At 66.4% G+C, this 460,401-nt stretch carries 377 protein-coding genes, 3 tRNA genes and 16 pseudogenes (2 of these 396 running past the window's edge); 203 read left to right on the top strand and 193 right to left on the bottom strand.

Going from position 1 to position 460,401, the window contains the following annotated elements; genetic code table 11:
- From JTE92_RS07475 to JTE92_RS07455, 5 genes are all read right to left on the bottom strand, one after another.
- A protein-coding gene (locus JTE92_RS07475; protein ID WP_063239093.1) for a patatin-like phospholipase family protein crosses the window boundary here: on the bottom strand, positions 1-623 show its 5' portion. 439 nt of this gene lie to the left of the window's left edge; the window shows 623 of its 1,062 coding nt (coding positions 1-623); it begins with the start codon at positions 621-623; its stop codon lies off the left edge, out of view.
- A gap of 209 nt (positions 624-832) precedes the next feature.
- Positions 833-1,996: a porin gene (locus tag JTE92_RS07470; protein ID WP_063239094.1), complete on the bottom strand. Its 1,164-nt coding sequence runs from the start codon at positions 1,994-1,996 to the stop codon at positions 833-835.
- Positions 1,997-2,283: 287 nt separating this feature from the next.
- Positions 2,284-2,511, bottom strand: a complete 228-nt coding sequence (locus tag JTE92_RS07465) for a YMGG-like glycine zipper-containing protein (protein ID WP_063239095.1) — start codon at positions 2,509-2,511, stop codon at positions 2,284-2,286.
- 9 nt (positions 2,512-2,520) lie between these two features.
- Positions 2,521-2,901, bottom strand: a complete 381-nt coding sequence (locus JTE92_RS07460) for a hypothetical protein (protein ID WP_174544863.1) — start codon at positions 2,899-2,901, stop codon at positions 2,521-2,523.
- Positions 2,902-3,097: 196 nt separating this feature from the next.
- A complete protein-coding gene (locus JTE92_RS07455; protein WP_232353435.1) occupies positions 3,098-3,442 on the bottom strand; it encodes a LysR substrate-binding domain-containing protein in 345 nt (114 codons plus the stop codon).
- 157 nt (positions 3,443-3,599) lie between these two features.
- Here JTE92_RS07455 and JTE92_RS07450 point away from each other — a divergent pair.
- A pseudogene (locus JTE92_RS07450) lies at positions 3,600-3,887 on the top strand (peptidase dimerization domain-containing protein); the annotation flags it as partial.
- Between the two features lie 240 nt (positions 3,888-4,127).
- On the opposite strand, the gene JTE92_RS07445 reads toward JTE92_RS07450, so the two are convergent.
- Positions 4,128-5,471: a nucleobase:cation symporter-2 family protein gene (locus tag JTE92_RS07445; RefSeq protein WP_063239096.1), complete on the bottom strand. Its 1,344-nt coding sequence runs from the start codon at positions 5,469-5,471 to the stop codon at positions 4,128-4,130.
- A 798-nt stretch (positions 5,472-6,269) separates the two neighbouring features.
- Between JTE92_RS07445 and JTE92_RS07440 the strand changes: the two genes are divergently transcribed.
- Positions 6,270-7,241 (top strand): Bug family tripartite tricarboxylate transporter substrate binding protein, encoded by a 972-nt coding sequence (locus JTE92_RS07440; protein ID WP_063239097.1) that lies wholly within the window; start codon positions 6,270-6,272, stop codon positions 7,239-7,241.
- 331 nt (positions 7,242-7,572) lie between these two features.
- Positions 7,573-8,286, top strand: a complete 714-nt coding sequence (locus JTE92_RS07435) for a PA4824 family protein (protein WP_063239098.1) — start codon at positions 7,573-7,575, stop codon at positions 8,284-8,286.
- Positions 8,287-8,328: 42 nt separating this feature from the next.
- Here JTE92_RS07435 and JTE92_RS07430 read toward each other — a convergent pair whose 3' ends face one another.
- The 9 genes from JTE92_RS07430 to JTE92_RS07390 form a co-directional block, all read right to left on the bottom strand.
- A complete protein-coding gene (locus JTE92_RS07430) occupies positions 8,329-8,691 on the bottom strand; it encodes an HVO_A0114 family putative DNA-binding protein (protein WP_063239099.1) in 363 nt (120 codons plus the stop codon).
- 3 nt (positions 8,692-8,694) lie between these two features.
- On the bottom strand, positions 8,695-9,048 hold the full coding sequence (locus tag JTE92_RS07425) for a toxin-antitoxin system TumE family protein (RefSeq protein WP_063239100.1): 354 nt from the start codon (positions 9,046-9,048) through the stop codon (positions 8,695-8,697).
- Positions 9,049-9,197: 149 nt separating this feature from the next.
- Entirely contained in the window at positions 9,198-10,121 is a 924-nt protein-coding gene (locus JTE92_RS07420) for a carbohydrate kinase family protein (protein ID WP_063239101.1), read from the bottom strand.
- 22 nt (positions 10,122-10,143) lie between these two features.
- On the bottom strand, positions 10,144-11,793 hold the full coding sequence (gene pgi, locus JTE92_RS07415) for a glucose-6-phosphate isomerase (protein WP_063239102.1): 1,650 nt from the start codon (positions 11,791-11,793) through the stop codon (positions 10,144-10,146).
- An 11-nt stretch (positions 11,794-11,804) separates the two neighbouring features.
- Complete coding sequence (zwf, locus tag JTE92_RS07410) at positions 11,805-13,295, bottom strand: glucose-6-phosphate dehydrogenase (RefSeq protein ID WP_063239103.1); 1,491 nt, start codon at positions 13,293-13,295, stop codon at positions 11,805-11,807.
- Between the two features lie 56 nt (positions 13,296-13,351).
- Complete coding sequence (locus JTE92_RS07405; protein WP_084254592.1) at positions 13,352-14,326, bottom strand: ABC transporter substrate-binding protein; 975 nt, start codon at positions 14,324-14,326, stop codon at positions 13,352-13,354.
- A gap of 26 nt (positions 14,327-14,352) precedes the next feature.
- Positions 14,353-15,384 carry an ABC transporter permease subunit gene (locus JTE92_RS07400; RefSeq protein ID WP_063239104.1) on the bottom strand — a complete coding sequence of 344 codons (1,032 nt, stop codon included), beginning with the start codon at positions 15,382-15,384 and terminating at the stop codon, positions 14,353-14,355.
- A 139-nt stretch (positions 15,385-15,523) separates the two neighbouring features.
- Positions 15,524-17,119: a sugar ABC transporter ATP-binding protein gene (locus tag JTE92_RS07395; protein WP_232353436.1), complete on the bottom strand. Its 1,596-nt coding sequence runs from the start codon at positions 17,117-17,119 to the stop codon at positions 15,524-15,526.
- Complete coding sequence (locus JTE92_RS07390) at positions 17,106-18,368, bottom strand: ROK family protein (protein WP_063239105.1); 1,263 nt, start codon at positions 18,366-18,368, stop codon at positions 17,106-17,108. Before JTE92_RS07390 ends, JTE92_RS07395 begins: the two co-directional genes overlap by 14 nt.
- 218 nt (positions 18,369-18,586) lie before the next feature.
- Between JTE92_RS07390 and JTE92_RS07385 the strand changes: the two genes are divergently transcribed.
- The gene (locus JTE92_RS07385; protein ID WP_063239106.1) at positions 18,587-18,931 is read left to right on the top strand and encodes a hypothetical protein; all 345 of its coding nucleotides are present in this window, start codon (positions 18,587-18,589) and stop codon (positions 18,929-18,931) included.
- Positions 18,932-18,934: 3 nt separating this feature from the next.
- Here JTE92_RS07385 and JTE92_RS07380 read toward each other — a convergent pair whose 3' ends face one another.
- Both JTE92_RS07380 and JTE92_RS07375 read right to left on the bottom strand, forming a co-directional pair.
- Positions 18,935-19,330 (bottom strand): hypothetical protein, encoded by a 396-nt coding sequence (locus JTE92_RS07380; protein WP_063239107.1) that lies wholly within the window; start codon positions 19,328-19,330, stop codon positions 18,935-18,937.
- 80 nt (positions 19,331-19,410) lie between these two features.
- On the bottom strand, positions 19,411-19,707 hold the full coding sequence (locus JTE92_RS07375) for a TFIIB-type zinc ribbon-containing protein (protein ID WP_063239108.1): 297 nt from the start codon (positions 19,705-19,707) through the stop codon (positions 19,411-19,413).
- A 282-nt stretch (positions 19,708-19,989) separates the two neighbouring features.
- Between JTE92_RS07375 and JTE92_RS07370 the strand changes: the two genes are divergently transcribed.
- Positions 19,990-20,541, top strand: coding sequence for a M23 family metallopeptidase (locus tag JTE92_RS07370; protein WP_239481327.1), 552 nt, complete (start codon positions 19,990-19,992; stop codon positions 20,539-20,541).
- Here JTE92_RS07370 and JTE92_RS07365 read toward each other — a convergent pair.
- From JTE92_RS07365 to JTE92_RS07355, 3 genes are all read right to left on the bottom strand, one after another.
- Positions 20,535-20,960, bottom strand: coding sequence for a GreA/GreB family elongation factor (locus JTE92_RS07365; RefSeq protein ID WP_063239109.1), 426 nt, complete (start codon positions 20,958-20,960; stop codon positions 20,535-20,537). The two genes, JTE92_RS07370 and JTE92_RS07365, sit on opposite strands and share 7 nt — an antisense overlap.
- Positions 20,961-20,981: 21 nt before the next feature.
- Positions 20,982-21,344 carry a hypothetical protein gene (locus JTE92_RS07360; RefSeq protein WP_116386928.1) on the bottom strand — a complete coding sequence of 121 codons (363 nt, stop codon included), beginning with the start codon at positions 21,342-21,344 and terminating at the stop codon, positions 20,982-20,984.
- 570 nt (positions 21,345-21,914) lie between these two features.
- Positions 21,915-22,580, bottom strand: coding sequence for a GntR family transcriptional regulator (locus JTE92_RS07355; protein WP_063239111.1), 666 nt, complete (start codon positions 22,578-22,580; stop codon positions 21,915-21,917).
- Between the two features lie 136 nt (positions 22,581-22,716).
- Here JTE92_RS07355 and JTE92_RS07350 point away from each other — a divergent pair, with 136 nt between their 5' ends.
- From JTE92_RS07350 to pgaD, 6 genes are all read left to right on the top strand, one after another.
- Positions 22,717-23,469, top strand: coding sequence for an SDR family NAD(P)-dependent oxidoreductase (locus JTE92_RS07350; protein ID WP_063239112.1), 753 nt, complete (start codon positions 22,717-22,719; stop codon positions 23,467-23,469).
- Positions 23,470-23,482: 13 nt separating this feature from the next.
- Positions 23,483-24,694 (top strand): acyl-CoA dehydrogenase family protein, encoded by a 1,212-nt coding sequence (locus JTE92_RS07345; protein ID WP_063239113.1) that lies wholly within the window; start codon positions 23,483-23,485, stop codon positions 24,692-24,694.
- 521 nt (positions 24,695-25,215) lie between these two features.
- On the top strand, positions 25,216-27,735 hold the full coding sequence (gene pgaA, locus JTE92_RS07340; protein WP_232353437.1) for a poly-beta-1,6 N-acetyl-D-glucosamine export porin PgaA: 2,520 nt from the start codon (positions 25,216-25,218) through the stop codon (positions 27,733-27,735).
- Between the two features lie 38 nt (positions 27,736-27,773).
- On the top strand, positions 27,774-29,792 hold the full coding sequence (pgaB, locus tag JTE92_RS07335) for a poly-beta-1,6-N-acetyl-D-glucosamine N-deacetylase PgaB (protein WP_063239115.1): 2,019 nt from the start codon (positions 27,774-27,776) through the stop codon (positions 29,790-29,792).
- On the top strand, positions 29,789-31,126 hold the full coding sequence (pgaC, locus tag JTE92_RS07330) for a poly-beta-1,6-N-acetyl-D-glucosamine synthase (RefSeq protein ID WP_063239116.1): 1,338 nt from the start codon (positions 29,789-29,791) through the stop codon (positions 31,124-31,126). The genes pgaB and pgaC overlap by 4 nt, the downstream gene beginning before the upstream one ends.
- On the top strand, positions 31,123-31,617 hold the full coding sequence (gene pgaD, locus JTE92_RS07325; protein ID WP_084254593.1) for a poly-beta-1,6-N-acetyl-D-glucosamine biosynthesis protein PgaD: 495 nt from the start codon (positions 31,123-31,125) through the stop codon (positions 31,615-31,617). Before pgaC ends, pgaD begins: the two co-directional genes overlap by 4 nt.
- Here the strand turns inward: pgaD and paoC are convergent.
- From paoC to paoA, 3 genes are read right to left on the bottom strand one after another with little or no spacing between them, the layout of a single operon-like run.
- Positions 31,574-33,778, bottom strand: a complete 2,205-nt coding sequence (gene paoC, locus JTE92_RS07320; protein ID WP_063239117.1) for an aldehyde oxidoreductase molybdenum-binding subunit PaoC — start codon at positions 33,776-33,778, stop codon at positions 31,574-31,576. The genes pgaD and paoC overlap by 44 nt on opposite strands.
- A 3-nt stretch (positions 33,779-33,781) precedes the next feature.
- Entirely contained in the window at positions 33,782-34,732 is a 951-nt protein-coding gene (locus tag JTE92_RS07315; RefSeq protein WP_063239118.1) for an FAD binding domain-containing protein, read from the bottom strand.
- On the bottom strand, positions 34,729-35,367 hold the full coding sequence (gene paoA, locus JTE92_RS07310; RefSeq protein WP_063239119.1) for an aldehyde dehydrogenase iron-sulfur subunit PaoA: 639 nt from the start codon (positions 35,365-35,367) through the stop codon (positions 34,729-34,731). The genes JTE92_RS07315 and paoA overlap by 4 nt, the downstream gene beginning before the upstream one ends.
- Before the next feature lie 309 nt (positions 35,368-35,676).
- Here paoA and JTE92_RS07305 point away from each other — a divergent pair, with 309 nt between their 5' ends.
- From JTE92_RS07305 to oxlT, 6 genes are all read left to right on the top strand, one after another.
- Positions 35,677-36,927 (top strand): CaiB/BaiF CoA transferase family protein, encoded by a 1,251-nt coding sequence (locus JTE92_RS07305; protein WP_063239120.1) that lies wholly within the window; start codon positions 35,677-35,679, stop codon positions 36,925-36,927.
- Entirely contained in the window at positions 36,924-37,691 is a 768-nt protein-coding gene (locus JTE92_RS07300) for an enoyl-CoA hydratase/isomerase family protein (RefSeq protein ID WP_063239121.1), read from the top strand. The genes JTE92_RS07305 and JTE92_RS07300 overlap by 4 nt, the downstream gene beginning before the upstream one ends.
- Before the next feature lie 15 nt (positions 37,692-37,706).
- The gene (locus tag JTE92_RS07295; protein ID WP_063239122.1) at positions 37,707-39,539 is read left to right on the top strand and encodes an acyclic terpene utilization AtuA family protein; all 1,833 of its coding nucleotides are present in this window, start codon (positions 37,707-37,709) and stop codon (positions 39,537-39,539) included.
- Positions 39,536-40,387: a GntR family transcriptional regulator gene (locus tag JTE92_RS07290; protein WP_063239123.1), complete on the top strand. Its 852-nt coding sequence runs from the start codon at positions 39,536-39,538 to the stop codon at positions 40,385-40,387. Before JTE92_RS07295 ends, JTE92_RS07290 begins: the two co-directional genes overlap by 4 nt.
- Before the next feature lie 77 nt (positions 40,388-40,464).
- The gene (locus JTE92_RS07285; protein ID WP_063239124.1) at positions 40,465-41,457 is read left to right on the top strand and encodes a Bug family tripartite tricarboxylate transporter substrate binding protein; all 993 of its coding nucleotides are present in this window, start codon (positions 40,465-40,467) and stop codon (positions 41,455-41,457) included.
- A gap of 718 nt (positions 41,458-42,175) precedes the next feature.
- A complete protein-coding gene (oxlT, locus tag JTE92_RS07280) occupies positions 42,176-43,498 on the top strand; it encodes an oxalate/formate MFS antiporter (RefSeq protein ID WP_063239125.1) in 1,323 nt (440 codons plus the stop codon).
- A gap of 65 nt (positions 43,499-43,563) precedes the next feature.
- On the opposite strand, the pseudogene JTE92_RS07275 reads toward oxlT, so the two are convergent.
- Positions 43,564-43,686, bottom strand: a pseudogene (locus JTE92_RS07275) (type II toxin-antitoxin system Phd/YefM family antitoxin); the annotation flags it as partial.
- Positions 43,687-43,918: 232 nt separating this feature from the next.
- Here JTE92_RS07275 and JTE92_RS07270 point away from each other — a divergent pair.
- The 5 genes from JTE92_RS07270 to JTE92_RS07250 all read left to right on the top strand — a co-directional run bounded on the left by JTE92_RS07270 (position 43,919) and on the right by JTE92_RS07250 (position 49,264).
- Positions 43,919-46,246, top strand: a complete 2,328-nt coding sequence (locus JTE92_RS07270) for an FdhF/YdeP family oxidoreductase (RefSeq protein WP_063239126.1) — start codon at positions 43,919-43,921, stop codon at positions 46,244-46,246.
- A gap of 194 nt (positions 46,247-46,440) precedes the next feature.
- Entirely contained in the window at positions 46,441-47,265 is an 825-nt protein-coding gene (gene fdhD, locus JTE92_RS07265) for a formate dehydrogenase accessory sulfurtransferase FdhD (protein ID WP_063239127.1), read from the top strand.
- On the top strand, positions 47,262-47,495 hold the full coding sequence (locus JTE92_RS07260) for a hypothetical protein (RefSeq protein ID WP_063239128.1): 234 nt from the start codon (positions 47,262-47,264) through the stop codon (positions 47,493-47,495). The genes fdhD and JTE92_RS07260 overlap by 4 nt, the downstream gene beginning before the upstream one ends.
- A gap of 43 nt (positions 47,496-47,538) precedes the next feature.
- Entirely contained in the window at positions 47,539-49,011 is a 1,473-nt protein-coding gene (locus JTE92_RS07255; RefSeq protein WP_063239129.1) for an aminotransferase-like domain-containing protein, read from the top strand.
- Positions 48,998-49,264 carry a helix-turn-helix domain-containing protein gene (locus JTE92_RS07250; RefSeq protein ID WP_063239130.1) on the top strand — a complete coding sequence of 89 codons (267 nt, stop codon included), beginning with the start codon at positions 48,998-49,000 and terminating at the stop codon, positions 49,262-49,264. Before JTE92_RS07255 ends, JTE92_RS07250 begins: the two co-directional genes overlap by 14 nt.
- Before the next feature lie 5 nt (positions 49,265-49,269).
- Here JTE92_RS07250 and moaA read toward each other — a convergent pair whose 3' ends face one another.
- From moaA to JTE92_RS07205, 9 genes are all read right to left on the bottom strand, one after another.
- Entirely contained in the window at positions 49,270-50,376 is a 1,107-nt protein-coding gene (gene moaA, locus JTE92_RS07245) for a GTP 3',8-cyclase MoaA (protein ID WP_084254594.1), read from the bottom strand.
- Positions 50,377-50,483: 107 nt separating this feature from the next.
- On the bottom strand, positions 50,484-51,299 hold the full coding sequence (locus JTE92_RS07240; protein ID WP_063239132.1) for an HlyD family secretion protein: 816 nt from the start codon (positions 51,297-51,299) through the stop codon (positions 50,484-50,486).
- On the bottom strand, positions 51,296-51,508 hold the full coding sequence (locus tag JTE92_RS07235; protein WP_063239133.1) for a DUF1656 domain-containing protein: 213 nt from the start codon (positions 51,506-51,508) through the stop codon (positions 51,296-51,298). Before JTE92_RS07235 ends, JTE92_RS07240 begins: the two co-directional genes overlap by 4 nt.
- Entirely contained in the window at positions 51,495-53,624 is a 2,130-nt protein-coding gene (locus JTE92_RS07230) for an FUSC family protein (protein ID WP_084254595.1), read from the bottom strand. The genes JTE92_RS07235 and JTE92_RS07230 overlap by 14 nt, the downstream gene beginning before the upstream one ends.
- A gap of 3 nt (positions 53,625-53,627) precedes the next feature.
- Positions 53,628-53,765 (bottom strand): DUF2474 family protein, encoded by a 138-nt coding sequence (locus tag JTE92_RS07225; protein ID WP_084254596.1) that lies wholly within the window; start codon positions 53,763-53,765, stop codon positions 53,628-53,630.
- Positions 53,765-54,772: a cytochrome d ubiquinol oxidase subunit II gene (cydB, locus tag JTE92_RS07220; protein WP_063239382.1), complete on the bottom strand. Its 1,008-nt coding sequence runs from the start codon at positions 54,770-54,772 to the stop codon at positions 53,765-53,767. Before cydB ends, JTE92_RS07225 begins: the two co-directional genes overlap by 1 nt.
- Before the next feature lie 20 nt (positions 54,773-54,792).
- The gene (locus JTE92_RS07215) at positions 54,793-56,244 is read right to left on the bottom strand and encodes a cytochrome ubiquinol oxidase subunit I (RefSeq protein WP_063239134.1); all 1,452 of its coding nucleotides are present in this window, start codon (positions 56,242-56,244) and stop codon (positions 54,793-54,795) included.
- Positions 56,245-56,462: 218 nt separating this feature from the next.
- The gene (locus tag JTE92_RS07210; protein WP_198065771.1) at positions 56,463-56,585 is read right to left on the bottom strand and encodes an MFS transporter small subunit; all 123 of its coding nucleotides are present in this window, start codon (positions 56,583-56,585) and stop codon (positions 56,463-56,465) included.
- Between the two features lie 37 nt (positions 56,586-56,622).
- On the bottom strand, positions 56,623-58,053 hold the full coding sequence (locus JTE92_RS07205) for an L-lactate MFS transporter (protein WP_063239135.1): 1,431 nt from the start codon (positions 58,051-58,053) through the stop codon (positions 56,623-56,625).
- Between JTE92_RS07205 and JTE92_RS30765 the strand changes: the two genes are divergently transcribed.
- From JTE92_RS30765 to JTE92_RS07195, 3 genes are all read left to right on the top strand, one after another.
- Complete coding sequence (locus JTE92_RS30765; protein WP_371136885.1) at positions 58,052-58,285, top strand: hypothetical protein; 234 nt, start codon at positions 58,052-58,054, stop codon at positions 58,283-58,285. The genes JTE92_RS07205 and JTE92_RS30765 overlap by 2 nt on opposite strands.
- Before the next feature lie 64 nt (positions 58,286-58,349).
- Positions 58,350-59,741 carry a sigma-54-dependent transcriptional regulator gene (locus JTE92_RS07200; protein ID WP_063239136.1) on the top strand — a complete coding sequence of 464 codons (1,392 nt, stop codon included), beginning with the start codon at positions 58,350-58,352 and terminating at the stop codon, positions 59,739-59,741.
- Entirely contained in the window at positions 59,714-61,813 is a 2,100-nt protein-coding gene (locus tag JTE92_RS07195) for a sensor histidine kinase (RefSeq protein WP_371136884.1), read from the top strand. The genes JTE92_RS07200 and JTE92_RS07195 overlap by 28 nt, the downstream gene beginning before the upstream one ends.
- Before the next feature lie 226 nt (positions 61,814-62,039).
- Here the strand turns inward: JTE92_RS07195 and JTE92_RS07190 are convergent, their stop codons facing one another.
- From JTE92_RS07190 to JTE92_RS07180, 3 genes are all read right to left on the bottom strand, one after another.
- Positions 62,040-62,375: a type II toxin-antitoxin system RelE/ParE family toxin gene (locus JTE92_RS07190; protein WP_063239137.1), complete on the bottom strand. Its 336-nt coding sequence runs from the start codon at positions 62,373-62,375 to the stop codon at positions 62,040-62,042.
- Positions 62,375-62,659 carry a type II toxin-antitoxin system Phd/YefM family antitoxin gene (locus JTE92_RS07185; protein ID WP_029049528.1) on the bottom strand — a complete coding sequence of 95 codons (285 nt, stop codon included), beginning with the start codon at positions 62,657-62,659 and terminating at the stop codon, positions 62,375-62,377. Before JTE92_RS07185 ends, JTE92_RS07190 begins: the two co-directional genes overlap by 1 nt.
- A gap of 101 nt (positions 62,660-62,760) precedes the next feature.
- Entirely contained in the window at positions 62,761-63,711 is a 951-nt protein-coding gene (locus JTE92_RS07180) for a LysR family transcriptional regulator (protein ID WP_063239138.1), read from the bottom strand.
- A 180-nt stretch (positions 63,712-63,891) separates the two neighbouring features.
- Here JTE92_RS07180 and JTE92_RS07175 point away from each other — a divergent pair, with 180 nt between their 5' ends.
- From JTE92_RS07175 to JTE92_RS07095, 17 genes and pseudogenes are all read left to right on the top strand, one after another.
- Positions 63,892-65,352, top strand: coding sequence for a form I ribulose bisphosphate carboxylase large subunit (locus JTE92_RS07175; protein ID WP_063239139.1), 1,461 nt, complete (start codon positions 63,892-63,894; stop codon positions 65,350-65,352).
- A gap of 46 nt (positions 65,353-65,398) precedes the next feature.
- Positions 65,399-65,818, top strand: a complete 420-nt coding sequence (locus JTE92_RS07170; RefSeq protein ID WP_063239140.1) for a ribulose bisphosphate carboxylase small subunit — start codon at positions 65,399-65,401, stop codon at positions 65,816-65,818.
- A 146-nt stretch (positions 65,819-65,964) separates the two neighbouring features.
- Complete coding sequence (cbbX, locus tag JTE92_RS07165) at positions 65,965-66,888, top strand: CbbX protein (protein WP_063239141.1); 924 nt, start codon at positions 65,965-65,967, stop codon at positions 66,886-66,888.
- Positions 66,889-66,891: 3 nt separating this feature from the next.
- Positions 66,892-67,656 carry an HAD family hydrolase gene (locus JTE92_RS07160; RefSeq protein ID WP_063239142.1) on the top strand — a complete coding sequence of 255 codons (765 nt, stop codon included), beginning with the start codon at positions 66,892-66,894 and terminating at the stop codon, positions 67,654-67,656.
- A 1-nt stretch (position 67,657) separates the two neighbouring features.
- Positions 67,658-68,362, top strand: a complete 705-nt coding sequence (rpe, locus tag JTE92_RS07155; protein WP_063239143.1) for a ribulose-phosphate 3-epimerase — start codon at positions 67,658-67,660, stop codon at positions 68,360-68,362.
- Between the two features lie 51 nt (positions 68,363-68,413).
- Entirely contained in the window at positions 68,414-69,520 is a 1,107-nt protein-coding gene (locus tag JTE92_RS07150; RefSeq protein ID WP_063239144.1) for a class 1 fructose-bisphosphatase, read from the top strand.
- 11 nt (positions 69,521-69,531) lie between these two features.
- Positions 69,532-70,410 carry a phosphoribulokinase gene (locus JTE92_RS07145; RefSeq protein ID WP_063239145.1) on the top strand — a complete coding sequence of 293 codons (879 nt, stop codon included), beginning with the start codon at positions 69,532-69,534 and terminating at the stop codon, positions 70,408-70,410.
- Positions 70,411-70,438: 28 nt separating this feature from the next.
- Positions 70,439-72,454, top strand: coding sequence for a transketolase (gene tkt / locus JTE92_RS07140; protein WP_063239146.1), 2,016 nt, complete (start codon positions 70,439-70,441; stop codon positions 72,452-72,454).
- Complete coding sequence (gene gph, locus JTE92_RS07135; protein ID WP_063239147.1) at positions 72,451-73,155, top strand: phosphoglycolate phosphatase; 705 nt, start codon at positions 72,451-72,453, stop codon at positions 73,153-73,155. The genes tkt and gph overlap by 4 nt, the downstream gene beginning before the upstream one ends.
- Positions 73,156-73,204: 49 nt before the next feature.
- Positions 73,205-74,215 (top strand): type I glyceraldehyde-3-phosphate dehydrogenase, encoded by a 1,011-nt coding sequence (gene gap, locus JTE92_RS07130; protein WP_063239148.1) that lies wholly within the window; start codon positions 73,205-73,207, stop codon positions 74,213-74,215.
- 9 nt (positions 74,216-74,224) lie between these two features.
- Positions 74,225-75,463 carry a phosphoglycerate kinase gene (locus JTE92_RS07125; RefSeq protein WP_084254597.1) on the top strand — a complete coding sequence of 413 codons (1,239 nt, stop codon included), beginning with the start codon at positions 74,225-74,227 and terminating at the stop codon, positions 75,461-75,463.
- A gap of 37 nt (positions 75,464-75,500) precedes the next feature.
- A complete protein-coding gene (gene fba, locus JTE92_RS07120) occupies positions 75,501-76,538 on the top strand; it encodes a class II fructose-bisphosphate aldolase (protein ID WP_063239149.1) in 1,038 nt (345 codons plus the stop codon).
- A 287-nt stretch (positions 76,539-76,825) separates the two neighbouring features.
- Positions 76,826-79,501 (top strand): annotated as a pseudogene (locus JTE92_RS07115) (ATP-dependent Clp protease ATP-binding subunit); the annotation flags it as partial.
- A 41-nt stretch (positions 79,502-79,542) separates the two neighbouring features.
- Positions 79,543-79,740, top strand: a complete 198-nt coding sequence (locus tag JTE92_RS07110) for a hypothetical protein (protein WP_063239150.1) — start codon at positions 79,543-79,545, stop codon at positions 79,738-79,740.
- A gap of 96 nt (positions 79,741-79,836) precedes the next feature.
- Positions 79,837-80,838 carry a Dyp-type peroxidase gene (locus tag JTE92_RS07105; RefSeq protein WP_063239385.1) on the top strand — a complete coding sequence of 334 codons (1,002 nt, stop codon included), beginning with the start codon at positions 79,837-79,839 and terminating at the stop codon, positions 80,836-80,838.
- A 121-nt stretch (positions 80,839-80,959) separates the two neighbouring features.
- Complete coding sequence (locus JTE92_RS07100) at positions 80,960-81,982, top strand: class I fructose-bisphosphate aldolase (protein ID WP_116386929.1); 1,023 nt, start codon at positions 80,960-80,962, stop codon at positions 81,980-81,982.
- Between the two features lie 314 nt (positions 81,983-82,296).
- Positions 82,297-84,027: a tannase/feruloyl esterase family alpha/beta hydrolase gene (locus JTE92_RS07095; RefSeq protein WP_169834819.1), complete on the top strand. Its 1,731-nt coding sequence runs from the start codon at positions 82,297-82,299 to the stop codon at positions 84,025-84,027.
- A gap of 69 nt (positions 84,028-84,096) precedes the next feature.
- Here the strand turns inward: JTE92_RS07095 and JTE92_RS07090 are convergent.
- A pseudogene (locus tag JTE92_RS07090) lies at positions 84,097-84,510 on the bottom strand (FMN-binding negative transcriptional regulator); the annotation flags it as partial.
- Between the two features lie 797 nt (positions 84,511-85,307).
- On the opposite strand from JTE92_RS07090, the gene JTE92_RS07085 reads away from it, so the two are divergent.
- Entirely contained in the window at positions 85,308-86,024 is a 717-nt protein-coding gene (locus tag JTE92_RS07085) for a DUF899 family protein (RefSeq protein ID WP_063239152.1), read from the top strand.
- A gap of 16 nt (positions 86,025-86,040) precedes the next feature.
- Here JTE92_RS07085 and JTE92_RS07080 read toward each other — a convergent pair whose 3' ends face one another.
- From JTE92_RS07080 to JTE92_RS07065, 4 genes are all read right to left on the bottom strand, one after another.
- Positions 86,041-86,727, bottom strand: coding sequence for a VTT domain-containing protein (locus JTE92_RS07080; protein ID WP_063239153.1), 687 nt, complete (start codon positions 86,725-86,727; stop codon positions 86,041-86,043).
- A 70-nt stretch (positions 86,728-86,797) separates the two neighbouring features.
- Positions 86,798-88,036, bottom strand: coding sequence for a polysaccharide pyruvyl transferase family protein (locus JTE92_RS07075; RefSeq protein WP_063239154.1), 1,239 nt, complete (start codon positions 88,034-88,036; stop codon positions 86,798-86,800).
- 4 nt (positions 88,037-88,040) lie between these two features.
- Positions 88,041-91,433, bottom strand: coding sequence for an adenylate/guanylate cyclase domain-containing protein (locus tag JTE92_RS07070; protein WP_063239155.1), 3,393 nt, complete (start codon positions 91,431-91,433; stop codon positions 88,041-88,043).
- A gap of 154 nt (positions 91,434-91,587) precedes the next feature.
- A complete protein-coding gene (locus JTE92_RS07065; protein ID WP_063239156.1) occupies positions 91,588-92,985 on the bottom strand; it encodes a hypothetical protein in 1,398 nt (465 codons plus the stop codon).
- Between the two features lie 403 nt (positions 92,986-93,388).
- On the opposite strand from JTE92_RS07065, the gene JTE92_RS07060 reads away from it, so the two are divergent.
- A complete protein-coding gene (locus JTE92_RS07060) occupies positions 93,389-93,871 on the top strand; it encodes a VOC family protein (RefSeq protein ID WP_063239157.1) in 483 nt (160 codons plus the stop codon).
- Between the two features lie 18 nt (positions 93,872-93,889).
- Here the strand turns inward: JTE92_RS07060 and JTE92_RS07055 are convergent, their stop codons facing one another.
- Positions 93,890-94,897, bottom strand: coding sequence for an AraC family transcriptional regulator (locus JTE92_RS07055; RefSeq protein WP_063239158.1), 1,008 nt, complete (start codon positions 94,895-94,897; stop codon positions 93,890-93,892).
- Between the two features lie 48 nt (positions 94,898-94,945).
- Complete coding sequence (locus tag JTE92_RS07050) at positions 94,946-95,968, bottom strand: AraC family transcriptional regulator (RefSeq protein ID WP_063239159.1); 1,023 nt, start codon at positions 95,966-95,968, stop codon at positions 94,946-94,948.
- Between the two features lie 203 nt (positions 95,969-96,171).
- Between JTE92_RS07050 and JTE92_RS07045 the strand changes: the two genes are divergently transcribed.
- From JTE92_RS07045 to JTE92_RS07035, 3 genes are read left to right on the top strand one after another with little or no spacing between them, the layout of a single operon-like run.
- Positions 96,172-97,152, top strand: a complete 981-nt coding sequence (locus tag JTE92_RS07045) for a quinone oxidoreductase family protein (protein WP_063239160.1) — start codon at positions 96,172-96,174, stop codon at positions 97,150-97,152.
- 12 nt (positions 97,153-97,164) lie between these two features.
- Positions 97,165-98,013 (top strand): TauD/TfdA dioxygenase family protein, encoded by an 849-nt coding sequence (locus tag JTE92_RS07040; RefSeq protein ID WP_063239161.1) that lies wholly within the window; start codon positions 97,165-97,167, stop codon positions 98,011-98,013.
- Between the two features lie 23 nt (positions 98,014-98,036).
- Positions 98,037-99,683: a fatty acid--CoA ligase gene (locus JTE92_RS07035; RefSeq protein ID WP_063239162.1), complete on the top strand. Its 1,647-nt coding sequence runs from the start codon at positions 98,037-98,039 to the stop codon at positions 99,681-99,683.
- 111 nt (positions 99,684-99,794) lie between these two features.
- Here the strand turns inward: JTE92_RS07035 and ycaC are convergent, their stop codons facing one another.
- A complete protein-coding gene (ycaC, locus tag JTE92_RS07030) occupies positions 99,795-100,421 on the bottom strand; it encodes an isochorismate family cysteine hydrolase YcaC (RefSeq protein WP_063239163.1) in 627 nt (208 codons plus the stop codon).
- Positions 100,422-100,635: 214 nt separating this feature from the next.
- On the opposite strand from ycaC, the gene JTE92_RS07025 reads away from it, so the two are divergent.
- Positions 100,636-101,529 (top strand): LysR substrate-binding domain-containing protein, encoded by an 894-nt coding sequence (locus JTE92_RS07025; RefSeq protein WP_063239164.1) that lies wholly within the window; start codon positions 100,636-100,638, stop codon positions 101,527-101,529.
- A gap of 86 nt (positions 101,530-101,615) precedes the next feature.
- Here JTE92_RS07025 and bcaP read toward each other — a convergent pair whose 3' ends face one another.
- The 3 genes from bcaP to JTE92_RS30610 all read right to left on the bottom strand — a co-directional run bounded on the left by bcaP (position 101,616) and on the right by JTE92_RS30610 (position 104,597).
- Entirely contained in the window at positions 101,616-103,013 is a 1,398-nt protein-coding gene (gene bcaP / locus JTE92_RS07020) for a branched-chain amino acid transporter BcaP (protein ID WP_063239165.1), read from the bottom strand.
- A 271-nt stretch (positions 103,014-103,284) separates the two neighbouring features.
- Positions 103,285-104,379 (bottom strand): branched-chain amino acid aminotransferase, encoded by a 1,095-nt coding sequence (locus JTE92_RS07015; protein WP_063239166.1) that lies wholly within the window; start codon positions 104,377-104,379, stop codon positions 103,285-103,287.
- Positions 104,380-104,465: 86 nt separating this feature from the next.
- Positions 104,466-104,597, bottom strand: a complete 132-nt coding sequence (locus JTE92_RS30610; protein WP_255286408.1) for a hypothetical protein — start codon at positions 104,595-104,597, stop codon at positions 104,466-104,468.
- Positions 104,598-104,890: 293 nt separating this feature from the next.
- Between JTE92_RS30610 and JTE92_RS07010 the strand changes: the two genes are divergently transcribed.
- From JTE92_RS07010 to JTE92_RS06995, 4 genes are all read left to right on the top strand, one after another.
- Complete coding sequence (locus JTE92_RS07010) at positions 104,891-105,394, top strand: hypothetical protein (protein WP_063239167.1); 504 nt, start codon at positions 104,891-104,893, stop codon at positions 105,392-105,394.
- Positions 105,395-105,543: 149 nt separating this feature from the next.
- The gene (locus JTE92_RS07005) at positions 105,544-107,712 is read left to right on the top strand and encodes a copper-transporting P-type ATPase (RefSeq protein ID WP_084254601.1); all 2,169 of its coding nucleotides are present in this window, start codon (positions 105,544-105,546) and stop codon (positions 107,710-107,712) included.
- Positions 107,713-108,485: 773 nt separating this feature from the next.
- Positions 108,486-110,156, top strand: a complete 1,671-nt coding sequence (locus JTE92_RS07000; protein ID WP_063239170.1) for an MASE1 domain-containing protein — start codon at positions 108,486-108,488, stop codon at positions 110,154-110,156.
- On the top strand, positions 110,137-110,799 hold the full coding sequence (locus JTE92_RS06995) for a response regulator (RefSeq protein WP_084254602.1): 663 nt from the start codon (positions 110,137-110,139) through the stop codon (positions 110,797-110,799). The genes JTE92_RS07000 and JTE92_RS06995 overlap by 20 nt, the downstream gene beginning before the upstream one ends.
- A gap of 115 nt (positions 110,800-110,914) precedes the next feature.
- Here JTE92_RS06995 and JTE92_RS30380 read toward each other — a convergent pair whose 3' ends face one another.
- From JTE92_RS30380 to JTE92_RS06970, 6 genes and pseudogenes are all read right to left on the bottom strand, one after another.
- Positions 110,915-111,640 (bottom strand): 4-hydroxyphenylacetate 3-hydroxylase C-terminal domain-containing protein, encoded by a 726-nt coding sequence (locus JTE92_RS30380; protein ID WP_232353527.1) that lies wholly within the window; start codon positions 111,638-111,640, stop codon positions 110,915-110,917.
- Positions 111,641-111,697: 57 nt separating this feature from the next.
- Positions 111,698-112,340 (bottom strand): annotated as a pseudogene (locus JTE92_RS30375) (4-hydroxyphenylacetate 3-hydroxylase N-terminal domain-containing protein); the annotation flags it as partial.
- Positions 112,341-112,693: 353 nt separating this feature from the next.
- Positions 112,694-113,671 (bottom strand): tripartite tricarboxylate transporter substrate binding protein, encoded by a 978-nt coding sequence (locus tag JTE92_RS06985; protein ID WP_063239171.1) that lies wholly within the window; start codon positions 113,669-113,671, stop codon positions 112,694-112,696.
- A 134-nt stretch (positions 113,672-113,805) separates the two neighbouring features.
- Entirely contained in the window at positions 113,806-114,504 is a 699-nt protein-coding gene (locus tag JTE92_RS06980; RefSeq protein WP_063239172.1) for a DsbA family oxidoreductase, read from the bottom strand.
- 59 nt (positions 114,505-114,563) lie between these two features.
- Positions 114,564-114,767, bottom strand: coding sequence for a DUF1289 domain-containing protein (locus tag JTE92_RS06975; RefSeq protein ID WP_063239173.1), 204 nt, complete (start codon positions 114,765-114,767; stop codon positions 114,564-114,566).
- Between the two features lie 99 nt (positions 114,768-114,866).
- Positions 114,867-115,922 (bottom strand): beta-keto acid cleavage family enzyme, encoded by a 1,056-nt coding sequence (locus JTE92_RS06970; RefSeq protein ID WP_063239174.1) that lies wholly within the window; start codon positions 115,920-115,922, stop codon positions 114,867-114,869.
- 269 nt (positions 115,923-116,191) lie between these two features.
- On the opposite strand from JTE92_RS06970, the gene JTE92_RS06965 reads away from it, so the two are divergent.
- From JTE92_RS06965 to phaZ (JTE92_RS06945), 5 genes are all read left to right on the top strand, one after another.
- Positions 116,192-117,190, top strand: coding sequence for an AraC family transcriptional regulator (locus JTE92_RS06965; protein ID WP_063239175.1), 999 nt, complete (start codon positions 116,192-116,194; stop codon positions 117,188-117,190).
- Positions 117,191-117,433: 243 nt separating this feature from the next.
- The gene (locus tag JTE92_RS06960; protein WP_063239176.1) at positions 117,434-117,898 is read left to right on the top strand and encodes a MaoC family dehydratase; all 465 of its coding nucleotides are present in this window, start codon (positions 117,434-117,436) and stop codon (positions 117,896-117,898) included.
- 45 nt (positions 117,899-117,943) lie between these two features.
- A complete protein-coding gene (locus JTE92_RS06955) occupies positions 117,944-119,614 on the top strand; it encodes an alpha/beta fold hydrolase (RefSeq protein ID WP_063239177.1) in 1,671 nt (556 codons plus the stop codon).
- Positions 119,615-119,682: 68 nt separating this feature from the next.
- Positions 119,683-120,114, top strand: a complete 432-nt coding sequence (locus JTE92_RS06950) for a phasin family protein (protein WP_063239178.1) — start codon at positions 119,683-119,685, stop codon at positions 120,112-120,114.
- A 61-nt stretch (positions 120,115-120,175) separates the two neighbouring features.
- Positions 120,176-121,009: a poly(3-hydroxyalkanoate) depolymerase gene (gene phaZ, locus JTE92_RS06945; RefSeq protein WP_063239387.1), complete on the top strand. Its 834-nt coding sequence runs from the start codon at positions 120,176-120,178 to the stop codon at positions 121,007-121,009.
- Between the two features lie 285 nt (positions 121,010-121,294).
- On the opposite strand, the gene JTE92_RS06935 is transcribed toward phaZ (JTE92_RS06945), so the two are convergent.
- From JTE92_RS06935 to JTE92_RS06925, 3 genes are all read right to left on the bottom strand, one after another.
- Positions 121,295-122,458, bottom strand: a complete 1,164-nt coding sequence (locus JTE92_RS06935) for a porin (protein WP_063239179.1) — start codon at positions 122,456-122,458, stop codon at positions 121,295-121,297.
- 91 nt (positions 122,459-122,549) lie between these two features.
- On the bottom strand, positions 122,550-123,131 hold the full coding sequence (locus tag JTE92_RS06930) for an RBBP9/YdeN family alpha/beta hydrolase (RefSeq protein ID WP_063239180.1): 582 nt from the start codon (positions 123,129-123,131) through the stop codon (positions 122,550-122,552).
- A gap of 15 nt (positions 123,132-123,146) precedes the next feature.
- On the bottom strand, positions 123,147-124,487 hold the full coding sequence (locus JTE92_RS06925) for an MFS transporter (protein WP_063239181.1): 1,341 nt from the start codon (positions 124,485-124,487) through the stop codon (positions 123,147-123,149).
- Positions 124,488-124,747: 260 nt separating this feature from the next.
- Here JTE92_RS06925 and JTE92_RS06920 point away from each other — a divergent pair, with 260 nt between their 5' ends.
- Together JTE92_RS06920 and JTE92_RS06915 are read left to right on the top strand one after the other, a co-directional pair.
- A complete protein-coding gene (locus JTE92_RS06920) occupies positions 124,748-126,475 on the top strand; it encodes a SulP family inorganic anion transporter (protein WP_063239182.1) in 1,728 nt (575 codons plus the stop codon).
- Positions 126,476-126,548: 73 nt separating this feature from the next.
- A complete protein-coding gene (locus tag JTE92_RS06915; RefSeq protein WP_063239183.1) occupies positions 126,549-126,950 on the top strand; it encodes a hypothetical protein in 402 nt (133 codons plus the stop codon).
- An 18-nt stretch (positions 126,951-126,968) separates the two neighbouring features.
- Here JTE92_RS06915 and ppk2 read toward each other — a convergent pair whose 3' ends face one another.
- Positions 126,969-127,853 carry a polyphosphate kinase 2 gene (ppk2, locus tag JTE92_RS06910; protein WP_084254603.1) on the bottom strand — a complete coding sequence of 295 codons (885 nt, stop codon included), beginning with the start codon at positions 127,851-127,853 and terminating at the stop codon, positions 126,969-126,971.
- A gap of 341 nt (positions 127,854-128,194) precedes the next feature.
- Here ppk2 and JTE92_RS06905 point away from each other — a divergent pair, with 341 nt between their 5' ends.
- From JTE92_RS06905 to JTE92_RS06890, 4 genes are all read left to right on the top strand, one after another.
- Positions 128,195-129,622: a DUF3300 domain-containing protein gene (locus JTE92_RS06905; RefSeq protein WP_063239184.1), complete on the top strand. Its 1,428-nt coding sequence runs from the start codon at positions 128,195-128,197 to the stop codon at positions 129,620-129,622.
- A 15-nt stretch (positions 129,623-129,637) separates the two neighbouring features.
- Entirely contained in the window at positions 129,638-130,549 is a 912-nt protein-coding gene (locus JTE92_RS06900; RefSeq protein WP_063239185.1) for a DUF2950 domain-containing protein, read from the top strand.
- A 281-nt stretch (positions 130,550-130,830) separates the two neighbouring features.
- The gene (ilvD, locus tag JTE92_RS06895) at positions 130,831-132,690 is read left to right on the top strand and encodes a dihydroxy-acid dehydratase (protein ID WP_063239186.1); all 1,860 of its coding nucleotides are present in this window, start codon (positions 130,831-130,833) and stop codon (positions 132,688-132,690) included.
- Positions 132,691-132,948: 258 nt separating this feature from the next.
- Complete coding sequence (locus JTE92_RS06890) at positions 132,949-133,233, top strand: DUF3574 domain-containing protein (protein WP_169834820.1); 285 nt, start codon at positions 132,949-132,951, stop codon at positions 133,231-133,233.
- Here the strand turns inward: JTE92_RS06890 and JTE92_RS06885 are convergent.
- Positions 133,230-133,652, bottom strand: a complete 423-nt coding sequence (locus JTE92_RS06885) for an NUDIX hydrolase (RefSeq protein WP_063239187.1) — start codon at positions 133,650-133,652, stop codon at positions 133,230-133,232. The genes JTE92_RS06890 and JTE92_RS06885 overlap by 4 nt on opposite strands.
- Positions 133,653-133,933: 281 nt before the next feature.
- On the opposite strand from JTE92_RS06885, the pseudogene JTE92_RS30365 reads away from it, so the two are divergent.
- From JTE92_RS30365 to JTE92_RS06870, 3 genes and pseudogenes are all read left to right on the top strand, one after another.
- Positions 133,934-134,059 (top strand): annotated as a pseudogene (locus tag JTE92_RS30365) (enoyl-CoA hydratase); the annotation flags it as partial.
- A gap of 166 nt (positions 134,060-134,225) precedes the next feature.
- On the top strand, positions 134,226-134,798 hold the full coding sequence (locus JTE92_RS06875; protein WP_232353438.1) for an AraC family transcriptional regulator: 573 nt from the start codon (positions 134,226-134,228) through the stop codon (positions 134,796-134,798).
- Positions 134,799-135,014: 216 nt separating this feature from the next.
- Positions 135,015-135,917 carry a LysR family transcriptional regulator gene (locus tag JTE92_RS06870; RefSeq protein WP_063239190.1) on the top strand — a complete coding sequence of 301 codons (903 nt, stop codon included), beginning with the start codon at positions 135,015-135,017 and terminating at the stop codon, positions 135,915-135,917.
- Between the two features lie 9 nt (positions 135,918-135,926).
- On the opposite strand, the gene JTE92_RS06865 is transcribed toward JTE92_RS06870, so the two are convergent.
- From JTE92_RS06865 to JTE92_RS06845, 5 genes are all read right to left on the bottom strand, one after another.
- The gene (locus JTE92_RS06865) at positions 135,927-137,465 is read right to left on the bottom strand and encodes a class I adenylate-forming enzyme family protein (protein WP_063239191.1); all 1,539 of its coding nucleotides are present in this window, start codon (positions 137,463-137,465) and stop codon (positions 135,927-135,929) included.
- A 223-nt stretch (positions 137,466-137,688) separates the two neighbouring features.
- Positions 137,689-138,987 (bottom strand): CaiB/BaiF CoA transferase family protein, encoded by a 1,299-nt coding sequence (locus JTE92_RS06860; protein ID WP_063239390.1) that lies wholly within the window; start codon positions 138,985-138,987, stop codon positions 137,689-137,691.
- Positions 138,988-139,165: 178 nt separating this feature from the next.
- Positions 139,166-140,374: an acetyl-CoA C-acetyltransferase gene (locus JTE92_RS06855; RefSeq protein WP_063239192.1), complete on the bottom strand. Its 1,209-nt coding sequence runs from the start codon at positions 140,372-140,374 to the stop codon at positions 139,166-139,168.
- Between the two features lie 48 nt (positions 140,375-140,422).
- Positions 140,423-141,739: an acetyl-CoA hydrolase/transferase family protein gene (locus JTE92_RS06850; protein WP_063239193.1), complete on the bottom strand. Its 1,317-nt coding sequence runs from the start codon at positions 141,737-141,739 to the stop codon at positions 140,423-140,425.
- A 15-nt stretch (positions 141,740-141,754) separates the two neighbouring features.
- Complete coding sequence (locus tag JTE92_RS06845; protein ID WP_063239194.1) at positions 141,755-142,648, bottom strand: MaoC/PaaZ C-terminal domain-containing protein; 894 nt, start codon at positions 142,646-142,648, stop codon at positions 141,755-141,757.
- Between the two features lie 298 nt (positions 142,649-142,946).
- Between JTE92_RS06845 and JTE92_RS06840 the strand changes: the two genes are divergently transcribed.
- The gene (locus JTE92_RS06840; protein ID WP_029048285.1) at positions 142,947-144,113 is read left to right on the top strand and encodes an acyl-CoA dehydrogenase family protein; all 1,167 of its coding nucleotides are present in this window, start codon (positions 142,947-142,949) and stop codon (positions 144,111-144,113) included.
- 567 nt (positions 144,114-144,680) lie between these two features.
- Here JTE92_RS06840 and JTE92_RS06835 read toward each other — a convergent pair.
- Positions 144,681-145,418 carry an IclR family transcriptional regulator gene (locus tag JTE92_RS06835; RefSeq protein ID WP_063239195.1) on the bottom strand — a complete coding sequence of 246 codons (738 nt, stop codon included), beginning with the start codon at positions 145,416-145,418 and terminating at the stop codon, positions 144,681-144,683.
- 131 nt (positions 145,419-145,549) lie between these two features.
- Here JTE92_RS06835 and JTE92_RS06830 point away from each other — a divergent pair, with 131 nt between their 5' ends.
- The 6 genes from JTE92_RS06830 (at position 145,550) to JTE92_RS06805 (ending at position 154,239) form a co-directional block, all read left to right on the top strand.
- A complete protein-coding gene (locus JTE92_RS06830) occupies positions 145,550-147,169 on the top strand; it encodes an acyl-CoA carboxylase subunit beta (RefSeq protein WP_063239196.1) in 1,620 nt (539 codons plus the stop codon).
- Positions 147,170-147,219: 50 nt separating this feature from the next.
- Complete coding sequence (locus JTE92_RS06825; RefSeq protein ID WP_063239197.1) at positions 147,220-148,389, top strand: acyl-CoA dehydrogenase family protein; 1,170 nt, start codon at positions 147,220-147,222, stop codon at positions 148,387-148,389.
- A gap of 15 nt (positions 148,390-148,404) precedes the next feature.
- Entirely contained in the window at positions 148,405-149,250 is an 846-nt protein-coding gene (locus tag JTE92_RS06820; RefSeq protein ID WP_063239198.1) for an enoyl-CoA hydratase/isomerase family protein, read from the top strand.
- A gap of 133 nt (positions 149,251-149,383) precedes the next feature.
- A complete protein-coding gene (locus JTE92_RS06815) occupies positions 149,384-151,399 on the top strand; it encodes an acetyl-CoA carboxylase biotin carboxylase subunit (RefSeq protein WP_063239199.1) in 2,016 nt (671 codons plus the stop codon).
- Complete coding sequence (locus JTE92_RS06810) at positions 151,396-153,210, top strand: acyclic terpene utilization AtuA family protein (RefSeq protein WP_063239200.1); 1,815 nt, start codon at positions 151,396-151,398, stop codon at positions 153,208-153,210. Before JTE92_RS06815 ends, JTE92_RS06810 begins: the two co-directional genes overlap by 4 nt.
- 30 nt (positions 153,211-153,240) lie before the next feature.
- Positions 153,241-154,239, top strand: a complete 999-nt coding sequence (locus JTE92_RS06805; RefSeq protein ID WP_063239201.1) for a Bug family tripartite tricarboxylate transporter substrate binding protein — start codon at positions 153,241-153,243, stop codon at positions 154,237-154,239.
- Between the two features lie 236 nt (positions 154,240-154,475).
- Here the strand turns inward: JTE92_RS06805 and JTE92_RS06800 are convergent, their stop codons facing one another.
- Genes JTE92_RS06800 through JTE92_RS06785 form a run of 4 tightly spaced genes read right to left on the bottom strand, consistent with a single transcriptional unit; the run spans position 154,476 to position 159,716 of the window.
- On the bottom strand, positions 154,476-155,627 hold the full coding sequence (locus JTE92_RS06800; protein WP_063239202.1) for an acyl-CoA dehydrogenase family protein: 1,152 nt from the start codon (positions 155,625-155,627) through the stop codon (positions 154,476-154,478).
- A gap of 9 nt (positions 155,628-155,636) precedes the next feature.
- Positions 155,637-156,521, bottom strand: coding sequence for an SDR family oxidoreductase (locus JTE92_RS06795; protein ID WP_063239203.1), 885 nt, complete (start codon positions 156,519-156,521; stop codon positions 155,637-155,639).
- Between the two features lie 19 nt (positions 156,522-156,540).
- Positions 156,541-157,557: a tripartite tricarboxylate transporter substrate binding protein gene (locus JTE92_RS06790; RefSeq protein WP_063239204.1), complete on the bottom strand. Its 1,017-nt coding sequence runs from the start codon at positions 157,555-157,557 to the stop codon at positions 156,541-156,543.
- Positions 157,554-159,716, bottom strand: a complete 2,163-nt coding sequence (locus JTE92_RS06785) for an acetate--CoA ligase family protein (protein ID WP_063239205.1) — start codon at positions 159,714-159,716, stop codon at positions 157,554-157,556. Before JTE92_RS06785 ends, JTE92_RS06790 begins: the two co-directional genes overlap by 4 nt.
- 285 nt (positions 159,717-160,001) lie before the next feature.
- On the opposite strand from JTE92_RS06785, the gene JTE92_RS06780 reads away from it, so the two are divergent.
- From JTE92_RS06780 to JTE92_RS06770, 3 genes are all read left to right on the top strand, one after another.
- Positions 160,002-160,077 (top strand) — tRNA-Asn (locus JTE92_RS06780).
- A gap of 6 nt (positions 160,078-160,083) precedes the next feature.
- Positions 160,084-160,159 (top strand) — tRNA-Gly (locus tag JTE92_RS06775).
- A 29-nt stretch (positions 160,160-160,188) separates the two neighbouring features.
- Positions 160,189-160,263 (top strand) — tRNA-Thr (locus tag JTE92_RS06770).
- Positions 160,264-160,323: 60 nt separating this feature from the next.
- On the opposite strand, the gene tolA is transcribed toward JTE92_RS06770, so the two are convergent.
- Positions 160,324-161,076, bottom strand: a complete 753-nt coding sequence (tolA, locus tag JTE92_RS06765; protein ID WP_063239206.1) for a cell envelope integrity protein TolA — start codon at positions 161,074-161,076, stop codon at positions 160,324-160,326.
- A gap of 183 nt (positions 161,077-161,259) precedes the next feature.
- Here tolA and JTE92_RS06760 point away from each other — a divergent pair, with 183 nt between their 5' ends.
- Both JTE92_RS06760 and JTE92_RS06755 read left to right on the top strand, forming a co-directional pair.
- Entirely contained in the window at positions 161,260-161,904 is a 645-nt protein-coding gene (locus tag JTE92_RS06760; RefSeq protein ID WP_063239207.1) for a TetR/AcrR family transcriptional regulator, read from the top strand.
- A gap of 7 nt (positions 161,905-161,911) precedes the next feature.
- Positions 161,912-163,021: an alkene reductase gene (locus JTE92_RS06755; RefSeq protein WP_063239208.1), complete on the top strand. Its 1,110-nt coding sequence runs from the start codon at positions 161,912-161,914 to the stop codon at positions 163,019-163,021.
- Here the strand turns inward: JTE92_RS06755 and JTE92_RS06750 are convergent.
- The 6 genes from JTE92_RS06750 to JTE92_RS06725 all read right to left on the bottom strand — a co-directional run bounded on the left by JTE92_RS06750 (position 163,003) and on the right by JTE92_RS06725 (position 168,576).
- Positions 163,003-163,416: a response regulator transcription factor gene (locus JTE92_RS06750; protein ID WP_084254605.1), complete on the bottom strand. Its 414-nt coding sequence runs from the start codon at positions 163,414-163,416 to the stop codon at positions 163,003-163,005. The genes JTE92_RS06755 and JTE92_RS06750 overlap by 19 nt on opposite strands.
- Before the next feature lie 45 nt (positions 163,417-163,461).
- Positions 163,462-163,740, bottom strand: coding sequence for a XapX domain-containing protein (locus tag JTE92_RS06745; protein WP_063239209.1), 279 nt, complete (start codon positions 163,738-163,740; stop codon positions 163,462-163,464).
- 26 nt (positions 163,741-163,766) lie between these two features.
- A complete protein-coding gene (locus tag JTE92_RS06740; RefSeq protein ID WP_063239392.1) occupies positions 163,767-165,398 on the bottom strand; it encodes an MFS transporter in 1,632 nt (543 codons plus the stop codon).
- A 5-nt stretch (positions 165,399-165,403) separates the two neighbouring features.
- Positions 165,404-165,844 (bottom strand): DoxX family protein, encoded by a 441-nt coding sequence (locus tag JTE92_RS06735; protein ID WP_063239210.1) that lies wholly within the window; start codon positions 165,842-165,844, stop codon positions 165,404-165,406.
- Positions 165,845-165,866: 22 nt separating this feature from the next.
- Positions 165,867-167,807, bottom strand: coding sequence for an amidohydrolase (locus JTE92_RS06730; RefSeq protein WP_063239211.1), 1,941 nt, complete (start codon positions 167,805-167,807; stop codon positions 165,867-165,869).
- Between the two features lie 82 nt (positions 167,808-167,889).
- Positions 167,890-168,576: a hydrolase gene (locus JTE92_RS06725; RefSeq protein ID WP_063239212.1), complete on the bottom strand. Its 687-nt coding sequence runs from the start codon at positions 168,574-168,576 to the stop codon at positions 167,890-167,892.
- A gap of 339 nt (positions 168,577-168,915) precedes the next feature.
- Here JTE92_RS06725 and JTE92_RS06720 point away from each other — a divergent pair, with 339 nt between their 5' ends.
- Together JTE92_RS06720 and JTE92_RS06715 are read left to right on the top strand one after the other, a co-directional pair.
- Positions 168,916-169,575, top strand: coding sequence for a response regulator transcription factor (locus JTE92_RS06720; protein WP_063239213.1), 660 nt, complete (start codon positions 168,916-168,918; stop codon positions 169,573-169,575).
- Positions 169,572-173,894, top strand: a complete 4,323-nt coding sequence (locus JTE92_RS06715) for a trifunctional serine/threonine-protein kinase/ATP-binding protein/sensor histidine kinase (RefSeq protein ID WP_063239214.1) — start codon at positions 169,572-169,574, stop codon at positions 173,892-173,894. Before JTE92_RS06720 ends, JTE92_RS06715 begins: the two co-directional genes overlap by 4 nt.
- A 165-nt stretch (positions 173,895-174,059) precedes the next feature.
- On the opposite strand, the gene JTE92_RS06710 is transcribed toward JTE92_RS06715, so the two are convergent.
- The 3 genes from JTE92_RS06710 to JTE92_RS06700 all read right to left on the bottom strand — a co-directional run bounded on the left by JTE92_RS06710 (position 174,060) and on the right by JTE92_RS06700 (position 177,280).
- A complete protein-coding gene (locus JTE92_RS06710; protein ID WP_116386932.1) occupies positions 174,060-175,367 on the bottom strand; it encodes an MFS transporter in 1,308 nt (435 codons plus the stop codon).
- Positions 175,368-175,505: 138 nt separating this feature from the next.
- Positions 175,506-176,438, bottom strand: a complete 933-nt coding sequence (gene kce / locus JTE92_RS06705; protein WP_063239215.1) for a 3,5-dioxohexanoate:acetyl-CoA acetone transferase — start codon at positions 176,436-176,438, stop codon at positions 175,506-175,508.
- Positions 176,439-176,497: 59 nt separating this feature from the next.
- On the bottom strand, positions 176,498-177,280 hold the full coding sequence (locus tag JTE92_RS06700; RefSeq protein ID WP_063239216.1) for an SDR family oxidoreductase: 783 nt from the start codon (positions 177,278-177,280) through the stop codon (positions 176,498-176,500).
- Positions 177,281-177,409: 129 nt separating this feature from the next.
- Here JTE92_RS06700 and JTE92_RS06695 point away from each other — a divergent pair, with 129 nt between their 5' ends.
- Together JTE92_RS06695 and JTE92_RS06690 are read left to right on the top strand one after the other, a co-directional pair.
- Complete coding sequence (locus tag JTE92_RS06695; protein WP_084254606.1) at positions 177,410-178,174, top strand: GntR family transcriptional regulator; 765 nt, start codon at positions 177,410-177,412, stop codon at positions 178,172-178,174.
- A gap of 139 nt (positions 178,175-178,313) precedes the next feature.
- Positions 178,314-179,558 carry a TetR/AcrR family transcriptional regulator gene (locus JTE92_RS06690; RefSeq protein ID WP_063239218.1) on the top strand — a complete coding sequence of 415 codons (1,245 nt, stop codon included), beginning with the start codon at positions 178,314-178,316 and terminating at the stop codon, positions 179,556-179,558.
- A gap of 24 nt (positions 179,559-179,582) precedes the next feature.
- Here JTE92_RS06690 and JTE92_RS06685 read toward each other — a convergent pair whose 3' ends face one another.
- The 7 genes from JTE92_RS06685 to JTE92_RS06655 all read right to left on the bottom strand — a co-directional run bounded on the left by JTE92_RS06685 (position 179,583) and on the right by JTE92_RS06655 (position 188,112).
- Positions 179,583-180,554, bottom strand: coding sequence for an ABC transporter ATP-binding protein (locus JTE92_RS06685; RefSeq protein WP_063239219.1), 972 nt, complete (start codon positions 180,552-180,554; stop codon positions 179,583-179,585).
- 124 nt (positions 180,555-180,678) lie between these two features.
- Positions 180,679-181,668: an ABC transporter ATP-binding protein gene (locus tag JTE92_RS06680; protein WP_063239220.1), complete on the bottom strand. Its 990-nt coding sequence runs from the start codon at positions 181,666-181,668 to the stop codon at positions 180,679-180,681.
- A gap of 136 nt (positions 181,669-181,804) precedes the next feature.
- A complete protein-coding gene (locus JTE92_RS06675) occupies positions 181,805-183,460 on the bottom strand; it encodes an ABC transporter substrate-binding protein (protein WP_306431096.1) in 1,656 nt (551 codons plus the stop codon).
- A 142-nt stretch (positions 183,461-183,602) separates the two neighbouring features.
- Positions 183,603-184,553 carry an ABC transporter permease gene (locus JTE92_RS06670; RefSeq protein ID WP_063239222.1) on the bottom strand — a complete coding sequence of 317 codons (951 nt, stop codon included), beginning with the start codon at positions 184,551-184,553 and terminating at the stop codon, positions 183,603-183,605.
- Positions 184,553-185,509 carry an ABC transporter permease gene (locus JTE92_RS06665; RefSeq protein WP_063239223.1) on the bottom strand — a complete coding sequence of 319 codons (957 nt, stop codon included), beginning with the start codon at positions 185,507-185,509 and terminating at the stop codon, positions 184,553-184,555. The genes JTE92_RS06670 and JTE92_RS06665 overlap by 1 nt, the downstream gene beginning before the upstream one ends.
- Positions 185,510-185,742: 233 nt before the next feature.
- Entirely contained in the window at positions 185,743-186,882 is a 1,140-nt protein-coding gene (locus JTE92_RS06660; protein WP_063239224.1) for an acyl-CoA dehydrogenase family protein, read from the bottom strand.
- Between the two features lie 45 nt (positions 186,883-186,927).
- Positions 186,928-188,112 (bottom strand): acyl-CoA dehydrogenase family protein, encoded by a 1,185-nt coding sequence (locus JTE92_RS06655; protein WP_063239225.1) that lies wholly within the window; start codon positions 188,110-188,112, stop codon positions 186,928-186,930.
- 532 nt (positions 188,113-188,644) lie between these two features.
- Between JTE92_RS06655 and JTE92_RS06650 the strand changes: the two genes are divergently transcribed.
- From JTE92_RS06650 to JTE92_RS06615, 8 genes are all read left to right on the top strand, one after another.
- Complete coding sequence (locus JTE92_RS06650) at positions 188,645-189,997, top strand: MFS transporter (protein WP_232353440.1); 1,353 nt, start codon at positions 188,645-188,647, stop codon at positions 189,995-189,997.
- A gap of 54 nt (positions 189,998-190,051) precedes the next feature.
- Positions 190,052-192,133 (top strand): 3-hydroxyacyl-CoA dehydrogenase NAD-binding domain-containing protein, encoded by a 2,082-nt coding sequence (locus JTE92_RS06645; RefSeq protein WP_063239227.1) that lies wholly within the window; start codon positions 190,052-190,054, stop codon positions 192,131-192,133.
- Between the two features lie 186 nt (positions 192,134-192,319).
- Positions 192,320-193,174 carry an STAS domain-containing protein gene (locus JTE92_RS06640; protein WP_063239228.1) on the top strand — a complete coding sequence of 285 codons (855 nt, stop codon included), beginning with the start codon at positions 192,320-192,322 and terminating at the stop codon, positions 193,172-193,174.
- Between the two features lie 14 nt (positions 193,175-193,188).
- Positions 193,189-193,557 carry an STAS domain-containing protein gene (locus JTE92_RS06635; RefSeq protein ID WP_063239229.1) on the top strand — a complete coding sequence of 123 codons (369 nt, stop codon included), beginning with the start codon at positions 193,189-193,191 and terminating at the stop codon, positions 193,555-193,557.
- On the top strand, positions 193,554-193,967 hold the full coding sequence (locus tag JTE92_RS06630; RefSeq protein WP_063239230.1) for an anti-sigma regulatory factor: 414 nt from the start codon (positions 193,554-193,556) through the stop codon (positions 193,965-193,967). The genes JTE92_RS06635 and JTE92_RS06630 overlap by 4 nt, the downstream gene beginning before the upstream one ends.
- Positions 193,968-193,995: 28 nt before the next feature.
- Positions 193,996-194,994 carry an ATP-binding SpoIIE family protein phosphatase gene (locus JTE92_RS06625; RefSeq protein ID WP_063239231.1) on the top strand — a complete coding sequence of 333 codons (999 nt, stop codon included), beginning with the start codon at positions 193,996-193,998 and terminating at the stop codon, positions 194,992-194,994.
- A gap of 2 nt (positions 194,995-194,996) precedes the next feature.
- Positions 194,997-195,905, top strand: coding sequence for a sensor histidine kinase (locus tag JTE92_RS06620; RefSeq protein ID WP_084254608.1), 909 nt, complete (start codon positions 194,997-194,999; stop codon positions 195,903-195,905).
- Between the two features lie 2 nt (positions 195,906-195,907).
- A complete protein-coding gene (locus JTE92_RS06615) occupies positions 195,908-197,893 on the top strand; it encodes a hybrid sensor histidine kinase/response regulator (protein WP_063239395.1) in 1,986 nt (661 codons plus the stop codon).
- 16 nt (positions 197,894-197,909) lie between these two features.
- Here the strand turns inward: JTE92_RS06615 and JTE92_RS06610 are convergent, their stop codons facing one another.
- Positions 197,910-198,512 (bottom strand): hypothetical protein, encoded by a 603-nt coding sequence (locus tag JTE92_RS06610; protein ID WP_084254609.1) that lies wholly within the window; start codon positions 198,510-198,512, stop codon positions 197,910-197,912.
- 375 nt (positions 198,513-198,887) lie between these two features.
- Between JTE92_RS06610 and JTE92_RS06605 the strand changes: the two genes are divergently transcribed.
- The 5 genes from JTE92_RS06605 to JTE92_RS06585 all read left to right on the top strand — a co-directional run bounded on the left by JTE92_RS06605 (position 198,888) and on the right by JTE92_RS06585 (position 204,599).
- Positions 198,888-199,193, top strand: coding sequence for a DUF485 domain-containing protein (locus JTE92_RS06605; protein WP_063239232.1), 306 nt, complete (start codon positions 198,888-198,890; stop codon positions 199,191-199,193).
- Positions 199,190-200,851, top strand: coding sequence for a cation acetate symporter (locus JTE92_RS06600; RefSeq protein ID WP_063239233.1), 1,662 nt, complete (start codon positions 199,190-199,192; stop codon positions 200,849-200,851). Before JTE92_RS06605 ends, JTE92_RS06600 begins: the two co-directional genes overlap by 4 nt.
- Before the next feature lie 302 nt (positions 200,852-201,153).
- The gene (locus tag JTE92_RS06595; RefSeq protein WP_063239234.1) at positions 201,154-202,401 is read left to right on the top strand and encodes a CaiB/BaiF CoA transferase family protein; all 1,248 of its coding nucleotides are present in this window, start codon (positions 201,154-201,156) and stop codon (positions 202,399-202,401) included.
- Between the two features lie 128 nt (positions 202,402-202,529).
- A complete protein-coding gene (locus JTE92_RS06590; RefSeq protein ID WP_063239235.1) occupies positions 202,530-203,507 on the top strand; it encodes a Bug family tripartite tricarboxylate transporter substrate binding protein in 978 nt (325 codons plus the stop codon).
- Between the two features lie 177 nt (positions 203,508-203,684).
- Complete coding sequence (locus tag JTE92_RS06585) at positions 203,685-204,599, top strand: hypothetical protein (protein ID WP_063239236.1); 915 nt, start codon at positions 203,685-203,687, stop codon at positions 204,597-204,599.
- Between the two features lie 44 nt (positions 204,600-204,643).
- Here the strand turns inward: JTE92_RS06585 and JTE92_RS06580 are convergent, their stop codons facing one another.
- Together JTE92_RS06580 and JTE92_RS06575 are read right to left on the bottom strand one after the other, a co-directional pair.
- Positions 204,644-205,444, bottom strand: a complete 801-nt coding sequence (locus tag JTE92_RS06580) for an alpha/beta fold hydrolase (RefSeq protein WP_232353525.1) — start codon at positions 205,442-205,444, stop codon at positions 204,644-204,646.
- Between the two features lie 38 nt (positions 205,445-205,482).
- Positions 205,483-206,724 (bottom strand): MFS transporter, encoded by a 1,242-nt coding sequence (locus JTE92_RS06575; RefSeq protein WP_063239238.1) that lies wholly within the window; start codon positions 206,722-206,724, stop codon positions 205,483-205,485.
- Between the two features lie 218 nt (positions 206,725-206,942).
- Here JTE92_RS06575 and JTE92_RS06570 point away from each other — a divergent pair, with 218 nt between their 5' ends.
- Positions 206,943-208,850: a BTAD domain-containing putative transcriptional regulator gene (locus tag JTE92_RS06570; protein WP_232353524.1), complete on the top strand. Its 1,908-nt coding sequence runs from the start codon at positions 206,943-206,945 to the stop codon at positions 208,848-208,850.
- 31 nt (positions 208,851-208,881) lie between these two features.
- Here JTE92_RS06570 and JTE92_RS06565 read toward each other — a convergent pair whose 3' ends face one another.
- The 4 genes from JTE92_RS06565 to JTE92_RS06550 all read right to left on the bottom strand — a co-directional run bounded on the left by JTE92_RS06565 (position 208,882) and on the right by JTE92_RS06550 (position 211,631).
- On the bottom strand, positions 208,882-209,649 hold the full coding sequence (locus JTE92_RS06565; protein WP_063239239.1) for a ParA family protein: 768 nt from the start codon (positions 209,647-209,649) through the stop codon (positions 208,882-208,884).
- A gap of 90 nt (positions 209,650-209,739) precedes the next feature.
- Positions 209,740-210,168: a GNAT family N-acetyltransferase gene (locus tag JTE92_RS06560; protein ID WP_063239240.1), complete on the bottom strand. Its 429-nt coding sequence runs from the start codon at positions 210,166-210,168 to the stop codon at positions 209,740-209,742.
- 161 nt (positions 210,169-210,329) lie between these two features.
- On the bottom strand, positions 210,330-210,701 hold the full coding sequence (locus JTE92_RS06555; RefSeq protein WP_063239241.1) for a hypothetical protein: 372 nt from the start codon (positions 210,699-210,701) through the stop codon (positions 210,330-210,332).
- A gap of 459 nt (positions 210,702-211,160) precedes the next feature.
- Positions 211,161-211,631, bottom strand: coding sequence for a hypothetical protein (locus JTE92_RS06550; protein WP_063239243.1), 471 nt, complete (start codon positions 211,629-211,631; stop codon positions 211,161-211,163).
- A gap of 252 nt (positions 211,632-211,883) precedes the next feature.
- Here JTE92_RS06550 and JTE92_RS06545 point away from each other — a divergent pair, with 252 nt between their 5' ends.
- Positions 211,884-212,471 carry a hypothetical protein gene (locus JTE92_RS06545; protein ID WP_063239397.1) on the top strand — a complete coding sequence of 196 codons (588 nt, stop codon included), beginning with the start codon at positions 211,884-211,886 and terminating at the stop codon, positions 212,469-212,471.
- Positions 212,472-212,528: 57 nt separating this feature from the next.
- Here the strand turns inward: JTE92_RS06545 and JTE92_RS06540 are convergent, their stop codons facing one another.
- On the bottom strand, positions 212,529-213,443 hold the full coding sequence (locus JTE92_RS06540) for a LysR family transcriptional regulator (protein ID WP_063239244.1): 915 nt from the start codon (positions 213,441-213,443) through the stop codon (positions 212,529-212,531).
- 444 nt (positions 213,444-213,887) lie between these two features.
- On the opposite strand from JTE92_RS06540, the gene JTE92_RS06535 reads away from it, so the two are divergent.
- The 3 genes from JTE92_RS06535 (at position 213,888) to JTE92_RS30360 (ending at position 216,619) form a co-directional block, all read left to right on the top strand.
- Positions 213,888-214,880, top strand: a complete 993-nt coding sequence (locus JTE92_RS06535; RefSeq protein ID WP_116386986.1) for an aldo/keto reductase — start codon at positions 213,888-213,890, stop codon at positions 214,878-214,880.
- 142 nt (positions 214,881-215,022) lie between these two features.
- Complete coding sequence (locus tag JTE92_RS06530; protein WP_232353443.1) at positions 215,023-216,186, top strand: MFS transporter; 1,164 nt, start codon at positions 215,023-215,025, stop codon at positions 216,184-216,186.
- A 25-nt stretch (positions 216,187-216,211) separates the two neighbouring features.
- The gene (locus JTE92_RS30360; protein ID WP_232353523.1) at positions 216,212-216,619 is read left to right on the top strand and encodes a cyclophilin-like fold protein; all 408 of its coding nucleotides are present in this window, start codon (positions 216,212-216,214) and stop codon (positions 216,617-216,619) included.
- Between the two features lie 128 nt (positions 216,620-216,747).
- Here JTE92_RS30360 and JTE92_RS06520 read toward each other — a convergent pair.
- The 5 genes and pseudogenes from JTE92_RS06520 to JTE92_RS06500 all read right to left on the bottom strand — a co-directional run bounded on the left by JTE92_RS06520 (position 216,748) and on the right by JTE92_RS06500 (position 222,098).
- A pseudogene (locus JTE92_RS06520) lies at positions 216,748-218,439 on the bottom strand (site-specific integrase).
- Between the two features lie 84 nt (positions 218,440-218,523).
- Positions 218,524-218,955 carry a DUF2062 domain-containing protein gene (locus JTE92_RS06515; protein ID WP_232353493.1) on the bottom strand — a complete coding sequence of 144 codons (432 nt, stop codon included), beginning with the start codon at positions 218,953-218,955 and terminating at the stop codon, positions 218,524-218,526.
- Positions 218,956-219,127: 172 nt separating this feature from the next.
- Entirely contained in the window at positions 219,128-219,352 is a 225-nt protein-coding gene (locus JTE92_RS06510) for a hypothetical protein (RefSeq protein WP_063239247.1), read from the bottom strand.
- 94 nt (positions 219,353-219,446) lie between these two features.
- Entirely contained in the window at positions 219,447-220,847 is a 1,401-nt protein-coding gene (gene nhaA / locus JTE92_RS06505; RefSeq protein ID WP_063239248.1) for a Na+/H+ antiporter NhaA, read from the bottom strand.
- Between the two features lie 522 nt (positions 220,848-221,369).
- On the bottom strand, positions 221,370-222,098 hold the full coding sequence (locus JTE92_RS06500) for a slipin family protein (protein ID WP_063239249.1): 729 nt from the start codon (positions 222,096-222,098) through the stop codon (positions 221,370-221,372).
- A 346-nt stretch (positions 222,099-222,444) separates the two neighbouring features.
- On the opposite strand from JTE92_RS06500, the gene JTE92_RS06495 reads away from it, so the two are divergent.
- From JTE92_RS06495 to JTE92_RS06475, 5 genes are all read left to right on the top strand, one after another.
- Positions 222,445-224,244 carry a glycoside hydrolase family 15 protein gene (locus JTE92_RS06495; protein WP_063239250.1) on the top strand — a complete coding sequence of 600 codons (1,800 nt, stop codon included), beginning with the start codon at positions 222,445-222,447 and terminating at the stop codon, positions 224,242-224,244.
- Positions 224,245-224,335: 91 nt separating this feature from the next.
- Complete coding sequence (locus tag JTE92_RS06490; RefSeq protein WP_063239251.1) at positions 224,336-224,761, top strand: hypothetical protein; 426 nt, start codon at positions 224,336-224,338, stop codon at positions 224,759-224,761.
- The gene (locus tag JTE92_RS06485; RefSeq protein ID WP_147318609.1) at positions 224,758-225,045 is read left to right on the top strand and encodes a hypothetical protein; all 288 of its coding nucleotides are present in this window, start codon (positions 224,758-224,760) and stop codon (positions 225,043-225,045) included. Before JTE92_RS06490 ends, JTE92_RS06485 begins: the two co-directional genes overlap by 4 nt.
- A gap of 99 nt (positions 225,046-225,144) precedes the next feature.
- Positions 225,145-225,594, top strand: a complete 450-nt coding sequence (locus JTE92_RS06480; RefSeq protein ID WP_063239253.1) for a universal stress protein — start codon at positions 225,145-225,147, stop codon at positions 225,592-225,594.
- Positions 225,595-225,805: 211 nt separating this feature from the next.
- On the top strand, positions 225,806-227,191 hold the full coding sequence (locus JTE92_RS06475; protein WP_169834821.1) for a trypsin-like peptidase domain-containing protein: 1,386 nt from the start codon (positions 225,806-225,808) through the stop codon (positions 227,189-227,191).
- A gap of 269 nt (positions 227,192-227,460) precedes the next feature.
- Here the strand turns inward: JTE92_RS06475 and JTE92_RS06470 are convergent, their stop codons facing one another.
- Positions 227,461-228,840: a Do family serine endopeptidase gene (locus JTE92_RS06470; protein WP_198065802.1), complete on the bottom strand. Its 1,380-nt coding sequence runs from the start codon at positions 228,838-228,840 to the stop codon at positions 227,461-227,463.
- Between the two features lie 701 nt (positions 228,841-229,541).
- On the opposite strand from JTE92_RS06470, the gene JTE92_RS06465 reads away from it, so the two are divergent.
- Positions 229,542-229,973 (top strand): carboxypeptidase-like regulatory domain-containing protein, encoded by a 432-nt coding sequence (locus JTE92_RS06465; RefSeq protein ID WP_063239255.1) that lies wholly within the window; start codon positions 229,542-229,544, stop codon positions 229,971-229,973.
- A 255-nt stretch (positions 229,974-230,228) separates the two neighbouring features.
- On the opposite strand, the gene JTE92_RS06460 is transcribed toward JTE92_RS06465, so the two are convergent.
- The 3 genes from JTE92_RS06460 to JTE92_RS06450 form a co-directional block, all read right to left on the bottom strand.
- Positions 230,229-232,769: an NAD-dependent epimerase/dehydratase family protein gene (locus JTE92_RS06460; protein WP_063239256.1), complete on the bottom strand. Its 2,541-nt coding sequence runs from the start codon at positions 232,767-232,769 to the stop codon at positions 230,229-230,231.
- 424 nt (positions 232,770-233,193) lie between these two features.
- Complete coding sequence (locus tag JTE92_RS06455; RefSeq protein WP_147318610.1) at positions 233,194-233,697, bottom strand: hypothetical protein; 504 nt, start codon at positions 233,695-233,697, stop codon at positions 233,194-233,196.
- A gap of 281 nt (positions 233,698-233,978) precedes the next feature.
- Positions 233,979-235,736, bottom strand: a complete 1,758-nt coding sequence (locus tag JTE92_RS06450; protein ID WP_063239257.1) for a PHA/PHB synthase family protein — start codon at positions 235,734-235,736, stop codon at positions 233,979-233,981.
- 285 nt (positions 235,737-236,021) lie between these two features.
- Between JTE92_RS06450 and phaZ (JTE92_RS06445) the strand changes: the two genes are divergently transcribed.
- Positions 236,022-237,242 carry a polyhydroxyalkanoate depolymerase gene (gene phaZ / locus JTE92_RS06445; RefSeq protein ID WP_084254614.1) on the top strand — a complete coding sequence of 407 codons (1,221 nt, stop codon included), beginning with the start codon at positions 236,022-236,024 and terminating at the stop codon, positions 237,240-237,242.
- A gap of 864 nt (positions 237,243-238,106) precedes the next feature.
- Here phaZ (JTE92_RS06445) and JTE92_RS06440 read toward each other — a convergent pair.
- The gene (locus tag JTE92_RS06440) at positions 238,107-240,041 is read right to left on the bottom strand and encodes an aconitate hydratase (RefSeq protein WP_063239259.1); all 1,935 of its coding nucleotides are present in this window, start codon (positions 240,039-240,041) and stop codon (positions 238,107-238,109) included.
- Between the two features lie 433 nt (positions 240,042-240,474).
- On the opposite strand from JTE92_RS06440, the gene JTE92_RS06435 reads away from it, so the two are divergent.
- Together JTE92_RS06435 and JTE92_RS06430 are read left to right on the top strand one after the other, a co-directional pair.
- Entirely contained in the window at positions 240,475-240,684 is a 210-nt protein-coding gene (locus JTE92_RS06435) for a DUF2188 domain-containing protein (protein ID WP_084254615.1), read from the top strand.
- 111 nt (positions 240,685-240,795) lie between these two features.
- Positions 240,796-241,320 carry a hypothetical protein gene (locus JTE92_RS06430; protein WP_063239260.1) on the top strand — a complete coding sequence of 175 codons (525 nt, stop codon included), beginning with the start codon at positions 240,796-240,798 and terminating at the stop codon, positions 241,318-241,320.
- Between the two features lie 141 nt (positions 241,321-241,461).
- On the opposite strand, the gene tnpC (JTE92_RS06425) is transcribed toward JTE92_RS06430, so the two are convergent.
- Both tnpC (JTE92_RS06425) and JTE92_RS06420 read right to left on the bottom strand, forming a co-directional pair.
- Positions 241,462-241,806 carry a Tn3 family transposase post-transcriptional regulator TnpC gene (gene tnpC, locus JTE92_RS06425; RefSeq protein WP_063239261.1) on the bottom strand — a complete coding sequence of 115 codons (345 nt, stop codon included), beginning with the start codon at positions 241,804-241,806 and terminating at the stop codon, positions 241,462-241,464.
- Positions 241,799-244,412 (bottom strand): annotated as a pseudogene (locus JTE92_RS06420) (Tn3 family transposase); the annotation flags it as partial. The pseudogene JTE92_RS06420 and the gene tnpC (JTE92_RS06425), both read right to left, overlap by 8 nt.
- A 90-nt stretch (positions 244,413-244,502) precedes the next feature.
- Between JTE92_RS06420 and JTE92_RS06415 the strand changes: the two are divergent.
- Entirely contained in the window at positions 244,503-244,763 is a 261-nt protein-coding gene (locus JTE92_RS06415) for a hypothetical protein (RefSeq protein ID WP_063239262.1), read from the top strand.
- 81 nt (positions 244,764-244,844) lie between these two features.
- Here the strand turns inward: JTE92_RS06415 and JTE92_RS06410 are convergent.
- Positions 244,845-245,105 (bottom strand): annotated as a pseudogene (locus JTE92_RS06410) (transposase domain-containing protein); the annotation flags it as partial.
- 124 nt (positions 245,106-245,229) lie between these two features.
- Between JTE92_RS06410 and JTE92_RS06405 the strand changes: the two are divergent.
- From JTE92_RS06405 to JTE92_RS06395, 3 genes are all read left to right on the top strand, one after another.
- Positions 245,230-246,462 (top strand): site-specific integrase, encoded by a 1,233-nt coding sequence (locus JTE92_RS06405; protein ID WP_063239263.1) that lies wholly within the window; start codon positions 245,230-245,232, stop codon positions 246,460-246,462.
- A 435-nt stretch (positions 246,463-246,897) separates the two neighbouring features.
- Positions 246,898-247,362, top strand: a complete 465-nt coding sequence (locus JTE92_RS30355) for a tyrosine-type recombinase/integrase (protein WP_306431095.1) — start codon at positions 246,898-246,900, stop codon at positions 247,360-247,362.
- The gene (locus JTE92_RS06395; RefSeq protein WP_084254616.1) at positions 247,359-248,354 is read left to right on the top strand and encodes a tyrosine-type recombinase/integrase; all 996 of its coding nucleotides are present in this window, start codon (positions 247,359-247,361) and stop codon (positions 248,352-248,354) included. Before JTE92_RS30355 ends, JTE92_RS06395 begins: the two co-directional genes overlap by 4 nt.
- On the opposite strand, the pseudogene tnpC (JTE92_RS06390) reads toward JTE92_RS06395, so the two are convergent.
- The 4 genes and pseudogenes from tnpC (JTE92_RS06390) to JTE92_RS06375 form a co-directional block, all read right to left on the bottom strand.
- Positions 248,257-249,830: pseudogene (gene tnpC / locus JTE92_RS06390) on the bottom strand (IS66 family transposase). The gene JTE92_RS06395 and the pseudogene tnpC (JTE92_RS06390) sit on opposite strands and share 98 nt — an antisense overlap.
- Before the next feature lie 57 nt (positions 249,831-249,887).
- Positions 249,888-250,241: an IS66 family insertion sequence element accessory protein TnpB gene (gene tnpB, locus JTE92_RS06385; protein WP_063239265.1), complete on the bottom strand. Its 354-nt coding sequence runs from the start codon at positions 250,239-250,241 to the stop codon at positions 249,888-249,890.
- Positions 250,241-250,717: an IS66-like element accessory protein TnpA gene (tnpA, locus tag JTE92_RS06380; RefSeq protein ID WP_063239266.1), complete on the bottom strand. Its 477-nt coding sequence runs from the start codon at positions 250,715-250,717 to the stop codon at positions 250,241-250,243. The genes tnpB and tnpA overlap by 1 nt, the downstream gene beginning before the upstream one ends.
- Before the next feature lie 466 nt (positions 250,718-251,183).
- Positions 251,184-252,065, bottom strand: a complete 882-nt coding sequence (locus JTE92_RS06375) for a LysR family transcriptional regulator (RefSeq protein WP_063239267.1) — start codon at positions 252,063-252,065, stop codon at positions 251,184-251,186.
- A gap of 101 nt (positions 252,066-252,166) precedes the next feature.
- Here JTE92_RS06375 and JTE92_RS06370 point away from each other — a divergent pair, with 101 nt between their 5' ends.
- Together JTE92_RS06370 and JTE92_RS06365 are read left to right on the top strand one after the other, a co-directional pair.
- Positions 252,167-252,328: a hypothetical protein gene (locus JTE92_RS06370; protein ID WP_157096925.1), complete on the top strand. Its 162-nt coding sequence runs from the start codon at positions 252,167-252,169 to the stop codon at positions 252,326-252,328.
- A 55-nt stretch (positions 252,329-252,383) separates the two neighbouring features.
- Positions 252,384-253,379, top strand: coding sequence for a tripartite tricarboxylate transporter substrate binding protein (locus JTE92_RS06365; RefSeq protein WP_063239268.1), 996 nt, complete (start codon positions 252,384-252,386; stop codon positions 253,377-253,379).
- A 125-nt stretch (positions 253,380-253,504) separates the two neighbouring features.
- Here the strand turns inward: JTE92_RS06365 and JTE92_RS06360 are convergent, their stop codons facing one another.
- The gene (locus tag JTE92_RS06360; protein ID WP_063239269.1) at positions 253,505-255,130 is read right to left on the bottom strand and encodes a sigma-54-dependent Fis family transcriptional regulator; all 1,626 of its coding nucleotides are present in this window, start codon (positions 255,128-255,130) and stop codon (positions 253,505-253,507) included.
- A 341-nt stretch (positions 255,131-255,471) separates the two neighbouring features.
- Here JTE92_RS06360 and JTE92_RS06355 point away from each other — a divergent pair, with 341 nt between their 5' ends.
- The 8 genes from JTE92_RS06355 (at position 255,472) to JTE92_RS06320 (ending at position 262,380) form a co-directional block, all read left to right on the top strand.
- On the top strand, positions 255,472-255,726 hold the full coding sequence (locus tag JTE92_RS06355; RefSeq protein WP_063239270.1) for a phenol hydroxylase subunit: 255 nt from the start codon (positions 255,472-255,474) through the stop codon (positions 255,724-255,726).
- Between the two features lie 53 nt (positions 255,727-255,779).
- Complete coding sequence (locus JTE92_RS06350; RefSeq protein WP_063239271.1) at positions 255,780-256,817, top strand: aromatic/alkene monooxygenase hydroxylase subunit beta; 1,038 nt, start codon at positions 255,780-255,782, stop codon at positions 256,815-256,817.
- A 17-nt stretch (positions 256,818-256,834) separates the two neighbouring features.
- Complete coding sequence (locus JTE92_RS06345) at positions 256,835-257,107, top strand: MmoB/DmpM family protein (protein WP_063239272.1); 273 nt, start codon at positions 256,835-256,837, stop codon at positions 257,105-257,107.
- 31 nt (positions 257,108-257,138) lie between these two features.
- Complete coding sequence (locus tag JTE92_RS06340) at positions 257,139-258,731, top strand: aromatic/alkene/methane monooxygenase hydroxylase/oxygenase subunit alpha (protein ID WP_063239273.1); 1,593 nt, start codon at positions 257,139-257,141, stop codon at positions 258,729-258,731.
- 20 nt (positions 258,732-258,751) lie between these two features.
- Complete coding sequence (locus JTE92_RS06335; protein WP_063239274.1) at positions 258,752-259,114, top strand: phenol hydroxylase subunit P4; 363 nt, start codon at positions 258,752-258,754, stop codon at positions 259,112-259,114.
- Positions 259,115-259,147: 33 nt separating this feature from the next.
- Positions 259,148-260,206 carry an NADH:ubiquinone reductase (Na(+)-transporting) subunit F gene (locus JTE92_RS06330; protein ID WP_063239275.1) on the top strand — a complete coding sequence of 353 codons (1,059 nt, stop codon included), beginning with the start codon at positions 259,148-259,150 and terminating at the stop codon, positions 260,204-260,206.
- Between the two features lie 61 nt (positions 260,207-260,267).
- Positions 260,268-261,185, top strand: a complete 918-nt coding sequence (catA, locus tag JTE92_RS06325; protein ID WP_063239276.1) for a catechol 1,2-dioxygenase — start codon at positions 260,268-260,270, stop codon at positions 261,183-261,185.
- 382 nt (positions 261,186-261,567) lie between these two features.
- Positions 261,568-262,380, top strand: a complete 813-nt coding sequence (locus JTE92_RS06320) for an SDR family NAD(P)-dependent oxidoreductase (RefSeq protein ID WP_063239277.1) — start codon at positions 261,568-261,570, stop codon at positions 262,378-262,380.
- A gap of 71 nt (positions 262,381-262,451) precedes the next feature.
- Here the strand turns inward: JTE92_RS06320 and JTE92_RS06315 are convergent, their stop codons facing one another.
- From JTE92_RS06315 to JTE92_RS06305, 3 genes are all read right to left on the bottom strand, one after another.
- A complete protein-coding gene (locus tag JTE92_RS06315; protein WP_063239278.1) occupies positions 262,452-263,210 on the bottom strand; it encodes an SDR family NAD(P)-dependent oxidoreductase in 759 nt (252 codons plus the stop codon).
- A gap of 229 nt (positions 263,211-263,439) precedes the next feature.
- Entirely contained in the window at positions 263,440-264,495 is a 1,056-nt protein-coding gene (locus tag JTE92_RS06310) for a beta-keto acid cleavage family enzyme (protein WP_063239279.1), read from the bottom strand.
- Between the two features lie 91 nt (positions 264,496-264,586).
- A complete protein-coding gene (locus JTE92_RS06305) occupies positions 264,587-265,099 on the bottom strand; it encodes a hypothetical protein (RefSeq protein ID WP_063239280.1) in 513 nt (170 codons plus the stop codon).
- A 547-nt stretch (positions 265,100-265,646) separates the two neighbouring features.
- On the opposite strand from JTE92_RS06305, the gene JTE92_RS06300 reads away from it, so the two are divergent.
- A complete protein-coding gene (locus JTE92_RS06300; protein WP_063239281.1) occupies positions 265,647-268,346 on the top strand; it encodes a winged helix-turn-helix domain-containing protein in 2,700 nt (899 codons plus the stop codon).
- 99 nt (positions 268,347-268,445) lie between these two features.
- Here JTE92_RS06300 and JTE92_RS06295 read toward each other — a convergent pair whose 3' ends face one another.
- Positions 268,446-269,462, bottom strand: coding sequence for an AraC family transcriptional regulator (locus JTE92_RS06295; protein ID WP_063239282.1), 1,017 nt, complete (start codon positions 269,460-269,462; stop codon positions 268,446-268,448).
- 130 nt (positions 269,463-269,592) lie between these two features.
- On the opposite strand from JTE92_RS06295, the gene JTE92_RS06290 reads away from it, so the two are divergent.
- From JTE92_RS06290 to JTE92_RS06280, 3 genes and pseudogenes are all read left to right on the top strand, one after another.
- On the top strand, positions 269,593-270,441 hold the full coding sequence (locus tag JTE92_RS06290; RefSeq protein ID WP_063239283.1) for a TauD/TfdA dioxygenase family protein: 849 nt from the start codon (positions 269,593-269,595) through the stop codon (positions 270,439-270,441).
- 76 nt (positions 270,442-270,517) lie between these two features.
- Positions 270,518-271,246 (top strand): SDR family NAD(P)-dependent oxidoreductase, encoded by a 729-nt coding sequence (locus JTE92_RS06285; RefSeq protein ID WP_063239284.1) that lies wholly within the window; start codon positions 270,518-270,520, stop codon positions 271,244-271,246.
- Positions 271,247-271,613: 367 nt separating this feature from the next.
- Positions 271,614-272,595 (top strand): annotated as a pseudogene (locus JTE92_RS06280) (Tn3 family transposase); the annotation flags it as partial.
- A 37-nt stretch (positions 272,596-272,632) separates the two neighbouring features.
- Here JTE92_RS06280 and JTE92_RS06275 read toward each other — a convergent pair.
- Positions 272,633-272,890 carry a hypothetical protein gene (locus JTE92_RS06275; protein WP_147318611.1) on the bottom strand — a complete coding sequence of 86 codons (258 nt, stop codon included), beginning with the start codon at positions 272,888-272,890 and terminating at the stop codon, positions 272,633-272,635.
- A gap of 457 nt (positions 272,891-273,347) precedes the next feature.
- Here JTE92_RS06275 and JTE92_RS06270 point away from each other — a divergent pair, with 457 nt between their 5' ends.
- The 4 genes and pseudogenes from JTE92_RS06270 (at position 273,348) to JTE92_RS06255 (ending at position 286,428) form a co-directional block, all read left to right on the top strand.
- On the top strand, positions 273,348-275,156 hold the full coding sequence (locus JTE92_RS06270) for a ShlB/FhaC/HecB family hemolysin secretion/activation protein (protein ID WP_063239288.1): 1,809 nt from the start codon (positions 273,348-273,350) through the stop codon (positions 275,154-275,156).
- 338 nt (positions 275,157-275,494) lie between these two features.
- Positions 275,495-284,752 (top strand): hemagglutinin repeat-containing protein, encoded by a 9,258-nt coding sequence (locus JTE92_RS06265; RefSeq protein ID WP_063239290.1) that lies wholly within the window; start codon positions 275,495-275,497, stop codon positions 284,750-284,752.
- Between the two features lie 9 nt (positions 284,753-284,761).
- Complete coding sequence (locus JTE92_RS06260; protein WP_063239291.1) at positions 284,762-285,226, top strand: hypothetical protein; 465 nt, start codon at positions 284,762-284,764, stop codon at positions 285,224-285,226.
- A gap of 181 nt (positions 285,227-285,407) precedes the next feature.
- Positions 285,408-286,428, top strand: a pseudogene (locus JTE92_RS06255) (IS701 family transposase).
- Positions 286,429-286,705: 277 nt separating this feature from the next.
- Here the strand turns inward: JTE92_RS06255 and JTE92_RS06250 are convergent.
- The 5 genes from JTE92_RS06250 to JTE92_RS06230 form a co-directional block, all read right to left on the bottom strand.
- Positions 286,706-287,566 (bottom strand): SDR family NAD(P)-dependent oxidoreductase, encoded by an 861-nt coding sequence (locus JTE92_RS06250; protein WP_063239292.1) that lies wholly within the window; start codon positions 287,564-287,566, stop codon positions 286,706-286,708.
- A 67-nt stretch (positions 287,567-287,633) separates the two neighbouring features.
- A complete protein-coding gene (locus JTE92_RS06245; RefSeq protein WP_063239293.1) occupies positions 287,634-288,653 on the bottom strand; it encodes an NADP-dependent oxidoreductase in 1,020 nt (339 codons plus the stop codon).
- Between the two features lie 75 nt (positions 288,654-288,728).
- Positions 288,729-289,976, bottom strand: a complete 1,248-nt coding sequence (locus tag JTE92_RS06240) for a serine hydrolase domain-containing protein (protein ID WP_063239294.1) — start codon at positions 289,974-289,976, stop codon at positions 288,729-288,731.
- 256 nt (positions 289,977-290,232) lie between these two features.
- Positions 290,233-291,210 (bottom strand): tripartite tricarboxylate transporter substrate binding protein, encoded by a 978-nt coding sequence (locus JTE92_RS06235; RefSeq protein ID WP_063239295.1) that lies wholly within the window; start codon positions 291,208-291,210, stop codon positions 290,233-290,235.
- A 190-nt stretch (positions 291,211-291,400) separates the two neighbouring features.
- The gene (locus tag JTE92_RS06230) at positions 291,401-292,411 is read right to left on the bottom strand and encodes an AraC family transcriptional regulator (RefSeq protein ID WP_063239296.1); all 1,011 of its coding nucleotides are present in this window, start codon (positions 292,409-292,411) and stop codon (positions 291,401-291,403) included.
- A 163-nt stretch (positions 292,412-292,574) separates the two neighbouring features.
- Here JTE92_RS06230 and kce (JTE92_RS06225) point away from each other — a divergent pair, with 163 nt between their 5' ends.
- The 8 genes from kce (JTE92_RS06225) (at position 292,575) to JTE92_RS06190 (ending at position 300,617) form a co-directional block, all read left to right on the top strand.
- Positions 292,575-293,510, top strand: coding sequence for a 3,5-dioxohexanoate:acetyl-CoA acetone transferase (gene kce, locus JTE92_RS06225; protein WP_063239297.1), 936 nt, complete (start codon positions 292,575-292,577; stop codon positions 293,508-293,510).
- Positions 293,511-293,612: 102 nt separating this feature from the next.
- The gene (locus tag JTE92_RS06220) at positions 293,613-294,671 is read left to right on the top strand and encodes a beta-keto acid cleavage family enzyme (RefSeq protein WP_063239298.1); all 1,059 of its coding nucleotides are present in this window, start codon (positions 293,613-293,615) and stop codon (positions 294,669-294,671) included.
- Between the two features lie 108 nt (positions 294,672-294,779).
- On the top strand, positions 294,780-295,526 hold the full coding sequence (locus JTE92_RS06215; RefSeq protein WP_063239299.1) for an SDR family NAD(P)-dependent oxidoreductase: 747 nt from the start codon (positions 294,780-294,782) through the stop codon (positions 295,524-295,526).
- Between the two features lie 73 nt (positions 295,527-295,599).
- On the top strand, positions 295,600-296,571 hold the full coding sequence (locus JTE92_RS06210) for a quinone oxidoreductase family protein (RefSeq protein ID WP_063239300.1): 972 nt from the start codon (positions 295,600-295,602) through the stop codon (positions 296,569-296,571).
- Between the two features lie 138 nt (positions 296,572-296,709).
- Entirely contained in the window at positions 296,710-297,690 is a 981-nt protein-coding gene (locus JTE92_RS06205; protein ID WP_063239301.1) for a Bug family tripartite tricarboxylate transporter substrate binding protein, read from the top strand.
- 12 nt (positions 297,691-297,702) lie between these two features.
- The gene (locus JTE92_RS06200) at positions 297,703-298,551 is read left to right on the top strand and encodes a TauD/TfdA dioxygenase family protein (protein WP_063239302.1); all 849 of its coding nucleotides are present in this window, start codon (positions 297,703-297,705) and stop codon (positions 298,549-298,551) included.
- A gap of 183 nt (positions 298,552-298,734) precedes the next feature.
- Entirely contained in the window at positions 298,735-299,892 is a 1,158-nt protein-coding gene (locus tag JTE92_RS06195) for a porin (RefSeq protein WP_063239303.1), read from the top strand.
- Between the two features lie 155 nt (positions 299,893-300,047).
- The gene (locus JTE92_RS06190; RefSeq protein ID WP_063239304.1) at positions 300,048-300,617 is read left to right on the top strand and encodes an RBBP9/YdeN family alpha/beta hydrolase; all 570 of its coding nucleotides are present in this window, start codon (positions 300,048-300,050) and stop codon (positions 300,615-300,617) included.
- Positions 300,618-300,784: 167 nt separating this feature from the next.
- Here the strand turns inward: JTE92_RS06190 and JTE92_RS06185 are convergent, their stop codons facing one another.
- From JTE92_RS06185 to JTE92_RS06140, 10 genes are all read right to left on the bottom strand, one after another.
- Positions 300,785-301,780 carry an HpcH/HpaI aldolase/citrate lyase family protein gene (locus tag JTE92_RS06185; RefSeq protein WP_174544864.1) on the bottom strand — a complete coding sequence of 332 codons (996 nt, stop codon included), beginning with the start codon at positions 301,778-301,780 and terminating at the stop codon, positions 300,785-300,787.
- 28 nt (positions 301,781-301,808) lie between these two features.
- Entirely contained in the window at positions 301,809-302,864 is a 1,056-nt protein-coding gene (locus JTE92_RS06180; RefSeq protein WP_063239305.1) for a MaoC family dehydratase, read from the bottom strand.
- An 18-nt stretch (positions 302,865-302,882) separates the two neighbouring features.
- A complete protein-coding gene (locus tag JTE92_RS06175) occupies positions 302,883-304,109 on the bottom strand; it encodes a CaiB/BaiF CoA transferase family protein (protein ID WP_063239306.1) in 1,227 nt (408 codons plus the stop codon).
- A complete protein-coding gene (locus JTE92_RS06170; RefSeq protein ID WP_063239307.1) occupies positions 304,106-305,272 on the bottom strand; it encodes an acyl-CoA dehydrogenase family protein in 1,167 nt (388 codons plus the stop codon). Before JTE92_RS06170 ends, JTE92_RS06175 begins: the two co-directional genes overlap by 4 nt.
- A 61-nt stretch (positions 305,273-305,333) precedes the next feature.
- Positions 305,334-306,104, bottom strand: a complete 771-nt coding sequence (locus tag JTE92_RS06165; protein WP_063239308.1) for a citryl-CoA lyase — start codon at positions 306,102-306,104, stop codon at positions 305,334-305,336.
- Positions 306,098-308,263 (bottom strand): acetate--CoA ligase family protein, encoded by a 2,166-nt coding sequence (locus tag JTE92_RS06160; RefSeq protein WP_063239309.1) that lies wholly within the window; start codon positions 308,261-308,263, stop codon positions 306,098-306,100. The genes JTE92_RS06165 and JTE92_RS06160 overlap by 7 nt, the downstream gene beginning before the upstream one ends.
- The gene (locus JTE92_RS06155; protein ID WP_011616520.1) at positions 308,260-308,760 is read right to left on the bottom strand and encodes a MaoC family dehydratase; all 501 of its coding nucleotides are present in this window, start codon (positions 308,758-308,760) and stop codon (positions 308,260-308,262) included. The genes JTE92_RS06160 and JTE92_RS06155 overlap by 4 nt, the downstream gene beginning before the upstream one ends.
- A gap of 197 nt (positions 308,761-308,957) precedes the next feature.
- Positions 308,958-310,124, bottom strand: a complete 1,167-nt coding sequence (locus JTE92_RS06150) for an acyl-CoA dehydrogenase family protein (protein WP_063239310.1) — start codon at positions 310,122-310,124, stop codon at positions 308,958-308,960.
- Positions 310,117-310,866 carry an SDR family NAD(P)-dependent oxidoreductase gene (locus JTE92_RS06145; RefSeq protein WP_063239311.1) on the bottom strand — a complete coding sequence of 250 codons (750 nt, stop codon included), beginning with the start codon at positions 310,864-310,866 and terminating at the stop codon, positions 310,117-310,119. Before JTE92_RS06145 ends, JTE92_RS06150 begins: the two co-directional genes overlap by 8 nt.
- 25 nt (positions 310,867-310,891) lie before the next feature.
- On the bottom strand, positions 310,892-311,632 hold the full coding sequence (locus JTE92_RS06140) for an IclR family transcriptional regulator (RefSeq protein WP_063239312.1): 741 nt from the start codon (positions 311,630-311,632) through the stop codon (positions 310,892-310,894).
- Between the two features lie 349 nt (positions 311,633-311,981).
- Between JTE92_RS06140 and JTE92_RS06135 the strand changes: the two genes are divergently transcribed.
- The 3 genes from JTE92_RS06135 to JTE92_RS06125 all read left to right on the top strand — a co-directional run bounded on the left by JTE92_RS06135 (position 311,982) and on the right by JTE92_RS06125 (position 314,976).
- Positions 311,982-312,968 (top strand): Bug family tripartite tricarboxylate transporter substrate binding protein, encoded by a 987-nt coding sequence (locus JTE92_RS06135; RefSeq protein WP_239477800.1) that lies wholly within the window; start codon positions 311,982-311,984, stop codon positions 312,966-312,968.
- Positions 312,969-313,157: 189 nt separating this feature from the next.
- A complete protein-coding gene (locus JTE92_RS06130; protein ID WP_063239314.1) occupies positions 313,158-314,132 on the top strand; it encodes an NAD(P)H-dependent flavin oxidoreductase in 975 nt (324 codons plus the stop codon).
- 13 nt (positions 314,133-314,145) lie between these two features.
- Positions 314,146-314,976 (top strand): enoyl-CoA hydratase/isomerase family protein, encoded by an 831-nt coding sequence (locus JTE92_RS06125; RefSeq protein ID WP_063239315.1) that lies wholly within the window; start codon positions 314,146-314,148, stop codon positions 314,974-314,976.
- A 108-nt stretch (positions 314,977-315,084) separates the two neighbouring features.
- Here JTE92_RS06125 and JTE92_RS06120 read toward each other — a convergent pair whose 3' ends face one another.
- Entirely contained in the window at positions 315,085-315,306 is a 222-nt protein-coding gene (locus tag JTE92_RS06120; RefSeq protein ID WP_063239316.1) for a DUF1484 family protein, read from the bottom strand.
- A gap of 643 nt (positions 315,307-315,949) precedes the next feature.
- Between JTE92_RS06120 and JTE92_RS06115 the strand changes: the two genes are divergently transcribed.
- The 10 genes and pseudogenes from JTE92_RS06115 to JTE92_RS30350 all read left to right on the top strand — a co-directional run.
- The gene (locus tag JTE92_RS06115) at positions 315,950-317,203 is read left to right on the top strand and encodes an alpha/beta hydrolase (protein ID WP_198065801.1); all 1,254 of its coding nucleotides are present in this window, start codon (positions 315,950-315,952) and stop codon (positions 317,201-317,203) included.
- A gap of 46 nt (positions 317,204-317,249) precedes the next feature.
- Positions 317,250-318,953 (top strand): AMP-binding protein, encoded by a 1,704-nt coding sequence (locus JTE92_RS06110; protein ID WP_063239317.1) that lies wholly within the window; start codon positions 317,250-317,252, stop codon positions 318,951-318,953.
- A gap of 1 nt (position 318,954) precedes the next feature.
- Positions 318,955-319,830 (top strand): VOC family protein, encoded by an 876-nt coding sequence (locus JTE92_RS06105; protein WP_063239318.1) that lies wholly within the window; start codon positions 318,955-318,957, stop codon positions 319,828-319,830.
- 8 nt (positions 319,831-319,838) lie between these two features.
- On the top strand, positions 319,839-320,999 hold the full coding sequence (locus JTE92_RS06100; protein ID WP_063239319.1) for an FAD-dependent monooxygenase: 1,161 nt from the start codon (positions 319,839-319,841) through the stop codon (positions 320,997-320,999).
- A complete protein-coding gene (locus JTE92_RS06095; protein ID WP_063239320.1) occupies positions 320,996-321,445 on the top strand; it encodes an acyl-CoA thioesterase in 450 nt (149 codons plus the stop codon). The genes JTE92_RS06100 and JTE92_RS06095 overlap by 4 nt, the downstream gene beginning before the upstream one ends.
- 20 nt (positions 321,446-321,465) lie before the next feature.
- Positions 321,466-322,221: a maleate cis-trans isomerase family protein gene (locus JTE92_RS06090; protein ID WP_063239321.1), complete on the top strand. Its 756-nt coding sequence runs from the start codon at positions 321,466-321,468 to the stop codon at positions 322,219-322,221.
- Between the two features lie 320 nt (positions 322,222-322,541).
- Entirely contained in the window at positions 322,542-323,300 is a 759-nt protein-coding gene (locus tag JTE92_RS06085) for a TetR/AcrR family transcriptional regulator (protein WP_232353445.1), read from the top strand.
- Positions 323,301-323,515: 215 nt separating this feature from the next.
- Entirely contained in the window at positions 323,516-324,481 is a 966-nt protein-coding gene (locus tag JTE92_RS06080; protein ID WP_063239323.1) for a Bug family tripartite tricarboxylate transporter substrate binding protein, read from the top strand.
- Between the two features lie 38 nt (positions 324,482-324,519).
- On the top strand, positions 324,520-324,984 hold the full coding sequence (locus JTE92_RS06075) for an MBL fold metallo-hydrolase (RefSeq protein WP_063239324.1): 465 nt from the start codon (positions 324,520-324,522) through the stop codon (positions 324,982-324,984).
- Positions 324,914-325,096: pseudogene (locus JTE92_RS30350) on the top strand (porin); the annotation flags it as partial. The gene JTE92_RS06075 and the pseudogene JTE92_RS30350, both read left to right, overlap by 71 nt.
- Before the next feature lie 213 nt (positions 325,097-325,309).
- Here the strand turns inward: JTE92_RS30350 and JTE92_RS30345 are convergent.
- From JTE92_RS30345 to JTE92_RS06050, 6 genes and pseudogenes are all read right to left on the bottom strand, one after another.
- Positions 325,310-325,542 (bottom strand): annotated as a pseudogene (locus JTE92_RS30345) (MFS transporter); the annotation flags it as partial.
- Positions 325,543-325,630: 88 nt separating this feature from the next.
- Positions 325,631-326,395 carry an arsenical resistance protein ArsH gene (arsH, locus tag JTE92_RS06070; RefSeq protein WP_063239325.1) on the bottom strand — a complete coding sequence of 255 codons (765 nt, stop codon included), beginning with the start codon at positions 326,393-326,395 and terminating at the stop codon, positions 325,631-325,633.
- Positions 326,392-326,814 (bottom strand): arsenate reductase (glutaredoxin), encoded by a 423-nt coding sequence (gene arsC, locus JTE92_RS06065; protein ID WP_063239326.1) that lies wholly within the window; start codon positions 326,812-326,814, stop codon positions 326,392-326,394. Before arsC ends, arsH begins: the two co-directional genes overlap by 4 nt.
- A gap of 97 nt (positions 326,815-326,911) precedes the next feature.
- Positions 326,912-327,616 carry an aquaporin gene (locus JTE92_RS06060; protein WP_063239327.1) on the bottom strand — a complete coding sequence of 235 codons (705 nt, stop codon included), beginning with the start codon at positions 327,614-327,616 and terminating at the stop codon, positions 326,912-326,914.
- Positions 327,600-328,097, bottom strand: coding sequence for an ArsI/CadI family heavy metal resistance metalloenzyme (locus JTE92_RS06055; RefSeq protein WP_063239328.1), 498 nt, complete (start codon positions 328,095-328,097; stop codon positions 327,600-327,602). The genes JTE92_RS06060 and JTE92_RS06055 overlap by 17 nt, the downstream gene beginning before the upstream one ends.
- Positions 328,094-328,429, bottom strand: coding sequence for an ArsR/SmtB family transcription factor (locus JTE92_RS06050; RefSeq protein WP_063239329.1), 336 nt, complete (start codon positions 328,427-328,429; stop codon positions 328,094-328,096). The genes JTE92_RS06055 and JTE92_RS06050 overlap by 4 nt, the downstream gene beginning before the upstream one ends.
- A 302-nt stretch (positions 328,430-328,731) precedes the next feature.
- Here JTE92_RS06050 and JTE92_RS06045 point away from each other — a divergent pair, with 302 nt between their 5' ends.
- From JTE92_RS06045 to JTE92_RS06035, 3 genes are all read left to right on the top strand, one after another.
- Entirely contained in the window at positions 328,732-329,544 is an 813-nt protein-coding gene (locus JTE92_RS06045) for an AraC family transcriptional regulator (RefSeq protein ID WP_063239330.1), read from the top strand.
- Positions 329,545-329,626: 82 nt separating this feature from the next.
- Positions 329,627-330,364 carry a dienelactone hydrolase family protein gene (locus JTE92_RS06040; RefSeq protein WP_063239331.1) on the top strand — a complete coding sequence of 246 codons (738 nt, stop codon included), beginning with the start codon at positions 329,627-329,629 and terminating at the stop codon, positions 330,362-330,364.
- A 125-nt stretch (positions 330,365-330,489) separates the two neighbouring features.
- Positions 330,490-331,044, top strand: a complete 555-nt coding sequence (locus tag JTE92_RS06035; protein ID WP_063239332.1) for an AAA family ATPase — start codon at positions 330,490-330,492, stop codon at positions 331,042-331,044.
- Positions 331,045-331,442: 398 nt separating this feature from the next.
- On the opposite strand, the gene JTE92_RS06030 is transcribed toward JTE92_RS06035, so the two are convergent.
- The 4 genes from JTE92_RS06030 to JTE92_RS06015 all read right to left on the bottom strand — a co-directional run bounded on the left by JTE92_RS06030 (position 331,443) and on the right by JTE92_RS06015 (position 336,470).
- Positions 331,443-332,627: an FAD-dependent oxidoreductase gene (locus JTE92_RS06030; RefSeq protein ID WP_063239333.1), complete on the bottom strand. Its 1,185-nt coding sequence runs from the start codon at positions 332,625-332,627 to the stop codon at positions 331,443-331,445.
- A gap of 138 nt (positions 332,628-332,765) precedes the next feature.
- The gene (locus tag JTE92_RS06025) at positions 332,766-333,743 is read right to left on the bottom strand and encodes an AraC family transcriptional regulator (protein WP_084254618.1); all 978 of its coding nucleotides are present in this window, start codon (positions 333,741-333,743) and stop codon (positions 332,766-332,768) included.
- A gap of 536 nt (positions 333,744-334,279) precedes the next feature.
- Entirely contained in the window at positions 334,280-335,335 is a 1,056-nt protein-coding gene (locus tag JTE92_RS06020; protein WP_084254619.1) for a porin, read from the bottom strand.
- Between the two features lie 145 nt (positions 335,336-335,480).
- Positions 335,481-336,470: a Bug family tripartite tricarboxylate transporter substrate binding protein gene (locus tag JTE92_RS06015; RefSeq protein ID WP_063239336.1), complete on the bottom strand. Its 990-nt coding sequence runs from the start codon at positions 336,468-336,470 to the stop codon at positions 335,481-335,483.
- 395 nt (positions 336,471-336,865) lie between these two features.
- Here JTE92_RS06015 and JTE92_RS06010 point away from each other — a divergent pair, with 395 nt between their 5' ends.
- Complete coding sequence (locus tag JTE92_RS06010) at positions 336,866-337,582, top strand: FCD domain-containing protein (RefSeq protein WP_063239337.1); 717 nt, start codon at positions 336,866-336,868, stop codon at positions 337,580-337,582.
- A gap of 46 nt (positions 337,583-337,628) precedes the next feature.
- Here the strand turns inward: JTE92_RS06010 and JTE92_RS06005 are convergent, their stop codons facing one another.
- Together JTE92_RS06005 and JTE92_RS06000 are read right to left on the bottom strand one after the other, a co-directional pair.
- Positions 337,629-338,012, bottom strand: coding sequence for a RidA family protein (locus tag JTE92_RS06005; RefSeq protein ID WP_063239338.1), 384 nt, complete (start codon positions 338,010-338,012; stop codon positions 337,629-337,631).
- Complete coding sequence (locus JTE92_RS06000) at positions 338,000-338,890, bottom strand: alpha/beta hydrolase (RefSeq protein WP_147318612.1); 891 nt, start codon at positions 338,888-338,890, stop codon at positions 338,000-338,002. Before JTE92_RS06000 ends, JTE92_RS06005 begins: the two co-directional genes overlap by 13 nt.
- 346 nt (positions 338,891-339,236) lie before the next feature.
- On the opposite strand from JTE92_RS06000, the gene JTE92_RS05995 reads away from it, so the two are divergent.
- From JTE92_RS05995 to JTE92_RS05950, 10 genes are all read left to right on the top strand, one after another.
- Positions 339,237-339,539 carry a hypothetical protein gene (locus JTE92_RS05995; protein WP_063239340.1) on the top strand — a complete coding sequence of 101 codons (303 nt, stop codon included), beginning with the start codon at positions 339,237-339,239 and terminating at the stop codon, positions 339,537-339,539.
- 313 nt (positions 339,540-339,852) lie between these two features.
- The gene (locus tag JTE92_RS05990; RefSeq protein WP_063239341.1) at positions 339,853-341,064 is read left to right on the top strand and encodes a CaiB/BaiF CoA transferase family protein; all 1,212 of its coding nucleotides are present in this window, start codon (positions 339,853-339,855) and stop codon (positions 341,062-341,064) included.
- 24 nt (positions 341,065-341,088) lie between these two features.
- Complete coding sequence (locus JTE92_RS05985) at positions 341,089-342,252, top strand: acyl-CoA dehydrogenase family protein (RefSeq protein WP_063239342.1); 1,164 nt, start codon at positions 341,089-341,091, stop codon at positions 342,250-342,252.
- A 19-nt stretch (positions 342,253-342,271) separates the two neighbouring features.
- Positions 342,272-343,285, top strand: a complete 1,014-nt coding sequence (locus JTE92_RS05980; RefSeq protein ID WP_063239343.1) for an acyl-CoA dehydrogenase family protein — start codon at positions 342,272-342,274, stop codon at positions 343,283-343,285.
- Between the two features lie 7 nt (positions 343,286-343,292).
- The gene (locus JTE92_RS05975) at positions 343,293-344,471 is read left to right on the top strand and encodes a thiolase family protein (protein ID WP_063239344.1); all 1,179 of its coding nucleotides are present in this window, start codon (positions 343,293-343,295) and stop codon (positions 344,469-344,471) included.
- Positions 344,472-344,481: 10 nt separating this feature from the next.
- Entirely contained in the window at positions 344,482-345,252 is a 771-nt protein-coding gene (locus tag JTE92_RS05970) for an enoyl-CoA hydratase/isomerase family protein (protein WP_063239345.1), read from the top strand.
- A gap of 19 nt (positions 345,253-345,271) precedes the next feature.
- A complete protein-coding gene (locus JTE92_RS05965) occupies positions 345,272-346,417 on the top strand; it encodes an acyl-CoA dehydrogenase family protein (RefSeq protein ID WP_063239346.1) in 1,146 nt (381 codons plus the stop codon).
- Complete coding sequence (locus tag JTE92_RS05960) at positions 346,414-347,511, top strand: acyl-CoA dehydrogenase family protein (RefSeq protein ID WP_063239347.1); 1,098 nt, start codon at positions 346,414-346,416, stop codon at positions 347,509-347,511. The genes JTE92_RS05965 and JTE92_RS05960 overlap by 4 nt, the downstream gene beginning before the upstream one ends.
- Before the next feature lie 56 nt (positions 347,512-347,567).
- Positions 347,568-348,338: an SDR family NAD(P)-dependent oxidoreductase gene (locus JTE92_RS05955; protein WP_063239348.1), complete on the top strand. Its 771-nt coding sequence runs from the start codon at positions 347,568-347,570 to the stop codon at positions 348,336-348,338.
- 7 nt (positions 348,339-348,345) lie between these two features.
- Positions 348,346-350,490, top strand: a complete 2,145-nt coding sequence (locus JTE92_RS05950) for an acetate--CoA ligase family protein (RefSeq protein ID WP_063239349.1) — start codon at positions 348,346-348,348, stop codon at positions 350,488-350,490.
- Positions 350,491-350,534: 44 nt separating this feature from the next.
- Here the strand turns inward: JTE92_RS05950 and JTE92_RS05945 are convergent, their stop codons facing one another.
- The 5 genes from JTE92_RS05945 to JTE92_RS05925 form a co-directional block, all read right to left on the bottom strand.
- Positions 350,535-351,473 carry a LysR family transcriptional regulator gene (locus tag JTE92_RS05945; protein WP_063239350.1) on the bottom strand — a complete coding sequence of 313 codons (939 nt, stop codon included), beginning with the start codon at positions 351,471-351,473 and terminating at the stop codon, positions 350,535-350,537.
- Between the two features lie 182 nt (positions 351,474-351,655).
- Positions 351,656-352,411 (bottom strand): 3-hydroxyacyl-CoA dehydrogenase, encoded by a 756-nt coding sequence (locus JTE92_RS05940; RefSeq protein WP_063239351.1) that lies wholly within the window; start codon positions 352,409-352,411, stop codon positions 351,656-351,658.
- Between the two features lie 13 nt (positions 352,412-352,424).
- The gene (locus JTE92_RS05935) at positions 352,425-353,210 is read right to left on the bottom strand and encodes a crotonase/enoyl-CoA hydratase family protein (protein ID WP_063239352.1); all 786 of its coding nucleotides are present in this window, start codon (positions 353,208-353,210) and stop codon (positions 352,425-352,427) included.
- Between the two features lie 71 nt (positions 353,211-353,281).
- Complete coding sequence (locus JTE92_RS05930) at positions 353,282-354,460, bottom strand: CaiB/BaiF CoA transferase family protein (protein ID WP_063239353.1); 1,179 nt, start codon at positions 354,458-354,460, stop codon at positions 353,282-353,284.
- A 9-nt stretch (positions 354,461-354,469) separates the two neighbouring features.
- A complete protein-coding gene (locus tag JTE92_RS05925) occupies positions 354,470-355,474 on the bottom strand; it encodes a Bug family tripartite tricarboxylate transporter substrate binding protein (RefSeq protein WP_063239354.1) in 1,005 nt (334 codons plus the stop codon).
- Positions 355,475-355,819: 345 nt separating this feature from the next.
- On the opposite strand from JTE92_RS05925, the gene JTE92_RS05920 reads away from it, so the two are divergent.
- The 11 genes from JTE92_RS05920 to JTE92_RS05870 all read left to right on the top strand — a co-directional run bounded on the left by JTE92_RS05920 (position 355,820) and on the right by JTE92_RS05870 (position 371,830).
- Positions 355,820-356,794 (top strand): Bug family tripartite tricarboxylate transporter substrate binding protein, encoded by a 975-nt coding sequence (locus tag JTE92_RS05920; protein WP_063239355.1) that lies wholly within the window; start codon positions 355,820-355,822, stop codon positions 356,792-356,794.
- A 59-nt stretch (positions 356,795-356,853) separates the two neighbouring features.
- Complete coding sequence (locus JTE92_RS05915; protein ID WP_063239356.1) at positions 356,854-359,034, top strand: acetate--CoA ligase family protein; 2,181 nt, start codon at positions 356,854-356,856, stop codon at positions 359,032-359,034.
- A 6-nt stretch (positions 359,035-359,040) separates the two neighbouring features.
- Positions 359,041-360,210, top strand: a complete 1,170-nt coding sequence (locus JTE92_RS05910; RefSeq protein ID WP_063239357.1) for an acyl-CoA dehydrogenase family protein — start codon at positions 359,041-359,043, stop codon at positions 360,208-360,210.
- 3 nt (positions 360,211-360,213) lie between these two features.
- Positions 360,214-361,350, top strand: a complete 1,137-nt coding sequence (locus JTE92_RS05905) for an acyl-CoA dehydrogenase family protein (RefSeq protein ID WP_063239358.1) — start codon at positions 360,214-360,216, stop codon at positions 361,348-361,350.
- Positions 361,351-361,587: 237 nt separating this feature from the next.
- Positions 361,588-362,634 (top strand): Bug family tripartite tricarboxylate transporter substrate binding protein, encoded by a 1,047-nt coding sequence (locus JTE92_RS05900; RefSeq protein ID WP_063239359.1) that lies wholly within the window; start codon positions 361,588-361,590, stop codon positions 362,632-362,634.
- 82 nt (positions 362,635-362,716) lie between these two features.
- Positions 362,717-366,610, top strand: coding sequence for a LuxR C-terminal-related transcriptional regulator (locus JTE92_RS05895; RefSeq protein WP_063239360.1), 3,894 nt, complete (start codon positions 362,717-362,719; stop codon positions 366,608-366,610).
- Positions 366,611-366,878: 268 nt separating this feature from the next.
- Positions 366,879-367,790 (top strand): SDR family NAD(P)-dependent oxidoreductase, encoded by a 912-nt coding sequence (locus JTE92_RS05890; RefSeq protein ID WP_063239361.1) that lies wholly within the window; start codon positions 366,879-366,881, stop codon positions 367,788-367,790.
- Between the two features lie 34 nt (positions 367,791-367,824).
- On the top strand, positions 367,825-369,048 hold the full coding sequence (locus JTE92_RS05885) for an acyl-CoA dehydrogenase (RefSeq protein ID WP_063239362.1): 1,224 nt from the start codon (positions 367,825-367,827) through the stop codon (positions 369,046-369,048).
- A 15-nt stretch (positions 369,049-369,063) separates the two neighbouring features.
- On the top strand, positions 369,064-370,212 hold the full coding sequence (locus tag JTE92_RS05880; protein ID WP_063239363.1) for an acyl-CoA dehydrogenase family protein: 1,149 nt from the start codon (positions 369,064-369,066) through the stop codon (positions 370,210-370,212).
- Complete coding sequence (locus tag JTE92_RS05875) at positions 370,209-370,664, top strand: MaoC family dehydratase (protein WP_063239364.1); 456 nt, start codon at positions 370,209-370,211, stop codon at positions 370,662-370,664. Before JTE92_RS05880 ends, JTE92_RS05875 begins: the two co-directional genes overlap by 4 nt.
- A gap of 155 nt (positions 370,665-370,819) precedes the next feature.
- Positions 370,820-371,830: a Bug family tripartite tricarboxylate transporter substrate binding protein gene (locus JTE92_RS05870; protein WP_063239365.1), complete on the top strand. Its 1,011-nt coding sequence runs from the start codon at positions 370,820-370,822 to the stop codon at positions 371,828-371,830.
- 165 nt (positions 371,831-371,995) lie between these two features.
- On the opposite strand, the gene JTE92_RS05865 is transcribed toward JTE92_RS05870, so the two are convergent.
- Entirely contained in the window at positions 371,996-372,967 is a 972-nt protein-coding gene (locus JTE92_RS05865; RefSeq protein ID WP_063239366.1) for a Bug family tripartite tricarboxylate transporter substrate binding protein, read from the bottom strand.
- 44 nt (positions 372,968-373,011) lie between these two features.
- Positions 373,012-374,175, bottom strand: a complete 1,164-nt coding sequence (locus JTE92_RS05860) for an acyl-CoA dehydrogenase family protein (protein ID WP_063239367.1) — start codon at positions 374,173-374,175, stop codon at positions 373,012-373,014.
- Between the two features lie 333 nt (positions 374,176-374,508).
- Between JTE92_RS05860 and JTE92_RS05855 the strand changes: the two genes are divergently transcribed.
- Complete coding sequence (locus JTE92_RS05855) at positions 374,509-375,483, top strand: NAD(P)H-dependent flavin oxidoreductase (protein ID WP_063239368.1); 975 nt, start codon at positions 374,509-374,511, stop codon at positions 375,481-375,483.
- A 22-nt stretch (positions 375,484-375,505) separates the two neighbouring features.
- Positions 375,506-376,342 carry an enoyl-CoA hydratase/isomerase family protein gene (locus JTE92_RS05850; RefSeq protein WP_063239369.1) on the top strand — a complete coding sequence of 279 codons (837 nt, stop codon included), beginning with the start codon at positions 375,506-375,508 and terminating at the stop codon, positions 376,340-376,342.
- A 284-nt stretch (positions 376,343-376,626) separates the two neighbouring features.
- Here JTE92_RS05850 and JTE92_RS05845 read toward each other — a convergent pair whose 3' ends face one another.
- The 5 genes from JTE92_RS05845 to JTE92_RS05825 form a co-directional block, all read right to left on the bottom strand.
- Entirely contained in the window at positions 376,627-378,732 is a 2,106-nt protein-coding gene (locus JTE92_RS05845) for an acetate--CoA ligase family protein (RefSeq protein ID WP_063239370.1), read from the bottom strand.
- Positions 378,733-378,781: 49 nt separating this feature from the next.
- The gene (locus JTE92_RS05840) at positions 378,782-379,180 is read right to left on the bottom strand and encodes a Zn-ribbon domain-containing OB-fold protein (RefSeq protein ID WP_063239371.1); all 399 of its coding nucleotides are present in this window, start codon (positions 379,178-379,180) and stop codon (positions 378,782-378,784) included.
- 36 nt (positions 379,181-379,216) lie between these two features.
- Complete coding sequence (locus JTE92_RS05835; protein WP_063239372.1) at positions 379,217-380,383, bottom strand: thiolase family protein; 1,167 nt, start codon at positions 380,381-380,383, stop codon at positions 379,217-379,219.
- Between the two features lie 70 nt (positions 380,384-380,453).
- Positions 380,454-381,059, bottom strand: a complete 606-nt coding sequence (locus JTE92_RS05830; RefSeq protein WP_063239373.1) for a DUF2889 domain-containing protein — start codon at positions 381,057-381,059, stop codon at positions 380,454-380,456.
- A gap of 17 nt (positions 381,060-381,076) precedes the next feature.
- Positions 381,077-381,421 carry a hypothetical protein gene (locus tag JTE92_RS05825; RefSeq protein WP_063239374.1) on the bottom strand — a complete coding sequence of 115 codons (345 nt, stop codon included), beginning with the start codon at positions 381,419-381,421 and terminating at the stop codon, positions 381,077-381,079.
- Positions 381,422-381,850: 429 nt separating this feature from the next.
- On the opposite strand from JTE92_RS05825, the gene JTE92_RS05820 reads away from it, so the two are divergent.
- Positions 381,851-382,462, top strand: a complete 612-nt coding sequence (locus JTE92_RS05820; protein ID WP_063239375.1) for an AMP-binding protein — start codon at positions 381,851-381,853, stop codon at positions 382,460-382,462.
- A gap of 537 nt (positions 382,463-382,999) precedes the next feature.
- Here JTE92_RS05820 and JTE92_RS05815 read toward each other — a convergent pair.
- On the bottom strand, positions 383,000-384,100 hold the full coding sequence (locus tag JTE92_RS05815; protein WP_063242167.1) for an IS5 family transposase: 1,101 nt from the start codon (positions 384,098-384,100) through the stop codon (positions 383,000-383,002).
- A 324-nt stretch (positions 384,101-384,424) separates the two neighbouring features.
- Here JTE92_RS05815 and JTE92_RS05810 point away from each other — a divergent pair, with 324 nt between their 5' ends.
- The gene (locus tag JTE92_RS05810; protein ID WP_063241432.1) at positions 384,425-385,597 is read left to right on the top strand and encodes a porin; all 1,173 of its coding nucleotides are present in this window, start codon (positions 384,425-384,427) and stop codon (positions 385,595-385,597) included.
- A gap of 92 nt (positions 385,598-385,689) precedes the next feature.
- Here JTE92_RS05810 and JTE92_RS05805 read toward each other — a convergent pair whose 3' ends face one another.
- Positions 385,690-386,430, bottom strand: coding sequence for an IclR family transcriptional regulator (locus tag JTE92_RS05805; RefSeq protein ID WP_063241431.1), 741 nt, complete (start codon positions 386,428-386,430; stop codon positions 385,690-385,692).
- 233 nt (positions 386,431-386,663) lie between these two features.
- On the opposite strand from JTE92_RS05805, the gene JTE92_RS05800 reads away from it, so the two are divergent.
- Positions 386,664-387,569 carry a TauD/TfdA dioxygenase family protein gene (locus JTE92_RS05800; protein ID WP_116386937.1) on the top strand — a complete coding sequence of 302 codons (906 nt, stop codon included), beginning with the start codon at positions 386,664-386,666 and terminating at the stop codon, positions 387,567-387,569.
- Positions 387,570-387,721: 152 nt separating this feature from the next.
- On the opposite strand, the gene JTE92_RS05795 is transcribed toward JTE92_RS05800, so the two are convergent.
- From JTE92_RS05795 to JTE92_RS05760, 8 genes are all read right to left on the bottom strand, one after another.
- Positions 387,722-388,684 carry a Bug family tripartite tricarboxylate transporter substrate binding protein gene (locus JTE92_RS05795; protein WP_063241430.1) on the bottom strand — a complete coding sequence of 321 codons (963 nt, stop codon included), beginning with the start codon at positions 388,682-388,684 and terminating at the stop codon, positions 387,722-387,724.
- A gap of 101 nt (positions 388,685-388,785) precedes the next feature.
- Positions 388,786-390,102, bottom strand: coding sequence for an MFS transporter (locus tag JTE92_RS05790; RefSeq protein WP_232353447.1), 1,317 nt, complete (start codon positions 390,100-390,102; stop codon positions 388,786-388,788).
- Between the two features lie 275 nt (positions 390,103-390,377).
- A complete protein-coding gene (locus tag JTE92_RS05785; protein WP_063241429.1) occupies positions 390,378-391,835 on the bottom strand; it encodes a sulfatase family protein in 1,458 nt (485 codons plus the stop codon).
- A gap of 99 nt (positions 391,836-391,934) precedes the next feature.
- Complete coding sequence (locus JTE92_RS05780; protein WP_063241428.1) at positions 391,935-392,723, bottom strand: GntR family transcriptional regulator; 789 nt, start codon at positions 392,721-392,723, stop codon at positions 391,935-391,937.
- Positions 392,724-392,899: 176 nt separating this feature from the next.
- Positions 392,900-394,591, bottom strand: coding sequence for a GMC family oxidoreductase (locus JTE92_RS05775; RefSeq protein WP_063241427.1), 1,692 nt, complete (start codon positions 394,589-394,591; stop codon positions 392,900-392,902).
- Between the two features lie 44 nt (positions 394,592-394,635).
- Positions 394,636-395,595 carry a PDR/VanB family oxidoreductase gene (locus JTE92_RS05770; protein WP_063241426.1) on the bottom strand — a complete coding sequence of 320 codons (960 nt, stop codon included), beginning with the start codon at positions 395,593-395,595 and terminating at the stop codon, positions 394,636-394,638.
- A gap of 34 nt (positions 395,596-395,629) precedes the next feature.
- Positions 395,630-397,057 carry a Rieske 2Fe-2S domain-containing protein gene (locus JTE92_RS05765; protein ID WP_063241425.1) on the bottom strand — a complete coding sequence of 476 codons (1,428 nt, stop codon included), beginning with the start codon at positions 397,055-397,057 and terminating at the stop codon, positions 395,630-395,632.
- A gap of 45 nt (positions 397,058-397,102) precedes the next feature.
- On the bottom strand, positions 397,103-398,554 hold the full coding sequence (locus tag JTE92_RS05760) for an NAD-dependent succinate-semialdehyde dehydrogenase (protein ID WP_063241424.1): 1,452 nt from the start codon (positions 398,552-398,554) through the stop codon (positions 397,103-397,105).
- A 566-nt stretch (positions 398,555-399,120) separates the two neighbouring features.
- Between JTE92_RS05760 and JTE92_RS05755 the strand changes: the two are divergent.
- A pseudogene (locus JTE92_RS05755) lies at positions 399,121-400,117 on the top strand (2-hydroxyacid dehydrogenase).
- A 283-nt stretch (positions 400,118-400,400) separates the two neighbouring features.
- Positions 400,401-401,477 carry a porin gene (locus tag JTE92_RS05750; protein ID WP_063241423.1) on the top strand — a complete coding sequence of 359 codons (1,077 nt, stop codon included), beginning with the start codon at positions 400,401-400,403 and terminating at the stop codon, positions 401,475-401,477.
- 87 nt (positions 401,478-401,564) lie between these two features.
- Here the strand turns inward: JTE92_RS05750 and JTE92_RS05745 are convergent, their stop codons facing one another.
- From JTE92_RS05745 to JTE92_RS05730, 4 genes are all read right to left on the bottom strand, one after another.
- Entirely contained in the window at positions 401,565-402,041 is a 477-nt protein-coding gene (locus JTE92_RS05745) for an RES family NAD+ phosphorylase (protein WP_116386938.1), read from the bottom strand.
- Positions 402,038-402,493, bottom strand: coding sequence for an Xre family toxin-antitoxin system antitoxin (locus tag JTE92_RS05740; RefSeq protein WP_063241421.1), 456 nt, complete (start codon positions 402,491-402,493; stop codon positions 402,038-402,040). Before JTE92_RS05740 ends, JTE92_RS05745 begins: the two co-directional genes overlap by 4 nt.
- Before the next feature lie 104 nt (positions 402,494-402,597).
- On the bottom strand, positions 402,598-403,404 hold the full coding sequence (locus JTE92_RS05735; RefSeq protein ID WP_116386939.1) for a hypothetical protein: 807 nt from the start codon (positions 403,402-403,404) through the stop codon (positions 402,598-402,600).
- A gap of 197 nt (positions 403,405-403,601) precedes the next feature.
- On the bottom strand, positions 403,602-404,108 hold the full coding sequence (locus tag JTE92_RS05730; protein ID WP_063241419.1) for a GNAT family N-acetyltransferase: 507 nt from the start codon (positions 404,106-404,108) through the stop codon (positions 403,602-403,604).
- A gap of 250 nt (positions 404,109-404,358) precedes the next feature.
- Here JTE92_RS05730 and JTE92_RS05725 point away from each other — a divergent pair, with 250 nt between their 5' ends.
- The 3 genes from JTE92_RS05725 (at position 404,359) to JTE92_RS05715 (ending at position 407,853) form a co-directional block, all read left to right on the top strand.
- On the top strand, positions 404,359-405,885 hold the full coding sequence (locus tag JTE92_RS05725) for a Fic family protein (RefSeq protein ID WP_063241418.1): 1,527 nt from the start codon (positions 404,359-404,361) through the stop codon (positions 405,883-405,885).
- A gap of 121 nt (positions 405,886-406,006) precedes the next feature.
- A complete protein-coding gene (locus JTE92_RS05720; protein WP_063241417.1) occupies positions 406,007-406,453 on the top strand; it encodes a DUF305 domain-containing protein in 447 nt (148 codons plus the stop codon).
- Between the two features lie 11 nt (positions 406,454-406,464).
- Positions 406,465-407,853, top strand: coding sequence for a YVTN family beta-propeller repeat protein (locus tag JTE92_RS05715; RefSeq protein WP_063241416.1), 1,389 nt, complete (start codon positions 406,465-406,467; stop codon positions 407,851-407,853).
- An 8-nt stretch (positions 407,854-407,861) separates the two neighbouring features.
- Here JTE92_RS05715 and uraH read toward each other — a convergent pair whose 3' ends face one another.
- From uraH to JTE92_RS05700, 3 genes are read right to left on the bottom strand one after another with little or no spacing between them, the layout of a single operon-like run.
- Complete coding sequence (gene uraH, locus JTE92_RS05710) at positions 407,862-408,197, bottom strand: hydroxyisourate hydrolase (RefSeq protein WP_063241415.1); 336 nt, start codon at positions 408,195-408,197, stop codon at positions 407,862-407,864.
- Positions 408,198-408,227: 30 nt separating this feature from the next.
- Positions 408,228-408,749, bottom strand: a complete 522-nt coding sequence (locus JTE92_RS05705; RefSeq protein WP_063241414.1) for a hydroxyisourate hydrolase — start codon at positions 408,747-408,749, stop codon at positions 408,228-408,230.
- Between the two features lies 1 nt (position 408,750).
- The gene (locus tag JTE92_RS05700) at positions 408,751-410,091 is read right to left on the bottom strand and encodes an MFS transporter (RefSeq protein WP_063241413.1); all 1,341 of its coding nucleotides are present in this window, start codon (positions 410,089-410,091) and stop codon (positions 408,751-408,753) included.
- A 406-nt stretch (positions 410,092-410,497) separates the two neighbouring features.
- Here JTE92_RS05700 and JTE92_RS05695 point away from each other — a divergent pair, with 406 nt between their 5' ends.
- Together JTE92_RS05695 and uraD are read left to right on the top strand one after the other, a co-directional pair.
- Positions 410,498-411,454: a LysR family transcriptional regulator gene (locus JTE92_RS05695; protein WP_063241412.1), complete on the top strand. Its 957-nt coding sequence runs from the start codon at positions 410,498-410,500 to the stop codon at positions 411,452-411,454.
- Between the two features lie 132 nt (positions 411,455-411,586).
- Complete coding sequence (gene uraD, locus JTE92_RS05690; RefSeq protein WP_063241411.1) at positions 411,587-412,111, top strand: 2-oxo-4-hydroxy-4-carboxy-5-ureidoimidazoline decarboxylase; 525 nt, start codon at positions 411,587-411,589, stop codon at positions 412,109-412,111.
- A gap of 63 nt (positions 412,112-412,174) precedes the next feature.
- On the opposite strand, the gene JTE92_RS05685 is transcribed toward uraD, so the two are convergent.
- The 7 genes from JTE92_RS05685 to JTE92_RS05655 form a co-directional block, all read right to left on the bottom strand.
- Complete coding sequence (locus tag JTE92_RS05685) at positions 412,175-412,933, bottom strand: SDR family oxidoreductase (protein ID WP_063241410.1); 759 nt, start codon at positions 412,931-412,933, stop codon at positions 412,175-412,177.
- A 147-nt stretch (positions 412,934-413,080) separates the two neighbouring features.
- Positions 413,081-413,536: a toxin-activating lysine-acyltransferase gene (locus tag JTE92_RS05680; protein WP_063241409.1), complete on the bottom strand. Its 456-nt coding sequence runs from the start codon at positions 413,534-413,536 to the stop codon at positions 413,081-413,083.
- Positions 413,533-414,948, bottom strand: coding sequence for a TolC family outer membrane protein (locus JTE92_RS05675; protein ID WP_084254786.1), 1,416 nt, complete (start codon positions 414,946-414,948; stop codon positions 413,533-413,535). Before JTE92_RS05675 ends, JTE92_RS05680 begins: the two co-directional genes overlap by 4 nt.
- Positions 414,948-416,285 carry an HlyD family type I secretion periplasmic adaptor subunit gene (locus JTE92_RS05670; RefSeq protein WP_063241407.1) on the bottom strand — a complete coding sequence of 446 codons (1,338 nt, stop codon included), beginning with the start codon at positions 416,283-416,285 and terminating at the stop codon, positions 414,948-414,950. Before JTE92_RS05670 ends, JTE92_RS05675 begins: the two co-directional genes overlap by 1 nt.
- Positions 416,278-418,479, bottom strand: coding sequence for a peptidase domain-containing ABC transporter (locus JTE92_RS05665; RefSeq protein ID WP_063241406.1), 2,202 nt, complete (start codon positions 418,477-418,479; stop codon positions 416,278-416,280). Before JTE92_RS05665 ends, JTE92_RS05670 begins: the two co-directional genes overlap by 8 nt.
- Before the next feature lie 132 nt (positions 418,480-418,611).
- On the bottom strand, positions 418,612-425,895 hold the full coding sequence (locus JTE92_RS05660) for a tandem-95 repeat protein (RefSeq protein ID WP_084254785.1): 7,284 nt from the start codon (positions 425,893-425,895) through the stop codon (positions 418,612-418,614).
- Positions 425,895-426,752 carry a hypothetical protein gene (locus JTE92_RS05655; protein ID WP_063241404.1) on the bottom strand — a complete coding sequence of 286 codons (858 nt, stop codon included), beginning with the start codon at positions 426,750-426,752 and terminating at the stop codon, positions 425,895-425,897. Before JTE92_RS05655 ends, JTE92_RS05660 begins: the two co-directional genes overlap by 1 nt.
- Positions 426,753-427,073: 321 nt before the next feature.
- Here JTE92_RS05655 and JTE92_RS30690 point away from each other — a divergent pair.
- Both JTE92_RS30690 and JTE92_RS05645 read left to right on the top strand, forming a co-directional pair.
- Positions 427,074-427,293 (top strand): annotated as a pseudogene (locus JTE92_RS30690) (integrase); the annotation flags it as partial.
- Between the two features lie 238 nt (positions 427,294-427,531).
- On the top strand, positions 427,532-428,911 hold the full coding sequence (locus JTE92_RS05645; RefSeq protein WP_063241403.1) for an MFS transporter: 1,380 nt from the start codon (positions 427,532-427,534) through the stop codon (positions 428,909-428,911).
- A gap of 90 nt (positions 428,912-429,001) precedes the next feature.
- Here the strand turns inward: JTE92_RS05645 and JTE92_RS05640 are convergent, their stop codons facing one another.
- Positions 429,002-429,394 carry a hypothetical protein gene (locus JTE92_RS05640; protein ID WP_147318613.1) on the bottom strand — a complete coding sequence of 131 codons (393 nt, stop codon included), beginning with the start codon at positions 429,392-429,394 and terminating at the stop codon, positions 429,002-429,004.
- A gap of 318 nt (positions 429,395-429,712) precedes the next feature.
- On the opposite strand from JTE92_RS05640, the gene JTE92_RS05635 reads away from it, so the two are divergent.
- From JTE92_RS05635 to JTE92_RS05625, 3 genes are all read left to right on the top strand, one after another.
- Positions 429,713-430,228: a MarR family winged helix-turn-helix transcriptional regulator gene (locus tag JTE92_RS05635; protein ID WP_063241401.1), complete on the top strand. Its 516-nt coding sequence runs from the start codon at positions 429,713-429,715 to the stop codon at positions 430,226-430,228.
- 200 nt (positions 430,229-430,428) lie between these two features.
- A complete protein-coding gene (locus tag JTE92_RS05630) occupies positions 430,429-431,364 on the top strand; it encodes an AraC family transcriptional regulator (RefSeq protein ID WP_084254788.1) in 936 nt (311 codons plus the stop codon).
- Positions 431,365-431,582: 218 nt separating this feature from the next.
- Positions 431,583-433,367, top strand: coding sequence for an acyl-CoA dehydrogenase (locus JTE92_RS05625; protein WP_063241400.1), 1,785 nt, complete (start codon positions 431,583-431,585; stop codon positions 433,365-433,367).
- 74 nt (positions 433,368-433,441) lie between these two features.
- On the opposite strand, the gene ampC is transcribed toward JTE92_RS05625, so the two are convergent.
- Together ampC and JTE92_RS05615 are read right to left on the bottom strand one after the other, a co-directional pair.
- Positions 433,442-434,626 carry a class C beta-lactamase gene (ampC, locus tag JTE92_RS05620; protein WP_063241399.1) on the bottom strand — a complete coding sequence of 395 codons (1,185 nt, stop codon included), beginning with the start codon at positions 434,624-434,626 and terminating at the stop codon, positions 433,442-433,444.
- Between the two features lie 115 nt (positions 434,627-434,741).
- Positions 434,742-435,590: an IclR family transcriptional regulator gene (locus tag JTE92_RS05615; RefSeq protein WP_063241398.1), complete on the bottom strand. Its 849-nt coding sequence runs from the start codon at positions 435,588-435,590 to the stop codon at positions 434,742-434,744.
- 138 nt (positions 435,591-435,728) lie between these two features.
- Here JTE92_RS05615 and JTE92_RS05610 point away from each other — a divergent pair, with 138 nt between their 5' ends.
- The 3 genes from JTE92_RS05610 (at position 435,729) to JTE92_RS05600 (ending at position 439,837) form a co-directional block, all read left to right on the top strand.
- Positions 435,729-436,718 carry a Bug family tripartite tricarboxylate transporter substrate binding protein gene (locus JTE92_RS05610; protein ID WP_063241397.1) on the top strand — a complete coding sequence of 330 codons (990 nt, stop codon included), beginning with the start codon at positions 435,729-435,731 and terminating at the stop codon, positions 436,716-436,718.
- A gap of 64 nt (positions 436,719-436,782) precedes the next feature.
- Positions 436,783-439,125, top strand: a complete 2,343-nt coding sequence (locus JTE92_RS05605; RefSeq protein ID WP_063241396.1) for a cytochrome P450/oxidoreductase — start codon at positions 436,783-436,785, stop codon at positions 439,123-439,125.
- 238 nt (positions 439,126-439,363) lie between these two features.
- Positions 439,364-439,837 (top strand): hypothetical protein, encoded by a 474-nt coding sequence (locus JTE92_RS05600; protein WP_371136906.1) that lies wholly within the window; start codon positions 439,364-439,366, stop codon positions 439,835-439,837.
- 16 nt (positions 439,838-439,853) lie between these two features.
- On the opposite strand, the gene JTE92_RS05595 is transcribed toward JTE92_RS05600, so the two are convergent.
- A complete protein-coding gene (locus tag JTE92_RS05595; RefSeq protein WP_063241394.1) occupies positions 439,854-440,759 on the bottom strand; it encodes a LysR family transcriptional regulator in 906 nt (301 codons plus the stop codon).
- 307 nt (positions 440,760-441,066) lie between these two features.
- Here JTE92_RS05595 and JTE92_RS05590 point away from each other — a divergent pair, with 307 nt between their 5' ends.
- Positions 441,067-441,402, top strand: coding sequence for a cupin domain-containing protein (locus tag JTE92_RS05590; protein ID WP_029047434.1), 336 nt, complete (start codon positions 441,067-441,069; stop codon positions 441,400-441,402).
- A gap of 33 nt (positions 441,403-441,435) precedes the next feature.
- On the opposite strand, the gene JTE92_RS05585 is transcribed toward JTE92_RS05590, so the two are convergent.
- The 4 genes from JTE92_RS05585 to JTE92_RS05570 all read right to left on the bottom strand — a co-directional run bounded on the left by JTE92_RS05585 (position 441,436) and on the right by JTE92_RS05570 (position 449,093).
- Positions 441,436-445,026, bottom strand: coding sequence for an ATP-binding protein (locus tag JTE92_RS05585; protein WP_063241393.1), 3,591 nt, complete (start codon positions 445,024-445,026; stop codon positions 441,436-441,438).
- 5 nt (positions 445,027-445,031) lie between these two features.
- Complete coding sequence (locus tag JTE92_RS05580) at positions 445,032-446,165, bottom strand: HD-GYP domain-containing protein (RefSeq protein WP_063241392.1); 1,134 nt, start codon at positions 446,163-446,165, stop codon at positions 445,032-445,034.
- Positions 446,166-446,383: 218 nt separating this feature from the next.
- Complete coding sequence (locus tag JTE92_RS05575) at positions 446,384-446,707, bottom strand: thioredoxin family protein (protein WP_063241391.1); 324 nt, start codon at positions 446,705-446,707, stop codon at positions 446,384-446,386.
- Between the two features lie 136 nt (positions 446,708-446,843).
- Complete coding sequence (locus JTE92_RS05570; protein ID WP_232353448.1) at positions 446,844-449,093, bottom strand: ATP-dependent DNA helicase; 2,250 nt, start codon at positions 449,091-449,093, stop codon at positions 446,844-446,846.
- Between the two features lie 264 nt (positions 449,094-449,357).
- On the opposite strand from JTE92_RS05570, the gene JTE92_RS05565 reads away from it, so the two are divergent.
- Positions 449,358-450,944 carry a fatty acid--CoA ligase gene (locus JTE92_RS05565; RefSeq protein WP_063241389.1) on the top strand — a complete coding sequence of 529 codons (1,587 nt, stop codon included), beginning with the start codon at positions 449,358-449,360 and terminating at the stop codon, positions 450,942-450,944.
- A 14-nt stretch (positions 450,945-450,958) separates the two neighbouring features.
- Here the strand turns inward: JTE92_RS05565 and JTE92_RS05560 are convergent, their stop codons facing one another.
- Positions 450,959-451,885 (bottom strand): DNA-binding protein, encoded by a 927-nt coding sequence (locus tag JTE92_RS05560; protein ID WP_232353449.1) that lies wholly within the window; start codon positions 451,883-451,885, stop codon positions 450,959-450,961.
- Positions 451,886-452,025: 140 nt separating this feature from the next.
- Between JTE92_RS05560 and JTE92_RS05555 the strand changes: the two genes are divergently transcribed.
- Both JTE92_RS05555 and JTE92_RS05550 read left to right on the top strand, forming a co-directional pair.
- Positions 452,026-453,147 carry a site-specific integrase gene (locus JTE92_RS05555; protein ID WP_063241387.1) on the top strand — a complete coding sequence of 374 codons (1,122 nt, stop codon included), beginning with the start codon at positions 452,026-452,028 and terminating at the stop codon, positions 453,145-453,147.
- Between the two features lie 235 nt (positions 453,148-453,382).
- Positions 453,383-453,808: a hypothetical protein gene (locus tag JTE92_RS05550; RefSeq protein WP_063241386.1), complete on the top strand. Its 426-nt coding sequence runs from the start codon at positions 453,383-453,385 to the stop codon at positions 453,806-453,808.
- A gap of 114 nt (positions 453,809-453,922) precedes the next feature.
- Here the strand turns inward: JTE92_RS05550 and JTE92_RS05545 are convergent, their stop codons facing one another.
- The 3 genes from JTE92_RS05545 to cls form a co-directional block, all read right to left on the bottom strand.
- Entirely contained in the window at positions 453,923-454,270 is a 348-nt protein-coding gene (locus tag JTE92_RS05545; RefSeq protein WP_084254784.1) for a hypothetical protein, read from the bottom strand.
- Between the two features lie 315 nt (positions 454,271-454,585).
- Positions 454,586-455,230 carry a TetR/AcrR family transcriptional regulator gene (locus JTE92_RS05540; protein ID WP_063241384.1) on the bottom strand — a complete coding sequence of 215 codons (645 nt, stop codon included), beginning with the start codon at positions 455,228-455,230 and terminating at the stop codon, positions 454,586-454,588.
- 112 nt (positions 455,231-455,342) lie between these two features.
- A complete protein-coding gene (cls, locus tag JTE92_RS05535) occupies positions 455,343-456,779 on the bottom strand; it encodes a cardiolipin synthase (protein WP_063241383.1) in 1,437 nt (478 codons plus the stop codon).
- 476 nt (positions 456,780-457,255) lie between these two features.
- Here cls and JTE92_RS05530 point away from each other — a divergent pair, with 476 nt between their 5' ends.
- The gene (locus JTE92_RS05530) at positions 457,256-458,011 is read left to right on the top strand and encodes a response regulator transcription factor (protein WP_063241436.1); all 756 of its coding nucleotides are present in this window, start codon (positions 457,256-457,258) and stop codon (positions 458,009-458,011) included.
- On the opposite strand, the gene JTE92_RS05525 is transcribed toward JTE92_RS05530, so the two are convergent.
- Positions 458,008-459,846: a phosphodiesterase gene (locus JTE92_RS05525; protein ID WP_063241382.1), complete on the bottom strand. Its 1,839-nt coding sequence runs from the start codon at positions 459,844-459,846 to the stop codon at positions 458,008-458,010. The genes JTE92_RS05530 and JTE92_RS05525 overlap by 4 nt on opposite strands.
- A 257-nt stretch (positions 459,847-460,103) precedes the next feature.
- Between JTE92_RS05525 and JTE92_RS05520 the strand changes: the two genes are divergently transcribed.
- Positions 460,104-460,401, top strand: the 5' end (the start) of a protein-coding gene (locus JTE92_RS05520; protein WP_063241381.1) for a methyl-accepting chemotaxis protein. Its footprint extends 1,322 nt past the window's final position; only the first 298 of its 1,620 coding nucleotides appear in the window; the start codon lies at positions 460,104-460,106; the stop codon falls past the right edge of the window.

Genomic DNA, 460,401 nt, shown 5'->3' with positions numbered 1-460,401 from the left:
TAGTGCTGGCCGTCGATCTCCACGGCCCGGAACAGGGACGGCAGGCAGGCCGAGGCCAGCACCGCCTTCAGGCAGATTTCCTCGCGCGAGAACAGGCGCAACTTGCCGGTCTCGACATTGGTTGCGCACAGGTAGAGCTGGATCGGGCAATCCCGGCCCAGGGCGTCGAAATCGACATGGTGGGCAAGCACGTCGCTCAGCGGGTTGAAGTTGAAAGGATTGAACTGGTAGGGGGAGAGTACGCGCAGCAGCAGGTCGGTCAGCAGGTACATCGGCGAGATGTCGAGCCCATGGCCGCGACCCGTCCAGATCTCCCATGGCAGTTTGCGGAACGGGCTGTAGAGCCGCGCGGTGCCGGCAACGTCTTGCCAGAAGTTGTGCAGCGCGGTGCGGGCGCCGGGCGGGCCGCCCTTGAGCAAGCCGTAGGCGAGTACCACGGCATTCATTGCGCCGGCACTGGTGGCGCTCACGCCTTCGATGGCGAGCCGTTCGTCTTCGAGCAGGCGGTCAAGCACGCCCCAGGCAAAGGCGCCATGGGCGCCTCCGCCCTGCAATGCGAGCGTGATGGGCTTCACGGAGCCCTGGGCCTTGCCTGCATGGCGCGCGCCCGGCTTGGTTGACATGTCGCGACCCTCAGTCTTCCGGCTGAGAGCAACTGACCTGCCCTGCGATCGATGACCAAGGTCTTGCGGCTGATCGTTGGCATGCGCTCTCCCGTTTGCACGTTGAACAGTGGGCCGCCATTGATGCATGTGGCCCCGGGCAGGCAATGTGCCGTGACAGGGAGATCAGGTCCGGACGCTTTCCCGGCGCACTCAGAATCCCGGCGCACTCAGAACCTGTGCCGCACGCCTAAGGCGACGCCAAACATGTTGCTCTGCCCGTTGCCGAGGACATAGCTGTTGCCTAGCGACAGGCTGTTGGCATAGAAGGTCGCCAGCGACTCGAGCATCAACCCGGCGTTCTTGGCATAGGCCGTGGTCAGGTAGAGATCGGTGCGTTTGGACAGCGAGTAGTCGGCCACGAAGGAGACCTGCCACGGGTTGGCCACGCTCGTGTTGCCGTAAAGGTTCTTGACGTCGTCGTAGTTGTACTCGAGCGTGAGCGCGAGCGCCGGCGTGACCTGGTAGTTGGCCCCGATCCAGTAGAAGTCATCGCGCTGGATCAGGACATCGGCCGCGTTCCTGTTCTGGCCCCAGCGGTAGCCGCCCATGATCTTGGCGGGGCCGAACGCGTAGCTGGCGCCTATCACGGCCTTCTTCATGATGCCGGTGCCGGTGCCGATGGTGGGATTCCATTGGTCATAGCCGGCCGTCGCGGCGAACGGGCCGAACGTGTAAGCCAGTGCCCCGCCATAGGCGGTGTCGCGCCGGAACTGCCCCGGGACTTCGCCATTGCCGCCGATCGGGATGGGGAACCCTACCGAGGCGGGCAGGGCCACGCCGGCGCCGAAGGACCAGTGCGCGAGCGCAGTCAGCCCCCCGAACTTCCCGGTGTACTTGATGGTGTTGTCCTCGCGGTAGTTGGGGCCGGACTGCAAGACGATCGGCTCATACTGCGTGGCATAGGCGGTTGGAGAGAAGTTGGCCAGGGCCTCGAACATCGAGGTGTACTGCCGGCCCAGGCTGACCTGGCCGAAGCGGTTGCTCTGGATGCCCACGAACGCCTGGCGGCCGAACAGGCGGCCGCTTTGCTGCGACAGGCCGGAATCGAGGCCGAAGCCGCTTTCCAGCACGAAGATGGCCTTGATGCCGCCACCCAGGTCCTCGTTGCCGCGCAGGCCCCAGCGCGAGCCGGAAAGTCCGCCGGAAGTCAGTCGGTAGGCATCGTTGCCCGGTCCTGGGTTGAATCCGTTGGCGGCCGTCGGCACGACGCCCGCGTGGTTGACGTATTCCACGTTGGCGTCGATCACGCCATACAGCGTGACGCTTGACTGCGCGAGGGTTGCCAGCGGCCATCCCAGCAGAGACGCCAGGGCCGTCCTTTTCAGTGACATGCTGTTCTCCTCTCTTCTCTCTTTTTTGGGGTGCCAGCCACCACTTCATTCTTCGCATGCGTGACCTTGCAGCATGCTGCCGGGCAGCCTGTTCGAGCTTAGGAGCGCGGCCCGTTTCCCGCCAGCAGCCGACGACCGGAAAGCGCGGGAAACACACAGTAGTGTCGGCAAATTGCGACAGCCGCCGGGCAGGCGCCATCAAGAGCCGGCTATGGGACCACAACAATCCAGGATAAGGGATCGGACTTGAACGCCATGGGCGCCGGCAGGGGCGCCAGCGCGACTTACTACTGCTGCTGCTTGCTGCCCTTGATGTTGCCTGCTACGCCACCAGCCACGGCGCCGATCGCCGCGCCGGTCCAGCCGCTGCCTCCCGCGATGGCCGCGATGCCCGCACCCGCGGCTGCGCCGATGCCAGCACCGGTCACGGTGCCTTGCTGCTGCGGTGTCATATTCGTGCATCCGGCAGCGCCGGCGACGACCAGCGCTGCACCAATCAGTTGGAGTCCTTTCATGGCGTCACCTTACTTCCTGGTCTGCAGACCGGGAACAACCATTTCGAACCAGATCGTTTCAATGACCGGCCGCTGCAACTGGTCAGGATGTGTCGCGTACCAGCGATCCACGCCCTGGCGCACCGAGTCGAGCGAATGGCCCTTGAGCCCTTTTGCAAAGCGCGGAACGATGCTTTGCGAGTCCGGCGGCGGCTTGCCTTCGTGATAGGCGATATCAACCTGGACCAGGTTGGCAATGCCTACGAGGTAGGCCTTTTTTGTCTGTTCGGAGGAATCTGTCCACTGCTTGCCAGTGATCAGCGGAACCTCATCGGCGCGGGAGCCAGTCGCCAATGTCAACGTTATCAGTGCTGCGGCCGTCACTGCGAGCCGGCTCAGTCTTGTCGCCATTGCAGTCTCCCTCAGCGGTTACCGCCACCCCAGAGGCGGGCGCGTTTGTTTCTTCATATTAGTCTCTATCTGGTTTCCAGCTACCGCAGCGAATGGCGCTACCGGTTCCGCCATCCCGAATCGCGAAGCCGCGTGAAGCGCCTTGCGGCACTCCGATCGTGGCTATCGGGACAAGGGACCAAATGTGGCCTGAGGCTCAGTACAACACGTCCAGCTCGTCGAACAACTCGCTGTCCTTCTGCGCCGCCGAACGCGCGCGGCGCCGGATCTCCTGCAGCAGGCAGTCGGTGAAGCACTGCGCCGCGGGACCGCGCACCGCGTTGTGGCGCGTGATGATGCCAAGCCGGCTGGTTTCGAATTGCTCGGCCAGGGCAAAGGCGTGGACCCAGCCACGCATCGGGTCGGTCAGCAGCAGCGGCCGTGGGCAGTAGCTGATCATGCCGGCATAGCGGATCAGTTCCAGCAGCAACGCGGTGGAGTGCGCGCAATGCAGCCGGGACGGGTCGATCTGCGCATCATGCTGCCAGAACAGGTTGCGCATGAAGGACTCGTAGCTGCCGCGGTGTAGTTGACGACCCAGTCCTGTTCCAGCAGTTCGTGCAGCGAGCGCGCTTGCCCGCACGGATGGCCGCGCCGGGCGATCACGCACGAGGTGTACGCAAGCTGCCGATCCGTGAAGCCACGGGCCTGCCGTATGCGGTGGCCACGGCGCGGTTCCGCACCGTGCGGTCGATCCGGTGGTGGCCTGCGCGTCGATGGTGATGGCGTTGCAGTCGGTGGTGTCGCGCAACGTGAATCCCCTTGACATGGCCATCGTGACCGTCGGCGCGATCGAATCCGGCAAGGCGTCCAACGTCATTCCCGAGAGTGCCGAGCTGCGGCTGTCGGTACGCGCGCTGAAGGCCGAAGTGCGCGACCTGCTGCAGGCGCGCATCACCGCGCTGGCGCATGCCCAGGCGGACAGCTTCGGTGCCAGTGCCGAGGTGTACTCCGGTCAGCGGGAGCTTCGGCCAGCTGATGCTGTCGCTGGCCACGTTTGGCGTGCGAGGTACCATGCCGGCGCCAGCGGGCTGCCGGTCCGGGGCGGCAGATTGCGATGCGCAAGGGCCAGCACAGGGCCGGCTCCACCTAAGCCGGGAATTGGCCAGGCAAGACAATGCCTGGTCATGCAAGGAAACGGATGCGGCCAGGGGGGCGCACCGACCGCGTCGGCGCAGCGCTTGCACTCAGGCCAGTTCGCCGGAAGCCTGCGCCCCCTCGTCGTGCTGCGCTTCCTCGGCATGTTCAGCCGTGCGGCCCGGCAGCACCAGGTTCAGCGTCACCGCCACCAGCGACCCCACCGAAATGCCCGAGCCGAACACCTCCTGCACGAACAGCGGCAGCCTGGACAGCAGTTCCGGGCGGAAAGTCACCGCCAGGCCGCAGCCGATCGACACCGCCACGATCAGCGTATTGCGCTGCGTGAACTCGATCCGGCTCAGCATGTTGATGCCGCCCGAGACGATCATCGCGAACATCATCAGGCCGGCGCCGCCGAGCACCGGCTGCGGAACCGTCACCACCAGCGCGCCCAGCACCGGGAACAGCCCGGCCAGCAGCAGCATCACGCCGGTCAGTGCCACCACGTGGCGGCTGGCGACGCCGGTCAGCGACACCACGCCGACGTTCTGCGCGAAGGTCGACAGCGGCGGGCTCGAAATCAGCGCGGCAAAGGCCGAACCGAAGCCGTCGCACAGGATGCCGCGCGACAGCTTGTTGCCGGTGATCGGCGTCTGCGTGGCCGAGCCGAGTGCCATGAAGGTGCCGGTGGATTCCACCGTCGTCACCAGGTAGGCAATCGCCATCGCAACGATGCCCGACACCGGGAACGACAAGCCGAAATGCAGCGGCTGCGGCAGCGCCAGCACCGGCGCATTGCGCATCTGCGTGAAATCGACCAGCCCCAGCGCCAGGCACAGCAGGTAGCCGCCGAGGATGCCGATCACGATGGCCGAGGCCGAGATCATGCCCTTGCCCCACTGCACCATCGCGATCACCAGCGCCAGCACAAAGGCCGCGATCGCCAGGTTGCCGACCGCGCCATACTGCGGGCTGCCACGGCCGCCGGCGGCCCAGTCCACCGCAACCGGGATCAGCGACAGGCCGATCATGGTGACGACCACGCTGGTGACGGTATGGGGAAACAGCTTGCGGATGGTCGGCATGAAGTGGCTGCCGACGATCATCAGCAGCGAGCCGGCCAACGCCGAGCCCAGGATGCCGGCCACGCCGTGCTCGGCGCCAACGCTGATGGCAGCGCCGACGAACGAAAAGCTGGTGCCCATCACGCACGGCAGGCGGATCCCTACCGGGCCCACACCCTTGCATTGAATAATGGTGACCACGCCCGAGCCGATCAGGGCGGCATTCACCAGGGCAATGATTTCTGCGGTCGGCAGCTTTAATGCCCCGCCGATCACCAGCGGCACCGCAATAATGCCGCCGAGGGCGGCGAGCAAATGCTGAAGTGCCAGCAGCACGGTAGTGATGCGCGGCGGACGGTCTTCCACCTTGAACAGCAAAGGTGCCATTCACGTCTCCTGTTTATCCGGGTGGATGGTTCCACCTTTTTCGTTTGTTCCGGGCCGGCCGGCATATGCCGCCGGGAGGGGCAATGCACGCGCCGCGGAAGTATCGATCCGGCTTCCGCGGCGCGCCCGGCATGCTATCCGGAAAGTAAATGGAAAATCAATCTGTTTGATTATTCCGCTGGCGTTATGTTATCGGGCGGGGAATAGTGTATATAGGCAGCTTCGGGAAATATATTGTCGGCCGATAATATCGGATTGCGGCTCCTGTCGAATGACGGCCGGAATCGCGCACGAACTCGCAGGATCATTGCAGGCAGCTCTTTTGTCAGGGGATAATCCGCTGTGACATATATCACCAGCGAGAATGTCGTCATCCTTTCGGTGATATCGCATCGCACTGGTCGTTGTCTTGCCGGATTGTCGTGCGGCGGAAATGACGGTCCCGTCAACAATTTGCATCGACAATTTCCCCGTGGGCGTTGATCCCGTGGGGCCACGCCTGGGGATAAAAAAATGCCGCCCGGCGCCTGCCAACGCCGGGCGGCATGTCCGGCGCCACTGTCAGGCGGTGAGCCAGGCCTCCGCTTCGCAGCGGTCAAGGAGACAGAGATTCAGAGGACATCCGCTACCGCCATGGCGGCGGCGGCGACAGTTGAACGCGCCGCTGCCGGGCAGGCCCTCGTCCGTACATACCCTCGTTGACGATGAAATTTATGGGAATAAAATCTAATTCACAAATATGAATAATGATGCGCCGAAGCCACGTCCTGGCGCGGCGTGCCAATTGGAGACAGCCAGATGACCATCAACCTGCGCCGCCGCGCGCTGCTGTGCGCCGCCGTGCTGGGCACCCTGCCCACGCTGGCCTGGAGCGACACCTATCCCAGCAAACCGATCCGCATGGTGGTGCCGTTTTCCCCTGGCGGCGCCACCGACGTGGTGGCGCGGCTGATCTCGCAGAAGCTGGGCGAGGCGCTGAAGCAGTCGGTGGTGGTGGAGAACCGCCCCGGCGCCAACGGCATCATCGGCACCGATATCGTCGCGCGCGCGGCGCCGGACGGCTACACGCTGCTGCTCAACACCGCCGGCGCGCAGACGCTCAGCCCGCTGCTGTACAAGGCCGGCTACGAACCGCTGAAGAGCTTTGCGCCGATCTCGCTGATCAGCAATATCGGCTTCGTGATGGTGGTGCACCCGTCGGTGCCGGCCAAGACGGTGCAGGAGTTCGTGGCGCTGGCCAAGTCCAAGACCCGGCCGCTGAGCCTGTCGGCAGGCAGCAGCATGATCGAGCTGATCGGCGCGAGCTTCAAGGCGACCGCGGGCATCCCTGATGTCGTCAGCGCTTCGTACAAGGGTACCGGCCCGCAGATGCAGGCGGTGGTGTCCGGCGAGGTCGACATGACCATCGATCCGTTCAACTCGATGGCGATGATCAAGGCGGGCAAGCTGCGCCCGCTGGCGGTGTTCTCCTCCAAACGGTCGCCGGCGCTGCCGCAGGTGCCGACCATGCAGGAGGCGGGCTTCGACGGCATGGTGTTCAACTCGTGGGCCGGCCTGCTGGCGCCCGCGGGGACGCCCAAGGAGATCGTCAACCGGCTGAACCAGGAGGTAACGCGCATCGTCGCGCTGCCGGAGATCAAGGAGAAGCTGGAGGCGATCGACTACGAGGCGGTCGGCAGCACGCCGGAACAGTTCGCCACCACCATCGCCGAGGATACGGCCCGCTGGGCCAGGATCGTCAAGGAAACCAACTACAAGGCGGGTTCCTGATCCGGCGAACGACCCGCCGCGTGCGGGTTGACCCGCTTCCGGCGCAGGCATTACACTGCGCCCCGTTCTGATAAACGGAGCTATCCGTGGGCAGTTGTTCCAGTCATTCTCGCGGAAGGGGATTGCCCCGGGCCGCCATCGCACGCTGAGCAACTGCAGTCTTGTGGCTGCAGGCGCGGCATCGCTGCCTGCAGGTTTCCATCGACGTCAATCCCGGTGAGCGCGCGCTGTCGCTGAGCCGGCGGCGCCCCTTTCCTGTCCATCGAAATCGTGTCACGACCGTCGTGTATCGTCGTCGGCCGTGTCCCCGCATGTGTCCAGGAGGGTTGCCATGGCATGGCACCATGTCTTTGTCCGTCTCGCCGCAGTGGCCTTGCTGGCCGCCGCCTGCCGCCCCGCGATCGCCGCGCGGCCGCTGATCACCGACGACGCCCGCATCGTCGATCCCAAGGCCTGCCAGCTTGAATCGTGGATGCAGGTCCAGTCCGGCGGCAATGAATTCTGGGCGTTGCCGGGCTGCAACCCGACGGGAAATCTCGAACTGACGCTGGGCGGGTCGCTGCAGCGCGTGGACGGCGGCACGGATTTCACCAACGTGCAGTTCCAGGGCAAGACGCTGCTCCGGCCGCTGGAAACCGGCGGCTACGGTGTCGCCTTTACGGCTGGCGTGATCCACCATCCGACTGCGCAACAGCGCAAGCTGTTCGGCAACGTCTATGTCAACGTGCCTGTGTCATTCTCGTTTGTTGAGGACCGCTTCCTGGCGCACCTCAATGTCGGCGGCAAGCGCGATACCGAAGCGGAACAGACGCGCATGACATGGGGTGTCGGCACGGAGACCCAGGTGCATCCGCGCGTGGCCATCGTGGCCGAGACCTTCGGCGAGAACCGCGGCAAGCCCTCGTTCCAGGCGGGGCTGCGCTTCTGGGTCGTGCGGGACCGGGTGCAGGTCGATACCACCTACGGCAATGTGTTCGGCGGTGGGACCGGCGAGCGGTTTTTTACGATCGGGTTGCGCTTGTTGTCGCCGGCGTTCTTGCCGTAGCGCGCGGAGCCAACGGTGGGCGCGAAATCCCCGCTTACCCGCTTAATGAAAGGCTAGCTCAAGCTCAATGCCGCTATAGTCGACGCGCGGTGCGAGCTTGCGGCGTGGCCCTTGCTCGAAGTGAACCAGCCCGTAGCTTTCCATCGTGCGCAACGTTCGCGACAGGTTCGACACGGCACGTCCGGTGCGTGCGGAAAGCTCGTCGAGCGATTCAGGATTGACTTCGGCGATCAGGGCGAGCAGGTGACGGTTGGCCGGAGACAGGACTTTGGCAAGGACGTCCAGCGACTGAAACCAGACCTTGGGCTCATTCTTCCCGGGCTTGAGTTCTCCGCGGGCAATTGCCATGGTCCGGGCTCTGAAATCTTCCAGTGACGCGATGCCGATCTTGAGTTTCCTGGTCATTGTTCACTCCTTGAGCCTTAGGATCTTGCCAACTTCAGTCCAGAAATCCTGAAGCAGGCTGGACGCATTCTTGTAGTCGTAAAACCGGACGCGGGCGCCAACATGCTGGTGATCGTACGCAATGCGCGTACGTGCGCCGGGGCCGTATCGGTCACGGATGCCATGAGCATTGTCGAAACCAAGCAAGCGGCGGCCACTACGTTCGTGCAGGGTCAGGCAGTACCTGATCCCATGCGGGCGTTCGGGCGATACGGCGCAGGCGCTGATATCGAACTTCACCCAGTAAATGCCCGCCTCGTCGAGAACGAAGCGGGTGCCATCCAGATCCAGCAAAGTGTCGAGGCCAAGGTCGCGCATTGATATGCTATCACAGTGTGATAAGAGTCAAGCGCCGGATCGCAACTAATTTCCCTGCGCGCATTGCCGCGCGGGATTGCGGTCAGGCTTGGCGCAACACTTTGCCAGTCCGATGGTACGGAATCGTTACTTGCGATCGCGAGTGGTGCCTACCACGTTGCGGCGATCAAGCCCTCGACTTCTTCGCGCGACGGCGGATACGCCCCAGCCCGCGTCGCGGCCACCGCTGCGGCTGCCGCAGCAAGCCGCGCCTGCGCCGCCAGGTCCTGCGCCGCGCCCGACAGCACGCCGGCCATCCACCCGCCCATCGCGGCATCGCCGCAGCCGACCGTGTCGGCGACTTCGACACGCAGCGCTGGCTGTTCGACCGTGGCACTGCCCTTGAGCAACGTCATGCCCTCTGCGCCGCGCGTCAGCATCACGGTGGCGTCGGGCGCCATGCTGCGTACCTGCGCAAGGGCTGCGCAAGTGTCTAGGGTGGGGAATAGTCCCGCGAGATCTTCGTCGGAGATCTTGACGTAGCTGGCCAGGCGCAGCATATGCGCCAGCACCGCGGCGTAGCCAGGCGTGCGCATCAGGTCGCGGAAATTGGGATCGAAGGCGATGCGCTTGCCGGCCTGGGCCGCCTGGGTGGCTTCTTCGCACAGCCGTGCGGCCAGCGGCTGGCGCACCAGGCTGATCGAGCCGAAATGCACCACTTCGGCAGCCTGGCGCCAGCCGGCAGGCAGCGCGGCGGGATCGAAGTGCAGGTCGGCGCTGTCGTCGCCGACAAAGAAATACTGCGGCGGATGGCGCGAGGCGACGAAGGCAAGGAAGGGCGAGCGCGGCACGCGCTGCAGGAAGCGCGCATCGAGCCCGGCCGCGGCGCTGGCGCGGGCGAGGTCGTCGCCGAACAGGTCCTGGCTGACGGCGCCGGCGAACGCGGTGGCAAGGCCCAGCCGCGCGCCGGTGCGCGCGACGTTCCAGCACGAGCCGCCAGGCAGGCCCAGCCAGCTGCCGTCGGGCTGGCGCACCATATCGGTCAGGGCTTCGCCAAAGACGACATAGCGGGGCAGGGAGGTAGGCGTGGACATAAGGGTATCTCCGGCGGAACGCTCAGGCCGCGGCGCGTTGCGCGGACTGGGCGGCCTGCGCGCGGCGGATCAGTGCGGCGGTGGAGGCATCGTGCGGGGCCGCGGCCGCCGTGCCTTCCAGCTCGCGCTGGATCGGTGCGGCCAGCTTCTTGCCCAGTTCCACGCCCCACTGGTCGAAGGAATTGATCTGCCACAGCGCGCCCTGCACGAAGGTCCGGTGCTCGGCCAGTGCGAGCAGCGCACCAAGGTGCCACGGATCCAGCCGTTGCAGCAGCAGCGTATTGCTGGGCCGGTTGCCTTCGAACACCAGGTGCGGCACCAGGGCGTCATCGCTGACGCCTTCCGACCGCACTTCTTGCGCGGTGCGGCCGCGCAGCAGCGCCTCGCCCTGCGCGAAGCAGTTGGCCAGCAGCTTGGTATGGTGCCCGGGCAGGTCGCTGACCGGCTCCAGCGTGGCGATGAAGTCTACCGGAACCAGTTGCGAGCCCTGATGCATCATCTGGAAGTACGCGTGCTGGCCGTTGGTGCCGGTCGTGCCCCACACTACCGGGGCCGAGTCCGCCTGGATGCTGCCACCGTCGAGCCGCACCGACTTGCCATTGCTTTCCATTTCCAGCTGCTGCAGGAAGGCGGGCAGCAGTTCCAGCGGCTCGCAATAGGGGGCCACGCAGCGGCTGCCGGCGCCGAGGAAGCTGCGGTACCAGACATCGAGCAGCCCCAGCAGCATCGGCAGGTTCCGCGCTGCCGGCGCGCTGGCGAAATGCAGGTCCATCGCGCGCGCGCCGTCGAGCAGTTCGCGGAAGCGCGCGAAGCCCACTGCCACGGCGATCGACAGGCCCACCGCCGACCACAGCGAAAAGCGTCCCCCCACCCAGTCCCAGAACGGGAACATGTTGGCCGGGTCGATGCCGAACGCGGCCACCGCGTCGCGGTTGGTCGAGACCGCCACGAAATGGCGCGCCAGGTCCGCGCGCGACGCACCCTGCTGCACGAACCAGTCGCGCGCGGTGCCGGCATTGGCCATGGTTTCCAGCGTGGTGAAGGTCTTGGAGCAGACGATCACCAGCGTGGTCGCGGCGTCCAGCGGCGCCAGCGTGCGCGCCAGGTCGCTGCCGTCGACATTGGCGACGAAATGCAGGCGCGGCCCGGCACTGCCGGCACTGACGGCACTCGCCAGCGCACGGCACACCATGCGCGGCCCCAGGTCCGAGCCGCCGATGCCGATGTTGACCACATCGGTGATCGCGCGGCCGTCAAAGCCGGTCCATTCACCGCTGCGCACGGCATCGGCAAATCGTTCCATCTGGCCCAGCACCGCGGCGACGTCTTCGCCAACCGGCACGCCAAGCGCGCGGTAGCCGTCCTCCGGGTAAGCGCGCAGCGCGACATGCAGCGCGGCGCGGCCCTCGGTTGTGTTGACCGGCTCGCCGGCGAACATGGCATCGCGCCGCTCGCCGACGCGTGCCTGCGCCGCCAGCTCGAGCAGCCGTTGCAGCGTCTCGTCGGTGATCCGGTTCTTGGCGTAGTCGAGGGTCAGGCCGCACGCCTCGGCGGTGAAGCGCTCGGCACGCGCCGGGCCATGCGGGCCGTCGAACCAGTCGCGCATATGGGTGTGGCGCATGGTCTCGGCATGCGCGCGCAGTGCATGCCAGGCGGGGAGGGTGGTGGTCATGTCGATGGCTCCTACATTTCTTCGTGCCAGGCCTGGCCGTCGCGCGACAGCAGGGCGCTGGAGGCCGCCGGCCCCCAGGTGCCGGCGGTATATGGCTTGGGCGGCGCGGTGGTGTTCTCCCACGCCTGCAGGATCGGCGCGACCCAGCGCCATGCCTGCACCTGCTCGTCGCGGCGCACGAACAGGCCCAGCCGGCCGCGGATCACGTCGAGCAGCAGCCGCTCATAGGCGCCCACGCGCCGCACGCGCGGCGCCGCGCTGTTCAGCTGCAGGTCGAGCGAGGCGGGCTGCAGTGCCTGCGTGTCGCCCGGCTGCTTGGTCAGGAAATAGAGGCGGATGCTTTCCTCCGGCTGCAGCGTGATCACCAGCCGGTTGCCGGCCATGGTGCCCAGCGGATGCGGGAACAGCGGGTACGGCACGTCGTGGAAATGGATCACGATCTCCGCCACGCGCGACTGCATGCGCTTGCCGGTACGCAGGTAGAACGGCACGCCGGCCCAGCGCCAGTTGGCGATCTCGGCGCGGATGGCGACGAAGGTTTCGGTGCGGCTGTCCGGGGCGATGCCCGGCTCGCTGGCGTAGCCGGGCACGGGGTTGCCCGCCGCGGCGCCACGGCAATACTGGCCGCGTACCACTTTCTCGGCCACGTCCTCGGTGCGGATCGGGCGCAGCGCCTTCAGGATCTTGAGCTTCTCGTCGCGGATGGCGTCCTCCGACAGGCTGGTGGGCGGCTCCATCGCCACCATGCAAAGCAGCTGCAGCAAGTGGTTCTGCACCATGTCGCGCAGCGCGCCGATGCCGTCGTAGAAGCCGCCGCGGCGCTCCACGCCCAGCTCCTCGGCAATGGTGATCTGTACCTGCCGCACCCATTCGCGCCGCCACAGCGGTTCGAACAGCACGTTGCCGAAGCGCATCGCCATCAGGTTCTGCACCGACTCCTTGCCGAGGTAGTGGTCGATGCGGTAGATGCGGTCCTCGGCGAAATGCCGCGCCACTTCGGCGTTGATGGCTTCGGACGACGCCAGGTCATGGCCGAGCGGCTTTTCCAGCACCACCCGGCTGCGCTCGCCGGCCAGCCCCACGCGCGCCAGTTGCGCGCAGATGGCGGCGAACAGATGCGGCGCGGTCGCCAGGTAGCACACCACCACCGGTGCGGCGCGGGCGTTGACCAGTTCGGCGAGCGCGTCGAAGCCGGCATCGGCGTTGGCATCGACCTGCAGGTAGACGATGCGCTCCAGGAAGCCTTGCCACGCCGCGGCATTGCCGGCCAGCGCCGGCAGCACCTCGTCGTTGAGCATGGCCACGTAGGCGTCATGAGACAGCGGCTGGCTGCCCAGCGCCAGGATGCGCCCGCGCGGGTGCAGCGCGCCGGCGGCGTGCGCGTCGAACAGCGCCGGCAGCAGCTTGCGCCGCGCCAGGTCGCCGGTGGCGCCGAACAGGACGAAGTCGAATTCGGGCGCGTGGGCCGCGGCCGGAGCCGCGGCGGAAAGGCTGTCCATCATGTCGGGAAGAAACGGTGCGTTCGGCAAAGGGATTGGAAAGATGGCGGGCCTGCCGCTCAGCGCGGCGTGGCCCAGCCCTTGTACTGGCCGACGTTGGCGCGCGTCACCAGCGTCGACGGCAGCAGCACGGTCGGCGTTGCAGGGCGCTGGCCGTTCATCATGCCGACGCCCAGCTGCACCGCGGTGCGCGCGATCGCCCACGGGTCCTGGCTGGCCGAGGCCTGCACCAGCGTATCGGCCTTCAGCGCGGCTTCGATATCGGGCGCGCCGTCGACCGAGGCGATCAGGATGCCGCGGCGGTTCAGCTGGCGCGCGGCCAGGTCGGCGCCCACCGCCTGCGGATCGTTGATGGTGAAGACCGCGTCGACCTTGGGAAAGCGCGTCAGGTACAGCTGCATCACGTTCAGGCCGCCCTCGCGCGAGCCCTTGGCATCCTGGTCGTCGGACAGGATGCGGATGTCCGGGTGCCGCGCCAGCACGGTCTTGCAGCCCTTGACGCGATCGAGCACGGCCGACACCGGCGGCCCGTTCTGGATGATCACGTTGCCGCGCCCCTTGAGGCGCTCGGCGATAAAGCCGCAGGCCAGTTCGCCGGCCTGGGTGTTGTCGGTCTGCACCGTGGCATCGGCGCCGGCGGCGGCCACGTCGACGGCGACCACCACGATGCCGGCCTTGCGTGCCTTGCGCACCGCGGGCTCGATCGCGCGCGCATCGGCCGCGTTGATCAGGATCAGGTCGACCCTGGCGACGATAAAGCTGTCGATATGGGTGAACTGCTTGTTCAGGTCATAATCCGCCGACAGCACGGTGACCTTGACGTCGGGATTGACCTGCCGGGCCGCGGCCTCGGCGCCGCGCGCCAGCGCGACGAAGTACGGGTTGCCGAGCGAGCCCAGCGTGACGCCGACCTTCTTGAGCTGGCGTTGCGGGGCTTGTGCGTCAGGCTGGGACGGCGCCTGCGCGGCGGCCGGCAGCGCGCTGAGTGCGGCGATTGCGCCTGCGGCCAGTGCGCAGAGGAAAGGCTTGATCACGATCTGTCTCCTTGTCAGTGCATTGCTCAGGTCCGCGCCGAGCCCTTCTGCCGGTAGCGGTCCAGCGCCACCGCGCCGATGATCACCAGTCCCTTGATGATGTATTGCCAGATATCCGACACGCCCAGCAGGATCAGCCCGTTGGACAGCACCGCGATAATCAGCGCGCCCACCAGCGTGCCGGCGATCGATCCCACCCCGCCGACAAAGCTGGTGCCGCCCAGGATCACCGCGGCAATCGCATCCAGCTCATAGGACTGGCCCAGCTGCAGGCCATTGGCCGCGTACAGCCGCGACGCCGACATGACGCCACCCAGCCCGGACAGCAGCCCGGACACGGCATAGACGAACAGCAGCACCACCCAGACCTTGATACCCGACAGCCGCGCCGCCTCGGCATTGCCGCCGACGGCATAGATCTGCAGGCCCAGCACCGTGCGGCGCAGCACCAGCCACGACACCGCCACCACCGCCGCAGCGATCACCACCAGCCAGGGCGCGCCCAGCAGGTCGCCGTTGCCGATGAAGGCAAAGGAGATGTCGGGGTTGTAGACGGTGCTGTCATCCCCGACCAGCCGGGCCAGTCCGCGCACCGCGGTCAGGCTGCCCAGCGTGACGATGAACGGCGGCAGTTTCATGAAGGCGATCAGCGCGCCGTTGACCAGGCCGAACAGCAACCCGCACAGCAGCGCCGCCGGCACGCTCAGCGCGGCCAGCTGCGGCATCAGCGAGACCAGCATCGCCACCACCGCGGACACCGACAGGATCGAGCCCACCGACAGGTCGATGCCGCCGGTCAGGATGACAAAGGTCATGCCCGCCGCCAGCACCAGGTTGATCGACGCCTGCTGCGCGATGATCGACAGGTTCTGCAGGCTGGCGAAGTTGTCGGTCAGCAGCGTGAAGCCGAAGCAGAGCAGCACCAGCACCGGCAGCATGCCGAGCGCGCGCAGGCGTTCCTGCGTGGTGGCGCGGCCGGCGGCGCCGGGCAGGGCGGGGCCGGTGGATGGGGCGGCCGCGGCAGCGGCGTGGGCGGCGGGGTGGAAGGGGTTGCGCATGGTGTCTCCTTGTCGGAACGTCGTGCCTGCGTGGGCCGACGTGCTTAGGTGCATTTATGTTTTGCGATTGGCGACTGCTGAACCGATTGTTTGCTCCCCTCTCCCGCTTGCGGGAGAGGGGAGCAAACCGCGGGCATCGTCAGTGCAGTGTGCTGTGTTGGGTGTCCCCACCCGCCCCCGTCGCCAGCGCAATGATCCGTTCCTGCATGCCAGCCGCATCGGCACAGCCGGCCACTTCCCCGACCAGCTCGCCTTCCCGCATCACCAGCACCCGATCACAGAGCCCGACCACCTCCGGCAACTCGCTGGAAATCAGCAGCACGGCCACGCCGGAGCGGGCCAGCTCGTCCACCAGCCGGTAGATCTCCGCCTTGGCGCCGATATCCACGCCGCGCGTCGGCTCGTCCAGGATCAGCACGCGCGGCCGCGTTTCCAGCAGCCGCGACAGCATCACCTTCTGCTGGTTGCCGCCCGACAGCGCGCCCACGTTGACCTGCGGGTGCGCCACGCGGATGCCGAGCGCGCGGATGGCCTGCGCGGTGCGCTGGCGGGCGCTGGCGCGATTGAGCCGGCCGCCGCGCAGCGCGTCGCGGGCCGCCACGATCAGGTTGATGTTCTCGTGCACGCTCTGGTCCAGGAACAGCCCTTGCAGCTTGCGGTCCTCGGTCAGATAGGCGATGCCGGCGTCGATCGCCTGGCGCGGGCCGGTAATCGCCAGCGGCGTGCCGGCGACGAACACCGCGCCGTCGCTGCGCGCGTCGGCGCCGAAGATCAGCCGCGCCAGTTCGGTGCGGCCGGCGCCAACCAGCCCGGCCAGTCCCAGCACCTCGCCGGCGCGCAGGTCGAAGCTGCACGGCCGCACGCGCCGGCCATCGGACATATTGCGCACCGACAGCATGATCTCGCCGGCGCGTGTCCCGCCATGGGTCTTGGTGTAGAAGCCGGACAGATCGCGGCCCACCATCATCTTGACCAGCGCGGCCCGGCTAAGGTTGTCGCGCTCCAGCGTGCCGACGAAGCAGCCGTCGCGCAGCACCGTGACGCGGTCGGCCAGCTCGTCGATCTCGGCCATGCGATGGCTGATGTAGATGATCGCCATGCCTTCGGCGCGCAGCTGGCGGATCAGCGCGAACAGCCGGTCGGTCTCGCGGGTCGACAGCGGCGTGGTGGGCTCGTCCATCACCAGGATGCGCGTCTCGAAATGCACCGCGCGCGCAATCTCGACCAGCTGGCGCTGCGCGATCGACAGCGTATGCACCGGCGTGGCTGGCGTGAAGTCCGCCCCGAGCCGCGCCAGCGTGGCTTCGCACGCGCTGGCCATCGCGGCGCGGTCGACCATGCCATGGCGGTGCAGATGCCGGCCTAGGTAGATGTTCTCGGCCACGCTCAGGTTCGGCGCCAGGCTCAGCTCCTGGTAGATCACGGCGATGCCGTGCTCGCGTGCCGCGGCGGGGCCGCCGAAGGCGACCGGCTCGCCGGCGATGCGGCACTCGGCGCCGGGATCGGCGGTGTAGGCGCCGGACAGGATCTTCATCAGCGTCGATTTGCCGGCGCCGTTCTCGCCCATCAGCGCATGGACTTCGCCCGCGTAGACGGTCAGCTGCACGTTGCTGAGCGCCTTCACGCCGGGAAAGGTCTTGGAGATATTACGCAGCGCCAGCAGCGCAGGCGCAGCGGCCGCACCATGGGGGTGCTGCGGCGCGGGCTGGGTGCGGGATGGGTCAGACCACGGCATGGCGGGCCTCCGGAACGATGGCCGAGGCGCCCTTGAGCAGTTCGGCGCGCGGCGAGAAGTTCATGAACATCGGCAGCGACGCGGCGCCGACCGCGCCGGCGTTGGCGCCGAAGCAGCCGCGCACCACGGTGGCGGGCGTGCGCGCTTCGGGCGCGCTGTCGGCCAGCGCCTGCTGCAGCCGGTCGATCAGGGCCGGCACCAGCCCGCCGTCGATATCGGCGTCGAAGATCACCATCGGCACGTCGAGCACCGCCAGCGCGGCTTGCAGCGCAGGCGCCAGCGCGTCGACGCAGTCGTCGATCCATTGCGCCACCGCCGGGTGCCCCAGCTCGGCCTGGCGCTGCAGGTCGGCATGGCCGGCGACCGCCACGCCGTGGTAGCGCAGGTGGCGCGTCAGCGCGTTGAGCGAGGCGCGCGACAGCAGCAGGTCGCGGCGCTTGCCGGCGGGGGCGGGCGCGGAGGGCAGGGCGCTGGGCGGCACCGGCATCATCGCGATATCGCCGGCATTGCCCGACACGCCGCGCACGCAGTCGCCATTGAGCACCACGCCGCCGCCGATGGCCGGCCCCAGGAACACGTAGAGGAAATGCTGCGCATGGTGGCGCCCGTAGAACAGCTCTGCCACCGCGGCCGCGGTGCCGTCGTTCTCGCTGAACACCGGCAGGCCGGTGACGGCGTTGAGCATCGCAGCGAAGTCGGCTTCATCCCAGGCGCGGAAGCTCGCCTGGAAATCCTCGCCCTGCACGTCCAGCTCGCGCAGCCACGCCCCGAGGTTGTAGGGCTGCGCCACGCCGATTCCCAGCAGCCGCTTCTGCTCGCCCGGGCCGAGCCGGGCGCGCATCGCCTCGATATCGCGACGCACCAGCTCCAGCGCCTGTTCGGGGTGGGGCAGGACCAGCTGGTGCGCCTGGCTGGCGAGCAGCTCGCCGGCAAAGTCCACCATCACGGTCTCGATGCTGCCGCGGTCGAGCCGCACGCCGATGCCGAAGGCGCCCTTGGCCTTGAGCCGGATCAGGCTGGCGGGCTGGCCGCGCTGGCCCTCGGTGCGGCGGCCGGCCTGCTCGACCAGGCCTTCATCGGCCAGGGTCTGCACGATGCTGCCGACCGCGGTGTTGGTCAGCTGCGCCATCCGCGCGAGATCGGCCTTCGACGCCTCGCCGGCCCGGCGCAACGCCAACAGCAGTGCGCGTTCGTTGTACAGCCGCAGGCTGGCGGAATTCACGCCACGGCCTGCCTTGGATACGGTCATGTTGTCTCCGTCCTCTGGCCGACGCGAGGTGGGGCGTCGGCTCGGTATTAATTAATTCATGTTGAATTAAAGAATACTCGGCGGCAGAACTCAACTGCGGGAAAACCCGATGGTTGAAGCGTCGAAGGCGTTCCGGAGTGGCCTAGGGGACACGTCTCTTGCACGCCGGCGCCTGGCTGGCTAGCGTAGAGACCGGACTACCGAACGCTGAGGAAAACATGAAGGCCCGCGCCGAAACTGGCCACTGGAGCCGCTACTACGTGCTCGACCTGAAGAACCGGCCGGTGGAGGTGCCGGCACGTGAGGAATGGGAGCGCTGGATGGCCGAGAACGATCCGGTGTTCCGGCGCACGCTGCTGCAGGACAGCGGCGGCGTGGTCACCACGCGTTTTCGCGGACTGGCGCAGGCATCGGGGGAAGCGCCGCTGTTCGTGACCCGCGTGACCGGCATGGGGGAGCAGGACAATGAAAGCTACGGCGCGCCGACGCTCGCTGCCGCGCTTGCCTTGCACGATGAAATCGTGAAGAAGCTATTGCGGCAGCTCGGCGGGACGGTGCCGTAAGACCTACTGCCTTGACATCTGTGTCATGAAATAGCCGCCGGTGCCGGTGCGGGCCACCATCAGCAACGTGCGCAGGTAACGCGTGTTGCTATTGACCACGATAGCGCCATCCACCGGCGCGAATCGGATCGCGGCATATCCCTTGTGCGGTACGCCAGTGCTCAACGCACAGCCGGTATTGCCGGGCTGGGGCGATACGCTCGGCTCGACATCGACCACGTACAGGTTTTTGGCCGACGCGGGCGTCGCCAGCACGACCGTTCCCTTGAGATCGCAGACGCGCGTGCCGCTCGTGTAGGTCCCGGTCAGGTTGCCGGTGTCGCCGAGCGGGCGTTCCTTGCGGCAGAGATCCGCGCGCTGCCGCCGGAACTGCGCGACACAGCGGCGGAGGTTGCGCACCGGCGGCGCAAGGGCTGGCGGGATCGCCGGCGTATTCAGGGCAATGCGCGGGATGGCGCGGGATGGCGCGCAGCCAGCGTTCAGTCGAACAGCTCGTGCCAGATGCTTTTCTTGCGATAGTGCTTCTGCTGGCGTTCGTCGTAATAGCGGTCCCGGTCATGGTCTCGGGCGCGGTCCCGGTCGCCATAGCCCTGCCGGGGCGGCGCGGCGGGCGCCACGGCCTGCGTCGCGGGCGCCGCGGCGACGGAACGCTCCAGGATCTTGTCGAGTTCGCCGCGGTCCAGCCATACGCCGCGGCACTTCGGGCAATAGTCGATCTCGATGCCTTGCCTTTCGGACATCACCAGTTGCGTTTGCGGACATACCGGACAATCCATGCCTTCTCCTCGTTGCTGTCGATAAGTCGAGGTATGACCGGTCGGCCCCGGGAATGGTTCGCCAGTGTGTGCGCCAGCGGCCTGCGCAGTGATGCGCGCGGCATTTGGCGGCGTGCGGAATTTGTCGGCTGCGTCGCCGTCGAACCGGATATGCCTCAATTCGATCCCCATCGCGGACCGGCTCCGGATCCTTCTGCTTCGCCTGCATCGGCGCGATACGGCGAGGCGCCGCGCCGCCGGCCGCTGCTCGGTCGCCTGGTCGGGCTGGCGGTGGCGGCGGCGATCCTGTGGGCCGCATGGCCATGGCTGCAGCCCCAGCTGGAGCGGGCCATCTACGCGGCGCGGCTGGCGGCCCGTCCGGCGCCGACGGCGCTGCCGGTCCCGGTGCAAGGGGTCGCGGCGCGCGCGCTGCGCGACACCTGGCATGGCGCGCGCTCCGGCGGGCGCAAGCATGAGGGCATCGACATCTTCGCGCCGCGCGGCCGGCCGGTGCTGTCGGCCACGGAAGGCATCGTCTCGCGCGTCGGCACCAATTCGCTTGGCGGCAAGGTGGTCTGGGTGATGGGGCCGGGCCGGCAGATGCACTACTACGCGCACCTCGACGGCTACGCGGCGATACGCGCGGGCGATATCGTGGCACCGGGCACGGTGCTTGGCTATGTCGGTACTACCGGCAACGCCCGCGGCACACCGCCGCACCTGCACTACGGTATCTATGCCGCCGGCGGCGCGATCAACCCGTATCCGCTGCTGAAGGCGCCAGCGACGGCCGGCAAGCCGGCTTCGGCGACTGGGTACCAACAGAAGACAGAAGAGTCAATGCACATTCAGTGACAAGCGCGGCACTTGTTCAACTCGGGCACACCTGCCGCTTCAGGCTGGAAGAGGATTTCCTGAACCATGAACCGCAGCGAAACCTCCAGCGCGGGCTTGCACTCGGAAATTCCACCCCGCCGGGTGCCCAGGAAAGCGATGCCGAGCGGGGAGAAGACGCAGATGCGGCCAAGGGAAAAATCCGCTTCCTCGGGATAGCTGATGGTCCAGACCATCCTCTGGTGCCGCGACAGGTCAATGCAGGCAAAGGTCGAGAACATGCTGATGGCATCCGATGGCAGCTTGTCGGTCGGCACGACCTCTGCAGCCGACAGAAAGCGCGACAACGCGGCCCCATACTGAGGGCGCGCGGTTGCCATCTTGGCACGCGCCGTGAGTCGAACTGCATCGAGCTCGGTAATGAGTGGCTTCGTGTTCATTGGATTCTCCCAATCTGCCTGCTAGAGGGTGGGCGGGTTGGCCGTCCGTCTGTGTTCGTACTCGCCGCGTTGCCGTACCGGTGGTGCAGGGGGCGGTACCGATGTCAGCCCCGGCGGGGGAAAGAGGGCCTTGCCGCTCGCCAACTGTACGGCGAGCGTCTGCATGGCGAGGATATCGCGCGGCCGGTGCATGGCCAGCAACTGCCTGGTGCATTCATAGGAGCCAGGAATGGCGCCATGGATCCATTGAAGATTCCATCCCATCAGCGTCTCAAACTGTGAGAATGCCATCTCCGTCAGGGACAGCACATCTGACACGCCTCTGAGAACTTCCAGATTGATTTGCCGGGCCGCCGAAACCTGGGCAAAGGGCAATGGATTCATGATCACGCTCCTGCAGGTGCGCGCCACAGTCATTGGGTCGCGGTATGGCGCTCCGAGCGAAGACCCTCCGGTAGAACTTCCTGGAGCCCTGCTCGACAAGTATGAATAGGGTCTGACCCATGCATGTCCCGGCATGAGAATGTATCCCGGCCACGATCAAGCATCGTCATGGCCGCAAAAGGCGCAGGCAGGCAATCCCGATGAGACAAAGCGCGGGAGATGAGTCGCTATCCGAGGGGGTTTCCGGAGCCGCCAGGCGCGTTGGTGCGCCCTTGGCCGGCTCCGGACTAATAGAGGCAGGCGAGACCTACGCCATTGAGTGGCCGCTCGCTGTCGAGTCGGCGCGGAATCGTCATGGCAGCGCCAACTTGCGAAGGGGCGGCTGCAACTTGGGAAAACGGCAGCGCATGCATGCTTCGTGAGCACAGTTTCTCGAAAGCGCGTGCCGTGGTGTCCATCGTTCAGGCCCCCTGAAGCCGGTTAAAAACGAGGTTCAGGCCATCATATCCACTTCATGGGAAAAGGGCAAACCACCAGCCAGGCTCGCCGGCGATGCGCGTGCGAAGTATTTCAGGCCGGCGGCCTTTCCAGGATGGCGCGGCGCACATTCTGCACGTGCGCCGCACCGGCAGCTTCAGCCGCCTGGGGTTCGCCTGCCAGCACGGCGGTGGCGATGCGCCGGTAGTCGTCCAGCCGCATCTGCCGCAACGAAGCCAGTCGATGCTGCGCGTGCACGATCGGCATATGGATGGTCGGGAACAGCCGGCGCAGTTCGCGGTTGTCGCCCATTTCGAGCAGCGTGCGGTAGAAGTGCCGTCTGGCGCTTGAGAAGCTTTCGCCGTCATGCGCCTTCTCGGCGGCGACGAGCGCCTGAACCGAAGCGCGCAATGCCTGCGCCAGTGGCCGGTTGCCGCTGCCGCGCGTGGCCGCGCGCGCGAGCAGGCCGGTCATGCGCTCCGCCACATCCAGGACATCGAGGGTTTCCTGCAGGCTCAGCCGGCGGATGATCGCGCCGCGATGGCGCGGCAGGTCAACAATGCCCTCGGCGGCTAGCCGCTGCAACGCCTCGCGCACCGAATTGCGGCCGACGCCGAAATGCGTGACCAGGTCTGTTTCCACAAGCCGCTGGCCGGGCACGAAGCTGCCCATTTCGAGGCCGTTGATGATCCCGAAGAACACTGTGTCAGACGCGCTGCCGTCCGCCGGGCCGGACGCAACGGGCGTTTCGATGAACATTGCTGAGGAAGGAGAAATCGATCGTGGCACGGACGTGATTCTAATGGATTGACCGGGCAACAAGGTTCGAAGGCGTTGACATGGGATGAAATCATCCTACAATCGGATCCTATCACGTACACGGACGGAGAGAGCTATGGGGGAGACGTTGCTCGGGCTTGCGGGCAAGCGGGCGCTGGTCACGGGGGCATCGAGCGGGCTGGGCGCGCACTTTGCTCAACGGCTGGCTGCCCACGGCGCGGAGGTGGTGCTGGCGGCACGGCGCGTGGATGCGCTGCACTCGGTGGCGAAGCAGGTGGGGCAGTACGGAAGCGCCCGCTGCGTGGCACTCGACGTGACCATCGCCGCGTCGCGTGCGGCGATGGTGGAGGAAGTCGGGCCGGTCGATATTCTGGTCAACAACGCCGGGCTGGTACGCGAGGGGCCGGCACTCGCGCATACCGAGGAAGACTGGGATCTGGTGATGGACACCAATCTCAAGGGCATGTTCTTTCTGGCGCAAGCACTGGCCCCCGGCATGCGTGAGCGCGGTGGGGGCAGCATCATCAACGTGGCGTCGATCCTGGGGCTGCGGCAGGCGGGTGGCGTGGTGTCCTATGCTGTTTCGAAGGCGGGCGTCGTGCAGCTGACGAAGACGCTCGCACTCGAATGGGCGCGCCATGGCATTCGCGTGAATGCCCTGGCACCCGGCTACATCGATACCGATATCAACCGTGACTTCTGGCAGACCGAAGCCGGCAAGGCACTTGTCAACCGCATTCCACAGCGCCGTCTCGGACAGCTGGAGGATCTGGACGGGCCGCTTCTGCTGCTGGCGTCCGATGCCTCGCGCTACATGACAGGCGCCGTACTGGCCGTCGATGGCGGCCATCTGGTCAACACACTCTGAGGGAATGGCACCCATGTTCACCCCCTGTCCTACCGAAAGAAGCCAAGAGATTGCCGACCGCGTGGAGCGTTTCGTGCGCGACGTGGTCGCACCCTATGAAACGGATCTGCGCTGCACCGCGCATGGCCCCTCGGCTGAATTGGTCGAGGAACTGCGCGCCAGCGCGCGCGCGGCCGGCGTCATGACGCCGCATATCCTTGCCGATGGCAGCCACCTCAGCCAACGCGAGACCGCCGCCGTGCTCAAGCGCTCGGGCCTGTCGCCGCTGGGCCCGGTCGCCGTCAATACCATGGCGCCCGACGAAGGCAACATGTTCCTGCTGGGCAAAGTGGCATCCGCCGCGCAGAAGGAGCGCTTTCTTGCCCCGCTCGTCCGTGGCGAGGCGCGCTCGGCGTTCTTCATGACCGAGCCCGCCGAAGAGGGCGGCGCAGGGTCGGATCCGTCGATGCTGCGCACCACGGCGGTTCGCGATGGCGATGGCTGGGTGATCAACGGCCGCAAGAAGTTCATCACCGGCGCCGAAGGGGCCAGCGTGGGCATCGTGATGGCGCGAACCGGCGATGGCGAACGCGCGCAGGCCACGATGTTCCTCGTCGACCTGCCGCATCCGGCCATCCGCACCGAGCGCGTGCTCGACACCATCGACAGCTCGATGCCGGGTGGTCACGCGCAGGTCCTCATCGACGGGTTGCGCGTGCCTGCCGACCAGGTCCTCGGCGAGGTCAACGAAGGTTTCCGCTATGCGCAGGTACGGCTGTCGCCGGCGCGGCTGTCCCATTGCATGCGCTGGTTCGGTACGGTCACGCGGGCGGACGAGATCGCACGGGCCTACGCCACCACGCGCAAGGCGTTCGGCAAGCTGCTGATAGACCATGAAGGCGTGGGGTTCATGCTTGCAGAGAACCTGATCGACCTGCAGCAGGCTGCGCTGATGATCGACTGGTGCGCCGGCGTGCTCGACACGGGGTCGGCGGGCACCACCGAGAGCTCGATGGCCAAGGTCGCGGTCTCTGAAGCGCTGTTCCGTGTCGCGGACCGATGCGTCCAGATACTGGGCGGAAATGGCGTGTCGCGTGACACGATCGTCGACCAGGCATTCCGTGAACTGCGCGCATTCCGGATCTACGATGGCCCGACTGAAGTCCACAAGTGGTCGCTCGCGAAGAAGATCAAGCGCGACACGCTCGAGGCGTCGCAACGTTCGGATGCTGAAAGCCGATACTAATCCTGCGCCGCGCCTCCGTGAATACGGGTTGCCGCAGAGCCCGCGCATGGCGTTGATGCCGTTCAGTTAGCCGCTGTCGTTCCCGCCTGCGCGGGAACGACAGTCGTGGTCGAATGTTTCCCCCGAACGGGTATTGTCCCGAGTAGCGGAGTGCGGCCAGAATTCGCACCGGGAATTCGATGCAAGTTATCAATGTGTTTGCGAATGTTCACGATCTGATGTTCGCAGCGCGACTACACTTTTCCCCGATTTGCGGCAACGCACCCCGCCACCGGCGGCGGTAGCGTCTGCACGACGCCATGCCCATCGCGGGCTGGCCATCCGGCGTGGTTCCTCGGTGCCCGCCGGATCCCGTAGGCCTGTCCTGCCGCCTTTCTCCTGCGGCCAGGTCCGATCGGGTTCCGTGTCTCCGTGCCGCATCTCATCTGCCGATAACGGACCCCAGGCGCGCGCACGCTTCCAGCAGGCGGGCCGGCGCTCGGGCATAGAAGAGACAGGCTGCGGATCCCATGGATTCACTGATGACGCAACCTTCGTGCGCCGGCACCGGTCGCGCCCGGCGCAAGACCTTGCGTCGGCGCATGCCGGCCGGGCTCGCGGCCGGCCTGGCGGCGGCACTTTGCTGCATGCCGGCACCCGCGCAGGCGGACGCTGAATACGCCGAATACGATGCCCTGATCCAGCGCGCCCGCGCCGGCGACTACGGCAGTGCGCTGGCAGCGCTGCGCGAGCGCGTGGCCAGCGCTCCCTCGGACCGGCGCGCGGCGTTTGACCGGATCATCATCGCCGGCTGGGCCGGACGTTCCGACGAGGTGCTGGCCGCTTACAGCGAACTGGAACAGGCGGGCGCCGCGCGCACCGCGCCGCCGCAGGTGCTGGCCGCGGCCGCGGGCGCGCTGCGCGACCAGAAGCGCTGGGACGAGGCGCTGGCGCGCTACCGCGAAGGACGCCGGCGTTTTCCTGCCGAGCCGGTGTTCGTGCTGGGCGAGGTCGGCGTGCTGGCCGACAGCGGCCAGGCCGCGCAGGCTGTCGCCGCGGGCCAGGCACTGGTGCGCAGGCAGCCGGATGATGTCGACAGCCGCCTGGCGCTGGCCTACGCGCAGGCCCGCGCCGGCGAACCGTACGAGGCCCTGTTCGAGGCCGACCAGGCCTATACCCGTGCGCCCACACGCGCCGACGCCGTGCGCGCATACGTGGCCGCGCTGCAGCGCGCCGGCCTGCCCGACGCCGCGCTGCGCGTTGCCGGCGAGCATCCGGCGCTGTTCGACACCGCTGCCAGGCAGGCGCTGGAACTGGATGCCGCCGCCGAACTGGTGCGGCTGGCCGACATGCCCACGCGGATGGAAGCCGAGCGCTTTGCCGTCGCCGACCGTGCGCTGGCGCGCTACGATGCACTGCTGCCGGCGCTGAAGGACGCAAAGGACGGCCTGGGCGAGGCGCTGTACCGCCGCGCCCGCATCGACCGCCTCGGCGCGCTGCACGCGCGCTTGCGCATGCAGGACGTGGTCGACAGCTACGAGGCGCTGCGCGCCGAGGGCGTCGCCGTGCCCGTCTATGCGCTGGGCGACGTCGCCTCGGCCTACCTCTACCTGCGCCACCCCGAGCAGGCCGCCGAATTGTTCCGCCAGGTGCGCGCAGCCTATCCGCCCGGACTCGACCCTGAAACGCGCCTGAAGGCCCAGACCGGCCTGTACTACGCCAATGCCGAGGCCGAAGCCTTCGACCCCGCGGGCGAGGCGGTGAGCGAGGCCCGCGCCGAGCAGCCGCAATGGCGCTGGGTGCGCGGCCAGCCGACGCGCCAGCCCAACGACCTGTGGCTGTCCGCCGAGCAGACCGCCACGCGTGCGCGCCTGCAGGCCGACGACACCCCGCAGGCCCAGCAACGCACGGAAGACCTGGTGCGCAACGCGCCCGGCCATTCCGGCCTGCGCGCGGGCCTGGCCAATGTCTACCTGGCGCGCGGCTGGCCGCGCGCCGCCGAGCAGGAACTGAAGGCCGCCGAAACGCTGGCGCCGCGCGCGCTCGCGGTGGAAGTGCAGCAGGGCCACGCCGCGCTCGACCTGCAGGAATGGCGCCAGGCGGAGATGCTGCGCGACGACACCCTGGCGCGCTTCCCGGAAGACCTGACCGCCCGCCGCCTGGCGCGCGAATGGGCCGTGCACAACAAGGCCGAGTTGCGTATCGAAGGCTATCGCGGCCTGGCCAACGACAGCCCGGTGGTGGGCGACGGCAACTTCGGCATCGAGTCGGTGCTGTACACCCCGCCGATCGACTATGACTGGCGCGCCTTCGGCGGCGTGGGCTATGCCACCGGCCGCTTCGACGAAGGGCGTGTCGACTACCGCTGGGCCCGCGCCGGCGTACAGCGGCGCGTGCGCGACCTGACCCTCGAAGCCGAGCTGTCCACGCACGGGTATGGCTATGGCGCGCGCCAGGGCGGCCGGGTGGCGGTGGACTATGACCTGGACGATCGCTGGCGCATCGGCGCCTCGGCCGCGATGCGCTCGACCGCCACGCCGCTGCGGGCGCTGCTCAACGGCGTCTATGCCAACAACGTGCAGGTCTACGGCCGCTGGCGCGCCAGCGAGGCCAGCGAGTGGATGCTGACGGTGGCGCCGTCGCACTTCAGCGACGGCAATGACCGGCTCGAAGGCGGCATCGCCGGCGTGCAGCGGATCTACACCGCGCCGCACCTGAAGGCCGACCTGCTGGTGGACCTGTGGAGCTCGCGCAACAGCCGCACCGACGTGCCGTACTACAGCCCGCGCGCGGACCTGACGGTGCTGCCGTCGGCCCGGCTCACGCACACGCTGTACCGCCGCTACGAGACCGCCTGGGAGCAGCAGTTCCTGGCGGGCGCCGGCACGTACAGCCAGCAACGCTTCGGCACCGGCGCGATCCTGCTGCTCGGCTATGGCCAGCGCTACCGCACCAACGACGTGTTCGACGTGGGCGCCACCGTCACCGCCACCAGCCGGCCCTATGACGGCCAGCGCGAGCGCGAGTTGCGCATCGTGTTCGACCTGACCTATCGATTCTGATCCCGACTCTGACCCCGACTCTGACCCGGACCCCCGCCATGACACGATTCCCGCAGCGCGCCTGGCGCCGCCTGCTCTGGCTGCTGCTGGCCGCATGCCTGCTGGCCGGCTGCGCCAAGGACATCCCGGTGTTCACGCCGCCGGCGCAGCGCCCGCTCGCCGCCGCCGAGCAGCCCTGGCCGGCCAACCACCTGGTGGTGCTGGCCTACCACGATGTCGAAGACAAGGACCCCGACCAGGCCTACCTGAGCGTGCGTACCGACCACCTGATCGGCCAGCTGGCCTGGCTGCGCGAGAACGGCTACCAGGCGGTTTCGGTGGACCAGGTGCTGGCCGCGCGCCGCGGCGGCAAGCCGTTGCCCGCGCGCGCGGTGCTGCTGACCTTCGACGACGGCTACCGCAGCTTCCATGCGCGCGTGCTGCCGATCCTGAAGGCGTACCGCTGGCCCGCGGTGCTGGCGCCGGTCGGCGCATGGCTCGACACGCCCGCAGGCCAGCCGGTCGATTTCGGCGGCACGCCCACCGCGCGGGATCGCCTGCTGACCTGGCCGCAGCTGCGCGAGATTTCCGCCTCCGGGCTGGTCGAGATCGGCGCACATACCGATGCCTTGCACTACGGCATCAACGCCAACCCGCAAGGCAATACCGAGCCGGCCGCCGCGGTGCGCGGCTTCGATGCCGGCACCGGCCGCTATGAAACCGACGCCGCCTACGAAACGCGCGTGCGCACCGACGTGCAGCGCATCACCAGGAAGATCCACGCCGTCACCGGCAAGCCGGTGCGCGTGTGGATCTGGCCGTATGGCGCCGAAGGCGGCACCGCGCTGCGCATCATCGGCGAGAACGGCTACGAGATGGCGCTGACACTGGAAGACGGCCTGGCCAGGGTCGACAAGCTGATGTCCGGCGCGCGCATGCTGCTCGCCGACGATCCGGGCCTGCGCGCCTTCGCGCAGTCGGTGGCGACGATGGAAGAGCCGAGTGCCATGCGCGTCGCGCACGTCGACCTGGACTACGTCTATGACCCGGACCCGGCCCAGCTCAACCGCAACCTCGACCAGCTGGTGCAGCGCATCTATGACCTGAAGATCAACACGGTTTTCCTGCAGGCCTTCTCCGACGAAGACGGCGACGGCCTGGTCAGGTCGGTGTACTTCCCGAACCGCTGGCTGCCGATGCGCACCGACCTGTTCAACCGCGTGGCATGGCAGCTCGACAACCGCACCAACGCCAAGGTCTACGCCTGGATGCCGGTGCTGAGCTTCGACATGGACCCGTCGCTGCCGCGCGTGACGCGCTGGGATCCGGCCGCCAACCGCGCCGAGGTCGACGCGAAGCAGTACCGCCGCCTGTCGCCGTTCGACCCGGTGGCGCGCCAGCGCATCACCGAAGTCTATGAAGACCTGGCCCGCCACGCCTTCTTCGAGGGCCTGCTGTTCCACGACGACGCCATCCTTGGCGACTTCGAGGACGCCAGCGCGCCGGCACTGGCCGCGTACCGCAAGGCCGGGCTGCCGGACAATGTTGCCGCGCTGCGCACCGACCCCGAAACCATGCAGCGCTGGACGCGCATGAAGAGCCGTGCCCTGGTCGATTTCACGCAGGAGCTGACGCAGCGCGTGCGCGCCATCCGTGGCCCGGCGATCAAGACCGCGCGCAACATCTTCGCCATGCCCATCCTGCAGCCGCAGAGCGAAGCCTGGTTCGCGCAGAACCTCGACGACTTCCTGGCCGCGTACGACTGGACCGCGCCGATGGCGATGCCGTACATGGAGCAGGTGCCGCGCGGGCAGGAGCACCAGTGGCTCGACCGCATCGTCGACGCGGTGGCACAGCGTCCCGGCGCGCTGCGGCGCACGGTGTTCGAGCTGCAGGCGCGCGACTGGCGCAAGCCCGAGACGCCCGTCGACAGCAAGGTGCTGGCCGGCTGGATGCAGCGCCTGCAGCGGCGCGGCGCGCTCAGCTTCGGCTACTACCCCGACGACTTCCTGAACAACCAGCCCCGGCTCGACCTGATCCGCCCGGCGCTGTCTAACGCCTGGTACCCCGCACCATGATCGAGAGACTGTTTGCCCTGGTCATCCTGTGCATCGCGCTGGCGCTGCCGTTCGCGCTGGCCGCGCTTGCCACCGGCGACCTGCTGCTGGCCTTCGTGTTCTTCTATCCGCTGTTCATGTCCGGCCTGTGGATGGCCGGCGGCGTGTACTTCTGGCTGCACTGGGAGCGCAAATGGCAGTGGGGCGAGAACCGGATGCCGCCCGACGTGCCCGGCTCGCCGTTCATCTCGATCCTGGTGCCCTGCTACAACGAAGAGCAGAGCGGCGAGGAGACGCTGCTGGCGGCACTGGGACAGCGCTATCCCAACTTTGAAGTGATCGCCATCAACGACGGCTCGCGCGACGGCACCGGCGCCGTGCTGGAAGCGCTGGCGCGGCGCCATGAACGGCTGCGCGTGGTGCACCTGGCGCAGAACCAGGGCAAGGCGATGGCGCTGCGCATGGGCGCGCTGGCCGCGCGCGGCGAATACCTGGTCTGCATCGACGGCGACGCCGCGCTGGACCCGGACGCCGCCGCCTACCTGGTCGCGCCGATGGTGGCCAACCCGCGCGTGGGCGCGGTCACCGGCAACCCGCGCATCCGCACCCGCTCGACGCTGGTGGGGCGCATCCAGGTCGGCGAGTTTTCGTCGATCATCGGGCTGATCAAGCGCACCCAGCGCGTCTATGGCCAGGTCTTCACCGTATCGGGCGTGGTCGCCGCGTTCCGCCGCCGCGCGCTGGACCGCGTCGGCTACTGGAGCCTGGACATGATCACCGAGGACATCGACATCAGCTGGAAGCTGCAGCGCGACCACTGGTCGATCTTCTACGAGCCGCGCGCGCTGTGCTGGATCCTGATGCCCGAGACCGTGCGCGGGCTGTTCAAGCAGCGGCTGCGCTGGGCCCAGGGCGGCGCCGAAGTGTTCATGAAAAACGTGCGCTCGATCTGGATCTGGCGCCACCGCCGGCTGTGGCCGCTGATGGCGGAGTACTGCCTGTCGGCGAGCTGGGCCTTTGCCTTTGCCATGTCGATCGTGTTGTGGGCGCTGGGGCACTTCATCGAGCTGCCGGCGCATATCCGCATCCAGAAGCTGATGCCGCCCGGCTTTACCGGCATGGTGCTGGCGGCCGTCTGCATCCTGCAGTTCATGATCAGCGTGGCGATCGACCGGCGCTACGAGCCGCGCCTGGGGCGCACGCTGTACTGGATCATCTGGTACCCGCTGGCGTACTGGCTGGTCGGCATGTTCACCACGCTGCTGGCCTTCCCCAAGGTCATGCTCAAGACCCGGCGCAAGCGTGCGCGCTGGGACAGTCCCGATCGCGGCATCCAATCGATGAAATCGTCATGAATCCCGACCACATGATCATCCGCACCCGGCGCGCACCGCTGCGCCGGGCGTTCGACGCGGTGCTGACCGCGCTGGCGTGGACCGGCTTCTTCTACCTCTTCGCCAGCGGCATCCGCGACATCCTGCTGGAAGCGTCGGCCGGCCCCGACGTGCCGTTCTGGTCCGCGATGATGCCCACCATGGGCACGCTGTCGGTGTACGTGCTGGTGGGCGTGTTCAACGGCGTGGTGCTGCTGGTGTGGGCGCTGTACAACCAGGTCCGCTTTGCCGGGATGGACCGCCGCAAGCCGCTGCCGCCGCTGGGCGACGACGAGCTGGTGGCCAGTTTCGGGCTGCCGGGCCAGCGTGTGCGCTCCCTGCAGCAGGCCAGGGTGGCGGTGATCGACCACGACCACGACGGCGGCATCGCCGGCGTGCGGCTGGGTGAGGAATGGACTGTCGCGCCGGTCAGGCCTGCAGTGGCAGCTTCGGCAGAAGCTTGTCCAGCGTGATCGGGTAGTCGCGCACGCGCACGCCGCACGCGTTGTAGACCGCGTTGGCGACGGCCGCCGCCACGCCGGCGATGCCCAGCTCGCCCACGCCCTTGGCCTTCATCGGCGAGGAGAGCGGGTCGGTTTCGTCGAGGAAGACAACCTCCTGGTGCGGGATATCGCCATGCACTGGCACCTCGTAGCCGGCCAGGTCGTGGTTGACGAAGCAGCCCAGGCGCCTGTCGATGGCCAGTTCCTCCATCAGCGCCGCGCCCACGCCCATGGTCATGGCGCCGATCACCTGGCTGCGCGCCGACTTGGGATTGAGGATGCGGCCCGCCGCGCAGACCGCCAGCATGCGCCGCACGCGGATCTCGCCGGTGGCGGCATCCACTGCCGCCTCGACGAAATGGCCGCCGAAGGTGGATTGCTGGTAGCGCTTGTCGAGGTCGCCGAACTCCATCACATCCTCGGCCGCCAGGCTGCCTTCCGGCGCGCTGGCGGCAATGCTGGCCAGCGGCACGCTGCGCCCGCCGGCGCGGACCTGGCTGTTCTCGAACACCGCCTGGCGCGGATCCAGCCCGGCGTGCTGCGCGATTGCGTCGCGCAGCTTGACGCAGGCCGCATAGACGCCGGCGGTGGAACTGTTGCCGCCCCACTGGCCGCCCGAGCCGGACGACACCGGGAAGTCCGAGTCGCCGAGCCGCACCAGCACTTTCTCCAGCGGCACGCCCATCATCTCCGCGGCGGTCTGCGCGATGATGGTGTAGCTGCCGGTGCCGATATCGGTCATGTCGGTTTCCACCGTGACCATGCCGCTGCCGTCCACGCGCACGCGCGCGGCGGACTTCATCACCTGGTTGTTGCGGAAGGCCGCGGCCATGCCCAGGCCGACCAGCCATTGCCCTTCGCGGCGGGTGCCGGGACGGGCGTTGCGCGCCTGCCAGCCGAAGCGCTCGGCGCCGATGCGCAGGCAGTCGGCGAGCCGGCGCTGCGAGAACGGCCGTCCGGGCTTCTCCGGATCGACCTGGGTGTCGTTGAGGATGCGGAAAGCGACCGGATCCATGCCCAGCCTCTCCGCCATCTCGTCCATGGCGATTTCCAGCGCCATCATGCCCGGCGCTTCGCCGGGCGCACGCATGGCGTTGCCTTCGGGCAGGTCCAGCGCGGCCAGCCGCAGCGTGCTGAGCCGGTTGGGCGCGGCATAGAGCAGGCGGGTTTGCTGGATCGCATTCTCCGGCTTGCCGCCGGGCAGGTCGCCCGACCAGCTGTCATGCCCGATCGCGGTCAGCTTGCCGTCCGGCGTGGCGCCCAGCCTGATGTGCTGGATCGTGGCCGGGCGGTGCGTGGTGTTGTTCATCATCAGGGGGCGGGTCAGCGCCACCTTGACCGGGCGCTTCACCGCGCGCGCGCCGATGGCCGCGAGCAGCGCGTCGGCGCGCACGAACAGCTTGCCGCCAAAGCCGCCGCCGATGAAGGGCGACACCACGCGCACGTTTTCCCTGGGAATCCCGAGCGTGGTGGCCAGGTCCGCGCGGCACCAGTCGATCATCTGGTTAGATGTCCACACCGTCAGCTTTTCGCCCTGCCACGCGGCGACGCTCGCATGCGGCTCCATCATCGCGTGCGACTGGTCGGGCGTGGTGTAGGTCGCGTCCAGCTTCACCGGCGCTGCAGCGAACGCGGCGGCAAAGTCGCCGATCGCGGAATCCGGCCGGTTCGGCACCTTCGCCGCGGCGTCGCGCGCCTGCGCCAGGTCGTAGCTCCCGCGCCGGCGGTCGTAGCGCACGCGCACCAGCTGCGCGGCCGCGCGCGCCTGCTCGAACGTCTGCGCGATCACCAGCGCGATCGCCTGGTGGTAGTGCTCGATTTCCGGCCCGCCCAGCAGCGTCGCGGTATTGCGCCCGGCCCTGGCCAGCTTGCCAGCGTTGGCAGCGGTAATGATCTCGATGACCCCCGGCGCGCGGCGTGCGTCGTCGAGCTGGATCGAGGCGATCCGTCCCTTGGCGATGCCGGCGCCGATCACATAGCCATAGGCGGCGTGCGGCGCCACGTCGTGGCGTTCATAGGCATAGGGCGCGGTGCCGGTGGCCTTGCGCGGACCGTCGATGCGGTCCACCGGCCGGCCGACCACGCGCAGCTGGTCGATCGGGTTGGTAGTGGCTGGCGTATCGAACTTCATGGGTCATCCTTTGGCCTGCGCCAGCGCGGCCGCAATGGTGCGATGGGCCAGGGCCAGCTTGAAGCGGTTGGCTTCGGTGGGGCGCGCCTCGGCAAGCAGGCGCTCGGAGACGGCGCGCGCGCCGCGCGGCAATTCGGCCTCGGCGGCTTCCACGCGCCAGGGCTTGGGGGCGACGCCGCCCAGCGCGATGCGGCCGGTGCCATCGCGCTGCACGATCGCCGCCACCGATACCAGCGCAAATGCGTATGAGGCGCGGTCGCGTACCTTGCGGTAGAGCTGCGTGCCGCCGACGGGCCTGGGCAGCGTCACCGCGGTGATCAGCTCGCCGGGCGCCAGCGTGGTTTCCACATGCGGGGTTTCGCCAGGCAGGCGGTGCAGTTCGACGATCGGGATCACGCGGGCCTGTCCGTCGGGCCGCACGGTCTCGACGCTGGCATCGAGCACGCGCATCGCCACGGCCATGTCGCTGGGATGCGTGGCGATGCACTGGCTGCTGCCGCCTACCACCGCCAGCTGCCGGCTGAAGCCGCCGATGGCGCTGCAGCCGCTGCCCGGCACGCGCTTGTTGCAGGGCAGGTTGGTGTCATAGAAGTACGGGCAGCGGGTGCGCTGCAGCAGGTTGCCGGCGGTCGTCGCGCGGTTGCGCAACTGGCCCGAGGCGCCGGCCAGCAGCGCGCGCGACAGCACGCCGTAGTCGCGGCGCACGCGCATGTCGGCGGCGAGGTCGGTATTGCGCACCAGCGCGCCGATGCGCAGGCCGCCTTCCGGCGTGGCCTCGATGCGATCCAGCGCCAGCCGGTTGACGTCGACCAGGTGCGCGGGCGACTCGATGCCGAGCTTCATCAGGTCGAGCAGGTTGGTGCCGCCGGCGATGAAGCGCGCGCCCGGCGTACGCAACGCGGCTGCCGCGGCCTCGGCGGGCGTCCTGGCGCGTTCATAGGTGAAGGGTTTCATGCCTTGCTCCCCGCAACCTCGGCGATCGCGTCGACGATGTTGGAATACGCCCCGCAGCGGCAGATATTGCCGCTCATGCGCTCGCGGATTTCCTCGGCGTTCAGCGGCGGCCGGGCCTTGAGGTCTGCCGTGACGTGGCTGGGGATGCCGTCGCGGATCTCGCCCAGCACCGCCACCGCCGAGCAGACCTGCCCGGGCGTGCAATAACCGCACTGGTAGCCGTCGTGGCGCACGAACGCGGCCTGCATCGGATGCAGCCGGCCCGGCGCGCCCAGCCCTTCGATGGTGGTGACCCTGGAGCCGTCGTGCATCACCGCCAGCGTCAGGCACGAGTTGATGCGCCGGCCATCGGCGATCACCGTGCACGCGCCGCACTGGCCGTGGTCGCAGCCCTTCTTGGCGCCGGTCAGGTGCATGTGCTCGCGCAGCGCGTCGAGCAGCGTGGTGCGGGTATCGAGTTGCAGTTGCCACGGCTTGCCGTTGACCTCCAGCGTGACGGCCGCGGTCTGTGCGACCTGGGAGCCGCCGGCGGCGGTGTCCTGGGCCGCGGCGGGCAGGGCGATGCCGGTGGCCGCGGCGGCGCCTGCCTTGAACAGGTCTCGGCGCGTGATCTTGATATCGCTGACGTCTTCCATGCGAGGCGGCTCCTTGTCTGGGCGCTTTCCGGAGGAAAAGCGAAACGCCGCCTGGGCGCGGCGTTGGGTTGGAGGGGCGGACAGGCCGGCCCGCCGGGGGGACCGGGCGCGGTCGAGTTAAACGGGTATTGAAAAAGGATAGGTCGGATCGAGGCGGGGTGGGATGAAGCCCGCAACGCGGCAGTGTCCCAACGGGGCATGCTGGCCGTAACGTAACGGTTTTGGCCGCAGAACCACCGGCTTGTCATTCCTGTTCGATACATCTATAGTTCCATTCATAGAACTATAGATACAAGAAAAGGAGCAAGGATGGAGACCCGAACCGGTGCGCTGGCTGGTGTCAAGGTGGTGGACATCACCGCCGTATTCATGGGCCCTTCGGCCACGCAGATGCTCGGCGACCTTGGCGCCGACGTGATCAAGGTGGAACCCCCCGGCGGCGACAGCACCCGCGCCATCGGCCCGTGCGGCAAGGACAGGATGGGCCCGCTCTTTCTCGGGCTGAACCGCAACAAGCGCAGCATCGTGCTGGACCTGAAATCCCCCGAAGGACGGCAGGCGCTGCTGCGGCTGGTCGAGGATGCGGACGTGCTCGCCTACAACGTCAGGCCGCAGGCCATGCAGCGGCTGGGGCTGGATTACGAAACCCTGGCCGCGATCAACCCGCGGCTGGTCTATGTGGGCATGTTCGGCTTCTCGCAACGGGGGCGCTATGCCCCGCAGGCCGCCTTCGACGACCTGATCCAGGCCGCCACCGGCCTGCCCCAGGCGGTGGCCATGGGCACCGGCGACATTCCGCGCTACCTGCCGCTGACCATCGCGGACCGTTCGGTCGGCCTGTATGCGTTCGGCGTGATCTGTGCCGCGCTCTATGCGCAGGCGCGTACCGGCAAGGGGCAGCGCGTCGACGTGCCGATGTTTGAAACCATGGTCCCGTACGTGATGGGCGACCACCTTTACGGCGAGACCTTCGTGCCGCCCAAGGGCGGGTTCGGCTACCCGCGGCTGCTGTCGCCGGAGCGCCGGCCGTACCGCACCCGCGACGGCCATGTCTGCTGCCTGATCTACCACGACCACCACTGGCGCGCCTTCCTCGAGGTGATCGGCAAGCCTGAGCTGTACGACAGCGACCCGCGCTTTGCCGATATCACCACCCGCACCGCGCACATCACCGACCTCTACACCATGGTCAGCGACGAGATGGCCAGGCGCACCACCGCGCAATGGCAGGACTTGCTCAAGGAGGCCGATATTCCCGTATTCCCCATGCACACCTTTGAATCGCTGCTCGACGATCCGCATCTGCATGACATCGGCTTCTTCAGCGAGTCGGAGCATCCGGCCGTCGGCCGCATCCGCGAAATGGCGATCCCGAGCGAATGGCACGGCACGCCGCCGGGCGGGCGCCGCCATGCGCCGGTGCTGGGCGAGCACAGCCGCGAAGTCTTGCGCGAAGCCGGCTATGGCGACGCGCAGATCGACGCACTGATGGCCTGCGGTGCATCGCGCGAGGCTGGCGTCGTCGCCACCACCGCTCCCGCCACCGGAGACCGCGCATGAACGCCGAACTGCTGAGCGAAATCCGCGGGCCCGTGCTGTGGTTGACCATCAACCGGCCGGAGCGGCGCAATGCGATCAGCCCCGCGGTGCTGGACGGCCTGCATGCGGGCATCGACCAGGCGGAACGCGATGACACGATCCGCGCCGTGGTGCTCACAGGCACGGGCGAGCAGGCCTTTTGCGCCGGCGCCGACCTGCAGACCGGCAAGTCCTTTGCTTTCGACTATGCCGAACCCTCGCAGCGCCTGGCCAACCTGCTGCGGCGCGCGCGCCAGGCCACCGTGCCGCTGGTGGCGCGCGTCAACGGCGCCTGCATGGCGGGCGGCATGGGCCTGTTGGCGATGTGCGACCTGGCGGTGGCCAGCGAGCGCGCGGTGTTCGGGCTGCCGGAAGTCAAGGTTGGCGTCTTTCCGGCGCAGGTATTGAGCGTGCTGCAGCACCTGGTGCCGCGCCGCGTGCTCAACGAACTGTGCCTGTGCGGCGAGCCGCTCGACGCTCAGCAGGCACTACAGGCGGGCCTGGTCAACTACGTCAGCGCCGATCTCGACGGCAAGCTTGACTGGCTGCTGGGCCGCCTGCTGGACAAGTCGCCCACTGCGGTCAAGCGCGGGCTCTACACCCTGAAGCACATCGATGCCATGCCGTTCGAGCAGTCGATGGCATTCACCGAAAGCCAGATCGGCCTGCTTGCCATGACCGAAGACGCGCGCGAAGGGCAGCTTGCCTTCCGCGAGAAGCGCAAGCCCGAGTGGACCGGCAGATAAGCAAGGAGACACAGCATGCAAGACAAGACAGCGCAGGCAGCGCGCACCGTAAGGATAGGCGGCGCCTCGGGCTTCTGGGGCGACAGCAGCGTCGGCGCGCCGCAACTGGTGCACCACGGCGACATCGATTACCTGGTGTTCGACTACCTGGCCGAGCTGACCATGTCGGTCCTGGCCGCGGCACGGCTGCGCAAGCCCGAACTCGGCTATGCCACCGACTTTGTCGCGGTGACCATGAAAAGCCTGCTGCGCGAGATCGTCGCGCGCAATATCCGCGTGGTCAGCAATGCCGGCGGCATCAACCCGCACGGCTGCGCGCAGGCACTCGCCGCGCTCGCGGCAGAGCAGGGCGTGCCGGTGCGTATCGCGGTGGTGGAGGGCGACGACGTCATGCCGCAGCTCGCCGGACTGCGCCAGGCCGGCGTCACCGACCTGCAGAAGGGACAACCCCTTCCGGAAAAGCTGGTCAGCGCCAACGCCTACCTTGGCGCATTGCCGATCCGGCAGGCGCTCGACCAGGGCGCGCAGATCGTGATCACCGGCCGCTGCGTGGACAGCGCGGTCACGCTGGGCGTGCTGATGCACGAGTTCGGCTGGCAGCCGGACGACTATGACCGGCTGGCGCAGGGCAGCCTGGCGGGCCATATCATCGAGTGCGGCTGCCAGGCCACCGGCGGGCTGCATACCGACTGGGAGAGCGTGCCGGATTGGCCCAACATCGGCTATCCAGTGGTGGAGTGCAGTCCCGACGGCAGCTTCACGGTCGGCAAGCCGCCGGGCACCGGCGGGCTGGTCAGCACCGCAACCGTCGGGGAGCAGGTGCTGTACGAGATCGGCGATCCCGCGGCTTACCTGCTGCCCGACGCCACCTGCGATTTCACGCAGGTGGCGCTGCGCCAGGCGGGACCCGACCTGGTGCACGTCAGCGGGGCGCGCGGCCGCGCGCCGGGCGGCAGCTACAAGGTCAGCGCCACCTATGTCGACGGTTTTCGCTGCAATGCGCAGCTGACCATTGTCGGCATCGATGCCGTGGCCAAGGCCGAGCGCACCGCCGAAGCGATCCTGTCGCGCACGCGCAGGCTCTTTGCCGAGCACGGCTGGGGCGACTACACCCGTACCCGCGCCGAGGTGCTCGGCGCGGAATCGTGCTACGGCCCGCATGCCGCCGCGCGCGCCACGCGCGAGGCCATCATGCGGCTGGCGGTGATGCATCCGGAAAAGGCCGCGCTGGAACTGTTCGCGCGCGAGATTGCCGCGGCCGGCACCAGCTGGGCGCCGGGCACCACCGGATCGGGCGGCGGACGCGCCAGCCCGTCGCCGTCGATCCGGCAGTATGCGTTCCTGCTCGACAAAGCCAGGCTGGCGCCGGCGGTCGTCATGGACGGCGTGCGCATGCCGGTTGCGATCCCGGCGACGGCCGGCAGCGCTGAGCCGGCACGGCCCGCCGCGGCGGGCGATGGCGCCGGCGCCGGCGAAGGTGCGCGGACAGTGCCCGCAGGCGACCGCATCGAAGTCCCGCTGATCCGTCTCGCCTACGGCCGCAGCGGCGACAAGGGCGATATCTCCAACATCGGCCTGATCGCGCGCCAGCCGGCTTACCTGCCGGTGCTGCGCGCGGAGGTCACCGCGGCGCGCGTCGCGGAGTGGCTCGGCCACCTGGTGCAGGGGCCGGTGTCGCGCCATGAGCTGCCGGGCTTCGACGCGCTCAACTTTGTCTGCGAGGCCGCGCTCGACGGCGGCGGGATGGCCTCGCTGCGCAATGATCCGCTGGGCAAGGGCATGGCGCAGATCCTGCTGTCGATGCCGGTCAGCGTGCCCCGGAGCCTGCTGCCGAGCCTGCTGCCATGACGCGTGCCACGACAGCCGGTCCTGCGGCCGCCGACAGCGCCGTGCTGCCCGACGACAACGCCGGCGGCGTGACCCGCTACCGCCAGCTCGCCAGCGTGTTGCGCCACAAGATCGTCGCCGGCGAATACCCCGTGGGGTTCCAGTTGCCCACGGTCGAGCAACTGGCACAGGCGTACGGCATCGCCAAGGTCACCGTGCGCCAGGCGTACGCCTTGCTGACCGAAGAGGGCCTGATCACCAGCCAGCGCGGACGCGGCACGCACGTGATCATGGTGCCATCGGGCCCCGGCGAGGGCATGCGTTCGGCCATCAACGACGTGGCCGTTGGCCCGAATGCGCTCGAGATCCGCATTCTCGAGAAGCGCAGGGAAGCCCGGCTGCCGCCTGGGCTCGCCGGCAGCGGCGTACCGATGGAAGGCGGCTATGTGATGCTGCGCAAGCTGCATGTGCACGACGGCATGCCGTTCTGCCTGATCGAGCTGTACGTCGCGGCGACGGTGTTTGCGAGCTTTCCGCGCGGCGGCGAGAAGCATCACAAGATCGCGCACCTGCTGCGCCAGTCGCAGGGCGAGCGCCTCGGCATGATGCGCCAGACCATGACGGTGGAACCCGCCGACGCGGTGCTGGCGCGCGAGCTGGACTATGCCTTCGCCGCACCCGTTGCCCGCATCGTGCGGACGACGCTCGACATCGACGGCAACGTGCTGACGGCCGGCGTGTTCTGGTACCGCGGCGACCGTTTCATCCTCGACGTGGAAATGCCGGCGAGGCTCACCGAGCGCTATCCCGACCTGGCGATCCCCAAGTCCGCCGCCAGGCCCGACCACCAGAATGGAGACCTTGCATGAGCTGTCCTTGAGGCGCAGCCGGCGGGTCGCCACGCAATCGATCCACACAACAGATGCCAAAGGCACGAGGAGACCACATGATCCATCGAATCCGGCTGCGCACGGTTGCCTGCGCGATGCTGCCAATGCTGGCCGCGGCCATTTCCCCGGGCAACGCCGCCGCGGCCAGCGCCGGCGGCTATCCCGAAAAAGCCGTCCGCGTCATCGTGCCGTTCCCGGCGGGAAGCGGCACCGACAACAGTGCCCGCTTTATCGGCGAGCGCATCACCGCGCAGACCGGCAAGCCCATCGTGGTAGACAACCGCCCCGGCGCCAACGGCTTTATCGCCGCCAAGGCGGCGGCCACGGCGGCCAGCGACGGCTACACCATGCTGGTCACCACCAATACCACGCATGCCGCCAATGCCTCGCTGTTCAAGAAGCTGCCCTACGACCCCGTCAAAGACTTCGCGCCGGCTTCGCTGATCGCCAAGAGCGGGCTGGTGCTCGTGGTGCCGCCCGACAGCCCGGTGCGCACGCTGGCCGACCTGACCGCGCTGGCCAGGTCGCGGCAGGGCCAGCTTACCTTTGCGAGCGGCAGTTCCTCGACACGCATCGCCAGCGAGCTGTACAAGATGATGGCCGGTGTGCAGGCCTTGCATGTGCCGTACAAGGGGGTGCCGCTGGCGCTGACCGACCTGATGGGCCACCAGGTCGACTTCATGATCTCCGACATCTCGCCCGCGCTGACGCTGATCCAGGGCGGCAAGCTACGTGCGGTCGCGGTGACCACCGCACAGCGCAATCCGGTGCTCCGGGACGTACCGACCATGGCTGAAAGCGGCTTGCCCGGCTACGAAATGGTGGCCTGGTCTGCTGCATTCTTCCCGGCCGGGACACCCGCGCCGGTCGTGGAGCGAATGAGCCGGTTGATCGCCAAGGGCCTGGATGGTCCGGCGGCGACGGATTACTTTGCGCGCACCGGCAGCCAGCCCGCGTCATCGACTCCGGAGGAACTGGCCGCCTTCGTGCGGAGTGAGACGCAGAAGTGGGCGAAGGTAATCAAGGCAGCCGGGATCGAGCCCGAGTGAACGCGGCGCCTCCCTGGCAGCAGCGGGGTAGGTTACGTGCCATCGGACACGGACAACGGGTAATCCATTAGTCGCGACCCTGTTTATTTACGCCGGATAATCGCTTATAAATACGTGACATGCTGCGGCTGATGTCACGCATCATGACTCCGCCCGCCGGGACGCCTGCGGGCATTTTTTTATCCTGAATTATTCGGAATCGATATTAATCGGTGATTTTATTTTGCCGGGTTATTATTCGACTGGTGATAACCCTGATTTTTGCCGGGAACATTACAAAAACGCAATCTTTCTCGCCATGCCCGGCATTTGACATGATTTTTCCGTAACCGTCAACGATGACGGGAACGCCGCTTCCAGCAAGGAGTTTCGGGAATAGACAAGGCATATTCATGTGTCTTGCCCACTGATGCGGGATTAACCTGAATCCCGTCTTCCATTTCTACCGGTCATTAATCGACGGGCTAGTGAAAACCCTGCTGCCGGTTCGCCTTGACTTACTTGATATATCACATACTGTGTATCCCATCGCATCTCGTAGTTTTGATTACAGGTGAGTGCGGGAGACGTCGCTATGGCGTCGCGATAAAAGGCAGTAAATGCCAACGACACAGGAGACAGAAAATGCCAGGAGCCACCTGCAAGTTGACGCGCATGGCGTCCCCACCTTCGTTCATTCCCACGGATTTCCCGAAACACACGGTTCAAGGAGCGCGCTATGAGTAACGCAACGGCAGGGGCCCTGAGCCCCAATCAGGGAGCTTCGGAATCCACGCGCTGGATCCAGCTGCTCGTCGGCGTGGTCTGCATGATCGCCACGGCCAACATCCAGTACGCCTGGACGCTGTTCGTGCCTGAGATCCAGGATACCTACGGCTGGTCACGCGCCAGCATCCAGATTGCCTTTACCGTGTTCGTGCTGGTGCAGACCTGGCTGGCGCCGATCGAGGGCTACTTCATCGACAAGTTCGGGCCGCGCATGATGGTGGCCTTCGGCGCGCTCTTTATCGGCACGGCGTGGGTCATCAACTCGCAGGCGACCACGCTGATGGGCTTCTACGTCGGCGCCGCCGTCGGCGGCCTGGGCGTGGGCTCCATCTACGCGACCTGCATCAACAACGCGCTGAAGTGGTTCCCGGACCGCCGCGGCCTCGCGGTCGGCCTGACCGCCGGCGGCTATGGCGCGGGCTCGGCGGCGACCATCCTGCCGATCGCGGCGATGATCGAGTCGCAGGGTTTCCAGCACACCTTCCTGTTCTTCGGCCTGCTGCAGGGGTCGCTGGCCTTTGTCGCGGCGTGGTTCCTGCGCTCGCCCAAGACCGGCGAGGTGCGGGGGTCGAAGAAGCTGGCCCAGGCCACGCGCGACTACACCCTCAAGGAAGCGCTGTGCACCAGGCTGTTCTGGCTGATGCTGGTGATGTTCGTGCTGGTGGTCACGGGCGGCATGATGGCCGTGGCGCAGCTCGGTGTCATCGCCAAGGACCTTGGCGTGAAGGAATTCCAGGTCGACCTGCACTTCTTCGTGATGGCTGCACTGCCGCTCGCCCTGATGCTGGACCGCATCATGAACGGCATCTCGCGTCCGCTGTTCGGCTGGATCTCGGACAACATCGGCCGTGAAAAGACCATGGTGATCGCCTTTACGCTGGAAGGGCTGGGCATCATCGCGCTGGGCTACTTCGGCAGCAACCCGTACGCCTTCCTGATCCTGTCCGGCGTGGTGTTCCTGGCCTGGGGCGAAGTCTACTCGCTGTTCTCGGCACTGGCGGGCGATGCCTTCGGCACCAAGCACATCGGCAAGATCTACGGCGTGCTGTACACCGCCAAGGGCATCGGCGCACTGTTCGTGCCGATCGGCAACCTGCTGATGGAAGCCACCGGCACGTGGTCGACGGTGCTCTACACGGTGGCGGTGATGGACCTGACCGCGGCGTTCCTTGCCATCATGGTGCTGCGGCCGGTGCTTGCCTCGCACGTTGCGACATCGAGGCAGCGGTTTGCGCAGGAATCTGCCGCGGCCGGCGCGCAAGTGGCGGCTTGACCCGCGCACCGCGCATCAGATAGACGGATCCACTGGTAGTCGGCTGGGCGGGCTTCTTCGGAAGCCCGCTTTTTTTTCAGCCTTGGCACCAGCCGGGCAGCCGGCTTGCCTGCCTTGGCGATCACTATTTCTTCACCATTGGCCGCGGCGTCGACCAACCGGGAAAACTGAGCCTTGGCTTCGTGAATATTGACTGTCGGCTGGTTCCTCTGGACTTAGTCCAAGTTAGTCCAGTTCGATGGCACGGGTCAACTCGTTGTCGGATTTCTGCCGGCGCAAAACTGTACTCCTCACCCATCCCGCCCTGTGTACGTCTGCGGCGCCACCTTCCCGGCCTACTCTGGTGTCATCGCAACAATCCGGACGCGACCCCTGGTCCAGCAGCTCCGGATGCCCCCGCCGTTACAGGACACCACGCCAATGAGCACCCCGACCCCCGAGAAAGGCCATATCGCCCCCTATACCCATCCCGCCGCCGGCTGGGGTGCGCTGAAATACGTTGCCATCAACCTGATCAAGGAGAAGGTGGCCGGCGGCAAGTACAAGATGCTGTTCAAGCAGAACCAGGCCGACGGCTTCGACTGCCCTGGTTGCGCCTGGCCCGACCGCCAGCACGCATCGACCTTCGAGTTCTGCGAGAACGGCGTCAAGGCGGTGGCCGCGGAAGCCACGAGCCTGCGCGTCACGCCGGAATTCTTTGCGCAGCACACGGTGACGGAGCTGATGGCGCAGACCGATTACGAGCTGGAGCAGCACGGGCGCCTGACGCACCCCATGGTCTACGATGCGCAGACCGACAAGTACCGCGCGATCGCCTGGGACGAGGCCTTTGCCATGATCGGCCGCCACCTGAATGCGCTGCCGGACCCGAACCAGGCCGCGTTCTACACCTCGGGCCGCGCCAGCAACGAGGCCGCGTTCCTGTATCAGCTGTTCGTGCGCGCCTACGGCACCAACAACTTCCCCGACTGCTCGAACATGTGCCACGAAGCCACCAGCCGCGGCCTGCCGCTGACGGTGGGCGTGGGCAAGGCCACCGTGGTGCTCGATGACTTCGAGCATGCCGACACCATCCTGCTGTTCGGCCACAACGCGGCCACCAACCATCCGCGCATGCTGGGTGATCTGCGCGAGTGCGCCCGGCGCGGCGCGACCATCGTGTCGATCAACCCGCTGCGCGAGCGCGGCGTGGAGCGCTTTACCAGCCCGCAGCATCCGGTGGAGATGCTGATGGGCTCCAGCACCAGGATTGCGTCGATGTTCGTGCAGCCCAGGCTGGGCGGGGACTTCGCGCTGATCAAGGGCATGGCCAAGCGGCTGGTCGAACTCGACGACGAGGCGATCCGGCATGGCCGCGAGCGCCTGTTCGACGTCGATTTCGTGCGCGAGCACACCATCGGCTTCGGCGCCTTCGTTGAAGACCTGCGCGCGGAAAGCTGGGCCGACATTGTCTCCGAGTCGGGCGTTTCGCTGGAAGACATCGACGCGCTGACGCAGGTCTATGCGCGCGGCAAGCGCGTGATCGCCTGCTGGGGCATGGGCCTGACGCAACACAAGCATTCGGTGCCGACCGTGCAGCTGCTGTCCAACCTGATGATGATGCGCGGCAATATCGGCCGCGAAGGTGCCGGGCTGCTGCCGGTGCGCGGGCATTCGAACGTGCAGGGTGACCGCACCGTCGGCATCGAGGAAAAGCCGGAAGCCGCGTTCCTGGACCGCCTGGGCGCCGCCTTCGGCTTCGAGCCGCCGCGCGAGCATGGCTATGACGTGGTCGAGACCATTGCCGCCATGCTGGAGGGCAAGGTCAGGGTGTTTGTCGGACTGGGCGGCAATTTCTCGACCGCCACGCCGGACACGCCGCGCACGCACGAGGCGCTGCGCCAGTGTGCGCTGACGGTGAATATCGCCACCAAGCTCAATCGCAGCCACCTGGTGCACGGCAAGGAGTCGCTGATCCTGCCGACGCTGGGCCGCACCGAGATCGACATGCAGGCGGGCGTGCCGCAGGGCGTGACGGTGGAGGACTCGGTCTGCATGGTGCACATCTCCTTCGGCATGAACGCGCCGGCATCGCCGCACCTGCTGTCGGAGACTGCGATCATCGCGCGCATGGCGGCAGCCACGCTCGGCTCGGACAAGATCGACTGGCTCTGGTACGCGCAGGACTATGCGCGCATCCGCGATGCCATCGAGCAGGTGGTCGAAGGCTTCGACGACTACAACGAGCGCGTCGCCGTGCCGGGCGGCTTCCACCTGACGCCGCCGGCGCGCAACCGGATCTGGCAGACGCCGTCGGGGAAGGCGCAGTTCCTGGTCCACGGCATCGACAAGGACACGCCGATCCACCGCGCGCGGGACCAGTACGGCGACAAGCTGATGGTGCTGATGACCACGCGCTCGCACGACCAGTACAACACCACGATCTACGGCCTGGATGACCGCTATCGCGGCGTGTTCGGCCTGCGCCGGGTGGTCTTCATCAACCCGGCCGACCGTGAAAGGCTTGGTCTGGAGGCGGGGCAGCATGTCGACATCACCAGCGTCTGGGACGACGGCGTGGAGCGCCATGTCGAGGACTTCGTGCTGGTCGACTATGACATTCCGCAGGGCTGCCTGGGCGCGTACTACCCAGAGACCAATCCGCTGGTGCCGCTGGAAAGCACCGGCGACGGCTGCGGCACGCCGACTTCGAAATCGGTGCCGGTGCTGCTGACGCCGTCGCGCAGCCATGCGGTTGTGGCGGGGTGAGCGTTGACGGCGCTTGCCGTCGCCCCACGCAAACGCGGGGTGGGGGTGAGGGCCGGAGCGTCAACGAAGTGAAGCCATATCGTGCTTGCCAAGCGCCGGCCCTCTCCCCCGGCCCCTCTCCCGCAAGCGGGAGAGGGGAGCAAACCGGCGGCATGCGAGGCGCCGGTGGTATTTCCAGTTTCATGAGGTCCCCCATGCATTGCATTGAAGAAGTCCAGCACACAGGCTATGAATCCCGCCCCATCGTCCGCCACAAGGACGTCGCGGGGCGCCCGGCAATCGACAACGTGGCGGAGGAGCTGCCGGTCGCGCTGGTCTACAACGGCATCTCGCATGCCGTGATGATGGCCACGCCGCTGGACCTGGAAGCGTTCGCCGTGGGCTTCTCGCTGACCGAGGGCATCGTTGCCCACAACGCGCAGATCCATGACATCGACGTCAGCGTGCACCGGCACAGCGCCGAAATCCGGCTGCAGATCGGTGAGCAGGCCTTTGCCGCGATGAAGGCGCAGCGCCGCGCCCTGGCGGGACGCACCGGCTGCGGCGTGTGCGGCATCGAGAGCCTGGAGCTGCTTGACCTGCAGCCTGCGCGCATCCGCGAACCGGCGCGGCGCCTGGTGCCTTCGCGCGAGCTGCTCGAGCGCGCCGTCTCGGCACTGCCTTCGCACCAGCGGCTGATGCGCGCCACCGGCGGCGTGCATGCGGCGGCGTGGTGCAACGCGAACGGCGAGATCCTGCATGCGTTCGAAGATGTCGGCCGGCACAACGGCCTGGACAAGCTGATCGGCCACCTGGCCATGCAGCGCGTGGCGCTGGACGACGGCTTCGTGCTGCTGTCCAGCCGCGCCAGCTATGAACTGGTGCGCAAGGCCGCGCGCATGAACATCCAGATGCTGGCGACGATCTCGGCGCCGACCTCGCTGGCGATCCGCATTGCCGAGCAGGCCGGCCTGCGCCTGCTCAGCTTCTGCCGCGCCGATGGCTACATCGACTATACCGGCCCGGGCACGGCGCCGTGATCGACACGCCCGGCGGCCGGCCGCAGCGCGATGACGCCTTCTGGCGCGTCGGCGGGCCCGGCAGCCCGGGCGGCCGGGACAGCATCGCGCAGGCCACCGCGCAGCAGGGTGCGGCCTCCGTGTCCGCGCTCGGCCACGCCAGCGGTTTTGTGCGCGTCGGGCCGCACAGCGCCGGGTCGCTCCACCATGTGCCGCTGCCGTACTATGATCTGCATCGTTGGCTCAGCTGACAGGACGGACAAGACAGACAACACGGCAGGCGGGGAGCGCAGCGTGAAACTATATGAAAAACTGGCTGCGGATATCGAGGCGCTGGTGCAGCAGGGCGTCCTGCTGCCGGGCGAGCGCATTCCGTCGGTGCGGCAGGCCAGCCAGCACCACCGCATGAGCATTACCACGGTGATCCGCGCCTACGTGCTGCTGGAGAGCCGCGGCGTGATCGAAAGCCGGCCGCAGTCGGGCTACTTCGTGCGCGCGCGTCCGGGCGAGCCGGCGATCGAACTGCGTACGTCCCGGCCCAGCGCCAAGCCCTCGGCGGTCGACGTCAGCGCGCTGGTGCTGTCCACGCTGCGCTCCATCCGCTCGGACGATGCGGTGCCGCTGGGCTCGCCGTATCCGGACCCCTCGCTGTTCCCGTGGCAGCGCATCAACCAGTACGCCAACAACATTGCGCGCCGCTATGCCAAGTGGACGCTGCTCGACGATTTGCCGCCAGGCAGCCCCGAGCTGATCCGGCAGATCTCGCGCCGCTACCTGGAGAACGGCCAGGCCATCGACCCCAATGAAGTGATCGTCACCATCGGCGCCACCGAAGCCATCAACCTGTGCCTGCAGGCGGTGGCAAAGCCGGGCGATACCATCGCGGTCGAGTCTCCGACCTACTACGCCATGCTGCACGCGATCGAGCGCCTGGGCATGCGCGCCATCGAGGTCGCGACCGATCCCGTCGAAGGCATCGACCAGGAGGCACTGGCGCGGCTGATCGATGAGAAGGGCGTGAAGGCGTGCATGGTGATGCCGAACTTCCAGAACCCGCTCGGCTTCCAGATGCCCGACGACAAGAAGCGCAGCCTGGTGGCGATGCTGACCGAAAAGGACATCCCCGTAATCGAGAACGACGTCTACGGCGAGCTCTATTACGGCGAAGCCCACCCCAGCTCGCTCAAGGTCCACGACAAGGCCGGCATCGTGCTGCACTGTGCCTCGTTCTCCAAGACGCTGACCAATGCCTACCGCATCGGCTGGGCGCTGCCGGGCCGCTACCGCGAAGCGGTGGAGCGGCTCAAGTTCCTCAATACGCTGACCACGCCGGCGATCCCGCAGCTGGCGATCGCCGAGTTCCTGAAGAACGACGGCTACGACTTCCACCTGCGGCGCGTGCGCAAGGCCTATGCGCAGCAGGCCAGCATCATGGCGGCGGCCGTGCGCCGCTTCTTCCCCGAAGGGACGACCACGTCGCGGCCGGCGGGCGGCTACGTGCTGTGGGTGCAGCTGCCGGAAGGCATCGACGCCATGGAGATGTACCACGCCGCGCTGGAGCACCGCATCACGGTCGCGCCGGGCCATATGTTCGCGCCCGGGGCCACCTACGCCAACTGCATCCGGCTGAACTACAGCGCCGAATGGTCGCCCGGCATCGAGTCCGCGGTGCAGACGCTGGGCAGGATCGCGCAGCACCTGCTGGCGCGCAGCCGGCAACAGGAACAGGAACAGGAACAGGACAAGCCAGGCCATGCCGGACACTGACATCGATCCCGCCATCCTCGCCACGCTGCAGGTGCTGTGCCAGGCCATGCGCGAGGGCGGTACGACACCCTGGTCGCTCGCGAAGATCGCCAAGCGGGCGCAACTGCCGATGAGCGTGCTGAGGCGCGTGCTGACGCAGCTGCAGGCCGCGGGGCTGGCCGATTTTGCGATCGACGAGGCGGGGCATGGTCACGCCAGCCTGACGCCGGCCGGGGCGGAGCTTGCCGCCCAGGTGTTCCCGCAGACTGACTGAGCGGCTCAGCCGCCCACCAGCGACATGCGAACCGTGGGATATTGCCGCTTGCCGCTGGCAAGCCTTTCTGCGCGCGATTCGGCGCGCAGTTCGGAATAGCGGTCGCCGCGCGCCTGCCATGCCTGGCTGATGGCCTCGGCGAGCGCTTCGGCAGGGCGGTGCGCCGACAGGTGCGGCCGCAGGTCGACGGAACTGGTGGCGAACAGGCACAGGTGCAGTCGGCCATCGACCGAAACGCGCGCACGGGTGCAGTCGCCGCAGAACGGGTGCGACACGCTGGAGATAAAGCCCAGCTTCAGGCTGCCATCGGCCAGCAGGTAGTTGCTGGCGGTCTCTGCGTCCCGCCGCGCGACCGGCAGCAGCGCATGCGCGCGTTCGACCATGGCGCGGATCTCGCCGGACGGCACCACGCGCGACTGCGACCAGCCGCGCGGGCCCTCCACGTCCATATACTCGATAAAGCGCAGTGTGACGCCGCTGCCGCGGAAGTGTTCGACCAGGGGCAACACCTGCGCGTCGTTGGTGCCGCGCTCGACCACGCAGTTGACCTTCACCGGTGCCAGCCCGGCGGCGCACGCGGCGTCGATGCCTTCCAGCACCCGTGCCACCGGGAAGCCGACATCGTTCATGGCGCGGAAGACGCCGTCGTCCAGGCTGTCCAGGCTGACCGTGACGCGGCCCAGGCCGGCGTCGCGCAGCGCCCGTGCCTTGCGCGCCAGCAGGCTGCCGTTGGTGGTCATGGCCACCTCGACCTGCTTGCCGCCGCGGGTGCGCAACGACGCAATGGCTTCCACCAGCGCTTCGATTCCCTTGCGCAGCAGCGGCTCGCCGCCGGTCAGCCGCACCTTCTCGACGCCGAGCCCGACAAAGGCGCGCACGATGCGCAGCAGCTCGGTATCGCTCAGCCGTTGCTGCGCCGTCAGGAACGGATAGTCGCGCCCGAAACGCTCCTTCGGCATGCAATACGTGCAGCGAAAGTTGCACTGGTCGATCACGGAGAGCCGCAGGTCGCGCAACGGCCGGCCAAGCCGGTCGCGGCAGGCCTGGTCCGTTGGGACGGTGGCGTGGGGTGCGAGGGGTGCGTGCTGGGTCTGCGCAGGCGCGGCTTGCATGGCGGCTCTCCCGGGGGCGATGGGGTGGGGCATGCCATCCATGGTAGGGATGGCTCGCTGCCCGGCAGGCGCACACTTCGGGCCCGCCCGCAGCAGAACAGTTGCCCTTATTCGTACGCGTTGCGGATGCGCACCGTGGCGGTCTGGCCGGCGATCAGGCGTACCCCGGGCGGCACCTTGTCCAGCGCGATGCGCACCGGGATGCGCTGTGCCAGCCGCACCCAGTTGAAGGTCGGGTTGACGCTGGGGAGCATGTTCGGCCCGCTGTTGCGGTCCTGGTCCTCGATGCCGGGGGCAATGCTCTGCACACGGCCGCGCAGCGGCGTCGGCAGGCCCATGATGTGCACCTCCGCGGCACTGCCGACCCGGATCGCGGGCAGCTTGGTTTCCTCGAAATACCCTTCGACGTACTGGGTGCCGCTCGCCACCACCGACAGCGCCGCGCGGCCGCGGCTGGCGAAATCCCCTGCGCGCGGCAGGCGGTCGCTGACGTAGCCGTCTGCGGGGCTGGTCACGCGGCAGCGGGCGAGGTTAAGGCTGGCCACCTCCACCGCGGCGTCGGCCGCCGCGACGCGCGCCTGCGCGCTGTCGGCAGCGGCGGGGTTGCGACGTGCCAGGGCCAGTGCCGCGCGTGCCGAAGCGGCCTCGGCCTGCGCCAGGCGCAGCGCCAGGCTGAAGCGCGCCTCGTCCACCACGAACAGGAGCTGGCCGCGCTGCACCCAGGCGTTGCTGCCGACCATCACGGCCGTGACCAGGCCCGAGACATCGGGCGCGACCTGGATCACGTCCGCGCGCACATGGCCGTCGCGCGTCCAGGGTGCTTCGGTGTAGTACTGCCACAGATGCCAGGCGGTCAGTGCCGCCGCGAACACGGCTGCCAGGGTCACCGCATAGGGGCCGAGCAGCGAAAGCTTGCGATTCATGATGGAGCCTGCCAGACGAGCGCGACGATCGCGCCCAGCACGAGGATATAGAGCGAGAAATTGAACAGGGACCGGTGCCACACGATGCGGTAGAAGCCGATCCGGCCGAGTACGGCGCGCACGCCGGCGGTGATGGCGAACGCCGCCAGCATCCACACCACGGTGGCGGGCACGAAGACGCCGTACAGGTCGAACTCAGTGGCGTGCATGATGGCCTCCGTGGTCCGGATACAGCGCGAGCCGCAGCGTGGTGAGCGCCGCCAGTGCCGCGCGGGGGCTGGCGTGGAAAGTTGTGGCCAGCGCCGCGAAAGCCGCGTCGATCCGCGCGGCCAGCGCCGCAGCCGGCGTGCCGGGATGGCCGGTTTGCGCGCACTGCCGGTAATGCCGCGCCACCCCTGCCAGCACGCGCTTCACCGCCCGGCGACTCTCGGCCGGGCCACCGGCACAGGCGCGCCGCAGCGCCAGCACGGCGGCTTCTACCAGGAAGTCGGCGGCAGCCAGGCCGGCCGCCCGGGCGCTGGCGTTGTTGCGGCGCGTCAGCGGCGGCCACTGGCGCAGCAGCCGGTCCAGCATGCGGCCGCGCAGCCGGGCGCTGTTGACCGCCGCGCGCGGATGCGCGGCCAGCGCGATCTCGTTCCAGTTGGCCCTGGCCAGCCGGTATGCCACCAGCTGCTGGCCGAAGGGCTGCATCAGCACGGCCCACACCGCGGCGAACACCAGTGCCGCGAGGCTCGCCAGGCTGCCGTTGAAGATGTCGGCGAAGCTGGCCGCATCGAGGTGCTGCGGCCCCGGGAAGGACGCCGCGGTGACCGCCAGCAGCACCCCGAACAGCGCATTGCGCGGCTGTGTCGTCATCGCGCCGATAAGGAGGTACGGGCCGGACAGCAGCGCCACCAGCGAGCCGAAATCATGCGCCAGCACCAGCACCACGAACTGGTAGTACCACGACAGCGCCGCGCAGGCGATGCTCCACGCGATCACCCGGCCGGCCACCAGGCGCGGCTCCGCGGTGCTGGCAATAAAGCAGCTGGCAAGCGCGGCCAGCCCGACCGGGACAGCGCCGTCGATCCAGCCCGACGCCATCCACAGCAAGCCCGCCACGAGGGTGGCCGAGCCGGCGGTGGCGGCACGGAACAGCAGCTGCGCGTGATCATGGTGTCGCGCCTGTCCGGCGGGCTCGACGCGATAGCGCAGCGTGGCCGGGCCGCTGCCCGCCTGCTGCAGGCTAGCCTGCAGCAAGCGGCAGTCCTGCCACAGGTCGGCCAGCTCATCGAGGTAGGTGCCGGTGGCCGCGACCAGCCGCGCATGCCAGTCCGCGGAGGGTGCCGGTGCGGCGCCCGCGGGAAGCCAGGAAGGCGCCGGGCGGCTCGCGCTCCGCTCGCCGGCGATCCACGCCAGGGTGGCGTGCAGCCGTTGCGCCACCGTGTCGGGCATGCCCGCGGGGTGGCGGCGCAAGGCGCCCGCGGCATCGGCAAGCGCCAGCACCAGCGGCAGCAGGGCCGTCATGCGCTGGTGCAGGGCACGTGCGTGCCGCAGTGTCGGTGCACCGTCGGTTTCATAGCTGAGCTGGGCGAGCTGTGTTTCCATTGCCAGGATATCGGCGGCCAGCAGGCTGAAGCTGTCGTGGCGCTGGCCCGCGCTGGCCCCGGTGGCCCCGGTGGCCCCGGTGGCCATCATGTCGCGGATCCAGCGCGAGGCATGGTCCAGCCAGGCGGACGCGCGCGCGGCCAGCGCCGGCGTGGTGCGCACCGGAAAGACCACCGCGCTGACCACGCTGGCGCAGACGATGCCGATCATGATCTCCTCGATGCGGGCAAGGCCCACGCCGAAGACGGCCGCCGGATGGGTCACCGTGGGCAGCGCCACGATCGGCAGCGTGTAGGCGGCCAGCAGGCAGATGTAGTTGCGCGGCGCCGGTTCCAGCAGTGACAGGTAGAGCAGGGCGCCGGTCCAGCACGCGATCGCGGCCATCAGCAGCACGGGCTCGTCGACCAGCAGCGGCACCAGCGCCACCGCGGACACCGCCCCCAGCAGCGTGCCGAGGACGCGGTAGGTGCCTTTTGCGTGGGTAGCGCCGGCCAGCGGGCTGGAGACCAGGTACACCGTGGCCATGGCCCAGTAGGGCCGCGGCAGGCCGAGCGCCAGCGCCACGCCGAGCGCCAGCATGGCGGCGCCGAACACCTTCAGCGAATGCAGCCACGGCGCGTAATCCGGACAGGCTGCCGCGAGCGTGCGGAGGCAGCCGGGAGCCTTGGTGGCATCCGGGGCATCGGGCCCATCGGGGCCGGCCAGCGTGGCTCGGGGAAGCGGTTTGGACGAGGCCATGCTTCAGCTCGAGAGTCCCACCGCCCGCATCAGCAGCCGCATCAGGCTGGCACACACGAAGACCGTGCCGACGCCCGCCAGCCACAGGGCCAGCAGCCAGCCCAGGCGGGACCCCAGCGACGCACGCAAGCGCTTTGCCATCAGTGGTACCCCTCCCCGCGCTTGACCTTGCCGCGGAACACATAGTAGGACCAGGAGGTGTAGGCCAGGATGATCGGCACGATGAAGAGCGTGCCGACCAGCGCGAAGCCCTGGCTTTGCGGGGCCGACGATGCCTCGAAGATCGAGATCGACGGCGGGATGATATTGGGCCAGATGCTGATGGCGAGCCCGGTATAGCCCATGAAGATCATCAGCAGGGCGTAGAGGAACGGCGCCACGTTCGGGCGGCCGCGCAGCGCGCGGTAGATGCCGGCGGCCGAGACCAGCACCAGCAGCGGCACCGGCAGGAAGAAGAACAGGTTGGGCAGCGCGAACCAGCGCTCGGCAATCCCCGGGTGCGTCAGCGGCGTCCACACGCTCACCGCCGCGATCATCGCCACCATCACGCCGGTCAGCACGTTGGTCACGCGCAGCATGGTCCATTGCAGCCGGCCTTCGGTCTTCATGATCAGCCAGGTGACGCCCAGGAAGGCGTACGTGATCACCACGCCCACGCCCGCGAAGATCGGGAACGGCGCCAGCCAGTCCAGCGCGCCGCCGGCATAGGTGGTGCCATCCATGGCGATGCCGTCGATATAGGCGCCCAGCGTCACGCCCTGGAAGAAGGCGGCCACCACCGAGCCCCACGTGAAGGCGGCGTCCCAGTACGGGCGGCTGCGGTCGCTGGCCTTGAAGCGGAACTCGAAGGCCACGCCGCGGAAGATCAGGCCCAGCAGCATGAACATCAGCGGCAGGTAGAACGCGGTCAGCAGCACCGAGTAGGCCAGCGGGAAGGCGCACAGCAGCGCCGCGCCGCCCAGCACCAGCCAGGTCTCGTTGCCGTCCCAGACCGGCGCCACGGTGTTCATCATCACGTCGCGGTCATGGCGGTCGCCGACGAAGGGGAAGAGGATGCCGATGCCAAGATCGAAGCCGTCCATGATGACGTACATCATCACGCCGAAGAAGATCAGGGTGGCCCAGATAACGGGAAGGTTGATACCCATGTCGATCACCTGTTCAGGATTCAGGATTCGCGGTGGCCGTGCCGGGCCATCGCCTGGGGTGCGGAAGCCGCGGCGATGGCGGCGGGAACGACGCTGCCGGGACCGTACGACGGTCTGTCGTTGGGATGCGGGTGCGGATGTGCGTCGGGAGCGGGGCCGGCGCTGGCCAGCTTGAGCATGTAGCGGATGCCGACGCCGAAGCAGACGAAGTACACCACCACGAACAACGCCAGCGACAGCGCCACCGGGCCGGCCGCATGCGCGGACACGGCATCCCGGGTACGCTGCAGCCCGTACACCACCCACGGCTGGCGGCCGATCTCGGTGGTCATCCAGCCAGCCAGCAGCGCGATCAGGCCGGTGGGGCCCATCGCCACGGCCAGGCGCAGGAAGGCTTTGGACCGGTACAGCGCGCCGTTGCGGCGCAGTGCCCATCCCAGCAGGCCGAAGGCGATCATCGCCACGCCCAGGCCCACCATGACGCGGAAGGTAAAGAACAGCACCGTGGCGTTGGGGCGGTCTTCCTTGGGGAAGTCCTTCAGCCCGCGGATCTGCCCGTCCAAGCTGTGCGTCAGGATCAGGCTGCCCAGGCGCGGGATCTCGATGGCGTAGCGGGTCTCCTCGCGCTCCATGTCGGGAATGCCGAACACGATCAGCGGGAAGCCGTTCTTGTCATCCTTGGCGGCCGTGTTCCAGTGCCCCTCCAGCGCCGCGATCTTGGCGGGCTGGTGCTTCAGCGTGTTCAGGCCGTGGGCGTCGCCCACCATCGCCTGGATCGGCGCGGTGATCAGCACCATCCACATCGCCAGCGACAGCATCTTGCGCGCGGCGGGGACGGCGCGCCCGTGCAGCAGCTGCCAGGCCGACGACGCCGCCACGAACAGTGCCGTCGACAGCAGCGCCGCGATGACCATGTGCGCGAGGCGGTAGGGGAACGACGGGTTGAAGATCACCTCCAGCCAGTCGGTGGGCACCACCTTGCCGGCAACGATGGCATAGCCGGCGGGCGTGTGCATCCAGCTGTTGGACGCCAGGATCCAGGTCGAGGAAATCATGGTGCCGAGCGCCACCATGACCGTCGAGAAGAAATGCAGCCCCGGCCCGACGCGGTTCCAGCCGAACAGCATCACGCCGAGAAAGCCGGCCTCCAGGAAGAAGGCGGTCAGCACCTCGTAGGTCAGCAGCGGGCCGGTGATGCCCCCGGCGAACTGCGAGAAGCCCGACCAGTTGGTGCCGAACTCATAGGCCATGACCAGGCCGGAAACGACCCCCATGCCGAAGTTGATCGAGAAGATCTTGATCCAGAACTGGTACAGGGTCCTGTAGACGGGGTCCTGCGTGCGCAGCCAGCGCGCTTCCAGGAACGCCAGGAAGCAGGCCAGCCCGATCGTGATGGCGGGAAACAGGATATGAAAGGAAACCGTGAACCCGAACTGGATTCGGGCAAGGTCCAGGGCTGTGAGTCCGTGCATTGAGGTGCTCTCCGTGGGGGGCGCCGCCGGCACGATGGACCGTGCCGCGACATTACGGATAAGAGTACGGATGACAGCCTGCCCGCCAGGGATACAGTTCTGGGGGAACTGTTCAAGCTCAGTTGTTCAGGGGTACCCAGGGCTGCAGTTCAGATAGCGCGTCAGTCCCTGAAGTCATTCCCGCCTGCGCGGGAACGACAAGCAAGAAATGCTGTCCCTCAGCTGAACAGCGTCATCGCCTTGCCGAGGGTCGACCAGATGCCCGCGCCCAGCGGGATCAGCACATAGGTCCAGAACGCGAGCAGCAGCAGGGTCTTGCCAAAAGTGCGGCCGTTTTCCATGGTTTGTCTCCTGGGATTTCTTTGATGGCAGGCGCGGTCAGGCCGCGCTGGCTGCTTCGCGCAGGTGGTGCCGCGCATGCACCGGCCGGATCAGCAGGTTGCAGACGAAGCCAACCACCAGCAGGCCCGCCATGATGTGCAGGGTATCGACGTAGACCTCTGACCTGGGCACGCCCAGCGCCAGCTTGTACTCGCGGATGTAGTTCACCAGCGCCGGCCCGGCAATGCCGGCGGCGGCCCAGGCGGTCAGCAGGCGGCCATGGATGCCGCCCACGTACGCGGTGCCGAACATGTCCGCCAGGTAGGCGGGAATGGTGCTGAAGCCGCCGCCGTACATGGTCAGGATCAGGAAGTAGCAGGCCACGAACAGCGCCACGTTGCCGGCGGCGCCGATCGCCGGCACGGCCAGGTAGAGCGCCGCGCCGAAGGCGAAGAAAATGGCGTAGGTCAGCTTGCGGCCGAAGTAGTCGCTGGCCGAGCTCCACAGGAAGCGCCCTGTCATGTTGCCGATGCTGAGCAGGCCGACGAAGCCGGCCGCGGCCGCGGCGGTGATGGTGCCCTTGAAGGTTTCCTGGATCATCACCGCGGCCTGGCCCAGCACGCCGATGCCTGCCGTGATGTTCAGGAACAGGATCAGCCACAGCAGGTAGAACTGCGGCGTCTTCAGCGCCTGGTCGATATGCACATTGGCGTGCGTGACCATCTTGCTCGCCTTGGCCTTGGGCACAAAGCCGGCAGGCGCCCAGCCCGGGGCCGGGATGCGGATCGCCAGCGCGCCAAGCGACATCGAAATGAAATAGATCACGCCCATGACCAGGAAGGTCTCGGCCACGCCGGCGCTGGTGGCGCTCTTGAAGTGGTTCATCAGCGCGACCGACAGCGGCGCGCCGATCATCGCGCCGCCGCCGAAGCCCATGATCGCCATCCCGGTGGCCATGCCGCGGCGGTCCGGGAACCAGCGGATCAGCGTGGACACCGGCGACACGTAGCCAAGCCCGAGCCCGATCCCGCCCAGCACGCCGTAGCCCAGGTACAGCATCCAGATCTGGTGCAGCCAGATTCCCGCCGCCGACACCACGAAGCCGCCGCCGAAGCAGCATGCGGCCGTGAACATGGTGCGGCGCGGCCCGACCTTCTCCAGCCACTTGCCGGCAAACGCGGCCGAGATGCCGAGGAAGAAGATCGCCAGCGAGAACACCCACCCCAGCGTGGTCAGCTGCCAGTCGCCCGGCGCCGGGCTCGTGATGCCAAGGATCCGGGTCAGCGGCTCATTGAAGACCGAGAACGCGTAAGCCTGGCCGATGCACAGGTGGACTGCCAGCGCGGCAGGCGGCACCATCCAGCGGTTGAAGCCGGGGCGGGCGATGATCGCTTCCTTGGAGAAGGGCGATGGCCGCGATTGCGATGGCCCGGAACGGTGTGGCGCCTGTTGCTCGGAGGGCGTTTGCGCTTGCGCGGAATAGGTCATGAAGTGGTCTCCTACCTGGAAGTGGCAGCCTCTTGTTGCGCGGGTGCGCCGGGCTGGAGCGCGTCGTTCAGCAAGAGCCGTGCCGGTGGCGGATGCCGTTTGCAGTCAACGGGTTGCGGCAAGCGGCCTTCCGCAAGGGCGGGCCAACGGACAAAATGTCCGGGCGCGGGCCCGGCGCGCGGGTCAAAATGTCCATCCGTGGCGGCTGCCGCGCACGGTTGGGTCGGTTTAACCCCAATACAGGCGGATCGCGCACAGTCGCTAGACTCTCCGCCTGCACCGCAACAACCAAAGTGATGAGCGAACGACAAAGCAACGCCGCCGAAGCCGACAACTGGCAGCGCCGCACGATCCTGGTGGTGGACGACGAGGCCGGCATGCGTTCGTTCCTGTCACGGGCGCTGGAAGGCAAGGTCGGCAGCGTGTTGACGGCCGACAGCGCCGAAGCGGGCGCCGCGCTGCTGGAGCAGCGCCATGTGGACCTGATCCTGCTGGACGTGGCGCTGCCCGGCGCCAGCGGCATGGAGTGGCTCCAGGCACTGCGCGCAGCCGGCAATCCCGCCGACGTCATCCTGATGACCGCCTTCGCCGACATGGACACGGCCATTGCCGCGCTGCGCTCCGGCGCGGCGGACTTCATCGTCAAGCCGTTCCGTGTCGACCAGGTGCTCAACGCCATCCGGCGCTGCTTCAACCAGGCCCGGCTCGCGCGCGAGAACTACCTGCTGCGCCGCGAGCTGGACAAGTACACCATCCACAAGGACTTCATCGGCGAGTCGGAAGCCATGCAGAAGGTGATGGCGCTGGTCGCGCGGGTCGCGCCGATGCCATCCACGGTGCTGGTGACGGGCGAGTCCGGCACCGGCAAGGAAGTGGTGGCGCGCGAGCTGCACCGGCTCAGCGGCCGCCAGGGCCAGTTCGTGCCGCTGAACTGCGGCGCGATGGCGCCCGAGATCATCGAAAGCGAGCTGTTCGGTCACGCCAAAGGAGCCTTCACCGGTGCCGCTGGCGCGCGCCACGGCCTGTTCCTTTATGCCGACGGCGGCACGCTGTTCCTGGACGAGATCTCGGAACTGCCGCTGGCGATGCAGGCCAAGCTGCTGCGCGTGATCGAGGACCGGCGCATCCGCCCGCTCGGCACCGAGCGCGAGATCGCGGTGGACGTGCGCATCGTGGCCGCCTGCAACCGCAACCTGGCCAACGAGGTTGCCGCGGGGCGCTTCCGCCAGGACCTGTTCTACCGCCTCGACGTGGTCGCCGTGACCATCCCGCCGCTGCGCACGCGGCCGGAAGACGTGGTGCCGCTGGCCGAGCATTTCTCGGAGCAGCTGTCGGCACAGCTGGGGCTGCCGCCGGTGCCGCTGTCGCCGTCGCTGATGTGCCTGCTCAAGACCTATGACTGGCCGGGCAATGCGCGCGAGCTGCGCAACCTGGTGGAGCGGGCGCTGATCCTGGGCGAGTACCCGGTCGAGCTGCTGGCCCAGGCCGACGAGCCTGGCGACGCCGGCACGCCGCAGGCGCACGGCGAAGCTTCCGAAGACGCTGCCTCGCTGGAAGCCGTCGAGCGCCGCCATATCCTGCAGGTGCTGGCGGCGGAGGGCGGCAACCGCGTGGAAGCCGCGCGCCGGCTCGGCATCTCGCGGCGCACGCTGGACCGCAAATGCCTGCAGTGGGGCCTGCGCGCTTGAAGTCCTCAACGCCCTCAACGCCCTCGACTCCCTCAGCGCCCTCAGCGCTGCTGCGCCGCTATCGCGCCTCGCTGCGCGCCAAGCTGGTGTCGATCGTGGTTGCGCCTTTGCTGGTGGCCCTGGTGGCGCTGCTGCTGTTGATGACGCTGTGGGGCGATCGCGTGTTCCAGGCGCTGCTGGCGTACAAGGTCAACAGTGACCTGCTGGTCGCCCACGAGTACTTCGAGCACATGGTCGGCGGCGTGAAGGACCGGGTCCTGCAGGAGGCCAGGTCGCATGCGCTGGTGAGCGGGCTTGGCCGCGGCAGCGCCATGCCCGGCATCCTGGCCGACGCGCGGCGTACGCACGGACTCGACTTCCTGCAGCTGCTCGATCCCAACGGGCGGTTGCTTGCCGCTGCGCCGGCTGGTGCAGCGGGTACGGACTACGCCGGCTGGCGCGTGGTGGAAAGCGCCGCGACCGGCCGCGCGGATGCCGCCACCGACGCCTGGTCCGCGGCGCAGCTGGCTGCCGTCTCGGGCGACCTTGCCAGGCGCGCGCAGGTGACGCTGCGTACCACCGCCAATGCGGCGCCGACCGACAGGACCATGGAAACCCGCGGCATGGTGGTGCATGCGGCGGCGCCCGTGGTCGACGGGGCGGGCAGGCTGGTGGCGATCCTGCATGGCGGCACGCTGCTGAACCACAACCTTGCCTTCATCGACACCATCAACGCACTGGTCTACCAGCCGGAATCCCTGCCGAGCGGCAGCCAGGGCACGGCGACCCTGTTCCTGGACGACACGCGCATCGCCACCAATGTGCGGCTGTTCCATGGCGAACGCGCGCTGGGGACGCGCGTCTCGCGCGAGGTGCGCGACAAGGTGCTGCTGCGCGGCGAAAAATGGCTGGATCTGGCCTTCGTGGTCAACGACCGCTACATGAGCGCCTACGAGCCCATCGCGGACAGCCGCGGCCAGCGCATCGGCATGCTCTACGTGGGCTACCTGGCCAAACCGATCAGCCAGGCCAAGGACCTGGCACTGGGCGTGCTGGTGGGCCTGTTCATCTTGCTGGCGGTCGCGGGAGCGCTGTTCTCGCTGCTGTGGGCCAGGCGCGTATTCACGCCGATGACGCAGATGGTCGGCACCATGCGCGCGCTCAAGGCCGGCAACGACAATGCGCGCGTCGGCCCGGTGCGCAGCGAGGACGAGCTGGGCCAGCTCGCCGGCCAGTTCGACCAGCTGCTGTCGGACCTGCAGCAGCGCAATGCCGAGCTCCGGGACTGGGCGGACTCGCTCGATCGCAAGGTCGCCGAGCGGACCCGCGAGCTCGAGGATGCGAATGCGGTGCTGCGCGCGACCCGGCAGCAGCTGATTACCTCGGAAAAGCTCGCCCTCGCCGGGCAGCTTACCGCGGGCGTGGCACATGAGATCAACAATCCGATTGCGGTGATCCAGGGCAACCTGGACGTGGCCCGCGATATTCTCGGCCCGGCCGCGGAGCCGGTCCGGCATGAATTGCGGCTGATCGATGAGCAGGTGCGACGCATCTACCTGCTGACCAACCGGCTGCTGCAGTTTGTCCGGCCAGAGGCTTACGCGGGCAATACCGAGCGCCTGGATGTGAGCGAGGTCGCGGCCGGCTGCGTGGACCTGGTGCGGCATATGCTGAAGGACGCGGCCATCCGGGTCGAACTGGCCTGCGCGGCCACACGCCGCGTGCGCATCAGCCGCAGCGAACTGCAGCAGGTCATCGTCAACCTGCTGACCAATGCCATCCACGCCATGCCGGAGGGGGGCACACTGACGCTGGCCACGCGCGACTGGGAAGGGCACGGCGTGACGCTGCATGTGCGCGACACGGGCCGCGGCATCCGCGAGGAAGACCTGCCCAATCTGTTCAATCCGTTTTTCACCACCAAGAAGCAGATGGGGACCGGCCTCGGCCTGTCCATCAGCTACGCGCTGGTGGAGCGCTATGGTGGCCGCATTACCGTGGCAAGCACGGTGGGGCAGGGGGCGGAGTTCATCGTCTGGCTGCGCGAGGACGGGTCTGCGGCGCAGCCGGAGACGGATGGCGGAGTGTCATGACGTGCGGAAGACGCAGTCGGCCATGGAGGGAGTAATGCCGTTCAGTTAAGGCATCAAACACTACTGTCATTCCCGCGCAGGCGGGAATCCAGCGTCTTTTGAAGTCACTGGGTTCCCGCCTGCGCGGGAACGACGGTGGTTAACTGAACGGCATTACCATGGAGGGAGGCCTTCCTCATGCAGCGGTAGTGCCAGGCTTTCGACTCACTGCGCAGGACTGCAAGCGTCAAACCTGCAGGATGATTTTTTGGAGCAGGGCAGTCAGATCGCGACGCTGATCCATGATCAAGTGCACGTAGATGGTGTCGTCCCTGACTTCATAGATAATTCGATTCTTTCCGCAATGCACTTCGCGGAACCTGTCCGCGGTTAGCCCGCTGAGTTCATCGACAATGTGGCCGCATTCGGGAAACTCCCGGATGCGAGCGATGGACGCCTGGATCTGAGCATATGAGTCTTCCCAGACGGCCATGCCAAATGCGTCCACAACATAGCGGCGCACCCGCTTCAGTTCGGCTTTACCGCTGTCGAGAAGCTTCGCCTTCAGCAATCTGGGGGCCATCAGCGCCGCTTCTCTTGCCGATCCAGTTCGTCCAGTTCTGCGAACACATCATCGATGTCGGAAAACTTTTCCTGCTCGATCTGCTTTTGCCCAAGGGCCAGAATCTTCAGCAAGGCCAGTGTCTGCCGATCGGATTCGTAGCTGCGCACGTCCTGGACAACGAGCTTGGCTTCGCCGTTTTGGGTGATGATCAATGGTTCGCCGGATTCAGCGAGATCCTTGACGATCTGCGCGGCTTCACTTTTGAGATAGCTGATCGGCTTGACGTGATCGGCGATACGCATCGCACGGCTCCTGTGGGATGGTATAAGTAGACCGAATATAGTCCATTAACAGTCTTGCGTCAATTTTGACGACTGCACTCCGGCGAACCCACCTGGGATCATCACGCCACGCGCCGCCCAGGCAGCAGCCCCGCATATTCCTTCCCCAGGAACTCCGCAGCGTGCTCAAGCAGATAGGCCCGGCAGCTCTCGCTGGCCGGAGACAGCCGCTTGCTCGCCATATGCGCCACATGCCAGACGCGCTCGATCGGCGTACCCGTCACGTCCAGCAATGCGATTTCCCCCGTACGCAGTTCCAGCGACAGCGTATGCAGCGACAGCAGGCTGATCCCCATGCCCGCCATCACCGCCTGCTTGATGGTTTCGTTGCTGCCCAGCGTAATCACCTTGGCCGGCGTGAACAGGTGATCGCGGAACATGAACTCCGCCACGGTGCGGGTACCGGACCCCGGCTCGCGCAGCAGGATCGTCTCGTGGCGCAGCTCCTGCAGGTCGAAACGCTTCTCGCCGCGCAGCGGATGGCGCGGCGAGGCCACCAGCACGTAGGGATGCGCGGCGATCGGTTCCGACACCGCGTCGAGCTCGCGCGGCGGACGGCCCATCAATGCGAGGTCGATGGCATTGTCCTGCAGCAGCTGCAGCAGCGTTTCGCGATTGCCCTCGGCAATGCGCAGGTCGATGCCGGGATGCAGCGCCGTAAACCCCGCCAGCAGCTTGGGCGCGAAGTACTTGGCCGTACTGATCAGCCCGATCGTGATCGAGCCCTGCTCGACATCCTTGACCGCCTGCAGGCCTTCCTCCGCATCCTTGATCTCGCCAAGGATGCGCGAGGCATGGTGCAGCAGCCGGTCGCCGGGCTCGGTCAGCGTGAGTTGCCCCCGGATTCGCTCGAACAGGGCCAGCCCCACCACGGATTCCAGCTGCTTGACCTGCATCGAGACCGCCGGCTGTGTCAGGTGCAGCTCCTCGGCCGCGCGCACGAAGCTGGCGTGCCGGGCCACCGTGACAAAGATCTGGAGCTGGCGAAGCGTGAGGGCGCGAAGGAAGGACATGGGCAGTGGGGGCGGCTTGGATTTGTCCCTTGAGCTGAGGTCTGAGTGTGCGGTCCGCGCCTCACTTAAGGGATTGCTTATGTAGCGACTAAGAATATCTGAATTTACCTTATGTTGGTAGCCGGATATCTTTCTTTCCAACGGGCAGCCAAGCCGCCAAACCACGGAAGGGAGACCAGCATGAACGCACCTGAAACGATCCAAGCCAAGCCGCGCAAGCGCTATGACGCCGGCGTGATGAAGTACAAGGAAATGGGGTACTGGGACGGCGACTACGTGCCCAAGGACACCGATGTGCTGGCGCTGTTCCGCATCACGCCGCAGGACGGCGTCGATCCGGTCGAAGCCGCCGCGGCGGTCGCGGGCGAATCGTCGACGGCCACCTGGACGGTGGTGTGGACCGACCGCCTGACCGCCTGCGACATGTACCGCGCCAAGGCCTACCGGGTCGATCCGGTGCCCAATAACCCGGAGCAGTTCTTCTGCTACGTGGCCTATGACCTGTCGCTGTTCGAGGAAGGCTCCATTGCCAACCTGACCGCCTCGATCATCGGCAACGTGTTCAGCTTCAAGCCGATCAAGGCGGCGCGCCTGGAAGACATGCGCTTCCCGGTGGCCTACGTGAAGACCTTCGCCGGCCCGTCGACCGGCATCATCGTCGAGCGTGAGCGCCTGGACAAGTTCGGCCGCCCGCTGCTGGGCGCCACCACCAAGCCCAAGCTGGGCCTGTCGGGCCGCAACTATGGCCGCGTGGTGTACGAGGGCCTGAAGGGCGGGCTGGACTTCATGAAGGACGACGAGAACATCAACTCGCAGCCCTTCATGCACTGGCGCGACCGCTTTCTCTTTGTGATGGACGCGGTCAACAAGGCCTCGGCCGCCACCGGCGAGGTCAAGGGCAGCTACCTGAACGTGACCGCCGGCACCATGGAAGAGATGTACCGGCGCGCGGAGTTCGCCAAGTCGCTGGGCTCGGTCATCATCATGGTCGACCTGATCGTGGGCTGGACCTGCATCCAGTCGATGAGCAACTGGTGCCGCCAGAACGACATGATCCTGCACCTGCACCGCGCGGGCCACGGCACCTACACGCGCCAGAAGAACCATGGCGTGTCGTTCCGCGTGATCGCCAAATGGCTGCGCCTGGCCGGCGTCGACCACATGCACACCGGCACCGCGGTGGGCAAGCTGGAAGGCGATCCGCTCACCGTGCAGGGCTACTACAACGTCTGCCGCGATGCCTATACCCAGACCGACCTGACGCGCGGGCTGTTCTTCGACCAGGACTGGGCCGCGCTGCGCAAGGTGATGCCGGTGGCATCGGGCGGCATCCATGCCGGGCAGATGCACCAGCTGATCCACCTCTTCGGCGACGACGTGGTGCTGCAGTTCGGCGGCGGCACGATCGGCCACCCGCAAGGGATCCAGGCCGGTGCCACGGCCAACCGCGTGGCGCTGGAAGCGATGGTGCTGGCGCGCAACGAAGGGCGCGACATCCTCAACGAAGGGCCGGACATCCTGCGCGATGCGGCGCGCTGGTGCGCACCGCTGCGCGCGGCGCTCGATACCTGGGGCGACATCACCTTCAACTACACGCCGACCGATACCTCGGACTTCGTGCCCACCGCATCGGTGGCCTGAGCCCCCAGCCAACGAGCCACTGAACACCACAGAACGAGAGGACATCATGCGCATCACTCAAGGCACTTTCTCTTTCCTGCCCGAACTGACCGACGAGCAGATCACCAAACAGCTCGAATACTGCCTGAACCAGGGCTGGGCGGTCGGCATCGAATACACCGACGACCCGCACCCGCGCAACACCTACTGGGAGATGTTCGGGCTGCCGATGTTCGACCTGCGCGACGCCGCCGGCATCCTGATGGAAATCAACAACGCGCGGAACACCTTCCCCAACCACTACATCCGCGTCACGGCCTTCGATTCGACGCATACGGTGGAGTCGGTGGTGATGTCGTTCATCGTCAATCGTCCCGCCGACGAGCCCGGCTTCCGCCTGGTGCGCCAGGAAGAGCCCGGCCGCACGCTGCGCTACTCGATCGAGAGCTACGCCGTGCAGGCGCGGCCCGAAGGTAGCCGCTACTGAGCGGCAGCGACCGAGCCGGCGCGTAGCGCAGCCCCGCGCTGCCTGCCGGCGATTCCCTCACTGCGCAGTCCGATGGGCGCGCCGCCGCCAGGCAGCGCCCCGGGGGAAGCTGCGCCCCGGATCTGATGACACCTACGGAGCCCGCCATGTCCGCACCTGAAACGACCGCACAGCTGCAGCAGCCGGCTGCCTTGCCGGGATCGCTGGCCGAGTCGCTGGCCAGCTCCGGCATCACCGAGCTGCTGGCGCAGCTCGACCGCGAGCTGATCGGGCTGAAGCCGGTCAAGGCGCGCATCCGCGACATTGCCGCCTTGCTGCTGGTCGACAAGCTGCGCGCCGCGCGCGGCTTCAGCGCGGGCGCGCCCAGCCTGCATATGTGCTTCACCGGCAATCCCGGCACGGGCAAGACCACGGTGGCCCTGCGCATGGCGCAGATCCTGCACCAGCTCGGCTACGTGCGCCGCGGCCACCTGGTGGCGGTGACCCGCGACGACCTGGTCGGCCAGTACATCGGCCATACCGCGCCCAAGACCAAGGAGATCCTGAAGAAGGCCATGGGCGGCGTGCTCTTCATCGACGAGGCGTATTACCTCTACCGCCCGGAGAACGAGCGCGACTATGGCCAGGAGGCCATCGAGATCCTGCTGCAGGTGATGGAGAACAACCGCGAGGACCTGGTGGTGATCCTGGCCGGCTACAAGGACCGCATGGACCGGTTCTTCGAATCGAACCCGGGCATGTCGTCGCGCGTTGCCCACCATATCGACTTTCCCGACTACCAGCTCGATGAGCTGCGCCAGATCGCCGACCTGATGCTGGCCGAGATGCAGTACCACTTCGACGACGAGAGCCGCGCCGTGTTTGCCGAGTACCTGGCACGGCGCATGGCGCAGCCCCATTTCGCCAATGCCCGCAGCGTGCGCAACGCGCTGGACCGCGCGCGGCTGCGCCATGCGTCGCGGCTGCTCGACGATCCCGGCACGGTGATGGACGACCGTGCGCTGACCACCATCACGGCCGGCGACCTGCGCGCCAGCCGCGTGTTCTCGCAGCCTTCGGCCGCGGAGTAAGCCATGAAAGCCCTGATTTTCGATGTCGACGGCACGCTTGCCGATACCGAGACCGCCCACTTGCAGGCCTTCAATGCCGCCTTTGCCGAGGTCGGCCTCGACTGGTGCTGGGACGAGGCGCTCTACACGCGCCTGCTCAAGGTGGCCGGCGGCAAGGAGCGGCTGCTGCACTACTGGCGCATGGTCGATCCGGAAGAGGCCCGCGGCTGCAAGGTCAGGGAGACCATCGACGCCGTGCACGCCATCAAGACGCGCCACTACGCCGAGCGCGTCGGCAGCGGCCAGTTGCCGCTGCGCCCGGGCATTGCCCGGCTGATCGAGGAGGCCGGCAGTGCCGGCGTGCCGATCGCCATCGCCACCACCACCACGCCGGCCAATCTCGATGCGCTGCTGCAGGTGCCGCTGGGCCAGCGTTGGCGCGAACGCTTCGCCGCCATCGGCGACGCCGGCACCACCGCCATCAAGAAGCCGGCCCCGGATGTCTACCTGGCCGTGCTGGAACGTCTCGGCCTGGAAGCCGGGGATTGCCTGGCGATCGAGGATTCGGAGAACGGCCTGCGCGCCGCGCAGGCGGCCGGCATTGCCACCCTGGTCACGCCCAGCGCCTACACCGCGCACGAGCGCTTCGACGGCGCGCTGCTGGTGCTGCCGCACCTGGGCGATCCGGGGCAGCCGCTGCCGCAGCAGCTGCCCAGCGCGGCGCAGCGCTGGGCTGACCTGGGCGCACTGCGCAACTGGCATCGCGGCACCCTGTTCGAGGCCGCCTGACATGCATACCAACGACCAACATGCCGTCCGCCTCGCGCCGTCGATCCTGTCGGCGGATTTTGCGCGGCTGGGCGAAGAGGTGCGCGCGATCGAGGCAGCGGGCGCGGACCTGGTGCACTTCGACGTGATGGACAACCACTACGTGCCGAACCTGACCATCGGGCCGCTGGTGTGCGAGGCGATCCGGCCGCATGTGTCCATCCCCATCGACGTGCACCTGATGGTGGAGCCGGTCGATGCGCTGATCCCGATGTTCGCCAAGGCGGGCGCAAGCATCATCAGCTTCCATCCGGAGGCGAGCCGCCACGTGGACCGCACCATCGGCCTGATCCATGACCACGGCTGCAAGGCCGGCCTGGTGCTGAACCCGGCCACGCCGCTGGGCTGGCTCGACCACACGCTCGGCCAGCTCGACCTGGTGCTGCTGATGAGCGTGAATCCCGGCTTCGGCGGCCAGGCGTTCATCCCCGGCGTGCTGGACAAGCTGCGCCAGGTGCGCGCGCGCATCGACCGGCAGGTGGAGGCCGGCGGGCGTGCGGTCTGGCTGGAGATCGACGGCGGCGTCAAGGCCGACAACATCGCGCAGATCGCCCGCGCGGGCGCCGACACCTTCGTTGCCGGCAGCGCCGTGTTTGGCGCGCCGGATGCGGACGGCGGCTACCGCGGCATCCTGCGCCGACTGCGCGAAGCGGCGAGGTTCACCTAGCCCGCGCCGGCGCCATACAAGAACACATAGCAAATGAAGAGGAGACCTGTCATGCCCGAAGTCCAGAGGATGACCCTGACGCAGTTCCTGATCGAGGAGCGCCGCCGCTACCCGGATGCCGGGGGCGGCTTCAACGGCCTGATTCTCAATGTGGCCATGGCCTGCAAGGAGATCGCGCGCGCGGTGGCCTTCGGCGCCCTGGGCGGCCTGCACGGCCGCGCCGGCGGCGCCGATGGGAACGCGCAAGGCAGCGGGGCGGCCATCAACGTGCAGGGCGAGATCCAGCAGAAGCTGGATGTGCTGAGCAACGAGACCTTCCTGCGCGTCAACGAGTGGGGCGGCTACCTGGCCGGCATGGCCTCGGAGGAAATGGAGGCGCCGTACCAGATCCCCGCGTCCTACCCGCGCGGCAAGTACCTGCTGGTGTTCGACCCGCTCGACGGTTCCTCGAACATCGATGTCAACGTGTCGGTGGGCAGCATCTTCTCGGTGCTGCGCGCGCCCGATGGCGCGGACGCCGTGACGGAGCAGGACTTCCTGCAGCCCGGCACGGCCCAGGTGGCTGCCGGCTATGCGCTCTACGGCCCCACCACCATGCTGGTGCTGACCGTTGGCAACGGCGTCAACGGCTTCACCCTCGATCCGAACCTGGGCGAATTCTTCCTGACGCACCCCGGCCTGCGCGTGCCCGCCGATACCCAGGAATTTGCCATCAACGCGTCCAACAGCCGCTTCTGGGAGGCGCCGGTGCAGCGCTATATCTCCGAGTGCATGGCCGGCAAGAGCGGCCCGCGCGGCAAGGATTTCAACATGCGCTGGATCGCGTCGATGGTGGCCGAGGCGCACCGCATCCTGATGCGCGGCGGCGTCTTCATGTACCCGCGCGATACCAAGGACCCGGCCAAGGCGGGCCGCCTGCGGCTGCTCTACGAGGCCAACCCGATCGCCTTCCTGATGGAGCAGGCCGGCGGGCGCGCCAGCACCGGCCGGCAGCCGCTGATGGCGGTGGCGCCGGGCGGGCTGCACCAGCGCATCGGCGTGATCTTCGGTTCGCGCAATGAAGTGGAGCGGATCGAGGAGTACCACGCCAACCAGTCCGATCCCGACCTTCCCAATCCCCTGTTCAACGAGCGCAGCCTGTTTCGCGCGTCCGCCTGAGGTGCACGGCCATGTCAGAACGCTATCCCATCATCGCCATCACCGGCTCCTCCGGCGCCGGCACCACGTCGGTGACCCGTACCTTCGAGAATATCTTCCGCCGCGAAGGCGTGAAGTCGGTCGTGATCGAAGGCGACAGCTTCCACCGCTATAACCGCGCCGAGATGAAGGTCAAGATGGCCGAGGCCGAGCGCACCGGCAATATGAACTTCAGCCACTTCGGCCCGGAGAACAACCTGTTCGGCGACCTGGAAAACCTGTTCCGCTCCTATGCGGAAACCGGCACCGGCATGCACCGGCACTACCTGCACAGCGTGGAGGAGGCCGCCCCGTTCGGGCAGGAGCCGGGCACCTTCACCGAGTGGGAGCCGTTGCCCGCCGACACCGACCTGCTGTTCTACGAGGGCCTGCACGGCGGCGTAGTGACCGACGAGATCAACGTTGCCCAGTATCCCAACCTGCTGATCGGGGTGGTGCCGGTCATCAACCTGGAATGGATCCAGAAGCTCTGGCGCGACAAGAAGCAGCGCGGCTACTCCACCGAGGCGGTGACTGACACCATCCTGCGCCGCATGCCGGACTACGTGAACTACATCTGCCCGCAGTTTTCGCGCACCCATGTGAACTTCCAGCGCGTGCCGTGCGTGGATACCTCCAACCCGTTTATCTCGCGCGAGATCCCCGCGCCGGATGAAAGCATGGTGGTGATCCGCTTCGCCAACCCGAAGGGCATCGACTTCCAGTACCTGCTGAGCATGATCCACGACTCGTTCATGTCGCGCGCCAACACCATCGTGGTGCCGGGCGGGAAGATGGAACTGGCCATGCAGCTGATCTTCACGCCGTTCGTGCTGCGCATGATGGAGCGCCGCAAGCGCGCCGCCCTGTAACCACCGCTGAGTTGCTAGGACAAGAAACATGAACGCACCCGAACGCATCGACTCCGCGGCCCGCTGCGCCAACGCGCTGCGCTTCCTGGCCGCCGACGCGGTGGAACAGGCGAAATCAGGCCACCCCGGCGCGCCCATGGGCATGGCCGAGATGGCCGAGGCGCTGTGGCGGCGCCACCTGCGCCACAACCCGGCCAACCCGGCCTGGCCGGACCGCGACCGCTTCGTGCTGTCCAACGGCCATGCTTCCATGCTGCAGTACGCGCTGCTGCACCTGACCGGCTACGACCTGCCGATGTCGCAACTGCGCCAGTTCCGCCAGCTGCACGCGGCCACACCGGGGCATCCGGAAGTCGACGTGACGCCGGGGGTGGAGACCACCACCGGGCCGCTGGGCCAGGGCCTGGCCAATGCCGTCGGCATGGCGCTGGCGGAGAAGCTGCTGGCCGCCACCTTCAACCGGCCCGGCTTCGACATCGTCGATCATCACACCTATGTCTTCCTTGGCGATGGCTGCCTGATGGAGGGCCTCAGCCACGAGGCCTGCTCGCTGGCGGGCACGCTCGGGCTGGGCAAGCTGGTCTGCCTGTACGACGACAACGGCATCTCGATCGACGGCGACGTCGCCGGCTGGTTTGCCGATGACACGCCGAAGCGCTTTGCCGCGTACGGCTGGCATGTGATCGCCGGCGTCGACGGGCATGATGCGCACGCCGTCGACGCGGCGCTGCACGCGGCCAGGGCGGAGCGCGACCGGCCCACGCTGATCTGTTGCCGCACCGTGATCGGCCAGGGCGCCCCGGCCAAGGCGGGCGGGCACGATGTGCATGGCGCACCGCTGGGCGCGGCGGAGATCGCCGCCATGCGCGAGGCGCTGGGCTGGGAGGCCGAGCCCTTCACCGTGCCGGCGGACGTGGCCGATGCCTGGGACGCGAGCGTCCAGGGCGCGGCGAGGGAGGCCGAATGGGAGGCGCGCTTCGCCGCCTATCGCGCCGCGCATCCCGAACTGGCCGGGGAGTTCCTGCGCCGTATCAAAGGCCAGCTGCCGGAAGGCTTCGATGCGGCACTGATGGCGCTGCTGGAAGCCCCCTCGACACTGCAGGGCAAGATCGCCACGCGCAAGGCCTCGCAGCTCTGCCTGGAGGCGCTGGCGCCGGCCTTGCCGGAACTGCTGGGCGGCTCGGCCGACCTCACCGGCTCGAACCTGACCAATGTGAAGGCTTCGGTCTGGGTCAACCATGAAGGGCACGGCAACTACGTCAGCTATGGCGTGCGCGAGTTCGGCATGGCGGCTGTGATGAACGGCGTGGCGCTGCACGGCGGGCTGATCCCCTACGGCGGCACCTTCATGACGTTCTCGGACTACTCGCGCAACGCCATCCGCATGGCCGCGCTGATGCGGCTGCGCGTGATCCACGTGCTGACGCATGATTCGATCGGCCTGGGCGAGGACGGCCCCACCCACCAGCCGGTCGAGCACGCCGCCAGCCTGCGGCTGATCCCCAACAACCGGGTCTGGCGCCCGTGCGACGGTGCCGAAACCGCCTACGCCTGGCAGGCCGCGCTGCAGCGCGAAAACGGCCCGACCTGCCTGGTCCTGTCGCGGCAGGCGCTGACGCCGTTCGAGCGCGATGCCGCCCGGCGCGCGGAGATAGCGCGCGGCGGCTACGTCTTGCGCGATGCCCCGGCGCCGCGGGTGGTGCTGGTGGCCACCGGCTCCGAAGTGGAGATCGCGGTGCGCGCCGCGCAGGAACTGGCCGACGCCGGCATCGCCGCGCGCGTGGTGTCGATGCCGTGCGTGGAGCTGTTCTACGCGCAGGACGCGGCCTACCGCGACACGGTGCTGCCGCCGGGCGTGCCGCGCGTCAGCGTGGAGGCGGGCGCCACCTGGTTCTGGCGCGGCGTGGTGGGCGAGGGCGGCGTGGCGCTGGGCATCGACACGTTCGGCGAGTCCGCTCCGGCGGAGGCGCTGTACCAGCACTTCGGGCTGACCCCGGCACACGTCGCGGCTGCCGCGCGCGCCTTGCTGGAGGGCAAGTCATGACTACTGCATCTACCGCATCCCTGCCTTGCGCCGCGGTGCTGATCGACCTGGACGGCACGCTGGTCGACAGCGCGCCGGACATCGTCGAGGCCGCCAACCGCATGCTCGCCGACCTCGACAGCGCGCCGCTGCCCTTCGATACGGTGGCCGGCTTCATCGGCCGCGGCGTGCCCAACCTGGTGCGGCGCGTGCTGGAGACCGCGCAGCTGGCGCCGCGAGTGGAGGCCGCCGAGGCCGAGGCGCTGTTCCATCGCCACTATGACGACACCAACGGCCGCCTGGGCTCGGTATTCCCGGGCGTGGAAGCGGGCCTGGCCGCGCTGCGGCGGGATGGCTACCGCATGGCCTGCGTCACCAACAAGCCGCGTGCGCTGGCGGCGCCGCTGCTGGCCATGACCGGCCTGGCGTCGTACCTCGACGTGCTGGTGGCCGGCGATTCGATCGCGCAGATGAAGCCGCACCCGGCACCGCTGCGCCATGCCTGCCGCCTGCTCGACGTCGAGGCGGCGCAAGGCGTGCTGGTGGGGGATTCGCCGGTGGACGTGGCCGCGGCGCGCGCGGCCGGCATGCCGGTCTGCCTGGTGCGCTACGGCTACGCCGGCCCCGACGGGCCCGCGGCACTGGGCGCGGATGCGCTGATCGACTCGATGGAGGCATTGCCGGTGCTGCTGACACCGGCGTGGCTGGCCCCCGCCGCCTGACATCCGGCGCAGGCCGGCAAAGATACCTGGAAAAGCAAACGGAGACATCATGACCATCAAGGTTGCCATCAACGGCTACGGGCGCATCGGGCGCAATGTGCTGCGCGCCCACTATGAAGGCGGCAAGCGCCACGACATCGAGATCGTCGCCATCAACGACCTCGGCAATGCCGCCACCAACGCCCACCTGACGCAGTACGACACCGTCCACGGCCGCTTCCCGGGCGAGGTCTCGATCGACGGCGATGCCTTCCGCGTCAACGGCGACCGTATCCGCGTGCTGGCGCAGCGCAGGCCGGCCGAGCTGCCGTGGGCCGAGCTGGGCGTGGACGTGGTGATGGAGTGCACGGGGCTGTTCACCAGCAAGGAGAGGGCATCGGCCCACCTGCAGGCCGGCGCGAAGAAGGTGATCATTTCCGCGCCGGGCGGCAAGGACGTGGACGCCACCATCGTCTATGGCGTGAACCACGGCGTGCTGAAGGCCACCGATACGGTGATCTCCAATGCCTCGTGCACCACCAACTGCCTGGCGCCGCTGGTCAAGCCGCTGCACGAGAAGCTGGGCGTGGTGAACGGGCTGATGACCACGGTGCATTCGTACACCAACGACCAGGTGCTGACCGACGTCTACCACGAGGACCTGCGCCGCGCGCGCTCGGCCACCATGTCGATGATCCCGACCAAGACCGGCGCCGCCGCCGCCGTGGGACTGGTGCTGCCCGAGCTGGACGGCCGGCTGGACGGCTTTGCCGTGCGCGTGCCGACCATCAATGTGTCGCTGGTCGACCTGTCCTTCGTGGCGGCGCGGCCGACCACCGTGGAAGAAGTCAACGGCATCCTGAAGAGCGCCGCCGAGGCCGAGCTCAAGGGCATCCTGGACTACAACACCGCACCGCTGGTCTCGGTGGACTTCAACCACAGCCCGGCCTCGTCCACCTTCGACGCCACGCTGACCAAGGTCAACGGCACGCTGGTCAAGGTCTCGGCCTGGTACGACAACGAATGGGGCTTCTCCAACCGCATGCTGGATACCGCGGTGGCGCTGGCCAACGCACGCTGAAGGGTGGCCATGATGAGCATTTCCCATGCTACGGACGCGCAACCGAAACCCGCGGCGCCGCACACGCTGGCGGCATTGCTCGCCGCCGGCGGGCTGGCCGGCAAGCGGGTCTTTATCCGCGCCGATCTCAATGTCCCGCAGGACGATGCGGGCCAGATCACCGACGATACCCGCATCCGCGCTTCCGTGCCCGCGATCGCGGCCTGCCTGCAGGCGGGCGCTGCGGTGATGGTCACCTCGCACCTGGGCCGTCCCGAGGAAGGGCAGCCGGACCCGCGCCACAGCCTGGCGCCGGTGGGCCGCCGCTTGTCGGAGCTGCTGGGCCGGCAGGTGCCGCTGCTGTCCGGCTGGACCGCGGGCGGCTTCCAGGTGCCGCCGGGACAGGTGGTGCTGCTGGAGAACTGCCGCGTCAACAAGGGTGAGAAGAAGAACAGCGACGAGCTGGCGCAGAAGATGGCCGCGCTGTGCGACATCTACGTCAACGATGCCTTCGGCACCGCGCACCGCGCCGAGGCCACCACCCACGGCATCGCCAGGTACGCGCCGGTCGCCTGCGCCGGCCCGCTGCTGGCCGCCGAGATCGACGCGCTGGGCAAGGCGCTGGGCCAGCCGGCCCGTCCGCTGGTGGCGATCGTGGCCGGCTCCAAGGTCTCGACCAAGCTGACCATCCTGAAGTCGCTGGCCGGCAAGGTCGATCAGCTGATTGTCGGCGGCGGCATTGCCAATACCTTCATGCTGGCCGCCGGCCTGAAGATCGGCAAGTCGCTGGCGGAAGTCGACCTGGTCGGGGATGCCAAGGCCATCATCGACATCATGGCCAGCCGTGGTGCCTCGGTGCCCATTCCCGTCGACGTGGTCTGTGCCAAGGAATTCAGCGCGACCGCCGCGGCCACCGTCAAGGATGTGAAGGACGTGGCCGACGACGACATGATCCTGGACATCGGTCCCCAGACCGCCGCCATGCTGGCCGGGCAACTGAAGGCCGCCGGCACCATCGTCTGGAACGGCCCGGTGGGCGTGTTCGAGTTCGACCAGTTCGGCAACGGCACCAGGGTGCTGGCCGAGGCCATCGCCGACTCGAAGGCATTCTCGATCGCCGGCGGCGGCGATACGCTGGCGGCCATCGCCAAGTACGGCATCGCCGACCGCGTGGGCTACATCTCCACCGGCGGCGGCGCGTTCCTGGAATTCCTGGAAGGCAGGAAGCTGCCCGCACTGGACGTGCTGGAACAGCGCGCCGCCAACTGACCCCGTATCACTGAGCATCGACTAAAGGAGCTTTACCATGGCACTCATTTCCTTGCGACAGCTGCTGGACCACGCGGGAGAGTTCGGCTACGGCGTGCCGGCATTCAACGTCAACAACCTGGAACAGATCCACGCCATCATGGAAGCGGCCGAGGAGACCAACAGCCCGGTCATCCTGCAGGCCTCCGCCGGCGCCCGCAAGTATGCCGGCGAGGCCTACCTGCGCCATATGGTGCTGGCCGCTGCCGAGACCCATCCGGACATCCCCATCGTGCTGCACCAGGACCACGGCTCCAGCCCGGCCGTGTGCCAGGCTTCGATCCGCTCCGGCTTCACCAGCGTGATGATGGACGGCTCGCTGCGCGAAGACATGAAGACGCCGTCGGACTACGACTACAACGTCGAGGTCACGCGGCGCGTGTGCGAGATGGCGCATGCGGTCGGCGTCTCGGTGGAAGGCGAACTGGGTTGCCTCGGCTCGCTCGAAACCGGCCAGGCCGGCGAAGAGGACGGCGTGGGCGCGGCAGGCACGCTGTCGCACGACATGATGCTGACCGACCCGGCGCAGGCGCGCGACTTTGTCGCCCGCACCGGCGTGGACGCGCTGGCCATCGCCATCGGCACCAGCCACGGCGCCTACAAGTTCTCGCGCAAGCCCACCGGCGACATCCTGGCAATGGACCGCATTCGCGAGATCCACGAGCAGATCCCCGACACCCACCTGGTGATGCACGGCTCCAGCTCGGTGCCGCAGGAATGGCTGGAGATCATCCGCCAGTACGGCGGCGATATCAAGGAGACCTACGGCGTGCCGGTCGAGGAGATCCTGCGCGGCATCAGGATGGGCGTGCGCAAGGTGAATATCGACACCGATATCCGCCTGGCCATGACTGGTGCGATCCGCAAGTCCCTGTCCGAGGACCGCAGCGAGTTCGATCCGCGCAAGGCGCTGCAGGCGGCCAAGAAAGGGGCGAAGGGCGTGGTGAAGCTGCGCTTCGAGGCCTTCGGCTGCGCCGGGCAGGCATCGCGGATCAAGCCGGTGGGGATGGAGAGGATGGCGGGGCTCTACCGCTAACGGCGCTCGCAGTACCACCGCCTCCCGCATACGCTCCCCTCTCCCGCCTGCGGGAGAGGGGTGGGGGAGAGGGCCGGAGCATCCACGCAGTGAAGCGCTTCAGTACTGCGAGCGCCTGCCCGGCCAACCGGCTGGTTCCGCCGACTACATCGACGCGGACAGTGGCACGCCTTCGTACAAATCGGTGCCCGTGCGCGTGGTGCGATCCGCGGTGACGTAGTTGCAGGCCCATATCGCATCAGGCGAATCACCGTGCAACGTGACCTACCTGTGGAGGAAAGTCCATCATGCCGACCCTATGTGAAATCTGCAATGCGCGTCCCGCCGTGGCGCGCGTGACCGTGGTCCAGGACGGCGAGCGCAAGACCATGTCGATCTGCGACTACGATTACCGCCAGTTGATGCGCCACCAGGAAATGCTCAATCCCTTCGACTCGCTGCTGGGCGGCGGCGGGTTGTCGCGCTTCTTCAGGGGGCTGGGAGGCGGAATAGACGAGGGCGAGCATGGCGGCTTCACCGCCGAAGTGCCGCGCGAATCCGTCGATGTTACCGATGCCTTCAGCGAGCAGACGCTGGAGCTGCTGCAGCGCGCCGCCGAGAAGGCGCACGAACTGCGGCGCAACGAGCTCGACACCGAGCACCTGCTTTATGTGCTGGCCGACACCGACGTCGGCACGGCGCTGCTCAAGGAGCTGAAGCTATCGCCGGAGGATATCCAGGGCTATATCGACCAGCACGCCCAGACCGGCACGGCGGGCGCTGACGCCTCGCTCGAAAAGATGAGCATCTCGCCGCGGTTGAAGAAGGTGTTCCAGTACGCCTTCCAGGCTTCGCGCGAGCTCGGGCATTCCTACGTCGGGCCCGAACACCTGCTGATCGGCTTGTCGATGGTGCCGGACAGCATTGCCGGCACGCTGCTCAGGAAGTACGGCGTAACGCCCGAGGCGCTGCGGCAGAAAGTGGTGAAGGTGGTCGGCAAGGGCGCGGAGGATGGCCGCGTCGATACGCCGACCGGCACGCCCACGCTCGACAAGTTCGGGCGCGACCTGACGGCCATGGCGCGGCAGGGCAAGCTCGATCCGGTGCTCGGGCGCGCGCTGGAGATCGAGAACACCATTGAAGTGCTGGCGCGGCGCAAGAAGAACAACCCGGTGCTGATCGGCGAGCCGGGTGTGGGCAAGACCGCGATCGTGGAAGGGCTGGCGCAGCGCATCGTCAACGGCGACGTGCCGGAGGTGCTGCGCGGCAAGCGGCTGGTGGAGGTCAACATCAACTCGATGGTGGCCGGCGCCAAGTACCGCGGCGAATTCGAGGAGCGCGCCAAGCAACTGATCGACGAGGTGACCGAGAAGAACGAAGAACTCATCCTGTTCATCGATGAGCTTCACACCATCGTCGGCGCGGGGCAGGGCGGCGGGGAGGGCGGCCTGGACATCGCCAACGTGCTCAAGCCTGCGCTGGCGCGGGGCGAACTGAGCCTGATCGGTGCGACCACGCTGAACGAATACCAGAAGCACATCGAGAAGGATGCGGCGCTGGAGCGCCGTTTCCAGCCGGTGCTGGTGCCGGAGCCGTCGGTCGAGCAGACCATCGTCATCCTGCGCGGGCTGCGCGACAAGCTCGAGGCGCACCACCAGGTCACGTTTGCCGACGATGCCTTTGTCGCCGCCGCGGAACTGTCGGACCGCTACATCACGTCGCGCTACCTGCCGGACAAGGCCATCGACCTGATCGACCAGGCCGCGGCGCGCGTGCGCATCGGCTCCACCTCGCGCCCCGCCGAAATCCAGGAACTGGAGGCCGAGATCGCCCAGCTCAAGCGCGAACAGGACTATGCATCGTCGCGCAAGCGCTTCGATGAAGCCAAGGGCTTCGAGGAGCGCATCGGCGGCAAGCAGCAGCAGCTCGACGAGAAGACCGAGGCCTGGCAGCGCAAGACCGGCTCGGAAACGCTCGAAGTCACGGTGGCGGCCATTGCCGAGGTGGTGTCGCGCCTGACGGGCATACCCGTGGCTGACCTCACGCAGGAGGAGCGGCAGAAACTCTTGCAGATGGAAGAGAAACTGCGTGAACGCGTGGTCGGGCAGGACGACGCGGTGGTGGCAGTGAGCGATGCCGTACGCTTGTCGCGCGCGGGGCTTGGCCAGCAGCATCGCCCGATTGCGACCTTCCTGTTCCTCGGGCCCACCGGCGTCGGCAAGACAGAACTTGCCAAGGCGCTGGCGGAAACGGTGTTCGGCGACGAGCAGTCGATCATCCGCATCGACATGTCGGAATACATGGAGCGCCACGCGGTGGCCCGGCTGATCGGCGCGCCGCCCGGCTACGTGGGCCATGACGAAGGCGGGCAACTGACCGAACGCGTGCGGCGGCGGCCCTACAGCGTGATCCTGCTGGACGAGATCGAGAAGGCCCAGCCGGATGTGAGCAACGTGCTGCTGCAGGTGTTCGACGATGGCCGGCTCACCGACGGCAAGGGGCGCGTGGTGGACTTCAGCAACACCATCATCATCGCCACCAGCAACCTGGGCGCATCGATCATCATGGGCAACCTTGAGCAGCCCGAGGGCAAGCGCATGCCTGAAGAAGACGTGCGCGAGGCCTTGATGAAGGTGCTGAAGGGGCATTTCCGGCCCGAGTTCCTCAATCGTATCGACGACATCATCGTGTTCCATGCGCTGTCGCGCGACAACATCCGCTCGGTGGTGCAGATCCAGCTCGATCGCGTGGTGCGCACGGCGGCGGCACAGGACATCACGGTGAAGGTGGACGATGGCCTGCTCGACCACCTGGTCGAGGTCGGCTACCGGCCCGAGTTCGGTGCGCGCGAGCTGAAGCGCCAGATCCGGCAGGAAGTCGAGACCCGGCTGGCCAGGGAGATCCTGGGCGACAAGCTGAAGTCAGGCGACAGTGTCGGACTCGGCTATGACAAGACCAATGGCGAGGTGGTCATCAGCCAGCTTTAGGAGACCCGCTTTAGGAGACCCGCTTTAGGAGACCCGACATGCAGCAGTTCGACTTCTACATCAACCCGAAGCGGCCGACGCTCGGCCTCTACGTGCGCAAGGGCGCGGGATTGCCCGACCTGGCGGATGCCAGCCAGTGGCAGCTTGAAGGCCACGTCTGGGAGAACGAGCTGGCGCCGGACGTCCTGAAGGGGCTGGAGGCCAATGGCCACGCCTTCCAGGAACTGGGCGGCTGAACGGTGAGGGGCCGTGGCCGGCGTGGCCACGGTCCGGTTGAAAGCGGTGCTTCGTTCTCCTATTGTTGTTGTTCAAATCGCATGACATTCGAACCGATGCCAGATACCGCCGCCGAGCCGCAAGCCGTCTGCAGTCCCATCACCCGTAGCGCGATATTCATCGTCGCCACCCTTTCACCCGGCGCCGCGCACGCCGACACCGTGCGGGCGTGGTGCGCGGACGTGGCCGCGCTGGTTCGCGCCGTAGGCAAGCGCGTCCAGGGCGGCAACCTTTCATGCATCTGCGGCTTTGGGTCGGATGCCTGGGACCGGCTGTTCGGACAGCCGCGGCCGGCCTCGCTGCATCCTTTCCGCGAGTTCGGCACCGGCGCGCGCCGTGCCATGGCCACGCCGGGCGACCTGCTGCTGCATATCCGCGCGGACCAGATGGACCTGTGCTTCGAGCTTGCCACGCAGCTGATGGCGCGGCTCGGCGACGCCGTGACGGTGGTCGATGAAGTGCACGGCTTCCGCTACTTCGACATGCGCAGCATGGTGGGCTTTGTCGACGGCACCGAGAACCCCGAAGGCAATGATGCCGTCCGCTTCACCATCATCGGCGCCGAAGACGCGGCGTTTGCGGGCGGGAGCTATGTGCTGACGCAGAAGTACCTGCACAACATGGCCGCCTGGAACGACCTGACCGTCGAGGCGCAGGAAAAGATCATCGGCCGCACCAAGCTGTCGGACATCGAGCTCGACGATGCGGTCAAGCCGTCCTGGTCGCACAGCGCGCTGACGACGCTGGTCGAGAACGGCGAGGAAGTGAAGATCCTGCGGGACAACATGCCGTTCGGGCAACCGGGCAAGGGCGAGTTCGGTACCTTCTTTATCGGCTACGCCCGCTCTCCCGCGCCGGTCGAGCAGATGCTCGAGAACATGTTCGTGGGGCGCCCGCCCGGCAACTATGACCGGCTGCTGGATTTCAGCGAGGCGGTCAGCGGCAACCTGTTTTTCGTGCCGTCCGCCTCGTTGCTGGAGGCCCTTGCGGAACGCCGGCCGGATGCCGCCGGCGCGGGGTGCGGTCCATCGGGGAGTACGGGCCTTGCTGGCCCATGATGCCATCGAGTTTCCCCCGCTCCTCCATTCTCCGGTTCGCGACGCCCCGCACGCCCGGCGCTTGCGCATTCGCACCCAGGCGCCAATGCTTGTTGCTATACCCACCTCGCGGAGCAACGTCATGGACACCAGAAGCGAACTGCAAGCCACCGTCGACGCCATGGTGCATGGCGCCAAAGGCCTGCTGGCCGCCGACGAAAGCGGGCCGACCATCGCCAAGCGGTTCGATCGCATCGGCGTGGCATCCAACGAGGAAAGCCGCAGGGCGTGGCGCAACCTGCTCCTGTCCACGCCGGGACTGGCCGAGTTCATCAGCGGCGTGATCCTGTACGAGGAGACGCTGGGCCAGCGGGCCGACGATGGCACGCCGCTGCCGGAACTGGCCGCGCGCCAGGGCATCGTGCCCGGCATCAAGGTGGACAAGGGCAAGCTCGCGCTTGCGCATGCACCCGGGGACGAAATCACCGAGGGCCTCGACGGGCTGGCAAAACGGCTTGCCGGCTATCGCCAGCAGGGCGCGCGCTTTGCCAAATGGCGCGCGGTCTACAACGTCTCCGACCGGCTGCCGGGCCGGCTTGCCATTCGCGCCAATGCCGAGGCACTGGCGCGCTATGCCGCGATCTGCCAGGAGGCAGGCATCGTGCCCATCGTCGAACCCGAGGTGCTGATGGATGGCGCGCACACCATGGCGCGCTGCGCGGAAGTCACCGAAGCCGTGCTGCATGAGGTGTTCGACGCCTTGCAGCAACATGCGGTGGTGTTCGAGCACATGCTGCTGAAGCCCAGCATGGTGCTCCCCGGCAAGGATGCCGGACAGGCAGCGCCGGCAGAGGTAGCCGCGCAGACCCTGAAGGTGCTCAGGCGCACCGTGCCCGCCGCCGTGCCAGGTATTTTTTTCCTGTCCGGCGGCCAGACGCCTGCCGAAGCCACGGCCAATCTCGACGCGATGAACCGGCTGGGCCCGTTGCCCTGGCGGCTCAGCTTCTCCTACGGGCGCGCCTTGCAGGAGCCGCCATTGCTGGCGTGGCGCGGCGAGCCGGCCAACGCGGCGCTGGCGCAACGGGCGCTGCTGCAGCGCTCGCGGCTCAACGCCATGGCGTGCCTGGGACAATACGAAGCGGCGATGGAGAACGCCGCGGCCTGATCACTGCGCAAGGCGCCGGCAAGTCCGCCCTCCGACCGCCGCATGGCCGGCGGCCTGCCGGGCCGTTTTTGCCATTCGATTGAAAGATCTTCTCGCCGCCGGCCGGGCGCGCGTGTGACGCCTCCAAGCAAGAACTACCCGGCCCTCCGCTTCTGCAACGCGGAACATATTTCGCGCTCCACATCCGTCTCATCACCTGCGCGCTGGCATGCCGAATGCAGACGCAGGCACCGGGGATATCCCGCCGGGCCGGTCCCGCTGGCGCTATCCCGTCCCCCCAGGAGACACCGTGGAGAAGACAAATGTCAACCGACATGCAAAGCAGAGTTTTGCCAGTGACCTTCAAACTGGCACCCGTCGTTGTTGCGACCGCGGCCGGCCTTGTGCTGACTGCCTGTGGCGGCGGCGGTGGTGACGACGACCATCCCCCGCCGGCAAAGACCCCGGTGGCATGCCAGAACCTGCCGGGCAAGACCGTCCCGTCAGGCAGCATCGGCCTGCCCACCAAGGGCGCAACGGTTGCCGAGGCCGACATGGTGCCGGCGACCGGCGGCGGCCAGCTGGGCACTGGCGCATATTGCAAGGTGACCGGGACCATCGCACCCGTCGATCCGACGGCGCCACCGATCCGGTTCGAAATCAACATGCCCGCCAGCTGGAACCAGAAGGTGGTGATGTTCGGCGGCGGCGGCTATGACGGCACCATTCCCAACACGGCAGGCAATGTGCCGGCCGGCCCGACCGACCAGCCTTCGCCGCTGGCGCGCGGCTATGCCACCTTCGCCAGCGATTCCGGCCACCAGGCGGGCGCGCTCGGCAGCCGCGACGGCTCGTTCGGCACCAATGACGAGGCGCTCAGCAACTACGCCAGCGATGCACTGAAGAAGACGCGCGACGTCGCGATCGCGCTGATCCAGATGCACTACCAGGCCGATGGCCCGAAGAAGGCCTACTTTGCCGGCGGATCGACCGGCGGCCGCGAGGCGCTGGCCGTGGTGCAGCGCTGGCCGCAGGACTGGGATGGCGCCATCGTGCTCTATCCCGCCTGGAACGCCGCCAGCCTGAACCTGCAGTTCGGCCGCATCACCCGCGCGCTGGCCGCGCCGGGCGCCTACCCGAACCAGCCCAAGCGCAAGGTGCTGTACGACGCCGCCATTGCCGCGTGCGACAACCTCGACGGTGTCAACGACGGCCTGATCAGCAATGTCGCCGCCTGCAATGCCAGCTTCGACCCGTCCACGGCCATGCTCAATGGCCAGCCGGTCCGCTGCGCCAACGGTGCCGACACCGGCGACACCTGCCTGTCCGACGCGCAGATCAACGCGCTGCAGGTGTACAACTCGCAGATCGTGTTCGGCTATGCGCTGGGCAGCGGCGAAACGCAGTATCCGGGCTTCAACGTCTGGGGCGCCGACCTCGGCATGTCCGGCAACGCATCCGTCCAGCCGACGGTCATTGCGCTGGCGCTCAACCTCGATGCCCCGGCCAATCCGATGCCGGCTACCGCGCCATACCTGAGCGTGTTCTGGGACCAGTGGGTGCGCTACTTCGTCACGCGCGATCCGACCTTCAACTCGCTCACGCTCGACCCCCAGAACCCGGGACCCTGGCAGGACCGCATCAGCCAGCTTGCCGGCCTGCAGGACATCAACAAGACCGACCTGTCCGCGTTCATGAACAAGGGCGGCAAGATCCTGATGGCGCACGGCATGTCCGATGCGCTGGTCAGCACGCGTGCGACGGAGGACTACTTCACGCGGGTACAGGGCGCGATGGGCGCGGGCAATGTCAGCAACTTCATGCGCTACTACGAGATCCCGGGCTATGGCCACTCGGTGAGCTCGGTGTTCAATGCTGCGTGGGATTCGCTGACGGCACTGGAGCAGTGGGTCGAGCAGGGCACCGCGCCGGCTTCGCTGACGGTGACCGACACGGTCGGCGTGCCGGGCCGCACGCGGCCGCTGTGCGAGTACCCGACCTGGCCGAAGTACAACGGCTCCGGCGATGTCAACGTGGCAGCGAGCTTTACCTGCGCGACGCAATGATGCGGAGGCAGGCGTAGCAGAAAGGGGCGAGCCCGGGCGGCTCGCCTTTTTCGATTCCTGCCTTACCCGTTATCGGGCGCGGCGCATTGACTGCGCAAGCTCGCCGTATCCCCGTGCTGCCAGCGATTGCGCGGCACCCAGCCGGTCGCGCGCTTCCCGGTTCTGGCTCAGCTTGACCTTGCCCTGCAGCGAGGTGAGCGCTATCTCGATGCCGACGATATGGCGCAGCAGGCCGTCGATGAATTCGGGCGCGGAATCGCCCATCTTCCATGGCATGGGTTCGTCCGCCTCATGGCGGCGCGTCAGGCGCGCGACAATGCGCCGGGCGAAGCGTTCGTCGTCATGCACGGTGAGCATGCCGTGCGCGTGTACCACCTCGTAGTTCCAGGTCGGCACCTGGCGGTGCGCCTCGTGCTTGCTCGGGTACCAGTTTGGCGAGATGTAGGCCTCGGCGCCCCGAAAGACGACCATGACCGGCGTGCCGGCAGCGCAGTCCGGGCAACTTGCCTGGGACCCTACGCAAAGGCCTCCGGAAAGCTGCTGCCACGGCTTCGTTGACACAACGGCCGTCTTTTTCTATTTTTTTTGCAGGGCGACGGGTCGCCCTGTATGCGTCGATGAGTCCGATACTGGAGCAGCAAATTCGGACGTTCTGCAATGTTGCTTAAGTGACCATTCGTGATGCCTTGCTATTTGGGAGCGCACCATGTCAAAGGTTGCATATAGCTCTGTCGACGCGCGGCAGGCCTTGCGGCAAGAGCGCGCAATCGAAGAGTCCCGCAAGCGCGTTCGCGCACAGATCGCACGTATCCGGCATATTCGGGCAGAGGGTGGCAGCCCGGACATCGCATATCGTGTTCTGAGGTATTTGCGTCACTCAGTAAGACAACTCAGGGAAAATCGCGACCTGCTGGCACGCGCCCTGGGCGCTGACGGGCACGATCGTGTTCAGCTTGCACATGAGATCTCCGGTACGGCTCATCGTCGTCCCCGCGGCGTTCCGACAAGCCGCAGCCAGATGCGACCGCCGGAAGTGGTGGTGTGAATCGGCATGTGCCAGACAACGTGATCACGGCAGTTGACTGGCAAACCGACGGGTGCCCTCCAAGAGGCAGTCATACTGCCCCCGGAGGCAAGCCCAGGTCTATGCGGCGCCGCAGTAGCGTCAGGCGAGGGCCAACACGCGGCGAAGGCAGCGGGAACAATCATCCACTGCGGAGAAGCGGAGAACCGATCCCGGCGTCGGCAAGACTAACGGGGAGCAACCGCAGGAGACCAGCATGTCTCACGTCACTTATCCCAACGAAAGTGCCGAATACCGCAAGGCGCGCAGCGCACTGCTTGAAGAGGAGATGGCGTTGCGAAGGCATATCGAGGCTGTCGCCGCGCAGCGCCGCGCGCTCCCGCCCGGCGGCGAAGTCCCGCAGGACTACCGGTTCGAGCGGATCGGCGCGAACGGCATGCCCGAGACGGTCGCAATGTCCAGGCTGTTCGGCCCGCATCGCACCCTGATCCTGTACAGCTTCATGTATGGCCCGGACCGCGACACGCCGTGTCCGATGTGCACGCTCTTGCTCGACTCCGTCAACGGCGCTGCCAGGCATATCGGCCAGCGTGCGGCGCTCTATATCGTCGCCAAGTCGCCGATCGCGCGGCTGGTCGCGTGGGCGCGTGAACGGGGATGGGCACATCTCCAGTTCCTTTCGACCGCAGGCAACAGCTACAACGCCGACTATTTCGGCGACTCGACGAAGCTGCCGGCGGAGATTCGGGCGTTGAGCGGCGGGAAGCCGGGCGAGGAATGGGACGACACCGCGTTCAACGTATTCCGTCTGGACAATGGCACGGTCCGCCACTTCTGGGGCAGCGACCTTACCTGGGCGCCAACGGAGGCTGACACGGACCATCGATCCGGCGACGCCGTCAGTGCGCTTTGGGGCCTGCTCGACATGACGCCCGAGGGACGTGGTCAGTTCATGCCGAAGCTCGCCTACTGAGGCGATGCCAACCGCTTCAGCGGTTGCCGCCGGACATGCGCTTCCTGGCGCTGCGCAGCGCCAGGCCTGCCAGCATCGCGACGACCGCCAGCACGCCGATGGCGATGAAGAAGGGCAAGGGCCGATCGACGGCCAGGCTTTCCCCCGCGACGACGATGCCGAACGCATAGCCCCCTTCGGCGATGGCCATCGCGGCCAGGAATTTCGGGAAGGGGTAACGCATCGTGCCAAACAGATAACCGGGAATTTCCGACGGCACCGCGATACAGAACAGCAGCACCGCCCAGAACTTCATGCGCCGGGATACGTAGTCCTGGTACTTCGCCAGCTTGTCCGCGTAACCACTGCGAGCGAGCAATGGATAGGCCAGGCGGCCGATGCCATAGGCGGCAACAGCGCCCAGCAGCCAGCCACCCCAGAGGAGCAGAACGGTGAGCGGCTTGCCCCACACCGCGCTGGCCGGCGGCACCAGGACCACGCTCGAGGCGAAGGCAAGCATGGCGGACACGGCCGAAAACAGGAAGAAGACAAGTACGCCAGCGCCGGGGTGCTGCTCCATCGTCGCCTGCGCCCAACCGATGGCCTGGTCGGCCAGATCCTTGAAGGGAGGCGAGAGCGCGACCAGTGCGACCAGCACCGCCAGGGTGCCCACCGCTAACCAGAACCAGATGGCGTGCCGATTGGCAGACAATTTGCTAGGCATACAAAAATTAGAACCACAGGCCTTGCCGAAAGTTTCGATTCGACTGCCCAGTGGATCACTGCTGCGGGAACTATCCGTCCTGAACCAGCCTGAATGCGGCCCGGCATGCCGCGGCCCATTCCCGGGCCAGCTCCGTGCGCTGTGCGGGTCCGATTGCCAACGCCTGGTCCATGCCCGCCGCAAGCTTCTCCACGGGCACGGCCGCTGGCGCGCCGGCCGCGCCCCAGGCCGCGGCGAACGCAACCTGCTTGCTGGCTTCGGGCGCTTGCGCGGGCCGCAGCAGGCCCAGTCTCGGCAAGGCAAAGGCGCCCGCGACAATGCCGCCGTGCAGGCTGCTGCCGATGAAGCCCTGGCTGTGCGCGATCAGCGCGCAGATATCCCACAGCTCAAGCGAGCGAAAGAGCGCAACGGGCGTGCCGCACAACCGCGCGGCGAGGCGCCGGTAGCAAGCCAGGCTGTCATGCCATGGCGCGGCACCGGCGCGGAACAGCACCACGCCCAGGTGCCGGTCCCGGGCAACGCGTTCGAGTTGCGACGCCAGCTGTGACAGGGTTTCGTCGTCGCCAAAATCAGCGCTGCACTGCACCGCCAGGTATCCGCCCGGGAAACCCGACCCGATGCGGGCGCATTCGCCATGGCCGGCGCGCCGGCGGATGCGCTCGCCGAACAGCTCCGCCACCAGCACCGCCGGATCCGGCTCCAGGCGGCAATCGATGCCGTTGCCGGCGAGCACGGACCGGGTTTGCCGGTCCCTTGCGCCGACACTGGTGGCGGCACCAAGCTTGGCCACCACCTCGGCCCGCATGCCGGGCTCGACCGATCCAAGGTCAATGCCGCCGGCCGCGTGAACGATCACGCGCCTGAGGTTGGCAAACAGGTTCTCAGGCAACAGGTAGGGAACAAGGTCCGGCACGCCTAACTGGTCGCGCGCCCACGCCGTTCGCGCGTGCGGCCGGCTATCGAGCTGCGCCACCACTGCCTCGGCCTGCCCGGGCGGCAGCAGCATCACGGCCGCCTCCCACAGCGAGCAGGTCAGGATTTCGCCGCCCACGTGGATGACATCGACGGCGGCGTCGCCCACGGTGGCGGAAAGACGCGCGAGGGCGTGGACCCGATGGCCGCCATGGGGCCTGAGGTCGCGCCCGGCAAGGCCTCCGTAACGGAGATTGGCATAGGGACCGTGCCGGCGGATCATGCGTCGCACCACATGCGCGAGCAGCAGGTCGCCGAAGTTGTGGCGATCGAAGGCGCCGAACAGGATCGTGAAGGCCGCCGCGCCTGCCTGTTCATGGAATGCGGGCGCTGGCATGGCATCAACGATACGCAAGCACGGCCTGCATGTCAGCGCTGTCGAAGCCTTCGGTAAATCCAGCCCGGATGTCCGCCAGCAACCGGGTAGCGGCTGGCTCCTGGCCTTGCTGCCGCCATAGCTGCGCCAGATCCAGCGCGGCCCGCAATTCCAGCGACCTGGCATGCTGGTGGCGAGCGACTTCGATCGCCTTGTGGAAACACGCTTGCGCTTGCGCCTCGTCTTCAGGTTGCTCCCCGGCCGCCGCGCGTTGCCGTATCAACTCGCCCTTGATACGGTGCCACTCCGCTTCGCAATAGTGCTCGCCGGTCTGATCCACCGCGTCTTTGGCCGCTGCAAGCGCGTCCAGCCCCGCCTGCCATTGTCCCTGGCGTCCGTAGGCATGGGCCAGCAGGCACTGGAAGTGCGAATTGCCCAGTACCGCGCCCGTGGCGTGATAGGCCGCCAGCCCTTCCTGCATCAGCGCGATGCCTGCCGGTTGCTGCCCCTGTTCCGCCAGCGCCCAGCCGCTCAGGAGCGTCGTCCACGCGTGCCAGAGCGGGAAACCCTGCTCGGTCGACAGTGTGATGGCAGCGTCGGCACATTCTTGCGTGAGCTGGGGCTCGCGGCGGAACTGGTGCAGTTCTGCTGCCTGGCACAGGGCATGCGCCAGGCTGAAGGGGTGGGATATCTGCCGCGCCAGCGCAAGCCCGTCCTGCGCGCACCGGAGGGCCTGGTCGGGATAGCCAAGCGCCCAGAGCACGAGCGCCGAAGCCGACAGGGCGCGCACTTCCGGATCCACGCCATGGACATTCAGGTGGGCGAGATGCGGTCCTGCGCCATAGAGTGCAAGGGCATCGCGCAGATGGGCATGCGCGACGCCGAATCTTCCGGAGTAATACGCGGTCATCCCGAGCGCGACATGCGCTTCTCCCGTCTGCTCCGGGTCGTTCGTCTGCCTGGCCAGCCGCAGCAGCTGCTTGCCGAGCCGGTAAGCCTTCGCATGTTCCGCGCGCAGCGAGAAATAGGTACGCAGCCCGACCAGCGTCGGAAACAGCTGTGGCGTGTCGCCGCCCTGGCCGCACAGGGCCAGCGCGCGGCTGTAGGTCGCCTCCACTTCGGGGGCGGCAAAGCCCCGGGCGGCGATCAGCGCCGGCCCGATGGCCAGCCGCAGCACGAGCTCCTGGTGCGCGCGTTCCGGGGTATCCGGCTGGCGGCCGAGCAACTCCAGCGCGGCGCTCAGGTGGCTGATCGCCTCGTGGTAGGCGGAGCGCTGGACGGCCTGCTGTCCCGTGTACTGCAGGTATTCCACTGCCTTCGGACCGTTGCCGCTGAGGCTGTAGTGCCGGGCCAGTTCGCCGTAGTGATCCTTCAACTGGTTCTGGAAGAGCGCCTCGATTGCCTGGGCCGTGCGCTGGTGCAGCGCGGTGCGTTGCTCCGTGAGCAGGCTGTTGCCGGCCACCTCCTGGGTCAGCGCGTGCTTGAACGTGTATTCGGTGTCGGGGAACGCCGGCCGCTCATAGATGAATTCCCCCGCCTCCAGCTGGGCGAGGAGCAGGCGCAACTGCTCGTCCGGCTGCACGACCACGCGCTGGATCAGGCTGAGGGAAAACTCCTTGCCGATCACGGCCAGCGTTTGCAGCAAGTCCTTTTCGGCACGGGACAGGCGGTCGATGCGGGCGGCAAGCACGCCTTGCACCGTTGTCGGGATATGCAGCGCCGCGGGTGTCTGCTCGATGTGGTAATGGCCCGGCTCGCCAAGCAGCGCTTTCTCCTCGCACAGGGTTTGCACCACCTCCTCCATGAAGAAGGGATTGCCCTCGGTCTTTGCCAGGATAAGGCGCTTGAGGGCCACCAGCGCCGGATCGTCGCCAAGGAGCGCGGTGAGCAGTTGCCCGGCTTCCGCCAGGCCCAGCGGGTCCAGCCGCAGCGGCGTGTAGCAGTCCATATGGCTCCAGCCATGCTGGTACTCGGGCCGGTAGTTCAGCAGCAGCAGGATCCTGGCGCCGGCAAGGCGCTCGACCAGTACATCCAGGAAGGCTTCGGTCTCGCTGTCCAGCCATTGCAGGTCCTCGAACAACAGCACCAGCGGCTGGTTGCGGCTCTCGCGCGCCAGCAGGCTGGTGATCGCCTCGAACGTGCGCTGGCGCCGGATCAGGGGATCCATGTTCGGCAATGCCGAGCCGGGCTCGCTGATGCCCAGCAGGTGCAGCAGGTATGGCAGCACGTCTTCCAGGGCCCGGTCGAGCATCACCACGCGGCCCGCGACCTTCTCGCGGCACTTCCGTTCGTCGTCGTGGGCCTCGATCTGGAAGTAGTTCTTGACCAGCTCGATCAGCGGCAGATAGGCAAAGGCCTTGCCATGGGACACCGAGAACGTCTCCAGCGCCAGGCAGCTGCCGGGTGCGCGCGCCTTGAATTCGTGGAAGAGCCGCGATTTGCCGACGCCGGCCTCGCCGACTACCGCCACGATCTGCCCATGTCCGCCGACGGACCGCTGCAGCGCCTGCTGCAGCGTCTCCAGTTCCATGTCCCGCCCGACGAAGCACGCAAGGCCGCGGTGCGCCGCCACCTGCATGCGCGTGCGCAGCGGCCCGATGCCGGTCAGCTCGTACACGGCCAGCGGCATCGGGATGCCCTTGACCTGCGCAACGCCAAGCGGCTTGAACGCGAAATACCCTTCGGCGAGCCGATGCGTGGATTCGCTGACAAAGATCGACGACAGCGCGGCCATGGTCTCCATGCGCGAGGCAATGTGGATGGTGTGGCCGACCGGGTCGTAATCGGTGTGCAGGTCGTCCTTGCGGATCGAACGCACCACCACCTCGCCGGTGTGGATGCCGACCCGGATCTGCAGCGAAATGCCTTGCTCCAGCCTGAGCCGGTCGCTGTGGCGCTGCATCGCCTTCTGCATGCGCAGCGCGGCGTACAGCGCACGCTGGGGATGGTCCTCGTGCGCGATCGGCGCGCCGAACAGCGCCAGGATGCCGTCGCCCAGCGACTTGGCGACATAGCCCTCGTAGTAATGCACCGCCTCCATCATCAGGTCGATCACCGGCGTGATCAGCCGGTGGGCGTCCTCCGGGTCCAGGTCATGGATCAGGGCGGTCGAGCCGGCCATGTCGGCGAACAGCACGGTGATGGTCTTGCGCTCGCCGGCGGCCTCGCCACGGGCTTCCAGCGCGGCCTGCTCGCTGCGGATGCGCTCCGCCAGATGCGCCGGCGTGTAGGAGACCGGCGCGGTGGGTGCAGCGGTTGCCATGTCGCTGCAAGGTTCGCCGCAAGCACTGCAGAAGCGCGCCGCCGGCGCCAGGGCTTGGCCGCAGCGGCGGCACTGGCGGGCGAGGGCGCTGCCGCACTGCTGGCAAAAGTTGGCCCCGGCGGTGTTATCGCATCCGCACTTTGTGCACTGCGCCATGGGGCCTCCTCGGGGACGCTTCCTTCATAGGATTAGTGCGCAAAGGCGTCCATCGCAAGAGGTGCCGCCAGGGGACGCCGCCATCGGCCGGAACCGGCGGGCAAGCCAGCGTCGAAGCGCGCCGGCGACGTCCGGTTTCAGTTCGGCGGCGGGGCTATGCAATGTCTTCCAGATTGTCCTGTTGCGAGCGGATATCTTCCGGACTGAACACGATATACCCGAGGGACTTCAGAAGCCGCACCGCCTCCAGTTCGGCATCCAGGTACACCGGCCGTTCCGGGCGCCGCAGGCGCGGCGCGGGCTGCAAGCGCCCTGTGGCGCCGGCATGCGTGCCGGCAGGGGCCAGGCCATCCGGCTGCCGCGCGGTCAGGATGCGGCAATGCTCTACGCTGGGCTGCCACGACACGTCGACGGCGACATTGAAACGCGCCGCGCACAGCCGCAAGTGCTTCAGCGCCTGCAGCCAGCCGATGAAGGCGTCGTGCTCCAGTGGCTGGTAGCCATGCAGCAGCGTACCGAGCTGCTCGTGGGCCGCGGGGTTGGCCGCGGCCGGATCGTCGTCGAGCAACGCAAGCTCCAGCGCCACCCGCTGGCACCCTTCCTGGTCATAGATCGTGCATTGGCAGTCGAGCACGCCTTCCTGCAGCAGCTCGCACAGCAGGGCCCACACCCGCGGGTTCTTGTCGAACCGGCCCTCGAGCGTGGGATCGATCTGGCCGAGGATATCCGGAAGGGGGCGGCCGCTGTCCGCCTGCACGGCATGCGCAAATGCCATCGCGTTGTCCGAAGGGCTCTCGCCACGCGCCAGCCGCTGCAAGGCGGTTTCCTTCAGTTCCTGGATCTCGGCGACGGCATCGACGGCGTGCTTCCAGGCAAACGCTTCCAGGCCGCCCGCCAGCTTGCGCGCGGGCCTGGCAAGCTGGCCTGCCAGCGTCTGGATAAAGCTGGTGCAGACACTGCAGCGGCACTCCAGGCGGCCCGCGTGCAGGAAGCCGGCATAGAGGCGTTCCCGGTGCCCGCAATGCGGGCATTCCACCGAAAAGCCACCCTGGCGCGAGGCGCGTTGCGATGCAAGCAGTCCGTCGACCTGGTAGTGCGCCTGGCCATCGCAGCATGGACAGGTCCATTCCAGCTTGTGCGCACCGTCGCGCGGCGCGACCGCGCGGTCGAACTGGCGCTCGATTGCGCTGCGCGGAATGCCTTGCGAGCGCCCGAGTACATCGGCGGAATAGCGCCAGTAGCAATACGAGTGGGCGGCGGCGGCCGCTTCCGCATCGAGGCGCTGCAAGGCAGGGATGAGATGCGTGCTGCGCCGGATCTCGGCGGCCTTCGCGTCGACCAGCGCGGCCCCACCGGGCATCACGGCCTCGAGCGCGGCTCGGCTCTGCGCGAGGAAGTCCGGCACGTGGACGTGGCGGATGAAGTCCTCGTTCTCGAGCCAGAACATATGCCCGGGCAGGGATTCGAGCGCATCGACACCGGCCCTGACTTCGGACATGCCGGGACAGGCGAGAAACGTGAAAGGCTTGCTGAACAGGAATGCATCGGCCATGTTTTGTCAACGGAGTATCTCGCCCACGGCCGGTACGGCACCGCGTGCGATGGTTTCACCCCGTGATTCCAGCCAGGCCGATCGTGCGGACGGCGCATGCTTCTCGCATCAGCCCGCTTTTGGGGAATTTCCCCTTGTTATTGTTCAGGCATGCCTTGTTCTGTACAGGTTAGTCCTGCCGGTTAGGACAGCATAGGCGACGGTCACGGATCCCTGCAATGCTCAACAAGCGACGCTTTCACGATAAGAAATGTGGCGCCTGACCCATGGCCGGAACGGGGCAGGGTTTGTCGGGACTAATATCGATGCCTGAGCGGACGACCGGCACACCGTGCTCCGGCCGACGCTTTTTAGTGTTCGACGACCACGGATGCCCCGTGCTCACCTTTCCAGGAGACACAACATGCCGAGCAAGAATACGATCTGTTTGTGGTACGACCGCGACGCGCTGGATGCCGCGAACTTCTATGCCGAGACGTTCCCCGACAGCGCTGTCAAGGCTGTCCACCGCGCTCCCGGCGACTATCCCGACGGCAAGCAAGGCGATGTCCTGACGGTCGAGTTCACCGTTGCCGGCATTCCCTGCCTCGGCCTCAACGGCGGCCCGCATTTCAAGCACAGCGGGGCGTTTTCCTTCCAGATCGCAACGGACGACCAGGCCGAAACCGACCGCCTGTGGAACGCCATCGTCGGCAATGGCGGGCAGGAAAGCGAATGCGGCTGGTGCAAGGACCGCTGGGGATTGTCGTGGCAGATCACGCCGCGCGCGCTGACCGCGGCGGTATTCGATTCCGATCCCGCCGCGGCCAAGCGCGCCTTCGAAGCGATGATGACGATGCGGAAAATCGATATCGCAAAAATCGAGGCGGCCCGGCGCGGAACTTGATCCCGGCGCGCCCCGCGCCTACACGGGCTGCGCTTGCCGCGACCGCCACTTCGACACGCTGCAGCCAAACTCGCCGCTGAACCAGCGCGAAAACGTGCTCAGTGAAGTAAATCCCAGCAGCGTCGCCACCTCCGACAACGGCCTGTCCGGGTTCTCGATATAGCTGACCACCAGCCCCGCACGCACCTGGTTCAGGATCTCGGAATAGCTGGTCTGCTCGCGCGCCAGGCGGCGGTGGATGGTGCGCCGGTCGACCCCCAGGTGCTGCGCCACCCGGTCGACCGAGCACATGCCGGTGGGCAGCAGCACATAGACCAGCTTGCGCACCTTGTCCGGCGCGGTGGCGTTGGCCTGCGCCAGCAGGCTGCCAAGGTAGCGCTTGACCTGGCCTGCCATCGCCGGATCGTAGGACGGCAGCGGGGCTTCCAGGTCGGCGGCGGCGCAGACGATGCCGTCGAAATCCTGGTTGAACAGCGGTTCGATGCCGAACACCCGCATGCAGGTGGCCACGCTGGCGGGCGCCGGATGCGTGAAGCAGATGCTGCGCGGGCGCCACGAGGTGCCCAGGAACAGGCTCAGCATGCGGAACATCACGCCCACGGCAAGGTCGGTGGCCTGGCGCAGCACGCCGGACTCCTCGCTCAGGACATGGAGCCGGATGATGACCAGCCCTTCGGATTCCTCCAGGCGCATGGCCAGCGATTCGTTCTGCAGGCCCATGTATCGCACCATGGACTCCAGCGCGCGGCGCAGCGTGGGCTGCTCGCGCACCACGAAGGCCAGCGGCCCCAGGTTCGAGAACTGGCGCAGCTCCGCCATGCGCAGGCCGAAGTCGTCCACCTGCGCGGCGCGTGCCGAGGCATCCAGCAGGCGCCCGACCAGCGCGGCGGGGATGCGGATATCGGGATCGAGCAGCACGTCGCGGCTGATCCTGGCCGCGCGCATCTGCTGGTGCGGATCGAGGCCGACGGCGCGGGCCACTTCGACGTAGTTGGTAAGGCTGGCGCTGCGCAGGTAGTAGGACATCGCGTTATCCCAGTGTCGCGAAATGCAAGCGGTGCGAAGGGCTCGCGCTCATCGCTGCATTCCCTCAGAGCCTGCAGGATGCGCGTGCCGCCGGCGCCATGCCAGCGGCGGCTCGCCGAACTGGATCGAGAACCAGCGCGTGAACGTGCTGGCCGAGCTGTATCCCAGCAGCTCGGCCACCCGCAACATGGCGTATTGCGGATTCTCCACATAGCGCAGCGCCAGTTCGCGCCGCACTTCATTGAGGATATCGGTGAAGGTTTCGCCGGCTTCGTCGAGCTGGCGCTGCATGGTGCGCAGGCTCAGTCCCAGGCCCTGCGCCACGCCTTCGCAGGTGGCACGGCCCATCGGCAGCATCAGGTAGACGGCGTTGCGCACGTCCCGGCCGATGCTGGGCGCGTTGATGCGCGGCAGCGTGTCGACAAAGCGCTCGGCATAGCGCGCCATCGCCGGATCGCCGGTCGGGTTGGGCGCGTCGAGGTCGGCTGCCCGGCACACGATGCCGTTGAATTCGCTGTCGAATTCGAGCGGGCAGCCAAAGATCCGCCGGTGGACCCGCAGGTCATCTGGCGCCGGGTGCGTGAAGTTGATGCTCAGCGGGCGCCAGTGCGAGCCGAGCAAGGCCCGGCACAGGCGGAACACCACGCCCAGCGCCAGCTCGGTGCCCTGGCGCGAAGGCTGGTCCAGCACGATTTCCTGGCGGATGATGACCGCGCCGCCGGCCTCTTCCAGCAGGATCGACACCGATTCGTTGACCAGGTGCCGGTAGCGGATGATGGTGGCGAGCGCCGCGCGCAGCGTGGGCTGCTGGCTGATCAGCAGGCTCATCACGCCAAAGTCCGAAAGCTGCCGCGATTCCGCCATGCGCAGCCCGAAGGTCGGGCAGTTCGCGGCCTTGGCGGCGGCTTCCAGCAGGGTGGCGCAGGCGCCCACCGGGATGCGCTGGTCCGGCTCTGCGAGAAGCGCCCGGCTGAGCCTGGCGGTGCGCAGCAAAGGCTGCGTATTGAGGCCGAGTTCGCCGGCCACTTCAAAGAAATTGGTCAGTGCCGCGGCACGTACCAGCGTGTCCAATGTTGTCTCCCTGCTTATGGGGTGCTTATGGCTGCAAGCCTGCCGGAGGCCGCAGCATTGTCTTTGCAGCGGCATGATAGGCGGGCTTGGCATGAAATGCAAAGGCGCTGGAGCCTATTGCAAAGCCGCCCGCGCCGCGGCGACCTACATTGCATGCATGCGCGGCACACACCGGTGCCGCAGTGTTTCAAGGAGACAAGTGCATGGCAAAGATCGTCCGCATGTATGAGACTGGCGGCCCCGAGGTATTGCGTTACGAAGACGCGCAGGTGGGAGACCCCGGCGCAGGGCAGGTGCGCATCCGCCACGTGGCGGTGGGCCTGAACTACGCCGACACTTACTTCCGCAACGGCACGTATCCGGTGCCGCTGCCGTCCGGCATGGGGGTCGAAGCCGCGGGCGTGGTGCAGGCCATCGGGCCGGGCGTGACCAACGTCGCCGTGGGCGATCGCGTCACGTATACCGGCTTCATCAACACCCTGGGCGCCTACAGCACCGAGCGCCTGGTGCCGGCGGCGCCCCTGATCCGCCTGCCCGACACCATCGGCTTCGAGACCGCCGCGGCGATGACCATGCGCGGCCTGACTTCGGCCTACCTGATGCGCCGCATCCATGCATTCCAGCCCGGCGACGCCATCCTGCTGCACGCGGCAGCCGGCGGCGTCGGACTGATCGTGTCGCAATGGGCCAAGCTGCTGGGCCTTACCGTGATCGGCACGGTGTCGAGCGAGGCCAAGGCCGAAGTGGCCCGCGCCCATGGCTGCGACCACATCATCAATTACAGCCATGAAGACGTGGCCAGGCGCGTGCGCGAACTGACCGACGGTGTCGGCGTGGCGGTGGTGTTCGACAGCGTCGGCAAGAACACCTTCGCGGCGTCGCTGGATTCGCTCCGGCGCCGCGGCACCATGGTCTGCGTAGGCACCGCCTCCGGCCCGATCCCGCCGTTCGACCCGGTGCTGCTGGCGATGAAGGGGTCGCTGTTCCTGACGCGCCCGGCGCTGGCCGACTACATCTTCGATCCCGCCGAGAAGGCGCAACTGGCCGGCGAACTGTTCGATCACGTCGGCTCCGGTCGCATCCGGATCGAGATCAACCAGCGCTACGCGCTCGAAGACGCGGTGCAGGCGCACCACGACCTGGAGTCGCGCAAGACCACCGGTTCGTCGATCTTTGTCATCTGAGGAGCCAATGCCATGCGAGTCCAACAACTCACTTGCGCGCTGGGCGCCGAACTGAGCGGCGTCAACCTGGCCGACGCGGTGCGCGACGACGGCTTGTTCGCCGAGATCCGCGCGCTGCTGCTGCAGCACCGCGTGCTGTTCCTGCGCGACCAGAAGTTCAGCCGTGCCGAGCATGTCGCTTTCGCCAGCCGCTTCGGCGAGCTGGAAGACCATCCGGTGGCCGGCAGCGACCCGGAACACCCGGGCCTGGTGCGCATCTACAAGACGCCCGACCAGCCCAACGACCGCTACGAGAACGCCTGGCACTCCGACACCACGTGGCGCGAGGCGCCGCAGTTCGGCGCGGTGCTGCGCTGCGTGGAATGCCCGCCGGTCGGCGGCGACACCATGTGGGCGAACATGGCGCTGGCGTACGAACGGCTGCCCGACCACATCAAGACGGAGATCGCCGACCTGCGTGCGCGCCACAGCATCGAAGCCAGCTTCGGCGCCGCCATGCCGATCGAGAAGCGCCTGGCGCTGAAGGCGCAGTATCCCGACGCCGAACATCCGGTCGTGCGTACGCACCCGGACACCGGCGAGAAGGTGCTCTACGTCAACGCCTTCACTACGCACTTCACCAACTACCACACTGCCGGGCGCGTGCGCTTCGGGCAGGACGCCAATCCGGGCGCGTCCGACCTGCTGCGCTACCTGGTGAGCCAGGCCTATATCCCCGAGTACCAGGTGCGCTGGCGCTGGGCGCCCGACAGCGTGGCGATCTGGGACAACACCGCCACGCAGCACTACGCGGTGATGGACTACCCGCCGTGCCACCGCAAGATGGAGCGGGCCGGCATCATCGGCACGCGGCCGTACTGAACCATTGCTTTGAGCAAACGAGCATGCAAGACAACCTGATTACCCCGGCCAAGTCGGCCTACGCCTATCCGCTGCTGGTCAAGCAGCTGCTGACCAATGCCCTGAGCCTCTACGGCGACCAGGAGATCAGCTACCGCGGCGAGATGCGCTACACCTTCCGCGATTTCCGCCATCGCATCGGCAAGCTGGCCTCGGCGCTGGCTGCGCTGGACATCCGCCACGGCAGCACCGTGGCCGTGATGGACTGGGACAGCCACCGCTACCTGGAATGCTATTTCGGCGTGCCGATGATGGGCGCCACGCTGTTCACCGTCAATGTGCGGCTGTCGCCCCAGCAGATCCTCTATACGCTCAACGATGCCGGCGCCGCGATCGTGCTGGTGCACCCTGACTTCCTGCCGGTGATCGAGCAGATCCGCCCGCAGCTGACCGGCAACCCGCGCTTCGTGCTGCTGGCCGATGGCCAGGACGCGCCCAAGACCAGCGTGCCGTTCGCCGGCGAGTACGAGGCACTGCTGGCGCAGGCGCCGGCCGATTTCGAGTTCGCCGACTTCGACGAGAACACCAAGGCCGCCACGTTCTATACGACCGGCACCACGGGCGATCCGAAGGGTGTCTGCTACAGCCACCGCGAGATCGTGCTGCACACGCTGGCGTCGGCGACAAGCCTGTGCTCGCCGCGCGAAGGGCAGCGCATGCATCGTGAAGATGTCTATATGCCGATCACGCCGATGTTCCACGTGCTGGCGTGGGGCATTCCGTATATCGCCGTGATGCTGGGACTGCGCACGGTGCTGCCGGGCCGCTACGTGCCCGACCAGTTGTTGAAGCTGCGCGAGACGGAGAAGGTCACGTTCTCGCACTGCGTGCCGACCATCCTGCAGATGCTGCTGCAGGCGTCCGCCGACGGCAAGCCGGACCTGTCCGGGTGGAAGATCATCATCGGTGGCTCGGCGCTGCCGCCCGCGCTGTGCGAGGCGGCCCTGGCGCGCGGCATCGACATCTTCGCCGGCTACGGCATGTCTGAGACCGGCCCGATCGTGTCGCTGGCGCAACTGCCCCCTGGCTGCACGCCGAAGGACCGCGCCGAAGAAGTCCGCATGCGCTGCTCCACCGGCCGTCCGGTGACGCTGGTGGACTACCGCATCGTCAGCGAAGACATGCAAGACCTGCCGCGCGACGGCAAGAGCCGCGGCGAGATCGTGCTGCGCGCGCCGTTCCTGACCAAGGCGTACTTCGGCAAGCCGGCGGCATCGGAAGACCTGTGGGCCGGCGGCTACCTGCACACGCAGGACGTCGCGGTGATGGGACCGGACGGCTTCGTGCAGATCGTCGACCGCATCAAGGATGTGATCAAGACCGGCGGCGAGTGGGTCTCGTCGATCGAGGTGGAGAACCTGATCACCGAAGTGCCCGGCGTGCTGGAATGCGCGGTGATCGGTGTCCCCGACGCCAGGTGGGGCGAGCGGCCGATGGCGTTCGTGGTGCGCAAGCCGGGCGTGGAGGTGAATGCGGAACAGGTCCGCGGGCATCTGCTGGGCCACGTCGAATCGCAGCGCATCAGCAAGTACGCGGTGCCCGAAGCCGACCGCATCACGTTCGTCGAGGCGATCCCGAAGACCAGCGTGGGCAAGATCAACAAGAAGCAGCTGCGGGAAGACGTAGCCTGAAAGGGAAGGTAAGGAGCCTGGCGCCAGTCCTCGGGCGGGGACTGGCGTTTTTTTTTAGCGCTCTTCACCGATATCGCAGCGATTCGCCCCGATATCGATGTCCACGCCTTCTTACTTCTGTGCCGTCAGCACCGAGTAGCTGGTCATGAGATTGCGATAGTCAGGAATGTGGTTCGAGAACAGCGCGCCGAGTCCCTCGATGTCATTGCGCCAGTCGCGATGCAATTCGCACGCGACGCCGAACCACGTCATCAACTGGACGCCGGCCCTGGCCATGCGCTCCCAGGCGGCGTTGCGCGTGATCTCGTCGAAGGTGCCGGAGGCATCCGAGACGACGAAGACGTCGTAACCCTCGGCAATTGCCGACAGCGCGGGAAAGGCGACGCAAACTTCCGTGACGACGCCTGCAATGATGAGCTGCTTCTTCCCTGTTGCCTTGACGGCTTTCACAAATTCCTCATTATCCCAGGCGTTGATCTGGCCAGGACGAGGGATGTAAGGCGCGTCCGGGAACTGCGCCTTGAGTTCGGGCACGAGCGGGCCATTCGGACCGGTCTCGAAGCTCGTGGTGAGGATGGTCGGCAAGTTGAAGTACTTGGCGAGGTCGCTCAACGCGAGCACGTTGTTCCGGAACTTGTCCGGGTCGATATCGCGCACCAGCGACAGCAGGCCGGCTTGATGGTCCACCAGTAGAACGGCAGCATCGTTCTTGTCCAGGCGCTTATAGGGCGTTGTCATGGCGATCTCCTTGCAAGGGTTGGCAATGCGCTTCCGGCGCAAGCACGTGTGGGGAAGTCGATACCCCGGAGGGAGCGAGACAGCGCCGGCACCAACTGCTTATGCCAAGGGCGGGTTCCATGATCTCCTCCAAAGCGTGGAGGCATCATATGTTCGCAAGAACCATCCCAGTAGTCCCGTATCATGCCGTCTGTGTTCTTCTGAAGGAACAATCATGGACGACCTGAACGACCTCTATTACTTCGTCAAGGTGGTGGACCATGGAGGCTTCACGCAAGCAGGTCTCGCGCTCGGCATGCCGAAATCCAAGCTCAGCCGGCGCATCGCGGCGCTGGAAGCGCGCTACGGGGTTAGACTGCTGCAGCGTTCGACGAGGCACTTCTCGGTCACCGAAACAGGCCGTGAGTTCTATGAGCGCTGCATGGGGGTCCTGGTCGAGGCGGAGGCGGCGCGCGAGGTCATGGAACGCGAACGTTCCGAGCCGCAGGGCATCGTACGCATGAGCTGTCCGACGGCATTGCTGGAATTCCGCGTCGCTGGTTTGGTGGCACAGTTCATGGTCGAGTATCCGAAGGTCCAGGTTCATCTCGAAGCGACGAATCGCCGTGTCGACGTCATGGGGGAGCGCCTGGATCTGGCACTACGGGTGCGTTTCCCCCCATTGGAGAACAGCGATCTGGTGATGCGAGTCCTCTCCGAGAGCCGGCAGCGGCTTGTTGCGTGTCCGGCGCTCCTCGAGGGCCGCGAGCGACCGAAGCATCCGGCCGATCTGGCCGGCATGCCGAGCCTTGACTGGGGGCCGCCGCGCAACCACGTCTGGCAGCTGGTCGGGCCGGAGGGGATGGGCGCGGAGGTGAGGCATCAACCACGGTACATCACCGATGATATGAGCGCGCTGCGGCGGGCGGCGCAGTACGGTGTCGGTATCGTTCAATTGCCATACATGGTTGTCGAAGAAGATCTGCGGCATGGGACGCTCATCGACATCCTGCCCGGCTGGGCGCCTAAAGGGGGCATCATTCATGCGGTTTTCCCCTCCCGGAGAGGCTTGCTGCCGAATGTGCGCCTGCTGATCGATTATCTCGCTACGCGCATTGAGAAGGAGTAGTCGTCCACGGGCAGCCCATCCGGTCGCCCCCTATGCGCACATTGAAACCATGCGCACATAGGGGGTGCCAGGCAGAGATTTGCCTGCTACCTGGCGCCACCGTGCAGCACCGCGTTGCGGCGCGCGTACAGGAAGTAAATCGACAGCCCCAGCCCCAACCACACCAGGAAGGCGATCCACGTCAGCGCCTGCAGGTGCGCCATCAGGAACAGGCAGAAGCCGATCGCCAGCAGCGGCACCACCGGCACGCCCGGGCAGCGGAACGCGCGCGGCAGTTCGGGACGGGTCTTGCGCAGCACCAGCACCGCCACCGAGATCAGCGTAAAGGCCGCCAGCGTGCCGATATTGATCAGCTCGGCCAGCACGTTCAGCGGCACGAAGCCGGCGATCGCGGCAAAGACCAGGCCCACCGTCCAGGTGGCGAAGTACGGCGTCGCATGCACGGGATGCACCGACGACAGCCGCTCCGGCAACAGCCCGTCGCGCGACATGGCGAAGATCACGCGGGTCTGGCCGTAGGTCATCACCAGGATCACCGTGGTCATGCCCAGGATCGCGCCCAGGTCGACAAAGCCCGCCACCCAGTTCTGCCCGGCGTATTGCAGCGCCAGCGACACCGGGTGGTCGACGCCGGCAAAGCTGGCGAACGGCACGATGCCGGTCATGATCGCCGCCACCACGACATACAGCACCGTGCATACCGCCAGCGAGCCGATGATGCCGATCGGCAGGTCGCGGCGCGGGTTGCGCACTTCTTCGGCGGCCGAAGTCACGGCGTCGAAGCCGATGAAGGCGAAGAACACCAGCGCCGCCGCATTGAAGATGCCGCTGAAGCCAAACGGCGCGAACGGCGCCCAGTTGGCCGGCTGCACGTGCCAGACGCCGACCGCGATAAACAGCAGCACCACGCCGATCTTCACGGCCACCATCAGGTTGTTCACGCGCGCGGATTCGCGCACGCCGTAGGACACGACCCAGGTGATCGCCAGCATGATCAGGCAGGCCGGCAGGTTGATCATGGTCTCCACGCCCGGCACCGATCCCGGCGCGGCAGTCAGCGCCGCCGGCAGCTTCAGCCCGAAGCCCGCCATCAGCGACTGGAAGTAGCCCGACCAGCCCACCGACACCGCCGAGGTGGCCAGCCCGTACTCCAGCAGCAGGTCCCAGCCGATCATCCACGCGACGATCTCGCCGAGCGTGGCATAGCTGTACGTGTAGATCGATCCCGATACCGGGATGGCCGAGGCAAACTCCGCGTAGCACAACGCGGCAAAGCCGCACGCCAGCGCGGCGATGACGAAGGACACCGTCAGCGCCGGCCCGGCGGTCAGCGCGCCGGTGCCGGTCAGCACGAAAATGCCGGTGCCGATGATGGCGCCGATGCCCATCAGCACGAGGTCCACCGGACCCAACACCTTCTTCAGGCCGCCAACGTGGCTGTCCGCCAGCATGGCGTCAATGTCCTTGGTTCGGAACAAGCTCATATAGGGATCTCCTGTATGTGTTGCCGCGCGATCGCACGGATCCGCGCCGGAGATGGCGACGAGTCATGCGGGCGAGATGGCATCCGGGCAGCGTGCTGCCGGGTAGACGGCACGGCTTGCCGGCACGCAGGTCGCGCACCGGCCCCGGTATTTGTTGGAACTAACCGGACCGCCCAGGTGGGCGGGGAGGGGAACAGACGTCAAACCGAATCAACGCGACGCGCACTGTCCTCCGATTCCTCGCACGCCGCCGATGTCAAGCACGCCGGTCTCAATCGACGTGATGCACCCATCCGAACGGGTCGGCGATATTGCCGCGCTGGATGCCGGTCAGCAACGAACGGAGGCGTTGCGTGACTTCGCCTTCCCCACCATTGCCGATGGTGAATTCCCCACCAGCGTGACGCACCTGGCCGATGGCGGTGACGACCGCGGCCGTGCCGCAGGCGAAGGTTTCCTTGACCCGGCCACTGGCTGCATCCGTGCGCCACGACTCGAAGTCGTATGGTGTTTCGTTGACCGGAATACCCTCGTGCCGGGCCAGTTCGATGATCGAAGCCCGGGTAATGCCCGGCAGGATGGTCCCTGTCAATGGGGGCGTGCGCAGGGAGCCGTCATCCATCACGAAAAACACATTCATGCCGCCGAGCTCCTCGATCCAGCGGTGCTCCGCCGCGTCAAGGAACATCACCTGGTCGCAGCCCTTGGCCGAGGCCTCGGTCTGCGCGATCAGGCTGGCCGCGTAGTTGCCGCCGCACTTGGCCGCGCCGGTGCCGCCAGGGGCCGCGCGGGTGTATTGATCCGAAACCCATATGGTCACCGCCGACTTGCCGGCCTTGAAATACGGGCCGACCGGGCATGCGATCACGCAAAATATATATTCGGCCGCCGCGCGCACGCCGAGAAAACTCTCCGAGGCGAACATGAATGGGCGCAGGTAGAGGCTACCCTCGCTACCTGGAATCCAGGCGCGGTCAATATCGACGAGCGCTTCCACGGCTTGCAGGAATGTCGCCTCGGGCAGGTCGGCCATCGACATGCGGGCAGCGGAGGCGCGAAAACGCCTTGCGTTCTGCTGGGGCCGGAACAGCGAGATCTTGCCGTCCTCGCCGCGGTATGCCTTCATGCCCTCGAAGATTTCCTGCGCGTAGTGCAGTACTGCGCAGGCGGGATCGATCTGGAAAGGACGGCGCGCTTCGACCCTGGCGTCATGCCAGCCGCGACCCTCGGCCCAACGGATCGTGACCATGTGATCTGTGAAAACGCGTCCGAAGGCCGGATTTGCCAGCTTGGCAGCGATCTCATCGGCGGGAGTGGGGCCGGGGTGAGGCTCTACAACGAACTGCAAATGATGTTCCATGCTCATTTTTCAGTGTTCCGAGGATGTTGGGCCATTATGACCCTGGCCGCCGCGATGATGCCACCGGGGCGGTGCCTTGCAAGGGTGGAGAGCTACTCGCCAGGAAACGGCGCGCCGTCGCGCGAGCCGCGGTAGCAGACACGGTCTTTCTCGAGGGGGGACTTGCCGTCCAGGCCGGCGTTGGCCAGGGCCTCGCGCAGGTTGGCAGGCAGTGCGGCATTCACGATGTTTGTCTCCGGATGCTTTTTTTGTCCAGAGGAGTGTAGGAAGCGTCCGCGTCATCGTAAATTCAAGAATTCCAACATCTGGTATCTTCAAAACGAATAGCGGAGAGATGACACCGATCGGTTGTCTCTGGCCAGCCGTCGTCGATCGGATCGGTGCTGCTTACCGAGACGCATATGGACGCGTATGGCTCCGCTGCCTTGTTGATGCACATCAACTGCTCAAGAGGGTCATGACATACCCTTGCTAAGGGGCAATTCGGCTCCATCGTAACCAGCAAAGGAAAATCATCATGGCGAAGAACCGGTGCGCTTCCCTCCTTGTTGCGCTCGCCGCGGTGGCCTGGGCACCGCTGGCGTTCTCGGCACCACCTGCTCACGACCATAATCACGCCTCGCAGCGCCCCAGGGCATCTGCGCAAGCGCCCAAGGGAAACGCTGAAATTGACGCCCAGATTGCCCATTTGCGCGCAATTCGTGAGCGGTTGTCGCGGGCCAATACCCCGGAGGAGCGCCAAGCGCTCATGGCCGAACGAGCGAAGGTGATGCAGGAAGCCATGGCCACGATGCACAAGACCAGCGGAATGGCTGGCCCAGGCGGGATGCACTCGGCCACGGGCACAAGCAAGGCCACGGCCGCGCAGATGGGGATGTGTCACGACATGACGGGGCAACACATGGCCCTTATGCAGGAAATGATGCACGTGATGATGGACACTCAGGCGATGGGCGGCATGGGCATGGGCGGCATGGGCATGGGCGGCATGGGGATGGGCGGCGGCATGATGAGCAAATAGAGGCCGAGCTCCGCCGCGCCTGGCGGCCATTAAGTTGGTCCGAGCGCGGCAGTTCGGCGGAGCAAAGCCGTTTTCCTTGCAAGCGGGGCCAGATTTCACATGTTCTGAGTTATTGATCTTGACCTTCCTATCGTGGTAAGGCTTACGTTATGGCAGTAGTGGAACCGGAGGGGTATGTCAAGCCGGCTGCGGAAGCTCCCGCAGAACCGGTGCCAGCGGGCACGATATACACATGCCCGATGCATCCGGAAGTCCGTCAGGACCACCCGGGCAACTGCCCGAAGTGCGGCATGGCGCTCGAACCGTTGATGCCAGGGCTGGATGAAGAGGAGAGTCCGGAGCTCACGGACTTCCGCCGCCGATTCTGGTGGACATTGCCGCTCACGGTCGTTGCCTTCATTCTGGCCATGTTTGGTCACCGGCTGGGTTGGATGGAGGCCACTACACAGAGCTGGGTGGAGCTGGTGCTGGCTACCCCCGTGGTGTTGTGGGCGGGCTTGCCGTTCTTCGAGCGCTGCGTCCAGTCGTTTGTCAACCGCAGCCCGAATATGTGGACGCTAATCGGCCTTGGTACCGGTGCAGCCTACATCTACAGCGTTATCGCGACTGTCGCGCCCGGCGTGTTCCCCGACGCATTCAGCGAGCATGGGCGAGTCGGTGTGTACTTCGAGGCTGCAGCGGTCATCATTTCTCTCACGCTGATGGGGCAGCTTCTCGAGCTCAAGGCTCGCTCCCAGACCTCGGCTGCCATCAGATCGTTGCTCGGCCTGGCGCCCAAGACTGCGCGCCGCATCAGACGGGACGGGACGGAGGAGGACGTTCCCCTGACACACGTTCACGTCGGGGATAGGCTGCGAGTCCGTCCAGGCGAGAAGGTACCTGTGGACGGCGTGATAACCGAAGGCTCGAGCTCACTCGACGAGTCGATGATTACAGGCGAGCCCATGCCGGTTACCAAACGGGTTGGCGAGCGTGTCATCGGTGCCACGATGAACACCACGGGCAGCTTGATCATCAAGTCCGAGAAGGTGGGCTCGCAGACCGTTCTGTCGCAGATAGTCCAGATGGTGGCGCAGGCCCAACGATCCAGAGCGCCCATGCAGCGCATGGCGGACAAGGTCTCCGGCGTGTTCGTACTTGTTGTCGTTGGCATTGCGCTGTTGACTTTCTTCGCCTGGGGATTCTTCGGGCCCGAGCCTGGCTGGGTCTACGGGCTCATCAATGCGGTCGCAGTGCTTATCATCGCTTGTCCCTGCGCGCTTGGTCTGGCCACGCCGATGTCAATCATGGTCGCGAGCGGAACGGGCGCTTCAAACGGGGTCCTGTTCAGGGATGCCGCGGCAATCGAGAATCTTCGGAAAGTGGACACGCTGATTGTCGATAAAACGGGCACCTTGACCGAGGGGCGGCCGGCATTCGAGCGCGCCATCGGGGTCAATGGATTCAGCGAGCAGGAGGTGCTGAGGCTGGCGGCAAGCCTCGACCAGGGGAGCGAGCACCCGCTGGCAGCCGCCATTGTCGCGGCCGCACGAGAGCGAAACCTGGCGCTTGAAAAGACCGAGAACTTCGAGTCCGGGACCGGCATTGGCGTGCGCGGCGTGGTGGGTGGTCGCAAGCTCGCCCTGGGCAATACGGTCTTGATGCAAACGGAGGGCATTTCGACTGATGTGCTGACCAAAGAGGCTGACGGGCTACGCGCCCAGGGCGCCAGCGTCATGCACCTGGCGGCTGACGGAGCGCTTGCGGGAATCCTGGCTGTCTCTGACCCGGTGAAGTCCACCACGCCTGAAGCCCTCGCACGGCTTAGGGATGAGGGCATCCACGTGGTCATGGCAACCGGCGGCGGGGTGGCGACAGCCAGGGCCGTGGCGGCGAGGCTCGGCATTGATGAGTTTCACGGCGAAGTGAAGCCTGCGGACAAGTTGGCGCTGGTATCGAAGCTTCAGGCAGCGGGCAAGGTTGTCGCGATGGCTGGCGATGGCATCAACGACGCTCCGGCACTTGCCAAGGCGGATGTCGGCATTGCGATGGGAACCGGCACGGACGTTGCCATGAACAGTGCCCAGGTGACCCTTGTGAAAGGGGACCTGCGTGGCATCGCCCGGGCCCGGCGCTTGTCGGAGTCCACGATTCGGAATATGAAGCAGAATCTCGGCTTCGCCTTTGTCTACAACGCCTTGGGCGTTCCCCTGGCTGCCGGAGCCTTATACGCTTCTACCGGGATGTTGCTGTCCCCCATGATTGCCGCCCTGGCCATGAGCCTGAGTTCCGCTTCAGTGGTCTCGAACGCATTGCGGTTACGGAGGGCGAGGATTTGATGCAAAAAAATCCCCGACGCCGTTGCTCGGGGAAGATGCTGGTTCGGGGCCGCCGACATATGGCGGCCCCCACTATTTTCACTATAGAAAACGCATTGCGGCTTTCTGTAGTTGCTTACTTACCGTCTTCTACGAGCCCATCGCGGTTGGTGACTCTCGCGCCGTCAGTGAACACGTCGCGCCTGTCCATGACTCTCGCCCCATCTGTATAGACGTCGAACTTTGCGCTTCCATCTGAATATGGATCGCGCGGCCCCATGACGCTCGCGCCATCCGTGTACACATCTCGCGTCCCGATGCCGGCATAGGCCAGGCTGGAGCCAAGCGCCGCAGTCGCGCCAGCAAGCAGAATGAGTGTCTTTACCATTTCTTCACCTCCTACTTATGCGGTGGCAAGGGCCTGCAGCGAATCCTTTTCGCTCCAGTGCGAGGGCATATCTTCATACGACTGCAATGTATGCCCTGGTGGCAGGTTGATGAATAGGGCATGTTGCCGAAAAGCGGCTAGGGGAACGCCCTATTCGAAAGGCGGTCAGGAACTATCGAATTCATTGAAGAACACTTACCCGCGCAGCGGCGTTCTGACATAGATTCGTAGGAGGGCATTGCATCACCAGTGGACCTGTCCAGCTGCGCGTTGCACGGATTCGGTGCAAATTCGTGATTTTTTACAAATTTGGGCATATTAGTTTTCCAAAGAATCTTGTCATTTCGGCTGGCGCTGGACATGGCGTGGGTGCCCGAGTCTGTCGCGAGAGTTTGAGAATCGAACAATGGCAATCATTCTGCACAAGCCAGGGCTCAACCGCTTCATTCAAACCGGGCTTGTCGCATTGGCGTATTTTGCAGGTGCAAAGCTGGGGCTTGCTTATGCGGTAGTGGGCGGCGCGGTGTCCCTGGTCTGGCCATCCAGCGGTATCGCCCTCGTTGCGCTGCTCACAATGGGCTCCGGCGTCGCCCCCGGCGTTGCCATTGGTTCGCTGCTGGCCAACATGTCGGTGGGCGTGCCTGCGCATGTCGCCGCGGTGATCGGCCTCGGCGCAGCGGGAGCCGCCTTGACTGCAACATGGTTGCTGAAGCGCGTCGCGGGGTTCCAGGTGTCGCTCGACCGCATCCGGGACGTCCTGGCCTTCATTATCCTGGCGGCGACGCTCGGCTCGGCGCTGAGCGCGTTGATTGGCGCCACCGCCCTCTGGGGTGGAGGGCTGCTGTTAGTCGAGGAATACGGCGACGCCTTTCTGAAATGGTGGCTCGGCGACATGATGGGGGTGCTGGTGGTGGCTCCGCCGCTGCTCAACCTGCTCACCTATCCGAGCCCTGTCCGTTCGGCGAGGCAAGCCGTGGAATCGTGTGGGCTGGCGGTGGGGATCCTGTGGGTGGGCTACCTGATCTTCGGCGCGCCGCAGCTTGCGGGGCACGGCTACTATCCTGCGGCCATGGCGATCTTTCCGTTTATTATCTGGGCCGCCCTGCGCTTCGATCATCTTGGCACCAGCCTCGCGACCTTGCTGGTCTCGATCATCGCCGTTCGGGGCACCACGCACGGCACCGGTCCCTTTGCCGCGGAATCCCCGGTGGATAGCCTCGTACGATGGTGTGCGTTCGCGAACGTGATGGCGATCACCGGGCTGCTGCTGGTGGCGGCACATGCCCGGCAGAAACGCTTTCATCGTCTCCTGGTGGCATCCCACAAGGAGCTCGAACGGCGCGTGCAAGAGCGAACGCAGGAGCTGGAGCGGGCCAACGACGAACTGAAGCAGGAGATGGAAACGCGCCGCCGGCTGGAGTCAGAACTGATCCGGATCGGCGATCACCAGCAGAGGCTCATCGGCCGGGAACTGCATGACGGTCTCGGGCAGCACCTTACCAGCCTGGGCTTCCACTGCGCCACCTTGAGCCGGCGACTGCAGAAGCAGGGGAACCCGGCAGCCGCGGATGCGGCTACCGTTGTCGAACTGGTGAAACAGGCGTCGCTGATGACGCGCAGGATTGCCCATGGCCTGGATCCCGTCACCATGGAGTCCGGTGACCTCTCGATTGCCCTGCAAGGCCTGGCAGAAACGACACGCTCCCTGAACGGCATTGGCTGCACGCTTCGCATCGCATCAAATGTGGATTTGCCGGATCCGCCGATGCAGACCAACCTTTACCGTGCGGCACAGGAAGCCGTCAATAACGCACTGAAGTACAGCCATGGCAGCCATATCTGGATCGACCTGGAACGCGAAGGCGAGGTCCAGAGGCTTTCGATCAGTGACGATGGCGTGGGGATTGACCCGGACCAGATGGCACGTGCTTCGGGACTGGGACTTCATAACCTGCGTCACCGGGCAAGTCTGCTGGACGGCTCGTGCACGGTCACCCGCAATGCCATGGGTGGCACCACGGTTGCCATCAGCTATCCGATACCGGAGGATCCTGGCCATGCCAGAGATGCCATTTAGCCATGGCCCTGCAACCAGGGTCCTGATTGTCGACGACCACCCCATCATCCGGGAGGGACTGACCCATTTGCTGGTGCAAGAGGATCTGCACGTCTGCTGCGCGGCCGCCACGACGGAAGAAGCCCTGACGGCGATGGCGTGCCAGCCTGACATCGCCATTGTGGATCTCAGCCTGCAGTCGGACTCCGGCCTGGATCTCATCAGGACGCTAAGGCAACGCCACCCGAACCTGGCAATACTCGTCCTCAGCATGCATGACGAAACCTTGTTTGCCGAACGCGCGTTGCGGGCAGGCGCCAATGGGTACCTGATGAAACTCGAGGCCGCGGAGGATGTCATGAGTGCCATCCGCGAGGTGCTGGCCGGCAATATCTACCTGAGCGCCGCGATGCATGCCAGGCTGGCGCGGGCGCTGGCGGTCCCCAGAAAAACCCCGGCGGGCTCGGTCGCGTGTCTTTCCGAACGGGAGTTCGAGGTCCTGCATCTGATCGGACTCGGCTTCAGCACTCGCGAGATCGCCATGAAGCTGAACCGGAGCGTCAAGACCATCGAGGCGCATCAGGCGAACATCAAGGAGAAGCTGGATATCTCCAGCGGCAAGGAATTGATACGCTTTGCGATCCAGTGGCTCGAGAGTGAGTAGGGGGCGTAGGGGGCGTGGGGGGTAGGGGGAGTAGCCGAGGTCGGGGGCTTTCTCGGCGGCGCGCTCTCGGAAAAATGCATGGGTGTGGCGGCGGTCCCCCTAGCCGGCATACCAGCTAGAGCGGATGAGATCGACGCGATAGCAGGTTCACGTCATCAGGGTTGATCAAGTCCGGGACAGTCCAGCCGTTCAGGTCATACTCGTCCATCGCCGAGCGCGCAAAAGCCTTCATGCGGTCGAGATCGCCACTGCACTGGGCGCCAGACAGATTGGTCAAGCGCGTGGAGTCGCTGCTACCGATGTAATTGATCTCGTAAAGCTCATGGCGCCCACCGAACTCGGTGCCGATGGCATCCCACAGCATTTTCATCACCTTCACACGCTCCTCGGCTTCGGCGCCGCCAGAGCCGCGTAGATACTTGTCCAGGTGAACACGGATTTCCGGCACGTTAAAGTCGCAGGCATGCGAGTTAACGTAGATCAGCCCACTCGCCACGATCTGCTCGATAATATTCCGCACTCGCGGCAGCGCTTCCTGGTTCAGCACGCGATACGCACCGGCAAAATGCGGATCAGGGCGGACATGGCCATGCCACGACACGTTACTTTTGGCCATGGCATCCGACAGGGCCCAGAACGCGTTACGCCAGGCGATGACCTCGCCGAGCTGGACCTGCACGCCGTGATAGCTGCGGGTGCCCGTGATTTCCAGCGCTCGCGCGAGCAGGCCGACGATAAAGTCCAGCTTGACCGCAACACGCGTGCAGCCGTGCAGTGACGCGCGCTCAAGGAAGCCGGAGCCTGACTGGAGTGTGGCATCCGGCGCCACTTCGCCGTGCATCAGGATGTTTTCCCAAGGCACGAAAACATTGTCCAGCACAAGGATCGCGTCGTTCTCGTCCAGGCGCGACGACAGCGGGTAGTCGAACGGGCTGCCCAGCGCCGCTGCCCGGTATTCGTTCGAGGCGCGACATAGTAGCTTCAGCCCCGGCGTGTTGGTGGCCACGATGAATTTAGGGCCACGCGCCGGTGTGGCGTCAACATTCGCCACGTATGTGTAGTGGGTCAGCGCCGAGCCGGTTGCCACTACCTTGGCGCCGCTCACATAGATGCCGGCATCGTCTTCGCGGATCACGCGCACGTAGACATCTGACGTGGCAGTCGGCGGCAGTTCGCGGTCCACCGGCGGATTGACGACGGCATGTCCCAGATACCAGGTTTTCTCCTGAGCCTTGCGGTACCAGCTCCGGGCATTTTCCTCATACTCCCTATAGAACTCGGCATTCGCGCCGAGCGTAGCGAGGAAGGCGCCCTTGTAGTCCGGGGAGCGTCCCATCCAGCCCCAGGCGCATCGCTGCCAGCACGCAATGGCATCGCGCTGCGATCCGTGCGGAATTGCGAAATGCCGGATGGTTGGCGACATTGCCTACCCGCTCGCCGTAAATCCACACCTCCCGCCCATCATCCAGGCTATCCAGATACTCTTGGCCTGTGAACGGAATGCAGGCGCGGCTATGGATGCTTCGCAGGTCGTCAAACATTTGTTGGTCTTCTGCGACAGAGTTGCCGGTCCGGTCTTATTGCCGGGACGTTGGACAGGGGAGCGGTTGCTCCAGAAGTCCTAAGCTGTCTGCACGATACATTGCTGCGCTGTGAAAGGCACCGGGCGTTCGTGCGCTGGCTAACGCAAAAACCATGTCTGCATGCCGCTGCAACTGGCCATGGACCCATGCTCACCAGTCCGCACTGGCGCCGATTGTTGCAGGCGTCGAGCGCCAGCCGAGCAAGCTCCGGCGCTCGACAGTTCCTCGAGCGCCGTGCCGGCGCCAACTTCCAGGACTTGCGACCTCGGGCGGTACACAGGCGGGCAAGCCGCCGGAACGGAAGCGCCCGATCAGGGCTGGATATTGAACGCCTTCACAATCGCGCCATTGCGCTCGAATTCCTCGTGCAGCGACTGTCCAAGCTGCTGCAACGTCTGCGCCGGCATCGGCTCATAGCTCAGCGCCTGCATCCGCTCCTGCACCTTCGGCGTTGCCGCGGCCTTGTAGGTGGCGGTGTGGATCTTCTGCGCCAGTTCGGCGGGCACGCGCGCGGAGGCGATTACGCCCACCCAGTTGCTGAACTCGACATCCGGATAGCCCAGTTCCGCGAAGGTCGGCACCTGCGGCAGCAGCGGCGAGCGGCTTTTCGACGCCACGGCGTACGGCTGCAGCTTGCCCGCCTTGATCATCGGCAGCGAGGTCACCATCCCGTCGTACATCACGGCGATCTGGCCGCCCATCACCTGCGTCAGCGCCGGCGCCGAGCCGGCGAACGGCACGTGCTGCAGGTCCATGCCGGACTTCTGGTTCACGATCACGCCTGCATAGTGTGACGCCGTGCCGGCGCTGTAGGAAGCAAAGCTGAGCTTGCCGGGGTTGGCACGCGCATAGCTCACCAGGCCGTTGAAATCCTTGGCAGGCAGCGTGGGCGAGCCCACCAGCAGCAGCCGCGACCGCGCCACCGCGGCCAGCGGACGGATGTCCTTCATCGTGTTGTAGGGGGTCTTCAGCACGTGCGGCACTTCGGTCAGCACGTTGGTCGCGGTCACCATGATGGTCTGGCCGTCGGGCGGTGCGGCCAGCATCGCGCTGATCGCGATGCCGCCGCCGGCGCCCGGCTTGTTGTCAACCACCACGGGTGTGCCGAGGTCGGCCGAAAGCTGGTCGGCCAGCAGGCGCGCAATCACGTCCATGGTGCCGCCGGCAGGCGCCGGCACCAGCATGCGCACGGGCTTGCTGGTCCAGGCCATCGCGGCCGGCATCGCCAGTGCCAGCATGGCGGCAACCGCGGCGTGGCGGGCGCGGAACAGGGTGGGGCGGGTTGGCATGGTTGTCTCCGTTTAAAGATATGAGATGGAACTGGCCCATGCCAGCCTTCTTGCCGGGGTGGTCATGGGATCAGGTTGAAGAGATCGGGGGCGCGCGCCGGTTCGCGCTGGTGCGTGGTCCGGCGCAGGCAGATTCAGCCGGCCGCCAGCGTGGCGCGCTGCTGCGCGCGCGCCAGGGCCCGCTGCATGGCTTCGAGCAGCACGGCGGGCGGCCGCGCGCCTGACACGCTGTGCGTGCCGTTGAACACAAGATGGGGCACGCCGAAGCCGGCGCGCAGCGGGGGAGCCTCCGCGTCGTGCAGTGGCGGCAGCCAGTCCAGGTCCGGCTGGCCGGCGTTGGCGCCTGTCTCAGGCAATGCGATGCCGCATGCTGCCGCCGCGCGCCGCAGGACCTGCGGGTCGCCGATGTTCTCGCCGTGCATGAAGTAGCGCGTGAACAACTCGTCCAGCAGCGCCGGCGCGGCGCCGGCGCCGGCTTGCCTGACGGCGTGGCGTACCAGCCGGTGGGCCAGCAGCGTGCTGGGAAAGGTCTCGATGCGGTCCAGCGCCAGCGTGATGCCGGCGTCCAGTGCCGCGGCGCAGACCTGCGCCTGGCGCGCGGCCAGGGCCTCGGGGCCGCCCAGCCGCGCCAGGTAGAAATCGCGGTACGGCGTGCCCCCCGGCGGTGTGGCCGGAAGCAGTGGGTAAGAGTGCCAGTCGACCCGGACGGCAACGTTCGGGTGCGCCTGGCCGAGCCATGCGATGGCGGTTTCCAGGTGCTTCTTGCCGATCATGCACCAGGGGCAGATCAGGTCGAAGTAGGCATCGACCGTAAGCGTGGCGGGTTGGTTCATGGCAACAGCTTGATGACGCCCGCCGGCATATGCATGCCTTGGCGGCGGGCGATGGGGAATCAGGATGCGGACGCGGCTTGCGCGCGGCGCCAGGGCTGGCGGGCTGGCAGCTCGGCCAGCACCTCGGCGCGGCGGGCGTCGGTCATGCGGTCCCAGGTGCCGATTTCCAGCGGTGTCCTGCCGCAGCCCTGGCAGTACCTGCCGGCTACGTCGAGGCGGCAGATGTTGAGGCACGGGTTGGCGACGGCGGGGGCAGGGTTCATGACTTCAGCGGTGTCGTGGTTGGGTCGGCGCGGGGCCGGTGAACACCCGGCCGGTGGATGCCCGGCCGGGGTGGGGAGCCCGCGGCCAGGCGACATACGTCAGGCCGCGCGCAGCGGCAGGTTCTTCTGCCCGCTCTTGCGGTTGGGCGCCATGCCGTGTGCCGCCAGGGTTTCCTCGGCGCTGTCGTACCAGGTGCCGATGCGGTAGATCTCGCGCGCTTCCTTGCCCGAGGCGATCTCGCGGCCCAGTTCCCTGGCCACGCGCACGCATTGCTCGATCTGCTGCACCGAGGTCATGCGGTTGCCGTGCTGGTCGATGATGGTGTCCTCGATGCCGCAGCGCGGGTGCAGGCCCATCGCCATCGCCATCATGTTGAACGGCAGCACGTTCTTGAGCAGCGATTCCGCCGTCAGCGTGCAGCCATCCGGCGCGCGGTGGACGAAGTTGAAGAAGTTGAACGGGTTGGGGCCGTCGAAGCCGCCGCCGATGCCGATCCAGGTCAGGTTCAGCGGGCCCTTGTAGAGGCCGGCGCGCACCATGCGCTCCAGGGTTTCCAGCGCGTGGATGCCGGTCAGCTGGAAGTGCGGCTGGATGCCGGCATTGCTCAGGCGGCGCAGGTGTTCCTCGACCCAGCCCGGGCCGGCCGGCACGGTCATTTCACGGTAGGCCTGCTGGTAGGCCGGGTGCTCGAGCGACGTACCCTTCAGGTATTCCGGGTACAGCAGCTCCATGATGTTCATCTGCGTGGTATTGATCGCCACGGTCACCTGGTCCGGCTTCGGGTCCAGTTCGGCCAGCATGTGGCGGGTATCGTCCGACAGCCACTTGGCGGCCTGGCCGTCGTCTTCCGGCGCGAACGAGATCGAGCCGCCGACCTGGATGATCATGTCGGGCACGGCCTTGCGCACGCCGGCGATCAGTTCGTTGAACTTCGACAGGCGCTTGGAGCCCTTGCCGTCCAGTTCGCGCACGTGCAGGTGCAGCACGGTGGCGCCGGCGTTGTAGCAATCGACGGCCTTCTGCACCTGGTCTTCCATCGTCACCGGGATGTCTTCCGGAAAGTCCTGCGGCATCCACTCAGGGCCGTACGGGGCCACGGTGATGACCACCTTGTCCTGGTTCTCGGGGTGCAGGGAATCGTCGAGGAATTGCATGCTGTTGCTCCTGGGTGTTGTCGGCAGGCGGTCCGGCCAGAACACGCTGGTTCGCTGTCCGTCCGCCTGTTTTCATCGTCATTCGATGACCCGAAGTATCGGTCAACGGCATGAAACAATTTGACGATCCGGGACGATCGATTGACATTTCGGGACAGTCAGGGAAAACACGATGTGCGGGGCGCGGGCAACGTTGCACAGTGTCGGAGCGCTGGCGCAGACGCGCCGTCATTCCATAGTCCAGCTGCGGCACACGTGCCGGTTTTCAAGTGCATTGCCTGTCTCCCACCGTCCTCGTTTCCTTCGTCCACGGCTTCCTGCCCGGTGCCGATCCTGCGTTGATCGCGCAGCTGGCAGCGCGCTCGGGCATTGCGGCGGCGCTGATGAACGAGCCGGCGGCGCGCGTGACGCAGGAACAGTTCTCGACCTTGTACCGGCTGCTGGCGCACGAGCTCGACGATGAAATGCCCGGCATTTTCAGCCGCCCGCTGCGCAACGGCACGCTCAAGTACCTTTGCCTGAGCTTGCTGGATGCGCCACGGCTTGAAGTGGCACTGCATCGCTTCGGGCAATTCTTCCGCTTGCTGCTGGACGAGTTCCGCGTGGAGTCGCGGCGCGAAGGCAATGCCGCGCATGTGGAACTGGTGGAGGCCGCAGCGGGTCCGGCGGTGGGCCCGATGGCGCGCGAGCTGATGCTGAAGCTGGTGCATGGCGTGGCGTCATGGCTGATCCGCCACAAGATCCCGCTGCAGGCGGTGCAGCTGCCGTCAGGGCGGCGGGCGCAGGCAAGCGACCACCTGTACCTGTTTCCCGGCCCGGTGCATTTCGGCTGCGAGCGCGGCAGCATTGTCTTCGACGCGGCCTTCCTCGACATGCCGGTGCGGCAACGCAAGGCCGATCTTGAAAAATTCCTGGCACGCGCGCCCGAGGACTGGATCTTCGTCACGTTCGCCGAGCCGATGACCTGTCATCGCGTCAGGCAGTACGTAGCGGATTGCCTGCCCGTCGCGCCGACCATCGAAGCCGTGGCCGCGGCGCTGCACTGCTCCGTGCGCACGCTGTGCCGCCGGCTGTCCGCGGAAGGCACCACCTTCCAGGCGATCAAGGACGGCGTGCGGCGCGACATCGCCATCCAGCGGCTGACGCGCTCCAATGATGCGATCACGGCCATTGCCTTCGACGTGGGCTTCGACAATCCCACGGCCTTCCATCGGGCCTTCCGGCACTGGACCGGCAGCACGCCCAACGCCTATCGCCGCGCACCGTAGCGTCTCACCCCGGACTGGCAATGCCGGCCGCATGACTGACAAATCGTGCCATCCCGCGAGGACCCGGCTGCGCTTTGCGCGCACGCCGCGCCAGCGCCATGCAAAGCGGCATGCATTGTCAGCGATTGGGCAGGTTTGGGTAGCCAGTTTTGTGCGCCGCACCACTACGATGCGGCAGACAAACGAACATGCGTGCGTCCGACACGGTCGGCGGGCACGGGAAACCAGTAAGCAAGGAAGCATATGGCAATTGAAGGCTACAGCATGGGCACGCTCGGCGCATTCGTCGGCAAGGAGCTCGGCGTTTCGGCGTGGGTGGAAGTGGACCAGGCGCGCATCGATGCATTCGCGCAATGCACCGGAGACCACCAGTGGATCCACGTGGACGTGGAGCGCGCGCGCAGGGAAAGCCCGTTCGGCGGCACCATCGCCCACGGCTATCTGACGCTGTCGCTGCTGGCCGGGAAGCTGGTCGAGATGGGCGTGGTGCCCGGGGATGCGCGCGCCGCCGTCAACTACGGCGTGGAGAAGACGCGCTTCCTGGCGCCGGTGAAGGCGGGCGTGCGCGTGCGCAATCGCGTCAGGCTGATGTCGGCAGACAGCAAGGGCGATGGCCGCGTGCTGCTGCGCACGGAGAACACGATGGAGATCGAGGGCGAAGCCAAGCCGGCCATGGTGGCCGAAGCCCTGGCGCTGGTGATGGCGTAAAGCGGCAACAGCAGAAGCAGTAAAGAAAGAGACAGGAGAAGCAGTATGACGAGTGCAGCCAACATGGAGGCGCCAACCGATTTTCTGGCAGGACCCAATCCGTTTGTGGGGATCCGTCCCGAGGATTTCATCACGGCCGCCCAGCAGATCGGCGCGCAGTGCGTGCAGGAGCCGGTGCTGGTGCTCGAGCAGCAGGCACGGCTCACCCATGACCTGGTCAGCGTGCTGGACGGCTCGGCACCGATGCCGTCGGCGCGCGACCGCAGGTTCGGCGACGATGCCTGGCGCGAAAATCCGCTGTTCCGCATGTCGCTGCAGGGCTACCAGGCGTGGCGCGATGCGCTCGAGGGCACGGTGCGCCGTTCGGTGATGGACCCGCGCAGCAAGCATCGCGCGCAATACTTCATGTCGCTGCTGGCCGACGCGCTGGCGCCGACCAACACCCTGGCGGGCAACCCGGCAGCGCTGCGCAAGACCTTCGAGTCATGCGGCATGAACCTGGTCAGCGGCCTGTTCAACCTGGCCAGCGATGTCCTGACCAACGGCGGCATGCCCACGCAGGTCGACAAGGGCGCATTCAGCGTCGGCGGGAACCTGGCGGCCACGCCGGGCTCGGTGGTGTTTCGCAACGAGGTGCTGGAACTGATCCAGTACGCCCCGACCACCGCGAAAGTGCATGCCCGGCCCCAGCTGATCGTGCCGCCGCAGGTCAACAAGTTCTACGTATTCGACCTGGCGCCGGGCAAGAGCATGGTGGAGTACATGCTGGGGCAGGGCCTGCAGGTGTTCATTGTCAGCTGGCGCAATCCGACCGCGGCGCAGCGCGACTGGAACCTCGATACCTATGTCGGCGCGCTGGTCGAGGCGATCCATGCGATACGCGATATCACCGGCAGTGCCGACGTCAACCTGCATGGCGCCTGCTCCGGCGCGATGACGATGGCGGCGCTGCTGGGCTATTGCGCGGCCAGTGGCGAGAAGCTCGTGCACGCCGTCACGCTGATGGTGGCGGTGTTCGGCCTCGATGCCGAGTCGCAGCTCGGGCTGTTCAGCACGCCCGAGGCGGTCACGGCGGCGCGGCACGGCAGCGCGACGCGCGGCGTGCTCGACGGCGAGACGCTGGGCCGGGTCTTTGCGTGGCTGCGGCCCAACGACCTGGTGTGGAACTACTGGGTCAACAACTACCTGCTCGGCAATGCGCCGCCGGCGTTCGACGTCCTCTACTGGAACAACGACACCACGCGCCTGCCGGCCGGCCTGCATGGCCAGTTCCTGGACATGCTGACGCTGAACCAGCTCGCCACGCCTGGCGCGCTGCAGGTGCTCGGCCACGCCATTTCGCTGTCCGACGTGACCTGCGACAAGTACGTGCTGGCCGGCATGACCGACCACATCACGCCGTGGAAGGCGGTTTATCGCTCCGCGCAGGCGTTCGGCGGGCGCACCGAGTTCGTGCTGAGTTCCAGCGGCCATGTGCAAAGCCTGGTCAATCCACCCGGCAATGCCAAGGCCAGGTATTTCCGCAACGGCACGCCCGATGCGGTGCCCGAGACCTGGCTGGAAGGCGCTACCGCCGAGCAGGGCTCATGGTGGGAACACTGGACCCAGTGGCTGAAAAAGCGCTCGGGCCCCAAGCGCAACGCGCCCGCGGCGCCTGGCAGCCTGCGCTTCGCGCCCTGCGGCGAAGCACCGGGCCGCTATGTGAGCGAGGCGTAGCGCGCACGGCGCAACGCCACAACACTGCAATCTGAATTTTTTCAACCCAACCGTCAGGAGATACCAAGATGGAATCGACCAACACCGCAGGTGCATCGGCTGCGCAGGCACCGCACAAGAAACTGCTCGACTTCGTGCGCAACAACCGCCTGGACCCGGCCGCGGTCCTGGAGTCGCGCCGCAAGGACATCGAGGCGCTCGCCAGCGTCAACGCCACGCTGCTGGGAGGCCTGCAGTCGCTGGTGCGCCAGCAGGCCGAGTTCCTGTGCGATGCCGCCGCCGACCTGCAGGCGCTGTCGCGCGGCAGCCAGGCTGTTGACGGCAAGGCGCCCGCGAAGCTGGCGGAAGCCCTGCCGCGCTCGCTGCAGAAGGCCGTTGCCGGCGCGCGCGGCCTGACCGACACGCTGTACAAGGCGCAGGCGGACAGCATTTCTGTGGTCGGACGCCGCATCGCCGAGAACGTCGAGGAGGTGAAGGGAATCCTGCGCCCGAAACAATAAGTTGCGGCGGGCATGGCCGCGCGCCGGCCATGCCCGCGCGCACCCTTTCCAGGACAAGCTGATGACAACAACAGACGCCGGCACGCATGCCGGCCACCTGCTGCAGGTGCTGACCGTGGACCTGGATGGCCAGGTCGTGCGGGCCGGCATCCGGCCCGGCAGCGATGCCGGACCGCCGCTGCTGATCTTCAACGGCATCGGCGCCAATCTCGAACTGCTCGCCCCCTTTGTCGATGCCCTCCCGGGCATCGAGGTCATTCTTTTCGACGTTCCCGGCGCCGGCGGCTCGCCCGCGCCGATGATGCCGTACCGACTTTCCAGTATCTGCGTGCTGGCCGACCGCCTGCTGTCGCACCTTGGCTATACCGGCCAGGTCGATGCGCTGGGCGTGTCGTGGGGCGGGGCGCTGGCGCAGGAGTTCGCCCGTCTTTATGCCGCGCGGTGCCGGCGCCTGGTGCTGGCCGCCACGTCGCCTGGCGTGCTCATGGTGCCGGGCAGCCTCTCGGTGCTCGCCAGGATGATCGGCGTGCGGCGCTATACCGATCCGCAATACCTGCGCCGCATCGGCGCGGACCTCTACGGCGGCGCCTTCCGCCACGATCCTTCCCTGCTCGACGAACACGGCCAGCACATGCAGCCGCCGCCCGGGCGCGGCTACCTTTACCAGCTGCTGGCGGCATGGGGCTGGAGCAGCCTGCCGTGGCTGGGCGCGCTGCGGCAGCCCACGCTGGTCATGCATGGCACCGACGATCCGATCGTCCCCCCGGTCAATGCCAGGATCCTGGCGGCCCGCATCCCTGACTCGACGCTGCAGATGGTCGATGACGGGCATCTCTTCCTGGTGACCGGGCCGGAGCACGCGGCCGGCATCGTCCGCGGCTTCTTGCGGCAGTAACGGGCGTTCGCCAGGCGTCGGTTCGGGCTGACGTGTCGCCGTAGTGCGGACGACAGGCGATGACGGCCAGTTCATCGTCGTTGGCGAAATACACCACGCGGTTGCTGTCGTTGATGCGCTTGAGTGTTTTCTTGTCCTCCAGGTTGCTGCGGGCAGGCCCAAAGGGCAATGCATTACCGTCCCCGCAAATCGGCGAAGAACCAAAAAAAAGCGCGGCCGCCCCGGAATCCAGGGCGGCCGCGAAAGAGCATCGGTTGCAGGATCGATGCCGCGAGACGCGGTAACTCAGAACTTGTGGCGGATGCCCACTGCCGCGCCGAACATGTTGCTCTGCCCGTTGGCCAGCACGTAGCTGTTGCCCAGCGACAGGCTGTTGGCGTAGACCGTGGCCAGCGATTCCAGCATCAGGCCGGCATTCTTGGCGTATGCCGTGGTCAGGTACAAGTCGGTGCGCTTGGAGAACGCGTAGTTCGCGACGAAGGCGACCTGCCATGGATTGGCGACATTGGTGTCGCCGTACAGGCTCTTGACGTCGTCGTAGTTGTATTCGAGCGTCAGGCCGATGGTGGGGGTGACCTGGTAGGTAGCGCCGACCCAGTAGAAATCGTCGCGCTGGATCACCACGTCCGCGGCGTTCTTGTTCTGGCCCCAGCGGTAGCCGCCCATGATCTTTGCCGGGCCGTACGAATAGCTGGCGCCAACCACGGCCTTCTTGACCGTGCCGTTGCTCGTGCCGATGGTCGGGTTCCACTGGTCGTAGCCGAAGGTCACGCCGAACGGACCGCCCTGGTATGCCGCTGCGGCGCCCCACGCGGTGTCGCGCCGGAACTGCCCCGGCACTTCGCCGTTGCCGCCGACCGGCGTGGCAATACCCACGGTCGCCGGCAGGGCCAGGCCGGTGCCGAAGGACCAGTGCGCCAGCGCCGTGACCGGGCCGAACTTGCCGCTGTACTTGATGGTGTTGTCGGCGCGGAAGTTCGGGCCGGACTGCAGCACCACCGGTTCGTACTGGGTGGCATAGGCGGTCGGCGAGAAGTTGGCCAGGGCCTCGAACATGGAGGTGTACTGGCGGCCCAGGCTGATCTGGCCGATGCCGTCCTTCTGCAAGCCGACGAAGGCCTGGCGGCCGAACAGGCGGTTGCTTTGCTGCATCGTGCCGGTGTCGAGGTTAAAGCCGCTCTCCAGCACGAACAGCCCCTTCAGGCCGCCGCCGAGGTCCTCGGTGCCGCGCATGCCCCAGCGCGAGCCGGAGATGCCGCCCGAGTTCATGCGGTAGACGTCGTTTGCCGGGCCGCGGTTGAACTGGTTGCTCGCCACGGGCACCGCGCCGACATGGTTGACGTATTCGACGTTGGTGTCCACCACGCCGTACAGCGTGACGGTCGCCTGCGCGAGGGCGCCGCCCGAGCAAGCCAGCGCTGCGGCTGCAGCCAGGGTCCTGATCTTCATGGATTGTTCTCCCCTTGTTTCCTTTGGTTTTGGGATGCGGATGTTTCCGTCTGGTTGGTATTGCCAGGTACTGCAAAATCAATGCGCCGGATCAGCCGGCGCGCAGCAACTCATCGATCAACGCGGTCGCGCGCGGCCATGGGCCGTAGCCCGCGGCGGGATTGAGGTGGCCGACTTCGCCAAGGTCGACCAGCTTGCTGCCCCAGTCGCTGGCCATTTCCGCGGCGCGCGGGTAGGCCGCCAGCGGGTCGTTGCGGCTGGCGGCGAGGATGGTCGGGAAGGGCAGCGGGCTCCTCGGAACCGGCAGCCAGCCGTGTTGTGCGAGCGTGGCGGTGTCCGGGTAGCCGGCCGGCATTGGCGATTCCAGGTCGGCCGGGGTGGCCAGCAGCGCGCCGCGGATGTTGCGGCGGCTTTCTGCGGCCCGATGTGCGGCCCAGTGCACGGTGATCATGACGCCAGCGCTATGCGCGACGAGGACGACCGGGCCTTCGATCTCGGCCAGGGCGGCGTCCAGCGCCGCGACACGGGCATCGCGGCTGAGCTTGTCATGCTCCAGCGGCGGCACCGAGCGCGCGTTGGGCAACTGCGCCTGGAGCAGGGTCTGCCAGTGCTCGGCGACGTGGTCGCGCAGGCCGGGTACCAGCAGTACGGTGGTGTCAGGGAAAAGGCTCATGGTTTTGCGGGAATGTCAGTTGGTAGTTCCGGGGGCGCCGGCTTCATGCCGGCCCTCCAGGCGGAGCAGGTCGGCGGCGTAGTAGCGGCGTCCGGCAAGGAAGGCGGCGGCGGCCAGCAGCGATGCCAGCGGCACCACCTGCAGCGCCCCGCTCAGGCCGATGTGGTCGGCCAGCAGGCCGGTGACGAAGGGGCCGGGCGCCAGGCCCAGCAGGTTGTTGGCCAGCGTCAGCGTGGCAAAGGCGGTGGCGTGGATGGCCGGGCGCGTCAGGTTGGCGACCGCGGCGCTGGCGGGGCCGGCGGCGCCGCCGACGAACAGCATGCCTGCACCGATCAGCGCCAGTTGCGCGCTGCCCGCCGGCAGCCGGAACGCCGTCAGCAGCAGGATGCAGCAGGTCAGGCTGTAGGTCACCGCGATTGCCCACTTGCGGCACGGCGCGTGGCGGGCGATCCAGTCGGTCATCGCCCCGCACAGCACCATGCCGACGCCGCCTGCCAGCACGAACCCCGCCGCGACCACGCCGGCGCGGTCCGTGGCCATGCCGTAGTAGCGCGCCAGGTAGCTCGGCATCCAGGTGATCAGGGCGCCCATCACCAGCAGTTGCATGGCGCTGCCGACATAGGCGCAGAGGATCGAGCGCGCCGAGAACAGGGCGGCGAGCAGCGGGCGCAGCGCCATGGCGGGCTCGCGCGATCCGGTCTCGGCCTCCTCGCCCAGCGCCTGGCGCCGAGCCTGCAGCCGCGGCTCGGTCACGGCCAGGCGGAACACCACCACCAGCACCAGCCCGAACAACGCCATGCCGGCAAAGGCCCAGCGCCAGCCGAAATGCGCCGACAGCGCGCCGCCCAGCGCCATGCCCAGTACCGAGCCGAACGCGCCGCCGGCGATAAAGGCGGAACTCAGGCTCGCGCGCAGGTGGCGCGGGAACACCGACAGCACCACCGCAATGCCGACGCTGCCATACGCCGCCTCGCCGATGCCCACGAACAGGCGTGCGATAAACATCTGCCCGAAGCCGTCCGCCAGCGCGCAGCCCAGCGTGGCCAGGCTCCATAGCGCCGCCATCAGCACCAGGCTCCTGACCCGGCCCCAGCGGTCCGCCAGGATCGACAGCGGGAACGTCAGCAAGCCGACCATCAGTGCCACGATGCCGCCCAGCGCACCCAGTTCGGTGTCGCTCAGCGACCACTCGGCCTTCAGCAGCGGGAAGACCGCGTTCAGCACCTGGCGGGACATGTAGTCTGACAGCAGCAGGCCAAAGCTCAGGGCAAAGACGATCCAGCCGTAGAGGCCGGATTGCGCTGCCCTGCCGGAGGACGTTGCAACTGCGGGATGGGTAGTGGGTTGCCCGATCATGAAAGCTCTTCCTGTTGTGCACCGGCTGCGGTTGCGCCCGCAAGTGAGGCCAGAGCTCTTGCGAGCGGTGGGCGCAGGCCGGTTGTGACCCGCGAAGTATCTAGGATTGGCTGCCGCGGGTTTGGCTTTCCGGGACAACACTTTTGCATTCAGGGACAATCGGGGAAAACGAGAGGAAGCGCGGTAACGGCGCCCCATGGCATGGCAAGACCACGTCACTACCGCCTATAGTCGATGCGTGTCGAACGAGATCGCTGTTCATGGAGCCTCAGAAACTCACGCGCTTCGCCGGACGGGATGCCAGCGGGATGGCAGGGTGGCTGCGCTGGCTTCCTGGCGTGCAGGTATTGAAGTCCTATCGCGCGGACTGGCTGCCGCGCGACCTGGCCGCCGGGCTGGTGCTGACCACCATGCTGATGCCGGTGGGCATCGCGTACGCCGTGGCCTCTGGCGTACCGGGCGTCTACGGGCTTTACGCCACCATGGTCCCGCTGCTGGCGTACGCCTTGTTCGGGCCGAGCCGGATCCTGGTGCTGGGTCCGGATTCGGCATTGGCCGCGCCGATCCTGGCCGTGGTCCTGCAGGTCGCCGGCGGCGATCCGGCGCGCGCCGTACTGGTGGCCAGCATGATGGCGGTGGTCGCGGGGGTGGTCTGCATCGTGATGGGGCTGCTGCGCCTGGGCTTCGTCGCCGAACTGTTGTCCAAGCCGATCCGCTACGGCTACATGAACGGCATTGCCTTCGCCGTGCTGGTCAGCCAGATGCCAAAGCTGTTCGCGATTTCCGTCGAGGAAGCCGGACCGCTGCGGGAAATGCTCAGCCTGGGCGGCGCCTTCCTGGCCGGACAGATCCACTGGTACAGCTTCGCCGTCGGCGCCGGCAGCCTGGCCCTGATCCTGGCCCTGAAGCGCTTCGAGCGCGTGCCGGGCATCCTGATTGCGGTGGTCGTCGCCACGCTCGTCGTCAGCGTGTTCGATCTGGACCAGCAGGGCGTCAAGGTGCTGGGCAAGACGCCGCAAGGGCTGCCGGCCTTTGTCGTGCCGTGGCTGGACGGCGCGGACCTGGTGAAGATCGTGGTGGGCGGGTGCGCGGTCGCGCTGATCGCCTTCGCGGACACCAGCGTGCTGTCGCGCACCTATGCCGCCCGCACCAACACCCGGGTCGATCCGAACCAGGAGATGGTGGGGCTGGGCGCCGCCAACCTGGCGGCGGGGCTGTTCCAGGGCTTCCCGATCAGCAGCAGCGCCTCGCGCACGCCAGTGGCCGAAGCCGCTGGCGCCAGGACCCAGCTCACCGGGGTGGTCGGCGCGCTGGCCGTGGCCATGCTGCTGATGTTCGCCCCTAACCTGCTGCAGTACCTGCCGAGCAGCGCGCTGGCCGCGGTGGTGATTGCCGCGGCCATCGGCCTGTTCGAGATCGCCGACCTGAAGCGCATCTACCGCATCCAGCAGTGGGAGTTCTGGCTGTCCATGGTGTGCTTCGCGGCCGTCGCCGTGTTCGGCACCATCCAGGGGATCTTCCTTGCCGTGGTCATCGCCGTGCTCGAATTCCTCTGGGACGGCTGGCGGCCGCACTACGCCGTGCTGGGCAAAGTGGACGGGCTGCGCGGGTACCACGATACCGAGCGCTACCCGGATGCCAGTCGCATCGACGGGCTGGTGCTGTTCCGCTGGGACGCGCCGCTGTTCTTTGCCAACGCCGAACTGTTCCAGGAACGCCTGATGGAAGCGATCGATGCCTCGCCAACGCCCGTGCGCCGCGTGGTGGTCGCCGCCGAACCGGTGACCAGTGTCGACGTCACGTCGGCCGACATGCTGCGCGAACTGAGCGAGATTTTGCGCACGCGCGGCGTCGCCTTGCATTTCGCCGAAATGAAGGATCCGGTGCGGGACAAGCTCAAGCGCTTTGAGCTGATGGAAGCCTTCGGCGACAAGTTCCACCCCACCGTGGGCAGCGCGGTCGATGATTACCTTGGCAAGGAAGACTGATGCCGTACGCGGCCGGCGCCAGTGCTTGCAGGTCAGGCCACGCTTGCCACGGCACCACATCGAAGGAGCCCACATGAACCGCCGCTTCGGGGTCTTGCGCGCGCTGGCATGCGCCGGCGCATGCCTTGCCGGGCTGGCGCCGGCAGGGACGGCCATTGCCTACTTTGATCACTACCTCGCCGGCACCGTGGTCGGCACGCTCACGCAGAAGCAGCTCGACGTGCTGACCGATGTCTTCCGCAGGACGCTGGAGCAGGGCGCCGACGGTGGGCGCGTGCCGTTCACGCTGCCGCCCGACACGCGCGAGCGGACGGTCGAAGGTGCGTTCACGCCATTGCGTTCCCGGCAGGACCATGGCGACCGGTGCCGGCAGTTGCACAGCGAGTTCCGCCGTGCCGGCGTGTCCGAAAGCTGGACCGGCTGGTACTGCAAGGAAAAGGGCGGCGACTGGAAGTCGCGCAAGCTGGCCGACTAGGCAATTGCGGTCTCGGGCCTAGTAGCGCGACTCCACGTACCGGTAGGGATAGTCGGGTTCCCGGTAGCCGTGTGCCTTCTGCCTGGCCGGCAGCTTGACCGCCTTGCGCTCGATCTCCTGGTACGGGATCCGCTCCAGCATATGCCGGATGATATTCAGGCGCGCCCGCCGCTTGTCGTTCGAATCGGCGACAAACCAGGGCGCGAAGTCGCTGTCGGACGCTTCGAACATGGCGTCGCGCGCGCGTGAATAGTCGTACCAGCGGCTGTACGAGCGCAGGTCCATGTCGGTCAGCTTCCAGGTCTTGCGGTCGTCGTGGATGCGTCCCTTCAGGCGGCGGGTCTGCTCTTCGGGGCTGACTTCCAGCCAGTACTTGATCAGGATGATGCCGGAATTGACGATGGCCCGCTCCACCAGCGGCACGGCCCGCAGGAACTCCTCGGCCTGGGCCTCGCTGCAGAACCCCATCACGCGCTCGACACCGGCCCGGTTGTACCAGCTGCGGTCGAAGATGACGATCTCGCCCGCCGCCGGCAGGTGCGGCAGATAGCGCTGCACGTACATCTGGCTCTTTTCGCGCTCGGTCGGGGCGGGGAGCGCGACCACGCGGAAAACGCGCGGGCTGACGCGTTCGGTCATGGCCTTGATGGTGCCGCCCTTGCCGGCGCCGTCGCGGCCTTCGAAGACCACGCAGACCTTGGTGCCGCTGGCCTGGATCCATAGCTGCAGCTTGACCAGTTCGCCATGCAGGTGGCGGAGCTCTTTCTGGTAAGCCTTCTCGGACATGCGTTCGCGCGGCTGCGCCTGCGCTACGTCCTGGCCGTCCCCGGCGTCATCCCCGGGGCGGGGCGGCTCGGTCTCGGCCTGTTCCTTGTCGTGGCGCTTCTCCTTGTGCTTGGCCATGGTCCACCTCCACTGGGTTCGGTCGCCTTGAGACGCGGGACGGCAAGGTTTCCGGTTTCGTTGCGCTGTCTGGCTTTCCTCACAATAGACAATATCGGACAGCAATATCGGGATTCGGGCATTGACCGCGGTGCCCGGCTCCGGATGCTGCCAAAGTTTTTCCTATTTCACTTGCGTAAATTTTTCATCTCTCGAGCGGACGCCGGCACCTATAGTTTGTCAGGGCAATAGGACCTGGCGATCGCTTTTACCTTTCCCGGACCTGCGGGAGCAGTGTGCTGGCGCCAGGCCGGAAGTTCAGACCCGGACGATGCCCGGCGACGGGGCGAGGGAGACTGGCCATGGAAGGGCGGGGGATGCGTCTGTGGCGCCGGGTCGGCGCCTGGCTGTGCGCAGGCCTGGTATGCCTGGCACTGAATGTCCGTGCGCAAAATGCGCCAGCCGCGCCGGCACCGTTCAAGCCGGAGGAACTTGAAGCGCTGGTCGCGCCCATCGCGCTCTATCCCGATTCCGTGCTGTCCCAGGTGCTGATGGCTTCCACCTATCCGCTCGAGATCGTGCAGGCAGCCCGCTGGGTCAAGGCCAATCCCAACGTGAAGGGGGATGCTGCGCTGAAGGCAGTCGAGAGCCAGTCCTGGGACGTCAGCGTCAAGTCGCTGGTGGCCTTTCCGCAGGTGCTGGAGCCCATGAGCGACAAGCTCGACTGGACGCAGAAGCTGGGCGACGCGTTCATTGGCCAGGAGAAGGAAGTGCTCGACGCCGTGCAGCGGCTGCGGGCACGCGCGCAGCAATCGGGCAATCTCAAATCGAACGAGCAGCAGAAGGTCATTGTCGAGCCTGCGCCAGCGCCGCCGGCAGGGCAGCCGGCACCGCCCGCACAAACCATCGTGAAGATCGAGCCGGCGAACCCGGAAGTCATCTACGTACCGGCTTACAACCCGACGGTGGTGTACGGCGCCTGGAGCTATCCTGCCTACCCGCCGTATTACTGGCCGCCTTATCCCGCGTACTATCCTGGCGCCGCGCTGATGACCGGCTTTGCATGGGGCGTCGGCCTGGCCGCTGCCGGTGCCATTTTCGGCAACTGCAACTGGGGCGGCGGCGACGTCAACATCAACGTCAACAAGGCCGCCAATATCGACCGCAACTTCGATCGCACCAAGGTGCAGAGCGGAGGGCGATGGCAGCACGACGCCTCGCACCGCAAAGGCGTGGCGTACCGGGATAACGCGACGAGCGAGAGGTTTGGCGGGCGGGATGCGGCTGCCGCCAACCGCCGCAACGAATTCCGCGGCCGCGAAGGCGCGGGCGGCGTGTCGGACCGCATGGCGGGCGCGGATCGCGGTGGGCGCGGCGACCTTGGCGGCGACCGCGGCGGCCGAGGTGATCGAGGCGGCGCGGACAGAGGTCCAGGCGATCGCGGGGGTGCGGGGGATCGCGCCGGCGTGTCCGATCGGGCTGGCGTGTCCGATCGGGCTGGCGTGTCCGATCGGGCTGGCGTGTCCGATCGGGCCGGAGCGTCCGAACGGGCTCGCGCTTCCGACCGGGCCGCTGGCGGCGGCCGCGACAACGCGTTTCAGGGCGTAGGCGGCGGTGGCGCGGCCGCGCAGCGTGACTTCGACCGCGGCCGCTCCAGCATGCAATCGTCCTCGTTCCGCGACGGTGGCGGCCACCGCGGCGGCGGCGGTGGCTTCAGTGGCGGCGGCGGCCGTGGCGGCGGGGGCTTCGGCGGTGGCCGTGGTGGCGGCGGCCGTGGCGGACGGCGTTGAACGGGGGACAGCGATATGCAACGCACGCAACGATCGGGCCTCGCGTGGCCCTGCCGCAAGGCGTTGTCCCTTGGAGGGGTGCTGCTCGCCCTGGCGATGGCCCCGGCCTACGCGCAGAAGAGCTTCGCCACGCCCGAGGCGGCAATGAACGCCTTCGGCGAAGCCGTGGCCACCAGCGACGACGACGCCATGAAGTCGCTGCTCGGCGCCCGCTACACGGACCTGATCCCGCCGGTCGGCGCAGAGATCCGCTACAGGTTCCTGGAAGCCTGGCACCAGTCGCACGCGATTCGCTCCGACGGGCCCGACCGCGCCCGCATTGCCGCGGGCAAGGACGGCTGGACCATGCCGGTTCCGCTGGTGAAGACGGCAAAGGGCTGGCATTTCGATACGCGCGCCGGCGTCGAGGAGATGCGCGTGCGCCGTATCGGCCGCAACGAACTCGCGGCGATGCAGACCTTGCTCGCCGTGTGCGATGCGCAGAACGAATACGCGCAGCTGATGCGCCAGGACCGCGGCGTGACGGCGTATGCCTCGAAGCTGGTCAGTTCGCCCGGCAAGCATGATGGCCTGTACTGGCCAACCCGGCCCGGCGAACCGGAAAGCCCGCTTGGCCCGGCCTTCCTCAGCGCCGAACATCGCAGCGCGCCGGGCAGCGGCTACCACGGCTATCGCTACCGGCTGCTGACATCGCAGGGTTCGCACGCGCCGGGCGGCAAGTACGACTATGTCGTCGACGGCAAGCTCTTTGGCGGGTTTGCCCTGATCGCGTGGCCGCTCCGGTATGGGGATACCGGCATCAAGAGCTTCATGGTGAGCCACGACGGCCGCGTCTTCGAGCGCGACCTGGGCCCCGACAGCGCGGCCCGGGCCGGTGCAATCCGGTCGTTCGATCCCGGGCCCGGGTGGACCGAGGTCAAGCCATGACGCCCCGGGCGGCGGCCATCGGTTAGTCCGCCTGGTCAGTGCCTGCGTTGTATGGGGGCGGCGTCTTGCCCATGATGAAAGTGAGCTTATCGGCATATTTTGCCGATTTCATCCTCGACGCCATGGCAAATGCCCGTCGCACCGGAAACTGATTCCCGACCTGTTATGGGATAATCCCCGGTTTGCCCAGGGCGCAGCTCAAGAGGTTGTCCGCACGGGCGCGCGCAGGGCCGTTCATCCCGTGGCCCGCAACCTTTCTGGCGACATTCCTTAGCAAAACAATGCCCACATACCGTTCCAAGACCTCCACCGCCGGCCGCAACATGGCGGGGGCCCGCTCGCTGTGGCGTGCCACCGGCATGAAAGATGAAGATTTCAGCAAGCCCATCGTCGCGGTGGTCAATTCGTTCACCCAGTTCGTGCCCGGGCACGTGCACCTGAAGGACCTGGGCCAGCTGGTCGCGCGCGAGATCGAGGCCGCCGGCGGCGTGGCCAAGGAATTCAACACCATCGCGGTCGATGACGGCATCGCCATGGGCCACGACGGCATGCTGTACTCGCTGCCCAGCCGCGACATCATCGCCGACTCGGTCGAGTACATGGTCAACGCGCACTGCGCCGATGCCATGGTGTGCATCTCCAACTGCGACAAGATCACCCCGGGCATGCTGATGGCCGCGATGCGCCTCAACATCCCGGTGATCTTCGTCTCCGGCGGCCCGATGGAAGCCGGCAAGACGCGCCTGGCCAATCCCGTCACCAAGGCCGTCGAGTTCAAGAAGCTCGACCTGGTCGACGCCATGGTGATCGCCGCCGACAGCGCCTACTCCGACGCCGACGTGGCCGAGGTGGAGCGCTCCGCGTGCCCCACCTGCGGTTCGTGCTCGGGCATGTTCACGGCCAACTCCATGAACTGCCTGACCGAGGCGCTGGGCCTGTCGCTGCCGGGCAACGGCACCGTGGTGGCGACCCACGCCGACCGCGAGCAACTGTTCAGGCGTGCCGGCAGCCGCATCGTGGAACTGGCACGCCAGTACTACGAGCAGGAAGACGCGCGCGTGCTGCCGCGCTCGGTCGGCTTCAAGGCCTTCGAGAACGCCATGACGCTGGATATCGCCATGGGCGGCTCGACCAACACCATCCTGCACTTGCTGGCGATCGCGCAGGAAGCGGGCATCGACTTCACCATGGACGACATCGACCGCCTCTCGCGCGTGGTGCCGCAGCTGTGCAAGGTCGCGCCCAACACCAACAAGTACCACATCGAAGACGTGCACCGCGCCGGCGGCATCATGGCGATCCTGGGCGAGCTGGAGCGCGCCGGCAAGCTGCATACCGACGTGCCGACGGTCCATGCCCCCTCGCTCAAGGACGCGCTGGAGCAGTGGGATATCGGCCGCACGCAGGACGAAGCGGTCCGCCACTTCTACATGGCCGGCCCGGCCGGCATCCCGACGCAGGTGGCGTTCAGCCAGGACACGCGCTGGCCGAGCCTGGACCTGGACCGTGCCGAGGGCTGCATCCGCTCCTATGAGCATGCCTTCTCCAAGGAAGGCGGCCTGGCCGTGCTGCGGGGCAATATCGCGCTCGACGGCTGCGTGGTGAAGACCGCCGGCGTGGACGAGAGCATCCTGGTGTTCGAGGGCTCGGCGCATGTCACCGAGTCGCAGGACGAGGCGGTCGAGAACATCCTGAACGACAAGGTCAAGGCCGGCGACGTGGTGATCGTGCGCTACGAAGGCCCCAAGGGCGGCCCCGGCATGCAGGAAATGCTGTACCCGACCAGCTACATCAAGTCCAAGGGCCTGGGCAAGGCGTGCGCACTGCTGACCGACGGCCGCTTCTCGGGCGGCACCTCGGGCCTGTCCATCGGCCATTGCTCGCCCGAGGCGGCAGCCGGCGGTGCGATCGGCCTGGTGCGCGACGGCGACAAGATCCGCATCGACATCCCCAATCGCACCATCGACGTGCTGGTGTCCGACGAGGAACTGGCGCGCCGCCGCGCAGAGCAGGACGCCCGCGGCTGGAAGCCGGCCAAGGCGCGCCCGCGCAAGGTGTCGGCCGCGCTGAAGGCCTATGCCAAGCTGGTGATGTCCGCCGACAAGGGCGCCGTGCGCGACCTGTCGCTGCTGGACGACTGACGCCGCCGCGGATTTTGCGCTGGTGAGAAGGGCCGCTCTTCGGAGCGGCTTTTTTGTCAGGCCCTTACCGTTTACGAGGGCCAGACGCTGCACTAATCTGCACGGATGCGGATTCGCTGCTCGCCTTGGTCTCGTTTCGGGAATGCCATCGTCATCGCGCTGGCGCTGGCATTCCCGCTTTCGGGTTGCGTTGCCGTACCGGCTCCCGCATGCGCGGCAGGAGAGCAAGCGGCAATCGGCGAACGGCTCTATTTCGGCATGGCAAAGCCCGGCGGAACGGTGTCCGAGGCGGAATGGGATGCCTTCGTGCAGGATTCCGTGGCGCCGCGCTTTCCGGACGGCTTCACGGCCTGGCCGGCTTCCGGCCAATGGCGCGGCGCGGATGGCAAGGCGGTCAGCGAGGCCACACGCGTGCTCAGCCTGGTGCATGCCCCCGACGAACGCAGCGAGGCGGCGGTACGCGCCATCGCCAGCGAGTACAAGACCCGCTTCCGGCAGGAAGCGGTGCTCAGGGTGCGCAGCCACGTCTGCATGTCGTTCTAGGACTTTCCCATCCGTGCCAGTCGTATCCCGATGGTGGACAGCGCATCCCGGTACAGCGAATGCCACTGATCGGACAGAGCTTCGCCCAAGGGATGCCAGAAAAACCTGAACACATGGCCGTCATCATCGGCTGTGTGGTGCTCCCAGGTGTCCGGCAGCGGCTGCATTGGCTCGCAGAGATGGAGCGACCATACCTGTTGTTCGTAACCGGATTCCCACAACCCCAGGTCGGCCGTGGCCACGCCAGTGATCCCGGACTCCTCGCGCAGCTCGCGCACGGCGGCATCCGCCGGTGGCTCGCCGGGCTCGATCGTGCCTTTGACGATCTGGAATCCGGCGAGGGGATGCTCGAACGCCAGGATCTCCAGACCGTTCTGCGTGCGTCTCAGGACAATTGGACAAGCCTTGTTCGGTTTCATCTGGATGTCCTTGCAAAGAATTTGTGCGAACTGTCGCCGCCCCGGCAGTTGCGATCTTCCGGCCGGACCGCAGGGATATCAAAGGAGCATCGGGCGTTCGTGCGCCCGCAACCAGGAGCACACGCCGCGTATGGAGTGTTGAGGGGCGCCGTCCTCCTTCATCAGGATACCCAACAGAATGCCGTGGCTTGGCAGAATGCAGCAATATGCAGCATGGGGCACAGCTGGCATCTCCATGCCGCCTCTTTTCACACCAGCGCCTGCGCACCGCACTGACCCAGGGGCCGACCTTCGATGCGTCGCTGGCGCTGGAGGTGTTCGGCTTCGGCGGTCCGGAGGCCAGGGAGGACGTGGCGTCGTTCCGCGAGAAGCGCGCACCGGTGTTCCCGACCTCGACTTCTTCCTGAGTGCTTGCGTCGCCGGACGCCGCGGCCGTTCCCCAGGCGGGCCCATGTGGCGGCGGCGAATGGAGTGTTCGGAAATTGCAGAGGCAGGAATTCTCGCGGGCGGCGATGATAGTCATCGTCACAGACCGCTTTCCGAACCATCATGCGCGTCCATCTGCAGTCCCCCATGCATATCAGCCTGCAGCGGCTGCTGCTGGCCTTCCCGCTGTCGGTCGCTGCCACGCAGGGGCGGGTGGCAATCAGGCGGCGCGGCTACGAACGCGTGCTGCTGCCGGGCCAGGAGATCACGGTCGCGCCGTTCGAAGCCGTCGACCTGCATCTGGACGGCAGCGGCGCGCAGCCTGCGTTGTGCGACCTCGAACTGCACGGCGTGATGCCCGCTGCGGCGCAGGCGGCGCTGCATCACCGCATCTGCAAGCGGGTATTCCTGCAACCGCAATACGCCTGGAGCGCCGCATTCATCGCCGAACGGCTGGACATGTCCACGGCGCAGGTGCGCCGCACGCTGTTCGCGCAGGGCACCGCGCTGACGGACCTGTGCCGGACGCAGCGGCTGATGCGCGTGCTGTTCGAAGCCATGTCGGGGCAAGTGGTGACGGCCGGCCTGGCGCGCTTTGCCGGCTGGCCCGCCAATAGCGACCTCGACTGCGCCTTCTATGACCGCTTTGGCCTGTCCATCGATGCGGCGCGCCGTCTCGCGCTGCATCGCGCTCCGGAGCGGCACCGTTCGGTAGCCTGAGCCCCATCGCGCGCTACGGCGCGGACGTGATCCGCATCGACCGGGTCGGCGGCAGTGAGGACCGCGATGCGCAACGCATCGGCCCCGCCCTCGCAGTTCGACCGGCCGGCGCCAACGCTGGGCGATATTCGCCCCGGCGGTGCGGCATTCGCACCGGCGTCGTGTACAGGCGGCGCCTTTGCGCGATAATCCCGTACCACGCTAGGGAACGATGTAATGCGCTTTGATCTGGTCGATCTGAAACTGTTCACGCATATTGCCGAGGCCCAGAGCCTGACCGGCGGCGCGCAGCGTTCCCACCTGTCGCTGGCCGCGGCCAGCACCCGCATCAAGAACCTGGAAGAGTACGTCGGCGTCAAGCTGCTGAGCCGCAGCAGCCAGGGCGTGAAAGTCACCGGTGCCGGCGAGACCTTGCTGGCCCACGCGCGCCGCGTGATCCGCCAGCTGGAGCAGCTCAGCGGCGATTTGCAGGAATACGTGGCGGGCGTGAAGGGCCATGTGCGCGTCTTTGCCAACACCACGGCGATGAGCGAGTTCCTGCCCGCGGTGCTGCGCACCTACCTCGTCAACAATCCCGACGTGACCATCGACATGCAGGAGCGGCTCAGCCCGGACATCGTGCGTGCGGTGCAGGAGGGGATGATCGATATCGGCATCATCGCCGGCAATGTACGCACCGAAGGACTGGAGGTCATGCCCTACCGGCGCGACCGGCTGGTGCTTGCGACCGCACTGAGCCATCCGCTGGCCGAGCGCGATACCGTGGATTTCATCGATACGCTCGACTACGACTTTATCGGCCTGCCGGAAGCCAGCGCCATCCACAACTTCCTCAAGCGTGCCGCGGCCGACCTGCAGCGCGAGCTGCGCTGGCGCGTCCAGGTCAGCAATTTCGAGACCGCCTGCCGCATGATCGAGGCCAATGTCGGCGTCGGCGTGCTGCCCGAGAGCACGGCTGCGCGGCACGCCGGCACGATGGCGCTGCGCATCATCCAGCTCAACGACGAATGGGCCGAGCGCAAGCTGCAGGTCTGCGTGGCGGATGTCGGCGCGTTGCCGCTGTTCGCGCGCAAGCTGGTCGACCTGCTGGTCGAGGACGGCCTCGGGCGGCAGGACTGAGGCCCGCCGCTACCGCTGCTTCTGCTGCGAAACCATCTGCTTGAGCTGATGCTTGAGCAGCTTGCCGCTGGCCGTGGTCGGGATGGTGGCGACGCGCAGGATCTTCTCCGGGCGCTTGTACGGCGACAGGCGGTCGACCAGGTAGTCGTGCAGCGCCGCCGCATCGAATTTCTCGCCGTCCTTGATCTCGACAAAGGCAATCACCTGCTCGTTGCCGTCCGCGGCAGGCTGGCCTACCACGGCCGACACGCGCACCGACGGATGCGTGTTGATCACCGATTCGACCTCGATCGGATAGACGTTGAAGCCCGAGTGGATGATCAGGTCCTTGGTGCGGCCCACGATGAACAGCGCGCCGTCGGGCCCCAGCCGGCCCAGGTCGCCGGTGTTGAGCCAGCCGCCGGGGCGCAGCGCCTCGGCGGTCAGCGCCGGCGCGCGGTAATAGCCGCGCATGACCCCCGGGCCCCTGACCCATAGCTCGCCGGGTTCGCCGGCCGGCGCCGGCTGGCCGTCGGCCCCGAGCACCTGCAGTTCGGCGCCTTCGACGATCTCGCCCGCCGAGCAATCGCCGCGCGGCCGGTCCATGCGCGTGACGAAGAGCGAGCCCGCGTATTCGGTCATGCCGTAGCCATGGTGCAGCGGCTGGCCGAACATCGCTTCGACCTCCTGCTTGAGCGTCGGGTCGAGCGGCCCGCCGCCGGTGTACAGGTAGCGCAGCCTGGGCGATGGCGCCAGCGGCATGCCGCTGGCGCGCACATGCGCGAGGATGCGGCTGAACATGGTCGGCACGCCCTGCAGCAGCGTGATTGCCCCTTGCCGGATCGCTGCGGTGAGGTCCGCCGCATTGAAGCGCGCGCTCAGGTACAGGCTGGCGCCGGCCTGGAGGGTCGACACCAGCAGCGTGCCCAGCCCGAACACATGCGACATCGGCATGACAGCGTAGGCGCAGTCATCCGGCTGCATGCGGCGCGATTCGACCGTGACGCGGGCAAAGTGCAGCAGGCCGCGGTGCGTCACCATCACGCCCTTGGGCTGCCCGGTGGTGCCGGAGGTATAGATCAGCGCGGCGACCTCGCGTGCCAGGGCTTCGGGCTCGCGTTCGCTGGCGCTATCGGCAATGCTGGCCATCAGCGGGCCGAGGCCGGCCGGCGCGATCTCGCGGGCACGGTAGCGCACGCCGTGCCGCAGCGCGTCGGGCGAGGCGGCGTGGGTAAACAGCATCAGGCGCGGCTGGCAGTGGCAGCGGATCACCTCGATCTCGCGCTCCGACAGGCGCGCGTTGACCACCACCGGCCACGCGCCCAGTTCGGATAGCGCGAACACCAGTGTGATCACGGCCAGGCAGTTCTCTGCCACGACCAGCACCCGGTCGCCGCTGCCGACGCCCTGCGCCTGCAGCCAGGCCTGGGCATCCTCGATGCCCTGCCACAGCTGCCCGAAGTTCACGGTGCGGCCATCCTCGAAAACGGCCGCGCGGTCAGGGGCCTCGGTGGCCCAGTGGCGGGGGATGTCGCTGATCCGTTGGAAAGCAGCTCGGTCCGGGAGCATCGCGCGGAAAGTCCTTGTGCGGGGTAGAAAACCGTCCGGCAAACCGGACGACGCCAGTGTAGGTGCGCGGCAGGTGCGCTGCAATCGCGGATCGGCAAAGGCCCCGTTCGAGCCTGCCGAAAGTGCGCGTGTCAGGCCGCACAGCCCGGCCAGCGCGGCACCTGGCGCGGCACCTGGCGCTGCCCCTCGGGCAACCCTGTCGGCAGCTTATTGTCGTCTCGGCTTACACCACACCCTTGCTGCGCAGTGCCTCCACCTGCTGCGCATCGAGCTTCAGGTAGTCGCGCAGCACTTCCTCGGTGTGCTGGCCCAGCGCCGGCGGAGCATGGCGCAGCGTGGTCGGCGTCTCCGACAGGCGCAGCGGACTGGCGGCGGTCACCACCCGGTTGACGCTCTGGCCGGCGGGCGGCTGCGCGCCCGGATAGCGCGACTGCTCGATGCGCAGGCCGCGCGACTGCACATGCGGGTCGGCATATGCCTGGGCGATATTGTTGATCGGGCCGCACGGCACCGAATTGGCTTCGAGCAGCGCGACCCATTCGGCGGTGGTGCGCGTGCGCGTCAGCGCCATCATCATCGCGATCAGCACCTTGCGGTTGTTGACGCGGCCGGTGTTGGTCGCATAGCGCTCGTCGCGGGCCCAGTCCACGCCCGCGGCCTCGCAGAAGCGCGCGAACTGGCCGTCGTTGCCGATCGCCAGCAGCATGTTGCCGTCGGCGGTAGGGAAGTCCTGGTAGGGCACTACGCTCGGATGGATATTGCCCTGGCGGCGGGGCACGTCCCCGGCATTGAGGAAGCCCGCGCCCTGGTTGGCGAGCACCGCCATCGCCACGTCCAGCAGCGCGATGTCGATATGCTGGCCGCGGCCGGTGTAGTGGCGCGCTTCCAGCGCGCCCAGGATCGCGGTGGTGGCGTACATGCCGGTGAACAGGTCGATCACCGCCACGCCCACCTTCATCGGGCCGCCGCCGGGTTCGCTGTCGGCATGGCCGGTGATGCTCATCAGGCCGCTCATGGCCTGGATCAGCAGGTCGTAGCCGGGGCGGGCCGCATACGGCCCGGTATGGCCGAAGCCGGTCACCGAGCAGTAGACCAGGCGCGGATTGAGCGCGCTCAGGCTCTCGTAGTCCAGCCCATAGCGCCTGAGGCCGCCGGTCTTGAAGTTCTCCACCACCACATCGCTGTGGCGGGCCAGCTCGCGGATCAGTGCCTGGCCTTCGGGCTTCGACATGTCCACGGTGACCGAGCGCTTGTTGCGGTTGGCCGCGGTGAAGTAGCTGGCCTGCCGCGTGGGCGTGCCATCCTCGCCCGACAGGAACGGAGGACCCCAGTGGCGGGTATCGTCGCCTTCGCCGGGCTTCTCGATCTTGATGACGTCGGCGCCCATGTCCGCCAGGTTCTGGGTGGACCACGGCCCGGCCAGCACGCGCGACAGGTCGAGCACGCGCAGGTGGCTCAGCGCACCCGTGCGCGGCGAAGGGGGCGGCAGGTCGGGAAGGGAATTGGCGGCGGAATCGGTCATGGAAATCGTGGCGGTGGCGTCGTTGCTGCCCGCCGCAGATGCCGGGAGACGTTGCGGGTCGAGCAGCGTGGGGGCATATCGGCTGATCGGCTCCACGCACGCGGGAACCCGGGATCTTTCAGCGACACCGGATCCGCGCCTGCGCGGGATGATGGCTCGACGACGGAGCAGCTGGCGGTCAGCAGCGCTCGAACACCGCGGCGATGCCCTGGCCGCCGCCGATGCACATGGTTTCCAGGCCATAGCGGCCGCCACGGCGCTGCAGTTCGTGCAGCAGCGTGGCCAGGATGCGCACGCCGGTGGCGCCGATCGGATGGCCCAGCGAGATGCCCGAGCCGTTGACGTTGAGCTTCTGCCCGATCGCGTCCTGGTCGTTCCACTCCCAGCCCTTCAGCACGGCCAGCACCTGGCAGGCAAAGGCTTCGTTCAGCTCCACCAGGTCCATCTGGTCCAGCGTCAGGTTCAGGCGCTTGAGCAGCTTCTTCACCGCCGGCACCGGGCCGATGCCCATGTGCGACGGCTCGCAGCCGGCGGCGGCCCAGCCCACCAGCGTCGCCATCGGGGTCAGGCCCAGCTCGGCCAGCTTGTCTTCGGCCACGATCAGGCAGGCGGCCGAGGCATCGTTCTGCTGGCTGGCGTTGCCGGCGGTGACGGTGCCGTTGGGCATCAGCGCGCGCAGCTTGCCCAGGCTCTCCATCGAGGTGCCGGGGCGGAAGCCCTCGTCACGCGCGAACGTGACCGGGTCGCCCTTGCGCTGCGGCACCTGCACCGGCACGATCTCGGCGTCGAAACGGCCCGATTCCCACGCCGCCGCGGCGCGTTCGTGGCTGCGCACGGAGAAGGCGTCGGCCTGCTCGCGGCTGATGCCGTAGTCGCGCGCCAGGTTTTCGGCGGTCTCGATCATCCCCGAGATCTTGCCGAAGCGCTCCACCGGCTGCGAGCGCTCGCGGCCGCGGTCGAGGCGGTCGTAGAACTTCACGTTGCCCGAGCGCGAGCCCCAGCGCATGTCGGTGGTGTAGTACTCGATATTGCTCATGCTTTCGACGCCGCCGGCAATGACCACGTCGGCAGCGCCGCTCTGCACCATCATCGAGGCCGTGACGATGGCCTGCAGGCCGCCGCCGCAGCGGCGGTCCAGCTGCATGCCCGGCACTTCGACCGGCAGGCCGGCCTGCAGCGCGGCCCAGCGGCCCACGCAGGGCACTTCGCTGTTGGCGTAGGACTGGGCAAAGACCACGTCATCGATGCGGGCGGGGTCGATGCCGCTGCGTTCGACCACGGCACGCACGGTGGTGGCCGCCAGTTCCTCGACGGACACGGGGCGCAGGCTGCCGCCGAAGGTGCCGACGGGAGTACGGAGGGGGGTGACGATTGCGGCTCGGCGCATGGAAGTCTCCTTGGAAATTCTGTTGGGTAGGCCGGGGCAGGCGCCCGGTCAGGTCGTGCCTGCCATGGCAACGAAAACCGCGCCGCACTGGCGCAGCAGGGCGTGGGCCTGGCGCTCCAGGTCTTCGCGGTGTTCCGGGGCGGCAATGGCCAGCATGCGGCGCACGCGTTGCGACAGGGTCTGGCCACGCAGGTCGGCGACGCCGTGTTCGGTGACGATCAGGCCGGCATCCGAGCGCGGCGTGCTGACCGGGCCCGACAGTTGCGCCACGATGCGGCTCGCGCCCTTGGCGGTCGCGGGCAGCGCCACGATGGGCAGGCCGCCGCGGCTGCGCGCGGCGCCGCGCAGGAAGTCCACCGCGCCGCCCACGGCGCCGACATAGACGCCGGCGGCCACTTCGGCATTCACCTGTCCGGTCAGGTCGACCTCGATCGCCGAATTGATCGCCGTGAGCTTGTCGAGGCTGGCCAGCACCTCGGGGTGATGCGTGTAGCTGGTTTCGCGCAGCTGCAGCTTCGGATTGCGGTGGGCCCAGCGGCGCAGGCGCTCGCTGCCCATCAGGATGCCGCCGATGCCGATGCCGGTATCGACGGTCTTGCGCGCGTTGGTCAGCACGCCCGCCTCGGCCAGCACGGCAATGCCGTCGCCGACCGCGCCGCTGTGCAGGCCCAGGTCGCGGCGGTCGTGCAGCGCGGCCACCACCGCCTCCGGCAGGTTGCCGATGCCCATCTGCAGCGTGGCGCCATCCTCCACCCAGCCGGCGATATGGCGGGCGATCGCCTGTTCCGCCGGGCCGGGGGCGCTGCGGTCCAGGCTGATCGGCGCATGCGCGGCATCGACCAGCAGGTCGATCTGATCGGCGGTGAGGTGGCGGCTGCCGTAGGTCCATGGCACGTCCGGGTTCACCTCGGCGACGATCACGCGGGCGCGGTCGAGCGCCGCGGGAATGTACTCATGCACCAGGCCCATGCTGTAGCGGCCTGCCTCGTCGGGCGGCGACACCTGCACCAGCACCACGTCCGCGCGCAGCGCGCCCTGGCGGATCAGACCAGGCAGGTGCGAATAGTGGCTGGGCACGATGTCCAGCACGCCGGCCCTGGCCAGCGCGCGATGCGGGCCGCTGGCGGCATAGCCGAAGAAATCGATCACGTCCGCCTGCGCCGGCTGCAGCGTGTCGGACTGGCCGATGCCGACAAACACGCTCAGCCGCCCGCCCCGGGCCAGCGCGTGGCGGTGCTCGACCAGCGCGCGCGTCAGCGTCAGCGGCTCGGCGGTGGCCTGGCCCCACCAGATATGGTCGCCGGGGCGCAGCAATGCCCGCAGCGCGGCGGCAAGGTCGTTGTTATGCACGGTAGCGGAATGCATGGCTCGGCAACAGGATCAGGCGATCTCGGCGCAGCCGTGGCTGAGCACTACCTTGTCGCGTTCGGCAACGCGGGCGCGCACCTGGAAGTGATTGGCGCTTTCGGACGTGCGCCAGATCTCGGTGACCAGCGTCTCGCCGGGGAACACCGGCGCGGTGAAGCGGATATCCAGCGCGCGCAGGCGGGCGGGATCGTGGTCCGCGCACTGGCGCACCAGTGCATGCGCGACCAGTCCGTAGCTGGCCAGGCCGTGCAGGATCGGGCGCTCGAAGCCCGCTGCCTTCGCGACGGCCGGGTCGGCATGCAGCGGGTTGAAATCACCCATCAGGCGATACAGCAGCGCGGCTTCGGGGCGGATTGCCTGCGTGTCGGTGAAGTCCGGCGCGCGGTCTTCCGGCGTCGGGCGCAGCGCGGGCAGCGGATCGTCGCTGGGCTGGCCGCCGTCGCGCTGGCTGTAGCCGCCGTCGCCGCGCAGGAAGCTGATCTGCTGCACCGTCGCCAGCAGTTCGCCCTCCGCCGTTTCGAGCCGGCGTTCGGTCACCATGATCGCGCCCTTGCCTTCGCCCTTGTCGGTCAGGTGCGTGATGCGGTTATGGCCGACGATGTCGGCGCTGGCCGGCAGCGGGCGGTGCAGCCGCATGCGCTGCTCGCCATGCAGCAGCTTGACCCAGTCGATGCCGGTATCGGCCTCGCGCGCCCAGAAGCCGGGATAGCCCAGCACCACCGCCTGCGACGGCAGTGTGCGCAACCCGCCCGCGGCGCCCTCGAACACGAAGGGCAGGGCGGCCGCGTCCAGCGGGTCGTTGCCCAGCCCGAGGCTGAGTGCGTACAGCATGGTGTCGCGCTCGGTATAGCGCTGGCGTACGGGGGCGAACGGTCGCTGCTTGAGGTGCTGGTAGCTCACTGCCATGTGCGGGTTCCTATGTCTTCATCAGGAGATAGCCGTGAGCATGTGGCCAAAGTGGGCTTTGCGCTATTTGACAATGCCAAGGGCCGGCTTTGGCGATTGCGAAAACGGCATGCCCTGGCCTCCGGATGCCGGCCTTAAGCGCCGTGGAAGGCGCGCTTTCGCAATGGCTGATTGCCCGGGGCGGCGATCGCAGCGACTATTGCGGCCAACACAGCCCCGGTTCCCATGGTCCATCCCATGGGACCGAAGCGCCGCAAACTCAGTCCGCAATCCCGTCAGCCCAAGCCCACGACGCGCCATGATCGAACAGACCCAATCGAACAACTACCAAGAAATCCGCGACGCCGTGCGCGCGCTTTGCGCCGAGTTCCCGGATGAGTACTTTCGCAAAGTCGACGAGCAGCGCGCCTACCCCGAGGCCTTCGTCAACGCGCTGACCGCGGCCGGCTGGCTGGCGGCGCTGATCCCGCAGGAATATGGCGGCTCCGGCCTGGGCCTGACCGAAGCCTCGGTCATCATGGAAGAGATCAACCGCAGCGGCGGCAACTCCGGCGCCTGCCACGGCCAGATGTACAACATGGGCACGCTGCTGCGCCACGGCTCCCAGGCGCAGAAGGAAAAGTACCTGCCGAAGATCGCCTCGGGCGAATGGCGCCTGCAGTCGATGGGCGTGACCGAGCCCACCACCGGCACCGACACCACCAAGATCAAGACCTCGGCGGTCAAGAAGGACGGCCGCTATGTCGTCAACGGCCAGAAGGTGTGGATCAGCCGCGTGCAGCACAGCGACTTCATGATCCTGCTGGCGCGCACCACCGCGCTCGCCGACGTGAAGAAGAAGAGCGAAGGCATGTCCATCTTCATGGTGGACCTGCACGAGGCGCAGAAGAAGGGCCTGACCGTGCGGCCGATCCCGAACATGGTCAACCACGAAACCAACGAACTGTTCTTCGAAGACCTGGAAATCCCCGAGGAAAACCTGATCGGCGAGGAAGGCAAGGGCTTCAAGTACATCCTGGACGGCCTCAACGCCGAGCGCACCCTGATCGCCGCCGAGTGCATCGGCGACGGCTACTGGTTCATGGACCGCGTCACCAAGTACGTCAGCGAGCGCGAAGTCTTCGGCCGCCCGATCGGCCAGAACCAGGGCGTGCAGTTCCCGATCGCCGAGTCCTTCATCGAACTGGAAGCCGCCAACCTGATGCGCTGGAAGGCCTGCGAACTGTTCGACAAGCACGAGCCGATGGGCGCCCAGGCCAACATGGCCAAGTACCTGGCGGCCAAGGCCAGCTGGGAAGCCGGCAACGCTTGCCTGCAGTTCCATGGCGGCTTCGGCTTTGCCTGCGAATACGACGTCGAGCGCAAGTTCCGCGAGACGCGCCTGTACCAGGTTGCGCCGATCTCGACCAACCTGATCTACTCGTACGTCGCGGAACACATCCTGGGGCTGCCGCGCTCGTTCTGAGCGGTAGAAGCGGTAATCGATGCAGCTTTGGGCCGGCGCGCTGTCGCGCCGGCCTTTTTGCGTTCGCTGGCGCTGGCGTCAAATGCGTGCAGGCAGCGAGGGCGCGCTTGATGCCGCTTGCGCGTGCGGTTCAGGCGGCGATCGTAAGACCCGTGTCGAAGGTCTGCCGTACATCGAGCCGTTGCTTGAGCAGCCCAACCGTAAGCGCGCCGCAGGCGAAACCCAACGAATAAAACCGGCACTCCATATGCGCCACGGCGGCGCGTGCCGGATTGCTGACGCCAAAAAAGGAGCCACGCTCCGACGTCGGGGCGTGGCCCGGAATGCCGACCCTCCCTCTGGCCGGCGGGGGAATTTATTGTTCTGGCACCAGGACTGATTCCGCCTTCCCATGAAGGCGGCTGGCCCGGCCGATGCCAGGGCGGCGGGCGCGTTCTTGCGTATCCCTGTTTGCGTCACCATTGAACGCCGTCGACATGGTGTGGCTCTGTGCGGCCCCTGACAGAGACGCCAAGAAATACGAGGGCGAGGTGCGCCGCCGCTCAGTCCGCCGCCATCCCGCGCTTGCTACGCAAACATCGCCACGATGATCCCGCCCATTTCATGCCGGCGCGCCGCGGACATCCGCGATGCGGTCGAGACGATGCTGATGGCCGCATCCGCGCCCATCGCCAGCGGCAAGGCGTAGCCCACGCCCGCCACGCCTTCCGCGCCGGCCAGCGCGTAGCCCAGCTTGCGGCTGCGCTCGACGCCGCGCATCAGCCTGAGCAGGCTCAGGCCGCTTGCCTCGTACTCGGCGCGATGGCGTTCGTAATGCGCGCGGACCGCATCGTTGTCCATCTTGGCCAGCAGCGCCATGCTGCCGGTGCCCTGGCCCAGCAGGCGCGAGGTGCCGGTCAGCATGTGGAAGGTCTTGATGCGGTGGCTGCCTTCCTCGGTATGCAGGCAATGGCCATGGTCGCCGATGCGCACGATCAGGAAGACGGCGTCGCCGGTCAGCCGCGCCAGTGCCTTCATCTTGCTGACGAGGGCGCTGTTGGGCGGCGGCCGGTTCATCGCGCGCAGCCCGAGCGCCATCGCCGCGGTGCCGAGGTGATAGCGCTTGCCGGCCGATTCGCGCTCGATATACGCGCCGGCTTCCAGGAAGCGCGCCATGCGGTGGGCGGTGGTGCGGTCGATGCCGGCCATGGCGGCGAGGTCGGGCAGCGCCACGCCGGTGTCATGGTGTTCGGCCAGCAGCTGCAGCAGGGCGAAGGCGCGCGCCAGGCTCTGGACGCCGCCGGGGGCAGGGGATTTTGGGGGCATGGCTGGATGCGCCGGCGGCGCCTCGCTGGTTAGGCAGATTGTGCACATTATGCACAATCTGAGCGATTGCGGTTGTCGCGGCGGGCGCCGTGGTTTGCAATCCATCCATCCCGGAACCACAGGCACGCGCCATGATCCCCATCGAATCCCGCATTGACCCGTCCTCCGACGCCTTCGCCGGCCAGCGCGCCGGCATGCAGGCGCTGATCGACCGCCTGCACGGCCTGGAGCAGCGCGCCGTGGCCGCGTCCGAGCGCTCGCGGCCCACCTTCGCCAGGCGCGGCGCGCTGCTGCCGCGCGAGCGCGTCGGCCGCCTGCTCGACCCGGGCGCGCCGTTCCTGCCGCTGTCCACGCTGGCGGGCTTCTGCATGGACGACCCCGACCCGGAGACGTCGATTCCCGGCGGTTCCCTGGTGGCCGGCATCGGCTTCGTGTGCGGCGTGCGCTGCATGGTGCTCGCCACCGATTCCGGCATCGATGCCGGCGCCATGACCGAGGCCGGCAACATGAAGCTGGTGCGCTGCCAGGAGATCGCGCTGGAGAACCGGCTGCCCTTCATCCACCTGGTGGAGTCGGCCGGCGCCAACCTGCGCAAGTACCGCGTCGACAAGTTCGTGCGCGGCGGCGCGATCTTCTACAACCTGGCGCGGCTGTCGGCGGCAGGGCTGCCGGTGATCACGGTGGTACACGGCTCGTCCACGGCCGGCGGTGCCTACATGCCCGGCCTGTCCGACTACGTGGTGATGGTGCGCAAGCGCGCCCGCGCCTTCCTGGCCGGCCCGCCGCTGCTGAAGGCCGCCACCGGCGAAATCGCCACCGACGAGGAACTGGGCGGCGCCGACCTGCACGCCGCCACCACCGGCCTGGCCGAGTACCTTGCAGAAGACGACGAGCACGCCATTGCCACCGCGCGCGATATCGTTGCCAGCCTGGACTGGCCCAGGGTAGAGCCCGAACCGGCACAGCCGGCGCGTGCCCCGCGGCTCGACGCGTCGGAACTGGACGGCGTCATGACGCTGGACATGAAGCGCCCGGTCGACATGCGCGAGGTCATCGCGCGCATCGTCGACGATTCGGCGTGGCTGCCGTTCAAGCCCGACTATGGCCCCGGCACGGTGTGCGGCCATGCCCGCATCGAAGGCAATACCGTGGGCTTCATCACCAACAACGGCCCGATCGATCCGGCCGGTGCCACCAAGGCCGCGCAGTTCATCCAGCTGTGCAACCAGTCCGGCACGCCGATCGTCTTCCTGCAGAACACCACCGGCTTTATCGTCGGGCGCGCGTCGGAAGAGGCCGGCATGATCAAGCACGGCTCCAAGATGATCCAGGCGCTGTCCAACTCCAGGGTGCCGCAGATTACGCTGTACTGTGGGGCCTCGTTCGGCGCGGGCAACTTCGGCATGTGCGGGCGGGGCTTCAAGCCGCGCTTCTGCTTCTCGTGGCCGAATGCACGCACGGCGGTGATGGGCGGCGAGCAGGCCGCCATGACGCTGGAGATCGTGGCGCGCCAGCAGGCGGCGCGCAAGGGCAAGGCGGTCGACGAGGCGCAGCTTGCCGGCCAGACCGCCGAGATCGTCGCCAACTTCGAGCGGCAGGCGAGCGCCTTCGTCACCAGCGGGCTGCTGCTGGACGACGGCGTGATCGATCCGCGCGACACGCGTGCGGTGCTCGCCTTCGTGCTGGCCACCGCGCGCGAGGCGGCGCTGCGCCAGCCGCATGCCATCCAGTTCGGCGTCGGGCGCTTCTGAGCGCCGCCGCCCCCAGACAAGCAGAACGCAACGAAATCCAGGAGACCAGCATGCTTTACACCGAAGACCACCGCAACATCATGGACAGCATCCGCCGCTTCGTTTCGGCGGAGATCGATCCCTTTGTCGACGAATGGGAAGCCGCCGAGGTGTTTCCGGCGCACGAGCTGTTCAAGAAGATGGGCAACCTCGGCTTCCTCGGCATCACCAAGCCGGTGGAGTACGGCGGCATGGGGCTCGACTTCTCCTATGCCGTTGCCGCCGCCGAGGCGCTCGGCTATGCGCGCGCACAGGGCGTCGGCATGGGCGTGGGCGTGCAGACCGACATGGCCACGCCCGCGCTGACCGCGTTCGGCTCCGACGAACTGAAGCGCGACTACCTGGCGCCCGCCATCGCCGGCGACATGGTGTGCTCCATCGGCGTGTCCGAGGCCGGCGCCGGCTCCGACGTGGCCTCGCTCAAGACGCGCGCGGTACGCGACGGCGACGACTATGTCATTTCCGGCTCCAAGATGTGGATCACCAACGGCACCCAGTCGGACTGGATCTGCCTGCTGTGCAACACCTCCGACGGGCCCGTGCACAAGAACAAATCGCTGATCGTGGTGCCGATCAAGGAAGACGGCAAGCGCGTGCGCGGCGTGGAAGTGCAGAAGATCAAGAAGTTCGGCATGTGGTGCTCGGACACCGCGCAGATCTTCTTTGACGAAGTGCGCGTGCCGGTACGCAATCGCATCGGCGAGGAGGGCATGGGCTTTATCTACCAGATGAAGCAGTTCCAGGAAGAGCGGCTGAACGGCGCGGCGCGCCGGCTCGCCTGCACCGCGCTGATCGAGGAAACCGCCGAGTACCTGCGCCAGCGCATCGCCTTCGGCAAGCCGCTGCTGGACAACCAGTTCATCCAGTTCAAGCTGGCCGAGCTGAAGACCGAGATGGAGGCGCTGCGCGCGCTGGTCTACCTGGCCACGCAGACCTATATCGCCGGCGGCGACGTGGTCGAGCTGGCGTCAATGGCCAAGCTCAAGGCCGGGCGCTTGTCGCGCGAGGTGGCCGACTGGTGCATGCAGTTCCAGGGCGGCATGGGCTACACCTGGGACAACCATGCGTCGCGCGCGTACCGCGATTTCCGGCTGGGCTCGATCGGCGGCGGTGCGGATGAAGTGATGCTGCAGGTCATCGCCAAGCAGATGGGCCTGATGTCGCGCGAGTCCCGCGGCTGAAAGGCAGGAGCCGCCATGACCGAGCCATTGCAAACCGAACCCGTGATCGTGCGCCGCGCCGGCGGCGTGCTGTTCGCCACCCTCAATATCCCGGCCACGCGCAATGCGCTGGCGCCCGAGGTCGTTGCCGCGCTGGCGGCGGCGGTCGAGCAGGCCGAAACCGACGCCGAGGTGCGCGCGCTGGTGCTGCGCGGCGCCGGCGGCATGTTCAGCGCCGGCGGCAATGTCGGCAACTTCCAGGCGCGGCTCGATGCCGATGCCAGCCGGGAAGACCCCGTCGCCACCCGCAACCGCCAGTTCGGCTATTTCATGCAGCGGCTGAGCGCGCTGCCGGTGCCGGTCATCGCCGCCGTGGACGGCGCCGCGATGGGCGGCGGCATGGGCCTGGCGTGCGCCGCCGACATCGTGCTGGCCACGCGCGACGCACGCTTCGCGCTGTCGGAAACCACGCTCGGCATCATCGCCGCGCAGATCGCGCCGTTCGTGGTACAGCGCATCGGCGCGGCTGCCACGCGGCGCCTGGGGCTGACCGGCGAGCGCATCGGCGGCGAGGCCGCGGTGGCGATCGGGCTGGTCGACCAGTTGGCCGCCGACAGCGCCGAGCTGGACGCGCTGGTGGCCGAATGGCTGACGCGCATCGGCCGCTGCGGGCCCAATGCCAACCGCGTGTTCAAGACGCTGGTCAGCCGCTGCGGCCAGGAGCCGGCGGGGCCGCTGCTGGACGAAGCCTCGCGGCTGTTCGCCGAATGCATGCGCAGCGAGGGTGCAGAAGGCGTCGCGGCCTTCCGCGAGAAGCGCGACGCGAACTGGACGGTGCGCTTCGATGCCGATGCCGTGCGCACCGCGCAGTCGAGCCGATAGCGCCAGAACATAGCGATAACACCAGACCTGCGACCATCATTCCCGCGCAGGCGGGAATCCAGCGTCTTTCAAAGTCACTGGATCCCCGCCTGCGCGGGGATGACGCGAAGAGGCCTACAAACAGGATTCCCCCATGTCTGCAACCAGCCGACCCTTCCATACGCTGCTCGTCGCCAACCGCGGCGAGATCGCGGTGCGCATCATGCGCACCGCGCGCCGCCTCGGGCTGGCCACCGTGGCCGTCTACTCCGAGGCCGACCGCCACAGCCCGCACGTGGCGTTCGCGGACCGCGCGGTCTGCATCGGCGCCGCGGCGCCGCGCGAGTCGTACCTGAACATCGCCGCCATCATCGCGGCCGCCCGTGCCAGCGGCGCCGACGCCATCCATCCCGGCTACGGCTTCCTGGCCGAGAACGCGGGCTTTGCCGAAGCCGTCGCCGCGGCCGGGCTGGTCTTCGTCGGCCCGCCTGCCGAGGCGATCCGCGCCATGGGCAACAAGGCCGAGGCCAAGCGACTGATGCTGGCCGCCGACATGCCCTGCGTGCCGGGCTACCAGGGTGCGGCGCAGGACGACGCCACGCTGCTGGCCGAAGCCGGTTGCATCGGTTTCCCGCTGATGGTCAAGGCCGCGGCGGGCGGCGGCGGGCGCGGCATGCGGCTGGTGCGCGAGGCAGCGGCGCTGCCCATGGCACTGGCAAGCGCGCGCTCCGAGGCCGCGGCCGCGTTCGGCTCCGACGAGCTGATCCTGGAGCGCGCGGTGATCGCGCCGCGCCACGTGGAGATCCAGGTCTTTGCCGATACCCAGGGCAACGCCATCCATCTGGGCGAGCGCGACTGCTCGGTGCAGCGCCGCCACCAGAAGGTTATCGAAGAGGCGCCGTCGCCTGCGGTCGGCCCGGCACTGCGTGCGCGCATGGGCGAGGCCGCGGTGCGCGCGGCAAAGTCGATCGGCTATGTCGGCGCCGGCACCATGGAGTTCCTGCTCGATGCCGAGGGTAACTTCTACTTCATGGAGATGAACACGCGCCTGCAGGTCGAGCACGCCGTGACCGAAGCCATCACCGGCTTCGACCTGGTCGAATGGCAGCTGCGCGTGGCGGCGGGCGAGCCGCTGCCGGTGACGCAGGACCAGGTGAAGCTCAACGGCCACGCCATCGAGGTCCGCCTGACCGCCGAGGACGTGCCCGCCGGCTTCCTGCCGCAGGGCGGCCCGCTGCTGCGCTGGCGCCCGCCTGCCGCCGGCCGCGACGTGCGTGTCGACCACGCGCTGGAAGAGGGCGGCGCCATCCCGACGCATTACGACTCGATGGTGGCCAAGCTGGTCGCCCATGGCGCCGACCGCGAGGAAGCACGCCGCAAGCTGCTGCGCGCGGTGGAGGACTGCGCGCTGCTGGGCGTGCCGAGCAACCAGGGCTTCCTGGCCGACTGCCTCGCGCATCCGGCCTTCGCGGGCAACGACGTGCACACCGGCTTCGTCGATGCGCACATGCAGGGCGCGCTGCAGGCGCCGCTGCCGCCGCTGCACGTGATGGCCAGCGCCGCACTGGCCACGTCGGGACTGCTCGGCGACAACGGCAAGCCGGCCACGCTCGCGCGTGCCGCCGCCAGCGTGGTGCTGTACGCGGCCGGCACGGCGTGGGAAGCCACCTTGCGCCTCGCCGCCGAAGGCTGGCGCGTGATGCTGCGCCAGCGCGAAAGTGACCAGCAGCCCGGCCAGCAGCCGGCCGCCTGCGCGCTGCGCGTGCTGCGCGCCGATGGCGACGCCGGCACGGCCCTGGTCGAGTGCGACGGCGTGGCCTACCCGCTGGTATTCGCCGCCGACAACCAGGTGCTGCACCTGTTCCAGTCCGGCCGCGCCTGGCAGTTCCCGCTGCACGACCCGCGCCGCCGCCGCGATGCCGGCGATGCCGACGGGGTCCTGCAGGCGCCGCTGACAGCGCGCATCGTCGCGGTCCACGTGGCCGAGGGCGAGCGCGTGGCAGCCGGCCAGCCGCTGGTCGTGCTGGAGGCAATGAAGATGGAGCACACCATCGCCGCGCCGTTTGCCGGCGTGGTCGCTGAACTGCCCGCGCGCGCCGGCGGACAGGCCAGCGCCGGTTCGCTGCTGGCGCGCGTCGAAGCCGATGTGGCGGCGAAGGAGCCAGCATGAGCGAACTGACAAATGCCATAGTGGCCGACGCCCGCGCCGGCAAGACCGTGCGCATCGGCGGCGCTTCCGGCTTCTGGGGCGACTCCGCCATCGCCACGCCGCAGCTGTTGGCCGTGCCCGGCCTGCAGTACCTGGTCTACGACTACCTGGCCGAGACCACCATGTCGATCCTGGCGCGCGCCCGCGCCAAGGACCCGGCGCTGGGCTACGCCACCGATTTCGTGCAGGCGGCGATGGGGCCCAACCTGGCCGGGATCCTGCAGCGCGGCATCCGCGTGGTCGCCAACGCCGGCGGCCTCAACCCGGCAGCCTGCCGCGACGCGCTGCTCAAGGTGGCCGCGCAGCAGGGCCTGAAGCCGCGCATCGCCGTGGTCACCGGCGACGACGTCCAGCCCGGCTTCGCGCAATGGTGCGCCGACGGGCTGACCGATCTTGCCGGCGGCCCCGTGCCGACCACCGAGCCTTGGTCGGCCAACGCCTACACCGGCGCGCAATGCATTGCCCGCGCGCTGGCGCTGGGCGCCGATATCGTCATCGCCGGGCGCTGCGTCGACAGCGCCGTGGTGGTCGGGGTGCTGGCGCATGAGTTCGGCTGGGACTGGACCGACTGGGACCGCCTCGCCGCCGGCACGCTGGCCGGCCATGTGATCGAATGCGGCGCGCAGGCCACCGGCGGGTTGTTCACCGACTGGGAGCGCGTGCCCGGCTGGGAGCGGATGGGCTACCCGGTGATCGACTGCGCGCACGACGGCAGCTTCGTGCTGAGCAAGCCGGACGGCACCGGCGGGCTGGTCGACCCGGCCGCGGTCGCCGAGCAGGTGCTGTACGAGGTCGGCGACCCCGCCAACTACCTGATGCCGGACGTGACCTGCGACTTCCGCATGGTCCGCACCGAACTGGTCGAGCCGGGCCGCGTGCGCGTGGATGGCGCGCGCGGCAGGGCGCCCGGCACCCACTACAAGGGCAACGCCACCTGGCAGGACGGCTTCCAGATCAGCCTGATGATGGCGATCCGCGGCATCGACGCCCCCGCCAAGGCGCGCCGCACCGCCGACGCGCTGCTGGCGCGCACCCGCGCCATGCTGGCCGAGCGCGGCATGCCCGACTACACCGAGACCGTGGTCGAGCTGCTGGGCTGCGAATCGCAATATGGCCCCCATGCGCGCGAGCTGCCAACGCGCGAGGTGGTGCTGCGCATCGGCGCACGCCATCCGCTGGCGCGGGGCCTGAGTTTCCTGCAGCGCGAATGCTCGTCGGCGGGAACGTCGATGGCGGCCGGCACGCGCTCGTCCTTCGCGGGCCGCGTCGATATCCAGCCGGTGGTGAAGGTGTTCTCCTTCCTCGTGCCCAAGGCGGACGTGCCGATGCGCGTGGAATTCGAGGGCGGCGTGATCACGCTGCCGAATGCCGCAGTCAACGGCACACCGGCTGCGCCCGCCGCGCTTGACGGCGCGGCGCTGCCCCCGATTCCCGACGAGCCGCGCGTGCAGCGGCCGCTGGTCGCGCTGGCCTGCGCCCGCAGCGGCGACAAGGGCGACGACGAGAACATCGGCGTGATCGCGCGCAAGCCGGAATATCTGGCACTGCTGCGCGAGCAGCTGACACCGCAGGCGGTGCGCGCGTACTTTGCCCACCTGGTCGAGGGCGAGGTCGAGCGCTTCGACGTGCCCGGCCTGCATGCGCTGAATTTCCTGATGCATGGCGCGTTGGGCGGCGGCGGCGTGGCCAGCCTGCGCTCCGACCCGCTGGGCAAGAGCTATGCGCAGATGCTGCTCGATTTCCCGCTTTCCGTACCGCGCAGCTGGGCATAGACCCGGCCAACCCTGACAAGGAGGAGACACATGACCCGATCCAAGCGCAACGCGCACGTCCGCCGCCTGCTGACGCTGGGCTTGCTCGCCGGCAGCCTCGCCGGCGCCATCCCGGCCATGGCGCAGGGCGACGCCTATCCGAACCGGCCGCTCCGCGTGGTGGTGCCGTATACGCCCGGCGGCGTGTCCGACGCGGTGACGCGGCTGGTGATGCAGAAGCTGGCCGAGCGCATCGGCCAGCCGGTGGTGGTGGAAAACCGTGCCGGCGCGAACGGCATGATCGGCTCGGAAAATGTCGCAAAATCGGCGCCGGATGGCTATTCGCTGCTGGTAGTGGTCGCCGCCCACGCGATCAACCCGAGCCTGTACGCGAAAATGAGCTATGACCCGGTCAAGGACCTGACCGGCGTCAGCATGATCGGCCGGATTCCGCTGCTGCTGGTCGGCAGCGCGCAATTGCCGCCGACCTCCGTCAAGGAGCTGGTGGGCTGGGGCAAGGCCAATCCGGACAAGATGACCTTTGCCTCGAGCGGCACCGGCTCCGGCGCGCACCTGGCGGGCGAGCTGTTCGCGCAGGCGGTCGGCATGAAGATGACGCACGTGCCGTACAAGGGTATCTCGCCGGCGTTGCCCGACCTGTTCTCGGGGCAGGTCGCGGTGATCTTCGATTCGGTGCAGACCATGATGCCGCAGGTAAAGGCGGGCAAGGTGCGCGCGCTGGCGATCACCAGCCCGACGCGCTGGCCGGCCGCGCCGGATGTGCCGACCATGGCCGAGGCCGGCTTCCCGGCAGTGACGGCGGGCAGCTGGATCGGCCTGCTGGCGCCGGCGAAGACGCCGCCGGCGGTGCTGGCGAAGCTGTCGGCGGACATGGATGCCGTGCTGCACCAGCCCGACGTGCGCGCGCGGCTGATCGACTATGGCATCGATCCGGTCGGCGGCAAGCCCGAGCAGTTCCAGGCCTTTATCAAGGCGGAAGCGGTGCGCTGGGGCGAGGTGGTGAGGAAGAGCGGGGTGAAGCTGGAATAGGCGGGACTTGCGCAGGGCAAGCGCCCGCGGCGGAAGCCGCGGGCGCGAGGCTGCTGACAAAGTCAAATGCTGCGAATGTTGTCTCCCCTCTCCCATTTATGGGAGAGGGGCGGGGGAGAGGGCAGGCGTTGCCACGAAGTGAGGCGCTACAGTGCTTGCCATGCGCCTGCCCTCTCCCCCAGCCCCTCTCCCGCAAGCGGGAGAGGGGAGCAAACAGCCTGGCATGCGCGAGTCTTTTAAAGCCCCAACTGCTTCGCCGCCAGGTCCTTCATGATTTCCTCCGCCCCGCCGCCGATCATCATCACCTTGACCTCGCGATACAGCCGCTCCACGCGGCTGCCTCGCATATACCCCATCCCCCCGAGCAGTTGCACCGCGCGGTCGGCGCAGAACTGGAAGGTCCGCGTGGCCATGTTCTTGGCCATCGCGATCTGCGCCACCGGCGCGGCGCCGTCGTCCAGGCGTGCGGCCAGGTCGTCGAGCAGGGCGCGCGTGGATTCGATGCGGGTGGCCATGTCGACCAGCTGGTGGCGCACCACCTGGTGGTCGGCCAGCCGCTTGCCAAAGGTGTGCCGCTCCCGCGCCCACGCCAGCGCGTCGTGGAAGCAAACCTGCGCATAGCCGCAGGCCGCTGCCGCCAGCGCCAGGCGCTCGTGGTTGAAGTTGCGGGTGATGGCGGCAAAGCCCTTGCCTTCCTCGCCGACCAGGTTTGCCACCGGCACGCGGCAGTCCTCGAAGAACAGCTGCGCGGTGTCGGACGCCCACCAGCCCATTTTCTTCAGCGGGATGCGCATCAGGCCCGGCGTATCGCCTTCGACCAGCAGCAGCGAAACGCCGCTGGCGCCCGGGCCGCCTGTACGCACGGCGACGGTGATGTAGTCGGCGCGCATGCCGGAGGTGATATAGAGCTTGGTGCCGTTGACGACGTAGTGGTCGCCCTCGCGGCGCGCGCTGGTCGACAGCCGGGCCACGTCGGAGCCCGCGTCGGGCTCTGTGATCGCCAGCGCGGAGATCTTCTCGCCCGACAGGATCTGCGGCAGCACGCGCGCCTTCAGCGCCTCGCTGCCTACCGCGGCAATCGGCGGCGCGCCGATGGTGTGCGAGAACAGCCCCGAGGCGATCCCGCCCGAGCCGCCCCAGGCGCGCTCCTCGAACAGGATCATGCGGTAGAAGGCGTCGCACGGCGCGCCACCGTATTCCTCGGGGAAGCCGGGTGCCAGCAGCCCGGCTTGCGCCGCCTTGCGGTACAGCTCGCGCGGGAAGCTGCCGGCTTCATCCCAGGCCTCGGCATTGGGCGCGACTTCCTTTTCAAAGAAGCGCCGCACGCTGGCGCGGAACGCTTCATGGTCCGCGCTGTAGTGGCGCGGGTTGGGCGGTTGCAGGGTCATGGTGTTCGCTTACTCGTTGGACGGCGTCAGGCATTGCGGCAGCGTGTAGAGCGGGAAGCCGTTGTACGGCTGCGAGCGCTGGTGCTGCGGCTGCGGCCAGGTGTGCTTGGCGTTGGGCACGCCGCCGTCGACGCGCAGGGTCGAGCCGGTGATGAAGGCCGCCGCCGGCGACAGCAGGAACACCACCGCGGCGGAGACCTCGGCCTCGGTGCCCAGGCGCTGCAGCGGCACCTTGCGCGCCAGCTGGCGGATCTTGGCCTGGAATTCGGGCGGATAGGTGTCAAAGCCGCTGGACGCGATCCAGCCCGGCGCCACGGCGTTGACGCGCACACCCGCGGCGGCCCATTCGCACGCCGCCGTCTCGGTGAACGACAGCATGCCGGCGCGCGCCGCGCCGGAATGGCCCATGCCCGGCATGCCATTCCACATGTCGGCAATGATATTGACGATGGCGCCGCCGTTGGCTTCCATCCATTGCGTGAAGCATTCGCGCGCCACCAGGAAGCCGCCGGTCAGGTTGTTGCGCACCACGGCTTCCCAGCCCTTCAGGCTGATGTCGCGCAGCGGCGACGGGAACTGCCCGCCGGCGTTGTTGAACAGGCCGTCGATGCTGCCGTGGGCCGCCAGCACCGCGGCCACGGTCTCGCGCACCTGCGCCTCGTCGCGGATATCGCAGCTGTGCAGCGTCAGCCGGCCTGCGGCGTCCGGCTCGGCGGCGATGATTTCCGCGCGGACCTGTTCCAGCTTGTCCAGCTTGCGGCCGGCGAGCGCCACGCGTGCGCCCAGGCTGGCCAGTTCATGCGCGGTGCAGCGGCCGATGCCGCTGCCGGCGCCGGTGACCAGCACGGTACGGCCGGCAAACAGGCCGGCGTGGAAGACGGATCGATATTGCATGCGGGCTCCGGATGAGGCGTCAAGGGTTGGCAGTCAGGCCCAGGCGCTTGACCAGCTTGCCCTGGCTTTCATAGCGCTGGCGCGCGAAGGCGGCGTAGTCGGCGCTGTTCAGGTAGGCGTTCTCCTGGTCGAGCCGCTCCAGCAGCTTCTGCATCGCCGGCTCGTTGAGCGCCTTGCGGAAGGCGTCGTGCAGCACCTGCACGGCCTGCGCGTCCATGTCGCGCGGGCCGGCGATGCCGAACGGCGAGGTCGATACGATGTCGACGCCGACATCGCGCAGCGTCGGCACGCGCGGCCAGCGGCGCGAATGCTCGGCGGTCCAGAGCACCAGCCAGCGCGCCCTGGCGCTGTCGACATACGGGCCGATGCCGCCGGCCGTGACGCCCAGGTCGATATGTCCGCCCATCAGCGCGGCGATGATCTCGGACTCGCCCTTGTAGGGCACGTGGTTGAACTGGACGCCGAGCTTCTGCCCGATCTCTTCCATGGTCACGTGCATGGTGCCGTTGGTGCCGGTGCTGCCGTAGCTGATCTTGCCGGGACGGCGCCGCGCATCGTCGATCATCTCCTGCCACGATTTCCACGGCGCGTCAGCGCGTGCCGCGACGCCCAGCGTGTAGCCGGTCAGGTGGATCACGTAGGTGAAGTCGCGCAGCGGGTCGTATTGCGTCTTCTGCAGGTGGGGCAGCCGGAACACCGGTTCCGGGATCACCGTCAGGGTGTAGCCGTCGGGCCTGGCGCGCGCGACCACGTTGGCGCCCAGCACGCCGGCGGCGCCGGGCTTGTTCTCCACGACGACGGGCTGGCCCAGCGTCTTGCTGGCGCTGTCGGCCAGCGTGCGCACCAGCGTGTCGGTGGCGCCGCCGGCCGCGAACGGCACGATCAGCGTGACCGGCCGCGCGGGGAAATCGGCAGCCCGCGCGGCGCCCGAGGTCAGCATACCCAGCGTGCCCAGCGTGCCCAGCGGCGCCAGGGTGCCCAGGCCCAGCAGCGCCAGCGTGTCGCGGCGGCGGGTGTCGATGGTGTCGTCTCTCATTGCCGGTCTCCGTCGTGGTTCGGCTGCTGCGTCAGCACCAGTGCATCGAGCGCGACCGCGCCGCGGCCGGCTTCGCGCACCAGCAGGGGATTGACTTCCATTTCAGCGAGCGAGCCGCCGAGCGCCATCGCGGCGTCGGACAGCGCGGCAATGGCGTCCGCGGCCGCGTCGATGTCGGCGGCGGGCTTGCCGCGGAAGCCGGTCATCAGCCGGTAGCCGCGCAGGCTGGCGAGCATCTCGCGCGCCATGGCGCGATCCACCGGCAGCAGGCGGTGCGCGACGTCGTGGAAGACCTCGGTAAAGATCCCGCCCAGGCCGACCGTCATGGCCGGGCCGAACACCGGGTCGCGCGTCACGCCGACGATCAGCTCGCAGGCGCCGCTGGCCATCTGCTGCACCAGCACGCCGCGCTGGCGCGCATCCGGCTTGGCGTGCGTCGCGGCGGCAACCACTGCTGCGGCGGCTTCCCGGACCTGCTGCGCATCGCGCAGTCCCAGCCGCACGCCGCCGACCTCGGTCTTGTGGGCAATATCGGGGCTGAGCACCTTTACCGCTACGGGGAAGCCGAGGCTCTCGGCGGCGCGGGCGGCATCGGCGGGAGTGGCCGCGACGGCTTCCACGCCGATCGGCACCCCGAAACCGGCGAGCCAGTGCTTGGCCTGATACTCGTCCAGCGGGCCAGCAGGCAGTTGTTCGGCGCGCGGACGGTCGGCGGCCTGCGCGCGCAGCGCCATCCAGTGCGCGGTCCGTGCCTGCGTTCCGAGCCAGCCCACATACGTGCCCAATGCCTTGGCTGCACGCGCCACATCCGGGAACAGCGCCACGCCGGCCGCCGCCAGCCTTGCGCGGCTGGCCGGCTCGCCGGTGGTCGCGACGACGATCAGCCGGTTGGTCTTGCCCGCCACATCGATCAGCTCATCCGCCACGCGGTCGAGCAGGTAGGCGGTGGCGTACAGGAAGATCACGTCGACGCCGTCGACCGCCGCCAGGTTGTCGAGCACCGCATAGGCGAGGCCGCTGCGGTTGAACAGCTGGCCGGTCAGGTCGACCGGGTTCGCCACCGAGCCGATCTCCGGCACGGCGGCCTGCAGTCGCTGCTGCACCGGCTCGGGCAGGCACGGCACGTCGAGGCCGGCGGCGCTGAGCAGGTCGGCGGAGAGCGCGCCCATCGCACCCGACACCGATGCCACCACCACGCGGCGGCCCGCGCTGCGCTGGCGGAAGCCCGACAGGAAGGCCAGGTCGGTCAGGTGGGTCGGATCGCCAGCCTGCATCGCGCCGACCTGGGCAAAGGCGGCGCGGTAGATGGCCTGGTTGCCGGCCAGCACGGCGGTGTGCGACTGCGTGGCCGCGGAACCGGCCTCGCTCTCGCCGGCCTTCAGCACGATCAGCGGCTTGTCCGCCGCGCGCAGCCGCGCCGCGGCGTCGATAAAGCGCGGGCCGCTGCGCAGGCCCTCGACGTAGCCGACCACGGCACCGGTCCGGGCATCGTCGGCCAGGTAGGCGAGGTAGTCGGCGTAGTCCAGGCAGGCTTCGTTGCCGGTATTGATGAACTGGTGGAAGCCCACGTCCATCTGCCTGCCGGTGGCATAGACGATGGCGCAGACATTGCCGCTCTGCGTCAGCAGGCTGACGGCGCCGGGGCCGTCCTGCGGCGGGTAGGCGCGGAAGGTGGTGGCAAAGGCGGTGATGGCGCGCGTGGTCAGGTTGGCCAGCCCCATGCAGTTGGGCCCGGCGATGGCCATGCCGCTCTCGCGCGCGAAGGCGGTCAGCGCGGCCTGGCGCGCGACGCCGGCTTCGCCGGCCTCGGCAAAGCCCGACGCATAGAGGATGGCGGCCCGGATGCCGCAGGCATGGCAGCGCTGCAGCTGCGGCAGCACTTCGTCGGCGCCGAGCGCCAGCACCGCGACGTCCGGCACCGCCGGCAGGGACTCCACATCGGCATAGCAGGCCAGTCCGGCGATCTCCGCATAGCGCGGATTGACCGGGTAAACCTGCCCCTGGTAGCCGAGGCGCTGCAGGTGGTCCAGCGCCACGCCGCCGATGCGGCTGGTATCGCGCGAGGCGCCGATGATGGCGATCGAGGCGGGCTCAAGCAGCTGCGCCAGTGCGGTGCGATCGGCGCGTTCCGGTGGCCGCGCCGTGTTGGGAATAGGCATCGTTGTCTCCATCCTTCCTCTGCCGGAAGGTGACCCGATTCAAGCGTATCGGGTGGGCGGGGACAAGCGAGCAGGCGCCCGGTGTGCACAATGTGCACAAATTCCAGGATCGGCCGGCAACGGTGATACTGCAACGGCGTGCTGGAAGATGTGGGTTGCCTCAAGCGCAGCGCCGCACCAGCCTGCCAATGACGTCACCACGTTCTGCGGATTTTTATCGTTGCCCCCTTTCAAAACCCGCCAACGTTGTTGTAGAATCCGCGCTTCGCTGAAAACGCGATGAATTCCCCGATAGCTCAGTCGGTAGAGCGACGGACTGTTAATCCGCAGGTCCCTGGTTCGAGCCCAGGTCGGGGAGCCAAAGTACGCGGGAGTAGCTCAGTTGGTAGAGCGCAACCTTGCCAAGGTTGAGGTCGCGAGTTCGAGACTCGTCTCCCGCTCCAGATCTTCCGGTCTTCGCCGGAGCGTGTGCGCCCATGTGGCTCAGTGGTAGAGCACTCCCTTGGTAAGGGAGAGGTCGGCAGTTCGATCCTGCCCATGGGCACCACCCCCTTTGTTTTCCCCTCTTTTTTCCCCTCTTTGTTTTTCGTCTCGCACGGCGCCGCGGCTAGCCGCCCTGGTCCTTCGGCCAGAACGTGATGTTGATGTTCGAGGGCGCGACACCGTTCTCGTCGCGCGGCAGCGGATCCGAGCGCGCGACCGCGCGCAGCACGGCGTTGTCCCACCCGGGGTTGCCGCTTGACCTGGCCAGCCGCGTCGACAGCACCGAGCCGTCCGGCGCCATATGCACCGCCACCACCGCCGCCGGATTGCCGGGGACATCATCGTTGAAGATGATGTTCGGCTTGACCCGCTGCCGGACCCGTTCGGCATAGCCCGACGAAGGCCGCGCGGAGGTGCCGGAACCGGTCCCCGCATTGGCGCGGCCCGCCTGTGCCTGCAGGCGTGCCAGTTCGCCCTGGCGTCGCGTGTTGTCAGCCTGGCGTTGTTCTTCCTGGGCCTTGCGTTGTGCTTCCTTGCGGGCCGCGTCGGCGCGGGCCTGGCTTTCACGCTGTCGTGCCTGCTGCGCCTCGTCGCGGGCGGCACGTTCGGCCTTGCGCTGCTTTTCCTGCAGGGAGATATCGGCGTCCTCCTCGACGGGCTTTGGCGCCGGCGCTGGCTTGGCCGCCGGCGGCGGCGCGACCACTTCAGGCACGGATTCCCACAATTCGGCTGAGACACCTTCCGGCATCGCGCTGCGCCAGCGCACACCGTAGTAGAGCAGGGCGCCCAGCAACAGGTGCATCAGCAGGGCCAGCAGGAAGCAGCGCGTGGTGCCCCGTTCCGGCACCGGCTGGTAGGGATAGGCGGCAGCTTGCATGGCGGTGGCTGCGGCGGAACATGGGCCGCTTGTCCAGGAGTCAACTTCATTTTATGAAGTGCGGCCTGCCGAACCAAGGCAGAGGGAACGGCATCTGCACCCCCAAAACCGCATTGCAGGTGGCGAATTCGCTGCCTGGCTGGTGTTTGACTTTTTAAGACGACTGGTCATATTATTCAAGCCATGGCCCGCACCGCAGACAAGACCGACATTCCGAACCGCCTGACGAAGGCAGGGCGCGAACTCTTTTCGCGCCACGGCTACAACGCCACCGGCATCCAGCAGATCACCGACCATGCCGGCGTGCCAAAGGGGTCGTTCTACAACCATTTCGACAGCAAGGAAGCGTTCGCCGCGGCGATCATCGCGCAGTACGCGGCGTACCTGCAGCGGTCGTGGGAAGCCATGATGGAAGCGGCGCCGCCGCAGCCGATGGCGGCGATCCGCTATGTCTTCGAGCAGATGATTGCCCACCACGAAGCCAAAACGGAGCGCGCCGGCTGCCTGGTCGGCAACTTCGCCGCGGAAATCGCCTCGTCCAGCGACACCTGCCGCGTGGCGCTGCAGGCGGCGCAACTGGCCTGGCGCGAGCGCCTGGCCGGGATGATCGCCGACGCCCAGGCGGATGGCGCCATCCGCACCGATATCGCGGCCGCCGAACTGTCAGGCCTGGCCTGGGATACCTGGGAAGGCGCCTTGCTGCGCATGAAACTTGAACGCTCGGCCGCGCCGCTGCGCCGCAGCGTCGACCTGATGTTCAACCACCTGTTCCAGCCGGCCGCTGCTGCTTCTGCTGCTGCGGCCGGCCAATCACCAACCTCGGAGTAAGCCATTCATGGGTGCACAGAACGAAGCCTTTCTCGCCGATGCGCTGTTCCAGCCGGTCAAACTGGGCAAGCTTGAACTCGCCAACCGCATGGCCATGGCGCCGCTCACGCGCAGCCGCGCCGACGACGACCTGGTGCCGACCGACATGGTGGTCGAGTACTACAGCCAGCGCGCCAGCGTGGGCCTGATCATCGCCGAGGCCACGCAGGTCTCGACCACGGCCCAGGGCTACACCAATACCCCGGGCATCTATACGCCGGAGCAGATCGCAGCCTGGAAGCAGGTGACCGACGCCGTGCACGCGAAGGGCGGCCGGATCTTCCTGCAGATCTGGCACACCGGGCGCATGTCGCACACGCATTTCCAGCCGGACAACCAGGCGCCGGTGGCGCCGTCGGCGATCGCGGCCAACGCTAAGACCTTTATCAACGGCCAGGGCTACGTCGAGTGCTCGCTGCCGCGCGCGCTGGAGGTGGACGAGATTGCCGGCATCGTCGATGACTTCCGCATCGCCGCGGCCAACGCCATCCGCGCCGGCTTCGACGGTGTCGAAGTGCACGGTGCCCACGGCTACCTGCTCGACGCCTTCCTGCGCGACGGCACCAACCAGCGCACCGACGCCTATGGCGGCAGCGTCGAGAACCGCGCGCGCTTCCTGCTCGAAGTCATGGCCGCGGTGATCGCGGAAATCGGTGCCGACCGCGTCGGCGTGCGCCTGGCGCCGGTGTCGCCGGTCAACGATGCCATGGAAAGCGACCCGAAGCCGCTGTTCGAGCATGTCGTGCGTGAACTGGAAACGCTGCACCCGGTGTATATCCATGTGGTTGAGGGCCACACCGGCGGCCCGCGCGACAACGTGCCGTTCGACTATGAAGCGCTGCACCGCCTGTACAGCGGCGTGTGGATGGTCAACAACGGCTACTCGAAGGAAATGGCCGAGGAAGCCATCCGCAGCGGCCGCGCCGACATGGTGTCGTTCGGCCGCAAGATGATCACCAACCCGGACCTGCCGCGCCGCTTCCGCGAGAACCAGCCGCTGAACCAGCCCTTCGAGGACGCATCGCTCTATGGCGGCAGCGGCCCGCACGGCTACGTCGACTATCCGGCGCTGGCCTGACCCTGGCCGGGGCGTGAAGGCCTCCGGTGCATCGCCAGCGCATGCTCGATGCACCGGAGCACCTCGGTATCGCCGAACGGCTTGCTGAGGAAGCAAGCCGCGCCGGCGTCCCGTGCGCGTTGTGCGAAGTCCTCTGGGTCGAACACCGTCATGAAAATGACCGGCATGCGCAAGCCGCGCGCGCGCAGCGCGTCACACAGCGCAAAGCCATTCATGCCGGGCATCTGCACATCGGTGATCACGCAGTCGATGCCGTCGATCGACGGCGACTGCAGCAACGCCGGCCCATTCGCGTACAACTCCACCGCCATGCCAAAGGCGCGCACCAGCCCGCCCATGGCATGCCGCACGGCCGCGTCGTCGTCGACGATGGCAATGACCGGGGTCGCATTCACACGGACTCCCTGAGGCCCTTGAGCCAGGCGCGTGACCGGTGCCGGTCAGTGCGTTGTGTCGTCCGCGGGCGTCTTGCTGGCGGCGTTCAGCGTGGGGCCGGGAGCGCCGGTGATCTTGGGCACGCATTCCGAATGGAACCATGCAATGGTGACCGGCTCGCCGGCGAGCAGGCGCTTGATCGGCGGCACCACCTGTTCGCCGATCAGCATGCCGAGCAGGCCGATCAGCGCCACCACGGGCGGCGCCGGCGAACGGACCTGCATCAGCGCGTAGATGATGCCGACGAGGATGCCGGCGCCGAGGGAGACAAGGTAAAGCTTCATCGGAAAGCCTCCAGCAAGAATGAGGATCAGTGATGCGCCGCTGGGGCAGGCGGCAATCCAACGCCGAGCAGGTGCCGCACGCGCGGCGGCTTGTCGCCGACATGGAAGCGGGTGACCTCGCGCTGCAGGTCGGCATCGGCATGCGGCACGCGCTCGTGCTGGCGCAAATGCTCGGCCCACGATTCGACCAGGAACCACTCTGTCAGCAGCTCGGGGTCGGCCGGGTCTTCCATCACCCCCCAGTTGAAGGCGCCGTCGCGCAGCCGTTCTTCGGAAAGCTGGTGGACCGCGCGCAGGAAGGCGTCGCGGTCTGGCGCGCGCACGCAGTACTCGATCAGGATCATGACCGGGCCGCGGTCATGCGCGATATCGGCGGCGCCTTCGGGTTCGGGCCAGTGCCGTGCCGGCCCCAGGTCCTCTTCGCCGCGCGGCAGGCGCAGCCGGTGCAGCAGCAGCGCTGCCGCCAGCATGCCGGCCGCCGCCACCAGCAGCCCGCCGGGCGTGCCCAGCGCCTGCGCGACAAAGCCCCACACCAGGCTGCCCGCCGCCATCGCGCCGTTGAACACCATCTGGTAGACCGCGAGCGCGCGGCCGCGTACCCAGTTGGGCAGGATCGCCTGCGCCACGCCGCCCAGCGTCGTCAGCGCGATGATCCAGGCCGCGCCCAGGAACAGCAGCAGCAACAGTGCGATCCAGACGGGCGGCGCCACGCATAGCCCGGCCATCACCACCGCGGTGGTGATGGCAGACAGCAGCATCAGCCCGTCGGCGTCCAGCCGCCGCTGCAGCCGCGGCATGACCAGTGCGCCGAGGATCGCGCCCAGCCCGACTGCGCCCAGCAACACGCCATAGAGGCTGGCGCCGCCTTTCAGCAATTGCCTGGCCACCAGCGGCAACAGCGCCCAGATGCTGCTGCCGAAGGCAAAGTGCACCGCGGCCCGCGCCAGCACGACATGCAGCTTGCTATGGGCGCGGGTAAAGCGCAGCCCGGCGCGGAACGCGCCCAGGAAATGCTCGCGCAGCGGGTCGGCCGCGCGCGCCGGGCGTTTCCACCACAGCAGCGCGGCGACCACGAAGACATAGCTGAGCAGGTCCATGCCATACGTGACGGCCGCGCCGAACGCCGCGAGCAGCAGGCCGCCCATGGCAGGGCCGATGGCGCGGGCGATGTTGACACCCAGCGCGTTGAGCGCGACCGCGCGCTTGAGTTCGTGCTGCGGCACCAGCTCGGGCACGATCGACTGCCACGTCGGCCCCATCAGCGCCGCGCCGATGCCGCCCAGGAAAGCCATGCCGATCAGGATCTCGATCGTCAGCGCATTGCGCCAGGCCAGCATCATCAGCGTGCCGCTGACCAGCGCCAGCCCGATCTGGATCGCGATCAGGAAGCGGCGCCGGTCGAGGATGTCGGACAGCACGCCGGCCGGGATCGCCAACAGGAACACCGGCAATGTCGCCGCAGCCTGGATCGTGGCGACCGCGGCCGGCGACGAAGACAGGTCGGTGGCCAGCCACGCGCTGGCCACGTCGCGCATGAAGCTGCCGACGTTGCCGAGGATGGTGGCCGCCCACAGCACGGCAAACGTGGCCTGCGCCAGTGGTGCGAAGGTGCCGCCGCCGGCGGGGCGGGAAGGGGAGTCCGTTGCTTGCTCAGCCATCTTGGTCAACCATGCCTGGATGCGCGCTCGCGCAGATCGTGCCAGGCCACCAGCAGGAAGCCGCCGGCCAGGCCGAGGTGCTCGAAGAACGCGTTGGTCATCATGAAGCGGGCTTCTGGCGGGACTTCCCAGAAGCGGTTGGCGATAAAGGTCGCGCCGACGGTGAACGCCGCCAGCGCCAGCGCGCCCAGCCAGCGCCACCAGCCCAGCAGGATCATGGCGCAGGCGCCCAGCTCGAGCACGATGATGCCGATTGCCATCGGCACCGGCGGATGCAGCCCGAAGTGCCGCATCTCGGCCACCGCGCCGGCAAAGTCGGCCAGCTTGAACAGGCCGCCCTGCAGGTAGGCCGCGCACAGCAGCAGCAGGGCCAGCCAGTGCATCCAGCGCGGCAGGCCGGCGGTGCCGGTGGACGCCTGGGGAACGGAAGTCATCGGTTCAGGCATGGCCGGTCTCGGTTGGCTAAGGTCAGAACGCCCAGCACGAGCAGCCCAGCGCGCCCCAGAACGTGCTCTCGTCCGAGGCCGGCACGCCGGCGGTCCAGGCCCTGGCGTGCGCATGGCCATGGACGCCGCACGAACTCGCGCACCCGCACGCCGTGTTCAGCGCCAGCTTGCGCGCTTCCGGCCGCGGCTGGTAGCCGCCCACGTGGCGCACCGGCGACCAGTCCGGCATCGGCGCAGGCAGCGCCGGCGACAGCTTGCTGAAGTCGGCATCGCCATAGACCACCTTGCCGCCCAGGATGGTCAGCACCGCGGTGATGTCCTGGATCTCGTCGCCGGGCACGCTGAAGTAATCGGCCGACAGCACCGCCAGGTCGGCGAGCTGGCCCGCCTTGATCTGGCCCTTCTTGCCGACTTCCGACGAGAACCACGTGTTGGCCTCGGTCCACAGCCGCAGCGCGGTCTCGCGGTCGAGCAGGTTGGCCTGCGGGTACATCGCCATGCCGCCCACGGTCTTGCCGGTGGTGAGCCAGTACAGCGACACCCACGGGTTGTACGAGGCCACGCGCGTGGCATCGGTGCCGGCGCCGACCTTGACGCCTTTTTCCAGCATCTTCTTCACGGGCGGCGTGGCCTCGGCGGCGCGTGCGCCGTAGCGCTCGACAAAGTACTCGCCCTGATAGGCCATGCGGTGCTGCACGGCGATGCCGCCGCCGAGCGCGGCGATGCGGTCGATGTTGCGGTCCGAGATGGTCTCGGCGTGGTCGAAGAACCAGTTCAGGCCGGTGAACGGGATGTCCTTCGCGACCTTTTCATAGACATCGAGCGCACGGGAGATGGTCTGGTCGTAGGTGGCATGCAGCCGCCACGGCCAGCGCTTTTCCGCCAGCAGGCGGATCACCGGCTCCAGGTCGGCCTCCATCGACGGCACCATGTCGGGGCGCTCGACGCGGAAGTCTTCGAAGTCGGCCGCGGTGTAGACCAGCATTTCGCCGGCGCCGTTGTGGCGGTAGAGGTCGTCGCCCTGGCCCGGCTTGACCTTGGCGGTCCAGGTCTTGAAGTCGCTCAGTTCTTCCTTGGGCTTCTGCGTGAACAGGTTGTACGCCAGCCGCACCGTCAGCTGCCCGTCCTTGTGCAGCTCCTCGATGATGCTGTAGTCCTCGGGATAGTTCTGGTAGCCGCCGCCCGCGTCGATCACGCCGGTCACGCCCAGCCGGTTGACCTCGCGCATGAAGTGGCGCGTCGAGTTCTTCTGGTATTCGGGCGGCAGCTTGGGGCCCTTGGCCAGCGTCGCGTACAGGATGGTGGCGTTCGGCTTGGCCAGCAGCAGGCCGGTGGGATTGCCGCGCGCATCGCGCACGATCTCGCCGCCCGGCGGGTTGGGCGTGTCCTTGGTATAGCCGACCGCGCGCAGCGCCGCGCCGTTGAGGATGGCGCGGTCGTACAGGTGCAGGATGAATACCGGGGTATCGGGCGCCACCGCATTCAGTTCGTCGATGGTCGGCAGCCGCTTCTCGGCGAACTGGTGCTCGGTGAAGCCGCCGACCACGCGCACCCATTGCGGCGCGGGCGTGCGCGCGACCTGGTCCCTGAGCATGCGCATGGCATCGGCCAGCGAGCGCACGCCGTCCCAGCGCAGCTCCATGTTGTAGTTCAGGCCGCCGCGGATGATGTGCATGTGGCTGTCGATCAGCCCGGGAATGGCCCGCCGGCCGTTCAGGTCCACGACCTGCGTCTGCGCGCCGGCCAGCTTCATCACGTCCTGGCGCGTGCCGACGGCCACGAAGCGCCCGTCGCGGATGGCGACGGCGTCTGCCTGCGGGTTGGACTTGTCGAGCGTGGTGAACTTGCCGTTGACGAGGATGAGGTCGGGGGAATTGCCAGGTGTCATGGCGAAGATCTCCGAAGAAGCTGCCGCGCCCAGGGCGGCGGCCGAAGCGATGAATTGCCGGCGGGTGACAGACATACAGGGTTCGAGTCCAGGAAATCCAGCAGGTAGTGCATCGGCCGGGTCGGGCTGACCGCTCCCCTTCCGGCCGATGCAACGATCAGCGCGCCGGCACCGGTGCGGCCGACTCGTGCGGCGTGGCGGTGCGCTGGGGCGCCTTGTGCACCATGGTGTAAGCGTAGTCGACGCCCATGCCATAGGCGCCGGAATGTTCCTTGACCAGCTTCATCACGGCGTCATAGGTGTCGCGGTGGGCCCAGTCGCGCTGCCATTCCAGCAGCACCTGCTGCCAGGTCACCGGCACCGCGCCGGCCTGGACCATGCGCTGCATGGCATAGTCGTGCGCTTCCTTGCTGGTGCCGCCGGAGGCATCGGCCACCATGTAGATCTCGTAGTTGCCTTCCAGCATCGCGCACAGCGCGAAGGTGGTGTTGCAGACCTCGGTCCACAGGCCGGCCACGATCACCTTGTTGCGGCCGTTGGCCTTGAGCGCGTCGCGGACCTTCTGGTCGTCCCACGAGTTCATCGAGGTGCGCTCCAGCGTCTTCTGGCCGGGGAACACGTCGAGCAGCTCGGGATAGGTGTAACCGGAGAACGATTCACTTTCGACCGTGGTGATGGTGGTCGGGATATTGAAGATCTTTGCGGCCTTGGCCAGGCCGACGACGTTGTTCTTCATGGCCTGCCGGTCCATCGACTGCACCCCGAAGGCCATCTGCGGCTGGTGGTCAATGATGATCAGCTGGCTGTTTTGCGGGGTCAGGACTTCGAGCTTCGGGTTGGACATGGTGTCGATCCTCGGGACAAAAGGGGGGATGAGCGCAGGCGGACGGCGGCCGCCGGCAGGCAGCACGGCAGCGCGGCCCGGATAAGAAGACTAGACGGCAAGCGCAGGAATCGCCATTGCATGATGGTATTAGTCGGCCCGGCGGCGATTGCATCGGAAGTGGGCCAGCGTTTCGGCGCCAGCGCCTGTCCGGACCTGCAGGACTAACACCATGGTATGAGTGATCTGTACATCTCCCCATGCTGAAATGGCGGTCATTGCAGATGGCGGCCTGCTGGTTATAATCCGCTGCTCATGGCAGCTCATGCGGCCACGCACGCGTGCACTGGAGATCAGACCGTGACATCCCAAAGCCTGGAGCCTGCCGACGACAGTGCCTGCGATGACGCGACCGTACTGGTCGTCGACGACGACGCCGGCGTGCGCCATGCGCTCGGCAACCTGTTCCGCTCGGTCGGCCTGGGCGCGGTGCTGTTCGAGTCCGCCGCCGAGCTGCTCGCCTTTCCGTTGCCGGATACGCCGTGCTGCCTGGTGCTCGACGTCAGGCTGCGCGGCCCCAGCGGCCTGGACCTGCAGGGCCGGCTGGCGCGCATGGGCGTGCCGCTGCCCATCATCTTCATGACGGGCTACGGCGACATCGCGATGAGCGTGGCCGCGATGAAGGCGGGCGCCGTGGACTTCATTCCCAAGCCGTACCGCGACCAGGACCTGCTCGACGCGGTGAGCGCCGCACTGGCCAAGGACCGCCTGCGCCGAGAAGGCGCGCGCAAGGCCGACGAATTGCGCGCCAGCTACGAGACCCTTTCGCCGCGCGAGGCCGAGGTCATGGGCCTGGCGGTGTCCGGCCTGCTGAACAAGCAGATCGCGGCCGGGATCGGCATCAGCGAGGTGACGGTCAAGATCCATCGCGGGCAAGCCATGCGCAAGATGAAGGCGCGCACCTTTGCCGAACTGGTGCTGATGGCACAGCAACTCGGCCTCTGCCAGGTCGGGCAGTGACGGACAAGCCGGCGCTGCAGGACCCGGTGCGCCTGGTCGGGCGCGCCCGCGAGATGGCACTGCTCTTCGACGCGCTGGGCCGTGTGTGCCAGGGCGGCAAATCCGAGCTGGTGCTGATTGCCGGCGCCGCCGGCGCCGGCAAATCCGCGCTGGCCAACACCTTCTCGCGCCAGGCCGCGGCGCAGACCGGCGCCCGCATTGCCGCCGGCAAGAGCGACCAGCTCCAGCCCGATATTCCGTATGCGCCTGTGGCACAGGCCATCCACGCGCTTGCGCTCGGCTTGCCGGATGCGCCGCCGGCCACGATTGCGCCAATGCGCGAGCGCTGGCTGGGCATGCTGGCGGGCCAGGGCAGGGTGGTGGCCGAACTCGTGCCCGAGGTCGGGCGGGTGCTGGGCCCTGCGGCGCCGCTGGCCAACGTGCCCGCGCAGCAGGCGCAGGCCCGCGCGCAGGCCGCGCTGCTGGCGACCTTTGCCGCCTTTGCCGCGCCGGGCATGCCGCTGGTGTTGTTCCTCGATGACCTGCAGTGGGCCGATGCCCTTACCATCGCGCTGCTGGAGACCTTCACCCTGCAGCCTCCCGGCGGCATCCTGCTGATCGCCGCGTACCGGGACCATGGCCAGGATGTCGAGCAGCGCTTCTCGTGGCTGCGGCATGCCAACCGCAGCGGCGCGCTGGCGGCCACGCGCATCGCCGTCGGGCCTCTGGCCCCCGATCACCTGGCCGAACTGGTCGGCGCCGTGCTCGATGAGCCGCCCGCGCGTATCGCGGCGCTGGCACACGCCGTGCACGACAGGACCGCGGGCAACCCGTTCTTTTCCTGCCAGCTGCTGCGCACCCTGGTCGACGACGGCGTACTGGCCAGGCAGGCCGATGGCGCTGGTTGGGACTGGCATGCCGCCGGGGTCGACGACCAGCATTACCCTGGCGACGTCGCCGACCTGATGATCCGGCGCTTTGCCAGGCTGCCCCGTGCCGGTACCGGACTGCTGCAGCAACTGGCCTGCGTGGGACTGCGCTGCGATGCCGGCCTGCTGGCACGCGTGGCCGACGTCAGCGCCGCACAGCTGGCCAGCCGGCTGCAGCCGTTCGTCGAGGCCGGCTTGCTGGTGCAGGCACCGGGCGGCTACGCGTTCCAGCATGACCGCGTGCTGGAAGCCGCGTATTCGATGATCGCGCCGCACGCGCGTCCGGCGGAGCACGCGCGCATCGCGCAGATCATGCTCGAACACTGGCGCGGTACGCTGGCGGAGCATGCATTCGAGATCTGCAACCAGATCGAGCGCGTGGACGTCCGGGCCAGCCAGGCGTTGCCGATGCCGCAGCGGGTGGCCTTCGTCGAGGTGCTGCTGGCGGCGGGGCGGCGCGCCTGGCGCTCCGGCGCGATCGGCCAGGCGCTGCACTACATGGACACGGCACAGGCGCTGATGCAGCCGGATTGGTGGGATACGCACTACGCGCCGGCTTACGCCGTCGACCTGCTGCGTTGCGAATGCCTGCTGGCACAGGCCCGGCTCGATGCCGCGTCGGAGGGCATCGATGCGCTGCTTGCCCGCGCACATGGCCCGCTCGACCAGGCCGCCGCGTACCGTCTGCGCGCCAGCCTGCAGACCGTGCGCTCGGACGACGAAGGCGCGATCGACGCCGCCTTGTCCGGGCTCGCGCTGCTCGATGTACACCTGGAGCGCGCGCCGTCCGCGCAGCGCATGCGTGATGCCTGTGACGCCGTGCGCGCCGCGCTGGGCACGCGCCCGATCGCCAGCCTGGCGTCGCTGCCCGCCACCGGAGACCCGCGCATCCACGCCGTGATGGGGCTGCTCTCCACGCTGAATTCTTCGCTGTCCGTGCGCGATGGCATCAGCTTCCTGCACGTGGCCAGGATGGTCGAGCTGACCCTCGGCCATGGCGCGACGCCGGAGTCTCCGTATGGCCTGTCATGGTTTGGCGTGTTGATCGCCAGCCTGTACGAGGCGTACGAGGACGGATTCGCGTACGGGCAGGCGGCGATGGCGCTGATCGACCACCATAGGTATGAAGCGGGACGCATCGCCACCCTGGTCGCGCTGGACCAGGTCAGCGCCTGGACGCGTCCGCTGTCATATGCCCTGGGCCACGCACAGCAAGCCGTGACGCTGGGGCGCGCCTCCGGCGACATCGGCATGGCTTGCCATGCCTGCAGCCATATCGCGTCGGACCTGCTGGTCATGGGGGAGCAGCTGTGCCTGGTGGCGGAAGAGATCGCGCGCGGCCTGGCGCTGACGCGCCAGGTCCGGTACCGGGACAGCGAGCTGATCCTGCATTCGCAGCTGCATTTCGTGCAGCGGCTGCGCGTGGGCGACGAAGGTGGCAAGGGCGGCGAGGGTGGCGAAAGCAGCGGGTGGCAGGAGGAAGCCGCACGCTGCGGAACCGCAGCACAGCGGCTGGCACGCAGCAACTCGCTGCCGGCCCGCTTCCGGATCTACCTGTACGACGGCATGGCAGCGGTGTTCCTGGGGCAGTGGGCGCAAGCGGTGCACAACCTGCGCCATGCCGAGAAGCTGATCTGGTCCGCGCCGGCGCATATCAACGTGGCCGACTGCCGCCTGTACCTCAGCCTTGCGCTGGCGCACGCCCAGGCGCCGCAGGCCGCCGCCGACATCGCCGCGCACCGCGCCTGCTTCGCGCGCTGGGCTGCGCTCAACCCGCTGACGTTCCGCAGCAAGCTGTTGCTGGCCGATGCCGCGCTGGCGCAGGCGGAAGGCGATCCGCTGCGCGCGCTGGCCTGCCTGGAGCAGTCGGCCGAGGCCGCCGCCGCCGCGGGCTTCGTGCATGAGCAGGCGCTGGCGCACGAACTGGCCGGCATGCTGTGCGCGCGGCACGGCCTGCATACGGCGGCGCGGCAGCACCTGGCGGTGGCGCGCGCATGCTACCGGCGCTGGGGCGCCGAACACAAGGCGACGCTGCTGGCCGTGCAATATCCGCAACTCGACGCGCCTGCGGCCGGCGATACGCCAGTGCCATCCATGCCCCCGATAGCAGGCTGGGAACTCGGCAGGCAGGCGGCGCGTGCATTGTCCAGCGAGATCGTGATGGATCGGCTGGTCGAGAGCCTGCTGAGTACCGTGATCCTGCACGCGGGTGCCCGCTATGGGCTGCTGGTGCTGATGCGGGACGGCGAGCCGATGATCGAGGCCTCGGGCCGCGTGCGCGACGGCAAGGTGACGGTGGCGCTTGGCTCGGCGCCGCCCACCGAGCATGCGCTGCCGCTGGCAGTGCTCAACAGCGTGCTGCGCACGCGCCAGACGCTGGTGCTCGCCGACGCCATGGTCGACGCGCCGTCGATCCGCACCAACGCGGCCATCGACAGTGGGGTGCGCTCGGTACTGTGCCTGCCGCTGGTGCGTGGACACAGCCTGATCGGCGCGGTCTACCTGGAGAACAACGAGGCCCCGGGCGTGTTCGGCGCGAACCACGTCGCCGAACTGGAAATGCTGGCGCCGCAGGTCGCGATCTCGCTGGAAACGGCGCGGCTGTACGAGCAGCTGATCGGCGAGAACAACCGCCGCGTAGCCGCCGAGATAAGCCTGCGCGATGCGCGCGCCGAACTGGCCCGCACCTCGCACCTGACCGTGATGGGAACGCTGGCGGCGTCGATCGGCCATGAAGTCAACCAGCCGCTGACTGCCATTGTCGCGACCGCCGATGCCAGCGTGCGCTGGCTGAAGCGGCCGCAGCCGGAGCTCGGCGAGGCGCTGGAGGGCCTTGCCTTTATCCGCCAGCATGCGCTGCGCGCCGCCGACATCGTACGTGCGCTGCGCGCGCTGGCGCGGCAGGCCCCCGCGGTGCTCGCGCCGCTTTCGCCGGACGACGTCCTGCGCGAGGTGCTGGTGATGGTGCGGCCCGAACTGGACGCGCACAACGTCAGGGCCGTGACCCGGCTGGCGGCCGGCGCTACGCAGGTCGAAGCGGACCGCGTGCAGCTCCAGCAAGTGGTGCTCAACCTGGTCACCAACGCGCTCGATGCCATGTCCGGCACGCCGGCCGAGCAGCGCGAGCTGCTGGTGGCTTCCTGGCGCGAGCAGGGGGATGAGGAGATGGTGGTGGTCAGCGTGCAGGATCACGGCGCCGGCATTGCCGAAGACGTGCTGCCGCGGGTCTTCGATGCCTTTTTCACCACCAAGGACGACGGCATGGGGATGGGGCTCGCGATCTGCCGCTCGATCGTCGAGGCGCACGGCGGCACGCTGGTGGCCAGGCGCCGCCGCAGCGGCGGCACCGAGTTCGTGTTCCGGCTGCCGGTGTTCCACCCGGCGGCACCGGCAGCAGCGCACGAGCCCTGAATCCCTGAAGGGCCCGTGCACCACGGTAATGCCGGTCAGTTAACCGCCGTCGTTCCCGCGAAGGCGGGAACCCAGTGACTTCAAGAGACGCTGGATTCCCGCCTTCGCGGGAATGACTGTCGTGGTTGATACCTTAACTGAACGGCATTTCCGTGCACCGCGGGCTCAGCGCTCCTGCCCCTGGCGCAGCCGGGGCGCCACCGCGCACGCCACCAGCAGCAGCACGGCCATGATCACCAGCCCGTTGCGCGTGCTGCCGGTCGCCTGCTCGATCAGGCCCATCGTCGACGGCCCGATAAAGCCGCCGACCAGGCCGCAGGTATTGATCAGCGCCAGCCCGCCCGCCAGCGCCACGACGGTGAGCCGCGACGACGGGAACAGGAACACGATCGACTGCACCACGAAGAACATCAGCGCCGTCATCGAGAAGCCGACCAGTGCCAGCACCGGGCCCGAGAACGCCGCGACCAGCAGCCCCGCCGCCATCACGACCAGGCCCAGGCACAGCAGGCGGCGTCCGCGCTGCGGCGTGTTGGCATGGCGCGGCAGCCAGGCGGCGCCGATGGCGGCGGCAATCCATGGCAGCGAGTTGAGCAGCCCGATCTCCAGCGGCGTGAGCTTGCCGTACGTGCCGATGATGCCCGGCAGGAAGAAGATCACGGTATAGATCGCGATCTGGTGGCAGAAGTAGATGAAGATCGCCAGCCAGACCTGCGGATCGCGGATGGCGCCCAGGAACGAGTGGCCGCCCGCGCCGGCGCTGCCGTCGGCGGCTTCCGCGGCCAGCTGGCGGCGGACCTGCTGCGCCTGCGCCGGCGTCAGCCACGGCGCGCTTTCCGGGCCGTCGGGCAGCTTCTTCCACACCACCGCGGCCAGGAACACGGCCGGCAGGCCTTCCAGCACGAACATCCATTGCCAGCCCTTGAAGCCCCAGATGCCGTCCATGCCCAGCAGTGCGCCGCCCAGCGGGCCGCTGACGATATTGGCGATGCAGACGCCCAGCAGGAAATAGCCGACCGCCCGCGCCCGGTCCTCGCGGCCGAACCAGTAGGTCAGGTACAGCATCACGCCGGGAAAGAGGCCCGCCTCGGCCGCGCCGAGCAGCACCCGCATGATGTAGAACGAGGTCTCTCCCTGGACAAAGGCCATCGCCGCGGACAGCAGGCCCCACGTGATCATGATGCGGGTGATCCAGAAGCGCGCCCCGACCCGATGCATGATCAGGTTGCTCGGGACTTCAAGCAGGGCATAGCTCAGGAAGAACAGGCCCGCGCCCAGGCCGTAGGCGGCCGCCGAGATGTTCAGGTCGACGGCGATATGGGTCTTGGCCAGCGCAATGTTGGTGCGGTCGAGAAAGCTGATTACATACGACAGCACCAGCAGGGGCATGAGCTTGCGGAACAGCAGCCCGGTCAGCGGGCGGTCTGTCGGCGCGGCCAGCGATGGCGCGCCGGGAGCGGGTACGGTGTGCATGAACGTGGTCTCCGTTGGGCGGATACGGCGCCGTGCCGCGCGGCTGCCGTTCTGCCTGGTTGATGTCTTCGGTGCCCGCCAGTGGGTGGCGGGTGTCGATGGTGGCGGCGAGCCGGCCCGCTGCGGCCCCGCCGGCGTTCAGAACGCCGTGCCTGCCGCGCCCTTGAGGTCGAGGATGTCGCGGGCTTCGTCCGGCGTGGCCACGTCGATGTTCAGCGCTTCCAGCACGGTGCGGATGCGCGTGACCTGCTCGGCGCTCGATGCCGCCAGCTGGCCCGGGCCGATCCACAGCGAGTCTTCCAGGCCGACGCGCACGTTGGCCCCCATCGCCGCGCCGATCGTCGCCAGCGGGATCTGGCTGCGGCCGGCGCCGAGGATCGACCAGCGGAACTGGTCGCCGAACAGGCGCTGCGCGGTGCGGTGCATGTGCATCAGGTCCTCGGGATCGGGGCCGATGCCGCCCAGGATGCCGAATACGGACTGGATGAACACGGGGCCCTTGACCAGGCCGCGGTCAAAGAAGTGCCGCAGATTGTACAGGTGGCTGATGTCATAGCACTCGAACTCGAAGCGCGTGCCGTTGGCATTGCCGATGCGCAGGATGTTCTCGATGTCCTGGTAGGTGTTCTTGAAGATCAGGTTGCGGCTGTTCTCCAGGTGCTCGCGCTCCCAGTCGTGGCGCAAGTCCTTGAAGCGCTCCAGCATCGGGAACAGGCCGAAGTTCATCGAGCCCATGTTGAGCGAGGCCAGCTCCGGCTTGAAGGTCGTGGCCGGCAGCATGCGTTCCTCCACCGTCATGTGCGGGCTGCCGCCGGTGGTGATGTTGATCACCGCATTGGTCTCGGCGCTGATTTTGGCGAGGAAGGGGCGGAACAGTTCGGGGTCCTGCGACGGGCGCCCGTCCCTGGGATCGCGCGCATGCAGGTGCAGGATGGCTGCGCCGGCGCGCGCGGCATCGATGGCCGCCTGCGCGATTTCGTCGGCGGTCACCGGCAGGTGCGGCGACATGCTCGGCGTGTGGATGGCGCCGGTCGGGGCGCAGGTGATGATGGCTTTGGCTCGCTTGGCCATGGTGGTTCCTTGTCTTGTGTTGTTCGGGAATGCGGGCCGCCCGTGCAGGGCAGGGCGCCTTAGCTGAGGGCCTGGGTCAGGCCGTCGACGACCAGTTCCTGGCCGTGTACGTTGGCCGCCTGGCCGCTGCACGCAAAGCGCACCATGTTGGCGATATCGCGCATCGTCACCATGCGGCCCAGCGCTGCCTGCGACGTGTAGTTGCGCGTGACTTCGTCGAGCGGCTTGCCGAGCGACTCCGCCTTGGCGGCAATGACCGCGCGGATGCGTGGGCCGTCGACCGCACCGGGCAGCACCGTGTTGACCCGGATGCCATCTGCGCCCAGCTCCAGCGCCAGCGACTTGGTGAAGCCCACCACGGCCCATTTCGACGCGGAGTAGGCGCTGCGGCCCGGCATGCCGAGATGGCCGGCCGCCGAGGACAGGTTGACGATCGCCGGCGCGTGCCCCTGGCGCAGGCGCGGCACCGCGGCGCGGGTGCACAGGAACTGGCCGGTGATATTGACGGCAAGGCAGCGCTCCCAGTCGGCCAGCGACAGCGTTTCGACGCCGCCGGTCGGGCCGGCGACGCCCGCGTTGTTGACCAGCACGTCCAGGCCGCCGAGTCCCGCATCGACCGCCTGGAACAGCGCTTCGACATCGTCTTCGCGGGACACGTCGGCCCTGACCGCCAGCACACCGGGCAGTTCCGCCGCAATCCGCTCCAGGCTCGCGCCCGACACGTCACATACCGCGACGCGGGCACCGGCTTCGACGAAGGCCCGCGTGATCTCCAGGCCGATTCCGTCCGCGCCCGCGGTCACCAATACGCGCTTGCCCGCCAGCGATTCATCCTTCCACATGTTCCGGTCTCCTTGCTTCCCGTGCTTACAGGTTCATGCGACAGGCGGCCGCCTGCCTCCGGAAGCAAGATTAAAACTGTGATCACAGATCGCATATAGCGGATAACCCTATGTGGTATGCTTCGCCGCATGTCCCTGAACGAACTCGTAACGCCGCTGACCCGCCAGACGCTGAGCCGTGACGTCTACACGCAGCTGCGGGAACTGCTGATCACCGGCCAGATGATGCCGGGGGAGCAGATTTCGCTGCGCAATATCGCGGCCGCGCTCGGCGTGAGCGTGATGCCGGTGCGCGAGGCGGTGCACCGCCTGGTCGCCGAGCAGGCGCTGGAACTGACGCCTAACCGCGCGCTGCGCGTGCCGCGCATGAGCGTCAGCCAGTTCGAGGAAATCACCAAGATCCGGATCCAGCTGGAGGGGTTGGCGACGGCTACCGCCGCCGAGCGCATCACCGATGCCGAGCTGGCGCAGGTCGAGTCGCTGCGCAGCCGGTTCGCGGCGGAGATGTCGAAGCCCCGGCCCGACGGCGCCGCGGTCATCGCCGCCAACCAGGCGTTCCACTTTGCCGTCTATGCGGCGGCGCGGATGCCGATCCTGCTGCAGATGATCGAGTCGCAGTGGCTGCGCATCGGACCGATCCTCAATCACGACCTGCGTTCCGGATCGCGCCGCGTGGAAGAGCGCGTCGCGGTCAAGCATCACGACAAGCTGGTCGAAGCGCTGCGGGGGCACGACAGCGAGCAGGCGTGCGCGGCGCTGCGCGGCGATATCGAGAGCGCGGCGGCCTACATCGTGTCGGCGGGCGTGCTGGTCAATGCGGATGGCATCGGGCCCGCCGCGATAATGGCGCCGGTGCCGCGGGCGGCCAGGGCGAGGCCGAAGGCAGCTTCGTAGCCGTCCCCGGCGTTTCAACAATATGGTATGTGCGGCAAAGCGGGAACATCCCGATATCTATCTGGCCATACCCGCGCCTATAATTCCTGGCACCGTATCTTCGAAAAACCGGTCCGCCCATCCGCGCACCGGACCGCTCATGCTCACGGACCAGTCGGAAGCCAGGCAGACCCGCCGTTATGTCGAAAAGCGCGAAGGCATCCTCGATGCCGCCGCGGCGCTGTTCAACCGCAAGGGCGTGCGCGGCACCACGCTGTCGGACGTCGGCCAGCTGGTGGGGCTGAACACCAACAGCATCACGTACTACTTCCGCAAGAAGGAAGACCTGGTGCTGGCCTGCCTGATGCGCACCATCGAGGAAATGCGCGGCCTGGCCGGCGCGGCTGCGCAGCATGGCAGCGCCGGCGAGCGCGTCGCCGCCTTTATCGCGCTGTTCGTCGCGCGGCTGGCGCGCACCGCGGCGGGCGAGCGGCCCGAGCTGATGAGTTTCCGCGAGATCCGCGCGCTGCCGGCCAGCCATGCCGACGTGGCGTTCTCCGCCTACAACGACATGTTCCGGCAGATCCGCGGGCTGCTGCGCGATGCCATGCCCGCCGATCCGGCACAGAACCCGGCACAGCGCAGCGCGCTGAGCGCGCGCGCCCACCTGCTGCTGTCGCTGGCCAGCGGCGCGATGGGCTGGATCGAGCGCTATGAACCGGCGGACTACCCCAAGGTCGCGCAGACGCTGGCGGATATCGTGCTCAACGGCATTGCCGCGCCCGGCACCGCGTGGCAGCCGGAACTGGATGCCGAAGCGCTGCTGCCGGTGCTGGGCCAGCCGGAAACGACGCAGCAGGCGTTCCTGCGCGCCGCCACCGAGCTGCTGAACGAGCAGGGCTACCGCGGCGCCTCGGCGGACCGGATCTCGGCCCGGCTGAACCTGACCAAGGGCGCGTTCTACCACCACAACGAGAACAAGGACGACCTGATCTCCGCGTGCTTCGACCGCATGTCGGCGGTGATCCGCGATACCCAGGCGCTGGTCGACGAGATGCCCGGCACCGGCTGGGACAAGCTGTGCGCGGTGTCGCGCGCGCTGGTGCATTACCAGTTCTCCAGCCAGGGGCCGCTGCTGCGGCTGAGCATCTACGGCGCGCTGCCGGAAGAGATGCGCGTGACCAAGATGCAGGACATGGCGCGGCTGTCGACGCGCTTTGTCCGTTTCCTGGTGCAGGGCATGCAGGACGGCTCGATCCGGCCGCTGGACCAGTCGATCGCCGCGCTGCAGGTGCACGGCATGATCAACGCCGCGGTCGAGCTGCGCCGCTGGGTCCGCGACGCCACCTCCGACAACGCCGCCGAGCTGTTCGTGCGGCCCATGATGATGGGCCTGCTGCGCTGAGCCGGGTTTGCCGCGCGGCGCCCGTCAGCCGTACAGGTGGCAGGCCACCATCTGCCCGTCGCCGTGGTCGCGCAGCACCGGGTCGGCGCTGCGGCACTGGGGCATTGCAGAAGGGCAGCGCGTGTGGAAACGGCAGCCCGAAGGCGGGTGCATCGGGCTGGGGACTTCGCCCTGCAGCACGATGCGCTGGCGCCGGCGTTCGGCGCGCACGTCGGCTACCGGCACCGCGGACAGCAGCGCGCGCGTGTACGGGTGGCGCGGCTCGGCGTAGAGCTGGTGCCGGCTGGCGATCTCGACGATGCGGCCCAGGTACATCACCGCGATGCGGTCGCTGATATGGCGCACCACCGCCAGGTCATGGGCGATGAACAGGTAGGACAGGCCCAGGCTGCGCTGCAGCGCCATGAACACATTGACCACCTGCGCCTGGATCGACACGTCCAGCGCCGACACCGGCTCGTCGCACACGATCAGGCTCGGTTTCAGCGCCAGCGCGCGCGCAATGCCGATGCGCTGCCGCTGGCCGCCCGAGAACTCGTGCGGATAGCGGTCGGCCATGTAGGGCAGCAGGCCGACCATGTCGAGCAGCTCGGCCACGCGCGCCTGCAGCGCGGCACGATCGCCGGCCAGGCCGTGGACCTGCAGCGGCTCGGCGATGATGTCGCGCACCTTCATGCGCGGGTTCAGCGACGCGAACGGGTCCTGGTAGACCATCTGCACGCTGCGGCGGAAGCGCTTCTCGCGCGCGCCGCTGAAGCCGGCGAGGTCCTCGCCGTCGAAGGCGATCCGGCCCGCGCTGGCGGGCAGCATCTTCATGATGGCCAGCCCGGTGGTGGACTTGCCGCAGCCGCTTTCGCCCACCAGCCCCAGCGTCTCGCCGCGGCGCAGCGTGAACGAGACGCCATCGACCGCCTTGACCGAGCCGACCTGGCGCTTGAGCAGCACGCCGCGCGTCACGGGGAAGTGGACCTTCAGGTCTTCGACCTTCAGGATCACGTCGTCGGATGGGAGCGGTGGGCGAGAGGCGGGAACCTCGGCGCTTGCGCTGCCATGCGTGCGATCCGTGCGATCCGTGCGATCCGTACATTCAGGCGGCGCGACGCTGCGCGCCAGGGGCGTGTCAATGTGCGTCATGGACGAAGCAAGCCTTGAGGTGTTGGTCGGAAGTCCGCCCGGATATCGCGCGCAGTTCGGGCGGCGCCTGCCGGCACTGTGCCTGCGCCAGCCGGCAGCGCGGCAGGAAGGCGCAGCCCGGGCCCAGCGCGGTCAGGTCGGGCGGCTGGCCGTCGATCGGCACCAGCGGCTGGCTGGTGTCGCCGTCCAGGCGCGGCACGCACGCCATCAGGCCGCGCGTGTAGGGATGCGCGGGATGGCGGTACAGCTCGTCCGCGCTCGCCGTCTCCACCAGCCGCCCGCCGTACATCACCGCGACGCGGTCGGCATAGCGCGCCACCACGCCGAGGTCGTGCGTGATCAGGATCAGCGCCGTGCCGGACTTCTGCGCCAGCCCCTTCAGCAGGTCCAGGATCTGCGCCTGCACGGTGACGTCGAGCGCGGTGGTCGGTTCGTCGGCGATGATCAGCTTCGGCTTGCAGGCCAGCGCCATCGCGATCATCGCGCGCTGCCGCATGCCGCCCGAGAACTGGTGCGGATAGGCATGGACGCGGCTGCGCGGCTCGGGGATCTGCACCTGCGCCAGCAGCTGCGCGGCCTCTTCGTAGGCGTCGCGCCAGGCGCGGCCCTGGTGCACGCGGATCGGCTCGGCGATCTGCTTGCCCACCGTCAGCGCCGGGTTCATCGACGACATCGGCTCCTGGAACACCATCGCGATGCGGTTGCCGCGGATGGCGCGCATGGCCGCCGGCCTGAGTTTGAGCAGGTCCTGTCCCTCGAAACGGATCTCGCCGGACTCGATCACGCCGGGCGGCTGCGGGATCAGGCCGAGGATCGACAGCGCGGTCACGCTCTTGCCCGAACCCGACTCGCCGACGATCGCCAGCGTCTCGCCGGCGGCCACGTCGAACGAGACCCGGTCCACCGCGGTGACCACGCCGCGGTCGGTGCGGAAGCGCGTGGTCAGGTTCTTCACCTGCAGGATTGGCTCTGTCATGGTTGCGTCCTGGTAAAGGCCAAGGCCTCGCTTGTCGTCCCCGCGCAGGCGGGGACCCAGTGTCTTTTTATGCCCTGGCGGGCTCGAAAGACGCTGGATTCCCGCCTGCGCGGGAATGACAGTGACGGGGCCAAAATCAGAAGCCGAGCTTCTTCTTCATCTCCTGGTCGATCCAGGCGCGCGCATAGATGGGCCCGTTGCGCACCGCGCCGGCGCGCAGCTCGCCGTCGTAGTTCTTGACCCACGGCCACCACGCGGTGAACAGGTAGGGCGTGGGCAACCAGATATACGGCGCTTCGGCCAGGATGTCGCGGGTCATGGCGCGCAGCGCTTCCTGGCGCTTGCCCAGGTCGCGCATCTGGAAGGCCTGGTTGACGCGGGCATCGAACTTCGGGTCGCTCCACTGCGAGGCGTTCCACACCTGTCCCGCGACAAAGCTCTTGCGGATCGTCGTGGTCGGGTTGGTATGGCCGTTGTTCATCATGTAGCCCGGCGCATTGGTTTTGGTGGTCATCGCCGACAGGAAGGCGCCATACTCCATCGGCTGGATCTCGATGCGCACGCCTACCTGCTCCAGGTACGCTGCGATCAGCGGCAGCATTTCCATATGGTCCTGGCTGCAGGCGCAGACCTGCACCTTGAACTTGAAGCCCTTCGGGTAGCCGGCCTCGGCCAGCAGCTTCTTTGCCTTCTCCGGGTTGTAGGTGAACAGCTCCTTGACCGACTCCGGCATCGCGCTCAGCGGCTCGAAGTAGCCGCTGTAGTCCGGGTGCTGCGGATAGGCGAACAGCTCGGCATTGCCGCCGTAGTACTGCTTGACGATTTCCTGCTTGTTCACCGCCATGTTCAGCGCGCGGCGCACGCGGATATCGTTGAACGGCTTGGTGTCGACGCGCAGCGCCAGGTATTGCCCGGTGTAGGACAGCCAGCGCGACCACTTGAGTTGCGGCGCGCTCTTCTTCAGCTCATCGACGGCGGTCCAGCGCACCATTTCCAGCACGTCGAGCTTGCCGGTGCGCAGCATGGTGTTGCGGGTGGCCTCGTCCTTGACGGTGCGCAGCACGACCTTGTCGGCAAAGGGCAGCTTGTAGTCCTTGCCGTCGATCTTCTCGGTGTCCCAGTACTGCGCGTTCTTCGCATACGTGCTGGAATTGCCCTGCACGAACTGGCTCAGCGTGAACGGGCCCGAGCCAGTGACGTTCTTCCAGTTCGCGGCGCCCGCGGTGGCAACCTCCTTGGGCATGATGCCGGAGTAGTAGCCCCAGCCGAAGCGGTAGTCCCATTCCGCATTGAATTCCTTGAAGCGGAACACGACCGTATGCTTGTCGACGGCCTCGACCTTGCTCAGGTGGTCGAAGTAGGTCGGGATCTTCTTGGCGCTGGCGCTTTGCCGGCTGTAGCTGAACACCACGTCCTCCGCGGTCAGCTCGCGCTCCTCCATCACGCCCGGCTTGGCCGGGAAGCGGACGTTCTTGCGCAGCTTGACCTCGAGCGTGAGCGGGTCGGTCCATTTCCAGCTTTCGGCGAGTTCGCCGCGGATGGCATCCTCGGGCAGCCAGGCGTCCGCCTGGAAGGCGTACTTGCCGCCGTTGCGGCGGGCCTTGGACAGGTCGGCGGCGAAGAGCTGCTCATAGACCTGGCCGGTGTCGTAGTTCTGCTTCCAGTTCCAGTCGCCCAGGTCCCACGACAAGGCGGAGATGGTGGGGTAGACCGAGCCGACTTCAATGGTGCCGCCATACTTCGGCGCTTCCGCCTGCGCGGCTGCCGTGCCGCAGGCGAAGGCCGCGGCCATCGCCATTGCCGTCGCCGCTATCGCCAGGGAAGCCCGCCTCGCCATCCTGCCGTCCGTCTTCACGCTGCGCACCATCGTCTGCTCCTTTGGGGATCATGATGTGCCGGCTCGTCATTGCCGGCCGCTCGTCAATCTGCTGTTCTCAGCGGCTGCCCCGCATGCGCGGGTCGAGCAGGTCGCGCAGCGCATCGCCATACACGTTGATCGCATAGACCACGATGGTCAGGCAGGCGCCCGGCGCCAGCGCCAGCCACGGGCCCTGGAACATGAAGGTGCGGCCGTCGCCCGACAGCATGCCGCCCCAGGTCGGGGCCGGCGGCGGTACGCCGAGGCCGAGGAAGGACAGGCCCGACTCCGCCAGGATCGCGGTGCCCACGCGCGTGGTGAACAGCACGATCACCGGCGGCAGCACGTTGGGCAGGATATGGCGCCACAGGATGCGGCTGGTCGACGCGCCCATCGACTGCGCCGCATGCACGTACATGTTCTCGCGCACCGACACCACCGCGCTGCGCACGATGCGCGAGCCGCCGATGCCGAGCAGCAGGCCGAGCGTGCAGACGATCTGCCAGCTGCCCGGGCCCAGCACCGATACCACCACGATCAGGATCACCAGGTCGGGAAAGCTCATCCACGCATCGACCATGCGCTGCACCACCAGGTCGAACTTGCCGCCCAGGTAGCCGGTCAGGATGCCCAGCAGCAGCGAGATCACCGTGGCCAGCGTCGCCGCCGACAGCCCGATCACCACCGACAGCCGGGCGCCGTACAGGCAGCGCGAGAACATGTCGCGGCCAAGGTTGTCGGTGCCGAACGGATGCGCCCACGAGGGCGGCTGCAGCCGCGCCATCATGTTGATCTCGTTCATGCCATACGGCGCCAGCAGGTCGGCGAACACGCCGCAGAACAGGAACACCGCGCAGATCACCGCGCCGGCGGCGCCCAGCGGCTTGTCGCGGAACAGCCGCCGCAGCAGCGCGAAGCGAGGCTGGCGTTGCCGGGCGGAGCGGGGCAGGGTGCCAGGCAGCGCGGCAGGCAGCGCGGCAGGCAGGGTGGCGGAAGCGGCTTGCGGATCGACGGTCGGGGGTGCCATCAGCGGTGCCTCACTTTGGGGTCGAACAGGCCGTAGCTCAGGTCGACGAGCAGGTTGATCAGCATCACCGCGACGCCAACCACGAGGAAGACGCCGGTGATCAGCGGATAGTCGCGCTGGTGCACGGCATCGAGCAGCAGCAGGCCCATGCCCGGCACCACGAAGATCTGCTCGATCACCACGGCGCCCCCGATCAGCAGCGGCGCCTGCAGGCCGATCAGCGTCACCACCGGGATCAGCGCATTGCGCAGCGCGTGCCGCACGATCACCAGCGGCTCGTTCAGCCCCTTGGCCCACGCGGTGCGGATATAGTCCTGGCGCAGCACCTCCAGCATCATGGTGCGCGTCATGCGCATGGTGATGGCCGACAGCGCCATGCCGAGCACGATGGCCGGCACCAGCATCTGCCTGACATGCTGCACCGGGTCTTCCAGGAAGGGGACGTAGCGCACTTCCGGCGACCAGCCCCACCACACCGACGGGAACACCATCACCATGGTGCCGAGCCAGAAGCTGGGCACCGCCAGCATCAGGATCGAGAAGGAGCGCGCCACATAGTCCGCCGCGGTGTCCTGCCGGATTGCCGACAGCACGCCGATCGGCAGCGCCACCGTCAGCGCCACGGCCAGTGCCAGCACGCCCAGCGAGAAGGTCGCGGGAATGCGCGCCATCACCATCCTCAGCACCGGCTCGCCTTGCCACAGCGACTGGCCCAGGTCGCCATGCAGCACGATATTGCCGACCCAGTGCAGGTACTGCTCCCACATCGGGCGGTCGAGACCGAGCGCGCGGACCAGGTCTTCGCGGGTGCGGGTATCGGCGCTGATGTCGTTCTGGCTCAGCATCAGGTCGACCACGTCGCCCGGCACCAGCCGCACGATGGCGAACACGATGATGCTGGCGAAGACCAGCGTGGGCAGCAGCGCCAGCAGGCGGCGCAGGACATAGGCGCTCATGACCGGCCTCCGTGCGCATGCCGGCTAAGTGACGTGCCGCCAGCCGTTGCGGCCCTTGTCTGGAATGCGGGTGTCCATGGACTTGCCGACATGCTGCCTCCTTGCTGGCGGTCGGGCCGGTGCGAGCGCGTGGCGCCGCAACCGGGCAGCCGTTGCCGCCTCGGTGTTGCGTGATGTCCTGCAGGCCCCTGCCGATGGAGCCGCCTGTGTCAGTCGCTCAGTAGCGCAACAGCTCAGTAGCCGCGCAGCGTGGCCCAGCGGTCGAGCTGCCAGTTCGCGTCGCCCAGCCATTCCTGCGCGGTGCGGGCGCGCTTCATGAAGAAGCCGATGTCGAATTCGTCGGTCATGCCGATGCCGCCGTGCATCTGCACGCCTTCCTGCACCGCCAGCGTGGCGGTATCGCCGGCCTTGGCCTTGGCCACGCAGACCAGTGGCTCGGGGCCGTCGGCATGGCCTTCGTCGAGCCGCTGCTGGCAACGCAGCACGGCGGCGCGCGCGAGTTCGATCTCGGCAAAGAGATGCGCGGCGCGGTGCTGCAGCGCCTGGAACTCGCCGATGGCCTTGCCGAATTGCCTGCGCTCCTTCAGGTAGGCCAGCGTGCGCGTGAAGCTGGCATCGGCGATGCCGAGCAGTTCGGACGACAGCACCGCGCGGGCGATGTCCAGCACGCGCTCCAGCATTTGCGCTCCCGCCCCCGCGTTGCCCAGCAGCGCATCGGCCGGCACCCTGGCTGCGTCGAAGGTGATGCGCGCGGCGTTGGTGGCATCGGCCAGCACGCAGCGCTCCACCTGCACGCCGGCGTGGTCGCGCGGCACCAGGAACAGCGAGATGCCGTCGCTCGCGCCGGCGGCGCCCGTGCGCGCGGCGACCACCAGCGTATCGGCCACATGGCCATCGACCACGAAGACCTTGCTGCCATCGAGCACATAGCCGTCCGCGTCGCGCCGCGCCTGCGTGGCGATGCGCTCGGGCCGGTGCCGGGCGGTTTCATCCAGCGCCAAAGCCATCAGGTGCCGGCCCGCGGCGACCGCCGGCAGCAGCGCGCTGCGCTGGCTGTCGTTGCCATACAGGCCGACCAGCGATGCGCCAAGCACGGCGGTGGACAGGAAGGGCAGCGGCGCGAGCGTGGTGCCGATCGCTTCCGCAATCACGCCGGCCTCGACCGCGCCCAGACCGCTGCCGCCGTAGGCCTCGTCGATCATTACCCCGGCGAAGCCGAGCGCGGCGCAGCGCTGCCACAGCTCGCGCGAGAAGCCGGCGGGGTCGCGCGTGTCGCGCAGCGTGCGCAGCGCGGAGATCGGGGCGTTCTCTTGCAGGAACGTCATGGCGCTGTCGCGCAGCATCTCCTGCGTGTCGGTCAGTACGATGGGCATGGCGGCGTTTGGCAGGTGTGGAATCGTGGAGGGTTGCGCGGCGGCTCAGGCGCCGGGCAGGCCAAGCAGGCGCTTGGCGACGATATTGAGCTGGACCTCGCTGGTGCCGCCCTCGATCGAATTCGCCTTGGTGCGCAGCCATGCCCGCGCCAGCGCGCCTTCCTGGCTGCGCGGGCCTTCCCATTCGAGCGCATCGGTGCCGCCGGCCGACATCAGCAGCTCGTAGCGCCGCTTGTTCAGTTCCGCGCCGTAGTACTTCAGCACGGACGAGAACGCGGCCATGCCTTCGCCTTGCCGCGCCAGGTCGCGGGCGCGCTCGCCGGCCGCGGCGAAGGCGGCCTCGTCGACCTCGAAGCGCGCGATCTGCGCGCGCAGCATCGGGTCGTCGAGCCGATGGCGCTCGTCCACGCCGATGACCTTCGCGGCATGGCGCCCCAGCGGCTGGCGGAAGCCACGGCTGCCGATCGCGCTGATCATCTCGCGCTCATGCGTCAGCAGGTACTTGGCGATGGCCCAGCCACCGTTGAGCTCGCCGACCAGCTGGTGGCGCGGCACCTTCACGTCGTCGAAGAAGGTCTCGCAGAAGGGCGATTTGCCGGAGATCAGCACGATCGGGCGCGTCGAGACGCCCGGCGACGCCATGTCGAACAGCAGGAAGCTGATGCCGGTGTGCTTCTGCGCGGCGAAATCGGTGCGCACCAGGCAGAAGATCCAGTCGGCCTTGTCGGCATACGAGGTCCAGATCTTCTGGCCGTTGACCACGAAATGGTCGCCGCGATCCTCGGCGCGCGTCTGCAGCGCGGCGAGGTCGGAGCCGGCGTTGGGTTCGGAATAGCCCTGGCACCAACGGATCTCGCCGCGGGCGATCCTGGGCAGGTGCTCGCGCTTCTGCGCCTCGGTGCCATATTTCAGCAGCGCGGGCCCGAGCATGGAGATGCCGAAGCTCTGCAGCGGCACGCGGCAGTGCAGCCGCTGCATCTCGGCGCGCAGCACCCGTGCCTCGGCTGCGCTCAATCCGGCCCCGCCATACTCGCGCGGCCACTCCGGTACGGTCCAGCCCTGTTCGGCCATCCGCTGCAGCCACAGCCGCTGCGCCTCAGACTGGTAGCGGAACTTGCGGCCGCCCCAGCAGATGTCTTCCTCGTCCTGCATCGGCAGGCGCATCTCAGGTGGGCAATTGGCCTCCAGCCAGGCATGTGCCTGCTGCCGGAACGTTTCCAGTGCGTCCAAGCTCGTCTCCTTGTTGTGCGCCTGTGGGCCCGCGTCCTGCGCTGTTGCCTGGCGGCCGGCAGGATCAGGGGCACTGCGACAGCAGTCTTAGTTTTCGAAAAGCGTCGACAGCTACGCAGCGGCAGGAACTTTTATACAAGCCGCTTCTGGCATCGTCAATACTCCAAAACCTAAACCGGGCGGCAGGACGCTGTCATCCGGAAATGAAGGGAAGAGCCACGACGGGAGTGGAAGCCGCCACGGCAAAGGCGCAGGCGCGCTAATGCGGCGCAGCAAACTTGCGCGAATATGCGGAATTTTCATGGCATGTATGGCTGAAATCGTGGGACTCTTGCCGCATTGCCATCGCCTTGGCAGCGCTCGCCTTCCCGCCCTCGGTGCTAGCTTGCCGCCTCGATGCCCGGATTTCGAAACTGCTCAGTGTCGCCACGCTCGAAAAACGAACGCTTGTGCTAGCATTTATCGCAGCCATACCAAAAACACGAAAAAGCATCCGGCACCGCATCGGGCCGGACCCATAGCGGGAGACAACGTGACAACGCAGGCCGGCATGAGCGGCGCGCTGCCGGGCGAAGCCGCCCAGGTGGAGCAGCAACGCGCCGAACAACATTTCCGCGACCATGTCGACCGCCACCTGCCGCGCAATGCCAGGGCATTCCTGATCCACGGCATGCTCGGCATGACCGGCTTCCGGCTGGTGACCGCGCCCACCTTCGTGCCCGCCTACCTGTACCTGTTGTCCGGCTCGAAACTCACTGTGGGGCTCGTGCTCGCGGCGCAATATGCCGGCATGGCCGCCTCGTCGATCTGGGGCGCGACGCTGATCGAGCATCGCCAGCGCGTGATGCCGCTGATCTACCTGGTGGGCTGGCTGGTGCGCGGCCAGATCCTGGGGCTGGCACTGTCGGCGCTGCTGCTGAGCGGGCGCGGCGCGCTGCTGGCCGCGGCGGCTTTCCTGCTGCTGTTCGGGCTGCTCAACGGCGTGCAGAACGTCAGCTTCAACTACCTGACCTCCAAGATCATCCCGCTGGCGCGGCGCGGGCGGCTGACTGCGTTGCGCAATTTCTTCGGCGGCCTCACCGCGGCGGCGGTGGCGTGGATGGGCGGGCGCTACCTGGTCGGCAACGACGTGTTCGGCAACGGCTATGCCGCCACCTTCCTGGCTGCCTTCGTGCTGACCAGCCTGGGGATCTCGGCGCTGGCGGGCATGCGCGAGCCGGCCCTGCACGACGTGCGCATGCGCGCCGGCTTCGGCCGGCGCGTGCGTGAATTGCCGGCACTGCTGGCAGCCGACCGGGATTTCGTGCGCTTCTTCGTGGCGCGGGCATTGGTGGCGCTGGGCATGATGGCGATGCCGTTCTATGCGATCTACGCCGGCCGGCTGCTGGGGCTGGACGGCGCCACGCTCGGGTATCTGAGCCTGGCCTACCTGCTGGCGCAGACGGGCAGCAATCTCGCCTGGGGCCGCGTCGCGGACAGGCATGGCTACCGGGTGGTGTTCCTGGCCAGCATCGCCACGTGGATCGCCGCCACGGCCTGGCTGCTGGCGTGCGCCACGCTGCCGGGCTTCCTGCTGGCGTTCTGCGGCCTGGGCGCGGGCTTCGGCGGCTTCTTTATCTCGGCGGACAACCTCGTGATGGAGTTCGGCGCACGCAAGGACCGGCCGATGCTGCTCGCGGTATCCGACACGGCCACGTTCGGCATGATGGCCGTCGGGCCGGTGATCGGCGGGCTGCTGGCGCAGTCGGTGCATTTCCCGCTGGTCTTCGTCGTTGCCATCGCGGTCAAGCTGGCCGCCTTTGTGCTGGCACTTCGCATTGCCGATCCGCGCTCGCGCCGGAAGCGGCCGGACCGCGCCGACGACATGGCCGGGCTGCGTGACTGAGGCATGGCCGGCCGATTCCCCTGTCCCCTTTCCCCGAACGTACAAGGAGCTTGCATGACCGCCATCAACGCAGTCACCAGCCTGGCCGTGGACGGCAATATCGCCGTGCTGACCGTCGATTCGCCACCCGTCAACGCGCTGTCCGCCGCCGTGCGCGCAGGCATCCTGCAGGGAATCGAGCGCTGCACCGCCGATCCGGCGGTGCAGGGCATCGTGCTGGCCTGCGCCGGCAAGACCTTCATTGCCGGCGCCGATATCACCGAGTTCGGCAAGCCGTTCGTGCCGCCCGGGCTGCCCGAGGTGCAGGCGGCCATCGAAAACAGCACCAAGCCGGTGGTCGCCGCCATCCACGGCACCGCGCTCGGCGGCGGGCTGGAGGTGGCGCTGGTGTGCCATTACCGCATTGCCGCGCGCAGTGCCAGATGCGGCCTGCCCGAAGTCCACCTCGGGCTGCTGCCGGGCGCCGGCGGCACGCAGCGGCTGCCCCGGCTGGTCGGGGTCGAAAAGGCGCTGGAAATGGTCGCCTATGGCACCCACGTGCCGGCGCCCGAGGCAGCGGAGATGGGCCTGCTCGACGCGCTTGCCGACGATGCCACGCTGCGTGCGGACGCCATCGCCTTCGCGCGCAGGATCGTCGAAGAGAAGCGGCCGCTGCGCAAGGTGCGCGACCTGGACGACAAGATCTCACCAGCGCGCGGCAATGGCGAACTGTTCGCCGCCTTCCGCAAGGCCAACGCGCGCCGCTTCCGCGGCTTCGAGGCGCCCGAGGCCAGTATCCGCTGCATCGAGGCGGCGGTCGAACTGCCCTTTGACGAAGGCCTGCGGCGCGAACGCGAACTGTTCCAGGAACTGATGGCCGGGTCCCAGTCCGCGGCGCAGCGCTACGTCTTCTTCGCCTCGCGCCAGGTCTGGAACGTGCCCGACATCGGCGCCGATGTGCCGTCGATTCCGGTGACCAGGGTCGGCATCGTTGGCGCAGGCACCATGGGCGGCGGCATCGCGATGAATTTCCTCAACGCCGGCATGCCCGTCACCATCGTCGAGACCACGCAGCAGGCGCTCGACCGCGGGCTGCGCACCATCCGCGCGAACTACGACAACACCATGAAGAAGGGGCGCCTGAGCGCCGCCGAGGTCGAGGCGCGCATGGCGCGGCTGACGCCCACGCTGGACCTGCAGCAGCTGGCCGATGCTGACCTGGTGATCGAGGCCGTGTTCGAGAACATGGAAGTCAAGAAGGAACTGTTCGGCCGGCTCGACCAGATCGTCAAGCCGGGCGCCATCCTGGCCACCAATACCTCGGCGCTGGATGTCGACGAGATCGCCGCGGCCACGTCGCGTCCCGAGGCCGTGATCGGGCTGCATTTCTTCTCGCCGGCCAATGTGATGAAGCTGCTGGAAGTGGTGCGCGGCGAGAAAACCGCGAAGCCCGTGGTGCGCACGTCGATGGAGCTGGCCCGCAAGATCGGCAAGGTCGCGGCGCTGGTGGGCGTCTGCCCCGGCTTCGTCGGCAACCGGATGCTGGCGCAGCGGCAGCGCGAGGCGCAACGGCTGGCGCTGGAGGGTGCGCTGCCGTGGGACATCGACCGCGTGCTGTATGACTTCGGCTTCCCGATGGGCCCGTTCGCGATGAGCGACCTGGCGGGACTGGACCTGGGCTGGGTGCGCGAGCGTTCGACCGGATCGACGCTGCGCGAGATCCTTTGCGAGATGGACCGGCGCGGCCAGAAGACCGGCGCGGGCTACTATGACTACGACGCGCAGCGCAACGCGCGGCCGTCGCCGGTGGTGGAGCGGGTGATCCGCGACTTTGCCACGCGCCAGGGCCGCACCCGCCGCGCGGTATCCGACCAGGAAATCCTGGAGCGCTGCGTTTTCCCGATGATCAACGAGGGCGCGAAGATCCTGCAGGAGGGCAAGGCGCTGCGGGCGTCCGATATCGATGTGATCTGGAACAACGGCTATGGCTGGCCGGTATACCGGGGCGGCCCGATGTTCTATGCCGACACCATCGGGCTGGACAAGGTGGTGCGCACGCTGCGGCAGTACGAGGAAATGCTCGGCGAGGAGTTCCGGCCCGCGCCGTTGCTGGCGGACCTGGCGGCGCGCGGCAAGCGGTTTGCCGATCCGAAGTAGCCATCAGCCATCGGGCATAGGACAGGCCCGGAACGGGCGCAGCCGTGCACGGCAGTGCACACGGCTGCGCCCGTCTTTGTTTTGCAGGGCGCGATGAAACGTGGAGTGAGCTATCAATCCCTCCTAGAATGCACTGACACCGACTCCTTTGTCTCCTGTGCATCGCTTACAACTTTCGCCATGCCCATGCGTCCAGAAAACCAGCGCCTTGCCGACCTGTTGCACGCCGAAGCCGAGAACCTGGCCGATAGCTGGGCCACCGAATACCAGTCGTTGTCCGGCGGCCGCGGCTGCACCGGCACTCTTGCCAGGGAGCAACGCTCCATCCTGCGGAGCCTCCAGGCAGCCTTGCACGCCAATGGCGATGCAGGCGGCTTCGAGCAGGCGCCGTTCGCCGAGCTGCGCGAGGCGCTCGCCGACCTGTCGGCTTCGCGTGCCGCGCAAGGCGAGACCGCGGACGTGACCAGCGGCTTCGTGTTGGCGCTCAAACGGCCGATCTTCGAGGCGCTGCAGCGCGACCGCAGCAATCTGGAAGCGCAGATCGAAGTGATCTGGGCCGCGTCCGCCATCGTCGATCGCATGGCGCAGTGGACCATGTCCACCTACCAGCGCAGCCGCGAGGACATGATCCGGCGCCAGCAGCAGGAACTGCTCGAGCTGTCGACGCCGGTGATCAAGCTGTGGGAAGGGGTGCTGGCGGTACCGCTGATCGGCACGCTGGACAGCAGCCGTGCCCAGCTGGTGCTGGAAACCCTGCTGCAGCGCATCGTCGAAACCGGCTCCACGCTGGCCATCATCGACATCACCGGCGTGCCGACGGTCGACACGCTGGTGGCCCAGCACCTGCTGAAGACGGTGACCGCGATCCGGCTGATGGGCGCGGAGAGCATCATCAGCGGGATCCGGCCGCAGATTGCGCAGACCATCGTGCATCTGGGCATCGACCTGCAGGACATCGTGACCAAGGCGACGCTGGCCGACGCGCTGGCCACCGCCATGCGGCTGACGGGGCACACCGTGTCCCGCCAGCCGGTCCCCTGACCGGAGGCACACGCATGGAGCGCATTCCGATCCTGCGGATGGGGTCCTACCTGCTGGTCACGATCCAGATCGACATGCAGGACCAGACCGCGCTGCGGCTGCAGGAAGACCTGGCGGCCAGCATCGAGCAGAACACGGCGCGCGGCGTGCTGATCGACGTGTCGGCGCTGGAAATGGTCGATTCGTTTATCGGCCGCATGTTCATCGGCATTTCCGACATCGCCCGCATCCTGGGCGCGGCCACGGTCGTGGTCGGCATCCGCCCGGCCGTGGCGATCACGCTGGTGGAACTGGGACTGCCCCTGAGCGGCGTCAGGACCGCGCTCAACGTCGAGCGCGGCATGGCGTTGCTGGACAAGGCGCAGCGAGGTGAGCTCAGGTGACGCAATCCGCGCTCGGTACCACCGGAACGATCCCGCTGCGCGACGAGCGCGATGTCGTGCAGGCCCGTTCCGTCGTGCGTACGCTGACCGGCCAGTTGCAGTTCTCTCTGGTCGAGCAGACTAAGATGATTACGGCGGCCAGCGAACTGGCCCGCAATGCCGTGGTGCACGGCCATGGCGGCGAAATGCGCTGGGAATTCATCGACGAAGGCGGTCGCCGCGGCCTGCGGCTGCATTTCGAGGACAAGGGCCCCGGCATCCGGGACGTAGACCTGGCGCTGACCGATGGCTGGACCACCGGCAATGGCCTGGGCATGGGCCTGTCCGGCAGCCGCCGGCTGGTCAACGATTTCTCCATCCGCACCCAAGTCGGGGAGGGAACCTGTGTCAGTGTCACTCGGTGGAAGTAGCGAACAGGGTCCCGCCGCCGTGCTGCCCATGGACGACGCCAGCCGGGTTGGTGAAGCCCGCCGGCTCGCAGCCGACCTGTGCGCGCGGCTGGCCTTTGACAGCGTGCTGGCGGGCCGGATCGCCGTGGTGGCGAATGAGCTTTCCAGCAACCTGGTACGCCATGCCGTCGGCGGCCGGATGTTGATTGGCGCCCGCGCCGCTGGCGACAGCATGCTGATCGAGCTGATCTCGCTGGACAACGGGCCCGGCATGCGAGATCCGCAGGCCTGCATGCGCGACGGCTATTCCAGCGCGGGCAGCGCCGGGCAGGGGCTGGGCGCCGTCCAGCGCATGGCCGACGACTTCGATATCGTCAGCCGCTTCGGCCAGGGCAGTGTCATCCTGGCGCGGTTCTACCGCGACCGGGAGCCGGGCGGGTGCCCGGTGCGCGCGGCGCCGGTGCGCGGCTGCACGGTCGGGGCGGTGTACCTGGCCGCACCCGGCGAGCAGGTCAGCGGCGACGGCTGGGCCATCGCTCAGCACGATGGCGGCGCCGACGTGGTGCTTGCCGACGGCCTCGGTCATGGCCCGCTGGCCGCCGACGCAGCCAGGGCCGCGCTGGCGGCGTTTGCCGAAATGCCCTGCGCCAGCCCGTCCCAGGTCGTCGAACGCGCCCACGCGGCACTGCGCAGCACCCGCGGCGCGGCGGTCAGCGCGGCGCGGCTGGACCTGCGCGGCAACCAGATCCATTTCGCCGGGGCCGGCAATGTGATGGGCCGCGTTGTCTCCGGCACTGCCGACCGCACGCTGCTGCCGCAGCACGGCACCCCCGGAATCCAGGTGCGTGCCATCCAGGAACAGGTGATGGATTGGCCGGCCTATGCGCTGGTGATCCTGTTCTCGGATGGCGTGCAGTCGCGCTGGCAACTGGACGATGCCAGCCTGTTGCGGCACGACCCCACGGTGATCGCCGCGTTTATCGTGTGGAAGTTCGGCCGGGGCCGGGATGACGCCACCGTGCTCGTGATCCGCCGCGCCGAGGACTGAGCATGGCCAGCCACGACTACTCCCGCTTGCCGCCGGACACCCCGCTGAGCCCGGACGAACTGCGCGAGGCACTGGACGTCAAGACCCGCGAATGCGAGGGCCTGCGCGCGGAACTGGAGGAAACCAACCGCGGCGTGCTGGCGCTGTATGCGGAACTGGACATCCAGGCGGAACAGCTGCGCCAGGCAACTGAGCTGAAAAGCCGCTTCCTGGCGTACATGAGCCATGAGTTCCGCACCCCCATCGTCGCGATCCAGAGCATCACCCGCCTGCTGATCGATCGCGTGGACGGTCCGCTCACCACCGAGCAGGAACGGCAGGTGATGTTCGTGCGCGAGACCGCCGCGGAGTTTGCCGACATGGTCAACGACCTGCTCGACCTGGCCAAGCTCGAAGCGGGCAGGGTCGACGTGTCGCCGGCATGGTTCGACATGGTCGCGCTGTTCGATACGCTGCGCGGCATGTTCAAGCCGGTGCTGACCAATCCCGAGGTGTCGCTGATCTTCGAAGAACCGCACGAGGTGCCGACCCTCTACAGCGACGACCGCAAGCTGTCGCAGATCCTGCGCAACTTCATCTCCAACGCGCTCAAGTTCACGCCGCGCGGCGAAGTCCGCGTTTCCGCGAGGCTGGTGGGCGAGGGCGAGGTCATGTTCTCGGTCAAGGACACCGGCATCGGCATCCCGGCGGCGATGCACGGCGCGGTCTTCCAGGATTTCATCCAGATCGATTCGCCGCTGCAGCGCCGCCTGCGCGGCTCCGGGCTTGGCCTTGCGCTCAGCAAGCGGCTGGCCGAGGTGCTCGGGGGGCGGGTCGGTTTCGAGAGCGAAGTCGATGTGGGCTCGCGCTTCTATGTCACGCTGCCGCTCACCTATCCGGCGGCACCGGCGGCGGGCGCGGCAAAGGCATGATCATGGACCCGCTATCCACGCAGCAGGCAGCACCCTCCGCGTCGCCTCCGCGCGTACTGGTCGTCGACGACAATACGGTCACCCGCTATTCAACCGTGCGCGTGCTCAAGAACGCCGGGTTCCACACGATCGAGGCCGATTGCGGGCTGGACGCATTGCGCCTGGCGCGGACGCCGGGCATTTCCGTGATGGTGCTCGACGTCAACCTGCCCGATATCGACGGCATCCAGGTGTGCGAACAGCTGCGTGCCGACCCGGACACCGCGACGCTGCCGGTGATCCATTTGTCAGCCACCTACGTGCAGGATTACGACAAGGCGCGCGGGCTGAATGCCGGCGCCACGGCCTACCTGATCCATCCCGCCGAGCCGGAGGTGCTGATTGCCACGGTTTCGGCGCTGGCCCGCGCCGCCGCTGCCGAGCGCTCGTTGCGCGAGAGCGAGGCACGCCTGCGCGCGATCTACCAGCAGGCCACCAGCGGCATCTGCGTGCTTGACTCTCGCGGCCAGCTGGTCGACGTCAATCCCGCCATGCTGACGCTCCTGCGCAGGCCCGCCTCGGACCTGCTCGGGCGGCCCGTCACCGCGCTCGCGCCCGGCGATTTCGCCGCGCGCGCCGCCGAAGCCACGGTGTCCGCGGACGAGGGCTGGCAGGGATCGTTTCCGCTGCTCGACGCGGCGGGCGCGCCGGTCCACCTCGACTGGAGCATTTCCCCTACCACGCCATCGGGCGACCGGGTCGCGGTCGTGGCTGATGCTACCGCTCGGCTGCACCTTGAACGCCAGCAGGAGCAGCTGATCGAGCGCGAACAGGCGGCGCGTGCCGGCGTCGAACGCGTGAACCGCATGAAGGACGAGTTCATCGCCATCCTCTCGCACGAGCTGCGCAACCCGCTCAATGTGATCTCCGTCTGGACCCATGTGCTGGGCCGCCACGTGAGCACGGACGAAGGACGCCGCGGGCTGGCCGCGATCGAGCGCAATGTCGCCATCCAGCAGCGGCTGGTGGCCGACCTGGTCGACGTGTCGCTGCTCAATGTCGGCAAGATGAAGCTGGAACGCGAGATGGCGAACCCGGCCACCCTCATCCGCGCCGCACTCGACAGCATGCAACTGATGGCCAGCGAGAAGCGGTTGTCGCTGGAGGCGCAGATCGCCCCGGACCTGGCGCAGGCTGCGTGGCTCGATCCGGCGCGCTTCCAGCAGATCCTGTGGAACCTCATCTCCAACGCGATCAAATTCTCGCCTGAAGGCGCCACCGTCCGCGTGATCGCGAAGTCCGATGCGGAAACGCTGAGCGTGTCCGTGGTCGACGCGGGCCGCGGCATCGATCCGGAATTCCTGCCGTTCCTGTTCGACCGCTTTACCCAGAGCGACGGCCCCGATCGTCGCGTGCAGGGCGGGCTGGGCCTCGGGCTGGCGATCGTCAAGCGCCTGGCCGAGATGCATGGCGGCATCGTGCAGGCCTGCAGCGAGGGGGTCGGCCGCGGCGCCACCTTTGAAATTGCCATCCCGCTGCTGGCGCCGGGCACCGAGCCAGTGGAGGCAGAAGCTGCCGGCGGCACTGACCACGGCGCACCCGAGAGCGCAACGCGGCTGGACGGACTCGATATCGTGCTGGTGGAAGACGACAGCGATGCGGCCGCCGCCCTCACTGCTGTTCTGGCCGGCTTTGGCGCCCATGTCCGCAGCGCGCGCGACAGCGACGACGCCCTGGCGCAGATGGCGAACGCCACGCCGGACCTGATCATCAGCGACATCGGCTTGCCTGGCCGCGACGGCAATGAACTGATCCGCGAAGTGCGCGCGCAGGAGGTGATCGGCTCGCGTGCGCGCGTGCCGGCCATCGCCCTGACTGCCTTCACGCGCCAGCAGGACCGGCGCCTGGCAATGGAAAGCGGCTTCGATGCGGTGTGCGCGAAGCCGCTGCGCCTGCAGGAACTGATCAGCGCAATCGAGATGGCGCTGCCGGGCGGAAAGTACGGCTAGGCCATACTGGCATTGCTTACGCCAATGCCCCATCGGAATAGATGTTGAACTTGCGCGCCGGGTCAGCCGATACACCACTGCGGTCCATGCCTGCCAGTGCACCGTCGGAATAGACGTCGAACTTGCGCGCCGGGTCAGCAGATACACCGCTGCGGTCCATGCCTGCCAGTGCACCGTCGGAATGGACGTCGAACTTGCGCGCCGGGTCAGCAGATACACCGCTGCGGTCCATGCCTGCCAGTGCACCGTCGGAATAGACGTCGAACTTGCGCGCCGGGTCAGCAGATACACCGCTGCGGTCCATGCCTGCCAGTGCACCGTCGGAATGGACGTCGAACTTGCGCGCCGGATCAGCAGATACACCGCTGCGGTCCAGGCCAGAGAGAGACTGCGCATCGGCGGAAGAAGCCTCGGTGCTGGCGCCTTCGGCAAACACGTCGAAGCGCGCGGCGCGTGCGCCGTCGCTGAACACATCGTGCATGCCGACCCGGAAGGAATAGCCGTACCTGTCGCCGGCGTGCCCGCTGTCGCGCGGCGCGGCGGCATGGGCGATGCTGGCGGTGCAGGCCACTGCGATCGCGGCGGTGGCAAGGAACGTGTGAGCGAACTGTCGAATCATGGCGGTACTCCGATGAACGGTAACAAGAGGGCAGAACGCTGCAGCGTCCGCTTGCATTTACGCAGGAGCCATGCCACCGGATGCAGCAGGAAGAAAATGCCGCCGACGTCCCGCTACCCGGGGAAATGCCATTCGTCCATGACAAGAGTGTTGGGCGCGGCCCGACTTGCGGCGCATGCTTCGCCCATGCCAACCAACAACCTGCATCGCCACGGAGCCTCCTGTCCCGCGCCTCACTCAGCGTTTACCCGGTGCCGATTTCCGTCCCGTGTAAGAAGCAGGTAAGGGGCGGCCATTACCTTATGCAGCACGGACTCGCGGCGTCCCGCCGCGGGTGCATCCGGCAAGACCACGCATAGATGGCAGGAGACAGGTATGCATGAAGATCTGGTCAGGCGACTGAAGGCCAATCCCAATTATCTGCAGCTGGTACGCAGGCGTTCGCGCCTCGGCTGGCTGCTGACCGCGGCGATGCTGGTGATCTACTACGGCTACGTGCTGCTGATCGCCTTCGACAAGGAACTGCTGGCCAGGAAGATGGGCGAGGGCGTGATGACGTGGGGCATGCCGATCGGGCTGTTCGTGATCGTCTTCACGGTGGTCATCACCGGGCTGTATGTGCAGCATGCCAACCGCACCTACGACGAGCTGACCGAACGTATCAAGCGGGAGGTCGCATGAACGCCCGCCACGCAATCTGCGCCGCCGCGGCGCTGCTGCTGTCGGCGAGCGTGTTCGCCGCCGGTGGCGACATGGGCCAGGCCGCGCGCCAGCCGACCAACTGGACCGCCATCGGCATGTTCGTGGTGTTCGTGCTCGGCACGCTGTACATCACCAAGTGGGCCGCATCCAAGACCAAGTCCGCCGCGGCGTTCTACACGGGCGGCGGCGGCATCACCGGCTTCCAGAACGGCCTGGCGATCGCCGGCGACTTCATGTCGGCGGCGTCGTTCCTGGGCATTTCCGCCGCGGTGTATGCCAACGGCTATGACGGCCTGATCTATTCGATCGGCTTCCTGGTGGGCTGGCCCGTCATCACGTTCCTGATGGCGGAGCGGCTGCGCAACCTGGGCCGCTTCACCTTTGCCGACGTCGCCGCATACCGCTTCAAACAGGCGCCGGTGCGCGCGTTCGCGGCATCGGGCACGCTGGTGGTGGTGGCGTTCTACCTGATCGCGCAGATGGTCGGCGCGGGGCAGCTGATCAAGCTGCTGTTCGGGCTGGAATACTGGGTCGCCGTGGTCATCGTCGGCGCGCTGATGATGGTGTACGTGCTGTTCGGCGGCATGACCGCGACCACCTGGGTGCAGATCATCAAGGCGTGCCTGCTGCTGGGCGGGGCCTCGTTCATGGCATTCATGGTGCTGGCGCAGTATCACTTCAGCCCCGAGGCGCTGTTCGCCAAGGCGGTGGAGGTCCATGCCAAGCAGGAATCGATCATGAGCCCGGGCAACTTTATCAAGGACCCGATCTCCGCGATCTCGTTCGGCATTGCGCTGATGTTCGGCACCGCCGGCCTGCCGCACGTGCTGATGCGCTTCTTTACCGTGCCCAATGCCAAGGAGGCGCGCAAGTCGGTGTTCTGGGCCACCACGTGGATCGGATACTTCTACATCCTGACCTTTATCATCGGCTTCGGCGCGATCGTGCTGGTGGGCACCAACGCGAGCTTCCAGGACGGCAGTGGCAAGTTGCTGGGCGGCATCAACATGGCGGCGGTGCACCTGGCCAGCGCGGTGGGCGGCAACGTGTTCCTCGGCTTCATCTCCGCCGTGGCCTTTGCCACCATCCTCGCGGTGGTCGCGGGCCTGACGCTTGCCGGCGCCTCGGCCGTCTCGCACGATCTCTATGCCACGGTCTTCAAGAAGGGACAGGCAACGAGTTCGGTCGAACTGCGCGTGTCGCGCATCACCACCATCATCCTCGGCCTGGTCGCGGTGGTGCTTGGCATCGTGTTCGAGAAGCAGAACATCGCCTTCATGGTGTCGCTGGCCTTTGCCGTGGCGGCGTCGGCCAACTTCCCGGTGCTGTTCATGTCGGTGCTGTGGAAGGGCTGCACCACGCGCGGCGCCACGGTCGGCGGCTTTATCGGGCTGTTGTCGGCGGTGGTGCTGACCATCCTGTCGCAGGCGGTGTGGGTGGACGTGTTCCACTTCGACAACGCGCCATTCCCGTACACATCGCCGGCGCTGTTCTCGATGACGGCCGGTTTCCTGGGAATCTGGTTCTTCTCGGTGACCGACAAGTCGGCGCGGGCCCGCGTGGACAAGGCCGGCTTCGAGGCGCAGGAGCTGCGTTCCGAGACCGGCATCGGCGCGGTGGAGGGAGCCAGCCACTGAAGCAGGCAGGTACCTCCCGGCAAATGTGAAGCAAGCGTGGCGCCCGGACATTCGACTACTGTCGGACGCCCGGGCGCCACGCTTTTTGGCCCCTGCGCGGAGCGTTGTCAAATTCTATTGAACATTTTGTCAATGTCGATTGGGATTGTATAGGCTATTTATCCAAGCAAGAATGATGGGCTGACCGCGCCACACCACGGCGCCACACTGCAGCCACGCCTGCCATGCGTGCCGCCAGCCCGGCATGGGCTACGATTTCCCTAAGACGGCTCGACCCTCGAAACAGCCCAAGGAGACAAGACTTGCAGACGCCCGAATCATCCCAAGGCATCGACTTCCCGCTTGAGGGGGTACGCGTACTCGATCTGTCGCGTGTGTTCGCCGGCCCGCTGTGCGGCCAGGTCCTGGCCGATTTCGGTGCCGAAGTCGTCAAGGTGGAGCACCCCGGACGCGGCGACGATACGCGCGACTGGGGCATGCGCATCGGCAAGACCGAGACCACGTACTTCAACAGCATGAACCGCAACAAGCGGTCGATCACGCTGGACCTGCAGAGCAAGGAAGGCGTGCAGATCGTTTACGACCTGCTGCCGCAGTTCGACGTGGTCATCCACAATTTCAAGACCGGCGGCGCCGAGAAGCTGGGCCTGGGCTACGAGCAGCTCAAGGCCATCAAGCCCGAGCTGATCTACTGCGCGGTCTCCGGCTACAACAGCAGCGGCCCCGAGGCCAAGCGTCCCGGCTACGACCTGGTGATCCAGGGCGAGGCCGGGCTGATGGCGCTCAACGGCGAAGCCGACACGCCGCCGCTGAAGTTCGGCGTGGCCGTGGTGGACCTGATGACCGGCATGTACGCCGCGCAGGCCGTGCTGGCAGCACTGTTCCGCCGCGAACGCAAGGGCAAGGGCCAGCTGATCGAGATGGCGCTGTACGACTGCGGCCTGATGGTGACCGGCTACTACGGCCTGGACGCCATGCTGCTGGGCCACGATCCGGCGCGCTACGGCAATGCCCATCCGTCGATCGTGCCGTACGGCATGTTCGAGTCCGCAGACGGCCCGCTGATCATCGCGGTGGGCAACAACAGCCAGTTCGACAAATTCTGCCGCCAGGTGATCGAGCGCCCGGACATCGTCGAGGATCCGCGCTACGCGACCAATGTCGAGCGCGCGAAGAACCGCGAGACGCTGACGCCGCTGATCACGGGACTGATCCGCAGCTTTGCGCGCGACCTGCTGCTCGAGCGCATGAGCGCCTGCGGCATTCCGTGCGGCAAGGTGGCCGGGCTGCACGAAGCATTGACCAGCGAACGCACCCGCCAGGGCGGCCTGCTGCGCGAGATGCCGCATCCGGTCGCCGGCACCACCCATGTGTTTGCACCGCCTTACCGGCTCGATGGCCAGCGCCTGCCGATCCGCAGCGCGCCGCCCACGCTGGGCGAAGGCACGCGTGCCGTGCTGCAAAACCTGCTGCAGATGAGCGATGAGCAACTGCAGGCGCTGCAGGCCAGCGGCGTGCTGACGCTGCCGGACACGCCCGCGTCCGCCTGAGCATTCGCGCCGCGCGCGGTGCCCATGGCAGCCCCATGGCGCACGCGCGGCGCGCCCGGCAAGGGGGCTGGATTGCCTTGCGCTGATTCAACTGGAACAAGAAAGTGCGTATTCGAGACATTACCCGTATGGTTCACTCGCGCCGCCGCGCGCTCCTGGCGCTGGCCGCCGCACCGCTGCTGGTCAGCGGCGCCTTCGCCCAATCGTGGCCGGCCAAGCCCATCAAGCTGGTCGTGCCGTTCCCGCCGGGCGGGCCCACGGATACCGCGTCGCGCATCGTCGGCCAGAAGCTGGGCGAAGCCCTCAAGCAGCCGGTGGTGGTGGAAAACCGCGCCGGTGCGTCGGGCTCCATCGCTGCCGCCCAGGTCGCCAAGAGCGCGCCGGACGGCTACACGCTGATGATGCTGGCCACGCCGACGCTGCTGGCGCCGTTCCTGTACAAGAAGGCAGGCTACGACACCACCAAGGATTTCACGCCGGTGGCCACGGTCTATGACCTGCCCATCGTGGTGGTGGTCAACCCGACGCTGCTGCCCAACGTGACCGACCTGTCCAAGCTGATCGCGCAGGCCAAGGCACAGCCGGGCAAGCTCAACTACACCAGCTCGGGCGCCGGCAGCTTCGGCCACCTGAGCATGGAACTGCTCAAGCAGATGGGCGGCTTCGAGATGCAGCACGTGCCCTACAAGGGTGGCGTGCCGGCGATCAGCGACACCATCGGCGGGCAAGTGCCCATCATGTATGCCGACCTGGTCGCGGCGCTGCCGCATATCCAGGCCGGCAAGCTGCGCGCCATCGCCGTCGGCTCGCCGCAGCGCGTCGCCATGCTGCCCGACGTCAAGACCATTGCCGAGCAGGGCTTCAAGGGCTATGACGCGGTGTCGTGGGGCGGCCTGCTGGCGCCGCCGGGCACGCCCAAGGACGTGGTCGACCGCATCTCCGGCGAAGTCGGCAAGATCCTGGCCGACAAGGAGGTGCAGGACAAGCTGCTGAAGGCGGGCGCCATCGCCAGCTATCAGGCACCGGCGCAGATGGGCCAGCGCATCCGCGCGGACTATGCCAAGTGGGGCAAGGTCATCCGCGACAAGGGCATCGCGGTCGAGTAACGCCTTTCCCAGCGTTTCCCCCGTGCAAAGGGTTGCCGCGAGAGAACGACAGCGCGCTTTCCGGCCGGCAGGCCTCGCGCCATGTGCGCTGATGCAGGCCTGCAAAAAACGAAGCTTGTATGACGCGCCAACTAGCGACTAGCTTGGAAGCCTTGGACCGATTCACGATGAGGCATCATGATGAAAAGGATCCTGTGGCGCCGGCCCTCGCTGGTTGCCGCGGCCGTTGCCGCGTGCCTGTTCGCCGTCGGCGGCGCATGGGCCTCCGACATCGCATGCAAGTCGCCTGCGGGCGAATCCACGGTCCGCTGCAATAACCCGGATGGTTCCGGCGTGCGCTGCTCGCTGGTGACCGACGAGCCCAGGCCGCGCCAGCGGCATGCCCTGATCTGCGATTCCTCCAGGCTGTCCGACCGCTACGAACGCATCTACGCCGAGCAGCAGCGGATGTTGCGCAAGGGCAGGATCGACAATGCCGACCTCACGGCGTGGCGTGCGCGGCGCGATGCGTGCGAGTCGGCACGCTGCCTGGAAAGCCTGTTCGCCCGGTTCTGGCGGGAACGGGACTCGATGAAAAATTTGTCGGAACGTCCTGCCGCTACGCCGCCCGCGGCCAAAGTCAAGATAAACCCGATCGTCCCTGCGGCTCCGGCAATCCGGACCATCCCGGAGCCGGCAGCCACGCCGGCCATTGCCCTGGCCGCCGTACCGGACGAGACGCCGACGCAGACCGCTCCGGACGCGTCGCCGCTGGCGGCATTGCCTGCCACGCAAGCGGCGCAGGAACCGGTAGTGCTTGCACAGGCGGTTGCCGCCCCCTTGCCCAGGCCGCCGGACCCCGGGATGGCGTCGCTTCCGTTCATCGAGAGCTTCAACACCACCCCCGCCCGGGCCTACCCGGCCGCGCTGACCGCGGATAGCGTGTTTTCCGGGCTGGCCGTGCTCGGCATGGGCGCCGGTTTCCTGTGGACGCGGCGAACGGCTGGTGCAGGGCAGGGACGGCCTCGCGGCGTCTCCGCGGCCATCGCGATCCTTTTCTTCGGCTTGCTGTTGGTGAATGCGCTGCTGCTGCCGTTTACGCTCGCCTTGTAGTAGCGATTGAGTAGCGATTGCAGCAATGGCGGAACGGACGAGGCTTATTGCCGGTGGCGCTCGAGGAACTCGGCAATCACCGGGTTGACCGTCTCCGGATGCGTCAACAGACCCATATGCCCGAGTTGCGCGAACTCCACCACCTCCACCCGCGGCAAGGCCGCGGTCAGCAACCGCGCCACGCCATGTGCTGACGGTGTCGAGCGCTTGCCGACCAGGTAGAGCACCGGTACGTCGAGTGACCGGAATGCCTGCAGCGGCGTGGGCTCCGTGAACAGCGCATGCGCCCACCGGCGGACATTCTTCACGGACGCGGCAATCGCCGGCTTGCGTTGTGCGGGTGTCTGCCGCCACGCTCCGGCTCCCATCCAGTAGTCGATAAAGTGCCCGGCAGCGGCGTCTTCGTTGCCGGCGTCGAGCGCGGCGGCAGCGGCAGCGACGGCATGGCGAATGCCATCGGCGTCATTCGGCGCGGGCTGCGGCGCATCGAGCAGCGAGAACAGCGTGGGTTCGTACAGCACGAGTGCGCGTATGCGCCCGGGCTGTGCCAGCGCCGCGACCAGTGCCACCGCGGCGCCATACGAATGCCCCACCAGGGCCAGCGATGCGCCCGCCTTGCCAAGCACCGGCTCGATCAGCGCCACCTCGTTGCGCAGCGAAATGACCCGGTCCGACGGCCATTGCGGACCCCGGCCCGCGTCATAGGAATCCGGCGCCAGGACGTGGAACCTCGGTGCGAGGTGTTCCATCAGCGCACGCCATTGGCCGGAGGTGCCGGCATTGGCATGGATGCAGACGACGCCGGGTCCGCTTCCCGCCTCGCGGAAGAAGGTCTGGGAGGACACGGGTAAGGATGCCGAGTGAAATGAACGCATGATTGTCCTCAGGTGGGTTGGGCCTGTCCGGCAGCGAGGGGCAGGGGGCGTGCCTCCCGGATCGGCAGGTGCAGCATGGCGGCAAGCAGGCACAGCGCGATGTCGGCCTGCCACATCCAGTCGTAGCCGCCGGTCATCTCGAAGGCCTTGCCACCAAGCCACGCGCCGAGAAATCCGCCAAGCTGGTGCGACAGCATGACGACGCCGAACAGCGTGGCCAGATAGCGGGCCCCGCGCAGCCTGGCGACCAGACCAATGGTCGGCGGCACGGTCGACAGGTAGGTAAGACCGAGCCCGGCAGCGAACAGGGCGAAGCTCAACGGCGTCTTCGGCGACATGACGAACGCCATGATCAGCAACGCCCGTGCGAAGTAAAGGACGGCCAGCGCATATTTCATCGACGCGGTCTGGATCGCCTTGCCGATGAACGGGCTCCCCAGGATGTTGCACAGGCCGATCAGCGACAGCGACCACGCGCTGACGGTGGCGGGCATTCCACAAAGCGCGACCACGCCGGGCAGGTGCGTCGAAATGAACGCAATGTGGAAGCCACAGGCGAAGAAGCCTGCGTTGAGCAGCAGGAAGCTGGGATCGCGCAACGCGCCGCGTAATGCTTCTCCCACCGTACCAACGCTTGCCGTGCCGCCGTTGGCGGCGGCATGCGCCGGCGCGGCGCGGGTGATGACCCGGATAGCCGGGATCGCGGCCAGTCCTGCCGCGCCCAGCAGCACCAGGGCAGGCTGCCAGCCCGCGCCGCCGATCAGCAACTGGGTCAGGGGCAGGATCGTGAACTGGCCGACCGAGCCGCCCGCATTGATAATGCCGCTCGCCATGGCACGGTGTACCTCGGGGATCAGCCGGCTCGCCGCCGACATCAGCATGGCCGGCCCGATCGCGCCGGAGCCGGCAGCGGCGGCCACCCCGATCAGCAGCATCAATGCCATGGCACTGCCCGCTGCCGGCGTGGCCGCGACCGCGGCGGCAAACAGCGTGGCACCGGCGATCATCACCGGGCGCGGTCCCCAGCGGTCGGCGATCACGCCCGCGACCGGCTGCGCCACGCCCCACATCAGTTGCGAGACGCCAAAGGCCAAACTGACGGTGGCATAGCCGACGCCGGTATGAGAGTTGAGTAAGCTGATGAAGAGCGGCAGCGACTGGCGCAGCCCCAGCCCCAGCGCGAAGACCGCTCCAGCCGCGAGGGCGATGGTCAGATGACTGCGGCTGCGCACATGCACGGTGGTGTCCATGAACCTGTCTCCTTTCCTGTGTGTTCCAGGTCGTTCCGGTCCCGATCTTTTGCCGCGCGCGTGGAAGGGCGCGTGGTAGCCTGCGTGGAATTGCCGTGGAATCTCACCGGCCGCCCGATACCGGCATCCCACCTGTGCAGATCCGGATGCTTGGGCCGCTTGGCGTCCGGCAGCAGGGCGTTGCGCTTCCGCTGCCGGCGTCGAGGAAAGTCCGCGCATTGCTCGCATACCTGGCACTTGCGCCACGGCCCGTGTTGCGCAGCCAGTTGTGCGAACTGCTGTGGGAGGTGCCCAACGATCCACGCGGCGAATTGCGGTGGTGCCTCAGCCGGATCCGCAAGCTCATCGATTCCGATGCAAGGCAGCGGCTGCTCACCAGCGGGGAGAGCATCTGGCTAGACCTGGCAGACGGGTTTGTCGATGCGCTGGCGGTCTCGCAGGCCATGGAGGCGGGCGTCACGACCCTGGCGGCGGAGCGGCAGCGCGGCCTGGCGGTGCTGTTCGAAGGGGATTTCCTGGAAGGCCTCGACCTTGCGCGCTGCCCGGCGTTCAGCACGTGGCTCACCGCGCAACGGCGGCGCTTCCGCGCCTGCCACGCCGCACTGCTGGAGCAGCTCGCGCAGGGTGCTGCCGGCGAGGAGACGTTCGGCTACCTGGACAAGTGGCGCGAACTGGCGCCATTCGACCAGCATGTGCACGCCACCATCCTTGCCGCGCTTGCCCGCCAGGGCCGCCTTCGCGAAGGGGAAGAGCATGTCGCCGCAACCACTCGGCTGTTCGAGGCCGAAGGGCTGGACAGCCGGCCGATCCGCAATGCCTGGCGCTCGGCCATGGCTGCATCGGTGGCCGGGGTGGCCAGCCGCACCGCAGTCGTCGAAGTAGCCGGGATCGCCACCGTCGCCACCATCGCTGCCGCCGCCGACGCCTCACCGGCGATTTCGCGGCATGGCTCCATCGCGGTGATGCCTTTCGCCGACCCATCCACCGCGGCGCTGGCGCGCGGCGGCGCTGCCGATGCACTGACGCATGACATCATCACGCGGCTTGCCAAGCTGCGCAGCCTGTTTGTCATCGCACAGGGGACCGTGTTTGCGCTGCATGAGCGCCACGTCGGCGCGCAAGAAGCCGGCCGGACACTGAATGTCGACTACGTCGTGAGCGGCACCGCCAGCACGCGGGAAGGGCGCCTGACCGTGACTGCCGAACTGGCCGAGACACGCAGCGCCCGGATCGTCTGGGCGGACACCTTCCACCACAAGCTGAACGATGCCTTCCTTGTGCTGGAAGAAGTCGGCAACCGCATCGTCGCCTCCATTGCCAGCGAGATCGAGACGCTGGAGCGCAACCGCGCCATCCTGAAGCCACCGGGCTCGCTTGATGCGTGGGAGGCCTACCACTGTGGCCTGTGGCACATGTACCGGTATCGCCGGGCCGACAACGAGATGGCCCGGCATTTCTTCCAGACGGCGCTGCGGCTGGACCCCACCTTCTCGCGCGCCTACGCCGGCCTGTCCTTCACGCATTTCCAGGACGCGTTCCAGAACTGGGAAAAGCGCGGACCGGAAATCGACAAAGCCTACGAAGCCGCGGTGCAGGGCATGATGGCCGATGACCGCGACCCCGCGGTGCACTGGGCGATGGGCCGGGCGCTGTGGCTGCGGGGCCGCCCCGAAGAGTCCGTCGGCGAGCTGGAGCAATCCATCGACCTGAGCCCCAACTTCGCGTTGGGGCACTACAACCTGTCGTTTGTCCGCTCGATCTCCGGCGACCCGCAGGCGGCCATCGATTCATCGGACCTGTCGCGCCAGCTGAGTCCGTTCGACCCGATGCTGTTCGGCATGCTGGCGACGCGGGCGATGGCGCTGGTCCGGCTCGGGCACTTCGAGGAAGCCGCCGGCTGGGCCGCCAAGGCCGCCGCGCGGCCCAACGTCTTTCCGCATATCCACGCCATCGCCGCCTGCACGCTGGCGCTGGCTGACTCGCTGGAGCAGGCGCGATCCCAGGCCGCGGCGATCTACAAGGTCGCGCCGCACTATACGCTCGACGACTTCCTGCTGACGTTCCCGTTCGATGCCGACGGGGAGGCACTGTTCAGGGAAGGGGCGCGGCGTATCGGGTTCCGGTGAAGGCGTTGGCTCTGCGCTGCAACGGCGGCCTTCAGCCGGCCAACTCCCGGTGCAGCGCCAGGTACTCCTGCGACAGCTTGTGCCGCGGGTCAAGGTGGATCATCGGCATGGCGTGCTGGTGCGATTCCCTGATCTTCACCGAGGAAGACAGCCGCGACGCAAGGACCGGCAGCCCCTCGGTGACCAGTTCTTCGACCAGCTTTGCCGGCAAGCTGGCACGCGGCTGGAACTGGTTGATGACGATGCCCTCGACCTCCAGCGCGTCGTTATGGTCTTGCTGGATTTCCTTCACGTTATCGAGCAGCGTGTAGAGGGCGCGCCGTGAGAAATCGTCGCAGTCGAACGGGATCAGGCAGCGCTCCACCGCAATCAGCGCCGAACGGGTATAAAAGTTCAGCGCTGGTGGTGTGTCGATGTAAATGGCATCGTAGGTGGCCTCCAGCTCGACCAGGGCATCGCGCAGCTTGTAGATCTTGTAGCGCGATTCAAGCTTGCCATGCAGCGCGTCGAGGTCGGCATGCGCCGGCATCACGTCGAGGTTCTCGAAAGGCGTCGGATGGATAAAGGACGCCAGGTCCACCGGCTTGAAACTATAGGTCAGGGACGCCTCGAAGAAGTTTGCCGCGCTCGGGCTCGCCTCGCCGGCGCGCGCGCCCATCAGGTACTGGGTCGAATTGCCTTGGGCATCGAGGTCAACGACCAAAGTGCGCAAGCCTTCGCTGGCGCTGATCGCCGCGAGATTGCATACGATTGTTGACTTGCCAACTCCGCCTTTCTGATTGAATACGACGCGCCGCATTGCTTCCCCTGCCAGGACCGTTTTGAAGGCGAAAGCATACCTTAGCGAAGGACGGCGCGGCCACGGCAGAGGTAGCGATTGTGGCGATTTTCACAGCGCGATCTGCATCAATGTCCCGACTTCGACCTGGTCGCGGCGCATTGCCGGGGAGGCAAGGACCGCCGGCGCGAGTTCCGCGTAACTGATGGGGGTAAAGCCCATTCGCGCGAAGTAGCCGGAGGCATTGCTGGTTTGCAGCACGATCGACTCGACGCCCTCGCGACGGACGTCTGCGACGATGGCGGAAATAAGGAGTTCGCCAAGGCCGGCTGAGCGGGCGCGCTGTGCAACCGCAAGGCCTCTGAGCACGCCCGTGTTCTCATAGCGCTCCAGGCCCGCGCAACCCAGCAGGCCGGCGTTATCCCGGATGACCATGTATTGGCCGATGCGGTCCTGAACCCCCGCCACGGATAATGATGAGGCGTGCAGGAGCGCTTTAATGTCCGGCCAGTCCGCCTCGGTAGCATAGTGAGGACGCATAGCGGAAACCCTCGCGTAGTTCGTCCTCTTATCCTACTTTCGAGGGGACATGCTGCCTGTAGGGATTGATCCTTAGGTGAATTTGCCTATCCGGTGCCTATCAGGCCGCCACCGCAGGCCGCGACGCCAGACTGCAGGTCGCGGTTTTGCCGCGAAGATCGCTAGCGCCAGACGAGGGTGGTTTCCCCGAGCAGATGGCCGGGCAAGATGTAGTCGCCATGCTCGATGGCAAGCGACTCGAGTTCGCACAGGACTGCCTCGGGCAGTGCAACCATGTCGAAGCGGCAATAGAGGTATCGCTGCCTGAAGGTCAGCTTCTTTTCACGCAGCCCGCGAGTCAGGGCGTCGGCAGATTCGACGCAAATATGCTCGACTGTCCGATACTGGACATCGACACCGAGCTTCTGGCCAAGTCGCCCGAGTTCGATCGCATCCTCCCACGCTGTCTCATAGTCCAGCTCGACAGTACCTTTCGCGCAGGCGTTGATGTACGCCACTGCGCTGGCCCGGCTGCGTGCAATGAAGGCGCTCATTGGCAAGTCTCCGCGATGGAGTCATCGCGGGTGACTATACCTACGAGGCGGGGCATGACGCAAGCGGCTGAGAGACGCATGACTCGGCTATCCTTGCCGTACCCCCCGCCTGGCGACGGCATGGATGCTGGCATCCCGGTGTCAGTTTCATTGAAAGAGGAGGGCGCCACCGATTATCAATACCGCTAACAGCGCTCCCAGCCACACTGCCTCCGACGCGCTTGTGCGCCGCGCCGCACGGCAGGCCTCGGAATCGGACTTGTGAAATTCGGCCAAGCCGCCAGAGTAGAGCTTCTCCCAACGCATTTCCATCGTCAGCCTCCCTTCGTCCATGACTGCATTCTTCAGTGCAAACCAGGACTTGGCAACGAGGAGAAGGGATGGATGCGGTTAATCCTTTTGGCCGATTGCGGGAAAGACCATGGCAAGTATCCTGTGCGCCGGGATTCTCCGGGACCTTCAGTCCACCAGGAGAAGCTGCAGGTCATGAACCGCCTTGTCTCCGCTTCGAGGCGCCCTGGCGCGCTTGCGGAAAGCCTCGACTGCCTCGCGTATCCGCAGCGCTTCGCGTCGCGAAACCGCCCCCGACCATATCGTCTCGCCCCGGCAGAACACCTGTACTGAATACTTTGGCATATCCCATGCGTGCACCGTCGGCGCACCGCCTTGTGCGAGTTCGGCGGGCACAAGTTTCTTTTTCAACGGCGACTCGATCTTGTAGAGAATGGTTTCCGCCGGGACCACACCACTGATATCCCGGCCGTCATAATGGCCAACCAGGGATACTTCACGACCATTCAGTGGCGCTACCACGAGTCCGTTGAGCAGGAGATAGGATTTGCAGTACAGCAGAAACCGGTTTCGCAATTGCCACACGAAACAAGCCACTGCCGCCGCCACCAGGATGGCGAGAAAGAAGGTTGCTTCCATGTCCTCTCCCTTACCGCGCGCTATGTTTGCCGCTGTTCAGTAGTCTAGGTGAACAAAACAGGCTGGTAAGGCCTTGTGGCGTCGCACCCACAAGTCCAGGACCGGGAAGCTGCCTGGCCGATGGCGTGTTCGGCAAGTCATCGAAACACCGCGCGTTGCTGCATGCCTGTGACTTGCCGCGCGCCTTGTACTTTGGCGTGGATGAACTAAACCTCACGTATCCGCAAGTTTCTCCGGGCAATGGAGCCGAGCATGCATTTCGACAAGCTATTCGTCGCCTGCGCGCTGGTCGCAGCCAGTGGTGCAGCGCCAGCCCAGCCAGAATCCAGCGTGCATGTCGCGTCCGGCGTCGGGGCGGTGATGGCGACGGAGACCGTCAAGACGACCGCGACCGTGGTCGCCATCGACAGTGCCACGCGCACTGTTTCGTTAAAGAACAAGCAAGGCAAGGTTACCGACTTGCAGGTCGGCGACGACGTCCGGAACTTTGACCAGGTCCGCATGGGCGACATGGTGACCGTCGAGTACAAGCAAGCGCTGTCCGTGAGCCTGACCCGGCAGACCGGCATGCGCTCGGCCATCGAGCGGGAGACGATCGAACGCGCGCCACCCGGAGCCAAGCCCGGCGGCAGCATCGGCCGGGAGGTGACCGTGACTGCGGATGTCGTCGCCGTCAACCGCAAGGCCGGCATGGTGACGCTCAAGGGCCCAAAGGGGAAAACGGTCGACGTGCATGTCAGCGATCCGCAGCAACTCAAGGCCATCCGGCGCGGCGACCAGGTGCAGGCGGTCTACACCGAAGCGATTGCTGTGTCGATGACGCCGCAGGCGAGCCGCTGACAGGCAGTCAGGCAGGGCCAGAAGCGGGCGGGCCGTGCTTGCCCTGGGCGAGCCGGCCTAACGCCGTTTGGGACCTGGTGGGGGCGCCACGCGCAGCGCATTGACCACCAGCGAAAACGCGGGCGAAGGCTGCCGGCGGCTCGGGTAGTACAGGTAGTAGCCGGGGAACGGCGGGCACCAGTCCTCCAGCACGCGCACCAGCCGGCCATCCTCAAGGTGCGGTGCGAACTCCTCTTCAGGCAGGAACGCGATGCCCAGCCCCACCACCGCTGCATCCACCATGCCGGGCGACGTGTTGAAGATGAGCTGCCCATCGACCCGCACGTTCAGTGGCTGACCCCGGCGCTCGAAGTCCCACACGTAGAGGCCGCCCGCCGTCTGCATGCGCATGTTGATGCAGTTGTGGTTCACCAGTTCGCGCGGCGTCCTGGGCTTGGGGTGCACCGCGAAATACTCAGGTGAGGCAGCTGCCGCCATGCGCAGTCGCGGCCCGATCGGCATCGCGATCATGTCCTTGTCGATGGTGTCGCCCAGCCGCACGCCCGCGTCGAAGCGGTCGGCCACGATGTCCCGGAACCCATAGTTGATGTCGAACTCGACCTTGATGTCGGGGTATTCGCGCAGCAAGGGCGTGAGCTTGGGCAGCAGCGTGGTCCGAAGGACGTGCTCGCCGCAGGTGATCCGCACCGTGCCGGCAGGCTTGTCCCGCATCTCGGAGAGCGCATCCAGTTCGGCGTCGATCTCATCGAACCGACGGCCGATGGCATCGAGCAAGCGCTCGCCGGCAGCCGTGGGCGACACGCTGCGCGTGGTGCGCGTGAGCAGCCGGATCCCCAGCCGCGCCTCCAGGCCGCTGATGGCCTGGCTGAGGGCCGATTGCGTGACGCCCAGCAGCGAGGCGGCGCGCGTGAAGCTGCCTTCCCGCGCCACCGTCACGAAGTACAGGAGATCGTTGAGGTTGCGTTTGACCATGGCGGAAGTTTCCCATGGGGCATTGATTAGTACAACTAATATGCCTTTTAAGATTTCATTAGCTAGTCAAGGTGACCCGCGCGCGCCAGCATTCAGGGTAGGGAAAGCCAATCGTGCGGGATTTCGCTGCGAGCGCATGCCCGCCTGAGCGTCTCCACACACCAGGTCACCCATTCCGTATCCACTTCCACCTGAAAGGCATCGAACATGCGCACGCAGAACGCCAATGATCGCGAAACCGCAGAAGAGTCCGTCGTGGCTGCCGACCGGCGAGGCTTCCTGAAGGCGGCGGGCATCGCTGCTGCGGGCACGGCACTGCCGATCGGTGCCGCATCGTGGGCTACGCCCGCTGCGGCACAAACGGCACAAACGGCACAAACGGCACAAACGGCACAAACGGCACAACGCCGCGAGACCGGTGGCAACGCGAGCCAGCGGTACACCATCGGGAAGCGCAAGCTGGGCGGCCTGGAAGTGTCGGAACTCGGCTTCGGCTGCATGAGCAACAGCCCCGGCCACTACGGCCCGGGCGTGGATCGCGCGACGAGCATCCGCGTGATCCGCGACGCCTATGCGCGCGGTATCACCTTGTTCGACACCGCCGAGGTCTATGGCCCCTATGTCAACGAGGAACTCGTTGCCGAGGCCCTGGGGCCGGTGCGCAACCATGTGGCCATCGCCACCAAGTTCGGCTTCAAGATCGACGGCACCAACGGCCTGGACAGCCGCCCGGAGCGCATCCGCCGCGTGGTCGAGGCATCGCTCAGGCGCCTGAAGACCGACCGCATCGACCTGTACTACCAGCACCGCGTGGACCTGACCGTGCCGATCGAGGATGTGGCCGGCACCATCAAGGACCTGATCCGGCAAGGCAAGGTGCTGCACTTCGGCCTGTCCGAGCCCAGCGCGCGCACCATCCGCCGCGCCCACGCGGTGCAGCCGGTGACGGCGATCCAGACCGAATACTCGATCATGGAGCGCAGCGTGGAGCGCAACGGTGTCCTGCAGGCGTGCGAGGAACTGGGCATCGGCTTCGTGCCCTGGGGGCCGCTGGGCCAGGGCTTCCTGCCCGGCAAGCTGCCACGGGACGCACAGGCCAGCTTCGACGGCAAGACCGACCTGCGCAAGACCTTCCCGCGCTTCAGCGCCACGGTCATGCAGGCGAACCAGCCGCTCCTCGACTTCCTCCAGCGCTTCGGCGAGAAAAAGGGCGCTACGCGCGCGCAGGTCGCCCTGGCCTGGCTGGCAGCGCAAAAGCCCTGGATCGTCTCCATCCCCGGCACGACCAATCTGGACCACTCGCGCGAGAACCTCAGCTCGGTCAACGTCAACCTCACGCCGGACGACCTGCGCGAGATCGAGGCGGGCATGGCCAGGATCACCATCCACGGTGGCCGCATGGACGCCAGGCAGATGGACCAGATCGGTAAGGACTGATGGCCAGCAAGGTCGGGATCACGGCACGTATCGTGCCGTATGGAGTCGATCGCGGCCCCGTCAATGCACAGCCAGGAAATTAATGGCCACACAAACAGTTGAAGCCCCAGTGGGCAGTATTTCCATTCAGAACGAAGAAACGATGCAGCCGGCGTATTGGGGCGGCGTGTTCGCGATGTCGCTGTGCGTGTTCACGCTGATCGCCTCCGAGTTCATGCCCGTCAGCCTGCTGACGCCGATCGCGGCCGACCTCCATGTCACCGAGGGGATCGCCGGACAAGGCATCGCGATCTCGGGCGCGTTCGCGGTACTGACCAGCCTGTCGATCTCCGCGATCGCGGGCAGCATGAACCGCAAGACCTTGCTGCTTGGATTGACGGCGCTGATGGCCGTGTCCGGTGCCGTGGTCGCGCTGGCATCGAACTACCTGACCTACATGGTGGGCCGTGCGCTCATCGGCGTGGTCATCGGCGGCTTCTGGTCCCTGTCCGCCGCGACGGCCATGCGACTGGTACCCGGCAGCCAGGTGCCAAAGGCTCTGGCGATCTTCAACGGCGGCAACGCATTGGCCACGGTGATCGCGGCGCCGCTGGGCAGCTACCTCGGCTCGGTCATGGGCTGGCGCGGCGCGTTCTTCTGCCTGGTGCCGGTGGCGGCGATCGCCCTGGCCTGGCAGTGGATCAGCCTGCCGGCCATGCCGGCCCAGGAGCGGGCGCCGGGTTCAGGCAATGTCTTCAAGGTGCTGGGCAGACGCCACGTGGCCCTGGGCATGGCCGCCTGCGGCGCCTTCTTCATGGGGCAGTTCGCCCTGTTCACCTACGTGCGCCCATTCCTTGAAACCGTGGCGCACGCGAGCGTATCCACGCTGTCGCTGATTCTGCTGGTGATCGGTGTGGCCGGTTTCATCGGCACCGCGCTGATCGGCGCCGTCCTCAAGCGTGGCCTGTACGGGACGTTGTTCACGATCCCGATCCTGATGGCGGTCATCGCGCTGGCGCTGATCCCCGTGGGGGCGTGGGTTGCCGCGGTGGTGGTGCTGCTGGGTCTGTGGGGCCTGCTGGCGACTTCCGCGCCAGTCGGCTGGTGGAGCTGGATTGCCGAAGCCATGCCGCACGACGCCGAGGCGGGCGGCGGCCTGATGGTGGCGGTGATCCAGTTGGCCATCGCCCTGGGATCGACCCTGGGCGGCCTGCTGTTCGATTCGGCAGGCTACCGGAGTACCTTCCTGGCGAGTGCGGCCGTGTTGCTGATCGCGGCTTTCCTCGCCTTCCTGACCTCGCGTTCGCAAGTCCGGCAAGCGGCCTGAGCCGCGTATCACACCAGGAGAACACATGACCACGCGCCTCAGCGCCTCTCGCCGCAGCCTACGCCGCCCGGCGATGGAAAACCGCCACGCGCGTGGCCTGCGGGCCTTGCGTGGGCTTGGCCTGCTTTGCGGCCTGCTCGTGCTCGGGGGATGTGAGGCCGCCCAGCCCGGAGCGTCAGGCTCGCCCGCCGCCGCTATCCCGGCGGCCACTGTCCAACCGGAGGAGTCCCGCATGTGGATGACCGTCGGCGACCGCCGCTTCGCCATCACCCTGGCCGACACCGACGCAGCCCGCGCATTCGCCGCGATGCTGCCGCTTTCGATCGACATGGCCGACCTCAACAGCAACGAGAAACACGCGGCACTGCCGGAATCGCTGCCCGCGAACGCCAGCCGGCCCGGCACGATCCGCAACGGCGATGTCATGCTGTAGGGGTCGTGCCGAGATGCGGCCAATCCGCTACCATAAGCCTTGCGGTTATATAGAAAGGAAAGAATTACTCAGTTTCGATATAAGCGCGGATTCGCTGGCAGTGCCCTCAAGCGGCGCACCCCAAGTCGCTATGGAGGGGAGAACGCCGCCCCGAGTTGGCGCGCCCGTTTCACCTCGTAGCCGTGCAGGTAGATCGAGGTGGTCGAGATCGACGCATGCCGCAGGTTATCCCGCACCGTCGTCAATTCCGCGCCGCGCGCCAGCGCATGGGTCGCATGGGTGTGCCGCATCCAATGCGGGCTGGCCTGTCGCAGCTTCTCGGCGGCAACCGGGTGGTCGGCCTGGATCAGGTCCGCCGCTTGCACGAAGAACCGCCGCAACACGCCCCATAGGCGCGTGCCGGTGATGCCGCTGGCAAGCTCCTTGCCGAGGCCGCCGATCAACGGGGTATGCGGGTCCCAGCGCGCCCGGGTGACCGGCAGGCCGCGCTCCACCAGATAGCGGTCGAGCGCCACGCGCGCCAACGGCGGCAGCGCCACCTTGCCCGTCTTGGCGCCCTTGCCGACCAGATTGAACCAGTGGTCGCCATGGGGATCGATCTCAATGCCGCCAAGCGTCGCGCCAATGAGCTCGCTGGCGCGAAGACCCGTGGCGTAGCCAAAATCCAGCACGAAGCGCAGCCGCTGCGCCGCTGCGGCGTCCCAGCCGTAGGACCACTCCAGGCCGTTGGCGAGCGTACGCACCAACATCCATTCGCCCTCGGTGAACGCGTGCGACGTATCCAACGGCGCAGTCCGCCCGCTGCCAAGCACCTTGATGCCCGCGAACGGATTGGCCAGCACATAGCGTTGTTGGATCAGCCACCGGTACATGGCCCCGAGCACCGACAAGGCATAGGCGGTCGAGCGTGGCGACAGGCCTTGCGCAAACGGGCGCCATTCGGGCGAGGTGCGTGGCCGCGGCGGTCCCACCCAGCGCTTGTGCGGCGTCGGCCGGCGCAGGAAAGCACGATAGGCAATCGCGTCCTCGGTGGTCAGCGACGACAGCGGCCGCTCGCGCTCGACGATCGCCCACAGGATGAGCCGTTCGGCTTCCTTGCGATAGGCCCTCTGGGTGGCTGGCGACTCGTGCAGCGCGAGCCAGGTCTGGACCGCGTCTTAGTCGTTGTCCGCATTGAGGGTACAGGTTTGCCGCGGCGCGCGAAAGGCCCCGGACGAGCCGTCGACTTCGTGGGGCAGGCGCAGTTGCTCCCAGGGCACGATTTCTCCGCGGTCCGTTACGGCGATCAGCGCGCGGGCGCGCTCGGTGAGCTGTCGGTGTTCGGCAAAGAAGGCTTCGATGCGCCGCGCGCTCGCTGGGCCCAGGCCGGGCACCACCGTCCACCACCGACGCCGGCGCGGAATGCGCACGGTCAGGTCCGCCAGCGTCTCGATGCCGTGCGCGCGCAGCGCGCCCACGGCACGGGCCGGCAGCCATTGACCGATGTCATCACTGACCTGCGGTTCCGGCGGCGGTAGGCGGCGCAGCAAGTCGACCGCCTGGTGGATGGCCTTCGCCCGCCCGACTCGCTCGGCCGCGCCGTGTGCGAACAAGGCGGCCAGGTCCTGGCGCTGCCGACGGCGCGCGAATTCGGCCAGCAGTCGCCGGATGTGGCCGAGGACGCCGCGCGCGGACTGGCCGCTGGCCTTGCGCTCGCCCAGGTAACGCACCACCGCGTCGCGGGCCGACACGCCCTCGTACCAGGCGCGCAGCGCGGCCAGCGACGCCGCATCGGGGAAGTCAGGCGGCGTGGGATGGGCCTGGGGGTTGGCTGGCAGCATTTTCATGTCTGCCAGTTTAGTGCACCGATGAAGCTATTACGATAAGGATAGTTATCGTAATAGATTCGAAGCCGACTGCGTACTTCAGCGGCGCCGGCGATGCCGTTTCCATAGCACGGACATCTTCCATGCCGCAGACACCAGAAAGTAGGTCGTGATCCCGACCACGATGGCCATGATTGCCAGGCCCAGTAGCAGGGGCTTCCCGACGCCTAGGACTCGCCGAGTCGCCATACGAAACCAGCTTTCGTTGGCCGGTTCGTGCTGTGCCTCTGCGCCTTGTGCTGGCGGAGGATCGACCGCTTCCCCGAGAATCGCGCTGCCCACACGCCAGGCGGCATAGTAAATCGGACCGAAGGTCAGCGGATTGGTCACTAGGGTGCTGGCTACTGCGGCGGGCACGTTGGCGCGCAGCGCCACCGCAGCGGCTGCGCTCAGTGGTATCTGTGCCAGCGGGATCAGCAGGCCGAAAAAGAATCCGAGCGCCATGCCGAGCGCCAGTCCTCGCCGGCTCATCTGCCACAATCTGGGGTGGTGCAGCGCTGGACCGAGCCAACGCAGCCATCGGTTACTCCGTATGACCTCGGCGCTGGGCAGCCATCGGCGCAGTCTTCGCATGGGGTGTCTCTGCCTCGATGGGTGTCGTCGCTCGTTCTGCGCCAGAAAGGCTGTCGTGAAATCTATCAGTTCAAAAATAGAAAAGACGATGCAGAAACTCGGTGCCATGCTGCACCAACAACCTCACCACATCCGTTGCGCTCATATCCATACCCATCACTCGCTCTGCCGTGTAGATGCCACCCGTGACCAGTGCCAAAACCGTCAAGCCGATCTTCAAGCTGCCATCCATAACGTCGCCCCCCATTCCGCTGAACCTGAATTCGCAATCGAATGCGCCCTTCAACCGCGGCATGCAATACTGGATCCCGGCGTCGCTTCGCGCGCCTGCATGCGCCCTTTACTGAGCAAGGCCGCTCCAATTGCAGCTCGCCAGCGTTGCGCGAGAATCAGTCTGCGGTCGTCGCACCAGATTCGCCTGCACCTTCTTCCGTCTCAGGCTTCAGGCGCCTTGCATAGATGAAGCCCCAAATAAGCCCACTGACAGCGGCCAGGGCGGATGCCAACAGCACACCAAGCTTAGCAGCGCCAAGGAGGTTAGCATCCGAAAAGGCAAGCGTCGCAATGAAAATGGACATTGTGAAGCCGATCCCCGCCAACAGGCCAATCAAGCAGACGCCGCCCCATGTCACGCCTGGCGGCAGTTTGCACCAGCCCAGACGCACTGCACACCAGCTGACCGACACAACGCCCAGTGGCTTGCCGACAATCAGTGCGACCGCTACACCGAGCAGCACACTTGGCGCGCTGCCCATCCCGAGATCAACGCCATCGAGGCTGACGCCCGCGTTTGCCAACGCAAAGAGCGGCATAATGAGATACGCAACCCAAGGATGGAGTGCCATTTGCACGCGCGTCACCGGCGGCAGCACCTCGCGCTGTGCTTGACGAAGTTGCTTGAGTGGTGCTGCGAGATCCTCGGCCTGTGGTGCCGGACCGCGCGCGCGCGCACGAAGATCATGAAGCGCTTGGGTAGCAGTGTCCAGGGGCCTCTCTCGCGTACGGCCAGGAAGCACCGGCGTCATCATACCGAGCACAACGCCGGCGAGGGTCGGGTGGGCACCTGTTCTCAGCATGCCCCACCATAGAATGCCCCCGGGGATGACGTAAGCGTAGGCGCTCCCCACACCGATCCATTGCAGCCCGAGAACCATCAGAATACCTGCGCCGGCAATCAATAGTCCCGAATAGTCCAGCCCGGCGGAAAAGGCTACCGCTATGATCAGCACGGCGACGATGTCGTCGATAATCGCTAACGCAAGCAGGAACACACGAACATTGCCGGGTATCGCTTTGCCAAGCAGTGCCAGCACGCCGACGGCAAATGCAATGTCGGTCGCCGTCGGTATCGCCCAACCCCCTCGCTCTGGCATCGCTGTGTTCAGCGTAAGATACAGCAATGCCGGGGCGATCACGCCGCCAAGCGCAGCCGCCATTGGTAGTGTCGCCAACTGCAAGTTCGCCAGCGCACCCTCATGGATCTCGCGCCGGATTTCCATCCCGACAACGAGAAAGAAGATGGTCATGAGGGCGTCGTTGACCCAGAAATGGAGCGACTGCGATACCAAATAGGGGCCAACCCCCACCGACAGCGGGGCGTGCCAGAGCGCGTGATAACTCTCGGCTGCTGGCGAATTCGCCCAAAGCAGCGCGATCCCGGCGGCGGCCAGCAACACTATGCCGCTTACGGCTTCGATATGAATGAAGTGCTCGAGCGCCGAGAAGGCCTTTTCAGCCAAGGCCTGCGCGCGCGGCAACTCCTGTTGGGATGGAGGGCGGTCCACGGTCATAGAAGATTCGCGTTGGCGGCCCGACCAACGCGTCAACCTGTCTCACTGCAAGTGCAGCGCTGACACCCTGTAGCGATTCTGATTTTACAGGAAAGACTGATCAATCTCGCACGAGACGCGTACCTTATGCGTCGGGCCAGTACAGTTAGCGGGGAGTCGACACAAACTCACGGTCCCACCGGCGCAGGATGACCTAGCCGCCGGCACACAGATCGACAGCGGTTTCGGTATGCGGCCGCGGATAAGGTGTTGTTGTCCCGGCGGGCCGTTTCGCCAAGCAAGCATTGCCATCTGTTACACACATCTGTATGTCTTGTGCGGGACCGGTATCCACCACACAGCAGACTTGCCCCTTCGCCACACAGGCATTTTCCTGGCGTCGTGTCGGACAACCCGCCAGCAACAGCGCGAGGGTAGTCGCCGCTAGGCATGTCAAAAGGTATTGATTCATATTTTGGAATCAGTTCAGCAAAGGCGCCGTCCCTCAGGTGCTTTGTCCAAGCGCCGAATAGCAACTGAGTGTCATCGCATATCGACCGGCAGCGGAAAGACGATGGTTGAGCTGTTTTCGCCAGTGATCTGTGTGAGCGTCTGCAGATAGCGCAGCTGCATCGCCTCCGGGGCCTTGGCAAGCATCTGCGCAGCCTCGAGCAACTTCGTCGAAGCCTGCAGTTCACCTTCGGCGTGGATCACCTTGGCTCGGCGTTCGCGTTCTGCCTCGGCCTGGCGGGCGATGGCACGAATCATATTCTCGTTGAGATCGACATGCTTGATCTCGACGTTCGACACCTTGATCCCCCAGCCTTCAGTCTGGCCATCGAGCACCTGTTGGATTTCCGCATTGAGCCGTTCGCGCTCGGCCAGGATCTCGTCCAGTTCGTGCTTGCCCAGCACGGAGCGCAATGTGGTCTGCGAGAGCTGGCTCGTGGCATTGAGGAAGTTGGCGACCTGGATGATGGCGAACTGAGCATCAACGACCCGGAAGTACACAACCGCACTGACTTTCACTGAAACGTTGTCGCGCGAAATGACGTCTTGCGGCGGCACGTCCAGTACCACGGTGCGCAAGTCAACTCTCACCATCTGCTGAACCATCGGCAGGACCAGTACCAACCCCGGGCCTTTGACCTTCCAGAAGCGCCCGAGCATGAAGACCACGCCCCGTTCGTACTCTCGCAGTACACGGAAGGATGAAATGACAAGCAGGGCTCCCAAGACGGCAATGCTGGTGGCGCTGACGACGAATTCCATGGTTGCGCTCCACTGGCTGACGCCTCCAACAGATACAAAGGACAAGGTTGATGCGTCCACTATCGCTGGATCACTTACCGGCTAATTTTCGGCCCCGCCGGGCTACCAGGCTTTGTCGGGAGGCGTCCGTTTCTTCAGTCTAGGAAAATGTGCTGCAAAAGCCCAGAGGGCGACAACGCGTTAGCACCGTCGCGCTGCATACGATGAACCACAGCTGGCACCTTCGCGGCTACCTCGCGTCGAACCGTTGAGGCGCTATGCATCCCTGCGGAAGCAAAGCCCACGCGGCGGTCCCTTGACTCCACTCAACACAATGGCCCGTTGGTCCTCCTGATCTGGATATGCCATGCCTGCTTCCATCGAAGACTACGCGCTGATCGGCGATTGTGAAACGGCCGCACTGGTCAGCGCAGCAGGGAGCATCGATTGGTTATGCTTGCCGCGCTTCGATTCGCCCGCCTGCCTGGCCGCGTTGCTCGGTACCCCGGAGCATGGGCGTTGGCAGCTGGCGCCGTCAGCAAGCGAAGGCAAAACCAAACGTTCTTACCACCCGGGCACCATGGTGCTGGAAACCATATTCGACCATCCCGAAGGTGTGGTGGCGATCGTCGACTACATGCCGGTGCGTCAAGGCATGTCCAATGCAAGCGCGCCGGCGAACGTGATTCGTATCGTATACGGCCGGCGCGGCAGGGTACGAATGAGAATGGACTTGACTCTGCGCTTTGACTATGGCGCGACGGTGCCCTGGGTGACACGGCTGACAGGTGAACACGGCATACGCGCGGTGGCGGGACCCGCCATGGCGGTCTTGCGTACGCCCGTTCGCTTGCACGGCGAGGACCTATCCACCGTGGCAGAGTTCACCGTTGAGGCAGGGCAGGCCGTGCCCTTTGTCCTGACGTATTCGGCCTCTCACCTCGCCACGCCGGCACCGCTCGACGCGTTCGACGAACTGGCACGCACCCAGCGCTGGTGGACGAACTGGTCAGACCAATGTGTTGTCGGTGGCGATTGGCACGGACCGGTCAAGCGGTCTTTGCTGACACTGAAGGCGCTGACCTACGAGCCGACGGGCGGCATCGTGGCGGCCCCGACCACGTCATTACCGGAGGCGCCTGACGGAGTGCGGAACTGGGATTACCGCTACTGCTGGCTGCGCGACGCCACGCGTACACTTCGGGCCCTGATGGCGGCCGGATACTATGCCGAGGCGCAGGCCTGGCGCAGCTGGCTGGTACGCGCGGTGGCGGGCAGTCCCGAGCAGGCCCAGATCATGTACGGTGTTGGCGGCGAGCGCCATCTGTGGGAGTGGGAACTCGACTGGCTGCCTGGTTATCGCGGGGCACGGCCTGTTCGCGTAGGCAACCTAGCTTCGACACAACTTCAGCTCGATGTCTACGGAGAGGTGCTTGACACCCTCTTTCAGGCTCGCCGTGGCGGATTGCCCCTGGAACAAGCCTCTTGGGCCCTACAGCGGGCGCTGGTCGAGCATGTCGCATCGATCTGGACCCAGCCGGATGCAGGCATCTGGGAAGTCCGCAACGGACGCCATCAGTTCACGTTCTCCAAGGTCATGGCATGGGTCGCGCTGGACCGGGCGATCAAGACAGTCGAACGTCATGACATGCCGGCGCCCATCTCGCGCTGGCGGAGGGTTCGCGCAGCCATTCACGCGGACGTGATGGCCAACGGCGTCAACCCGGCTCGCCACAGCTTCGTCCAGCGGTACGGGGGCAATACCTGTGACGCCAGCCTGTTGTTGCTGCCGATGGTCGGGTTCATCGACGGCAAGGATCCGCGCATGCTTGGCACCATCCGTGCGGTTGAAGAAGAACTGCAGGAAAATGGCCTCGTACACCGCTACGTTGCGTCACGAGCACCGGATGGACTGCCGGGCCAGGAAGCAACCTTTCTGGCCTGCAGCTTCTGGCTAGCCGATGCCTATGCGCTGGCGGGCCGCTGGAACGACGCCCGAAACTTGTTCGAGCGCCTCCTTTTGCTGCGCAACGATGTCGGTCTGCTCGCCGAAGAATATGATCCGGTCATGTGTCGCATGGCCGGAAATTTCCCGCAGGCGCTGTCCCATATTGCGCTGGTCAACACGGCCTTGCTCTTGGATCAGCATGGCAGATTAACGAGGTGAACACCTGCGCTTTCAAGGGAAGCGAAGCGAGCAAGACCGGCTGGCGATTACAGCAGGAAACGTCGAAACTTAGATAGGACCAAGCACATCCATGGACCCGCGCACCGCAAATCGATGGCGTTGCATCGTAGCTGGTATTCTCGGACTGGCCTTGGGGATTGGGGCCACCAATATGTGGTATAGCCCCCTACTCACCAATACGACGGATACGCTCAGAGCGTTTGGTGAGAAGCTGGACGTCAGCGAGGCACGATTCCGGTCATGCCAGGAGAGCGTCGCGCTCGCAAAGAAGGCGGGGCAGGACCTGACGGCGACCCTGACCGAACGGGTGAGCCAGGCGGAAGCGGCGCTTGCCACTGCGCAAGACGATATGGCTCTTGCCAGGAAGCAAGCCGAGTTGGCGCAAAAGTGGGCGAACGATCAGCCGCGCCGACCGTTGGTCGCGGATTCGGCCAACGCATGCGAGAAACTCGACGACTTGCTAACCGACACGATCAAGCGTCGGAGAGAACAATGAGACTTCCGATGCAGGCCGGCTCCCCAACGCTTTGGAAAGGTGCGGTCTATTGTGCGCAGTGCATCACGATTCTGCTCGCGGGATGTGCAGCAGAGCCCAAGACGGCAGTCCACACGCCGCAGATCCGATGTCAGGTGCAGCAGATTGATCGTCCGGCATGGGCGTTGGACTCGATCGATCCGGAGGCCGACATTTACACCAAAGGCAAGGCTGCATTGGCAGAAATCGAGCAACGGATTCGGTATGAGGAGAGGCTCGAGGCAGCGATAAGGGCTTGTAGATAGCTATGTCGTCGCAGAGGTAGCGAACTGCTCCCCATATCGCGCGTCCAACTGATATTAGCGCCTTACTCACGGCCCGCAACGGCCTGCAGTTCCGCAATCATGACAATCGTGGCCCTCCCGAGCGATGGCTCGCCGCACTGCATCGCGGCGGCGCGAAGGCTCGTGACTCCCGGCCTGTTCGAAAGGCCCTTGCAAGTCCATCTGATCCACGCCTTCCCAGAACTTACCGGTAGACCACAAGCCTATTTCTCCAGAACACAGATGGACCAATGGGCGAGCGAGGCGGCGGAGGAAGCATTCATTCCGATGCGGCCCATCCTCAGAGTGTCGCAATGCACTGTCACCGAACACTGCTGCGTCGGCGAAGCCGCCCCTCTGATCCTGGAGGTTGTCCGCGCCTGCCACGCCGATCTGATCGTGATGGGCACGCACGGACGCGGGGCCTTCCTGGCGGCGATGTTGGGTTCAGTCGCAGCGCGTGTTCTGTCGACGGCACCCGTGCCGGTGCTGCTAGTGGCCAGCCACCTTTATCAAGACCTGCACGCATAGTCCGGAAGCGGTTGTCGACCGGCCCGCGCGATGGACGGCGCCGCCCGGAACCGGCGTGATCGAGCGTCGTCAAAACTTGTATGGTGCTAGGTGAAGGGTACAACTCCCACGCCTTGCCGCTACACGAAATCGGACGAAGATGCTGCGTTCTCTTCTGGCGTGTGCGTTGCCTGTCATGGTCGCGGCTTGTGCCCAGGGACTGGACCGGCACATGGCCACCCCTCCGGACCTCGCCCGCGTGATCGGGACATCCGGTAGTGCTGTCGTGAGTATCAGCGCGAGCTCCGACGGGCGTTCCTATCTCGGGCAAGCGCCTCCGGGTCCGGCCTTTGGTGATATCCGTATCCGGTGGTCCCAACGCGCATACTCGGGTGCATACTCGCCATTAGACAATACTCAGAAGGTTCTTGGTGGCAACGGCTCCGGATTTATCTTCAGCCAGGCAGGGTTGATCCTGACCTGCGCGCACGTGGTCGAGAGCGCCATGTTCGTGCGCGTGAAACTCCCCGACCGTCGTGAGTTCGATGCCACGGTGGTTGGAAGCGACCTGCGCAGCGACATTGCAGTCTTGCGCATTCAGGGCGATCACCTCCCTGTCGTGACGATAGGCGATTCATCACGGGTCCGCGCCGGGAACTGGGTCGTGGCAATCGGCGCGCCCTACGGCTTTCAGAACAGCGCCTCATTCGGCATTGTCAGCGCCGTCAGACGAACTATCACCGCCGGCTCCGCTGCGATACCACTGATCCAGAGCGATGTGGCTGTAAATCCCGGAAGCTCCGGTGGGCCGTTGTTCAACGCTAACGGTGAGGTCATTGGCGTCAATACCCATATCTTCACGCTGACAGGTGGATTCCAGGGCCTGTCCTTCGCGATTCCGATCAACCCGGCCATGCGCATCGCGCAACAGCTTGTTGCATCCAGCCATGTGAAGCGCGGCCACCTTGGCGTCGGCGTGCAGGATGTCGACCACGACCTGGCCGAGGCCTTCGGCTTACCGGCCGTTGCGGGTGCATTGATCGACCTGGTGGAACCGGACAGCCCCGCCGCGCAAGCGGGTGTGAAGGTTGGCGATGTGATCGTACAGATCGGCGATGCCCGGGTCGCCGACGCGATGGCGCTGGCCATGGCGGTCAGCGACCTGCTACCGGGAAGCAAGACCCGGCTGCAACTGGTGCGAAATGGGGTTCCACAAGCCATCGCTGTCGTCATCGGCGCACCTCCGTCGCTCGCTTTCCCGGCGAGCCCCGTCCAATCGGATGCCGTGGGCGCAAATGTTCCGGAACTCAAGGTACGTCGTCTTGCCGCATCGGAGGCTTATGCAAGCGGCATAAGCGGAGGAGTACTGGTTGAACAGGCCAGGGGCTCAGCGCGCCGAGCGGGAATTCTACCGGGTGATGTGATTCTCGCCGTCAATGGCATCGCAGTCACTACTGCGGCCCAACTGCATTCCGCCATGGCGACCACGGATACGAAAGCTGCGCTGCTGGTGCTCCGGGGAGATGTGCGAACCTATATTCCCGTTGACACCAGTCAACATAGTGATTTCCGGCAGCACGAATTCCGCCAACCTGGATTCTTCGAGTCCGCCATCTGAAAAGTCCGTCCTCCTACGGACATTTGCATTGTGAGCACTCTGCCGCGGCAGCGTCCCCGGTCGGATGTCATTTGCGCCTGAATGCAACGACCTCTAATTGCATTCGCTTGAGCCCCACCGGACACCGGTTTGCCATCGGTCATGGAATGCGAAGACATGTCGGTGCTGATCGAAAGTAGTGGGCGAAATGGGATGGCGTCGCAGGTTCCAACAAGTCCGCTGTCACACGCCGGGGTTCCACTCAGGCGGCGATTCGGTCATGTGCCATGTCATTGCGCCGATGGCACCTGCAGAGCCAAGAACAAGGTATCTGGCCCCCGTCTGACCAGCAGGGCAACCGATTTTCCATGATGACTTTTCAACAGCGATTCCAGTTGCGATACGCCTTGCACCGGCACGTCGTTGAGCCTCAAGATGAGATCCCCTGCTTGAATGCCCGCGCGCAAGGCTGCACCTTCGGCACGCTGTACCAGCGCGCCACCTTCGATACCCAGGCTGCGGCGTTGCATGGTCGGAATCTCGCTCAAGTAGAGTCCTGTCTTCGCCGCCGACGTTGCACCAGCACCGGCTGCCGGCGATGGCGCAGCGAGCTCCACCGTCGTGATCTTGATCGGGACATTGCGGCCCTTGCGCCAAATCTCTGCCGTCACCGTCGTGGCCGGCTTGACTCCTGCTACGAGGCGCGCGAGGTCAGCGGAGCTTTGCACCGGCTGTCCATTGAGTGAGAGCACGATGTCGCCCGGCTGCAGGCCGGCCTTGTCGGCTGGTCCGCCTCGCTCTACGTTTGCCACCAGCGCGCCGCGCGGCTCCTGCAGACCGAACGACGCTGCCAGACCGCGCGTGAGTTCCTGCGCTTGAACGCCGATACGGCTGCGCGCGACCTTGCCGGAGGTGCGCAGCTGCTGCGCCACATCCATAGCGATGCCGATCGGGATCGCGAATGACACGCCCATGTAGCCCCCAGTGCCGCTGTAGATCTGGGAATTGATGCCCACGACTTCGCCGCGCATGTTGAACAGCGGGCCGCCCGAATTTCCGGGATTGACGGCTACATCGGTCTGGATGAAGGGCACGTAGCTTTCGTTGGGCAAGATGCGCCCCTTGGCACTGACGATGCCAGCCGTCACACTGTTCTCAAAGCCGAAGGGCGCGCCGATAGCGGCCACCCATTCCCCAGCTTGGAGATGGCTGGCATCGCCGATCCTGACCACCGGCAGGCCGGCGGCCTCGACCTTGACCAGCGCCACATCGGTATAGGCATCGGCGCCCAGCACCTTAGCCTTGAACTCTCGCTTGTCGGTCAGCCTGACGGTGACCTCGTCAGCATCGGCCACCACATGGGCGTTGGTCAGGATATAGCCGTCTTGGCTGATAATGAAGCCGGAGCCCAACCCGACCGACAGCGCCTCACCAGGATCGGGCAGTGGTAAGAAGCGACGGAAAAACTCGAAGAACGGATCGCCTTCCGGAATTGGAGGCATTGTTGCCTGTCCGCGAACGGTGCGCCGGATACTGATATTTACGACTGCCGGTCCCTGCTGCCGCACCAGGTTGACGAAGCTGGGCAATTCGATAACGGATGCTTGCCCGCTGGGTGGGGACGCAGCTTGCGCCACGCATCCCAGAGGAATCATAAGCGTCAGCAGCATCACGGTGCCGCGAAGGACACTTCGAACAGAATGACATCCAGGATCCATAACCGCTCCGGTAATGGCGAACGACTTATGAAGCGATAACAGGCAAGAGCGGTGCCGGGAAAGGCGGCATCCTACTCCAAGGCAGGATTGCTTCCCCGACAGTGCGTGGCGACACTCGTCACGTGCAGAATCTTTCGCGGCACCCAATAGAAATCCTGCGCATCGTTGCTAACATAAGTTACAAAATGTTGTAGAAAGCTCTTCGCGCTATCGCAATACGGCCATACGGACGTTCGGCTGACGTCGGTTTGGCGTGTACGGTGTTGAACAGCTTCGGTGGTGCAGCGTGCTTGCTAACGCTCTGCACACTGAGAGCAGCCCATGCCAAGGCTGGAGTACACGGAAGGCGTAAGCAGCTAGCCCGCGGAACACAGTTGCGACACATCTGGCGCTCATCCACAAGAAGCCTCCCGAACGACATGCTTCCGGCGCATGTGCCATGCTGTGCGCGGGTCGGGCGGGCACAAAGGCACCTGCGCTACACACGTCCCGATGCGGATTCCGATTGCTGGCCCTCCGAAGCGCAGAAGTCGCTGTACCAGGGTAGACAAGCTGCTACCCGGCTCCACGGAGCACCTGTCGTCTGGCGATTGGCATGGATGATGCGCTTCCAACGGGCAGGGTAAACCGAAGTCATTGAAGGGGATTTTGCTATGAACAGCAGATTGATCTCTCTCAGAGCGGTTCTCGCGTTGGCGATATTCGCAACCTGCACCTTCGCGGTAGCGCAGGAAACGACGACCATTAAGCCACAAACGACGCCTTCCGGCATTGAGTATGTGAGCGGCGGAATCGGCGATAGACAGCAAGACGCGATGAAGGTCCTGCGCAAGGATTACAACCTCCGGCTTACCTTCGCGCGCCCGGGAAGTGGAGAGTATTTGGCCGATGTCAGGGTGACGATGGAGAACGCCGATAATGCGAAGGTCCTGGATACTACGTCCACTGGCCCTTTGTTATTCGTCAAGTTGCCGCCTGGCGCCTATCGCATCACGGCCGAATTCGAAGGACAGAGTCAAGTAAAGAAGGCCACCATCCGAGATGGCCAATCAAGGGGATTGGTGTACCGCTTTGCTAAGAAATGATTGCCGGACCGTGGAGCGCTTCGCAAGGCCGTCCGGGATGACATGGCTTTCGAACCAAGAGAAAATGACGATGGCAGGGCATGCTCGCTTCGGCGTTGAGCGGGTGAACCAGCCGTTCTGGCCAGCCTGCAGGCCCATGCGAGCGCTCCAGCTTCAGGCGGTGGCGCGACATGGGCTTGGATTCGACGAAGTTGCCGGTCGTATCGCTTACATGGGAACGTAGTGCGCCGCAGGATGGACCCCCATCTGCGCCATTCAGGCACTCGCTTGTCGCAATGGCATGTGCAGACGCAAACGTGCAATCCGGTCCCATTCGCCGTAATGGCCTTCGATGCGACCCAATGGGATGGAAAGAAAGACCAGTGCCACCCCGAGCAAACCGGAAGCCGCTGCTCCCAAATCGGTGTAACCCTGGATTACCCATGGCGTTGTCATCAGCCATACGCCGAAGCCGATATTCAACAGGCGTAACGGCCGCGCGACTTCGCCCCACGCCATGATCGTGACGGTAACCACCAAGGACCCAAGGACATGATCATTGCTGGCCGCTACGCCCGACGCATCGAAAAGAAGGCGGCTGCACATCAGCGCGACGCCAATAACGCAGCTTGCGAGCAAGGTCCAAGGCAGATTGACCCCCGAAAAAAGCATTTCGCGTACCACGGTGCCAGCAGGGGCCGCAAAGTCGTCTGAAGTATCGACGCTGCCGCCGTCCATGGAATCGCCGCGCATCAGTACGTACCACCACTTCTTGCCCTGCTGCCGCCGATCTTTCAGGAATTGCCAGGTCGCGAGGATCTCGTCGAACGAGTATGGAATCTGCAGCAACATCGCCAGCGCGCCAACGAGGCACAGCGCGCACCACGTTCCGATCCAGATCGGCTGGATGATAATGAAGCCGATACTGACGACGCCGAGTGGTACGATCAGGATGCCGAACAGCAGGACGAGCCACGGCATCGTGCGCCAGCGCCGCTTGTCGCCAATCACGCCCGTAATGATTTCCAGCACGTATACGGTCGCGCCGAGTCCTGCATCTGCGACTGGCCATGCCTCTGATACCGACGAGGTCACGATGCGCTCGGTACCGTCGCCAAAGAGTGGATCCCAGGCGGCATCGATATGCCCAAGCTGGTAAGCGGCGAGATAACGCGAAATAAACAGGCCGACGAACGCAAGTGCGATGATCGGCATGCGGTTGGTCCATCCTGATGGACTATAGTCCCAGCCCGGCAGCGTATCCGGCCCCCCGATGCGGGCCATCGGGTTGATGCCGGGCGCGGACGGAATAGCAACCGAGAGCGCGATGGCAAGCGCGCCGACCAGCGTATCGTTGGCGTACGCCGCCGCGCTAGGTGTCCAGAACAGCAGTGGTGCAAATAGCAGCCACAAGCCAAGTCCTGCCACGGTCCAGCGTGCCCATCCGGCATCCCGCGACAACGACACCAGCCCGAATAGCACAATTAGCATTCCGGTGACGACATCGCTGATGGTCATCCACGTATCGGAGTAAGCCAACCCGCGCCCCGTGGGCGTGATGAGTTCAACCGCCAGCATCCAGTTGTCCGCGTAGCCCAGGATAAACGGGCTCGTAGCCAGCCACAGCCCCAAGGCAACATTTGCGAAGTGGCACCACAGCGTGCGTTGATGTTCGGAGCGGTCCAATGCGTGGTAATCGGTGATGGCATCAGGGCTCGACGATCCATGGTCCGCGCTATCCTCCAGCCACAAAGGCAACGGCAACTTGTTACGCTGATACCAGTGCTTAGGATCCTGAAGTAAAGCTCCGATCATTGCCGGCAGGCTGCGGCGCAAGCTGTGCCGGGGTTGCCATCCGAGCAGGCTTTCGGCGCGCCCGACGTCGAGTTCATAATGGTCATCCGCTAGTCTGACCATGAATGGCTTGACGAACGCTTCCTCCCCGCGATCAATGGCATCCGGGATCATCGCCTCCGCCTTGTCCTGCAGCCACGCGCCGGTGGCCGCGACGGCTTTCGGGATTTCGTTCGTGTCCCATGTTTCGCCGTGCACCAACTGCCCAATCAGGTTCTGCAAGGCTTCATAGCTTTCCGTCACTGGCTCGCCAAGTAGAACCGTGACTTCCGGAGGCAGGTGCGCGCGCCGCTCTACCGCCTTGCGGAAGGCCGACGCTACGTCTTCCAGATGGACGCATGCTTGCCCGCGCGACACATCGCCGGGATACAGGCGACTTTGCAGCTGCCGCTCATAGATGCGTTGAATCTGATAGGCCAAGCCAGGCAGCTCGCAATGATCGCTATAGACGCCGGCGATGCGGAAAGTCAATGCCGGGATGCGGCCGCGCTCGGCATGTAGAACACGCTCAGCTGCGAGTTTGGACTCCGGATAGGGCCATGCCGGCTTAAGTGGGGATTCTTCGTTGATAGGCTGGCCAGGAGCCGTCGGTGCATGGACGAGCATGGTACTGGCATAGATAAACTGCTCCACCTCAAATGACTGCAATGCGCGCAGTAGCCGTTGCGTCCCTTCGACATTTACCGCTTCGTACTGCGGCTTCGGTTCGCCTGAAAAATCGTAGAAGGCTGCAAGGTGAATGACCGCGGCTAGGCGGGTGCCGTAATGCCGGCGTGCCTGCGCCAGTGCCTGCTTGAGCGATTCGCTGGATGTGATGTCCGCATCGATGCAGTCATTCCCCTGCTCGTGACATTCACGTTCCAGCCCAACGATCGTATAAGCCCCGTCCAACTCGGCGGCGATCGCCTTCCCAAGCCGACCTTCGGAGCCGGTGATCAGAATGGCAGGCTTTTGCGAAACCATGGCCTTCCCCTAGGGTGAGCAGGCAGGATGAGCGCAAGCAAGATGCGCACCTGACGTTCCATTACGATCAGAAAGGCGGCCAAACTGGCGGGCTCCGCTAGTTATCGTCGCCTTACGCGAATTGCGAAGACGTAGCTACCGTAGTGATGGGAGGGCCCGCCGCACACGCGGATTCAGTCAGGCCACAGCAGGTACAACGCAGCAATCAAGACGAGTCCTACTACAATGCTCAAGTAGTAGCGAATCCCGTGCAAGGGTTGCTCTGGATGACCACGGCGATGAAAAATTAGCTTCATGATGATGAACTTCCTGCGCCGCAGCCGATAGGATCGGCGAACACGCGCTCGATATGTTCGTCCGCTCGATGCAGGGTGCGTGGCGCTGTTGCCGCATTGGATTGCGATCCCGGGTAACCTCCAAGCCTTCATACTGTACATGTCGTCGACCCGATAACCACGTCTCCAACCAGCTTCCCATGGGCACCGATATACCGATACACGAGCGTTACCCCCAGGCGAGTCAATGCTGGCACATCAGGATTTCGGCAGATCTGCCGTCCGATGTCCTTGTGTACCATCGACATGGCATCCTGCGTGCCGGCGCGGTCCGCATCAAATCCGCTCAGTCTGACGATAAAGGTGAGTCGCATTCCGTCGTTGCTACAGCCCATGAATTCACTGAGTTCATCGATTGATCGCGGTGTCTTGCTAGCAACCTCTTCGCAAGCATCGCGCAATGCATGACTGGCCGCCTCGGCACCGCGCTGCAATCCGCCTGTGCCATTCATACCGATTTCCTGGCCTTCTACCAGACCGACTAGCAGGCGTGCCAACGGCGACAGATCTTCAGGGATCGGCTGCGACCCTTGGGCCGAGCAGCTCAGCCAGAAGAGCACTATGCCCAATAAGGCCTTTCTTCTCGGTGTCATGGCGCGTCCAATGTGCAGCGCGTAATGCTGGCCATCACGACCCGCGCCACTAAGTTAGCCGTGGTGCGGAACCTTCCCAAAAGCGGACAGAAAGGCCGGATAGTGCGAAGCAAGATTTACAGTCCGTATATTGCTTCGTCACCATCCCGGCCGCGTAGTTCCGAACGCACTAGCGGTTGCCCTATTATTCGACAGCTTCTCCAAGCACGCGACACGCTTACCGAATTCGATGACGACCTGGCTGCGCCATGTATGGCTGTTTTGAATCCGCTACGCTTGGCTCAGCGTTGATGAACGTACGTCCCAGGCGCGTCCGCCAGAATAGGCAAGCCACGGCGTGGCGCCCCCATCGTTGGAGGTGCGACGCGATCGCCCGATGACCTCGCTTGCAGCCAGTCGACCCATGCTGGCCACCACGAGCCTTCGCGGTATTCGGCCCGCTCGCTCCACCGGTCCGCGTGAAGGCACGGATCTTCCGCCGCCTTGTGCGCGAGCCGGTAGTGCCGCCGCGGATGCCCGGGCTCGCTGACGATCCCGGCATTGTGGCCGCCACTGGTGAGTACGAAAGTTACATCAGTGTCGCTCAGATAGTGGATCTTGTAGACGGACGGCCATGGTGCGATGTGATCCCATTCCGTGCCGACGGCGAAAATCGACGCCCGGATGTTCTGGATTGCAACCGGATGTTCGTCCACCACGTACCTGCCGGCAGCCAGGTCGCTGTTCAGGAAGAGCGACCTGAGGTATTCAGAATGCATGCGGTAGGGAAGCCGTGTCGCATCCGCATTCCAGGCAATGAGGTCGCTCATCGCAGGCGGCTCGCCCATCAGATAATGGCGGAGCAAACGCGACCAGATGAGGTCGTTCGATCGCAATAGCTGGAAAGCTCCTGCCATTTGGAACGCCGGGAGGTAGCCCCGTTGCCACATCAGGCCCTCCAGGGACTCGAGTTGGCTGTCATCGATGAACAGCTCGAGTTCTCCCGGTTCGCTGAAATCTGTTTGGGCAGCGAGCAGCGTCACGGAGGCGAGCCGATCATCCTCCACATGCGCCATCGCGGCGGCGGCAATCGACAATAGCGTGCCACCGAGACAGTAGCCGATTCCATGGACTTTGCTGTCTGGCACGATCGTGCGAATAGCGGCAAGCGCGGCCATTATCCCCAGACGGCGATAGTCGTCAAGTCCGAGATTGCGATCGGCAGCTGTGACGTTGCGCCAAGAAATGCAGAAAACTGTAAACCCTTGGCCGACGAGATAGCGAATGAGCGAGTTTTCTGGTGACAGATCCAGGATGTAGAACTTCATGATCCATGCCGGAACGATAAGTAGTGGCTGCCCGTGGACAGTGTCGGTCGACGGCGCATACTGGATGAGTTCAATCAGGTGGTTCCGGTAGACGACTTTGCCAGGCGTGACCGCAACTTCCTTGCCGACCCGGAACTTGTCGGCGCCGGCAGGCGGCTCCCTGTTCAGATTCCGGCTGAGGTCATCCAGGAACCGCTGGAAGCCATCGATAAAGCTCCATCCCCCTGTCCGCAACGCATGATTGATCACTTCCGGATTGGTGAAGATGGAATTGGACGGCGAGAAGACATCCAGCATCTGGCGAGTCGAGAACGACACGACATTTTCATGGTGAGGGGAGACACCAGGCGTGTCATGGGTGGCGTCGTGCCACCATTGCTGCGTAATCAGGAAGGTCTGATACCAGAGGGAGAATGGTGGCTGTGCCCAGACGTCGGCGCGAAACCGCGTATCGCCTGGAGGCGGCTCGATGCAAGGTGGCGTGTTGCCGCCAACCAGCATTCGGCGCAAGGCATGGGCTACCAGCCGGGCCGACATCAGCCCTCCCCTGATGACAAGCTCGGCTTGTTTCCCAGGAGACCGGGCAAAATGTACCAGCCAGTCGGAATAGGCCAGCCACAACGCAGTGGGTGAAATCCCGCCACTTGCACTTGCCGCCACGGCGGCGGCAATGCGGTCGACTGCGCGAAAAAACTCGAGCTCGCCCGGCTCATCGTGATGCGGTGCTTGCAAATCTGGAGTCGCTGGCCTCGAAGCCGCCTGAGGGTCTCTGGGTTCTACGGGTGTTCTGGCCTCAGACTGTGGATTCGTCACGACGGGTCTCCCGACAATGTGTACACGCGCACTAAAAGTGCAACCGCATGGGCCAGGAAAGGACGCATTCCCGAATGCAAACCACCTTGGCGGAATTGCCCGAGTTGCTGGCGATGAAGGTTATGCGGAGCTGAGGCGTACGTAAGCTAACCTTAGTTATAAATGTTCGGTCAGCACCTTGCCTCGTTTGGCGAAGGATAACCCATGGAATTAGAGCGGCAGCGTTCCCAGCGGGCCCTGTTCAACCCGCTTGCCCTATGGGGCGAATGGATTGGATCGATGCCGTTTCGCGGAATGCTGCAGCTGGCAGAGGCCTCGAAATCCCAGCAATTTAGGCATTGCTATGGGCTCTTCCAGCAAGCCATCAAGGCACTTGGTCCGCCGGCGTTTGACATTGAGCAGGTTGAGTTCGATGGTCGGAAAATGCCGGTAGAAGAGTCGGTGGTGGCGGAGACCGAATTCTGCCGGTTGCGCAGCTTTTCTTGTATGCGGGACAGAACTAGCAAGTCGGCACGCCGCGTCCTGCTCTGCGCGCCGCTGGCCGGCCACCACGCCATGCAGTTGCGTGAAGTGGTGCAATCGTTACTGCCGTATGCGGACGTCTATGTCTCCGAATGGGTGGATGCCAGGGACATCCCTACTACAGCGGGAGATTTCTACCTGGAGGATGTGGTGCTGACGTTGCAGGACTTCATAGTGAAGTTGAATCCCCAGGGGCTGGATGTGTTGGCCATCTGCCAGGCGACCGTACCAGCCATTGCCGCGATCGCTCTCCTAGTTGACTCAAACTACCCTGAGCCGCGCTCCTTGGTATTGCTCGGTGGGCCCATTGATCCACGCTCCAATCCAACTCCACTTACCGGCATGGCGCGAAGCCTGCCTCTGAGCTGGCTCGACGCACTAGGTACCCACGTTGTACCCGCGGGATACCGGGGGGCGGGTCGTCGAATCTATCCGGGTTTCCTGCAGTACCCCTCCCTGATCATGGCGCAACCGGAGCGGCAGCTTTTCCTCCTGTGCGAATACATGCGGAGCCTGGGAGGCAGTGACACGCAGGCAGCATGCGACGCCGAACGATCGATCGCACACAATGGCGCCATGCTCGACATGCCGGCGGAGTTCATCCTCGATACTGTCCGCGTTGTATTTCAGCAAACGCTGCTACCCAGAGGCATGTGGCGCGTGGCAGGGCGCTTGGTACGCCCCGGTCAGCTATGCGAGACCCGCTTGCTAACTATAGAAGGGAGCCGCGACACGATTTCGGGAGTCGGACACACCCACGCCGCCCAGGATTTATGCGTGGGCGTCCCGGGGGAGCGCCGGCGCCGTATCACCATCGCAGGTTGCGATCACTATGGCCTATTTGGCGGACCCAACTGGCGCGCGGAAGTCTATCCGGCAGTTCACGATTGGTTGGTTGGCTAGTCCATCGCGTGATTGAATTGCGCCCAAAGGAGTCAACGCGGTGCTTCATAGTTTCGTTTGACTGGTACAACGCATCTGGTGCGCGCGAACCAGCTTGTCGATCAGCCCGAGCCAGGCGGCTAAAATTGGCGTGTACAACATCAGTGAGAGAACGTCGCGAGCTACTTACTGCTGTGCGTTTTCGCAGGTGCCTGATCTTTAGCGCGTGAGCGGGCCCTTTCCCTTCTTTCTTTTCCCTTTGGCTGTGGCAGGCCTGATTCCTCCACATTTGGGTTGCGCGCGGAGCATAAAGTGGCGTCTCCACCTTGATGGAGCGCAAGTATCCCGGAATCTTGCGGCTCCTTTCGCAGCATCGTCTTCTATAGTGTCAGGCAGATGTCAAGAAAGGCTGGTGCTGCGTACCAGGCTTGGTCCGTCAAATTCTGCCGGAGACAAAAGATGCTAAGTCCCCACGAGATTGCAGCCCTGATGGTACTGAATGACGCGGAGGCTTCCTGTGAACTGGACCCCTTTGACATTGGCGCCCTTGTCGAACGCCGGTTGGTCCGTTTCGAAGCTGCGACGCCACGCCAGAGTCAGATCCAGGTGACCGGGAAAGGCCGACAACTTCTGGAGGCGATCAGCAGAGACCGCTGAGCATAGGGCTCAGTGCGGTGAGAGGGTGTCGGCGTTTGCTTCCGCTGATGCTTTCTCAGCAGGAACGTCTTAGTTGCATTTGCTCGGCCGGATCGCGACATCCCGGTTTCCACGTCGGTTGTGCCTCGCGCATATCGGGGGAAAACGACTGGGGTCGAAAGCGTCAATCTGCTCAACGGTCGCCCCTGCCAGTGGCCGCATTTGGATGGCAGGCTAGTTCGGCTGTGCTCAGCTCCGCTCACGCAGCCAATTGATCAGCCCTCCCGCGCGTAGTATTGCCACCTGACGTGGCGAGAGACCATGAGTCAATAGCAGGCACTCGCCGCGGTTGGCGATGCTGGCCTCGATCTCGGTTCCCGTGGCAAGAGCCGTATCTAGGTGCTCGAGCACGAGCACGTCGCCTAGCGCAAGTCTGTCGTAATCAGCCGCATCGCCAAACCTTAACGGAAGGATCCCAAAGTTGACCAGGTTCTGCCAGTGGATGCGGGCAAAGCCCCTGGCGATTACCATTCGCAGTCCAAGATACCGGGGTGCGATTGCCGCGTGTTCGCGACTCGAGCCCTGGCCGTAGTTCAGCCCGCCAACGATCGCGTGATCGCCAGCTGCCCTTGCGCGCGTCACATAAGACTTGTCGATTGGTTCGTAGACAAACTCGCTGATGGCAGGAATGTTGCTCCGATAGGGGAGCACGGCGGCGCCCGCCGGCATGATGTCATCCGTGGAAATGTCGTCGCCGACCTTAAGCAGCAGTGGCAGCCTGATCTGCCCCGGAAGCGGCTCAAAGTCAGGCAACGAAAGAATGTTCGGACCCTTCACCAAGGTCTCCGCGCGCGCCTGCTCAGGGAGCAGCGGCGCCACGAAATTCTGCCAGTCGATCACTGAATCGCCAGGCTCGGCGATATCCGGGTAGTCCATCTCCAACTCGCGCGGATCTGTGATGCGTCCAGCCAGGGCCGAGGCTGCGGCCGTCTCCGGACTGCATAACCACACGAGATCGTCTCGGGTACCTGAGCGGCCAGGGAAGTTGCGCGGCACGGTGCGCAGGCTGTTCTTCCCGGTCGCGGGCGCTTGGCCCATGCCGATGCAGCCGTTACAGCCGGCCTGGTGCAAGCGCGCTCCCGCGTGCAGCAAGTGTCCAATGTGACCGTCGCGTACCAACGCCTCCAACAGGCCGCGGGAGGTCGGATTCACGTCGAAAGAAACATGCGGTGCAACCATGCGCCCCCGGACTATTTGCGCCGCGATTGCAAAGTCTCGATAGCCTGGATTGGCCGAGGACCCGATATAGGACTGATAGATCTCCTCGCCAGCCACCTCTCGCACCGGAACAACGTCGCCCGGGCTGCAAGGTCTGGCGATCAACGGCTCGAGCAACGACAGGTCAATCTGGTCCTCGAGGTCATACTGGCAATTCTCGTCCGCCAGCAAGTTGGCGAAATCGGTTTCGCGAGCGTGGGCCGCCAGAAAACGCCGCACTACCTCATCAGCGGGAAATACGCTCGTGGTCGCGCCGAGCTCGGCCCCCATGTTGGCAATCACGTGGCGGTCCATGGCCGACAGCTTAATCAGGCCTGGCCCACGGTACTCAATAATGCGGTCCGTACCACCATTGACGCCATATCGACGCAGCATCTCAAGAATCACGTCCTTGGCGCTAACCCAGGAAGGCAACTCGCCGATCAACGTGATGCCCCAGATCTCCGGCATCTTCAGAAAAAAGGGCTCACCTGCCATGGCCATGGCGACTTCAATGCCGCCAGCGCCGAACGCCAACATGCCTAGCGAGCCCGCAGCGCACGTATGGCTATCCGAGCCGACTAGTGTCTTGCCGGGACAGCCGAAGTACTGCATGTGAGTGGGATGGCTGACGCCGTTGCCAGCGCGGCTGTACCAGATCCCGAAGCGCCTGCAGGCGGTGTAGAGGAACAGATGATCGTCCGGGTTCCTGAAATCCTCTTGCAACAGATTGTGATCCACGTACTGGACCGAAAGCTCGGTCTTGACGCGATCCAGCTGCATCCCCTCCAGTTCCAGCATGACCAATGTCCCAGTCGCGTCTTGGGTGAGAGTCTGGTCGATACGGAGTGCTATCTCCTTACCCGGCCGCGTGTCACCTTCGAGAAGATGGGCGTCGATAAGCTTCTGGGCGACATTCCTTCCCATGGTATGCCCCTATTTGAATAGGCAAGATGCCTCGAACCCGGTGAATCGAATCCTGCCTAAAGCATAGTCAACACACTTTGGTTGCCCGTGTGCCGTACGCTGATGTGGTCCGCAGCTTCCAGCCGATGACCGAGGCAAAGGCACGACTCCTGTTCCCCGTGTAGCTCCGATTGATGTCGCTCAGACACCAGTTTCCAGCGGTAGCGTTCCCGAAGCGACTCTCGGCGGCCGCCAGCAATAAGTTGTGGACGCCCAGCTTATGGCTTCCCGATCGCAGCAATCTCACTGGCAGCGATTCACCTTTGAGGTTTGAAAGCGTCGCTAAGGGCCCTTTTGCTATCGCCATTCGCGAAAGTAGGAGGTCGCCTGACACCGGAATCGGCATGATCCAACTAGAACATTAGAAACATGTCCTTACGAAGAGGTGAACAATATGCTAGTCACAGAAGTTCGGGTCATATTGACCGAAGAATCACGTTGGGCGGTAGAGACCGACGATCTGAGTAGAACTCGCGTTATTTATCCATCTCGCGGTGCAGCGATTGCCGCAGGCGTACATATGGCTATGGCGGAAGACGCGGTGCTGATGATCCATGGCATCGAGATCGAGCCAAAGAAGAGCCGGCACTTCTCTGCTCAATGACACTGCCAGGTTTGCTGGCTAAGCGGTGAGCGGGCCGTAAGACGAGATGGTCGAATTCCTATGTATTCACTTGTAGGCGGCCTGATGAGACCGCGTCAACAGGAGGACGTGATGGAAGTTCATATGCATTCACACCACTTCACTCGGCGGATGCCGGATTGGCGGGCCGCAGCTATCGCTGGCGTAGTCGGCGGGGTTGTCTTTCTGGTCGTCGAGATTGGCGCGCTGTGGCTGATGGGCGAGAGCCCGTGGGGACCGCCGCGGATGATCGCTGCAATCGTGATGGGGCCCGATGTTCTGTCACAGGCCGCGCCCAGCGCTGGCGTCATGCTTGCGGCGCTAGCCGTGCATTTTGCACTGTCCGTCGCGCTTGGCCTGATCATGGCCATGATCATGGCACCGTTCAGGTTTGATTCGAGCGTCGGCATGGCATCGCTCGCAGGTGCGGTGTTCGGCGTCGCTGTGTACTGGGTAAATTTCTATGGCATGACTCAGTTTTTCCCTTGGTTTGCCGAAGCGCGCGGGGCCTTGAGCTTTCTGGCACATATCGTGTTTGGCCTGGTTGCCGCCGATGCCTATCTGAAACTCGAGAGAAAAATCGATCGCCCAGAGAGGGCAAGTGCTAGCGGCGGCTGACTTGCTCTCCGCTTATCCGCGTTGGCGTGGCTGGCTGGCCGCGCCCTCACCGCGGATGGATGCTGATGTTTGGCTACTCCCGGGCCTTGAGGGTTCTCTGAGCCGCCGGCTGATGCGACCGAGGGCTGAGGACGCGCTGGATCAGCGTTCGTCGCCAGGACGAAGTGACTCCAACTGCCGTAACACTTGCACAGCCTGCCTGAACAGTAGAATCCAGTCGTCCAGTTCCTCAACGATGGCGTCGGCCTGGTCCACGAGGGTCGGGCCAGTGGTCGAACAGGACAGCGCGGCGCCGTTGATGACGGTGTGGGCCATGCCATGCAGGCGCAGGAGATCATCTTGCAAGCCCGCCGGGTCACAGCAGCGCGCACGGATGGCATCCAGCTGATCGAGCACGCGCAAGATGGCAAAGGTATCGAAAGCTTCCTGCAGCGCCTGCAGGGCTTCGGCGTCAACCTTGCCGTAAGGGGTGTCGATGTCAGGCATGGCGGGGCTTGCGAACTGAATGAGCGGGTCCGGCGAAGAGGCTGTCGCGAATCCAGGCCTCCGGCCCCCTTTCTAGGTGCAGCTTATAGTCACCGAAGCGTTTGATGTTGCTGGTCAGATAGGGGCTCAGAAATTCGATATCGGCCACGTTGACCGCGATGCCTTCCTTCACCATCGCTCGCAAGGCCTGCATCATGTCGGCGGTGTTCTGCAAAATCACCGCCGAGGCGATCAGGTCATTGTATCGCAGGCGTTTCTGTTGTTCCTCGGGGTCGTTCTCGGCCAGTACGTCACCGCCGAACGAGAACCATTTGGCAAAGCCATTGTAAGACTCGATCTTGTTGGTGCTAGCGGTGATCTCCTGCCGTAGCTCGCGGCTCCCGATCCATTCGAGCAGGAACGCCGTGCGCACGACCTTGCCGAGTTCTTGCGCGGCCAGAAACAGGCGATTGCGGCGGCTTTCCGAGCCGAACCGGCGCAGCAGCAGCGGCGACGAGATCGTCCCGGCCTGGATCGACAACGCGACCTGCATCAGGTCCTGCCAGTGGAAGGCAATCAGGTCCCAGTCCACCGTGTCAGAGAACAGGCGGTCGATGTGCTTGTATTTCGCATTGGCATCGGCGCGGTAGAGCTTCAGATCCTGCCAGTTGCGGATCCGCGGCATCAGGTTGATACCGAGCAGATGGGTTGAAGGCGAACACCGCTGCCGACTGGCCCTGGGTGTCGGCGTGTACGGTATCGGCCTCAACACTCAAGCCGGCCTTGAGCAGACCCTCGATCACGTAGATGGCTTCCCACACGCCGGGCGGAATGAAATGCCGGAACACCGCGATGTAGTTGTCGGCCACGTGCCGGTAGGCCACCGCGCCCATCTTCCGGTAGCGGAAGTGGTAGCCGGCCAGCAGGTTGTTATCGTAGAAGTCGTACTGGGTGCCGTCAGCCGCGACGGTCTTGCCATCCCCCCAGTGCTTGGGCAGGTCGAGCCGCAGATATAGCTCGATCAATTCCCGCTGCGCGGTTTCGAGCCGCGCCAGACTCAGATGCCGGCGGTTGACGAACGACATCATGTGCGGCGTGACCCGATCCCCCATATGGCGGGCGGCCTGGGTGGGGCCCAGGTTGCAGCCCATGGCGAAGATGGTCAGCAGGTAGCGCTCGGCCGCATGGCGGATCTTGGGGTCGCTGCCGGAGAGCGGACCAAAGTGCCGCGTGAAGTGGGTCCAATGCTCGATGTTGGCCAGCACATCCAGCAGGTTGCGCGTGGGCATGCGCCGGATCAGCGCCTGTTGCAGGGCCACCGCGCTAGCCGGTATCTCTCTGGCGATTGTCCGCTTGAGCACGGGTTCGCCGTCCTGGCCGATGGTGATGTGCTGGCGCTTGTCGGGAAAGCTGGCGTCCAGCGTGCGTGCCGTGTCGGTCAGCCACTGGCGTAGATGCGCCACGAAGTCCTGCGCGTTGGCCGGCATGTCCAGCTTGGCGCAGTATTCGGGCAGGCGCCGTTCGCATTCCCGCCAGGGCAGCAGGTGCGCCCGGTAGTCAGCGAAGGCGTCGGATCCCACCACGCACAGGTCACCCGAGCGTAGTTCGTTGACCATATGCGAGAGCACGCACAGTTCCAGGTAGCGCCGGTTGGTGGGGGCGCCCTGGTCGTGGGGGCGGCGCACCAGCTTGCGCCAGCGTTCCGAGGCAAAGCTGACATCGACGTCGGCGGCGAGCCATTCGCGATGCAGGGATTCATTGTCCAGCACCACCGCAAGCGCCGCCAGCAGCGTGCGCGACTGGCTGGTCGACTCCCATTCGAGAACCTGTGCCAGGCGCAGCATCACGGAGCGGTGCGCGCGGAAATGCCGCCATAGCAGCGGCAGGTAGTTATTGCCGCTGAAGGCCCGCACCTCGGCGCAGCTCTCGCGCAGCGGCTCCAGGTCGCCGGACGGCGCGAGGAAGCGGCGCACCTGCCGGCCGATCAGCGCGTCGTCCTGCCCATCGGCGACAATATCGACTACGCCATCGAGCAAGGTGACCAGCTTCTCCATCTGCGCGCGCTGACGAGACTGGATGCGCTCCATCTCGTCGCGCGCCCGCTTGTGGATGGCACCCATGCGACGGATGAACATCTCCGCGAGATCGTCGCGGGTGCGCACGCGCATGTGATTGAGCAAGGCGACGATCAGCGTGTAGCGCTTCTCAGGCAGGATTTCCCTTAGATTGGCCGCGTCCAGGCTCATGGCCTGGCTAGCCAGAGAGCGCAGCTTCGAGGCTGGCACGCCTGCAATGGCGCGAGAGAAATCACCAAGACCGTCCAGTAAGGTCAGGTGTTCAATCAGTAGGTTGAGATGCTTGCGTGAGGGACGGCGCGCGTGGCGTTTGATGTTGTTGTAGGCGGTCAGGCGGTTGGTGAATTCCCGGGTGAGGAGCCGGTCCAGCCGTTGCCGTTCCTCATCCGACAAGCGCCTTGCGACGCGTCCAAATAGGGCGGTCTGCGTGCGGGCGTGTATCTGCTCGGCAATGTTGTCCAGAGTGGAAAACGCCGGCAGTTCGACTTGATGCAGGACCAGGGCATCAATGGTGGCGTTGATGATGTCCACCGGCTGATCCATCGTAAGCGCTAAATCCAGCACACCTTGATGATTCCAGTTGTTACCCGGTAACGTTGCCGCACCGGAGTGTTACCGGGTAACGATCATGAGGAGTGCAGGATGGCGCAGACGACAGCACAGCGGCAGGCCGCCTATCGGGCAAGGCGCGCGACGGCGGGCAAGGACGGCAACGGAGAGCGGCGGCTGGACATGTGGGTCAGTACGGAAGCCGACCTTGCTCTTGCACGGCTGGCGCACCGTTACACGGTAACGAAGCGTCAGATGTTGGAGCGGCTGATCGCGCGAGCGGACGACGCGATCGTGCGCAGGCTCAATCTGGATTCGGAGCAGTGGGATCTCTATTTCAACGTCCCCCGCTAGCGCCTCGCTGTTACCGGGTAACGAGGGGCCTCTCTCCGTGTGATGGAGTCCCCGACTTGGGGGCAACGATCGACCCGCCGCTCAGGCAGGGTGCGGCGGCGCGGTTTGCCGCCGGGCGAAGTTGAACGGCAACAGGTCGCTGATGTCAGCGTCCGGCGCGCGCTGTGGCAGATCTGTGAGCACGTGGAGCAGATAAGCATACGGCTCGACGTCACAGGCGCGGCACGTAAGCATCAGGCTGTAGATCATGGCGCTCGCCTTCGCCCCCGCGACAGTGTCTGCAAAGAGCCATGCCTTTCGCCCTGTGCAGAATGGACGGATGTCACGTTCGACCGGATTATGCCGACTCCCCGATTATGCCGCGTCGTGCATGCGCGTGACGGTGGGCATGGCCTTTCATGAACGCTGTGTCGGCATAAACGTATGATTTCTCAGGCTAGCTATCGCGCTGGCCAGGAGAAAGCATATGAATGCGAAACGCACAGTCAGCGAATCCGGCGGGCTGCCGGCCCATCACATCGATGCATTTCTTGATCGTCTACGGACGGCACACTATTCCGAGGTATCACTTCGCAAGAAACGAAGAGTCCTGTGTGCGTTCTCTGGGTGGATGAAGAACAGGCACATCGACCTGATTGATCTCGATGAGTCTGTCACGGCTCGCTTTATGAAGCGCATGATCGACGCATCACGAGACCGCGTCCAGCGTGCGCGACCCACATTACGGCAGTTTCTCGCCTATCTGCGTGCCGAAGCCATTGTGTGCCCGCCGACGTCGGGCCGCCAATCCGCAATCGCGCACATCTATGGTCGATACATGGACTATCTGAGGCAGGATCGCGGACTCGCGAAGAACTCTCTGCTCGTCTATGGCCCGTTCATTCGCGACTTTCTCGACAGCCACTCGGCCAGCGACGGAAGTTTATTGCCAGATGCATTCGACGCGGTAACGATCCGGAATCATCTTCTTGCCCGCAGCAAAGGCCGATCGGCAGAGTACACGCGGCTGATGGCAGTTGCGCTTCGCTCGTTCTGCCATTTCCTCTTTCTGCGCGGCGATACGGCCCGAGACCTGTATGAGTCAGTGCCTTCAGTTCGTAAGTGGCGACAGTCAACTGTGCCAAGGTTCCTCACGCCTGAGCAGCAAGAAGCTCTCATTGCATCTGCAGACCGGTCGACCCCGACTGGGCGTCGTGACTACGCAATCCTGCTGTTGTTGGCGCGGCTCGGTCTACGTGCCGGAGAAATCGTTGCCATCGAACTCGACGACATTCACTGGCGTTCGGGAGAACTCGTCGTTCATGGCAAGGGGCAAATGGTCGAGCACGTCCCCCTGCCATCGGAGGTCGGAGAAGCAATCGCAACATATCTCCGCGATGGTCGCGGAGCAAGTGCATCGCGGCGGGTCTTCCTTCGCAGATTGGCACCTCGGGTTGGTTTGGCGGGGCCGGCGGCGATTGGCAAGATTGTTTGTCAGGCCTTCGCACGTGCCGGTTTCCGCCCCGCGTGCCGGGGCGCCGCACATCTGTTCCGTCACGGTCTGGCAACGACGATGATTCGCCACGGGGCCTCGATGGCAGAAATAGCCGAGGTCTTGCGGCACCGCTCACTGGATAGTACCGCGATCTATGCAAAGGTCGCGTTTGAGGACCTGCGCGAGGTCGCGCGCTCCTGGCCCACCGCTGGAGGTTCAATATGACTGCGATCCGCGATTCTCTCGCTAGGTACGTGGCGGTCCGCCGCGCTCTCGGGGCGTCATTCTACGAACCTGCATTGGCACTCGGCCATTTCGTTGATCTTTTGGAACATGAAGATGCAGAGTTCATTACTACCGATCTGGCTCTGCGCTGGGCGATGACGTCCACACTCGTCGAACGCGCCACCTGGGGGCGGCGCCTCTCTCAAGTGAGAGGATTCGCCCGATGGATGAACGTCATTGACGGTCGAAACCAGATTCCTCCGGCAGGGCTCCTGAGTGCCCGCAGACGGCGCAATGCCCCGCACATTTACACTGAGCAGGAAATTGATCTGCTTATGACCCGAGCAGCTCAACTGCGATCCCGAACCGGCATGCGAGCACTGACCAGGCGAAGCGTTTCGGCTCGACCGGTCCGACGTTGACCTCGTCAGCGGGATACTCTCCATCCGGGAATCGAAGCTCGGCAAATCGCGGTGTGTTCCTGTAGCAGAGTCGACACGGGTGGCACTCGAACACTACGTCCAGAAACGCGATCAACTCTGTCCTTTACGATTGAGCGAGGCGTTCCTGGTTAGTGAGAGCGGCAAGCGATTGAAGGCCGGCACCGCACGAAGTATGTTCGTCAGAATGTCGCGCGCTGTCGGTCTGCGATCGGCGACAGAGGATGGGCGCGATGGTTACGGCCCACGCCTCCAGGACTTCCGGCATAGCTTCGCGACTGGACGGCTGGTCGAGTGGTATCGTGCCGGTCGCGACGTAAGTCGGGAAGTGCCGAAACTCGCCGCCTACCTCGGGCATGTCAACGTCGGTCTTACGTACTGGTACATCGAAGCGGTTCCTGAGTTGCTCGAACTCGCGGCAGCCTATCTCGACAAGAACTGTCCAGGAGAACAGCCGTGAGCGCCGCCAGTCTCCCATCCCTCGTTCAGCGTTTTTTTAGCCAGCGTCTGCTCGAGCAGCAAGGTCTGAGTTCGCATACGGTGGCAAGTTACCGTGACACGTTCCGGCTGCTTTTAGCGTTTGCCACGAAGCGTATCGGGCGCACGCCGTCAAAGCTGCGAATCGAGGACTTCGACGTGTCGTTGATCGAGGAATTCCTACAGCACCTCGAACACGGCAGAGGCAATTCGGTGCGGACACGCAACACGCGGCTCGCCGCCGTGCATGCCTTCTTCCGATTCGTCGCGGTCAGCGAACCTGCGTTGTTTCTGCAGTGTCAGCGTATCCTTGCAATTCCATCCAAACGTTGTGAACATGGTCCCGTCGAGTTTCTAACCGAGAGCGAGGCCGCAGCACTAGTAGCGGCACCTGATGTACGAACATGGATCGGCAACCGCGATCGAGCGCTGCTTCTTGTAGCGGTTCAAACGGGTCTGCGGAATAGCGAATTGACCTCTCTCAGGCGTCAGGATGTGGTGCTCGGTACAGGCGCCCACGTCCGTTGCCTCGGCAAAGGCAGAAAGATGCGATGCACTCCGCTTCGACCAGACGTCGTCGCGGTGATGAAAGCATGGCTACGCTATCAACCTGGCGAACCCGACGATCCGGTCTTCCCCAGTTCGCGCGGTGGCGGTCTTAGCGCCGACGCACTTCAGCGGCTTGTGTCACGCAACGTCGCAATCGCGTGCCGCTCGTGCCCCTCGCTGAAGGACAAATCAGTAACTCCCCACACGCTTCGACACGGGGCCGCGATGAGCCTGTTACATCACGGCGTAGACCTGTCCGTAATCGCGCTCTGGCTCGGTCACGAGTCCTCCGAGACGACTCAGATCTACTTGCACGCCGACATGCAACTCAAGGAACGCGCGCTCGCGCACGCCACGGCGAGCGGTGTCGCGCCGACACGCTACAAACCTCCAGATCCGTTGCTCGCCTTCCTGGAGGCTCTCTGATAATGCCGACAATCCGAGCGGCCGGGAACAGAGATCCACCCATCCATTGTGTGCATGGATTCATGACGCGGCATAATCGGGGAGTCGGCATAATCCGGTTCATGCCGCTAGCGGCATGACACCAGTTGTTATCGATGGGCGCACGCCCATCGATAACATATCGGCTCAGGTATTCCCACTGGTTGCGCGCGTAGGCGATGGCCTTGCCCAGCAGGCTTTCCGGCAGTACCTGCGGTGCCTGCTGGTCCAGCCATGCCTTGAGGGCTTCCAGCAGCGGCACGCTGTGCTGTTGACGCAGCCGGTACGTGTAGTCGACGCGCGTTTCGCATTCGGGTAGCTCTGCCTTGGCAAGCGTCTCGACCTGATACAGGGCCTGGAAGTACTCGAGCGCCTTTAGTACTCGAGCGCTGGGCTTTTTCTGCCCCTTTTGCGCATCAACGAACATCCTCCTCGCGTGCGCAACACAGCCAAAGTGGGTAACGCCTTCGAGCGTGCGCCAGGCGCTGTAGCCATCGGTCATCAGCATGCCCTCGTAGCCTGCGAGAAACGCCTGTGGATACTCCTGTCCGCGCCCCGGCTGGTAGTCGAACAGCACCACCGGATGCTCGCAGTCCTCCGCGCTGCGATACACCCACATGTACGATTTACTCTGCGCGGCCTTGCCTTCCTCCTTGAGCACCTGCACCGTCGTCTCGTCGCCATGGATCAGTGGCTGCGACAGCAGCGTGCGGCGCAGCGCCTCGTACAGCCGGCTGTAGTGCAGTTGCGCGGGCCGGATGATCCAGTTGGCCAGTGTGCCGCGGCCAACTGCAATGCCGGCGCGACCCAGCGCGTCTTCCATGCGGTACAGCGGCGTGCCGTCCACGTACTTGGCGGTGGTCACCGTCGCCAGCATCGCTGGGCTGGCGTTGCTGCCCGGCAGTGGTTGCGCCGGCATCGGCGCAGTCACCACCGGCGTGCGTTCGGCATTGCGCTCGCAGTGCCGACACGCGTATTTGAAGCGGACGTGCTGCAGAACGGAGACCTTTGCTTCGATGTGCAACTGCTCGCTGACTTCCTCGCCCATGCGGTGCATCGAACCTTGGCAACATGGGCAGACCTTCTGGTCCTCGGTCAGGTCGTACTCGATTCGCTGGCGCGGCATGTCCGCTGGCAGCGGCTTGCGACCACGTTTGCGGCCTGCAGGCTTGTCAGGCTCCGGCAACCCCGTGTCCGGCGGCGCGAGCGCGTCATCTCATCGTCGTCGGCCGGCTCCGCAGTGGCCATTTGCTCCGCTTCGTCGAACACTCGGTCCTTGAGCTTCTCGCTGCTTGGTGCGAAGCGTTTGGACTGCGCGAGGCGGAACTGTTCTTCAAGGAGCTTGATGCGCTCGTTCAGCTCGGCGATGTGCTGAGCGTTGGCAGCGGCCCTCGCTTCGAGTTCGCGGATATAGGCCTGGGCGGCCGGCGGCAATTGGGAGAGGTCGTGTTCGTTCATGCTGAACACGATAGTGCAGCCATGGCGCAATCGGGTATACGTCACCCCGAACGACCATCAAGCCGTGTGCTGATATTTGCGTGACGGGTGGCGCTTCACCGCGTCCACGTCGATGCCGTCCAGCAGCCAGTGCAACTGCTCGGTTGTCAGCTCGATCACCGCCTGCTGACGCCGTGGCCACACGAAGCGGTCTTCCTCCAGGCGCTTGAGCAGCAACCAGAACCCGTTGCGGTCCCACAGCAACAGCTTGATGCGGTTGCGCCGACGGTTATGGAAGGCGTAGACGGCGCGGGCAAACGGATCAAGCTGCATCGACTGCTCGACCAGCGCAATCAACCCGTTGATCCCGAGGCGGAAGTCCACCGCATTGCGGTGCAGGTAGACCTGCAGGTCAGCATCGAGCCGGAACATCAACGCGCTCCCAACGCTTCGATCATCGCCTTCACCAGCGCAACGTCCTGTCCGCCGCATTCAAGTTCGACCGTCACGCCGTTGGGCAGCCGCGCCGTCAGTAGTGCAGGTTTCAGCGACGGACGTACCGATGGTTGGGTGGAAGCGGGCGCCTGGGCCGGCAGACATTGCAGTGCCACCGGCGATGCCGGGACGCGTGTTCCGCCGCTAGCCTCGACGACCGGTACGAACGCTGGCAATGCAAGCTCCGCACTGTCGGCCGCCGCGGCTTCTGTTGCCGCTTGGTGCAGCCGAATCCACTTGCGCAACTGGTTCGTATTGATGCCGACCTTGAGCGCCATCCCAGCTACCGATACCCCTGGCCGCAGACACGCCTCGACCAGTTGGCGCTTATCCCTGGGGTCAAAGTCTCGCTTCCCGTTGGAGCGAACACGGGTCACTCTCAGCGACGGAACTTCACATTCGTTGTCCATCATGCTTGCGTCCGCAAATAGTGGTTGCGGACGCAAGCCTGCCCACTCTCAGCCGGAAAAGCTAGGTGCGGTTAATTTCGCGCTTACGATCCATCTTCTCCGCGGCTTCGCGCGCTGCGCGAATCGTCACTTCGTTGGCATCTGTGCCAATGTAGGGCTGGACACCGAGAAATTCGCGCACCGCCGTGTAGTGGCGGAACAACGTCGGGGAAAGCTTTCGATCGTAGCCAAAGGGCGTACACGCGCCTCGGCCGCGTGGACGACCCTGCTGGCCTGGCTCGGGCGCTCGGCAGCGGCAGCGTGCGGATCGAGTTCTCCAGGAACTAGCACTGGCGCGAGCGATGAAGGAGGTCGGCGCCTGCCACATTATTGTCAACAACGCCGGCATCCAGATTCCCGCTTCGGAGATCGCGGACCAGTCCGTCGAGGACTACCACCGCATCAGCGCCATCAACCAGTGCGCCGGTCCTTACTGCGCTTGCCGCATGACCCAGGCTACCGCCTGGGCCAGGAAGGGCGAGGTGTCGCCGACGCGATAGCTCATGATGACGGGGGACACGAACCCCGGCGCGTCGATCGGGCAGTAGCGGACATCGTCGCGATGCAGGCGCTGGATCGAGGCCGGCACCAGCGTGATGCCGACCCCGGCCGCCACCAGCCCCAGCGCGGTCTGCAGCTCGTTGGCCTCCTGCGCCACGCGCAACTGCAGCCCCTGTGCGCGGAACAGCGACAGCAGATGATCGGCATAGCTCGGCCGCGGCCGCGCAGGGTACAGGATGAACGGGCGCGTGGCCAGGCTCTGCGGTGTCAGCGTGGCCTGGGCCGGCGCCGGCTGGCTGGCCGGCACCGCCGCCACCAGCGGCTCGGCCATCACCACCTCCTGGCGGATCGCCGGGTCGTTGATCGCGATACGGCCGAAACCCAGGTCGATGCGGCCGGACTTGAGCCCCTCGACCTGCTCGACCGTGATCATCTCGGCCAGTCCGACTTCCACCGGCTGCGCCGATCCACGCAGTTCGCGGATCAACTCCGGCAGCACCCCATACAGGACCGACGGCACGAAGCCGATGCCGAACCAGCGCTTGTCCTGCCGGCCGATGCGTCGCGTGCTTTCGATCGTTTCCTCGAGGCGCTGGGTCAGCTGCGTGGTCTGCTCCAGCAGGAAGCGGCCCGCCTCGGTCAGCCGCAGCCCACGTCCGACGCGGTCGAACAGCGCCACCCCTACCTCGTCCTCAAGCTGCCGGATCTGGCGCGAAAGCGGCGGCTGCGCCATATGCAGGCGCTCGGCGGCCCGCGTGACGTTGAGCTCCTGGGCCACAACGTGGAAATAGCGCAGGTGTCGTAGTTCCATTGGCATACCTATAGGGTATCGATTGAGACATCATCGGTCTTGGACGCTGCGCGAGTCAAGTTTCATACTTCCACAACGATTCCTATCCTCAGCACAAAGGTATGACAGCCACGATCACCTCGGCCGAAGCCATCCTGGTCGACCTGCCCACCTGGGCGCGCCGCTGGCCAGCTGCTCGCGGTGCGGTGCGCACCACGCTGCCTGTGCTGTGGACGCTGGCCAGCGGGGACACCGCGCGCGACGTTGACGAGTCGATCCGCTGAAGCGCAGCGCAAGGCAAGTACAACCCGCATCGCGCGGGCACGAGGAGAGAAGACCATGAAGACGTTGTTCCAGCGGCTGGCCTGTACCGGCCGCGCAGCCGCGCTTGTCCTGGCGGCAAGCCTTTCGTTTGCCGCACCGGCCGCGCATGCGGCCTATCCCGATCGCCCTATCCGCTGGATCGTGCCGTTCCCATCGGGCGGCGCGATGGACAACATCGCTCGCACGCTGGGCGAGGACATGTCGCGCACGCTCGGGCAGTCGATCGTGGTCGAGAACCGGCCCGGCGCCGGCGGCAATATCGGTGCCGAACTCGTGGCACGTTCGCCGGCCGACGGCTATACGCTGATCATCGTGGCCAATGGCATGGCCGTGAACCCGGCGCTGTACGGCAAGCTGTCGTACGACCCGATCAAGGACTTCGCCCCGGTATCTCTGCTGGCCGTCGTGCCCAACGTGCTCGTTGCGAACAAGGCGCGCCGGAATGAGACCACGGTCAAGGACGTGATCGCCCACGCCAAGGCATCGCCGGGCAGGTTTACCTATGCCTCGGCCGGCAATGGCACTTCCATTCACCTGGCGGCGGAACTGTTCACGTCCATGGCGGGCGTCGACATGTTGCATATTCCGTACAAGGGCAGCGGCCCGGCCATGACCGACCTGCTCGGCGGGCAAGTGGACTACATGTTCGACAGCATCACCTCGGCCAAGCCGCAGATCGACGCGGGCAAGCTGACGCCGATCGCCGTCACGACCGCCACGCGCTCCAGCGCGCTGCCCAATGTGCCGACCGTCGCCGAAGCGGGACTGCCGGGCTACGAGCTGTCGCCGTGGTTCGCGGCCTTCGTGCCCGCGAAGACGCCGCAGCCCGTCATTGACACGCTGAATCGCGCGATGCTCGAAGCCCTGCGCAAGCCGGCCGTGCAGAAACGCCTGGCGCTGATCGGCGCCGAGCCGATCGGCAGCCCGCCCGGCGTGCTGCGCAACCACCTGGCAAAGGAAACCGAGAAGTGGGGTGCGCTGATTCGCCAGCGTGGCATCCACGCTGACTGAATCGTCGCCGTGATGGGCCATGCCGGCGCTGCCCGCGACGGCAGCCGATCAGCGCCATGCGTTGCCGCGCGCCGAAGGCGTCTGCGGTAATGCTTCCGTCCGGCCGGCCGTGCCCGGCCGGATGGTCACTTCTTCAGCCGATACGCCAGTTGCGGCCGCGTAATGCCCAGCATGCGCGCCGCCGACGACAGGTTGCCGCGCGTCGTGTCGATGGCGAGCTGCATCAGCCGGGCCTCGATCTGCGGCAGCGATACTTGCTGGTCCAGCAGCCTCTGCAGCAGGGCGTCGGCGTCCTCGGGTGCCTCGGCGGCCTGCCCCTGCTGGCTGGCGAACAGGTGGGACGTATCGATCAACCCGGCCGCGGGCGCAAGCAGCACGCCGCGCTCGATCATGTTCTCGAGCTCGCGGATATTGCCGGGCCACTGGTACTGCATCAGCGCTTCGCGCGCGCGCTGGCTCAGGCCGCGCACCTGCTTCTGGTAGCACGCGTTGAAGCGCTGGATAAATGCCTGCGCCAGTTCCGCAATGTCTTCGCGCCGTTCGCGCAAGGCCGGGATCGCCACCGGGTAGGTGCTGATCCGGTAGAACAGGTCCGCGCGGAACTGGCCCTGCCGGATTGCCTGCGCAAGGTTGACGTTGGTGGCCGCAATCAGCCGCACGTCGATCTTGCGCGTCTCGACGCCGCCCAGGCGCTCGACCTCGGCGTTCTGCAGCACTCGCAGCAGCTTGACCTGGGCCGACAGCGGCAGGTCACCGATCTCGTCGAGGAACAGCGTGCCGCCGTGCGCGCGCTCGAAGCGGCCGGGGCGCGACTGCTGGGCCCCGGTGTAGGCGCCTTTCTCGACGCCGAACAGCTCGGATTCGATCAGTTCGTGTGGAATCGCCGCGCAGTTCACTGCAATGAACGGCTGCTCGGCGCGCGGCCCGTGGTCGTGCAGCCAGCGCGCAAACATCTCCTTGCCGGCGCCGGTTTCGCCCGTCAGCAGCACCGTGATATGGCTGTCCGCCGCGGCCGACAGCAGGCCAAAGGCTTCGCGGAAAGCGGGGGACTGGCCGATCAGGTTGCCCTGGTTGGCGCCGCACAGCGTCTCGCGCAGCGTGCTGACTTCCTGCTGTAGCGTGAGCAGGTCGCTGATGACCGAGTCGGGCTCGAAGTACTTCAGGTATTCGGGGTCGTCCCATTCCTCGGCCGGCTTGCCGACGATGCGGCACAGTGCATCGAGCCGGCGCTGGCATTCGGTTTCCTTATAGATGACGAGCCGGTCCATGAACGTGCTGCTATAGCCCGAGGCATAGCCGAGCTGCACCCAGCAGCCGCCTTCCTCACGGCTCAGTTCCTCGTTGTAGGGGGCTTCGCCTTCCCAGGAGTCCTGCCACAGGAATTCGCCATAGAAGTGGCCGGTGTCACGGTCGATCTCCAGCCGGACCGGGTCGACGCGCGTCACGCCTTCCAGCATATGGAGCTGTGGCCCGAGCAGGAACGCATCGTCAGGCGAAGTCTCCAGTTCATCCTTGCGTTCGCGCTTGACCATCTCGGCGTCGCGCATGCCCTGCGCGTAGCCCATGCGGATCAGCAGGCCCTTGCCGCGTTCCAGGCCCAACGTATCCAGGATCTCCTTGCGCAGGTAGCTCAGGGCCTCGGTGTGCATCAGCACCATGCGCGAATCGCCCAGCCGGATCTGCGCGGCCTTGGGGTCAATCGTCAGCAGCGAAGCCAGGTCGAACTGTGGCTGCTTGGGGGGCGCGGTCATCTCCATCTCCAGAATGCCTGCGGGCGCGAATCGATCCGGAGGGGAACGTCCTGAGCCTCGGTTTTTCCGTAGCCTAACACGCGCGATCGGGGGCTTGGCCAACGGCCGACGACGGTGCCGACTGCATGGTGCGGCGCAGTACCACCGGATTTGATCATTTGGTGAAAACCGGCTTTTTCACCTCATCAAATCGTCAAGCGAGCGCGCCATGGAAACGCCTGCCGCTTTCCCGCAATCCGTTGCGGCACGCGGCTTTGCAGCCGGTGGCACGGCCTTCGCTATATCTCCTCTCACCAAAAACAGCACGCACCCATCGGTGTGCAACGCAGCAGGAGCGAGACATGACCGCATTGATTGCCCAGTCCACGTCGCCGGCCCGCGGACGCGCCCAGCCCTACGTCCGCGTGACCGCGCGCGACGAGCAGTGGGTCGAGTTCGAGTTCTCGCTCGGCGACCCCGCGCTTTACGTCGAGCTGGTCATGCGCCCTGACCAGTTCTCGGCGTTCTGCGCCGCCCAGTGCGCCATCGCGGTGCCGCACCTGCTGGGCCGCGCACTGGAACATGAGCGCGATAAATGGAGCGATACCGTGGCCTGAGCCACGGACAAGCCGAACACCAGAACACCACAAGGGAGACAGGAGCAACCATCATGCAAATCGATATCCGTACGGACAGCGTCAGCCCGATCCGCCAGACCTTCGCCAATCTTCAACGGCGCCTTGGCGCCGACAAGCCCGCCACGCGCTACCAGGAGGCGATGTACGACCTGCAGCCCGAAACCAGCTTCCACTACCGGCCGCTGTGGCAGCCGCAATACGAGCTCTACGACGCGCGCCGCACGCAGGTGGTCATGCAGGACTGGTATGCGCTGAAAGATCCGCGCCAGTTCTACTACGGCAGCTACGTCAATGCACGGGCGCGCCAGCAAGACACGATGGAGAAGAACCTGGAGTTCGTGGAGAAGCGCGGCCTGCTGGCGTCGCTGCCGGCGCAACTGCGCGAACTGCTGACGCTGGGCGTGGTGCCCCTGCGCCACGTGGAGTGGGCAGCCAACATGAACAACGCCGCCATCACGGCTTATGGCTTCGGCTCGGCCATCACCGAGGCGGCCATGTTCCAGACCATGGATCGTCTTGGCATTGCGCAGTACCTGACCCGCATCGGCTTGCTGGCCGGCGACAGGGCGGCGGTCGATGCCGCCAAGACGGCATGGATGGAGGACCTGGCCTGGCAGCCACTGCGCCATGCGATCGAGGACCTGATCGTGCGTGAGGACTGGTTCGAACTGCACGTGGCGCAGAACCTCGTGATGGACGGGCTGCTTTACCCGCTGGTCTACCAGCGCCTGGATGCGCGCCTGTCCGTCGAAAGCCCGGCGTTCTCGCTGGTCACCGACTTCATGACCACCTGGTACGCAGAAACCACGCGCTGGGTTGACGCAACGGTCAGGACGGCGGCCCAGGAATCGCCCGCAAACGCCGGCGTGATCGCAGGCTTCGCCTGTGCATGGCTCGACCGCTTCCAGCACGCGCTGGCGCCGCTGGCGCGCCGCCTGTTCGCCGACGACGCCGATGCGGCACTGGGCGAAGCGGTTGCCGCGCTGACCAGGCGCCTGGCGGGGCTCGGGCTGGTCCGCGCCGCCGACACGGCATCTCCCACGCCGGCCCCCGTAGCCGCCGCTGCATGACACCAGGAAAGCACGCCATGACCGCACAGATTGTATTTATCGCCCTGCAGGCCAACGAAGAGATGCGTCCCGTCATCGACGCGATCGAGGCCGACAACCCGCATGCCACCGTCAACCGCTATCCGGCCATGGTCAAGATCGACGCGCCGGGGCGCCTGGAAATCAACCGCGCCAGCGTGGAAGAACGCATGGGGCGCGCGTGGGACGTGCAGGAACTGCAGCTCGGCCTGATCTCGCTGGCCGGCAACATCGACGAAACCGAAGACCGGTTCGTGCTGGCCTGGCACTGAGCCCCGGGTCCGAACATCAGGAGACAAGCACATGACCACCGTCACCGCAACCGCCGCAGCCGCCCGTCAGGCCGCCCGGCCCAAGCTGTCGCTCAAGGAAAAGTACGCCGTGCTGACGCGCGACCTGGGCTGGGAAACCACTTACCAGCCAATGGATGCCGTGTTCCCGCACGACCAGTTCGAAGGCATCGTGATCCACGACTGGAACGGCTGGGAAGACCCGTTCCGCCTGACCATGGACGCGTATTGGAAATTCCAGTCCGAGAAGGAGCGCAAGCTGTACGCGATCATCGACGCGTTCCAGCAGAACAACGGCCAGCTCAATGTCACCGACGCGCGCTACGTCAACGCGCTCAAGCTGTTCCTGACCGGCGTGTCGCCGCTGGAGTATGCCGCGCACCGCGGCTTTGCCATGGCCGGGCGCAACCTGCGTGGCGTGGGCGCGCGCGTGGCGTGCCAGATGCAGTCGATCGACGAGCTGCGCCATTGCCAGACGCAGATCCACACCATCAGCCACTACAACAAGTACTTCAACGGCTTTGCCGACTGGCGCCACCTGCATGACCGGCTGTGGTATCTGTCGGTGCCGAAGTCGTATTTCGAGGACGCCATGACGGCAGGGCCGTTCGAGTTCATCACGGCCATCTCGTTCTCGTTCGAATACGTGCTGACCAACCTGCTGTTCATGCCGTTCATGTCGGGCGCGGCCTACAACGGCGACATGGCTACCGTGACCTTCGGCTTTTCCGCACAGTCCGATGAATCGCGCCACATGACGCTCGGGCTGGAAGTGGTGAAGTTCATGCTGGAGCAGGACCCGGCCAACCGCCCGATCATCCAGAAGTGGATCGACAAGTGGTTCTGGCGCGGCTACCGCCTGCTGACGCTGGTGGCGATGATGATGGACTACATGCTGCCCAAGCGCGTGATGAGCTGGAAGGAGGCGTGGGAGATCTACTTCGAGCAGAACGGCGGCGCGCTGTTCGCCGACCTGGCGCGCTATGGCATCCGCATGCCCAGGTACCACGAGCAGGCCGCGAAGGAGAAGGACCACCTGTCGCACATCGCCTGGTCGATCTTCTACAACTTCAACCACGCCGCGGCAATCCACACCTGGGTGCCCGAACCGTCGGAGATGGCCTGGCTCGCCGAGAAGTATCCCGACAGCTTCGACAAGCACTATCGGCCGCGCTTCGACTACTGGCAGCAGCAACAGCAGACCGGGCAGCGCTGGTACAACCCTGGCCTGCCGATGCTGTGCCAGGTGTGCCAGATCCCGATGGCCTTCACCGAGCCCGACGATCCGACGCAGATCTGCTACCGCGAGGCCGAGCATGACGGCGACCACTACCACTTCTGCTCGGACGGCTGCCGCGACATCTTCCTGGACGAGCCCGAGAAGTATGTGCAGGCGTGGCTGCCGGTGCACCAGATCTTCCAGGGCAACTGCGGCGGCGCGACGCTGCCCGAGGTGCTGGACTGGTATCACCTGAGCCCCGCCGACCGCGGCGATTTCGCCGATTCGCAGGACCGCGCCAACTGGCAGCGCTGGACCGGCGCCGCAGGCGCGCAGGCTGCGGAGCAGGGCGGCGGCGCGCCGTGCTGCGGCCACGGACACGACTGAACAGCACACCGGAGACCACCATGCCAGTCATTGCACTGAATCCCGGCTATGCGGGCGAGACCCGCGACCGCATCGGGAACTTCCACGGCAACCAGCTCGTGTACTTCGGCTGGGACCAGCACCTGCTGTTCTGCAGCCCGTTCACGCTGCCGCTGCCGCCCGACCTGCCGTTCGGCGCCATGGTCAGCGACGTCATCGCGCCGCTGCTGGCCGCCCATCCGGACGGCGCCGCCATCGACTGGACGCAGGCGCAGTGGCTGCGCGGCGGCGAGCCCTTCGCACCGGACACCGCCGCCAGTCTGGTGGCCAACGGGCTCGGGCACAAGTCGCTGCTGCGCCTGCGCACGCCCGGCCTGCGCGGCATTGCCGGCTCCTGCAACTGACGCTGCCGCGCCCACGGTATTACGGAGGCTGTCATGACCTACCAACTGACCATCGAGCCCCTCGGGCAGACCATCGACATCGAAGCGGGCCAGACCGTGCTCGATGCGTGCCTGCGCGCCGGCGTGTGGCTGCCGCATGCCTGCGGCCATGGCCTGTGCGGGACCTGCAAGGTACAGACGCTGCAAGGCGAACTCGACCACGGCGAGGCATCGCCGTTCGCGCTGATGGATTTCGAGCGCGAGGAAGCGAAGTGCCTGGCCTGCTGCGCCACGCCGGTGTCCGACATGGTGATCGAGGCCGACATCGAGCCCGACCCCGACGCGCAATGCCTGCCGCTGACGGACTTCACCGCCGAAGTGGTGCGCATCGAGGCGCTCACGCCGACCATCAAGGGCGTGTTCCTGCGCATCGACGGCGAGCCGCTGCAGTTCCAGCCCGGCCAGTACGTCAACGTGTGGATCGGCAAGGAGGCCACGCCGCGCGCGTTCTCGATTGCGAGCGCGCCCACGGCGGCCGAGATCGAGCTGAACATCCGCCTCGTCCCCGGCGGCAGCGTCACCACTTACGTGCATGAGCAATTGCAGGCAGGCGAGCGTCTGCAGCTCTCTGGCCCGCTGGGCCGCTTCTTCGTGCGCAAGAGCGACCCGCGGCCGCTGGTGTTCATGGCGGGCGGCTCGGGGTTGTCGAGCCCGCGTTCGATGATCCTCGACCTGCTGGCGTGCGGCGACCCGCGCGAGATCGTGCTGGTGCAGGGTGCTCGCAACGCGAGCGAACTGTACTACCGCGAAGCGTTCGAGGCACTGGCGCAGCATCACGACAACTTCACCTACCTGCCGGTGCTTTCCGGCGAGCCCGAGCAAAGCGACTGGGCCGGCGAGCGCGGCTATGTCCACGACCTGGCCGCCCGCCATTTCAGCCACGACTTCCGCGGCTGGCGCGCTTACCTGTGCGGGCCGCCGCCGATGATCGAGGCTTGCATTGCCACGCTGATGCAGGGCCGGCTGTTCGAGAAAGATATTTTCACCGAAAAATTCCTGTCGGCGGCCGATGCGAGCCAGGCCACCCGCAGCCCGCTGTTCCGCTCGCTCTGAACCGCAGCTCCCCACCATTTCCACTCTTGCCACTTCCCCCGCAAGGCCATCGGAGACAAACATGGAAAAGATCGCCATCGACGCCGTACTGAACCGCATCGAAGAGACCACCGGCCAGGATGCCAACCCGCGCATCGCCGCAATCGTGCACCGCATGGTGCGCGACCTGTTCTACATGATCGAGGACCTCGATATCCAGCCGGAAGAATTCTGGGCCGGCCTCAACTACCTTGCTGAGGCGGGCCGCAGCGGCGAACTCGGCCTGATCGCGCCCGGGCTCGGCTTCGACCACTTCCTGGACCTGCGCATGGATGAGGCCGAGGCGCGGGCGGGCATCAGCGGCGGCACGCCGCGCACCATCGAAGGGCCGCTGTACGTGGCCGGCGCGCCGGTCGCGCAGGGCGAGGCGCGGCTCGACGATGGCACCGACGACGGCGAGGTGCTGGTAATGGAAGGGCAGGTGTTCGACGGCACCGGCAGGCCGCTGCGCGATGCGAAGGTGGAGGTCTGGCATGCGAACTCGATGGGCAACTACTCCTACTTCGATCCGACCCAGAGCGCCTTCAACCTGCGCCGTACCATCGTGACCGACAGCGAAGGGCGCTATCGCCTGCGCAGCATCGTACCGGTCGGCTACAGCGTGCCGCCGGATGGCGCCACCGACCGGCTGCTCAAAAAGCTCGACCGCCACGGCACGCGCCCGGCCCACATCCACTTCTTTGTCTCGGCGCCGGGGCACCGCAAGCTGACCACGCAGATCAATATCGACGGCGATCCCTACCTGTGGGACGACTTTGCCTTCGCCACGCGCGAAGGGCTGGTACCCCCGGTGACGCGCGTCGCGGACGCGGCCGCGATGCAGGCGCTGGGTGTCAACAAGCCGTTCTCGCTGATCCGCTTCAACTTCACCCTGCATGCCGACAACGCAGGCGCTCCGCACGCCGAAGTGGCGCGGCCGCGTGCGGCGGCGACAGCGTAAATGGAACCGCGCCGCGGCCTGATCCGGTGATCGGCGCGCGGCGCGGATCTGCTTCCCGTTTGTCGACGATTGCCCTGCCCCAAACCGTCAATCCAGTGCCCCGGATTGTCAACTCGAGTGGGCGTCATTCCCGGATACTTGCTGGGTTGCGTGCGATGGCGCGCATGGCACGCGCACGGCATTACTGAGCTTTCCCCAATTCACGACGACATGAAAACGACCACCGTCATTCCCGCGCAGGCGGGAATCCAGCGTCTTTGAAGTCCCCGCAGGGGGACAACAAGTCGCTGGGTCCCCGCCTCCGCGGGGACGACGAGAATTTGGCGTTGTCGTGAATTTTGGAAACATCGATAAATCTGCGCAGGTTCGCAAGGAGACGACAATGGAACTGAAGGACAAAGTAGCCATCATCACCGGGGCTGGCCAGGGTGGCGGCGAAGGCATCGCGCACGTGCTGGCGCGGGAAGGGGCCAGGATCGCCGTGGTTGACCTGAACCTTGAGGCGGCCCGGCGCGTCGCTTCCAGCCTCGATCCGGAGGGAAAGCGTGCCATTGCCATCCGCGCCGATGTCAGCAAGAAGGCCGAAGCGCAAGCCATGGCCAGCCAGACCCTCGAGGCGTTCGGCACCATCGACATCCTGGTCAACAATGCCGGCGTGGGCGGGGCCTCCGCGCTGGTCTGCGATGTGACCGAGGAGAATTGGGACCACGTGATGGGGGTGAATGCCAAGGGCATCCTGTTCTGCTGCCAGGCAGTCATCCCGGCCATGAAGGCGCAGGGCAAGGGCAAGATCGTCAATATCGATTCGATCGCCGGCATTCGCATGGCGTACTTCAGCAGCGTCGATTACACGGCGTCCAAACATGCGGTCACGGGATTGACCCAGCATCTTGCATGGGAGTTGGCCGACCAGCGCATCAACGTCAATGCGGTATGCCCCGGCGGCATCCTGACGCCTGCGATCGAAGCGTACGCAAGCCCCGAAAAGCGCGAGGCCCTGATCCGGCGCACGGTACCGCTGGGCCGGTTCTGCAAGCCCTCCGAGATTGGTGAAGCGGTGTCCTTTCTCGCCAGCGAGCGCGCGGACATGATCACCGGCCAGATGCTGGCGGTGGACGGCGGCACCCTTACCGGCTACGGCGAGGATCTGCGCGCGGTGTTGCGCCAGCGGCTCCAGGAAGGCAACGGCCACTGAGATCGGCAGCAAGCCGCGGGCCCCGCTTCGTCCGGGGGCCCGCAGGTCAACCGCCGCCGATGGCGGCGAAGTCAGTAGTGGATGATGCCCGGCGTCCCGCCGCCGACGGCAATGGCCTCACCGTTGATTGCCACGCTCAAGGGCGAGGCGAGAAAGGTCACCACGCAAGCGACCTCGCTGGCATCGACCATGCGGCCAAGCGAACTCCTGGTCGCCGCCCATGCCTCGGTTGCCGCGTCGGTCTTCTCGGTGCGCGTTGGCCCGGGATGGACCGCCGTGACATTGATGCCCTTCGGTCCAAGTTCGTCAGCAAGGTTCTTGGTGATGGCCGCCACGCCGACGTTGCGCAGCGTGGCGACCGGCCGGCCCGTGTGGTAGATCGCCAGCCCACCGATATTGATGATGCGGCCCCAGCCATTCGCGGCGAGATGCGGAGCCAGCGCCCGTGCGGTACGAAGGTAGCCGATGACCTTGATGTCGATGTCTTCGAGCGCTTGCGCATCGACGATCTCGTCGAGCCGCGTGGCTGGCGAAATGCCGCCCGGCATGGCCGCGGCATTGATCAGGATATCGATGCCGCCCAGGGCTTCGATCGCTTGCGCCACCATGGCATCGACGGACGCTTTGTCGGCGGTGTCGACCGTGAGCGGCACAATGCGGCGGCCGGTCAGCACCGCAAGTTCCGCGGCGGTCGCCTCCAGCGCTTCTTTCGCGCGCGCGGCGAGCACGACGTCCACGCCTTCCTGCGCGAGCTGAAGCGCAATCGTCCTGCCTATGCCGCGGCTGCCGCCGGTCACGATTGCACGCTTGCCTTTTAACTTCAGGTCCATGATCTCTCCGATTTCCTGCAATGGCTTCGGGGCGATCATGCCATGAACACGTCGCCCCGGTGGTCGTGTCGCGTCAAGGCGTACGAGGCGGCGATGCCCCGGGCGCCAGGCCGCATGTGTTACGGCACCAGTACGGTAGCGCCGCTGGTCTTCCTCGATTCGAGTGCGCGATGGGCCTCGGCGGCAGTGGTTAACTGAACGGCATTAGCGTCCGGGCGGGCCTCGCACATCAGGCGGCGCGTAGCGGCAGGTTCCTGATGCCGGCCTGGCGGTTGGGCGCCATGCCGTGGGCGGCCAGCGTGTCTTCAACGCTGTCGTACCAGGTGCCGATGCGGTAGATCTCGCGCGCTTCCTTGCCCGAGGCGATCTCGCGGCCCAGTTCCCTGGCCACGCGCACGCATTGCTCGATCTGCTGCACCGAGGTCATGCGGTTGCCGTGCTGGTCGATGATGGTGTCCTCGATGCCGCAGCGCGGGTGCAGGCCCATCGCCATCGCCATCATGTTGAACGGCAGCACGTTCTTGAGCAGCGATTCCGCCGTCAGCGTGCAGCCATCCGGCGCGCGGTGGACGAAGTTGAAGAAGTTGAACGGGTTGGGGCCGTCGAAGCCACCGCCGATGCCGATCCACGTCAGGTTCAGCGGGCCTTTGTAGTGGCCCGCGCGCACCAGGCGTTCCAGCGTTTCCAGCGCGTGAATGCCGGTGAGCTGGAAGTGCGGCTGGATGCCGGCGTTGCTCAGGCGGCGCAGGTGCTCTTCGACCCAGCCCGGCCCGGCCGGCACGGTCATTTCCCGGTAGGCGGCCTGGTAGGCGGGATGCTCCAGCGAGGTACCCTTCAGGTACTCGGGATAGAGCAGCTCCATGATATTCATCTGCGTGGTGTTGATCGCCACCGTCACCTGGTCGGGCTTCGGGGTGAGATCGGCCAGCATGTGGCGGGTGTCGTCCGACAGCCACTTGGCGGCCTGGCCGTCGTCTTCCGGCGCGAACGAGATCGAGCCGCCGACCTGGATGATCATGTCCGGCACGGCCTTGCGCACGCCGGCGATCAGTTCGTTGAATTTTGACAGGCGCTTGGAGCCCTTGCCGTCCAGTTCGCGCACGTGCAGGTGCAGCACGGTGGCGCCGGCGTTGTAGCAATCGACAGCCTTCTGCACCTGGTCTTCCATTGTCACCGGGATGTCTTCCGGAAAGTCCTGCGGCATCCACTCAGGGCCGTACGGGGCCACGGTGATGACTACCTTGTCCTGGTTCTCGGGGTGCAGGGAATCGTCGAGAAATTGCATGATCTCCTCCTGATGGTGAATGGCGCATCCATTGGCGCCCGTTTGACGGTCTTGATCCACAGGCCACGATTCGGAGCGCGTGGCCGCGCTCTCAGCTGTGCCGCATCGATACGTTTCCTGCTCGCGAGCAAATACGGGCCACGCAATCGGCATCCGGAAGGTCGGCGATGAAGGCAAGCAGTGTGTCGAACTGGCGCTCCTCATGCCCACCGGCACGCATGCCGGGAGCGGCGACGGGATTCGCCGAACCGTAAGCGGCGTTGATCTTGTCCCAGTCCGCTTCTGTCAGGTAGCGCTGCGCCGCCGGCAGGATGACGCCTTCCTCGCGCCCCATGAGCGCCCAGACGAACTGCGCGTAGTGATCTACCTTGCCTAGCAGTTCCGCCAGCGGGCCGCCGCTAGCAAACCGCTCAACGGCTTCGGTGAGCGCGCCAGCCCATTGCGCATTGCGTTCATGCTGGCGCTCCAGTTCGTCGAGTTCGTCGAGTTCGTCGAGTTCGGCGTCGGTCCGGGTCGTGCGCCGGCGCAGCCTGCCATAGAGGCAGGCCTGCTTGCGGGGATGGTGGCAGGTGCGTCGCCCCCGGCCAAGCCAGCCGTCGCACATGGCACCCCTAGCGCCCGCGCCACCGACTCGGCCTTGACGAGCAGTTCGCGGCCGCGGCTCATCTCGTCGCGCGGTACTGTGATCAGGCGCGGCACATGGACGAACGTGAGCCGTGCGGCCGCGATGCGTGCCAGCTCGATGGCCCCGATGACGGTGGCCATGCATTGATCCGTTTCGTCGAGCGGGACCAGCAGGTGGCGGCACGTGACGGCGTCGGCATCGGGACAACGGTGGCTCATGTCGGCACCCCGACCAGCACACGTGCTTGCTCCAGCGCGCACACGTCCATGAATTGCATCGAATGCACCTCGCGTTCCGTTTCGACCTGGACGCATGCTAGCCGTGGGACAGCTTATACGCCCCCTCCGCGGAGGAGGGGGCGATGGCCCGCCAGGCCCGCGGTGTGCCTATAATGAGACACCAGATTTCGAGCCAGGCACGCCGCGCCCAACGGCAGGGCGAAGCCGCGGAAGCGGCATTGCCGCGCACGCAGCCCGGCATGCACGTCCCGGCGAGCGTCGCATCCAGGCCAACCAGTACCTGCCAGATGACCTCCGTGAACCGCGGCTCGGATACCGCGTTTTCCGAGCTTGCGCTCAAGACTATGCCGCCGCGCGCGCCGCGGCACCTGCTTGCGCGTGCGCGCCTCAGCCTCGACAGCGAAGCGCTGCGCGACCGGCCCGCGGTGGTCGTGCAGGCGCCACCGGGCTTCGGCAAGACGCTGCTGCTGGCGCAATGGCGCCGCGAGTACCTGGCGCACGGCGCGGCCGTCGCCTGGGTTTCCGCGGATACCCACGACGATCCGCTGCATTTCCTGCAATGCCTTGTGCTTGCCGTCCGCGCAGGCTGCGCGCGGCCCGGCTTTGGCCGCACCCTTCTCGAAGGCGCGGCCGCGGCGCCGGGCAGCACTGAAGGGCTCACGGCCTGGCTGGCCGAGGTGGCCCAGACATCGCTGGACCTTGTACTGATCGTCGACGAAGCCGAACGTCTCTCGCAGGACGGGGTGGCGGCGCTGCTTTACCTGCTGCACAACGCGCCTCCCAATCTGCGCATCGTAGTCGCGGCGCGCGGCGGGTTCGACACCGCGCTAAGCGACCTGACGGCGTACGGCCAGTGCACCGTCATCGGCGCGCAAGCGCTGCGTTTCCGCTTTGATGAAACCATGACCCTCGTGCGCAGCCGCTTCGGCGACCGGGTCGATGCCGACAGTTGCGCGCGCCTGCATGAGTTGACCGACGGATGGCCGCTCGGCCTGCAACTTCTGCTGGCGGCCATGGAGCGCGGCGCCGATCCGCGCAGCGTCGTGGACGCCATGGCGGCTCGCCCGGCTGATGAAGGCGAGCACCTGGTTGGTGGCCTGATTGCCAAGCTCACGCCCGACGACGTCGCGTTCCTGACCCGCATCGCCGTCGTCGACCACGTTCATCCGGACCTGTGCCGTGCGCTGACGGGCGCCGAGCAGGCGCCGGAGCAGCTGGCACGGCTGGTCCGCGAGACACCGATCTTCGTCTCCGGCGACGACAGCGACTGGTGCCGGCTGCACGCGCTCGCGCGCAGTGTCCTGCAGGCTCGCTTGGCCGAGCTGCCCCGCACGGAGCAGGACGAACTGCACACGCGGGCACTGCGCTGGCTCGCCGCGCGCGGCATCACCGAGGAAGCCGCGCGTCACGCACACGCGGCGGGCCAGCATGCGCTTGCCTACGAGCTGGCAGGGCGCTCGCTATACGACGCTGTGATGCAGGGGCGGCTGGGTACCGTGCTCGAATGGCTGGAGCGCCTGCCTGACGCGGAACTCGACCGCTACCCGGGCCTGCGCCTTGCCGCTGCCTGGGTGCTCGCGCTGGGCGAGCGCCATGCGGAGGCCGAAGCGCTGGTCGCCCGCATGCTTGACGGCGCGGACGACGACGCCGTCCTGCGCTATGAATGTGCGCTGATCCTGAGCATCGCGGCCTACTACGCGGACCAGCCAGACCGTTGCCTGGCGCTGCTGGAGCCGTGGCGGCAGCAGCCTGCCGCGCACGACCCGCGCCTCGCCCAGATGCATGCCAACCGCCTGGCAATGGCCGCAATCCTGCATGGGCAGACCGGGAACGCGCGGCGCCACCTGCAGCTCGCGCCCCGCGGCGACCTGGGTGAGGGACATCGCTACGCAGCGCGCTGGGGCGAATTCGTGATCGGGATGAGCTACCTGCGTGAGGGGCAGGTGATGCTGAGCGAAGCGATCTTGCGGCCCACGCTGGCGAGCGCGGAAGCCGACCTTGGCCGCCGCCATCCGCTCGCCTGCATGCTCGCGTCGCTGCTGGCCGCGGCGGTCTACGAGAGCGACCGGGTCGACGAAGCCGCTGCGCTGCTCGCCAACCGGCTCGACGTGCTGGAGCGGTCGGGCACGGCCGAGACGTCGTTGCTGGCATATGTGAGCGCTGCGCGCGTGGCAGCCGTGCACGGCGCCGAGCACCGCGCACTCGACCTGCTCGAAGCGTTGTACGCGGTGGGCGTTGCGCGCCGGACGCCGCGGCTTTGCATTGCGAGCCTGGCGGAGCAGGTGCGCATGCACGCCGGGCGCTTCCGCGCCGAGACCTGCCGGGCCCTGATCGTCCGCCTTGACGAACTCGTCGCCGGGGCCGAGGCGGGCCACGGCCCGTTGTGGTGCCGCGACGTGGCGCTGATGCAGGCCATGGCCCATGCCAATGCGGCAGTCGCCGCCCAGGACTGGCCATCCGCGCTCGATGCGCTGCGCCGGGCGGCACCCGCGGCGGAGGCCATGAAGCTCGGGCGCAAGCGTATCGAGATCATGGCGCTGGAGGCGTTCGTGCGTCATCGCGGCGGCGAGGACAGCCGCCCGCTGATGCGGGAAGCCATGAACCTTGCGCAGACCTATGGATTGGCCCGCACCTTCGCTGACGCGCATCCGGCACTCGCCGACTGGGGCAGGCGTCTGGTAGAGGAGGGTGCCGCGGAGCCTGGCGACGGCCAGCGGTTACCGGTGGCGCGCACGCCGCGCCGCGCCGAACGCCCGACCAGGGAGCCGCGTGCCGTGGCCAGTACGGTGCTGACCCCAAAGGAACGCGAAGTCCTGGAACTGCTGGCGCGCAATCTCTCGAACAAGGAGATCGCACAGGCCATCGGCGTGGGCGAGGTCACGGCCAAGTGGCATGTGAAGAACCTCTTCGGCAAGCTGAGCGCCGGCACGCGCAAGCACGCCGTGCGGCGCGCCCAGCTGCTGGGACTGCTGGAAGGTCTCGAGTAGTTCCGGTCCTATCGTGTCCGTTTCGCCCCCACTTTCGCGCAGGGGGCGCACCCGGCGGCCTGCTTCGGATAATCGGAAAGCCCCAGCCGCTGCGCAGCGCTAGCGCGTATTTTCCGCTGCGGGTGCTTGACGGCGCCACGCCGACACGCTGCAGCCGAAGCGCATGGAGAACCACCTGGAGAAGGCACTGAGCGAGGAAAAGCCCATCAGGATCGCAACCTCCGACAGCGGCCGTTCGCTGTTTTTCACGTATCTCGTGACGAGGTCGACCCTGACTGCATCGACGACGGCCAGGTAGTTCTGCCCATAGGCAGCCAGATGGCGATGCATCGTCTTGCGGTCGATGCCAAGCTGCCGGGCCACCTGTTCGGCCCCGCACTCGCCGGTTGGCAATAGCGCGAATACCAGCTTCCGTACTTTGGCCGGCATGGCGGGGCCGGATTGCGCCAGCTTGATATCCAGGAATTCGCGCGCATGACGGCCCAGCGCCGGATCCGAGGCTGCGCCAGCCACGTCGAGATCGGAGGCGGCCAGCACGATGCCATCGAAATCCTGGCGGAATCGCACCGGTACGCCGAACACGCGCCGATGCGTGGCAAGGCTGGCTGGCGCGGCGTGGGTGAAGCAGACGCTGCGCGGCTTCCATGCCGTCCCGACAAGCAGCTTGAACAACCGGAACCAGAGGCAAATGACGAACTCCGTCGATTGCCGCATGGAACCTTCGACGGATACGAGGAGTTCAAGCCTGACAAGCGCGGCGTCCCCGACCGTCTCGATGCGCAAATCGATACCTTCGTTGAGCAGATGCAGATAGCGCGCCATTGCATCCAGCGCATCGCGCAGGGTGGCGCCCTCGCGCATCACCGTCCACAGGGGGCCCTGTGTTGTCAGTTGACGGGTTTCCGCCACGCGCAGCCCGAGATCTTCCAGGCCGGCAAGCTGCGCCGAATCCTCCAGCAACTGCATGACCGACTTCGCCGGTACCCGCATTTCGGGGTCCACCAGGGCCGTCGGGCTGATACCCGCCTGCCGGAGTTGGCGGTAGGGATCCAGGCCGAGTTGGCGGGCCACGTCGACAAACTCCGTCAGGTTCACGTGTTGCAGCAGCGTCGACATAGGAGTTCCCCCAAGGTGCCCCAAAATGTAAAGTCGCTGCCCCGGAATGTCAATGCATCGCGCGCGGGTTCTTCAATACTTGCATCGACCCTTCTGCTTCGAGCGCTACCTACAATTTTTCGGAGTCGCAATGCGAGTCGAGCCACTTACCTGTTCCATCGGCGCCGAACTGGTCGGCGTCAGCCTCGCCGACGCGATTCATGATGACGGCGTATTCGCCGGCATTCGTGAAGCGCTGCTCAGGCACCGTGTGCTGTTCCTGCGCGACCAGGACATCACGGCCGGCGAGCACGTCGCCTTTGCCCGCCGCTTTGGCGAACTTGAAGACCATCCGGTAGCGGGCAGCGATCCCGAACATCCGGGGCTGGTCCGCATCTACAAGAGCCCCGAGGAGCCCACGCCGCGTTATGAGAATTCCTGGCACACGGATGCGACCTGGCGCGAAGCTCCGCCGCTTGCCAGCATCCTGCGTTGCCGCGAATGCCCGCCTGTCGGCGGAGACACCATGTGGGCCAATATGGTGCTCGCCTACGAGAACCTGCCGCAACACGTCAAGGACCAGATCGCCAACCTGCGCGCGCGCCACAGCATCGAGGCAAGTTTCGGAGCAGCCATGCCGATTGAAAAGCGCCTCGCGCTGAAGGCCCAGTTTCCGGACGCCGAGCACCCGGTCGTCCGGACGCATCCCGAGACCGGCGAGAAGGTGCTGTTCGTGAACGGCTTTACCACCCACTTTACGAACTTCCATACGCCCGAACGCGTGCGCTTCGGGCAGGACTACAACCCCGGCGGGGCTGACTTGCTGCGCTACCTGATCACGCAAGCCCACGTTCCCGAGTATCAGGTGCGCTGGCGCTGGACCCCGAACAGCGTGGCGATCTGGGACAACCGCTCGACCCAGCATTACGCGGTCATGGACTACCCGCCGTGCCATCGCAGGATGGACCGGGCCACGGTGATCGGCGATCGCCCGTTCTGAGCGACACGCCTGATCGCAGCGCCGCCCTGATTCCCTGCACCCCATTGCAACGCAAAGCGAGACTGAGAGACTGACAATGAGCCAGATCGACCCCAACCTGCTCAAGGACAAAGTTGCCGTGATTACCGGCGCGGGCCGCGGCATCGGACGCACCATCGCCATGGCCTATGCCAGCGCCGGTGCTGCGGTGGTATGCAGCGCCCGCAGCGAGGCCGACATCGCGCAGACCGCCGCGCTGATCCGCGAGGCGGGTGGCCGGGCCATTGCCCAGACCGTAGACGTGGCGGACTACGAGACCGTTGCGACCCTGTTCCGGCGCGCCAGCGATACCTTCGGCGGTGTCGATATCGTCGTGGCCAATGCCGGTGTTGCGCTCGAGCAGCGCAGGATCGCTGACGGCGATCCCGCGCTCTGGCGCAAGACCATCGATATCAACCTGACCGGTGCCTACCACACCGCCCATGCCGCCATTCCCCACCTGCGCCGCCGCGGTGCCGGCAAGATCATCATGATCGGTTCCGGCCAGCGCAAGCGGCCCAACGCGGGCTTTTCGGCGTACTCGTGCTCCAAGAGCGGCCTGTGGATGCTTACCCAGTCGCTGGCGACGGAACTCCAGGAGGACAACATCAGCGTCAATGAGCTGATACCGGGGCCGGTCAGGACCGACATGACGCGTGACGTTGCCGTGCCGCCCGGAGAATGGTTCAAGGATCCCGCGGACGTTGTCCCGCTTGCCCTGTTCCTGGCCGGCATGCCCGACTTCGGCCCCAGCGCGCAGAGCTACAGCCTGATGCGCCGCGCCTGACGCCAGGGTGGGCGACAGGCGGGCGCAGACACAGTTCCCGCGGCAACCGCCGGCTGCAATGGTCTTGCAGCCGCTGCCCGCGCCAGGGAGGCCCATGAGCCGGTCCGCAGTGCCACGCTGACGCGCTAAGAGCGGCGAGCACGCCGCTGCCTGCAGCGCCGCATCTTGGGGTCTCCTTGATTTTTCTGCAGTCTACCGGGAATAGCGATCCCTAGTATTCATGCGGGTTTCCGGGCGGCAACCTGGAAAATATTCATATAAATCAATACGTTGCTGTCTAGCCAATTGCTGGGCAGGCTGGTTAGCCTGCCATTCGCCGCCCAGTCGGCCCACCCGGCGATCGAGGCGCGGCGTAACCACTTCTAACGGGCATCTCAAGCTGCCGCAGGACGCCAAAGCATTTCCGGAGCCCGTGTTGGCGCATTTGGATGCGGGGCTCGCCAAGTTGCGAGACGCAGCCTTGCGCGGCGAACTGAAGATCGATAGCGCGATCCATATCGATCCACTCACGGCAACGAGACCGGAAGCCTCCGTAGAGGCGCTGCGGCGCGCGCTGTTCGAGAGGCACCCCGATGGGCAATTGCCGGATATCCTGCTGGAGATTGATAGCAGCACCCACTTCAGCTGGCTCCTGCTGGGCCGGGAACCGCATTCGCGCAGCGAGCTGTTGATGGTCTACGCGTCTTGCGCATCTGCGCAACCGCCGTCTCCATGTGCCCAGGGACCACGATGTACTGGTGGAATTGGCTGCGGTGACGGACGCGGATGTCCGGCTGGATCTGATCGAGCGCGCCTGGGATGAGCTGGTCCGCATTGCGGCATCCGTCCAGAGCGGGCAATGCACTGCCGTTCAGGCGCTCACGCGCTTTGGCGCGGCGGCGAAGGGCCAGCCTGTCTATGCGGCGGGCGTTCATCTCGGACGGCTGTTTCGCACCATTTTTCTGATCGACTATTTCACGATTTCCGCCTTCCGCCATGAGATGCAGCATGCCTTGAACCGTGGCGAGGCGGTCCACACGGTGCAGCGGGCCATCCACTACGGCAAGATACCCGTCGAACTAACCCGGCATGATGCGTCGCTGGCGGCGGTGTCACCGGCCCTGACCTTGCTCTCCAATGCTGTGATGGCCTGGAACACGCTGCACATGCAGCGCGCGCTCGATGCGATCGAGGCGATCGGCGGCGAAGCCATGCGTGCCGAAGATCTGCGCAAGATTGCCCCGACTCACCTGGAAGGCATCAATTTGCGTGGCACCTTCGAGTTTCCGATCGCGCGTTACGCCCATCGCCTGCTGCCGAACGCCGCAACGGCACTGGTTCAACCGGTCAGGCATCAGCAGGCCGGCTAGAGGCAGCCGAACCGGGGGGGCCAAACTACTCGGACCATTAACGGCCGCCCAGCTTTGCCGAGAGGGCGCGTGCCAGCGGTTCGATCATCGTGCGGCGGCGCTCGATCACGCTGGCGGGCCCTTCGGCGTAGACCTCACAGTCGAGCCGGGCACCGCCGCCGCGAGCCGGCGTCAGGAGGATGCGGCCCAGCTTGCCGATTGCCGCATGCGACAGGTGGTAGACGAAGGTGCCTCCCGGCATTAGCTCGCGCTCAGCCGTTACGTCCTTTGGCCAGGCAAATGGCGGCGTGGTCATCGATTGGCTCCGGTTGGGGTTCGATAGCGATTGTAGAGGCGCTGCCCGAAAGGCTTAGCAACGGCTCCCGATTGTAGAGCGCCCGCCGCCGGCAGCCTTGCCTAGTAGAAGGCAATGCCGGCCCCCTGATGCCCGTCTACTGGGACGGGGCCTGATTCGGCCTGAGCCGGAAAAATCCATCTCAAGAATCGGATTCTTCCTATATCTGCCGCAAGCAAGCCTCGCTAAGCTCGTCCGATTCGGCCTTGGATGCGCGCTGGCCTGCGCCGAGTCTCAGCCAATCTCCGCCCGCGCTGTTCTGCCTCAAGCTGTCGCCCGCCCGACGGCGAGGCATTTGCATGGCTGCAACGAAACGTGAACTCTTGTTAAACGCCGTTCAGGCGAGCAGCCGGGGTGCGAACATCGCGGGCCGATCAGTCTGTCCGTTGTGTACGACCCAACCTCCGAGCCTTGAAGCATGGGCCTTCGCCTTGCCCCATTCCTACGCCGTGCGATCCCCGCTGCTGCCAGTCTGTTGCTGGCAGGGCCAGCATTTGCTCAGGCCTTGCCCGGCATCGACGAGGCCTTGCGCCGTTCGCGCACCGAGCAGAACCAGCAGCTCCAGCGTGAACGTAGTATCGAGCAAGCTAGCGAGCGGGCCCGCCAGGTGCAAGCGCCCAGCGTCTCGCTGGACGGTGCCGCAGCTGAACGCGAGGCGCTGTCGACACAACTGCCGGTGGGATCACCCTGTTTTGGCATCGCACGCGTGCAACTTTCAGTGCCCGAGGCATTGCCGGCCAGCATCCGCGCGTTGGGTGCGAGCGCGTTGCCGATGGACACCTTCCGCTTCGCGCAGGAATACCTTGATCAGTATGCCGGCCAGTGCATTGGCCGCGACGGTGTCAACATCATCGTCAGGCGGCTCGGCGCGCAGATTCTTGGCCGAGGCTACACCACCACCCGCGTGGCGGTGCCCGAGCAGGACCTGTCGACCGGTGTGCTGCACCTGGCGCTGATCCCAGGCGTGATCCGCCAAATCCGTTTTGCCGATGACACGCTGCACGGGTCGTGGCAATCCGCCTTCCCGGCGCGCCCCGGTGACCTGCTGAACGTGCGGGACCTGGAGCAAGGCCTGGAGCAGATGAAGCGGGTGCCCAGTCAGGACGTGGAGATGCAGCTCGTCCCGGGCGAGCTGCCAGGCGAGTCGGATGTGGTGATCACGGTGCGGCGTACCAAGGCGTGGAAGGTCATCGCCTCGCTCGACGACAGCGGCAATGCTGGCACTGGCAAGCTGCAGGGCAACCTGTCTCTCGGCATCGACAACCCGCTGGGCTTGAACGATCTCTTCAATATCGGCGTTGGCCACGACGCCAACGTCAATCAGGGCGGACAGGGCACGCGCGGGGCCAATGCCTTCTATTCGGTGCCGTGGGGCAACTGGACCTTTGCCGCGTCGGCCAATATCTACGACTACTTTCAGCGCATCGCCGGCGTGAACCAGGTGTTCGAGTCCAGCGGCAACTCGAAGAACGCCGAATTCAAGGCGGCATACCTGTTCCAGCGCGACCAGTTCCAGAAGAACAGCCTGCAGGTTCGCATCGGCCATCGCTGGAGCCATGCCTTCATCGAGGACACCGAGATCCTGAACCAGCAGCGCAGCACGACCTTCGCCGAGATCGGCTGGTTGCACCGGCACTACTTCGGCGCCGCGCAGCTCGACCTGTCGCTGGCTTACCGCTTCGGCGTGCCGTGGCTCAACGGCCAGACCCAGGTCAGGACGATCGTGCCGGACGCCCCCAGCCAGCGCGACAAATTCCTGTACCGCATCGGCCTGCTGGACGCGACGCTGTCGGTGCCATTCGCCGTGCCGCTCTCCGCGGAACGGCGCTTGCCCCTGCGTTACACCACCACCTTCCACGGCCAGTACTCCGACCGTCAGCTGCTGGCCTCCGAATTCCTCTCGATCGGCAATCGCTGGACGGTGCGCGGCTTCAGCGGGGACGTGACCTTGGCCGCGGAGCGGGGCTTCTACTGGCGCAACGATCTGGAAGCGCCGCTGGGCAATTCCGGCCACAGCGTCTACATGGGGCTGGATGCCGGCAGCGTGAGCGGCCCGAGCGCGGCCTACCTGCCCGGCAAGACCCTGGCGGGCACGGCGATTGGACTGCGGGGTTCGCCGGTCAAGGGCCTCTACTACGACGTCTTCCTGGGTTGGGCGCTTTACAAGCCAGACGGATTTCCCACGCGTTCGCCGGCAGGCGGATTTTCCCTGACCTATCAGTACTGAACGTCGAAGGTTGCATCATGAAGCGCTCCCTGTCCCTCCCACTCCTGCTGTCGTTGGCGGCTTGCCACGTGCAGCCGTCCGAGCCTGCCGAAGAGGCTGCGGCGCACCCGACGCCGGGGCCTCAGGCCGAAGCCGCCGCGCCGTCCCCGTATGCCTTGCTGCCCCAGCCGGCCCCCCACGACGCCAGCAGCTTCGGCCTGCGCCGCGACCTGCTTTGGCGTTCCGTCGCCGTGCCTGCTGAGGAATCCCCCCTCGACACGGGCCCGGCCGGAATCTGATCGCCTTTGTGCGGGGGACCCGCCGCGCAGCTCTTCTGATGTCGTGACGCCCACCAAGCCATGAATCAAAACCGTTATCGTCTGGTCTTCAACAAGCAACGCGGCATGCTGATGGCCGTGGCCGAGTGCGCCAACGGTACGCACAAGGCGGCGTCAGGAGAACGCGCGGGCAGCGCGGGCCGTGCAGCTTGGGCGACGCTGCGGCCGATGGCGTGGGCCATGCTCGTTTCACTGGGGGTCGTGCAGCTTGCGACCGCCCAGATCGTGTCCGATCCCCGAGCGGGCCACGGCCCGGGCGTGACGGCCGCACCGAACGGCACGCCGCTGGTCAATATTCAGGCTCCATCGGCCGCTGGCGTGTCGCACAACCAGTACCAGCAGTTCTCGGTCGATGGACGTGGTGCGATTCTCAATAACGCCACCAGCATTACCCAAACGCAACTGGGCGGGTATGTGCCGGGCAACGCCAACCTGGGCGCCAGCGGCCCGGCGCGGGTGATCCTGAACGAGGTCACTGGCACCGCGCCCAGCCAGTTGAATGGCTATATCGAAATCGCCGGACAGCGCGCCGATGTCATTATCTCGAACGTCAACGGGCTGTCGCTAAACGGCGTTGGATTTTTGAATGTCAATCGCGCCACGCTCACCACCGGCACGCCGGTGTTCGGTGGCGACGGCAGCCTCGCCGCCTTCCGCGTCACGCGCGGCGGCATCCAGGTCGAGGGCCAGGGCTTCAACGGCACCAATCTCGACCAGGTGGACCTGATCGCCCGCTCGGTGACGGTCAATGCCAACCTGTGGGCGAACCAGGCCAATGTCATTGCGGGCGCCAACCAGGTCGATTACGCGAGCCTGGGCGTGCAGGTGATCCAGGGCGAAGGCACGGCGCCAACGGTCGGCATCGACGTGTCGAACCTGGGCGGGATGTACGCGAATCGCATTCGCCTCCTTGGCACGGAAGCTGGCGTGGGCGTGCGCAGCGCCGGCACGCTGGCGGCGCAGGCGGGGGATTTCTCGATCGACAGCGCCGGGCGCGTGACGCTTGCCGGGAGCACCTCCGCCACCGGCAACCTGGCCATGCACGGCGCGCACGGCATCGACAGTCTGGGGACCACGGCCGCCGGCGCCAACCTCTCGGCCACCAGCGCAGGCGACATCCAGAATGCCGGCGCCCTGATTGCGGGCCACGATCTCGCCGTGGCTGGCCAATCGGTGCAGTCCAGCGGGACGCTTGCCGCGGGCATCGATGCCAACGGCAATATGACGCAGGCGGGCAACCTGTCCGTCGCTGGAGCGCAGGGGGTCTCAGCCACCGGCCAGAACCTGGCCGGTAGCAACGTCACCCTCTCCGGCAGCAGTGTCAGCCTCGCCGGCAGCCAGACGCGCGCCGCGGGCGCCATGGCGCTGACGGCACAGGCCTGCGCGCTCGATCTGGCCAACGCCACTGTCACCGCCGGCCAGGGCCTGACGACCAACGCCGCAGGCCTCTTGCGCAGCGACGGTGCCAAGGTGAGCGCCGCATGGATCGACGCCGGCGCGCAGCAGCTCTCCAACCGGGGCGGCATGCTCTATGCGCAGAACGGTGCCACCCTGGGGATCCGAGGCAATGCCGACAACACCGGCGGGCAGATGTTGACCGAGGCGGGCGACCTGACGCTGTCCGCCGACGGCCAGCTGAGCAATGCCGGGGGCCGCGTGACCAACGCCGGGGGCGGGCTGGCAGCCATCCGTGCCCAGCGCATCGAGAACGCCGGCAATGGCGTGATCGGCGGCAATGGCGCCGCAACGGTCACCGCCGATCAGCTGATCAACACCGGCGGCGCCCAGCTGATCGCCGGCACCGACCTAGGCCTGCACCTGACCCAGTCGGCGGACAACTCCGGCGGCCACATCTACGCCGGGCAGCGCCTGACGGTCGCTGGCAGCCAAGTGGCCTGGCGCAACGATGGTGGCACCATCTCGGGCAAGGCGGTCCAGTTCGCTGGCGCTTCGCTGTCGAACCGACAGGGCACGATCCTGGCCGACGAGGACCTGAGCGCCGCGCTCGGCGGGAACGTGGATAACACCAGCGGGGTACTGCAGGGCGGCACAGCCCTCGATGTTTCGTCAGCCGGCACCCTCACCAACGACGCTGGCCAGATCGTCAACACCGGCACCGGCAAGACCCGCGTGGCGGCATCCAGCCTCCGCAACACCAACAGCGCCATGGTTGGCGGCAATGGCGATGTGCAGGTCCAGGCGCAGCAGCTGGCCAATACCACAGGCGCACAAATGGTCTCGGGCGGTGCGCAGGTCCTTGACGTGGGCCAGTCGTTCAACAATGCCGGCGGCCAGGTCTACGGCGGCACCGGCCTGGCGATCAATGGCGCCGCTGCCGCGCTGAACAATGACGGCGGCAGCGTCGCCTCGGGCGGCAACAGCGCCGTGCAGGTGGCCTCGTTGTCCAACCAGGGCGGCAAGGTAGTCGCCGACGGCGATATCGGCATCGACACGGGCGCGTTCACCGGGGTCGGCACCGTCCACAGCGGCCGGGATCTGCGCCTTGCCATGCAGGGCGATTACACCAATGTCGCGGGCAATCTGCTCAAGGCCGAGCACAACTTCACCTTTGGCACCACCGGCGTCTTCACCAACCAGGGACGGCTCGAGGCCGTCAACGCCCTCACGCTCAACGGCAGCCGCATCGTCAACGCGGCCGGCGCCACCATCAATTCGGCGGCCACGACCCTGAACGCCTCGGCGGATATCGCCAACGCGGGCCGCATCGAGGGCGATACGCTCACCACCAACAGCGACACGCTCAGCAACACCGGGACGCTGATTGGCGATACGGTCACCGCCAACGCCCGCGAGATCCGCAACACCGGGGCCGCAGCCATCATGGCGGCGACCGATACCCTGAACGTGTATGGACGCGAGCTGGTCACCAACACGGACGGCGCCACCTACTACAGCCTGGGCGACCTGAACATCGCCGCCAACGGCGAGCGCGACGCGCGGGGCTACCTCCGCAACCGCACCGGCCGCGTGCTTAACGACCGCAGCACCATCGAGGGCGGCAGCGACTACAGCGTGGTTGAGATCGCGGCGCAGGAATTGATCAACCAGCGCCCGGACCCGGTGATCGTCAGTGACACCACCGTCGAGACCAAGCACCAGCTCAAGCGCGAGAAGTACATCCACTGCCACACCACCAACCCATATGAGCAGATGGGGTGCACGCAGGCGCTCTGGGAAGGTCCCTACAAGACCCCCATCGATGCCACCTTCACTGCCGCGCAGATCCTGTCGCGCGACGACGGCAAGCAGCGCCTGGTGGTCGATATCAACGGGGTGGCCACCCCGATCGACTACAACACGCTCAGCGAAAGCAACGGCGTGCTGCAGGTCAACTACTGGGACGGTTACGACCGGGACATCCACTACGACCCCGGCACCGAGTATGAAACCCGCAACGATGCGCAGCGCGGCTGGCAGCGTGTCGAGATCGCGCGGGATACCACGACCACGACGACCACCGAGCGCGACGCCAACCCGAATCAGCCGTCGGCGAACCTGGTCTCGGGCGGGGCCATGATCCTGGCCAACGTCGGCAGCCTGACCAACCGCTACAGCACCATTGCCGCGGGCGGCAGCATGCAGATCGGCGACCAGAGCACCACCTCCGGCACGCTGGACTCCGGCCAGTTCGGCAACACTACCGTCACCAATATCGGCCAGACGCTCTACCAGCGCACGACGCAGGACATTGTTTCCACTTATGCGTGGAGCAAGGACACGACCCAGGACGTGGGACCGGTGGTCCAGCCGAGCGTGGTGATGCCCCCTGTGGTGGTCGGCAAGGTTGCCGGCAACATCACCGCCGGCCAGCGTCTGGCCATCTTCGGCGGCGACATCCACAACGAGGATGTCGGCAAGGGCGACCCGATGGCGGGCACCGGCAGCACGACCGTGACCGGCACCCAGGTGAGCGCACACGGCGTGAACGCCGTGACGCTGGCCAACGCGCCGCTCAGCCTGCCGAGCAACGGCCTCTACAAGTACCACACCGAGCCGGGCTATTCATACCTCATCGAGACCGACCCGCGTTTTACCCAATACGGCAACTTCCTCTCGTCGGACTACATGCTGGGGCTGCTCGGGATCGACCCGGCCATGACGCACAAGCGCCTGGGCGACGGCTTCTACGAACAGAAACTGATCCGCGACCAGGTGACACGCCTGACCGGCCGGGTCACCCTCGCGGGCTACGACAGTGCCGAAGAGCAGTACAAGGCCCTGATGGCCTCCGGCGTGCATGCCGCGCAGCAGTTCAACATCCTGCCGGGCATGGCGCTCACTGCGGCACAGATGGATGCGCTCACCTCAGACATCGTCTGGCTGGTGTCGGAGACCGTCACACTGCCGGACGGCAGCACCCAGAGCGTGCTGGTGCCGCGCATCTACCTCGCGCGTGCGCATGCCGCCGACCTGCAGGCCAACGGCGCATTGATTGCCGCCGACGACCTGGAGCTGCACAGTGCCGGCACGATGCACAACAGCGGTATTGTCGACGCCAGGGGCCGCCTGTCGATTGCGGCCAGGGGCGATGTGGTGAACCGGGGTGGTGCGATTCGCAGCCAGGGCACCACGGCCATTTCGGCGGGACGCGACATCCTGAACCAGTCCGGCCAGATCATCGGGGACAAGGTGGGGCTGGTCGCCGGGCGCGACATCCAGAATGTGACTCTGTTCGACCAGCGGGGCACGCAGACAGCGGCAGGCAACTCGAAGGCCTCGACTAGCCTCTATGGCCAGCAGGCGGGCATCACCTCAACCGGCGACATGCTGCTCTCGGCGGGCCGCGACCTCACCGCTACCGGGTCAACCATCCATGCGGGCGGCGACGCCGCCGTGCTGGCTGGACGCAACCTCACCTTCGACGCGCTGGAAGGCAAGACCAGCCAGTCGGTCTACAACAGCGACAAGCACCACAGCGAAGGCAGCCGCACCGAACATGCCGTCAGCACGGTCCAGACCGGCGGCAGCCTCACCACCAGCAGTGGCGGTGACACTACCCTCAAGGGTACCCAGGCCAAGGCCGGCACCGATCTGACCATGGTGGCTGGTGGCGACCTGAACGCCAGCGCCGTCACCAACGAAACGACCCACGACAACGTGGCGCGCCAGAGCAGGCAGCGCCAGCAGGAGGACCACCGCCGCGACCAAAGCATCGTCGGTGTGAATCTTGAGGCCGGTGGCAATGCCACGCTGGCCGCCGTCAAGCCGGCAAGCCAGGGCGGCGGGCTGGACCGTACCGACGGCAAGGGCAATGTGAGCCTGATTGGCGCCAACGTGATGGCGGGCACTAACGGCCAGGGAGGCCGCACCCTCAATGTGGTGGCCGACCGCGACGTGACCGTGGCCGAGGCGCGTGAACTGCACGATAGCAGCGTCGATATCCAGCGCAAGAGCGGCAGCTTCGTGTCCCGGAATTCCACCAGCGAGCAGTCGAGCCGCCACAGCGACATCGGCGTGGGCAGCACGCTGTCCGGCGATAACGTGCGCGTCAAGGGCGGCAACGATGTGACCATCCGCCAGAGCGCTATCGCAGCGACCGATGGCGTGGCGCTGAGCGCCACCCGGGGCGATGTGTTGGCAACCGCAGGGCAGAACAGTCGCGAGGCAAGCGACGCCCTGCAGGTCAAGAAGTCCGGCATTTCCGGCTTCGCGGGTCAGGGCGGCATCGGCGTCTCGGTGGGCAAGAGCGAGGCGTCCGGGGCAAGCCATAGTCTGGCGATCACCCAGAGCGACGCCCGCAGTGTGGTCGGTGCCAGCAACGGCAACGTCGTCATCACCGCCGGCAAGGATGCCGCCATCATCGGTAGCGACCTGATCGCGGGCAGCAAAGGAGACAAGGACAAGCCGAGCGCAGGCAACATCGATATCCTCGCGCAGAACGTGACCATTGCCGAGGGCGTGGATCGTGTGTACCAGGATGCCAGCCAGCGCAACCGTTCCAGCGGCCTGTCGGTGGCGCTCGTCGGCACCCCCTACGATACCGCCAAGAACCTGCAGGCCGTACAGCAGGACCCCAGCACCGTCTCCCGCGTGACCGGCACGGTCAAGGAACTGGGCGCGTCGGCGCTGACCCTGCCCCAGGTCGCTGTGCGCATCGGCAACCAGAAGAGCAACGCCCAGGGGTCGAGCGTCACCACCACCAGCAGTGGCAGCAGCGTGACCGGAGCCGGCAATGTGCGCGTGCGTGCCACCGGCAACGGCCAGACCGATGCCGATGGCCGCGCGCTGGACGGCAACATTCTGGTGTCGGGCAGCACGATCAGCGCGGGCGACGCGGCCATGCTGGATGCAGCCCGTGATGTAGCGGTGCGCGCGTCGACCGACACCTATCAGGCTTCCAACAGCGCCAGCAGCAGTGGCTGGACCGTCAGTAGCGCGTTACCCAGCCCCGGTGACGTGGCCCGCCATCTCGGCGGCGGCCCGAACAACAGCGGCGTGGGCATGGTGCCGTTCGGCAGCCAGACCAGCAACGCCAGCGGCGCCACCACCAGCAGCAAGCAGAACGCCAGCGTGATCACGGGCAACACCGTGGGCGTGAAGGCCCGCACGGGCGACGTCACCATCGCCGGCAGCGGCATCGCCGCCGAGGGCGATGTGGCGCTGTCGGCAGCCAAGGGCAAGATCGACATCCTGTCCGGGCAGGACACCCTGTCGCAGCGCTCGGACCGCACCAGCCGCCAGATTGGCGACCTGGGCGGCACGGGGTACTCGGGTACCGTGGGGGTGCACAGCGAGTCGCACCACACCGACGCCAACCAGACCACCCAGAACACCATCCGCAGCCAGGTCGTCAGCAAGTCCGGCAACGTAACCATGAGCGCAGGCGAGAACCTCACCGCGCGCGGCGCCGACATCGCCGCCGGCAACGATGTGACGATGATCGGCAAGAACGTGACCCTTGACCCGGGCACGGACTCTGCCAGCCAGACCGAACGCCACCGCGCCAGCCAGTACGGCACCACGCTGGCGCTGTCGGGCTACACCGTGACGGCCGCACAGGCGCTGGAGAATGCCGCACGTGCCGTCGAGGACAAGAAGGATGGCCGGGTGGCGACGCTCTACGGAGTGCAGGCAGGCCTGGCGATTGCCAACGGCATCCAGGGCATCCAGACCGTGACCAGCGGCGGGGTGAGCCAGACGGCAGCGATCAAGGTGACCGCCAGCATCGGTGGCGGCAGCCAGCAAAGCGAAGCACACAGCACGTCGAGCACCCACCAGGGCACGACGGTCAAGGCAGGCAATGCGGTCACCGTCGTGGCGACCGGCTCCGCCCAGAAGGACGCCGAGGGCTTCGCCATCGACGGCGACATCAGCGGGCGCGGGGTGCAGATAGAGGGCAAGACGGTCACCCTCTCTGCCGCGCGCGACGTGACCCTGGAAAGCGCACAGGACCGCGCGAGCCTCGACAGCCGCAGCTCAGGCAGCACTGCCAGCATCGGTGTCGGATTCGGTCTCGGCGGCGACCAGAACGGCTTCACGCTCGAGCTGGCCGCGAGCCAGAACAAGGCAAAGGCCAACGGCGAGGCGGTAACGAACCACAACTCACACGTGGTGGGCACCGACCGCGTGACGGTGGTGAGCGGCCGCGACACCAACCTCAAGGGCGCACAACTGATCGGCGACACTGTCGCCGGCACGGTGGGCCGGGACCTGAACATCGAGAGCCGCCCGGACACCGAGACCTACCACCGCAAGGAATCATCGTCGGGCATGCAGGCCAGCATCTGTGTGCCGCCGTTCTGCTATGGCACCACAGTGCACGCCAGCGGTAGTGTCACGCAGGGCAATACCGACAGCACCTACAGCTCGGTGCAGGAGCAGAGCGGCATCTATGCCGGCAAGGGCGGGTTCAACGTCGACGTGAAGGGCAACACGGACCTCAAGGGCGGGATCCTGGCGAGCACCGCCGATCCGGCCAGCAACCGCTTCAAGACCGGGACGCTCACCACCAGCGACATCGAGAACAAGGCCGAGTACAGCAGCGACTCGACGACGCTGGTGGCGAGCTACAGCGGCGGCAAGAGCGTGCCGGCGAGCGATCCGAACCTGGGGCCGGTACAGCCGGCTGGTGTGAACTGGGCGGGCAACACGAACCTGCTGCAAAGCGGCGCCAGCAGCCTGGCGACGACCGCTGCGGGGAATGCGCAGAAGTCGATTGACGGCAGCGCGGCTGGCGTCACCAAGAGTGCGATTGCGCCGGGCACGGTCATCATTGCCAACAATGCGGGCCAGCGGGCGTTGACCGGCAAGTCGGCCGACAAGACCGCTGCCGGCCTGAACCGGGATACGGCCAACGCCAACCAGAGCATCGACAAGATCTTTGATGCACAGAAGGTGAAGGATCAGCGCGAACTGCACCAGTTGCAGAGCCAGGTGGCGCAGCAGCTGGCGCCGATGGTCTACGACCAGGTGGGTACGCTGACGCAGAACCAGCCGCCGGAAGTGAAGGTGGCGGTGCATGCGGTCATCGGCGGGCTGATGGCACAAGCCATGGGCGGCCGCTTCGCGGCCGGCGCAGCCGGTGACGCTGCCGCGACAATAGCTGCTGAGCTCGTGGGCCAGCAGATCCTGAACAACCCGGATCTGCAGACACTGTCCGAGCAGGACCACAAGGCGCTGGTGCAAATTGCCGGGACAATTGTGGCGGCAGGAGCCGGCGCAGCGACTGGCGGTTCCATGCAGGACGCCGCGGCGGCAGGCGCCGCAGGTGGGCTCGGCACGCAATACAACTGGGCAATGCACCCGCCGATTGCTGGCTCGAGCGTCCCGCCGACACCAGGCGAGCCCCAAAAGCCGGGTTCGGTACCCGGCAAGCCGAAGTATGATGGTGACGAAAGTACCTTGACAGGTACGCCTGATCAGTCGCGGCAAAACGTGGTGCAGGCGATCGTTCAGCCGGCGCTGGAGGCCATTGAGAACGTCGGGGCGGTGGTCGGGGCAATCTTGCCGAATCCGCTCAAGCCTGTGGAGAGCTTGGGGGCTATTTTTAGTGCTGACAACGGACGATACGACGTATTGACCAATCCGCAGGCGCGAGAATTTGCTCAAGCCAACGGATGGACCACTTCAGCCCCTGATCAAGTCAAGGACGCCGCCAGAGGAAGCCCGGTATTTTACAATCCAGAGGATGGAAATTACTATTCACCTGACAAGGCTGGTCACAGAGCCGACGATGCCTGGAAGGCCTTTGATAAAAAAGGAAATCGCGTAGGAACATTCATTTGGGATGGAAATCGAATGACTCAAATTAGTAAGTGACGGGAATATATGGAAATCGAAAAAATTTTGAGCTCTGTGAAGTTTGATCCCGATTTTGATCCATCTTATTCCTTTGAGTTGAAAAGGATCTCCTTCTTTGATCATTACCTGAGTATTGATGAAGCGAATGCATGTAATTTTATTTTCTTCAAGCTTGCGGAGGAAACCGGTGAGCTCTCCCAGTACTTAGCTGCGGAGAACCGGCTACTTTCCCTTTGGGCTCAATTTGCTGTATCAGGTCGTAATTTTGCTCTCAATGAGCGCGTGCTAGAGATTGAATCGCTCCATGACGTTCTCGAGCTCGGTGCGGCCGTCATCCGCGAAATCAGAGGATATCCAGTTTTTTTCGCCGGGCCGAAGGTTATTTGGGAGCCTGCTTCCGATCTGACGCACCTACTTTGGGTACCTAAAGACCAAGGTTGGAGGCAGGTTGAGCGCATGGTTCTGGCGTCGGGAGTCAACTTCCTGGAATAGCAGAGGGGAATTAAACCCTGGCTGGAAGGGAGCCGATGGCATCGTGGTGGTGGTGCAGCGTCCAGATCGAATGTAGGCCTGCTCAGGCAGCAATGCCAGCATAGGTGTGGGTCTCGGCCTAGTACTACAGCCGTAGTTCTTTAAAGTAAAATTTCGTCAATAAAAATAACTCATAGACGAGATGACTTCGAAGGCAAGGCAATGGCAGCGGGAATTGGAGAGTGCCCACAGTCGACTTGAAACTCTGTTCAAGCGACCAGAACCGAGAGCGCGATCGTTGGCGTATCTGAAGGGATTGCTGAGCAGTGTAGAACGCAAGAATGGGTGGCAGTTGGCGGAGTTCATCGGCGGTGTTGATCGTTGATGAAACGGGCTTTATCAAGAAGGGGCAGCATTCGGCCGGGGTGAAGCGACAGTACAGCGGCACTGCCGGCCGGATTGAGAACAGTCAGATTGGGGTGTTCTTGAATTACGCGGGTCATGGAGGCTCGGCGTTTATTGACCGAGAGTTGTATCTTCCTCAGGAATGGGCAGAGGATTCAGCACGCAGGCATGCCGCAGGAATTCCCCCATCGGTTGAGTTTGCAACCAAACCACAACTTGCGCGGCGAATGATTGAACGCGCCCTGGATGCCGGGCTGCCGTGTGGTTGGGTAACCGGGGACGCCGTCTACGGCGGGGATCGACGGCTGCGGGTATGGCTGGAATCCCGTGACCAGGCCTTTGTACTCGCGGTGGCAAAAGACGAGCCGCTCTGGTGGCAAGGGCCAACGTATGTGCGGGCCGACGCAATTGCTCAGGCGCAACCGACACGGGCCTGGAAGCGGCTGTCAGCAGGTCAAGGAGCCAAAGGTGAGCGCTTGTACGACTGGGCACTTGTACCCTTGTGGCGCTTGCAGATGACCGCTGAAGAGAGGCGCTGGGGCCATTATCTATTGGTTCGGCGCTCACTTGACGAAACGCCCGAGCATGCCTTTTACGTCGTCCATGCCCCACGTCGCAAGGCCACACGGCAGACGCTGGTTCGGGTTGCAGGCCGGCGATGGGAAATTGAAATCGGCTTCGAGGCGGCCAAGGGAGAATGCGGACTAGACCACTATGAAGTGCGCAAATGGCATGGATGGTATAGGCATATCACCCTGTCACTGCTCGCTCACGCGGTTCTTGTGGTGCTTCAGACCAAGGTCAAAAAAAACTCCTGAAGACATGGTTCCGCTGACTGTGCCTGAGTTGCGCCGTCTGCTATCGAGACTGCTGTGGCATGGGGTCCATTCGATTCAGCATATCCTTGGCTGGTCGGCATGGCGGCGTCGGCATCAGCTTCGTGCCAAGATCTGCCGCTACCAAAGGCGCGGTTGCCTCCATTCCCTTTATGATCTACGGCTGTAGTACTAAGAGTGGCGAGCACGCCGCTGCCTGCAGCGCCGCGTCTTCCTCGAACCAGACCTGCGCCTCACCGTCGAAGCGCGGCTGGATGGATCATGCCGGGGGCGCTCCGGTGGCGATGGCAGGTGCGCGCTCCAGTGCGCCCAGAATCCGCGCGAATCGCGCTTCCAGGCGCGGCCGCATGCGTGTCGGCGTGAAGATATAGAACTCGCCCGCGCGAATGGCCTCCAGTGCCTGGCTGGCCACCAGTTCCGGCGCCGTGCCGGCGGCAACACTGGCCTTGAACGATTCGCTGGCATGGCTTGAGCGTGCGGCGATGGGGGTCTTCACCGGGCCCGGACAAAGCACCGAGACGCCAATGCCGGTGCCGTCGAGTTCCTGCTCCAGTGCCTCGCAGAGGGCCACCACGCTGTATTTGGTGGCTGAGTACGCGCCCATCGGAAAGCCGCCGTTCACCCAGAAGCCAGCGCCTGACGCCGTTGCGACGAAATGGGCTGGCTCGCCGTGCCGCCGCAGCAGCGGCAGGAAGTGGCGGATGCCGTGGATCACGCCAAACACGTTGATGCCGAATGCACGGGTCCAGTCCTGCCCGGATAACGACGCCAGTTCGCCACTCATGTCGATGCCGGCATTGTTGAACACCAGATGGATGCGGCCCACCTGTGCCTCGAACTGCGCTGCTGCGTCGCGCACGTCCGCATCGGAGGAAACGTCCAGTACGCGCGTGCAGATGCGCCTGCCGGTGGGCGCGAGCCGCTCGCGTGCGGCGTCCAGCCCGTGCGCGTCGATATCGGCCAGCGCAAGGTCGGCACCGCGCGCCGCGAGTGCATCGGCCAGTGCCAGACCGATGCCGGACGCGGCGCCCGTGATGATCGCCGTCTTGCCCTGAAAGTCCTGAAGGCGGGGGCGGGTGCCCGGTGGGGAATCGTTGCTGTCGATGTCTGGATGAATCATGGATGTCGCAGGTAAGGGCCGAGGGGCCGAGGGGCTGATGAGCCGAGGGACTGCGGGGCCGCGGCATTCAGCCGATTACGGATTCGGGGGCAAGGCGGACAAGCTGCTTGCCGATGTTCTTGCCGGCAAACAGGCGGTTCAGGGCGGCGGGCGCCTGCTCGATGCCCTCGATGACGTCGACCCGGTACTTGAGCTGGCCGTCCCTGACCCATTTCGCCATGACTTCCACGGCTTCGTGGAACCTCGGGCGGTAGTCCGAAATGAGGAACCCTTCGATGCGCGCGCGTTTCATGATGACGTTGCGGAACATCTTCGGGCTCCACCAGTCACCGCTCGCGTTGTAAGTCGAGATCATCCCGCACAGGGCGATGCGGGCACCCGGATTGATCAGAGCCAGCACGGCATCCATGGTGTCCCCGCCCACGTTCTCGAAATCGACGTCGATGCCGTCCGGGCAGGCGGCGCGAAGGTCGGCAAGCACGTTGCCGGCCTTGTAGTCGACACAGGCATCCAGGCCAAACTCTTCCGTGACCAACCGGCATTTGTTCTGGCCGCCCGCAACGCCCACCACCCGGCAGCCAAGTATCTTGCCGATCTGGCCGGCGATCGAGCCGACGCCGCCTGCGGCGGCCGATACCACAATGGTCTCGCCGGCCTTGGGCCTGGCAATGTCGAGCATGCCGAAATAGGCCGTCATGCCGGAGCTGCCCAGCACGCTCGCATAGGCATGCAGGGGCAGGCCGTACTCCACCGGGACGCGCCGGGCAGTTCGCGTTACCGAATACTCTTCCCACGCCATGGCGCCTTCAACAATATCGCCAGGCCTGAAGTCCGGGTGATGGGACTCCATGACCACGCCCATGGTGACGCCGCGCATCACCTCGCCCAGCGCCACCGGGGCCATGTACTGGTCGATATCGCTCATCCAGACGCGGTTGGTCGGCGCCACCATGAGATAGATGTTGCGCACCAGGATCTCGCCGTCGCGCGGTCGAGGCAGCGGTGCTTCCACGAGCTGCAGGTCGTTGTCGCCGATATCGCCGACGGGGCGCTGCCTGAGGATCCAGCGCCGGTTCATTGTCTTCATGCTTGCTCCTCCATAATTTGTGCCTGGCGCCGAGTGCGCGGGCCGCACTGCCGGTCGCCGTCACGCGCTCGCTGCTCAGTCTTCCAGCGCGCCGTATACGAGGTTGCGTAACAGGGACCGGTATCCGGCGCGCGTCGCCAGGTCGTTTTCCTGAAGCATCAGGATGGCAAGCAGCTGCTCTTGCGGATCCGCCCAGAAATAGGTTCCGAGCGCGCCGCCCCAGTAGAAATCGCCGACCGAACCCGGTACCGGGCTCAAGCCCGGGGCGGTGCGTACGCCCACTGTCAGGCCATGGCCCTGGCCGAGATCGGGCAGTGGCGCGTTGATGCCGAGCCCTGTTGTCGAACCGCCAAAGCGCGTGGACCGGGGCAGATGGTTGCCAAGCATCAGTTCGACCGTCTTCCTGGAGAGCAGGCGCACGCCATCGAGCACACCGCCGTTGAGCAGCATCTGGCAGAAGCGCGCGTAGTCGCCGGCCGTGGACAGCAGGCCGGCGCCCCCGGAATGCCAGCGAGGCGGGCCCTGCTCGTCGTAGTCGAACAGGGCGGTGGATTTGCCGGATGCGCCGGAGGGCAGCGCCAGGCCGGCGCCGTCCTGCCGGATCAACCGGAAGCCTGTTGCATGCATGCGCAGTGGCCGCGTCACGCGCTCGGCGACGAAGTGAGCGAGGTCCATGCCCGAAACGATCTCGACGATGCGGCCGAGCACGTCGGTGGACATGCCATATTCGAACACCTCGCCCGGCTGGCATTGCAGCGGAATGGCCGCCAGCTTCGCGACCATCTCGGCATTGGTCTGTGCAGGGTCCATCAGGCCGGTATCGCGATACCGGCGCTGCACCAGCGAATCGCCGAATTGCCCGTATGTCAGACCGGAGGTGTGCCGGAACAGGTCGTGAACAGTCATGGCGCGGCGCATGGGTTCGAGCGCAAGGCGGCGCTCCCCTGTATTCGCATCGGCCGATTCGACGCCGACCTGGAGGCAGGCGAACTCGGGGATGTAGCGTTCGACCGGGTCGTTCAGGGCCAGCCGGCCTTCTTCCATCAATATCAGCGCTGCCACGCCGACAACGGGCCGCGTCATCGCTGCAATGCGGAACACCGAATGGCGCTGCATCGGTCGCGATTGGGTATCCGCATGCTCGAAGCCAAACGCCTCGAACCAGGCGATCCGGCCCTTGCGCGCAACCAGCACGACAGCGCCCGGGATCTTGCGCCGGTCGACATCCGCATTGATCACCGACGAGATCGACCGCAGCCGCCGCGCGGACAGCCCCACCTCTTCGGGGGTGTCGGCATGGTCCAGGGCATGGGTGAGAGGCAAAGCAAGCTCCTGCGAGTTTCGGCGGACCGAGGCGGCGGCGGTGCGCGGTGCGCTGTGCCGTGAGGTATGTGTGCCGATTCTAGGCAGACGGTCGGCCTGGTGCTTGATGACAGGGGTCTTTGCCGTGACCGCTGGGGACATTGCGCGAGCGGGTGGCGATGGAAGCAGGCTTCGCGCCCTTTTTTCATCATGAGACGGGTGCTAAAGCGAGCTCCGGCAGGAAGGAAACAGCCAACGCCGCCGGAGTCGCGCACCGTCAGGGCTGGATGTTGTTGGCCTTCACGATGGCGGCATTGCGATCGTATTCGGCGCGCAAGCCCTGGCCAAGCTGGGCAAGGGTTTGCGCTGGCATGGTCTCGAAGCCGAGCCCGAGAATCCGGTCCTGCACCTTGGGCGCCGAGGCCGCCTTGTAGACGGCAGCCTGGATTTTCTGGATCACGTCTGCCGGCACCTTGGCCGATACGAACACGCCCGCCCAGTTGTTGAAGTCAATGTCCGGATAGCCCAGCTCGGCAAAGGTCGGGACCTGCGGCAGCAGCGGCGAGCGCTGTTTCGCGGCGAGGGCATAGGCCTGCAGCTTGCCGGCCTTGATCATCGGCAGCGAGGTCACCATGCCGTCGTACATCACGGCGATCTGTCCGCCCATGACCTGTGTCAGCGCCGGCGGAGAGCCGGCAAACGGCACGTGCTGCAGGTCCATGCCGGCTTTCTGGTTCATGATCAGGCCGGCATAGTGGGCGACCGTGCCCGCGCTGTAGGAAGCAAAGCTGAGCTGGCCCGAATGGGCCTTCGCATAGCTGACCAGGCTCGGCAGGTCCTTGGGCGGCAGGCTCGCCGACCCGACCAGCACGAGGGTCGACCTGGCCACCGCGGCCACGGGCTTCACGTCCTTCATCGGATCGAAAGAGGTCTTCATCACATGCGGGATCTCCGTGAGCACGTTGGTGGTGGACACCAGGATGGTGTGCCCGTCGGCCGGCGCCGCCAGCATCGTGTTGATCGCAATGCCGCCGCCGGCGCCCGGCTTGTTATCGATCACCACGGGCTGGCCCAGTTCAGCCGTGAGCGCTTCGGACAGCACACGTGCCAGCACATCCATGGTGCCGCCGGCAGGCGCAGGAATCAGTACCCGGACCGGCTTGTTGGTCCATGCCATGGCGACGGGCATGGACAGGGCCAGGACAGCGCAGACGGCGGCGCGGCGCACGCAGTGCAGGGCAGGGCGGATTGGCATAGATGTCTCCTCGTTATGGGTGGGCTCTAAATGGGCGCCATTGACGACGGAAGTCGTGCCAGCAAGTATGGGCAGTCGATGCAAAGCGTCTTAACATTCGGGGGCAAATATTTGACATTTCGGGACAATCAGGGAAAGCCCATCCTTTCGGGACCGCGCGGGAAAACGAGAAGATGCCTAGGCACGCGGCTCACCGTATATTGCGCAGCCTGGTACTGCGCCACTGCGTCGGCGTCATGCCGAACTGCGCCGTGAACCAACGGACGAACGAACCATAGGCAGAGTAGCCAAGCGATTCGGCAATGCGTCCGAGCGAGTAACTTCTGTTGTCCATATAGTGGGTAACGAGATCGCGCCGTACGCCATTGACCATGTCTGAGAAGGCCTTGCCAGCGCCTTCGAGTTGGCGCTGCAGCGTACGCACGTTCATCCCCAGGCCCTGAGCAACCTGCTCGATCGTCGCGCGCCCTGCCGGAAGCATCAGATAGATGGCCTTGCGCACCTCGAGCACAATCGACGGCTCGTTGGCCCCCGGCAGGCCTGCAAGCAGGCGTTGCGCATGGCGTGCCATGACGGGGTCGGCAATCGGGTTGGGCAAGTCCAGGTCGGCAGCGCGGCAGATCAAGCCATTGAAAGCGCTGGCAAACTCCAGCTTTCCCCCGAAGATGCGGCGGTGCAGCCGCAGATCATCGGGAGCGTCATGCGTGAAATGGACGCTGAGGGGATGCCAGGACGTGCCGATCAGTGTGCTGCACATGCGTGACAGTGTGCCCAGCGCCAGTTCGACCGACTGCATGGTCGGCCCGGCTTCATCCGCAACGACGTCCTCCCGCACGATGACCTTCCTTCCGGTCTCCTCGATACGGATGACCAGGAATTCATTCATCAGGTGCCGATACTGGATCATGGTTCCAAGCGCGTCGCGCAGCGTTCTTTGATGCGTGAGCAATACGCTGACGACGCCGAGGTCGGACAGTTGCCACAGGTCGGCCATTCGCAGCCCGAACGTCGGGCATTGCGTGAGTCGCGCTGACTCTTCCAGCAAGGTTACGGCGGCACTCCCGGAAATCCAGTGTTCCGGGTCTGCAAGCATCTCGCTGCTCAACCCCAGCTTGCGCAGCAACGGCCGCGGTTCAAGGTCCAATTGCTTCGCAACCTTGAAATAGTGGGTCAGCACGCCAGTGCGAATCAATGTGCTCATTGCCTCTCCTTCACCCGGTGGAACCCGGATCCGTTCGTTCCGGGGAAACCCGAATGCCTCGACATTCTGTCACGAAATGAGATATGGATGTCGTGAAATGAGAGACAACGGCCAACCCGGGATTACTAGACTGATCGCATAAATCGACGACAGACGGAACCCCATGGCAGCCCCTCAGAACAAGGTCATAGTCACCTGCGCCGTAACGGGCGGCATTCACACGCCAACGATGTCCCCCTACCTGCCCATCACGGCAGAAGACATTGCCGGCGAGGCAGTCGGTGCGGCCCAGGCCGGCGCCTCGATCGTCCATCTGCACGCGCGCAAGCCGGAGAATGGCCAGCCGTCCCAGGATCCCGCGCTCTTCCGCGAATTCCTTCCGGAGATCGCCGCGCGTACCGACGTCATCATCAACCTCACCACCGGTGGCGCCCCCAACATGCTCGTCGAGGAGCGGCTGCAACCGGCGCTGCAACTCAAGCCCGAAGTCGCCTCGCTGAACATGGGGTCGATGAACTTCGGGTTGTACCCGATGCTGGGCAGGCACAAAGCGTTCAAGTACGACTGGGAGCGTCCTTACCTCGAGGGCTCGGAAGACCGCGTCTTCCGCAACACGTTCAAGGAGATCCGCTACATCCTGGAATCGTGCGCCGACAACGGGACTCGCTTCGAGGTCGAATGCTACGACACCAGCCATCTCTACACGGCTGCGCATTTCATTGACCGCGGCATCCTCAAGCCGCCGTTCTTCATCCAGTCCGTGTTCGGCCTGCTCGGCGGCATCGGCACGCATCCCGATGACGTCATGCATATGCGCCGCACCGCCGAACGGCTGTTTGGCAAGGACTACTACTGGTCCGTGCTGGGTGCGGGCCGCAGCCAGATGCCGATCGCTTCCATGGCGGCCGCGATGGGCGGCAATGTGCGCGTGGGCCTGGAGGATTCGCTTTGGGACGGTCCGGGCCGGCTTTCGACCAGCAACGCCGATCAGGTCAGGCGCATCGTCGGGATCCTGAAATCGCTGAATCTGGAGGTGGCCACGCCGGATGAGACGCGCGACATGCTTCAGTTGAAGGGCAGACATGCGGTCGCATTCTGAGTAATCCATCGGCGACAAGCCATTCAAGTCAACTGATGCCAGACCCGGCCTCCGCAATTTGCTGCGACGCCGATAAATAAATCCCTTATCAAGGAGAACGAAATGCAATTCCTGGATGATTCCCTGCACCCGGAGAACATGGACAAGGTGGTCATCACCGTGGCCCCATACGGCCCCGAGTGGATGCCGGAAGATTTCCCGGAAGATATCCCGGTGACCATGGAAGCGCAGATCCAGAAGGCGGTGGATTGCTATGAAGCCGGCGCCAGCGTGCTGCACCTGCACGTGCGTGAGCCGGATGGCAAGGGCTCCAAGCGCCTGTCCATGTTCAACGAACTGATCGCCGGCGTGCGCAAGGCGGTGCCGGACATGATCATCCAGGTCGGCGGCTCGATCTCGTTCGCACCGGAAGATGAAGGCCAGGCCGCGAAGTGGCTGGATGACGACACGCGTCACGCGCTGGCGGATCTCGACCCCAAGCCTGACCAGGTGACGGTAGCACTCAACACCATCCAGATGAACATCATGGAGTTGATCTACCCGGAGTTTTACGAGAACACGCACATGGCCAACCCGGCCGTCTACGACGCGTACCGTGAAATGATTGTTCCGGCGGGCCCGGGCTGGGCAGAAGAGCACCTGCGCCGCCTGCAGGAAGCCGGCATCCAGCCGCACTTCCAGCTGGTCGGCATGCATGCGCTCGAAACGCTGGACCGCATGGTGCGCAGGGGCCTGTACAAGGGCCCGCTGAACCTGACCTGCATCGGCATCGGCGGCGGCCACCATGGCCCGCACCCGTACAACCTGTTCGACTTCATCCAGCGTGCACCGGACGGCTGCACCATCACCTCGGAGTCGTTGTTCAAGAACGTACTGCCGTGGAACACGATGGCGCTGGCAATGGGTATGCACGTGCGCTGCGGCATCGAGGACACCCTCATCGATCAGCACGGCAATCGCTTCACCTCGGTGCAGCAGATCCAGCAGACCGTGCGTATCGCCAGGGAACTGGGCCGCGAAATCGCCAATGGCAAGGAAGCGCGGGAAATTTACCGCATCGGCACCTGGTACGACGATGTCGATGAAACCCTGGCCGCCAACGGCATGACCCCGAACCGCAAGCCCGGTGTCAAGAACGTGCCGCTGCGCCGGGTAGCCTGAGCCTGCCAGGGCGCAGAAAAAGAATCGATCCGGTCGATGTGTGCACGCCAGCCTGAAATTGCTGTAACCGGATCGAGCTGTTTTGACTTGATTCAAATAGGGAATGCCATGACTCGTACCGTCGTTCTCGTTACGGGAGCCACGTCTGGAATCGGCCGCGCAACGGCGCTTGCCTTTGGCCGTGATGGGGCACAACTGGTTTGCTCCGGCCGCAATGCCGCTGCAGGCGCCGCACTGGTGTCTCAACTCCGGGAGCTCGGTGCCGAGGCCGAGTTCGTGCCCGCTGACGTAGCGAATGAGGAGCAGGTCCGCCAGCTCGTCGAGCACACCATCACCCGCTTTGGGCGGCTCGATGTCGCAGTGAACAGTGCAGGGACCGAAGGCACGCCCGGGTCGATCGTCGACCAGACGGTTGAATCCTATGCAGCGACCTTCGACGCCAATGTCCTGGGGACGTTCCTGAGCATGAAGTACGCGTTGCGCGTCATGCTGGAGCAGAAGGAGGGCGTTGTGATCAATCTCTCCTCCACCATGGGGAGCCGCGGCAACGCACAGAATCCGATGTATGTGGCCAGCAAGCACGCAATCGAAGGCTTGACCAAGGCCGCAGCACTCGATGCGGCCAGATCGAATGTGCGGGTCAATGCGGTTGCCCCTGGCCCGATCGAGACCGGGATGCTGGATCGCATTGCGGGAGGCGCCGAGAAAATTGCGGCAGTTGCCGCGGGTATTCCGGCGGGCCGCATTGGCACCCCGGAGGAGGTCGCCGACGCCATCGTGTTCCTGGCGTCCGCACGGTCCAGGTACATAACGGGCCAGATTCTGGCAGTCAACGGCGGCAAGACAGCGATGTAGTCGCCTTGCCGGGCAGTGGGATTGCCCCAGGCGCGCTCAGACGCAATAAGCAACGAATTTCAGGAGACAAATCATGGCAAAAGCAATCCGGTTCCACGAGACGGGCAGCGCAGACGTGCTCAAGCTCGAGACCGTGGAAGTCGGCGATCCAGGCCCCGGCCAGGCGCGCGTGCGGCACAGCTACATCGCTGTCAATTTCATCGATATCTATTTCCGCACCGGCCACTACCCGCTGGACCTGCCCAATGGCCTCGGCTCCGACGCCGTGGGCGTGGTCGAGGCTGTGGGCCCCGGCGTCACCGACATCCGCGTGGGCGACCGCGTGGGCTACCTGCTCGGCCCGCAGGGCGCCTACTCGGACGTGCGGGTGATGCCTGCCGAGTGGCTGATCCCCCTGCCGGACGGCGTGTCCGACCGTGTCGCCTCCACGCTCATCATGAAGGGCATGACGGCGCAATACCTGTTCCGCCAGGTCTACCCGCTCAAGGGCGGCGAGACCATCCTCTATCACGCCGCGGCCGGAGGCGTGGGCCTGATCGCCTGCCAGTGGGCACGCGCGCTTGGCGTGAACATGATCGGGACGGTCAGCACCGACGAGAAGGCGGAGCTTGCCAGGGCCAACGGCTGCTCGCACGTCATCGTCACCTCGCGCGAGAACATCGTCGACCGCGTGATGGAAATCACCGACGGCAAGAAGGTCCCGGTGGTGTTCGATTCGGTCGGCAAGTCCACGCTGGACGCCTCGCTGTCCTGCCTGCAGGTGCGCGGCACGCTGGTCAGCAACGGCACGACTTCGGGCCCGGTCGAGATCGACAGCCGCACGCTCGCGGCGAAGGGCTCGCTCTGGGTCACGCGTCCGGCCATGGTGCACTACGCCACGCCGCGCTCGCACATGCTCGCCATGGCCAACGAGGTGTTCGACATGGTGATGGCCGGAAAGATCACCAGCGAGCCGAAGCAGCAGTTCGCACTGGAAGACGCCGCGCAGGCCCATCGCGCCCTGGAGAACAGGCAGACGAGCGGCGCGACCGTACTGGTGCCTTAAGCGGTGCCGTAGCGCGGCCTTTCCCTTCCCATGCATGCCGCAGCCGCATTTCCACCCTCGCCGGGGCGAGGGTGGCGGGGACGGCTGCGCCCTCGAAAGCAAGATCACATTGCTGGATATACCGAGATGGAGACAAAGATGTCAGACCGACCTGCCGTTCTGCGCGTGCGCCGCGTCGTCGCCGCGACGATTCTTGCGCTTGCCACGCCCACCGCCATGGCGTGGACCAGCAAGCCGGTGCGCGTACTGGTGCCGGCACCTGCCGGCGGCACGATGGACGTGATGGCCCGCATGCTGTCCGAACAACTCACGGCAGAGCTGGGCCAGCCGGTGATCGTCGACAACAAGCCGGGAGCCGGCGGCGCCATCGCGGTCGGCGCACTGCTGGCGGCGCCGCCCGATGGACAGACCATTCTGGTGTCGGCGACCAACGTGTTTGCGGAGATCCCGCATGTGATGAAGGTGCCCTACGATCCGATGAAGGACGTGAAGCCGGTGGCAGCCGTGGCCAAATCGACCCTGCTGCTCGTCGGTGCGCACAGCCTGCCGGCGAAGGACCTGCAGGGGCTGATCAGCTATGTGAAGGCGCATCCGGGCAACCTGAGCTTCGCCACCTACGGCCCCGGCACGGCCTCGCAATACGCCGGCATGATCATGAACCAGAAGGCGGGGATGGATCTCCAGAACATCCCGTTCCCGGGATCGCCGCCGGCACTGGCGCAGGTGATGGGCGGGCAGATCGCCGTGATGTATGACGGCATGGTGACCTCGCTGCCGTTCCTCAAGGCGGGCAAGCTCAAGGCCTATGCCGTGGCTGCCAGGCAGCGCTTGCCGATGCTTCCGCAGGTGCCGACCTTTGCCGAACTGGGCTATCCGGAGGTGGACTTCAGCAACTGGACCGGCGTGTTCGTGTCGTCCAGGGTGCCGGCAGACCTGACCGAGAAGATCCAGGCCGCGGTCTACAAGGCCGCCTCCAGGGCCGGCGTGCAGGAACGGATTGCGGCGCTCGGGTTCGAGCCGCTGCAGCCGCAGAGCCTTGGCCAGCTCAGCCACGACCTGCGCGCCGATTTCGATCGCAACGCCCGCATCGTGAAGACCTTCAACATCCAGCCGCAGTGACATCCATCGACCATGCGAGTTGAACAACTTACCTCCGCGATCGGCGCAGAACTGATTGGGGTCAGCCTGGCCGATGCGATCCATGATGACGGCCTGTTCGCCGGCATCCGCGAAGCGCTGCTCAAACACCGCGTGCTGTTCCTGCGCGACCAGGACATCACGGCTGCCCAGCACGTGGCCTTCGCGCGCCGCTTCGGGGATCTGGAGGATCACCCCGTGACGGGCAGCGACCCGGAGAATCCGGGGCTGGTGCAGATCTACAAGACGCCCGACAACCCGCCGGATCGCTACGAGAACGCCTGGCACACGGATGCGACCTGGAGGGAAGTGCCGCCGCTTGGCGCCGTGTTGCGGTGCCGGGAGTGCCCGCCAGTCGGGGGCGACACCATGTGGGCCAACATGGTGCTTGCGTACGAGAACCTGCCCGGCCACGTCAAGGAGCAGATCGCCGACCTGCGGGCGCGTCACAGCATCGAGGCGAGCTTTGGCGCCGCCATGCCGATCGAGCGGCGCCTGGCGCTGAAGAGCCAGTTTCCTGACGCCGAGCATCCGGTGGTGCGGACCCACCCGGAGACCGGCGAGAAGGTGCTGTTCGTCAATGGGTTTACCACGCACTTCACCAACTTCCACACGCCGGCGCGCGTGCGCTTCGGGCAGGACTATAGCCCCGGCGGCGCGGAGCTGCTGCGCTACCTGGTCACGCAGGCCTGTATCCCCGAACACCAGGTCCGCTGGCGCTGGACGAAGAACAGCGTGGCCATCTGGGACAACCGTTCGACCCAGCATTACGCCGTCATGGACTATCCGCCGTGCCACCGGAGGATGGACCGCGCCACCATCGTCGGAGACCGTCCTTTCTGATCAAAGCTGATCAAAGCGGGCCGCCGCGCATACCGGGAGGGTGCTGGCTGCCGGTCGTTGAACGGGGGGCGGATTGCAAGACCCATCCCCCCTGTAGTAGCGGCGCACCAGACGCCGGAAGTCGTAGTGACAGAGCCTGAGAACAATCCAATGAAAACGAAGAACCATGGAGGATGGGAGCAGATGAAAAGAGCGTTTCTTGCCTTGGCCGCCGCGACGGCATGTGGTGCGGTCCAGGCGCAGTCCAGCGTAACGCTGTATGGCGTCATCGACGTCAATCTCGAATACGTCAACAAGGTCGGCGTCGTGCCGTCGGCGGCCAACGGCTTCAATCCCGGTACGGGCCATTCGGTGTTCCGCGAGAACTCCGGCGGCTACTCCGGCTCGCGCTGGGGCCTGCGCGGCACGGAAGACCTCGGTGGCGGGCTCAAGTCCATCTACGTGCTGGAGAGCGGCTTCAACGCCGATACCGGCACCCAGCAGCAGGGCGGGCGCACGTTCGGCCGCCAGGCTTTTGCCGGCCTCAAGTCGGACTACGGGCAGGTCACCTTCGGCCGCCAGTACACATCGCTGTTCGTGTCGTTGGCCAACTTCGTGCCGGCCCGCTTTGCCACGCAGTATGAACCGGCGGGCGTCATCGCCGGCGCGAACTTCCGCGAGGACAACGTGGCGCAGTACACCGGCACGTTCGGTCCCATCACCGCCATGGCGCACTGGTCGTTCGGCGTCGGCACGACATTGCCGCAGATCAATCCCGGTATTCCCACGTTGGGCGGCAACGGCGAAGTGCCGGGCCAGTTCCGCCGGGATTCTGCCTACGGCGCGGGTCTGACTTACATCAATGGCCCACTCGGCCTGGGCCTTGCCTATGACCAGTGGAACCCGACGATCGGCACGAGCAACGGCACGTTGAAGAAGGCGGCCGTCATGGCCAGCTATTCGATCGGTGCGGGCAAGGTGATGGGCGGCTACCGTTGGGGACAGAACAAGGACCAGACGGGCAGGGAGTTCCTGCGCGACGACTTCTACTGGATCGGCGGCCAGTACCGCCTGTCGCCGGCGCTGGACTTTACGCTGGAGTATGACTACCAGAACCTGAAGAATGTCGGCGGCAACACGCACGCGGCCAATCCGTGGCAGATCGCCCTGATCGTCGACTACGCGTTCTCGAAGCGGACCGACGTGTACCTGACCACGGCGTATACGCGCAACGCGGGGCTGACCATGGACTCGGCGGCGAGCGGCTTCGCCACCAGCCTGGCACTGGGCAATAGCTACTCGTTGTCCAATGGGCAGAAGTCAATGTTCGGCGCGGCCGTGGGCATCCGCCATATCTTCTGACCGCCGGCGTGGTGGCGATGCCGCGGGCAGGCAGCAACCTGCGCTCACGGCACCTCATCTCGCGATATGCCACGCTTCCCGCGCCGGGATGCGTGGCACGTTTATCCCGGAGGCGGTGATCACGCCCCGGATCTCAATCGAGGAAATCGAATTCCATGACTTCTACCAAGCTGCCGACGATCGTGATTGTTCCCGGTCTTCGCGACCACATGCCGGAGCACTGGCAGACGCTGCTCGCCGAGCAACTGCAAGCGCAGGGAAGGGCGGTGCAGATCGTGCCGCAGATCGACCATGACAAGGCGCTGCGCAGCGCCCGGGTGGCAAACCTCGAGCGCGTCGTCAGCGGCATCGAAGGGCCGGTCGTCCTGGTGGCCCATAGCATGGGGTGCTGCATCACGGTTCACTGGGCACAGCAGACGACGCGCGAGATTCAGGGCGCGCTGCTTGCCGCCCCCGCCGACCTCGACACGCCGCTGCCCGCCGGCTACTCCGATCCGCAGACCCTGGCTGCCAACGGCTGGACACCGCTGCCGAGGGCATGCCTGCCGTTCCCGAGCATCGTGGTGGGCAGCCGCAACGACCCGATCGGAGGATTCGAACAGGTCCACGCCCTTGCGCAGGCCTGGGGGAGCCGCTTCGTCGATGGCGGCGATATCGGCCACCTCTCGCCGCTCGACGGATTTGGCAACTGGCCGAAGGCCGCGGAGTTGCTCCGCGAGTTGTGAGATTCACCATTCATTGCGTCTCCACCCCGGGTGCCGACCTCCGGTCCTGATGACACTTTCCACGGCAGCCGGGCTTTGGAGGTTCCACGGGCAACGCCTGTGGAACCTCTTCTTTGTTTTCAACAGCCAACACGCGCGGATAGCCGCAGAGGAATCGCCTCCCGGCCTTAACGGGCGAAGAATCTGCGGTCCGCCTCGGCCGGCAGCGTCATGCCGGTGGCCTTCGCCTTCTGCAGGATTTCCCAGAAATAACGGTAGGTGGCACGGTCATGCAGCTCGCCCTTGTACTGGATCGGCCCCCATTCCGCGTCCTGCGCCGCCAACAGGATGCCGGCCGCGTCTTCCACTTCGGCAAGGTCGGGACGCATGGCGTTCACGATGGGCTGGATCTGCGCCGGATAGATGCTCCACATGCGCAGGAAGCCAAACTCGTTGCGCGCGCGCCCGGCGTCGCTCGCTATCACCTCGGCGTCCTTCAGGTTCAGGCAGACGTTGTGTGCCGGCACGATTCCATTGGCCAGCGCCGCTGCCACCATGTCGGCCTTCGCGCGCGCCAGCAGTGCGTGTTCGAACTGGCCGGGGCTACGCATGGCCGCTGCCGGAATGGCGCCGTGGTGGCCGCTGACGAAATCCATCAGGCCGAAATCCAGTACCTCGATGTGAGGCAGTTCGGCGATCTGGAAGACCTCGCGCAGCGCGCCGTGGGTCTCGATGAGCACATGTACCGGCACGGGCTTGTCCAGTCCGGCTTTCGTGCGGGCCTCGTCGATATACCGGATGACGTGCGCGACCTGCCCGCTGCTGGTGGCCTTGGGCACGGTGATGTAGGCCAGCCGGCTGCCGGCTTCTCTCACGATGATGTCCACGTCCTGGCGCCAGGCGGGATGCGACGGGTCATGGATGCGTGCGCCGGCACGGCCGAAGCGGTTGCGTTCCGACGCGATCATGCGCGCCACCATTTGCGCATGCTCGCGCTCCTGCCCGGCGGCGGCACCGTCCTCGCAGTCGCAGGTCACGTCGAAGGCCGGGCCGTACTCGACCTGCAGGTCCATGGCCTTGCCGATCAGCTTCTCGCTGCCGGCAAAGTGCTCGCACGCGGCCAGCACGGGAAAGGCCTTTTCGCCGGCAAAGAGGGCGTCGTTCGGATGGGTTGCGGTGATCATGTCTTGTCTCGATGGAGGGGGGAGGTATTCATCGTTGGGGGATGGCGATGGTGTAGTCGAGGTCGAGCACCACATTGGACGGGTGCGCGGCCCGGCCTTCGCCCGGCTCAGGAAAGACGATGGAGGCGGCGCAGGCGTTCTTCGCGCCGATCATGCGCAGCCGCAGTGCCCCGACGTGCCCGTGGCCGAGGTCGATCTTGTCCAGCACCCGGGTGGCGCAGGCGATGGTGTCGCCCGCATAGGTCGGGTTCACGTGGCTGCCGGCGTTGATGGCGAGGATGGACAGGCCGTTCTCCAGTCCGTCATAGGCCAGCGCGCGGCATACCGAGATGACATGGCCGCCATAGACCAGCCGCTTCCCGCCACCGGCCGCCACGGCATGGCCATCGAAATGGGCGCGCGCGGTGTTCTGGTACAGGCGCGTGGCGATGCTGTGGTCGCTGTCGTTGATCGTCATCGCGCCGGGGTGGTCTATGCGTTCGCCCACGGCGTAGTCCTCCCACAGGTCGTCGATGCAGGTCATGGCGGTGATCTCGCGCACGCGTGCCGTATAGTCGCTTGCGCGCAGGTGTTCGACCGTTACCACGGGCTGGGTGGCCGGCACGACCGGCTCGCCGCATGGCGCCTCGGGATCGCGCTTGTGCACCATCACCCAGCGCACCCAGCCGAGCACCTCGCGGCCATGCTGGTTGCGAGCCGTGGAGCGCACGTAGACCACGCCGCTCCTGCGGCTGGCGTTCTCCTTCAGGCCGATGACCTCCGATTCGACCGACAGCGTATCCCCTGGATACACGTGCGAAAGGAAGCGCACTTCCGCGTAGCCGAGGTTCGCCACGGCATTGAGCGAGATATCCGGCACCGTCTTGCCGAAGGCGGTGTTGAAAGCCAGCAGGTCTTCCAGCGGCTGGCGTTCAAAGCCGAGTTGGCGTGCATTGGTGTGCGCCGTGCACAGCGCCGCGCGGCTGCCTGTCAGGCCGATATACAGGCTGCGGTCGCCCTCGGTCAGCGTACGCGGCGTGGCATGGCGGATCCGCATCCCGACATGGAAGTCCTCGAAATAATTGCCGCGGCGATTTTTTTTCATTTCTATCCCTTCCAATGGTTAGCGGACAGCACCGACCGCACGCAGATCGTCGATGTCGTCGCCGCTGTAGCCGGCGGCGCGCAGGATTTCCTCGGTGTGCTCGCCGAGCATCGGGGCACGGCGCCGGACCGCCCCGGGGGTGTCGCTCAGCTTGATCGGCACGCCGGCGATCTTCACGCGCTGCGCCGAACCGGGCTGCTCGACATCCACCAGCATCTCCCGCACCGCATAGTGCGGATCGGCAAAGATCTCGGCGGACGTGCAGACCGGCCCGAACGGCACCTTGCCGCCCAGGACGGCCGCGATTTCTTCCTTGGTGCGGCCCGACGTGAAGTCTTCCAGCAGGTCGATGACTTGCTGCATGTTGGCGACGCGCGCCGCATTGGTCGAGAAGGCCGGATCGATGCCCAGTTCCGGACGGCCGATGGCGGCGGCCAGTTTTTCCCACAGCGGATCGTTGGCGACGGCGATGGACACGTAGCCGTCGCGCGCCCGGAACAGGCCGAACGGGCACAGCAGGGGATGGCGGTTGCCTTCCGGCCCCGGTACCACGCCGGTGTACGAGGTCTGGTAGACGATGCGCTCGCACATGGCCAGCACGGCGTCCGTCATTGCCACGTCCACGAACTGGCCCTTGCCGGTTTCCTTCACCCGGTGTATAGCCGACAGGATGCCGATGCAGAGCATCAGCGCCGGGATGGTGTCGCCCACGCCGGGGCCGATCTTCATCGGTGTTTGGTGGTCGGGGCCGGTGATGCCCGTCATGCCGCCCATGGCCTGTGCGACCACGTCGTAGGCCGGCCAGTCCGCGTAGGGGCTGGCGCCCGAGCGCGGATCGCCGAAGCCCCGCACGGTGCCATAGACAAGACAAGGATTGCTCTGCCGCAGCGTCTCCCAGCCCAGGCCGAGGCGCTCCATCACGCCGGCGCGGAAGTTCTCCACCACGATGTCGGCGCCATCGATCAGCTTGCGCACGAGCGCCACGCCCTCGGCGGTCTTCAGATCGACGGCAATCGAGCGCTTGTTGCGGTTGACGCTCTGGAAGTAGCCGCCGTACTCGCGGAGCGTGTCGTCCTCGCAGAAGGGGGCGGTCAGGCGCGTGCCGTCGCCCGTCATGGCCTCGACCTTGATGACGTCGGCACCGTGGTCGGCCAGGATCTGGGTGCAAAACGGGCCGGCCAGCATCTGCGTGAGGTCGATCACACGCAGGCCGGCGAGGGCGCCGGGGGATGACCGCTGCATCATGCCGCCACCTTGCCCATCAGCGCGTCGGAGATAATGCGCATCTGGATTTCCGAGGTGCCCTCGAAGATTTTCGTCAGCCGCGCATCGCGCCAGTAGCGTTCGGCGGCGAAATGCGTGGTGTACCCGGCGCCCCCGTGGATCTGCAGGCCTTCGCTGGTCACGCGCTCGCACATCTCGCTGGCGAACAGCTTGACCATCGACGCCCCGGTGTCGGCGCGGCCGCCATCGTCGATCTTCTCGCACACCGCATAGAGCAGGGCGCGCGCCGCCTCGATCTGCGTGGCCATGTCGGCGACCTTGAAGCGGATGGCCTGAAAGTTGCCGATGGGCGAGCCGAACTGCGCGCGGTCCTTCGCGTACTGGATGGAATCTTCCAGGGCGCCCTGCGCCAGGCCGATGGAACGGGCAGCGGTGTGGGCACGCGCGGTTTCCAGGCCGGCGGTGGCGAGGTAGAACGCCTTGCCTTCGTCCCCGACCATCTTCGCATGCGGCACACGGCAGCCGTCGAACGCCAGCTCCCAGGTGGTCCAGCCGTGGTAGCCGATCTTGGGAATCACGCTGCCCTTGACGCCCTCGGGCAATGCGCCGCGCGGCTTCTCGACCATGAAGGCCGACAGGCCCTTGTGGCGCGCTTTCGGGTCGATCACAGGATCGGTGCGGCAGATGACGAGGATGAAGTCCGCCTCGTCGGCGAACGTGCACCAGTACTTGTTGCCGGTGATGACCCACTCGTCGCCGTCGCGCATGGCGCGGCAGGAGATGTTGGCGACGTCGGAACCGGCGTTGGGCTCGGACAGCGAGAATGCGCCGAGGAACTGGCCGGCCGCCATGCGCGGCAAGTATTCGGCCTTCTTCTCGGGCGCGAGCGCCTTGAGCGCGCCGATCAGGCCGTTGCCGCGCGCGATCAGGCTGCCCACGCTCATCCAGCCGCGCGAGAGCTGCTCGGCGACGAGGCAGTACTCGTAGGCACCGAGGCCGAGGCCGCCGTATTCTTCGGGGATAAGGATGCCGAAATAGCCCAGCTCGGCCATTTCGTCGATCAGGTCGCGGGGAATCTGCCCCTTTTCCGGGTCCAGCTTGTTGGCGAGCGGCAGCACGCGTTCCATCGTGAACTGGCGTGCTGCTTCCTGGATCATTTGCCGTTCGGCGGTGAGCTTCTGCATGGGATGTCTCTCAGCGAATTCTTCTCGTCGGCCCGGCCCGGCGGCCGGGCCGGTGCCCACGTCAGGGCAGGACGTTGCGCGGGTCGGCCTTCAGGACGAGTTCCCACGCCTCGCGGGCCATCGGCTGGCGCTTCTCTTCCAGCACGTGGGCCAGCAGGCCGGCCGAGCGGCCCACCAGGGCCAGGCCGCGTCCGATCAGCGGGTCCAGGCCCATCGCGGCGATGATCGCGCCGATGGCACCCACCACGTTCATCGGCAGCTTGCGGTTCTGCTCCTTCACCAGCACGTTGGCGATGGCTTCCATCAGGCGCCAGTGCAGGCCGTAGTAGCCGTTCTCGCGCGACAGTTCGCGCAGCGCGGGCACGCGCGGATCGCCGTCGACGTGGATCGGATGACCCACGCCGAAGACCTGCTGGCGGCGCTCCTTGTGGTTGCGGATGACTTCGCGCGCGGACTGGATGACGTCGTGATCGCTGGCATCGTCGCGCAGTTCCCTGGCGCCTTCGATCAGCATCTCGGCCGCGTTCTGCATCGGGCCGAGGAACACGCTGCCCGCGCCGAGCAGGCCCGTGGCCACCGCGCCCTGCAGCGCTTCCGGCGCGCCGATGTAGGTCAGGCGGGCCGAGAGCGAGCTTGGCGTGATGCCGTGGTCGGCGGTGGTCACCAGCAGCGCATTGACCATGGTCTTCTCGCGCGGCGTCGGCATGCGCGAGAGCGTGGTGAAGAAGATCATGTCGACGAAGTCGAACTTGCCGATGATCTCGGTGGACAGGTTCTTGCCGCGCACCATGATGGTGTCGGTCGTGGTGTACCCGATGTCAGTCTTTACCATTGCGAAGGCTCCGTGCCCTTGAGGGAGATGACGGCATCCAGCGCCACCACGCCCTGGCCCTGCGGACGCACCGCGAGGGGGTTGATTTCGAGTTCGTCGATGCGGTCGGCGTGCTTTGCCACGAAGGACGACAGTTTGACCAGCGCATCCGCAAGCGCATCGATGTCGAATGCCGTCTGGCCGCGGTGGCCCTTGAGCAGTTCGTGGCAGCGCGTCTCGGCGATCATCGCCCGCGCGGACTGCGGCGTGAGCGGCAGCAGGCGGCGACTGACGTCCTTGAACAGTTCGATCGCGACACCGCCCAGGCCAAACGTGCAGACATGGCCGAACACCTCGTCGCGGTGGATGCCGACCACGGCTTCCACGAACGGCGATGGCAGCATCGGCTCGACCAGCACGCCTTCGATCCGGTCCGCCCGCGCGGCCTTGCAGCCGTTGGCGTGGATTTCCGCGAACGCGGCGCGGGCGGCATCTTCCGACGCAATGCCCAGCCGCACGCCGCCGATATCGGTCTTGTGCGTGATGGCCGCGCTGACGATCTTCATCACGACCTTGCCGGTCCCTTGCGCGGCCACGCTGCGGAAGGCTTGCGCGGCTTCGTCGGCCGACGTGGCCACCATGCCGCCCGGCACGGTCACGCCGGCACCGGCCAGCAAGGCCTTGCCGCGGGCTTCCGACAGGGTAGTGACGGGGCCCTCCGCCTGGCGCGCGGCGGTCTGGCCGAGCGGACGCCAGGCAAGGTCGAACTGCGCCCGCCACTTGCCATACTCGATGAAGCGCTTCACGGCCAGCACGGCATTGCCGACCGCGCGCATCGGCATCAGGCCGCCCTCGATCATCTTGCGCTGGCCTTCGCCGGTCCGGTCGCTCATCCAGACCGGAACAATGGGCGTGGTCTCCTCGGACTGCACGCGCACCATGCTGTCGGCCAGCATGGCACTGGTCTTGCCATATTCGACGGGGATCGGCACCAGCACGAGGTCGGTATTGGGGTCGCTCGCCGTGGCCTTGAGCGCGGCGTAGCCGACTTCGGCGTTGACCAGCACCTCGGCGGTCACGTCCACGGGATTGTCGAAGGCAGCGTAGCCGGGCAGGGCACGGGACAGGGCCTCGAGCGTCTGCGGCGCGAACTTCGACAGCGTCAGGCCGGCGATGCCGACCATGTCGGTGCACAGCGCCGCCGTACCGCCCGAGAAGCTGTAGACGGCGAGCTGCTCCTTGCCGGTCGGCGTGGCGCGCGCCAGCAGCGAGGCCACGTCGATCAGTTCGTCGATGTCGTCCACCTCGATGATGCCGAGCTGGCGGAACACCGCGCTGTTGATCTCGGCCACGCCGGCGATGGCGGCGGTGTGCGAGGCGGCGGCCTTGGCGCCGATCTCCGACTTGCCGACCTTCAGCGCGACGATGGGCTTGCCCCGGCGCGCGGCATGCAGCGCGGCGGCCATGAAGCGCGGGCCGTTGCGCACGCCTTCGAGCGTGGTGACGATGACCTTGATGTCGGGCGCATCCGCCATGTAGTGGATGTAGTCGCTGACCTCCAGGTCGGCCTCGTTGCCGCCCGAGCACCACAGGCCGATACCGACGCCGCGGTCCATCGACTGGATGAACGAGCGGCCCAGCCCGCCGCCCTGCGTGGCCACGCCGATGGGGCCTGGCCTGGCGTTGTCGATGCGCCAGGCCGGCGAGAACGTCATGCCGAGGCGTGCGTTCATGTTGTTCAGGCCGGGACAGTTCGGACCATAGATGCGCATGCCGGTCTTCGCGACGATGGCACGCATCTCGGCCTCGGCGGCGCGACCTTCGTCACCGGTCTCGCCGAAGCCCGAGGTGAAGACGATGGCGAACTTCACGCCGCACTCGCCGCATTCGCGCAGCGCGTCGAGCACCATGTCGGCGCGCACGGCCACGATGGCCAGGTCGGGCACGGCGCCAAGGTCGCGCACCGAGGGGTAGCACGGCCGGCCGTGGATTTCCTTGCGGCCCGGGTTGACGAGGTACAGGTCGCCCTGGAACTGCGAGTAGACCGTCAGGTTCTCGAGGGTGCGGGCGCCGATGCTGTCGGGCTTCTCGGAAGCGCCTACCAGCACGATCGAGCAGGGCTCGACCAGGCGGGTGAGGTCGCTGAACCAGAGGCCGTTGGCGTCTGGTCTGGTCGTCATTGTGCTTCCCCCGGCGTGCGGCGCTTGAACAGGCAGGTGGCGGCCATCTCGGCCACGACTTCGCCGCGCTGGTTCACGGCCTTGCGCAGGAAGCTGATGACGCCGCGCTCCGGGCGGCTGGTCGGCTTCTGCTCGGTGACTTCGATGTCCACGCGGATGGTGTCGCCGATGAAGGTCGGCTTCGGGAACTTCAGGCGGTTCTCCAGCACGCTGAACAGCGAGCCCTCGAAGAACTGGTTCGGGATCGAGCGCGAGGTCAGGCCGGCCATGAACGCGGCGACCAGCATGCCGTGGGCGATGCGCTGGCCGAAGATGGTGCCCTTCGCGTACTCGGCGTCGACGTGGACCTTGTTGAAGTCGCCCGTCAGGGCGGCGAAGGCGGCCACATCGGCCTCGGTGATGGTGCGCGACGAGGTGCTGTAGGTCATGCCCGGCGTCAGGTCTTCCCAGTAGAGCGTGGTGTTGGCGACCTGGTCGAGGATGGCGGGTTGGGTCATGCTGCGTATCTCCTAATGAGCTTTCCAAAATTCACGACAACGCCAAATATTCGTCGTCCCCGCGTAGGCGGGGACCCAGTGGCTTTTTTCCCCCCTTCGGTGGACTTCAAAGACGCTGGATTCCCGCCTGCGCGGGAATGACGGTGGTCGTTTTGATGTTGTCGCGAAATAGGGAAACATCAATAATTTCTTGGTATTCAGGTCAGGGCGCTCACGCCCAGGATTTCGCGGCCGATGATCAGCGTCTGAATTTCGGTCGTGCCTTCGGGAATCATCCCGCCGCGCGTGTCGCGGAAGATGCGCTCGATGGGGTAGTCAGTCGCGTATCCGATGCCGCCATGCACCTGCAGGCCGAGGTTCGCCACCTCGAACGCCGCCTCGGTGGCGTACAGCTTGGCGATCGAGCATTCCGTGCGCGCGGTGCCGCTCTGCATCGCCCGCGCGGCGCGGTAGCCGAGCGAGCGCGCGGCCTGCACGCGCATCGTCATGTCGACGATGTGCTTCTGCACGAGCTGGAACGAGCCGATCTGGCGGCCGAACTGCTTGCGCTGCAGCGCGTAGTCGATGGACAGGTCGAGTGCGCACTGCGCCGCGCCCACCGCGCCCATCGCCACATTGAGGCGGCCAAAGTTCAGGCCGATCAGGATCTGGCGCAGGCCCTGGCCCTCCGTGCCGATCAGGTTGGCGGCCGGGACCTCGGCGTTCTCGAAGGTGAAAGCGGCGGTGCCGGTGCTGCGCGTGAACACCACGTCGACCGGCGTGGCGTCGTACTTCGTCACATCGCGCTCGACCAGGAACAGCGACAGTTCGCCGTTGCAGGTCTCGCTGTAGGTGCGGGCCACCACGATGCCGAAGTCGGCGAACATGCCGTTGGTGATCCACAGCTTGCTGCCGTTGAGCACGTAGGTGTCGCCGCGCTTGTCGGCGCGGGTCTTGACCTCGGCCACATTGGAGCCCACGTCCGGTTCGGAGATCGACACGAACGGCTTGCGCGCGTTGCGTAGCAGCGGGCGCACGAAGCGCGCCTTCTGGTCCTCGGTGCCGTAGGCGTTGATGATGCCGGAGACGATGTTCAGGCCGTTGAGCAGGATGCGCAGCGACAGCCAGCAGTAGCCGGCTTCTTCCATCATCACCGCCCAGGTCGGGTAGTCCAGGCCAAGGCCGCCGTCGGCCTCGGGCAGGATGCCGCCGAAATAGCCGAAGTCGATCAGGCCGGCCATCGCCTCGTGCGGGAACTGCTTGTCGCGCTCGGCCTGCGGGATGCGTGGCGCGATGTGTTCCTTCAGGTAACGGCGGATATTGTCGCGCAGCAGTTGCTGGCTGGCGTCCAGGCCGTCGACGTCGACACTCGGTTGATCAGCCATAGCGGCCTCCCGTCACGAAAAGGGTGGTGCCCGTGATGTAGCGGGCGTGTTCGGACGCCATGAAGCACACCGCGCCGGCGATGTCGCTGGTCTGTCCGGGGAAGGAGACGGCGTTCTTCGCCATCACGTTGGCGAGGATGGTTTCGTAGTTGGGCAGGCTCTTGATGTACTCGGTCTCGATATAGCCCGGGGCGATGGCGTTGACCGTCACGCCCTTGCGCGCCTGCTCCAGCGACAGCGCGCGGGTGAGCCCGAGGATCCCGGCCTTGGCGGTCGAGTAGTTGGCCTGGCCCGGATTGCCGAACAGGGCGCGCGAGCTGATGTTGATGATGCGGCCCCAGCCGCGCTCGTGCATCGCGGGCAGCACGGCGCGGCAGCAGTGGAAGGCGCCCTTCAGGGTGACGTCCAGCACGAGGTCCCAGTCGGACTCGTCCATCTTCAGGATGGTGCGGTCCTTGACCAGCCCGGCGTTGTTCACCAGCACGTCGATGCGGCCGTAGGCTTCCAGCGCGGCGCCGGCAAGCTGCTTGACCTGTTCTTCCTTGCGCACGTCGCAGGCCACGGCGATGGCCTTGCCGCCGGCCGCCTCGATGGCGCGGGCGTTTTCCGCGGCTGCGTCGAGGTCGAGATCGGTCACGACGACCGAAGCGCCTTCCTTCGCCAGCATGCGTGCCGTCTCCGCGCCGATGCCGCGCGCCGAGCCGGTGATGATCGCCACGCGATCGTTCAATCCAAGATCCATGTCTGCTCCAGATGCCAGGGGTTGCTCAGTTGTCGGCCTGCAGCGCCTGGCTGACTTCATGCAGGGCCGACAGATAGGTTTCGCGATGCTTTTCGATGCGGTCGACGGGGCCCGCCAGCGACAGGCCGACCGGCTGGCCACCGAGCCGCAGCGATACGGCCAACGCGGTGACGCCGGGCGTGCCCTCGTCATGGGCCTCGTACCAGCCCAGTTCGCGGCCGCGGCGCAGCTGTTCCAGCAGGCGGTCCACGTCCACCACGGTGTGCGGGGTGACGGCGGGCCGGCGAATGGCGTTGAGACGCGAGCGGGCCTCGTCCTCGGGCAGCATGCCCAGCATCGCCTTGCCCAGCCCCGAGGCGTGCAGCGCCACGCGCTCGCCCACGTCGAGGATGTAGCGCAGGGGCAGCCGGCTCGCGGCGGCGGCGGCCACCTTGACCGCCGTCGGTTCCAGGACGCCGAAGAAGGCGCTTTCGTTGGTGCGCTCGGCTAGCTGCTCGACGGCTTCCTGCGCCACGCGGGTCAGCGGATCGCTTTCGGCAATGCGGCGCGCGGTTTCCAGCAGGCGGCCCGTCGGGTAGAAGCGCCGCGTGCGCGAGGTGCGCATCAGGTAGCCGAGGGAATGCAGGGTGTGCAGCAGGTCGGAACAGCTGCTGTCCGCCACGGAAAGCAGGCGCGCCACGTCGGAGTTCGACAGGTCGCGCTGTTCGCGGGCGAAGACTTCGAAGACGGCCATCGTGCGGCTCGCGGCAGGGATCAGGGTGGGCAATTGGGGCTCCGTCGATCTGATGTATGTACGGAATGTGGGATTACTTTACGACATGTCGTACATAGCTTGTCAAGATAATTCGATGGGTTGGGGTTCTGTACGAAATATCGTATTCGTCCGGAAACCCGCGTCTTTGCCGGGTCTCCAGCCCCCAATCGATTCATCTAGGTGTTTTCCCATATATGGAAGACATGTCCTGCATGTCGTAGAATAAATTTCGATGAACGGGAGCGATCTACGACATACCGAAAAAGCTTGTGCCGGGAACGTCCCGTTGCGGTTCCCGGCCAAGCCGCCAGAAGGAGACGAAGGAATGACCAGAAGGGCTATCAGGAACCGGCTTGCCGGGATGGCAAGAACGATGGGCGCCGCGATCGTCGCTGGGGCGGTGATCGCCCTGACGCCGACGGCATCGGCACAGGCAGCGACTGGCGAGGGCTATCCCGCCAAGCCCGTGACCCTGGTCGTGCCGGGGCCCCCCGGGGGCATCACGGACCAGCTCGCGCGCCTTGTCGCAGCCCGCATGGGGCGCGATTTCGGCGTACAGGTCGTGGTGGACAACCGCCCCGGAGCGGGCGGCAACATCGCGGCGGAGCTTGGCGCCCGCGCGCAGCCGGACGGCTACACCGTGCTGATGGGCACGCAGGGCATGATGGTGAGCAACCAGTTCCTCTACAAGTCGCTGCGCTTCGATCCGTCGAAGGACTTCGTCCCTGCCCAGGGACTCGCGTCGATCCCGAACGTGCTGGTGGTGAGCAGCCGGCTGCCGTTCCGTTCCGTCAGGGAACTGGTGGACTACGCCCGCGCGAATCCCGGCAAGCTGACCGTCGCCTCCGCCGGTAACGGGACCGGCACGCATCTCGTCGCCGAACTGTTCCAGGCCGAGGCCGGAATCCGGCTCGTCCACATTCCCTACAAGGGCAGCGCTCCGGTCATCACCGACCTGCTGGCGGGACAGGTGGACCTGGCCTTCGACTATCCCGTCTCGACGCTTGCGCAGATCGAGGCCGGCAAGCTGCGCGCCTTGGCGGTGACCGGCGCCACGCGCCTGCCCGCGCTGCCGCAGGTGCCGACCACCGCGGAGTCGGGCTTTCCGGGCGTCGAATCGACGTCATGGATCGGACTCTTCTTTCCGGCCAGGACCAGCCCGGCCATCGTGGCGAAGTGGCAGGCCGACATCGGCCGCCTGCTGGCCGATCCCGCGGTCATTGCCGAGATCCGGAAGATGGGCGGCATCCCGCTCGCGCTCGGCGGCGCGCGGCTTGGCAGCTTCGTGGCGTCGGAACGCGGCAAGTGGAAGGCGGTCATCCAGCGTTCCGGCGCTACCATCGACTAAAAGGGCCTAACAAAATGACCGGCTGGCTGGTTGCTCCCCTCTCCCACGCAAGTGGGAGAGGGGAGCAAACCATCGCTCATTTTGTTTGCGCTTCCAAATACCACCCCATGCCGGCTCGCGAAGCGCGTATCGCGGCGGCGGCAGGCGCGGGGCATTTCAACACCTACCCAACATCGACAGAGAACAAACATGAAGACACGTCTCACCGAATTACTGGGCATCCGATACCCGATCGTAAAGGGCGGCATGCAATGGATCGGCCGCGCCAGGCTGGCAGCGGCCGTATCGAACGCCGGCGCACTCGGCATGGTCACGGCGCGCACGCAGCCCAATCCGGACGAACTGCGGCGCGAGATCGACCGCACGCGCGAACTCACCGACCAGCCGTTCGGCGTGAACCTCACGCTGTCGTTCGCGGCCCAGGGCGTGGTCTACGACGACTGGGTCGCCGCGATCGTCGCCAGCGGCGTGAAGATCGTCGAGACCGCCGGCAACAACCCGCGCCCCGTGATCGAGGCCTTCAAGTCGGCGGGCATTACCGTCATCCACAAGTGCACCTCGGTGCGCCACGCGCGGGCCGCTGAACGCCTGGGCGTGGACGTGATCTCCATCGACAGCTTCGAAGCGGCCGGACATATCGGCGACGGCGATGTGGGCAGCATGGTGATGATTCCCGCCACCGTGCAGGCCGTGAACATCCCGGTGATCGCCTCCGGCGGCATCTGGGGCGGACGCGCCATGGCGGCCGCGCTCGTGCTGGGTGCCGAGGGCGTGAACGTCGGCACCCGGTTCACGCTGACCCAGGAATGCGAGATCCACGAGAACGTCAAGCAGATGCTGCTCCAGGGCACCGAACTCGATACAAGCCTGATCAAGCGGACGCTCGGCCATACCGCCCGCTACTTCCGCAACCCGGTGGCCGATGAAGTCCGGTCGATGGAACATCGGCCCGGCGGCGCTACCTACGAGGATCTCGCTCACCTGCTGGCCGGCCCGCGCGGCAGGAAGGCACTGGATTCCGGCGATGTGCATGCGGGGCTGGTCTGCGCCAGCCAGGCCGTTGCACTGATCGACGACATCCCGACCTGCGAGGAACTGGTCTCGCGCATGGTGGCCGAGTGCCGCAGCGCGCTGCAGGCATCGCTCAACCGCTTCGACGCCTGAGGAGGATCACGACATGCAGGAAGACATCATCACGCTGCGCGAATCGCGGCTGGAAATCCGCGATGGCATCGCCGTGTTCACGCATACGCAGCCCAAGCGGCGCAATCCGCTCTCGCTCGAACTGCGCGAGGACTACACCGACATGCTGGACCGCGTGGAGGGCAACCCGGAGGTGCGCGCCCTGATCATCACCGGCGAGGGCGGGGTATTCAGCGCCGGCGGCGACCTGCGGGGCATGAAGGCGCGTATCGACAACCCGGATGCGCCGCAGCACACGCCCGACGCCACGCGCCGCCGCGTTCTCGTGCTGCATGGCTGGGTCAGCCGGCTGCGCAGCCTGGAGATCCCGGTCATCGCCGCCGTGGACGGTCCGGCGGTGGGTGCCGGCATGGGGCTGGCCCTGATTGCCGACTTTGTGCTGGCGTCGTCGCGCGCGTTCTTCGGCATGTCGTTTGCCAAGGTGGGCATGATCCCCGATATGGCCGCCGCCTATTTCCTGCCGCGCGTGGTCGGCATGGCCGTCGCCAAGGATTTGATGATGACGGCCCGCCGCGTCAGCGTCGAGGAAGCGAAAGACCTGGGCATCGTGCATTCCATCTTCCCGCACGAGACGCTCCCGGAGCAGGCACGCCAGTTCGCCCGGCGCTTCGCTGACGGCCCGCCCCAGGCGCTCGGCATGACCAAGCGCATGCTCAACAGCGCCTTCGAGACTTCCTACGCCACGTTCGTCGAACTCGAATCCGCCGCGCAGGCCGTGGTCACCACCACGCCGTTCCACCGGGAGGCCGTGCAGCGCTTTGTTGACGGCCAGCCCGGGCGTTACGACTGGGATCGCCAGGTGTGAGTCACAGGCGTATGTCCGTCTGAAGGCGAGCCGTCAAGGAAGGGGAAATGCAAAGCCGCAGCCGGAAACGGCTGCGGCCTGTCTTTCCTGCAGAGTCGAACCCTCGGCTCACTCCGCAGGACACAACCTCTCTGCCATCTGGTCCAGTTGCACTTTTATCATCGCCAGCAGGCAATGGACGCCGTGGCATGCCTCGGAACGTTCGCTTTCGACTTCCAGCAGCGACAGGACGCTACCCAGGCCGGCCTTGATCCGATCGAGCGATTCAAGGCATTCTGCCGGAATGGCGGCCGGGACGATTTCTTGATTCTGACGGGCTTTCTGTTGCATTGCAGGCTCCTGAAAAAGCTGGGGGAAACCCGCCGGAGTGGTGCATGGGAAGGGTGGCGGGCCTGACAGCGGGGGTAGCAATACCGGAGGTTCAGCGAAAAACCGGCCAGCCATACGGCTGCCCCGCCCGGCCCGCCGTTGAACGGCTTGGACGAGACCGTCTGAGACGGTACTTGCTGAACACTTTTCGGGTTGCTACGCCCGATCACCGCTGTTTCGGTGATGGCGTCCAGTGTTGCGAACTCTGTTGCTCATGGCGATCAGAGGATTCGCAATTTGCCTTTGGCTTTCTCCGAAGGCTTTCGCCGGCAGGATGGCGGCTACCGACTCATGTCTGCCGTTCGGTTGGCCACCGGCTCGGTGGGCAATTCCGGTGCAGCGCATCCGGGCAAACCACTATTTAATTCAGTGTCAAATATTAGTAATTTAATTGCTCTGGTATCAATTCTTAGGTCGGATCGATCCGTCGGTGGGGGACATCACCCATCGCATCCCTGACCGCGCGCCGCCAGCAGGCGAATCAGCTAACACGGGTAGCGGGCACGCCACTTTTTCGGCACGCCGTTGAGTCGCATCAAATTATTTGACTGTATCTCAAATAATTTGTAGATTATTGATACGGTCTCATTTTATGGAGGGCAGCATGACGGAACAGGACAAGCCGCAAGTGACGGCAGGGATGCGGGGGGCCTCATGGGACACCCGCCTGATGGATCGCCCGTATCAGATGGTGCCGTACGCGCTGGGCACAGCCGACGGACAGCGCACACTCGGCTTCCTGTTCAGCGTGACCGGCAGGGAAAAGACCGTCGTTTCCCTGATGCATCCGCGCGAGATGGCCATTACGCACTACCTCGTGCCGTTCGTGCTCGATGCCGGCTGCGCCTGCTGGGTGCAGGGTCCGCGCTCCATCGGCAACGACCTGCGGCTGGAGCATGAGATTGCCCTGCTGGATGTGGCTGCCGGCATGACGCACCTGCGCGACCTCGGCTACGAGAAGATCGTCATGCTGGGCAACTCCGGCGGCGCCGGACTCTATACCTTCTATAACCAGCAGGCGCTGACGCCGCGCGAACTCCGCATCGCGCGCACCCCGGGCGGGCGGCCGACGAACCTCGGCGACGTGCACATGCCGGAAGTCGACGGCTTCATACTGATCTCGCCGCACCCCGGCCAGGGCAAGTTGCTGATGAGCGGAATCGATCCCTCGGTGACGGATGAGGACGATCCCATGCAGACCGATGTCACGCTCGCCCCCTTTTCGCAGGCCAACGGCTTCGACGCGGAGACGGGAGAAGGCCGATACGCGCCGGAATTCGTCGAGCGCTACCGTGCGGCGCAGGTAGAGCGGGTCGCGCGGATCGACGCGCGCGCCAAGGCCATGCTCCGCACGAAGCAGGAGGCGAGACAGCGCGTGAAAGCCGGCACGGCCACGGATGCCGACCGCCGCGCCGCCGCGCATGCGCCCATCTTTGAAGTCTGGCGCACCGACGCGGACCTGCGCTCATGGGACATCACGCTCGACCCGTCGGACCGCAGGACCGGCTCGCTATGGGGCAAGGACCCGTTCGTATCGAACTGGGGCAGCGTGGGCTTCGGGCGCGTGGTCACGCCGGAGTCGTGGCTGTCAACGTGGTCGGGCCTGTCGTCGAATGCATCGCTGGAAAAGACACTGCCGGCGCTGCACCAGCCGACGCTCCTGCTGGAATACACGGGCGACCAGTGCACCTTCCCGGCAGACATTCGCGCAATCTACGAGCAGATTCCCGCCGAACACAAGCGCCATCTCCGCGTGCGCGGCAACCACCACGGCATGGCCCTCAGCCGTGAGGAAGAACCCGGCCAGCGCATCGCCGGCCGGCACATCATCGAATGGCTGCGTGAGACGATGGCCTGAGCGCCAGGCGGACAAGCAGATAACAACATATCAAGGTAGACCGACAATGCTGCAACCCATCTCCGTACGCCCGAGCGTCCTGCTCGATGGCGTGCGCTATCCAGACGAAGACCGGCTGCGCCGCTACGTGGCCGAGGGATACCTGACCGGTGAAACACTCGTCGGCGCCTTCCGGCAGTCGTTTCGCGACAATGCCGACCGGCTGGCCCTCGCCGGCCCCGAAGGCGAGTTCACCTATCGCGAACTGGACGAGCGCACCGACCGCCTCGGCGCCGCGCTGCTCCAGCTTGGCCTCCGGCCGCTGGACCGCGCCATCTTCCAGTGCGGCAACAGCAACGAACTGCTGCTGGCGTTCTTTGGCTGCCTGAAGGCTGGCATTATCCCGCTTTGCTCGTTGCAGGCGTTCCGCAAGCTCGAGATCGGCTATCTCGGCAACCTGTGCGAAGCGCGTCTGCATCTCGTGCAGGGTGACGATCCGAAATTCGACGACATCGCCTTCGCCGAGGCAATGCAGGCCGAGGTGCCGAGTCTGCGATTCATCCTGCAGGCCCGTGGCGAGCGGCGGGGCAGCGCGGTGCTGCTGGCCGACCTGATCCGCGACATGCCGCTCGAACGCGCGCGGCAGATGCTGGCCGATGTCACCCACGAACCGTTCCAGGCAGCCGTGTTCCAGCTCTCCGGTGGCACGACGGGGGTGCCGAAGATCATCCCGCGCTTCCAGAACGAGTACCTGTACAACATGCGCGCGGTCGCCGCGTACAACCGCTACACGGCGGACGACGTGCTGTTCTTTCCCACGCCGTTCATGCACAACCTCAACATGGGCTGTTTCTTCGGTCCCTTCCTGTTGAGCGGCGCTTGCGTGACCGTGGCGCCGAACATTGCCGAGGACACGCTGCAGGCGCTCGTGCGCGACTACGAGCCGACGTGGTTCGGCGTGGCTGGCCCGATCCTGAATCGCATCGCCCCGGAATTGCTGCGTGGGACCGCCCAGGACCGCGCGCGCCGCAACTTCGTCGCGCCCAAGAATGCGGCCAACATGACGCGGCTCACTGGCTCGCCAACCCACCATATCTTCGGCATGACCGAGGGCGTCATCATGTTCACCCGGCCGGAAGACCCGCAAGAGGTTCGCGAGCAGTCGGTCGGCTACCCGGTGTCGGAGGCCGACGAGGTCAGGATCGTCCACCCCGGGACCGAAGACCCCGTGGCGGACGGCGAGCCGGGCGAGGCCCTGTTCCGTGGACCCTACACGATCCGCGGCTACTACAAGTCCGAGAAGGAAGACGTGACGCGCTTCACGGCCGACGGCTTCTACCGCTCCGGCGACCTGATGTCTTCGTCGGTCGTCGACGGCCAGCGCTACTACTACTTCTGCGGCCGCATCAAGGATGTCGTCGATCGAGGCGGCGAAAAGATCAATGCCGAGGAGCTGGAGAACGTCATCAACCTGCATCCCGGCGTGCTGGCATCCGCCGTGGTCGGGATGCCGGACAAGGTCTATGGCGAGCGCGTCTGCGCCTTCGTGCTGCTCAAGCCCGCGGCCGTTGCTTCCGGCCTGACCTTGTCCGCGCTGACTGCCTACCTCCACGACGCCGGCCTCGCCAAGTTCAAGTGGCCGGAGCGGCTCGAAGTGATCGAAGAATTCCCGCTGACCGCCTCCGGCAAGCTCAGCAAGGCGCTGCTGCGCGAGCGCATCGTGCTGCTTCTGCAGACCGAGGCAGCGGCAGACATCCAGCAAGGAAAGTGACATGACACACCAGAATCCATCCGCCCGCCCCGACATTCCCGCAGTTGCGCTGCACGGCGTCCATCACACCGCGCGCCCGACGTGGAAGCTTGCCGAGACCGTCCATTTCTACCGTGACCTGCTCGGCTTGCCGCTGGTCCACGCGATCTCGGCCAAGGGGTGGGGCCCGGACAACCACGCCGATTTCCTGCACTTCTTCTTCGACAGCGGCAATGGCAGCACGATTGCGTTCTTCTATTACATCGGCACCGAGCGACCCGACTGGCTGACCGTGCGCGAGCACTACCAGGATCGCGCCACCCACACGGCCTGGCGCGTGCGTGACGAAGCGGAACTGCTGCAATGGCGCCAGCGCGTGGAAGCGGTCGGCATTCCGCTGCGCTACCAGATTCGCCACGAAGTGATCGAGTCGATCTACTTCAACGACCCCAACGGCTACCCGATCGAGATCACGTGGCAGGTGCGCCCGTTCAGCGACGCCGACAAGCGCGACGCCATGCTGACCATCGAAGCCGGTATCGGGATGGAGAACGCACGGGACAAAGGCGCCACGTTCGGCTCCATCGAGCCCGTCTGGCAGCGCAAGGCGCGGCAGATCGACGAGGCGGTCGCGGCTGGCAAGGCGTCGGTCTATGTGCTCGACGTGCCCGAGTTCGCGCCGCTGATCGACCTGGCGCGCAAGACGCCTGAGTACCAGACCACGCCGCTCGGCAACGGCTACGTGCGCATCGACGGCAATCCCACCCTGCAGTTCCGCCGCAAGGAACTCGGCTTCAAGCCGGCCGTCTGGTACGGCGCACTGACCGGCGGGCTGGCGGGGCAGATTCGCCAGTTCGACATGGAAGCGCTGGTGATCGCGCCGGGAGATGCTGAATGAAGCCCGCAATGAAAGTTGCCATCATTGGCGGTGGCCCGTCCGGCCTGTTCCTGGCGATCCTGCTGAAGGAACGCATGGCCGATGTGGACATCGATGTCTATGAGCAGAATCCGGAGGATGCGACGTTCGGATTCGGAGTCGTGCTGGCGGACACCGGACTGTCGAACCTGCGCTCGGCGTCGCCGGTCGTGGTGGACCGGCTGTCGAGGGTCATGCGCTTCAATGACGAGCATGCGATCGTTTGCCACGAGCATCCGATCGTGATGAAGAAGCCGGGCGCCGGCGGCGGGGCGATCCCGCGCATCAGCCTGCTTTCGGTGCTGCAGGCGCGCGCGCACGAACTCGGCGTGCGGGTGACGTACAACCAGCGCATTGCCGACTTCAACGCGCTCGACGCCGACCTCGTCGTCGGCGCCGACGGCATCAATTCGCAGTTGCGTACCGCGAACGAAGCGGGGTTCGGCACGCAGCGCCGCACGCTGACAAACCACTTCGCGTGGTTCGGCGTCGAGAAGCCATTCCCGAGCCCGGCGCTGGTGTTCCGGAAATACCAGGGCGGCTGCTTCGTCGCCCACTACTACCCGTATTCGGATTCGATGAGCACGTTCGTGGCGGAGTGCGACCACCAGACCTGGATCGACTTCGGCATGGAGGACATGAGCGCCACCGACCGGCAGGCACTGTTCGAGACCGTGTTTGCGCCGGAACTCGACGGTTACGGGCTGGTGTCGAACAACTCGACGTGGCGGCAGTTCCCGGTCATCGTCAACGAGAAGTGGCACGTCGGCAACCAGGTGCTGATTGGCGACGCACTGACCAGCGCGCACTTCTCGATCGGATCTGGTACGCGCATCGCCATGGAAGACGCGATGGCGCTGGCCGATGCGATCGTCGCGCACCCGCATGACGTGCCTGTCGCCCTGGCGCAGTTCGAGGCGGCGCGCAAACCGGAGAAGGCCAAGCTGATCAGCGCCTCCGAGGCGTCCTACAACTGGTACGAGCGTATCCGCGAGTGGATGGACCTGCCGACCCCGCACGAGTTCGTCTACCGCTTCATGACGCGCACCGGCCGCGTGGACGAGGAGCGCCTGCGCAAGCAGTTCCCGGAACTCATGGCAGAACTGGCCGCCGGCGGCGTGGCCGGCACCGCTTCCGCAGGCCAGCCATGATGCAGGCGACCGAGTACGTGCTCAGCGAGCAGCCCTTTGTCGTCAGGCGGACGGTGCGGTGGGGCGACTGCGATCCGGCGGGCGTGGTCTACACGGGCCGCTTCACCGACTACCTGCTTGGCGCGGTCGGCCTTTACTCCGCCCACATGGCCGGCGGCGAGGGCCGGCTCGGCGAAGCCCACGGCGTGGGCCTGCCCTGCAAGGCCATGCGCCTCGAGTTCATCGGCACGCTCTGGCCTGACGACGTGATCGACATCACCTGCAACGTTGAGGCCATCCGCACCCGCTCCTTCGACATCCGCTGCAAGGCGCAACGGCCGGACGGCAGGCACGTGTTCGACGCCATGTTCTCGCCGATCTGCGTACGCCTCGACCGCCGCGAAGGCACGGCGATCCCCGACTCGCTACGGGCCGTGCTCGCCCGCTTTCTTGTTCCCGCTTCCTGACGTTTCCCGGAATTTCAACGATGACGTATCGCATTGGACAAATCGTGCCCAGCTCCAACATCACGATGGAGCGCGAGGTACCCGCCATCTTCGCCGCACGGATGCAGGCGCTGCCCGAGCGGTTCAGCTTCCACGCCAGCCGCGTGCGCATGCACCGCGTGGTGGCCGAGGAACTGGAGAAGATGAACCGCGACATGGGACGCTGTGCGCTCGAACTGGCCGACGCGCGGGTCGACGTGATGAGCACCGCCTGTCTCGTGGCCACCATGTGCATGGGAAAGGGCTACCACCGGCAGGTGATCGAGGAACTGGCGGGCGCGCTCGGCGATGCGCCGTACCGGCCGCAGATCATGACGTCGGCCGGCGCGCTGGTCGAGGAGCTGAAGGATTTCGGCGCGCGGCGCATCTCGCTGATGGCGCCGTATAGCGATGCGCTGACCAGGACGGTGGTCGACTACATCGAGCACGAGGGGATCGAGGTCAAGGACGTCATCAATTTCTCGATTCTCGACAACCTTGAAGTCGGTGAGCGCAACCCGCTGGAATTGCTCGAAGACGTGAAGCGGCTCGACGTCACGGGCGTGGACACCGTGGTGCTTTCCGCCTGCGTGCAGATGCCGTCGCTGGCCGCCATCGAGCCTGCCCAGCAGGCGCTCGGCATTCCCGTCACGTCCACCGCTGTCTGTACCGCGCGGCAGATGTTGCGCCGGCTCGGCCTTTCCGCCGCTGCGCCCGGTGCCGGGGCGTATCTCGGCAGCCAGTCGGGCTTGCGGTAAGCCGAGGCCGCGCCGCAACCCTCAATCGTCGCTACCAACAGTCACTAACCACCACAAGGGCAGCCGTGGTCCTGTCCCTCGGGCGTTACAGGCAGGCCAGCCCGCATGCCGCCATGGCGGCGGCCCCGGCCTCGGCCTGATCGGCCGGAGGCAAGGTGGCATCACGCGCGAAGGCGGATAGAATTGGAGCACCAGACGAATCTGGTGCTCTCCCGAGTCCGTTCCGCCTCTTTATCATGCCTGCTGCAAGCAAATCGCCAGCCCGAAAATCGTCCGCCGCAACCGTAGAGAAGGCGACGCCCCAGCCAACCGGCAGTCCGGTGCCGCGCCGGCGCGGCCGCCCGCCCAGGGCGGAGTCGCCCATCGGCACCGAGCCGATGCTGAGCCGGGTGACGATCCTGCAGCACGCGATCCAGCAGGCCAAGACCATGCCATTGGACCAGATCTCGATGGTCCAGCTTGCCAAGGATTTCGGCGTTGCGCCGGGCCTCATCCACTATTACCTTGGCGGCCGCGACCAGCTGGTGTCGGGCGTGCTGAACGACTACTACCGGCAACGGATCCAGCGTTTGCCGGCGCTGACCGGCGACTGGCGCACCGACGTCGAACAGATCGCCCGGCTGAGTTTCCAGGTTGCGGTCGAGAATCCCGGGGTCAGCATGTACGTGGCGTCGCATAACCGCTATCGGCTGTTCCAGGACGTGCAGCCGGGCGAGACCGACTACGGCCTGGAGTTTTTCAACCGGATGACCGCCGCGCTGATGCAAGGCGGATTCTCGGCGGAACAGGTGGCGCTCGGGTATCACCTGCTGGCGCAGTATCTTGTTGCAGCCAGCATGGCCGAGGCATCCCGTCAATTGCCGGCCTATCACCAGGCGTTTATCCAGAACAGGCTGGAATCGGTGTCGGCGGAACAGTACCCCGGCGCGCGCTTTGTCAGCAAGGTGTTCTCGCACCTCACGTCCGATACCGCCTTCGAGGCTGGCTTGCGCATCACGCTTGACGGTATCGAGGCGTGGCCGCGCGAGGGGAAGGGCGACGTGAAGCCCGCCAGGAAGAAGAGTACGCGCGCCGCCTGAGCGCGTTCACGCCTCGTTTCCCTCCGCGCCCGGGACGCGCGGTCTTCCACGTTCGTCCATGCCGGGCAACGACGCCGGCGCGCTAGTGGTATCTCCTTATTTGAGACTAAGTCAATAAAACTACAATGCATATTTGATTGCATGTCAAATAATGGCGACGAGCGAACCAAAAGCGCACCAGGCGCGAACCGCCAGCGCCAGACTCTGGAGATCATATGAAGCGCCCCCTTCTTTCACTTGCGTTGCTGGCTGGTACGGCGATTGCACTGCCGGTCCACGCTGGCGCCTACCCGGACAAGATGGTCCGCATTCTTGTCCCATCCATTGCGGGCAGCGCGCCCGACATCATCGCGCGGCAGGTAGCCGAACGCCTGACCAGCGCCTGGAAGCAACAGGTCATCGTCGAGAACAAGCCCGGCGGCAACGGCATCGTCGCAATGAGCGCGCTGAAGCAGGCACCGGCCGATGGCTACACGCTGGCCATCTTCCACGCCGCAGCGGCCGTGACGACGCCGGTCATGTACAAGGAGGCGAAGTTCGACATCCAGCGCGATACCGACGTGGCGGCCACGCTGGCCTATACACCGATGATGTTCGTCGCGGGACCGGGGACGACCTACAACAGCCTGGCCGACGTGCTCAAGGAAGGCAAGGCGCGTCCCGACCATGTCGTGATCGGCAGTCCGACGCGGGGCTCGGTGCCGCACCTGACCGCCGAGATGATGGGGCAACTGCAGAAAACCCGTTTCCGTCAGGTTAGCTTCAGCGGCACGACACAAGCGATCCAGGCGGTGGTGAAGGGCGACATACCGGTCTATGTCGACGGCATTGCGCCGCTCGTGCCGCTCGTGCGCAGCGGCCGGCTGAAGGCCCTGGCTGTCACGTCGGATACCGCGCTGCCCGGTCTCGACGGCATTCCGCTTGCCAGCGGCATTGTCCCCGGGCTTGTCGCCAAGGGCTGGTTCACTGTCTTCGCACCCAAGGGCACGCCGGCGCAGGTACTCGACCAGATCAACACCGTGGTCAACCAGAGTCTTGCGCAGCAACCGTTCGCCGACCGCCTGAAGGACCTCGGCACGTACCCGATGCCGATGTCGCGCGCGGACGGCGCCCGTTTTGTCGCGGCTGAAAAGCTCCGCTGGGAAAAGGTCATCGCCGAAGCCGGCGTCAAGCCGGAATGAACAACCCCTCTATCCCCTTCTTCTACGGAGTTTGAGCGATGCGTCTTACCCCACGCCGGGCCTTGTCCCGGACGAAGACCTTTGCTCGCCAGATGCGCCTCATCATCGCACTGGCGCTGACGGTGGCTACGATACCCGTTCAGGCGCAACCGGCGCCCCCTGTGCCGATCGAGCAACGCACGGAAGCCAGTCTCGTACTGCTGGGTACTGCCGGCGGCAGAACGTCCTGGCGCGGCACGCAGTCCGCCGGCATATCGTCGGCGGTGGTCGTGAACGGACAGGTATACCTGATTGACTTCGGCGCAGGGTGGCTGCGCCGATATTTTCAGGCGGGCCTCGGCGCATCCCCTCCGTCACGCGGGCTGGAGTCACTACGCGCGGCATTCATTACGCACCTGCACGCCGATCACATCATCGACTATCCGTCGCTGGTACTGTTCGGCGCGTCGGACGGACATCTATGTGTCGGCCGCCTATGCGAAGAATGCTGGCTTGATGTTTGACTCGGCGGCGATCGCTTACGCGAACAGCCTGTCGCTGGGCAACAGCTATGTGCTTGGCCGGGGTGAGACGTCGATGATGGGTGTGGCATTGGGCGTTCGGCACAAGTTCTAGGATTGCAGTCAATCATCCACCCCCGCTCACACGGGGGTGCAAGCCGAGCCGTTTAGCGAACTACGGTGCGCAGACGCTGTAACACGACTGCCGGTGCGAACTGACATCGCGAAGGCTACCGCGCGGGCCGAGGTCCGTTGTCCGTTCAGGTTCACAAGCGAACTCATGGGCGCGAATGCCCGTTATTCGGCCGTGAGCCGCCGTAGGAAATCATAAGCCGAGATTGAGCGCCAATCCCAGGATCAGATGAAGTGCGGCCCAGGCAAGACAGGCGCCGCGCCATCCGATGTGCGATTCCATGAAGGTCGACAGGGCCAGCCGACCGTACTGGCGAAGCCAGCGATCAGGGTGATGCCGGTGACCGCGCCGCGAGAGCGATTACCGTACAGCGCGACGAGCGTAGCAAAGGCGGCTTCGTAAAGGCCCGCGCCCATCCCGATTCCGAGAGTAGGTGGAGCCCCATGCCAGTGTCTGGGCAACCCCCAGCCTGGCGATCACGCTAGTCGTTGGCTCCATGGCCATCCCGTTTGTTTGTTATTCGACTTCGCCGCTATCCGTATCGCTGACCTGCGCGTCCTGTTCATGGCTCATGGCTGCCGCGGCGAGCGCGGTGACGTTCGCCGGCGCCGCCTCCTTGCGCTCGCTGTAGCGATCCGTCAGGTAGTCGCTGCGATCGCGCACCAGCAGCGTGAACTTGTACAGTTCCTCCATCACGTCGACCACCCGGTCATAGTAGGAAGAGGGCTTCATGCGGCCGTTCGAGTCGAACTCCTGGTATGCCTTGGCTACCGATGACTGATTGGGAATCGTCACCATGCGCATCCAGCGCCCCAGCACGCGTAGCGCGTTGACTGCGTTGAACGACTGCGAGCCGCCGCAGACCTGCATCACGGCGAGCGTGCGACCCTGAGTCGGTCGGAGGGCTCCAATCTCCAGGGGCAGCCAGTCGATCTGGTTCTTGAAAACCGCGGTCAGCGTGCCGTGACGCTCAGGACTGCACCACACTTGGCCTTCCGACCACGCCGAGAGCTTGCGTAGTTCGACCACTTTGGGGTGATCCGCCGGGACACTGTCGCACACCGGCAGGTCATGCGGATCGAATACGCGTGTCTCCGCGCCGAAATGTTGCAGGATCCGCTCGGCTTCCTGCACGAGCAGTCGGCTATAGGACGTTGCGCGCAGCGAGCCATAGAGCAACAGGATGCGCGGTGGATGCGTGCTGACGCGTACCGGTTCCAGCTTATTCAGGTCCGGGGTATCGAGCACGGCGGGGACAACGTTAGGCAGCGCCATGGTCATTTGACCCTCCGGCCTTGCGCGTCGATGACGGCTTCCCCGTCTTCCTTGATGAAGGCGCCTTGCTGGGGCAACGGCAGAATATCGAGCACGACTTCAGAAGGCCGGCACAGCCGCACGCCAAGCTCCGTGATGACGAACGGCCGGTTGATCAGGATCGGATGCGCCAGCATCGCGTCGAGCAACTGCTCATCGGTCACGGATGGATCGGACAAGCCCAGTTCGGCGTAGGGCGTACCCTTTTCCCGGATGGCCTCACGAACCGTGAGGCCCGCATCGCGAATCAACTGCCGCAACGTCTGCCGGTCAGGCGGCGTGTTCAGATATTCGATGACATTCGGCTCGATCCCCGTATTGCGGATCATGGCCAGCGTGTTGCGCGAGGTACCGCACGCCGGATTGTGATAGATGGTGACAGACATGGCGATTCGATGATTTGGTTCGTATCTGGTTGCGAGCAGCGGATGGAATAGGGCTTCCAACCAAGGCGGCAAGCGTGACGCCCAGCTCGAGCCGGCGTCAGTCCGCCTGGCGCTTGCCGGATGCTTCGATGACGTTGGGGTGGCCGTGTGGTAGCGCACGAGGCTCCAGCAGCCGGTGCAGCCCCAGTCCGATGGCCGCGCCGAGACACTGCGCCAGCATGAAGCCCGGCACGCTCGCCGGTGCGATGCCGGCAAAGCTGTCGCTGAACATGCGCCCGAACGCGGCTGCGGGATTGGCAAACGATGTGGATGCGGTGAACCAGTATGCCGAGCCGATATAGGCCGCCACCATGGCGGAGGCGCGCCCATTTGGCGCGCGCAGAATCACCAAAAGGAGGCCGGCGGTCGTAACGGTTTCAGCAATCCATTGCCCAGGACCGCTGCGGACCTTGGTGGAAAGCTGCAGGATCGTCATGTCAAACATGGCATGGGCGAGCCAAGCCCCAAGCACCGCGCCTACGAGCTGGGCTGCGATGTATGGCAGCAGCGCCGCGCCAGGCAGCTCACGCCGTGCCACCATCACCGCGCTCACCGCAGGATTGAAGTGCGCGCCGCTGATCGGGCCAAAGACCTCGATCAGGATATACAGACCGCCGACCGTGGCCGCCGTGTTGGCCAGCAGGGCGATTGCGACATTGCCGCCGGCAAGCCGCTCGGCCATGATGCCGGAGCCGATGACGATGGCCAGCAGCAGCGCCGTTCCCAATGCTTCGGCGCCCAGTCTGTTACGCAGATCGACCATGACGCTCAGCTTTGCGAGATACGGTTGAGATGGTCCTGCAGCTGCCTTTCGGCGCGCGAGGCGCGCAGCAGGCCGATTCCTGGCCAGCCACGTCGGTTTTCCGGGATTCGCCGTACACCGGCACATTGCCCAAGGTGTGGAAGTGTTCCCACGCGATGCCTTGCGGGTCCGTGACCCAGTACTTCTCGCTTTTCGCATAGCAGCAGGTGGTCTCGCCTTCGTCGAGCAACGCCATGTCGGCGGCTTCGGCTCGCTGCTTCAGTTCGGCCAGCTCGGCCGCATCGTCCGTCTGAAACCCGAGGTGGTCCACGCCGGTCTCCGCGCCGCGGGCCGAGATGGCGAAGTTCACGCGCGGATCCTCCAGCATCCACTTCGCGTAGTCTTCTTTCACCACCGTTGGTTCGGCGGCGAAAAGGGCCGAGTAGTAGCGAATGCTCGCGGACAGATCGGTGACGCTGACGTGAACGTGGAAGCGCTTCATGATTTGGGCTCCGAGGCGACGGAACAGTTGGACACTGGGGAGCACGGATTGCCACTACAGCAGTTCTCCGTGAGGTAACCCAGCAATGCGTTCATGGTCTCGAAATGGGCCATGTAGATGATCGAGCGACCGTCCTGCCTGCTGGATAGCAAGCCGGCGCGGTGCAACTCCTTCAGGTGGAAGGAAAGGGATGACGCCGGCATTTCCATCAACTCGGCAATCCGGCCGGCCGGCAGTCCCGCCGGGCCGGCCTGCACCAGCAGCCGGAACACGGACAAGCGTATCGAATGGGCGAGCGCGGCAAGCGCTTCAAGGGCGTGCTTGGTTTCCATGATTTGACGATATTCGAAATATGGAAGCCTGTAAAGTGAAATTTGTGTGACGAAGCGCTCGGGAAGTGGATGGCTGCTTATGTAGTGGGCTTCGGCCGCCCCATTTCAGCGGCGTTTGTGACCGCAACTGGCCGGGTGCGGCCGTTGTCCTGCATCGGTTAGGCCATGGCGCGTTGGACCGCTCTGCCGCAGGGGGAGGGGAATATCAGGGACTGTGGCAGCCACAAGGTACCAGCGCGTGGCGAAGTTCATGTAAGAATCGGCGTTGAATGATCAGACCCCAGCCTCAGTGAGTCCTGCGTATGTTCCACGTAATTGCCCCGACCGCCGCCCTGGCTCCGTATGTCAACGGATACTGGTTCGTGCAGGACCTCGAGGGCGTCTACGAAGGAAAGCCGATCGTCACCTGTCCATACCCGGGCGCCGTCCTTTCGGTCAACTTCGGCCGCCCCAATGAGATGGAGGGCGGCATCACCGTGCCCGGGGTTTCCCTGCTGGGCTTGCAAACGGCCAGCCGACGCTGGCGCTCGTGGTCGGATACGTATTTCGTCATGGCGATGCTGAGCTGCACCGGGCTCGCACGGCTGTTTCCCGGCATCGGCTCCCACTGCAGGGATCAGTTGCTGGACCTGGCGGCCTACATGGGAGACAGGGCAACCCGCACCCTCAGCGTCGACCTCAGCGCGGCCTGGACGCCGCGCCGGATTGCCACGCAACTGGACGCCTGGCTGCTTCGGCGCATGCGTGACATCCGGCCGGTGGCCGAACTCCCGGCCTTCGCTGCGGCACACGCAAGCTTGAGCCAGGGCTGGCAGGTGCAGGAAGTCGCAAGCCTGGCCTGCATCAGCCGCCGCCAACTGAACCGCTGGTTCGAGTGGCACCTGGGCCTCAGCCCCAAGCGGCTGATGGACCTGGAACGCCTGCAATCCAGCATCCGGGCCGTGCAAAGCGGCGAGGGCGATGCGGTTTCCGGCTACAGCGACCAGGCCCACCAGATCCGAAGCTGGCGCCGGCGCCTTGCCTGCACGCCTGGCAGCTATGCTCGTAGCGGACCATCTGCACTGGCGGCGCATTTCTGCCGGTTGCCGGCAGATGGGCCGGCTTTTTACCTCTGACGAGGCGTCCGGCCAGCGTCCCAAACGTTCAATACGCCGTGTCGCCGCTCATGCATCCTTGCCGAACGAAAAGGAGATGCGCATGGATGCCGGAGTCTTTCCCCTGGAACAAAAGTTCGTCGAGTACACGGATGGCGAAACCGTGTTTGAAGGCTATGTGACCAGGCCGGCAGGCGTGACAACGCGTGCACCCTGTGTTGTACTCGCACACGAATGGAGCGGCCTCAACGAGGCAATGCGGCGGTGTGCCGACCGGCTGGCGTCACTGGGATACGTCTGTTTTGCGATGGATGTGTATGGCAAAGGCGTCCGCGGCGACCAACTCGGAGACAACGCATGCCTCATGAACCCGCTGCTGCGCGATCGCGCCTTGCTGCGCCAGCGGCTGCTGGCAGGGCTTGACGCTGCCAAGGCCTTGTCCGGCGTAGACGCGGGCCGCATGGCCGTCGTCGGGTACTGCTTCGGCGGCCTGTGCGCGCTGGACCTGGCGCGTGCAGTGCCGCCAAATCTTCTGGCTGCCGTCAGCGTGCACGGGGTCCTGCAGGCGCCGCGCATCGGCGAGCAAGCGCCGGTCACCGCCAGCATCTTGCTGCTGCATGGCTGGGAAGACCCGGTCGCTCCCCCGAACGATGTCCTGGGCATCGCCAGGGAGCTGACCGAGGCTGGCGCCGACTGGCAACTGCATGCCTATGGCCATGCCCGCCATGCGTTCACGTTCGAAGGCGCGAACTTTCCAGAGCGTGGCATCGTTTATGACGCTGCCGCGGACCGCCGTTCCTGGGCCGCCATGCGGGCGTTCCTGGCTGAGCGCCTGGCGTAGCCCGTGAACACCTGTCAGCACTCGAACGTGAAGAGGCTGTGGTTTCGAATTTACGCGAGAGCGTGGCCGCTGCCGCTGCCGATTTCGCTGGGTTTTCGGGACAAGCCTTTTACAGAGGATGAAAGATGAATCGACTTATTGTCATTTCCGGGTGTTCGGGCGGTGGCAAATCCACGCTGCTGACGGAGCTTGGACGACGTCGCTGCCCGGTGGTGGAAGAGCCCGGTCGTCGCATCGTGGCGGAACAGATGCGCAGCAGGGGAGGAGCACTGCCTTGGATCGATATGACGGCGTTCCTGCATCGTGTGATTGCACTGGCGAGGAGCGACTTGAAGGCCGCAAGCCAATCCAATGAATGGATTTTCCTGGACCGGGGGTTAGTCGATGCGATGGCGGCGCTTCAGCATGTCACAGGTGAACCGCTGTTGAAGGCGCTTGCAGGCGAGGCACAGCACTATCACCAGCTCGCCTTTCTGGTACCGCCCTGGCCGGAGATCTACGTCCAGGACTCGGAGCGACGGCATGATCTGGCCGACGCCACGGCGGAGTACTTGCGGCTTCTTGAAGCTTATCCGGCGCTTGGCTACGATGTCTGCATCGTACCGAAGGCCACCGTGGTTGAACGGGCCGACTTTGTCCTGGGCACGCTGCGTGCACGCATGCGGACGTTGTTTGCATAGACCGGGCCGTGTGGCTCCGCGGGTATCATCCAAGGCTGCTGCTCAATACCATGGATCGGCCTGGGATGTCACGCTATGGCTGAACTTGGCCCGCAGATGGGGGGCGCCAACCAAAAGCAGATTCACAGCCCACGGGAGGCTGAGGGGCGCTGACCGACCCTTCTGAGTCATTCGCGCACGGATCAGCGTGCGACTGCAATTTGACCATAGCTGTCGCTCGCAAGGTCCCACTATCCCTCCGTTCAGGCAATGGGTGATTTCTTGCCGTGCCCCATTAGCGACTGGCGAGGAGGTTATGCATCGGAGATATGCCTCACCTCGACGGGCTGATCGAGTTCGTCGACCACTGTCGAGAAGCTCGAGCTTGCGCGCGGCCAGGCGCGCTTGTTCCTAGCCTGTCAGGCGCTCTGCGCCAAGGGCAATTGACTGCGTAGCACATCCATTCTCGCGTAAAAATCGTGCACCTGTCGCTGCGCGGTGCGCCGCATCGTTTCGTTGCGCGTGTTGATGATGTCCGCGTCTTCCTGCGCCCCTGCCTCGCCGACTTTACGCGAGGTGTCCTGCACGAACTTGCACAAGGGATAGCGTGCCTCGCCAAAGGCTCGCAGCGCACTCTCCACGTCGACGTCACGCGACAGCATCTCCGCCAGCAGCACTGCGTCTTCGAGCGCCATCGCGCCGCCTTGTCCCATGAAGGGTGTGGAGGCGTGCGCGGCGTCGCCGATCATGATCACACGGCCACGGTGCCAGGGCAGCGGGGCGCCGACCTCCTCCACGGCGGTATACAGCACTTCGGAGTCGGCCGAAAGTGCGTCCAGGAACTGGCGCGCCGGGCCGCCGAATGCTGCAAAGCGGGCTTGCATCAGCGCCGGCCAGCCGGCGCGCTCATACCATTGCCCGGCGGGTTCGGGCAGTGTGCCGAACAGGTACAGTTGGTCATCGCTGATCGGCATGATGCCGAGCCTCTTGCCGGCACCCATCATCATGATCTTCGCGGTGAGGTCCTTCGGTCGCGTGTGCACGCTACGCCAGACGCCCAGTCCGGTGTAGACCGGCTCCAGCGGGCCTGCGACGAGACGGCGGATCTCCGAGCGTATGCCGTCTGCCCCGACCACGAGGTCATACTGGCCCGTGGTGCCATCGGATAGCGTGACGGTGACGTGCTCTGCCGTGTTCTGATCGATCCGGACAGCAGTAGTGCCGAGACGGATATCGACGCGCAGCAATTCGAGCCGGCTGGCGAGGATGCGATGCATCTCGGCTCGACGAATGCCGACGATCGGCGGAATGTCCGGGTGCCGGGACGGATAGTACGTATCGGTGATAGGTTCGCCGCGTTCGTCCAGGTAAATATTCCGGCCATCAGCAATGGCAAAGCCACCCGACACGATCTGCGGAAGTACCCCGAGGCTGCCGAGCGCCGCAAGGCCGTTGTGATAGATGAAGATGCCGGAGCTCTGGAATCTCCATTCCTGCTGCCTTTCCAGCATCGTCACTCGCACACCGGCCTGTGCCAGTGCAATGGCCGCCGCACAGCCGGCGATGCCACCTCCCACGATCAGTGCGTGTTCCACCTGCTTCATGCCCAAGTCTCCTTGTTCGCCAGCGCGGGCGATTGAGCGAAATTTGAGCGGAATTATTGGGCAGTAGCCCTGCCAGACTCAACCTCCAGAACGCCGGATTCGGGCACCGATCGTCCGGATCAGCAGCGCGCGGAAGCGTCAGGGCGCCGATGCGTCGCGTTGGTATTGAGTGGGCGACACGCCAATCCAGCGCTGGAACGCGCGTGAGAATGCTTTTTCGGATGTATAGCCCGTGGCTTCGGCGACATCGGCAATCCGTGCGCGCGGCTGGCGCAAGCGTTCGGCAGCCAGGTTCATGCGATAGGCGCTCAGGTACTGCATCGGCGGCACGCCTAGCAGCGCACGAAAGCGGTCGACGAATACCGTGCGCGACAGGTACGCCACAGCAGCGAGCTGGGCGATGCTCCAGCCCCGTTGCGGCTCTTCCTGCATGGCGGCAACCGCGCGCGCGATGCCGGGGTCGTCGAGGACGTTCGGCGTGCCCTGACGCGCGGTCGCGGGCGTGCGCAGATACTCGCCCAGGATATGCACGAGCAGCAGGTCGCCCATGCGTGCCGCGGACAACTGCCAGCCCGGGCGCTGGGCCAGCGAGTCCTGCACCAGCAGTTCCATCGTGTTTGCCAGCGTGTGCGCCAGCGCCAGCTCATCGGCACGCAGCACGATCAGCGGTGGCAATTCCGCCGGGATGGTGCCCACGTCCAGCGCGGGCATCCATAGGTGCAGGGAGAACAGTTGCGTGGGTGGGGTGTCCGTGCTGCCCTTGCTATCCGCCCCATATGTCAGTTCGATCGGATGGTCGCCATGGCGGCCAATCATGTGCGCCTTCAGCAGATCGGCGAAGGGCACGACGCGATCACCGGGGTCGCGTGTCGATGACACCGTATGCGGGGTGCCGCGCGGCAGCATGACAATATCGCGTGGTGCGATCTCGACAGGTGTGCCGCCGTCGGGGCAGATCCAGTATCCGGGTCCGGTACACATGCGGATTAGCGCCCCCTCGGTGCCGGCCGAGTGCAATGCCCATGGTGCGTGGAGCCGGAAGCTTGCTGTCACGGCGCGTTCCGCCTTGCATGCGGAAAGGATTCGGCTCAGGACGTCATGCGGTCCGGGATTCATCGTCGGGAAAGTGGGGGTGGAGGCGCGGGCCCTGGGATTCTAGCTCAGCGTCTTCGACGGTTCCTGCGAATGTCGGCTTTGGCCGATTTTGGTCATTGGCGCGATGAAGGTCAGACGGCAGAAACTGGCTGGGAACTGCCGCACCGTATTACGCCCGCCGACAAAGGCTTCGCGATTTTCTTGGGTGTTCCGCGTGCGCCCCACCGCAGAGCGCCACGCCAATCGTTGGCGCGGTCTCCTATTCGTAGCCAATTCTTTCAGTGAAAACTGTCAGGTTGGCGATGGGACCGATTCGTCAGATAGCGGTGCGGGTAAGTGTTGGCCAGGCGCAGGCGCGAGCGCAAATGCCGCGCGGCATTCGTCGCCAGTCCTAACCGCACTTCGACATCGGGCGGCCGACGCGAATCGCTGTCGGTACATCCTGCGCGAGCGCCACAAGTACAGCGTCCCTGACGCGAGGAAATGAAAAAAGCCCGATGCGAGCTCGCACAGGCATCGGGCAGGAAGGCCGGCGCACGGGAGGCGCCGGGTGGTAGTCAGAAAATGTGGTTGATGCCGAGGTTGAATGCGCTGTTGCCGGCGCCGGCGTTGCCGACATCGTTGGCATTCCAGACCCGATAGAAGCCGCTCGAAGCCGTGTTCGACGCGCGGTTCCAGATATGCGCGTATGAGGTGTAGAGGCTGGTGCGCTTCGACAGGCGATGCACGTAGCCGACCGCAAGCTGCTGCGCATCGTTGTTTGCCGCGGTCCGGTCGTTCTTGCGGATGTACGACAGGATCACGCGGCCGGCGCCGGCCGGGATCATGGCGCCGACCAGCACGTCTTCGGACTTGTAGTTGGGCGTGCCGGGGACGATGGCGCCGCGGTTGATGACGTAGTTGAAGTAGCCGGTAGCCGGACCGAAGTTGTACTTGGCGCCGAAGAAATATTCGCGTGCGTTCTTGCCGGGGCCGTTGGCATCCTTGGCATCCGCATAAGCCACGCGTCCCATGAAGTCGCCACCGGTGTACCCCAGCGATGCGCCGACCTGGCTGTTGGTGCCGGTGCTGCCAGCGACTTCGCCAAAGCCGTATGACACTTCGCCGTCCACGCCGCCGAGCGTCTTGGGCAGGTTGTACTTGACCAGGTTGTCGGCGCGGTTGCTGCCGCCGCGGCCGCCCGCGGAAATCAGGTTGGCGGAGGTGCCGGCGAGTCCGGTCACGAACGGGTCGAACTCGACCTGCGCTAACGCCAGCGTCGTGTATTGCCGACCCAGGGTCAGCCGCCCCGGCGTTCCGTCCAGTCCGGCGTAGGCCTGTCGGCCGAACAGCAGGCCGCCCTGGCCGGAGGCGCCGGTATCCATCAGGATGCCGGCCTCCAGCGTGAAGAACGCCGCCGTGCCGCTGCCCAGGTCTTCCCTGCCGCGCATGCCCACGCGCGAACCGGCCATCATGCCGCTGGTGACCTTGGTGACCGATCCGGCGGCGGCGCCGTTCTCATGGACCAGGCCGACATCTGCCACGCCATAGAGGTTGACGCCGGAAGACTGAGCCCATGCGCCATGCGTGCCCAGCGCTGTCAGCGCTGCCGCCACGATCCTTGTCCGTTTCATTCGACCGCTTCCTTCTTGGATTAATTTCCAAATTTTTTTGATATATATAAATTCAGGATTTGGGCGAACGAGGTCCTCCGGCGGAGCGCCGGTTGCGAGCCAAGTCAGGATTTTTTCGTTCGCCCGCCGCCCCGCAGGCGCAGGGTCAGTCGGCCTGGATGCCGAATTCCCTCACCAGCTTGCCATAGCGTGCGTAGTCGTTGGCAATCAGCGTGCGCAGCGTGGCGGGGTCGCCGCCGACCGGCGTGGTGGCAATGGTGGCCATGCGCGCGACCACGTCCGGCATCTTCAGGATCTCGTTGAAATGCTTGTTCAGCGAGCCGACCAGCTCGGGCGCCATGCCCTTCGGCCCCACCACGGCTTGCCATGCGCCGACGTCTACGTCCTTGTAGCCCAGCTCGACCAGCGTCGGGACATTGGGCGCAAAGGGCGAGCGCTTCTGGTCCGCCACGGCGAGCGGGGCCAGCTTGCCGGAAGCAAAGTACTGGGAGACCGGGCCCAGCGTCGAAAACATCATCGGCACCTGCCCGCCCAACAGGTCGACGATGGCGGGCGCACTGCCGCGATACGGGACTTGCGCAAGCTTCACGCCGGCCGACTTGTTGAACAGCTCGCCAAGGATATGCATCGGCGAGCCATTGCCCGGGCTGGCATAACTTTGCAGGCTGCCCGACTTGGCGCGCGCCACCAGATCAGAGACCTTGGTGACGCCGGCTTCCTTGTTCACGATGATAAACAGCGACTGCTTGCCAAGTTCGATGATGGGCGTGAAATCCTTCTGCGGATCGTAGCTCGCACCGGTGCCCGGCTTCAGCACCAGCGGCGCAATCGCAAGCGTGTTGGGCGCGAACAGCAGCGTGTATCCGTCCGCGGGCGCCTTGGCCACGTAGGCGCTGCCGATGGTCCCGGCCGCGCCGGTGCGGTTCTCGACCACCACCGGCTGGCCCAGGCGCGCGGTCAGTTTCTCGGCGAAAAGGCGGGCCAGTACATCGGTATCGCCGCCGGCGGGATAGGCCACCACCAGCGTGACCGGCCTGGTGGGATAGCCGCCTTGCGCCGCGGCAGCACCGGTTGCCAGTACGGCAGCCATGGCCGTCACCGCAAGCAGCGCCCGGCGTCGTGTAGGTGTCTTCATGTTGCTCAAGCTCCAGAAAGTGCTTTGTGGTTCGCTGGATATCGTCCTGAGATCGTCGCGGTGTGGGCAGACCAGGCGCTCCCTGCATTTCGTCTCATATACAAAACGTTGTTTCAACCAAGTTGCAAGGAAATTATAAATTCTGTGAGTTCGAATAAAAGATGGCGTTTACCCTGCCGGCGTCAGGCTGACGGGTCGCGTGGATTTCTCTGCGCTCTCGGTCCCAACTGGCTATCACCCAGCGAAATAGTGCAAAATTTCGTTCCTGTGGGTAAATTTATGAAATTTCTGGCTTTTTATAGTGCTGGGCCAAATGAGGCCCGGTCCCGGCGGCCTGACGCGCAGATCCGATCCGGCGACTCTACCCACGCCACCGCTAACCCTTGACTACCCTCATGCGGACTTCCGACTTGCCCAACCGGCCGCAGGACGCCAGAACGGCTCCAACCCAGACCATTTCCGAGAAGGCCTACCAGCTGGTACGGTCAGACATCATTGCGGGCAGACTGGCGCCTGGCGAAAAGCTCCGCCTGCAAGCGTTGCAGGACCGCTATGAACTCGGCCTCAGCCCGATCCGCGAGGCGCTGATGCTGCTGTGTGGAGAGGGACTGGTCAGCAATGAAGGGCAGCGCGGCTTCAGCGTGTCGAAGCTCTCGCGCAGCGACGTGCTCGACCTGATGCATGCCCGCACCTCGATCGAGCTGCAGTTGCTGGCCGATGCCATCGAGCATGGCGACGACGACTGGGGCGCGAACATCATGGCGGCGTACTACAAGCTGACCAAGGCGCGGCTGCCGGCGGATGCGTCGGACACCGTCGCGGTGGAACTGTGGGAAGCGGCGCACCGGCGCTTTCACCGCGCGCTGGTCGCGGCGGCAACGTCGCAGTGGCTGCTGCGCATCGATGAACAGCTGCTCGACCACTCGGAGCGCTATCGCCGCATCCGCCTGGCCTCGCCGGGCCCGGGCGCGCGGCTGGCCGACGACGTGCAGAAAGAACACCTGGCCCTGATGGAGGCGGTGCTGGCGCGCGATACCGAGAAGGCATCGACGCTGCTGCGGCAACACCTGATGCGCACTGCGGAAGCCCTCAGCAAGCGCTTTGCCGAATAGCCGGCGGGGCGGCGGCAGCGACTGCAGTGCCCGCGTGGCCCAGGCCTCAGGTTCCGTCGGGCAGCGCGATATAGGCCACGATCTCGATGCGCATGCCGGGCACCAACAGGGCCTTGGCGACCACGGTCGAGCGGTTGGGGTAGGGCGCGGCAAAGAACTCCCGATAGACGGCATCGACAATTGCCACATCTGTGGCATCCACCAGCGTGATCAGCACCTGCGCCACATCGTGCAGTGCCGCGCCGGCGGCCTCGGCCGCACGCTTCAGGTTGGCGAAGGTCAGGCGCGCCTGCTGCGCGATCTCGCCGGTATCGACCGTGCCATCGTCATGCACCGGCCCGTGCGCGGTAAACACCAGCCCGGCCGCGCGGGTCGCCCAGGAAAACGGCTGCGCCGGCGTGGGCAAGCCGGTTTCGACTAGATGGGGCATCGCGAAGTCTCCCTGACAAGTTGCGCAAGCCTGCCGTACCACGGATGGGCGGGGTCCGACAGCGCCGTATGCGTGCGGAAATGATCCTCGCCGGCCAGCATGTGGCACGACACGGCTGCCGGCTGCAGCTTCAGCATCTGGTACAGGCTGCGGTTTGAGCGGATCACCCGCTCGCTGTCATGTTCGCCGTAGCTCAGCACCATCGGCACCGTATTGCCCGCGGCCCACGTTTGCGGGCTCATCGCCGCGTCGTGTTCGGGCGTATCGATCAGGTCCGTGTACACCCGGGCTTCAAGGCTGCCGTGCGCCGGACAGGGGTGCTGTAGGTTCATGATGCCGCTGATCGGCAGGCAGCCGCGGATGGCCTGGTGGTCGACACCTGCCGTTGCCAGCGCCGGCCTGCGCATTGCCGCCATGGCCGCAATGCCGCCGCCAGCCGAATGGCCGGAGAGGTAGATCCTGGAAGGCGCGCCGCCATGGCTGGCAATGGTCCGCAGCACCGTGGCCAGCAGCAAGGCCGCATCGTCGAAGGCAGCCGGGAGCCGGTGGGCCGGTGCCAGCCGATAGGTGGGCGTCACCAGCACCAGCCCCATGCCGGTCACGATCGGCGCGAGAAACGCGACGTATGCCTTGTATCCGTTGGTCCACCCGCCGCCATGCCAGAACACCAGCACGGGCGCATCGCGCAGGCCGGCTGTCGTGAAGACATCGAAGCGCTGGCGCGGGTCGGCGCCATAGGTGAGGTCGCGCACGGCGATCACGCTATCCGGGAGGTGCGTCGCCCAGTCGAGGACGGTGCGTTCATAGGCCATCGCGTTCGGGGGCAATGGTGGCTGGGCGGGCTCTGGCCCGCTCACGGTCTGGTCGAATGGTGTCACGTTGCTTGCGTACCGGCGCGGACAGGGCGCCGGTGCTGGTGGTCATTAAAAAAATATACATTGAAATGTAACATGCAAGCAATACATAAATTTATAAATTATGGCAAAGGCGAATAAAGCACTTGGACGCAGCCCGCACTGGATGTGGGCGAGCGCGCGGCCACCCGCTACAGCTTTCCTACTACGCCGGCAGTAACAACGGCTCCGCGCCCGCTACCTCCCTTGGTGGAACAGAAGCCGGTCTCCTAGCATAGACACACTGGCCAAGCGACCGACAATGCAGGGTACGCCTGCTGTGACGGTTACGAGTCAAGTCGCCGTTACAACGCTTCAGGAGGAAATGGATATGTCTGCCACAAGAATTGAGATGTGCGACCACGATGGCGACGGAGTACTGACCATCCGAGATGACGGCGCCGCATTCTCAGGAGTCGCGCTCGAGCTTTCGAATCTCTTCGGTGAAGACGTGGTCGCGGATATCGACAAGCACCAACTGCTTGAATGGTGCGAGCGGGTCGCGGCCCACCTTCGCAATCAAGGCATTACGCCAGACGAGTGCGCTCCCGCGGGCCACGTCAACAAAACCAGTCAAAGCCGGACGAAAGAGCAGCCTGGCGTCGAGGAGCTCGTGCAGTCGGCGGCATCCTGATTCTGACGAAGCGAGACGCCCTGCCGGTAGCAGGGCGTCTTTTCTCTGGCCCATTGTTTAAGCACCTCCTGATACCAGAAGTGCCCGGCACGGCAGGCCGCCATTGCGCTGCGGCAAAGCCGAGATTGCCCTGGGACGCCCCGGCAATCTCCGCTCACCGGTGCCACCACTGCAATGCCAACCAATACATCCAATGTATCGGTTGACATACCGAAAGTATTTTTCCGCCGGACTCCCGATCCGTACCATCGCCTCATCGATTTCGAGGAGACGACATGAGTCCGGCAGCATCGCACAGGAACGGGAGGGCGCAATGACAGGCCCCCTCCAAGGCGTTCGCATCATCGACATGACCACGGTCCTGATGGGGCCGTACGCCACGCAGATCCTCGGCGACCTCGGTGCCGACGTGATCAAGGTCGAACCTCCCACGGGCGACACCGTCCGCGACGTGGGTTACCGCCGCAACGACGGCATGGCGGGCATTTTCCTGCACGTCAACCGCAGCAAGCGCAGCATCGTGCTGGACCTGAAGCAGCCCTCCGGGCGCGATGCGCTGCTGCGCCTCGTGGCCGACGCCGACGTGCTGGTCTACAACGTGCGTCCGCAGGCGATGGCGCGGCTGAACCTGGGTTATGAGGAAATCGCCAAGGTCAATCCCGGCATCCTGTACGTGGGCCTCTACGGCTACGGCCAGGCCGGTCCCTATGCGGCAAAGTCCGCCTATGACGACCTGATCCAGGGCGCCGTGGCCATTCCCACGCTATCGCAGCTTGCGGGCGCCGAGATTCCGCGCTACGCGCCCAGCCCCATCGCCGACCGCATTGTCGCGCTCGCCGCCGTGAACGCCATCACCGCGGGCCTGTACCACCGCCTGCGCACCGGCGCAGGCCAGTCCGTTGCGGTGCCGATGTTTGAAACGATGGCGCAGTTCGTGCTCGGCGACCATATGGGCGGGATGACGTTCGACCCGCCGCTCGGCCCGACCGGCTATGCGCGCGTGCTTGACCACAACCGCCGCCCGTACCGCACCAAGGACGGCTACCTCTGCGTGCTCGTCTACAACGACAAGCAGTGGCGCAAGTTCTTCGCGCTGATCGGCAAGCCGGGCCTGATGGACAGCGACCCGCGCTTCGCCACCATCGGCGAGCGCACGAAGCATATCGACGAGCTGTACCGGATGGTTGCCGAGGTGATGCCCACGCGCACCAGCGCCGAGTGGATGGCGCTGCTGGAATCCACCGACATGCCGGTGATGCAGCTCCACACCGTCGATTCGCTGATGGCCGACCCGCATCTGGACGCCGTGGGCTTTATCGACATGGTCGAGCACCCGACCGAGGGCACGATCCGCTCGATGGCCATTCCGTCGCAATGGTCCGGCACGCCGCCGAAAGTGGAGCGCCAGGCCCCGCGCCTTGGCGAACACAGCGCGCAAGTGCTGGCCGAAGCCGGCTTCAGCGCCGACGAGATCCGCAAGCTCGCGGAAGAGGGCGTGACGCTGATCGCGCCCGCCACCGAGTAATACCCCAGATTCCGGAGTTTCATCGTGACTGCAAGTCTCGAATCGTTGCCGCTCGTCGCCATCCCGCCGGCGGACGAGGCGCTGCGCGGCCCGATCCGCGCCTTCCTCGAAGCGAAGCTGGCCGACGTGCCGACGCATATCCGCGCCCGCACCTGGATGGGCTATGACGCCGACTTCAGCCGCGCCCTCGCAAAACAGGGCTGGCTCGGCCTTGCCCTGCCAAAAGAGTATGGCGGCGCCGGCCGCAGCGCTTTCGCGCGCTTCGTGCTGGTGGAGGAGCTGATCGCCGCCGGCGCGCCGGTGTCGGCCCACTGGTTCGCCGACCGCCAGACCGCGCCGCTGATTCTGAAGTTCGGCACGCCGGCACAGCGCGAGTTTTTCGTGCCGCGCATGGTGCGCGGCGAAATCTTCATGTGCATCGGCATGAGCGAGCCGGACACCGGCTCCGATCTCTCCAGCGTGCGCACGCGCGCCGTGCGCACTGAAACTGGCTGGCGCCTGAACGGCCGCAAGATCTGGACGACCAATGCCCACCGCACGCAGTACATGTGCGCGCTGGTGCGCACCTCCGGCCAGCACGGCGACCGCCACAAGGGCCTGTCGCAGGTGCTGATCGACCTGAGCCTGCCCGGCATCAGCTATCGCCCCATCAAGGACCTCGCCGGCGACGCGCACTTCTGCGAAGTCGTCTTCGAGGACGTGGACCTGCCCGCCGATGCCATCGTCGGCGAGGAAGGCTCGGGCTGGAAGCAGGTGACCGCGGAACTGGCCTTCGAGCGCAGCGGACCGGAGCGCATCCTGACCAGCCAGCTGCTGGCCGAGACGTGGCTGGCCGAAGTGCGTGCGTCGGGTCTCGCCGTGCCCGATGCGGTGAAGGTCATTGCCGGCCGCATCGCCGGCCGCCTGGCGGCGCTTCGCACGATGTCGCTCGCCGTGGCCGACCTGCTCGACAAGGGCCAGAACCCCGAGACCGATGCCGCCTATGTGAAGGACCTCGGCACCGAGTTCGAGCAGACCGTGCCGGGCTGGATCGCCTCGGCCATCGAGCAGATGCCGGACTTCGCGCCGTCGGAGACGCTGCAACGCGCGCTTGCTTACATCACGCAGCTTTGCCCGAGCTTCTCGCTGCGCGGCGGCACCCGCCAGATCCTGCGCGGCATCATCGCCCGCTCGCTGGGCCTGCGCTAAGACATTACCGGAGACGACCATGACTGATTCCCTCCTGGAAGGCTTCGAGCGCGCGCTCGCCGACCTGTGCGCCGACGAGGCGGTACGCCGCAGCGAAGCGGGCGAAGGCGCCGCCGCGCAATGGGCTGCCATCGACGCGCTCGGCTACACCGACGCCCTCGTGTTCGCCGAGTGCGGCGGCGCCGGGCTGTCGCTTCCTGAAGCCTTCCCGCTGTTCCTCGCCGCCGGCCGCGCCGGCCTGAGCCACCCGTTCGCCGAAACCGCCATCGCCCGTGCCATGCTGGCCAAGGCGGGGCGCGAGAGCGCGGGCGAGTGCATTGCCATCGCTCCCGCTGCCGCTGGCGGCCAGCACATCATCTGCCGCAACGTGCCGGGCGGCGCGCTCGCCGATCTCGTGCTGACGCAGTGGCGCGGCGAATGGCTGCTCTTGCCGGTGAGCGCCGCGATGCACACGCCGGGCATCTACCGCCCGCTGGCATCGGCCTCGCTGCAATGGCAGTCGGCTGACGCCGCCGTCTTCCGCTTCCGCGATGACGACGCCGACATCCTTGCCGTCTGCAACGCCGCCCAAGCCGCCGGCATGGCCGGCGCGATGCAGCGCGTGCTGGCGATGAGCGTGACGTACGTCAACGACCGCCAGCAGTTCGGGCGTGCGATCAGCCAGTTCCAGGCCATGCAGCAGGAACTGAGCGTGATGGCCGAGCAGGCCAGCTCGTCGGTGTTCGCCGCGCGCCTGGGCTGTGCGGCCGACGGCTGGCTGCCCGATCCGCTGCGCGCCGCGTCGGCCAAGCTGCGCGCCTGCGAGGCGGGCGAACGTGTCGCGGCCATCGCCCACGCCGTGCATGGCGCCATCGGCATCACCGAGGAACTGGCGCTCGGCCTGTTCACGCGGCGCCTGCATGAATGGCGCAGCGTCGGCGGCAGCGAGAACGCCTGCGCCAAGCTGCTCGGTGACGCGCTGTTCGCACAGCGCGGCGCGTCGAGCCAGGTGATCCTCGACTTCGCGCGCACGCAGCTCGCCTTCCACGCCTGAGGCCACCATGCAGAACAACAAGGAATCCATCGTCATCGTCGGCGCGAAGCGCACGCCGATCGGCGCGTTCAATGGCTCGCTGTCGGCGTTCAAGGCGCCGGAACTTGGCGCCGTCGCCATCCGCGCTGCCGTCGCGCAGGCGGGGGTCGATCCGGCCTCGGTCGATGAAGCCATCATGGGCCTGTGCCTGTTTGCCAACGTCGGCCAGGCGCCGGCGCGGCAGGCGGTGCTCGGCGCCGGGCTGCCCACGTCGACGCCGGCCACCACCATCAGCAAGATGTGCGGCTCGGCCATGAAGTCCGTGATGCTCGCGCATGACCTGCTGCTCGCCGGCACCTGCAACGTGGCGGTGGCGGGCGGCATGGAGTCGATGACCAACGCGCCGTACATCGTCCCGCGCGGCCGCTACGGCTATCGTCTCGGGCACGGGCAGTTCCTCGACCACATGTACTGCGACGGCCTGGAGGACGCGTACGAAGGCCACCTGATGGGCTACTACGCCGATCTCGCCGCCGAGGCGCGCGGCATGGGCCGCGAGGCGCAGGACGCATATGCCCGCGAGAGCCTGCTGCGCGCGCAGGCGGCGGTCGCCGAAGGGCGCTTCCGCGACGAGATCGCGCCGGTCACGCTCAAGCGCGGCGGCGAGTTTGCCGAGGACGAGACGCCGGGCCAGTGCGATGCCGCCAGGCTGCCGAAACTGAAGGCCGTGTTCCGCGACGGCGGCTCGGTGACGGCCGGCAATGCCTCGTCGATCTCGGACGGCGCCGCTGCGCTGGTGCTGATGCGTGAAAGCGATGCCATGCGCCAGGGCCTTGCGCCGCTGGCCCGCATCGTCGCCCACGCCACCCACGCCAACCCGCCGCAGCAGTTCGCCGATGCGCCGGTGCTCGCCGCGCGCCGCGTGTTCGACAAGGCCGGCTGGACCGCGCGCGACGTCGATCTCTATGAAGTCAACGAGGCGTTTGCCGTGGTGACGATGATCGCGCTGGAGGAACTGGGCATTGGCCACGACCGCCTCAACGTCAACGGCGGCGCCTGCGCGCTCGGCCATCCGGTCGGGGCGACCGGCGCCCGCCTGCTGGTGACGCTGGTCCACGCGCTGCAGCAGCGCGGCCTGAAGCGCGGGCTCGCCAGCCTGTGCCTGGGCGGTGGCGAAGCCACGGCCGTCGGCCTCGAACTGTGCTGAGGAGCCGGCCATGAGCGTTCTGCATCGCATCGAGAACGGCGTCGGCTGGCTGACCATGGACCGCCCGGCGGCCATGAACAGCCTGAACCGCGAGATGGCGGCCGCCATGACCGCGCAACTCAAGGCATGGCGCGACGACCCGGCCGTGCGCGCGGTGGTGCTCACCGGCAACGGCCGCGCGTTCTGCGCCGGGGCCGACCTCAAGGAAGTGGCCGAGCCGCCGGTGACCGGCGAGCCGGACTTCCTCGACGTGGTGGTCGGCTTCGTCGACACGCTGCGCGCGTTTCCCCGGCCCGTCATCGCTGCCGTGAATGGCCTGGCGCTTGCCGGCGGGCTGGAAACGGTGATGGCCTGCGACCTCGTCCTTGCGGCCGAGAGCGCGAAGCTGGGCGACGCGCATTCGAACTTCGGCGTGTTCCCCGGCGCGGGCGGCGCGGCGGTGCTGCCGCGCAAGGTGCCTGTCAACGTGGCGCGCTGGCTGCTGTTCACCGGCGCGAGCTTCACCGCCGCGCAGATGGAGCGCTTCGGCCTGGTCAACGAAGTCGTGCCGGACGCCGAACTCGCTGCCCGCGCGCAGGCCGTGGGCGAATTGCTCGCGGCCAAGAGTCCGCTGGTCCTCGCGCGCATGAAGCGCGTGGTGGCCGAGGCCGCCGATAAGCCGGTCGCCGACGCGCTCCGTCAGGAACTGCTCGAATTGCGCAATCACCAGCGCTCCCATGACATGCGCGAAGGCTTGCTTGCCTTCGCCGAAAAGCGGCAGCCCGTCTTCAAGGGCTGCTGAACCGACCCAAGGATCCATCATGGACTTGCTCTACTCGGAAGAGCACAAGACGTTCCGGCAGGAAGTGCGCGACTTCCTCGCCGCCAACCTGCCGGACGACCTGCGCGAGCGCCTGCGTGCCGGCGGCTTCGCGACCAAAGACGACAACGCACTCTGGCAACGCACGCTGAACCAGCGCGGCTGGGGCGCGCCCGCGTGGCCGAAGGCATTCGGCGGCGCCGGCTGGGATGCCGACCGCCAGCGCATCTTCGCCGACGAATGCGCCGCCGCGCCGGCACCGACGCCGCACCCGTTCAACATCACCATGCTGGGGCCGGTGCTGATCCACTTCGGCTCCGACGCGCAGCGCGAGTATTTCCTGCCGAAGCTGCTGAACGCCGACATCCAGGTCTGCCAGGGTTTCTCAGAGCCGGGCTCCGGGTCGGACCTGGCCTCGCTGAAGACCACGGCCGTGCGCGAGGGCGACGCGTACGTGGTCAACGGCCAGAAGATCTGGACGAGCCAGGCGCATTACGCGGACTGGGCCTTCTGCCTCGTGCGGACCGATGCCGGCGCGGTGAAGAAGCAGGCCGGCATCTCGTTCCTGCTGATCGACATGAAGTCGCCGGGCATCACCGTGCGCCCGATCATCAGCATCGACGGCCGCCACAGCCTGAACGAAGTCTTCTTCGAGAACGTGCGCGTGCCGGCCGCCAACCTGGTGGGCGAGGAAAACAAGGGCTGGAGCTACGCCAAGTTCCTGCTCGGCCACGAGCGCGCCCATATCGCCGGCATCGGCCGCAACAAGGAGCGCGTGGCCTGTGCCAGGGCGCTGCTGGCGAAGATGGAGGACGAGGGCTACCCGGAGGCGACGCTGGCAGCCTATCGCGGACGGATCGCCATGATCGAAGCCGACCTGCATGCGCTGGAAGTGACGCAACTGCGCGTGCACGGCGGGCACGCCGATGCCAAGCTGTCGCCGATGCTGAAGGTGCGCGGCAGCGAGATCTTCCAGGCCATCACCGACCTGCTCTGCCGGATGACCGGCACCGGCTCGCTTCCCGCCGACGGTCCCGATGTGACGCTGACCCGGTCCTACCTGTACTCGCGCGCCGTCTCGATCTTCGGTGGTACCACCGAAGTGCAGAAGAACATCCTTTCCGCTTCCCTCCTGGACCTGTCATGAACCTGCAACTCAACGACGTCCAGCAGCAACTGCAGGACAGCCTGGGGCGGCTGCTGGCCCGCGAATACGACTTCGGCCGCCGCCAGCAATACGCGGCGTCCGATGCCGGGCATTCACCCGAGGCGTGGGTGCAACTGGCCAGCCTGGGCGTGACGGCCGCGGCCATCGGCGAGGCGCATGACGGCTTCGGCGGCGACGCCGTCGACCACATGATGATCTCCGAGGCGCTCGGCAAGTGCCTGTCGCTGGAGCCGTATCACGGCACCGTGGTCATGGCGGCCACGGCCATCGAACAGCTCGGCTCGCCGACGCAGCAGTCCAGCCTGTTGCCGCGGATCGCGCGCGGCGAGCTCCAGGTGGCGTGGGCACATGGCGAATCGGTGCCCGGCCGCGTCGCCACGCGCGCGGCCCATGGCGTGGATGGCTGGCGCCTGTACGGCACCAAGCGCTGCGTGCTGCACGGCACCGGGGCGGATGACTTCCTCGTGAGCGCGCAGGCGCCGAATGAAGGCGTCCAGCTCTTCCTGGTCAATGCCCGTACCACGGGCGTAGGCATCGCCGGCGGCCGTCTGATCGACGGTACTCCGGCGGCGGACCTGACGCTGGACGACGCCGAGGGCGAGCGGCTTGGCACGCTGACGCCCGCGCTGCTGACCCGTTTGCTGGAAACCGGCATCAGTGCCGCCTGCGCCGAGATGGTCGGCGCGATGGACGGCGCCTGCGCGCTCACCGCCGCGTACCTGAAGACGCGCACGCAGTTCGGCCGGGTGATCGGTGCGAACCAGGCGCTGCAGCACCGCATCGTCGACATGCTGGCCGCGCTGGAGCAGAGCCGCAGCATGTCGGTCTCGCTGGCGCTTGCGCTGGCGGGACGCAATGACCTGACCGGCGCCGCGGTGCCGGCCCACGCGGCCAAGGTGCTGGTGACGCAGAACGCGCGCCACGTCGCGCAGGAAGCCATCCAGCTGCACGGCGGCATCGGCATGACCGAGGAGTACGCGGTGGGGCACTACCTGCGCCGCATCCTCGTGCTCGACCAGCTGCACGGCGACATGCAATACCACCTCGGCTACCTGGAGCGGCGCGCCGCCTGATCCGGCGGGCCGCGCCACCCCAAAGCAATACCCCATACATCCCAAGGAGACACACCATGTCCGACATCATGTCCCTGGCCGGCAAGGTCATCATCGTTACCGGCGCCGCACAGGGCATCGGCCGCGCCACCGCCGAACTCGCGCTGAACCTCGGCGCCAGGGTCTGCGTGGTCGACCTGCAGCGCGAAGCGATCGAGGCGTTCGCCGCCGAGCATCCCGACCATGTCCAGGCCTATGCCGGCAACGTGGCCGATCCCGACTTCGTGTCGTCGTCCGTCGAGCATGCGGTGTCCCGCTTCGGCAAGGTCGATGGCCTGGTCAACTGCGCCGGCATCGTGCGCGCCGCGATGATCGAGAACATGACGCTGAAGATCTGGCACGACGTGGTCGACTGCCACCTGACCGGCGCTTTCCTCTGGCTGCAGGCGGTGGGCTCGCGCCTGGTCGAGCGCGCCAAGGCGGGCGAGAAGGTACAGGGCTCGATCATCAACGTCTCGTCCGATGCCGGCCGCCGTGGCTCGGTCGGCCAGATCAACTACGCATCGGCCAAGGCCGGCATGCTGGGCATGACCATGAGCGCCGCGCGCGAGTGGGGCAAGTACGGCGTGCGCACGAACTCGGTCTGCCTGGGCATGGTGGAAACGCCGATGACCGAGACCATCCGCGGCGAGCGCTTCCGCGACACCTACCTGGCGATGATCCCGATGGGCCGCTGGGCGCAGCCGGAAGAAATCGCCGCGCCGATCTGCTTCCTGCTGTCCGACGCCGCCGGCTACGTGCTGGGCCAGCACATCGGCGTGAACGGCGGCCTGCACATGGCGAGCTGAGGGCGGCATGTCGACACGCGATCTCTATACCCATGCGCAACTGCGGCGCCTGTTCCATCCGCGCACCATCGCGGTGGTCGGCGCCACGCCGAACGCGCGCTCATTCGCCGGCCGGGCGATGGCGAACCTGCAGCAGTTCGACGGCAAGGTGCTGCTGGTCAACCCGCGCTACCCCGAGGTGAACGGGCAGGTCTGCTATCCGTCGCTGTCGGCGCTGCCCGAGGCACCCGACTGCGTGCTGATCGCCACCGCGCGCGAAACGGTGGAGCCCATCGTGCGCGAGTGCGCGGGGCTGGGCGTGGGCGGCGTGGTGCTGTTCGCGTCGGGCTATGCCGAGACCGGCCACCCGGAGCAGATTGCGGAGCAGGCACGGCTGGTCGCCATCGCCCGGGAAAGCGGCATGCTGCTGCTCGGACCGAACAGCATCGGCTATGCGAACTACATCAACAATGCGCTGGTGTCCTTCACGCCGCTGCCCGCGCGTGGCGGCGAACTGCCGGCCCATGCGATCGGGCTGGTCAGCCAGTCCGGCGCGCTGGCGTTCGCGCTGGAGCAGGCGGCCAACCACGGCACGGCGTTCAGCCACGTGTTCTCGTGCGGCAATGCGTGCGATATCGATGTGACCGACCAGATCGCCTATCTTGCCGGCGACCCCTCGTGCGCGGCGATCGCGTGCGTGTTCGAAGGGCTGTCCGACGCCAGCCGGATCATCCGGGCGGCGGAAGTCTGCGCGCAAGCCGGCAAGCCGCTGGTGGTCTACAAGATGGCGCGCGGGACGGCGGGCGCCGCGGCGGCCATGTCGCATACCGGCTCGATGGCGGGTTCCGACCGCGCCTACAGCACGGCGCTGCGCGAGGCCGGCGTGGTGCAGGTCGATACCATCGAGCAGCTCGTGCCGACGACGGTGTTCTTCGCCAAGGCCCCCCGGCCGACGACGTCCGGCGTGGCGATCGTCTCGGGTTCGGGCGGCGCGGGCATTGTCGCCGCCGACGAAGCCGAGCGTTTCGACGTGCCGCTGCCGCAGCCGTGCGACGCGACCCGCGCCGTGCTCGAATCGCACATCCCCGATTTCGGCGCCGCGCGCAACCCTTGCGACCTGACCGCGCAGGCGGCCAACAACTTCGACTCCTTCATCCAGTGCGGCGACGCGGTCTTCGCCGATCCCGCCTACGGCGCTGCTGTGGTGCCGCTGGTGGTGACCGGCGACGGCAACGGGCGACGCTTCCAGGTGTTCAACGACCTGGCCGTCAAGCACGGCAAGATGGCTTGCGGCCTGTGGATGTCGAACTGGATGGAAGGGCCGGAGGCGGTCGACTCCGAGGCGCTGCCGCGCCTGGCGCTATTCCGCTCGGTCTCGCACTGCTTCGCGGCGCTGGCCGCGTGGCAGGCCCGCGAGCAATGGCTGCTGTCGCGCGCCATGCCGCAGGCGCCGCGCCTGACGCATGCCTCGGTGGCCGCCGACGCCCGCGCGCGCATCCTGGCCGCGCCGGCCGATACGCTGACGGAGCGTGAAGCCAAGGACGTCCTCGCCATGTACGGCGTGCCGGTGGTGGGCGAGTCGCTGGCGGCTAGCGAGCAGGACGCCGTGCGCGCCGCCGATGCCTGCGGCTATCCGGTCGTGCTGAAGGTCGAAAGCCCCGCCATCCCGCACAAGTCGGAAGCGGGCGTGATCCGCCTCGGCGTGAAGTCGGCGCAGGAGGTTGCCGTCGCGTACCGCGAGGTCATGGCGAATGCGCGCAAGGTGACCACCGACGACCGCATCAACGGCGTGCTGGTGCAGAGCCAGGTGCCGACCGGCATCGAGATTCTGGTCGGCGCTCGCGTGGACCCGCACCTTGGCGCATTGCTGGTGGTGGGGCTGGGCGGGGTGATGGTCGAGCTGATGCAGGACACGGTTGCCACCATCGCGCCATGCTCGGCGCAGCAGGCGCGCGCCATGCTGGAACAGCTGCGCGGCGTGGCGCTGCTGAAGGGCTTCCGCGGTGCGGCGGGCGTGGACATGGAACTGCTGGCGGAAATCGTTGCCAGCCTTTCCGAGTTCGCGGCGGACCAGCGCGACGTGATCGCCGAGTTCGATCTGAACCCGCTGATCTGCACGGCGGAGCGCATCGTGGCGGTGGATGCGCTGATCGAACGGAGGGTGGGGGGCTGACGGCTCCCTCCGGGCCGGCGGGATTCCCCCCGGCCCGGAGACATTCAGGCGGCGACGCGAAGCGGCGCTTCGACCGCCGCCTCCTGGCTGGCTGGCGCGGTGACCTCGTGCGCCAGTGCCACGAAGTTCCGGGTGGTCACGTGCATGCCTTCGGGCAGCGTCGCCAGGGCGATGCCGAATTCCATCTGCGCCGGCAGCCCGGTCAGCGGAACATGCCGGATGCCTTCGCCGCCCAGCCGGGCGGTGGACGCCGGCACCAGCGCCACGCCGAGCCCGCTCTCGACCAGCGCGAGGATGGTAGGCACCTGCACCGCTTCCTGCGCGATCGGCGGCTGGATGCCGGCCACCTGGAACGCATGCATCATCAGCGAATGCATCGCCGGCACGCGGGCCTGCGCATAGACGATGAACGGCGTGTCGCCGAGCTCGGACAGCGCGACGTGCTCGCGCCGCGCCAGCGGCGAATCGGCGCTGACGGCAAGCATCATCGGTTCGGACTGCAGCAGGTCGATCTGCAGCGGCGTCTTGGCGAGCACGGGATAGCGCACCAGCGCGACATCGAGCATGTGTTCCTCGACCGCACGCAACAGGTCGACCGTCGTCGATTCCTCGATGATCAGCTCCACGTGTGGATACCGGCTGCGAAAGGCCCGGATCAGCCGCGGCATCAGCGAATACACCGACGAGCCGACAAAGCCCACGCGCACCTTGCCGCGCACGCCGTTCTCGCCTTCGCTGGCCGCATGGCGGATCTCGTCGGCGAAGAACAGCGTGCTGCGCATCTGCCGCAGCACCAGCTCGCCCACCGGCGTGAGCGTGAGGCCGGACGGGTGGCGGTCGAACAGCGTCACGCCGAGTTCCTCTTCCAGCTTGCGGATGGCCGTGGACAGCGGCGGCTGCGCCATGCACAGGCGCTCGGCGGCGCGGTGGAAGTTCAGCGTTTCGCTCAGCACCAGGGCCTGGCGCATCTGTCGGAGGTCCATCTTGGGAGTTGCGTTATCTACGATATGTGGTTGAAGAATACGAATTGTCGCAGGATAAGGCAACAAGATTCGGGTATTTCCCGATCGGGTTGCGTAGCGTCGCGCACTTTGACGGGCGCAGAAATGCATCGGGGCGGCCTTGGCCGCCCCGTGTTGTTTTCAGGCCTCCTGCCTGCGCCGCCTTACTTCGGCTGCATCCGGATCGCCCCGTCGAGACGGATGACCTCGCCATTCAGCATCGGGTTGCCGACCACGGCCTCCACCAGCCGCGCATATTCGGCGGGACGGCCTAGGCGCGAGGGGAACGGCACCATCCTGCCCAGCGCGTCGCGCACGGTTTCGGGCAATCCCAGCAGCATCGGCGTTTCGAAAAGACCCGGCGCGATGGTCACGCAGCGCACGCCGTCGCGCGCCAGGTCGCGGGCGATGGCCAGCGTCATCGACGCCACGCCGCCCTTCGACGCGGCATAGGCCGCCTGTCCGATCTGCCCCTCGAACGCCGCCACCGACGCGGTGTTGACGATGACGCCGCGTTCGCCGCCGGCATCGGGCGCGTTGCCCACCATCGCCGCGGCGGCGAGGCGGATCATGTTGAAGGTGCCGATCAGGTTGATGCGGACGGTGCGCTCGAAGGCGTCGAGCGGATGGGGGCCGTCCTTGCCGACCGTCTTGCACGCGGGTGCCACGCCGGCGCAGCTCACCAGTCCGGCCAGCCGGCCGAGCGCGGTGGCGGCGTCGACGGCGGCGCGGCCGTCGGCCTCGCTGCTCACATCACAGCGTACGAAGCGGCCGCCCAGTCCGGCCGCCAGCGCCTCGCCGGCAGGGTTGATGTCGGCGATGACGACCTTGCCGCCCGCGGCAGCAAGCATGTGCGCGGTGGCTTCGCCGAGGCCCGAGGCGCCGCCGGTGACGAGGAAGACGTTGTTGCGGATGTCCATGCCAGTCCCTCTCTCAGCGCTTCAGCTTTGCCATGTAGCTGTCGAGCGCAGCCTCATGGTCGTTGGTGTGGTGCGCCAGCGCCTGGAATCCGGCCGACATTTCGAGGATGGTGTCGAGGCGCGTGTGCTGGCCTTCCTTAAGCAGCCGCTTGGCCATGCGCAGCGCGTGACCGGGGTTGACGGCGATGCGCTGTGCCAGCTCCATCGTCGTCGGCATCAGCGCCTCCGGCGGGACCACGCGCGAGACCAGTCCCCATTCCAGCGCCTGCGCGGCGTCGATGGTATCGCCGGTGAAGCACAGTTCCGCTGCACGCGACATACCCACGGCACGCGGCAGCAGCCACGCGCCGCCATCGCCCGGAATCAGGCCGAGCTTGACGAAGGTGGCGGCGAACACGGCCTTTTCGGAGGCGATGCGGATGTCGCACGTGCAAACGAGGTCATTGCCCGCGCCGAGCGCCGGACCGTTCACTGCCGCGATGACGGGGACTTCAAGGTTCGACAGCGCCAGCGGCAGGCGCTGGATGCCGTCGCGGTAGGCATAGCGCGCCATCACCGGCTCGCCCGACTCGCGCCCGAACGTGGCGCGCAGGCTCTTCAGGTTGCCGCCGGACGAGAAGGCGGAACCGGCGCCGGTCAGCACCACGACGCGCACGGAATGATCGCGGTTGACGGCTTCGCACATGTCGACCAGCGCCTCCACGGCGTCGTTGTCGGACAGCGCATTGCGCGTCTCGGGCCGGTTCATGGTGACGATGGCGATGGCGCCTTCGCGTTGGATAGTGAGGAAATTGCTCATGACAGACTTTGGTGTTGAATGCGGGTGGCCTCGGCCGTGTTCAGGCAGCGGCCGGGGCAGGGGACGCGGTGTCAGCGCTGCTGGCATTTCTCCGACACGGCGCGCGCGGCGTCGATGCGGTCCGGCGGCAGCCAGCCCGCCAGGACCCGGTCGATCCCGGCGACGTCCGGCACACGCGGCGCCGAGGGCGGCACCGAAGGCGTGCGGCTGAAGCGCGGCGCGGGCGCCGGATGCATGATGCCGTCCACCTCGACGAAGGTGCCGCGCGCGCGCAGGTGCGGGTGGTGCGGTGCCTCGTGGTAATTGAGCACAGGGGCAAAGCAGGCGTCGGTGCCATCGAGCAGGGCGCACCATTCGTCGCGCGTGCGGGTGCGGAAGACCTCGGCCAGTGCCGTGCTTCCCGCTTCCCAGCTGGCGGGGTCGTTCTGGTCGCCGAGGCTCGCAGGGTCCACGCCGATGCGGGTGAGCAGGTCGCGGTAGAAGCGCGCCTCGATGGGGCCGACCGAGATCCAGCCGCCGTCCTTGCACTGGTAGACGTTGTAGAAATGCGCACCGGAATCGAGCACGTTCGTGCCGCGCTCCGGGCGCCACTGGCCGGCGGCGGCGAGGCCGAAGAACACCGCGCCCAGCGCGGCGGCGCCGTCGACGATGGCGGCATCCACCACCTGTCCCTTGCCGGACTTGCCTGCCTCGATCAGCGCGGCCAGCACGCCCGCGACGAGGAACATGCCGCCGCCGGCGAAGTCGCCGAGGTAGGCCGGCGGAATGGCCGGCGGGCCGCCGCGCTGGCCGATGGCGTTGAGCGCACCGGTCAGGGCGATGTAGTTGACGTCATGCCCCGCCGCGCTGGCGAGCGGACCGCTCTGGCCCCAGCCGGTGACGCGGCCGTACACGAGCCGCGGATTGCGCGCCATGCACGCGTCGGGGCCCAGGCCCATGCGCTCGGTGACGCCGGGGCGAAAGCCTTCGATCAGCGCGTCGGCGTTCTCCAACAGTTCCAGCACGGTCGCCACGGCCTCGGGGTCCTTCAGGTCGAGCACGAGCGACTTGCGGTTGCGCAGCATGAGGTCGTACCGGCGTTCGCGCTTGACGCCGAGATCGACCTCGCCCGGACGCTCGATGCGCAGCACCTCCGCGCCCATGTCGGCGAGCATCATGCCGGCCAGCGGGCCGGGGCCGATGCCGGCCAGTTCGATGATCCGGATGCCCGCGAGCGGGCCCTTCCTGGTTTCCTGGTCAGTTGAGTGCATGTCGTTGCTCTACTCCACGGGGATGCCGGCGGTCTTTACGATGTCGCGCGTGCGCTGGATTTCGGCGAGCTGGAAGTCGCGCAGGCGGCCGGTGCTGCCGGTGTACACGGTGCCGCCCAGGCCCTCGACGAATTTCACGCCGGCGGGCGCCTGCAGGGCCGCACGCACGGCGTCCGACAGGCTCCTGATGATCGGCGCGGGCACGTTGGCAGGCGCGAAGAGACCGGTCCACGCCGAAACGTCGAAGCCCGGCGCGCCGCTTTCGGCCACGGTGGGGATCTCGGGGAGTTCCTTCAGCCGATGGGTGTCGGTGACCGCGAGGGCGCGCAGGCGGCCGGCCCGGATCAGGGGCGTGACCGCGCTGATCTCGGCCATGGAGTAGTCCACCTGGCCGGCGGCGACGTCGGTCATGGCTGGCGCGGTGCCCTTGTAGGCGATCGGGGCGGCGTGGATGCCGAAGCGCTCGTTGAGCAGTTCGATGAACACCTGGTAGCCGGGGCTGCCGGCAGCGTAGTTGAGCTTGCGGGGCGCCTTGCGCGCGGCGTCGACCAGTTCCGCGAGCGTCCGGAACGGAGAGGCCGCCGGCACCACCACGACGAGCGCGAAGCGCGCAATGCGTTCCACCGGCGCGAAGTCCTTGACGGGGTCGTACGGCAGGTTCCTGAACAGGGCGACATTGGTCACCATGGTCGAGTTGCTGCCGACGAACAGCGTGTAGCCGTCCGGCGCTGCCTCGGCCGCGGCGCGCGCGCCGATGAAACCATTGGCGCCCGGGCGGTTCTCCACCACGAACGGCTGGTGGAACTTCGCCGAGAGTGCCTGTGCGACAAAGCGCGCGGTCGTGTCCGTGCCGCTGCTCGGCGGCAGCGAGACCACGATCTTGACGGGGCGGTTCGGGTAGGCCGCCTGGGCCAGGGCAGGTTGTATCCACGCTGACGCCGCGGCCAGAGCGCCCAACGCCACACATGCCGCCATGAGGCGCCAGCGCCGCCAATGCGGCAGATGAAAGTCCATGTCGTCTCCTTGGTTCCCTTGTCGTATTCGTGATCCTGCGAAGGCCGGCACGCGGACCTTTCAGGGGGTACGACAGATGCTAAGAACCTGGCGACGCTCTGAAAAATACTTTCGGTATGTCGATCAATACATGCGATGTATCGGCGGCTGGCTTGCCCGCCGCAGTGAGGCGCCCGCGAACGGGCATGCCGCGACATATCCGCATAAGCGCCTTCATCCCCCCTGAGTCGGGGAGGCTCGTGCCGCCCGGGGGCCGTCAATGATGGTTGCACCGAGGGCGCGCCGAGACGCTCCGCCAGAACGCCGGACCACCCGGGCCGGCGGATCTTCCCAGAGAGGAGACACATGTCCATGCAGCACATGAAGGCGCTGTTGCCGGCCCTGGCAATGGCATGGAGTGCGGCCAGCCTGGCGCAGGCGTATCCCGCAAGACCCGTGACGCTGATCGTGCCGGCCGCCCCGGGAGGGGTGGTGGACGCCATCGGGCGCGCGTATGCCGACGAGTTCGGCCGGCACACCGGCCAGCCCATGGTGGTGCTCAACAAGCCTGGCGCCTCCGCCACGCTGGGCACGCAGATGGCGGCCCGCGCCGCGCCGGACGGCTACACGCTGCTGATGACGCAGTCCACCTCGATCCTCAACGCGCCGTTGATCAAGAAGGTGCCCTACGATGCGCGGCGCGACCTGGCCTTCATCACGCAGGTCGCCACGGCGAGCCTCGTGGCCGCCGTGAGCCGGGACGTGCCGGCGCGCAACATGCAGGAGTTCGTGACGTGGGCCAGCGCCAACCAGGGCAAGGTCAACTACGGCTCGTTCGGCACGGGCGGCGGCGCGCACATCGTCACCGCCTACCTGAGCAGCTCGCGCGGCCTCGGCATGTCGCACATTCCGTTTCCCAGCGAAACGCAGGAAGTGCAGGCCCTGGCCGGTGGATCGGTGCAGATTGCCATTGCCTCCGCCGGCGCGCTGGCGCCTCACGTGGCCAGCGGCCGGGTGCGCATGCTGGCCGTGATCGGCGAGAAGCGCCTGCCGGGCCTGCCCGACGTGCCAACGCTGTCCGAGTCGGGATTCCGCGACCCGGAATTCCGCCCGCAGTCCTGGATCGTGATGATGGCGCCGGCCGCCACGCCGCCCGACGTGCTGGCGTTCGTCGAAAAGACCTCGCGCGAGATCATCCGTTCCACGCCGCTGCGCGCGCGGTTCCAGGCTTACGGGCTGGCGCCGGTGGGCAACAGTTCGGCCGAATTCCGCCACAACTTCGAAACGCTGATGCCGGTGATGGAGCGCCTGATCCAGGCCTCCGGCGCAGCCGCGGAATAACCGCCGGCCGGCGCAGGCCGCCGGCCTTTCCATGCAGTGGTGTATCGAAGGAGCGTCCGTTGCGTCCAGATATTCCCGCAGTTCCCGCCATTTCCGCCATTCCCGCAGGCATCCGCTCGCTGGATGCCGTCTTCCGCCCCCGCTCCATCGCCGTGATCGGCGCGTCGGACGACCCCACGCGCATCAGCGGCCGCCCGATCGCCTATGCGCTGCGCTACGGGTACGAGGGCGCGATCTACCCGATCAACCCGTCGCGCAGCACCGTGCAGGGACTGCCGGCATTCCCGAGCCTGCGCGAGGCGCCGGACGGCATCGACTGCGCCATCATCGCGCTGCCCACCGGGCTGGTCATCGACACGCTCAGGCAGTGCGCGGACAAGGGCATCCGCGCCGTGGTCCTGTTCACGAGCGGCTTCGCCGAACTGGGCGAGGCGGGGCGCGAACTCCAGGAGGCCGTCACCCGGACCGCGAGGGAGCACGGCATCCGCCTGCTCGGCCCCAACGTGATCGGCTGCTACTGCCTTAGCCGCAAGACCTTCGTGACGTTTCTCGGCAACCTGGAATGCGTGCTGCCGCCAGGCAAGCCGCGCATCGGCCTGGTCAGCCAGAGCGGCGGCTACGGCGCGCATATCCACATGCTGGCGATGCAGCGCGGGCTCGCGGTCGATCAGGTGGTGACGACCGGCAACGAGGCCGACATCGAGTTCGGCGAGGTCATGGCGTGGATGGCGGAAAGCGCGGAGGTCGACATCATCGTCGGCTACATAGAAGGCATCCGCTCGAAGGCATCGTTCCTGCGGGGGCTGGCGGCGGCGCACCGGCGCCGCAAGCCGGTGGTGCTGATGAAGGTGGGCGCCACCGAGGCCGGCGCGGCGGCGGCGGCGTCGCACACCGCCGCGCTGGCGGGCGCGGACGACATCTACGATGCCGTGCTGCGCGAGTACGGTGCCTACCGCGCGCAGTCGAGCGAAGAGGTGCTGGATGTGGTCTACGCGCTCAGCGCCGGCAAGCCGCTGCGCAAGCGCCGGCTGGGCGTGGCGACCATCTCCGGCGGCGCGGGCGTGCAGATTGCCGACTTCGCCTGCGCCGCGGGCCTCGCGCTGCCCGCGCCGCCGGCCGCGACGCAGCAGGCGCTGCGCGAGATCGTGCCGTTCGGTTCGCCGGCCAATCCCGTCGACATGACCGCGCAGATTTCCAATGAGCCCGGCATCTTCGCCGCCACGCTGGATGCCCTGCTCGATGCCGGCTATGACTCGATCCTGATGTGGCTCGGCCCGGCGGTCGGGAATGCGCGTGCCGGCGGGCCCATCCGCGAGACGGTGGAACGCATTGCCGCGCGCCGGCCGGACGTGCTGCAGACGATCAGCCTCATCGGCGGGCCGGAACTGGTCCGGCCCTACGAGGTGGCAGGCTGCCTGCTGTTCGAAGAACCTTACCGCGCCATCCGCGCGCTTGCCGCGCTGGAATTCTTCGAGGGGGTGTTCTCGCGGCCGTTGCCGCAGCGTCCCGACGTGGCGCAGATGCCGCTGCTGGAAGCGGGCACCGCGTACAACGAGGCCGACGCCAAACGGCTGCTGGCGTGCGCCGGCGTGCCATTGCCCGACGAGCGGCTCGTCCGCACGCCGGAAGAAGCCGCCGACGCGGCGCGCCGGATCGGCCGGCCGGTGGCCGTCAAGGTCGTGTCGGCGGATATCCGGCACAAGTCCGACGTCGGCGGCGTGGCGCTGTCGCTCGCGTCGCCGGAGGCGGTTGCGGAAACGGTGCGGCGCATGGCGCGCGCGATCCCGCTCCGCGTGCCCGGCGCGCACATCGACGGCTTCCTGGTTTCCCCGATGTTGCAGGACGGCGTGGAGTGCATCGTCGGCGTGCATGCCGACCCGCTGTTCGGCCCGGTGATGATGTTCGGACTTGGCGGCGTGCTGGTGGAGGTCGTGCAGGACGTGGCGTTCGCGCTGGCGCCGCTCGACGAGGCCGGCGCGCTGGACCTGATCCGGCGCGTCAAGGGACACCGCCTGCTGACCGGCTTCCGTGGCCGGCCGCCGGCCGACGTGCCGGCCCTGGCGCGCGCGATCGCCGGCATCTCCCGTCTTGCCGCCCGCAATGCCGACCGGCTGCTGGCCCTCGAAGTCAATCCGCTTTGCGTCCTGCCCGAAGGGCAGGGCGTGGTGGCGCTCGATGCCGTGGTGCAGACCGGACGCACCCGCCTTGCCCAGCCATCCCACCACAACCACCACGACTGAGGGACCATGGACCTTCGCCTCACCCCATCCCAGCTCGCCTTTCGTGACGAAGTCCGCGCCTTCATTGCGGCGCGTCTTCCGGCAACCATGCGCGAGCGGCTGCGTCGCGGCATGCGCGCCCGCATGGAAGACATGGCCGCGTGGCACCAGGTGCTCAACGAGCGCGGCTGGGTCGCGCCGCACTGGCCGCCCGAGTACGGCGGCGCCGGCCTCGGCATTGCCGAGCGCGTGATCCTCACCGACGAACTGTACCGCGCGTGCGCGCCGCAGCCGCTGATCACGAACATCGGCATGCTCGGTACGGTGCTGCTGCGCTACGGCACCGCCGCGCAGAAGTCGTATTTCCTGCCGAAGCTACTCAGCATGGAGACGATCTTCTGCCAGGGCTTCTCGGAACCCAATGCCGGCTCCGACCTGACCTCGCTGAAGACGCGAGCGGTCCGCGAGGGCGGCCACTACGTCGTGGACGGCCAGAAGATCTGGACCTCGCATGCCCACGACGCCAACTGGATGTTCGCGCTGGTGCGCACCGGGCAGGGCGAGCGCAAGCAGGACGGCATCTCGTTCCTGCTGATCGACCTGCGCAGCCCGGGCGTGTCGGTGCGGCCGATCCGGACCATGGACGGCTACCGCACGGTCAACGAGGTGTTCTTCGACGGCACCCGCGTGCCCGCGGAAAACCTGGTGGGCGAGGAGGGGCGTGGCTGGGACTGCGCCAGATACCTGCTGAACAGCGAGCGCAGCAGCGTGGCCAATGTCGGCCTCTGCTGGGAGCGCCTGTCCTGCGCGCGCGAACTCGCGACAACCGTGCGCCAGGGCAAGCGCTACCTGATCGACGATCCGTCGCTGCGCGCCGAACTGGCCCGGCTGGGCGCGGAAATCCGGGCGCTGGAGCTGACCAACTGGCGCTTCCTGCTCGATCCCGACATCGCGCGCACGAACCCCGGCTTCGCCTCCGTCCTCAAGCTGAAGGGATCGGAGACGATGCAGGCGCTGACCACCCTGATCGCGCGCATCGCCGGCCCCGCCGGGCTGGAGCGGCACGATCTCGACACCGCCGTCCCGGACACGATGGGTGCAGCGCTCTGGGGCTACTTCTTCTACCGCGCCGCGACCATCTTCGGCGGCTCCAGCGAAGTCCAGAAGGACATTCTCGCCAAGGCAACCCTGGGTTGAACCATGAACTTCGATCTGAACGATGAGCAGCGCCAGCTTGCCGACAGCCTGTCGCGCCTGCTGGCAGACCACTATGGATTCGAGCGGCGCCGGGCGCTGGGCCGCACCGGGACCGGCACCGACCCGGAAACCTGGACGCGCCTGGCCAGCCTGGGCGTCACCGCGCTCGGCATTCCCGAAACGTTCGGTGGCCTCGGCGGCGGCGCGGAAGACCGGCTGCCGGTCATGCAGGCGCTGGGGCGGGCGCTGGTGATCGAGCCCTACCTGGCCTCGGCCGTGCTTGCCACCACCGCCGTGCGCGAGGCCGGCACCGCGGCGCAGAAGGCGGCGCTGCTGCCGGGCCTGGCCGACGGCACGCTGCGGCTTGCCTGGGCGCACGACGAGTCGGCTGGCCGGCATGCCCCGCTGTGGGTCGAAACGACCGCGCATGCCGGGCCTGACGGCTGGCGGCTCGATGGCGGAAAGGCTGGCGTGCTGCACGGCGCCGAGGCGTCACGCCTCGTGGTCACGGCGCGCGTGCGCGGCGAGGCGGAGGACGAGGACGGGCTGGCGTTGTTCATCGTCGATCCGAAGGATGATGGCGTGGCAATGCGTGCGTATCGCCTGCTCGACGACACGGCGGCGGCGGACGTGTCGCTGCACCACGCACGGGCGGAGCCGCTGGGCGATCCCGCCGGCACCGCCTGCGCAGCTTCCGCGATCCGCGCCGTCGCGGCGGCCGGCATTGCGGCCGCCTGCGCCGATGTGGTCGGCGCGATGGAGGCGGCGCTGGCGCTGACGACCGACTACGTGCGCACGCGCCGCCAGTTCGGCCGCCCCATCGGTGATTACCAGGCGATGCGGCACCGGATTGCCGACATGTGCGTGAGCGTCGAACTGGCGCGCAGCATGGCGGTCGCCGCCGCGCTGGCGAGCGACGAGCCGGGGCACGAAGACGCCGCCACCGAGCTGTCGCGCGCCAAGGTGATCATCGGCACTCACGCGCGCTCGGTCTGTCATGCCGCGATCCAGGCGCATGGCGGTATCGGCATGACCGAGGAATACGCGGTCGCGCATTGCCTGCGGCGCATCCACGTCATGGAGCAGCTGTTTGGCGATGGCGAGGCGCATGTCCGGCGGCTGGCCGAAACGCTGCCTTGATACCGGGTGGCGGGTCGTTCCCTTCCGGACCCTACTGTCATTCCGACGGTGGTTGACTGAACAGCATTCGGACCGGAGTAGGGGTTTTCCTACGGTATATGGCGGAGTTCTACGAAAAGACGTAGTATCAATCATCGATATCTGGTTGATTGCCACGATATCTCGTAGAAATCATGGCGATACAAGGCACCGAGGATCCGGCAAGAGACCGGTGCGATACACAGGAGATGGTTGGACATGCAGTCACAAATCCGGAACCGGCATCCCCGGTTCTCCCGCCTCGCCCGCCTTCCGGGGCGCTTCAGGACAACCCTGGCGGCGGCAGCCGCCGTCGCGTGCGGCCTTGCCGCCGCGACGGGCGCAACGCCCGCGCGTGCCCAGGACGGGTATCCCGCCAGGCCGGTCACGATGGTGGTGCCCGCGCCGCCAGGCGGCATCACCGACCAGCTGGCCCGGCTGGTCGCCTCGCATATGGCCAGGGACTTCGGCATCCAGGTGGTGATCGACAACCGGGGCGGCGCCGGCGGCAACATTGCCGCGGAAATCGGCGCGCGTGCGCAGCCTGACGGCTACACGGTCCTGATGGGCACGCAGGGCATGGTTGCCGGCAACCAGTTCCTGTACAAGTCGCTGCGCTTCGATCCGGAGAAGGACTTCGTCGCGGCGCAAGGCCTGGTCACCATTCCCAATATCCTGGTGGTGAACAGCCAGTTGCCGTTCCGCTCGGTCAGGGACCTGGTCACGTACGCCAGGGCCAATCCCGGCAAGCTGACCGTGGCGTCGGTGGGCAACGGCACGGGGACGCACCTCGCCGCCGAACTGTTCCAGGCCCAGGCAGGAGTGAAGTTCGTTCACATCCCCTACAAGGGCAGCGCGCCCGTCATCAATGACCTGCTGGCGGGACAGGTCGACATGACCTTCGACTACCCCGTTTCCACGCTGCCGCAGATCCAGGCCGGCAAGCTGCGCGCGCTCGCGGTCACGGGCAAGGCCCGCCTGCCCGCGCTGGCGCAGGTGCCGACCGTGGCCGAGGCCGGCTATCCCGGCGCCGAAGCCACGTCGTGGATCGGCCTGTTCTTCCCCGCCCGCACCAGTGCGGCCGTCGTGGCCAGGTGGCAGGCCGATATCGGCCGTCTGCTGGCCGATCCGGCGGTGATCGCCGAGATCCAGCGGATGGGCGCCGCGCCGCTGCCGCTTGGCGGCGAACGGTTCCACAGCTTCGTGGCATCCGAACGCGGCAAGTGGAAGGCCATCATCCAGCGCTCCGGCGCCAGCATCGACTGAGCCCGGCTTCCCCGACACCCAGGCAGTCCCCGGCCGCCCCGGCATGGCGCGGCGCAGGGCTGCCCCATCGGCAGAGGCGCATATGCGTGTAGCACCCCAGATCATCCTGACCGACCAGGATCGCTCCCAGCTCGAAACACTTGCCACCGCGCCGGAGACCCCGGCCAAGGTGGCGCAGCGCGCCCGCATCATCCTGCTGGCGGCGCAAGGCGAGCAAAACAAGATGATCGCGCCCCGCCTCGGCATCGGGCGCGCGCAGGTCGCGCGCTGGCGCGAGCGCTATGCCCACGCCGGGCTTGGCGGCATCCTGCATGACCTCCCGCGCGGCGCGCCGCCCGTCAGGGTGGACATGACGAGGCTGGCGAGGCTGACCGGCGCGGACGGCCCCGACGCGCCGCGCGGCTGGAGCATGCGCGGCGTGGCGGCGGAACTGGGCGTCAGCGCCGCAAGCGTCTCGCGCCACTGGCGCGCGGCGGGACTTGCTTCCGGCTTCACAGGCCGTGCAACCGGCCCGACGCCGTTCCGCTTCAGCGGGCGGGCTGTCGAAATCGTCGCCCTCTACGCCGCCGGGCCCGAACATGCGCTGGTGCTGGCGTTCGACGAGCATGCGCATCCGCTGGCCGATGGTGGCACGTCGGCGGCGGGGGGGCAGAACCTGCGCTCGCTGCCGGCGCACCAGCGCAGCCTTGCCGCGTCGCTGCTGACGGCGCTGCGGATGCTAGACGGCGGGATTGGCGATACCGGCGCCGGCGGCGGCCAGCACGAAAGCTGGCTGGGCTTCCTGCGCGACGTGGAGGCGGCCACGCCCGCGGACCGGCACATCTGGGTCCTGTCGGACAACTACGCCAGCCACCAGCATGCGGACGTCCAGCACTGGGTCCGGCGCCATCCGCGCGTGATGGTGCAACTGGCGCCCAACGGCGCCGCCTGGCTGCGCATGGTGCAGCGGTTCCTGTGCGATGCGCAGACGGTGCGCCGGTCGAGCTTCCCGGCCGCCATCCCGGAGGCCCTGGCAGCCATCGAGGCAGCTGCGCGGTCGCGCAGCGCCACGCCGTATCGCTGGATCCGCCAGACCGTGCCGCACGGTCTGGCGGGCGGCCATGCGCTGGATATGGCGGATGCGCCGGACGTTCCGCAGGAGCCGCAAGGCACGAGCCAGCTGCTGCCGCCCGGCCATGCCGTGGCCGAGGGCGAGCGTCCCATCCTGCCGATCACCAGCACCAAGGTGCTGCCGCCGCGCGGCGCCCGGCAACTGATGCCGCGCGAAGCGCTGATGGGCCGCCTGCTCGACGCCCGCCGACACCGCTGCGTGATGATCCAGGGCCAGGCGGGAAGCGGCAAGACCAGCACGCTGATGGCGTGGCGCAAGGCCATGATCTCGCTGGGCTACGACGTCTGCTGGCTGTCGCTGGCGGCCGAGGACAACGAGCCGGCGCGCTTCCTCGACTACCTGCTCGCCAGCATTGCCGAGGCCGATCCCGCCGCCGCGCGCGAAGCCTCGCAAGTGGTGGCCGCCGGGCAGGTGGCCGCCGGGCACGACGCGGCCGAGATCGAACTGTGGGCGATCACGCTGGTGCAGGGCCTGGCCCGGCGCCAGCGCGAACTGGTGCTGATGATCGATGACCTGCACCATGTCTCCGACCCAGCCATCCTGCTGGCGCTGCAGTGGCTGCTGGAGTACGCCCCGCCGCAACTGCACGTGGCGCTGGCCTCGCGCACGGCGCTGGACCTGTCGATGGAGCGCCTGCGCCTGCAGAACCAGCTTGCGGAATTCGACATGCGCGACCTGCGCTTCTCGCCCGAGGAATCCGCGCGCTACCTGCGTGACCAGCTCGGCAGCATCTCCGGCAGCGACGCCGCGGCGCTGCATGCGCTGACGGACGGCTGGGCAGCGGGGTTGCAACTGTTTGCCATCGGCCTGCGCACCCGGCAGGCCGGCAGCTACCCGGTGACGCAGGTGCGCGACGCCCGGGCGTTCGCCAGCTTCTTCGAGCGCGAAGTGCTGGTCCGGCTCGCGCCCGACGATCTCGACATGCTGACCCGCGTGGCCATCTGCCAGCGCTTCTGCGTGCCCCTGTGCGCGGAAATCCTCGGGCAGCCGCAGGCTGCGGCGGACATCAAGGCGCGCGTGGCGCGGATGGTGGCCGACCATCTGTTCATCACCGTGGTCGGCAGCCACGACAACGAAACCTGGTACCGCATTCATCCGCTGCTGCGCGAAACGCTGCTCGGCTACCTGGCGGCCCGCGACGAAGCGGAGATCCGCGCGCTGCACGCCACAGCCTGGCGCTGGTTCGACGCCCGCGGCCACCTCGACGAGGCCGTGCTGCACGCCGTGAGCGCGGGCGAGCCGGACGCCGCCGCGACGCTGGTCGAAGGGCGCGCGCAGGCGCTGCTGGTCGGCGGCGAACTGAGCCAGGTGGCGGGCCTGCTGCGCATGCTGCCGGAAGAGCAGGTCAGGGGCAGCTTCCGCCTGCATGTGGCCCACGCCTACATGCTCCTCTACGCGCGCGATTTCGACGGCCTGCGCCGCAGCCTCGACGAGATGGACGCGCAGCGCGCCAGCCTCGGCGCGGCCGGGTGCTATACCGTGTCGCTGCTGCGCGCGGGCATGGCGCTGCAACTCGACGATATCGACGCCGCGGCGGCGCTGCTGCCGGAAATCTGGAACGCGCCGCCGGATGCCGGCGATTTCACCTGGCTTGCCCGCGCCAACGCGCTGTCCTGGCTGCTGATCCAGCGCGGCGAGCACGACCTGGCGCGTGGCATCCTGGAAGAGGCCGACCTGCGCAGCCGTTCTCCGCGCAGCCGCCAGTTCGGCCGCTGCGTCCACGCGCTCAGCCTGGTGCGCGAAGGGCAGATCCGCCAGGCCTGCAAGATCGTGCGCGAGGTGCTGGCCGAAGCCGAGGGGTGTGGCGCGGGCTATGTGGCGATGGCGAGCATGGCCGCCGGGCTGCTGGCCGATGCGCTGTACGAGCTGAACGAAACCGAGGCGGCCTGCCAGCTGCTGGAGCCGCGCATCGGCATGGTGGAGCGCACGTCGTTGCCGGAGGTGGTGCTGCGGGCCAGCCTGGTGCTGTCGAATTCGCACTGGATCGCCGGGCGGCGCCAGCAGGCGCTGGCCTGTCTCGACCGGCTGGAGGCGTATGCGGTGCGCTACGGCCTGGACCGGCTGCTGGCCGAGGCGCTGGTGCAACGGTTGCGCCGGCATCTCCAGCAGGGCGCGATGGAGCGGGCCAGCATCGTCCTCGAATGCGTGCGCGGGCTTGCGCAACGCCACACCGCTTCGGGCTCGGGTTCAGGCTCGGATTCAGGCTCGGATTCAGGCTCGGATTCGGGCTCGGGTTCGGGCCCTGAGCGGGCCCGCGCGCTCGCCCACGCGGCCGAGCGCGCGGCGATCGACATGGCCTTGCACACCCGCGATTTCGCCGGGGCGCTGGAGCGCATCCAGCCGTTGCTCGACGCCAGCGAGCAGGGACCCGCCACGGCCAGCCTGCGCCTGCAGCTTGCCGTGGCGCGGCAGGGGCTGGGCGAGGGTGCGGCGGCGCGGCAGGACTTCGTGGCAGCCTGCCGCCTGGGCCACGGGCTGGGTTTGTCGCGCACGCTGCTGGACGCGCTGGAGGTCATGTCGGACGCTACCGACACCCTTGTCCGCGAGCCGCTGCCGGACCCAGTGCTCGGCTTCTACGTGCAGCGCCTGCTGGCCGCGCATCGCACGGCGGCGAGCGACCGCGGCGCCGCCGATGCCGGGCCGCAGAACGGCCCCATCGCCCAGCTGAGCGAGCGGGAGCGGGAGATCCTGTACCTGCTGGCACAGGCGATGTCCAACAAGAAGATCGCGAGGGTCCTGAACGTCTCCGCCGAGACGGTCAAATGGCATCTCAAGAACATCTACGCCAAGCTGGGCGTCGGCGGCCGCGGCGGCGCCGCCGCGCTGCTGCGCGACGTGATGGGGCCGGGCGTGGTGCCTGCCTGATCCTGCCGCTTTCCTGTCCCTGTCCCTGTCCACGCCCGCTCCATGCGGGCGTGTTGTTCTGGGCGAATTGCGGATTGCCGGAGTGGTCCGATAGCGCGCCTCACGCGGCGGGTGGTGGTGGCGCGCGGACCATACAGGTGCTTATCCGCAAGCCATAAGCTCCGCTCCTCCCCACGCCACCCGAGTCGGGGAGTACCCGCTGCGGACCCGCCGGCCAATCATGGACACACACCTTTCGTTCAACCCGATTTACTGGAGTGTCCAAGACATGAGCCTGCTTGAAGGGAAAGTCATCATCGTGACCGGCGCTGGCGCCGGCGTGGGCAAGGGCATCGCGCTGGAGGCGGCCCGCCAGGGTGCGCGCGTGATCGTCAACGACATCGGCGTCAATATCGACGGCTCGGGCGGCAGCGCCAGCCCCGGCGAACAGGTCGTCGCGGAAATCCGCGCGGCCGGCGGCGAGGCCGCGGTCAGCACCGACAGCGTGGCCGACTGGAACGCCGCGCAGAAGATCGCCCAGCAGGCCATGGACCTGTACGGCCGCATCGATGGCGTGGTCAACAACGCCGGCAACCTGCGCGACGTCCTCTTCCACAAGATGAGCGAAGAAGAGTTCGACGCCGTGATCGCGGTACACCTGAAGGGCAGCTGGAACGTCTCCCGCGCGGTGGCGCCGCATTTCAAGGCGCAGGAGAGCGGCGCCTTCGTCCACATGACCTCGACCACCGGCCTGATCGGCAACTTCGGCCAGGCCAACTATGCGGCGGCCAAGCTGGGGATCGTCGCGCTGTCGAAGTCCATCGCCATCGACATGCAGAAGTTCAACGTGCGTTCCAACTGCATCGCGCCGTTCGCCTTCACGCGCATGGTGGACAGCGTGCCGGCCAACACGCCGGAAGCGCTGGAACGCCGCAAGGTCAACATGCGCCTCGAGGCCGGCAAGATCGCGCCGTTCACGCTGGCCCTGCTGACCGACGAAGCAAAGCACGTCAACGCCCAGGTCTTCGGCGTGCGCAACAACGAGATCTTCCTGTTCTCGCAACCGCGCCCGATCCGCGCCGCCCACAACAGCGATGGCTGGACGGTGCAGTCCTGCCTGGATCGAGCCATTCCGATGCTCAAGAGCCAGTTCGTCCCGTTCGAGCTGTCGCGCGACATCTTCACCTGGGACCCGGTCTGACCACGGCTGGCAACGGCTTCAAAGGAGCAATGCAATGGATTTCGAGCCCGATCTCGGCCTGGAGGCGTTCCGCCAGGAAGTGCGCGCTTTCCTGCGCGAGAGCCTGCCCGCCGACCTGGCCGGCAGGCCGCGCAGCGGCACCCGCTCGGCGCGCGCGGACCTGACGCGCTGGCAGGGCATCCTGAACCAGCGTGGCTGGGGCGCGCCGTCCTGGCCGAAAGAGCATGGCGGCACCGGCTGGTCGGTGCTGCAGCGGCTGATCTTCGACGAGGAATGTGTGGCCGCCGGCGCCCCGTCGTCGGATACCGCAGCCCAGCGCCTGCTGGGACCGGTGCTGAACGCCTTCGGCACGCCGGCGCAGCGGGCCGAGCATATCCCGCACATGCTGAGCGGCGAGCGCCAGTGGTGCCAGGGCTTCTCGGAGCCGGGTTCCGGCTCCGACCTCGCCTCGCTGCGCACGCGCGCCGTTCTTGATGTGGAGGGGGAAGGCGACCACTACGTGGTCAACGGCCAGAAGATCTGGACCACCTGTGCTCACCGCGCCGACTGGATCTTCCTGCTGGTGCGCACCGATCCCGAGGCGAAGAAGCAGGCCGGCATCACCTTCCTGCTGGTGGACATGAAGTCGCCCGGCATCACGGTGCGGCCGATCCGCAGCATCGACGGCTGCCACCACCTGAACGAGACCTTCTTCGAAGACGTCAGGGTGCCCGTGGCCAACCGCGTGGGCGAGGAAGGGGCAGGGTGGAGCATCACCAAGTTCCTGCTCAACAACGAACACGCGACGGCGGCCGACCTGCCGATGCTGCGCCGCTATCTGGCGCAGGTGCGCAGTCTCGCCGCGCGCAAGGATGTCAGCGGCCGCACGCTGGCGCAGCGGCACGAGTTCGCGCTGCGGCTGGCGCGCTACGAGGCGGAGCTGAATGCCATCGCCATGCTGGTGCAGCGCGTGGCGTCGATGGAGGAAGACCACAGCCCGGCCGCCCACGCGATGGGCTCCATGCTGAAGATCCGCGGCACGGAGCTGCAGCAGGCCATGAGCACCTTCCTGGTGGAAGCGCTGGGCGACTACGGCGCCGTGGCATACCCGACGCTGGACGACGAGGATGGCCATGGCGACGCCAGAGCCGCGCTGCCCATGCAGGACCTGGGCCGGGGCATCGCCAGCGAGATGTTCTTCCGGCGTGCCTCGACCATCTATGGCGGCACCAGCGAAGTCCAGCGGACCATCATCGCCAAGTCGCTGTTCAATTTCTGAAGGCAGTCACCGAGCATGAAATTCAACCTGAATGATGAGCAAGGCCTGCTGCGCGACAGCGTGCGGCGCTTTGTCGACAAGGAATACGACCTCGCGGCGCGCACGGCACGCCTGCGCAGCGGCGAGCCGTGCCATGCCGGCCATTGGCAGACCTTCGCCGATAACGGCTGGCTGGCCGCGGCGCTGCCGGAAGCGGCGGGCGGACTGGGCGGCAATGTCATCGACATGGCGCTGATCAGCGCCGAGTTCGGCCGCGGCCTGGTGATCGAGCCGTGGCTCGGCAGCGCCGTGCTGGCGCCGCAGACGGTGCTGGCAGGCGGATCTGCGCAGCAACGCGAAGCGCTGCTGCCCGCCGTGGCGGACGGCTCGCGCCGGCTGGCGCTGGCCTACAGCGAAAGCCAGTCGCGCGGCTTCATCGGCCCGGTCCTGACGCGCGCCACGCCCGCGCCGGGCGGCTATACGCTGCACGGCACCAAGACGCTGGTGCTAGGCGGCCGCGACGCCGACGCCTTCGTGGTCTCGGCCGACGTGGCCGGTGCGGGCACCAGCCTGTTCGTGGTGGAGGCCGGACAGGAAGGCGTGAAGCGGCGTTCGCTGCCCCTGCATGACGGCAGCTGGGCCGCCGAAGTGACCTTCGACGGCGTCTTCGTGCCGGCCGACGCGCTGCTCGGCGAGGCCGGCAATGGCGAGGCCGCGCTGCGCCAGGGCCTGGCGCATGGCATCGCCGCGCTGTGCGCCGAGCTGGTGGGCGCCATGGAAAAGGCCATCGAGATCACGGCGGACTACCTGAAGGTGCGCAAGCAATTCGGCGTGGCGATCGGCAGCTTCCAGTCGCTGCAGCACCGGATGTCCGACATGGCCGCCGAGATGGAAGTCGCGCGCTCGATGCTTTATGTGCTGCTGGCGGCCATCGACAACGACAGTCCCGACCTGGACCGCACCGTGTCGCAGGCAAAGAGCCTGGTGGTGCGCGCCGCGCGCTATGTGTGCGGACAGGCCATCCAGCTGCACGGCGGCATCGGCATGACCGAGGAGTATCCCGTCGGCCACTACTTCAAGCGCGCCGTCGTGGCGGACGCGCTGTTCGGCAATGCCGACATGCACGACGCGCGCAACGCCGAGGCATGGCAGGCATCCCTGACTGAAAAGGAAGAGCAAGCATGAAGACCTACGAGAACATCGCCGATCTCCAGCCGCTGGTGGGAGAGGTCATCGGCACGAGCGAATGGCTGGCGCTGGATCAGGCCCGCATCAATATGTTCGCCGACGCCACGGGCGACCACCAGTGGATTCACGTCGACGTCGAGCGCGCCAAGAACGGCCCGTTCGGCGCGCCGATCGCCCACGGTTTCCTGACGCTGAGCCTGCTGCCGGCCTTCACGCACTCCGCATACCGGATCCGGAACAGCAGCACGGGAGTCAACTACGGCCTCGACAAGGTGCGGTTTCCCGCTCCGGTTCCGGTCGACAGCCTGCTGCGTGCGCAGTTCAGGCTGGTGTCGTATGAGCCGCTGGACAACGGCGGCGCCCAGTTCAAGGTCGAGATGACCGTGGAGCGGCAGGGCGGCAGCAAGCCCGTGTGCATCGCGGAATCGATCCTGCGGCGCTTCCCGTAATTTACGCAACATCCTAACGCGTAGCGCGCCGCGAGGTGACGACGGGCAGGTCTGCTGGCAGGCCGCCCGTCTTTTGCCATTCCGGCACCCCCGGCAAGCGGAACGCCCCCCCAATGCAGAGAATTCACTACATTCACTACAAGGAGGAGACAGGCATGACCAGACCCCATTCGACACGCCGCCGCCACATCCTGGCCCTGGCCGCCGGCAGCGTCATCCAGACGCTGGCACCGGCTGTGCGGGCGCAGGCGCGCGGCTACCCCGACCGCCCGGTCAGGATCGTGTCGGTCGCGAGCCCGGGATCGGGCATCGACGACTACACGCGGCTGCTGGCCAAGTTCCTGGGCGAGAAGCTGGGCCAGGGCGTGGTCGTGGAGAACCGGCCCGGGGCCAACATGATCATCGCCAGCGACTACGTGGCCAAGGCTGCGCCGGACGGCTATACGCTGCTGCTGACCGCATCGAGCTCGATGTCGGCGAACCCGTTCCTGTTCCGCCAGCTTCCGTACCACCCGGAAAAGGACTTCGTGCCGGTGGCCCGGCTGTCGACGCTGCCGATCGCGCTGGTCGTGCCGGCCGCATCGCCGTTCAGGACGGTGGCCGACCTGGTCAACGCCGCGCGCGCCAATCCGGGCAAGCTCAACGGCGCCAGCAGCAGCACCGGCTACCGGCTGATGGCCGCCGCGTTCACGCAGGCAGCGGGGATCCGGACGACCGACGTGCCATACAAGGCGACCGCCAGCCTGCTGACTGACCTGATGGGCGGCAGTGTCGATTTCACCATGGTGGAGTTCGGGGCGGTGCTGGCGCTGATCCGCTCGAACAAGCTGCGCGCGCTCGCCATGCTGAGTCCGAAGCGGCTGCCGCAGTTGCCCGACGTGCCGACGCTGGCGGAAGCCGGCATGCGCAACGGCACGCTGGTGGAGTCAGTGTCGCGCATCAACTGGAGCGGACTGTTCGCGCCCGCGGGCACGCCGGCGCCCATCGTGGAGCGGCTCGGCCGGCTGGCGCTGGAGTTCGTCAATTCGCCGGCGGCGGCGGCGCACTACGCCAGCCGGGGCAGCCTGGCGAATCCCGGGTCGGGCCCGGAACTGGGCAAGGCGGTGCTGGCCGACCAGCAGGTCTGGAAAACTCTGATCGCCGCGGCGGGGGTGCAGCCCGAGTAGCGATGATGGCTGGCTGCAGGACACCTTGCAGCCAGGGCTGGTGCACCACCTGTGGCGGCAAGCAAGCGCGGCTTAGAGGGCCTAACAAAATGACCGGCTGGTTGCTCCCCTCTCCCACGCAAGTGGGAGAGGGGAGCAAACCATCGCTCATTTTGTTAGCGCGGCTTACTCCACGCGCGCTCCCGACAGGCGGATCAGGCGTTCCACCACGGGGGCCGTGGCTTCCACATCGCGCCTGAATTCCGCCCCGGTGGTGCCGAGCGGCTGCATGCCGAACACCTGGAAGCGGGCCTTCATCGCCGTGGTCTGCGCCGCGGCACGCGCTTCCTGCTCCAGCTTTGCCAGCACCGGCGCCGGCACGTTGGCGGGCGCCAGGATGCCGCCCCAGCCGATGGTCCTGTACTCGGCGCCGGGGAAGCCGGCCTCGGCCATGGTCGGCACGTCCGGCAGCTCGGCCAGCTTCTGGCTGCCCATGACCGCCAGCGCGCGCAGACGGCCGCTTTTCAGGTGCGGGGCCAGCGTGCCGGTGGTGCCGATGCCCCAGTCGATCTGGCCGCCGATCAGGTCCTGCATCATCGGCGCCTCGCCCTTGTAGGCGGCGTGGGTCATCTCCAGCTTGTTGGACTCACTGAAGTACGACGCCATCAGGTGCGCCGACGAGCCGACGCCGTACGAGCCATAGGTCACGCTGCCCTTGCGCTGCTGAGCCCAGCCCACGAACTCCGTGACCGATTTCACCGGCACCTTTTGCGTATTGACCGCCATCACGAGCTGGCCGTCGCAAATCTGCGAGACGAAGCTGAAGTCGCGCCTGACGTCGTACGGCACCTTCGCATACAGGAACGGCGCCATGAGGATCGGACCGGAGGTGGTGACCAGCAGCGTATACCCGTCCGGCGCGGCGCGTGCCACGTACTGGGCGCCGAGCATGCCGCCGGCGCCGGGGCGGTTGTCGATGACGATCGGCTGGCCCAGCCGCTTGCTCATCGTCTCCGCCATGGCGCGGGCGATGGAGTCCATCGCGCCGCCGGCGGCGTTGGGCACCACGAATGTAATCGGCCGGCTGGGATAGGTGTCGGCCCGCGCGGCCATGCCGCAGACCAGCATGGCCACGCCGGCGATCGCTTTCCACTTCATCGTTGTCTCCTTTTGTGGTTCCTGACCTGAAGGCCGGGCGGCAATCAGTTGATGGCGTTGAGGCCGAGGATCTCGCGCCCGATGATCAGTGTCTGGATCTCGGTCGTGCCTTCGGGAATCAGCCCGCCGCGCGCGTCGCGGAACAGGCGTTCGACCGGGTAGCCGACGGCGCAGCCCATCGCGCCATGCACCTGCAGCGCGAGGTGGGACACTTCGTAGGCGTTATCGGTCGCATACAGCTTGGCGATCGAGCATTCGCTGCGCGCATTGCCGCTCTGCAGGGCCCGTGCCGCGCGGTAGCCGAGCGCCCGTGCCGCCTGCACGCGCGTGGTCATGTCGACGATATGCTTCTGCACGAGCTGGAACGAGCCGATGGGGCGCCCGAACTGCTTGCGCTGGGTGGCATAGTCCGTCGCCAGGTCCAGCGCATATTGCGCCGCCCCGACCGCGCCCATCGCCACGTTGAGGCGGCCGAAGTTCAGGCCGATCAGCGTCTGGCGCAGGCCCTGGCCTTCCTTGCCCAGCAGGTTCGCTGCCGGAATCTCGGCATTTTCGAAGGTGAAGGCGGCGGTGCCGGTGGTGCGCGCGAACATCATCTCGACCGGCGTGGCGGTGTAGGGCGTGGCGTCGCGCTCGACCAGGAACATCGACAGATCGCCGTTGCAGGTATCGCTGTAGGTGCGCGCCACCACGATGCCGAAGTCGGCGAACATGCCGTTGGTGATCCACAGCTTGCTGCCGTTGAGCACGTAGGTGTCGCCGCGCTTGTCGGCGCGGGTCTTGATCTCGGCCACGTTCGAGCCGACATCGGGCTCGGAGATCGACACATAGCTCTTGCGCTCGTTGCGCAGCAGCGGCCACAGGAAGCGCTCCTTCTGGGCCTCGGTGCCGTAGGCCTGGATGATGCCCGCGACGATGTTCATCGAATTGATGATGGCGCGCATCGACTGCCAGCAGTAGCCGGCTTCCTCCATCATCACCGCCCAGGTCAGGTAGTCCAGCCCCAGCCCGCCTTCGGATTCCGGCATGTAGCCGCCGAAGTAGCCGAAATCGGCCAGGCCGGGCAGCACCTCGTGGGGGAAGCGCCGGTTCTTCTCCGCCTCGTCGATGATCGGGGTGATCTTGTCCTTCAGGTAGCGGCGGATGTTATCGCGCAGCAGGCGCTGGGTGTCGTCCAGGCCATCGATGTCAAGGGTGGTGTCAGCCATGCGGCCTCCGCAAATGAAAAAGGGTCTGGCGCCATGTTGGCGGCGCGCGGGAGAGGCCGGCAAACGGTTTTTTGGAGGGGCGTGGATAAGCGCGGCATGGCGGATAAGCGCGCCTGATCGCGCAGGCCCGGCACTGGCGCGGCATGGGCGGCGCGCCCTGGCGCAGGCTGCGCTTTGCCGCCCCCCCCGCCCGCGCGGCGGTCCGGAGTCAGTGATTTCCGCAGGCCGTCATATGCGCTGCTTGATGCGATATGCGCAACCCCCGTCGGGGGGGCGGGGCCGGCGCGATCGGCGCGTATCTTCAGGCGTGTATCGAACCTTGCGAGAGCGAACATGAAGACACGTATCACCGAGCTGCTGGGCACCCGCTATCCGATCGTCGAAGGCGGCATGCAATGGATCGGCCGCGCCAAGCTGGCGGCAGCGGTATCCAATGCCGGGGCGCTTGGCATGATCACGGCGCGCACCCAGCGCACGCCCGACGCGCTGCGCCGCGAGATCGACCGCACGCGCGAACTGACCGACAAGCCGTTCGGCGTCAACCTGACGCTGTCGCTGACCAACACCGACGTGACCTACGACGACTGGGTGGACGCCATCGTCGCCAGCGGCGTGCAGATCGTCGAGACCGCCGGCAACAACCCGAAGCCGGTGATCACGGCGTTCAAGGAGGCGGGCCTGACGGTGATCCACAAGTGCACGGCGGTGCGCCACGCGCTGTCGGCCGAGCGCATGGGCGTGGACGTGATCTCCATCGACAGCTTCGAGGCGGCGGGCCATATGGGCGAGGGCGACGTCGGCAGCATGGTCATGATTCCCGCCACCGTGCAGGCCGTGAAGATCCCGGTGATCGCCTCGGGCGGCATCTGGGGCGGACGGGCCATCGCCGCCGCCCTTGCGCTGGGTGCCGATGGCGTGAACATCGGCACGCGCTTCGCGCTGACCCAGGAATGCGAGTCGCACGACAACGTCAAGCAGGCGCTGCTCAAGGGCAATGAGCACTCCACGATCCTCCTCAAGCGCACGCTGAAGCGCTCGGCCCGCTACTTCAGGAACGAGGCGGCGGAGGAAGTCCTGGCGATGGAACTGCGCCCCGGCGGGGCCACCTACGACGACCTCGCGCCGCTGCTGGCCGGCGAGCGCGGGCGCAAGGTGCTGGAGACCGGAGACGTCCCGTCCGGCCTGATCGGCGCCAGCCAGGCGATCGCGATGATCGACGATATCCCGGGCTGCCAGGAACTGGTCTCGCGCATGATGGCCGAGTGCCGCGCCGCCCTGTGCGAGACGCTGGCGCGGTTCGACGACTGACGATTCACCGAGGAGCAATATCATGCAAAGAGAGACGATCCCGCTGCGCGAAGCACGGCTCGAAATCGGGGACGGCATCGCGGCGCTCATCCATGACCGGCCGGAACGCCGCAATCCGATGTCGCTGACGCTGCGCCAGGACTACACCGACATGCTGGACCGCGTGGAGCGCGACCCTAAAATCCGCGCGCTCATCATCACCGGCTCGGGCGGCTCGTTCTGCTCGGGGGGCGACCTCGGCGACCTGAAGAGCCGCGTCGAACATCCCGATGCGCCGCAGAACTCGCCCGACGCGATGCGGCGGCGCCTGCTCGCGCTGCATGACCGGGTCGCGCGGCTGCGCAACCTGGAAATGCCGGTCATCGCCGCGGTCGACGGCCCGGCGCTCGGCGCCGGCATGGGACTGGCGCTGGTGGCCGACTTCGTGCTGGCGTCGCCGCGCGCGTTCTTCGGCATGTCGTTTGCCAAGGTGGGACTGGTGCCGGACATGGCCTCGGCCTACTTCCTGCCGCGCATGGTCGGCATGTCGATGGCCAAGGAGTTGATGCTGACAGCCCGGAAGGTCGGTGCCGAGGAGGCGAAGCAGCTCGGCATCGTTCATGCGATCTACCCGCACGAGACGCTGGCGGAGCAGGCCCGGCAGTTCGCGCTGCGGTTCGTCGAGGCGCCCCCGCAGGCGATGGGCGCGATGAAGCGCATGTTGAACAGCAGCTTCGAGACGAGCTACGGCGCGTTCGTGGAGCTGGAGGCCAATGCGCAGGCGGTGGCGTCCACGACGGCGTACCATGCCGACGCCTTGCGCCGCTTTGCCGAGGGCAAGCCGTTGCGGTATGACTGGGACCGGGTAGCGAAGAGATGATTGCTCGCCGCGAAAGCGGAGACTGAAACGCCGGCGCCCTGACGCCGGCCTTTTTGCTTCTCCGGACGGCACAAGGGAAATAGTCCGGCCGTTTCCTGACAAGTTCAGAAACTGCGAATGTTGTCTCCCATTTTGTGGGAGAGGGGCGGGGTTGAGGGCCAGAGTGTCGACGAAGCGAGGCGCGACGGTGCTTGCCATGCGCTTGCCCTCACCCCCGGCCCCTCTCCCGCAAGCGGGAGAGGGGAGCAAACAGTCTGCTCATTCAGCGCAGGGGCATCCGGTGATTACACGCCTTCCTCGCCGATCTCGATGACCGCATCGGCCGCATAAGCACCTTCACCGGCCGGCATCGCGAAGACCGGGTTCAGGTCCACCGACTGCAGGCGCGGGCCGGCGGCCGCGGCGAATGCCGAGAGCCGGGACAGCGTGCGGGCCAGCGCGGGAATATCGGCCACGGGCCGCCCGCGCGCGCCGAGAAGCAGCGGTGCGCCCTTGATCGAGCGGATCATCTGCTCGGCCACGTCTTCCCCGAACGGGCAGCGGTGGAACACCACGTCCTTGAGCACTTCGACGAACACGCCGCCGAGACCGAACATGGCGATGGGACCGAAGACCGGGTCGCGGTTGATGCCCATGATGCATTCCACGCCGCCCGACAGTTGCTTGGCCACCAGCACGCCTTCGATGCGCGCGTCGGGCGCAGCCTGGCGCGCGCGTTCGAGCAGGGTGTCAAAGCCCGCGCGCACGGCGGCTTCGTCGCGCACGTCGAGCAGCACGCCGCCGATCTCGGACTTGTGCAGGATATCGGGCGACAGGATCTTCATGACGACCGGGAAGCCGATCTCGCGTGCGGCAAGTACCGCGGCATCGCCGGTCGCGCAGGTCCGTTCCGGCGCGCTCGCAATGCCCGCCTCGGCCAGCAGCGCCTTGGCCTGTGCCTCGGTCGGCGTCCGTGCCGGCAGCGTCACGGCCGGAACGGTCGGCGCCGGTGCGGCAGGCGCTGCGGCGAAGGCCCGGCCGAAGCGGCCCATGGCGGCGATGGCGGCGACGGCGCGGCTCGGGTCCTCGAACACGGTGAAGCCGGCGGCTTCGTACTCGCGGATCGCCTCGCGCGCGCCGCGCGTCACCAGCACGTAGAGCCGGTCGGGGAAGCGCTCACGGGCGCGCGAGAGCTGTTCGCGCAGCATCGGCGCCACGGCGGGCAGCGTGGCGACATAGCTGAAGAAGGCGACGATCGAGCGGTAGCCGCCTTCGTCCAGCATCATCTCCAGGAAAGGCTGCACCAGCGTCGGGTCATTGAGGAACTGGCCCGTGGTATCGACGGGGTTGCGTGGCGAGCAGATGGGCAGGCGCTCCAGCATGCGGGCCTGCGCGGCGGCGGGCATTTCCGGCACGGGCAGGCCGTATTCCTCGGCGGCGTCGGAGATGATGACGCCCGCGCCGCCGCTGAGGGTCACCACGCCCAGCGTATTGTCCGCCGGGAAGATGCCGCGCACGGCCAGGCGCACGATGTCGAGCATCTGCTCGGTGGTGTAGGCACGCACCACGCCGAGTTCTTCCAGCACGGCGTCCACCACGGCATCGTTGCCGGCGATCGATGCCGTGTGCGATTGCGCTGCCGCGCTGCCGACCTCGCTGCGGCCGACCTTCATCATCACCACCGGCTTGCGCGCCGCGCGGGCGGCCTTGAGCGCCTCCGCCAGGCCGTCGCCGTCATGGATGCCTTCCGAATACAGGGCGATCACGCCGGTATTCGGATCGTCCACCATCAGGCGCACGACGTCGGCCAGCGACACATCGGCTTCGTTGCCGGTCATGACGACGCTGGACAGGCCCACGCCCGCGTCCACCAAAGTCGATACCAGGTGGCTGCCGTAGGCGCCCGACTGGCTGATGACGGCGACATTGCCGGGGAACACGCCGTCAAGCCGGGCCTGCGTGGTGAAGCTGCCGACGAAGCCCGTGTGCAGATTCACGCAGCCGAGCGAGTTCGGCCCGAGCAGGCGCATGCCGCCGCGGCGCGCGGTGGCTACCAGTTCGTCCTGCATGGCGACGCCCGCGCCGCCGACTTCGGCGAAGCCGGCGCTGAACAGGATGGCAACCGGCACGCCGCGCTCCGCGAGCTGGGCGATCACGCCCCGGACCTGCTCGGCGGGAACGGCGACGACGGCAACGTCGGGCACTTCGGGCAGGTCGGCAACGGAAGGCCAGGCTTCGAGTCCCTGCACTTCGCGGCGATTCGGGTTGACCGGCATGATGCGGCCGGCATAGCCGGTTGCCAGCATGGTGGAGATCGGCTTTCCGCCGATGCGGTCAGGGTCGTTCGACGCGCCGATGATGGCGACCGAACGCGGGTTCAGCAGGCAGGAAAGGGAGTTTGCAGTAGTCATGGATCACCCGTCGGAGGGGATGGCGGCGCGGCTGGCGCCGCCTTCGGGATCAGGCCAGCGTGAAGGTCGGCACCGGCGCGCCGCCTTCGGATGGCGCGAAGCGCAGTACCACTTTCTGGCCGATGCGCACGGCGTCGAGATCGCAGTCGACGATATGGCTCATCAGCGTCACGCCTTCGTCGAGCTTCACGTAGGCGATGCAGTACGGCGTGGGGCCGGCGCGGCGCGTCACACTGAACGAGTAGATCGTGCCGCGCCCGCTGGATGCCTTCCAGTGTGTGGTGCCCATGCAGAACGGGCACAGCGGGCGGGGATACCAGTGCGGCTTGCCGCAGCTGTCGCAATGCTTCACCAGCAGGCGGCCTTCGCGGGCGGCGGCCCAGAATTCGGCATTGTCGGCGTGCTCGATGGGCGGGTTGTACGGGATGGGGGTGTGAGGAGTCGTCATGGCGATGTCCGAATGCGGGCCGACGCGGCGTCGGCGTTATTCACGTTCCAGGATGAGGGTGGCGCTGCCGTGGCGGGCGCCCAGCAGGCCGCCGGTGCCGTGCGCGAGCGCGAGGCGGCAGTCGGGCACCTGCACCGCCGGATGGGCCTCGCCACGCAGCTGGCGCACGGCCTCGATGACCTTGGTGATGCCGCCGCGGTTGGCCGGGTGGTTGTTGCACAGGCCGCCGCCGTCGGTGTTGAACGGGAGCTTGCCCACGCCGGAGATCAGGTTGCCGTCCATGACGAACTTGCCGCCTTCGCCCTTCTTGCAGAAGCCCAGGTCTTCGAGTTGCAGCAGTACCGTGATCGTGAAGCTGTCATAGATCGATGCGTACTGGATGTCGGCGGGCGTGACGCCGGCCTCGGCGAAGGCCGCGGCGCCGGAGAAGCGCGCGCCTGACCAGGTGAGGTCGACTTCGCCGCCCAGCTGGCCCTTCACGTACTCGCCGGCGCCGAGCACCTTCACGCTGGGGCGGTTCAGCTTCGCGGCGATTTCCGGGCGCGCGACGATCAGCGCGCCGCCGCCGTCCGACACCACGCAGCAATCCAGCTTGCGCAGCGGGTCGGAGATCATCGGCGAGTTCAGCACGTCCTCCACCGTCACCACGTCGCGCAGCATGGCGTTCGGGTTGTACTGCGCGTGGTGCGATGCCGCCACCTTGATCCACGCGAGCTGTTCGGGCGTGGTGCCGTACTCGTACATGTGGCGCATGGCGACCATCGCGTAGTTGTTGACGGTCACCTGGCCGAACGGGCTTTCGAAGGGCAGGTCGGGGGTGTTGTCGCCCCAGTTGCGCGCCTTGGTGCCGCTGGAGCCTTCCGAGCGCGGCCGGCCGGCGAGCGTGATCAGCGCCACGTTGCACTTGCCCATGGCGATGGCCTGCGCGGCGTGCGACACGTGCGCGAGGTAGGACGAGCCGCCGGTTTCGGTCGAGTCGACATGGCGCACCTTCAGGCCCATGTAGTCGATCATGTTGATCACGCCGAGGCCGGGGGCATCGCCGGCGCAGAAGTAGCCGTCGACGTCGGCCAGCGTCAGCCCGGCGTCTTCCAGTGCGCCCTTGGCGCTTTCGGCGTGGAGCTGCGCCACGGTCTTGTCGGGAGCCTTGCGGGTGGGGTGCTCGTAGGCGCCTACGATGTATGCCTTGCCTTTGATGCTCATGCTTGCTTCCTGTGTGTGGACAAAGGGTTGGGGGGCCGGCGGGCTGGTAGCCATCCGGCCGTGTGCTGCGCTAACGGCTATCTGCGCTGGCCTGGGCTGGATCTGGTTGCATGTCCGGCGCGCCGCGGCGATGGGGCGGCCACAGCAGCCTCACGACCTCGCCGTCCTCGCGGTAGGCGTGGCAGGTGTTCAGTGCCGCGGGCTTGGGCAGCGCAGCGGTGCCGTCGGCATGCCAGCGGCCGTCGCGCTCGCGGCGGTCGACCGCGAAAATGGTCTGCCGGGCCGTGGTGGCGAGCGGTCCGAGCAGTTCGGTGAGGTGGGTGCAGCCGCGCACGCCACTGACGATGGCGCTGGCCTGGCGGCGAAAGCCTGCGCGGACCTGCAGGCCCTTCAGGCCGGCATAGGCCGACGCGATGTCGGCGCACTGGCCTGTCGGGCCGGCGGACAGCGTTGCCGCGATGTCATGGATCACCAGGTCTCGGCTCACCGTCATCACGATGCGCATGTGATGGATGGCTTCGCCCGGGCCCAGGCGCTTGAACAGCAGGTGCGTGCCGGTTGGCGTGATGTCCGTCATCTCGGCCTCGATGTCGAACAGGCCGTCGGCGCGCTCGTAGCCGTTGCAGGTCACGTGGCGCGTGTGGATGCGTTTGCGGTCGGGAAGGGTCGGCTTCATGGGGCGCATCGGGGGGCTCAGGCAGCGTATCGCCAGGACTCGTTGCCGGCACGGAAAGGGGAGGGGCGCCGCAAGCCCTGCATGCGGCGGTGCGCGGCCCAGAACAGCACGCGCAACGGGAGGTCGAGGCTGCCGCTGGCGTCGTGGCATTGCACGGCATCCGGTTCGACGGCCACGCCAAGCTCGGCTGCCGACGCATATCCCACCACGCTCACGCGGGCGTCGCCGTGCTGCAGGCATTCGCCGAGCAAGGCGCGCAAGGCTTCGGCGTAGGACGGCGCGCCGGGGCGGCCCGAGCTGGCCAGTGCCCGCTGCTGCAACTGGCGGCTGGCCTGCCTGACTTCCTGCAGGAGGTCCATCATGCGCTCTCGCGGCGCGGTGGCGTGGGCAGGCCGGTGCCCTGCGCAGGGCCGCGGTGATCGCGGCGTGGTGGAGACGTAAGCTGGCATCGGAATGGGGGGAATGCGCCGGCCGCGCCAGCCACGATGGCAGCGCGGAACCTGTGAAGCAGTGTGAAGCCGGCAGCCGTCCGGCATCCCCACTCGACGAGGGGGGGCGCTTGCGCCGGCTACGCCGCACGACGCCTTAAGCCTGCCTTGCAGTGAAACAGCATGCGCACGAGGCAACTGCAAGCGGCTCCATTCGGCGGTTCCATTCCGCGGCTCCATTCGTCTGCCTCGCCTCTTGCCCCGCCTCCTGCCATATGCGCCGCGATCCGCCACCCGGTTCGGGGAGTGCCTGGCGGCATGCCAACGGCAATACTGCTTTCAATACCGCCTTCCTGCCCTCGCATGCACACGAACAACCCTCATCGCAATCACGTTCCGGCCGGCGTCACGCTCCCCGTGGCGGCGCATGACGGCGATCCGTTCCGCAGCCTGGAGGCTATCGCCGAGGCGAGCCCGGACGCAGTCGTGGCCGCCGGCGGGGCCGGTGGGCCGCTGACCTGCGGTCAATTGCTGGAGGCAAGCCTCATGCTGGCGGGATACATGCAGCAGCGCCTGGAAGTCCGCCGCGGCGAACGCGTGCTGCTGATACTGCCGGAGTATCCGCCGCTGGCCATCGGCTGGTACGCCGCACTGCGCTGCGACGCCGGCGTGATTGCGCTGGATCCCGGCAGCACCGCCGGCGAAGTGGCAGGTTGCCTGCGCGAGTCCGGAGCGCGCCTCGCCATTGTCGTGGCGGACGCGCTGGCCAGCGTGAGTCCCATGCTGGAGGATGGACGGCTGCGCGGCTGCATTGCCGCGGCGCCGCCCGCGTCAAACTGGCGCCGGCCGAGTGGCGCGGGGCGGCATCCCCGCTTGCATGAGTTCGGCGATGCCCTGGCGGCGGGCATCGAGGCGATGCCGGCGCGGGGCCCGGGCAATACGCCCGGCTTGCCGCGGGGCCTCCGTACACGGTAATCCTTCCACCGCTGACAGCAACGCGCCGCAGTCTCCACCGCTTTTGCCGATGCGCCCCGGCTTGTTGCCCGGTCCGGCGCATCGGGTCTCCACCCCTGCGGTCTGCTCGGATCCAGCGGGACTTGTCGCTCCGGCCATCCGGCCGGAGCTTTTTTTCTTCCAGATCACGTTCAGGCGTCTGCCGGCCTCCCCATGCGGCCACGGCGCGGATGTCACGCCGGCCGCATCGCGCCTGCGCGCGCGATACGCGCCGGCTTGTGTGCAACAGCCGTCGACCGGTGCTGATATGTTGCGCCATGCGCACCATGCCTGCCGTGAGCCTCATAAGCGCCGATGCGAACGCACTCCGTTGCCCGCCGTGCCAGGTAGCAGCCGTCGGGGCGGCGCTTAACAGGCTGCTGAAGTACTCGCCGCGCAAGCGGCGAAGCTTCCCCTGCAAGGCTGATTGGTTTGTGATTTTTCACAATCCGGAAGCCGAACGTCACTGCATCGACTTTATCAGCGATTTGGTACCTGATTCCGGCCTCATTACCGCGATTACGGCAACTGCGGACGGATTTGTCCCAGCGAGCGCATGCGCACGAGGTTGTAGGCGGCCATGCTCAGCACAAACATCTGGTCAACCTTCTTCAGGCCGCGCACCATCACATGGCGCATGCGCCCCACGGTCTTGGCCCAGCCAAAGCCTTGTTCGATCAACTTGCGCTTCTGCTGCGAGATCGCATAACCGGTGCTGTTGGCGATCTCGTCCGGAACGGCCGAGCGCCGCCCCGAGGTGTTCTGTGCCACGTGGGGCGTCACCTTCATCTCCAGGCATGCCTGAATGAATTCTTCGGCGTCGTAGCCCTTATCCGCGCCCACGGTGACTTCCACATCCAGGTCCTCAGCCACCTGCCTGGCATCATTTAGCATGACTTTGGCGGCCTCGCGCTCGGCATGTCCGTCCGCATTGGTGACCATCGCGCTCACCACCAGGCCGTGGCGGTTGTCGCTCAGGGTATGACCCATGTAGCGCAGTGCACTGGCGGTCTTGCCCTTGCGGTAGAGCCTGGCATCGGGATCGGTCTTGGACTCGTGCGTGTCGTTGCCGCGCTTGCGACCCTTGAAGTTGGCGCCGTCGTTGTCGTCTTCGTCGCCGCCATCCTTGCGCACGAAGCTCTTGTGGCCCGCCCACGCTTGAATCAGCGTGCCGTCGACGCTGAAGTGCTCGCCCGACAGCCAGTCCTTCTTCTGCGCGATGGCCAGCACTTCGTTGAAGAACTCGATCACCGCATCATGCTTGATCAGCCGTTCGCGGTTCTTGGTAAAGACCGTGGGCACCCAAACTGTATCGTCCATCGACAGCCCGATGAACCAGCGAAACAGCAGGTTGTATTGCGTCTGCTCCATGAGCTGGCGTTCGGAGCGAATGCTGTAGAGCACCTGCAGCAGCATGGCCCGCAGCAACTTCTCCGGCGCGATGCTGGGCCGGCCGCCCTTAATGTCGGCCTCGTACATCTGCGCGAACAACCGGTTCATCTTCACCAGCGCCAGGTTGGCCATAGTGCGGATCGAGCGCAGCGGGTGGGACTTTGGCACGAAATCATCCAGCCTCCGCATGGTGAACAGGCTTTCGGAGAAGGTGTCTGCGCCGCGCATAAATGTGAGGTTGGATGGGATCCTCAAATCAACGCTTCACCCGGCTGTCGCGCTGACTTCCGCTGGAGGTATTTCAGCAGCCTGTTAATACCCGGTTTCCCGCGCAGGCATGGACCTATCATCTTTGCCCCCCAGAGATGAGGGGGCGGGCGGGGAGGCACACCCCCTCCCGTCTGGGAGGTGGATCGGCGTCATACAGTGGTTTCCTTGCGGGTGCGCACGCATCGATGCGAAGTGCGCCGCGTACCGGGCGAGCCGGGGCCAGGGACTGTGGCCTCCGCGATTTCACCGGGGCGCAGACGATCCACATGGAGAAGACGAGCTATGAACAAAACAAAATTGGCCCTGGCGGTATGGGGAGCGCTTGCCGGGTTCAATGCTGCCGCGCAGACGAGCAGCGTGACGCTGTATGGCGTGATCGACGTGCCGATCGAGTATGTGAACCGGGTCGCCTCGGCACAGCCGACCGTGGTAAACGGGCAGCCGGTGTTCGCCAGCACCGGCGGTTCGCGCGTGTCGATGCTGCCGCTGGGCGGCAGGTCGCCGTCGCGCTGGGGCCTGCGCGGCGTGGAGGACCTGGGGGGCGGCAACAGCGCCATCTTCGTGCTGGAAAGCGGCTTCACGGCTGACTCGGGTGCCATCACATCGGGCAGGATGTTCGGCCGCCAGTCCTATGTCGGCCTGCAGAGCAAGACCTACGGCAAGCTGATGTTCGGCCGCCAGTACACCTCGCTTTTCGAGGGGCTGTCGAACTTCACGCCCACGCGGTATGCGTCGACGTATGACCCGGTCGCCTGGCAGCTCGGCATCAACTATCGCGAGGACAACACGATCAAGTACCTGGGCGCGTTCGGCCCGGTGACGGTGGCGGCGCACTACTCGTTTGGCGTCGGCGTGCCGCTGATTGGCGCCACGCCGCTGGCCGGCGGCGGCGCCGGCGAGACGCCGGGGTCATTCCGCGACAACAACGGCTATGGCGCGGCGGTGACATACCTGAACGGCACCTTCGGCGCGACGCTGGCGTATGACGAATGGCATCCCGCGGTCACGTCGGGCCAGCAAGGCGTCGCCCGGAAGCTTGGCACCGCGGTCAGCTATGCCTCGGGCCCGTTCAAGGCCATGCTGGGCTATCGCTGGGCCAAGACCGACTTCGCCAATGGCAATACGCTGGCGCGCGACGACTATTACTGGGCTGGCATCAACTATGACATTACCCGGGCACTCGAACTGACGCTGGCCTACTACTACGCCGACTTCAAATCCCTGCGCCTGGGGCCGACCGCGGCGAGCATCGCTCCCGCCAACCCGTGGCAGACGACGCTGATTCTCGATTACCGCCTGTCGAAGCGTACCGACGTCTACCTGGCCACGGCCTACGCACGCAACGCCGGGCTTAACTTCGACTCGACCCAGACCGCGTTCCTGTTCAACTATCCGTCGATGGCGGGGCAGAAGGGCATGTTCGGCGTTTCCACCGGCATTCGTCACACCTTCTGATCCGCGGCAGGTCCGCAGCCAGGGCGGGGTGCTGTTTGCAGCAGCCCGCCACTACCGGTGCCTGCCCCGACGCCGCCTCTTCTTCTATTCCTCTACTCCTTGTCCAGGATGCTGTCGCGCACTTCCAGCAATGCGCTCACGTAGGCATCGCGGTTCTTCCTGACCCGTTCGACGGGGCCGGCCAGCGCCACGCTTGCCGGCGTACCGGCCAGCCACCCGGTCGCGGCGAGCCCGTAGACGCCTTCGCTGCCTTCCTCGCGTGCGTCGTACCAGCCCCGCTGCCGCATCTTCGCAATGTCCGCCATGAGCTTGTCGGCATCGACCACCGTGCGCTCGGTCAGCCGGCGCATGCCGGACTTTGCCAGCATCGCCCGGGCCTCGTCCGGGGGCAGCAGGCCGAGCAATGCTTTCCCGGTCGCGGAGGCGTGGAGCGCGGCACGCGAGCCCACTTCGACGATGTAGCGCAGCGGTTCGCGGCTGGGCTGCACGGCCACCACCCGGACGTGCTGCCCCTCCAGCACGCTGAAGTAGGCGCTCTCGTTGGTCAGCGCCGCGAGCCGCTCGACAGCTTCGCGCGCCACGACACCAAGCGGATCGTGCTCGGCGATCTGCCTCATGATCTCCAGCAGGCGGCCGGTGGGGTAGAAGCGGCGGGTGCGCGCGGTGCGCGTGAGGTAGCCCAGCGAATGCAGGGTATGGAGCAGGTCGGAGGTGCTGGTTTCTGGCAATTGCAGCAGCCGGGCCAGGTCCGAGTTGGACAGTTCGCGCTTCTCGCGCGCGAAGACTTCGAAGACCGCCATGGCGCGGCCGGCTGACGGGATCAGCGTGGGCATACGGACAAGTGAGGGAGTGGCTCGAAAATTGGGGAAACTATACGAGATTTCGGAGCCTATCGAAAGCCTGCCGTCCGGAAGGCTTCGCGGAGTTCCTGGAGACCAGGCCGATCATCGGCCGAACGCCGATCTTAAGTTCGTCATGGTTTTCCCGCTCCCACCCGGCGAGCCCATTGCTCCGAACCGAAGCGCACGTCAAGAATGTCATCACCATCAAGAACCGGAGACAACTCATGCGTACAGCCAGCCCGGCGTTCCCCACGGTGTCGGCCCCCGCGGTGGTGCGGCCTGCCGCCTTGCGTGCCTCGTTCACGGTGAGCCGCATCTCGCCTGCGCTGGGTGCGGAGGTTGGCAGTATCGACCTGGCGGCGCCACTGGACGACGACACCATTGCCGCGCTGCGCCGCGCGCTGGTCGAACACAAGGTCCTCGTGTTCCGCGACCAGGACATCACGCCGGCGCAGCATGTAGCCCTGGCGCGCCGCTTCGGCGAACTGGAAATCCATCCCGCGTTCCCGCATCACGAGCAGTTTCCCGAACTCGTGCTGCTCGGCGGCGACGAGCGCAAGCCCGCCATGGAGAATGGCTATCACAGCGACGTGTCGTGGCGGGAACTGCCGTCGATGGCGTCGATGCTGCGCTGCGTGCAGTGTCCGGAGATTGGCGGCGATACGGTGTGGGTCAATATGGCGCTGGCCTACGAACGCCTGCCGGACCATCGCAAGCAGCAGATCGAGGGCCTGCTGGCCGTGCATGACATCGGGCCGGCGTTCGGCGACAGGATGACGCCCGCGCAGCAGCGCCAGTTTCCGCCCGTCGCCCATCCGGTAGTGCGCACGCACCCCGAGAGCGGCGAGAAGATCCTCTACGTGAATTCAGGGTTTGTCACGCACTTCGCCAATTTCAAGGCGTGCAATACGCTGCGTGGCGCGTTCGAATCGCAGTCCGAAAAGCAGGACCTGCTCGACTACCTTTTCCGCCAGCCCGGCATTCTGGAGTACCAGATGCGCTTGCGCTGGCGCCCCAACACCATCGCCTTCTGGGACAACCGCTCGACCCAGCATTACGCGATCCAGGACTACTTTCCGGCTGTGCGCCGCATGATGCGCGCGACCATCATCGGCGACCGGCCTGTCTGAGCGGCGTTCCATCTGATGGGGAGCCGTGTCCGGTATCCCTTTGATTGCCGTCGCCTCATTTAGACTGCGGGAGGGAAGGGCGATGGGCATCACTTTGTACGACCGGAACGGTCGTACAAGGTGATGTTCTCCTCTGCGATCCGGCAACGGAACTATTCCCCATAGCGTATTCCCGCCATGCCGGCGATCGCGGTGTAGCGCTTTTCCTCCTCCTTCAGGAAAGCCGCAAAGCGCTCAGGCGTGCCGCCGACCGGCTCCACGCCGCTGAGCGCCAGTTGCTGGCGCACTTCCTTGTCCTGCAAGGCCTGGTTGATGCGCTGGTTCAGCCGCGCGACCTCGGCCGCTGGCGTATTGGCCGGCGCGAACACGCCCATCCAGTTCGAGAAGCGATAGTCGCTGCTGCCAATCAGTTCGCCGACCGTTGGCACATCAGGCAGCGCCGGCGAGCGCTGCCGGGTTGTGACCGCCAGAATCTTGAGCTTGCCGTTGCGGTGGAACTGCAGCACGGGCGGCAGGCCCATGACCCCAAGCTGAACCTGTCCGCCCAGCAGGTCGTTCAGCGCCGGCGCGGCGCCCTTGTACGGCACGTGCACCAGCGGCAGCTTGCCGGCCATGCCGAGCATGGCGCCCGCAAAATGCATGGAGCTGCCGCTGCCGGGCGTGCCATATGCGATTTCCGTCTTGGCGGTTCCGTTTGCGGCGAGGAGTTGCCTGAGCTGGCTGACGCCGAGCGAGGGATGGGCCACGACGGCAAGCGGCGTCTCGCCGATCAGGATCACCGGAACCAGGTCGCGGCTCGGAGAGTAAGGCAGCTTCTGGCCCGCGGCCTGGCTGACGACGATCTCGGCAGGCGACGCCACCAGGAACTGCTTGCCGTCTGGCGCGCTCTTGGCGATATGGCCGGCGCCGATGAGGCCGCTGGCGCCGCTGCGGTTGTCGACCAGGAAGGAACGATCGGGCGACTCGCTCAGCTTTTTGGCGATAAGCCTTGCCACGGCATCGACGCCACCGCCGGCCGGATAGCCGACTACCAGCCGGACGGACTGGGCCGCTGCGGCACTGGCCGAAAGTACGAGCGCGGCCAATGCCGCTACGATCCTGAGGATGGATAGCATGTTCGTTTGCCTTTTGCAGGAAGGGTGGGCGTGCCGGTTCCCGCTACCCGGCGGCGAAGCCGCACGAGCAGGATTCGGAACGCGACAGGATTGGAGGAGGATCAGTCTGCGAGCACGGCTCGCGGGTCGGCCCCAACGGGTCCGCGCCGCACGCTGCGTGCGGCGAAGCGGCGCTTGCTGGCCTCGGGATTGATGACGCAAAAGCCGATCACGCTTGCTATGACCGACAGCACGCCCGCCAGCACAAAGCCGTTGTCGTAGCCGATGCCAGGCGTCGACGCGCCCTGGATCAGCTTGCCCATCAGCGCCGGCGCAACCAGTCCGCCGGTGGTGGCCAGGGCGCTGTTGATCGACATCATGCCGGAGCGCTGGCTGTCTGGAACGATCTCCGCCACGATGGTGGAACTGAGCACGAACGTGATCTGCGGAAGGTTGCAGCCCACCGCCAGCAGGATCACCTTGAGCAGGGGTTGCTGTACGCCGTAGACCGACACGCAGATCAGCACGCCGCCGGCCAGCGCGAAGGCACAGGTGAGCCAAGCGCGAGCCCGCACCGAGGCCACGCCGCGCTTGAGCATGCGCTCAGACAGCCACGAGCCCCCCAGCACGATCGGGATGTTGAATGCCGTGAACAGCATGAACATCCAGCCCGTGGCGGTGGCGTCGTAATGCATCACCGTGCCAAGGTAGGACGGCACCCACGTGAACATGACCGAGAAAATCCAGTACGTGGTCCAGTACAGCAACATGTTGGCCAGAAAGGTCCGGTCGGTCAGCAGCGTGCCATACGAGACGTGCACCGACGCCTGCTGCGCGCCCACGACTTTGTCTTCGCTGCCGACGTGGCCCTCCGCGCCGAGGAGCATCCACAGCACCATCCACACCAAACTGGCGATGCCCAGCGTCATGAAGGCGGCATGCCAGCTCCAGCGCACCAGCACGTAGGTCAGCAGCGGGCCGGAAATAAGCAGGCCGACGGTGACGCCCTGGAAGATGATCGCGGACGGCAGGTTGCGCCGGTCGTTGCGGAACCACTTGTAGCAGGCATGCAGCGCCAGCGGATAGGCCGGCCCTTCGCCGGCGCCCAGCAGGATGCGCGAGAAGTACAGCAGCGGCACCGAGGCGGTGAACGCAAGCGGGAACTGAGAGATGCCCCAGATGCCCGCGCACACTAGCAGCAGCACCTTCGACGAGACTCGGTTGGCGACAAAGCCGAAGCCGATGGCCGAGATCGAGAACAGCAGGAAGAAGCTGCTGGCGATCATGCCGAACTCGGACGGCGAGATATGCAGCTCCGCCATCAGCGGCTTGGCCACGATGCCAAGAATCGCCTTGTCCATGAAATTGATCACCATGAACAGCGCGAGCATGATGGTGATAACCCAGCCGCGTAGGTTGGCGTTTTGAATGCGTGACATAGTTCACTCCCAGGAAGGAATCAGATGTGACTTCAAGCGTTCTGCTACAGACGTCTGACGTTTCCTGGATCTGGGGGCACGGCTGGGTGTTCCTGGGGCGCAGGGTGGTGCACCCATGCGTGGCGTTGCGGCATGTCTTCCTCCGGTATCGGTGGGGGCCTTTCGGCTCTTCTATGTAGTGGCTTGGCTCGGGCCGCCCGCTCGCCGCCTGCTTCTTCGGCTGTTGTTCAAATCTTAGTGGCTCGGCGCAAGGCGGGCGGCGTGCCGGGCCAGCGTCAGTCGAAGACGATGGCGGCGCCGGGGGGCGGGCTGAAGCCAAGGTCACCGCGCTGAATCACGAGATCGCGGCCGCCGTTGGCCTCGAGCAGTTCGGCCTGGCGCTGCCGCACCTTGTTGTCCACGGCGACGGGGTCGCAGATGGCAAGCAGGCGCTGGTGGCACTCATTGAGCACCGCCGCAGAGGTGGGCTCCGGCGCGAGGTCGCGGATTTCCTCCGGATCGGCGGCCAGGTCAAACAGCTGCGGCGGGTAATCCACGTAGTAGATGTACTTGTACTGCTTGTGGCGGATCATGAAGGCGCCGGTAGCCGAGCCCATGCCGTGGTATTCGACCAGCACGTTGCGCGAGGGCTTCTCGCCGCCGGCCAGATCATTCAGCGACACGCCGGGAAAGCCGTCGCGCAGCGCGGGCTCGTCCACGCCAACCGCTTCCAGGATGAATGGGTAGGCATCGACGTGGCTGGCGGGGGTGTCAATCACCTTGCCGGCCGGGATATCCGGGCCGGCCATGATCAGCGGCACGCCGGCCGCTTCCTCGAACATGGTGGACTTGCCCCACATGCCGCGCGTGCCCAGGTTGTCGCCGTGGTCGCTGGTGTAGAGGACGCGGGTATCGTCAGCCAGTCCGGCGTCGCTGAGCGCCTGCAGCACCTTGCCGATGTTCTCGTCCAGGAACGAGCACAGGCCGTAGTAGCCGGCGAGCGCCTTCTTCAGCTTGGCTGCGTCGAAGTAGTCGTCGTAGTTGAAGCTGCTGCGATAGTCGACCAGGTAGGGGTGGTCGGGGCGCTCATGGCGCGCGTAGAGCTTGGGCAGCGGCAGGTCGCGGTCGTAGTACTTGTAGAAATGCTCCGGCGGCGCCGTGAGGGGGAAGTGCGGGGCGACGAAGGAGACAAAGAGCACCCACGGCTTGTCGTCGTGCCTTGCAGCCGCTTCGCGCAGCCAGACCTGGGCGCGCGCGGTGATCTCGCGGTCGTAGAAGGTGTACTGGCTTTCGCCCGGGCCGGCCAGGTTGGCCATCTTGTAGGCGCCCTTGCGTACCGGCAAGTCGCTGCGTACCAGCCCCATCAGGTCGCCTTTGCCTTCGATGATGTGCATGGGGATGACTTCGTCGGAAAAGCCGTGGTCCTCGCCTTCCTCGCGGAAATGCAGCTTGCCGATCGACACCACACGGTGGCCGCGCTCGCGCAACTTGTGGTGCCAGCTCGGGACCACGCCGTCGTAGGCATCGGCATTGTCGGCATAGCCCATCTGGTGGATGTACTTGCCGACGGCGAAGGAAGCGCGCGCCGGGATGCAGACCGGGCTGGTGCAGTAGGCCGACCTGAAGCGGGTTCCGCGAGCCGCGAGCCGGTCCAGGTTTGGCGTTTCGACGATGGGATGTCCCGCGCAACCCAGCATCTTGGGGTTGTGCTCGTCGGACATGATGATCAGCAGGTTCTTGGGAGTTCTAGTCATCTCTTACCTCGTTATACTATGGAGCTATATAGTTTTATCGGCGAAAAAATTTTTTTTGCGCGCGCGGGTAGGGCAGCGCTGTCCTACCCGCGCAGTGCATCACCTGCGTCCGGCCACTGCCTCATCCGGAATGGCTAGTGTCCGGTTGGTGGGCGGGATGAAAAACTCCTGGTAATACACGCACGCTTCGCGCCCCATCTGCGCGACCGCCTGCATGAAGATCCCGAAGGCAGGCGGTTGCACCTGAAGCACGGACACGATCCTGTCGTCGAACTGCGTGGCGCGCACAAAATGTCCGACGCGGGTGATCGGCACATTCGATTCGCGTGCGATCAGGCGCTTGAAGTTCACCCCATTCAGCTTGGCCAGCGGCGTTTCCCACAAGGCTGGCAGCAGGCGGCGGTCGGTATAGAACTGCGTGAACACGTTGAACTCATTGTTGACGTTGATCACGCGGTCGATCCGGAACACCTTGTCGAAGCCTTGCGGGAAGTGGGTCGACCACGGGCCGTTGCCCTTGACCGCCTCGCGCTTGAGCGCTTTCGAATAGATCGGCAGGTAGCTTTCGCCGTCGTCGTCGAGGAAGCGGCAGTGCCAGGGGTCTTCCAGGCGCAGGTCGGTTTCGGCAACGAAGCTTCCCAGCCCGTGCTGCCGCACCACGATGCCCTGTTCGGACAGGTTGCGTAGCGCACGCTGCACGGTGCCGAGGCTGAACGGGGTCAGCTCCGCCAGTTCCTCTTCAGTCGGCAGCTTGTCGCCAGGCTTCCAATAGCCGGAGGTGATGGCTTCCACCAGTGCGTCAGTCAGCCGCACGTACTTCGGCTGGCCGCCTTTGCTTGGGCGCCGCAACTGCTCGAAAATCCCCGCGTGGTCGGTGGGTTCTGCCATGATTGTTGCCTCAGAAAGCGTTATGTTCGTCGCGGCATCGGCCCCGTCCTGGCGGGGATGCCGTCGGCTCCGGACCGGCGCTGGCATGGCCAGGGCGGAACCCGGTACCCGGTACCGTCAAGCCGCTAAATATATCCTAACGCTTCTCTCCTCCAGGTTGTCTTCCAGCGCTGGCTTCAGGCATGCACCGCCGGGACCGGCGCTACGGCGCGCTCGCCTTGCGCGCCTGACCCGGTCAGCAGCGCGGGCAACAAATCTCCCCGGCCCGGACCAGCATCCTCCAGGATCATGTCGGCCGCCTTCTCCCCGATCATGATCGCCGGCGCATTGGTATTGCCTGACACCAGCCTGGGCATGATGGAGGCGTCGGCCACGCGCAGACGGCGCACGCCGCGCACGCGCAGGCGCTCATCGAGCACCGCGCCGGCTTCGCTGCCCATGCGGCAAGTGCCTACGGGATGGAAGATGCTGGAGCCATAGGCGCGGATGAACTCCAGGATTTCCTCGTCGGTTTGTACGCCCGTGCCGGGAAGGTGCTCGCCAAGGATGTACGGCGACAGGCTGCGGGTGCGTGCCAGCGCGCGCGCCACCTTTACGCCGGCGATCATGACGGACTGATCGTGCCCGGTGGCCAGGTAGTTCGGGTTCATTGCCGGCGGCACGGAGGGATCGCGCGAGGTGATGCGAAGCGAGCCCCGGCTGGTCGGCCGCAGCTGGCACATCGACATTGTGAATCCCGAAAACGCATGCGGCTTGCCGGCGGTGCTGTCTGCGCTGATGGTGCCAAAATGAAACTGGATGTCCGGTGTGCCGGCGTCCTTGAGCGCGCGCGCGAACAGGCCGCCCAACTGGATTCCGATGGCCAGCGGCCCCTTGCGGAACAGCATCCATTTCAGGCCGATCTTCATCCGGCGCCACAGGCTCTGCAAGTCGTCGTTGGTGGTGATCGGCCTGGCGCACTTGAACATCAGGCGGACTTGCAGGTGGTCCTGCAGGTTCTCGCCGACACCGGCAGAGTCGGCCACCACCGGAATGCCATGACTGCGCAGCAGCGCTGCAGGCCCGACGCCGGAGAGCTGCAGCAACTGCGGCGACTGGATCGCGCCGGCACAGAGGATGACTTCCCGCGTTGCACGCGCAGTGCATTCGCGCCCGTGCTGACGGAAGTTGACGCCGACGGCCGCGGTGCCTTCGAACAGCACACGGGAAGTATGGGCATCGGTTTCCACCACTAGGTTGGGCCGACTGCGCGCGGGCTTCAGATAAGCCTTGGCGCTGGAGCAGCGCCAGCCATTGCGGGAAGTGAGCTGGTAGTAGCCGGCACCTTCCTGGCTGGCACCGTTGAAATCGTCGGTGCGCGGAATGCCAAGTTCACCCGCGGCGCCGATGAAGGCCTCGACCAGCTCGTGCCTTTCGCGGATCGGCGACACCTGCAGCGGGCCGCTCTTGCCATGGTAGGGGCCGCCAAGGCTGTGGTTGGTCTCCGACCTGATGAAGTACGGCAGCACGTCCTTCCACGCCCAGCCGGCATTGCCCAGCGACGCCCAGTGGTCATAGTCCTCGGCTTGCCCGCGCACATAGACCAGGCCGTTGATCGAACTCGACCCGCCCAGCGTGCGCCCCCGCGGCCAGTAGACCTTGCGCTGGTTCAGGTGGGGCTGGGCTTCGGTATAGAATTGCCAGTTGTACCTGGCGTCGAACATGGTCTTGCCGTAGCCGATCGGGATATGGATCCATATGTTCTTGTCGGCGGGGCCCGCTTCCAGAAGCAGCACGGAATATCGTCCGTCTTCGCTCAGCCGGCCCGCCAGCGCGCAGCCGGCGGATCCCGCGCCTACGATGACGTAGTCGTACGTGCGCTCAGTCATGCCTGTCTCCTTTTGTCTTGATGGTCTGCCGTGCCTGCAGCCGGCTAGAGGTCCAGCACCAGCAGCTCGGAACTCGAGCGCGAGCAGCATACTGTCAGGTATTGGCTACGCTCTTCGTCGCTGAGAATGAAGTCGCAGTGCTCGGGCGTGCCTTCCAGATAGCGCGTGCGGCAGGTGCCGCAGACACCGGCCTCGCAAGAGGTTTCGCAGGGGATGCCCGCCTCGCGCAAGGCCTGTGCAATGGACTTGTCGGCAGGCACCGCCAGCGTCTGGCCAGTGCTGGCGATGCGCACCTCGAAGGCGCCGTCGCTGACGGGGTTCCCGGCACGCGGCCAGGCCGCCGGCGGCGCCGCGAAATACTCGCAATGCACGGTGCCCTGCGGCCAGTGCGCCGTTGCCTTGGCCACGGCCGCCATCCAGCCCGGCGGGCCGCAGTAGTACAAGTGCGTGCCGACCTCCGGATGGCGCAGCAGGTCAGCCAGCGACAGGCCTTGCGCGGGATCGCCATGGTCATAGTGGTGGACGGCCTTGCCGGCTTGCACCAGCGGCGCCAGCTGCTCGCGGAACGCGGTGCGCTCAGGCGTGCGGGTGCAGTAGTGCAGCCTGAACTCCGCGCCAGCCGCGCGCAGGTGCGCGACCATCGCCATCATCGGCGTGATGCCGATGCCGCCGGCCAGCAGCAGGTGGCGCCTGGCGCTGGGCTCCAGCGGGAAGTGGTTGCGCGGCGCAGAGACCCGGACCAGGTCACCCGCGCGCAACGAAGCATGCAACGCCTTTGACCCGCCACGCCCATCGCCGACATTGAGCACGCCGACGACGTAGCGCTTGCGCTCCGCCGGATCATTGCTCAGTGAATACTGGCGGACGAATCCGCCCGGGATATGCACGTCGATATGGGCGCCGGCCGTGAAGGCCGGCAGCTCGGCGCCGGCCGGATCAACGAGTTCGTAGGCATTGATGCCGACGGCCTCGTTGGTGATGGATCGGATGCGGAGTTCTAGCATGATGGTTCCCGGTTGCCGCGGCGCCTGTCGCCGCTCATGCATCGGTGCCGGTCAGCAGGGCGGTGGCACCGCCCTCCAGCCCGCCGTCGATGTCGTCCAGGCGCCGGCGCACATGCGCGTCGCGCTCGCGGCCGGGCAGGGCATCGGCTTCCTTCAGGATCGCCAGGACCTGTTTGCCGACCTTGGCCATCAGCGCGCGGTCGTCGGCGGCCTTGGGAATGCACAGCACGGAATCCTGCGCGTACATGGCCAGCGTGTCGCCCGCAGCGATGGCTGCGGAGCGCGTCGTATCCGCCTGCAACTGGCCGCGTGCGCCTTCGCGCAGCAGCTTGCGGCACATGTAGACGCCGATGTCGGAGCGTCCCGGGTTCTCCACCGCATGGACGGCGATCGGGCGCTGGCTCACCAGCGCTTCCCAGTCGCCCGGCGCGCGCTGGCCTTCTTCATAGGTGCGGTTGCCGGTCTGCCCGACCAGGAAGTCGATCTTGTCGACACCGCAGTCCGCTTCGTTGCCGAGGTGGTCGGGGTCGACCTCATCATTGAAGTGGCGCCAGCCAAAAATGATCATGTTGGTGTCATCGACGGGCACCTGCCAACGCGTCATGGCCGTGGTGGAGTGGCGCTCGCGTGCGGCAGTCGGGACCAGCGAGCCGATCTGCAGGCAGTTCGGGAACAGCATCTCGGTGATGCGTACCCAGATCTTGTCTTCTGGCAGGCGGCGCGCGGCAATGAAGATCATGCCGTTGCCGCCGCGCGTGGCCTCCCACTGCATCACCGGCATGTCGCCGAACCCTTCCAGCGAGACGCCGGCGGAGGTCTCGGCATCGACGCCTTCGACTGTCATATGGTTATGCAGCACCGCGGTGTGCATATGGTCCATGATGTTCTCGAACACCTGCAGCCAGTTGCACGGATAGACGTTCGAGAATGGCACCAGCCGCGTGCCTTTGGGCAGCGTATAGGCGTCGAAGACCGGAAACTCAGGCCTGGCGTCGGGCACGCCCATGTAGGCGAAGACCAGGCCGTCGCGCTCGAAGGCCGGATACGCGCCCTGGCACACGGTCTCCTTCAGGCGGCTTTCGGCGGGTTCGCAAGGGGTTTCCAGCAAGGTGCCGTCGAGCCCGTAGTGCCATCCGTGATAGCAGCAGCGGATGCCGTCTTCCGTGATGATGCCGTACTCAAGCGATGCGCCGCGGTGGCTGCAGTGGCGGTGCAGCACGCCGACGCGCCCGCGCTTGTCGCGGAACGCGACCAGGTCTTCGCCCAGGATGCGGATGGCCTTGGGCAGGTCGGTCAGCTGCTCGGACAGGCATACGGGCTGCCAGAAGCGGCGCATGTATTCGCCCATGGTCGTGCCCGGCCCGGTGTGCGTGAGTTCGGCATCCGGTCCCGGCACGTCGCGCTTGTAGTAGCCACCAAAGGGCATGTGCTTGAGGACGTGTTCTTGCGTGGACTGGTTCATTCTTTGTCTCCTTTCTGGGATGTCGATGTGGGGAGCAGGCCGCGCTTACAGTGGGCAAGCCTGGCTGACGTACTTGGTGTGCAGGTAGGCGTCCAGTCCTTCGGGGCCGCCTTCGTAACCGACCCCGCTCTGCTTGAGGCCGCCGATCGGCGCGTCGGCCAGCGAGGGGGTGAAGCCGTTGATGCCGATCCAGCCTGCCTCGAAGGCCTCGGTCAGGTGGGAGGCGGTGCGGATCGAGCCTGTGAACGCGTAGGCGGCAAGGCCGAAATCGACGTTGTTGGCTTGCGCAACGGCCTCGTCCAGGGTGGCAAAAGGCATCACCGGCACCACCGGGCAGAAGGGCTCCTCATGCAGGATGGAAGCCTGGGGTTCCAACTGCGCCAGTACCGTCGGCGCGTAGAAGTAGCCGCGCTTGCCTATGCGGTGGCCGCCGGTCAGCACGCGTGCGTCGCGGCTGTGCGCATCGGCAACGAAGGCTTCCGCCGCGGCCAGGCGGCGCGCATTGTTGAGCGGCCCCATTTGCGTGGAGGGATCCAGGCCGTCTCCGACCCGGATCTCCTGTGCGGCGCGCACAAACTCAGCGACAAACTGGTCATAAATGCGCTCGTGCACGAAAAAGCGGTTGGGTGACAGGCAGACCTGTCCGGCATTGCGGAACTTGAAGCTGACGCAGGCTTTCACCACGCGCTGGACGTCGACATCGTCGAACACCAGCACCGGCGAATGGCCGCCCAGCTCCATGGTCACCGCCTTCAGTTGCTCGCCTGCCATCCCGCAGAGCAGCTTGCCCACCGGCACGGAGCCCGTGAAGGAAACCTTGCGGATCACCGGTGATTCGATCAATCGCCGCGACACGTGGGCCGGAACGCCGAAGACCAGCCCGATCACGCCTGCCGGCACGCCGGCATCCTGAAAGGCGCGAACCACTTCGATGCAGGCCGCGGGCGTTTCCTCGGCGGGCTTCACCACCACCGGGCAGCCGGCCGCCAGCGCCGCCGCCAGCTTGCGCGTGACCAGGAAGGCCGGGAAATTCCACGGCGCGAAGGCCGCCACCGGGCCGGCCGGGCGCTTGATGGTGCGTTCGCTCACACCGGGGCTGCGCGGCGCCATCACGCGGCCATAGACGCGCTTGCCTTCCTCCGCGCACCACACGATGGTTTCGATGACGCGGTCCAGTTCGCCCAGAGCATCGGTCAATGGCTTGCCGTTCTCCAGCGTCAGCATGCGGGCGATGTCCGGCTTGCGTGCGGCGATCAGGTCTGCAGCCTTGAGCATGATCCTGGCGCGTTCCCAGGGCGACACCATGCTCCAGGCGCCAAAGGCCCGCTGTGCCGCGGCAAGCGCAGCATCCAGGTCCGCGTCGGTCGCCAGCGGCAACTGGGCCAGTATCTCTTCCGTCGCGGGATTCACGACCGGCTGGGTCTGGCGGCTGCCGGCGAAATGCCATGCACCGTCGATCAGCATCCCGAGCTGTTGCGGATACACGGCGGCGCTCATGCGGCCTCCGGCAACCGGGCAGCGCATGCGCCACGGGAGGGCGTTGCACAGCGTCGCGTCTGGGTAGGTATCGTCTTCATTGGAGCCTCGTTCAGCATGGGAAACGTCTTCGTTAGAAAAACTATAGTCCTATATAGTTTCATTGGAAAGAAGAAATCGGCCGTTCAGGGTTTCTACGGATTCGGTGTCCCGACAGTGTCCTTGCGCAACTGGCGCAAATGAGGCGCGAGAGCAGGGTAGACCTGTGCCAGGCAACGGCTGGGCTGTCCGAGTACTGCCGCATGAAGGGCATCCAGCCCGAACAGATCCGGCAGTGGCGGGGTGCCGGCGAGCAGGCCAATGCGCCGGAGGGGGCCGCCAGCTTGTTCGATTGACGAGAGTTTGAGGCACGGTGTTTGCTCCAGCGCATTGACTCTGCTTGTCGCCCCCGACACGAAACTCGATGATCTTCCCGTCGATGACCATCGTGAAAATCCTGTTCGTACAGTTCGCCGCCACACTGGCCAGCGGATAGTGCAGCGCAACCTGGGCGAAGCGCGCCATGCGCTTCACCGCGGAGACACATTATGGAAATCGCCGTCTTCAGCGCAAAGTCCTACGATCGTCAACATCTCGATGCCGCGAATGCGGCGGAAGGCCATCAGTTCAGATACTTCGAGACCCCCCTGGACAGTGAAACAGTGGGTCTCGCCGCCCGGCCACGGCGCGGTGTGCATCTTCGTCAACGACCGGGCCGATGCGACTGTGCTGGAAGCGCTCGGGCGCGGGGGCACCAAGCTGGTCGCGCTGCGCTGCACCGGGTTCAACAACGTCGACCTGAAAGCGGCGCAGGCGCTGGGGATCAAGGTAGTGCGCGTTGTTGACTACTCGCCCAACTCGGTCGCCGAGCACGCGGTGGCCCTGCTAATGGCGGTCAGTCGCAAGATCCACCGGGCCTACAACCGCACGCGGGATTTCAATTTCTCGCTCGAAGGCCTGATGGGCTTCGACCTGTGCGGCAAGACCGTGGCCGTGATCGGCACCGGCAAGATCGGCCGTGTGTTTGCGAAGATCATGGTCGGGTTCGGTTGCAACGTGATCGGCTACGACAAGTACCCATCCCCGGAATTTGAGGCCCTTGGGGGCCGCTACGCGAACGAGGGAGAGATCGGCGCAAGCGCGGACTGCATCTCGCTGCATTGCCCGCTCACGCCCGAGACTCATCACATCATCAACGCCGAAACGCTGTCTCGCGCCAAACCAGGCGCCTTGCTGATCAACACCAGTCGCGGCGGGCTGGTCGACACGGTAGCAGTCATCGAGGCGCTCAGGAGCGGGCAACTCGGCGGACTGGCGATCGACGCGTACGAGCAGGAAGCGGGGCTGTTCTTCCGCGACCTGTCCGGCACCATCGTCGACGACTCCGTGCTGCAGCAGCTGATCACGTTCCCTAACGTGATCGTCACCGGGCACCAGGCGTTCCTCACGCGCGAAGCCGTGATGACCATTTGCGAAACAACCTTGCGCAGCGTAACGGAGTTCGAGAGCGGCAAGCCGCTTTCGAACGAAGTCAGCGCCAGTTGAACACGGGAAGAATGCCAAGGATTTAACATAATCCTTATTATGCGCAGGAACGGTGTCACGGCCAAATAGAATTGTCGTACTTGAGCCAAATAGAAATGTCCTCTCGCCGAATCGTGGCGGCGGCCAGTTCGGCGGCACACATCCCCCTCTTCGACCGCCAAGTCTCGCAACGTGCCCGGATGCGAGGGCATGGCCTATGCTTGCCTTAGCTGGCCTGCTTCGTTCCGTCTTCCCTCGGGGCGGGCGGGGCGACAAGAATGAAAACCAGAAGACCGGAGGAGCCATGAAGAAGACAATCGTCCTGCTTGCCGCATCCGTAGCCGCCGGCGTTGCCCACGCCCAATCCAGCGTGGCCCTGTTTGGCATTGCCGATATCGGCGTCGAATACAACAACAACGTCGGTCCCGAGGGCGACAACCTGTTCAGGCTGAGCTCCGGCAACCAGTCCGGCTCACGCTGGGGCCTGCGCGGCACCGAGGACCTGGGCACGGGCCTGAAGGCAGTCTTCCTGCTGGAAAGCGGTTTCGACCTGGATACCGGCAACTCGGCCCAGGGCGGGCGCCTGTTCGGGCGTAATGCGTACGTCGGGGTGGAAAGCAAATATGGCGCACTTCTGTTCGGTCGGCAACAGACTGCCCTGCGCGACTTCAACGCCTTCTATGATCCCGCCGCGACGTCCGACCGCTACGGCATCCTGGGGATCGCGCCGGAGTTTGGCGCGCGCGCGGACAACACCGTGAAATATGCAGGCACCTTTGGCGCGCTGTCCGGCGCAGCCTTTTATTCGTTCCAGAACAATGGCAATGAGGTGGCGGGCAGCAACGTCTTCGGACGCGATTACGGCGCCTACCTGAGCTACGCCACCGGTCCCGTTGCGGTGGGCGTGGGCTATGACGATGTGCACGTCGGCACGCCGGCCAACCAGGCGCCCTCGCTGCGGCGCTATGCGATCGCCGGCACCTACACGGCTGGCCAGGCCAAGATCTTTGCCGGGTATCGCCTGGCCAAGGCTTTCGACGGCGCCATGCTGCCAGGTGCGCAAGCTGCCAATGCCGGTGCGAACCTCTACTGGCTTGGCCTGAACTACAAGTTGACCCCCGCTTTCTCGCTGATGGGTGCGGCCTATTACCAGGACTTCCGCCACACCGGGTCGGATCCGTGGCAGTTCGTTGTCACGGGCGACTATACGTTCAGCAAGCGCACCGACCTGTACGCGTCCGTGGCCTACGCCCTGAACAAGGACCAGTCGTACCTGGGCGTCAACGGCTACAACAGCGGCAGCGGGTCGACCGCGGTCATTAACGTCCAGCCCGGCCAGAATCAGCTGGGTGCGGTGATGGGCATCCGCCACCGGTTCTGAGTCCCTGCCTGGCGCTCCCCGCGGATCCAGCGGACAGCGGGGATAAATTTACGCAAACCGACGAGCGCGTTGCTTGTGCCGTGGCTTCTAGGCCTGCGCTTTCGGCTCCGTCAGCAGCGACAGAATCCTGGGATCGTGGTCGACGCGCGTGGCCAGGATGATCCGGACGGCGGTCGCATCGGGATGCTCCGGATTGAGGACGTAGTTGGAGGCGTATGGCACAAGCACGCTCGGCACCTTCAGCAGCAAGCTGGTGCGGGCGGCAAGCCATTCCGTGCCGGCGCTTCTGGACCACTGGCTGTCGGTTTTCCAGTCTGCGGGCAATGCCGCAATTTCGGCCACTGCCACCGACTCGGGGACGTCTACCTGGAGCAGCTGGTATTGCTTCGGCAGGTCCTCGATCTTCGCCACCTCGTGATGCACGAGGATCTCCAGGAATGCCAGCGCGGGATGCTCGGCGAGATAGACGACGGGCTGGCCTGGAAAGTGCCACCGGCCGCCCGCCCGAAGTCCGCCCAACCCCTTCAGGTCGGCGTAATTGCTGATCCGCCACAGGTACATCAGGCGAAATACCCTTCGTCGATCTGAAGCAGTTCTTCCTCGACGAGGCGCGCGCCCTGTTCCGTGCCCGCCAGTTCAAGCGGCGACTTGCCGGCAAAGCGTTGCTGGCCCGCTCTCAGCCAGGTCAGCGCCCGATCGGCTTCGCCGAAGGTGGAGATCGCTTGCGCGAGAATCCGTGCCAGCCGAATGGCCTTGTCCGATTCATCCACAGTGAGCGACTCGCCCCGCTCACGCCTGTGGCTGAGCGTGCGACGCGGGATAATGAAGCTGATCTCGTCCCACACCAGGCCTGCATGCAGCAAGCGCTCCATGGTGTCGGCGGGCAACCGCTCCACGGCGAGCGCGACAAGATCGGCACCCGAGCGAATGTCTGCGCTGAGAACGTCACTCAGGCTGTCAAGATAGCGGTTCCGCGGCGCCGCGCTACCCGAGGGCTTGAACTCTATCTTCTGCATAGGTGTACCTTGGCAATTTGCCATTCGATTATAGGCATTTTGCCAAAGTCGTGCCGAGGCAGATAATGCAGCTCTTGAATCACATCTCAAGCCGCACCCGCAGGCTACTGTTTGCTGAAGTCGACGATAGGCCTGAGCTGCGTGAAGTCGTTGGGATAGTATGGCGGCACGGCCTGGGGATTTTTCTTGCGCGCGAGATCGATGAACTTGCGGTCCGCTTCCAGGACGAGCATGACTTCGTGCCGCTGGATTCCGTTGGAGTGCGCTCGCTCGAGGTCGCGAACACTCTTGGCCCGATAGGCGATGGTCCGCATCAACAAGTCATAGAGCGCCTTTGGCCGACGCGCTTCTGCCTTCTGCCGCGCCTCTTCCTCGTTCTGCTGCAGGCGCGCCCACAGGGACGACGCGCTCAAACCCGGTGCGTGTTCCGCCAGGGACGCGAGTTGAGCCTTGGGAGCGTCAGCGTCGAAGGAAATTCCCTCGGCGATCAGGAATTCCCTGAGCTCCAATATCCTTAGCTCCAGCAGCTGGTCATAAGTGCTTCGCGTGCCGGGCCTGGCGATTTGATCGACGTCGATCCAGTTGGAGGGGAAGGATCCCAGCCGCTCGAATGTGTCGCGCCATTCTTCATACTCGCCCCACTTCCACTGGCGGCCCTTGAAGAAGACCTCATAACCTTTCTCGAAGTAGCCGCCAAGATTCAGCCCATCGCTACCCGTCTCCGTCACCAGGTCCCGCAGCTGGGATTTCTCTTCCGCGGAAATGCCCTCGACCGTTTCCATGACTTGCGCGAAAACCCGGTCGTAAGCGCGCACAGGAACAAGCGCTGTCGGCGCGGACGGAATGCGCAGCGCTCTGGGCCGCGGCGCGATTGCCTTTTTCTTGGTTCGGAACAAATCCAGGAAAACCACTTTACTCCCCTACGAACAACGCAGCCCACAGACCTCATCTGTGCACTGTCCATCACTACCTGTCACAACAGACCATCATTTTACCGGGACGCAGCGGCATTCGCCGCTGACCCCGGATTACCTGCCCCTGCCAGCCGCATGGATCGGCTTCCATGCCACCAAGGGGGTAACCGTCCACTGGGTGCCGGTTATGTCCGTTACTCCGTGGCGTCGAACGCCTGGTGGTAGCGCACGTCGCCAACCGGCATTTCGCTGCCGAAGGCTACAGCCTGGAAGTATTCCTGGGGAACACCGGGCAGCACCAGGCCGGCATGTGCCTTGAATCCAAAACGGCCGTAGTACTCCGGGTTGCCGAGCACCACGCAGCCGGCGCCATCGAGGCGCCGCAGTTCAGCCAGGGCCGCCTTCATCAGTTTCGTGCCGATACCTTGCCCTTGCCGCTCGGGCAACACGGAGATCGGCCCCAGGCCATACCATCCCGTTGCGCCGGACGAAATCGTCACCGGCGAGACAGCGACATGGCCGACGATGGCGTCGCCTTCCGCCGCCACGAGTGACATGGACAGATGCCCATCGCGGCGCAGTGCATTGACGATGAATTGCTCGGTATGGCTTGAGTGCGGTTCGCTGCGGAACGCGGCTTCCGTCAGTCGTGCGATGGCGTCGACGTCAGCGGCCTGCTCGTCGCGGATGTGGATGCCCATGGCAATCTTTTCCCCGGGTGTCAACATGCTTCCAAGAGCACAAAATGGAGTTCGACTACATGCAAACTGGTAATCACCTCCGTGAAGGATAGCTGCAACGGTAAGCCGTATAGGCAAATTCGCAAATCTCATCGCCCAGGCAACATAGGTAATCTAGTAATACAGAGCCGCCCAAATAGACGAACTGGTAACTACAATATAAACTCTGGTAAGCCGTCATGCACCCATTACTTCACACCGTAGTCCGCCTATGGCTCATGTTCCACTCGGCTACAGCGCCCTGATCGCGAAGTTCAGGCTTCGCGTACCGCCCCTGCATTCCACCTCGGAGCTTTCAGACAAGACGGGGGTGCTGAGCACGCATACCGGTGCGGACGGCAGCGTGAGGACGGTCTATCCCAGGAACCGCTACCGCGGTGGCGACACGACCGTCGACCACCTCACCTTTGCGTTGCGCAAGGAACCACTGAACCTGACCGTGCTCGCCGCCCTGTTCGAGCACCAGGCAGCGGTTGACGAGGTCGGCCAGTGGCTGGCGTCCTCGCCCGGGTCGCGCTATGCACGGCTTGGCGGCTTCTACGCGAAGTGGCTTGCCGGCGCTCAATTCGACTACAAGCTGCCGCCCGGAACCGCGCGGGTTTCCACGCTTGACGAAGCGGACTACGTCACCGGCACAAGCCAGCTCGATGCACAGTTCGGGATCCTGAACAACCACCTCGGCCCGGCGGCATTCTGCCCCCTGGTGCGCCGCACCGAGCGCCTTGAGGCATTGATCGGCGCCGACCTGCCAGGGAAGATCGCCGCCGCGATCAACCGGCTCGAACCGGAAGTGCTCGCCCGCGCGGTGGACTATCTCTATCTCGCTGAAACCCGATCGACGTATTCGATCGAGAAAGAGCTGCCCGACAACCAGCGTGTCGCCAGGTTCAGGCGCCTGCTGGAGTTTGCCGGCGCCCCGGTGCGACTCGACGAGGCGCAGTTCTGCGAATGGCAGAACGAAATCATTTCATCGATCCGCGCGGAGTACGCCTATCGGGATCGCCAGAACTGGCTCTCGCGCGGCGGACGGCTGCGCAACATTGCCGACTACATTCCCCCGCCCCCGCAGCAGGTCGAGCCGATGATGGAAGGCCTGGCACAGGTTGCGGACCTGATCAGGACGAAGGCGGCGCATCCGCTGATCATCGCGGCATGCGTTTCGTTCGGCTTTGTCTATGTCCACCCGTTCTATGACGGCAACGGGCGGCTCCACCGCTTCCTGATCCACCATCTGTTGCGCCAGGCCGGGGTGACGCCGGAGGGTGTCGTATTGCCGGTTTCGGCGAGCATGCTGAAGAATTTGCAGGTCTACGCCGGCTTGCTCAAGGACTACTCGGCGCCCCGCACGGGGCTGCTGAACTATGTCCTGGACTCGGACAGCGACACCATCCTCATCAAGTCGCCGCAGCCCTGCTGGCTGTATGCGTCGTTCGATGCCACCGCCCTTTGCGAGTTTGTCTTCGCATGCATCCAGCAGTGCGTGGAGGAAGACCTCGCGCTGGAGATCCGCTACCTGAAGGCGTTCGACGCCAGCGTGGCGCGGATCGAGGGATGGCTGGACCTGCGCCAGCCGCGCCTCACCAACCTGATCGATCTGGTGGTCCAGAACCACGGCGAGCTGTCGAACCGCAAGCGCGCGAAGTTCACGGAGTTGTCCGATCAAGAGATTGCGCGGATCGAAGAGGTGGTGCGCGACGAATTCGCCGACTACTTCGAGGCCACGGTGAAAGCGGACTGACGTTGGCTGAGGCGGTGTCTCGACGACGGTGCGAAAAAAAATCCGGCAGCGTGGAATAAAGCCGGCCCCAGGTGTGTTTACTGCAGCGTAGCCCGCGCAACGACAACCTGGAGAACGCCACATGAAGCTTCCCCTGCCCGCTTTCATGCTCGCCGCCCTTGCAGCGACGGCCGGATCGGCCTGCCTGGCAGGCGGTGTGCCCGCGGTGGCGCATGATCATGGCCGTGCAGCAGCGGCGCGGCACACCGAACCCTTTGTCGCCAGCACCGCGAAGCCCTTTGCGCAACGCATGGACGACGCCATGGCCGTCATGGATGCAGGCATGCGCGCCGCCGCCATGAACGGCGAGCCGGACCATGACTTCGTCGCGATGATGATCCCGCATCACCAGGGCGCCATCGACATGGCCAAGGCATTGCTGCTCGACACCAGGGATCCCGAACTGCGCAACCTGGCGCAGGGCATCATCACCGATCAGCAAAACGAGATCCGCCTGATGCAAGCCTGGCTCGCCCGCCATCCGAAGCCCGCGCCGGGTCTCAACCCGGCACCAGCCGACTCTCGCTAAAGGAAACCCATATGAAGAAGACATTGCAGCTTGTGCTGGTCCTGGGCACGGCGTCGTCGCTTGCCGTCGCGGCACCGGCCGCCGGCGACCGCGTCTACACTGCGGACCAGAACAGCAACACCGTGTCGGTCATCGACCCCGCCACCAATACGCTGCTCGGCCAGATCCGCCTCGGCAACGCGCGGCCCGATATCCTTTCGCCGCTCTACAAGGGCGAGATCAACGTGCATGGCCTGGGCTTCTCGCCGGATCACAAGACGCTGCTGGTCGTCTCCAATGGCTCGAACTCGGCAACGTTCATCGATACCGCCACCAACCAGGTCAAGGGCGTTGCCTATATCGGGCGCTCGCCGCACGAGGGCTTCTTTACCGCCGATGGCAAGGAAGCGTGGGTAGTCGTGCGCGGCGAGGACTATATCTCGGTGATCGACCCGGCCAGCTACAAGGAGGTGCGCCGCATCCCCACCGCGCCAGGCCCGGGCATGGTGCTGTTCCATCCCGATGGCAAGCTCGCCTTTGTCGTGTCCAGCTTTACGCCCGAGGTCGATGTGATCGACGTCGCCACGCACCAGATCGTCAAGCGCATTCCGGTCGCCAGCCCGTTTTCGCCCTTCCTGCAGTTCACCCCGGACTTCAGCGAAGTGTGGATGACGCACAAGGACGTGGGCAAGGTCACCCGCATCGACACGAAGAACCTCAGCGTCAGGGGCGTGTTCGAGACCGGCTTTATCACCAACCATATCGGCTTCGCCAGGACCGCGCGCGGCACGCTCGCCTACGTGACGGTCGGCGGCGAGAATGCGGTCAAGGTCTACACCACCGACGCCGAGCCGCGCCTCGTCGCGACCATCCCCGTGGGCGCGCTGCCGCATGGCATCTGGCCGTCCGATGACGGCACCCGGATGTATGTCGGCCTGGAAAACGGCGACGGCGTCGACGTGATCGACACCGCCAGCCAGCGCGTCATCGCCCGCATCCCGGTGGGACAGGCGCCGCAGGCCCTGGTCTATGTCTCGAACGCGGTGCCGGCGGGCGATGGCAAGGCAAATCTCGCGCCGCGCGCCAACAGCGATCCCATCAACATTCCGCTCAAGGCTACCAACGGCGCCGGGCGCGGCTTCGTCGTGGCACGCAACCTCGGCCTGGTCGATGCGCTCGAAGTATTCCTCTTCCAGCTCAAGCCGCAGACGATTTACAACGTCTACGTCTCTGGCCAGCGCACACCCGTTGCCAGCTTCAGGACCAATGCTGCCGGCGCCGCCAATGGCACGGCCATCGGGCCGTTGCGCGAGGCGGTGCCCGCCTTGTCCGGGAAGCAGCCCGCCGCCGCCACGCTGCTGGTGGTCGAGGGCACCGCGCCGCCGACCACCGGCAGCGCGGTGCTGACCAGCAAGCAGTAGATTGCGCTTCAGCTGCCCCGGTATGTGCCGAAACTCCACGGCGAGCACAGCAGCGGCACGTGGTAGTGCTGCGCGGCGTCCGCGATGGTAAAGCGCACGGGCACGATGTCGGCGAACGTGTCCGGCGTCTTGAAGTAGTCCGCCACCCAGAAACGCAGCTCGAAGTCGCCGGTGCGGGCCTGGGCGGCGGGCAGCATGGGCGTGTCGGTGCGCCCGTCGTGGTTGGTCCGCGCCTTTGCAATCAGCTTCGGCGGTTGCGTGCCGACGTCGAACAGTTCGATCTGCATGCCGGCAATCGGCTTGCCGAGCGATACGTCGAGCACGTGGGTGCTGATGCCTGCCATGGTCTGTCTCCTTTCAATGCAACGCAGGCATCAGCTGCCGCGGTAGTAGTTGTAGCTCCACGGCCCGAACGTCACGGGCAGGTGGATGCGCTGGCTGGCGTCCGTCACGCGCAGGCGCAGCGGGATCTTCGACAGGAACAGCGGCTGCGGCAGGTTGGCCTTGCGGGCGGCGAAGTACTCGTCCACGTGCATGACCAGCTCGTAGGTGCCGGTGCGGTAGGCCTCGCCGAGCAGCAGCGGCGGCTCGCTGCGGCCGTTGGCGGCGAGCGTCATCGTCTGCAGCAAGCGTGGCTGTCCGTTGTCAACGCGGTACATGTCCACGCGCATGCCGGCGGCCGGCGTGCCGTGCCAGGTGTCGAGCGCGTGCATGGTCAGCCGGGGGCTGAGGCCGCCCTGCTGCACCGGGCCGGCGGTCTGGTTGGGCGCGGTAGCCGGCGCCGGGCTGGCGGCCAGTGCGTTGCCAGCCAGCAGCGCACTGCCTCCCAGCGTGATCGATTGCAGGCCGAAGCGTCGGCGGGCGGCATTGAAGCCGGGATCGTGGTCGTCGTGCATGTCAGGCCTCGCGCTTGTGATGGAGGCGGCGGATGCCGAACACAACCAGCACCGCAGCCAGGATTTCGATGGCGGCCACCAGGTACAGGCCGCTGCTGACCGTGCCGGTCGCGGTCTTGATCAGCCCCATGACATAGGGCGCACCGAAGCCGGCCAGGTTGGAGACGGAATTGATGAGGGCCACGCCCACCGCCGCGGCGCTGCCCGCCAGGTAGCGGTTGGGCAGTTGCCAGAACACGGGGATGGCGCTCATGGTGCCGACCAGCGCGGCAGTCATGGCCAGCAAGGTGATCACCGGCGACAGCGCCTGCACGCCCATCAGCACGGCCAGCATGGCCATCGCCGCGCCGCCGACCAGCGCGGCGCCGCTGAAGTGCCAGCGCACCTCTTTGCGGCGGTCAGAGTGCGCACCGTTGGCGATCATGCCGATCGCGCCGCAGAGGTAGGCCACCGCCGCGATCCAGCCTACCGCCATCGGCGTGGCGAAGCCCACTTCCTTGATGATGGTCGGGATCCAGAAGGTCAGCGTGGAGTTGGCGCACAGCAGGCAGAAGAAGATGGCGATCAGCAGCCACACCTTGCGGTTGGTGAACAGCGTACGCCAGTCGTGCCCGCGTTCGCCCATGGCGGCGCTGTCACGCTTCAGGGCATCGAGCACGATGCGCTTCTCGCTCTCGGTCAGCCACTTGGCCTGCTCCGGCTTGTCGGTCATGTAGAACCACGCGACGATGCCGGCCAGCACGGAGGGAATGCCTTCGAGGATAAACAGCCATTGCCAGCCATGCATGCCGTGCACGCCGCCCATCGAGGTCATGATCCAGCCGGCCAGCGGGCCGCCGAGCACACCTGCGATCGCCGACGCCGACATGAACGTGCCGAAGGCGCGGGCGCGCCGCTCGGACGGATACCAGTAGGTCAGGTAGAGGATCACGCCGGGATAGAAGCCCGCCTCGAAGGCGCCCAGCAGGAAGCGCAGGATATAGAACTGCGTCGGCGTGGTGACATAGGTCTGCAGCATGCAGATCACACCCCACCCGATGGTGATGCGCATGATCGTCTTCTTGGCACCGATCTTCTGCAGCAGCATGTTCGACGGCACTTCGAAAAAGAAGTAGCCGAGGAAGAAGATACCGGCGCCAAGGCCATACACCGCCTCGCTGAAGCGCAGCGAATCCAGCATCTGCAGCTTGGCGAAGCCGATGTTGACGCGGTCCAGCCACGCCAGCACCCACAGCACGCCAAGGAATGGCAGCAGGCGCCACGACACCTTGCGAAAGACGCTGGCTTCCGCATCGTCCGCCGTGCCGGCGAACATCGGAACGCCCTGTTTTGTCATGGACATGGAGTCTCCTGTCTTGTCGGTTTGTGTTGTGCGGCCGCTGCCGCGGGGATGGTGCGGCAGCGGCCTTCCGTTCGGATTGGGAGCAAGTATAGGAACGGGTCCGCAATGCGGAACCCTGGGCGTGGTATAGACCCTATAGCAGCTCGGATATGGGTCGGAGAGCCTTGTCTGGCGCGGGTTTCCGGGCGATTGACTGGCGCCTGTGCGGACCTATGGATTACCCTAGGCGGCTGGCTTTGTCGCTCTGGTTGGCGCACTGTTCGGGCGGCCCCGCCGCCGCGTGCGGGTTCGACCGCGTTGCCCTGCGGTGCGCGACAGGCTACAAATCCGCATGGGCAGCGCACGCTGCGTGCCGGTTGCGCCCCTGCCCGCCCCGCCCCTCCGACCAGAATGCCCGAGACTTCGCATGATCCGCGCCGACGACCCTTTCGATACCTACCTGCTGCGCGTGCTGTGCATCCTGATTGCCGAGCAGAGCGTCTCGCGCACCGCCATCCGCCTGAACCAGTCGCAGCCTGCCATCAGCTCGGCGCTCAAGCGGCTGCGCGCGATCTTCAACGACCCGCTGCTGACGCGCGAGAAGAATGTCATGGTGCCGACCGAGCGCGCCCTGCAGATCGCCCGCAACGCACAGGCGGCGCTGAGCGCGCTGGACAACCTGCTGGTGTCGGACGACCGCTTCGACCCCGCCACCACCGAGCAAAGCTTTACCGTGGCGATGCCCGACTACCTCGCGCCGCCGTTCTTTGCCCACGTCGTGCGGGAGTTCCGGCGCATGGCACCGCACGCGCGGCTCGCGGCGATTCCGCTGACCGCCACCTTCGACTATGAGCAGGCGCTGTCCGAGGGCGCCATCGATATCGTGATCGGCAACTGGCCCAATCCGCCCGAGCACCTGCACCTGTCGGTATTGCTGGAAGACGAAGTGGTCTGCATGGTGGCGCGGGACAGCGTGCATAACCAGCCGGGCAAGTTCACCGCGCAGGCCTACCTGGGCGCTGCGCATATCGTGCCCACGCCCTACTCGCGCGACCAGCGCGGGCTGGTCGACACGGGCCTGAGCACGATGCGCGTGCACCGCGACAACCGCGTGAGCTGCCCCTACTTCAACCTCGCGCCGAGCCTGATCCCGGGTACCGACCTGATCCTGACCACGGGCCGCCACTTTGCCAACTATCACGCGCAGCACGTGCCGGTGGCGGTGCTCAGGCCGCCGATCGAATTCCCGTTCATGCGCTTCTACCAGCTGTGGCATCCCGCGCGCCACCGCTCGGCCTCGCATGCGTGGCTGCGCGGCATGCTGACGGCGGCGTCGCAGGCGCTGCGCGACCTGCGCGACCTGGACCCCGCCCCGCGCGCATAGCGGTATCGGATTTTGTTATGCGTCTTATATGGCCGCGCCCCTCGCCGCGCTCATGCCTGCTTTCTATACTCGGCCCGTATTCGGTTTCCATGCCTGGCCTGCGCAGCGGGCCTAACGGGAGGAGAGCAGTCCATGTCACAGTCACTCGATCTGGCGCCGGTCAATGCGCTGGACCAGTCCGGCTTCACGCACGCGTTCGGCAGCGTGTTCGAACATTTTCCGCTGGCCGCCGAACGCGCCTGGGCGCAACGGCCCTTTGCATCGGCCAGCGCGCTGCACGATGCGATGATGGATGTCATCCGCAAGCTGGATGCGAAAGCCCAATGCGATTTCCTCAACCTGCATCCGATGCTGTCGGCCGCGAATATCCGCGCCGGCACCATGACGGCGGATTCCAATGCCGAGCAGAAGAGCGCGGGGCTGGACGCGATGTCGGCGCAGCAGGAAGCCGCGCTCGACCGCATGAATGCCGCTTACCACGCGCGGCACGGCTTTCCCTTCATCATCTGCGTGCGGCACTACACGCGCGAAGGCATCTTTGCCGCACTGGAACGCCGTATCGATCGCAGCACGCAGCAGGAGCTGGATGAGGCGCTGGCACAGATCGGCGCGATCACGCGCGGGCGGCTGCAGGCACGGCTTGGTACGCTGGCCTGAATGCCTTGACGGGCGCGGGACGCAGGCCGTCGGGCGATCCAGGCCAGCCGCGCATCCCGGCTTTCAGCGCTGTGCGCCGCGGCTTTGCGCCATCCATGCTTCGAAGGTGGTCTTGCCCAGCCAGGCGGCGCCCTCCGGCACCAGCGTATCGTCCTTGAGTTCGGCGCCGAAATACCGGGCTTCCGGATCCGTCACGACCTTGCGCGGATCGGCGGTGGCCTCCAGATAGCGCTGCACCAGTTCGTCCATGCGGAATCTTTCGGGGCCGGCAATATCGACCATGCCATTCACCGGGTCGGCCAGCGCATGGTCCGCAACCGCCTCGGCAACATCATCGGACGCGATGGGCTGGATCAGCGCGGCGGATAAACGCACCACATCGCCTTCCGCCCCGGAGTGGGCGATGCCGCCCAGGAATTCGAGGAACTGCGTGGACCGGACGATGGTATAGGGAATGCCCGCGTCCCGGATCTGGGCTTCCTGGGCGATCTTCGCGCGGAAGTAACCGCTCTGCGACAGCTTGTCCGTGCCGACCACGGACAGTGCCACATGGTGGCCGACGCCCGCGGCCTTCTCCGCGGCCGCCAGGTTGCGCCCGGAGGTCTGGAAAAAATCGAGTACCGCATTGTCCTCGAACGAGGGTGAGTTGGCGACATCCACCACCACCTGCGCGCCGGCCAGCGCCTCGGCCAGGCCTTCGCCGGTCAGCGCGTTCACGCCGGTCTTTGGCGACGCGGCAATCACCTCATGCCCTTGCGCCGCCAGCCGCGCCACGACCTTGCTGCCGATCAGGCCGGTACCACCGATCACGACAATTTTCATCTTGCACCTCCGGCTTGTGGGAACAGTATGGGACGACCCCGCTGGAATGCTAGGTGACGGAAGGGGTCGGCGATAGGGCAAGCCGCAGCGCAGGGGGTAGCGGCGAGGACGCCGCCAGTTCGACATGCTGCCGGATCAGGCTATCCACTACACAGTGATGACCGTAGCAGAGGAAGACGTCTCAGGGGCCACCTGATGAATCACCCTTCCCGCCAGCGCCGTCTGCCTCAGATCCGCCAGCACCTCCGAGGCGCCACCGTAGGGTGCGATCAGGTCAATCAGGAAGACCTGATCACCCGACTTCCAGTCGCCGGGCGCCAAGTGGAACGGCGGGCGCATATAGCGTTCAATCACCGCTTCCGACAGGCAGGCCCAGGTCACAAACGCGGTGGGCATTTCGCCTTTCATGTAAAGCTTGGCTTGCTCCAGCACGAGCGGCGGCATGACACGCCACTCCAGGTCGGCGAAGAAGGCGTGCCGGGTCGATGGATTGTTCATCATCAGCCAGGAGACCGGCCCCAGCAGCGGGATTTTCTTGATGACTCGCTGGGCCTGCTCGGCGGCGAATCTGGCCAGTTGCTCGGTGTTGGTAGGGGTCGTCATTGGGTTCTTACGTTCGGTGATTTGGTGGCGTTCGATGCGGCTGGCATGGCAGGCACCGCGGGTGTGGCCTGACTGGCATCCTCCGTCAGCAAGGCGTTGACGGCAATGACATCGCTTTCTGCCAGCGTGCCAGCGGCCGATTTCAGGCGCAGGCCCTGCAGGATCGTGTCATAGCGCGCCCTGGCCAGGTCGCGCTGCGCGGCAAAGAGTTGCTGCTCGGCGTTGAGCACATCGATGTTGACGCGCGTGCCGATCCGGTAGCCGATCTTGTTGGCGTTCACTGAATCAAGGCTGGAGGTGACTGCCGAAGTCAGCGCCTCCACCTGCGAGAGGCCGCTGGTGACACCGCCGAAGGCCTGCCGCGCCTGCGTGGCCGCCTGGCGCCGTGCCGCTTCCAGTTCCGCCCGGCTCTTGTATCGGTTGGCGATGGCTTCCGACACCCGGGAATTGACCGCGCCGCCCTGGTAGATGGGGATGGTCAGCTGCAGGCCGATGGTGCCGGATTTGATCCGGTTCTCGATATCGGCCGGCGAGGTCATGGACCCGGACGTGTAGTTCCCGCCATAGCCAGCGGTAAAATCGAGCGTCGGCAGGTGGGCCGCCCGGTTCTTGGACACTTCCTTCTCGGCCACTTCCACCGCAGCCAATTGCGTGCGCACCGCGGGATTGTTCTGGCGCGCACTGCCCATCCAAGCGCCAACGTCTGCCGGCTCGGGCGCTGGCAGGCTTACATCGGTCCGGAGGCCGGCCAGCGGGTCGGGCAGTGGCCCAATCAGCTTTTCCAGCTCAGCCTGCCGGGATTCCTGGTCGTTCAGCGCCTGCACCAGCTGAGACCGCCCGAGATCATGTCGGGACTGCGCCTCGTACACATCGGTGATCGTTGCCTCGCCCACGTCGTAGCGGCGCTTGGCCAATACACGCTGCTGTTCCACCGCACGCAGCTGCGCCTTGGCGACCGTTACACTGTCGCGTGCCGTCAGCACGTCGAAATACGCCTGAGCCGTGCGCAGGATCAGGTCGCTCTCGGTCTGCGCAAACTGCGCCTCGGCCTGCTCGACTTGGGCGCCAGCTTGCGCGATGCCAATCCAGTTCGCGACGCGCACGACCGGCTGCGACAGCTGCAGGTTCCACGCCCAGCTATTGACGTTGCGGTCCTGATAGGGGCTGCCAGCGAAGCTCGCTTGCCCGTTCTGGCGGCCGCCGTTGCCGTTCAGGTTGACGGTCGGGAGTATCCCGGCCCGGGCCTGCGGTAGCTTTTCGCGGCCAGCCTCCAACGCATAGCGGGCCGCCTCGAAGGTTGGATCACCTCCCTGCGCAAGACGATATGCGCCCACCAGATCGATGGCGTGGGCATGCGATGTGGCCACCACCGCGGCCACGGCGGCGCTGGCAAATAGGGATACTCGTGCCATCACCGCTCCCGCAGGGCCTCGTCCTTGTAGCGCAGCAGCGGCGACAGGAAATAGGAGATCATGCGGCGCTCGTCGACCCGGATATCCGCCGTCACGCTCATGCCGGGCGTGAGCGTGCCCTTGCGACCGTTGACCGAGTTCGGCGTCGCCTGCTCCGCGAGCCGGATGCGCACCGGGTAGATCGGACCGAGCTTCTGGTCGTTGACAGCATCGGTGCCGACCCACTGCACCTGGCCCTCGATGTAGCCGAAACGCGTGAAGTCGAACGTTTCGACCTTGGTGATGACGCGTTGGCCGGGCTTCACATAGCCGATGTCCTTGTTCTGGACTTGGGCGTCTACCTCCAGGGCAGTGTTTTCCGGCACAACGATCGCCACGGGCTGTGCCTGGGTGACCACGCCGCCAACGGTCGTGACCGCCAGTTGCTGCACGACGCCATCAATGGGCGCCCGCAGGATCTGCAGGTCACGGCGCTGGGTAGCCTTGACCAGCTCCAGTTCGGCGGTCGCGGCCTTGCGGCTCTCCTCGGCGAGCTCAGCGGAATTGCGGGCGGTGAACTCAGCAACGGCCTGCGCGCGCTGCTGATGCGCGGCATTCAGCCCGGCATTGGCCTCGGCCAGCCGGTTGGTCTGCAGGGCCAGTTCCTTCTTGAGATTGATCAGTTCGAGCCGCGTCTCGATCAGGCCCGTCTCGGCGATGTGTCCGGTCTTGACCAGTTCCTCGCGCATGTCGTTCTTCTTCGTGACAAGCGGCAGGCTGGCCCGAATCTGTTCCAGGCTGGCGGCGGTGCCGTCACGGTCGGCGCGCTTGCGCGCGACCTCGGCATCGAGCGCCGCCATCTTGGCGCGGTGTTCGGCCAGGGCGCTGGTCAACTGTGCCTGCTGCGTCCGGGCGATGTCGTCTGGCAGTCCCTCGATGGTCGGCAGGGTGCCCTTTCCATCCAATAGCGCGGTCAGCCGCTGCACCTCCGCCTCGGCTTCCCAGTGATCGCGTTGCAGGCGGTCGCGGTCAGCCGCGGTGGTGGTCGGGTCCAGTTCGATCAGGACGTCGCCAGCCTTGACCTTCTGGCCATCGCGCACATAGATCTGGCGCACGACGCCGGCTTCGAGTGGCTGCACCACCTTGGATTTGCCGGAGGGAATGACCTTGCCCTGCGCCGAAACCACCACATCCATCCTGGCGAACACCGCATAAACAAGTGCCACCGCGGCCATGCCGCAGAGGCTTGCCGCGACGATCCTTGCCATGCGTGCCGGGCGGCGGTTGGCGATACCCATCGCCGCCGTGGCGAACGTCTCGGCGGACGATTGCGTTTCTGCTTTACGTAGTTCAGACATGCGTGCCTCCCGGCAGCGGCTGCACAGGAGCCTTGTGCTTGACCGTCAGTGTTTCCAGTACGCGCGAGGCCTCGAACAGGGCGCGATACTTGCCTGCCGGCTGGGCGATCAGTTCGGTATGGTGGCCTTGCTCGACCAGTTGACCCCTGTCGAGCACCAGAATGCGGTCGGCCAGGCGCAGCGTCGACAGACGGTGGGCAACGATGAAGACCGTGCGGCCCGTGCAGATCTTCTCCAGGTTGTCGTGAATGACGCGCTCGGACTCGTAGTCGAGGCTCGCAGTGGCTTCGTCGAGGAGCAGCAGTCGCGGGTTGGTGGCCAGCGCCCGGGCGATGGCAATGCGGGCGCGCTGACCACCGGAGAGCAGACTGCCGCGCTCACCAATCACGGTGTCGTAGCCCTGGGGCAGCACATTGACGAAGTCGTGCGCGCCAGCGAGTTCGGCTGCGGCCATCACGTCTTGCAGGGACAACTCCGGATTGGAGATGGCGATGTTGTCCCGTACCGACAGGTTCAGCAACGCGCAATCCTGGGAGACCACACCGATCTGGCGCCGCAGCCAGGTGGCATCGACCGTGGCGAGATCGATCCCGTCGATGAAGACCCGTCCGCTCGTGGCGGTATACAGGCGTTGCAGCAATCGGATAAGAGTTGTCTTGCCAGCGCCTGAGACGCCAACCACGCCGATGACCTCCCCAGCAGGGACGCTGAAGGACACGTCCGACAGCACCTGGGCGCCGTTGGCCTGGTAGGCAAAGCTCACTCGATCAAAGCTGACTTGACCTTGCAGGGAGCGGCGTCCAGCGCCATCGGCAGCGAAGCCAGGCTCAGGCGTGGCATCCATGATGGTCGCCAGTCGCTTGATGGCCACACGCATCTGCTGAACTTCCTGCCACAGGGTAGACAGCTTGATGATCGGCGCATTGACACGGCCAGATAGCATATTGAACGCAATCAGGCCGCCGACAGTCAGGTTGCCGTCGATCACCTGCATGGCACCCACGCCCAACAGAATCACCGTCAGCGCCTTGCTGGCAAGATTGGTCAGCTGGTTGGTCCAGTTGCCAGTGTGGCCCGATTCGAATGACGACACGGCAAAGCGCACCAACCGCTCCTCCCAGCGGCGCTGCCAGCTTGCCTCCACCGCCTGGCTCTTGAGCGTTTCCATCGCGCCAACGGTTTCCACCAGGAAGGCCTGGTTGTCGGCGCCCAGTGCGAACTTGTCCTCCAGCTTCTTGCGCAGCAACGGGCTGACGATATAGGACGCACCAAAGAAGATCGGCAGGAAGGCGACGACGATGAGCGTCAGCAGCGGGCTGTAATAGAACATCACCGCGAGGAACACCAGCGCGAAGACCAGGTCGAGCCAGGCGGTCAGCGCCTGGCCGGTGAGGAAGTTGCGCGCAGTCTCCAGTTCGCGCGTCGCGGCGATGATGTCGCCTGCGCGCCGCGACTGGAAAAACGACATGGGCAATCGCATCAGATGCTGAAACAGGCGTGCGCCCAGCTCGACATCGACCCGTTGCGTGGTGTGCGTCAAGAGATAGTGGCGCAGCCCCGAGAGCACCGCTTCGAACAGCGCCACGCCGGCCAGCGCGACCAGCATCACCACAAGCGTGCTTTGCGAGCGATGGGTCAGCACCTTGTCGATCACCACCTGGAAGGCTAGCGGCGTCACCAGAGCAAAGATCTGGACAAAGAAAGACGCGAGCAGGACCTGCGCCAGCTCGGCCTTGTATTTGCCGATGGCGTGCCAGAACCACCCCACATCGAACTTGGGCGCGGTAGCCCCGCTTGTAGCGTCGGCTGTCGCGGTTACCGAGGCGACGCTCGGACTCGCTTCTACCCATGCGCCGGCGAAGTCCTCCGCAAACTCGGCTGCCGACACGGCGATTGCCTTTGCGCCGGCGCGCTGTACCAGCACGGTGTCGCTGACCCTGCCAACCAGGACCAGTTTTCCACCGGTGGTCAGCGCAAGCACTGGCAGCGGCGCGTTGGCCAGTGCTGACAGCGTGCCACTGACGCGTTTGGCCGTGAAGCCCAGATCCTGCAGGCCCCACAGCACGCGGTCGGGATCAAGGTCTTGGGCAATGTCCCACCGCCGCGCGAGCGCTTCTGCATCTGCGCGCCGCTCATGCAACGTGGCAAGCGCCGCCAGCATAGTCAGATTGGGTCGAAGCGGCGCGGTAGTCATGACCGCCCCCAATACCAACAGGCTCGAAAGAAGTGCTGCATTGTTACCATATCCGTCAAAAGTGGGTAAAGCCTTCCCAACACGGCCGTTCCTGACGGAGCGGCCGATGTGGTGGAATCGGTGAATGAGTTGTTAGCTGGTGTGGGGGTACCCCATCCCCAAGTCGACGACACTGGCCTGTGCGACCCGGTCCACGACATCGGTGAAAGTTTCCTGGTGCGGCGGCACGAATGTGATCGGTCTCGCCGCTGGGTCCGTCTCGGTATTCATCGCCTGCACGAACTGGAGCACCATGCGCTGTACGATCTCGCTCTCGGTGGGCGGCGGGAATGCGGAAGGCATATGGGAATCGGTTGACGCCTCGTGGGCGACGGCGAGCTGCGCGACCGCATCCGCGGCGAATGCGTGGTCATCCTGCAATTCAGGGACCGCCCCGACGCATAATTCCTCGGAGTAGAGCGCGAAGATGGGCAGCGGCACGTCCTTGCCAGCGAACATCACGTCGGCCGCCTCGCTTTTCGTGCCGTCCGTGTGTGTCACTTCGACTGTGCCAAATACGACGTTGTCGTGGTCGACGTGCGACTCGCCCTTGCGCTCCAACCCGATGGCCACAATGCCTGCCTGATCCAGGGTCTTATGTTCTGACTGGCTGAATTCACCGTCGCCGTTGGCATCCTGCACCACCTTGAGTCGACTCCAGGCAGCATCCTCGTTGCTGATCTTGCCGTCGTGGTTGCTGTCGAACGTGGCCAGCGCTTCCAGGTCCGTCTTTGTCCCGGGCGCGAAATTGGTCAGCCGGGTCTCTTCGACGGAAATCAAGCCATCCCCATCCGCATCGAAGCCCAGCACCCCATCGGTGGCCGCGGCCCAGCCGATCTGCTCGGTCTGGCCGTCGTGGTTGACGTCCGCCTGGACGCGAGACTGGTCGGCAGCGATCAACTCTGCCCCATTCCCGTTCAGGTCCAGCACAATCGGTGTGAAGCCGCCGCTGGCATTGGTTCCCTTGTGCGTGGCGTTGACGACCACATCGGTATAGGCGCCCTGTGCATCCTGAATGCGGATGGTGAAATTGTCCGCGCCGTTGTAGGGATCGCCGCGGTGGCTGATGTACTGCCAGTAGTCCTGTGTGCCAATCAAATACTGGGCGAGTACGGTCTGGTCAGGACGCAGGTAGCCCGTCGCCGTGTCGACGTAGGCATTCGCGTAGGCGTGTCCGTGTTGTGGGCCCTGCGCAATCGAAATCACGATGGCGGCCGAATCCCCGTCGGGGTCGTAGGCGATGATGCGCCCCATCTGCCGCTGGGTGTCATCGCGATCGTAGAAAATCGTGTTGGCTTCCACGGTGGCGCTGTCTCTCAGGCCTTCGACCGAATCGATCTGGGTCAATGCGAGAGGCTTCAGCATGCCGTTCTGGTAATGCTGCGGCGTATACACGGCATGATTCGCATCGTAAAGCTGACCTTGCGCCGCCAACGATTTAGCCAGCGACTCATCGTAAAGAGGCTGGAAATAGTTCGGTTCCGGCTGGAAGGCCAGACCGCCCTCCGATGACGCATAGATGGGCTCCGCGCCATTGAGCCCAGAGGTTCGTCCAATCATCGGGGATGGGCCATGATAGTAGCCAAAGATCGGCCGGCCGTACTCAATGGCCTCGATCACGGGCGCCTTGTTGACGTGAGCGACTTCCAGATAGGCTGTGGCCCAGGTCTGGCCACCATACGGGTCGGAGACCAGGTACTGGAAAGAAGCCTGGCCATAGAAATCGGAATCTGGCGTGAAGCGCACCTGCCCGTCAGGCTGAATCTCGACTATGCCGTGGTGGGCATGGGCAACCTGGGCAATCGCCAGCGCATCTCCGTCGGTGTCGCTGTCATTGGCCAGGAATTGCGCCGTGTTGATAATGAACGGCGTGTTCTCGTAGCCCCAGAAGCCATCATCGACCGCGACCGGCGTCGTGTTGATCTTCTCCAGGTTGACCGTGGTGGTGGCCGTGGCAAATCCACCGGCGCCATCGGCGATGGTGTAGGTGAAGTGCCCCGCCGCGCCGGGATAGCCGCCATAGCCGGGATCCGGCAGGAACGTGACCGAGCCGTCGGCGTTCAGGCGCACAGTACCGTGCTCGGCATCCGCGACGCCAACGATGCGCAGGTCGCCGTGCGGATTGTCGATGTCAAAATCATCGGCCAGCAGCGCCGCAGCGGTCATGGTGATGGCCACACCCTTGCGGCCGTCGACAATGTTGTCGTTGGCAATCGGGGCGTCGTTGACCGGTGCCACGTGGACGGTAGCTGTCGCGTTCGAGACGCCACCGACCCCATCGCTCACCTCGTAGGTAAAGCTGGCGTCGCCAAAGAAATCCTGGTCGGGCACAAAGCGAATGGAGCCGTCCGGGTTCAGCGATACGGTGCCATGGCTGGCATTGCCCACCTTGGTGATGGCGAGCGCATCGTGCGGATTGTCCACGTCGCGGTCATTCGCGAGCAGTGCGGCCTGCACAATGGTCAGCGCGGTATCTTCGCTGCTTGCGATGACATCGTCCGTCAGCCGAGGGGCATCGTTCACGGGCGCCAGATCGATATCGACCCGGCCGGTCGTCTTGGCCCCGTGTGGATCGGCTACCGTGTACTCGAAGCTGGCGGCCCCGAAATAATCCGCCTCTGGGATGAACTGGGCCGAACCATCCGGGTTCAGTCGCACCTCTCCATGTAGCGCATTGCCCACCGCCACCAGCTTGAGCGAATTCTGCGCATCATCGACGTCCCGGTCATTGGCCAGCAGGCTCGCGGCGGTAAAGGTCGCCGCCTCATCCTCAGTGCCGCCGAACTGCTCGCCGGTGATGATGGGCGCGTCGTTCACCGGCGCGAGGTCCACGGTCACCAGGCCTTCCGTGTAGCCGCCGGCGCCGTCCGTCACGGTATAGAAGAAGGTCGCAGTACCGTAGAAGTCCTGCTCGGGCACGAAGCGGATCTGGCCGTCCGGCAGCAGCTCGACGGTGCCGTGCTGGCCGGCCCTCACCGAGAACACATTCAGGTCGCTGCGTGGATTGTCGACATCCCGGTCGTTGTTGAGCAGCGCCGCCTGCTGGATCAGCAGCACCGTATCCTCGTCGGTGCTGACGGTCTCACCGGTGACGACCGGGGCATCGTTGACCGGGCGGATCTCCAGGGTGACGGTGGCCGGCGTCAGGCCGCCATTGCCGTCAGACACCCAATAGGTGAAACTGGCCGGCCCGAAGTAGTCGTGATTGGGCAGGAAGCGGACGTTGCCGTCCGCGTCCAGCTTCACCAGCCCGTGCTGGGCCTCGGAGACCGCCACGATACGTAGCACATCGCCCACCGTGGGCGAATCGACGTCGTAGTCGTTGGCCAGCAGCTGTGTCGAGGTCAGCAGGATCCCTGTGTCTTCGTCGGAAGCGACGTTCTCGCCCGCGGTGACCGGCGCATCGTTGACCGGGGCGATGTCCAGGTTCACCCGGCCCATCGATTGCAGGCCATACTGGTCTTGCACGACGTAGCGAAAGCGGGCGGGGCCCCAGTAATCGGCGTCCGGGGTGAATCGGATGCGTTGCACGCCATCGGCATCGATGGCCAATGACACGGTACCGTGCTCGGCACCATAGACCGAGATCAGGCGCAGCGGCTGCGTGACGGTGTTCTTCGTGGTGTCGTTGGCCAGGATGATCGCGGTATCGATGACATAGCGCGTGTCCTCGACCCCAGTCACGTGCTCGTCGTTCACGTCGGGAGGCGCCAGGCGGACATCGTCGCCAGCCGGCGGTGGCTGGGGCGCGCTGTCCTGCGACGGGACGGCGCCACTGGCCGCCGGGATCGGCTCCTCGACATGAGGCACGGACGTGACCTGTTTCGGGGTAATCGCCACCGTCAGCACATCAGCGATGCTATCGGGCTGAGTCCGCGTGCTGGCCGGCAGGGAATCGACCGGGACGGGCACAAACGCCGGTACCGCCGGCGGGGCTGTGGTTGGGCCAGACGTTTGCCCGTCCGCCGGCAGGTGGCTGATGGTGTTGTTCGCGACCGTATCGACGTTACCGGCGCCCAGTTGACTGTTGTCCACCAAAGCGGCATCGGCCGGGACTGCCACCGCACCGATGCCCACGCCGATCAGCGCACCGATACCGGCGAGGGGGCTTTGGGCGCTCTTGATCCACTCGTCACGGACGGCCGCGAAGGCGTCGGCGGCCGTCGCCGGCGGCGCGCTGGTGAGACGCGGATCATTCTGCCGGATGGTGGCTACCGTCTGCGGCTGGCTGGCGCTGGTCTGGCCGGATGAAGCCAGCCGCGAATCGCTTTGGTCCACGCTGGTTTGCGTGGTCTGACCGACATCCGACTGCGCTGCACCGCTGCTCACGCGAATATCGTCCGCGGCGATCACGTCCTCCGCCAGGGCCTGCTCATGCCGGCGGTCGCTTGCCGTACGGACCTGGTCGCTACCCTTGTCCACGCCCATCTCGCCACTGGCGTTATCATTGGCAACACCGCCGTGCGTGTGGCCCGCCTCGCCCGCATAGTCGTGGGTGACCACCGCGTTGAGAACGGTCTCGCCGCCTTCCTTGGCGTGCAACATGCCGGCAAAGGCATCGACCTTGCCATCCCCATCGATATCGGCAAATGCGGCCTGGTAGTAATTGCCACGCACGTCAGCGGTCAGATGCTGCTCCGTGATCGCGAGGGCGCTGCCATCTGTCGCGCGCAGCACGGGCGGCACACTGGTGAAGTCCAGGCTGGCGATCCCGCGGTCCAGGAACGAGGCGAACTCGCCGTCGGCGGTCTGGCCATTGCGGTTCACATCCAGCCAGATGCCGAGGGCCTTGAAGGCCGGGTCGTCGGCATCAAGCCTGCCGTCATGGTTGACGTCGAGCCACTGCAGGCTGTTGCGCGCGTGCGCCGCAGCCGCGTCCGGATCGTTGGTCAGGATCTCGTTCTGCCCGATGACGCCGTCGCCGTTCAGGTCGATCGACAGGATCCCTTGGTTGGCCTGCACCCAGTCGGTCTGCTCGATGTAGGCATCCAGATCGACGTTTCGGCCGATACGGCCGGTGTTCACGCTGTCCGGCAGCTCCGGCTTGAGGTCGACCGTCAGCGCCGTGAAGTGCTGGTGGATGCCGTCGGCATCTGCTTCGGGCAGCGCGGCAGCATCGTCAGGCTGTTGCCAGTCCAGGTTGTGCAACTGCTGCGCGACCCGCGTCCGGTTTTCGTCAATGCTGCCTGTGGCCGGCGCCGTCAGTGCGCCGTGCTCATTCATGGCTGCCAGCACAGTCTCGGCTTCCCATGCTGGCACGACTGCCTTAAGCGCATGCGCCATGAATTCCTCTGCCAGGGACGCCAGGCCTTCCTGGTTGCGGCTGCCGGCGCTGTCGAAGTATCGCGTCTGCTCCTGCCCGTTCTCGTCGATCCACTTGAGGTACAAGTGACCGGGCGCAGCATGCCCAAAAGTCGCGGATTCGTTGCCCCAGTAACCATCCGGATCGTAGGCATAGCCGATGGTCGGCAGGCGCTGCGGAATGATGGCATACAGCGGATTGCCGTCGGCGTCGACCTGGCTGGCCAGCGACTGCTGCATCCCATTGACGAGATTATCGAGCAGCTTCGTCGGCGTGGCGCCACCCTGCTCGGTGTCGACGGTGGTCAGCACGTGAATGCTGCCATCCGGGTTCCAGACTGCCGTGGCCTCGCCTTCGAGGGTCGGCAAGTCCTTTTCGGACAGGAAGGTGCCGATATAGGCCACCGCAACCGCAGCGAAGGCAACAGGACCGGACCAGCTTGAGTAGGCTGCTGTGGTAGACAGTGCAGAGGCGACCACGGCCAACGACGCGCTGGCTATCTGGAACCCGTTGCCGTCATCGATGGCGATGGCGAGCGAAACAAGGCTTGCTGCAATCGCGAGGTAGCCGGCGTACTGGCCAACTTCGGCACCAAGTTCCATCAGCGAGCCGGCCGCCGGTGATTCCGACAGAAAGGCCGTGACACCTCGGTCCCGCAAAATTCCGGCGTAGATCGCCGCTGCCTGGCTTGCCAAGTTCAGACTCGAGGCTGCGACGCCGAGGCCGTCGCCATCCTGGATTGCCGTGACCAAATTGAGACCGGCCGCCAACGCATTCAGCCCTGAGGCAGTGCCGCCGGGCAGACCATTCAGTCCCGTGGCCTTGTCCAGATTCGCAAGAAGTGCCGCGGCGGCAACGACAATGGTTTTGGTATCCCCGGACTCGATCGCCTGAAGCAGCGACAGCATGCTTTGTATCGCACCCAGGCCACTTTGGTCCGCCACGGCGTCGGGCCGCTCATCTCCCGCGCCGGGGTCATGAGCGCCGCCCTGCAACCCCGGATCGTAGGTGTCGTCAGGATAGACAGGAATACCGTTCACCTCGCCGATGGGCGTCAAACCGAGTACCGTCGCAGGATCCGGAGCTGCATCAGGAATCGGCTCAAAATCAGTACCGGCCGTGCCGTAGTCATCCATCAGGCTTGTGGCATATCCGCGATCGGCCATCGCAGTGTCAAGCTCACCAAGCAAGGTGCGTGCATGCTCAGGCGAGATATCCCCATTCCGGACGGCCTGCTCTACCTGCTGGGCCATGACGGCAGACGTCAGTAGATCGGCGGGGACCTTGACGACCACGTACTGCTCCGGGTCAAGCCCTTCAGGCAACGCCGCATCACTGATGAGACCGTTTCGTCGAAGCTCGTCCACCATGGGGTCGTTCTTGGGATACGCGGCGCCGCAGAAGAAATCGCCCGGCTGGGTGGTGTCCCCGGCCTTCTCCTTGGCCAGGTCCCACATCTTTCCCATGGCACCATTGACGCCGGCATGCCCTGTGGCGTCGGGAATCGGGAACACCTTTCCCTGCGCCATCCCCATCAGAGTGCCCAATGCGGAATTGCACGCCATGTTATTGCTGGCGTTGTTCGGCGTCATCCAGTCAGCCAACAACGGCAGCGCGCTCTTGATGGAGTCTCCTGCTGCACCTGCCATGCCTTTGAAGGTGCTGGTGTCCCACTCGGTATGGCCGTCGTCGTAGTAGATCTTTCCATCCAGTTTCACCGGAGTAGCGGACTGAGGCTGCAGCTTGTTCTCGTTGGCAAAGTGCTGGAACTCGCCGGCCCGGGCGTTGAGCGCGTCACGGGTAATTTCAAGCTGCTGGCGCTCCAACGCCGACAGGTTTGAACTATTGCTTAGCCGACGTTCGTACTGCTTCGCGATGTCGTAGCCTTGCTTGGCGGTGTCGAGGAAGTCGTTGTACTGTTTGACTGCCGCGAGTTCATTGAGACCGGCCCGGGCGATTTGTACCGTTGTTGATCCCTTGTTTCGCAAGAGGTCATCTACATTTTCCTTCGCCTTTACAAGTTGAGCACGCAGCTGCGCTTCTTGGCTGCGCCACTGTGTAATTGGTCCAGCCATCACTTATCTCCAAGCTTCAGCGCAATGCAATCGTCCAGCGTCGGATGCCAAGCCTCGAGTTTGCTGGCGAGCGCGTCGCTGTCAGGCCTCCCCGATTGATTTCTCAGCTTCCACAAGGCATCTCTGGGGTCCGAATGGCTGCTGTACTTGCTGGCCTGGGTTTTCCAGCAGTAGTACCGCGTCCAGTCCTTGGCGCTGGTCAACTCTTGCCGGGTGACGTAAGCCGAAATGGAGACGGCACCATCGTATCCAGCGCGAGCCGCCTTGACCGACGCCTCGAACCCTGCCTGCACGTCCTTTGGAAATCCCTGAATGCCGGTCATGAGGAAGAAGCCGACACTGCTCAGGCATCCTGGATGTTCGAGTTCCGTGCCCCGACGCCAATACGCCAAGGCTTGATCCCGATACATGGCCCGTTCATCGTCCGACCCCGTGTTGCTGAGTTCCGGGTACAAACACATCGCGCCGGCGTCCCCACTCTCAGCCAGCTGGGAGAGGCGAGCCAACGGCTTTCTTATCTCATAGCGAATGCCGGTTGACGGCTGCAGGATTTGCAAGGTGATGTAGGCCAGTTCGTAGCCATCCCTCGCCATGGCGAGCCAGTCAGCTTCACGGCGGTTGGTACCATCCTTCCCCATATACTTGGGCGTCCCCGTGTTCCAATCGCGAATCTCGTTGAACAAATCTCTCTCGTATTGCGCGCGGGTCTTGGCCGGAAGGACTGCCGCCTTGGCATGGTCAAAGGGCGGAAGATCATGTCGCTCCCGCGAGTAGATATACAGCGCCATCCCACCGAGCAGGACAATGACACCTGCGATCAGGGCTACCTTGCCCAAGCCCTTCAGTAGTCTTTTCATGCCGCTAGCCTTCCAGGTTCATACGACAATGTGTTCACGGTTCGCGCTCTCGCCCCCCTTGCTAGTTCGGCACCGTAACGAGACCGCGTTCCGCCCGCAATAGGGGTTTTGTGAATTCACGTTTATTCACTTCTCTTGCGCCAGGGCCGGCATCCGCCGATAGGCAAGCGAGCGGCAGTCATGGCAAAGCTTAATCAGCTGGGTTTCGGCATGGTGTCGAGCCGCTACGGCCAGGACTGAACGCAGATGAAATCTGCCTACCGACTTCCAAGCAGACTTTTCGGAGAAAATCGGATGTTCTATGCCTCTATTAGGACTCGCGCAGCGCCGGCAGCGCTCCCGCTGCACGAGTCGCCGGCCACGCAGCGTGGCCAATCGCAAGGAAGCCGAACGGCTGATCCTGTGGGCGCTCGTCGAGCGCAAGCGTCCGCTGTCGTCGCTCACTACCGGGGACGCAATGGCCTACCGCGCCTTTCTACGCCGGCCGACCACCCCCTTTCGCGAGCCTCAAGGTGCGCGGCAGCGCGGACAGCGCCGCTGGATGCGTCCCGTGCGCTGGCGCGTCGTCACAGTCTTGATAAATCAACTTATTGACTGAATAACCGCTAATTCAGCACTTCTTCACAGGAAATACCCTATGTTTCCGTCAAGACATAAGTAATGATCTTGACGTATAACCAGGCATCAACCATAGTCCGTCCAGCCTAAGGCCAGGGGCCGGTCCGCAAGCCCTTGCCGCTGTTGAGCGTTCAAAAGAAGACTGGTGAAGGAGACATACAATGCAGCACATTGATGTACAAAAGCTGGCCGACAACGCCCGCTTTAACCGATTCCATGCGCGTGTCCTGGCCTGGTGCCTGCTGGTGATCATCATCGACGGCTATGACATCGCCGTTGCGGGTGCCGCGTTGCCTTCGATCATGAAGGAGATGGGCGTCACCGCGTCGACCGCCGGCTTCATGGCGAGTTCGGCGCTGTTCGGCATGATGTTCGGCGCTATTTTCCTGGGCGCCCTCTCCGACAAGATCGGACGACGCTGGACCATCTCGCTGTGCGTGTTCCTGTTCAGCGTGTTCACCGCGGCCGCGGGCCTGACCAGCGATCCGGTCACGTTCAGCGTGATGCGGTTTATCGCCGGCCTTGGCATCGGCGGCGTCATGCCCAACATCGTCGCGCAGATGACGGAATATTCGCCGCGCAAGATCCGCAGCTTCATGACCACGGTGATGTTCTCCGGCTATGCCATCGGCGGCATCCTGGCCGCGGTGATCGGCAAGCAGTTCATTGCCGGGTTTGGCTGGCAGATCGTGTTCTTCGCGGCCGGCGTGCCGGTGCTCCTGATCCCCTTCATCCTGAAGACGATGCCGGAGTCGCTGTCGTTCCTGGTGTCGCGCCAGAACGAAAAGGACCTGCGCGCCCTCGCGCAGCGCATCGACCCGCACCTGCGCCTGGATGCCGGCGCTACCTTCCGCGTACCGCAGCAGGACCGCGCAGCCGGCGTGCCGGTGGCGCGCCTGTTCCAGGACGGGCGTGGCTTCAGCACGGTCATGTTCTGGATCGCCTTCTTTACCGGCCTGTTCATGGTCTATGCGCTCAGCACCTGGCTGACCAAGCTGATGGCGATGTCGGGCTACAGCCTGGGCTCGGCCCTCAGCTTCGTGATCGCGCTGAACGTGGGCGCGGTGGTCGGTGCGATCGGCGGCGGCTGGCTGGCCGACCGGTTCCATATCAAGTGGGTGCTGGTGGTGATGTACCTGCTCGGCGGCGCGTTCCTGTACCTGATGACGTTCAAGACCTCGACCGAGATGCTCTACCTGCTGATCGGCGCGGTGGGTGCCTGCACTACCGGCGCGCAAATCGTCGCGTATGCATACAGCGGCCAGTTCTATCCGGTGTCGATCCGTTCGACCGGCGTAGGCATGGCTTCGGGCATCGGACGGCTCGGCGCCATCGCGGCACCGGTCCTGATCGGGCTGATCGTTTCGCTGCAGCTGCCGCTGGCGCAGAACTTCCTGGTCATCGGCGCGGCGGGGATCGTGGGTGCACTGGCCCTGGCGTGCATCAACCATCGGCTGTCGGCATCGGCGCAGCATGCCGATGCGGGGGCAAGCGTGGCCCCCGCATCGGTGGTGCCGGGCGTGGCTGAAGCGCGAACCTGAGACAGTCTTGCTGGCGAGCGGCGCGACGGTGCGCCGCTGGAAATAGAGGGCGGGCCCGGCACAATGCCAGGGCCCGCTTCTTCTTTGAGGTCAGTCGACCGCGTCGACGATAAAACGGCGGGTAATAGTTACGCCGGCCCGCACGCGGCGATGCCGGACCGCCCAGACGACCGCACGCATGGCCTTGCCACCGTGGGACTCGACCATGCGCGTACAGCGCTCCAGCGTCGCATCGTCAGGGAAATAGCGAAGCTCGGCGGCACTGCCCAGGATCACCGCAATATCCAGCGCGGATTGCTGGCGCATGGCCAGCGACAGCAGGCGGCTGAGGCGGCGTGTCACCGCATTGGCGTCGCCGGGCCATTGGCGCCTTGCCTCGGCCTGGATAGTCCGGGCCGCGGCGCGGATGCGATGGAGCATATCGGCGATGCCCATTTCCGGTTGGGTGGACCGGTGGGTTCGCGCGGCTTGTGCCACTTCCATGTCTTGTGTCCCAGCGAGCCTTTGTAGCAAGAGCCCGAAGAATACTAGGTATGCGTCATCTATACGTCAATATCATTACTCATATTTACTGAAATATCCGATACCAGGCTAGGTTTTTCCTGCCAAACAGCAGAAATAATAATCAATATCTTTGCGCAAATGCAGCAGAAGAGGACGACAACACACATCCAGGCCGATTCAGGCTCGGACCAGGGCCGCGCCACCCCACTCTTCGCAGCGCGCACGTGTGTGCTCCGCGCCGCCTTAGAATAGGCACACCCATGGCAAGCCCACGGCGGCCAGTGTCAAACCCACACCATGACCAAACCAGATCCCACGTACGACCCGTCCGACGCATCCGTCCATAACCGGCTGTTCTTCCGGCTGTTCCAGGCCGGCAACACGCTGGACCGGCAGACCAGCAAGTCGCTCGGCATCACTACCGTGCAATGGTCCGTGCTGGGCGCGCTGTCGCGACCGCAGGTATCCGAAGGCATGTCGTTCTCCGAGCTGACGGAATACCTTGTGGTAAGCCGGCAAAGCCTCGATGGCGTGCTCAAGCGGCTGGAGCGGGAAAAGCATGTCCAGCGTGTGGCCGACACGGTGGACCGCCGCGCCAAGAAGGTCGTGCTGACGGCGAAGGGGCGAGAGTTCTGGAACGGCCTGCAACCCAGGATCTATGAGTTCTACCGCCAGGCACTGGCGAGTTTCGGCTTCGACGACAAGGTTTCGCTGGTCCATTTCCTGAACCAGCTCAACGCCGGCCTGGCCGGCGTCCATATGGAGGCGGCCCCCGGCGCGCACGCGCCGGAGGAACCGGCACGGTCCGCGTAGGCGGGCCCCGGTCGCGACGCTCGACACCGCCAGCAACGACATCCGTAGCGCCGCCGACACCCGCCGGGCTATGACAAAATAAGCCACGCACCGCCCCGCTTCCGTACCGCCTTTCCCGTCCCGCGACATTGACCCAGTTCACCGCCACCGTCCCGATTTCACTGGTCAACGGCTTCCTGTCCGGTGCCGACCCTGCCGCCATGGCGCGGCTGGCGGAGCGCGCCGGGATCCCGAGCGGCCTGTTGCAGGCGCCGGCCGCGCGCGTGACCGAGGAACAGTTTTCCACGCTCTACCGCGAACTCGCGATGGAGCTGGACGACGAGATGCCCGGCATCTTCAGCCGGCCGCTGCGCAACGGCACGCTCAAGTTCCTGTGCCTGAGCCTGCTGGATGCGCCGCGGCTGGAGGTGGCGCTGCACCGCTTCGGCCAGTTCTTCCACCTGATCCTGGACGACTTCCGGCTCGAGTCCGGGCGCGAGGACGGCTTCGGCGAGGTCGTACTGCATGCCGACCCGGCCGGCCCCGGCGTCAGCGCGCTGGGCAGCGAGCTGATGCTCAAGCTGGTCCACGGCGTCGCCTCCTGGCTGATCGGCAAGCGCATCCCGCTGGCCCGGGTGGAGTTCGATTTCCCGCGGCCGCCACGCGCCAGCGACTCCCTTTACCTGTTTCCCGGCCCGGTGCAGTTCGGCGGCCGCCAGACGCTGCTCAGGTTCGACCACGCCTACCTGGACATGCCGGTGCGCCGGCGCAAGGCCGACCTGCAGAAGTTCCTGGCGCGCGCGCCCGAGGACTGGATCTTCGTTGCGTTCGAGGAACAGATGGTGTGCCACCATGTGCGCCAGTACCTGGCCGACTGCCTGCCGGCGACGCCGACCATCGAAGCGGTGGCGCAGGACCTGCACTTCTCCGTGCGCACGCTATGCCGGCGGCTTACCGCCGAGGGCACCACCTTCCAGGCGATCAAGGACGAGGTCCGCCGGGATATTGCCATCCAGCGGCTGACGCGCACCACGGACGCGATCGCGGAGATCGCCTTCGACATCGGCTTTGACAACCCCACCGCCTTCCATCGCGCCTTCCGCAACTGGACCGGCAGCACGCCCAAGGCCTACCGGACCATGCCCGCACACCCCTGACAAATCCTGCCACCAGGCCTGGCGGCGCCGGCCTGTGGGCATCGCCGCGCGCCGGCTTATGAACGGCGGCAGATTTCGTCAATGAATGGGCAGCTTTGGATAGCCGCGCCCGGTGCTTCCCGCGTTACGATGACGTATCGGCCCGAGTTGCGGGCCAGGCGCCATGACCTGCGCGCCACCCAGGAACAAGCGTACAGACGTACAGACAGGAGACATCCATGACCTACCGTGCCCCGCTCAAAGACATGCTGTTCGTGATGAACGAGCTCGCGGGTCTTGACGCTGTCAGCCGCCTGCCCGGCTTCGAGGAAGCCACGCCGGAAACGGCCGGGGCCGTGCTCGACGAAGCCGCCAAGTTCAACGAACAGGTGCTGGCGCCGCTCAACCGCACCGGCGACCTGGATCCGAGCAGCTGGAAGGATGGCGTGGTCACCACGACCCCCGGCTTCAGGGACGCCTTCCGCCAGTTCGGCGAAGGCGGCTGGCAGGGCGTGCTGCATCCGCAGGACTTCGGCGGCCAGGGGCTGCCCAAGCTGATCGCCACCGCCTGCATTGAAATGCTGAACAGCGCCAACCTGTCGTTTGCGCTGTGCCCGCTGCTGACCGACGGCGCCATCGAAGCGCTGCTGACGGCCGGCTCGGACGAACAGAAGGCCAACATCCTGCCCAGGCTGATCAGCGGCGAGTGGACCGGCACCATGAACCTGACCGAGCCGCAGGCGGGCTCGGACCTGGCCGCGGTGCGCACCCGCGCCGAGCCGCAGGGCGACGGCACCTACAAGGTCTTCGGCACCAAGATCTTCATCACCTACGGCGAGCACGACATGGCGAAGAACATCGTCCATCTGGTGCTGGCCCGCACGCCCGACGCGCCCGAAGGCGTCAAGGGCATCTCGCTGTTCATCGTGCCCAAGTACCTGGTCAACGCCGACGGCAGCCTGGGCGAACGCAACGACGTGCATTGCGTGTCGATCGAGCACAAGCTCGGCATCAAGGCCAGCCCGACCGCGGTGCTGCAATTCGGCGACCACGGCGGCGCCATCGGCACGCTGGTGGGCGAGGAGAACCGCGGCCTGGAGTACATGTTCATCATGATGAACTCGGCGCGCTTCGCGGTCGGCATGCAGGGCGTCGCGGTGTCCGAGCGTGCCTACCAGCAGGCCGTGGCGTATGCGCGCGAGCGCGTGCAAAGCCGCCCGGTCGATGGCTCGGCGCGCGAAGCCGTCGCCATCATCCACCACCCCGACGTCAAGCGCATGCTGATGACGATGCGCGCGCTGACCGAAGGCGCCCGCGCCGTCGCCTACGTGGCGGCCGCCGCCAGCGACACCGCTCACCAGCATCCGGACGAAGCCGTGCGCAAGCAGAACCAGGCGTTCTATGAATTCCTGGTGCCGGTGGTCAAGGGCTGGAGCACCGAGCTGTCGATCGACGTCACCAGCCTCGGCGTGCAGGTGCATGGCGGCATGGGCTTTATCGAGGAAACCGGCGCGGCGCAGCACTACCGCGACGCCCGCATCCTGCCGATCTACGAAGGCACGACCGCCATCCAGGCCAACGACCTGGTCGGCCGCAAGACCGTGCGTGACGGCGGCGCGGTGGCGCGCGCGATCTGCGCGCAGATCGCCGAGACCGAGGCCGCGCTGGCCAAGCATGGCGGCGCTGCCTTTACCGCGGTCCAGGCGCAACTGGCCAATGGCCGCGCGGCGCTGGAAGCGGTGGTCGAGTTCGTGGTGGCCAATGCCAAGTCGGACCCGAATGCCGTGTTCGCCGGCAGCGTGCCGTACCTGAAGCTGTGCGGCATCGTGTTCTCGGGCTGGCAGCTGGGCCGGGCGATGCTGGCCGCGGAGGCGAAACGGGCCGAGGATCCGAACTTCCACGACGCCAAGATCGCCACCGCGCATTTCTTCGCACAGCACATCCTGTCGCAGGCAACGGCGCTGCGCGATGCCGTCGTCGGCGGTGCTGCGCCGGTCAATGCGCTGGCGGCGGAGCAGTTCTGACGGCGCTTCAGCGCGTAGCAGACACGAGCGGCCTCCGGGCCGCTTTTTTTCTGGCAGCGGCTGGGGGTGTTCCCCTACCGGTTTGCTGCCAACTCGCCGTCCAGCACCGTCAGGATGTGGTACGCGGCTTCCACCCGCGCCGGCACCGGCATGTTCTTGTTGCCGAGCATCACCAGCCCGATGCGTTTGGCGGGCACGAATACGACGTACGCACCAAACCCGTTGGTCGACCCCGTCTTGTTGACCAGCACATCGGCGCCCGGCGCCTGCGGCGGTTCCAGCCTGTCGACCTTGTTGGCCTCGAACACCATCTGCGGCGAGCTGCCCGCCAGGATGGCGCTGACCGGCGTCGGGTAGGCATACACCTCCCACCCCAGTCCCTGCACCATGCCGCCGACCTTGAAGTAGCCGGTGCGCGTGGTGGCGATGGCGCGCTGCAGCTTGTCATCAAGCCCCGCCGGCGACATGCTGGCTTCGACGAAGCGGATCATGTCGGCGGACGTCGTCTTCACGCCGTAAGCCTCGGAATCCAGCACCCCCGGTGTCACGCGGGTCGGCTTGTCGTCCTTGGTGTAACCCATCGCGTAATCGGCCATCAACGCCTTCGGCACCCGGACATAGGTGCGCTTCAGGCCGAACGCCGGAAAGAGGGTCTTCTCCATCAGGTCGTCGAACGGCTCGCCCAGGCTGCGTGCGGCAAGGTAGCCGAACAGGCCGATGCTGGGATTCGAGTAACGCCGATGGGTACCGGCCGCGTACGTTGGTCGCCAGGCCTTGAAGTAGTCGGTCATCGCCTGCGTATTGTTGACCGTCTCCGGAAACTGCAGCGGCAGGCCGCCGGCCGCATAGGTGCCAAGGTCTAGCAGGCTGGTCGTGCCCAAGGCGCTGCCGGCAAGCGCCGGCAGGTATTTGCCGGCGGGGTCCGACAGCGACATGGCGCCGCGCGCCTGCGCATAGCCCGCCAGCGTCGCGGTGAAGGTCTTGCTGACCGAGCCGATCTCGAACAGCGTCGAGTCGGTGACGGGCTTGCCGCCGCGCTTCGCCGTCACGCCATAGTTGAAGAAGTACTGCCTGCCGCCGGCCGTCACCGCGATGGCCATGCCCGGCACGTTGTGCGCCTTCATCATCGGCGCGATCGCCTCGTTGACGGCGCGCTCGAGCTGGCGCTGGTCGACCTTGTCGGCGGCGTATGTGGCGGGCGTGCACAGGAGGGCGGCGGCGGCAATCGCCGCGAGGCGCTTGGGGGCAAGGATTTTCATGTCGGGCAGTGGAAGGAATGTCGGCAAACCGCGAGGGACTATACGCGTCTGCGCGCGGCTTGCACAACGGCCGATGCGCCGCCCGTGCAGGCTTGTCCTGCGCTGCAGCTCCAGTTCAGCCCGCCACACCCGGGTTGAAGCCGAGCGCAGCGCTGACCACTCGCGCCTCGTGCCGCACGGCGGCGCCGACCGGCCCGTCGATGGACGGATCGAAGCCGCCGGTGGCGCCCAGCGCCGTCAGCACCGCGCACACGCGGCCGGTGTAGTCGCGTACCGGCGCGGCCACGGCGCTGATGCCGGTCAGGTTGGTGTCGCGCACCCAGGCGCAGTCGTCCGCCTGCACGGCGCGGCGCAGCGCGCCGATCGGGTCGTCCTGGTCGAGCGATGCCAGCCGCGCCGGGCTGGCCTCTGCCAGTTCTTCCGCCGCTTGCGCCTGCACCCGGGTTTCGTCCAGCAGGCCCAGGAATACGCGGCCGGTGGCGGACCACAGCAGCGGCATCACAGACCCTGCCCGCACGTTCACCGTGACCGGCAAGCCCGGTTCTTCAAAACGCATGATGGTCGGGCCCTTGTTGCCCATCACCGCGACAAAGCACGTCACTTCCAGCGTCTCGCGCAGCCGCACCAGCGAGGCTTCGGCCAGCCGGATCGGGTCGGCCTGGCGCATCGCCGCCATGCCGATCTGCAGCGCTTCGTAGCCGAGGTGGTACTGCTGGGTACCGGATTCCTGCGCAACCAGCCCCTCTTCCAGCAGGCTGACCAGGTAGCGGTGCACCTTGGCCGGGCTTTCGTCGATATGCGCGGCCAACGCGGTGAGGCTGGCACGCCCGCCCAGCCGGGCCAGCCCCTTGAGCACCGCCATGCCCGTGACAGCGGACTGCACGCGCTGGCGGCGCTCCCGCGTGCGGGGCGAGGCGTCGGCAGGCGTTTCGGAAGCAGCGGGCTTGGAACGGGAGGCAGGCATGGTGTCGATGATGTTGCGCGAGGGCAGGCAGATTAGGCCACGCCCGGGAGGGCGGTCAGCTTCAAGGTTAACCCTCATTCAATCATTACGCAATGCGTATAAGATTTACGCAAAACAGAAATCAACGGAGACAACCACATGCCCCGCCCCCTGTTGCCGCGCCTGGCCATCGGCGCGCTCGTCCTGCCCTTGCTGTCCGCCTTGCCGGCGTACGCCGCCGACACCTACCCCGCCAAGCCGATCCGCTGGATCGTGCCGTACGCCGCCGGCGGCGGCTCCGACTTCCTCGCACGCACCATCGGCCAGGGGCTGTCGACCAAGGTCGGGCAGCCGGTCGTGGTGGACAACAAGCCCGGCGGCAACACCGCGATCGGCGCGGCCGAGACGGCGCGCTCGGCCGCCGACGGCTATACCGTGCTGTCCGCCGACAACGGCACGCTGGTGTTCAACCCGGTCCTGTACAAGACGCTTTCCTACCATCCGGGCAAGGACCTGGCCCCGGTCACGCTGCTGGGCCGCTTCCCGATGATCCTGGTGGTCGGCGCGAACAGCCCGGTGAAAAACGCGAAGGAATTCATCGCACAGGCGAAGTCCACGCAAGGCGGCGTCAACTATGGCTCCGCCGGCGCCGGCAGCCCGCACCACCTGGCGATGGAACTGCTGAAGGTCGAAGCCGGTGGCCTGCCGATGACGCACGCGCCATACCGCGGCGCCGCGCCCGCGCTGTCCGACGTGGCCGCCGGCCAGGTCGCCGCGATGATGGTCGACTACGCCGCCGGCGCCGGCTTTATCAAGGGCGGCAAGGTGCGGCCGCTGGCGGTGGCCAACGCCACCCGGCTGCCGCAACTGCCCGATGTGCCGACCTTCGCCGAACTGGGCTACCCGCGCGTGGAAGCCGCCGCGCTGGTCGGCATGGTGGTGCCGGCCGCCACGCCGCCGGACGTCATCAGCACGCTGAACAAGGACGTGGTCGCGGCGATCCGCGAGCCGGCGGTGAACAAGCGGCTGGTGGACTTCGGCGTGGAGCCGGTGGGCAATACGCCGGCGCAGTTCAGCGAGCTGTTGCGCACCGAGTCGGCACGCTGGACCAAACTGATCCGCGACCTGAAGATCACGCTGGACAACTGAGCCGGTATCGTTTTGAGGCCGTCCGGCCGGCCCGGACGGCAATGCTTTTGCAGGAGTACGCAGCATGTCCACCCCCTCCCCCGACACCGCGCGCGGCGGCTGTCCCGTCGACCATTCCGCCTTCACCGCTCCAAACGGCTGCCCGGTCAGCCACAAGGCGGCGCAGTTCGATCCGTTCGGCGACGGCTACCAGCAGGACCCGCCCGAGTACGTGCGCTGGTCACGCGAGCAGGAGCCGGTGTTCTACAGCCCCAAGCTGGGCTACTGGGTGGTCACGCGCTACGACGACATCAAGGCGATCTTCCGCGACAACCTCACCTTCAGCCCGTCGATCGCGCTGGAAAAGATCACGCCCACCGGCGATGAAGCCAACGCGGTGCTGGCCTCGTACGGCTATGCCATGAACCGCACGCTGGTCAACGAGGACGAGCCCGCCCACATGCCGCGCCGGCGCGCGCTGATGGACCCGTTCACGCCCGCCGAGCTGGCGCATCACGAGCCGATGGTGCGGCGCCTGGCGCGCGAATACGTCGACCGCTTTATCGACGACGGCCGCGCCGACCTGGTCGACCAGATGCTGTGGGAAGTGCCGCTGACCGTGGCGCTGCATTTCCTGGGCGTGCCCGAAGAGGACATGGACCTGCTGCGCCAGTACTCCATTGCCCATACCGTCAACACGTGGGGACGGCCCAGGCCGGATGAACAGGTCGCGGTCGCGCATGCCGTTGGCAACTTCTGGCAACTGGCCGGGCGCATCCTGGACAAGATGCGCGAAGACCCGTCAGGCCCGGGATGGATGCAGTACGGCCTGCGCAAGCAGAAGGCACTGCCCGAGGTCGTCACCGACTCCTACCTGCATTCGATGATGATGGCCGGCATCGTCGCCGCGCACGAGACCACCGCCAATGCCTCGGCCAACGCCATCAAGCTGCTGCTGCAGCACCCCGACACATGGCGCGAGATCTGCGAGGATCCCTCGCTGATTCCCAACGCGGTGGAGGAATGCCTGCGCCACAACGGCTCGGTGGCGGCCTGGCGCCGGCTGGTCACGCGCGACGCGGAGGTGGGCGGCATCCGCCTGGCCGCCGGCAGCAAGCTGCTGATCGTGACCTCGTCGGCCAACCATGACGAGCGCCACTTCGCCGATGCCGACCTGTTCGACATCCGCCGCGACAACGCCAGCGAGCAGCTGACCTTCGGCTACGGCTCGCACCAGTGCATGGGCAAGAACCTGGCGCGCATGGAGATGCAGATCTTCCTGGAAGAGCTGACCCGCCGGCTGCCCCATATGCGGCTGGCCGAGCAGGTCTTTACCTACGTGCCCAACACGTCGTTCCGTGGCCCCGAGCACCTGCTGGTCGAATGGGACCCGGCGCAGAACCCGGAGCGCCGCAACCCCGCACTGCTGGCGCAACGGCAACCCGTGCGCATCGGCGAGCCGTCCGCGCACACCAGCGCGCGCACCGTGGTGGTGGCAAGCATCGCCCCTGCCGCCGACGGCGTGCTGCGGCTGCGGCTGGCCGCGCCGGACGGCAAGCCGCTGCCGCGCTGGGCACCGGGCTCGCATATCGACGTGGAGTGCGGCGATACCGGGCTGTCGCGCCAGTATTCGCTGTGCGGCGATCCCGACGATGCCGCCGCACTGGAAATCGCCGTGCTGCGCGAGCCCGCAAGCCGCGGCGGCTCGGCCTGGGTGCACGGCAGCGTCAGGGTGGGCGACCGCCTGCGCATCCGCGGCCCACGCAACCATTTCCGCTTCGACGAGGGCTGCGGGCGCGCCATCTTCATTGCCGGCGGCATCGGCATCACGCCGGTCAGCGCCATGGCGCGGCGCGCGTGCCAGCTCGGCATCGACTACGAGATCCATTACTGCGGCCGCTCGCGCCGGTCGATGGCGATGCTGGACACGCTGCAGGGCCTGCATGGCGAGCGCCTGCATCTCTATGCCGCCGACGAAGGCCACCGCGCCGACTTCGCCGCATTGCTCGCCACGCCGCAGCCGCGCGCCCACGTCTACGCCTGCGGCCCGCAACGGCTGCTCGATGCGCTCGCCGATGCCTGCGCGGCGTGGCCGGAAGACGCGCTGCGGGTCGAGCACTTCGTATCGCGGCTGGGCACGCTGGACGCATCGAAGGAGCAGCCCTTTACCGTCGAGCTGAAGGACTCCGGGCTGGTCATGGAGGTCCCCGCCGGCCAGACCCTGCTCGCGGCCCTGCGCGGCGCCAACATCGACGTGCAGAGCGATTGCGAGGAAGGCCTGTGCGGCTCGTGCGAAGTGCGCGTGCTGGCCGGCCAGGTCGATCATCGCGACGTGGTGCTGACGCGCACCGAGCGCGACGCCAACGACCGGATGATGGCGTGCTGCTCGCGTGCGGCCGGCGGATGCCGGCTGGTGCTGGAGCTGTAACGGCACCCAAGGCCCCGGCGCGATGTGCCGCCCGCTGCCCGTGGCGCGGTGCCGGGGTGTTGCGTCGTAGGACAACGCCTGACAACGGCAGCAAGGGGCTGGGGCTAAAGTAGCAGCGCAACAGGCTCCACCGACCCGCCCCCTTATGTGCCCTGCCCAACCCGCCCAGGCTGGCCCAACCGCCACGCCTCCCCGCCCACTCCGCCCACTGCCAGTCCTCGTTGCGCTGGCCGCCTCGTTGGCCATAGCCCTCGCCGCCACCGCCGCGCTGGCAGCGCCGCCGGTGGACGGTCCGCAGCTTTCCAGCCTGGCCACCCTGCTGCTCGGCACCGTGCGCGGCAAGCCGACCGGCATGACCGGCGTCACGCGGTTGACGGCCGGCAATGCCGACCGGGAATTGCGGATGGCCTGCCAGGAGCTGGTGCGCGCCGGCCCGCTGGACCTGGACGACACCACGCGCTTCGACGGCTGCGTGACCCGGCCCGGCAAGATCGTCGAGTTCCAGCTCAAGGTATCGGGGGTCGATGCCACGCGCGACGGCACGCGCGAGTACATGGCATCGGCCAAGCCGATCCTGGAGCGCGGCATCTGCCGCAATCCGGACGTGCCGGTGCTGGGCAAGCTCGGGGTGACGCTGCTGTACCACTACACCGCCGGACGGCAGTCGCTGGTGCGGCTGAATATCGCGCCGGACCAGTGCCTGCGCAAGTAGGCGGGCGCTGGCACGGCTAGCGCTTTTCCCCCTCCCCGAGGACCTCTTCGCAGACCGCCAGCCACGCGCGCGCCGCGTGCGACAGGTAGCGTCCGGGCGACCAGATGTGCGCCATGGCCCAGTCCATCGCGGGTTCGGTCAGGCGCGCCATGGCGAGCGTGTCCTGCCCCTGCAGGCGCTCGGCCAGCGGCTGCGGCAGGAAGGTGGTGCCCAGTCCCGCCGCCGCCATCGACGCCAGGAAATCCCAGTGGCCGCTGCGCGCCACCACGCGCGGCTCGATGCGCGCTTGCAGGAAGGCCTGGCTGAGCTTGCGCGTCAGCGAGAAGCCGTCGGTCAGCATCACCAGCGGCTCGTCGCGCAACGCGCCCAGCGTGACCGTGCGCCCCCGCGCCCACTTCGCCTTGCGCGGCCCGACCGCCCAGATCGGGTGCCGGCCGAACTCCCGGGTCTCCAGCGCGAGGCCGCTGTCGCCGGGCAGCACCGTGGCACCGACCTCCAGTTCGCCGCTGGCAACCAGTTGCTCGACCACCTGCCCGCCGTGCTCGTCCAGCGTCAGCTGCAGGTTGGGATAGCGCTGCCGGAACGCGCTGACCGCCGGCGAAAAAAACAGGTTGACCATCGGCGGGATGCCGACCGTCAGCTGCCCGCGGCCCAGCGATGACAGGTCGGCCACTTCCAGCGTGAGCCGGTGGACAACGCCCAGCGCTTCCTGCCCGCGTTCGTACACCACGCGCCCCACGTCGGTCAGGCGCACGCCCTTGCCTTCGCGGATCAGCAGCGGCTGGCCGACCTCGTCCTCGAGCTGCTTCACCATCTTGCTGATGGTCGACTGGGTGACGAACAGCGAACTCGCCGCCTGTGTGAAGCTGTGCAGGCGGGCGGTCTCGACGAAATAGCGCAGCGCGCGGATATCGATGGGCATGGGGTTCAGGCGGGACCGTGGCAGCACGCATCCATGAACAAAGCGAATGGCAAAGCCAATATTAGATTATTAAAGGAATGCGATGGGTTGGCGATAGGTTGGCGATAGGTTGGCTACACTTCGCCGCGGGTCAACCTGCCGATCCTGCTGATGGCCGCGATCGCTCCCGGTTACGCCGGCTACGGCACGCTGAACCCTACTGAGGCGCGCGCTCCGGTGCTAGATTGGAAAGGCTTGCTGGCGGCAAATGCCAGCGGCGCCTGACAACGCACACACCACACGACCCCACTACCGCGAGGAGCCGCGCATGTCCCTCCCCCACCTAGCTTCCGGACAGATCGCCAGCGTGCTGCCCCTGGGCACGCGCCTGGACCAGACTGTCACCCAAGCCCTGTTCAAGGAAGGCCCGCTGGAAGTGATGCGGCTGGTGCTGAAGGCGGGCAAGCATGTGCCGCCCCATGCAGTCGACGGCCCGATGACGGTGCAGTGCCTGGAAGGCGAAGTGCGCCTGCGCGTGGACGGCGCCGAACGCGGACTGCGCCAGGGCGACCTGCTCTACGTCGGGCCGGGCGTGCGCTATGACCTGACCGCCGACACCGATGCCTCGGTGCTGGTGACGATGGTGCTGCCGGCCGGCCGTTGACCGGCCTGGGGCCTGGGGTCTGGGGGCCAGGTATCAGCCCTGGCCGGAGGCCATGACGGCCAGCATGTCGTCAAGGATCGCCAGCGCTGCGGCGTAGTCGTACGCTTCGATCGCGGCTTCCAGCCCGGCCAGCAGGCCGGCAGGCACCGCCGCGGCCAGTGCGGCGCGATGCGCGGCGAGCGTCGAGCCGGCTTCGCTGGCGCCTTCGCGCAACTGCCGCCGCAGCTTGGCCATTGCCGGCGCGGCGGACTCGGCGGAAGGCTCGGTCAGCGATGACTGCGCAGGCGCCTGCGGCAGGTGCCGACGCAGTGCCGCGAGCAGGTCCGACATCGCCGCCTCCAGCACGGCAGCCTGCAGCGCGGCACCATTGCCGCCATCGCGCAGCGTGCATGCCAGCGCCGCGGCCGCGCGGGACACCGCCATCGCGCCCAGGTTGCCGGCCACGCCGGCCAGCTCGTGCGCAAGCTGCGCGGCCTCGCCCGCACGCCCCTGCGCGACCTGCGCGCCGGCATCGGCGTATCGGTCCCGCAGCCGGTCCCGCAGCCGCGCCAGCAGGCCACGGTAAGTCTCCGGCTGCCCGCCGGCGCGCGCGAGCGCACCCCCGGCATCCAGCACGCCCGTCGCGGCGAGCGCGCCCAGCCATGCCGGCCACTGCGGCGCCACGGCCGGCACCTCGCCGGCGCGGGTCAGCCAGCGATGCACGGTGGCAAAGAACACCGGCGGACTGATCGGCTTGGCGATATGGTCATCCATGCCGGCCGCCAGGCAGCGTTCGCGGTCCTCGGGCAACGCATTGGCAGTCATGGCGACCACCGGCAGCGCGGCAAGCCGCGCATCGGCACGGATGCGGCGCGTGGCCTCGACACCGTCCATCACCGGCATCTGCATGTCCATCAGCACCAGGTCATACGCCTGCGCGGCCAGCCGCTCCAGCGCAACCCGGCCGTTTTCGGCGGTGTCCGGCGTGATGCCGGCCTGCTGCAGCAGGTGTACCGCGACCTCGCGATTGATTTCATTGTCTTCGACCAGCAGCACGCGCCGCTGCGGCAGCGACCAGTTGGGGCCGGGTGCCGGGCCCTCCGGCTCGGCCGGCGGTGGCGTGCCGGGCTCGGCGGCCAGCACGCGCAGCGTGGCATCGAACAGCACCGAGGGACTGACCGGCTTCAGCAGCAGCGCTTCGAAGCCGCCCTGCTCGCCGGCGCGCATCAGCGCCTCGCTGCCGTTGGCCGTCACCAGCAGCGGCCGCGGGCGTGGCCCGCGCAGCCCCAGTCCGGCCAGTTCCGGTCGCACCAGCAGCGCCGGGACGCGCTCGCTGCCCGGCAGCAGCGACAGCTCGAACCAGAAGGTGCTGCCCTCGCCCGGCGTGCTTTCCACGCCCAGCGTGCCGCCCATCAGCTGCACCAGCCGCTGGCTGATCGCCAGGCCCAGGCCGCTGCCGCCGTAACGGCGCGTGGTCGAGCTGTCGGCCTGCTCGAAGTTCTGGAACAGGCGTCCGATCGCATCGGGCGCGATGCCGATGCCGGTGTCGCGCACGGCAAAGTGCAGCCGCACGCGCGGCAGGTCGTCGTCGCCAGTGCAGCGCGCCACGCGCACCACGATCTCGCCGCGCTCGGTGAACTTGACCGCGTTGGTGGTGAAATTGATCAGCACCTGGCGGATCCGCAGCGGATCGCCGCGCAATGCGTCGGGCACGTCCGGCGCAACCTCGACGATCAGCTCCAGCTGCCTGGCCGCGGCCCGCTCCGACACCAGGTCGCCCACGGTGCGCAGCACGCGCTCCAGCGAGAAGTCGATCTCTTCCACTTCCAGCTTGCCGGCCTCGATCTTGGACAGGTCGAGGATATCGTTGAGGATGCCCAGCAGGTGCTGGCCCGAGCGCTGGATCTTCTCGACATAGTCGCGCTGCTTGCGATCGAGCTGCGTGCCCAGCGCCAGATGGGCCATGCCGATCACCGCGTTCATCGGCGTGCGGATCTCATGGCTCATGTTGGCGAGGAAGCTGGCCTTGGCCTGCGCCGCCGATTCCGCCGCGTGCTTGGCCTCGGCCAGCTCGGCGTTGGCGATGGCGAGTTCGCGCGTGCGCTCGGACACCTTGTGCTCCAGCGTCTGCGACAGTTCCTTCAGCTCGCGGTGCGCGCGCACCTGGCTGGTGATGTCGATGCCCACCGAACCCACACCGACGACCTCATTGGTGGCCGGATTGCGCACCGGGAAGCGCATCACCTGCAGCTCGCGCGTGCCCTCCGCGGCCTGCATCGTGTAGACATGTTCTTCCGCCGTGCCGGTGGACATCACCCGTTCCTCCATGTCCCAGCGCTGCTGCGTGCCGTCGGGCATTACCGGCAATTCGCGGTCGGTGCGGCCCAGCGCCCCGCGCTCGGTCTGCCCGATCAGGGCCTGCGTGGCGGGGTTCAGCGCCAGGAAGGCATGGTTGCGGTCCTTCAGATGCATGATGGCGGGCGAATGGTCGAGCATCGCGCGCAACCGTTCCTCGCTGTGCGCCAGGCGCAGCTGGCCACGGCGCAGCGCCCACGCCGCCAGGCCGATCAGCAGCAGGATCGCCAGCGCCATGCCGATGACCACGGTGCGCGTCGACAGGTACGAGTGGAAGGCCTCGTCCATGTCCTGCTCGAGGATCAGCCCGCTCGCCAGCGCCGGCACCCACAGCCCTGCGCCGGCCACGCGCCGGCCACGGTAGTCGCGATAGCCGAAGCCAAGCTGCAGCGTCTGGTGCGACAGCACCTGCTGCGCCAGCCGTGTCAGTGGCGCGTCCGGGGGCAGGCGGTAGGTGCCGTTGCCGTCGGGCGCGGGAACGCGCGCCGCGGTATGGAACATCGACGCCATGCCCGGCGCGAGCAGCCCTTGCGCGGCCAGCTCCTCATCGAAGCGCGCGGGCGACACCAGCCGGCCGTTGCCATCGATCATGTACAGGTCGCCGCTGCGGCCATAGCGCGCCGCCATCACGATCTGCAGCATGACCGCGTGCGGGTCGATGCGCAGGCACAGGGTGCCGGCCACCCGCTCGGCATCCTGCCCGGCATCATTCCACAGCCGCGCGCATACCACCTGGAACGTCGGGACGGCGGCGTGCCCGCCGGCATCCGGCATCCGCTGCGGGCCGGGATACGGCGCGGACACCGCGGCCCCGTCGTGGCGGGCACGCTGCGCGGTGCGGGCGGACTCGGGCAACAGCAACTGGCCGTTGCGGTCAGCCAGCTCGGAGACCACGATGCGGTCGTCCGCGGTCACCAGCGCAAAGCCGATATAGCCGTGCGAACGCAGCAGCGGCGCGATCCAGCCGGCAAATTCGGCAGCCTGCGCCGGGGTGGCGTTGCCATGGCTGGCCAGCAGCGGGCGCGCCAGCCGCACGGTGTCGTCCAGCGCGGCGATCGACACGGCGCGGCGGCGCTGCTCGCCCGCCCAGACCTCCAGCAGCCGCGCGGTGGTGTTGACGGTGGCGCCCAGGCGCCCGCCCACGCTGGCCTGCTCGTTCTCGCGCACCACCGAGGCGGCGCCGAGTGCGAGCAGCCATACCGCCACCGCCAGCAGCGCGGCATAGGCGAGCAGCGGGCCGAATGGCCGCGCGCCGGCGCGGCGGCGCAGGGCCATGCGCAGCGATGACATGCCGGTCAGCCTGGCGCGGGGGCGGGGGCGGGCCCGGCACCTGCCGGATCGGCATATTCCAGCGCGATCGCATGGAATTCGCCGGTGATCGCCAGAAAGGCGTCGATCACGCGCGGATCGAAATGGCGGCCGCGGCCCTCGGCGATGATGCGCACGGCGTCATCGTGCGCAAACGCGGGCTTGTAGACGCGGCGCGAGATCAGCGCGTCGTAGACATCGGCCACCGCCATCAGCCGCGCCGACAGCGGGATGGCTTCGCCGGCCAGGCCGTCGGGATAGCCGCTGCCGTCCCATTTCTCGTGGTGGTGATGCGCGATCTCGCGCGCGTAGCGCAGGAAGGAACTGGTGGTGCCGCACTGGGCCTCGGCATCGGCGATGGCATCGCGGCCCAGCGTGGTATGGGTCTTCATGACCTCGAACTCTTCGGCGGTGAGCTTGCCGGGCTTGAGCAGGATGCGGTCGGGGATGCCGACCTTGCCGATATCGTGCAGCGGCGCGGACTTGAACATCAGGTCGATGGCCTTGTCATCGAGCCTGCCGGCGAAATGCGGCTCGTGCTGCAGCTTGCGCGCCAGTGCGCGCACATAGTGCTGGGTACGGCGGATATGGTTGCCGGTCTCGTTGTCGCGGGTTTCGGCCAGCGCCGCCAGCGCGATGATGGTGGCGTCCTCGATCAGCTCGATCTCGCGCGTGCGGCGCTGCACCTCGGCCTCGAGCCAGGCCGAGCGGTCGCGCAGGAAGTCGTGCGCCTGCTTGAGTGCCAGCTGGCTGGCAATGCGTGCGCGCGCCACCGGCGCGCTGACCGGCTTCATGATGTAGTCGACGGCGCCAACCTCGAAGCCGAGCGCCTCGTCGTGGGCCTCGGCCCGTGCCGTCAGGAAGATCACCGGCACGCACGCGGTGCGCGCATCGGCCTTGAGCTGGCGGCACGCCTCGTAGCCGTCCATGCCAGGCATCGACACATCCATCAGGATCAGGTCGGGGGGCGCTTCCCGCGCCAGTTGCAGCGCGGTGGCCGCCCGGGTCGCCACCTTGACGCGGTACGGGTCCTGCAGCAGCGCGACCATGGCCGCAATGTTTTCGGGAACGTCGTCGACGACCAGGACGGTCGGCCGCTGGTCGGGGCTAAGGGCGCTCATTTGTCGAAATTGGCGGTTGAAACCGTCTTGTTTCCTGCGCGCCGGGCGCGCGGGCCGTTGCCGGGCTAGTCGCGCGCGCGGCCGTCAGGGGCCATTGCGCGGGGCGACTTCTTCACAAACGGCAGAAATGCCCCGGCTTGTCCCCTCCCAAAGCAGGGTTGAGCGCCCTGGGGCGGCAGAAAATTGCCGCAATGTGACGCCTTGGCTATCCCCAAGGATCAACTGATGCGCCGCATGGCTTCCCGGATCGGATCCGCCTCGGTCGGCCGTACCAGTCTGGCGACTTCCTGCCCGTCGCGCAGGAACACCAGCGTCGGCCACAGCTTGATGCGGAACGAGCGGCCGAGCGGGCGCCCGCTGCCATCCTCGACCTTGATGTGGCGCAGCGCCGGATGGACGGCGAACGCTTCGGCGAGCGCCGGCTGCGCACGCTGGCAGAAGCCGCACCACGGGGCGCCGAATTCGAGCACGGTGCCGCCGTTCAGCGCATCCACTTCGGTACGGGGCGGCTCGGTAGCCGCGTAATGCTGGGTCATGGGCATGGTCGGGTCCCTGGTTCGATGACGACGGGGTGCGGTCGGCACGCATGGTCGCATTGCTGCCGGATTCGTGCCAGGTTCGTTCCGGCCCCGCGGGGCCGGCAAGCGGCCCGGCCAGGCGCCGTGCGCCATGTAATTTCTACGCCGCCGGGTCGATTTGCCACCATTCCGGCAGCAGCCGGCGCACCTCCGGCGCGGCAAAGCGGTCGTCGATCAGGTAGACCACGCCTTCGTCCTGCTGCGTGCGGATCACCCTGCCCGCGGCCTGCACCACCTTGCGCAAGCCCGGATAGAGATAGGCATAGTCGTAGCCCTGGCCGAAAGCCGACTGCATGCGCGCGCGGAACTGCTCGTTGACCGCGTTGAACTGCGGCAGCCCCAGCGTGGCGACGAAGGCGCCGATCAGGCGCTCGCCGGGAAGGTCCACGCCCTCGGCAAAGGCCCCGCCCAGCACCGCAAAGCCGATGCCTGCGCCGCCAGGGACAAAGGCGGACAGGAAAGCGGCCTGCGCCGCCTCGTCCATGCCGCGCGACTGGACCCAGTGCGGGATGTCCGGATGGACCTGCGTGAAATTCGACACGGCCTGCTGCAGGTATTCGTGGCTGCTGAAGAACGCAAGGTAGTTGCCGTGGCGGGCGTGGAACTGGTTCGCCATCAGCGCGGCAATGGCCGGCAGCGACTGGCCGCGCCGGGCATAGCGGGTGGAAATCCGGCTGGCGATGCGTACCGACAGTTGTTCCGCCCGGAACGGCGACGGCACCACCACGTGCGCGCAGTCGGCGGGCAAGCCCAGCGTATCGAAGTAAAAGGCGGCCGGGTCCAGCGTGGCCGAGAACAGCGTGACGGAATGCGCCGCGGCAAAGCGCGGCCGCAGGAACGGCGCAGGGATGACGTTGCGCAGGCACAGGCGTGCATGGTTGCCGCGCCCGGCCTTTGCGGCGACGGCTGGCCGCTGGATATCGAACAGCGAATTCGCATCGAGCTGCTCTGCCAGCCGGCTGAAATGCAAGGCATCGAAATAAAATCGCTGCAGCGCCGGGGCGACCGACGCGGGCTGCTCGGTCATGTGCGCCAGCACTGCCGCGCAGCAATCATCGAGCGCGCGCAGCAGGGGCGCGGGCACTTCCGGCAAGACCTCATAGGCAGCGTCGGCCTGCCGCGCCAGTGCGCTCCAGTGGCGCGCCAGCCGGGCCAGCGGCCTGCCCACCGCCGGGGGCGCGCCGCGCCGGGCGTCGCGCAGCGCGTGCGGATCCAGTTCGGCGGTGTACATGGCGCGGCCGCGCTCGACCAGGTTGTGCGCCTCGTCGACCAGCACGCCCGCGCGCCAGCCGTTGGCGACGGTCAGCGCGTACAGCAGCGCGCTGCGATCGAAGTAATAGTTGTAGTCAGCCACCACCACATCGCTCCAGCGCACCAGTTCCTGCGCCAGGTAGTAGGGGCAGATGCCATGCGCCAGCGCCAGCGTGCGCACCGCGGCACGGTCGCGCACCGCCACCTCGCGGGCGGCTGCGCGCGCGGCGGGCAGGCGATCGTAGAAGCCGCGCGCCAGCGGGCAGGATTCGCCGTGGCAGGCGAGTTCCGGATGCTCGCAGGCCTTGTCGCGCGCCACCAGCTCGATCACCCGCAGCGGCTGCGCGCCGTGGCTGCGCAGCGCCTGCGCGGCCTGCAGCGCAACGCCGCGCCCGGTGGAGCGCGCCGACAGGAAGAACGCCTTGTCGATGCCCTGCCCCGGCATCGCCTTGAGCAGCGGGAACAGCGTGCCGATCGACTTGCCGATGCCCGTCGGCGCCTGGGCCAGCAGGGTGCGCCCGGCGCGGTTGGCGTTGTAGACCGCCTGCGCCAGCTCGCGCTGGCCGGTGCGGAATGCCGGATGCGGGAAGGCCAGCCGCGCCAGCGCGGCATCGCGGGCCTGCCGGTGTGCCAGTTCGGCCTGTGCCCATTGCAAAAAGCGTTCGCAGGTCTGGACGAAGAACGCGTCGAGCGCGTCCGCGGTGAAATGCTGCACCACCGGGTGCTCGCGCTGCCCCACGATGTCGAAATAGACCACGGCCACGTCGATCCCGGGCAGCCCGAGCTTGCGGCACAGCAGGCAGCCATAGATCTTTGCCTGCGCCCAGTGCAGGTGGCGGTGGTTGTCCGGCACGGCGGCCTCGCCGCGCACGGTCTTGATTTCTTCCAGGCGGTTGGCGTCCGGGTCGTAGCCGTCGGCCCGGCCGCGGACGTGCAAGGGGCCGAAGTCCGCGCACAGCGATACTTCCGCCTGGTAGCCAGGTCCGCGCCTGCCGGTCACCAGCGTGTGGCCGGCGACGCCTTCCTGCGCGGTTGGGGTCGGCACAAAGCGCAGGTCGAGGTCACCTGCCCTGGCAGTGAAGTCGCACAACGCGCGCACGGCGACAACGTAGGCAGGGGCCTGCGCTGGGGCTGGGACCGGAACGGGGGCGGCGGGTGTATCGACGGACACTGGGGTGGAACGGCTTGAGACTGTATGAATATACAGTACCAGGACCGATTCTCAGGCTCTGCGCGGCAACGGCGGCATAAGGAAAGAGCAAATCGTTATTTCCATGTGCCCCGTACTGCGCCCTATAGTCCCCGGCTCACACAAGAATATCGGCTGGCCTGTTTTACCCGGCGGCCGGCACACGACTGGAGCATGACCTTGAACCGCGGCCTCACCCTTGGCGATACCCTTTCCTGGCCGGCACGCTACCTGCCCCGCAAGACCGCGCTGGTCAGCGGCCTCGGCGCCGCGCGGCAGGCCTGGACGTATGCGGAGCTCGATGCCGAGGTCAACCGCCACGCCCACGGGTTGCAGGCAATCGGCATCGGCAAGGGCGACGTGGTGGCCGCGTTCCTCTACAACACGCCGGCCTTTGTCTTCACGCTGCTGGCCACGGCGCGGCTGGGTGCGGTGTTCAACCCGGTCAACTACCGGCTGGCCGCGCAGGAGCTGGCCTACATCCTGAACGACGGCGCTGCCAGGGCAGTGCTGTTCGAGCAGGAAGGCGCCGCCGTGGTGGAGAAGGCGGCGGAGCTTTCGCCGGGCACCGCGCTGCGCATCTACGCCGACGCAAACGCGGCCCCGCCGTTTGCCACGCACCGCCTCGACGCACTCGCCGCCGGCCAGCCGGCCACGCCGCCCGCGGTCGACGTTCACGAGGACGACCCTTGCATCCTGATGTACACCAGCGGCACCACGGGCCGTCCCAAGGGCGTAGTGCACACCCATCGCAGCAAACTCCAGCACAACGCGATCATGCACCAGGCCATGACGCTGTCGCGCGAAGACGTGGGCCTGTCGGTGGCGCCGCTGAACCATACCGCCGAGCTGCACACCAGCTTCCTGCCACGGCTGCAGGTCGGCGCCACACAGGTGCTGCAGCGTCGCTTCGATGCGGGCGAAGCCTGGCAACTGGTGGAAAGCGAGCGCGTGACCCACTTCTTCGCCGCGCCGACCATGATCGGCATGCTGCTGCACCACGCCGAGGCCGAAACGCGCGACCTGTCCTCGCTACGGCTGGTCGAATATGGAGGCGCCTCGATGGCGCCGCACCTGATCCGCGAATGGGACCGCAAGATCGGCGCCGGCCTGGTACAGGTGTACGGCACCACCGAGATGGGCCCGTGCATGTCGGTGCTCTACCCGCACGAACAGCTGACCCGTGCCGGCTCGGCGGGCCTGCCCGCGCTCGGCCATGACCTGGTGGTGGCGAAACTGCGCGACGACGGCGCGCCGACCGATCCGGCGCAGCCGTGCGCGCCAGGCGAAGTCGGCGAGGTGCTGGTGCGCGGCGCCTGCATGATGCAGGGCTACCTGAACCGGCCCGACGCCAATGCGCGGGCGCTGGCACATGGCTGGTACCACACCGGCGACCTCGGCAGCCTGGACGCCGACGGCTACCTGTGGATCCGCGACCGCATCGACTACATGATCAACTCCGGCGCCGAGAACGTGTATCCGCGCGAAGTCGAGGACGCGCTGATCGAGCACCCGGCGGTGCTGGAAGTCGCGGTGCTGGGCGAGCCCGACCCGACCTGGGGCCAGGTGGTGGGTGCGTACGTGGTGGTGCGCGGCGATGCGCCGGTCAGTGCCGAGCAGCTCGACGCCTTCCTGCTGCAGGGCGACCGGCTGGCGGCCTACAAGCGGCCACGCCGCTATCACTTCCTGGACGCGCTACCCAAGACCACCAGCGGCAAGATCCAGAAGCACATGCTGCGCGCTGGCGCGCAGCGAGCGTAGCGCGCCGCCGCGGCTCAGCCGCCCGGCACCGCGCGAATACGCAGCAGGCCGCTGGCGCCGCCGGCCAATGTGCCCCGGGCCGGGCGCCCACGCCGGCCCACGGCGGCCACGCCCGCGCTGGCTGCCTCCTTCTTCTGTTCGCGATATTCGACAAGCATCGCCTCGCGCTGTCGGACGCGCTCTTCCAGTACGGCAATCGACTGGCTCAGGCGCGTCATTTCGCTGCCCTGGCGTGATGCCGCTTCGGCAGCGTGCGCAAGCCGCTCCAGCGCGGCCTTGCGTTCGGTTTCCAGCAACTTCTGCGCATCCTTGCCCGCCACGCGGGCCGCATCCAGTTCCAGCGCCAGCCGGCGTTCGCTGGCCGTGGCGCGGGCGGTCATGGTTTCACGCTCCTGGTCCCACGCGGTGCGTTCCGCGGCGAATTCCCGCTGCAACGAGACCCGGGCCTCCAGCGCGACGCCAGCCTCCGCGCGCAGCGTCTCGACCTGCTGCTGCAGGGCTGCAGCGCGGGCTTCGGCCTGCGCGCCGCGCTCCAGCGCCTCGTCCCGCGCGCGCGTCATTTCCGCCATCGCCGCTTCGGCACCGTCCAGCCGCGCCTGCATGACCAGGCGCTCCTGCTCCAGCGTTTCCCGTTCCCGGGCCAATGTCGCCTGCGCCTCGGCCAAAGCCGTTTCCCGCTGGGCCAGCGCGGCTTCCGCCTGCGCCCGGGCCACCTGCAACGCGGCCTCCCACAGGTAGCGCGCCGCTTCGGTGACCGGTTCCGGGCAACCCGGTTTGGGCGCGAAGCCTTGCGGATCCTGCAAGCGCCCGCCGAGCGCGGCAAACCATGCGTCGAGGTGGGGGCTGACGGTGTTGGGCGAACCGCGGCCCAGATGCAGGCGGATGCGTTCGATGGTCGGACGCTGGCCCGCCTTGAGCAGGCTGTCGGCGGCGGCCCACACGTCGTCGCGGGTGATGCCTCGGGAGCGGAGTGTTTCCATAGTCGGGTCCGGAAAAACCAAAATAAGGTTCGATAATGGAAACTTATCGAGCGCTATTTGATGTTTTTGTATGATATGCTACAGCATACATCATATTTATTATGATAACAGCCGACCCGCCAACCAACCCACCGCAGCTTGCCTCCGATGTCGAATTCCCGGCGCCGCTTCGCCCGTCTGAACTGGATCCCCTCGCCGAACAGGCCGCGAACGCGCTACGCCGCGAAGGCGAGTCGTCCAACACCGTGGCGAGCTACCGCTCTGCCCTGCGCTACTGGGCGGCCTGGCACGGGCTGCGCTACCGCCAGCCGATCCGGCTTCCGCTTGCTCCTGCCGTCGTGGTTCAGTTCATCGTCGACCACGCTACGCGGCAAACGCCGCACGGGCCTGTCTGTGAACTACCCCCGGCGATCGACCAGGCGCTGGTCGCTGATGGATACAAGGCACGACCCGGCGCGCCCGCGCTGTCCACGCTGACGCACCGCCTTGCGGTGCTGGCCAGGGCCCACCGCCTGCAGCAGTTGCCCAATCCCTGTGCCGACGCATCGGTGCGCGAGCTGATGTCCGGCATCCGCCGCGCCTATGCGCGCCGCGGACAGCGCCAGGCGCGCAAGGCCGCGCTCACGCGCGACCCGCTGCTGCGGCTGCTCGCTACCTGCGACGACTCGCTGCGCGGCGTGCGCGACCGCGCGCTGCTGCTGTTCGCATGGGCCAGCGGCGGCCGTCGCCGCTCCGAGGTCGCGCGCGCGACGGTGGAGAACCTGACGCGCGTCGCGCCGGGTGAATTCGTCTATGTGCTGGGCTGGTCCAAGACCAATCAGTCAGGCCGCGACCATGCCGATGCCGCCAAGCCGGTAACGGGCGCGGCGGGACAGGCGCTGGAGGCATGGCTGGCCGCCTCGGGCATTGCCGGCGGGCCGTTGTTTCGCCGCATCCGGCGCGGCGGACATGTGGGCGAAGGTTTGTCCGATGCCGCCGTGAGCCGCATCGTCAAGGCACGCTGCGTGCAGGCGGGACTGGAGGGCGACTACTCCGCGCATTCGCTGCGCGCGGGCTTCGTCACCGAAGCGGCAGCGCAACAGGTGCCGCTGGCCGAGACCATGGCGATGACTGGCCACGCCAGCGTCGCCACGGTGGTGCGCTATTTCCGTGCGGCGGACATGCAGCGCTCGCGCGCGGCGGACCTGCTCGGGCCGGCACAAGCGGAAGGACAAAACGGCTAGCGGGCGCAGAACGCGGCGCAAATGCGGGTATTTCGCTATCCCCGTGCGCTGGCCCGGGATGCGTCAGGTGCCTATACTGGCAGGCGCGCCGGACATTGCCAGATGCGCTGGCCGGCAGCACCCGGAGGTCCGGGGCAGGTGATGGCGACCCGCCCGGACAAGCCCACGATGTGCGCCGGAATGCGTGCCGGAGCGAGCAGACCGGCTGCCGGGCCAGACCAGTGGAAACGCGGAGATGGGCATGCCCAACGAACAATTCCTCGCCACCCAGGAAACTCGCCGCTCGGGGCTGCAAGCCTTGCGGGCGGCCTTGCTGCAAGTTCACAAGGAAGTCATCGGCTACGACCGCAGCCAGTACGAACGGCTGAACGGCCCGATCCCGGCCGGACTGTTTGTCCAGCTGGTCACGGAGGACAACTTCTTCCGCTGGCTCGATCCGCTGTCGCGGCTGATCATCGAGGTCGATGAGGAACTTGAATCCAAAGAACATCACGACGAGACCTGCCGTGCCGTGGCGCGCGCCGCCGAAAAGCTCTTCAGCGACGGCGCCGATCCTGGCTTTCGCAAGCGCTACCAGGAAGCATTGCAGGACGAATCGGGCGTCATCGTGGCGCACGGGCGCCTGATGTCCGTGATCGGCCAGTTGCGGCAGCTGCCCTAGCTGCCGTGGCGTGCGGTCAGGACGTAGCGTCCGACGCCTGGCGGCGGGTGCGCCTCACCGCCAGGAGGGATCGCCTGGAAGTCGTACGCCCTGGCCATCCCGGCCAGACGTCCGTCACCGGCCCCTGCCTCCGCCTCGTCCGCCACGTCCGCCAGCGGCCCAGCCACCTTTGCCACGGCCGCCGCCGCCATGCCAGCCGTGGTGTCCGTGGTGTCCGTGGTGTCCGTGGTGTCCGTGCTTCCAGCTGCGGCCACCGCCGCCATAGATAAAGGCAAAGCTGCCGTAGTAGCTGCTGTATCCCGGTCCGTAATAGGGATAGCCGGGCGCGACCGGATAGCCGCTGTAGTACGGCGAGCTGACCGGGTATGCGGGATAGGCCAGGTAGTCGTCGCTGGCATAGGGATAAGCCACGCACCCGCTGACCAGCGCCGCCGCAAGCAACATTCCATATCCGTAGCGCATGGGTCCCTCCTTGCATCGCCAGCCTGGGTTGCAGGCACCGGGTTAGACCGCCGCGGCTGCCACGCAATTCCACCGGCGCCCGGCCCGCAATTGGCGTGCCTTGGCTGGCAGTGCGCCGCAGCCCAATCCAAGTCGCGACAATTCAGGGACATATTTAGGATTTGTCCGATATTCGCATGAGAAAGCCCGTATTACATTGCCCTTGCACCCGGCCCGCGGGTGCCCCGACAGAGCCAGGTTGCCCCCCTTCCTGGTTCCTTGCACTGCCACGATGGTCCCCGCCATCGTGGCATTTTTTTTGTGCGCGGCGCGGTGTTACAGGCCCTTCTCGACCATTTCCAGCAGCCGTTGCCCGAGCGGCTCGGCCATTTCGCGCGCGCGGCTGCGCAACGGGCCGTCGATCAGCAGGATCGCCAGGCCATGCACTGCGGACCAGGCCAGGTACTCGGCACCGGGCCGCCGCTCGGGCGGCAATACCCCCGACTCCACCAGCTTGTCGAGCGCAGCGCCAAGCAACTGGAACGGGTTGAGCCCACTGTTGCCCGCCTTGGCGGGATCGGCGTCATCCTCAACCTCATCCGGCACGGAGAATGCCGTGCGGAACAGGCCGGTTTCCGCCAGCGCGAAGCGCAGATAGCCCGTGCCAACCGCGCGCAGGCATGCGCGCGCATGCGCGGCGGCGCCACGGCCCGGGCGCAGTCCGCCAATCTCGGCTTCCATGGCAATCGCCAGCGACGACAAGGCCGACGCCCGCACTGCCTGCAGCAGTTCCTGCCGGCTGGCAAAGTGCCGGTAAGCCGCATTGGGAACAACGCCGGCGCGGCGCGTGGCTTCGCGCAGCACAATGGCGTCGGGGCCGCCTTCGCGGGCCAGGTCGATGCCGGCGTCAAGCAAGGCGCGGCGCAGGTCGCCATGACGGTAAGTGGCGCGCGCCGGTGGCGCGGGGACGGCCGGCTTCATGCAGCTCCCCTGTGATGCTGGATTCGGTTCATTATCTGTAGGCGCTTATAGTGAACAGTGTACACAAACAAAGCGCCGTCGGCTGGCCGCAGGCCGGTATCCGCAGTCCGTATCAGAGGATGGGCGCGAACAGCTTGGCCACGTGCATGGCCACGCGCAGCGGCGCGGGCGCGCCCAGGAACTCATCCAGCCCGATGCGCGTGGCGTTGGCGAAATCGGCTTCCAGCATGGCCGCCACGTCGGCTGCGAAGCCCTTGTCCGCCGTCATCACCATCAGCTCGAAGTTGAGGCGGAACGAGCGGTTGTCGAGGTTCGCCGTGCCCACCGCGGCGGCTTCGTCGTCGATCAGGATCACCTTCTGGTGCAGGAAGCCCGGCTGGTAGCGATACAGCTTGATTCCCGCCGTCACTGCCTGGTACGCATAGATGGTGGACGCCGCGTAGACGACCACGTGATCGGGACGCGCCGGTATCAGGATGCGGACATCGACGCCGCGCAGCACCGCCAGCCGCAGCACGGCAAACACCGCCTCGTCCGGCACGAAATACGGCGACGTGATCCACAGCCGGTGCCGGGCCGACTGGATCGCCTCGACAAAGAACAGCGAGCACGTTTCCTGCGAGTCCGCGGGACCGGTCGGGACCACCTGGCAGGTCATGCTGCCGCCCACCTCGGGTGGCGGCATCAGCAGGTGCGGGACTTCGCGAGCGGCCCAGTACCAGTCTTCGGCAAAGGACATCTGCAGGTCCAGCACGGCGCTGCCGCGCAATGCGATATGGGTATCGCGCCACGGCGCCAGCGGCGGACGCTCGCCCAGATACTCCACGCCGACATTGTGGCCACCGATAAACGCCTCGCGCCCGTCCACGATGACCAGCTTGCGATGGTTGCGGAAGTTGAGCTGGAAGCGGTTGACGAAGCCGCGATGCGTGGAAAACGGCCGGGCATCGACGCCCGCCTCGAGCAGCGTGCGCACGTAGCGGCGCGGCAGCGCATGGCAGCCGATGCTGTCGAACAGGAAGTAGACCTTGACGCCGGCCTGCGCGCGCTCGCACAGCAGCGCCTGCAGGCGCCGGCCCAGCGCATCGTCGTGGACGATGAAGAACTGCACGATCAACACCTGCCTGGCCTGGCCGATCGCGGCAAAGATGGCATCGAAGGTCTGCGTGCCGTTGACCAGCAGCCGCACATCGTTGTTGGCCAGGCATGGCATGCCGGTCAGGCGCGGCAACGCGCGCATGCAGACCTGCGTTGGCTCGTGCACCACGCAGGCGCTGCGGGCCTCGCGTTCGCGCGGGGTCATGCCGTGGCGGATCTCGCGCAGCCGGTCGTCATTGAAGCGGCGCGCATCGACATAGCCGGCAAAGGTGCTGCGCCCGAAGATCAGGTACGGGACCAGCGTGACGTACGGCATCATCAGCAGCGACCCCGCCCAGGCGATCGCGCCAGGCGCGGTGCGCACCGTCATGACGGCGTGCAGCGCCGCCACCACGCCGACGACGTGAAAGGCCAGGAGGATGACGGCGATGACACTCGGGCTCTGCAGCATCGGTGGCTTGAGTCCCCGGACCGGAACACGATGCGCGCTATTTTGGCACACCGCGGGCCGGATGTTCATGCGGCGGCGCACGGCTTGCCTTCTTTTTTGGCACGCCGATGGGATGACGGTGCCATGCGGCCGCCAGGTCCGGGGCTGGCCCGTTGTCCACAGGATCTGTGGACAACTTCGTCTCCCTTGCAAGCCGGGCTGGCCATCAATGGCTGTCCGTTACCGCGCTGGAACAAAAAGGGCAAAAACGGCGAACTTTTCGGAAACCTCCGATTGTTCCACGGCACGCGGCTTTTTACCTTTGAGGCCGCACGGTGCTCCGCCATTCGCAGCTGGCATGCGCGGCGCTTCGGTTCCGGCGCTTCGGTTCCGATCCCGTTCAAACGCTGGCCGGTACCTGTCCGCTATCCGTCCGCTATCCGTCCCGTTCCTGCCGTTCTCACACGCCATCACGCTCGCTTCGTATGCCGTCGCCGATCACTATTGCGCTGCTGCTGGGCAGGTCGCCCCAGTTCCACGACGTACCGGACCTGCTGGTGCGCTCGGGTTTTCGCTGCAGCATCTTCGACGCGGGCCGCGACCTGATCCACAGCGCCCTGCAGCAGACCTACGACATGCTGCTGCTTCCCGACGAAGTGGCCGACATCCCGGCCATCGACGTGATCCGCGCAGTGCGCAGCGCGCGCTCGCGCGATGTGCCGATCATGATGCTGGGCAGCGACAGCAGCGAAGACCGCCTGGTCGATGCGCTGGATGCCGGTGCCGACGACTACATGTGCCGCCCGCTCAGCCACCGCGTGCTGCTCGCGCGCATCGCCGCGCTGCGCCGCCGCGTCACCGGCGAGCGTTTGCGCCAGGGGCTGGTGGTGCGTGCCGGCCCGTACCAGCTCAACAGCGTCGGGCGCTTCGCCACGCTGCGCGACGAGCGCATCGAACTGACGCCGAAGGAATTCGACCTGGCCATGCTGCTGTTTTCCAATGCCGGCCGGATGCTGCCCAACAGCCGCATCGAGCAGACGGTATGGCGCCATGAATTGCCGCCGCTGTCGCGGGCGCTGGCGGGACTGATGTCGCGGCTGCGCAAGACGCTGCGGCTTGGCATCGAGAACGGCATCCTCGTCACCGTCGTCTATGCCCATGGCTATCGGCTCGACGTGCTGGAGGAAAGCAGCCTGCCGCGCCTGCCGGCAGCCAGCCGCACGCTGCCCGCGCGCGGGCCATCCGGCTGCTAGGCCGGCAGCGCCGCCGCCAGCAAAAGGAAGTCGAGCACCGCCATGCCCGTGGCCGAACGCTTGGCCTCGCGCTTGGCCGCCGCCGCGGCGGCGCCGATATGCCGGCTGCCCAGGCGCTGCAGCGCAGCCACGCCCTCCCCGCTCACGCACACCACGCCCGCCGCCATCGATACCGGCGGAAAGAACACCGGCAGGCCGTGCCGGTCTTCGCCCTGCATGCCGCCTGCAGCACGATCCCCCGGCGCATACATGGCGAGTGCCGCATCGTTGAAGCGCCGGATCGCCTCGTGCATCCGCGCCGGCCAGTCGCTGCTCTGGAACAGCACCAGAAAGTCGTCGCCGCCGACATGGCCAAGGAAATCGCGCGCCGGGTCGCACACCTCTGCCAGGATCGCCGCGGCGCCCTTGAGCATTTCGTCGCCCTTCCAGTAGCCGTACTTGTCGTTGAACGGCTTGAAGTGGTTCAGGTCGACATAGCACGCGCGGAACTCGCTGGCGGCGTCGATCAGGCGTTCGATATGCTGGTTGAGCGGGATATTGCCCGGCAGGAACGTCAGCGGGTTGGCATAGCGTGCGGCCTCCATGCGCACTTCGGTGATCGCGCGGATCAGGTCGGCGCCGGTGCCCAGCCCGATATAGCGGCCCTGCTCGGTGATCAGGAAGCCATCGGCCAGCGAGCGCGTATTCTCTCCGGCCAAGATCTGCGCCATTTCCTCCAGCGTCGCGCGGCGCTCGAAGCAGGCCGGTTCCCGGTTGGCCATGGCAATGCAGGCCTTCTTGCCATACAGCTCGCGGTGGAACGGTGCGGCGTAGCGGTCGATAAAGCCCTGGCGGCCGATGATGGCAAGCGGCCGGCCATCGTCATGAACCACCGCCACGGCATGCAGCTCGGGCTGGTCCTGGAACATGCGCAGCACCGCGTCGTTGCTGGCGGCGGGCGATACGGTCGGTGCCGGACGCAACAGCCTCCCGGCAGTCATGCCGGACCAGCCCGAGCGCACCACCTGCGGAAACACGGCGATATGCCGGGATGCCAGCGTGCGCCGCACCTGCGGTGCCGCCTGCGTGTCCGGATGCGCCGAGGGCCGCCCGATGTAGTAGCCCTGCGCGCCGGTCACGCCGAGGTCGCGGACCACCGCAAGTTCTTCCTCATGCTCGATTCCCTCGGCAATGACACGCCCGCCGAAGGCGCTCATCATGCGCATCACCGCACGCAGTATCTCCAGCCGCCGCGAGCACGAGGCGATGCCGCGCACCAGCGACTTGTCGATCTTGACGAACTGCGGCGACAGATGCGCCAGCAGGTCCAGGTTGGCATGGCCGGAGCCGAAGTCGTCCAGCGCATACTGCATGCCCAGCTCGCGCAGCAGCAACATGGCCGCGCCGAAGCTCGCGGCATCGCCGATCGGGGTCTGCTCGGTGACCTCGACCACCAGCCGCGACGGTGCGATACCGGCTCGCAGCAGCGCCGCCGACAAGCGCTCGCGATCGGCCAGCAGATATCGCAACGTCATCGGACTGAAATTCAGGAACAGCTTGCCCGGCAGTTCCAAACCGCGCCAGGCGGCCAGCGCGGTGCGCGCCGCCTCGATTTCCAGCGCGACGGTGTTTTCCACGCCCTGCGCAAGACGAAACAAGGCTTCCGGCAATGCGTAAGGCGACCCTGCCGGGCCGCGGACCAGGGCTTCGTAGCCGAGCAGCTCGGCATTGCCGGCCTGCACGATCGGCTGGAACACCGCATGCAGCGGCGGGAGCTGCGCGCGTGGCACCGCCGACCCGGCAGGCATGCCTGGTGCGAGGTGGAACGGTGGCAGTGCGGCGTGGTGGCCGGGCATGAATGGATCCGGAAGGCGAAGAAGTTTTGCAGGGCACAAGTTTCTGAGGCGGGCCACATTGCATGACATGAATATGACGGCACGATGACAGTCCCATGCCTGTCATGTCACGCCGGCGTCACGTTGATCGGTCACCATCCGTGCGCCGCCAGCGACCCTCCCGCCCGAGGAAGGCGCGACGGCAAACCGGGTCAAGCCCGGGCTGCGCTGCCGCCCGCTGCGGTTGGCTGGACGCGCGCCCGTCTGGAGTCATCTCCGTGTTGCACGTCATCAAGCCAAGCCTGCCGGGCCGTCGCCCGGCTTTTTCCGCACTGGGCCGGGCCGTCTCGCGCCTGAACCGCCTGCCGCTGGTCGCACGCCTGTGCGCCGCCTTTGCGCTGGTCTACCTGTTCGGGGCCGCGGTCGGGTTGACCGGTATCGCCAACCTCGTGTCGATCAAGGCGCGCACCGATACCCTCTACCAGCAGGACATGCATGGCGCCATGTCGGCCGAGCGCGCGCATTCGGCGCTGGCCGCACTCGGCCGCGCCCAGCTGGCGCTGACCATGGCCACCA

It is taken from the genome of Cupriavidus oxalaticus (genome assembly GCF_016894385.1).
Taxonomy (GTDB): Bacteria; Pseudomonadota; Gammaproteobacteria; order Burkholderiales; family Burkholderiaceae; genus Cupriavidus; species Cupriavidus oxalaticus.
Note: the sequence above shows the minus strand (reverse complement) of the source record. Positions and strands in the feature narration are given on the sequence as shown.

Bases quoted from the DNA above. Each gene is read 5' to 3' on its own strand.
- JTE92_RS07470 (WP_063239094.1), bottom strand. From the start codon at position 1,996: ATGTCACTGAAAAGGACGGCCCTGGCGTCTCTGCTGGGATGGCCGCTG.
- JTE92_RS07465 (WP_063239095.1), bottom strand. From the start codon at position 2,511: ATGAAAGGACTCCAACTGATTGGTGCAGCGCTGGTCGTCGCCGGCGCT.
- JTE92_RS07460 (WP_174544863.1), bottom strand. From the start codon at position 2,901: ATGGCGACAAGACTGAGCCGGCTCGCAGTGACGGCCGCAGCACTGATA.
- JTE92_RS07455 (WP_232353435.1), bottom strand. From the start codon at position 3,442: ATGCGCAACCTGTTCTGGCAGCATGATGCGCAGATCGACCCGTCCCGG.
- JTE92_RS07445 (WP_063239096.1), bottom strand. From the start codon at position 5,471: ATGGCACCTTTGCTGTTCAAGGTGGAAGACCGTCCGCCGCGCATCACT.
- JTE92_RS07440 (WP_063239097.1), top strand. From the start codon at position 6,270: ATGACCATCAACCTGCGCCGCCGCGCGCTGCTGTGCGCCGCCGTGCTG.
- JTE92_RS07435 (WP_063239098.1), top strand. From the start codon at position 7,573: ATGGCATGGCACCATGTCTTTGTCCGTCTCGCCGCAGTGGCCTTGCTG.
- JTE92_RS07430 (WP_063239099.1), bottom strand. From the start codon at position 8,691: ATGACCAGGAAACTCAAGATCGGCATCGCGTCACTGGAAGATTTCAGA.
- JTE92_RS07425 (WP_063239100.1), bottom strand. From the start codon at position 9,048: ATGCGCGACCTTGGCCTCGACACTTTGCTGGATCTGGATGGCACCCGC.
- JTE92_RS07420 (WP_063239101.1), bottom strand. From the start codon at position 10,121: ATGTCCACGCCTACCTCCCTGCCCCGCTATGTCGTCTTTGGCGAAGCC.
- pgi (WP_063239102.1), bottom strand. From the start codon at position 11,793: ATGACCACCACCCTCCCCGCCTGGCATGCACTGCGCGCGCATGCCGAG.
- zwf (WP_063239103.1), bottom strand. From the start codon at position 13,295: ATGATGGACAGCCTTTCCGCCGCGGCTCCGGCCGCGGCCCACGCGCCC.
- JTE92_RS07400 (WP_063239104.1), bottom strand. From the start codon at position 15,384: ATGCGCAACCCCTTCCACCCCGCCGCCCACGCCGCTGCCGCGGCCGCC.
- JTE92_RS07395 (WP_232353436.1), bottom strand. From the start codon at position 17,119: ATGCCGTGGTCTGACCCATCCCGCACCCAGCCCGCGCCGCAGCACCCC.
- JTE92_RS07390 (WP_063239105.1), bottom strand. From the start codon at position 18,368: ATGACCGTATCCAAGGCAGGCCGTGGCGTGAATTCCGCCAGCCTGCGG.
- JTE92_RS07385 (WP_063239106.1), top strand. From the start codon at position 18,587: ATGAAGGCCCGCGCCGAAACTGGCCACTGGAGCCGCTACTACGTGCTC.
- JTE92_RS07375 (WP_063239108.1), bottom strand. From the start codon at position 19,707: ATGGATTGTCCGGTATGTCCGCAAACGCAACTGGTGATGTCCGAAAGG.
- JTE92_RS07365 (WP_063239109.1), bottom strand. From the start codon at position 20,960: ATGAACACGAAGCCACTCATTACCGAGCTCGATGCAGTTCGACTCACG.
- JTE92_RS07360 (WP_116386928.1), bottom strand. From the start codon at position 21,344: ATGAATCCATTGCCCTTTGCCCAGGTTTCGGCGGCCCGGCAAATCAAT.
- JTE92_RS07355 (WP_063239111.1), bottom strand. From the start codon at position 22,580: ATGTTCATCGAAACGCCCGTTGCGTCCGGCCCGGCGGACGGCAGCGCG.
- JTE92_RS07350 (WP_063239112.1), top strand. From the start codon at position 22,717: ATGGGGGAGACGTTGCTCGGGCTTGCGGGCAAGCGGGCGCTGGTCACG.
- JTE92_RS07345 (WP_063239113.1), top strand. From the start codon at position 23,483: ATGTTCACCCCCTGTCCTACCGAAAGAAGCCAAGAGATTGCCGACCGC.
- pgaA (WP_232353437.1), top strand. From the start codon at position 25,216: ATGACGCAACCTTCGTGCGCCGGCACCGGTCGCGCCCGGCGCAAGACC.
- pgaB (WP_063239115.1), top strand. From the start codon at position 27,774: ATGACACGATTCCCGCAGCGCGCCTGGCGCCGCCTGCTCTGGCTGCTG.
- pgaC (WP_063239116.1), top strand. From the start codon at position 29,789: ATGATCGAGAGACTGTTTGCCCTGGTCATCCTGTGCATCGCGCTGGCG.
- pgaD (WP_084254593.1), top strand. From the start codon at position 31,123: ATGAATCCCGACCACATGATCATCCGCACCCGGCGCGCACCGCTGCGC.
- paoC (WP_063239117.1), bottom strand. From the start codon at position 33,778: ATGAAGTTCGATACGCCAGCCACTACCAACCCGATCGACCAGCTGCGC.
- JTE92_RS07315 (WP_063239118.1), bottom strand. From the start codon at position 34,732: ATGAAACCCTTCACCTATGAACGCGCCAGGACGCCCGCCGAGGCCGCG.
- paoA (WP_063239119.1), bottom strand. From the start codon at position 35,367: ATGGAAGACGTCAGCGATATCAAGATCACGCGCCGAGACCTGTTCAAG.
- JTE92_RS07305 (WP_063239120.1), top strand. From the start codon at position 35,677: ATGGAGACCCGAACCGGTGCGCTGGCTGGTGTCAAGGTGGTGGACATC.
- JTE92_RS07300 (WP_063239121.1), top strand. From the start codon at position 36,924: ATGAACGCCGAACTGCTGAGCGAAATCCGCGGGCCCGTGCTGTGGTTG.
- JTE92_RS07295 (WP_063239122.1), top strand. From the start codon at position 37,707: ATGCAAGACAAGACAGCGCAGGCAGCGCGCACCGTAAGGATAGGCGGC.
- JTE92_RS07290 (WP_063239123.1), top strand. From the start codon at position 39,536: ATGACGCGTGCCACGACAGCCGGTCCTGCGGCCGCCGACAGCGCCGTG.
- JTE92_RS07285 (WP_063239124.1), top strand. From the start codon at position 40,465: ATGATCCATCGAATCCGGCTGCGCACGGTTGCCTGCGCGATGCTGCCA.
- oxlT (WP_063239125.1), top strand. From the start codon at position 42,176: ATGAGTAACGCAACGGCAGGGGCCCTGAGCCCCAATCAGGGAGCTTCG.
- JTE92_RS07270 (WP_063239126.1), top strand. From the start codon at position 43,919: ATGAGCACCCCGACCCCCGAGAAAGGCCATATCGCCCCCTATACCCAT.
- fdhD (WP_063239127.1), top strand. From the start codon at position 46,441: ATGCATTGCATTGAAGAAGTCCAGCACACAGGCTATGAATCCCGCCCC.
- JTE92_RS07250 (WP_063239130.1), top strand. From the start codon at position 48,998: ATGCCGGACACTGACATCGATCCCGCCATCCTCGCCACGCTGCAGGTG.
- moaA (WP_084254594.1), bottom strand. From the start codon at position 50,376: ATGCAAGCCGCGCCTGCGCAGACCCAGCACGCACCCCTCGCACCCCAC.
- JTE92_RS07240 (WP_063239132.1), bottom strand. From the start codon at position 51,299: ATGAATCGCAAGCTTTCGCTGCTCGGCCCCTATGCGGTGACCCTGGCA.
- JTE92_RS07235 (WP_063239133.1), bottom strand. From the start codon at position 51,508: ATGCACGCCACTGAGTTCGACCTGTACGGCGTCTTCGTGCCCGCCACC.
- JTE92_RS07230 (WP_084254595.1), bottom strand. From the start codon at position 53,624: ATGGCCTCGTCCAAACCGCTTCCCCGAGCCACGCTGGCCGGCCCCGAT.
- JTE92_RS07225 (WP_084254596.1), bottom strand. From the start codon at position 53,765: ATGGCAAAGCGCTTGCGTGCGTCGCTGGGGTCCCGCCTGGGCTGGCTG.
- cydB (WP_063239382.1), bottom strand. From the start codon at position 54,772: ATGGGTATCAACCTTCCCGTTATCTGGGCCACCCTGATCTTCTTCGGC.
- JTE92_RS07215 (WP_063239134.1), bottom strand. From the start codon at position 56,244: ATGCACGGACTCACAGCCCTGGACCTTGCCCGAATCCAGTTCGGGTTC.
- JTE92_RS07210 (WP_198065771.1), bottom strand. From the start codon at position 56,585: ATGGAAAACGGCCGCACTTTTGGCAAGACCCTGCTGCTGCTCGCGTTC.
- JTE92_RS30765 (WP_371136885.1), top strand. From the start codon at position 58,052: ATGAAGTGGTCTCCTACCTGGAAGTGGCAGCCTCTTGTTGCGCGGGTG.
- JTE92_RS07205 (WP_063239135.1), bottom strand. From the start codon at position 58,053: ATGACCTATTCCGCGCAAGCGCAAACGCCCTCCGAGCAACAGGCGCCA.
- JTE92_RS07200 (WP_063239136.1), top strand. From the start codon at position 58,350: ATGAGCGAACGACAAAGCAACGCCGCCGAAGCCGACAACTGGCAGCGC.
- JTE92_RS07195 (WP_371136884.1), top strand. From the start codon at position 59,714: ATGCCTGCAGTGGGGCCTGCGCGCTTGAAGTCCTCAACGCCCTCAACG.
- JTE92_RS07190 (WP_063239137.1), bottom strand. From the start codon at position 62,375: ATGGCCCCCAGATTGCTGAAGGCGAAGCTTCTCGACAGCGGTAAAGCC.
- JTE92_RS07185 (WP_029049528.1), bottom strand. From the start codon at position 62,659: ATGCGTATCGCCGATCACGTCAAGCCGATCAGCTATCTCAAAAGTGAA.
- JTE92_RS07180 (WP_063239138.1), bottom strand. From the start codon at position 63,711: ATGTCCTTCCTTCGCGCCCTCACGCTTCGCCAGCTCCAGATCTTTGTC.
- JTE92_RS07175 (WP_063239139.1), top strand. From the start codon at position 63,892: ATGAACGCACCTGAAACGATCCAAGCCAAGCCGCGCAAGCGCTATGAC.
- JTE92_RS07170 (WP_063239140.1), top strand. From the start codon at position 65,399: ATGCGCATCACTCAAGGCACTTTCTCTTTCCTGCCCGAACTGACCGAC.
- cbbX (WP_063239141.1), top strand. From the start codon at position 65,965: ATGTCCGCACCTGAAACGACCGCACAGCTGCAGCAGCCGGCTGCCTTG.
- JTE92_RS07160 (WP_063239142.1), top strand. From the start codon at position 66,892: ATGAAAGCCCTGATTTTCGATGTCGACGGCACGCTTGCCGATACCGAG.
- rpe (WP_063239143.1), top strand. From the start codon at position 67,658: ATGCATACCAACGACCAACATGCCGTCCGCCTCGCGCCGTCGATCCTG.
- JTE92_RS07150 (WP_063239144.1), top strand. From the start codon at position 68,414: ATGCCCGAAGTCCAGAGGATGACCCTGACGCAGTTCCTGATCGAGGAG.
- JTE92_RS07145 (WP_063239145.1), top strand. From the start codon at position 69,532: ATGTCAGAACGCTATCCCATCATCGCCATCACCGGCTCCTCCGGCGCC.
- tkt (WP_063239146.1), top strand. From the start codon at position 70,439: ATGAACGCACCCGAACGCATCGACTCCGCGGCCCGCTGCGCCAACGCG.
- gph (WP_063239147.1), top strand. From the start codon at position 72,451: ATGACTACTGCATCTACCGCATCCCTGCCTTGCGCCGCGGTGCTGATC.
- gap (WP_063239148.1), top strand. From the start codon at position 73,205: ATGACCATCAAGGTTGCCATCAACGGCTACGGGCGCATCGGGCGCAAT.
- JTE92_RS07125 (WP_084254597.1), top strand. From the start codon at position 74,225: ATGATGAGCATTTCCCATGCTACGGACGCGCAACCGAAACCCGCGGCG.
- fba (WP_063239149.1), top strand. From the start codon at position 75,501: ATGGCACTCATTTCCTTGCGACAGCTGCTGGACCACGCGGGAGAGTTC.
- JTE92_RS07110 (WP_063239150.1), top strand. From the start codon at position 79,543: ATGCAGCAGTTCGACTTCTACATCAACCCGAAGCGGCCGACGCTCGGC.
- JTE92_RS07105 (WP_063239385.1), top strand. From the start codon at position 79,837: ATGCCAGATACCGCCGCCGAGCCGCAAGCCGTCTGCAGTCCCATCACC.
- JTE92_RS07100 (WP_116386929.1), top strand. From the start codon at position 80,960: ATGGACACCAGAAGCGAACTGCAAGCCACCGTCGACGCCATGGTGCAT.
- JTE92_RS07095 (WP_169834819.1), top strand. From the start codon at position 82,297: ATGCAAAGCAGAGTTTTGCCAGTGACCTTCAAACTGGCACCCGTCGTT.
- JTE92_RS07085 (WP_063239152.1), top strand. From the start codon at position 85,308: ATGTCTCACGTCACTTATCCCAACGAAAGTGCCGAATACCGCAAGGCG.
- JTE92_RS07080 (WP_063239153.1), bottom strand. From the start codon at position 86,727: ATGCCTAGCAAATTGTCTGCCAATCGGCACGCCATCTGGTTCTGGTTA.
- JTE92_RS07075 (WP_063239154.1), bottom strand. From the start codon at position 88,036: ATGCCAGCGCCCGCATTCCATGAACAGGCAGGCGCGGCGGCCTTCACG.
- JTE92_RS07070 (WP_063239155.1), bottom strand. From the start codon at position 91,433: ATGGCGCAGTGCACAAAGTGCGGATGCGATAACACCGCCGGGGCCAAC.
- JTE92_RS07065 (WP_063239156.1), bottom strand. From the start codon at position 92,985: ATGGCCGATGCATTCCTGTTCAGCAAGCCTTTCACGTTTCTCGCCTGT.
- JTE92_RS07060 (WP_063239157.1), top strand. From the start codon at position 93,389: ATGCCGAGCAAGAATACGATCTGTTTGTGGTACGACCGCGACGCGCTG.
- JTE92_RS07055 (WP_063239158.1), bottom strand. From the start codon at position 94,897: ATGTCCTACTACCTGCGCAGCGCCAGCCTTACCAACTACGTCGAAGTG.
- JTE92_RS07045 (WP_063239160.1), top strand. From the start codon at position 96,172: ATGGCAAAGATCGTCCGCATGTATGAGACTGGCGGCCCCGAGGTATTG.
- JTE92_RS07040 (WP_063239161.1), top strand. From the start codon at position 97,165: ATGCGAGTCCAACAACTCACTTGCGCGCTGGGCGCCGAACTGAGCGGC.
- JTE92_RS07035 (WP_063239162.1), top strand. From the start codon at position 98,037: ATGCAAGACAACCTGATTACCCCGGCCAAGTCGGCCTACGCCTATCCG.
- ycaC (WP_063239163.1), bottom strand. From the start codon at position 100,421: ATGACAACGCCCTATAAGCGCCTGGACAAGAACGATGCTGCCGTTCTA.
- JTE92_RS07025 (WP_063239164.1), top strand. From the start codon at position 100,636: ATGGACGACCTGAACGACCTCTATTACTTCGTCAAGGTGGTGGACCAT.
- bcaP (WP_063239165.1), bottom strand. From the start codon at position 103,013: ATGAGCTTGTTCCGAACCAAGGACATTGACGCCATGCTGGCGGACAGC.
- JTE92_RS07015 (WP_063239166.1), bottom strand. From the start codon at position 104,379: ATGAGCATGGAACATCATTTGCAGTTCGTTGTAGAGCCTCACCCCGGC.
- JTE92_RS07010 (WP_063239167.1), top strand. From the start codon at position 104,891: ATGGCGAAGAACCGGTGCGCTTCCCTCCTTGTTGCGCTCGCCGCGGTG.
- JTE92_RS07005 (WP_084254601.1), top strand. From the start codon at position 105,544: ATGGCAGTAGTGGAACCGGAGGGGTATGTCAAGCCGGCTGCGGAAGCT.
- JTE92_RS07000 (WP_063239170.1), top strand. From the start codon at position 108,486: ATGGCAATCATTCTGCACAAGCCAGGGCTCAACCGCTTCATTCAAACC.
- JTE92_RS06995 (WP_084254602.1), top strand. From the start codon at position 110,137: ATGCCAGAGATGCCATTTAGCCATGGCCCTGCAACCAGGGTCCTGATT.
- JTE92_RS30380 (WP_232353527.1), bottom strand. From the start codon at position 111,640: ATGCACGGCGAAGTGGCGCCGGATGCCACACTCCAGTCAGGCTCCGGC.
- JTE92_RS06985 (WP_063239171.1), bottom strand. From the start codon at position 113,671: ATGCCAACCCGCCCCACCCTGTTCCGCGCCCGCCACGCCGCGGTTGCC.
- JTE92_RS06980 (WP_063239172.1), bottom strand. From the start codon at position 114,504: ATGAACCAACCCGCCACGCTTACGGTCGATGCCTACTTCGACCTGATC.
- JTE92_RS06975 (WP_063239173.1), bottom strand. From the start codon at position 114,767: ATGAACCCTGCCCCCGCCGTCGCCAACCCGTGCCTCAACATCTGCCGC.
- JTE92_RS06970 (WP_063239174.1), bottom strand. From the start codon at position 115,922: ATGCAATTCCTCGACGATTCCCTGCACCCCGAGAACCAGGACAAGGTG.
- JTE92_RS06960 (WP_063239176.1), top strand. From the start codon at position 117,434: ATGGCAATTGAAGGCTACAGCATGGGCACGCTCGGCGCATTCGTCGGC.
- JTE92_RS06955 (WP_063239177.1), top strand. From the start codon at position 117,944: ATGACGAGTGCAGCCAACATGGAGGCGCCAACCGATTTTCTGGCAGGA.
- JTE92_RS06950 (WP_063239178.1), top strand. From the start codon at position 119,683: ATGGAATCGACCAACACCGCAGGTGCATCGGCTGCGCAGGCACCGCAC.
- phaZ (WP_063239387.1), top strand. From the start codon at position 120,176: ATGACAACAACAGACGCCGGCACGCATGCCGGCCACCTGCTGCAGGTG.
- JTE92_RS06935 (WP_063239179.1), bottom strand. From the start codon at position 122,458: ATGAAGATCAGGACCCTGGCTGCAGCCGCAGCGCTGGCTTGCTCGGGC.
- JTE92_RS06930 (WP_063239180.1), bottom strand. From the start codon at position 123,131: ATGAGCCTTTTCCCTGACACCACCGTACTGCTGGTACCCGGCCTGCGC.
- JTE92_RS06925 (WP_063239181.1), bottom strand. From the start codon at position 124,487: ATGATCGGGCAACCCACTACCCATCCCGCAGTTGCAACGTCCTCCGGC.
- JTE92_RS06920 (WP_063239182.1), top strand. From the start codon at position 124,748: ATGGAGCCTCAGAAACTCACGCGCTTCGCCGGACGGGATGCCAGCGGG.
- JTE92_RS06915 (WP_063239183.1), top strand. From the start codon at position 126,549: ATGAACCGCCGCTTCGGGGTCTTGCGCGCGCTGGCATGCGCCGGCGCA.
- ppk2 (WP_084254603.1), bottom strand. From the start codon at position 127,853: ATGGCCAAGCACAAGGAGAAGCGCCACGACAAGGAACAGGCCGAGACC.
- JTE92_RS06905 (WP_063239184.1), top strand. From the start codon at position 128,195: ATGGAAGGGCGGGGGATGCGTCTGTGGCGCCGGGTCGGCGCCTGGCTG.
- JTE92_RS06900 (WP_063239185.1), top strand. From the start codon at position 129,638: ATGCAACGCACGCAACGATCGGGCCTCGCGTGGCCCTGCCGCAAGGCG.
- ilvD (WP_063239186.1), top strand. From the start codon at position 130,831: ATGCCCACATACCGTTCCAAGACCTCCACCGCCGGCCGCAACATGGCG.
- JTE92_RS06890 (WP_169834820.1), top strand. From the start codon at position 132,949: ATGGCAAAGCCCGGCGGAACGGTGTCCGAGGCGGAATGGGATGCCTTC.
- JTE92_RS06885 (WP_063239187.1), bottom strand. From the start codon at position 133,652: ATGAAACCGAACAAGGCTTGTCCAATTGTCCTGAGACGCACGCAGAAC.
- JTE92_RS06875 (WP_232353438.1), top strand. From the start codon at position 134,226: ATGCATATCAGCCTGCAGCGGCTGCTGCTGGCCTTCCCGCTGTCGGTC.
- JTE92_RS06870 (WP_063239190.1), top strand. From the start codon at position 135,015: ATGCGCTTTGATCTGGTCGATCTGAAACTGTTCACGCATATTGCCGAG.
- JTE92_RS06865 (WP_063239191.1), bottom strand. From the start codon at position 137,465: ATGCTCCCGGACCGAGCTGCTTTCCAACGGATCAGCGACATCCCCCGC.
- JTE92_RS06860 (WP_063239390.1), bottom strand. From the start codon at position 138,987: ATGACCGATTCCGCCGCCAATTCCCTTCCCGACCTGCCGCCCCCTTCG.
- JTE92_RS06855 (WP_063239192.1), bottom strand. From the start codon at position 140,374: ATGCGCCGAGCCGCAATCGTCACCCCCCTCCGTACTCCCGTCGGCACC.
- JTE92_RS06850 (WP_063239193.1), bottom strand. From the start codon at position 141,739: ATGCATTCCGCTACCGTGCATAACAACGACCTTGCCGCCGCGCTGCGG.
- JTE92_RS06845 (WP_063239194.1), bottom strand. From the start codon at position 142,648: ATGGCAGTGAGCTACCAGCACCTCAAGCAGCGACCGTTCGCCCCCGTA.
- JTE92_RS06840 (WP_029048285.1), top strand. From the start codon at position 142,947: ATGATCGAACAGACCCAATCGAACAACTACCAAGAAATCCGCGACGCC.
- JTE92_RS06835 (WP_063239195.1), bottom strand. From the start codon at position 145,418: ATGCCCCCAAAATCCCCTGCCCCCGGCGGCGTCCAGAGCCTGGCGCGC.
- JTE92_RS06830 (WP_063239196.1), top strand. From the start codon at position 145,550: ATGATCCCCATCGAATCCCGCATTGACCCGTCCTCCGACGCCTTCGCC.
- JTE92_RS06825 (WP_063239197.1), top strand. From the start codon at position 147,220: ATGCTTTACACCGAAGACCACCGCAACATCATGGACAGCATCCGCCGC.
- JTE92_RS06820 (WP_063239198.1), top strand. From the start codon at position 148,405: ATGACCGAGCCATTGCAAACCGAACCCGTGATCGTGCGCCGCGCCGGC.
- JTE92_RS06815 (WP_063239199.1), top strand. From the start codon at position 149,384: ATGTCTGCAACCAGCCGACCCTTCCATACGCTGCTCGTCGCCAACCGC.
- JTE92_RS06810 (WP_063239200.1), top strand. From the start codon at position 151,396: ATGAGCGAACTGACAAATGCCATAGTGGCCGACGCCCGCGCCGGCAAG.
- JTE92_RS06805 (WP_063239201.1), top strand. From the start codon at position 153,241: ATGACCCGATCCAAGCGCAACGCGCACGTCCGCCGCCTGCTGACGCTG.
- JTE92_RS06800 (WP_063239202.1), bottom strand. From the start codon at position 155,627: ATGACCCTGCAACCGCCCAACCCGCGCCACTACAGCGCGGACCATGAA.
- JTE92_RS06795 (WP_063239203.1), bottom strand. From the start codon at position 156,521: ATGCAATATCGATCCGTCTTCCACGCCGGCCTGTTTGCCGGCCGTACC.
- JTE92_RS06790 (WP_063239204.1), bottom strand. From the start codon at position 157,557: ATGAGAGACGACACCATCGACACCCGCCGCCGCGACACGCTGGCGCTG.
- JTE92_RS06785 (WP_063239205.1), bottom strand. From the start codon at position 159,716: ATGCCTATTCCCAACACGGCGCGGCCACCGGAACGCGCCGATCGCACC.
- tolA (WP_063239206.1), bottom strand. From the start codon at position 161,076: ATGCAAGCTGCCGCCTATCCCTACCAGCCGGTGCCGGAACGGGGCACC.
- JTE92_RS06760 (WP_063239207.1), top strand. From the start codon at position 161,260: ATGGCCCGCACCGCAGACAAGACCGACATTCCGAACCGCCTGACGAAG.
- JTE92_RS06755 (WP_063239208.1), top strand. From the start codon at position 161,912: ATGGGTGCACAGAACGAAGCCTTTCTCGCCGATGCGCTGTTCCAGCCG.
- JTE92_RS06745 (WP_063239209.1), bottom strand. From the start codon at position 163,740: ATGAAGCTTTACCTTGTCTCCCTCGGCGCCGGCATCCTCGTCGGCATC.
- JTE92_RS06740 (WP_063239392.1), bottom strand. From the start codon at position 165,398: ATGGCTGAGCAAGCAACGGACTCCCCTTCCCGCCCCGCCGGCGGCGGC.
- JTE92_RS06735 (WP_063239210.1), bottom strand. From the start codon at position 165,844: ATGCCTGAACCGATGACTTCCGTTCCCCAGGCGTCCACCGGCACCGCC.
- JTE92_RS06730 (WP_063239211.1), bottom strand. From the start codon at position 167,807: ATGTCTGTCACCCGCCGGCAATTCATCGCTTCGGCCGCCGCCCTGGGC.
- JTE92_RS06725 (WP_063239212.1), bottom strand. From the start codon at position 168,576: ATGTCCAACCCGAAGCTCGAAGTCCTGACCCCGCAAAACAGCCAGCTG.
- JTE92_RS06710 (WP_116386932.1), bottom strand. From the start codon at position 175,367: ATGCACACCGTACCCGCTCCCGGCGCGCCATCGCTGGCCGCGCCGACA.
- kce (WP_063239215.1), bottom strand. From the start codon at position 176,438: ATGGCCAAGCGAGCCAAAGCCATCATCACCTGCGCCCCGACCGGCGCC.
- JTE92_RS06700 (WP_063239216.1), bottom strand. From the start codon at position 177,280: ATGTGGAAGGATGAATCGCTGGCGGGCAAGCGCGTATTGGTGACCGCG.
- JTE92_RS06695 (WP_084254606.1), top strand. From the start codon at position 177,410: ATGTCCCTGAACGAACTCGTAACGCCGCTGACCCGCCAGACGCTGAGC.
- JTE92_RS06690 (WP_063239218.1), top strand. From the start codon at position 178,314: ATGCTCACGGACCAGTCGGAAGCCAGGCAGACCCGCCGTTATGTCGAA.
- JTE92_RS06680 (WP_063239220.1), bottom strand. From the start codon at position 181,668: ATGACAGAGCCAATCCTGCAGGTGAAGAACCTGACCACGCGCTTCCGC.
- JTE92_RS06675 (WP_306431096.1), bottom strand. From the start codon at position 183,460: ATGGCCGCGGCCTTCGCCTGCGGCACGGCAGCCGCGCAGGCGGAAGCG.
- JTE92_RS06670 (WP_063239222.1), bottom strand. From the start codon at position 184,553: ATGGCACCCCCGACCGTCGATCCGCAAGCCGCTTCCGCCACCCTGCCT.
- JTE92_RS06665 (WP_063239223.1), bottom strand. From the start codon at position 185,509: ATGAGCGCCTATGTCCTGCGCCGCCTGCTGGCGCTGCTGCCCACGCTG.
- JTE92_RS06660 (WP_063239224.1), bottom strand. From the start codon at position 186,882: ATGCCCATCGTACTGACCGACACGCAGGAGATGCTGCGCGACAGCGCC.
- JTE92_RS06645 (WP_063239227.1), top strand. From the start codon at position 190,052: ATGACCGCCATCAACGCAGTCACCAGCCTGGCCGTGGACGGCAATATC.
- JTE92_RS06640 (WP_063239228.1), top strand. From the start codon at position 192,320: ATGCGTCCAGAAAACCAGCGCCTTGCCGACCTGTTGCACGCCGAAGCC.
- JTE92_RS06635 (WP_063239229.1), top strand. From the start codon at position 193,189: ATGGAGCGCATTCCGATCCTGCGGATGGGGTCCTACCTGCTGGTCACG.
- JTE92_RS06625 (WP_063239231.1), top strand. From the start codon at position 193,996: ATGGACGACGCCAGCCGGGTTGGTGAAGCCCGCCGGCTCGCAGCCGAC.
- JTE92_RS06620 (WP_084254608.1), top strand. From the start codon at position 194,997: ATGGCCAGCCACGACTACTCCCGCTTGCCGCCGGACACCCCGCTGAGC.
- JTE92_RS06615 (WP_063239395.1), top strand. From the start codon at position 195,908: ATGGACCCGCTATCCACGCAGCAGGCAGCACCCTCCGCGTCGCCTCCG.
- JTE92_RS06610 (WP_084254609.1), bottom strand. From the start codon at position 198,512: ATGATTCGACAGTTCGCTCACACGTTCCTTGCCACCGCCGCGATCGCA.
- JTE92_RS06605 (WP_063239232.1), top strand. From the start codon at position 198,888: ATGCATGAAGATCTGGTCAGGCGACTGAAGGCCAATCCCAATTATCTG.
- JTE92_RS06600 (WP_063239233.1), top strand. From the start codon at position 199,190: ATGAACGCCCGCCACGCAATCTGCGCCGCCGCGGCGCTGCTGCTGTCG.
- JTE92_RS06590 (WP_063239235.1), top strand. From the start codon at position 202,530: ATGGTTCACTCGCGCCGCCGCGCGCTCCTGGCGCTGGCCGCCGCACCG.
- JTE92_RS06585 (WP_063239236.1), top strand. From the start codon at position 203,685: ATGATGAAAAGGATCCTGTGGCGCCGGCCCTCGCTGGTTGCCGCGGCC.
- JTE92_RS06575 (WP_063239238.1), bottom strand. From the start codon at position 206,724: ATGGACACCACCGTGCATGTGCGCAGCCGCAGTCATCTGACCATCGCC.
- JTE92_RS06565 (WP_063239239.1), bottom strand. From the start codon at position 209,649: ATGCGGCGCGTCGTATTCAATCAGAAAGGCGGAGTTGGCAAGTCAACA.
- JTE92_RS06560 (WP_063239240.1), bottom strand. From the start codon at position 210,168: ATGCGTCCTCACTATGCTACCGAGGCGGACTGGCCGGACATTAAAGCG.
- JTE92_RS06555 (WP_063239241.1), bottom strand. From the start codon at position 210,701: ATGAGCGCCTTCATTGCACGCAGCCGGGCCAGCGCAGTGGCGTACATC.
- JTE92_RS06550 (WP_063239243.1), bottom strand. From the start codon at position 211,631: ATGGAAGCAACCTTCTTTCTCGCCATCCTGGTGGCGGCGGCAGTGGCT.
- JTE92_RS06545 (WP_063239397.1), top strand. From the start codon at position 211,884: ATGCATTTCGACAAGCTATTCGTCGCCTGCGCGCTGGTCGCAGCCAGT.
- JTE92_RS06540 (WP_063239244.1), bottom strand. From the start codon at position 213,443: ATGGTCAAACGCAACCTCAACGATCTCCTGTACTTCGTGACGGTGGCG.
- JTE92_RS06530 (WP_232353443.1), top strand. From the start codon at position 215,023: ATGCAGCCGGCGTATTGGGGCGGCGTGTTCGCGATGTCGCTGTGCGTG.
- JTE92_RS30360 (WP_232353523.1), top strand. From the start codon at position 216,212: ATGACCACGCGCCTCAGCGCCTCTCGCCGCAGCCTACGCCGCCCGGCG.
- JTE92_RS06515 (WP_232353493.1), bottom strand. From the start codon at position 218,955: ATGAGCCGGCGAGGACTGGCGCTCGGCATGGCGCTCGGATTCTTTTTC.
- JTE92_RS06510 (WP_063239247.1), bottom strand. From the start codon at position 219,352: ATGCCGCGGTTGAAGGGCGCATTCGATTGCGAATTCAGGTTCAGCGGA.
- nhaA (WP_063239248.1), bottom strand. From the start codon at position 220,847: ATGACCGTGGACCGCCCTCCATCCCAACAGGAGTTGCCGCGCGCGCAG.
- JTE92_RS06500 (WP_063239249.1), bottom strand. From the start codon at position 222,098: ATGGAATTCGTCGTCAGCGCCACCAGCATTGCCGTCTTGGGAGCCCTG.
- JTE92_RS06495 (WP_063239250.1), top strand. From the start codon at position 222,445: ATGCCTGCTTCCATCGAAGACTACGCGCTGATCGGCGATTGTGAAACG.
- JTE92_RS06490 (WP_063239251.1), top strand. From the start codon at position 224,336: ATGGACCCGCGCACCGCAAATCGATGGCGTTGCATCGTAGCTGGTATT.
- JTE92_RS06485 (WP_147318609.1), top strand. From the start codon at position 224,758: ATGAGACTTCCGATGCAGGCCGGCTCCCCAACGCTTTGGAAAGGTGCG.
- JTE92_RS06480 (WP_063239253.1), top strand. From the start codon at position 225,145: ATGACAATCGTGGCCCTCCCGAGCGATGGCTCGCCGCACTGCATCGCG.
- JTE92_RS06475 (WP_169834821.1), top strand. From the start codon at position 225,806: ATGGCCACCCCTCCGGACCTCGCCCGCGTGATCGGGACATCCGGTAGT.
- JTE92_RS06470 (WP_198065802.1), bottom strand. From the start codon at position 228,840: ATGCTGCTGACGCTTATGATTCCTCTGGGATGCGTGGCGCAAGCTGCG.
- JTE92_RS06465 (WP_063239255.1), top strand. From the start codon at position 229,542: ATGAACAGCAGATTGATCTCTCTCAGAGCGGTTCTCGCGTTGGCGATA.
- JTE92_RS06460 (WP_063239256.1), bottom strand. From the start codon at position 232,769: ATGGTTTCGCAAAAGCCTGCCATTCTGATCACCGGCTCCGAAGGTCGG.
- JTE92_RS06455 (WP_147318610.1), bottom strand. From the start codon at position 233,697: ATGACACCGAGAAGAAAGGCCTTATTGGGCATAGTGCTCTTCTGGCTG.
- phaZ (WP_084254614.1), top strand. From the start codon at position 236,022: ATGGAATTAGAGCGGCAGCGTTCCCAGCGGGCCCTGTTCAACCCGCTT.
- JTE92_RS06440 (WP_063239259.1), bottom strand. From the start codon at position 240,041: ATGGGAAGGAATGTCGCCCAGAAGCTTATCGACGCCCATCTTCTCGAA.
- JTE92_RS06435 (WP_084254615.1), top strand. From the start codon at position 240,475: ATGCTAGTCACAGAAGTTCGGGTCATATTGACCGAAGAATCACGTTGG.
- JTE92_RS06430 (WP_063239260.1), top strand. From the start codon at position 240,796: ATGGAAGTTCATATGCATTCACACCACTTCACTCGGCGGATGCCGGAT.
- tnpC (WP_063239261.1), bottom strand. From the start codon at position 241,806: ATGCCTGACATCGACACCCCTTACGGCAAGGTTGACGCCGAAGCCCTG.
- JTE92_RS06415 (WP_063239262.1), top strand. From the start codon at position 244,503: ATGGCGCAGACGACAGCACAGCGGCAGGCCGCCTATCGGGCAAGGCGC.
- JTE92_RS06405 (WP_063239263.1), top strand. From the start codon at position 245,230: ATGAATGCGAAACGCACAGTCAGCGAATCCGGCGGGCTGCCGGCCCAT.
- tnpB (WP_063239265.1), bottom strand. From the start codon at position 250,241: ATGTTCCGGCTCGATGCTGACCTGCAGGTCTACCTGCACCGCAATGCG.
- tnpA (WP_063239266.1), bottom strand. From the start codon at position 250,717: ATGATGGACAACGAATGTGAAGTTCCGTCGCTGAGAGTGACCCGTGTT.
- JTE92_RS06375 (WP_063239267.1), bottom strand. From the start codon at position 252,065: ATGGAACTACGACACCTGCGCTATTTCCACGTTGTGGCCCAGGAGCTC.
- JTE92_RS06370 (WP_157096925.1), top strand. From the start codon at position 252,167: ATGACAGCCACGATCACCTCGGCCGAAGCCATCCTGGTCGACCTGCCC.
- JTE92_RS06365 (WP_063239268.1), top strand. From the start codon at position 252,384: ATGAAGACGTTGTTCCAGCGGCTGGCCTGTACCGGCCGCGCAGCCGCG.
- JTE92_RS06360 (WP_063239269.1), bottom strand. From the start codon at position 255,130: ATGACCGCGCCCCCCAAGCAGCCACAGTTCGACCTGGCTTCGCTGCTG.
- JTE92_RS06355 (WP_063239270.1), top strand. From the start codon at position 255,472: ATGACCGCATTGATTGCCCAGTCCACGTCGCCGGCCCGCGGACGCGCC.
- JTE92_RS06350 (WP_063239271.1), top strand. From the start codon at position 255,780: ATGCAAATCGATATCCGTACGGACAGCGTCAGCCCGATCCGCCAGACC.
- JTE92_RS06345 (WP_063239272.1), top strand. From the start codon at position 256,835: ATGACCGCACAGATTGTATTTATCGCCCTGCAGGCCAACGAAGAGATG.
- JTE92_RS06340 (WP_063239273.1), top strand. From the start codon at position 257,139: ATGACCACCGTCACCGCAACCGCCGCAGCCGCCCGTCAGGCCGCCCGG.
- JTE92_RS06335 (WP_063239274.1), top strand. From the start codon at position 258,752: ATGCCAGTCATTGCACTGAATCCCGGCTATGCGGGCGAGACCCGCGAC.
- JTE92_RS06330 (WP_063239275.1), top strand. From the start codon at position 259,148: ATGACCTACCAACTGACCATCGAGCCCCTCGGGCAGACCATCGACATC.
- catA (WP_063239276.1), top strand. From the start codon at position 260,268: ATGGAAAAGATCGCCATCGACGCCGTACTGAACCGCATCGAAGAGACC.
- JTE92_RS06320 (WP_063239277.1), top strand. From the start codon at position 261,568: ATGGAACTGAAGGACAAAGTAGCCATCATCACCGGGGCTGGCCAGGGT.
- JTE92_RS06315 (WP_063239278.1), bottom strand. From the start codon at position 263,210: ATGGACCTGAAGTTAAAAGGCAAGCGTGCAATCGTGACCGGCGGCAGC.
- JTE92_RS06310 (WP_063239279.1), bottom strand. From the start codon at position 264,495: ATGCAATTTCTCGACGATTCCCTGCACCCCGAGAACCAGGACAAGGTA.
- JTE92_RS06305 (WP_063239280.1), bottom strand. From the start codon at position 265,099: ATGTGCGACGGCTGGCTTGGCCGGGGGCGACGCACCTGCCACCATCCC.
- JTE92_RS06300 (WP_063239281.1), top strand. From the start codon at position 265,647: ATGACCTCCGTGAACCGCGGCTCGGATACCGCGTTTTCCGAGCTTGCG.
- JTE92_RS06295 (WP_063239282.1), bottom strand. From the start codon at position 269,462: ATGTCGACGCTGCTGCAACACGTGAACCTGACGGAGTTTGTCGACGTG.
- JTE92_RS06290 (WP_063239283.1), top strand. From the start codon at position 269,593: ATGCGAGTCGAGCCACTTACCTGTTCCATCGGCGCCGAACTGGTCGGC.
- JTE92_RS06285 (WP_063239284.1), top strand. From the start codon at position 270,518: ATGAGCCAGATCGACCCCAACCTGCTCAAGGACAAAGTTGCCGTGATT.
- JTE92_RS06275 (WP_147318611.1), bottom strand. From the start codon at position 272,890: ATGACCACGCCGCCATTTGCCTGGCCAAAGGACGTAACGGCTGAGCGC.
- JTE92_RS06270 (WP_063239288.1), top strand. From the start codon at position 273,348: ATGGGCCTTCGCCTTGCCCCATTCCTACGCCGTGCGATCCCCGCTGCT.
- JTE92_RS06265 (WP_063239290.1), top strand. From the start codon at position 275,495: ATGAATCAAAACCGTTATCGTCTGGTCTTCAACAAGCAACGCGGCATG.
- JTE92_RS06260 (WP_063239291.1), top strand. From the start codon at position 284,762: ATGGAAATCGAAAAAATTTTGAGCTCTGTGAAGTTTGATCCCGATTTT.
- JTE92_RS06250 (WP_063239292.1), bottom strand. From the start codon at position 287,566: ATGATTCATCCAGACATCGACAGCAACGATTCCCCACCGGGCACCCGC.
- JTE92_RS06245 (WP_063239293.1), bottom strand. From the start codon at position 288,653: ATGAAGACAATGAACCGGCGCTGGATCCTCAGGCAGCGCCCCGTCGGC.
- JTE92_RS06235 (WP_063239295.1), bottom strand. From the start codon at position 291,210: ATGCCAATCCGCCCTGCCCTGCACTGCGTGCGCCGCGCCGCCGTCTGC.
- JTE92_RS06230 (WP_063239296.1), bottom strand. From the start codon at position 292,411: ATGAGCACATTGATTCGCACTGGCGTGCTGACCCACTATTTCAAGGTT.
- kce (WP_063239297.1), top strand. From the start codon at position 292,575: ATGGCAGCCCCTCAGAACAAGGTCATAGTCACCTGCGCCGTAACGGGC.
- JTE92_RS06220 (WP_063239298.1), top strand. From the start codon at position 293,613: ATGCAATTCCTGGATGATTCCCTGCACCCGGAGAACATGGACAAGGTG.
- JTE92_RS06215 (WP_063239299.1), top strand. From the start codon at position 294,780: ATGACTCGTACCGTCGTTCTCGTTACGGGAGCCACGTCTGGAATCGGC.
- JTE92_RS06210 (WP_063239300.1), top strand. From the start codon at position 295,600: ATGGCAAAAGCAATCCGGTTCCACGAGACGGGCAGCGCAGACGTGCTC.
- JTE92_RS06205 (WP_063239301.1), top strand. From the start codon at position 296,710: ATGTCAGACCGACCTGCCGTTCTGCGCGTGCGCCGCGTCGTCGCCGCG.
- JTE92_RS06200 (WP_063239302.1), top strand. From the start codon at position 297,703: ATGCGAGTTGAACAACTTACCTCCGCGATCGGCGCAGAACTGATTGGG.
- JTE92_RS06195 (WP_063239303.1), top strand. From the start codon at position 298,735: ATGAAAAGAGCGTTTCTTGCCTTGGCCGCCGCGACGGCATGTGGTGCG.
- JTE92_RS06190 (WP_063239304.1), top strand. From the start codon at position 300,048: ATGACTTCTACCAAGCTGCCGACGATCGTGATTGTTCCCGGTCTTCGC.
- JTE92_RS06185 (WP_174544864.1), bottom strand. From the start codon at position 301,780: ATGATCACCGCAACCCATCCGAACGACGCCCTCTTTGCCGGCGAAAAG.
- JTE92_RS06180 (WP_063239305.1), bottom strand. From the start codon at position 302,864: ATGAAAAAAAATCGCCGCGGCAATTATTTCGAGGACTTCCATGTCGGG.
- JTE92_RS06175 (WP_063239306.1), bottom strand. From the start codon at position 304,109: ATGATGCAGCGGTCATCCCCCGGCGCCCTCGCCGGCCTGCGTGTGATC.
- JTE92_RS06170 (WP_063239307.1), bottom strand. From the start codon at position 305,272: ATGCAGAAGCTCACCGCCGAACGGCAAATGATCCAGGAAGCAGCACGC.
- JTE92_RS06165 (WP_063239308.1), bottom strand. From the start codon at position 306,104: ATGGTAAAGACTGACATCGGGTACACCACGACCGACACCATCATGGTG.
- JTE92_RS06160 (WP_063239309.1), bottom strand. From the start codon at position 308,263: ATGACGACCAGACCAGACGCCAACGGCCTCTGGTTCAGCGACCTCACC.
- JTE92_RS06155 (WP_011616520.1), bottom strand. From the start codon at position 308,760: ATGACCCAACCCGCCATCCTCGACCAGGTCGCCAACACCACGCTCTAC.
- JTE92_RS06150 (WP_063239310.1), bottom strand. From the start codon at position 310,124: ATGGCTGATCAACCGAGTGTCGACGTCGACGGCCTGGACGCCAGCCAG.
- JTE92_RS06145 (WP_063239311.1), bottom strand. From the start codon at position 310,866: ATGGATCTTGGATTGAACGATCGCGTGGCGATCATCACCGGCTCGGCG.
- JTE92_RS06135 (WP_239477800.1), top strand. From the start codon at position 311,982: ATGGCAAGAACGATGGGCGCCGCGATCGTCGCTGGGGCGGTGATCGCC.
- JTE92_RS06130 (WP_063239314.1), top strand. From the start codon at position 313,158: ATGAAGACACGTCTCACCGAATTACTGGGCATCCGATACCCGATCGTA.
- JTE92_RS06125 (WP_063239315.1), top strand. From the start codon at position 314,146: ATGCAGGAAGACATCATCACGCTGCGCGAATCGCGGCTGGAAATCCGC.
- JTE92_RS06120 (WP_063239316.1), bottom strand. From the start codon at position 315,306: ATGCAACAGAAAGCCCGTCAGAATCAAGAAATCGTCCCGGCCGCCATT.
- JTE92_RS06115 (WP_198065801.1), top strand. From the start codon at position 315,950: ATGACGGAACAGGACAAGCCGCAAGTGACGGCAGGGATGCGGGGGGCC.
- JTE92_RS06110 (WP_063239317.1), top strand. From the start codon at position 317,250: ATGCTGCAACCCATCTCCGTACGCCCGAGCGTCCTGCTCGATGGCGTG.
- JTE92_RS06105 (WP_063239318.1), top strand. From the start codon at position 318,955: ATGACACACCAGAATCCATCCGCCCGCCCCGACATTCCCGCAGTTGCG.
- JTE92_RS06100 (WP_063239319.1), top strand. From the start codon at position 319,839: ATGAAAGTTGCCATCATTGGCGGTGGCCCGTCCGGCCTGTTCCTGGCG.
- JTE92_RS06095 (WP_063239320.1), top strand. From the start codon at position 320,996: ATGATGCAGGCGACCGAGTACGTGCTCAGCGAGCAGCCCTTTGTCGTC.
- JTE92_RS06090 (WP_063239321.1), top strand. From the start codon at position 321,466: ATGACGTATCGCATTGGACAAATCGTGCCCAGCTCCAACATCACGATG.
- JTE92_RS06080 (WP_063239323.1), top strand. From the start codon at position 323,516: ATGAAGCGCCCCCTTCTTTCACTTGCGTTGCTGGCTGGTACGGCGATT.
- JTE92_RS06075 (WP_063239324.1), top strand. From the start codon at position 324,520: ATGCGTCTTACCCCACGCCGGGCCTTGTCCCGGACGAAGACCTTTGCT.
- arsH (WP_063239325.1), bottom strand. From the start codon at position 326,395: ATGACCATGGCGCTGCCTAACGTTGTCCCCGCCGTGCTCGATACCCCG.
- arsC (WP_063239326.1), bottom strand. From the start codon at position 326,814: ATGTCTGTCACCATCTATCACAATCCGGCGTGCGGTACCTCGCGCAAC.
- JTE92_RS06060 (WP_063239327.1), bottom strand. From the start codon at position 327,616: ATGGTCGATCTGCGTAACAGACTGGGCGCCGAAGCATTGGGAACGGCG.
- JTE92_RS06055 (WP_063239328.1), bottom strand. From the start codon at position 328,097: ATGAAGCGCTTCCACGTTCACGTCAGCGTCACCGATCTGTCCGCGAGC.
- JTE92_RS06050 (WP_063239329.1), bottom strand. From the start codon at position 328,429: ATGGAAACCAAGCACGCCCTTGAAGCGCTTGCCGCGCTCGCCCATTCG.
- JTE92_RS06045 (WP_063239330.1), top strand. From the start codon at position 328,732: ATGTTCCACGTAATTGCCCCGACCGCCGCCCTGGCTCCGTATGTCAAC.
- JTE92_RS06040 (WP_063239331.1), top strand. From the start codon at position 329,627: ATGGATGCCGGAGTCTTTCCCCTGGAACAAAAGTTCGTCGAGTACACG.
- JTE92_RS06035 (WP_063239332.1), top strand. From the start codon at position 330,490: ATGAATCGACTTATTGTCATTTCCGGGTGTTCGGGCGGTGGCAAATCC.
- JTE92_RS06030 (WP_063239333.1), bottom strand. From the start codon at position 332,627: ATGAAGCAGGTGGAACACGCACTGATCGTGGGAGGTGGCATCGCCGGC.
- JTE92_RS06025 (WP_084254618.1), bottom strand. From the start codon at position 333,743: ATGAATCCCGGACCGCATGACGTCCTGAGCCGAATCCTTTCCGCATGC.
- JTE92_RS06020 (WP_084254619.1), bottom strand. From the start codon at position 335,335: ATGAAACGGACAAGGATCGTGGCGGCAGCGCTGACAGCGCTGGGCACG.
- JTE92_RS06015 (WP_063239336.1), bottom strand. From the start codon at position 336,470: ATGAAGACACCTACACGACGCCGGGCGCTGCTTGCGGTGACGGCCATG.
- JTE92_RS06010 (WP_063239337.1), top strand. From the start codon at position 336,866: ATGCGGACTTCCGACTTGCCCAACCGGCCGCAGGACGCCAGAACGGCT.
- JTE92_RS06005 (WP_063239338.1), bottom strand. From the start codon at position 338,012: ATGCCCCATCTAGTCGAAACCGGCTTGCCCACGCCGGCGCAGCCGTTT.
- JTE92_RS05995 (WP_063239340.1), top strand. From the start codon at position 339,237: ATGTCTGCCACAAGAATTGAGATGTGCGACCACGATGGCGACGGAGTA.
- JTE92_RS05990 (WP_063239341.1), top strand. From the start codon at position 339,853: ATGACAGGCCCCCTCCAAGGCGTTCGCATCATCGACATGACCACGGTC.
- JTE92_RS05980 (WP_063239343.1), top strand. From the start codon at position 342,272: ATGACTGATTCCCTCCTGGAAGGCTTCGAGCGCGCGCTCGCCGACCTG.
- JTE92_RS05975 (WP_063239344.1), top strand. From the start codon at position 343,293: ATGCAGAACAACAAGGAATCCATCGTCATCGTCGGCGCGAAGCGCACG.
- JTE92_RS05970 (WP_063239345.1), top strand. From the start codon at position 344,482: ATGAGCGTTCTGCATCGCATCGAGAACGGCGTCGGCTGGCTGACCATG.
- JTE92_RS05965 (WP_063239346.1), top strand. From the start codon at position 345,272: ATGGACTTGCTCTACTCGGAAGAGCACAAGACGTTCCGGCAGGAAGTG.
- JTE92_RS05960 (WP_063239347.1), top strand. From the start codon at position 346,414: ATGAACCTGCAACTCAACGACGTCCAGCAGCAACTGCAGGACAGCCTG.
- JTE92_RS05955 (WP_063239348.1), top strand. From the start codon at position 347,568: ATGTCCGACATCATGTCCCTGGCCGGCAAGGTCATCATCGTTACCGGC.
- JTE92_RS05950 (WP_063239349.1), top strand. From the start codon at position 348,346: ATGTCGACACGCGATCTCTATACCCATGCGCAACTGCGGCGCCTGTTC.
- JTE92_RS05945 (WP_063239350.1), bottom strand. From the start codon at position 351,473: ATGGACCTCCGACAGATGCGCCAGGCCCTGGTGCTGAGCGAAACGCTG.
- JTE92_RS05940 (WP_063239351.1), bottom strand. From the start codon at position 352,411: ATGGACATCCGCAACAACGTCTTCCTCGTCACCGGCGGCGCCTCGGGC.
- JTE92_RS05935 (WP_063239352.1), bottom strand. From the start codon at position 353,210: ATGAGCAATTTCCTCACTATCCAACGCGAAGGCGCCATCGCCATCGTC.
- JTE92_RS05930 (WP_063239353.1), bottom strand. From the start codon at position 354,460: ATGCACTCAACTGACCAGGAAACCAGGAAGGGCCCGCTCGCGGGCATC.
- JTE92_RS05925 (WP_063239354.1), bottom strand. From the start codon at position 355,474: ATGGACTTTCATCTGCCGCATTGGCGGCGCTGGCGCCTCATGGCGGCA.
- JTE92_RS05920 (WP_063239355.1), top strand. From the start codon at position 355,820: ATGTCCATGCAGCACATGAAGGCGCTGTTGCCGGCCCTGGCAATGGCA.
- JTE92_RS05910 (WP_063239357.1), top strand. From the start codon at position 359,041: ATGGACCTTCGCCTCACCCCATCCCAGCTCGCCTTTCGTGACGAAGTC.
- JTE92_RS05905 (WP_063239358.1), top strand. From the start codon at position 360,214: ATGAACTTCGATCTGAACGATGAGCAGCGCCAGCTTGCCGACAGCCTG.
- JTE92_RS05900 (WP_063239359.1), top strand. From the start codon at position 361,588: ATGCAGTCACAAATCCGGAACCGGCATCCCCGGTTCTCCCGCCTCGCC.
- JTE92_RS05895 (WP_063239360.1), top strand. From the start codon at position 362,717: ATGCGTGTAGCACCCCAGATCATCCTGACCGACCAGGATCGCTCCCAG.
- JTE92_RS05890 (WP_063239361.1), top strand. From the start codon at position 366,879: ATGAGCCTGCTTGAAGGGAAAGTCATCATCGTGACCGGCGCTGGCGCC.
- JTE92_RS05885 (WP_063239362.1), top strand. From the start codon at position 367,825: ATGGATTTCGAGCCCGATCTCGGCCTGGAGGCGTTCCGCCAGGAAGTG.
- JTE92_RS05880 (WP_063239363.1), top strand. From the start codon at position 369,064: ATGAAATTCAACCTGAATGATGAGCAAGGCCTGCTGCGCGACAGCGTG.
- JTE92_RS05875 (WP_063239364.1), top strand. From the start codon at position 370,209: ATGAAGACCTACGAGAACATCGCCGATCTCCAGCCGCTGGTGGGAGAG.
- JTE92_RS05870 (WP_063239365.1), top strand. From the start codon at position 370,820: ATGACCAGACCCCATTCGACACGCCGCCGCCACATCCTGGCCCTGGCC.
- JTE92_RS05865 (WP_063239366.1), bottom strand. From the start codon at position 372,967: ATGAAGTGGAAAGCGATCGCCGGCGTGGCCATGCTGGTCTGCGGCATG.
- JTE92_RS05860 (WP_063239367.1), bottom strand. From the start codon at position 374,175: ATGGCTGACACCACCCTTGACATCGATGGCCTGGACGACACCCAGCGC.
- JTE92_RS05855 (WP_063239368.1), top strand. From the start codon at position 374,509: ATGAAGACACGTATCACCGAGCTGCTGGGCACCCGCTATCCGATCGTC.
- JTE92_RS05850 (WP_063239369.1), top strand. From the start codon at position 375,506: ATGCAAAGAGAGACGATCCCGCTGCGCGAAGCACGGCTCGAAATCGGG.
- JTE92_RS05845 (WP_063239370.1), bottom strand. From the start codon at position 378,732: ATGACTACTGCAAACTCCCTTTCCTGCCTGCTGAACCCGCGTTCGGTC.
- JTE92_RS05840 (WP_063239371.1), bottom strand. From the start codon at position 379,180: ATGACGACTCCTCACACCCCCATCCCGTACAACCCGCCCATCGAGCAC.
- JTE92_RS05835 (WP_063239372.1), bottom strand. From the start codon at position 380,383: ATGAGCATCAAAGGCAAGGCATACATCGTAGGCGCCTACGAGCACCCC.
- JTE92_RS05830 (WP_063239373.1), bottom strand. From the start codon at position 381,059: ATGAAGCCGACCCTTCCCGACCGCAAACGCATCCACACGCGCCACGTG.
- JTE92_RS05825 (WP_063239374.1), bottom strand. From the start codon at position 381,421: ATGATGGACCTCCTGCAGGAAGTCAGGCAGGCCAGCCGCCAGTTGCAG.
- JTE92_RS05820 (WP_063239375.1), top strand. From the start codon at position 381,851: ATGCACACGAACAACCCTCATCGCAATCACGTTCCGGCCGGCGTCACG.
- JTE92_RS05815 (WP_063242167.1), bottom strand. From the start codon at position 384,100: ATGCGCGGCGCAGACACCTTCTCCGAAAGCCTGTTCACCATGCGGAGG.
- JTE92_RS05810 (WP_063241432.1), top strand. From the start codon at position 384,425: ATGAACAAAACAAAATTGGCCCTGGCGGTATGGGGAGCGCTTGCCGGG.
- JTE92_RS05805 (WP_063241431.1), bottom strand. From the start codon at position 386,430: ATGCCCACGCTGATCCCGTCAGCCGGCCGCGCCATGGCGGTCTTCGAA.
- JTE92_RS05800 (WP_116386937.1), top strand. From the start codon at position 386,664: ATGCGTACAGCCAGCCCGGCGTTCCCCACGGTGTCGGCCCCCGCGGTG.
- JTE92_RS05795 (WP_063241430.1), bottom strand. From the start codon at position 388,684: ATGCTATCCATCCTCAGGATCGTAGCGGCATTGGCCGCGCTCGTACTT.
- JTE92_RS05790 (WP_232353447.1), bottom strand. From the start codon at position 390,102: ATGTCACGCATTCAAAACGCCAACCTACGCGGCTGGGTTATCACCATC.
- JTE92_RS05785 (WP_063241429.1), bottom strand. From the start codon at position 391,835: ATGACTAGAACTCCCAAGAACCTGCTGATCATCATGTCCGACGAGCAC.
- JTE92_RS05780 (WP_063241428.1), bottom strand. From the start codon at position 392,723: ATGGCAGAACCCACCGACCACGCGGGGATTTTCGAGCAGTTGCGGCGC.
- JTE92_RS05775 (WP_063241427.1), bottom strand. From the start codon at position 394,591: ATGACTGAGCGCACGTACGACTACGTCATCGTAGGCGCGGGATCCGCC.
- JTE92_RS05770 (WP_063241426.1), bottom strand. From the start codon at position 395,595: ATGCTAGAACTCCGCATCCGATCCATCACCAACGAGGCCGTCGGCATC.
- JTE92_RS05765 (WP_063241425.1), bottom strand. From the start codon at position 397,057: ATGAACCAGTCCACGCAAGAACACGTCCTCAAGCACATGCCCTTTGGT.
- JTE92_RS05760 (WP_063241424.1), bottom strand. From the start codon at position 398,554: ATGAGCGCCGCCGTGTATCCGCAACAGCTCGGGATGCTGATCGACGGT.
- JTE92_RS05750 (WP_063241423.1), top strand. From the start codon at position 400,401: ATGAAGAAGACAATCGTCCTGCTTGCCGCATCCGTAGCCGCCGGCGTT.
- JTE92_RS05740 (WP_063241421.1), bottom strand. From the start codon at position 402,493: ATGCAGAAGATAGAGTTCAAGCCCTCGGGTAGCGCGGCGCCGCGGAAC.
- JTE92_RS05730 (WP_063241419.1), bottom strand. From the start codon at position 404,108: ATGGGCATCCACATCCGCGACGAGCAGGCCGCTGACGTCGACGCCATC.
- JTE92_RS05725 (WP_063241418.1), top strand. From the start codon at position 404,359: ATGGCTCATGTTCCACTCGGCTACAGCGCCCTGATCGCGAAGTTCAGG.
- JTE92_RS05720 (WP_063241417.1), top strand. From the start codon at position 406,007: ATGAAGCTTCCCCTGCCCGCTTTCATGCTCGCCGCCCTTGCAGCGACG.
- JTE92_RS05715 (WP_063241416.1), top strand. From the start codon at position 406,465: ATGAAGAAGACATTGCAGCTTGTGCTGGTCCTGGGCACGGCGTCGTCG.
- uraH (WP_063241415.1), bottom strand. From the start codon at position 408,197: ATGGCAGGCATCAGCACCCACGTGCTCGACGTATCGCTCGGCAAGCCG.
- JTE92_RS05705 (WP_063241414.1), bottom strand. From the start codon at position 408,749: ATGCACGACGACCACGATCCCGGCTTCAATGCCGCCCGCCGACGCTTC.
- JTE92_RS05700 (WP_063241413.1), bottom strand. From the start codon at position 410,091: ATGTCCATGACAAAACAGGGCGTTCCGATGTTCGCCGGCACGGCGGAC.
- JTE92_RS05695 (WP_063241412.1), top strand. From the start codon at position 410,498: ATGATCCGCGCCGACGACCCTTTCGATACCTACCTGCTGCGCGTGCTG.
- uraD (WP_063241411.1), top strand. From the start codon at position 411,587: ATGTCACAGTCACTCGATCTGGCGCCGGTCAATGCGCTGGACCAGTCC.
- JTE92_RS05685 (WP_063241410.1), bottom strand. From the start codon at position 412,933: ATGAAAATTGTCGTGATCGGTGGTACCGGCCTGATCGGCAGCAAGGTC.
- JTE92_RS05680 (WP_063241409.1), bottom strand. From the start codon at position 413,536: ATGACGACCCCTACCAACACCGAGCAACTGGCCAGATTCGCCGCCGAG.
- JTE92_RS05675 (WP_084254786.1), bottom strand. From the start codon at position 414,948: ATGGCACGAGTATCCCTATTTGCCAGCGCCGCCGTGGCCGCGGTGGTG.
- JTE92_RS05670 (WP_063241407.1), bottom strand. From the start codon at position 416,285: ATGTCTGAACTACGTAAAGCAGAAACGCAATCGTCCGCCGAGACGTTC.
- JTE92_RS05665 (WP_063241406.1), bottom strand. From the start codon at position 418,479: ATGACTACCGCGCCGCTTCGACCCAATCTGACTATGCTGGCGGCGCTT.
- JTE92_RS05660 (WP_084254785.1), bottom strand. From the start codon at position 425,895: ATGGCTGGACCAATTACACAGTGGCGCAGCCAAGAAGCGCAGCTGCGT.
- JTE92_RS05655 (WP_063241404.1), bottom strand. From the start codon at position 426,752: ATGAAAAGACTACTGAAGGGCTTGGGCAAGGTAGCCCTGATCGCAGGT.
- JTE92_RS05645 (WP_063241403.1), top strand. From the start codon at position 427,532: ATGCAGCACATTGATGTACAAAAGCTGGCCGACAACGCCCGCTTTAAC.
- JTE92_RS05640 (WP_147318613.1), bottom strand. From the start codon at position 429,394: ATGGAAGTGGCACAAGCCGCGCGAACCCACCGGTCCACCCAACCGGAA.
- JTE92_RS05635 (WP_063241401.1), top strand. From the start codon at position 429,713: ATGACCAAACCAGATCCCACGTACGACCCGTCCGACGCATCCGTCCAT.
- JTE92_RS05630 (WP_084254788.1), top strand. From the start codon at position 430,429: ATGGCGCGGCTGGCGGAGCGCGCCGGGATCCCGAGCGGCCTGTTGCAG.
- JTE92_RS05625 (WP_063241400.1), top strand. From the start codon at position 431,583: ATGACCTACCGTGCCCCGCTCAAAGACATGCTGTTCGTGATGAACGAG.
- ampC (WP_063241399.1), bottom strand. From the start codon at position 434,626: ATGAAAATCCTTGCCCCCAAGCGCCTCGCGGCGATTGCCGCCGCCGCC.
- JTE92_RS05615 (WP_063241398.1), bottom strand. From the start codon at position 435,590: ATGCCTGCCTCCCGTTCCAAGCCCGCTGCTTCCGAAACGCCTGCCGAC.
- JTE92_RS05610 (WP_063241397.1), top strand. From the start codon at position 435,729: ATGCCCCGCCCCCTGTTGCCGCGCCTGGCCATCGGCGCGCTCGTCCTG.
- JTE92_RS05605 (WP_063241396.1), top strand. From the start codon at position 436,783: ATGTCCACCCCCTCCCCCGACACCGCGCGCGGCGGCTGTCCCGTCGAC.
- JTE92_RS05595 (WP_063241394.1), bottom strand. From the start codon at position 440,759: ATGCCCATCGATATCCGCGCGCTGCGCTATTTCGTCGAGACCGCCCGC.
- JTE92_RS05590 (WP_029047434.1), top strand. From the start codon at position 441,067: ATGTCCCTCCCCCACCTAGCTTCCGGACAGATCGCCAGCGTGCTGCCC.
- JTE92_RS05585 (WP_063241393.1), bottom strand. From the start codon at position 445,026: ATGTCATCGCTGCGCATGGCCCTGCGCCGCCGCGCCGGCGCGCGGCCA.
- JTE92_RS05580 (WP_063241392.1), bottom strand. From the start codon at position 446,165: ATGAGCGCCCTTAGCCCCGACCAGCGGCCGACCGTCCTGGTCGTCGAC.
- JTE92_RS05575 (WP_063241391.1), bottom strand. From the start codon at position 446,707: ATGCCCATGACCCAGCATTACGCGGCTACCGAGCCGCCCCGTACCGAA.
- JTE92_RS05565 (WP_063241389.1), top strand. From the start codon at position 449,358: ATGACCTTGAACCGCGGCCTCACCCTTGGCGATACCCTTTCCTGGCCG.
- JTE92_RS05555 (WP_063241387.1), top strand. From the start codon at position 452,026: ATGATAACAGCCGACCCGCCAACCAACCCACCGCAGCTTGCCTCCGAT.
- JTE92_RS05550 (WP_063241386.1), top strand. From the start codon at position 453,383: ATGGGCATGCCCAACGAACAATTCCTCGCCACCCAGGAAACTCGCCGC.
- JTE92_RS05545 (WP_084254784.1), bottom strand. From the start codon at position 454,270: ATGCGCTACGGATATGGAATGTTGCTTGCGGCGGCGCTGGTCAGCGGG.
- JTE92_RS05540 (WP_063241384.1), bottom strand. From the start codon at position 455,230: ATGAAGCCGGCCGTCCCCGCGCCACCGGCGCGCGCCACTTACCGTCAT.
- cls (WP_063241383.1), bottom strand. From the start codon at position 456,779: ATGCTGCAGAGCCCGAGTGTCATCGCCGTCATCCTCCTGGCCTTTCAC.
- JTE92_RS05525 (WP_063241382.1), bottom strand. From the start codon at position 459,846: ATGCCCGGCCACCACGCCGCACTGCCACCGTTCCACCTCGCACCAGGC.